Genomic DNA, 453,342 nt, shown 5'->3' on the forward strand with positions numbered 1-453,342 from the left:
GCAAAGACGTGAATATCAATGCGACCGTTGATGAAAGCCTCATCGGCGGTCTTATCGTTAAGGTGGGCTCGAAGATGATCGACACGTCGATCCGCTCCAAGCTCGCATCCCTCCAGAACGCAATGAAAGAGGTCGGATAAATGGGTATCCAAGCAGCAGAGATTTCTGCAATCCTGAAGGACCAGATCAAGAATTTTGGTCAAGATGCAGAAGTGGCCGAAGTGGGCCGCGTTCTGTCCGTGGGTGACGGGATTGCCCGTGTGCACGGCCTGGACAATGTGCAAGCCGGTGAGCTGGTGGAATTCCCCGGCTCGATCATGGGCATGGCGCTGAACCTCGAAGCCGACAACGTCGGTGTCGTGATCTTCGGCTCGGACCGGGACATCAAGGAAGGCGACACCGTCAAGCGGACGCAATCCATCGTGGACGTGCCGATCGGTGACGAGCTGCTGGGCCGCGTTGTGGACGGTCTGGGCAACCCGCTGGACGGCAAGGGCCCGATCAACGCCAAGAACCGTGGCATCGCCGACGTGAAAGCCCCGGGCATCATCCCGCGTAAATCCGTGCACGAGCCGATGGCCACCGGCCTGAAATCGGTTGACGCCATGATCCCGATCGGCCGTGGCCAGCGCGAGCTGATCATTGGCGACCGTCAGACCGGCAAGACCGCTGTGGCGCTCGACACCATGCTGAACCAGAAGAGCTATAACGACGCGGCTGGCGACGACGAGAGCAAGAAGCTCTACTGCGTTTACGTGGCCGTGGGTCAGAAGCGCTCGACCGTGGCGCAGCTGGTGAAGAAACTCGAAGAGTCGGGCGCGATGGAATACTCCATCGTCGTGGCCGCGACCGCCTCGGACCCCGCGCCGATGCAGTTCCTGGCGCCGTACTCCGCCACCGCGATGGCCGAGCATTTCCGCGACAACGGCCGTCACGCCCTGATCGTGTATGATGACCTGTCGAAACAGGCCGTTGCCTACCGTCAGATGTCGCTGCTGCTGCGCCGTCCGCCCGGACGTGAAGCCTATCCGGGTGACGTTTTCTATCTGCACTCGCGCCTGCTGGAACGCTCGGCCAAGCTGAACGAGGACAACGGTGCCGGGTCGCTGACCGCGCTGCCGATCATCGAAACGCAAGGCGGCGACGTGTCGGCCTTTATTCCGACCAACGTGATCTCGATCACCGACGGTCAGATCTTCCTCGAAACCGAGCTGTTCTATCAGGGTATCCGCCCGGCCGTGAACACCGGTCTGTCGGTGTCGCGCGTGGGCTCTTCGGCCCAGACCAACGCGATGAAATCGGTTGCCGGTCCGGTGAAACTGTCGCTCGCTCAGTACCGCGAGATGGCGGCCTTTGCCCAGTTCGGTTCGGACCTCGACGCCGCCACCCAGCGCCTGCTGGCCCGCGGTGCGCGCCTGACCGAGCTGATGAAACAGCCGCAATACTCGCCGCTGACCAACGCCGAGATCGTCTGCCTGATCTACGCGGGCACCAATGGCTATCTCGACAAGATCGAGGTGAACCAGGTTGGCCGCTTCGAGGCCGGTCTGCTCAACCACCTGCGCTCCAAGCATCAGGACCTGCTCGACTATATCACCAAGGAAGATCCCAAGGTGAAAGGCGAGGCCGAGGACAAGATCAAGGCTGCGCTGGACGAGTTCGCCGCCGACTTCGCATAAGGGGGAGATAAGGCATGCCTTCTCTCAAGGACCTAAAAACCAGGATCGAGTCGGTCAAATCGACCCGCAAGATCACCAAGGCCATGCAGATGGTGGCCGCCGCAAAACTGCGGCGGGCACAGGATGCGGCCGAGATGTCGCGCCCCTACACGGAGCGGTTCAACCACGTGATGGGCAAGCTGGCCGCATCGGTGGGCGACAATGAAAGCGCACCGAAACTGCTGCGCGGCACCGGCAGCGATCAGACCCACCTTCTGGTGGTGATGACCGCCGAGCGGGGCCTGTGCGGCGGTTTCAACGGCAACATTGCCAAGCTGGCCAAGACTGAGGCGCTGAAGCTTCTCAGCGAGGGCAAGACGGTGAAGATCATCACCGTTGGCAAGAAGGGCCGTGACGCGATCAAGCGCGATGTGGGCGATCACTTCATCGAACATGTCGATATGTCGGATGTGAAGAACGTCGGCTATGGCGACGCGCAGAAGATCGCGACGAAGATCCTCGACCGCTTCGAAGCCGGCGAGTTCGACGTTGCCAAGATCTTCTACTCGAAGTTCCAGAACGTCGTGACCCAGATCCCGACCATGCAGCAGGTCATCCCTTTCGATGTGCCCGAGGCCGAGGGCGACGCGTCTGACGCGGGCTCGTTCTATGACTTCGAGCCGGATGAAAGTGCCATCCTGCAGCAGCTTCTGCCGCGCGCGGTGGCCACGGCGATCTTCAGCGGTCTGCTGGAAAACGGGGCCTCCGAGCAAGGCGCGCGGATGTCCGCCATGGACAACGCCACGCGCAACGCCGGCGAGATGATCGACAAGCTGACCATCGAGTTCAACCGCTCGCGTCAGGCTGTGATCACCAACGAGCTTATTGAAATCATTTCGGGCGCCGAGGCGCTCTAACCGAACCGGAGAAACGAGATATGGCAAACGCAAAAGGCAAAGTGACCCAGGTCATCGGCGCCGTGGTGGACGTTCAGTTCGACGATCACCTGCCCGAAATTCTGAACGCACTGAACACCGACAACAACGGCAAGAAGCTGGTTCTGGAAGTGTCGCAGCACCTTGGTGAGAACACCGTTCGCTGCATCGCGATGGACGCCACCGAAGGCCTCGTGCGCGGTCAGGAAGTTGTCGACACGGACGGCCCGATCAGCGTGCCGGTGGGTGACGCGACCCTGGGTCGTATCCTCAACGTGGTGGGTGAGCCCGTGGACGAAGGCGCGCCGATCAAAGCCAAGGAAACCCGCGCGATTCACCAGCCTGCACCGACCTTTGACGAGCAGGCCACGGAATCCGAAGTTCTGGTGACCGGCATCAAGGTGGTGGACCTTCTGGCGCCTTACGCCAAGGGTGGTAAGATCGGCCTCTTCGGCGGTGCCGGTGTGGGCAAGACCGTTCTGATCATGGAACTGATCAACAACATCGCCAAGGTGCACTCGGGCTTCTCGGTCTTCGCCGGTGTGGGCGAACGGACCCGTGAAGGCAACGACCTTTACCACGAGATGATCGAATCCGGCGTTATCAAACCCGATAACCTGGAAGAGAGCCAAGTGGCCCTGGTTTACGGCCAGATGAACGAACCTCCGGGGGCGCGTGCCCGTGTGGCGCTGACCGGCCTGACCCTGGCCGAGCAGTTCCGCGACCAGTCCGGGACCGACGTTCTGTTCTTCGTGGACAACATCTTCCGCTTCACCCAGGCCGGGTCCGAAGTGTCGGCCCTGCTGGGCCGTATTCCTTCGGCTGTGGGCTATCAGCCGACGCTGGCCACCGACATGGGTGCGATGCAGGAGCGGATCACCTCCACGAAAGCTGGCTCGATCACCTCGATCCAGGCCGTGTACGTGCCTGCGGACGACCTGACCGACCCGGCGCCTGCCACGACCTTTGCCCACCTCGACGCCACGACCGTTCTGTCGCGCGCGATCTCGGAGCTGGGGATTTACCCGGCTGTGGACCCGCTCGACTCGACCTCGCGTCTGATGGACCCGTCCATCGTGGGTGAAGAGCATTACCAGGTGGCCCGTGACGTGCAGGGGATCCTGCAGCGCTACAAGTCGCTTCAGGACATCATCGCCATCCTCGGCATGGACGAACTGAGCGAAGAGGACAAGCTGACCGTGGCGCGCGCCCGGAAGATCCAGCGTTTCCTTTCGCAGCCCTTCGACGTGGCCAAGGTGTTCACCGGTTCGGACGGTGTGCAGGTGCCGCTGGAAGACACGATCAGCTCGTTCAAGGCGGTTGTGGCCGGTGAATACGACCACCTGCCCGAAGGCGCCTTCTACATGGTCGGCGGCATCGACGAAGTGATCGCCAAAGCCGAGAAGATGGCGGCCGAAGCTGCGTAATCGTTCGGTGCGTGAAATCACGCACCCTACGGGAATTGAGCAAGGTGTAGGGTGCGTGTTTACACGCACCTCACATCGCAAAAGGAGGCCAATATGGCTGATACAGTCCAATTCGATCTGGTAAGCCCCGAGCGGCTGCTGGCCTCGGTGGAAGCCAGGGACGTGCAGATCCCGGGGGCCGAGGGCGACCTTACGGCGCTGCCCGATCACGCCCCGCTGATCACCACGCTGCGCCCCGGCGTTCTGAAAGTGACGTCCGACAAGGGCACCGAAGAATATGTCGTCACCGGCGGTTTCGCCGAGATCAACCCGACGAGCATTTCGGTGCTGGCCGAACAGGCCGTTCCGCGTGGCGACATCACCCAGGAGCAGTTCAAGGCGATGGTCGATGCGGCCACCGACGCCCTGGCCAAGGCACAGGAAACCTATGTCAACGAGCCGGGCCCGGTGGATGAGGCGGCCAAGCTTCTGTCCGATATGGTCGCCATGGGCGATGAGATCGGCCTGAGCGCCAACTGATCCGGATGAGACGACTTTTTTGAAAAAGGCCCGCCGTTTTGGTGGGCCTTTATCGTTTGAGCGCAAGGACATATAGCGCAGTCAAAGCTTTATTTCTTCGCATTTTCGCCTAAAACGCGTATTAGAGCGGCCTGGGGCCCGGAACGAATAGACCGACGATGATCAAACTGACCAACGTAACGATCGGCATTGACCAGGGCGATGACGTGCTGTTCTCGGACTATGAGGACGGCGGTGAGATGTGGACCGGCGGCGGCTCGCGCCAGAGGGTCAGGAAGGTCACCTTCAGCGAGCGCTTCAAATCTCCGCCCGCGGTGCATGTGTCGCTGTCGATGTGGGACATGGACAGTGCCACCAATGCGCGTGCCGATGTGACCGCTCAGAAGATCACCGAGAAAGGGTTCGAGATCATCTTCTACACCTGGGCCGATACCCGCGTGGCCCGGGCGCGGGTGCGCTGGATGGCGATCGGAGAGGTCAAGAGCGAGGACGACTGGGAGCTCTATTGACCGGGCAGGGATGGTGCGTGTGAACACGCACCCTACGGGCCGCGAGACGCGCCATCAAATCTTGGCAAAGATACCTTCGTAGATCGGCTCCAGCGTCTCGTTGTCGAAAAGCGAGGACACGGATGTGCCGTTCCAGATGTTCAGGATCGCCTGAGCGAACACGGGTGCGGTGGGCAGGATGCGGATATTGGGCGCGCCCTTCACGGCCTCGGTGGGCTGGATCGTGTCGGTGATCACCAGGTTCTTCATCACCGATTTGGTCACACGCTCGACCGCCGGGCCGGACATCACACCGTGGGTGATATAGGAATGCACTTCCGACGCGCCGTTTTCCATCAGCACCTCGGCGGCCTTGCAGAGCGTGCCGGCCGTGTCGACCATGTCATCCACGATAAAGCATTTCTTGCCCTTCACATCGCCGATCACGGTCATTTCGGCCACCTCGCCAGGTTTCTCACGGCGCTTGTCTACGATGGAGAGCGGGGCGTTGATCCGCTTGGCCAGTTCCCGCGCGCGGGCCACGCCGCCCACATCGGGAGAGACGACCATGATATCGGCCATGTCATCCTTGAACCGTGACATGATATCCAGCGCGAAGACCGGCGAGGCATAGAGGTTGTCCACCGGAATGTCGAAGAAGCCCTGGATCTGAGCGGCGTGCAGGTCCATCGTCAGCACCCGTTCGATGCCCGTGCCGACCAGCATGTTCGCCACCAGCTTGGCCGAGATCGGCGTGCGCGCCTTCGACCGGCGATCCTGCCGCGCATAGCCGAAATAGGGGATCACCGCCGTGACCCGCTGGGCCGAGGAGCGGCGCAGCGCATCGGCCATGATCAGAAGCTCCATCAGGTTGTCATTGGCCGGGTTCGAGGTGGGCTGAATGATGAACATATCCTCGCCGCGCACATTCTCGTAGACCTCGACGAAGATCTCGGCATCGTTGAACCGCTCGATCCGCGCGTCCACCAGCCCCACATTCACCCCGCGGTGCATCGACATGCGCTTGGCAATCGCCTTGGCCAGCGGCAGGTTGGCATTGCCGGAGATAAGCTTGGGTTCGGGGGTGGTCGGCATGGGGCAGCTCCGATGCGGTATGACAGAATCGTGACGTTGACACCGCTTAACATGGGCGTAGCGTGGGGCAAAGCTATGCCAAGGGAGGAGGCGCAAGAATGGCCCATATCGACTATTATTTTTCGACCCTGTCGCCTTTTACCTACATGGCGGGCACCCGCATGGAGGAGGTGGCCGCGAAGCACGGCGCCAGCGTGACCTACAAGCCTCTGGATATCATGGCGCTTTTTGCCCGCACAGGCGGCACGCCGCTGAAGGACAGGCACCCGGCGCGGCAGGCGTATCGCGCGCAGGAGATGCCGCGCGAGGCGAAAAAGCTGGGGCTGCCGCTGACCCTGAAGCCTGCGCATTTTCCCACGAATGCGGCACCGTCGTCTTATGCGATTATCGCCGCGCAGAGCGCGGGCGGGGGCGATCTGGGCCAGCTTGCGCATGCCTTCCTGCGGGCGCTCTGGGTCGAGGAAAAGGACATCGCGCAGGATGATGTGGTGCGCGCCTGCCTCACGGCGGCCGGGTTTGACCCCGCGCTGGCCGATAGCGGTCTGTTGAGCGGGGCCGAGACCTATGTCCAGAACCTTGAGGACGCGGTGCGGGCCAATGTCTTTGGCTCTCCCTTCTATGTGGTGGACACCGGGCAGGCCTTTTGGGGGCAGGACCGGATCGCCGATCTCGACAGGCATCTGGCGGGCGATCTCTGAGCCATGCCCAAGGGCGAAAGGGCCGGATTTCCAACCTACTGGACGACGTTCGGACAAGGGCCGCGGCGCGCGCTGATGATCCATTGCAGCCTGGCGCATTCCGGCGCCTGGGGCGGGCTTGCGCGGCATTTGTCGGGGGCGCTGACGATGACGGCCTTTGACCTGCCGGGTCATGGGCGCAGTGCCGGTTGGGACGGGCGCGGCGAGGTGCAGGGCGTGGCCGCCGGGATTGCCGCGAGTTTCTGCGAGGAACCGGTGGATGTGATCGGCCACAGTTTCGGGGCGACGGTGGCGCTCAGGCTGGCGGTGGAGCGGCCCGAGCTGGTGCGGTCTCTGGTGCTGATCGAACCGGTGTGGTTCCGGATGGCCGAATGTGACGCGGCGGAGGTCTTTGCCGATCATGTGTCGCGTATGGCGCCCTATGCGGCGGCCCTGGAGGCCGGTGACAGGCTGGAGGCCGCCCGGATCTTTACCGGTCTGTGGGGGGACGGGACGCCCTGGGAGGCGATCCCCCCGGCGCAGGCAGAGGCCCTTGCCGCACAGGTGCCCCTGGTCGAGGCGGGGGCCGAGGCGCTTTATGGCGATCCCGGTGCGATGCTGGAGCGGCTGGGAGAGCTGCGTTGCCCGGTCCTGCTGATCGCGGGGAGCGAGTCGCCGCCCGTGATCGAGGCCATTCACGACGGCCTGGCAGCCCGGATCGCGCAGGCCGAGCGCGCGGTGGTGGTGGGCGCGGGGCACATGGTGCCGATCACCCATGCCGGGCAGGTGAGCCGCGAGGTGCTGCGGTTCCTCCAGACCTCTTGAGGGGGATGCTCACCAGCCTTTGCAGGCTGTTTCGCGAGGCGGGCCGCAAGGGCCGATGAGCGGCCGGTTCAGCCGCGCGCGATGTCGAGGAACCGGGCGATCATCCCTTCGTCGCAGGACCAGTCACAGACAAACCGCGCGGTAAGCGGCGCATCCGCTGGTCCCTCATCAAGCGGGCCGTCATGGAGTGAATAGGCCGCCCCCGCGGCATGAAGGCGCTGATGGGTGGCCCGGGGCAGGGTGGCGAAGATCATGTTCACCTCTACCTCGTTGAGGATCCGGCAGTCCGGCAGGCCCCGCATCCCATCGGCAAGCTTCGCCCCCGCCGTATTGGCCGCCGCCGCGGTCTGAAGCCACAGCCCGTCGGCCAGATAGCCCTTCATCTGCGCCGAGAGATAGCGATGCTTTGAGAAAAGATGCGCGCCGCGCTTGCGCCGCAGCTCGAATTCCCAGGCGTGGCGAGGATCAAAGAAGATGACCGCCTCGACCCCGAGGCAGCCGTTCTTGGTGCCGCCGAAGCTGAGCGCGTCGACGCCCGCGCGCCAGGTCAGCTCGGCGGGTGTGCAGCCCAAAGCCGCCACCGCGTTGCCAAAGCGCGCGCCGTCCATATGCACCGGGCAGTCATGCGCATGGGCCACGGCGCAGAGGGCCGAGATCTCGTCGACCGAGTAAAGCTGCCCCCATTCGGTGGCTTGCGTCAGAGAAAGAGGGCCGCGTTGCGATGTGTGGACATCGCCCTTGACCCAGCCGGTGATGGCGCGTTCCAGCGCGGCGGGAGTGATCTTGTCCTCCTGCCCCACCAGGGTGAGCTTGGCCCCGCCGCAGTAGAACTCGGGCGCGTTGCACTCATCCATCTGGATATGGGCCCTGGGCGCGCAGAAGATCGTCTCCCACGGGCGGGTCAGCGTCGCCAGGGCGAGGACATTGGCCGCTGTCCCTGTCGCCACGAGATAGACCGCCGCCTCGGGGGCCTCGAAAATATCGCGGAGCTGCGCGCGGACTTCCTCCATCAGCGTGTCGGCGCCATAGGAGGGCTGATAGCCGGAATTGGCGTCCTGCAGCGCCTGCATCACTGCCGGGTGGGCGGGGCCTGTATTGTCGGAAGCGAAATACATCAGACAGGTTCCTCTATAAGGTGGTCTTCCCATTCGTCTTCGGGGATCTCGAATTCGGGCAGGGTGGCGTTCTGCATCGACACACCGGCGCGGTGGACACTGTCGGGATCGCCGGAGATCAGCGGGTGCCAGTCATAGAGCGGTTTGCCCAGATGCAGGAGCTTGTAGGCGCAGGTTTCGGGCATCCAGTAGAGGTTTTTGTCGAGGTTTTTCGGCTCGAGCACGATGCATTCCGGCACGAACTGGTGACGGATCTCGTATTGTGCGCAGCGGCATGTGGCATCGTCGAACAGGCGGCAGGCGATGCGGGTCAGAGCCACTTCGCCGGTGTCCTCGTCTTCGAGCTTGTTGAGGCAGCATTTGCCGCAGCCGTCGCAGAGCGCTTCCCATTCGGCGCGGCTCATGGCTTTGAGCGGCTTTGTCTCCCAGAAGCGGGGGGCGAGGCCGGAGGGGGCGATCGGCTTTGTGGTCATGGGCGGGCGAGGATATCGCGCGCGCGGGCGCAGTCGGCATCCATCTGGGCGATGAAGGCCTCAAGGCTGTCGAACACCTCCTCGGGGCGCAGGTACTCGACAAGCGCCACGGAGAGATCCGCACCGTAAAGGTCGCCGGAGAAATCGAACAGGAAGGTTTCGAGATTGGGCAACTCGCCCTGGAACATCGGGCGGACGCCGAGCGAGGCCGCGCCCTGATACTGGCCCTTGTGCGGGCCGTCGAGCACGTCAACCATCACGGCGTAGACCCCGAAACGGGGCGGGTGCAGCCCTTCGATGGACATATTGGCGGTCGGATAGCCGAGGTCACGCCCGCGCTGTTCGCCGCTGATCACCCGGCCTTCGATCCGGTGCCAGTGACCCAGCATGGCCGCCGCGTCGCGCGGGCGGCCGTCGGTCAGGGCCTGGCGGATCGCGGTGGAGGACACTTCACCGTTTTGCCCCTCAAGCAGATCCGCGATGGTCACGCCGAAGCCGAGCGCCGCGCCGAAGCGCTGCAGATCGGCGGCGTTGCCCGCGCGGCCCTTGCCAAAGCAGAAATCCGCACCCACGACCACATGGCGCAGCCCGAGCCCCTGGGCAATGACGCGGGTTGCGAACTCTTCCGGCGACAGCGCCGAAAGGGCGGCGTTGAAGCTGAGCTCGTAGAGCCGCTCGACCCCGAGCTTTTCAAGCCGGTGCGCACGGGCCTCGGCGCCCATCAGGCGGAACGCAGGCGCATCGGGCGCGAAAAACTCCCGCGGATGCGGCTCGAAGGTCAGAATACCCAGCGGTGCGTCGATTTTCCGGCCTTCGCGGCGGGCGATATCGATCACCGCCTGGTGGCCGAGATGCACGCCGTCAAAGTTGCCGATGGCGACAGACGCGCCCCGGTCGGCAGGTTCGACAAAGGTATAATCTCGGATCGTGCGCATGTGCGCAGGGGTAGCGGGATGCGCGGCGCTGTGCAAGCGTGATGGTGCCAGAGATTTTTCGTACGAAAAATCTTCTGACGAGAAAATTCGTACGAATTTTCTTGGGCAGGATCAGTCGAATTTCGCCGAGGGGGCCAACACGGTCGCTTCGCCGATCAGCACCTTCTTGCCATCCACCAGGCAGCGGCAATCGAGCTGCACGCGGCGCTTGCCGTGATCGATGCCGATCACCTCGACCTCGGCGCGCACCATGTCGCCGGGGCGCACAGGCGCAAGGAACTTGAGCGTCTGGCCCATATAGACCGTGCCATGGCCCGGAAGCTGCTCGCCGATGACGGCGGAAATCAACCCGGCGGTCAGCATGCCATGGGCGATCCGACCCTCAAAGATCGTGTCCTGGGCATAATCGTCATCCATATGCACCGGATTGAAGTCGGTCGAGACCTGCGCGAACATCTGGATATCCTCGTCGGTCACCACTTTCTGCAAATGGCGCACCATGCCCATCTCGATCTCTTCGATGGTGATGGTGCCGCGGGGCATATTATCCAACATTCTGTCCCTCCAATTCTACGTCGGCGCGCAATATTCAGACGATATCACGCGCCCGGTTGCAACTTTATTACTTTGCAGGCGCAGAAAAGCAAGGAAAAACTTTCCTATCGCAACCGGCCGATCGCATAGGTTGGCGACATGTTTTCCTTTTGGAGATAGGTGCTTAGCGCATCCGGGTCCGGTTGGTGCGACGTTTTGGTCTCTCCGGCGGCCAACCCGCCGGTGATGAAAAGAGAATCGATATCCTCGCCCATGGCCCCGCGCACATCCGTGCCGATGCCGTCGCCGATGGCCAGCGTGCGCGCGGGATCGAGCGTTTTGCCGAGGGCGGCCACGCGGCGGCGGGCGAGGTCATAGATCGGCGGGTGCGGCTTGCCGAAGTAAAGGCTTTGCCCGCCCATTTCGGTATAAAGCCGGGCGAGGGCCCCGGCGCACCATTCGCGGGTTTCGCCCCGGTCCACCACGATATCCGGGTTGGCGCAGAGCAGTTTCAGGCCCATCTGTTTGGCATAGAGGAAATCGGCGCGATTCTCGTCCGGGTCGGCCAGCGGATCAAACGGCCCGCAGCAGACAATGCCCTCGGCCTCGCGCAAAGGCACACGCGCGATCTCGACCGGATCGTCGATGATCGAGAGCGGCTCGAAAAAGCCCGCATCGCGCTGCCATTCGCCCATGAACCAGACCTTTTGCCCAACGGCGCCCCGGAACATGGCGGCGCGGGCGCTGTCGCCGGAGGTGGCGATCGCATCCCAGCAATCCTCTGGCACGCCGAACTGCGCAAGCTGCGCCTCGACCCCGGTGCGCGGCTTGGGCGAGTTGGTCAGCAGCACCGAGAGCCCGCCACCTGCACGATAGGCCTGAAGGGCGGCCACGGCTTCGGGATAGGCCCGCACACCGTTATGCACACAGCCCCAGAGATCGACGAGCAGCACGTCGTAGCGGCTGGAAATGTCGGCAAGGGACGAGATGATCTGGGTCATGGGGCCTCCGGTCTGTCAGGTGCGCCAGATATGGCAGCGCAGGCCATGAAAGGCCAGAGGCTCAGCCGAGCCAGTCGAAATGGGGTTCGACCGATTTGCGCCAGCTCAGGTGGCACTGACGCTCGAAACTGGCCGCGCCCTGGACGAGGTGCAACAGCCCCGAGCGCAGATCATGCGTGACCAGCCCGCGCGGCAGGTAGGCCGAACCGCCATTTTCCAGCAGATGCGCCAGCGCCCAGTCGGGGTTGGAAAAGCTGACGGCGGCGGTGTCGTCCCCCGGCCAGGCGGCGGCATGTTCGGAGCGGAAGCCGGGCCCGTAATCGACAAAGACATAATCGGGATCCCAGGGCATCGCGCCGCGCGGCAGGGTGGCCACCTCGATCAGCGCCTCGCGGGCAAAGGGCCGGTGGGCCATATCCGGGCCGGTCAGGGGCTCGGGCAGAAGTGCTGCGTCGCTCATGCCAGATTGCAGCCATCGGCGTGCATCCGCGGCCCCGCCGGTCCAGATATCGAAGGCGGTGTCGGGGTGGGTGTCGCGCAGGCTGTCGATCCAGGGCGCCCCCTGGCTGGACCAGAGCGACGGGTCGCAGACAAGGGAAAACATGGTTGTCACACCTTTGGGCAGGCTGGCCTGGGCGCGGGCGTTGGCCCAGGTGCGCGTGATCAGTTCGGCCTGATCGAGAAAGGCATAGCCCGCCTTGGTCAGTGTCGCGCCCGAGCGCGCGCGGTTCAGGAGTTTCGCCCCCAGTGCCGCCTCCAACGTGTCCAGCCGCGCGGTCACGGCGGATTGTGTGATGTGCAGTTCCTGGGCGGCCCGGTTGAGGTTGCCGGTCCGGGTCACGGCGAGGAAGGTCTGGATCGCGGCGATGTTCATGGGGTTATAATGCAAAAATTGTGATCTTATAGATAGATTAAATCCGATTTATTTATCTTGTTTATTTTGGCAAACTGCCCGGACCTTCAGGGAGGATGTCAGATGGAATTCAGCATTCAGCTTTCGGCGGATTACCCGGACAAGGCCTATGGCGGTGACCGGGTCTATCAGGACATGCTGGATCAGGCGGTGCTGGCCGACAAGCTGGGCTTTGACGCCGTCAGCGTGACCGAGCATCACCTGATCAATTGCCTGATGATGCCGGCACCTTTGACCTTTGCGACCAAAATTGCGGCGATGACCAAGCGGATCAAGATCATGACCTCGGTCGTGGTGCTGCCCTTGCACGATATGCGCGTCTATGCGGGTGAGGTGGTGGTGGCCGATATCTTCTGTGAGGGGCGGCTGATGCTGGGGGTGGGGCGCGGCGCCTTTGCCTATGAGATGGAGCGGCTGGGCGTGCCGATGGAGGAAACGCGGGAGCGGTTCGACGAGAGTCTGAATGTGTTGCAGGCGCTGCTGACGCAAGAAGAGGTCGGCTGGGACGGGGCGTATTACCAGTTCGAGCCGATCACCATCATGCCCCGCCCGGTGCGCGATATTCAGATGATGATGGCGGTGATGAATCCCGAAGGCATTTATGCCTGCACCAAGCGGGGCTTTCACATCCAGACGACGCCGCTCTCGGGCAATCATCAGCTTTTGATGGATCAGGTGGGCGGCTTTACCCGCGCCAAGGAGGAGATGGGCGAGGAGGGCGCGCATCTGACCCTGACGCTGAGCCGGGTGGCGCATCTGGCGCGGACCCCGGCGGAGCGGCAGCGCAAGCTGGAGGTGGCGCATCGCTATTACTCCCGTTTTGACAATGTCTATACCGGGCCGGGGATTGTCGATCATGGCATGATCCGGGAATTGCCGCGCGCGCAGAGCATGGAGGAGCTTGGGACAAGCCTTTTGATCTCGACACCGCAGGAAATGATCGACAAGCTGGCCCCCTATGCCGAACTGGGGATTGACCGCGTGATCCTGAGCCCCAATTTTGGCCTTGAGGCTGAGGAGACGTTAGACATGATTCAAGCATTTGCCGAAGAGGTGATGCCGCATTTCACCAACCGCGCGGCAGGGGTAGCGGCGCAATGAAGATCGCCCGCGATGCCTTTATCGCCGCGATGCGTCATGTGGCGGCCACGGTGACAGTGGTGACGACCGATGGCCCGGCGGGCAAGATGGGCGCGACGGTCAGCGCCTTTACCTCGCTGTCGGCCGATCCGCCCAGCGTGCTGGTGTGCCTGAAGGCCGATAGCCGCATTGCGATGGCGGTGCGCGACAACGGCGTGTTCTGCGTCAATGTGCTGCCGGAAACGGCCGAGGAACTGGCGCAATGCTTTGCCGGAGCGTTCGACCGCGAGCGCCCGGACCGGTTCGAGGGAATCGACTACACTCCGACGGAGGAAGGCCCGATCCTGCCGCAGGCCACGGCCTTTGCCTGTTCGCTCAACAAGTCGGTGGTCCATGGCAGCCATGCGATCTGTATCGGCGATGTCACGGGCATCTCGAACGCGGGCGAGCGCCCGCTGACCTATATGAGCGGCGCCTTTCATGTGGTGCAGCCGAAATCCAAGTTCTGAAAGGAAAGAGCATGCCGGTCATACGGGTTGAGATGTTTGCCGGGCGCAGCGCGGAGCAGAAGCGGGCGCTGGCCAAGGAGTTGACCGAGGCGTTCATCCGCACCGCTGGCGGTAAGCCCGAGAGTGTTCAGGTCGTGCTGACCGATGTGGAAAAGGAGAACTGGGCCAGCGGTGGCGTGCTGTTCTCCGACAAGGGGTAGGGGCATGGCACAGGCGCTGGACTGTGCGATGTCGGTGGAGGGCAGCGGCCCGCCGCTGATCCTGGTGCATGGGATCGGGGCGGCACGCAACACTTGGGCGAAGCTGATGCCGGTGCTGACCCCGCATTTTACCGTGGTGAGCTATGATTTGCGCGGGCATGGGGCGTCGCCGATGCCGGACGGCGAATTTGGCCTTGATGAGCTGGTGGCCGATCTGGAGCGGGTGCGCGAACGCAGCGGCTTTGACCAGGTGCATGTGGCCGGCCATTCGCTGGGCGGGATGATCGGGCCCGCCTATGCGCGACTATATCCTGAAAGGGTCTTGTCGCTCGGGGTTCTTTCAACAGCGGCGTTCCGCACCGAGGAAGACAGCACTAAGGTCCTGGGCGTGGTGCGCGCCATGGAAGAGCGCGGCATTCCCAATATCCTGCCCACCCTGACGGATCGCTGGTTCACCGATGCGTTCATTGCCGAGCATGGCGATGTGGTAGAACGGCGACTGAAGCAGGTGATTGGCACCGATGCGGGCGTTTTCCTGAACGTGTTCCGTATCTATGCCACGGTCGAGATGTCGCCCTGGCTGCATGAGGTGGCCACGCCCGCGCTGGTGCTGACCGGGGAAAACGATGGCGGCTGTCCGCCGCGCCTGAACGAGAAGATCGCCGCCGCGATGCCGAACGCGGAGCTGGTGATCCTGCCGGAGTACAAGCATTCGCTGCTTCTGGAAGCGGGCGAGATCGTGGCGGAGCATATCAAGAGGTTCATTCACGGCCTCTGAGAGGGGAAGAGTATGAGCGATACCGATCTGTGTTACATGGGCGCTGCCGAGGCGGTGGCGCTGTTCAAGGCGCGCAAGCTGTCGCCGGTCGAGCTGATGCAGGCGGTCATCGCCCGCGCCGAGGCGGTAGAGCCAAAGGTCAACTGCTTTGCCGATACCTATTACGACGAGGCGATGGAGCTGGCACGCAAGGCCGAGGCGCGCTATGCCAGACCCGGCGCGCGGCTGCGCCCGCTCGAAGGGGTGCCGGTGGCCATCAAGGATGAGAACCGGATCAAGGGGAAGTGGACCAGTTCGGGGTCGCTGACCACGCCGAAGGTGCCGGACAGCTATACCTCCTACAGTGTCGAGCGCCTGATGAAGGCAGGCGGGATCGTGCATGCGCGCTCCACCGCGCCGGAATTTGCCTGCGCGGGCATCACCCATTCAAAGCTCTGGGGGGTGTCGCGCAACCCGTGGAACACGGATTTTACCACCGGCGGCTCCTCGGGCGGGGCAGGCGGATCGCTTGCGGCGGGGACCACGACGCTGGCCAACGGGTCGGACATCTGGGGCTCGATCCGCATGCCGGCGTCCTGTTGTGGCGTGCTGGGGTTCAAACCGCCCTATGGCCGGGTGCCGGAAGATCCGCCCTTCAACCTTGACTATTACTGCCACGAGGGGCCGATGGCGCGCAGCGTGGCGGATCTGAGGCTGATGCAGAATGTCATGGCCGGGCCGCATCCGCTGGACATCACCACGGTGCGCCCGAAGCTGAGCATCCCGGCGGAACTGAAACCGATCAAGGGCTGGAAAATCGCCTTTTCGATGGACCTTGGGTATTTCGAAGTGGACCCGGAGGTGGTGCGCAATACCCGTGCGCTGCTTGACCGGCTGCGCGATCTGGGGGCCGAGGTGGAAGAGGTCGATCTGGGCTGGACCGAAGAGACGCTGACGGCGGCCTCGAACTATCTCGGGCATATCTTTGGCAACATGATCGGCGGGCTGCTGCCGCGCCACCGCGAGCAGATGACCAACTATGCCCGCAGCTTTGCCGAATTTGGCCAGCGCACCACGGCGACAGACCTGCTGACCTCGATGGAGGTCCTGAACGATATGTATGCCACGCTTGGCCCGCTTCTGGAGCGCTACAACGCGTTTATCTGCCCCACGATGCCGCTGCCTGCGGTGCGGGCCGATTATGACCCCGGCACCGACCGGTGCGAGATCAATGGCCGCGAGGTGCACCCGGTCTGGGGCTGGACCATGACCTATCCGTTCAACATGATGAGCCGTTGCCCGGTGATGAGCGTGCCCAGCGGATTTGCCGGGAACGGCGTGCCGACGGGCGTGCAGATCGTGGGGCGGACCTATGACGATGTGAGCGTCTTTCGAGTGGCCGCCGATCTGGAGCGGGTGCAGCCGCTTTATGGCGAGGAGGGTGCGCGGCCAAAGCTGTAGCCGAGCCTTGCGGGGGCTGCTAAGACAACCCGAAAAAGGCAAGGAGCAGCCCCATGCGCCAGATCATCGTCAGCGCCCCGGAGGCGGAAATGGAGCATATCATCCGCCGGGCCGAACGGCTGGGCGCGGTGGATATCCAGGTGCATCGGGAGTTGCAGGAGGCGGACCGCATTTCGGTGCATATACTGACCGATCGCCCGACGCGTCAGGAGCTGACTGACGGGCTGCAATCGGTGCTGAACGGCGTGGAGGACTGGCGCATCACCATGCTGCCGGTGGAAACCACGATCCCGCGGCCGGACGAGGACAAGCTGCGGGAAGAGCCGAAACGCGCGGGCGGGGCCACACGCGAGGAGATCTATAACATCGTCGGTCCGCAGGCGCGCGCCGACAGCACCTATCTGATCTTCGTTGTGCTCTCGACGGTGGTGGCCGCGTTGGGGATGCTGACCGATAGCGTGGCCGTGGTGGTGGGTGCGATGGTGATCGCGCCCCTGCTCGGGCCGAACCTGGCGCTTGCGGTGGGTGTGGCGCTGGGCGATGGCGGGCTGATCGGGCGGGCGATCACGACCAACATCGTCGGTGTTGGCCTGGCCCTGGCGCTGAGCTTTGGCATCGGGCTGTGGTGGCCTGTCAACCTGCAGTCCTCGGAATTGCTGGCGCGCTCCACGGTGGGGTTCGACGGGATGGCGATTGCGCTGGCCTCGGGGGCCGCGGCGGCCCTGTCGCTGGCCACGGGCGTGTCCTCGGCGCTGGTCGGCGTGATGGTGGCGGTGGCCTTGCTGCCGCCCACGGCGGCGATCGGGCTGTTCCTGGGCGCGGGGCAGAGCACGCTGGCCATGGGGGCGGCGCTGCTTCTGGCGGTGAACGTGGTCTGCATCAACCTGTCGGCGCAGGTGGTGATGGTCGCGCGCGGGATCACACCGCGCAGCTTTTTCGAACGCAAGCGGGCGCGGCGGGCCACCTGGATCAACGGGCTGATCTGGTTTGGACTGCTGGCGGCGCTGGGCGCGCTGATGTGGTATCGCACGCCTGTAGCGGTCTAGGCCGGTTTCTCGGAGAGGCCCCGGATCGGGCCGGGGGCGTGTGCCTTACGATGCCGATGCGTGACGCAGATCGGCGCCGAGGCTGGCCATCAGCGGCTCGAAGATCGGGAAGGAGGTGGCGATGGGGCTGCCGTCATCCACGCTCACCGGGTTTTGCGTGGCCATGCCAAGCACCATGAAGGACATGGCGATCCGGTGATCGAGCCGGGCCGCACAGGTGGCCCCGCCGGGCACGTTGCCGTGGCCGAGCCCGTGCACCGTCCACCAGTCCTCGCCCTCGTCCACGGTGATCCCGCAGGCGCGCAGGCCCGTGGCCATCGCGTCGATCCGGTCGCTTTCCTTCACGCGCAATTCCTTGACGCCGGGCATATGGGTGGGCCCGTCGGCGAAGGCGGCCACGGCGGAGAGCACCGGGTATTCGTCGATCATGGAGGCGGCGCGGTGGGGCGGCACTTCGATGCCCTTCAGGTCGGGCGAGAACCGCGCGCGCAGGTCCGCCACGGGCTCGCCGCCCTCAAGGCGTTCATTCTCGTAGGTCAGATCGGCCCCCATTTCACGCAGGGTGGTGAAAAGGCCGGACCGGGTGGGATTGAGCCCGATGCCGGGCACCAGCACGTCGGAGCCTTCGGTGATCAGCGCGGCACAGACCGGGAAGGCGGCAGAGGAGGGATCGCGCGGGACGGCGATGGTTTGCGGGCGCAGCTCGGGCTGGCCGGTGAGGGTGATCACGCGGCCCTCATTCGTATCCTCCGAGGTGATCTCGGCCCCGAAGCCCGCCAGCATGCGTTCGGAATGATCGCGGGTCGCTTCGCGTTCGATCACCACGGTCTGACCCGGCGCGTTCAGCCCCGCCAGCAGCACGGCGGATTTGACCTGAGCCGAGGGCACGGGCGTGGTGTAGCGCACCGGAACGGGGTCGGCCGCGCCGACGATGGTCATCGGCAGGCGCCCGCCGGAGCGGCCGAAGCTCTGCGCGCCGAAAAGCGCCAGCGGGTCGGTCACACGCGCCATGGGGCGGGAGTTGAGGCTGGCATCGCCGGTAAAGGCGGCGGTGATCGGGCTGGTGGCCATCGCCCCCATGATCAGCCGCACGCCGGTGCCGGAATTGCCGCAGTCGATGACCTGATCCGGTTCGGCAAAGCCGCCGACGCCGACGCCATGCACCACCCATGTGCCATCCTGCTCGCGGGTGATTTCGGCCCCGAAGGCGCGCATCGCCTTGGCGGTATCCAGCACGTCCTCGCCTTCGAGCAGGCCGGTAACGCGGGTTTCGCCCACGGCCATCGCGCCGAGGATCAGCGAGCGGTGCGAGATGGATTTATCACCGGGTACATCCGCGATGCCGGACAGGCCGGTTACACGGTGCGAGGTCATCGGGGTTGGCGTTGCATGGGCGGACATGAGGCGCGTTCCTTGGTCATTCGCAGGACTGATAGCGCAGGTGATGCGTCGCGTCCATCGGGTGATGCGCAGAAGCGTTTCGCGCCTGCGGCGGGGCTATTTGGCCAAGAAGAAAGGACAGTCTGGTGCCTATGTGGCGTTCACCCCTCAGTCACGCAGGCGCGGCATCCGCATTGAGGACGACAGAAGCGCGCGCCTGGCGGGGCCGGGGTGATCGCCCGGCCAGCGCCGGGGCGGGATGGATCAGGCGGCCAGGCTGTGGTGGCCGCCTGAAAGGGCAGAGGGGAAACGCGTCAGCGCGCGGTGTCACCATGTTCGAGAGCGCCCGGGGCCGGGCGCGCGGCGGCGATGACGATCACCTCGACGGTCAGTTCGGGATGCGCCAGCTTGGCCTCGCCGCAGGCACGGGCGGGGGCGTGGCCCTCGGGCACCCAGGCATCCCAGACGCTGTTCATCTCGGCAAAATCGGCCATGTCGGCAAGCCAGACGGTGGTTTGCAGGATGCGGGTCTTGTCGACGCCCGCTTCGGCCAGCAGCGCGTCCACTTTCTCCAGGCAGGTGCGGGTCTGATCGGCGACGCTGTCGCCGCGATTGCCGACCTGCCCTGCGAGGTAGATCGTGCCGTTGTGGATGACCATCTGGCTCATCCTTGTGGCGGTGTGAAAGCGGGCGATATCTTGCATCGGGGTCTTCCTTGATGTGAGGGGCGGGCGGTGTCGGCCCGGGTGGCGGTATGCTTGCCCAATGGGCGCGGGCGATGCAAGGGGCTGAGTCCGGTGACTGGGTCAATCCGGACGCTCCCGGGCCAGCTGTGGGTGCCGGACAGGACCGGCAGAAGGTTTGCGTTTTGGATCAGCTTCTTGCCCGGCTTGGGCACGGGCGCAAATCCTGACGCAACGTCACCCTGTGGGCGGCATGACCCGCGGGCCCTCTCGCGGGAGGATCCGCGACGCTGAAACGTTGGTGATTCGTAGCGATCAGGTGGAGGTTTCGTCTTCGAGATGCAGTTTCATGTCGATCAGGACCTGCTGCAGCGCCGTTGTCTCTTTCAGCAGGCGCTTGGCCTCGTTCACGGTGATCACGCCGTCCTCGATCGATTGCTGATACTCGGCCATGAGCATCGCAAAACGCTGGCTGAGGGCGATCACGTCGCTGTTGACGCCGCCTTTGTCATCGGTGTTGCGGCGGCGCTCGTCATAGCTGAGGCTGATGCCCTTCAGTTCGGCCAAAGCGCTTGTAACATGGGGGTAGCTGGCGGCCTCCTCCAGCGCGGCAACCGCATCGATGGGCATGAACCGGTCGGCATGTTCGGCGTGATCTGAATAATAACGCCCGAGCGTGGCCTTGGATTTGCCGGTCAGTTCGCAGGCCGGTTCAATCCCGACATCCTTGACCAGAGCTTCGGTGTGTTTCTTCAAGTAACTTCCGAATGACGACATGCACTCATCCCCGATATGGCGCGGCCCCGCTTGCGGGGGAAACGCCTCTGACTTTTCCCATGCCCCGCTTTATCAACAAATGTCATTTATAACGCAATCCCGGTTGTTGGGATGTAACGAGTACTGTCTCGCGTTTGGCAACGCGTTTACCAGGGTCCGGCGTCCCCAGCGGCGGACATGGGTGAGGCCACAGGTCCGGAGAACGTCCTTTCCGGCCTGATGGGTTCGGGCAGATAGGGCCGCTGTTTTCCATCCCCGGAAGCTTTGCTTCCTTCAGCGGTCCATGTCTACCGGATCTGGCCTCACCCTCAGGTGCTCGGGAGGGGGCGATTGCGGGATTGCCAAGACCCCGCGCCTTGCCGTAACCCGCTCACCATGGCGAAACTCTATTTTCACTACTCGACGATGAATGCGGGCAAATCGACCCTGCTGCTGCAAGCCGCCTATAACTATCAGGAGCGCGGCATGCAGACCTTTATCCTGACCGCGCATCTCGATGATCGCGCGGGGGCGGCGCGGGTGGCCTCGCGGATCGGGATCGCGCAGGAGGCCCAGACCTTCGCCGAAGGCGAGGATCTGTTTGCCAAACTGGCGGCGGTGCAGGAGGCGGCGGCGCCGGCCTGCATCTTCGTGGACGAGGCGCAATTTCTGAGCACCGAGCAGGTGTGGCAACTGGCGCGCGTGGTGGACGATCTGGGCGTGCCGGTGATGTGCTACGGGCTGAGGGTTGATTTCCGCGGGCAGCTTTTCCCCGGCTCGGCGGCCTTGCTGGCGCTGGCCGACGAGATGCGCGAGGTGCGCACGATCTGCCATTGCGGCAAGAAGGCGACGATGGTGGTGCGCAAGGATGCAGAAGGCCGGGTGATCACCGACGGCGCGCAGGTGCAGATCGGCGGCAATGAAAGCTATGTGAGCCTATGCCGCCGCCACTGGCGCGAAGCGGTGGGCGACGGCGGCACGGGCTGAGCCCGGCTCAGGCGGGTTGGAAGCCCAGCCGCGCGTCGCGTTTGCGCAGCAGGTGGACCAAAGGAAGGGCCAGCACCAACGCCCAGCTTTTGCCGATGACCTGCCCCCAGAAGAAGTCGAGGCTGCCGAAGGCGAGGCTGAGAAACAGCAGGCTGTCGGCGAGAATGCCCACCACGCCGCTTGCGGCCACGGCCAGCAGAAGGCTGCGTTTCTGCAGCGGGGTGTAGACGGCGAGATCCGCGAATTCCGAAAGAGCAAAGGCCACGACCGAGGCCAGCACCAGCGCGGGCGGGGCGACGAAGCCCGACAGGACCGCGCCGGCCAGAATGGCGCCCACGGCCCAGGCAAGCCCGAGCCTGCGCTGCACCAGATCGCGCAGCACCAGTGCCGCGCCGATCACCACCACGCCGCTTGGCGCGCTGATGCCCGGGGCCACGGGGATCACACAGGGGCCATTGGGCACGCAGAAGGTGCCGACATTGCCGATCATCCAGTTGGCCAGCGGAATGCAGGCGACGAACATGCCCAGATAGAGCAGGCCCTCGATACGTTGTGCGGTTTGCGTGTTCATTGGTTTATCCTCTTCCGCGATAGGTGGGGACGCCCGTTTCCGGCACCCAGACATCGGCCGGGGCGGGGCCGGTATGCCAGAAGACGTCAATCGGAATGCCGCCCCGCGGATACCAGTAGCCGCCGATGCGCAGCCATTCGGGCTCCAACAGATCGGCCAGCCTGCGCCCGATGGACACGGTGCAATCCTCGTGAAAAGCGCCGTGATTGCGGAACGAGGTCAGGTAGAGCTTGAGCGACTTGGATTCCACCAGCCAAGGCCCGGGGATGTAGTCGATCACCAGATGCGCGAAATCGGGCTGACCGGTCATCGGGCAGAGCGACGTGAACTCGGGCGCGGTAAAGCGGACGGTATAGCGGGTATCGGCCTGCGGGTTCTGCACCCGTTCAAGCTGCGCCTCGTCCGGCGAGGCGGGGATCTGGGTTGTCGATCCGAGCTGTTGCAGCCCGGCATAGATATTATCCTGGGTCACGTTGGACACCTTTCAGCAAAAGGGTCGCAACCTGTGGACTGCGCGCAAGACGGCCGGGGCCGTCTGTGTGTCAGTTGGTGATCCTTGTTTTGACCGGGTAGGCTGCGACCGGGAGTTTCGCGCCCCCCTTAACAGCAGGCCGCGGCGGGGTAAACACCCCGCGTGCTCAGGCCCTCTCGACCAGAACGGAACCGACGGAATACCCCGCCCCGAACGAACAGATCAGGCCCTTGTCGCCGGGGCTGAGATCGTCTGAATATTTCGAGAAGGCGATGATCGACCCGGCCGAGGAGGTATTGGCGTAATCCTGAAGGATGTTGGGCTGTTCGTCCGGTTCCGGCACGCGGCCCATCACCTTGCGGCCGATGAAGTCGTTCATCGTCTTGTTGGCCTGGTGCAGCCAGAGCCGTTTGAGGTGGTCGGCCTCCACCCCTTCATCGGCCATATGCGCAGAGATATGGGCGCTGACCATCGGCAGCACTTCCTTGAACACCTTGCGGCCCTCCTGCACGAAGAGCATGTCGCGCCGGTCGTCCATATGGCCCGCCCGGGTGCGGCGCAGAAAGCCGTTATTGTTGCGGATATTGTTGGAAAACTGCGTGGCGCAGCGGGTCGAGTGGATGAGGAAATGCGCGCCCTGCGCCTCTTCGGCGGGTTCGATCACCAGCGCCGTGCAGACATCGCCAAAGATGAAGTGGCAATCGCGGTCGCGCCATTCCAGATGGCCCGAGCAGATTTCGGGGCTGACCACCAGCGCGCGCCGGGCCGAGCCCGCGCGGATCATGTCGGCGGCGGCCTGGATGCCGAACGTGGCCGAGGAACAGGCGACATTCATGTCAAACGCAAAGCCGGCAGCACCCAGAAGCTGCTGAATTTCGATGGCAATGGCGGGGTAGGGGCGTTCGTGATTGGAGGCCGCACAGATCACGAGGTCGATCTCGCCTGCGTCACGCCCGGCCTGGGCCAGCGCGGCACCGCAGGCCTCCAGCGCCATTTCGGCCATGATGCCGGGCTCGTCATCGGAGCGCGGGCGCAGATGCGGGTGCATCACGGCCGGGTCCAGAACGCCGGTCTTGTCCATCACATAGCGCTGTTCGATGCCCGAGGCGTTGACGATGAATTCCGAGGAGGATTGCGGTTTGGCCTCCACCTCTCCGGCGGCGATCGCCTCGGCATGCTCGGCGTTGAAGGCTGAGGCATAGGCGTTGAACGCCGCGACCAGTTCGTCATTGGTGATGACTTGCGAGGGTGTGAAAACGCCGGTGCCGGTGATGGCTGGGATGGGCATGACTGTGCTCCGCTGAGGGTCGCATTAACTCATCCGATGCGGCGCGTGGCGTCAAGCATGACGATGCGATATTGCCGCCGGAAATATTTTCATGAGCCACTTGATTGGGGGATCAGCCCCCCCCATTTCTCCGTCATCCGGGTGCGAGGCTCCGCCCGGCGGCTGCAATGCGCGAGGGTGCGCAAAGAGCGCTTTCCTCTTCTGGACATATGCTATGCGTATTCTTGTTGCCGCGGTGCTGGCCGCTTGTGCTGCCCTGCCTGCCGTTGCCGATGAAACCGAAGGTCTGGTTCTGGCCTTTGATCGTCAGGCGCGCCTGATCGTGCTGACCGACAAATCGGTCTGGACGCTGCCCGACACCCTCACCGCGCCCGAGGATCTGGGCCGGGGCGACCGGGTGTTGTTCGAATACGAGGCCGAAGGCGAGGACGGGCTGACCGAGATCACCGCGATGACGCGCCTTTCCGTGGCACTTGGCGCAGGCGCGGACGGCGGTAGCTGATCCGGCTGAGAGCCTTCGGGCGAAACGGGTTGGACACGGGTGTTTCCGTGCTAGGTTCTGCCTCAGCATCTATCGGAGAGAGAGCGCCCATGTCCAAACCTGAGATCGCCCAGAAAGCCCCTTACCCTGTCGAGGTGACAGAGGGGAAAACCTATTTCTGGTGTGCCTGCGGCAGAAGCGCGAAACAGCCGTTTTGCGATGGCAGCCACAAAGAGACGGAGTTCTCCCCGCTGAAATATACGGCGCAGAAGGATGGCAAGCTGTTCTTCTGCGGCTGCAAGGCGACGGGCAAGGCGCCGCTCTGCGACGGAAGCCATTCGAAGCTGTAACAGGTGGCTGAGCGTCAGTTTACCAGATTGGGCGGGGTTTCTCCGGCCAGGGCGGCGCGCAGGTTTTCCACGGCCATCAGCCCCATGCGTTCGCGTACCTCCAGGGCGGCGGTGCCCAGATGCGGCAACAGCGTGACATTGTCGAGCGCGCGCAGCGCCTCGGGCACCTGCGGTTCATGCTCGTAAACGTCCAGCCCCGCCCCGGCGATGCGGCCCCCTTCCAGTGCCCTGATCAGGGCGGCCTCGTCCACCACATCGCCACGCGCGACATTGATCAGATGCGCGTGCGGGCGCATCGAGGCCAGAAAGGGCGCGTCGATCAGGTGATGGGTCCGCGCGCCGCCGGGCACACAGATCACGACGATGTCGGCCTCACCGGCCAGTTCCTCGGGGCTGTCGAACCGCCGCGCCTCGAAATCCAGCTGCTTTTCGGAGCGGTTGACATAGACCACCTGCATGCCAAAGCCGAAATGGCAGCGCCGGGCGACGGCCTGTCCGATGCGGCCCATGCCGATGATGCCCACGGTCTTGCCGGTCACATGCAGACCCATCATCTGGGTCGGGTGCCAGCCCGCCCAGTTGCCAGCGCGCACCAGCCGCTCGCCCTCGCCTGCGCGCCGGGCGCTCATCAGAATGAGCGTCATGGCGATGTCGGCGGTGGCATCCGTGACGGCCCCCGGCGTGTTGGTCACGGCCACTCCGGCCGCGCGCGCGGCCTCGGCGTCGATGTGGTTATACCCCACGCCGAAATTGGCGAGGACCTTGCAGCGGGGGTTGCTTTCCTCGGCAAAGACCTGCGCCGAGAACGCATCGCCCAGGGTCGGCAGGATGCCGTCATAAAGCGCCAGCGCACCGCGCATCTGGCCCACCTTGAGCGGTGTGGTCTCTTCGCGGATTTCCACTTCGAAATATTTTTCGGCCTCGGCCACGACGCGGTCGGGATAGGCCCGGGTCATCAGGACGCGCATCAGTGCATCCGCGCCCCGAGGGGGACGTCCTTGTCAGGGGCAAGAAGAACGATATTGCCGTTTTCATCCGAGACCCCCAGCACCAGCACTTCGGAGCGCACCGGGCCGATCTGACGCGGCGGGAAGTTGACCACAGCCATGACGAGACGGCCCGTAAGGGTTTCCGGCGAGTAGTGCACGGTGATCTGGGCCGAGCTTTTCTTTTCGCCAATCTCCGCGCCGAAATCGATCCAGAGCTTGATCGCCGGTTTGCGGGCTTCGGGGAAGGGTTCAGCGCGGGTGATGCGGCCGACGCGGATATCGACCTTGAGAAAGTCGTCGAAGCTGATTTCATCCGCCATGGCGCAGCTCCACCGAGCGGTCGGTCGCGGCCTTGACGGTGGCGCGCATCAGCGGCGGCAGGCCGGTGGCCTCGTCCATCAGCACCTCAAGCCCCGCCTGCGTGGTGCCATTGGGCGAGGTGACGTTGACGCGCAGCTGCGCCGGGGTTTCATCGGCGGCCTCGGCCAGTGCGCCGGCCCCCGCGACGGTGGCCTTGGCAAGCTGCATGGCAAGTGCGGGCGCAAGGCCCTGCGCCTCTCCTGCGGCGGCCATGCATTCGATCATGTGAAACACATAGGCCGGGCCGGAGCCCGAGAGGCCCGTGACGGCGTCCATCTGGTCTTCGCTGTCAAGGCGGACGACCTGCCCCACGGCGCTCAGCAGCGCCTCGGCGAGGTCAAGATGGGCAGAGGTCGCCTGGGCGTTGCCGATGATCGCGGTGATGCCCCGGCCCACGGCGGCAGGCGTGTTGGGCATGGCGCGGATGATGGGAGAGGTCGCACCAAATGCCGCCTCGAAGGTGGAGATTGGCGTGCCGGCGGCCACCGAGAGGAAAAGTGTCTCGCCGCCGCCCATGGCGGTGAGTGACGGCAGCGCTTCGCCCATCATCTGTGGCTTGACGGCCAAAAGAGCAATTGCAGGAGAAGCGGGCAGGTCTGCGTTGATGGCGACACCGGTGCTCTTGAGCCAGTCCGACGGGGCCGGGTCGATCACCGAGACGGCGCCGGGCGGCACGCCGCGTTCGAGCCAGCCTTGCAGCATGGCCGAGCCCATCTTGCCGCAGCCAAGTAAAACGAGGCCGCGCTCGGCCACAGTATCCAATGTCATGATCTGCCCTCTGATGTGTCGCGTTTTTGCGAAACCTACGGCGCGGCCCGAGGGAGGGCAATGGGGGAATGAGCGGGGTGGCGAGGTTTTGCCCCTGCCGGAAACAGCGTCGCCGGAGGCTTATGGTGGAGCCTCCGGCGGACGTACTTAGACCAAGAAGACGACGGGGTCAGGCGCGCCCGTAAGCCTCGGCGATGGCGACCTGCATGGCCTGTTCGGGGGTCTTGTCGCCCCAGACGACAAGCTGGAAGGCCGGGTAGAACCGCTCGGCGCTCAGAACGGCGGCGCGAATGAGCGTGTCGATCTGTTCGGGGCTGGCACCCTGGCCGCCGCTCATCAGAAGGCCGTAACGGTAGACCATCAGCTTTTGTTCGTCCCAATAGGTGAAAGCCCCGGCCCAGCATTGGTCATTCACGTCGTTGAGGATGTGGTAGAGGGCGGGCAGCTTGTCCTTTGGGGGTTCCATTTCGAAGGTGCAGACCATACGCAGGGTTTCGTCATAGCCCGACCAGGCCAGTGTGATCGAATAGGTGCGCCACTGGCCTTCGACGGCCATGGCGATCTGATCGTCGCCAATCCGGTCGAAATCCCAGTCATGGTGTTCGGCCAGATGCTCGACGATGTCGATGGGGTGAAGATCTTCCTGCATGAACTGCTCGGACAAAGCCATTGCGCCACCTCGTTTTTTGTGTAGCGCCTGGGAATGGCAGCGCCCCAAGCGCTAGGTGCCTGCTCTAGGAACGGGGGCTATTCCCGCCGCTCCTACCAGATATGGTGGCGGCAATGTGGCGACCTGTAAAGCTATTTGTTGAGGATAACCGCAATAAGTTGTGGATGGATTGCGGCCGACCACCAGGTGTGTGATGGCTGTGCGCGGTGGGTGGCGTCCCTGATCGGCAGCCGCTAGCAAAGACGCGCCCGAGTATGAGGGCGCTGCGCAGGACCGGTCGAATCAGGACGCGGCGAAGGCGCGCGCGCAGCCGGTTCAGGGCCCCCGGAAGAGGGGCCCGCGCCGGTGCCAAGGACCCCGATGATGGAAAAAAACGAGGGGCGCCTGGCGGCCTCATCAGGGGTGCCGATGCGGAAAGCGTCTTTGGGCCCGTGAGGGTGACGTTGCGTCATTTTATCATCCTGAAGTTGAATATTTCTCAGGGACTTGCCTGGAACCTGCCGCTTTTTTCGGCAGCTTCCGCGAGCTCGCGCGCGTGGCGCCGGGGAGGGGCTGAGGCGGTGTTTTCAGCGCCCTTGCGCCGCGATGCGGGCGGGTGCGCGCAGGCGGCCCCTGGAAAATTTTCGGCCGATGGAGCGCAGACTGTGATAGAAAAAGAGTAATTCTTAAAAATTTAAAATTCTGGGGAGAGTGATTATGCCACCGATTAACGGGACCAATGGCGATGACCTGATTAATGGAACGCCCGGCGACGACGATATCAGCGGGCGCGACGGAAATGACACGATTTTTGGCCTTGCCGGGAATGATGACATTGACGCAGGCCGCGGCGATGACGAGGCCAGTGGCGGCGACGGCGATGATTTCATCACCGGCTGGGATGGCAATGACACGCTCTATGGCGATGCCGGGAACGACACGCTCAGAGGCGTGAAGGAAGATGATGAGCTGCATGGCGGCGCAGGCAATGACGAGCTGGACGGGGGCAGCGGCAGCGACACGCTTTACGGCGATGAGGGCGACGATCTGCTGCTTGGGATCAGCGGCGACGATGTGCTCGATGGCGGCGCGGGCAATGACACGCTGGAAGGCGGCAGTTCAGACGATGTGCTGAACGGCGGGACCGGCAATGACAGCCTCGATGGCGGCAGCGGTTTTGACATCCTGGAAGGCGGCGAGGGGGACGACACGATTGTCGGCGGCTCGGGCGGGGACACGGCGGTGTTCAACGGCTCGATCGCGGATTTCTCGCTGAGCGCGTCGGGCACCGATATCCTTGTGCAGGATCAGAATACGGCCGATGGCGATGAGGGCACCGACACGATCCGCGATGATGTCGAGTTCCTGCAATTCAACTTCGGCGATGAATCCTACACGCTCGACCTGACATCGCAGGCCGATAATGCGCCGGTGGCGTTGGTTGGTGAGCAGACCACGGACGAAGACAGTGTTCTGGATTTCGTGCTTACGGTGGTCGAGTTCGACGGCGACGGCATCAACGCGCCGGTCGTGTCGGTGACTGGGAACAATTCGTCCGGTGCGGCGGGTTCGATCGCGGTGATCGGCTCGGCCATCCTGACCCCGGGCTATGGCGGGCTGGGACAGGCGTCGGATTTCAACATCCAGTTTGATCCGGGCAGCGGCTATCAGTACCTGGCGGCCGGTGAATCGGTGACCGAAACGGTCACGGTGGTAAGCACCGACGTCAACGGCACGTCCTTCACCCAGACATTCGACATCGTGATCACCGGGGTGAACGATGCGCCGGTCGCGAATGACGACAGCGGCGCGGGTTTCCAGACCGATGAGGATACGGCCGTCGTGACGGCGAATGTGCTGGCCAATGACACCGATATCGATGCCTCTGACGTGCTTACGGTCGCGGCGTTTGATGCGGTGAGTGCCGGAGGCGGCATCGTCACGTCCAATGGCGACGGCACGTTCACCTATGACCCGAACGGTCAGTTCGAAAGCCTGGCACAGGGCGAGAGTACGACGGACACGTTCGAATATACCGTCAGCGATGGTAATGGTGGTGAGGATACGGCGACGGTGACGATCGCGATCACCGGTGTCAACGACGCGCCGGAGGCCGCGGATGATGGCGGGCCGGGTTTTGTCACCGATGAGGACACGGCCTTTGTCACCGGCAATGTGCTGGTCAATGATACCGACCCGGATAACGGCGCGGTGCTGAGCGTGTCGGGACTGGATACCACGGGCACGCTGGGACTGGTGACCGACAATGGCGACGGCACGTTCAGCTATGACCCGAACGGTCAGTTTGAATCGCTTGGAGTGGGAGAGAGCGCGACCGATCAGTTCAGCTATACGGTGACCGATCAGTTTGGCGCGACGGACACTGCCGTTGTGACCATCACCATCAACGGCGTGAATGACGCGCCGGATGCGGTCAATGACACGGCGACAACGCTGCCCGACACGGCGGTGGATATCAATGTGCTTGGCAATGACAGCGACCCGGATGCCAATGACAGCCTGACGATCACCGGGCTGATCCAGCCCGAGCACGGGACGGTCACCGAGCTGAATGGCATCGTGACCTATACGCCGGATGCGGGCTTTACCGGTGTGGACGGGTTCTCGTACACCATTTCGGACGGCAATGGCGGGTTTGACACGGCCAATGTGTCGGTCACGGTTGGCGATCCGCCTCTGGGCAATACGCCGCCCGTGGCGCGCGAAGGGTTCATCCAGGCCACCGCCGACGAGGGCGGGGCCAATATCCTGACGATTGATTTCAACACGCTGACCGTCGATGGCAATCCGATCATCAGCGATGCGGAGCAATCCATCGCGCAGCTCGACATCACGTTTATCGGGCTAGAGAACAGCGGGCGCGGCACGGCCACCATCACCGAGACCAGCCCCGGCAGCAATGTCTTCACGATCAATCTCGATGAGTTCGGCGTGGTCGATGGCGGAACCTCGCGGTTCCTGATCAACTACACGGTGGATGACGGGCAGCCCGACAACAACACCGCCAGCAGTTTCATCATTCTGGAGGTGACCAACCCCGACGGAACACCGGGCAATAACGCACCGGTGGCGACGGGGGCCACGATCACCCAGGCCGAGGATGAGGGCAATATCGTGATCACGCTGATCGGCGCCGGGGGGCTGGCCACGGACCCCGATCCGGGGGACACGCTGAGTGTGACTTCGCTGGTCTTTACCGATGATCAGGGCAATGTGCTGGGGATCGATCCGCTGGAAGAGGGCGGCACGGATCTGGTGAACGGCGTCTTGACGATCAATCCGCTGGTCTTCGGGCTGGCCGATACCGAAACCGGCACGTTCCTGGTGCAGTACACCGTCAGCGATGGAGAGGATTCGGCCTCCGGGACGGTGACGCTGAACCTCACCGGGACCTCGGTGAATACCGCCCCGACCGCGCAGGTTGGCAACGAAGTGCGCAGCGATCCGGATGATGTCATCACTTTCGATGGTCCGCCGCGCTATGAGATCGATCTGAATAGCCTGGTCGACGATATCGACCAGGATCCGCTTACGATCTCGCTGGTTGGCATCGTGGACAGTCTGGGCAATCCGGTGACCGGCACGATCTCGGACGGGGTGGTGAGCATCGCCATCGCCGATCTGGCGCTTGCAGCGGGAGTGGTGGACGATCTGGTGATCACTTATACCGTTGACGATGGTATCGCGGCGCCGGTCACCAGCACGGTGAACCTGGAAGTGAACGGGCCGCCGCCCGATCCCACCGGGTCGGTTGTTCTGGATTTCGAGGATTTCTCGGCCGATCCCGGCTTTGCCACGCCGATTGAAAGTTTCGGCGGGCTGATCCTGGATGGCACGGCCATCGCTCTGGAGGTCGATGAGATGGTCGCGATCAACCCCGACCGGGTGGCGCCGGGGCTGATTGCCGGAGAGACCACGCTTGACGACCCGGACGAGGGCACCGCCGCCCTGATCCAAGGCACGTTGCTGGAGTTTGATGGCACCAGTGCACCGACCTATGCGTTCACGACCTATGCGCCGGGCGCCACATGGGAGATCGGCGACGGGCCAATCCTGCTCAATCCGCTACAGCTGGACTCCTTTTTCGGAACGGCCTTCGATCTGCAGAGCATGTCACTGACCGCGCTGGAGGGAGAGGACATCACGGTGACAATCGTGCCCTACCGGGTCGAGGATACCGGCGGCGGGAATTACGATTATGTCGCCGTCGGCAGTTTCGACGTGACGGTGTCGTCGGGCAGCGCGCTGGAGCTGAATTTCAATTCGGGTGTCTTCTTCGACGATGACGGGTCGGACGGCTTCATTTTCGACGATCCCAGTACGGCGGAGACCGAATTCAGCGCGTTCGACAATGTGGTGGCGGTGCAGTTCATCACCACGGGCGAGACGTCGCTGGTGGATCCGGAAGATCCCGGCTCGGGGCTGATTCCGGAAAATGACGATCCGCTGGTGATCGACGATTTCGTCTTCGACCTCTGAGCCGGGCTGCCTGATCCGGAACGGCCAGATCCCGGACAAGACAAAGGCCCGTTCACCAGACAAGGCGGACGGGCCTTTGATTTCATCGGTGAAAGGACGGGGTCAGCCCGCGGATTTTTCCAGGGCGTCGAGCCGGGCCTTGAGCGCCTCGTTTTCCTCGCGGGCCTTCTGAGCCATGGCGCGCACCGCGTCGAATTCTTCACGGGTGACGAAATCGCGGTCGGCGAGCCAGCGGTCGATCATCGACTTCATCGCCGTTTCGGCCTCGGTCTTGGCGCCTTGCGCCACGCCCATGGCGTTGGTCATCAACTGGCTGATATCGTCGAGTACTTTGTTGCGGGTTTGCATCGGCGTCTCTCCGGCAAATTCGGGTTGGTCCTTATATGGGGCGCAAAAGTGATCTTCACAAGGTTGACTTTGCCGCAGGAGCAAACACAACTGCGCCCATGCAGGCCCTGATCCCCTTTCCCGAAATATCGCCCGAGATCGTGTCGATCCCGCTTTTTGGTATGGAGTTTGCCCTGCGCTGGTATGCGCTGGCTTACATCGTGGGGATCCTCATCGGCTGGCGGATCGCGCTCTGGGCGGTACGGCGCGCGCCGCTGTGGCCTGCCGGGCAGGCGCCGATGGACGACAAGCAGGTCGAGGACCTGCTGACCTGGATCATCCTCGGGATCATCCTGGGCGGGCGGCTGGGCTTTGTCCTGTTCTACGATCCGGCGCGCTATCTGGCCGAACCGCTGGCGGTGCTGCGGATCTGGGACGGGGGCATGGCGTTTCACGGCGGTTTGCTGGGCGTGATCGTCGGCTCCTGGGTTTTTGCCGGGCAACAGGGAATAAACCGGCGCAGCATGGGCGACCTTCTGGCGCTGGCGGTGCCGCCGGGGCTGTTTCTGGGCCGTGTGGCCAATTTCATCAACGCCGAGCTGTGGGGCCGGCAAACCGATCTGCCCTGGGCGATGAAATTTCCCGTCATGTGCCATGACCCGGTACGGCAGGGCTGTGCCGCGGCGGGCGAGTGGTTCTATACCGGGCTCGAAGTGCCGCGGCACCCGTCGCAGCTGTATCAGGCGGGGCTGGAGGGGCTTTTGCTCTGTGCGGTGCTCTTCTGGCTGGTGCTGGGGCGCGGGGCGCTGAAGGCGCCGGGACGGGTGATGGGGGTGTTTCTTACCGGCTATGGGCTGGCGCGGTTCACGGTGGAGTTCGTGCGCCAGCCGGACCGGCAGTTTGCCGGACCGGACAACCCCCTGGGCTATGCGCTGCAGTTTGGGGAGGCGGGGCTGACCATGGGGCAGATCCTGTCGCTGCCGATGATCGCGATTGGTCTCTATTTCGCGCTGAGCGCAAGGCGGGTGGCATGACCCCGCTGGCCGAGCGGATGGTGCAGCAGGTCATGGCCAACGGGCCGATGACGATGGCCGATTACATGGGCCAGTGCCTGATGCATCCCGAGCTGGGCTATTATACCACGCGCGACCCGCTGGGCACGGCGGGCGATTTCACCACCAGCCCGGAGATCAGCCAGATGTTCGGCGAGCTGCTGGGCCTGGCGCTGGCGCAGGCCTGGATGGATCAGGGTCAGCCGGGGCGGATCGTGCTGGCCGAGGCCGGACCGGGGCGCGGAACCTGCATGGCCGACGCGCTGCGCGCCACCAAGAGCGTGCCGGGATTTCACGACGCGGCAGAGCTGCTCCTGATCGAAGGCTCCTCGCCGTTGCGCGCAGAACAGGCGGCGCGGCTGGCCGGGTATGACCCGGTCTGGCACGAATCCTTCGAGAGCCTGCCCGAAGGGCCGCTTTACCTGATTGCCAACGAGTTTTTCGACGCGCTGCCCGTGCGGCAGGCGGTGCGGACCGAGGGCGGCTGGCGCGAGCGCTGTGTCGGGTTGAGCGAGGGCGCGCTGAGCTTCGGGCTGGGGATCGAAACGCATATGCCCATGCTGGCGCATCGGCTGGAGGATACGAAACCCGGCGATGTGGTGGAGTTTTCGCCAGTGGCGCGGATGCTGGCCGAGACGATCGGCGCGCGGATCGAAGGCCATGGCGGGGCTGCGCTGATCATCGATTATGGCGACTGGCGTTCGCTGGGCGATACGGTGCAGGCGGTCAAAGGGCACGAGCCTGCGGGGCTGCTGGAGACACCCGGCGAAGCGGATCTGACGGCGCATGTGGATTTCGAGGCGCTGGCCATGGCCGCCCCCTGCGCGCATACCCGGCTGACGCCGCAGGGCATCTTCCTTGAGCGGCTCGGGATCACGGCGCGGGCGCAGGCGCTGGCCAAGGGGCTGAGCGGTGCGGCGCTGGAGGCGCATGTCGCGGCACATCGGCGCTTGACCCATCCGGGGGAAATGGGGACGCTGTTCAAAACCCTCGGCCTTTATCCGAAGGGCGGCACCCCGCCGCCGGGACTGGAGCCATGACGCTGGAAATCCTCACATCCGACAGGCTGGAGCCAACCCGGCACGGCTTTTTCACGCGCAAGGGCGGTGCGTCGTCGGGGGTTTTCGAAGGGCTGAATTGCGGGGCGGGGTCGTCGGACCTTTCCGAGGTGGTGACGATCAATCGCGCCCGCGTGGCGCAGGCGATGGAGGTGGCGCCGGAACGGCTTGTCACCGTGCATCAGGTGCATTCGGCCGAGGTGGTGACGGTAAGCGGGCCACAATCGGAGCGCCCGAGGGCCGATGCGATGGTCACGGCAACGCCGGGGGTGGCGCTGGCGATCCTCACGGCGGATTGCCAGCCGGTTCTGTTCAGCGATCCCGGCGCCGGGGTGGTGGGTGCCGCCCATGCCGGCTGGCGCGGGGCGCTTGACGGGGTGCTGGAGGCGACGCTGGACGCGATGGAGGCGCTTGGCGCGCGCCGCGAGGACACGCGCGCGGTGATCGGCCCCTCTATCAGCCAGGCAAACTATGAGGTCGGGCCGGACTTCATCGACCCCTTTCTGGATCAGGACCCCGAAAATGCGCGGTTCTTCATCAATGGCGCGGGGGATCGTTATCACTTTGACCTGCCGGGTTATGGGCTGCACCGGATGCGGCGCGCCGGAGTGGGCGAGGCCGAATGGACGCGCCACTGTACTTATCGGGATGCGGAACGGTTCTTTTCCTACCGCCGCGCGACCCATGCGAAAGAGGCCGATTACGGGCGGCTGATCTCGGTGATCCGGCTCTGATCGGGGCCGGAATGGGGCGATCTGCGCCACGAGATTGCCCCATTTTCTGGAAACAATCCGCCCAGATTTGCAGGATTGGTGCGTAACCAAGGTGTGAAATATTATAAAATCAGCACCTTATAAATTCGCCCTGACCCCGCCACATTTGGGCGAAAACTTTTTTCCCAAAATCTGTCTTTTACGTTTTGAGGTCAAATCTAAGCCTCAAAGCGTCGTCATATTGATCCTCAGACAAAGACAACACGCCGATTTGAACGGCGAAACCTGATCGAGGAGACAAGAAGATGAAAAAGCGTTGGATGAAATCGGTAATCGAAGCCAGCAAGCAGGATATCCCCGCTCTGCCGTTCCAGCGCCGCGTGCGGTGCCGCCGGGCCGGTTTGGCCGAGACGCAGAAGCTGCGCAAGATCGCCTGAGCGCGGGCCAGAATTTTCAGGTACCAGTACTCCAAAGTCATCAGTGCAAGTGCGAGCCGTCCGTCATGGGCGGCTCGTTCTGATTCGAGACGAAGTTTAGGCAAATGTGGCAGAACTATCCTGTCTTCACGCGACAATCTCGCGAAGAGCCGGGGGATTGGCCCTCATCCAGAGACAAAACCGGCAACAATTTGACGCGATGGGCCCGGATTGATCATGGTGTAGCATCTCAATTGTAACCGACAGTCCTGCTGTCGTTGTCGGTGGGGGCCGACGAAGTTGCGACGTGCCGAACGTAAAGGTGACGCTCCATGTCTGCCCCGCTCTCTTCCGCTCCTCTCTCGGGCGGTCTCGATCTCAGGTCCCGACCAAAACCGCTTGGTGATGAGGCTCAGCCTCAGGCCAAGCGGCCCTCCATTGTCATGCGCAAATTCGAGGTCACCTCGTTGCGCTCCGACGGGGAGGTGTGCCGCGCCGAACATATCGGCCCTGCCATCCCGACCTTCGAAGCGGCGTTTTCCGCCTTTGCCCACGGCACGCTGATCACCACCACGCGTGGCCCGGTCGCGGTCGAGGATCTGGAGCCGGGGATGAAGCTGATCACCCGCGACCACGGATCCCAGCGCCTGGTGTGGCTTGGGTCGATGAAAATCGTTCCGAAATTCGCCGAAACCACCGCGCATGACGCGCGGATGACCCGGATCATGGCGAACAGCTTTGGCTTTACCCGTCCCGAACGCGACCTGATGGTCGGCCCCGGCGCCCGCATGTTGAAGGCGGGGGCGGTTCTGTCTGATGTCGAGCCGCTGCTGATGCCGGTGAACCAGATGTCGGACGGGATGAACGTGATCGATATCGTCCCGCCCAGTGCGGTGGATGTTTATCACATCGGGCTGGAGCGTCATGCGACCGTGCTGGCCAACGGGCTGCATATGGAAAGTTTCCATCCCGGTGAGCAGTTCCAGCGCAATATGGGGCAGAACATGCTGTCGCTGTTCCTGTCCTTCTTCCCGCATATTACCGAGCCGGAAGATTTCGGGCCGCTGAGCTATGCGCGCAAGCCGCTGGTGGCGCCGAGCGGGCTGGAGGTGGCCTGAGCCGAAGCGCGCATGGCCTGAGTGATCCAAACCCCGGAGCCTGTCCGGGGCAAAGGGTCAGGCGGTGCGGTTGAGGCGGTCTTCGAGCACGTCGAAGGGCACGCCAGGGTCGTCCTTGGCCCCCCGGATGACCAGGGAGGTCTTGACGCTGACCACGTTTTCGGCGGCGGTCAGTTCTTCGGTCAGGAACGACTGGAACGTGGACAGATCGGGGGCCACGCATTTCAGGATGAAATCCACCTCGCCATTGAGCATGTGGCACTCGCGCACGAGAGGCCAGGCACGGCAGCGCGCCTCGAAGGCGGACAGATCGGCCTCGGCCTGGCTCTGCAGGCCCACCATGGCGAAAACCTGAACCTCAAAGCCCAGTTCGCGCGGATTGACATCGGCATGATAGCCCCGGATGAAGCCCGCATCCTCCAGAGTGCGCACCCGGCGCAGGCAGGGCGGAGCGGAAATGCCGACCCGCTTGGCCAGCTCGACATTGGTCATGCGCCCATCGGCCTGTAGCTCGGCCAGAATCTTGCGGTCAATCTCATCCAGACGGGATGCGGACATGCGCGGAAGCTCCCTGTGATTTTGCGGTTGTTATAACAGCACCGCAAGCACACGCAATATTATTTCGCCCAGACGCAAGATCATTTCGCATCGCTTCGCGATACGACCGGGTGGGGGCGCTGCCCCCACACCCCCGGAGTATTTCGGGAACAATGAAAACAGCCGGGATATCATCGTCAACGGGGTTTCAAGAGCGCCCGCGCGCGTCTATATCTGCGGGCGTTGCTGCCAAACCAGGATCGAATCTTCATGTCTGAGACCCGCCACACGAAATGCCTGATCATCGGATCGGGCCCTGCCGGTTACACTGCCGGTGTTTATGCCAGCCGCGCGATGCTGGAGCCGATCCTTGTGCAGGGTATCGAGCCGGGCGGGCAGTTGACCACCACGACCGAGGTGGAGAACTGGCCGGGCGACACCGAGGTTCAGGGGCCGGATCTGATGGTGCGGATGGAGGCCCATGCCAAGGCGATGGGCTGTGAGATCATCGGCGATATCATTGCCGAGCTCGATGTCGACAGTCGCCCTTTCGTGGCGAAGGGCGACAGCGGCACCGTTTATACGGCCGATGCGGTGATCCTGGCGACGGGGGCGCGGGCGAAATGGCTGGGACTGCCGTCGGAGGACGCGTTCAAGGGGTTTGGCGTGTCGGCCTGTGCGACCTGCGACGGGTTTTTCTATCGCGGTCAGGAGATCGTCGTGGTGGGCGGCGGAAATACGGCGGTGGAAGAGGCGCTGTTTCTGACCAATTTCGCCTCGAAGGTGACGCTGATCCATCGCCGCGACGAGCTGCGTGCGGAGAAGATCCTGCAGAACCGTCTGCTGAACCATCCCAAGATCGAGCCGCTGTGGTTCCATGAGCTGGATGAAGTGCTGGGCGAGGACAACCCGAAGGGCGTGACCGGCGTGCGGGTGAAGCATGCAAAGACCGGCGAGACGCAGGAGATCCCGTGCAAGGGGGTGTTCATTGCCATCGGCCATGCGCCCGCGAATGAGCTGGTCAAGGGCAAGGTCGAGATGCATCACGGCGATTACGTGAAGGTCGAGGCGGGCAGCACGCGCACGTCGATCCCGGGGCTGTTTGCCGCCGGAGACCTGACCGACCATGTCTATCGTCAGGCGGTCACCAGCGCCGGCATGGGCTGCATGGCGGCTCTGGATGCCGAGAAATACCTGGCCGAGCGCGAGGATCAGGCTCCAGCGGCGGCGGCGCATGTGGCACGCGATACGGCCGACGCGGATTAATCGCCCTTTCCGGCGATTTCCGGACGCGGATTCGATCCAGATCAAGGACCAGGGCGGCGAACTGGCCTAAACTTCCAATTGCACCAAGAGCACGAGTGCCCGGGCAGAGCCATGTCCGGGCGTTGCAGAGGAGGACGATAGCATGGGACGATCCAAGACAGATACCGGCGCAGGGTCCGCCACCGCCACGACGATGGCGGGTGGTCCGGAAGCGATGAGGGCCTGGCAGGCGGTTTTTTCGGAAAGCACGCGGTTCATTTCGGACAGGTTGCAGCAGGATCTGGAAACGCAGAAGGCAATGCTGGCCTGCAAAACCCCTGCGGAGTTGCTGCAGGTCCAGGCGGAATTCTACAAGACCGCGATGGACCAGTATGCCAAGGAGGCCGCGCACCTGTATGAGCTGATGTCGAAGGCGACGGAAAGCAGTCTGAAGCAGGCGGGAACGGCCTTTTCGCGCGGCTATGATGATGTGCCTCTCTGAGCGCGGGTGATCCGGACAGAGAGCAACGGCGGCGGGGCGGCCCGGGTGGGGCGTGACCCTGAGGCAACAGTTGTGCCTGCGGCGGGCCGCTGCGCAGTTTGACCTTTCGAAGAGGGGCGGATTGTGAGATGTGTTCACGCGTGAACACATATTGAGTCGCCTAACGTGATCGAGCAGGACACAAAGCCAAGCCTTGAGGAAGAGGATCAGCTCTTCCGGCTTCTGCGCCAGTTGGAGCTGGTGCCGGAGGCGTCGCAGCGTGCGACGGCGCAGGCGATCGGTGTGTCGCTTGGGCGGCTCAATGCGCTCTTGCGCCGCGCAGCCGAAGCCCGGCTGGTGAAGATCAGCGACCGTGACGGGCCGGACAGGCGCAAACGTTTCTCATATGTGATCACATCGCGGGGGGCGGCGGAGAAGCGGCGCCTCACCGATCGGTTTCTTACCCGGAAATTTGCCGAATACGACGCGCTGCATGCCGAGCTGACAGGCACGGTAAGCGGCTTGGACCCCTTTCAACACAGGACGAAACTCGTGCAGAACAATCTTGCCCCCATCCCCGAACTCTATGTTTCTTATGACAGTGCGCAGAAGCTGAAGGTCGAGGCCGCGGACCTCGTGAGCCATGACCTGACCCCGCGCCAGATCTGCGATCTGGAACTCCTGATGAACGGGGGCTTCAACCCGCTCAAGGGGTTTCTGAGCGAGGCGGATTACAACGGCGTGGTGGAGAACATGCGCCTGGAGGATGGCACGCTCTGGCCGATGCCGATCACGCTGGATGTGTCCGAGAGCTTTGCCGAAGGTCTGGAGCTGGGGCAGGATATCGCGCTGCGCGATCAGGAGGGTGTGATCCTGGCCACGATGACCGTGACCGACCGCTGGACCCCGGACAAGGCGCGCGAGGCCAAGAAAGTCTTTGGCGCGGATGACGATGCGCATCCGGCGGTGAACTATCTGCATAACACGGCCGGTAAGGTTTATCTGGGCGGGCCGGTCACGGGCATTCAGCAGCCGGTGCATTACGATTTCCGCGGCCGTCGCGACACGCCGAACGAGCTTCGCGCCTATTTCCGCAAGCTGGGCTGGCGCAAGGTGGTGGCGTTCCAGACCCGCAACCCGCTGCACCGCGCGCATCAGGAACTGACCTTCCGCGCCGCCCGCGAGGCCGAGGCAAACCTGCTGATTCACCCCGTCGTGGGCATGACCAAACCGGGCGATGTGGATCATTTCACCCGTGTGCGGTGCTATGAGGCGGTGCTGGACAAATATCCGGGCTCCACGACGACGATGAGCCTGCTGAACCTGGCGATGCGCATGGCGGGCCCGCGCGAGGCGGTCTGGCACGGGCTGATCCGGGCCAATCATGGCTGCACGCATTTCATCGTGGGCCGCGACCATGCCGGCCCCGGCCAGAATTCCGAGGGCGAGGATTTTTACGGGCCGTATGACGCCCAGGATCTGTACCGCGAGTATCAGTCGGAGATCGGCTGTGAAATGGTGGATTTCAAGCACATGGTCTATGTGCAGGAGCGCGCGCAATATGAGCCCGCCGATGAGATTCTGGACAAGGACAGCGTGACCATCCTCAACATTTCCGGCACCGAACTGCGCCGCCGTCTGCAGGAGGGGCTGGAAATTCCTGAGTGGTTCAGCTTCCCCGAGGTGGTCAAGGAACTGCGCCGGACCCGTCCGCCGCGCTCGAAACAGGGCTTTACCGTGTTCTTCACCGGGTTCTCCGGGTCGGGCAAATCGACCATTGCCAACGCGCTGATGGTCAAGCTGATGGAGATGGGCGGGCGCCCGGTGACGCTTCTGGATGGCGACATCGTGCGGAAAAACCTGTCGAGCGAGTTGGGCTTCTCGAAAGAGCACCGGGATCTGAACATCCGCCGGATCGGCTATGTCGCCAGCGAGATCACCAAGAATGGCGGGATCGCGATTTGTGCGCCGATCGCGCCCTATGCCACGACCCGCCGCGCCGTGCGCGAAGATATCGAGGCGTTTGGCGCCTTCATCGAGGTGCATGTCGCGACCTCCATCGAGGAATGCGAACGCCGCGACCGCAAGGGTCTGTACAAGCTGGCCCGCGAAGGGAAGATCAAGGAGTTTACCGGTATTTCAGATCCTTACGACGTGCCGGAGAGCCCCGAACTGCGGGTGGAAACCGAGGGCACCGATGTGGATAACTGCGCGCATCAGGTCATTCTGAAGCTGGAGCAGATGGGGCTGATTGCCGGGTAACTGCCCAGGGGGCGCTCATCGCGCCCTTGCGTGCGCGCCTCGCGGGAGTGACGGAGCGGGCCACCCGGCCGTCGGGCGGCCCGCTTTCTTGTGGGCCGGTGTTTTGTGAGTATTTTTGGAACAATGAAAGGCGGGTATGTCATATCGCTGAGTTCCGTGCCGCCCAGATTTGGGCGGTTGCGACCGGTACTGGAGGCGCTGCTGCGACAGAACCCTGCGCCGGAGCGGGTTCTGCTATGCGTGGCGGAGCGGTATGAGCGGTTTCCCGGGCCGGTGCGGCTGACTGAGGTGCCGGAGGGGGTCGAGCTTGTCCGGGGTGAGGATATCGGGCCGGGCATGAAGGCACTGGCGGCGGCGCGGCACCTGCCGGGCGGTCGGTTGATCTATTGCGATGACGACTGGATTGCCGGTCCGGGCTGGGCGGCGGCGCTGCTGGCTGCGGGGGATGCTCGGACGGCAGCGACCGGGCAGGGCTTCGGTGTGGAGCGGTTGGGGCGGAGCGGCGCGGCGGGGCCGGGTGTGGTGGATATCGCGCAAGGGTTTTCCGGTGTTTCGGTTCGGCCGGAGTGGCTCGGCGATGCGACACCGCCTGACAGGGCGGGGGAGCGGGCCGCCGACGATATCTGGCTGTCGGCGCATCTGGCCGCGCGGGGGATAGCGATCCGAGAAGCCCCTGAGGCGCGGGCGGCGTTGCACCCCGCCTATGAGGCGGACGGATTACAGCAGGCGCGGATCGCAGGGATGACCCGGGCCGAGGCCAACCAGGCCTGTGCAGACTGGGCGGCGCGGCGTTACGGGGTTTGGCCCAAGACGGCCTGAGCCGCGCGGGTGAAGATATCGCCATACCGCGCGGCCTTGTCCTGCATAGCACGCAGCGCGGGCAGGCGGGCGTCATAGTCGTCCCCGGACATGGAGGAGATGGCGCGGCGCAGGCCGTCCTCGTCCTGGCAGATCACCATGCCGGACGTGTCGAAGAAATCCGAGATATTCGGGCAGCCCCAGTAGATCGGCACCGTGTCGCAGAGGATCGCATCCACGAGTTTTTCAGTGAAATAGTTCCGCTCGGTCACGTTTTCGATCACCACGGAATAACGGTAAGGGGCGAGCCCGTCGGCCTTGTCGGCAAAGGGCGCATAGCCGCCGCCCATCAGGTCCACATCGAGGCCCTCGGTGGTGATCCAGTCGGCAATGGCATGGCGCAGAACATGGCCCGTCTGGCTGCGCTTGGACGAGGCGATGAGAGAGCACATCTTTGTCTTGGTTTTGTCGCGGCTCTGCCAGTCGGGCACCCAGGTGCTGCCGAAGGGGAAGAAGACACCATTGGGGATGGCGGCAAGCAAAGCCTCGTCAGTGGTCAGCACGCGGTAGAAGCGCCGCCATGTCAGGCGCAACAGCTTGAGGTGTATCCCGTGGATCGCGGCGGGCTCCATGATCACGATGGAGACTTTGGCCCGTGTGCCGAAGCCGGGCCGCACATGCAGCGTCTCACGCGGAAAGACGATCAGGTGATCGTCCGGGCCGAGATCCGACAGGGTGCCGCCACGCAGGCCCTCGGGCTGGCCGAGCGGCCAGATCAGACCGTCGAGCGGCAGTGCGCCCGGGCGGGTGCCCAGCTTCTGGCCGTTGGGCAGAATGGCGACATGTCCGATGTGTGAGGGCAAGGCGGGCTCCGGGGCAGGGAATGGGCCGGGTGATAGAGGGTTCAGGGGGGCGGCGCAATCCGTGCCTGTCGCGGCGCGTGGGCCGAATGACGCTGGACCGACATTTTCTGACGGTTGCAGGCTGTTCGCGCCCGCGCAAACACCTATGTTCGGCGCAACGCATTGAACTGGGTGAGCCTCTCACATGTCTGATACTGATCCTCTCGTCGTCTTCACGCCATCGGGCAAGCGCGGTCATTTTCCCAAGGGTACGCCGGTTCTGACCGCCGCGCGGCAGCTTGGGGTGGACCTTGATTCGGTTTGCGGCGGGCGGGGCATCTGCTCCAAATGCCAGATCACGCCGGGCTATGGCGAGTTTGCCAAGCACGGGGTCACGGTACAGCCTGATGCGCTGAGCGAATGGAACAAGGTCGAGGCGCGCTATGACGAAAAGCGCGGGCTGAAGCCGGGGCGGCGCCTGGGCTGTCAGGCGCAGGTGATGGGCGACGTGGTGATCGACGTGCCGCCCGAGAGCCAGGTCCACCGCCAGGTGGTGCGCAAGGCCGCAAGCGCGCGGGTGATCGAGATGGATCCGGCGACGCGGCTGTATTTCGTCGAGGTGGATGAGCCTGACATGCACGAGCCGACGGGCGATCTGGAGCGGCTCGCCCGCGCCCTGAAGGACCAGTGGGAGATCCCGCAAATCCGGGCCGATCTGACATTGCTGACCAAGCTGCAACCGGTGCTGCGCAAGGGTAAGTTTCAGGTGACCGTGGCGCTGAACAAGGGCCATCGGGATGATGTCGCGCGGGTGACCGAAATCTGGCCCGGCCTGCATGAGGGCGGGCTCTATGGGCTGGCGATCGACCTTGGCTCGACAACCGTGGCGGCCCACCTCACCGATCTGGAGACCGGCGAGGTCAAGGCCAGCTCGGGCATCATGAACCCGCAAATCCGCTTTGGCGAGGACCTGATGAGCCGGGTGTCCTATGCGATGATGAACCCCGGCGGCGACCGCGAGATGACCCGCGCCGTGCGCGACGCGATCAACACGCTGGCCGAGGAGATTGCCAAGGAGGCGGAGATCGACGCGAGCCTGATCGTCGAGACGGTATTCGTATGCAACCCGGTGATGCATCACCTGCTTTTGGGGATCGACCCGGTCGAGCTGGGGCAGGCGCCCTTTGCACTGGCCACGTCGGAGAGCCTGACGCTGGATGCCGCAGCACTGGAGCTGAGCGCGATCAACCCGCGGGCGCGCGTGTTCGTCCTGCCTTGCATCGCGGGCCATGTGGGCGCGGATGCCGCGGCCGTGGCGCTGTCCGAGGAGCCGGGCAAATCCGAAGACCTCGCGCTGATCGTCGATGTGGGCACGAATGCCGAGATCCTGCTGGGCGACAAATCCCGCGTGCTGGCCTGTTCCTCCCCGACGGGGCCGGCATTCGAGGGGGCGCAGATCAGCTCGGGTCAGCGGGCCGCCCCGGGCGCCATCGAAGCCATTCGCATCGACCCCGAGACGAAAGAGCCGCGTTTCCGGGTCATTGGCTGCGAAAAGTGGTCAGACGAGGATGGGTTCTGGGAAGAGACCGCAACGACCGGCATCACCGGGATTTGCGGATCGGGCATCATCGAGGCGGTGGCGGAACTGCGCATCGCCGGGCTGATGGATGAAAGCGGGCTGATCGGCTCAGCCGCGCAGACCGGGACCGAACGCTGTGTGCCCGAGGGGCGCACAAACGCCTATCTGATCCATGACGCCTCTGCCGAGGGCGGGCCGCGCATCACGGTGACGCAGGGCGATATCCGCGCCATTCAGCTGGCCAAGTCGGCGCTTTATGCCGGGGCGCGGCTGCTGATGGATGAGCGCGGGGTGGACAAGGTGGACCGCGTGGTGCTGGCCGGGGCCTTTGGGGCGCATATCTCGGCCAAGCACGCGATGGTGCTGGGCATGATCCCGGATGTGCCGCTGGAAAAGGTGACATCGGCGGGCAATGCTGCGGGTACGGGCGCGCGGATCGCGCTGTGCAATGTGGCCGCACGGGCCGAGATCGAAAAGACGGTGCGCCAGATCACCAAGGTGGAAACTGCAATCGAGCCGAAATTCCAGGAGCATTTCGTGGCCGCGAACGCGATCCCGCACAAGACCGACCCGTTCCCGGAACTCGCAAAGGTGGTGAGCCTGCCCAATCCGAGCTTCAACACCAAGGGCGAGGATGCGGATGGTGGCGGCCGTCGTCGGCGTCGGCGCGGGTAGGGGCGTGCTCGTCCGCCCTTGCGGGCGGCCTCGCGCCCTTGCGGTCAGCGACGCAACCGGTCGGCCAGGGTGATCACCACCCCGGCCACAAGCCCCCAGAAGGCCGCGCCGATCCCGAAGGCCGCAACACCCGAGGCGGTGGTGATCAGCGTCACGGCGGCGGCAAACCGGGTGTGTTCCGGCGTGAAGGCGGTTTGCACCGCGCCGAGGAAAGGCAGGATCAGCGCCAGCCCCGCGACGGTGCCGATGATCGAGGCAGGCAGGGCCAGCATCACGGATGTGAAATAGGGGCCGAGAAAGCCGAGCGCGATCCAGATGACCCCCTGGATAAGCCCCACTTTCCAGCGTTCATCCTTGTCGGGATGCACATCCGGCCCGAGGCAGATCGCGGCGGTGATGGCGGCCATTGAATGGGTATGCGCCCCGAAAAGCGCCGACAGAGCGGAGCCAAGCCCCGTCACCCCGAGAGCGCGGCCCACCGGCGGCTCATAGCCATTGGCGCGCAGCACGGCAAAGCCCGGCAGGTTCTGCGAGGCCATGGTGACCAGGTATAGCGGCAGGCCCAGACCAAGGAGCACCGGCACGCTGACCTCCGGGAGGACAAAGACGAAGGGGTTGAGCGCGATGTCGAAGGCCGGGGGCTGGGCGGGGGAGAGCGCGAACCCGAGGATCAGGCCAAGGGCCAGCGCCGCCAGTGCCGCGGTGAGCGGTTGGATCAGGCGCATGGCCAGGAACATGGCGATGATCGGCAGGGCGAAGGCCGGGTCGGTGCCCGCATATCGCGCGGCGGCCATGCAGAAGGGCAGAAGGACGCCCGCGAGCATGGCCGCGGCCACCCCGTCGGGGATCGCGCTGACCGCGCGGCGGATAGGCGGCAACAAGGCGGTCAGGACGATCAGCAGGGCGGCGAAGAGGAAGGCGCCTACCGCCTCATTCATGCCGATGCCCGAGGTGGTCGCGATCAGCGCCGCCCCCGGTGTGGACCAGGCCAGCACAACCGGTACGCGGGTCCAGCCGCTGAGCAGGATCATGCCCAACCCTTTGGCAATGGAGACTGCCGCCAGCCAGGACGCCGTTTGAGCGGGCGTTGCCCCAAGCGCCTGAGCCGCGGCAAGCACGATGGATACCGACGCGCCAAACCCTACGAGTGCCGCCACGAGCGCGGCAGAGATCATTGACATGCGCATTGGTGTTGTCCCTCGGTTTCGCGGGCACCCTAGCGTTGGGCCAGAGGCCGCGCAATCGGGTGCGGGCCGGGAAAAGCAGATGACAGCGGCCCGGATTGCACTACCTTCGGTAGAGACAGATCGCAAGGCACGGGAAGAGATAAACAGGGAGACGACAATGACCGCGTTTACGTTGAACGGAGAGCGCCGCGAGGTCGATGCCGACCCCGATATGCCGCTGCTGTGGGTGCTGCGCGACGAGCTGGGCCTGACGGGCACCAAGTTCGGCTGCGCCGTGGCCTCCTGCGGGGCCTGCACGGTGCATCTGAATGGAGAGCCGGTGCGGTCCTGCCAGACCTTCCTGGGGGATGTGGACGGCGCCGAAGTGACCACGATCGAGGCGATCGACACGCCCGCCGCCCGTGCCATCCGCGCCGCCTGGATCGAAGAGCAGGTGCCGCAATGCGGCTATTGCCAGTCGGGGCAGATCATGTCGGCCTCGGCCCTCTTGGCCGCGATGCCGAAACCGACCGATGCCGATATCGACGAGGCGATGGAGGGGAACCTGTGCCGCTGCGCCACGTATGTGCGTATTCGCCGCGCCATTCACCGCGCCGCCGAGATCATGGAGGCATAAGATGCTGCATTATCTGGACAGCCCCCTCTCCGCCCCGGCCCCCACGCGCCGGAGCTTTCTGAAACTGTCGGCAGGCGCGCTGGGCGGGCTGATGTTGGGCGTGGCGCTGCCCGCGCGCAAGGTTGAGGCGGCGGGGGACGCGCTGGCAACACCGTTCGTGCATATCACCCCCGATAACAAGGTGATCGTGCTGTCGAAACATCTGGACAAAGGGCAGGGCGCGGCGACGGGGCTGGCGACGCTGGTCGCGGAAGAACTGGATGCGGCCCCCGAGCAGGTGGAGGCGGTTTTTGCACCGTCCAACCCCGAGCTTTACAAGAATTTCGCCTTTGGAGTGCAGGGCACGGGCGGATCGACCGCCATGGCCAATTCCTTTGAACAATACCGCCGCGCCGGGGCCACAGCGCGGGCGATGCTGGTGCAGGCGGCGGCGTTGGACTGGGGGGTGCCCGCGGATGAGATCACCGTTTCGGGCGGTGTCGTTTCGGGCGGCGGGCGGTCGGCCAGTTTTGGCGAGCTGACGATGCAGGCCGCAATGCAGGACGTGCCGGTCGAGGTCGCTTTGAAAGCGCCGGAGGAGTGGGTCTATATCGGCAAGGGTTTTCCGCGTGTCGAGTTGCCTGCCAAAACGACAGGCAGTGTCGGTCTCTTCGGCATGGACGCGCAGCCGGAAAACGTGTTGGTGGCTGTCACCGCCCGACCGCCGCGCTTCGGGGCGACGCTGACCTCGGTGGATACAGGCGAGGCGCTGACTGTGCTCGGCGTGGAACAGGTGCTGCAAATCCCGCAGGGCGTGGCCGTCGTGGCGCGCAATACCTGGGCGGCGATGCAGGGGCGCGAAGCGCTGGCGCTGACCTGGGAGGATGGTTCGGGCGAAACACGCGGCACCGAAGAGCTGATGACCGAATTTCGCGCGCTGCTGGATCAGCCTGGCACGGCAGCCCCGGCGCGGGGCGATGCAGCGGCGGCGCTCGACGCGGCGGCGCATGTGGTGGAGGCGGAGTACAGCTTTCCCTATCTCGCCCATGCCCAGATGGAGCCGCTGGATATGACCGTGCTCTATGACGGGGCGCGCGCCACCTTCTGGGGGGGATCGCAGATTCAGACGATGGATCATGGCACAGCCGCGGCGGTGCTTGGGCTGGACTTCCCGAATGTCGAGATCAACACGACCTGGGCCGGGGGCTCTTTTGGCCGCCGCGCGACACCGGATGCGCATCTGATTGCCGAGGCGGCGACGTTGGCGAAGGCCTGGCTGGAGGCCGGAAACGAGGCCCGCCCGATCAAGCTGATCTATAGCCGCGGGGATGATATCAAGGGCGGCTATTATCGCCCGATGGCGCTGCACCGGGTGCGCGCCGGTGTTGGGCAAGACGGCCGGATCAGCGGCTGGGAACACCGGATCGTCAGCCAGTCGATCTTTACCGGCACGGGGTTCGAGAGCTTTGTTGTGCATGGCGGCGTGGATCATTCCACCATCGAGGGCATCGGCGATACGACCTATGACATCGCCGATATGGCGCTTGATGTGCATCACCCCGCTGTCGGTGTGCCGACGCTCTGGTGGCGGTCGGTCGGTCACACGCATACCGCTTATGTGATGGAGACGATGATGGATGAGCTGGCCCGCGCCTCGGGGCAGGACCCTGTGGCGTTCCGGTTGGCACATCTGAAGGGGGATGCGCGGCTGGCGGGCGTGCTCAGGCTGGCGGCGGAGAAGGCCGGGGAGGCAGGGCCCGAGGGCACCCATCGCGGTGTGGCGGTGCACAAGAGCTTTGGCAGCTACGTGGCCGAAGTGGCCGATGTGCGGATGCGCGAGGATGGCACGGTGAAGGTCGAACAGGTGATCTGCGCGGTCGATTGCGGCGTGGCGGTGAACCCGGACAATATCCGCGCCCAGATCGAGGGCGGACTGGGCTATGGCCTGTCGGCGATCCTGCGGGAGGAAATCACGCTGACGAATGGAGAGGTGGATCAGTTCAACTACCCCGATTACATGCCGCTGCGGATCACAGACATGCCAGAGGTCGAGGTGCATATCGTGCCCTCGGCGGATGCCCCCACCGGTGTGGGCGAGCCCGGCACGCCGCCCATCGGGCCGGCGGTCGCGAACGCGGTTTTTGCCGCGACGGGTCAGCGTGTGCGGGAATTGCCGTTCGCGCGCCACGGGCTGGCATAGAGCGGCGGGAGGGCGCGCGCGTTGCAAACCGGCGCGCGCAATCCCTCTTGACGCTTGGGGGGAAACCTCTTAGCTCACCAATGCTGAGCGCGGGTATGGTGAAAAGGTATCACGCGAGCTTCCCAAGCTTAAGTTACGGGTTCGATTCCCGTTACCCGCTCCAGATATCCTCTCGATGATGCGAAAACAGCGTGCGCGCCGTGCGGATCCGCGTTTTGCCGGGTTGTCTGACGCCATGTTCCACGCTAAGAACAAAAAAAGAACAGGCGAACGGGCTTTGACGCGGGTTGCACTGCGCGGCCACAAGCGCTTGTATGTGCGAAAAGGGGATGGGCAAGATGCTGACATCTGTAGAGGTTTGCGCCGGTGCCGGTGGGCAGGCTCTCGGGTTGGAGAAGGCCGGGTTCGCCCATACCGCATTGGTGGAAATCGACAAGCATTGCTGCAACACGCTGCGCCATAACCGGCCCGGCTGGAACGTGCTTGAAGAGGATATGCGGGTCTTCAAGGAACGCGCCGCTGATTACAAGGGCATGGACCTTCTTGCGGGCGGATTGCCGTGCCCACCGTTTTCGGTCGCTGGCAAGCAACTGGGTGAGCAGGACGAGCGCAATCTGTTCAATGACGCCATCGACATTGTGGATGCGGCGCGGCCGCGCGCCGTGATGATCGAAAATGTGCGCGGCTTTCTGGATGCGGTGTTTCACGATTATCGCGAACGTCTGAAATCGCAGCTTGAGAAGCTGGGCTACAAGACCGATTGGCGGCTTCTGAACGCGTCTGATTATGGTGTTCCGCAACTGCGGCCACGGGTGGTGATCGTGGCGGTTCAGAAGGAACGGGCTGAGTTCTTCGACTGGCCCGAGCCCAACCCGCACAACCCGCCCACAGTGGGAGAAACCCTGCGGGACCTCATGGCCGCCCGTGGCTGGCGCGGGGCCGAGGACTGGGCGGCGAAAGCCGATGAGATCGCCCCGACCATTGTTGGCGGCTCCAAGAAACATGGCGGCCCCGACCTGGGTCCGACGCGCGCGCGCGCGGCCTGGGCGACGCTGGGCGTCGAAGGACGCACCATTGCGCCCGAGCCACCCGATGCCTTTCATCAGGGTATGCCGCGCCTGACCGTACCGATGGTGGCCCGCATCCAGGGCTTTCCGGATGAATGGCACTTCACCGGGGCCAAGACCAATGCCTATCGTCAGGTCGGCAATGCCTTCCCGCCCCCGGTGGCTCAAGCGGTGGCGGGGCAGATCGCCAAGACGCTGCGCAAGCGTGTTTTGCGCACGGTCAGGGCCTGAGCTTCCAACCGCGCCGGATCTGTGACAGGTTTTGGTGAAAGTCGAACTCCCTGAGCGGTAGGCGGTTGAAGCGGAACATACCAGACAGCATCGTTGTGGCGGGGCACCGGGATTATGACGTGCTGCATGCGATCGCGGGCGACATATTGCGGCGCGCGGGGGATCAGGCGGCACTGGCGGCCAGGGTCCCGGCCATGTTGCGGTGCTGCGTCGATGACGTGATCATGACGCCCAAGACCGGACGGCGCGCCTATGAGAAGCTGGAAAAGACCGAAAAGACCTATATCGGCACGCGGGTGGAGATCGAGCTGCGCGCGATGCTGAACCTCCCCCGGGGTCGGCTGGATACGGTCATCCTGGGGCATGATGTGGATATCAAACACACGATGGGCAGCAACTGGATGATCCCGACAGAAGCCGTGGGCCATCCCTGTATCCTCGTCGCCGCGGACGAGCCGCGCGCGGTTTGCTATCTCGGGCTAGTCGTCGCGCGGCCTGACTACCTGACCCATGGTCAGAACAAGGACGCGAAGAAATCGGTTTCTGCCGAAGGGTTTGCCAATATCTACTGGCTGCTGCGGGATCACCCCTATCCGCCGAATTTCTGGCGCACCATCCCGCCGGAGGCGGTCGAGAGTATCTTTGCGGGCAGATCGGGGAATGAACGGATGATGTCCCTGTTTCGCGAGGTGCAGCGCGTGCCGATCACCCGGGATGTCGTTGAAGCCGTCGCGCAGCAGCGGGATTTCATGCGGCGCATCCGCTCGGATAATGGCAGGGGAACACGCGATCATCTGGCGCGAGAGGGTATTCTGCTGCTCTCGGGGCAGTATGACGCGCCCTTGATCGCGTCGCTGGGTCTGGCGCGCTGTACAGGCAGTGAATTCATATCCTGCCGACCGGACTCGCAGAGTGAGGCGGATCTGGCGGCGCAGCACGGGATCGCAGTAGACTTGAGCCCGAACTGATCACAGGCGGCGTGACGCGCCCAAGGGCGCACGGGCGCGCAACTCAAGGAGCCGGAAAATGTGCGGACGTTTTGCCGCCGGAGACAAGACGCAGGCGGAAATGCTTGAGATTGTGCGGGGGTTTCTCGACATGGCCGTTGCGCTGGACCCGGATGCGCCCGAGCCGCGCGGCGGTTATCACATCCGGCCAACAAACCGGATCGCCCTTGTCACGCGGGCGGGCGAGGGGGCCATGCTTACCTCGGCCAACTGGCAGATCGCGCCGCCGGGCGGGCGGCCCCTGATCAATGCGCGGATCGAGAACAGCGGCTTCTGGCGCAAGGCATGGGAGGGCGGGCGCTGCATGATCCCGGCGCTTGGGTATTTCGAGTGGAGCGAAGTAGAGGGCAAGAAACAGCCGCATTTCATCACCGTCAGGCGCAACGCCCCGGTGATCTTCTTTGCCGGGTTCCGGTCGGAGGACGGGCAGGGCTGTGTGATCCTGACGCGCCCGCCTGCCGATCAGATCGCGCATATCCATAACCGTATGCCAGTGATCCTGTCGCCGGAGGAGGTGGGCGACTGGCTGAGCGGGACGATGAGCCGGGAGGCGGCGCAGGCGGGGCTGGGCACGGGCTGGGACGGGCGGTTCGACTATCACCGCGTCGCCCCTCTGACCAACGAGGCCGATGGCGAGGCGGTGATCGAGCCGTATGAGCCGCCGCAGGCCAGTTTCGATTTCTGAGGGGTTGAGGGCGTAGCGGCGATTGGATAGGCAGCGGGTATGAGTTTCACGGTCGCCATTGACGGGCCCGCGGCGGCGGGCAAGGGCACGATCTCGCGCGAGGTCGCGGCGCATTTCGGTTTTGCGCATCTCGATACGGGGCTTTTGTATCGTGCGACGGGGCGGCGGACGCTGGACGGAACGGACCCGGTCGAGGCGGCGCGGACATTGACGCCCGAGGATCTGGAGGCGGATGATCTGCGCACACCGGACGTGGCCCAGGCGGCCAGCCGGGTGGCGGCGGTCCCCGAGGTCCGGGCGGCGCTGGTGGATTTTCAGCGCGCCTTTGCGATGCGGGCGGGCGGGGCTGTGCTCGACGGGCGCGACATCGGCACGGTGATCTGCCCGGATGCACAGGTGAAGCTCTATGTGACGGCAAGCGACGATATCCGCGCCGACCGGCGGCATAAGGAGCTGACCGGCAAGGGCATGGAGATCAGCCTTGAACAGGTGCTGGAGGATCTGCGCCAGCGCGACGCCCGCGACAGCGCCCGCGAAGCGGCCCCGTTGAAGCCCGCCGAGGATGCGGTGCTGCTGGACACGTCCGAGATGAGCATTGACGAGGCCGTAGCGTCCGCGATCGCGACGATTGACTCGGTGCGCGGTCGGGGATGACAAGGTGGTGGGATGAAATCCCGCCCTAAGCAGCACGGGACTGCTGACACAACACTGCGGTGAGGTTTGGCCTTGATTCCCTGCGGGCGCGGGACTATACGGCCCCTGTCGACACGGCGGAGACCGTCGCAGAATAAAGAGAGTGAGCAGGGTCGGGACCACCGGCCCTCTTTGTTTTGTGACCCGTCTGACCAACGAAACCGTTCTGCCCTCAAATACAAAAGGGGTAGGGCATCAACCAAGACCGGCGGAGACAACCGCGCGGCCGGAAACAACGTTAAGTTAGGATAGAAACGCCACATGGCTCAGAACGCATCTATGGAGGAATTCGAAGCCCTCCTGAACGAAAGCTTCGAAATGGACACGCCCGAAGAAGGGTCTGTTGTCAAAGGCAAAGTCATCGCAATCGAAGCGGGCCAAGCCATCATCGACGTCGGCTACAAAATGGAAGGCCGTGTCGAACTCAAAGAATTCGCAAATCCCGGTGAAGCCCCCGAAATCGCTGTTGGCGATGAGGTCGAGGTCTATCTGCGCGCGGCCGAGAATGCCCGCGGTGAGGCTGTCATCAGCCGCGAAATGGCCCGCCGCGAGGAAGCCTGGGATCGTCTGGAAAAAGCCTATGCCGACGACCAGCGCGTCGAAGGCGCCATCTTTGGCCGCGTCAAGGGCGGGTTCACCGTCGATCTGGGCGGTGCCGTGGCCTTCCTGCCCGGCTCTCAGGTCGATGTGCGCCCCGTGCGCGATGCCGGCCCGCTGATGGGTCTCAAGCAGCCCTTCCAGATCCTGAAAATGGATCGTCGCCGGGGCAACATCGTGGTGTCGCGCCGTGCGATCCTCGAAGAAAGCCGCGCCGAGCAGCGCGCCGAGGTGATCGGCAAGCTGGCCGAAGGCGACAGCGTCGATGGCGTGGTCAAGAACATCACCGAATACGGGGCCTTTGTGGACCTGGGCGGTGTCGATGGCCTGCTGCACGTGACCGACATGGCCTGGCGCCGGGTGAACCACCCGTCGGAAATCCTGTCGATTGGCGAAACCGTCAAGGTGCAGGTCATCAAGATCAACAAGGAAACCCACCGCATCAGCCTGGGCATGAAGCAGCTGCAGGACGATCCGTGGGATCTGGTGGCCGCCAAGTATCCGCTGGAAAGCACTCATACCGGCCGCGTGACCAACATCACCGATTACGGTGCGTTTGTTGAGCTGGAGCCCGGTGTCGAGGGTCTCGTTCACGTCTCGGAAATGTCCTGGACCAAGAAGAACGTGCATCCCGGCAAGATCGTTTCCACCTCGCAAGAGGTTGAAGTCATGGTGCTGGAAATCGATAGCGCCAAGCGCCGTGTCAGCCTTGGTCTCAAGCAGACCATGCGCAACCCGTGGGAAGTCTTCGCCGAAACCCATCCCGAGGGGACGGAAGTCGAAGGCGAGGTCAAGAACATCACCGAATTCGGTCTGTTCATCGGCCTCGACGGCGAAATCGACGGCATGGTGCACCTCAGCGACATCTCTTGGGACGAGCGCGGCGAAGATGCCATCCAGAACTACAAGAAGGGCGACATCGTTCAGGCGGTCGTCTCGGAAGTGGACGTGGAAAAAGAGCGCATCTCGCTGTCGATCAAGGCCCTGGGTGGCGACAAGTTCGCCGAAGCCGTTGGCGGCGTGAAACGCGGCTCGATCATCACGGTTGAGGTCACCTCGATCGAGGATGGCGGCATTGAGGTGGAATATGAAGGCATGAAATCCTTCATCCGCCGGTCTGACCTGTCGCGTGACCGTTCCGAGCAACGCCCCGAGCGCTTCTCGGTCGGTGACAAGGTCGATGTGCGCGTGACCAACGTGGACAGCAAGACCCGTCGTCTGGGCCTCTCGATCAAGGCGCGCGAAATCGCCGAAGAGAAAGAAGCCGTGGAACAGTACGGCTCGTCCGACAGCGGCGCGTCGCTGGGCGATATCCTTGGTGCCGCGCTGAAAGGCGACGGCGACAAGTAAGCCAAGGCCAGGATTTTGGTCTGAGAAAGCCCCGTGCATTTGCGCGGGGCTTTCTGTTTGCGGGGTCCGCTGTGTCCGGTATCGCTTTCGGGCGGCCGAAGTGTTGTTTGTGTGCCAACGATTTCCTCTGCCCGAATCAACTTCGGCCCCGGTTGAGCAGAGATACGCCTGTGGCCGAATTGCGCTTGGATCAGAGGCGTTTTCGGCGCAATATTCCTCACGCTACACAAGAAATTCATGAAAATCATGACGTTCAGAGTGCCGAGACTGTTTTGTTTTTTGTGTTTCTATTTATAGTCGTATGCAAAAGCGCAAGCGCTGCAAGCACGGCGCGGGGGAGAAACCACATATGATCCGATCGGAACTGATCCAGAAAGTCGCCGATGACAATCCGCACCTGTCCTACCGTGATGTAGAGCGGATCGTGAACACCATTTTCAATGAGATCACCGAGGCCATGGCCCAGGGTAACCGCGTGGAACTGCGCGGTTTCGGGGCGTTTTCGGTGAAGAAGCGCGATGCGCGCACGGGGCGCAATCCGCGGACGGGTGAATCCGTCCATGTGGAAGAAAAGCACGTCCCGTTCTTCAAGACCGGCAAGCTGCTCCGGGACCGTCTGAACGGAAAGTAGGATATGCGTTACATTCGCTATGCTTCCATCGCCATTTTTGCCGTGGCGTTGATTCTTGTGTCCTTGGCCAACCGCGAGATGGTGTCGGTCAAGGTGTGGCCGGATGAGCTGGCGGGTATGGCGGCGACGAACCCCAGCTTCGAGCTGCCGCTTTTCATCGTGATCTTCGGCGGCATTCTGGCCGGATTGATCATCGGCTTTGTCTGGGAGTGGATCCGCGAGGCGGGTGAACGGGCCGAGGCCGCGCGGCAGGCCCGCGAGATGCAGCGCCTGCGCGCCGAAATCACCCGGCTGAAGGGCGAAAAGCACGAGGGCAAGGACGAGGTTCTGGCGCTTCTGGAGCAAGCCAGCTAAACCCGGCCCATGGCACAGGATATTCGCGTCAAGATTTGCGGGCTGACCACGCCCGAACAGGTGGTGGCCGCCGCCGAGGCGGGCGCGGCCTATATCGGGCTGAATTTCTTTGCCCGTTCGCCGCGCTATGTGACGCCCGATCTGGCGCGGGATCTGGCGCTCGCGGCCCCGCCGGGGGTGGCCAAGGTGGCGCTGAGTGTGGATGCCGATGACGCGCTTCTGGATGAGATCACCGGCACGGTGCCGCTTGATATGTTGCAGTTGCACGGGTCGGAAACGGTGGAGCGGGTCGAGGAGGTCAAGGCCCGCTATGGCCTGCCGGTGATGAAGGTGGTGGGCGTTGCCGATGCCGCCGACCTTGCGCAGATTGCCGAATTTGAGGCGGTGGCCGATCAGATCCTCGTGGATGCCAAGCCGCCCAAGGGCGCGGACCGCCCCGGCGGCAATGCGCTGGCCTTTGACTGGGCGCTGATTGCCGGACGGGAGTGGGCGAAGCCCTGGATGCTGGCGGGCGGTCTGGTGCCCGGCAATGTCGCGGAGGCGATTGCGCACACCGGGGCGCGGCAGGTCGACGTGGCCTCGGGCGTGGAAAGCGCGCCGGGGGTCAAGGATCAGGGCCTGATGCGCGCCTTTGTCGAGGCGGCCCGGTGCGGGTGAAGTTTCGCGCGGCCCGCCGCGAGGATGTGGCGGCGATTGTTGCCCTGTTTTCCGATGATATTCTTGGACATGCGCGCGAAAACAATGCGGAGCTCGCGCCCTATCTCGAAGCCTTCGAGGCCATCGCGCAGGAGTCGCATAACGAGGTGATTGTCGGTGAAGACGTGCAGGGAACGATCATTGCCACCTATCAGCTCACATTCATCTCGGGTCTTTCGCTCGGGGCGTCGCGCCGGGCGCAGATCGAAGGCGTGCGCGTGGCGCGTGAGATGCGCGGCGAGGGCATTGGTGCAGCGATGCTTCGCGACGCCGAAGACCGGGCGCGTGCGGCAGGGTGCAGCCTGGTGCAGCTGACCATGAACAGCGCACGCGACGAGGCCCGCCGGTTCTACGAACGCGAAGGCTTCGTTGCGTCTCATGTGGGCTTCAAGAAACCGCTCGATTGACAGCGGGGCCTTCCGGGCCGCAGATTTGCAGGACAGCCAAAGGGAGGGCCGCTTGGATGGAAACGGAAGACCTCAATGATGTCTACGGCGCGAAGACGCCGGAGGAATCGCGCGCCGTTTATGACAAGTGGTCAGCGAGCTATGACGCGGACACGATTGCGAACGGATACCGGCTGCCGTTTCTGGCAGCGGGGATGCTGGCCAGTTTCCTTGGGCGTAGCCACGGGCCGATCCTCGATGCGGGCTGCGGCACGGGATTGGTGGGCGAGAGCCTGATGCTGATGGGCTATCACCACATCACCGGTTGCGATTTGTCGCCCGAGATGGTCGCGCGCGCCGAAAAGACCGGCGCCTATGCCGGGTTCGAGCTGGCGGATATGGGGGCGGGCCTGCCCTTTGTTGATGACCATTTCGCGGGCTTCGTCTGTGTCGGCTCTTTCGGGCCGGGCCATGCGCCGCCCTCGACGCTGACCCATCTGGCGCGGGTGTTGCGACCCGGCGGTGTGGGCGTCTTCAACCTGCTGGAGGCGACCTATGAGGAGCAGGGCTTTCCGCCAGTGATGGAGGCGCTGGAGGGAACATCCTGGGAGGTGGTCCATACCTCGCCCCCCTTCCTGCCCTTCCTTCTGTCCGAACCTGATCTGTGGTCTCGCGCCTATGTGGTGCGCGCCCTCTGAGCACGGCTCTGGCCAAGACGCGCGTTTTCGCTACACTCGAGCTATTCATTTTTGAAGGAGTGATAGATGCGTAAGGCGTTTGCATTGGCCGCGGTGGCGGCGATGAGCTTGCCCGGCGTGGCGAAGGCCGATGGGTTCAAGGCGACGGATAACTGCCTGCAGGTGCTGCAGGGCATCACCGATGTGGACCGGGTTCTGCTGGGGGCCTGGATCATGGGGTATCTCGACAACACCAACAATCAGGCCAGCCTGGTGCGGATGGACAATGCCATGACCGTGCTCAGCAACCTGGGGCAGGTCTGTGCCAAGAACCCGCAGGCGACGATCCTCGATGTGGTGCAGGCGAACCAGAAAAACACCGCCGACACGCCCGGCACGAAGGCCCATGCCGAGGCGTTCCTGCGTCAGTTTCTTGTGCCCTATGCCAACCGCGTGGCGCTGACCGGGATGCTGCGCCCGACCGAGGCCGAGATCCGCGCGGTCTATGCCGAGCCGTTGGCAGGCAAGCTGGTGGCGATGTATAACGAGATGTATCAGCCGGGTGTCTCCATCGGTCCCAAACAGGACCAGACCGAGGTCATCCTGTGGCGGGGCACGACAGGCAGCCTGCGGGACGGTGCCCCGGTGCTGAAGGACTTTCCCGGTGGCTATGGGGATGTGCGCCCCTATTTGCAGGGCAATTACCCGATTGTGCGCTTCAAGTTCGTCGAGCCGGGGAAAACGATGGGCATGGCCTTTGACGGGCTGATCTTCATCAATGACCGCTGGGTGCTGATGCCGAAACCCTGGCGTGCGCTGGGCAACTGACGCCGCTTTTCGCTGGAAAATACTGTCGGCGTCCCATATTCATCCGCAGGACCCAAAGGATAGGCGATGTGCGATGAATGATCTCTTCAACTCCTTCATGACCGGCCCCGACGAGAAGGGGCGGTTTGGCAAGTTTGGCGGGCGGTTTGTCTCCGAAACGCTGATGCCGCTCATCCTGGAACTGGAAGAGCAGTACGAACATGCCAAGACCGACCAGAGCTTCTGGGATGAGATGAATCACCTGTGGACCCATTACGTGGGCCGTCCCTCGCCGCTTTATTTTGCCGAAGGGCTGACCGAGCATCTGGGCGGGGCCAAGATTTATCTCAAGCGCGATGAGCTGAACCATACCGGCGCGCACAAGATCAACAACGTGCTGGGGCAGATCCTGCTGGCGCGGCGCATGGGCAAGACCCGGATCATCGCCGAGACCGGCGCGGGCCAGCATGGCGTGGCCACGGCGACGGTCTGTGCCAAGTTCGGCCTGAAATGCGTGGTCTATATGGGCGCGCATGACGTCGAGCGGCAAAAGCCCAATGTCTTCCGCATGCGCCTGCTGGGCGCCGAGGTGGTGCCGGTGACCTCTGGCCGGGGCACGCTCAAGGACGCGATGAACGACGCGCTGCGCGACTGGGTGACCAATGTGCGCGACACGTTTTATTGTATCGGCACCGTGGCGGGCCCGCATCCCTATCCGGCGATGGTGCGCGATTTCCAAAGCATCATCGGCAAGGAAGCCAAGGAACAGATGATGGCCGCTGAGGGCCGTCTGCCCGATACGATCATCGCCGCGATCGGTGGCGGCTCGAACGCGATGGGGCTGTTTTATCCCTTCCTTGATGACAAGGACGTGCGGATCATCGGCGTGGAGGCCGGCGGCAAGGGCGTGAACGAGAAGATGGAGCATTGCGCCTCACTGACCGGCGGACGCCCGGGCGTGCTGCATGGCAACCGGACCTATCTGTTGCAGGATGACGACGGGCAGATCCTCGAAGGCTATTCGATCTCGGCTGGCCTGGATTATCCCGGCATTGGCCCCGAACATAGCTGGCTGCACGACACCGGCCGCGCCGAATATGTGTCGATCACCGACCGCGAGGCGCTGGAGGCGTTCCAGCTCAGCTGTGAGAAAGAGGGGATCATCCCCGCGCTGGAGCCCTGTCACGCGCTCGCGCATGTGATGAAGATCGCGCCGGAACTGCCCGCCGATCACATCATCTGCATGAACATGTGTGGGCGTGGGGATAAGGACATCTTCACCGTGGCACGGCATCTGGGCTTCGGGATGGACGAGGCAGATTGACCCTCAGCCCATAAACCTGGGTTTAAATCAGGGGGTCGATGCAGATGCAGCGGCCCCTTTGTCTTGCAAGGCCGCCTGAAATTATTGTTTGTTATCAAGGGTTGCCCGTCAGTTTTGGTTTATGAGCCCGAAAATAAGCCACATGCCAATAGAGAGAGTTGCCTTCCTCCCCTCTGATCGATCCCAGCATTCGGCACGGGCTGGTGCGATATCGGTAAAGATGGAAAGGGACCTCGATGAAAAAGATATTATGGCTTTCGGGCATCGCCGCGCTGATGGGGCATGCCGCCCCCGCCGCACTGCTGACCGACATGATGCCGCAAGCGCCAGAGCGCGTGGTGCTGGCGTCGTCGCATTCGGACCATGAAAATGGCGGGCATTCTCACAGCTCGGATGATGACGGAACCCCTGATCAGGGATCGGGTGATGTCGGCGCTGATGGCAGCCCCGACGACAACAGCCCCGACGACAACAGCCCCGATGACAACAGCCCCGATGACGACGGGCCTGACGATCACGGGCATGACGACGATGACGGCCCGGACGATCACGGGGAAGATGACGGCCCGGACGATCACGGAGACGACGATGGCCCGGACGATCATGGCCATGACAACAGTGGTCCCAGCGGGAACAGCGGTTCCGGAAGCAACAGCGGATCGGGTGGCAATAGCGGATCGGGCGGCAACAGCGGCTCGGGCGGCAATAGCGGCTCCGGTGGCGACGACGGCGGTAACAGCGGTTCGGGTGGCGATGATGGCGGCTCAGGCGGCGATGATGGCGGCTCGGGTGGTAACAGCGGCTCTGGCGGCGGCGATGATGGCGGCTCCGGCGGCGACGATGGTGGCTCGGGTGGCAACAGTGGCTCCGGTGGGTCCGGCGGCTCCGGCGGGTCCGGAGGTTCGGGCGGCGATGATGGCGGCGGCGGTGACGACTGACACCGCTCACCGCAGATTGAGGCAGGAGGCAGGTCCGGAACGCTGGCGTTCCGGACTTGCCGCAGTTATTCAGGACAGATGAGACGCAGCCTTGTCATACTTGCCCTAGTGTTTGCTCTGCCATGCGGCGGGGCGCTGGCGGAGTCTTTCGAGCAGCAGGTTATCCGGCAGCTCCGCAACCAGGGGTATTCGAAGATTGAGTCGACACGGACCCTTCTTGGCCGGGTGAAGATCACGTCGCGCAAGGGCAAGATCCGCCGTGAAACCGTCCTCAATCCCCGGACGGGTGCGATTCTGCACGATCTCGCCGTGCGCGGATCGGGGCAGGCGAATGGCATCGGCATCTTTGGAACGCGCATCTGGTCGCCTTCTGGCCAACGTGGTGATGATAACGACCGCGATGATGATGACCGCGATGACCGGGACGATGATGATCGCGAAGATCGTGATGATCGCGACCGCGACGACAATAGTGGCCGTGGAAGTGGCGACGACAGTGGTGGCGACGATAGCGGCGGTGACGATAGCGGCGGCAACAGCGGTCCGGGCGGCGATGACGGCGGCGATGACGGCGGTAACAGCGGTTCGGGTGGGAACAGCGGTTCGGGCGGATCGGGTGGCTCCGGTGGATCGGGCGGCGGTGACGATTGATGCGTGGGTCTGCGGCGAGTGACAGGCCAGATGTGAATGGCGGTTCCAGGTGAACGGCCGGGTCACCGTCATAATGCTGATTGCCTTCCAGGCGATTTGCGCGGTGTTCTTCCTGTTCAACATCCTGTCGTCCTGGCTGAACCTCCCTGTGGTTCTGTCGAACTGGCAGGTCATAGAAATCATCGAGATTTGCGCGGCGCTCGGCCTGCTGGTGGGGGTCGGTGTCACGGCGCGGCTTCTGGTGCTCTCAATCCGGGCGCGGCGGGTGGCAGAGGACAACCTGCGGCTTGCCTCGGGGGCCTTCATGACCGTGCTGAACGAGCGGTTTGATGATTGGGGCCTCACCCCGGCTGAGCGCGACGTGGCCTTGTTCACGGTCAAGGGGGCGACGCTGTCCGATATCGCGGTGATGCGCAACACCTCCGAAGGCACCGTCAAGGCGCAGAGCACGGCCATCTACCGCAAGGCCGGTGTCAACAGCCGGGCGCAGTTGCTCAGCCTGTTCATTGACGACCTGATGGGAGACGCCCTGCCAGGGGTGGTCGATGCGGTGGAGCCACTCGACAAGGCCGGGTGAAATTATTACGCGATCATGGGGATGAGGGGGCGTTTCAGTGCCGTTTTGCTGCGGCCGCTTTTTCATTTATTGCGCAAGGGCGCAATAATGTTGCGCAAAGATCACGAGCATTTTGAGCAGGTAATAAACCATATAGGCCGACTCGGCGTGTTAGCGGTATCACCTGCTTCCCGATCACGCGGATCGGACCCTAGCGGAAGGCGCTCTTGTGCTTCCTCCGGTGCGGGCGGCGCTGCCAGCCCCGTATGCCAGGGCCGTGATGTGCGGGGATGCTTGTAGCTCAGGTGGAAGAGCAACAGATTCAGGGTCTGTGGGTCGAGGGTTCGAGTCCCTCCATAGCAACGCAATGTAGCTCAGTTGGATAGAGCGAACGACTGCTAATCGTTTTGGCGCAGGTTCGAATCCTGCCTTTGCACGGGTAAAGGCGCGTGAGCGTCTGGGGTTCGACTCCCCAAAGCCGCTTAACACGGCTCCAAATCCAGGGGTCCGGGGTTGCCTCAGCAGGGGCAGGCCCGCGTCCGACCCACCTTCGGGAGGAGAGGACAACGCCCTGCCGCTGCTCTGGTCCTGCGCCGGAGCGGGGGATGACGGTTTCGCCGTGTTCCGGCCCGCGAGGCCGCCTGTAAGGGCGGATGAGCGCGCCGGGGCACCGCGCCCCTCTCGCCCCTTTCCCGTGCCGGATCATGGCGCGGGGCGGCCTCGGGCCTCACTTCACTGCCTTTGGGGACAAGGGCATTCACACCTGCCAGCCATGATGGCTGCAACCCGTAAATGACACGAGAAAGGAGCTCGCCTTGCGACGACGACGATAGGACGAGACGAAAAGGAGACGAAAGATGACACATGTACTGACACGACTGATCGACCGGCTGACCGGGCATACCCGCGTCACCGTGATGGAAACCGAGCGCCTGCTGGTGCTGGAACGCGGGCGGATCGCGACGATCCTGAGCGCGGGTGAGCACCGGCTGAAGCGGAAGGACACCGTCACGGAACGCCACGATCTGAACCGTCTCCGTTTCACCACGCCCTATGAGGCGGCTCTGTTTCGGGAGCGGCCCGATCTGGCTGAGGCCCACCTGACCGAAGTTCGGGCAGGTGAGGACGAGGTCCTGATCGTCCGGCGCGACGGGCGACTGCATGGCGTTGTCCTGGCCGGGGATCGCGAGGTTCTGTGGACCGATGCGGGGCCCTGGGCGGTCGAACGGCTCACCCTGACGGACACGCTGGCAGTCGAGCGCAAGCTCGGAAAGGCGCTGGTCCGGGCCGGGCTGGGTCATGTCCTGACCATCTGGGACGTGGCAGAGGGTCATGTTGGCCTGTTGACGGTCGATGGGGTCCTGAAAGGGCGCCTTGAGCCGGGGACGCATGCCTTCTGGCATATCGGGCGCGGTGCGACCGTTCGGATGATCGATCTGCGGATGCGAACCCACGAGGTCACTGGTCAGGAAATCCTGACCAAGGACCGGGTGACCATCCGGGTCAACCTGACGGCGGTCTACCGCGTCACTGACCCCGAGCGTGCCGTGGCCGCGGTGAAAGACTACACCGAGGCGCTGCACCGGGCCCTGCAACTGGCGTTTCGCCGGACGCTGGGCGCGCTGACGCTCGACACGATCCTGGCCGAAAAAGGCGCGGTCAATGCCGATGCGGCCGAGGCCGTGCGCGCCGAAATGGCGCGGATCGGGATCGAGGTGGGCGAGATCGCCCTGCGCGATGTCATCCTGCCGGGTGAGATGCGCGAGATCCTGAACCGGGTTGTCACGGCCGAAAAAGAGGCCGAGGCCAACGTGATCCGGCGCCGGGAAGAAACGAACGCAACGCGGGCGCTTCTGAACACGGCAAAGGTGATGGCCGAGAACCCGGTGATGCTGCGGCTGAAAGAGCTGGAAGCTCTGGAGGCCATCGCGGGGAAAGTCGAACGGCTGACGGTCCATAACGGGACCGAAGGCCTGATGACCGATCTCGTGAAGCTGCGGGAATAGGAAGGCCGGTGCCCGGCCCGGGGGAAACCTCGGGCCGGGTTTTTCACGATATTTCCATAGCCGCGTCCAGTGAACGCCAGCGGGCGCCGCGTGCTTGTGCCGGTCCGCCCGATCTCGTCAGCCCGCCGAAGTCGCAGAGATAGTGCCCGCAGGATCATTCGGGACAGCGCCGGGCGCTTCGGGGACAGGGAGCAGACGACCCGTTGCGGCATGCGCAACCCCGGGAGTGTTGGAAACCGGGTTGATTGCCATGGGGATCCCGGCCGCAGCGCTGCCGTGGACCAGCAGGTTACGTCAATTCGAACGTCCGCCGTGCGCGTTCTGCACCGGCTTGCGCGGCGCTGAGGGCTGAACCCGCCTCGGGTTCTTTCTTTCAGGCTCAGGCGTTTGTGCTGCCCTTTGATTGATGAGATGCAGACGGCTGCATCTCACGCCTTCTGACACCCACTGCGCGATCCTCCCATGGTGGGTGGTGCGCATCAGGTCACAGGCTGACCATGGGTGCGCCGTCGCTGGCGGCCGCACGCGCCGCCACATCCGCAACCGCAAGATCCTGAAGCCCCACGCCGGTTCCATCGAAGAGGGTGATCTCGTCCTCCGAGTTGCGCCCGGCGTGATCGCCGTTGATGACGGCGCCGATCGGTGTGATATCCGCATCGGAGATAAGCCCCGCCGACACGGCGTGCTGAGCTTCTCCGATGCTGACGGATTGTGCCAGCTCGTCAGTGAACACCGTGGCCCGGGCCAACAGCGCCGCGTCGACCTCCTGCTTGCCTTTGGTGTCTGTACCCATGCAGGCGATATGCGTTCCCGGCTTGATCCAGTCGGCCATCAGAAGCGGCTCGAACGCCGAGGTGATGGTGATGATCACATCCGCCTGTGCGCCCACGTCCTCTGCACTGACCGCGTCAAAGGGCAGGCCGATTTCTTCGGCGACAGCGGCCAGCTTGGGCAGCATATCGGGATGCGGGTTCCAGGCGACCACGCGCTCGAAATTGCGCTGCTCGGCAGCGGCGCGCAGCTGGAACTGGGCCTGATGCCCCGCGCCGATCATCCCAAGAACCCGGGCGTCCTTGCGCGCCAGATGCGCGATCGAGACCGAGGACGACGCGGCGGTGCGAATGGCGGTCAGGTAGTTGCCTCCGACAAGCGCCTTGAGCTGTCCGGTATCGGGATCGAAGAGAAACACCGTCGATTGGTGGTTCGTCAGGCCCTTGTCCATGTTGCCGGGCCAGTAGCCGCCAGATTTCAGGCCAAGCACCAGCCCGGCGCGGTCAAATCCGGATTTGAACCCGTAAAGCGCATCCGCATGGCCGATGGCTTCGCGGATGACCGGGAAGTTGTAGGCATCATTCCGGGCCATGGCCCCGAACACGGCCTCGACCGCGTCGAATGCCTCCTTGCGGCCGACAAGCCGCTGGCAGTCTGCCTCCGAGACCACAACGATTCCGGCCTGAGGGCTTGAGTTGTCTTTCGCCATTTTGAGCATTGGTTCCTCCGGAGGGGGGCGGGGGCAGGATTGCCAGAGAGAAAGGGGGGAAAGGCAGGATGGCGGAGTGATCCGCCACCCCGTGACTTAGTAGGCCTTGCCGCGTGCGGAGACGGGCCAGAGGGTTTCGACTTTGCCGTTGCGCACACCGACATACCAGTCGTGCACATTGCAGGTCGGGTCGCAGTGGCCGGGCACGAGGCGCAGCTTGTCGTTGACTTTCAGCACGCTGTCGGGGTCGGAGATCACGCCATGCTCATCAGAGCATTTCACATAGGCGACGTCATCGCGGCCGTGGATGAAGGGCAGGCCGGAATCGACCGATTGCGCCTTGAGCCCCGCGTCGCAGATCGCCTTGTCGGCCTTCGCATGGGACATGACAGAGGTCAGGATGAACAAGGCGTTCTCCCATTCGCCGTCGTCGATGCGCTTGCCGTCCTTGTCGAGGATGCGGCCGTAATCCGCGTCCATGAAGGCGTAGGAGCCGCATTGAAGCTCGTTATAGACGCCAGAGGTGCCTTCGAAGTAATAGCTGCCGGTGCCGCCGCCGCCGACGATATCACATTCCAGACCTTCGGCCTTCAGTGTCTCCACGGCGTCTTTGACCATGGCCACCGCGATGTCGATCTTGGCTTTGCGGTCATCATAGCTGTCGAGGTGCTGCATCGCGCCCTGATAGGCCTGAATACCGGCAAACCTGAGCCCGTCCGCCGCGTCGATGGCCTTGGCGATCTCGACGACATCCGGGGTGGTCGTCACGCCGCAGCGCCCGGCGCCGCAGTCGATTTCAACGAGGCATTCGATCGTCGTGCCGTGGCGGGCCGCCGCGTCCGACAGATCGGCGACATTCGCGATATCGTCCACACAACAGATGGCGCGGGCACCAAGCTTGGGCAGGCGCGCCAGGCGGTCGATCTTGGCCGGATCACGGACCTGGTTCGACACCAGCACATCCTTGATGCCACCCCGTGCAAAGACTTCGGCCTCTGACACTTTCTGGCAGCACACGCCGCAGGCCCCGCCAAGTTCTTCCTGCAGACGCGCCACATCGACGGATTTGTGCATTTTGCCGTGCACCCGGTGGCGCACGCCATGCGCCTTGGCCCAGTCGCCCATTTTCTTGATGTTGCGCTCAAGTGCATCGAGATCAAGGACCAGACAGGGCGTCTGGATTTCGCTTTCGTTCATGCCGATGGCGGCGGGAACGTCATAGCCGACTTCGAGGTCGTTCATGTGGATCAGGGCATTCATTGACTTGTCTCCAGCTCAGGTTTCGATCCAGGGCAGCTTGTCGAGATCGACATTGCCGCCCGTGATGATGACGCCGACACGCTTTCCGGCGAAAATTTCAGGGTTCTTCAGAATAACGGCGAGCGGCACCGCGCAGCTTGGCTCGATCACCATTTTCAACCGCTTCCAGCTGAGTTTCATCGCGTCGATGATCTCTTGCTCGCTGGCTGTCAGGATGTCTGTGACGTGGTTGGAAACGAAATGCCAGGTCAGGTCTTTGAGCGGCACCTTGAGGCCATCGGCGATGGTCTCGGGGGCGTCATCGGCAATGATGTGACCGGCCTTGAGCGACCGCATCGCGTCGTCCGCCTGTTCCGGCTCGGCGGCATAGATTTTCACATGCGGCGCGATCGAGAACACGGTCAGGCAGGTGCCGGAAATCATGCCGCCACCGCCGATGGGGGCCACGAGAATATCAAGATCCTCGACCTGTTCGAGAAATTCCTTGGAGCACGTTGCCTGTCCGGCAATCACGCGCGGATCGTTATAGGGGTGTACGAAATCCCCGCCGGTTTCGGCCTGGACCCGGGCAAAGGTCTCTTCGCGGCTCGAAGTGGAAGGCTCGCATTCGGTAATCTTGCCGCCATAGGCGATCACCGCGTCCTTCTTGGCCTGCGGCGCGGTGCGCGGCATGACCACGTTGCACGGGATGCCACGCCGCCCGGCGGCATAGGACAAGCACAGCGCGTGATTGCCGGAACTATGCGTTGCCACGCCTTTCGCGGCCTGATCATCGCTCAGCCCGAAAACGGCGTTCGATGCGCCCCGCACCTTGAACGCGCCCGGCGGTTGCAGGTTCTCGCATTTGAAGAACAGGCTGGCGCCGGTCTGCTGGTCGAGGGCGTCGTTGGTCAGGATCTCCGTGCGCCGGATATGCGGCGCGATACGCTCGTGCGCCACAAGCACATCCTGCCAGGTCGGGAGTGAGATATCGGCTTTGATATTCATGCTCTTTCTCCTCAGGCCGCTGTTTTCAGAGCGGTTTTGGTGGTCTGACGATAATACTCCTGTGCCGCGCGGGTGCCTGACCCCAGCTCGACCGGATAGCCCAGGTCAGCCATGGCCATCTCGACCGTTGCAATCCCGGAGAGCGCCATCACGTCCGTGAGCGATCCCAGATGCCCGATGCGGAAGGCCTTGCCTGCCATCTCTCCGAGCCCCACGCCGAAGGACACGCCATAGTGATCGAAAATATGGTTGGTCAGCTCGTCCGAGTTGAACCCGTCCGGCACATAGATCGCGCTGACCGTGTCCGAATAAAGCTCGGGCCGATGCGCGCAAAGTTTCAGACCCCAGGCGCGGACCGCCTCGCGGACGCCTTCGGCAATCCGGGCATGGCGCGCGAACACATTGTCGAGCCCTTCCTCAAAGATCATGTCCAGGCTGGCGCGCAGGCCGTACATGATCTGCAGTGGGGGCGTATAGGGGAAGCCGCCCTTGTCATTGGCGCCCGCCATGTCATTGAAATCAAAGAACGTCCGGGGGCATTTGGCGGATTTCGCCGCCTCCATTGCCTTTTCGCTGACGCCGACGATGGCCATGCCGGTGGCCAGCATGAAACCCTTCTGACTGCCTGAGACAGCAAGATCGACCCCCCAGTCATCCATGCGAAAATCCATCGACGCGAGGGACGAGACGCAATCGACATAAAGCATCGCCGGATGACCTGCCGCGTCCATCGCCCGGCGCACGGCGGCGATGTCCGACCGCACACCGGTTGCGGTTTCGTTATGGGTGACCAGAACCGCCTTGATCTCGTGGTTGGTATCGGCGGCCAGGCGCGCGCCGTAAAGATCGGCAGGCGCCCCGTCGCCCCAGGCACATTCGATGATCTCGACATCGAGATTGTGGCGCTGGCACAGGTCGATCCAGCGGTGTGAAAACATCCCGAAACGGGCCACCAGCACCTTGTCACCCGGGGAGAGCGTGTTCGTTATGGCCGCTTCCCACCCGCCGGTGCCGGAGGCAGGGAACGTGATCACCCGGCCTGTCTTCGTTTTGAACACCTTCTTGAGATCATCGAGCAAAGGGGAAAGCAGTTCGATGAAATCGGGCGCGCGGTGATCCATCGTCTGAATGCTCATCGCATATCTCAGCCGATCAGGGATATTCGTGGGTCCGGGGATAAAGACAGGGTTTTGTCCAGTCATGGCACAGCCTCCGTTTCGCTAGAGAGGTTTTACGGCAGGGCATGTGGTTTTGCAATTTTTTCGAAAAAATATTCCAAAAATAATAAAAATATTAAAAATACATGAAAAACAATAAATTAGAATATTTCAATTAATGAATCAGAATTTATTGTCAAAAAATAAATCACAGCTAGAATGCGTCTTTGAAGCTCAATTCAGCGCAAGGGGGTCGAATCGTTTTGGATACTGCACCAGCCAAAAGGACGCGCGGACGTCCGCGGAAACATCACACTGACGCCGATACCGGAACTGTTCAGGCGCTTGACCGCGGGTTGCACCTCCTCAGCCTGCTGTCCAGAGAGCACCGGATCACGCTGAGCAATCTTGCGATGCAGGCGGGTATGCCCCCTTCGACGGCGCATCGCCTTCTGATGACGCTGCAAAGCCAGAAATTCGCGGATTTCGACGAAACCACGCAGGAATGGATGATCGGCGTGGAAGCCTTTCGTATCGGGTCTGGGTTTCTCAGGCGGATCAACCTCGTCGAGGCGAGCCGCGATGTCATGCACAACCTCATGACGCGGACAGGGGAGACGGCGAACCTCGCCATTGCCGATGACGGAGATGTCGTGTTTGTAAGCCAGGTCGAAACCTATCATCCGATCAGGGCGTTCTTCCGGCCAGGCGCAAGAAGTGCGATGCATGCCTCGGGGGCCGGTAAGGCGCTGCTCGCGCAGCTTTCTAAGGAAGAGCTGGAACGGCTTCTGCAAAAGAAGGGCCTGCCCGAATTCACGCCCAAGACGCTGACGCGGCCCGATGCTCTGATCGCTGATCTTGAGCAAAGCCGCAAGCGCGGCTGGGCATTTGACGATGAAGAAAGATATGCCGGTATGCGGTGCATCGCCGCCCCGGTTTTCAATGCCTATGGCGCGGCTGTGGCGGGTATTTCGGTGTCGGGGCCGACCGTGCGTTTCGACGAGGAACGAATCCAGCGGTTCAGCCTGGAGGTTCGCCGGGCCGCCGCCGAGCTGACGGAAAAGATCGGCGGTCAGATCTCAGATCACGCGACGGCTACGGGATAACGCGAAGACTGTCGGCGTCGGCAGATACATCTCAGGCCTTGAACGCGTCATCCACAGGCACTTGCAGCGCGGTGGCCAGCGCGTTGGTCTGGCTGGCCATGCCGATCACGGCCAGCAGCTCGCCATGTTGCGCGTCGCTCATGCCCTTGGCGCGGGCCGCGGCGGTGTGGGAATGCGCGCAATACTCGCAGGAATTGGCGACCGACACGGCAATATAGATCAGCTCTTTGGTCAGCGGGTCGAGCTCCCCCGGTCCCATCACCTGCTTGAGGCGCTCCCAGGTGGCTTTGAGCAATGCAGGGTCATGTGCAAGGGCGCGCCAGAAATTATTGATGAAATCGCCGCCACGGGTTTTGCGGATATCGTCAAAGACCGCGCGGGCCTCGGGGCTGGCCTCTTCGTCGGTCAGAAGCGGAACGGTCGCCATTGAGCGCACTCCTGTGCTGGATGGGGTTTCAGTCGGGCTGATGGGCTTTCAGCACTCTGAGCGGGACGATATCGAGCGCGCGCTCATGGGTGGCGGCCAGGTTGACCTTGGGCGCGCAGCCCTCGTCATGGGCCTGCAGGAACCGGGCGGCGCACAGGCACCACATATCACCCGGCTTAAGCCCGGCAAAGCCGAACTCGGGGCGCGGTGTCGAGAGATCGTTGCCGACATATTTGGAATAGGCCAGAAACTCTGCCGTCATCAGCGCGCAGACGGTGTGACTGCCGCGGTCCTCGGCGCAGGTATTGCAGGACCCGTCGCGGAAAAATCCGGTCATCGGATCGCTGGAACAGGGCTGGAGCGCCTCGCCCAAGACATTGATAGACGGGTCTTTTTCGGTCATGTTCGCGCCTCTCTCGGACGCATTATGACCTCAAAGACCCTCGGCAATCAATCGGAACATGGCCACATTGGCATCATTGACACCCGGCTCGCGGAACTGGCGGTCAGCGGCGGTGGTGACGATCACCACATCACGGGTCTGATCGATATAGATATACTGCCCGTAAATCCCGCGTGCCATGAACTGTCCGGGCGCTGAGCCCTGCGGGATCCACCACTGATAGCCATAGCCGATCTCATCCCCGGTGGTCTTCGCGCTGGGACGGGTGGAGGTCAGAACCCAGTCTTCGGGGACGATCTGCGCCTCGCCATAACGCCCGTTCTGCGCGATCATCAGGCCAAAGCGCGCATAATCGCGCGTGCGCAGGTTGATCCCGCCCAGCACAAAGGCCACCCCGCCGCCATCGGTGATGTAATAGGGGCTTTCTTCGAGGCCGAGCGGCTGAATGATTTTCTCGGACAGCAGCGAGGCAATGGGTCGGCCCGTTGCCCCACGGATCACCATGCCGAGGACATGGGTGTCGATCGAGACATATTGCCAGTCCTCTCCCGGGACGGCATCGCGTTCGATAAGTCCCGCCGCGAACCCGTCCATCGAGCGGCCGAGCGCCAGCACACGGCCCATACGGTTGATGTCAGAGTGAAAATCCAGGTAGTCCTCGTTGAACCGCACGCCGCTTTCCATTTGCAGCACATCGAGGATCGTGGCGCCGTCATAAGCGCTGCCCTTGAGCTCGGGAGCATATTCTGTGACCGGGTCGTCAAGCGAGCGGATCGCCCCGTCCGACAGCACCACGCCGAGAAGCGCCGAGAGATAGCTCTTGGCCATTGACCAACTGATCCGCCGATCCTCCGGCCCGGTGCCGAGATAGTAGCTTTCGTGCACGATCTGGCCGTTCTTGAGAATGATCAGAGAGGTGACCGCGCGCTGCTCGATCCAGGGGGCGACCGCATCGGGCAGGGTGGCTTCGGGCCCGTAGGGCAGGTCCGAGACCGGACCCTCCCCGCGCGGCACCTCGGTCGCAAGGAAGGCGCGATCCATATGGGAGAAATTGGCGACGATCCTGTCGGCCTCGAACAGCGAGTTCACCGCCATGAGACGCGCAAGTTCCTCGCGTTTCCAAAGCGACAGGACAACCCCGACCAGCCCGAGGACCAGAATGATGCGAAACACCCATTTGAAAACGCGGCGCATGTAATGCTCTCCTTTTCCGGGCAACAGATCACCGCAGAGAGATGCGCGCAAGAGGGGTGCGGGGGTCAGCGGAATTTGTCGACGAGCTTTTGCAGGGGGCTGCGGTTGTCCTCGGTCGCGGGCGGCTCGTCCGGTTTATCGACCGGCCTCGCGGGTTTGGGGGAGGGCGCGCGCGCATCGGGGGCACGGCGCAGGGCGACGGCGTTCATGAACTTGTCCGCGGCACCCGCCGCCAGATAGGGGGCGCCATCGCCGATCCCGCGCAACAGATCGTCAAGCCAGTCCGCATCGGCCTTGGCGAAATCGTGCAGCACATATTGCGCCACAAGTTCCTTGCGGCCGGGATGCCCGATGCCAAGGCGCACGCGTCCGTAATCCGGTCCGATATGCTGATGGATCGAGCGCAGCCCGTTATGGCCTGCATGTCCACCGCCCTGTTTCACCCGCAGCTTGCCCGGCGCAAGGTCCAGCTCGTCATGGAAGACGGTGACATCGGCGGGCGTGAGCTTGTAGAACCGCATCGCCTCGCCCACGGATTGCCCGGAAAGATTCATGAAGGTTTCAGGCTTCAGCAGAAGCACCTTCTCGGTGCCAAGCCGTCCCTCGCTGATCTGCCCCTGGAATTTGGACTTCCATGGCCCAAAGCCATGATCCGAGGCGATCCGCTCCAGCGCCATGAAGCCGATATTGTGCCGGTTCTGGGCATATTTGGGGCCAGGATTTCCCAGGCCGACAAAGAGCTGCATGGTGACGGTTCCGTTTCTAGCTGCGCATGGTCTACGCTCGGGGGACAACAGAATCAATCTTGGAAAGACCGGGCGGCATGGCGGAGTTTGAGATCAACGGTGTGCAGCTCGATGTGCCTGATACGCTCCTCAATGACCGGATTGCCGACAAGTTGAGAACCGGCGGCTACGAGGCGCATGAAGCGGCCGCGTTGCAGGGACGGGTGCGCGCGGGCAACCGGGTGCTCGAACTGGGGGCGGGGCTGGGATATGTGGCGGCGCTCGCCAGCAGGATCACCGGGCCCGAGAATGTCGTGACGGTTGAGGCGAACCCGGAGATGATTCCGGTGATCCGCGCCAATCTCGACCGCAATGGCTTTCACGCCGCCACGCTTCTGCATGGTGCGGTGACGGGGCTGGATGAGCCCGGCGGCACGATCGCCTTCGAACGCAAGCCCGTCTTCTGGTCGGGCAAGCTCGCCGGTGCGGACAGCAAACCCGAGGCGGTGGTCGAGGTGCCGATGCTGCCGCTGCATGCGCTTCTGGCAGAGCATCGTCCACATGTGGTGATCATGGATATCGAAGGGGCCGAGGCGCATCTGTTCGAACGGAAATGGCCAAGGCACGTGCGCGCGGTGATGATGGAACTGCACCCGAAGCAATATCCGGACACGACGATCAAGCAGATCGTGGATTGCATGTCGGCCTCGGGGCTGACCTACGATCCGGGTACGTCGCGCGGTCGCATCCTGGGCTTTCGGCGGGTGCGGCACGCGGGATGAGGATGGTGCGTGTGAACACGCACCCTACGGATGTAAAAAAGGCGCGCCGTGCGAGGCGCGCCTTTTCGTAAAGTATTGGGGGCAGGGGCTTACTCTTCGCCGCCCTCTGCCGCTTCGGCTTCGTCCTCGCCGACGGTCGGTACTTCCGCCTCGGCCGCGCCTTCGTCATCCGCATCTTCGGATTTCAGGGCCGACGGGGCCGCCACATTGGCGATCACGAAGTCACGGTCGATGGTCGGCTTCGCGCCCTCGGGCAGGGTGACGTCCGAGATGGTGACGGTGTCGCCCACGTTCAGGGTGCTGATATCCACCTGGATGCTTTCGGGGATATCGCCCGCGGTCACGATCAGTTCGACCTCGTTGCGCACCACGGTCAGAACACCGCCCTTGCGCAGGCCCGGGCATTCTTCTTCGCCGACGAACTCGACCGGGATAAAGAGGTTGATCTTGGTGGTCCGGCGCAGGCGCATCAGGTCGAGATGCGTCGGCAGGTCCTTGACCACGTCGCGCTGCACGTCGCGGCAGATCACGCGCACGTCGTCGTGGCCGTCAACCTTGAGGTTGAACAGCGTCGACTTGAAGCGACCGGCCTTCAGCTTTTTCAGCAGGACGTTGAACGGAATGTTGATCGGAAGCGGATCAGCGTCGCCCCCAAAAACGATCCCCGGAACCATGCCTTCGCGGCGTGCTGCACGAGCGGCGCCCTTGCCCGTCCCCGTGCGTTCCTGGGCGTGAAGATCAGGAATTTCTCCAGCCATCTTGTATTCTCCATATGATAGGGCGGGGCTCCTCCAAGGCTGTAGCCCCGCGTGAAGCCGCGCGTATAGACCGGATTGCCCCGTTTGGAAAGGCAAAAAGCTCTTTTGGCAGGGGGGTTTTATCTTGCGATCGGTCTTTCGCCTTATGCTCTTCTTCCCGGTCCGAATACTCCGGGGCGTTTGAGGGACAGAGCCCCTCATCACATACTCGAAAGAGCGTGGCGCAGCCACACAATTGGATCACAGCCAGCGGTCAGAAAAATCTTTCGGGATCAGAAGGATATCACGGTCCAGCGTGGTTACATCCGTGCGCCCGCACAGCGCCATGGAGGTGTCGAGCTCTTTCTGGAGGATCTCCAGCGCGCGCGTCACGCCCGTCTCGCCCATCGCCCCCAGCCCGTAGATGTAGGCACGCCCGACAAAGGTGCCTGTCGCGCCCATCGCCAGCGCCTTGAGAATGTCCTGACCCGTGCGGATGCCGCTATCGAGATGCACCTCGATCTTGTCGCCCACCGCATCGAGAATCGCGGGCAGGGCGCGGATCGAGGACAGGGCACCGTCAAGCTGTCGCCCGCCATGGTTGCTGACAATGATCGCATCCGCCCCGACATTCAGCGCCTCGCGGGCATCGCGGGGGTCCATGATCCCCTTGATGATCAGCGGGCCATCCCACATTTTGCGGAACTGGCGGATGCGGTCCCAGTTGAGCGCCTGGTCGAAGGCCTCGCTTGACCACGACACCAGCGAGGAGGGGTCTTTTACCCCCTTCGCATGACCGACGATATTGCCAAAGAAGCGCCGCTTCGTCCCCAGCATGCCGAGGCCCCAATGCACCTTGGTCATCATATTGGCGACCGAGCGCGGGGTCAGCCTGGGCGGCGCGCTGAGCCCGTTCTTGAGGTCCTTGTGCCGCTGGCCCATGATCTGAAGATCGACCGTGATCATTGCCGCCGAGCATTTGGCGGCCTTGGCGCGATCAAACAGCCGCTGCATGAAATCGTCGTCCTTGAGCGTGTAGACCTGCAGCCAGAAAGGCTTGGTCGTATGTTCGGCCACATCCTCGATCGAGCAGATCGACATGGTCGAAAGCGTATAGGGCACGCCGAAGGCTTCCGCCGCGCGGGCAACCTTGATCTCCCCATCGGCACATTGCATGCCGGTCATGCCGACCGGGGCCAGGGCGACGGGCATGGCCACATCCTGCCCGATCATCCGGGACGCCGTAGAGCGCCCCCGCATGTCGATGGCCACCCTCTGACGCAAGCGCAGATCGGCAAAGTCGTTGGTGTTGTCGCGAAAGGTCTGCTGCGTATAGCTGCCGGTTTCGGCATAGTCGTAGAACATGCGCGGAACGCGGCGCTCATAGAGCTGTCGCAGGTCTTCGATGCAGGTGATAACGGGCATGATAACGCTTGGTTGCAGGTCTGGTCACGGTTTCCTGCCAAAAGCTCCGAGTCTTTGCAATCGCAATCGGAGTCGATAGCCTGACGCGAAACAGAGGGGGGTGGAATGTATCTTGATGATCTGAGCGAAGGGTTCACGTTTGTCACGGATGCCCGGGCGGTGAGCGAGAGCGACATCATCGGATTTGCACGGCAATGGGATCCCCAGGCCTTTCACGTCGACAAAGAGGCGGCCGAAGCTTCACCGTTTGGGGGATTGATCGCGAGCGGGTTCCACACGATGCTGATCGCTTTCGTGCTGACGCTTGAGGCAGATATCTGGAACGAAGCCTCGATGGGCTCTCCCGGGATGGATGAGCTGAGATGGCTTGCGCCGGTGCGACCAGGCGATGTGCTTTCGGCGCGCGGAACCATCCTGTCGGTAACACCGTCCTCCTCCCGGCCGGATCGCGGACGGGCGGTGATCAAATACGAGGTGCTGAATCAAGACGACCAGGTGGTGATGAGCTATCTCATCACGCATATCTTGCGGCGCAGTGGCACAGTTTAGAGGCGCAACCTCAGACCGAATGCGCCCCATCGGCCAGTGATTTCACGAAGTCCAGAACTTCACCCACCGGCTTGCCCTCGCCCATCTGGGCTACGATGGCCGAGCCCACAACGGCACCGTCGGCGACGGAGGCAATCGCGCGGGAGCTTTCTGGTGTGCGGATGCCGAAGCCCACGATCACCGGCAGATCGGTCGCGGCTTTGATCCGGGCCACTTCGGGGCCGACATCGCCGGCCTCGGCGGCGGCGGCGCCGGTGATCCCGGTGATCGAGACGTAATATACGAAGCCCGAGGTGTTCTGCAGCACTTTGGGCAGGCGTTTGTCATCCGTGGTCGGCGTGGCCAGCCGGATGAAGTTCAGGCCCGCAGCCTGCGCCGGAATACAGAGCTCTTCATCCTCTTCGGGCGGCAGGTCCACCACGATCAGCCCGTCGATGCCGGCGGCCTTCGCGTCCGCCAGGAAGGTATCAACGCCACGATTATAAATCGGGTTGTAATACCCCATCAGCACGATGGGCGTGGTGTCATCGCCCTTGCGGAATTCGGCGGCCAGATCGAGCGTGCGTTGCAGGGTCATGCCCGCCTCAAGGGCGCGCTGGCCGGCCAATTGTATCGTGGGGCCATCGGCCATCGGATCGGTGAAGGGCAGGCCCAGCTCGATCACATCCACGCCTGCGGCGGGCAGGCCTTTGACCAGCTCCAATGAGGTGTCATAATCCGGGTCGCCGGCCATGACATAGGCGACAAAGGCCTTTTTGCCGGCGGCGGCAAGCTCTGCGAATTTGGCGTCGATACGTGTCATGCGGGCACCCTTCGTGATTTGCCTCTCCTTTGCGGCAGCAGGACGGGAAAATCAATGGTGCGGCGCAGATTTTGCGGCCAACTCATCCGATTTGGTGATGCCAGGGGTCACAATTCACGATTTGCAAAGGTTGAGAGCCTACTCAAAGTCTTGTCGCAGACACCTGAGGAGATGGCCATGACAGTTCAGCGGCTCGCAGCATTCACGCGAGAGGGCATAGGCGGCAACCCGGCGGGCGTGATGCTTTGCGCGGAGTTGCCCGGAACGGATCAGATGCAGGAGATTGCGGCCAAGATCGGGTATTCCGAAACCGCCTTCGCGATGCCTGTGGAAGGGGGGATGCGGGTGCGGTATTTTGCACCTGACGGCGAGGTGCCGTTTTGCGGGCATGCCACGATCGCTCTCGGCGCAGCGCTTGGAATGGAACGCGGCGAAGGGGATTTTCCGTTACTGCTGAATGACGCGGACATTTCGGTGACCGCCTTTCGCGAGGGCGAGGAGTGGGGCGCGCGGCTTACCTCCCCGCCGACCAGCTTTCAGGTGCTTCGTCAGGCCGTGCTGCACGAGGCGCTTGAACTGTTTCACCTTCATGAAGAGGACCTGGATCCTGATCTGCCGCCGGTTCTGGCCCAGGCGGGCGCGCGGCATCTGATTCTGCCTCTCGCGCGGCATGCTTTGCTGCAGGGGATGAGCTATGATTTCGCACAGGGCGCTACGCTGATGAGGGCGCAGGGCTGGGTCACGATCAACCTGATCTGGCGTGAGAACGTGTCACGCATCCACAGCCGCAACGCCTTTGCCGGGCACGGTGTATATGAGGATCCGGCCACGGGTGCCGCAGCGGCGGCGCTGGCGGGCTATCTGCGCGATGCGCATGGGCAGGCCGATCCGTTCGAGGTGAGCCAGGGTGTCGTGGCGGGGCACCCGTCGCGGTTGCTTGTCACGCCTCAGGCGGGCAAAGGCGCGCCGGTGCAGGTGGCCGGCACAGTGCGTCTGATCGAAAGCTGATGCTGCGGCTTGCGTTGAGTTGCCCCTGCCCATAGAAGCGGCCAAACCGCGCAGCAAAAAGGTGCATCATGGGCTTCAAGATGGGGATCGTGGGACTGCCCAATGTGGGCAAATCCACTCTGTTCAACGCTTTGACGAAAACCGCCGCCGCCCAGGCCGCGAATTTTCCGTTCTGCACGATCGAACCCAATGTCGGCGAGGTGGCCGTCCCCGATGAGCGGCTCGACAAGCTGGCGGCGATTGCGCAATCCAAACAGATCATTCCCACGCGCATGACCTTTGTCGATATCGCGGGCCTTGTGAAGGGGGCCAGCAAGGGCGAAGGGCTGGGCAACCAGTTTCTGGCCAATATCCGCGAGGTCGATGCCATCGCCCATGTGCTGCGCTGCTTCGAAGACGGGGACGTGACCCATGTGGAAGGGCGTGTCGACCCGGTGGCCGATGCCGAAGTGATCGAGACCGAGCTTATGCTGGCCGATCTCGAGAGCATCGAGAAGCGCCGTGCGGGGCTGGTGCGCAAGCTCAAGGGCAATGACAAGGAAGCGGTGCAACAGGACCGCCTTCTTGCCGCCGCGCAGGCCGAGCTGGAAGAGGGCCGTCCCGCGCGGGTGGTCGCGGTGGATGCCGAGGATGCGAAAGCCTGGAAGAACCTGCAGCTTCTGACGACCAAGCCCATTCTCTATGTCTGCAACGTCGATGAGGCGAGCGCGGCCTCAGGCAATGCGCATTCGGAAAAGGTGCGGGAGATGGCCGAAGCGCAGGGCGCGGCCTCGGTTGTGATCTCAGCGCAGATCGAGGAAGAGATCAGCCAGCTGGACGCGGACGAGGCAGAGATGTTCCTCGACGAGATGGGGCTGAAGGAAGCCGGGCTCGACCGGCTTATCCGCGCGGGCCACAAGCTTCTGAAGCTGGAAACCTATTTCACCGTCGGGCCCAAGGAGGCCCGTGCCTGGACAATCCGACAGGGCACCTCGGCGCCGCAGGCGGCGGGTGTGATTCACGGTGATTTCGAAAAGGGCTTCATCCGTGCCGAGACGATCGCCTATGATGACTTCATCGCCTGCAATGGCGAGCAGGGGGCCAAGGAAGCAGGCAAGATGCGCGCCGAAGGCAAGGGCTATATCGTCAAGGATGGCGATGTGATGCACTTCCTGTTCAATACCTGAACTGGGTCAGGATCGGCCCCGAAAGACATCGCGCCCGCGCGCGCCTTTTCTGATCCGGCTCGTCTCGGAAGGGCGCGGTGTAAACCCTGGCCTGTTCGACCTGAATGACCACCGGGACGGGACAAACCCGTCTTGTCGCGCGCAACCGTTGCCTCTATGCCGATTCTGATGAATGTTTTGATGCAACTCGACGGGACATCGCGCGGATGAGCAGACTTGGCCTCGATGCAACGGATATCCGCATTCTCAGTGCGGTTCAGAAACATGGGCAGCTCAGCAAGACAAGACTGGCAGAGCTCGTCAACCTGTCCCCGACCCCCTGCTGGGCGCGGCTGAACCGGCTCAAGGCGGCGGGGTTCATCCGGGGCTATCACGCCGATATCGCCCTGGGCCGTATCGGTGACTTCACCCGCGTTGTCGTCACCGTTTCGCTGACCCATCACCGCAAAGCTGATTTCGACCGGTTTGAAAACCGCGTGCGCAAACTGGACGAAGTCACCGAATGCATCGCGACAGGGGGCGGGATGGACTATGTGATGAAGGTGATCACCCCGACGCTCGCCAGCTTTCAGGCGCTGATGGAAGAGCTTCTGAGCGAGGAGCTGGGGATCGACCGCTACATGACGTATATCGTCACGCGCGAGGTCAAACTCACGCAGCCCAACCTGGCCGATCTGGTCGCCAAATCCGGCCGCTGACACGCCGCGACCGATCGGGCTTTGCAGCCTCCCAAAAAGAGTTCGATCAGACTGTCTTCGGCATTCTTTCAGTCCACTCTCGCGCAGAAATCCGGACTATTCACCGCTCCAGTTCAGCGACCGCGCGGCAGGACCGCCGCGCATACCAAGGGTGATACCATGACACAACCTGATGACTTCGGCTTCGGCACGCAAATCCGCAAATCTCCTTTCTTCAACGCAACCGTGCGCTGGGGCGCGCAGGGGTTTTCGGTTTACAACCACATGTATATTCCCCGCGACTTCGGTGACCCGGAGCAGAACTTCTGGAATCTCGTGAACGACGCCATCCTGTGCGACGTGGCCGTGGAACGTCAGGTGGAAATCACCGGTCCCGACGCCGCGAAGTTCACCCAGATGCTGACCCCGCGCGACCTGTCGAAAATGGCTGTGGGTCAGTGCAAGTACATCCTGATCACCAATGCCGATGGCGGCATCCTGAATGACCCGATCCTGCTGCGTCTGGCCGAGAATCATTTCTGGATTTCGCTGGCCGACAGCGACGTCCTGCTGTGGGCACAGGGCGTGGCCGTCAATTCGGGTCTCGATGTGACCATCCGCGAACCTGACGTGTCGCCGCTGCAATTGCAGGGCCCCAAATCGGGCGAGATCATGCGCGCGCTCTTTGGCGACAGCATCATGGATCTGAAATACTACTGGCTGCGTGAAGTCGAACTGGACGGTATTCCGCTGATCGTGTCGCGCACCGGCTGGTCCAGCGAGCTGGGCTATGAGCTCTACCTCCGCGACAGTGCGCATGGCGACGCCCTGTGGGAGCGGATCATGGCCGAAGGTATGCCGTTTGGTCTGAAGCCGGGGCACACCTCGTCGATCCGCCGGATTGAAGGCGGGATGCTGTCCTATCACGCGGATGCGGATATCAACACCAACCCGTTCGAGCTGGGCTTTGATCGTCTGGTCAATCTGGACATGGACGCCGAGTTCATCGGCAAGAAAGCTCTGGCGCGCATCAAGGAAGAAGGCGTGAGCCGCAAACAGGTTGGCCTGGTCATCGACACGGCACCGCTGAAAGGGCCGAACACGACCTTCTGGGCGCTCAACCACTGCGGAGTTTCCGTCGGCAAGGTGACCTCGGCCGTCTATTCGCCGCGCCTCGAAAAGAACATCGCCCTGGCGATGGTCACCGTGGACGCGGCTGAGCTGGGCACCGAGCTGGAGGTCATCACCGCATCCGGCCCCGCGCGTGCGCAGGTTGTGGAAGTTCCCTTCTACGACCCGAAAAAATCGCTGGCCGCGGCCTGAAGTTCGATCGGGAGCTTAGGGACATGTCAGACCTTTCGATCCAGCTGCACTGGCAACGCATCGAGCCGCAACTGAAACCGGGTGCATACTCGGCGGAGCATACGGTTCAGTACAATCAGTGCTATGACGTCCTGGTGGACGCCGCCCCTGACTGGGGCGGCGATCCCGCCAACACCAATCCCGAGCAGGCCCTGGCCTCGGCCTTGTCCAGCTGTCACATGATGACCTTCCTGGCCCTGGCGGCCAAGGCCGGTTGGCCGGTGGCGAGCTATCATGACTATGCTGTGGCCCACCTTGGCAAAAACGCCCGCGGTCAGATGTCGGTCACGCAGATCGATCTGCATCCCGTCGTGCGTTTCGACACCGGGTTTCAGGTAAGCGACGAAGAGATGGAGCAGATGCAGGACCGCGCGCATCGCTACTGCTTTATCGCAAATACTCTGGCTGACAGCGTCAGGATCAACATCCTGCATGCCCCGACGGTCCGTCACACCCGCGAAGGAGCTTACAATGTTGCAGCGTGACCTCGACAACATGGGCATCCTGCGCCTGACGCTCGACGATGTCGCACGGCGCAACGCCCTGTCCGAGGCGATGCTGACCGAACTGGGCGCAGCCTTTGATGAGGCCGCGAGCAACCCGGCTGTCCGGGTGGTGGTGCTTGCCGCCAACGGCCCGGCGTTCTGCGCCGGGCACGACCTGAAGGAAATGACCGCAGGCCGGTCCGCTCCGGATGGTGGGCAGTCCTATTTCACCAAGGTGATGGCCATGTGTTCGGGCGTCATGCAACGCATCGTCAATTGCCCCAAGCCGGTGATTGCCGAGGTGACGGGCATCGCCACTGCCGCGGGTTGCCAACTGGTGGCAAGCTGTGACCTGGCCGTCGCGGATGAAACCGCAAGGTTCAGCACTCCGGGGGTGCATATCGGGCTGTTCTGCTCCACGCCGATGGTGGCGCTGTCGCGCAATGTGGGCAAGAAACACGCGATGGAAATGCTTCTGACCGGGGATATGATCCCGGCCGCCCGCGCTGCTGAGTTCGGGCTGGTCAATCAGGTCGTCGCATCTGAGGCGCTGCGGGACGCAACGATGGAGTTGGCGCGCAAGATCGCATCGAAATCGAGCATGACGCTGGCCACCGGCAAACGCGCCTATCACGCCCAGGTCGAAATGGGTCTGGCTGATGCTTATGAGCATGCCTCTCAGGTGATGGTCGAGAACATGCTGGCCCGCGACGCCGAAGAAGGCATCGGCGCCTTCATCGAGAAACGCGCGCCTGTGTGGCAGGATATATAGCCCAAAACCACAGAAGCCTTACCTACCAGGCGCGCTCCGGTTCTGAACCGGGGCGCACCCCTGATTTCAGCCGGTGTTGCGGAAGCCATGGGGAATGACCGTTGGTCTGATCGGTTCGTATGCCCCGCCAGCCGCCGGATCGGCATGTGCAGCGATGCCGATACGGTAACCACATCACCCGGCGGATGCGCCGGTTACGTCCCTTTGGTCTCTCCCGAAGGAGATTTGCGACGCAAACACGCAATCGGCCCTTGCCCTCACGATCACAGATCAATAAACACGCCAGCGGAGACGTGGCCGAGTGGTCGAAGGCGCTCCCCTGCTAAGGGAGTAGGCGGGAAACCGTCTCGAGGGTTCGAATCCCTTCGTCTCCGCCACCATACCTTTTTTCTGAGTTTTGCCGAGGCGCTTAAAATACCTTTTGGTTAGGTATTTCAGGCAGATATTGTCGCGCTGACTTTGTGTTGGATTTCTTTCGATCATGCCTATATTGGTTCATGCCGTGGTATGAAATGTGGTATGAAGTATGGCGCTGTCTGGAAAGCTGACAAAGAAGCTGGTCGAGAATCTCGGGCCGGGGCGGCATGGGGATGGCGGCGGGCTGTATCTGGTGGTCGACCCGAGTGGAGCGCGGCGCTGGATCGTGCGGGTGACGGTCAAGGGACAGAAGAATGCCAAGGGCGCACCGCTCAGGACAGATTTCGGGCTAGGCGGAGCGGATACCGTCACGCTCAATCAGGCGCGCGAACGGGCGCTGGAATATCGCCGCATGGCTAGGCAAGGTCTGAACCCGCGCTACAATGCCAAGCAGGACATTCCGACGTTCGAGGAATTCGCCCAACAGGTGCATATAGAGCGCCTGCCGACATGGAAGAATGCCAAGCACGGGCAGCAATGGATCAATACTCTGCGCGACTACGCCTTTCCGAAGATCGGGCGTATGTCGCTGGATGGGATTGGGCAACCGGAAGTGCTGATGTGCCTGTCGCCTATCTGGACGGAAAAGCATGAAACCGCGCGGAGATTGGCGCAGCGGATCAAGGTGGTTCTGGAGGTGGCGAAGGCCAAAGGCTTTCGCGAGGGCGAAAACCCGGTGACCGCAATCAAGGAAGCGGGCGTTCTGCCGAAGGTGAAGTCGCGACCGAAGCACCACAAGGCAATGGACTGGCGCGATGTGCCTGCCTTCTATGACAGTCTGCACGACCGCTCTGCAATGGCCGCGAAGGCGCTGATGTTCACTTGCCTGACCGGGTCGCGCACCGGCGAGGTGTTGGGCATGCGCTGGAAAGAGGTGGATCTCGACGCGGGCGTCTGGACCTGTCCTGCGGAGCGGATGAAGACGGGCGAGGCGCACCGGGTGCCGCTGACGGATGAAATGCTCTCCATTCTCGAGCCGCTCAAAGCGATGCAATCGGAGTATGTCTTCGAAGGCCAAAAACGACACCGGCCCCTGTCAAACATGGCGATGCTAATGCTTCTGCGCCGGATGGGTGTCGAGGGCGTGACGGTGCACGGCTTCCGCTCGACCTTCCGAGACTGGGCCTCCGAGGTGGCGAACGCGCCGCGCGACGTGGCCGAAATGAGCCTGTCGCACCGAATCGGTTCGCAGGTGGAACAGGCATATGCGCGCTCCGATCTGCTGGAAAAGCGGCGGCTTCTGCTGGACAGGTGGTCGGATTTCGTGACTGGCGCGGATGGAAAGGTGATTTCTTTGCAGAAAAAGAAAGAAAGTTAATGCGGAAAGGGTCGCGATTCAGGGGCCTTTTCACAGAGTTTAGCAAATCGTAAGCACACCAACCATATTGGTTGTAATGCAGGAAGGTGTAATTCAATATACCTTTATGCAAGGCTCATCAGGTGAACTATCCGAACTGGAGGTCAGCGAAAGGCTACACGCCATCGTTGACGAAATGCTTGAGCCGTTTGGCAAGGCGAGTCTGCGTATGACTGGCTTGAATGCTCTAGCGCCCCCCCAACCCCCAATCGACATAGCGAAGCCCAACCAACACGACAACAAGGCTGAATTCCAACATGAGCAGCGCATTGTCGAGACGAGCATTAAGCTCATGAGCGAGTTGGCCGAGCTTCTGGCGCCCCAGAGCGATGCGTCAGACCAAAAGGAAATGATTGCCAGGCTGGTTCCAGTTATTGATCAGAAAATGCGTACTTCAAAGCTCTACACGACACCTAAAATGGCGCTCGATCTGATCTCGAAGAGCGCGGCAGATGTTGGCGGTTATTATTCATTTTATATATTAATATTAGATACTTGGACTGCATTCAATGCGCGCCAGGCAGAGTTGAAGCAACAGGAGGAGAAGTTTTGGAACCTTCCTCACCGAGCGCCGGACTACTACGCTCGGTCTATCGCAGTCAGGCTTGCAAAACTCTACGCCAAAGAGACCCTCCAACGTCCGACATATGGTAGTGCTGGAAGCACTGGCAATCCCTCTACCGCATATGCCCGGGCACTGAGGAAAACCTTCGACGTTCTAGGAATTCGGGCAGGAATTCGTAATCACGCGGAGTATGCGATTGATCAGATCACAGAGGATGATCTCAAGCAGCAAACCGGTCTGCTGGGGGGCTTTCTGGGGCTCGCAGGCATGGATTCAGACAGTGATGATTTTACAGAATCCACCAAAAAACTGCTGAAAAAAGGTCCAAAGAACTAAGTCCTTCCTTCGCCCATTTTGTTGCATTTTTCCAGCCGAAACGCCATGTGCTTGAAAGTCTCCGAACGACACAATCGGAGGCCGTCTCATGGCAAACCTATTTGAGCAAAATCGAAACTATGTTCTGGGCGATCCTGAACTGGAGTTGTTAGGTGATCGCACCAAGCTGGCGCAATGGCGTCACAAGGGCATGGGTCCCGCGTTCTACCGTCTTGGCCGCAAGATCATTTATCGCGGTGCGGACTTGAATGCCTGGGCCGAAGCGAACCGTGTTGATCCCGGTGCGGAGGGTCGCGCATGAAACGCTACCACGTGCGCGGGCTCTGCAAATCGCGGGTCTACACCTTCAAAATGGCCGCGCGGATCGTCGGCGTGTCCCTCACCACCTTCCGCAAATGGCCGAAACAGGGCTTGCCGGTAATCACGGACAAACGCCCCTATCTGGTGCGCGGCGCGGATCTAATCGATTTCTTGACGAAGCGCATTGAGCAGAACCGTTGCCCGATGGGAAAAAGGCAATTTCATTGCATGACCTGCCATGCGCCCAGGGATGCAGAAACCGGCTCGCTGGCTTATACCACGCAGACCACTCGGACGGGCCGTCTCAGCGCCCTATGCGGCACCTGCGGTGGCAAGATGGGGCGTTTCAGTAACCCCGAGAATGCCCACCAGATGATTGAAGCCGACAGGGCCGCGATCAACACCGCAACGCACGCCTATTGTGTCACGTCATCCCCCGTTGAAACGCGCACTTTCGTGATCCCGGTCGATGGCGCTTTTGTGCAAGGCGGAACGGCCCGGAAATCACCTTCAGACCGAAAGGAAAACCAATGCGAAAATTCGACCCAGAAAACGAACGCCTGAAACTGGTATATCAGGACCATCTGCGCCACGCCGAGGGCCTCGATCATAAGACCATCGACAAGGCGATGGCAGCGATCCGGCAATTCGAGGAAAGCACCGGCTGCGCCTCATTCAAGCGCTTTCGCAAGGATCAGGCGATGGCCTTCAAGGACTGGCTCGACACCGCCCGTAGTAAGCGCACCGGCAAGCCACTGTCGAAGGCCACAATCGCCAGCACGCTGCGGGCTGTGCGAGAGTTCTTCCGCTGGGCAGCAGGGCAGCGCGGCTACAGGGCCACAATCGGACGTGGCGACTGGGTCTATTTCAAACAGCCACTGAAGGATGCCCGTGCGGCGCGGGCCTCTTCTCCGCGCAAGGTGCCGGGTATCGAACAGGTGGCGCGCGCCTTCGACGCCATGCCCGGCGCCACAAGCCTCCAGAAGCGCGACAAGGCCCTTCTGGCCTTCCTCATGCTCACCGGCGCGCGGATCGGTGCGGTTGCCTCTCTGAGGCTCAAGCATGTGGACATGGAACAGCGCCACGTCTTTCAGGATGCGCGCGAAGTGAACACGAAAAACGCCAAGACGATGAACACCACGTTCTTTCCGATGGGCGAGGCTTATGTGGTCGCACTGGCCGATTACCTGCGGCACCTGAAAGAAGACCTGATGTTCGGCCCCGAAGATGCGGTCTTTCCCAAATCCGAGATCAGGTGCGGCCCGAACGGGTTCGAGGTCAAGGGCCTCTCGCGCGATCCATTCGCCAGTACGGGGCCATTGAACGAGATCGTCAAGGACGCCTTCGCCGCCGTGCAACTGCCGCGCTACACCCCGCACAGCTTCCGCCACATGCTTGCGCTGTATGGTGACAAGGCTTGCCAAACGCGGGAGCATTTCAAAGCCTGGTCACAAAACCTGGGGCATGAAATTGTGGCGATCACGGTATCGGCCTACATGCCGGTAACGGCAGAGGCCCAGCGGGCGATCATCCTGGGATTGGGGGAAGAGGATAAATAATTGAATGCAACCCTCGCGTAATACTTGCACAAGCGTTTAGATAGGGCGGAAAGTGTGAATTCGCTGCGGGATTAACGCGGGCCAAAACCTCACTCGAACAAGTGCTCTAAAAACCGATACTCCAGCTCATTGTGCAGGCAGCACACCAAGCAAGTCGGATCAATCTCTTGCAACCGAGCAACCAGTGATCACTCCATGACCGATGCGGAGATTATCGCAACGGCATACCAGACGCCTCCATCGCTAAAAGCCAGCGTTCCAAAGCGCCAGGGGCCTTCCAAATGCGTTCTTCGATGTTTCGAACCCGCTCAACGGTCCAGTTGGGATTTTCCGAGAGATAGTCAGACATAGCCCTTTTCGCCTCGTCTTCATTGCCGTTGCAGTGGTGTATCGCGGCCAGATGTTTGTTCGCAGCAATCGGCATAGATGGTGACGCTTTGAAGGCGTCCAGTGCCGCGTCGCAATCGCCCGCTTGCCAGAGTGCCCACGCCTTGTTCCAAGAGAGATCAAAGTGTCTGAGCGGATCAATGCGTTGGAGTTGCGCGAGCACTTCAAGGGCTTCGTCAGTTCTGCCCAAATAGATGAGTGCAACCGCTAGTCCATTGCCAACGATTGTAGAGGAAGGGTTCAACGCAATACCTTGCTTGAAGGCACGCGTGGCGTCCTCGACCTCGCCATTAAACATTAGCGCCCGCCCCAAGGCGTGGTAGGCTAGGAAGTTGTTGGGATCGAGCTCGACGCCACGGCGGGCAAACTCGAACATCTTGTCGCGTAGTTCTGCTTCGTCGCCCTCAACCCATCCATATTGCAGTCCGATCCGCAAAGAGATTGCCTGCCCCAGGAACCCCCATGCGGACTCAGGATAATCGCGCATCGATTTTTCCTGTTCTGAAATGTTAATCAACAGATTTTCGCGGGTGAAGCTGCGCATAATGCGGCTTTGCGCTGCGTTCGAGATCATCAAGGCGCTCACATCTCCGGCGGTCATGCTCGCCCCGGCCGTATCAATGACTGTTGAACCGACGGCCCGTGCAATCATACGGCTGATTTGGCTGTTTGCCTCCAGCATGGCTTCCAATGGCACGTTGATCTCGTGCGCCCAAATGTGCGCTTCTGTGTCGCTGTCGATCAATTGCGCTGTGATCGTCAGGCGCGACCCGTCGTATTGTTGGCTTCCTTCAAGAACAAAATCAGCACCGAGAGCCTCGGCAATTTCTGAGACCCCCAAGGAAGAATCCCGAAACTGGAAGCTGGAGCGACGTGAGATGACAGCCATCTGCGGGAACCCGGCCAATGCGGTAATGATGTTCTCACTGATGGCGTCGCTCAGGAAACCTTGGTGCGGTTCGTTCGAGAAGTCATCAAAAGGGAGGACAGCGACCACAGGTGCATCGGGTGTGTCGTCCTGTGGCATCGTAAAATAGGTGGTGACCATAGCGACAAGCAGAACAGCCGCCAGCATTAGCACAACCCCTCGCCGACGCCGTGGCATTTCCCCGTCAGCATCAGGTGATTGCGCCACCAGCCGGTATCCTTGTCTCGGGACAGTTTCCACGATGCGCTTGTCAGTATCACCCAAGGCGCGTCGAATGTCGGCAATGCATTGCGCAACACTGTCATCCGCAATCGCTCGCCCTGCCCACACATCTTCAATCAACGCCTTTCGTGTGACAATCTGATTGGGGTTATTTGCCAAAGACACAAGAACTTCACGGGACTGATGCCGCAATTCAACCGCTATCCCATCGGCATCTCGGAGTCGCCCGCTTGATCGGTCAAGAACCAAGGTTCCGACTCGGATTTCAGAAGATTTCAAGTCATTTCGTTTGGGAAAAACCACACCAAGGCCCTCCAATCCAACTATCGCCACGGACGCTGCCGGTTTGACGAAGGCCCCCTTGGGCAACGACTGGCATTCAAGCTGCTTAACTCTTGGAGGATACTTGATGGAACGCGACACGGGAATAGCGGATCAGAAGCCGACCAAATCTTTGCTCTATGGCAAGGCAATGACGGCTTTTGCACTTTCGATGGTGTTGATGTTTCCTGGCCTTGCTTTGGGCCAGAACTTCGAATTGAACACTCCACGTGAGGGGGCTCCGTTTCAAGAAGCTGACGGGAGCCATCGTTTCCATCTTCTGCCTGGAGAGTGTAGCGATCAGGAATACTTCTCGACGGAACTGCAAGCATATGTTTCAGACTGTGCCCGCGGTCGAAACCGGATTGAGTACTACGAGACAACCGCAGCCAGTGCAGGTGACCGCCGTCTGTATGAGTGGGAAATCTTCATCCCCGAGGACTTCAGTTATAGTGCCATGGGCGCGCGGCTTACTGCTGTTCAATTCGAAACGGGCACTGACATGCTCTATGGCTTTGAGCTGAACAACGATGCCCTCACATTTAGGTCACGCGACTGCATTCCGGCAGAGGAGTTTGGTCAATGGCACAGCATATCCGTGCGTATCCAATATGACTCTACTCCGCGCAAATCACTCAAAGATCAAACGCCGGGTGTATTTGTCGTCGAATGCAATGGGGCGGTGGTTGCCGACTCGAGCGGCAGGCCAAATCTGGCCGAAGGTGGCAAGATTCAATTCCGATATGGACTATTTGGCGCAATGGATATCTCGGACACCGACAATGTTGCCGTGTCTTATCGAAATGTCCGAGTTTCGGAATGGTAGCATTGTTAGGCAAGCACTGCTGAGGTTTTGCCATTCTTGCGACCTTGACTGCTTCTCAACGTAGATTGGCAGAGGTGAAATCATCGTCTTAGCTCAGTAGTTCAGTTCGAAGAATGGTGCGTCGATCTTGCTGAAAAGTCGGCTGTCATATTACTGCTGCACCGCGGCATTGGGGGCGGTAATGACCACTTTGGGCCGTTCCTGAGACCTTTTGATGCGGCATTTTGAACGCCAAGCGTCAAATCGTCTCATATCTGTCATGCTGGTTTCACATTTCGGGACTGTGTGGAAGCGTCCGTGAATGGACAATTTCAGCATTCTCGGCCCGTCGGTTTCAAAGCTGGCGGGCCTATTTTCTGCCGACTGCTGAGTTCTGCGACCCGGTCAAAGCCCAAAGTTGAAATGCCCTACTCCGCATGAAGGTCAAGTCCAGGGAAATCTAGCTTGCTGAAATTTCGTGTTTCGAATGTCGGCAAATGGCCGTCCTCAATAATGCTATTAGAGTCTAAAGATCAGATGCGGCACCCGCTCCGGTGGCGGCAGAGAGCCCATATTGGCCGTTTCCAAAAGTATAATAAATGTCTGTTTTGACGATCCAATATGATCTAACCATCCAACACAAGGCTCCTTGGAAAATCGGAGTGTTTCTCTCGGAAACCGAAGTGACCTCCCCGCAGTCCAAGACGCTCACGTAAGTCGCCAATTTCAAAGGGTTTGGTGATGTAATCGTCGGCTCCCGCCGCGAAGGCCCGGTCGAGGTAAGATTTTTCCGACATTGCCGTCAGCATCAAAATCAAGCTTCGTTTGTAGTCAGATCGGTTACGCAGATATTTGCAAAACTCAATCCCGTCTGTTCCTGGCATCTGAATGTCCATCAGAAAGCAATCAAATTTTTTCCCCTCCGGTCTCGCCAACAGGTCAATTGCATCTCTCACAGACGGTGCTGTTTCCGCAGTATAATCAGTGCTGAACTGAATGAATGTTTCCAAGAGTACGAGTATGCTTGGATCGTCGTCAACAACCAGTAGATGCAGTCTAATTTCCTTTCTCTCACTACTGCCAAGCCTTTCGGGACTATCTAGTCCTTCGACATAACTAGGGAAGCGGTGGACATTGACGAAATTGTGTCGCAATCTGGACAACATTTTTGAATGTTGCTAGTATGTGGATAATCAGCTTTTTGCCTTTGGATTGATATGGTTCAAAACACTAAAGTGGCTGTCGCACTCAGGGTTACGTGAAGACAACTGACGTTCTTATTTGGTTTCTTACGCGCAGATCAAAGGTTGTCATATCCCGCAACTCGGGCTTAGCCCTCATCCCGACGCACGTCCGGCGCGATTCGAAAGTAGTGCACTGGCAAGCAATGACCACAAGTCCGTCATGCTGGCTTCACATTTCTGGGCTGTATGGAAGCGTCCGTGAGTGGACGATTTCAGCAATCTCGGTCCGTCGGTTTCAAAGCTGGCGGACCTATTTCTTAATGGCTGGTAAATCCGCACTTTGTGAGTTCGCTCCTCAACATATTTTGCGACGACGGTGAACGTTTGCTATGCGGGCTGCAACCGCAGCATCGAGATGACATGGTCAACGGCTGCTATGGGCCGTGAGCGGCGGTGGACGCACGACTTATCAGGCAAAATGCTGCAAGGTGGAGAATGACCGCAACGAGCCCACTTCACCAGATGCTGCGACCGCTACTATTGTCGGGTTTTGGGCTAATGGGAATTGCCCGTCGTTTCTGAAGAGTTGAGACCTGTGGGGCTTATTCAGCCCCAAGGAGGCAAGAATCTGAGAATGCAAACATCTGAAAGTCCTTGCCCATAGAATTCAAACTTAGAGTTCGTCCCTCGCGTTATATCCAACACCTGTTATCCCAACGTCTTGCAGCCGTCGCGCAAGCTCGTTCGAAATATAGGCCGCGCCGCCGGGAACGCATTTGTCCCGCCAGGCGTGATGGTTACCGATTTTCGCGGTTGAGAAAACCAGTCTGTGTGGCTCGCCCTCTTGAGGTCTGTAAAAGCCGCGTGCGTTGATCGGGAACGATTGCTCCCGGTCCATCGTGTCGAGCCGGTTACAGATGTTGAAGAAGTAATCCGTGCGCTGAAATTCGTCGCCGACATACAGCTCCATCGGAAAGAACTGGTGCACACCGGGTTCAAGTTTTTCGACGATATCCTTGAACTTGTCGTTGACCAGGAATTGTCCGTAAAAAGCTTCGACATCCAACAAGGGTTTCAGCTTGAACCCAACACCTTTGCGGATCACTTTGGTCGGCATGCCTTCGCTTTGCATCGGTCGCCCGACCGTCCATCCTTTTTTTGTGATCAGGATGCCGTCGTCCTGCGTTGCATCGATCAGGCGAATGTTCTGATGGTCCCCTTCCAAAACCTCGATCCAGCTGTGCTGATCGTTGACATCCACGCTTTCGTCCCATTTTCCGCCGACAATATGAAAAACCATAACTTCATTTTTCCGTTTATAACCTTCGCGCGCAGCCTATTGCGCATTGGTTCTTTCAGCCATTCGAAACTTTGGAATATTACTTAACGCTCAACCCGTCGGCACATAAGCCGACATTCAGGTCGCCGCATCGAAAGTCCGCATAGTCCCGCGTAGCGGCCTATTGGTTATATTGGACAAATCGGCCGAGAACGGCCCAAAGCCGCCGTCCGTTTTGGGCATCAGGTGCTGTGGTGCGGCCCGTCAAACAAGACATTCGCTGTGAGCGCTAAATCCAATGAAAGGCGAACTTACGCAATCCGGACGCTGGTGGCGGTTTATTCCTCCTCCGCTTTGCCCAAATCGGCTGCCTGATCAAGAAAATGTGCGTTGTGGTCATTTCGTATGAAATTGGTGCCGTCGGTTGGCGCATCCTAACGGACGGGAAACGCATTTGCAGGAGACTAGAATGGACCGTGCCGTAGGTTATCCCGAACGCGGCCTTGTCGAGGTGTTGCCAGCCCGATTTCTCTGTATGCTTTATTGCATCCACGGCATCCTAACGCTCCAACATGGCTCAAACGCTATCATCATATCCGCATGGATTGCTGGTTCGGGTCTTTGCGCAATGCATTAAGCTTCGGTCATTCGAATGTGAACATCCTGCTGCGGATACGGGATGGAAATTCCAGCCTCACAAAACGCCACCTTCATGCGGTGCGTCAGGTCCCAGTAGACGGTCCAGTAATCGGCGGTTTTCGTCCAGGGGCGACATACGAAGTTCACAGAACTGGCGGCCAGCTCATGCACGCGAATGACCGGTTCAGGCTCCGCTAGAACCAGTGGATGCGCCTTAACGGTATCCTCGATGACCCGAAGTGCGTCCGGGATCGAGTCCTCGTATGAAATGCCAAAGACCAGATCAACACGGCGTGTTTCGCTCGCATTGACATTGGTGATGACGTTGCCCCAGACGTTCTTGTTGGGAATGACGATCACCTGGTTGTCCGGCGTGTTCACCGTCGTGGCGACGACACTGACAGATCGAACTGTACCCCCTACACCACCGACAAGAACGTAATCGCCTTCGTCGAACGGACGGTTGATCATGATCATCAGGCCGCTTGCCAGGTTTCCAAGAGTGTCCTGGAACGCGAATGCCAGAATGAACGACGCCCCGCCGATCATCGCGAAAAGCGGCGTGACGTTGACACCAAGCGCCGCCAGAACGAACAACAAACCCACGGCGATGACCAGCCAGAAAACTGCGCCGACAAGGAAAGCTTCCAATAGTCTGGACATGTTCGGGACACGGCCAATCCAACGTCGCGCGAGCCCACGTGCAGAGCGGGAGACAAACAAAAGAGCCACGAAAGCCAGAATGACGACCCCGAGATCCTTGGCGATGGCCAACCCGCCATCTGATCGCGTGAGCCATGAAAAGAACGCAATAGCAATGGCTTTCGGGCTTGCGAGAAGTGTTTCATAGAACAAGACGGAGTCTCTGTAGGCACGCAATTCCGCGACTAGTGCCGCGTCGCCGCCTTTACTCTCGAAGGCGTTGACGGTCATCGTGAAGTGCTCGAACAGGCCCGCGCGCTCTTCGACCATGCGCGCAATCGCCTGATAGGCGGCATCGGTCGCGGCCGACGGGTCTTCAAGCAAGGCAACCTGTCGCGCGGAGATTTCCGTCGTCTTGGACTGTACGATCCCCAACCAAGCTGTTGCTAGAGGATCGAGTTCATCCTTTGTGAGAGGGATGAGCCGGTAGGCGAAAACTTCCGTCGAGATCGCGGGGTCTACGAGTTCTGCTGGGGCTGACACGACCGACTTGTCTGGCTCGGCGTCCTGAGCGAATGCCGGGCCAGAGATGGAAAGAAGGCCTACCAGAAGAACAGCGAACAAACCCGACAGAGCCGCATCGACCTGTGATGCTGCACCGCGCAGCGCGCGGAGAAATATCGCCACAATACGCATCAGTCTCGCGACATGAGGAACTCCGCCACCGCTTGATAAGCGGGCAGCGAGGTCGGGTCGATGAATCCATTTTGTGCCCGTGGGAAGGACGCGAGACGCACCAGAACCATCTCGGCGGTGGGATCGACATAGATCGTCTGACCGTGTACGCCGCGCGCGGCATAGGCGCCGTGCTCGTTGTGGAATACCCACCACTGGCTGGTGTAGCTGCCATTCGGGATTGTCGGGAAGCCGGCAAACTTGGACGGGTCACCCCCCGCTGCGATGGCCTCAACCACCTCGGCCGGGAACAGGCGCGTGCCGTTGATCTCTCCGCCGTTCAGCATCAGCTGGCCCAGCCGACCAAGATCGCGCAGGCCGGCCGTCACGCCGCCACCTGCGAAGGGCACGCCCTTGCCGTCGACGGTCTGGTAGGCGTCCTGTTCGGCACCCATGCGCCGCCAAAGGCGTTCCGACGCCAAATCGGTCACCGCCTTGCCCGTGACCCGGCTGATCATCCAGCCCAGCATGTCCGAATTGATGGTCTTGTAATGGAACGCGTCCCCATGCTCTCCTTCGGGCTTCACTTGCTGCAGATATTCCCAGTAACCATCCGGGCCGTCATAGCCTTCGGGCTTGGGCAGCGGACTGGCAGCACGCGAATAGACCCAGATGTCGGCGTTGGGATCGGAGTAGTTCTCCGAGTATTGCACGCCAGTGGTCATATCCATGACCTCGCGAACGGTTGCGGTGGCAAAGGCACTGTCACCGATTTCCGGAATCACGTCGCGCACCAGAAGCGTGTCATCGAGCACGCCTTCGGCCACGAGGATCTCCCCAAGAAGGCCAGTGATCGACTTGGTCATCGACATGATCGCGTGTTTGCCATCCTCTTCGAGACAGCCAAAGTAGCGCTCATACACCACCTCGCCCTTGTGCATGATGAGCATGCCATCTGTGTAGTTGGCGTGGAGCGACTCTTCCCATGTCATCTCTGCGGTGCCGTCGATGGGCATGAAGGTCAGCGAGTCGATCTGCTGGCGCATGTCGGCGAAATCGGCAGGTGAGACGTAGCCGAGCGGGACAGGCGCGCCGAGGCCACGGCTGATTTCCTCGGTGGGCAGGAACTCCCGCAGGTGGCAGACCGACCAGCGCAGCCGCGGAAAGCTGAAATAGACACTGTCAGGCTGCGTGATCATCTTGTCGGGGGGCGGCGGAAAGCCTTGCATCCATCCCATCACCTTCGGGTCGGATTCCTGCGCCGAAAGCGGTTGCGATTGCGCATTGACCTCGAACGATGCGCCCAATGCCATCAAAACACCCGTGGCCAACGCGATGAGATTAGTAGTTGAAGACGACATTGATGAATCCTCCTGTCCAAGGGTCTGCGCTCCTGCCGGTTACATTGTCTATGGCTGCGCCCGGGAACGAGACCGAGACGCCCGTGGTCAGAAACGTATTGCGATTGATGATCCGGCTGTATTCCAGGAACAGGTCATCCGAGAGATGCTTGTCAGTGACACCCGAAACCACATTCCCGTTCACGTCAACACGAGTCGCCTGTCCGAACTGGACCGGGCTGTTCAGTTCATTCGCCCTGATATGCGCATAGCGCAGGGTCAGCGTATCCCGCTGGCTCGGCTGAAGCCGAATCGCCACGGTCAGGGCGTTGACATTGGAGTTGATAAAGGTCGACGCGGATTTCGAACCTGTTGCCCAGGCGCTCGGGCTGCCCTGGTAATAGAGCGGATCGAACCGCTCGAGCTTTGCCGTGTTCGGATCGTCCCCGGTGAATGTTTGATACCCGAACGTGATGTTTGGTGACCACGGCAGATTCGTGAACGTATAGCCGGCCGTGGCGCGCCCGGCCCAGGCTTCCTGATCGATCCTGTCGTTCCACTGATAGGCCAGTTCCCCCGTGAACGCCCAGTTTTCAAAGGCACCTTCAAATGGGCTGGATTTGGCGTATAGACCAATCGTGCTGGTCCCGTCTCGGGCCCCCGGTGTCACGATCGGGGCCCCAACACCGCCCGGCGCAGCCTGGGGATAGGGCGAGTTCGACTCCAGCACGTTCACATATGTCGCACCAAGGTAACCGCCTTGCGGAGCATCGAAGCGGATATCGACACCCGCAAGTTCGTTTCGCCCGTCGGTTGAGGGCAGTTCGTTGGGATCAAGATAAAATGCCGTGGTGGTGACGTTTCCACTGGAAAGCTTCCCAATCGCCGCCATCTCCCATGCCTTGCGCGGGCCGAACTTGAGTGCGCCGCGCTCGAACCCGCTGGTCGCACCGTTAGCGATCAGCATACCGGTTCCAATCGTCAACTCGCGCGGACCCAGGGAGAGATCATAGCTCAGCCCCGGTGCCAGATCGCCACGGATGGCAAGATACGCTTCCTCGAGTGTCGTGTCGCCAGTGTCACCGGTGTCGAACGCATCCGTCCCCCACGTGTAGGAAGATACCGCCGAGAGCTTCCCGTAAAACACTGCACCGCCGCTGAGTTGATACTCGAAACTGACACCGGGCTTTATATAGCCCTCCAACCATTCGGTATCGGGGTCGAACCCACTTCCAGGCGCAGTTGTCGCAGCGAGGTCCCAGAACAGGTTGTCTTCACTTACCGCATTCAAACCAAACTGGAGGTGGCCACGAACCTTAAGGCCGTTCGCATCGTGGACCAGCATCGGATCGCGCTCTTGCGACGCTGCTGCAACAGCGCTTACAGACAACACAATCACTGCACTCGCACACCTTTTCGCGCCTTGGAGCCACGCAGCCAGTGGGTTGTGGAACCTAGCTGCCGGGGCAATTCGGCGACCAGCCATTAAGTCGTGATCACACGATTTCATTTTTTTGCGCCCTCAAGATATTCGTTTTTTTCTTGAAAGTATTTCAATCAGGTTACAAAGCAACTCTAGTTGCACCCAAAATGGGCGCGGTTTTCAGGACATCGCATCCGGCAAGCCCATGAAAAACGCATTTGTAGAAAGCTTCAATGGCCGACTGCGAGATGAATGCCTCAAAGAACACATCTTCTGCAATCTTGCTGAGGCCAGGGAGATCATCGAAAACTGGAGGATCGATTATAATAAACAACAACCACACACATCTCTTGGTGGGCTGGCACCAGTTGTCTAAGCCAATCTCAATCTTGCCACCCGGCCTGCCTCGCTTGAGCTCCGCAAAGGCTCCGCTCATCAGGCCCTGACCGCAAACATATTTACGGAAAGAAACAGGAACGGATTCTACACCTGAACGGCTCGGATCAGGGGGCTGGGTCAATGGCGCACCGTTGATAGACGACATCCAAATTAGCTGTAAACCGGGAAGCTGTCTGCAAAGCTACAAGTCTGCTCAGGGCCCAACGTTACTGTTGACTGAACTGTTCGGGAGGAACATTTTTGGCAAAGCCATAACAGAAAGGTTTCCCCACAATGCGTTTTCTAATCCTGCTTTTGTCATTTCTGGCCTCGCCGCTTTTGGCACAAAGCCTGTCCTCTGATTACGAACCCATCGGCAGGATGGAGATGGTGATAGACGGCACGCCCAGAACCTTTCACATCGCCACGATCCCGGCCAAGGAACGCTCTTTCGCTGAGATCAAGGAATATGCAGGCCAGAAGATGCTGACGATCACCGGGGTCAGCGTAAATGACAAGGGCAGCTACGCCCGGCCGATGATCTCGCTTACGATCAGCCTTGCACAATATGGGCCCAAGGGGCTGATGTCAGTGGATTACATGGAAGAAGGGCGCGGCTCCAAGCAACCGACCGAGGCCAATGTCGGAACCGGCAGCTTGGATATGCAGAATTTTTCGCTGTCTGAAAATGGTGAGGTTAACCTTGATTTTACGGCCGAACTCATTCGTATGGTTGCCGATGAAAACTGGGAACTCTCACCCCAAGAAGGCATGGCGCCGGTGTCCATGTCCGGGCATGTCTCACTGACCATCCCGCCAGAATACCGGGTTGGGGATTGATCCTTCAGCGGGGCCTCCGCTTCTGGCGGGTTTTCGACCGACCGGTCAAACCAAACAGCCACCGCGCGGCAACACCCCAGATGTAGCGCAGCGGAATTGTAGCGCAGCGGAATTATTGTGGTGGTTAGGTGGGTGGCGGCCTAAACAAGCTCATTGGACAAGGTGCAGCGAATGGCAGCTTTTTCGTCCGCGGCACCCGGTGCCAAAGCGACAGTCGATATCTCCAACATCACGCGGAATGCAAGCACTCCCTCTTGACACTAAACTGCTCAGCCAGCGTAAAGCCACGCACGCACAACCGGCCAAGTCTGGCAGGCCAATGCGGCATCTCGCACCAATGACTGCTTCTAGTGAGTGACAAAGGGAGCGCCATCGGCACAAAGACCAGGCGTCCCTCTGAAGTTCTGTCCCATACAGGCCTTACTGTTACGGATTAGGCTGGATCATGACGTTGGCGCGGAACAGATTGGCAGGATCGACCTTCGCCTTGATGTTCTCTAGCCGCCGTTCATTTGCGCCGAACGCGCCTTTGCTCCGTTGGCGTGCCCCCTTCGGGTGGTCCGGTTTAATTGTTAGTGCATCGTGGGCCTCTGGTCCATTGGAACGATGCTTTTGGGCGCGGGTGGGCGGTAACCCAATGCGCTGTGGGGTCTGACCGTGTTGTAGTGGACGCGCCATTGCTCGATCAGGATTTGAGCCTCGCGTAAGGTATAGAAGATTTCGCCGTTGAGTAGCTCGTCGCGGAAACGGGCGTTGAAGCTTTCGCAATATCCATTCTCCCAAGGCGACCCTGGTTCGATGTAGGCCGTTTTTGCTCCGACGGCGGCGATCCAGTCTCGCACCTTCTGAGCGATAAATTCTGGTCCGTTGTCGGATCTTATCCACTCCGGCGGGCCACGCAGGATGAACAGGTCGGTCAGTGCATCCAGCACATCGGTTGAGTTGAGTTTGCGATCGACGCGGATCATCAGCGCCTCCCTGGTGTATTCGTCGATGATGTTGAGCGTTCGATAGACGCGCCCATCAGCGGTTCGATCCTGCACGAAGTCATAGGACCAAACGTGGTTCGGTCGTTCGGGCCTGAGACGCACGCATGATCCGTCGTTCAGCCAAAGCCGCCCTTTCTTCTTCTGTTTCTGTGGAACCTTCAGCCCTTCACGCCGCCATATCCGTTCAACCCGCTTATGATTCACACACCACCCAGCGTTGTTCAGCAAACCAGTGACCATGCGATACCCATAGCGCCCGTACTGGTCGGCCAGCTCAATGATGTCGTCGGTCAATCGCGCTTCATCAGCACGGCCTTGGGGGACCTTGCGCTGCGTCGATCGATGCTGCCCAAGTGCGCGGCAGGCGCGGCGTTCAGACACGCCAAGCTCCTGCCGCACATGGTCGACGCATTTCCGGCGACGCGAAGGGCTCAGAAGTTTCCCTTTGCGGCTTCCGTCAGGATGAGCTTATCCAAGGTCAAATCGGACACCGCTCGACGCAGCCTTTGGTTCTCTTTCTCCAGCTCTTTCAGACGGGCAAGCTGAGACCGCTGCATCCCGCCATAGAGCTTTCGCCATCGATAGAACGTCTGTTGCGTCACGCCGATTTGGCGCACTGCCTCGACAATCGTCGCGCCTTGCCCCTGCAGAACTTCAACCTGTCGAAGCTTCGAAACAATCTCTTCGGGCTTCTCTCGTTTTCCAGCCATCGCTGATCCTCCAATTTGCGGGATAATCTATCCCAGTTGGTGGACCACTTTCAGGGGGCTACTCCACTCGCCCTGCTTCGATTGAGTTCCGCAAAAGCTCTGCTCCGCAGGCCTTGACCGCAACCAAATCAACAGAAAGAGACAGGAACGGATCCTAAACTTGAACTGCCTGAACCAGGTGCTGGATTACCGCTTGAAAAGCTGTGCGTTGGTCTGCGCTGCGGCACTACCAACCGCGCTGCCCAGCCTCACGCAAATTTCTTCTGACAAAGACTGGGTTTCTGATTGAAATCAAGCTCTCGCTTGGGACAGTGCGCTAACCTGCTTGCAAGTTATGCGACTGGTGGCAGCGTTCTGTGGCGCAACCAGGAAAAACGCTAAGCAGAAGGGAGCGAGTTGTGCGAGAAAACACCAAGATTATTGCCCCTGATTTCGAAGTTGATGATCAACACAAGAACGGTTTACCCCGTGTCGTTCTGGTCGCGGGTGGTGCTGGCTTTATCGGATCAAATTTGTGCAGGCGACTGCTGGACGCCGGAGACCGGTTCGAGTTAGTCTGCCAGCACCCGTTGACCCCATGCACCACGCAAACGATACGCCCAGATACACATCTAAATCAAAGCAGACCAGCCTTCCTTGCCTCCGGGGTGCGTCAACGGATCTCCAATGTCACCTTACCAATTGCCTGTCCGCTCTCTAAGAAGGCATGCGCATCGGCCACCTTGTCAAGTGGGAAGGTTTGCGCATGAAGAATGCGCAGGTTACCTTCATCTACAAGGGCTAGCGCCTTTCGCACGATATCGGCCTGAGCGCGCAGGTGCGACGTGAGTCCCAGCCACATCGGTGTAAGCATCATCACGTTCAGGATCGACAGGTTCATGTTGTAGGCGGTCATATCGGCGTCGTCTGGTGCCACGCCCATAAGAGTCACCACGCGGCCAAAGGGGGCCATCGCGGCGTAGGTGGTGCGCATGGCTTCTTCGCCGACATTGTCCAGCGCCACATCCAGCCCGCCGGACCAGTCGCGTGCCGCCAAGGCGAGATCCGTTTCGTGGTAGTTAATCGCTAGGTCCGCTCCCAGATCCTGCGCCAGCGCGGCCTTTTCCGGGCCGCTGACGGTGGTGGCTACCTTGGCGCCGCGCAGGCGGGCCAGTTGGATCGCGACATGGCCCGTTCCGCCCGCCCCGGCATGAATCAGGACATGTTCTCCCGCATCCAGATGCGCCCGGTCATACAAAGCTTCCCACCCCGTGATGGCGACAAGAGGCAGGGCAGCAGCGGTCAAGTCATCCACCCCGTCCGGTACTTTCGCCAGTTGCCATGCGGGTACGATCGCAGCTTCTGCATAGGTGCCCGGCGTGCCGCCAATGCCGCCATTGCAGAAGCACACTCTGTCGCCGGGTGTCAGATTCGTTACAGAATCGCCCACAGCTTTGACTATGCCCATCCCGTCATGGCCAAGAACAAAGGGACCGGTTTCGAGATAACCGCCAAGCTGACGAAAAAACGTGTCGGCGGGGTTGAGAGCAGCCGCGCGCAATTCGACAAGCACATCCTGTGGCCCAGCGGGCCATTGCAGGTCGATATCGCGGAAATGCAGAACCTCGGGGCCACCTAGGCCTGTGACGACGGCGGCTTTGACCTTCATGCTGTTACTCCGCTGGTTGGGTTGGTGAGTCGTGGCGTTCGTTTGCAGGGTTCGGCCAGATACCCTCGATTCGAACGTCATTCTGATCTAACAGCGGGCGCATCTCGTCGAAAACGGGCTTGTAGCGGTAATAGGGCACGCTGGGCACCATGTGGTGGATCAGGTGATAATTCTGCCCTTGCAAAAGGACATTCGCCCCGGGAAACAGCGACACGCGGGTGTTGCGGTAGCGGCCGGTCTCGGTGTGGTCGTGATGCGGTGTCCAGGTGAAGAAGGTTAGCATCACGGTCTGACCGATCCACCAAGGGATGAACCACAGCAATAGAACCTCTTTCCAGTAGCCCGCCGCGAGTAGCCCCAGAAGAACCGCGGCGTAGGCGGTGAAGATGACAAAGGTATAGATGATTTCGCGCTTTGTGCAGCCGAAGCGGAGACAATCGCGGTAATGCTGTACTGGGTTGAAATAGTTGATCAATGCCTGTGGTAACTTGATGAAGATCCACACCGAGAAACTGCCGCGCGCATAGATGTCGGGGTCGACATCTTCGTTGGTATGGGTGTGATGTTCCATGTGCTGGCGGCGGTGCTGATGATACAACAGCCACAACGGTACGCAAGCAATCATCCCCGCGACCGTGTCCACCCAACGCAGGTTCTTGCTACGGGACGAGATGTTGGCATGCACTGCCTCGTGTACGACGGTGTAGATGCCGTAGACGAAGACCGTGTTGGCGATCATGCCTACCCAGAATGGGAGCGCGTCAGCTAGCGTGGCCCAGGTGGCGGTGATGGCAAAGGCGAACATGCCTACCTCGAGCAAGAGTGTGCGTCCGCCGAAATCTGGAGTGTGTTTCCGCGCGATCTCGAATTCTTGGCGGACTGTGGACATCTTCTTTTTCCTCAGAGTGACAGTCGGATGATGGCTCATACGTCGGCCTTGCACAATTCGTTTCGTCAAAGCGCCCGCGAAACAGGGGAAGATCGAGTTTGGTATCGAACATGATCCGGAGAATGCTAACGATGCGCTTGTCATCCTCGGTATCGGATGTCGCTACTCTGAGGGGCCTGAGTATCAGTACGATCGGTTAAAGCTCGAATCCTGGGCCGTTCAGGCCGCACTGCGGCGCCGCCGTGGTGGCTCGAAGTTGACCGAGAAGGAGATCGGGGAAACAAAGCGGACGACCTGGGATCCCAAGACGCTCATTTGGCCACGCGGAACGCGACCATGAGCGACGAGACTGATGACACCGCGATCGGCTACGGCAAACCACCCCGTCACTCGCGCTTTCGCAAGGGGCAAAGTGGCAACCCCCGGGGGCGGCCCAACTGAACGAAACCCGAAAGGTCGCATGAACACCGGACCAAATACGGGGTGAGCTCCACCTGATTTGAGAAACGCCAAATTAGTGGCGCTGAAAATGGGGGCTAGACAGGAGAATGACCGCAACGAGCCCAGAGCAGACCACCAAAACATCCTGCTAAGGTTTTCGCAGAACATATCCATAGTAATTGCAAGCACCGAAGAACGTGCCCTCATCTGCAGCCCTTTTCAGGTCTGCGGCCATTTGTGCGGCTTCTTCTTTAGACGATACGCCTGTTCGCACCTCAGAAACCACAAGCCCAAAGTTTAAGCTAAGGGATTTCCCCAAAATGGGCCGATCAGTTCTCAACACCGCTCGGCCTCATTCATGGAGATTATTCCTGCGAGACATAGTGACTATCTGGTTGTCTATGATCAACCCAGAAGGGCTAGGATTCGCCGCTCCCATTTTTTGTAGGCTATTGCGAAAACCGGGTAGTCGGTCACTGGCATCCTCAGTGCAGTCTCATGATCTCGTTCGGTCATGGAGATGTCACCGCGCCGCTCGGGCGTCAGCTCGCGAAGCTCCGCGCGGTGCCGAAATCCCTCCGGCATTGCCAAAAGTTTAGCTATTGCGGATACAGCCCGTTGCTTGAATGTGCGTTCACCGTGAGTTGTCGCTTGAATGAAGTCCATGATGAAGTCTCCGTTTGTTGCTTGGCTTTGATGCAACGAACATGCCGACTCCGCCTTTCCGGTGCTTGGTGCCTAGGTGGAGAAGTGTGGAGATTAAGTGGAGATTTCCTCCCCAGAGGCCACTGGTACAAAAGTACCCAACATGAGACCGGCCAACTTGTCATAGTCCTGACGAGCGGCGAACGGGTAAGCGCGATCGAGAAAGGCTGCATCGAGGTCTGGCCTTGCGATCAACGCCCTTCGCAGAGATTTCTCAGCTTCCGCTTTGCGTCCCAGCGATTTGAGAGCTGCAGCCTCCGCAGCAAGAGCCCAATGCGGTGCATTTGGCATTTGCTGTGCTTTTCGGGCCCAGCCAAGGGCGTCGTGAGTTCGGTTCGTCAGCAGGCAGGAGAAGCACAGCATCACGCAGACCGACCATCCTTGCGGATCGCGTGGGCTCAGCTCCAGCACACGTTCGAAGTGATCTATGGCTTCGGTCGGGCGGCCGCTTAAGCAAAGCGAATAGCCGCGTCCGAAATGACCGTATGCATGATTGGGGTTTCGGGCGATTGCCTCGTCATAGGCCGCGATGGAGGCGTCGAATTCCGCACGGGCAAGGTGCGAACGGCCCAATGCCACATAAGCAAAGGCATCTCTGGGGTCGAGTTGCACGGCACGTCGTGCTGCCGCCAATGCTTGGTCGAGCGCCTCATCGCCAACCACGCCCTCCTTGTGAGCGTGGCATAGCGCGTATGCCAGCCCTGCATGGGCAAGTGCATACTCCGGATCTCGGTTTATCGCCTCCTGCAATATTGCGACAGCCTTTGCGTGCAACCCGGGGCGCTGCTGCCACAACAACCAAAGCCCACGTTGTGTCGTTTCCCATGTCGAGAGGTCTGTCTCACTCAATCTGCGTACGCGGTCGCGCTCTGCAGAAAGCAGTTCTGGCTCGATGGCGGCCGCAATCCGGTCGATATATGCATCAAGGTCCTGAAGGTCCTCACTCGAGAGTTCCCAACGCTCTGACCAGATCTGAGTTTGGGTTTTCAATGCAATGAGGCTTACCTGAATACGCCAGCCTTCACCGCGCTGGCGGAGCGCACCCTCAACCAGATATTCCGCACCAAGCTCTTCGACCGCCTGAGACATTTCGGATGCCGCAAGATCCCGAAGACCAAAGGAGGTCAGACGAGAGATAACTCTCAGATCGCGAAAACGAGAGAGCGCCGAAATAACATCGTCACAAATTCCGTCCAACCGCCAAAGAGAGGTAGGATCGTTAGGAACCTGCGTAAATGGCAGCACCAGAACCAGCGGTTGATCCGGCTTCTCATCCAAAGCCACCACATTGTCGCTGTTCATCTCAAGATCCGCGACAAACTGATAACCGACACCGCGAATTGTGCGGATTACTCTTTGCGCAACTCCATCGTCGCCAACCGCACCTCGCACAGCCTTTATTCGGCTGGTAACGGCAGTATCGGAGACAATACGTCCACCCCATACCCTTTCAATCAGATCGTCCTTGCTCAGCACCCGATCTTTTGAATCGATCAGGGTAGCCAGCACGTCGAATACCTGCGGTTCCATGTCGACGATTTCACCATCGCGACACAGCCTCCGCGCATCGGTGTCGATCTCACAGTTTCCAAAACGTGCTTTCATCTCGCAGCCCGGTTGCAGCGCTTAGAAAGCATAGCGAAGATTGGATCTTGCAACACCGTCTATTTGACCGCGAGCGCAAATTGCCTGCTGCGAGTGTTTTGGCTTGGGACTTTCGGCACTGAGCTTTTTCATTCGAATTTCCGGTTTGTCCGCTAGCTAGACATTGCTGTTCAGCGCAGCAAAATGCTGTTTTGAGCCAGAAGCGTTGATGAAGCAAGCCGTGCAAAGTGCCAAAATAGCCTGTTGCGCTTGATTCATTGTAAGGGATTCAGCTCGTGAGAAGTCTCGTTAAGTTTGGCATGGCCGGACTTCGACATAAGTTCTTTTCCGTTGACTCGTGGCTGTCCTGCCAGACATCGTTAAATCAAGTTTTAATTAGAGTGTCGTGTACCTGTCGGGTTCACGAGCCTGAGCATGGATGATAAGGACTGCATCGATCTGATTGACGTGTGTTATGGCGCTATTAGCTCGCCATCAGAATGGCAGAGATTCGTCGACCTTTTGACTGAAGCCCTAAATGCAGACGCTGGTGATTTCGTCATTGAGGATTACGCAAGCGGTGTAGCAGACCCACTGGGTTCAACAGGCTTCGATCCTACTTTGCGGTTGACGTATGATGAAGATTTTCTGGGCCACAACCCTTGGCTTTCTAAATTGCAGAAACTTCCGCGTTTTCAGGCCTTCTCGAATGATCATGAACCTTCGGACTTTGAACGCTCAGCCTATTTCAATGAGTGGGTGCGGCTGGCGTGCCCCCTTCGGGTGGTCCGGTTTAATTGTTAGTGCATCGTGGGCCTCTGGTCCATTGGAACGATGCTTTTGGGCGCGGGTGGGCGGTAACCCAATGCGCTGTGGGGTCTGACCGTGTTGTAGTGGACGCGCCATTGCTCGATCAGGATTTGAGCCTCGCGTAAGTTATAGAAGATTTCGCCGTTGAGTAGCTCGTCGCGGATGGAGTAGCCCCCTGAAAGTGGTCCACCAACTGGGATAGATTATCCCGCAAATTGGAGGATCAGCGATGGCTGGAAAACGAGAGAAGCCCGAAGAGATTGTTTCGAAGCTTCGACAGGTTGAAGTTCTGCAGGGGCAAGGCGCGACGATTGTCGAGGCAGTGCGCCAAATCGGCGTGACGCAACAGACGTTCTATCGATGGCGAAAGCTCTATGGCGGGATGCAGCGGTCTCAGCTTGCCCGTCTGAAAGAGCTGGAGAAAGAGAACCAAAGGCTGCGTCGAGCGGTGTCCGATTTGACCTTGGATAAGCTCATCCTGACGGAAGCCGCAAAGGGAAACTTCTGAGCCCTTCGCGTCGCCGGAAATGCGTCGACCATGTGCGGCAGGAGCTTGGCGTGTCTGAACGCCGCGCCTGCCGCGCACTTGGGCAGCATCGATCGACGCAGCGCAAGGTCCCCCAAGGCCGTGCTGATGAAGCGCGATTGACCGACGACATCATTGAGCTGGCCGACCAGTACGGGCGCTATGGGTATCGCATGGTCACTGGTTTGCTGAACAACGCTGGGTGGTGTGTGAATCATAAGCGGGTTGAACGGATATGGCGGCGTGAAGGGCTGAAGGTTCCACAGAAACAGAAGAAGAAAGGGCGGCTTTGGCTGAACGACGGATCATGCGTGCGTCTCAGGCCCGAACGACCGAACCACGTTTGGTCCTATGACTTCGTGCAGGATCGAACCGCTGATGGGCGCGTCTATCGAACGCTCAACATCATCGACGAATACACCAGGGAGGCGCTGATGATCCGCGTCGATCGCAAACTCAACTCAACCGATGTGCTGGATGCACTGACCGACCTGTTCATCCTGCGTGGCCCGCCGGAGTGGATAAGATCCGACAACGGACCAGAATTTATCGCTCAGAAGGTGCGAGACTGGATCGCCGCCGTCGGAGCAAAAACGGCCTACATCGAACCAGGGTCGCCTTGGGAGAATGGATATTGCGAAAGCTTCAACGCCCGTTTCCGCGACGAGCTACTCAACGGCGAAATCTTCTATACCTTACGCGAGGCTCAAATCCTGATCGAGCAATGGCGCGTCCACTACAGCACGGTCAGACCCCACAGCGCATTGGGTTACCGCCCACCCGCGCCCAAAAGCATCGTTCCAATGGACCAGAGGCCCACGATGCACTAACAATTAAACCGGACCACCCGAAGGGGGCACGCCAATCAGAGCTACCGGCAACTGCGCCATTCGGCAGCGTAGCCGTCTTGGATAACGTAAATTCCGTTGTCATGACGCATCAACATGACACGATGCGAGTATTTCTCACCTTCGCCAGAGCAGATTGCGTCGTATAGAACAGCATCCATACCGCGGACATTCGTTGGATTAGTCAATTTGCAGGCGTTCTCAACGCCCTGCAGGTAATCCTTCATTATCCCAACTGCACCAACGTCGGCTCCAATATCCTCCGCCTGGCATGACCACATCGCGAAGCTTTCAGAAGGCGCGTAAAGCCCGTCAAACGGTGTAGCGGACGCCGCTGCAGTAAATACCGCGATAGCCACGATATTCGCTCCGGTTCTTACAAACTGCATCTGTCTCGCTCTCAATTTTCGGTCGCGGCGCTAATGTTTTTGATTTTGGCATGGTAGAGCCGTTTCGTCACTGCGTTTGTGAAAAAGCGCAAGAACTGCCTTTTCTGCAAATGCTACGGGAAGCATGAATGGCCGGTTTGGTAAAACTGATGCGCGGATATCGAAGTTGTGGTTAAAGTCCGCAAAGGGCCGGTACTGAATGAAGTGTTTCTCACCACATTGTGTGGTATATTTTGTGGTATTAAAATTATTACATTGAATATAAAATATATATTTCAATTAAATATAAAATTACATTGGCGGACTTCGTTTCCGCCATCATATGTCTGATGTCAGACAGATGTCAGCGTATCGATTTGGATGCGATATCAGCTCTTCATTCTGTCTCTGTGCCGCCGCAAAATGGAGGCGGTGCCCTTGGCCAGAGTATGCCGTCGGGACAAACGCTTCAAAACCAGGCTCTCGCGTTTGCGGCTAGTGGTTATCCGGCAGAGCGAAAAGCAACGTCAGTGAGGCGGTCGCAAGCAGGACCGCTATGAAAAAAAGCCATTCGACGAACATGGTTTGGGAAAGCTTTGCGGCGGCCTTCGGGTTGCCCGAGATCATGTCGGGCACAATACGCAGTTTGTTCCACGCGCCCAAGGCCAATAATACGGCGACAAGGACAAGCTTTACGATGAGATCCAGCCCATAGGCCGTCGTAAACAGATTGCCCCAGGAGCCGACAAGCAGCCATCCCAAGGCGATTCCGGCCAGCAAAAGGACCGGAATGACCACAGTCGCAATCTGCCCGAACCGATGACCAAGCTGACCCGCCCGTGCGAGCTCTCCCGGGTTTCTGGCCAGCCGGTTCAGGGGCAGAAGGATGCCGATCCAGAAGGCGATGGCGGAAAGATGTGCCATCAGCAAGAGTTTTGGCCACAGGTCCTGGCCTTCTGACAGATGCCCGATCTGCGTGAAGGACCAGAGCGCCGTCAGGGCGCCCAGCCCGGCCAAACCCCATCCAGATCCCCCCAGTAATAGGCCGGTGAGCATCAGTACCCCACCGACTAATCTCATCTGCAGCGCAGTACCGACCTGTGTTTGCCACAACAGACCCAGCATGTCGGGATCGGTCAGGCCGGACATGTCGCCGGTAAGAGCGGCACCGCTCAGGCAAAAGCTGGCAAGTGCGGCTACAACACCAAGTAGAGCGCACAGCAGCGAAGACTTTCGCATGACGGGCAGAACCGAGGAGATTTCGGCTGCAAAGACGAACCGCGTCAGAACCAGGCCGCTGCTGGTCAGAATCCCAAAATACATCAGGGTTTTCGTAACGACCGCCGCAAACGACCAGATGTCGGGCACGGGTTACTCTACCTCGAAGGTGAACGTGCCCTGCATCGCGTGACCATCCATTCCCAGACCGCGCCATTCCACTTCATAGGAGCCTGCGCCCATCGGCTGCATGGGAAAAACGAACTCCGCTTCGAAGCCTTTGTAGTCGCCAAGGTTGATGGATTGTGTTTCTCCATTGGAATGGCGTGCCTTGACGGCGGTCAGGCGGAGCTTGTCGGTAAAGTTCAGCCCGATTTCGGCAGGAGCTTCGAGCAGGACAGCGCCGTCCAGGGGCGTCGTTTCCTGTATTGCGGAATGTGCCGTGGCAGCGAGTGGATAGAGCGCTAAAGCCATGAATAAAAACAAGTATTTCATATTCTACCCCTCACGAGTTCTTTTGGTCCGAGCAAAGGCGGGCAAGATATCCACGCGTTTGAGATGCTAGGCTAAACGTCTGGTTGGGTGGGTTGTCAAGCCTGGCTTTTTTACATTGCGATCCGAAACAGCACTCACAGCAATGTGTAGGCTATCGTGCCGCATGTGGCGAGTTGGCACTTGGTGCAAGTGGGGAAATTCGCTATGAGCAGGTCATGCGTCTTGTGAAACGGCTCATCGTTCAGGCAAGTTTGATTGCTGTTCTGCTCAGTATTTCGCTGAGTGGTCTCGGCATGGCACACGCCCATGAGGCGATCCCTCTTGATGGCCTGACGATGGATGCGTCTGCGCATGCAGCAGTGGATCACACAGGGCATGATATGGACGCTGCCGATCAGGGGCAGGCGCATGACGGCCACGCAAACTGTGCGATGATCGCCTGCTGCCACACCGGTGGAACTGCATCCCCATCCGTTCCGTCAATGACCGGTGCCATCACGTGCCAAAAGACTCTGTTTCCTGATCTGCCGCTAACCAGCGCCGAAACAGAGGCCGCCAAGAAACCTCCGAAACACTCCTGATCTTCTGACAAACGCCCGTAGCGACGGATCGCTCGGGGTTTTTTTTGCACGGCCCCTTGTGTGGCCGCGCTTCAAAGACAGGACGATAACATGCGTGGAAGATACGTAGCCTTGGCCATCCTGGCCCTCGGTGCAGGCATCGCCGGCGGGGTTTGGTACGAGCGTGAACGCAGCGCAATGGCGATGACCTCGGTCGATGCGGGCCCGCAAATCCTTTACTGGGTGGCCCCGATGGACCCCAATTTCCGCAAGGATGGGCCGGGTAAATCTCCGATGGGTATGGATCTGGTGCCGGTCTACGAGGGCGACGAACCTTCCGGAGATCCCGAAGAGGTCACCCTGAATGCCGCCGAGGTGAACACCATCGGTGTCCGCACCGCTGTGGCGCGTGTGCAGGACGTCGGGCAGCGTATCGAGACGGTGGGGTTCGTGGGGTATGACGAACACGCCACCAGCCATGTTCACACCCGCGTAGAGGGCTGGATCGAGCGGCTTGAAGTTCGCGCCGAGGGCGATCCGGTTGTACAAGGCGAATTGCTTTTTGATCTCTACGCGCCGGAGATCACCATTGCCAGCTCTGAACTGATCCGTGCGGTTCGGCGCAAGGATGCGGATGAGATTAATATCGCCCGCTCCAAGCTCCAGAATTTCGGGGTGAGCGAACGTCAGATCAACGAGATGGCGGAAGCCACGGTTCCGGCCAAACGCATCAGATATTACGCTCCTCAGGATGGCGTCGTTATCGGATTAGCGGCGGCGGATGGGATGTATCTTCAGCCGAACACCCGGGCCATGTCGCTGGGCGATCTGTCGTCGGTGTGGCTGCTCGTGGATGTGTTCGAGCGCGATATCGGGCGGCTCTCGCCTGATATGAGGGCCGAAGCCCGGTTCGAGCACATTCCCAACCGCATATTCACCGGAGAGATCGACTACATCTTTCCGGAACTGGACGGTGTGACGCGAACGCTGCGGGTGCGGCTGCGGTTCGACAATAGCGACCGCACCCTGAAACCCAACATGTTTGCCAATGTCGCCCTGCTGCCGCGCGCGACCCGTGAAGCGTTGACCGTCCCGTCCGAAGCTGTGATCCGTACTGGCAGGGCCGAACGCGTGATCCTGAAAACCAACGATGGAACGTTTCGCCCGCGTCTGGTCACCACCGGTCTGCGGGATGGATTTGGTGCTGATGGGCGCACGGTGATTGAACAGGGGCTTGCCCCGGGCGATGAGGTGGTCGCTTCGGCGCAGTTTTTGATCGACAGTGAAAGTGCGCTGAATGCGGGGATGCTGCGGTTTGCTCCGACAGAGGCAGAGCCGGTGGAGGCCAAGGGTATCCTGAGTTCCTTGGATCGCGAAACCCGAAGCGCGGTGATCCGGCATGACGCGATCCCGGCGCTCGACTGGCCCGCTCTGGAAACGGAATTCGCCATTCGCTCGGATGTCTATCTCGAGGAGTTGGCAGAAGGCGACGAGGTGCGTTTCAGCGTGTTCCGAGGGGCAGATGGCCTGCTGGCGCTCTCGGCGCTCGGTCTTGACGATGGGGTGGATGCCACCGGTACGGGCATGTTTCACGCCATCACCGATGACGGGAAGCTGAGCCTCAGCCACGACCCGATTCCGGCCCTTGGCTGGCCTGCGATGCAGATGGACATGCAGGTGTCCGGGATCGACCCGGCTGATATCCCGCTCAATACGGATGTGGAGTTTGACCTCGCCAAGGGAGAAGATGGGCTCTACGTCATTGTCGGCATACGGGCCGAAGGGGCCACCGCCATGGCGCAGCCGGAGCCGACGCCCCAGGCAGACCCGGAACCGGCGATGACAGTGGATGCCGCCCCGCCCATTGTGGTGGATGGGATCATCCGCTCCGTCGATGCCCAGGCGCGGCAGGCGATGATCGCGCATGGTCCCATCGCCGAGATCGGTATGCCCGGTATGATGATGGCGTTCGGTCTGGCCGAAGAAGTCGATCCGGCCTCTCTGCCCCTCGACGAAGATCTGTCGCTCACCTTTGCGCGTCCTGACGGCATGACAATGGTCCTGACCTCCTATGAGAGAAGGGCAAGGCCGATGAAAGTCATGGGAACCGTCAACAGCATCGACGCCGAAGCCGGGACGGCGAATGTCACGCACGGGCCAATCGCCGAAATCGGCATGCCGGGCATGACAATGGATTTCCCGCTGGATGAGGCGCTGGACCCGGCCTCTCTGCCGCTGGGAGAGGAAACCGGCCTTCTGCTCCTTCAGGGACAGGACATGTCGCTCACCCTGCAGGGGCTTTCGGAGGACGGGTCATGATCGCGGCCCTGATCCGATGGTCCATTGCCAACCGGTTTGTCGTGATTGTGTTGGCGATGATGCTTGCGGCCTCGGGGCTCTGGGCCGTCCGGACAACGCCGGTGGACGCCATCCCGGATCTGTCCGATGTGCAGGTGATCGTGAAAACCCCTTATGCCGGGCAAGCCCCTCAAGTGGTCGAAGATCAGGTGACCTATCCCATTGCCACGGCCATGCTGGCGGTCCCGGGCGCCGTGGATGTGCGGGGGTTCTCTTTCTTTGGCGACAGCTACGTCTATGTGGTGTTCGAAGACGGCACCGATCTCTATTGGGCGCGGTCGCGGGTGCTGGAGTATCTTGCGCAGGTGCAATCCCGGCTTCCGGCAGGCGTGAACCCCGAACTGGGGCCGGATGCCACGGGTGTAGGCTGGATTTATCAGTATGCCCTGATCGACCGCACTGGCGGGCATGATCTCTCGCAACTCCGGGCCATTCAGGATTGGTTCCTGAAATTCGAGTTGCAGACCATCGAAGGCGTGTCCGAAGTGGCCACCATCGGTGGCATGGTCAAGCAGTATCAGATTGTCGTCGATCCCAACAAACTGCGCGCCTTCGATATCCCTCTGTCCAAGCTTTTGTCCGCGATTGAAATGGCCAACCGCGAAACCGGCGGCAGTGTCATCGAAATGGCCGAGGCCGAATATATGGTGCGCGCCACGGGGTATGTGGACGGGCTCGATGATCTGGCGGCCATCCCCCTGATGGTGAACGAACGCGGCGCGGCGCTGACGCTTGGCGATGTGGCCGAAATCCGCCTTGGCCCCGAGATGCGGCGCGGCGTGGGCGAGTTTGACGGGCAAGGCGACGCCGTCGGGGCGGTCGTCATCATGCGCTGGGGGGAGAACGCCCTGACGACAATTCAGGCGGTGGAACAGAAACTGGACGAGTTGCGCGGCTCCCTGCCCGAAGGCGTTGAGATCGTCACCACCTATGACCGTTCAGGCGTGATCGAACGCGCCATCGACAACCTGCAAAAGAAACTGACGGAGGAGTTCATCGTCGTCATATTGGTCTGCGGTGCGTTTCTGCTGCACCTGCGCTCGTCGCTGGTGATCGTGTTGTTCCTGCCCTTGGGCGTATTGGCGGCTTTCGTCGTGATGCGCCTGCAGGGTGTGAATGCGAACATCATGTCGCTGGGCGGGATCGCCATTGCCATCGGGGCGATGGTGGATGCCGCCATCGTGATGATCGAGGCGATGCATCGCAAAATCGAAGACGGCAAGATCACCCGTGAAAACCGCTGGAAAGTGGTGGGAGAAGCGGCCTCCGAAGTGGGGCCGGCCCTGTTCTTCTCGCTGGCGATCATCACGGTCAGTTTCGTGCCGGTTTTTGTGCTGGAAGCGCAGGAAGGACGGCTTTTCAAACCGCTGGCCTTTACCAAGACCTATGCCATGGCGGCCGCTGCGATCCTGTCGGTGACGCTGGTTCCCGTACTGATGGGTTATTTCATCCGGGGCCGTATCATCGCCGAGCGGCGCAATCCGCTGAACGTGGTGTGTCAATGGCTCTATCGCCCGTTCCTTGACGCGGCCGTGGCCTGGCCCTGGGCCACGACGCTTCTGGCGGGCGTGTTGGTCGCCTCCATGTGGTATCCCGCGCAGCGCCTTGGCACTGAATTCATGCCCGCGCTGAACGAGGGCGATTTCCTCTATATGCCGTCGCTCTATCCCGGTGTGTCCATCGGCAAGGCGCGTGAGGTGCTGCAACAGACCAATCGTCTGATCAGCGAAGTCCCTGAGGTGGAGAATGTACACGGCAAGCTTGGCCGAGCCGACACAGCCACCGACCCGGCCCCGCTGACCATGATTGAAACGACCATCCAGCTCAAACCGCAGGAGGAATGGCGTCCGGGTATCACAATGGACGACATTCGAAACGAGTTGGACAGACGCGTGCAGGTGCCCGGTGTCACGAACGTGTGGATCCAGCCGATCAAGAACCGCATTGATATGCTCGCCACGGGCATCAAGACGCCGGTGGGGGTCAAGATATCCGGCGCTGATCTCGATGTGATCGAAGAGATCGCCATCGCGGTTGAACGCGCCGTGGCGGATATACCCGGCACCACGTCGGCCTATGCCGAGCGGCCCGTGGGCGGGCGCTATATCGAGATCGATATCGACCGCGCGGCGGCGGCGCGCTATGCGCTTTCGATCGCCGATGTGCAGCAGGTGGTGCAGACCGCCATCGGCGGACAGACCATTGCCGAAAGCGTCGAAGGGCTGGAACGGTTCCCGATCAACCTGCGCTATCCGCGCGATTGGCGCGACAGCCCGGAACGCATGGCCAATCTGCCGATGGTGACACCCTCGGGCGCGCATATACCACTCTCGGCCGTGGCCGAAATCAAGCTGGTGGATGGTCCCGGCATGATCCGCTCCGAGAATGCGCGCCGAACCGGTTTTGTTTTCATTGATATCGCAGGGCGCGACCTGGGGGGCTATGTCGCCGAGGCCCGCGCGCATGTGGCTCAAACCGTGGAATTGCCGCCCGGCTATGCGTTGTCGTGGTCAGGCCAATACGAATACATCGAACGGGTGCAGGAAAAACTGTCCATCGTCGCCCCGGCCACGTTGATGATCATCACCTTGATGCTGTTCCTGGCGTTTAACCGCGTCACGGAGGTGGCCATCATCTTGCTTGCCCTGCCCGTGGCTCTGGCGGGCGGCGTCTGGTTGATCTGGTATCTTGGCTTTGCCATCTCTGTCGCCGTTCTCGTGGGCTTCATTGCGCTCGCCGGTGTCGCTGTGGAGACGGCAATCGTGATGCTGCTCTATCTCAACCTGGCCTGGGAAAAACGCGTTAAGGCGGCACAGGAAGACGGACGAGAGCTGGTTCGGGACGATATCGAACAAGCCGTTTTCGAAGGTGCGCTTTTGCGCCTGCGGCCCAAACTGATGACCGTGGCCACAATCTTTGCCGGGCTGATCCCGATCATGTACGGCACCGGCACCGGGTCCGAGGTGATGCAGCGCATCGCCGCCCCGATGATCGGCGGCATGGCCACCGCCACGGTTCTGACGTTGTTTGTCATCCCGGCGATTTTCGTGATCTGGAAACGGCTCAGCCTGCGCAAGACAAATCGCCAGATGACGAAAGCCCCGTCGCAGAGGGCAATTCTCACACCGGGCGAGTAGCCCATTACGGATTTAATTCTCAAAGGAGGACACTATGCGCAACTCAATCTATTCTCTGGTGGCGACCGGTCTTTTGGCCACGAGCGCATTCGCGACCGATGACCATTCCGGGCATGCTGATCACTCTGGTCATGGCGCAATGCATGAAGGCGTGCAGGTTGAGGCCGTCATCCACACCATTGACGGAACCACGGTCAATCTCTCCCATGACCCGATCCCGGAAATCGGCTGGCCCGCAATGACAATGGACCTTCAGTTGTTGGAAGGCGCAGAGGTCAGCGATGTGGCCGAAGGTCAAGGCGCCCTGATCGTCCTGGAGAAAGGCGAGGATGGCATGTATGGCATCCGCGCCCTGATGCCCAAGGAGTAGGCCCAGGCTGTAGCCCCGCAATTTGGAACAGGGTCAGCCGGGGCGCAGACCGTCGGGGATGTTTGTGTTGATAGCGGCTCCCCTCGAACGCCGTCATTCCGTCAGCTTGAAGGGATGGCGGCCTCGCTCAAGGCTTGCGGGGGGCTCACGCGTCACCATCGTGCCGCCTTGTCTGCGTTCCCTGTCACCGTATCATGCCGCCAGGCGCGGTGCGGGTCTGCGCGCCATCAGCCCGGCAAGGGCCATGCCCGACAGGATGTGCCACATTCCCCAGAAGGCGGCCACGACCGCCATGCCGCCCAGACCATCGAAAAACCCGAAGATCAGGATCAGGCCAAGCCCTGAATTCTGAATGCCGGTTTCGATGGTGATGGCCCGGCGGTCAAAGGCAGAGAGCCCCGCAAGGGTCGCCGCTGAATAGCCACCTGCAAGCGAGAGGCCGTTATGCACGAAAACCAGAGCCGCCACGGCGGTGGCATACTGCAAAAAGAGCGACCAGTTGGCGGCAAGCGCCAGCACCACGAAAGCAATGAAGATTGCCATCGAAAGATATTGCAGCGGACGACGCAGGCGTGCGGTGATGTCGGGCCGGGTCGCGTTGAGCGCCATACCGAGACAGAGCGGCAGCACCAGCATCAGCCCTACCGTTACGGCCACCGACATCGGATCGATCGCCGTGTCCCGCAGGATCTGCCGGGTGGGTGCATAGAGACTGCCCCAGAAGGCGATATTGGCCGGTGTCAGGAAGATCGCCGCGACGGTCGAAAACGCGGTGAGCGAAACCGAAAGCGCAGCATTGCCGCCGGCGCGATGGGTGATGAAGTTGGAGATATTCCCACCCGGACAAGCCGCCACGAGAATGAGGCCCAGGGCGATAGAGGGTTGCGGGCGGGTCAGCAGCACAAGGCAGAAGGTGAGGGCGGGCAAAAGCACGAACTGAGAAAAGAGCCCCACAAGTACCGGTTTGGGCGACTGGACGAGGCGCTTGAAATCGCTTGGTTTCAGTTCCAGCGCAATCGAGAACATCACCACCGCCAGCACCATGTTGAGCACCGTCAGGCTGGTTGGTGAGAAATTCAGGATGACGGCATCAATCTCCGCCGCCGTTGCACTGCTCATCGGTCCCCCTGTTCCGCCCCGGCCTCCGCCTCAGCGCCGACTTTGGCGCAGCTTCTGCCGCAAGTCCATGAAAACCCGAGGGCCGCAATGACCTGGTGCAGACCGTGGGGAGCCGTGCTAGCGTGACGCCAGAGGCAGGTAAAGGCGCTGGGCTGAGAGTGGGCAGGCAGGCAAAAGACGACCCGTTGGACGAGCTGTTGCGCGCGCGGCTGCGTATCCCTGAAGGCTCGGATATTCGGCTGAAGCTGTTGCGCTGGACGATGCAGGCGGTGGATGCGCTGAACAGGGGGCTGACCGGGCAGGCGTTCTTTGCGTTGCGCGAAACACGCGACATCCTGCTGGAGCTCGATGGGCGCACCGGGCCGGATCTGATCGAGGCGCTTCTGCGGATGAATGGCGGCACGACAATCACGGCGCATGGGTTGGAGCACATCCCGGGCAGGGGGGCTGTGGTGATCGGATCGACCCATCCGATCGGCACGTTCGACTTTATCGCCCATGCCGGCGCGTTGCTGGATCACCGGCCTGACCTGAAGGTGGTTGCCGGACGTGAGACCGAGCGTTTCCTCGGTCCGGAGCGGATCATTGCCGTGGATTTCAACCGCCAGGAAAAGGTCATGACCGCGCGGCAGACCATCGACGGGATGCAGGCACATCTGGAAACGGGCGGGGCGCTTCTGGTTTTTGGTTCGGGCAAGGTGCCGCGGATGGATCGCGGGCTTCTGGTGGAGCCGCCCTGGCGGACAGGCGTGACCCGCGTCTCGGCCGCCTGCAATGCGCCCATTGTTCCGGCCTCGGCGGATATGCGAAATTCGCGACACTATTATCGGACAAGGCGCCTGATGGGGCTGTTGAGCGGCGGCAATGACGAGTTTGGCCGCAAGGTCGCCTCTTTGCGCTATGTGTCCGAGCTGATCGCCAAACTGGGAGGCTCCTACGCGGTGCATTACGGCCCGGCGCAGCCGCCCGGCACTGCACCGGAACGGCTCAAGGAGCTGTCCGAAGGATTGGTGCCGGGGCTTTACCGACCGGGCTGAGGCGGCTCAGGGCTTGAGCTGTGCTTTCATCCGGGCCTCGGGAAAACAGGTGGCTTGCTGGCCAGTGGCCTCCTGCCAGCGCCCGATGGAACGGCGGGTCTTGTAACCGGGCAGGCCGTCCACCCCACCCACGTCATGCCCCATGCGCACCAGAGCCTGCTGCATCCGCGCCACGTCAGAGCGCAAGAGCCCGCCCACCTTGCCCCACCCGGCGGAAAAGGAGGGAGAGCCGAACTGAATCCGATCCCCCACATGGCCCACAAAAAGCGCATAGAGGTCGGACGTGTTATACTCTTTCAGCACATAGAAATTGGGCGTGACGATAAAGGCCGGTCCGTTGCGGCCCGCGGGCATCATCAGGTACCCCTCGCCGCGCAGCTCATGATCGGGAAAGGGTTTGCCGGAAACCCGGGTGATCCCCATCCTGGTCCAGTCGCGGATCTTGCGGCCCTGGTCCGGCCCTTCCAGAGAGCAAGAGACCGAGGCGGGCACCGTCACTTCAAATCCCCAGTCGCGTCCACTCACCCAGCCATGCCGGGCCAGGTAATTGCCAATGGAGGCGATCGTATCGGCCTCAGATCGCCAGATATCGGCACGGCGGTCGCCGTCGCCATCGGTGGCATATTCGAGGAATGACGACGGCATGAATTGCGGCTGCCCCAGCGCCCCGGCCCAGCTGCTTTTCATCGCGCGGCCGGGGGCGTGCCCTGACTGAGCGATTTGCAGGGCGGCGATCAACTCATCGGTGAAATAGGCCGCGCGGGTGCTCATGAACCCCTTTGTGCCGAGAACCTCGAAAACATCATGCGGGATATCGACGCGGCCATACCCGCTCTCGCGGCCCCAGATGGCGAGGATGATCCGCCCCGGCACGCCGGTTTTGCGTTCGGTATCCGCCAGCGCTTTGGCGTGGCGCTTGGCCATCTGGCGGCCCGTGCTTGTGGCCCCGTTGACCGAACCTGCGTTGAAGTACTTGCCCGGGCTTCCGAACTCGGCCTGAAGCTGCTTTCGGTTTGCCTTGGGTTGCGTTCCCGGTGGCACCAGATCGGGCAGTTTCCAGTTGAGCGTCACGCCGTTGAAGGCCGCATCGAATGTGGCGCGCTTCACCCCCTTGGCACGGGCGCGTGGCCAGATGGTCTGTTCCAGCCAGGTCTGGAACTGCCGTTCAACCGAAGCCTTGTTTTGCGCTTCGGCAGGCAGGGTGATGCACAGCATCAAACACGCGACCAGAAAGAGTAAACTACGCATATGTAATGAACCTAAGCCAAGGACGCATCCTGACATATGATCCGCTCTGGTCACAGAGGTCAACAATGCGCAGAGGCAGGCTTGATCGGCAGAGGTCGGGGGGCTATCGCAGGATCAGAGGCAAGGCAGCGGGGCGGGCATGACAAAGGTTTTCATCACTGGCAGCGCAGGGTTCATCGGCTTTCACCTGGCGCAGCTCTTGTTGCGCGAGGGGATGCAGGTCTGTGGCGTGGACGGGATGACCGACTATTATGACGTCACGCTGAAAAAGAAACGCCACCAGATGCTGTTGCAGCATGACGGTTTTGCGGCGCATGAAGTGATGCTGGAGGACGCAGAACGGCTCGATGCGATTGCCGATGCATTCCAGCCCGACATCATCGTGCATCTCGCGGCGCAGGCCGGGGTGCGGTACAGCCTGGAAAATCCGCGCGCCTATATCGAGGCCAATGTCGTGGGCACGTTCAACGTGATGGAGATTGCCCGGCGGTATGCGGTGAAGCACCTTCTGATGGCCTCCACCTCATCGGTTTACGGCGCCAATACCCAGATGCCCTATGCCGAGACCCACAAGGCCGACAGCCCGATGACCATCTACGCCGCGACAAAGAAGGCGACCGAGGCGATGGGCCATTCCTATGCCCATCTGTGGAACCTGCCGACAACCATGTTCCGGTTCTTCACCGTCTACGGTCCCTGGGGTCGGCCGGATATGGCGCTGTTCAAGTTTGTTGACGCGATGCTCGATGGGCGCGAGGTGGATATCTATAACAACGGCGAGATGTACCGCGACTTCACTTACATCGACGATCTTGTGCGCGGCATCCGCCTGTTGATGGACGCGGTCCCGGTGCGGCCTGATAGCGAAGAGGACATCGCCGAGGGGGATAGCCTGAGCCATGTTGCCCCTTACCGCGTCGTCAATATCGGCAATTCGGACACGGTGAAGCTGATTGATTTCGTCGATGCGATCGAGGCGGAGCTGGGCGTCGAGGCGCGGCGCAACTACATGCCGATGCAAAAGGGCGATGTGCCTGCGACCTGGGCGGATGCGAGCCTTTTGCAGTCGCTCACCGGCTACCGGCCACAAACCGATGTGCGGGACGGGATCGCGCAATTCGTGGCCTGGTTCCGGGACTATTATCAGAAGTGACGTCCGGCAAAGGATGTTTCAGGGTCCTGCCTGGGGGTTGCCGGGCAATGATCCGCACCGGTCAGGCCGATGTCTTCCAACAGATGCGGTGATGTCTCGGCTAGCCGGCTCAGATGGTTTTGAAAATGGCGTTCCTCTTCTGTCAGAGGTTTAGTTTTCCTGATCAGTGAGCGCAGGGCGTCCATCCAGCGGATGCCAGGGCTGTTGTCGGAAAGGGCGGGTGATAATAGCATTCTTCAACCTTTCAGCTTGTATGGCTTCTGTTGGGATATGAATAATGCTGTGCCTGCATTGCGCGCAAACCAAGTTATCTGCTATCAAGGGGTAAATAAACTGATCCTTTTGCCTTCATGCCCAAGCTACCACCTCTCAATGCATTGCGCGCCTTCGAAGCGGCGGCGCGTCACAACGGGTTCGTCGGGGCCTCGGAAGAGCTGAACGTGACACGCGGGGCAATCAGCCGCCATGTCAAACTGCTGGAGGAGCATCTGGGCACGGCGCTGTTTCGGCGGCACGCGAAAGGCGTGGAACTGACCGGAGCAGGGCGGCAGTTCCTCCCGGTGTTGACCGACGCCTTCGACACGATCACCCGCGAGGCCGCGCGCCTGAAATCGGATACGCAAAGCCTGCGCGTGCTCTGCCCGCCGGCAACCTCGATCCGGTGGCTTATTCCCAATCTCGACGATTTCCGACGCCGTCACCCTGAGATCGACCTGCGCCTGACCACGGATTTCTTCCGCTCGTCGCAATTCGAAACAGGCGAGTTCGACATCAGTTTTTCCGTCGAACACTGGCCGCGACAGCGCGAGGGGTTGACTGTTGTGCCGCTCTTTCCGGTCATGCTCACCCCAGCTTGTGCGCCGCGTTTGGCTGAAGGAGAAGTGCCCCTCAGAACGCCGCAGGATTTGACGCGGCACACGCTTTTGCACGAAACGCCTTGGCGGCACGATTGGGAGGCCTGGCTTTCGGCCTTCCCGGTGCCGGGTCTCAGCAAGGCATCTGGTGACGATTTTCCCAATCTCGACATGGCGGTGAAAGCGGCCCTGATGGGCGCGGGCGTGGTGATGAGCGATCTTGTACTGTGCCGCGAGGAGTTGCAGGCCGGTTTGCTGATACGCCCATTTCCGGATCTGGCATGCCCCTCTCCGCTGGGGGATACCTGTCTGCTGGTGCATGACACTCTGCTTGATACGCCCAAAGTGGCGGCGTTCGTGGAATGGGCGCGCGAAACAGGCAGGCGCTCGGCGATCGCCTCAGGGCTTGGAGGTGGGGCCGAGAAAGCGCGTTAGAGCCCTTCGAACTCACACAAGGTGTGCACATCCATCCCCATGGCCTCGATCCGTTTGCGCCCGCCAAGCTCGGGCAGGTCCACAACGAAGGCACAGCCGATGATCCGGCCGCCCAGCCGCTCGATCAGCTTGATCCCGGCCTCTGCGGTGCCACCGGTGGCCAGAAGGTCATCGACAAGCAGGATGTTCTCGCCCGCGCTGATCGCGTCGTCATGCAGTTCGACGACGGCCTCGCCATATTCCAGCGTGTATTCCTCGGAAATCACCGCACCGGGCAGCTTGCCTTTCTTGCGGATCGGCACAAACCCGACGCTGAGCTGGTGTGCGATGGCCCCGCCCAGGATGAAGCCGCGCGCCTCAAGGCCCACCACCTTGTCGATCCGCTCGCCCACATAGGGGTGCAGAAGCTGGTCGATCGCCAGCCGGAAACCGCGCGGGTCGGCAAAGAGCGTGGTCACATCGCGAAACAGGATACCCTCATGCGGGAAGTCGACGATGGTGCGGATATAGTCCTTCACGGTCTTGCTGCTTGGCATGCTGGCCCCCTTGCGCTGACATGACAGCTTTGGCGGATGCGCGGGCGTGGATCAAGCCTCAGGCGCTGCGACGAAGCGTAGCCGTGAGCACGCCCATGGCGACAAGCGCCGCACCACCCGCGCGGGTGAGCCAGGTGATCACGCCCGGGCGGCGGATGGTCTGGCGCAGCCGGTCGGCGGCCAGCGCATAGGCCAGCGCGTTGATCGCGGCGAGCCCCACGAATGTCGCGGTCAGGATGGCGAATTGCGGCAGGAGCGGCGCATCGAGACGCACGAATTGCGGCACGAAGGCGATGAAGAACGCAATGGATTTGGGGTTGAGCGCCGTCACGGTGGCGGCGTGGAAAAAGACATGGCGTGCATTGGCGTCGGGCGTCGCCTGTGCCTCCAGCCCAGAGGCGGCGGGGGCTCGCAGCAGTTTGATCCCGAGCCAGATAAGATACACCGCCCCGATCCATTTCAGCGCGGTAAAGAGCATGGCCGAGGTCAGCACCAGCGCGCCCAGACCCGCAAGCGAGGCGCTCATGGCGATAAGGTCTCCCAGCGCCACGCCGGTGGCCGAGGCCACGGCGACGCGTTTGCCCTGGCTCAGGGCGTAACTCAGCACAAGCAGGACCGTCGGGCCAGGGATGAGCAGCAAGGCGGTGGAGGCGGCGACGAAGGCAAGCCAGAGGTCGAAGGGCATGGGCGGTCTTTCAATCTGTTGCGTGGAGTTTGTGATCCACCACTTGTTATCCGTGCCCAAGCACGCGCCCGGCCACGGCGTCAAGTTTGGCGACAAGACCGGCGTCACGGGCGTCCGGGGCGGTGAGAATGGCAAAGTCCAGCGCGCGGTCGCAACCATGCGGGCAGGGCGCGCGATCGGGACCAAGCAGCGCAGGCAGGCGGGAGACCAGCGCACGCGCCTTGTCAGCATTGCCGGTGAGGGTTTCGATGATCGCGGTGATGTCTACCTCGCCATGCTGCGGGTGCCAGCTGTCATAATCGGTGATCATGGCAACGGAGGCATAACAGAGCTCGGCCTCGCGGGCGAGCTTGGCCTCGGGCATGTTGGTCATGCCGATCACGTCACAGCCCCAGACCTCTCGATACATCTTCGATTCGGCCAGGGTCGAAAACTGCGGGCCCTCCATGGCCAGGTAGGTGCCGCCGCGATGCACTGTCACGCCCGCTGAACGCGCCGCGGTTTCGCAGGCATCGCCAAGGCGCGGACAGGTCGGATGCGCGAGGCTCACATGACCGACGCAACCGGTTCCGAAAAAGCTCTTCTCACGGGCGAATGTTCGGTCAATGAACTGATCCACAACGACAAAATCACCCGGCGCCATCTCCTCGCGAAACGATCCGCAGGCCGAGACGCTGATCACATCCGTGACGCCCAATCGCTTGAGCGCGTCGATATTGGCGCGATACGGCACCGTGGTGGGAGAATGCACATGCCCGCGCCCGTGCCGGGGCAGGAACGCCATGGGCATACCCTCCAGCTTGCCGGTCAGGATTTGATCCGACGGCGCGCCCCAGGGGCTGTCGACGCTGATCCATTCTGCACCGCTCAACCCGTCGATCTGATACACACCAGACCCGCCGATCACCCCGATCATGGTTTGGCTCATATTCGCCTCCGCCGTTCCATTCGCCTCACGTTACGGGGCAGGGACGGAAATGGGAATGCCCCAGCGGCATCTCGCCACGGTGATTGCCTTCGCTGCGTTGCGGCGTTACACGGGCGCTTCACAGGCGCGAGCGGAACACTTCACCAAAGAGAGACTAAGATGAAAACGGCATTGATGGGCCGGTTTGCCAAGCGGATTGGCATGTCGGATCTGGGATTGTCCCACGAGGGCGACATGGGACCGGCCCGGTTCCGGATTGAGATTTTGGCGGGATTGACAGTTGCGCTGGCCCTTGTCCCCGAGGCAGTGGCCTTCGCTTTCGTGGCCGGGGTGAACCCTCTAGTCGGGCTGTACGCGGCTTTCATCGTGGGGCTGGTGACCGCTGTAATTGGCGGGCGGCCGGGGATGATCTCGGGAGCCACGGGGGCGCTGGCGGTGGTGATGGTCAGTCTCGTGGCGCAACATGGGGTCGAGTATCTCTTTGCCACCGTGGTGCTGATGGGGATCTTCCAACTGCTGGCCGGGGTCATGCATTGGGGCAAATTCATCCGGCTCGTGCCGCATCCGGTGATGCTGGGCTTTGTCAACGGGCTGGCGATCGTGATTTTCATGGCGCAGCTCGGGCAGTTCAAAGTGCCGGGAAGCATGGTGAACACCGGGCATGGGATGAGCGGGGGCGAATGGCTGCCCATGTCGGAGCTGACGCTGATGCTAGGTTTGGTCGGACTGACCATGGCTGTCATCTGGATGATGCCGCGCCTCACCAAAGCCATACCGGCGCCGCTGGCCGGGATTGCCGTGGTCGCCGGTCTGGTGATCGCGCTTGGCCTTGATGTGCCGCGTGTGGGCGACCTGGCATCGATCAAGGGTGGATTGCCTGCGTTTCATATCCCCACAGTGCCGCTGACCCTAGAGACGCTCCAGATCATCCTTCCCTATGCGGTGATCCTCGCGGCTATCGGTCTGATCGAAAGCCTTCTGACGCTCAACCTTGTTGGTGATATCACCGGCAAGCGTGGCGGGGCGAGCCAGGAATGCATCGCCCAGGGCTCGGCCAACGTGATCACCGGGTTTTTCGGTGGGATGGGCGGCTGTGCGATGATCGGCCAATCGATGATCAACGTGAAATCCGGCGCGCGCACTCGGATTGCAGGGATCGCAGCGGCGTTGTTTCTGCTGTCGTTCATCCTGTTCGCGGCCCCTCTGATCGAACAGATACCGCTCGCGTCGCTGGTCGGGGTGATGTTCATGGTGGTGATCGGGACGTTTGCGTGGAATTCGCTGACCATTCTGCGCAAGGTGCCTCTGACCGATGCGCTGGTGATCGTTCTCGTCACGGTGGTCACGGTGCAGTATGACCTTGCGATTGCGGTGGTCGTGGGGGTGATTGTCTCGGCGCTCGCATATGCCTGGAACAACGCGAAACGCATTCACGCGATCGAGCGGCCATCGGTGACCGAAGCGGGGGCCAAGGTCTATGAAATTCAGGGGCCGCTGTTTTTCGGCTCTGCCGAGGGGTTTGCCGAGCTGTTTCATGTGGATGATGACCCCGACACGGTGATCGTGGATTTTGCTGAAAGCCGTGTCGTGGATCAGTCCGCCTTGCAGGCCATCGAGCGGATGGCTGGCAAGTACGAGGACGCAGGCAAGCGGCTGATGCTGCGGCACCTCAGCCGGGATTGTCACCGCCTTCTGTCAAAAGCGGGGCACCTGATGGTCGATAGTGACGACGACCCGGATTACGAGATCGCGGTGGATTACGACGTGAAGACGGGGATCCTTGGCGCAGGTCACTGAGCCGGGCTGCCCCGCCCTCTGCGGTGCTGCGCCTGAGTGAGCCTCAAACGCAATACCGTCATGCGGTGAGGGGTCAGGGCGCGAAGCGGCTCAGAGCGTCAACGTCGCCTTGTGCAATCGACGGAAGGGCCTGCTCGATCCGCTCGACAGGCCAATTCCACCAGGCAAGTTCAAGCAGTCTGGCAACGTCTTCTTCAGGGAACCGCATCCGTACAACGCGGCCCGGGTTGCCGATCACCACGGCGTAATCGGGCACCGTTCCGCGCACCACCGCTCCGGCTCCGATGATCGCACCCGAGCCGATCCGGGCCCCCGGCATCACCTGCGCGCCGTAACCCAGCCAGACATCGTGGCCCACGATCGTATCGCGCGTGTCGGGCTGGTAGCCAAGCATCGTGTCAGGGTCGAAGACCGGAAAGGGATAGGTCGAAACCCCGGTCATGTCGTGATTGGCGGCGGCGGAAATGAAACGTACCCCGTGGGCGATCTGACAGAACTTGCCGATCACCAGCAGTTCCTGTGCGAAATCGAAGAGGTAGGGCGCCAGACGCGCGATCCAGCCATCGGGCGAGGGGGGATCGAAATCGGATGCATATGTAAAGGCGCCCACCTGGACACGCGGATGGGTGTTGACGTTGTTCAGAAATACCGTTCCGGCATGTTCGGAGCCATCGGGCAGTGTAATGGGGTGGATGCGCGCGGCATCGGGAAGTTGTGCGGGCATGGTGCCTCCTTTGACGTGACGGTTGTACCGGGGTGGTCAAAGGGGTTAGTTCATGTCGCTCTCCATCACTGACCCTGCCTGCCTAGCACAGGCGGCGCCAATTCGAAAGGGGGCTAGCCCTCCCCGGGCCGTTTCATGCTGAACGACTCGCGAATGACCGAATAGTCCATGTAGCCAAGGCGCGTGAGCGGGCGGACGCGCAGCACGTCGAATTTGCCGCCGACGATATACTCATCGCGCATATGCACGCCTGTCACCTCGCCAAAGACCACCACATTGGCCGCGCCCGGCAGCGTGACGATCTGGGTCAGTTTGCATTCCAGTGCCGCCGGCGCCTCGGCCACGCGCGCGCAATCGATCGTCTCGCACGGCGCTTTTTCGAGCTCGGCATCGGCGAATTCATCCAGCCCGGCCTCCCACGGTCCAGACGTGCGGTTCATCGCATCTTTCAGGGCCTCCGACACGATGTTGACGCAGAACACTCCCGTCTCGCGGATCTGGGCCACACTGTCCTTGGTGCCGTCGCGGTCCGGCTTGGAGCCGGTCGAGGCAAACATGACCTGCGGCGGGACATAAGCGACCGCATTGAAGAACGAATAGGGCGCAAGGTTGTCATGGCCATTTGCACCGCGGGTCGAGATCCAGCCGATCGGGCGCGGGGTCACGATGGCGTTGAACGGGTTATGCGGCAGGCCGTGGCCGTCTTCGGGTCTGTAGAACATCGCGGCACCTTCCAAATAGGTTTGTACTAGCCCTAGCGCCATGCTACCCGCATGGCCAGCCGAAAACCTGCGGGAGCGCACCCCAAGTGTTTGAACTGACGCCCGAAACGCCTGAGGACTGGTGGGAGGTCGAAGCCCTCTATGACCTGTGCTTTGCGCCCGGGCGCGAGGCGTTGTCTTCGTACCGGTTGCGCGATGACGTTCCGCCCGTCGACGGGCTCTGCGTCGTGGCGCGGGACGAGGGCGGCATTCTGGCAGGGGCGATCCGGTTCTGGCCTGTGCGCGTGGGCGGGGCCGAGGCGCTGCTTCTGGGGCCGGTGGCCGTGCACCCCACCTATCAGGGCGAGGGGCTGGGCGGCTATCTCATCCTCGACAGCCTTGACCGGGCGCGCGATGGCGGCTGGGCGCGGGTCATGCTGGTGGGCGATGCGCCCTATTATAGCCGCTTCGGCTTCCGGCGGTTGACCGATGTCGAAATGCCCCCGCCCACCAATCCCGAGCGCGTGTTGGGCGTGGCCCTGAAGGCCGGAGCCTGGGACGGGGTGAGCGGGCTGGTCACACGCGCGGCTTGAAAAAATGGCGCTCCGTGCCGATCTTTAACGCAAAGGGCCACGGAAAGGACCGCAATGGAGCTGCTGGACGCGCCAATCACCGAGGAAACCACCGAGGCCCGCCTCGACGCGCTGGTGCGCCGCCATGCGCGCGCGGGCAATATGGGGATTCAGGTTCTCAATCTCATTGGCGGGCAGGCGGAAAACCTGCTTGACCGGTTGCCCAAGGAGATGCGCGCGCGTTTGGGCGACGGCGCCGAGCAGGCGTTGCGCCTGGCCATGGAGGCGGCACAACGCTCGCGCGGGGTGGTGGGGGAACAGCCGGGCTGGCTCAGCCGGGCGGTGACCACGGCCATGGGTGCTGCGGGCGGTTTTGGAGGGTTGCCCTCGGCCATGGCCGAGCTGCCAGTGACCACCACGATCCTTCTGCGCGCCATTCAGGACGTGGCCGCCGAACACGGCTTTGATCCAAACGAGGAAAGCGTGCAGTTCGACTGTATCCAGGTTTTTGCCGCGGCAGGGCCGTTGGGTGATGACGACGGCAGCGATCTGGCCTTTCTTGGCACGCGGGTGACCGTGACCGGGGCCGCCGTGCAGGGCCTGATTGCGCGGGTCGCACCGCGTCTTGCCACGGTGCTGGGTCAGAAGCTGGCCGCGCAGACCGTGCCGGTGCTGGGGGCCGCCGCAGGCGCTGCCACGAACTATGCCTATACCTCCTACTATCAGGAAATGGCGCATGTACATTTCGGATTGCGCCGACTGGCGGCAGAGGCCGATCAGGATCATGCCGCGCTGGTTGAGGAGTTTCGCAAACGGGTCGCCGTGCCGGTCAAACGCGCCTGAGGGGTGGTGCGTGAAATCACGCACCCTACGCCTATAATTTTCCGCGCAGGTACTCGAGGACCGCGGGGCGTACCGACATATCGCCCCGGTCGCGCGCGGCGTGAATTATGGCGCGCAGCTCACCAAGATCGGAGCGCCGCAGAATCGACTTGACCGGACCAATGGAGGCAGGGCGCATCGACAGGATGCGCATCCCGATAGCGGCAAAGCAGGCGGCTTCGACCGGGCGGCCCGCATCCTCGCCGCAGAAGCTGAGCGGTGTGCCTGTCGCCTCGCATCGCTGCACGATCCGCTCCAGAAAGCTCAGGAAGCTGACGTTGAGCGTATCATAGCGCCGCCGGACACGCTCATTCTCGCGGTCTGCAGCAAAGAAAAATTGTTTGAGGTCGTTCCCGCCGATGGACAGAAACCCGACATCCTCAAAGAACTTGTCCGGCGCATAGGCCAGAGACGGCGTCTCGAGCATCGCGCCCAGTTCAAGGTTTTCGGGAATGGGGTGGCCAAGGATGCGCTCGCGCTCAAGAGCCTTGTCCATCTCTTCGCGGGCGCGCGTGTATTCTTCCATCTGTGCCACAAAGGGGAACATGACCGACAAGGGCCGTCCTTTCGCGGCACGCAAGAGCGCCTGCAGCTGCATCCGCATCACCCCGGGCTTGTCGAGGCCCACACGGATCGCCCGCCAGCCCATTGCCGGGTTGGGCTCGTCATTGGGTTTCATATAGGGCAGTACCTTGTCCGAGCCGATATCGAGCGTGCGGAACACCACGCGCTTGCCTTGTGCCGCGTCCATGACACGCGCGTAAAGCTCGCTCAGTTCGGCACGTTTCGGCATTTGGCTGCGCACGAGGAACTGAAGCTCGGTACGAAACAGCCCCACGCCTTCGGCCCCGGACCCGGCAAGGCTGGGCAGATCGGCCATCAGCCCGGCATTCATATGCAGCGCGATGGTGTGGCCGTCCAGTGTCTCGGCCGGCTTGTCGCGGATCGAGGCGTACCGCTCCTGCGCCTGGGCCTGCATCGCCATCTTGTCGCGGAAGGCGGATTTGACCGTGTCTTCCGGGCGCAGATGCACAACCCCCTGGTCGCCATCGACCATGATGAAGTCGCCATTCAGCGCCTCCGTGGTGACGCGGCTGGCATGGATCACCAGCGGGATCGCAAGCGCCCGGGCCACGATGGCGGCATGGCTGCCGACCGAGCCTTCCTCCAGCACGATCCCTTTCAGGCTCCGGCCGTAATCGAGAAGCTCTGCAGGGCCGATATTGCGTGCGATCAGGATCGGATCTGCGGGCATTTCGGCGCCCGTTTCAGAGCCTTGTCCGGTCAGAATCCGCAAAAGCCGGTTCGACAGATCATCCAGATCGTGCAGCCGCTCGCGCAGATAGGAATCCGACACCTGGCCCATGCGGGCGCGGGCGGTGCTTTGTTCTTTCTCCACCGCAGCCTCGGCTGACAGGCCGCGCTCGATGTCTTCCTCCATGCGCCGCATCCAGCCTTTGGAATTGGCGAACATGCGATAGGCTTCGAGGACCTGAAGATGCTCCTTGTCGCCGCCGCTTGCGGAACTGAGCATCTTGTCCACCCCAACGCGCAGTTCTTCGACAGCGGCATTCAGGCGCTCCAGCTCACGGTCAGGATCATCGGCAATCGGGTTGGTGACCACAACGCGCGGCTCGTGCAGCCACACATGGCCCTGTGCCGCGCCTTCCTGGCCGGTTGCACCATGAAAGAGCACCGGCTGCTGGTGCCGTGCCTTCAGCGCCGCGCCTTCGCCGACAAAGGCACCCAGCTCGGTCATCTCGGCCAGCACCATCGCTGTCACTTCGGTGGCATAGACCTCTTCCTCGGAGTAGATGCGCGCGTCTTTCGACTGTACCACCAGAACGCCCAGCATTTCGCCCAGCCGTTGCACCGGCACGCCGAGAAAAGAGGAATAGGCCTCTTCCCCGGTCTCGGGCATGTAGCGAAAACCACGGGTGTTGGGGGCGTCATCGGTGTTGACGATACGCCCCGTGCGCGCCACCCGGCCCACCAGACCTTCGCCAAGGCGCATCCGGGTCTGGTGCACGGCTTCGGGGTTCAGGCCCTGGGTGGCGCAAAGTTCCAGCGTGTCGTCGTCGCGAAAAAGATAGATCGAGCACACATCAGTGTGCATTTCCTGGGCGATCAGCTGGGTGATCTGGTCAAGCCGCGTCTGACCGCCCGCATCTTCGGCCATCACCTCGCGCAGGCGGCCAAGCAACTTCCGGCTGTCTGTGTCGCGTGTTGCGGCCATCGCCCCTTTGTCCCTCCGGCGTGTCCGGTTCGTGCCGGAGCCGCGCCGTTTAAATCACAGGTTGCCCGGCTGTGAAACGGATATTTGGGCTGAGCAGAACATCCATCCGCAAAAATACGCTGACTTGCCCGAAAAACAGGCAGCTCCCCCGTCGCGCCGGTTCCTGCGGTTTTGTTGGATCAGCCTGCCTTTTCCAGCTCGAACGCATCATGCAGCGCCTGCACGGCCAGCTCCATGTATTTGCGGTCGATCAGGACCGAGATCTTGATCTCGGAGGTGGCGATGACCTTGATGTTGATACCTTCATCAGAGAGCACCTTGAACATCTTGGCCGCCACACCCGATTGCGAGCGCATGCCGATCCCAACGGCCGAAACCTTGGCCACGTCGGTGTCGGCGATCAGATCGTGGAAGTTGATCTCGCCCGCGTCCTTGGCGGCGTTCAGCGCCTTCTCGGCACGCAGCACCTGATCGGTGGGGCAGGAGAAGGTCATATCCGTCCGGCCTTCTTCGGCGATGTTCTGGATGATCATGTCCACATTCACACCCGCTTCCGACAGCGGTCCGAAAATGGCGGCAGCGATGCCGGGGCGGTCGGCGACCGACACCAGCGTCATCTTGGCTTCATCGCGGCTGTAGGCGATGCCGTTCACAACATTTGATTCCACGATTTCCTCCTCGGCGCAGACCAGCGTGCCCGCCTCGTCCGATTGTTCCTCGAAACTGCTCAGAACCCGCAGCTTCACATTATAGCGCATCGCCAGCTCGACCGAGCGGGTTTGCAACACCTTGGCCCCGAGCGAGGCCAGTTCCAGCATTTCCTCAAAGGCGATCTTGTCGAGCTTGCGGGCCTTGGAGGCGATCCGGGGGTCGGTGGTATAGACCCCGTCCACATCGGTGTAGATGTCGCAGCGTTCGGCGTCGAAAGCAGCGGCGAAGGCCACCGCGGTGGTGTCAGAGCCGCCCCGGCCCAATGTCGTGATGCGGCCCTCGGGGCTGACCCCCTGGAAGCCCGCCACGACAGCGACACGCATGCCCTGGGCGAACTTGGCCATGATATTGTCGGTGGGGATCGCCTCGATCCGGGCGGCGGAATGGGCCGATGTGGTCTGAACCGGCACCTGCCAGCCCTGCCAGCTGCGGGCCGGGACATCCATTTCCTGAAGGGTCAGCGCCATGAGCCCGGCGGTCACGTTCTCGCCCGAGCTGACCACGGCGTCATATTCGCGTGCGTCATAAAGCGGAGAGGTCTCGCCGACCCACCCCACAAGCTCATTGGTCTTGCCGGACATGGCCGAGACGATAACGATGACATCATAACCCTTGGCAACCTCCACGCCAACGCGCTTGGCCGCGCGGCGGATGCGGTCGATATTGGCCACCGAGGTGCCACCGAATTTCATCACGAGAATGGGCATGGGATATGTCCTGACGTCTTGATCGCGCGGGGTTTACGCGGGCCTGCGCGCCAGTGCAATAGGCATCCTGCCGCAGGGTCGCTCATCCGCCTTTACAGGCGGCCTCGCGAGGCAGACGCAGGACCGGCCCGATCTGGGGCTCAGTAGGGATGTGCGCGTCCGTCCCAGGTCTCGAAGCAGCCGGTGGTCGACATCGAGAGCGCGGCGAAGCGCGCAATCAGGCCGTCGCAGGATTCCTGCATACTGATATCCGCCGAAGCGCCCCCCATATCCGTGCGCACCCACCCCGGATGGTAAATGCCCACGGCAATACCGTCCTCCCTGAGATCCATGGACAGATTGCGCCCCAGATTGAGCGCCGCGGCTTTGGATGCACGGTAGATATAGCTGCCGCCTGGTGCGCGTTCATGGCTGGCCATCTGGCTTGAGATGATGGCGATCTTCGCCGCCCGCGCCGCGCGGAGGTTCGGCAGGAGCGCCTGCACGGTCAGAAACACCCCTGTCACATTCGCCGCAAATGTCGTTGCCCACATCTCGGCGGGATAGCCCGTCTCAAGCGTCTGACCCTTATCGAGGTAAACGCCGGCGTTGCAGACCAGCAGATCCACGGCTTTGCCGCTGAGCCTCTCGGCCAGCGCGGCCTGTTGTGCCGGGTCGGTCACATCGAGCGGCAGACAGCCCCCGGCATTGCGCGCCGTGCGGGTCACGTCATCGCCGGATGCCTCATATTGCGCGGCAAGCGCGGCCCCAATCCCGCGATTGGCTCCGGTGATCACGACATGCATGAGAGTGTCCTTCAGTTGGTCTTGCGGGCGGGGACGAAGGGCAGTGGGGCCACCGGCACGCCGTCCTCGATCAGCTTCTTTGCGTCTTCCGGTTTCGCCTCGCCGTAAATCGCGCGTTCCGGGGAAATTCCGTCATGAATATCGCGCGCCTCGCGGGCGAAATTCATGCCGACATATTCCGAGTTTTCCTCGATCTTCCGGCGCAGTTCGGCAAGCGTCTGCTCGGCCGGGTGCTCGGACCGGGTCAGCGGTGTGTCCGGCTCGCTGCGGGATTTGCTGTCAGACACACGCGGGGCCATGATCGCCTTTTCGACCTGCGCCGACCCGCAGACCGCACAGTTGACCATGCCGGCGCTTTGCAGCTTGTCAAAGGCATCGGAAGATTGGAACCAGCTATCGAAGCGGTGCCCGTCCTCGCATTTCAAGGTGAAGCTGATCATGTGTTAGCCTCGGATAAACACTGATTGAAACGTAACCGCGTCCCGATGGAAATCAAGACCCGGAAAGTGTCAAAGCCGAGTGAACATGCCGGGATCAAAACGCCGGATGATATCGGCCAGTTCAGGCTCGTTCACGCGTTCTGCCGCCTTTTTCGGGCTGAGCCATTTCCGCTTGCGCATTCCGGCTTCGGGGAACTTGTTGGCAACTGACTTTACCTTCACCGGGTAAACCATTGCGACACAGGGCAAATCCGTCTGATCGTCCACCTGCTTGTGATAAGAGAACAACCCCAGCCCGACATTGTGAGCCTTGCCGATCACGCCGGCCTCTTCCCAGGCTTCGGTCAGCGCGCTCTCGCTCGGCGTTTTGCCATCGGCAGGCCAGCCCTTGGGCACGATCCAGCGGCCGCTTCTGCGGCTCGTGATCAGCAGGATTTCAGGCTTGCCCTTGACCATGCGATAGCACAGCGCGGCAAATTGTGTCCGCAGATCGCGCTTGCCCATATCAGCGAGTGAAATCGGCTCCTGTCGGGATGTCATGATCGTCATTTTCCTGTGCCCGCTTTCTGCTCTTCTCTCTGGGCTGAGGTGCATAATATGCGCAAATACAGGGTTTTGGCTAGGGGCAAAGAAAAATTGTGTGGAAAAATGTTGGTTTCGTGGGGAATTGAGTGAATCTCGCGTCGGGAGGTGGCCCTGTGAATTGTCTTGCGCCCGATATCGGCTTGCGGAATACTTTGGCGATGCGTCACCTTTTCCGAAATATTGCAGCGGTTTGCGCCCTGTTTTTTATGTCGGTTTCCAGCTCGGGATCGGAGCGCGTGACGGTCTTTGCCGCGGCCTCTCTGAAGGGGGCGCTGGATGAGGTGGCCGAGATGGCGCCGGTCGAGATGACCCTATCCTACGGTGGCAGCGGGTTAATCGCCCGGCAGGTGGCGCAGGGGGCCCCGGCGGACCTCGTGATCCTGGCCAATACCGACTGGATGGATTGGCTTGTGTCAGAAATGCCGGACAGAGACCTGTTGCCAAAGAACTTTCTTGGCAACAGCCTTGTCCTGATCGGCGCGAGGGACGCCGACGAGGTAACGGCGCTCTCGGGCAAAGAGATACATCGGCGTCTGGCGGGTGGGCGCCTCGCCGTGGGCCTGACAACGAGCGTTCCGGCCGGGATCTATGCCCGCCAGTGGCTGGAGACCGAAGGGATTTGGACCAGCCTGCGCCCGCACCTTGCGGAGGTGGATAATGTCCGCGCCGCTCTGGCTCTTGTCGCCCGAGGCGAGGCGCCTCTGGGCGTCGTGTATGCCAGCGATGCCCTGGCGGAACCGAGGGTGCGCGTGCTTTACAACATTCCAGCGTCGGCACATGAAGAGATCACGTATCCCCTTCTTGTCCTTGATGGCAAGAACGCCTCGCAAGCGTCTGTTTTACAAGACTACCTCATGAGTGAGGCCACCCAGGCCGTCTTTGTCCGACATGGGTTTCTGCCCGTCAGGCCGCGCCCGTGACCTTGCGCGACGAAGAATGGGCGGCGCTGACGCTGTCGCTTCAGGTCTCGGTGGTCGCCGTGCTGTTCACCCTGCCGCTGGCGGTGCTGGTGGCCTATCTGCTCGCGCGGCGCGAGTTTCCGGGCAAGGGATTGCTGAGCGCGCTCGTGCATCTCCCTCTGGTGCTGCCGCCGGTGGTGACGGGCTATCTGCTGCTGCTGACCTTTGGCCGAAACGGCGCTGTCGGGCGATGGCTAGACGAGATATTCGGCCTTGTCCTGGCTTTTCGCTGGACCGGAGCCGCGCTGGCCGCGGGCATCATGGGTTTTCCGTTGATGGTCAGGGCGATACGGCTCGCAATTGAGGCGGTGGATCCACGTCTGAACGCGGCGGCGTCCACGTTGGGCGCGGGCCCGTGGGCGCGGTTCTTCCTGGTCACTCTGCCGCTTATCGCACCAGGTATCCTGGCCGGGTGCGTCCTGGGCTTTGCCAAGGCGATGGGGGAATTCGGGGCGACGATCACCTTCGTGGCCAACATCCCCGGAGAGACACAGACCTTGCCTTCGGCGATCTACGCCTTCCTGCAGGTGCCGGGCGCGGAGGACGCCGCCATGCGCATGGTGGTGCTCTCGTTGGTGGTTGCGGTTGGGGCGGTTCTGATCTCTGAATGGTTGTCCCGGCGCGTGGCCGAAAGGATAGGCCGCTCATGAGCGTCGAAGCCGATCTGCGCCATGCGTTCCGGGGGTTCGAGCTTGACGTCACACTTCGGGCCGGACCTGGTGTGACAGCGATTTTTGGCCCTTCGGGATCGGGGAAAACAACGATCATCAACATGATCTCAGGGCTGCTGCATCCCGATCAGGGGCGCGTGGTGATTGACGGCGCGTCGGTTCTTGATACCGCCGCGAGGCGGAACATTCCCCCCCATAAGCGGCGCATCGGATATGTTTTTCAGGACGGCCGCCTGTTTCCGCATCTGAGCGTCGCGGGTAATATCCGTTTCGGTGCGCGCTTTGCCCATTCAGACCCCATCGCGAGCGAGACCGAAATCGTGGATCTTCTCGGGCTCGCACCGCTGATGGAGCGCCTGCCCGGTGCCCTCTCGGGAGGAGAGCGGCAGCGCGTGGCGCTTGCGCGGGCGCTTCTGTCTGCGCCCCGACTGCTGTTGATGGATGAACCGCTTGCCGCGCTCGACGAGCCGCGCAAGGATGAGATCCTTCCCTATCTCGAAGCGCTGCGGGATCGGACGGGCCTGCCGATTCTTTATGTCAGTCATTCCGTGGCTGAAGTGGCGCGCCTTGCGGATCATCTGATCCTGCTGCAAAACGGCAAAATCGCGCTTTCAGGCAGTACACAGGATATCCTGAGCACTCCGGCCGCCCTGCCGTTTCTCGGGGTGCGGGAGGCCGGGTCGATCCTGCGTGCTCGGGTTCTGGGGCACGACCCGGACGGGCTGAGTCGCCTTCAGCTGAGCAGCGGTGAGCTGGTGCTGCCGCGGGTCGATGCGAAGGTAGGAGAAAGCCTTGTTATCAGGATCTTGGCGCAGGATGTTCTTATTGCACTTCAACATCCCGAGGGGCTTTCTTCGCGTAACATTCTGCCGGTGACCGTGGAGGGGCTGCACAGGGGCGGTGGCCCCGGCGTCGCGGTGTCTTTGCGGCTTGGGGAGGATGTCCTGCTGGCCCGTGTCACTGCGCGTGCTGCCGATGACCTTGCCTTGCGTCCAGGTCTCGATTGCTTTGCGGTGCTCAAGGCCACAACGGTGCCGCGCCGGAATATCGGCCATGATCACATCGGTGATGCACCGTTTCATGCGTGACCAAACTTGTGTAAGAAGCCACGTTTATACACTTCGGGGCATGTCAGATTTCACTATCCTGACATTGCCCTGCATTTATCCCCGATGTGGATAACCTTTGAGACCGCATCGCGATGCTGGCCTGATCCCGGCGGGGTCCGGTTTGAAATTGTTTGTTGTTCCATGATCGTCGGCCAGACCTCTGACAGCTTTGAGAAATTCGCGGCTTTCCCCATCTTTTTGCACAGGCTGAGACGGCCCTAAAGCCCCTTCACCGGCCCCGGCCACGGTTGCACCCCCGATTGACCTTCACTGGCAAGATCATTACTGATCAAAAAACTCGGATTTGGAATGCGCCACCCCTGATGACTGACCGTTTGCTTTCTCACCTGGCCTGGCTGGCTGTGACGATCTGCGTGATCCCGATCGTGGCGGCGGCGGCTTCGGCCTTTTCCGGGGATCTCGACACCTGGCGCAATATCCTCTCTTCGGTGCTCTGGCGTTACACGCTGACCACGCTGACGCTGGTGATGATCGTAGGGATATCGACCGCGATCATCGGCTCTGTCACGGCCTGGCTGGTGACGGTCTATCGTTTCCCCGGCCACCGCCTGCTTGAGGTCGCTTTGGCCTTGCCGCTGGCCTTTCCGGCCTTCGTTCTGGCCTATGCCTACACGTATCTGCTGGATCACCCGGGCCCGGTGCAGACGCTTCTGCGCGATGTGATGGACTGGGGCCCCCGTGATTACTGGTTTCCCGAGATCCGTTCGCTTGGCGGGGCGGCTGCGATGCTGACCATCGTGCTTTATCCCTATGTCTATCTGCTGGCGCGCGCCTCGTTCAAACAACAAAGCGCCAATGCCTTTCTCGTGGCGCGCACGCTTGGGCGCTCGCCGGTCAAGGCGTTCTGGCGGGTGGCGTTGCCGATGGCGCGACCGGCGATTGCGGGCGGGACCTTGTTGGCGATCATGGAAACCATTGCCGATTTCGGCACCGTCGCCTTCTTCAACGTTCAGACCTTCGCCACGGGCATCTACCAGAGCTGGTTCTCGCTGGGCGACCGGCCCGCTGCGGCACAGCTCTCGCTCTGTCTGTTGAGCTTCGCGCTTCTCCTGGCCGGGCTGGAGAGGGCGCAGAGGGGCAAAGTCAAGACAGCGGGCAAGGGGGTGCGGTTCGAGTCGGTGGAGCGCCCGCAGCTCAAAGGCGCCGCGGGCTGGGGCGCAACCCTGGTGTGCGGATTGCCGGTGCTTCTGGGTTTCGTCATCCCGGTGATCATGCTGGGGCTGATGGCGCATGGATCGGGGCAGAGTATCCTGGCCCCGCGCTATGTCGATCTCATGCGTAACTCGATCACGCTTGCAGGGGCGGCGTCGGTGCTGACTGTGATGGGTGCGATCCTGATCGGGTATCGCGCGCGCACGCGCCCGGTGCGTTCCTCGCGCTGGATGGTGGTGGGCGCAGGGTTGGGCTATGCGGTGCCGGGCGGGGTGATCGCAGTGGGGCTTATGGTGCCGATGGCCGCACTCGACAATATCATCGACGCCATCATGGAAGCGCGTTTCGGCATCAATACCGGCCTGCTGATCACCGGCTCGATCTGGCTGATGGTGCTGGCCTATATGGTGCGTTTCATGGCGGCCGCACTGAACGCCTATGACAGTGGCATGGCCACGGTGCCGGTGCATTACGATGCCATTTCGCGCTCGCTGGGCAAGTCCAACCCACAGACGCTGTGGCGAGTGCATTTGCCGGTGGCGCGCACCTCGGTGCTGACGGCGCTGCTGATTGTCTTTGTCGATGTGATGAAGGAATTGCCCGCCACGCTGATCCTGCACCCGTTCAACTTTCAGACACTGGCGGTGCAGGCGCACAGGCTGGCGGCGGATGAACGTCTGTTCGAGGCGGCGGTACCGTCGCTGACGCTTGTGGCATTCGGGTTGATCCCGGTGGCGCTGCTCCTGCGCTCTATCGGGCGCGGACGGGTTTAATCGTTATCCGTAAGGCCGGCCCCGGCCCCGGCGAGGCGGCTTTCCTCGGTCTCGGGCGCATAGGTTCGGTGCGCGAAACGGTTCAGGATATCGGCGGGGCCCTCCGGCAGGCATCCGCGATAGCCGCGGCGCAGGCGCGACCCGGCGCGTGTGTCCGCCACGGTAAGGGTTAATTGCTCCACCCTGGGGGTGTTCAGCGCCGACGGATCCGCGTTGAGCCATGTTTCGCGCCCGGTGCGCGCAACGGTGACACCGGGCCAGGCAAGGGTCAGCCCCGCCCCGGAGAGATCCGAGGCCGAGGCGACAGCCGGGATCAGCAGGACAGGGTAGGCGGTGGGCCCGAGGGTGATCGTGTCGCCCGGTGTCAGCATCGCTGCCCGGTCACACAAGGCTGCACCTGTGATAAGAGGGCAGAGTACCCCGCCGGGCGCACGCCAGTCGTCCCCGGAACATTCCGGGCAATGCGCGCGGTACTCAGAGCCGTCATTCTTTGTAAGCCAGCCTGCCAGGGCCTCCGCGCCGGGGAGGCCGGCAGCACAGAGGAAGCGCACCGATTTGCCCGCCTCCTCGGCCAAGCCCCAGCTATACCCGGCACCACGCGCTGCCTTTCGGGCGAGGCTTTCAATCTCGTTGAGCGAATGGGTCATTGGGCGGCGTCCGGCAAGGGGGGATAGGTCCAGCCTTCTGCATTCGCCTTCGCCAGTTCATACGGGAAGGGCGCGTGCTGGAACATGTTGATCCGCAGCCACCGGTCGGAGCGCGGGTCGAAATGACAGGCCCCGAAGAAGCTGAGCTTGGCGCGCAACAGATCAATGGGCAGCATCGCGGCGCTGATCGTGTTGTCGCGGATCTCGGCATAGGGGTAGCGCGCGGCAATCTGGGCGCGGCGGACAATATGGCGATGCTCGGGATGGCGCAGAAGGAACTCGGCCACCAGCCCGGCGTCGGATTGCGCCAGATCAGCATACATCTGCGTGGCGTCGCGCCCGGGGCAGAGCGGTTGCTCATATGGCGCGATCGGCTCTGAATGGCGCTCGCCCACGCGCGGCTCCAGCTTGGCCTCGGATGTGTACCAGACGCGGGCCTGTGTCGCCGGATCATCCCAGTCGATCTTGAGCGCCCAGTCGTATATATCTTCGACAATGGCTTTGAGGTCAGCGATTTGCATCGCGCCGTCGATGCGCCAGCTTTCCTGCTCATCCGCATACATGCAATCCGAGAGCCCGTTGACCAGATCGCCATAGGGCTCCAGCAGGAGCGAAACAAGTTGCTCCTGCCCCTCCAGTGACAGCGCCCCTTCGGCCCAGAGCCAGAGCCGGTTCCACGGCATGTCCGAGGTCAGGTCAGCGCTTTGCAGGTGGTCCTGCAGGGTGGCCATGTCGCGGCGCAATGCGGCCAGCTTTTCGATCTGGATCGGGTGCTCGGATGTCCATTGCTGGGCATGCAGGGCGGCGCGTGTGCAGAACTGGCGGAAGATGTCGACCTCTTCCGGCGCGGCGACGGGCAGGGACCGCACCCGCGCCAGCGCCCATTCCTTCGCCGCGATCCAATTGTTGATCAACACGGGGTGCGTCATCAGGAAGGGGGCCATGCCAAGGCCCGTGGAGTTGCCGATGCCGAAGCTGCGGCGCAGCGCCGGATCAAGCGGTACAGCGGTGTCGGGCGCGCGCAGGCGGGCCATGTGTTCCACGAGGTCCATCACGAACGCACGGGTCAGATAGACCGAAAGCATCTCGATCTGGAACGGCGCCCGGAATTCCGGGCGGTCGGCGGTCGCCTCGCGGTCCGCCGCCCCCAGTTTGCCCGAGCCATAGACCGCCGTTGTACGCATCAGATAACCGACATCTCCGACCTTGACCGCATCCGGCTGGCGACCCGCGGCAAGGGCGTCGACCACATGTTCCCAGAGCCGCACGGAGCGATTGGCCCGCGAAACGGAAAGCGATTTTTCGGTGACACGCCCGGCTTCCTGCTTGGGGATGTTTTGGCTCAGACGTGTGATGTCTTCTGCATCCGGGATGCCGTCGAACAGGGTAAACGTGGCGTCCCAGGCGGTGGCAATCACCCGATCAGAGCGTTGTTCGGGCGGCAGGTCATGGGCGAAGGCGACAAGCGAGTAGCTGCGCTCAGGCCCGTGGGCGGTATAGACGGCATGGCCCACGCCCCTGGCGTCGATGTCAAACTCGCGCGTCTCGAAGCGCCAGTTTTCGGATTTCAGCCGCCGCAGCAGCACCCGCATGAAGCTGAGCCGGGACTGGTGAAACGATCCCATGCGCGCCAGCGTCATCACAATCGCAGGGTCGCGGGGGGAAATGGGCATGTCGTGGTCGATATGGCTCATCCTGTCCTCCTTGGTCCCTGTTCTAGAGCGATGCGATCAGTTTGCCCCTTGGGCGGTGAAGTTTGTCTCGAAAAAGCGCAGCCAGTTGTCGCCCATCAGCCCGGCGACCTCCGCCTCGCTGAAGCCGATTTTGCGCAGGCCCGCTTCGATATTGCCAAAGTCTCGGTTATCCTTGAACCACTCGGGCTGTGGGGGAAAGCCGGGGGCGGCGGCCGAGCCTTCGCCATAGTCGATTTCCTTGGACCAGCGGCCCACGCGCATCCATTCGACCACGCTGTCGGGCTGATCCTGACACAGATCCGATCCGATCCCGAAATGCTCCACCCCAAAGCGTTCAGCGGCGGTGGCGATCATCTCGCAGAAGCTTTCCAGCGTGCAGTCGGATTTGCCCTTGAGGTGATGCGGATACATGGAAAACCCCATCATACCGCCGTTTTCGGTGATCGCGCGCACCACGTCGTCGCGTTTGTTGCGCAGCGCGGGTTGCCAGGAATGCAGATTGGCATGGGTGATGGCAATCGGGCGCTCGGACAGATCCGCCGCCTCAATGGTGGAGCGGTCGGCAGAATGCGACATGTCCACCACCAGCCCGACGCGGTTCATTTCTTTGATGACCTGTTTGCCCATGCGGGTGATGCCGGGGTCTTCGGCCTCGTAACAGCCCGTGGCCAGAAGCGACTGGTTGTTATAGGTCAGCTGCATGAACCGCGCGCCCAGATCGTGCAGGATTTCGACAAGGCCGATATCGTCCTCGATGGGCGACGGGTTCTGAAACCCGAAGAAGATCGCGGTGCGCCCGGTCTCTTGCGCGCGGCGCACGTCATCGGCCCAACGGCCCTTCATGATCAGGTTCGGATATTGCTCGAACCAGCGATTCCAGGCTTCCATGTTGAGAACGGTCTCACGGAAATTCTCGTGATAGGAGATCGTGACATGCACCGCATCCACGCCGCCCTCGCGCATCTGGCGAAAGATCTTTTCCGACCAGTTGGCATATTGCAGGCAGTCTATGCGCACGCTCATGCCGGATCACCGGCGGCGATATAGGCGGTTTTCACGGTGGTATAGAATTCGCGCGCATGAATGCCTTGTTCGCGCGGTCCATAAGAGCTGTCGCCGCGCCCACCGAACTGCACATGGTAATCCGTCCCGGCGGTGGGCAGGTTGACGGTGACCACGCCGGTTTTCACGTTGCGGCGGAAATGCGTGGCGCGGGCGAGAGAGCGGGTCACGATGCCCGAGGTCAGGCCGAAATTGGTGTCATTGACCACCGAAAGCGCCTCGTCATAGCTGTCCACCTTGATCACGGCGGTCAGCGGGGCAAACATCTCTTCGCGGTTTATCGCCATGTCATTGGTGGTGTTCAGGAACACGCCGGGCGACATGTAATAGCCCTCATGCGGCATATCGAGCCGCACGCCACCACAGGCCAGTTCGGCGCCTTCGGTCTGACCCAGCTCTGCATAGGCGAGGTTCTCGTTCAGCTGCTGCTCGGAGACGACAGGGCCCATCTGCACACCGTCTTCCAAAGCGTGGCCGACCTTCATGGCCTTTGCTCCGGCAACCAGTTTTTCCACAAAGGCGTCGTGAATGCCCGCATGCACCACCAGACGGGACGAGGCGGTGCATTTTTGCCCCGAGCCGCCAAAAGCTCCGCCCAGGGCCAGCGACACGGCGAGATCGAGGTCGGCGTCGTCCATCACGGCGAGGGCGTTCTTGGAACCCATCTCCATCTGCACGCGCGTCAGGTTCTGGATAGCGGCCGAAGCGATGCCCTTGCCCACGGGCACGGAGCCGGTGAAGGAAATGGCATTGACCATCGGGCTTTCCACCAGTCGCTGCCCCACATCGCGCCCTGCGCCCATCACCAGGCTGAACAGAGCTTTGGGGATGTCCTGGCGGCTGATGATCTCGGTCAGCGCCACGGCAGAGGCCGGGGTAACATTGGCAGGCTTCCAGAGCACGGCATTACCATAGGCCAGCGCGGGCGCGATTTTCCACGATGCGGTGGCGGTGGGGAAATTCCACGGGCTGATGATCGCCACGGTGCCGACGGGTTCGCGGCGCACGTCGATCTCGATATTCGGGCGCACGCTGTCAGCATTCTCGCCCAGCTGGCGCAGTACTTCGTGGGCGTAGTAGGTAAAGAACTGACCGGCGCGATAAACTTCACCCTTGCCTTCGGCCAGCGGCTTGCCTTCTTCGCGGCTCAGCAGGGTGCCCAATTCCTCGGCGCGGGCCATCATCTCGTTGCCGATGGCCATCAGCACCGCCTGCTTGCGCTCCAGCCCGTAGGCGGCCCATTCCGCCTGTGCCGTGCGGGCTGCTGACAGCGCATCGTCAAGCTGTGCGGCGCTGGCTTGGGCATACATCCCGATCAGGTCGCTCAGGTCCGAGGGGTTGCGGTTCTCGATTTCGGACGTACCTGCGACCCATTCTCCGGCGATGTAGTTGCTATGGATCTGGGTCATGAGAGTCGTCCTCCGATTGTGTTTGCGCAGTGTGCGGCATAAATTGCGATTACCGCAGCCTCAAAAGGACACAGATTGAGAATTAAGGCAATCTAAAATAAATGTAATTTATTTCAGGATGTCTTAATTATAGGTCGTGCCGCGGAGAAATCCGATTGCCGGATCGCTGTTACCAAGGCCCGCGCCGCCGGGGTGAGCATCGTGTCAGGGGGCGTGACGATATAGACTTCGCGCCGCGCGGTGCTGTCGGTGAGGGGCAGAAACTCCAGGTCGTCATACTCGGGAAGGATCGCAAGCTCGGGCAGCAGGGTGACCCCGACCCCCGCCCGCACCAGCGACAGGATTGAGGCGGTGTTGCGCACCATCAGGCGTGAGGATTCGAGGATCGGCACGAACCCCTCGTCGCGGATATGGCTGCAAAGCCCGTTGGCGATAAAGTTGACCCCGTCCAGATCATTCCAGCTCAGCCGGGTCCAGTTGCGAGCCAGCGGATGATCGACGGGGCAGACCACGCCGAACGCATCGGTGAAGGCCAGCTCCCGTTCGAAGCCGGGGATCGGCGCGAGGCTGGCAATGCCGATATCGGCACGCTCCGAGACAAGCTCGCGATGCACCGAACGGCTGTCGGTGTCGATCATCTCGATGGAAACACCCGGATGCTGTTTCAGATAGGCCTCCAGAATGGGTGGCATGACGGTCTGCGCCACGGAAGGTGTGACCGCAACTCTTACATGCCCCTGTTCCGCGCGGCTCAGCCCTTCGATGGCCTGAACGGTCCGGTCGAAATGCGCCAGTTCCCGGCTTGCCTCGGCATAGATCATCTCGCCCAGGGGGGTGAGCCGGGATTTGCGGGTGCTCTCGAAAAGCGGCGCGCCGATGTGGTCTTCAAACTGTTTGAGCATCATGGAGACAGCCGACGGCGTGCGCCCCAACGCGTCAGCGGCATCCGCAAGGCTGCCATATTCCGCAACCATGTGGAAACAACGCAACATCTCGATCTTGATCGCCAAGTTCAGCCTTTCTGAAGTCTGTTTCAGATTGTCGCGAATAAACTGACCTCTGCCCCAGAGTCAATTTCTCTTATTCGCGGGTTTGCGATGCGAAACGCAAGCCCCAAAGCCCTGTTTTCATGGGTAAGGTGTCGTAAAACGGGCATATTTAGCCTTAAAAGGGTGGCGGCTCTCAGAATCGCTGTTAACAATGTGGCAGGGTACAACAGAGACCTGCGCCTCTTTCATGAGACGTTAACAGGGAGAAATCTTATGACCGAATCTGATATGCGTCAGGACGTCCGTCCTGTCGTCAAAAAACTCGCCGAAGACACGAAGGCCGGCAAAATGGACCGCCGGGAGTTCATGGCCCTGGCCAGCACGTTCGGGGCCAGCTCGGCCGCGGCCTATGGCTTGCTCGGGATGGCGGCACCAACCCCGGCCAATGCGTCGGAGGGCAAGAAAGGCGGCGTCCTGCGCGTCGCATCCCGCGTGCTCGAGATCAGCGACCCGCGCAAGTATGCCTGGACCGAACCGGGCAACCTGGCACGCATGTTCTGCGAGCCGCTTGTACGTTGGGACATGGATTTCAGCTTCACCCCGATGCTGCTGGAAAGCTGGGAAGTGTCCGATGACGCACAGACTTACACGCTGAAGGTCCGCCAGGGCGTGACCTGGAACAACGGTGATACGTTTGACGCTGATGACGTCATCCACAACATCACGCGCTGGTGCGACAAGGCGGTTGAGGGCAACTCCATGGCTTCTCGCATGGCAACGCTGATCGATCCGGAGACCAACAAGCTGGGTGACGGTGTCGTTGAGCGGGTCGATGACTATACAATCAAGCTTAACCTGCCCAGGCCCGACATCACCCTGATTGCCGGTATGGCGGACTATCCGGCTCTGATCGTGCACCGGAGCCATGGTGACGATGGCGATCTGGCGGCCAATCCGATCGGCACCGGCCCGTTTGAGTTGGTTTCCGTCGAAATCGGGACGGGCGCCGAAGTGAAGCGTCGCGAGAACGGCTCATGGTGGGGAGGCGAGGTTTACCTTGACGGCGTCAAATTCATCGATTTTGGCACCGATGGCGCGGCGGTCGTTGCCGCGTTCGACGGCGGTGAGATCGACCTCAATGACGAAACCACGGCCGACTTCATCGATACGCTGGACGGTTTGGGCCTCGAGAAGAAAACCAAGGCCACGGCGAACACCATTGTCGCCCGGATGCGTGCAGATACGCCGCCCTATGATAGCAAAGAGCTTCGCAATGCGATCCAGCTTGCTGTTGATAACTCAGTGACGTTGCAGCTGGGTATCAATGGGGACGGGATCACGGCGGAAAACCACCATGTCGCGCCGTTCCACCCGGAATATGCCGAACTGCCTCTGATCGCGCCGGACCCGGCGAAGGCCATGGAAATGGCGACGGCGGCAGGCCATGCCGAGACCGAGATTGACCTCATCTCGATCGATGGCGACTGGCGCACGGTGACCTCGGATGCGATCGGCGCCCAGCTGCGCGAAGCCGGATTCAATATCAAGCGTACGGTGATCCCGGGCTCGTCCTTCTGGAACGACTGGACGAAGTATCCCTTCTCGACCACCAACTGGGGCCCGCGTCCCTTGGGGGTTCAGGTGCTGGTGCTGGCCTATAAGGGCGGCGAAGCATGGAACGAGTCGGCGCATAACGACCCGGAGTTCGACGCGATCCTCGAAGAAGCCGTGGGTGTGTTCGATGCCGATGAGCGGCGCAAACTGTCGGCCAAGCTGCAGGCCCGTCTGCAGGACAATGGTGCGATCATTCAGCCCTTCTGGCGTAACCAGACGCTGCACCATACGGCGGCTGTGAAGAATGTGGAGCGCCACCAGTTCCGCGAAATGCATCTGGAAAAGGTCTGGCTCGACGCCTGAGTCTTTTGCGATGTGACGATTGCGGCGGTCCTTGCGGGGACCGCCGTTTTCGTGAGAAGTCACTCTCCTCAGTACCAGGATCGGCCTGGTTCCACGAAGGTGCGTGAAATCACGCACCCTACGCCAGATCATGTCGCGAAAAGCCTGTTCCCTGCTTTGGCGATACGCCTGAGGCGCTCGCGCGGGGCTTTACTCGGCGGCGATTTTGATGACCGGCTCCATCCGCGCGAGGATATCATCGGCAAGGTGGCATTTGAGCTGATGCCCGTCCGCCAGGACGCGCACCGGCGGCACCTCTTTCTCGCACAGGCCCCCGGGCACCTCCGATTTCCAGCGGCAACGCGTCTGGAACGGGCAGCCGGGCGGCGGGTTCATGGCCGAGGGCACATCGCCTTCCAGCACGATATGCTTTTTCTCCACATGGGTGTCGGCGATGGGTACGGCGCTCAGCAAAGCCTCGGTATAGGGGTGATAGGGCGGTGAGAAGACCTGTTCGGTCGTGCCCAGTTCGACCACGTGGCCGAGATACATCACCATAACCCGATCGCTCAGATAGCGCACGATGGACAGATCGTGGGAAATGAAAAGCAGCGTGGTCTTTTCCTTGCGCTGGATTTCCATCAGCAGATCCGTCACCGCCGCCTGAACCGACACATCGAGCGCCGAGACGGGCTCGTCCGCCACCACGATGCGCGCGCCACCGGCAAAGGCGCGGGCAATGCCGACACGTTGTTTTTGCCCACCCGAAAGCTGGCGCGGCATCCGCTCGGCAAACTCGCGAGGCAGTTTCACCAGGTCCAGAAGGCGCATCATTTCGTCATGGCGGTCCTTGTCGGAATTGCCTTTGCCGAACACTTCCAGTGCGCGCATGATCTGGCGGCCCACGGTCATCGACGGGTTGAGCGTGTCGAACGGGTTCTGGAACACCATCTGGATGTCAGCGACGGTCTGGGTGTCGCGCTGTTCGATCGGGGTCTGTTCGATATTGCGGTTGTCGAGCAGGATTTGCCCGTCGGTCGCGGTTTCCAGCCCCATGAGCACCTTGGCAAAGGTGGATTTACCGCAGCCGCTTTCGCCCACGATGGCCAGGGTCTCGCTTTCGCGGGCCTCGAAGCTAAGCGTTTCGTTGGCCTTCACGACCTTCTTGTCGCCGGATGATCCAAAAAGCGCGTTGGCGGCCACCTCATAGTATTTCTTGAGGTTGTCCATCTTGAGCACGACCTTGCCCTTTTCGGTCGCCTCGGTCTGCACCGCGGCGGCGATGGGCGCGTTCCAGTCGATTTCCCCGAAGCGCACACAGCGCGAGTAATGCCGGTCATCGCCGTCGATCTGCTCCATCGGGATGGCGATATCCTGATTGCAGCGGCCCTCTTCGAAATAGTCGCAGCGCGGGCCGAAATTGCAGCCATTCGGGCGCTCATGCGGCAAGGGAAAGTTGCCGGGGATCGCCACCAAGGGCCGCGCATTCTTGTCGGCGCCGGGCAGGGGGATGGAGCGGAACAGGGCCTGCGTGTAGGGGTGCTGCATCTTGTCGAACACGTCCTTGATGCTGCCGGTTTCCACAGCCTCGCCGGAATACATCACGCAGATGCGGTCGCAGGTTTCCAGCACAAGGCCCAGATTGTGCGAGATGAAAAGCATCGAGGTGCCGTATTTCTTGCCCAGGTCTTTCACGAGGTCGACGACGGCGGCCTCCACCGTCACGTCAAGTGCGGTGGTGGGCTCGTCCAGGATCAGCAGCGATGGCTTGGACATCAGCGCCATGGCGATGACAATGCGCTGCTGCTGGCCGCCCGAAAGCTGGTGCGGATAGCTTTTGAGGATGCGCTCTGGATCGGGCAGTTTCACATCCCGCACCACGTCGAGCGCGCGTTGCCAGGCTTCTTTCTCGCCGATCCCTTCGTGGATCATGGGCACTTCGATCAGTTGCTTGCCGATTTTCATCGCCGGGTTCAGTGAGGCCATCGGCTCCTGATAGATCATGGCGATCTCGTTGCCGCGGATATCGCGCAGTTCCTCGGCGCTCATCTGGCTCAGGTCGCGGCCCTTGAACTTGATCGTGCCGCCCACGACGCGGCCGTTCACGCCAAGGTCCTGCATCACGCCAAGCGCCACGGTGGATTTGCCGCAGCCAGACTCTCCCACCAGGCCGACCGCCTCACCGGGTTGGACTTCGACGGAGAAGTCCATCACGGCGGGGATTTCGCGCAGGCGGGTAAAGAACGAGATCGAAAGCTGATCAATCTCAAGGATCGGGCCGTCATAGTCTTGCAGTTTCGACATGGGCTTAGTCCCTCAGGCTTTCTTCGCGCAGACCGTCGGCCAGGAAGTTCAGCCCCAGCACGAGGGTGAGCAGCGCGAGGGCCGGCGGAATGGCGATATGCAGGATATTGGCAGAGAGCAGGCGGCGCCCGTCGATAATCATCTTGCCCCAGTCGGCGCTTTCCGATTCGAGGCCAAGGCCAAAGAAGCCGAGCGTGCCGAGCAGGATCGTGGTGTAGCCGATCCTGAGGCAGAAATCGACCAGGAGAGGCCCGCGCGCATTGGGCAGGATTTCCCAGAGCATGATGTACCACGGCCCTTCTCCGCGCGTCTGGGCAGCGGCCACATAATCACGCGTTTTGATGTCGAGAGCGAGGCCGCGGACGATCCGGAACACCGTGGGCGAATTGACGAAGACCACCGACACGAACACCACCAGAAGGTTGGGCGGGAAGGAAATGATGCCAAGCGGGTCCATGTCCCAGGCGATGCCCAGATAGGCCCAGAGCCCGATCACAAGCGTGACGGCGAGGTAGACATTCCGCTTTGCGGGCTGCGTGTGATAGCGCGAGTTCCACAGGATCACGAGGAAGATCACCGGGAAGATGAAGAGCACCCCGGCCATATAGACAGGTATCCCTGTCAGCACGATCTCGGGCGTGACCAGCAGATAGAAGAGCAGGATCACAGGGAAGGCCAGCACCAGGTTTGCGATGAAGCTCAGCACGGTGTCGAACTTGCCGCCGTAGTAGCCCGCAGGCAGGCCCAGCGTGATGCCCACCATGAAGGCAAAGATCGTGGCGAAAGGCGCGATCAGGATGACCTTTATCGAGCCCGCAATGACCCGGCTGAACACATCCCGGCCCAGGTTGTCGCCACCCAGCAGATAATAGGCCCCGGCCTCGGGATCGGGGGTGCCGATCAGCTTGGTATAGGGCGTGCCGGGCAGTTTCTTTTTCATCGATGCGGACTGATCCAGCGGATCATGCGTGGCGATCAGGTCGAACACCCCCGCAAACACGGCGGTGTAGACCCAGAACAGCACCAGCGCGAGGCCGATCATGCCGATCGTGCTGTCGAAGAGCTTGCCATAGAGGCCCAGCTTGCGCTTGTACGTGATCGAGACCGCGAAGGTGATCACCAGCGCGATCAGCGTGGGCATGAATTGCAGGATGATCTGGGTGATGATGCCGCCCCAGGAGAGTGCGTCGTTCATGATCTCTCTCCTCTCACGTCACGCTGATGCGCGGGTTGAGGTAGACATAGCCGATATCTGATATCAGCTGTGTCACCAGCACCACGATCACCGAGATGACCGAAACCGCAAGCAAAAGCTCGATGTCATTATTGCCCGCGGCCAGCACCAGCACCCAGCCGAACCCCTTGTAGTTGAAAAGCGTCTCGACGATCACCACGCCGTTCAGAAGCCAGGGGAATTGCAGCATGATGACGGTAAAGGGCGCGATCAGCGCGTTGCGGAGCGCGTGTTTCAGCACGATGTTGCCAAAGCTCACGCCCTTGAGCCGCGCGGTGCGGATATATTGCGAGGTCATCACCTCGGCCATGCTCGCCCGCGTCATCCGCGCGATATAACCCATGCCATAGGCGGCGATGGTCAGCACCGGCAGGAAGAAATTCTCGAAGGTGATGTTGTCCATCGCCGTGGTGGCCGTGCCCTTGAACCATTTGAGCCCCACGGCGGAGCTTGCGAAAATGGCGATGAACAGAACGCCCGAGACATATTCGGGCGTGGCTGTCGTGGCGATGGAAAAGGTGGACAGCGTGCGGTCCGTCCGCGAGCCTTCGCGCATGCCTGCGAGCACGCCGATGATCAGTGCCGAGGGCACCATCAGCAGCATGACCCAGAACATCAGGATACCGGTAAGTGCCAGTTTTTCCCTGATGATTTTGCCCACATCCTCCTTGATCACGGTGGATCTGCCCCATTCGCCCTGGAGCACCCCACAGAAGCGGGGTGCCTCCTCGATGGGTTGGCCGGGAGCGGCGCATTTGGCGCGTATGTTCCCGTCGGTGCCTTCGATCACATAGCCCGGGAGAAACCCGAGCCACTGGCCATATTTGACGATCGTGGGCTGTAAGTATCCGTTGTTGTTGAGATATGTCGCAACTTCCCCATCCGACATGCGGAAGTTGCCCTGGGTCTTGGCCAGCTTCTCAAGGTTCGGATAAAGATTGGTCAGAAAGAAAACGATAAACGTCAGGCACAGCGCAGTCAGCAGCATAACCCCCACTCTGCGCAGGATGAACTTTCCCATCAACGCCCCCCTGTCGGTCGTTGTCTTGCTTGTTTTCAGGGGAGGCTAGAGGAACTCGCGCATCAGGTCCAGATGCTTATCCTCAGGTCCGGCCATGCAAAAGCGCCCAGCCGAAGCCGGGCGCTTGAGTGCGGATATTCAACAGGTCAGTCCCAGCCGGCCTCGTTGAAAATCTTCTGCGCCTTCGCGGCATTGGCGCTGAACACCGCTGTTGGCGTGGTGGTGTCGGGCTTGAACTCGCCCATCGACACCGCTTCGGGACTTGCGGGGATCCCATCCACCGCCGGATATTCGTTGTTCTGGCTGGCAAAATGCTGTTGCGCGAAATCGCCCGTCAGGAATTCCATCAGCTTCAGCGCATTCTCTGCGTTGGGCGCATTGGCCAGCATGGCGGCGGTGGTCAGGTTCACATGGGTGCCGCGATCCTCCTGGTTGGGCCAGACCCAGCCGATATTGTCGGTCTTGCCGCTCAGCCCTTCGACGTCTTTCTCCAGCGCGCGGGCAAAATAGTAGTGGTTCGAGACGGCGATGTCGCATTCGCCAGAAACGATTCCGCGCAGCTGATCCGTGTCGCCGCCCTGCGGCTCGCGCGCCAGGTTGTCGCGAATGCCGTTGGCCCATTCTGCGGCGGCCTCTTCGCCATGCGCCTCAATGATCGACGCCATCAGAGACTGGTTGTAGATATTCGACGAGGTGCGAATGCAGATTTTGCCCTTATAGGCGTCATCGGCCAGCGCTTCATAGGTTTGCGGCGGGTTATCGACGCGGTCTTTGGCATAGAAAATGATCCGCGTGCGCTGCGAGACACCGAACCACAGATTGTCCGGGTGTTCCATATGGTCCGGGATGCGGCTTTCGATGGTGTCCGACATGTAGGCCTGCAACAACCCTTCGGCCTCGGCGCGATCCATCCGGCCGACATCCACGGTCAGCAGAACATCCGCGGGGCTGTTGGCGCCTTCGGCCTTGATCCGAGCGATCAGTTCATCGGCTTTGGCCTCGATGCGGTTCACGGCGATGCCGGTCTCTTCGGTGAACTTGTCATAGAGCACATCGTCGGTGTCGTAATGGCGGCTGGAGTAGACATTGACCTCCTGCGCGAAGGCCGGTGCGGCAATGGCCACAAGGGCCGCGGCGGCGCAGGTCAGCTTGAGCGGAGCAAGGGTGCGTTTCATCGGTGAGTCCTTTTCCGAGTAAATTACTCAGGCACTAATTCAATTTCCGAGTAAAAGAGTCAAGAGAGCATTTCAAAAATATCCGCGGCCCGGTGACCTGCCTTTGGGATTTTGGTGGCGAGCGGTTCACAATCGGTTCAGGCGATGTTTCCGATGAGAAACACCAGCACAGCCCATCGCCGCAAGAAGCGGCGGAAATGTCGGATTCGCAATCTGTATGCCGTTGCAGACCGGATAAACCCGGCACAGCAAATTTCTGCCCTGGCCTCAACGAAGGAACCGCCATGAGCTACAAATCCGATATCGAGATCGCCCGCGAAGCTAAGAAACGCCCCATCCAGGAGATCGGCGACAAGCTTGGCATTCCGAGCGAGCACCTGCTGCCCTATGGCCATGACAAGGCGAAGATCAGCCAGGCGTATATCAACTCGGTCCAGTCGAACAACAATGGCAAGCTGATCCTGGTGACTGCGATCAACCCGACCCCGGCGGGCGAGGGCAAGACCACGACCACCGTGGGCCTTGGCGACGGTCTGAACCGGATCGGCAAGAAGGCGATGATCTGCATTCGCGAAGCATCGCTTGGCCCGAACTTCGGGATGAAGGGCGGCGCGGCCGGTGGCGGCTATGCACAAGTTGTGCCGATGGAGGACATGAACCTCCACTTCACCGGGGACTTCCACGCGATCACCTCGGCCCATTCGCTGCTGTCGGCCATGCTCGACAACCATATCTACTGGGGCAACGAGGCCGGGATCGACACCCGCCGCGTGACCTGGCGCCGCGTCGTCGACATGAACGACCGCTCCTTGCGTCAGATCACCTCGTCGCTGGGTGGTGTGTCCAACGGTTTTGCCCGCGAAGACGGGTTTGACATCACCGTGGCTTCCGAAGTCATGGCGATCCTATGCCTCGCCAAAGACCTCAAGGACCTCGAGACGCGCCTTGGCGACATGATCGTGGCCTATCGCCGCGACCGCTCGCCGGTCTTCTGCCGCGACATCGGGGCCGAAGGTGCCATGACGGTGCTGTTGAAAGACGCGATGCAGCCCAACCTTGTGCAGACGCTGGAAAACAACCCGGCCTTCGTGCATGGCGGCCCCTTCGCCAATATCGCGCATGGCTGCAACTCGGTGATCGCAACCACCACGGCGCTGAAAATCGCCGATTACGTGGTGACCGAAGCGGGCTTCGGGGCCGACCTGGGCGCCGAGAAGTTCATGAACATCAAGTGCCGCAAGGCGGGGCTGGCCCCGTCGGCAGTGGTGCTGGTGGCAACGGTCCGCGCGATGAAGATGAACGGCGGTGTGGCCAAGGCCGATCTGGGCCCCGAGAACGTGGACGCGGTCAAGAAGGGCTGCCCGAACCTGGGCCGTCACATCGAGAACCTGAAGGGCTTCGGCGTGCCGGTTGTCGTCGCGATCAACCATTTCGTGACCGATACCGAGGCCGAAGTCGAAGCGGTCAAGGCCTATGTCAAGGAGCATGGTGCCGAAGCTGTCGTCTCTCAGCACTGGGAGCATGGCTCGGCAGGGTCCGAGGCGCTGGCCAAGAAAGTGGTCGAGGTGGTGGATGCGGGCAATGCCAACTTCGCGCCGATCTACCCTGACGAGATGCCGCTCTTCGACAAGATCCAGACCATCGCCAAACGCATTTACCGTGCCGATGAGGTGCTGGCCGACAAGAAGATCCGCGATCAGCTCAAGCTCTGGGAAGATCAGGGTTATGGCAACCTGCCGATCTGCATGGCGAAAACGCAGTACAGCTTCTCGACCGATCCCAACCTGCGCGGCGCGCCGACCGGGCATTCGGTGCCGATCCGTGAGGTGCGTCTGAGCGCGGGTGCCGGGTTTGTCGTGGTGGTCTGCGGTGAGATCATGACCATGCCGGGCCTGCCCAGCAAACCGGCTGCGATGAGCATCCGCCTCAACGAAGACGGCCAGATCGAAGGCCTGTTCTAAGAAAAAGGTGCGTGCAAGCACGCACCCTACGGGTTTGACGTAGGGTGCGTGATCTCACGCACCAGTAACGAAGGAAATGAAATGACGGCGCAAATCATTGACGGCAAGGCCTTTGCGGCCACGGTGCGCGAGAAGGTGGCGGGCCATGTGGCGCGGCTGAAGGAAGAGCACAACATCACCCCCGGTCTCGCCGTGGTGCTGGTGGGCGAGGACCCGGCGAGCCAGGTCTATGTCCGTTCCAAGGGCAAGCAAACCGTCGAGGTGGGCATGAACTCCTACGAGCACAAGCTTGACGCCGATACCTCCGAGGCGGATCTGCTGGCGCTGATCGACCAGCTCAACAACGACAAGGATGTGCATGGCATCCTCGTTCAATTGCCGCTGCCGGGCCACCTGAACGAAGATCTGGTGATCAACTCGATCGACCCGGCCAAGGATGTGGACGGGTTTCACATCTCCAACGTGGGCCTTCTGGGCACAGGTCAGAAGAGCATGGTGCCCTGCACCCCGCTCGGGTGTCTGATGATGCTGCGCGACTATCATGGCAGCCTCAGCGGCATGGATGCCGTCGTGATCGGGCGTTCCAACATCGTGGGCAAGCCGATGGCGCAGCTTTTGCTTGGCGACAGCTGCACCGTGACCATCGCCCACAGCCGCACCAAGGATTTGCCCGACGTGGTGCGTCGCGCCGATATCGTCGTGGCCGCCGTTGGCCGCCCCGAGATGGTGCCCGGCGACTGGATCAAGGAAGGGGCCACCGTGATTGATGTGGGCATCAACCGCATCGAGCGTGATGGCAAGAACAAGCTCGTCGGCGATGTGGATTTTGCCAGCGCATCCGAGCGGGCCGGAGCGATCACCCCTGTGCCAGGCGGCGTTGGTCCGATGACCATCGCCTGCCTGCTGGCCAACACCGTGACCGCCTGCTGCCGCGCGCATGGCCTGTCGGAGCCGGAAGGGCTGACCGCCTGAACCCCGCCTCAGTGAACAAGACAGGGCGCGCCATGACGGCGCGCCCTATGTCTTTGGGGCCATGGGCATCATCGTGCCTGTCATCAGTGCGACATGCGTTTCCTGCCCGTCATCCACGGCATAGATATCCGCCTGCACCACCACCAACCGCCGACCCGGTTTGATCACCCTGCCGCGTGCCACAAGCTGTGTGCCCTTGCCGGGGGCAAGCAGGTTGATCTTCATCTCGGTTGTCAGAACCTCGTGATCGTCCGGCATCATGCTGAGAGCGGCATATCCCGCCGCACTATCGCCGATGGCAAAGGTCACCCCGGCATGGGCATACCCATGCTGCTGGAGATTGCCCTCGCGGATCGGTGCCGAGATCGTTATTTCACCGCAGTTGACCGTTTCAAGACGAGCGCCCAAACTCTCCATTAAGGATTGTGCGGCAAAGCTTCTGCGGATCTTGAGTTCAATTTGCGGGGACATATTGTGATCATTTCCCATATTGAGAAAGATTGAAGTATGGATACTGATGTTAAGTCAATCGAAACCCGGGGTGGACCTTTGCTAAGATACGGCACGTACTGCGCAAATTACAATCGGATCAGGTATGCCTGATCGTTCGGCAGGGGCTTTTCAGGATATTCTGATCAGCACCTATCGGCGTGCTTTTTCGCCGTTCACATTCTTTATACTGGGCAGTTCCTGGCTTGTCGCGGTACTGGCCGGCCCGTTTGGCACATATGAGCATCTCAGCCTGTTTTCGCGGACAATCTACTGGGGCGCCATCGCCTTCTTCGGTGTGGCGCTGGGCTTGAGTGTGCGCGCGGTGTTGTTCTGGTGGCTCGGCTCCGAGAACAGCTATCGTTTTTCGCTGATGGCGGCCTGCGCCTTGACCGTCATTCTTGCGCCCATGGTGATCGCCTGGCGTATGCTGATGGCGCAATCCGCACCTGGATTGTGGGTGTCGCCGCCGCTGATCACCTTCAATACTTTTGTCGTCGCTGCGGCGATCTTCACGTTCCGAAAGTTCCTGATGCCGCCGGACGAACCCGCCGACGAGGTACCAGAGGAAAACGTGAGCGATGAGACGAGCGAGGTGCGCCTGCTCCGGCGTCTTCCGGATGACATCAAGGCAGACATACTGAGCTTGTCCGCCAGCAATCACCATGTCGATGTCACCACCGATCGCGGTCGTGCCCTGGTACGCGTGCGGATGAGCGATGCGATTGATGAGATGGGAGGCGTTGAGGGATTTTGCGTGCATCGGTCGCACTGGGTGGCACGGGATGCAATCCGCGAAGTCAGGCGGGTCAATGCGCAGAAAATCGTTGTGGTGCTGCGCAATGGCGATGAATTGCCGGTAAGCCGCAAATACCGCTGCAACCTGGAAAAGGCCGGTCTGTTCCTGAAGTCGAAAGCCGCTTAGCGCGGCATCGGGACGGCAACGGGTTTGGGCCCGGTGAGAATGGCCAGCGCATCAGGATCCATCAACGCGCACAACGCCGCATCATGGCTTCGAAGACCGCCCGTATAGGTGCCATATGCCGGCAGGATCAGCCGCGCGCGATCCACCAGAAAGGCGGGTCTGGAAACCGATGCCCCGCGCAGAGCAAGCCGCGCCTTTGGATGGTAATGGCCGGACACTTCGGCCCGGGCTTCGGGTCTGGCGATGTGGCGAAAGCAAAGCGGGCCGATACGCTCTTCCTGCCGATGCGACCCGCCCAGGTCGATCGGGCCCGGATCGTGATTGCCCTCGATCCAGAGCCAGCGCCGACCGGCCTGCAATCGTGAAATCCAGAGTTTTTCGTCTTCGGGCAGGGTCGCGGCGGCACCGCTGTCATCAAAGCTGTCGCCAAGACATATGACATGGCGCGCGCCGGTATGGCGCAGGTCGTCCTCGAGCCGCAGCAGCGTATCGCGCGTTTCATACGGCGGAAGCGGTGCCTCTCCCATCCGCGCCCGACGCTCCGATTTCCCGAGATGCAGGTCAGAGACGCACAAAAGCCGCTGTTCGGGCCAATGCAGCGCGCCTGATCCGAGGGCGACCAGTGCTTCGCCGAAGAAAGAAAAACCATAACCGTTCATGGTCTGTTCTATGCGCGTCTCCTGCGGGTTTTGCAAGGGGGTCAGGGTGGCAGGCCCGCCTCCTGCATGAGCCGCGACGCCTCCTCTGCCAGAAGCCGCTCGTGTCCTTCGCCCTGAACCGGGGTTTTGCCCACCTCCAGCAGCAGCGGGGCGGCGAAGGGCGAGATATGGGGCAGGCGCAGAAGGTCAATCCGGCCGGATATCCGCGACAGCATCTCTTCGATCCTGCCAAAGTCGATCAGCCCTCGCATTGCCTCCTCGCGCGTGATCCGTAACAGGAGGTGATCGGGGTCGTATTTCACCAGCGTGTCGTAGATGATGTCAGAGGACATGTTCGCCTGCCTCCCAGACTTTCGCGCTTGGGGCGTATTGCGCTGGATCAGCCCGGCAATCGTGGCCGAGCTTCGAAAAGTCCGTTTCATCAAAGCGTTACCTGCCAGCCATTGGTCCAGCCCGGCGCGCAGCTTGTCAGGCTCAAAAAGCGGGCCCGCATCGGTCAGCCGGTCCAGCCCCCAGATCAGCGTGGCATAATCGGTGGCCACGAAGCCGAGCGGTGCCAGCCCCATCTCTTCCATTCTTTTGGTCAGCAGAAGGCCCAGGGTCTGCTGTGCGTTCCGCCCCGCAAACCCATAAACGCAGATATTTTCGCGCCCGTCCTGTTTGAAGCTTTCGATCAGAAGCCGCCCGGCGCGGGGCAGTTGAGACAGCTCTGCCTGCAGCTCCAGCCACTCCTGTGTATGAGAGGGCAGGGCGCTCCAGTCACCGGCTTTCAGCAGGGCGAGAATGCGCTGACTGAGCTGCGTGGACGTGGCGAACTTGGTGCCCATGAACGTGGCGATCTTGGGCTTGCGGCCGGGGTCACGGCTAACCTCCACCACCATCTCGCGCAGGCTCTCGAAGCGCACGATTTGTCCGCCGATGAGAAAGGTGTCGCCGGGGCTGAGCGTTGCGGCAAAGCCTTCCTCGACCTCGCCCAGCGGCTTGCCCCCCCGGTTGCGCTTGAGCCGCACCTTGAGCGTATCCGTGTCCTGGATCGTGCCGATATTCATGCGAATGAGCTGAGCCGCGCGCGGGTCGCGCAATTGCCAGAGCCCGTCGGGGCGCTGCTGAAGCCTCTGCCATTGATCATAGGCGCGCAGGGCATAGCCGCCGGTGGCGCAGAAGGTCAGGCAGGCATCGAATTCAGGACGTGTCAGGCCTGTATAGGCCCCGCTGGAGATGACCTCCGCAAAGAGCGTATCGGCGTCGAATGGCCCCGCGCAGGCCCGGATCAGGATATGCTGGCACAGCACATCGCGCGGTCCCGGCCCGCGCGGGTCGCCGTCAAGATCATGGGCGCGCACGGCTTCAAGCGCGGCATGGCACTCGATCACCTCGAACCGGTTGGCAGGCACCAGCAACGCCTTTGAAGGCGCATTGTAGCGGTGATTGGCCCGCCCGATCCGCTGAACCAGACGTTTGACGTTTTTCGGCGCACCAATCTGAATGACAAGGTCCACATCGCCCCAGTCGATCCCCAGATCGAGGCTTCCGGTGCAGACAATCGCGCGTAGTTCGCCACGCTGCATCGCCGCTTCGACCCGCTCGCGCTGTACCCGGTCAAGGCTGCCGTGATGAATTCCGATAGGTAACCCATCATCATTGGCAAGCCACAGATTATGAAAGAAAATTTCTGCCTGCGCACGCGTGTTGTGAAAGATCAGCGTGGTGGTATGGGCTTTGATCTGATCCATCACAGCCGGGATCGCATAGGCGGCGCCCCCACCGGCCCAGGGGGGTTTTTCTTTGGTTTCCAGCATCGAAATGTCCGGGTCCGGGCCCGGGTCGGCCTGCAGGATCTCACAGGGGTCGGGGTGACATGCAAGAAGCCCGGCGATGGCGCCCGGATCTTCCACCGTGGCCGAAAGGCCCACGCGCCTGAGCCCGGGGCACATGGCCTGAAGGCGGCTGAGCGCGAGGAAAAGCTGATCGCCGCGTTTGCTTTCGGCAAGGGCATGAATCTCATCGACCACCACGCGTTTGAGACCGGCAAACATGCGCGGTGCGTCCTCGTAGGAGGTCAGCAATGCAAGGCTTTCGGGCGTGGTCAGCAGGATATGCGGCGGGTCTGCCCGCTGGCGTTTCTTACGGCTGGCGGGTGTGTCGCCGGTGCGGTCCTCGATCCGGATCGGCAGGCCCATCTCATCGACGGGCGTGCGCAGATTGCGCTTGATATCTGCCGCAAGCGCCTTCAGCGGAGAGATATAGAGCGTGTGAAGGCCCCGGTGGTCGCCCGTCGCCAGGTCAGCCAGCGTCGGCAAGAAACCGGCCAGTGTCTTGCCGCCCCCGGTGGGTGCGATAAGCAGCAGCGCGGGATCTTCGGCGCGCTCCAGCATGGCCTGCTGATGCGAGTGGACGGACCAGCCGCGTGCGGCGAACCATTTGGATATCTGATCGGGAAGGCGTGTCATGCCGGAAATGTAGTGCGCGTGTCCCCGATTTGGCCATTGCCTATCCGCGGCGAGATCCTTGAGCGTGTGAAATTCCCCCAAATTTGACCGGAATTATGGTATGTGTTCCGAGCCAACCCGCAGAGCGGTGGCGAATTTTATTAATAACTGGGGGATAGATTATGTTTGCACGGGTAACACACTACCGGATGAAACCAGGCTCCAAGGACGCGGCCACGGAAAAGATGAACGCGTTGAAAGCAGAGATCCTCGGGATGCCGGGAATGCACAATTTCATCAATGTCATGAACGATGATGGTACCGGCTATGTCATCGCTGTGGTCGAAAGTGAAGAAAGCTCGAATGCCAATGCCGAAAAGGTGGCTGCGCTTTGGAGCAACTTCGCCGAGTTCATGCTGGCCCCGCCGGAGCCGGTTGGGTACGACGTGGTTGCAAACTGGAGCAACGGATAAGGTGTCTGGCAGGCCGGGTAACCGGCCTGCGGTCTGACAATCAGTGAACGATCTCTTCTTCCTTCACGAACATGTTGGCCCAGGCGCGTTCGATCAGTTCGGGGCTCATCTGATAGGGGAGTCCCTCGAATTCACAGATAGAGATCATCTGATCGATCAGGAAGATCGGCTGATAGTTCGCGTAGACATTGTCGATCGTCGGATATTTCGTTTTCAGCAGGTAAACGAGGGCCGCCTCATCCAGCGGCATCTGCCGCTTGCGCGCCACCATGGCAAAGATTTTTAGGAAATCTTCCTGACAGGGGCCGTCGACCTTGATCTTGAAGAAGATCCGGCGCAGGGCCGCTTTGTCGAAAATCTCGTTCGGGTGAAAGTTGGTGGAGAAGATCACCAGCGTGTCGAACGGCACTTCGAACTTCTCGCCTGATTGCAGGGCCAGAATATCCTTGTTTTCCTCCAGCGGAACGATCCAGCGGTTGACCAGCGATTGCGGCGGTTCGGCCTGGCGGCCAAGGTCGTCCACGATGAAGATACCGCCAGTGGACTTGAGTTGCAGCGGGGCCTGGTAGGTCCGCGCGGTGGGGTTGTAGACGAGATCGAGCATCTCGAGCGAAAGTTCCCCGCCGGTGATCACCGTGGGCCGCTCGCAACGCACATAGCGCGTGTCGAAGGTCCGGGTGCGACGCAGGCTGTTGGGGTCGTCCACCTCAACCTCTGCCTTGGAATGCACGATCGGGTCATAGACCGTGATCACCTGGCCGGAATATTCGATGGCGCGCGGAACATAGATCTTGTCGCCCATCGCGTCGCGAATACCATTTGAAATCGAGGATTTCCCGTTCCCCGGAGGTCCATACATCAGGATAGAGCGGCCGGCCGAGACCGCCGGCCCCAGATGGTCAAGCAGGCTGTCGGGCAGCACAAGATGCCCCATCGCATTGGTCAGCTGGTCCCGGGTGATCTGGATGTTGCGGATCGACTGGCGCTTGACCTGTTCGCGGTAGATATCGAGCGGGACCGGCATCGCCCCGAAATATTCTGACTGACTGAGCGCGTCGAGCGCACGGCTCTTGCCTGCATCGGTCAGCTGATAGCCCATCTCGCCACCCGAATTGGCGTTCAGCGTACCTGTTGCTTCGACAAGCTTTTGCACCCGGGCCATATCGACGAGCTCCTGCGTCACCGCGCGGGGCAGACAGATGGCCTGTGCGATTTCACTCACAAGATCGAGGTTCTTGCGGAATATCGTCTTGAGCAGAATATCCCGCATCATCACGATTGGAAGCTTCATCTCTTCCAGTGTGGCCGGGGGCGGTGGGGCCTGAACCCCTTGTGAGACTTGCATATTCATGTCGATCTGCCTGCCTTGTATTCTCAATATCCTGCTGCACCGCGCGCCGGGCGCAGTGCCTCAAAGGGCAATTTGCCCGGCAAAGATGTGCAAAATAAGGAAAGGCTCGGGCAGCTTGGGGGCAGGGGCTCAGGCGCCCCGAAGAAGCCCCATCAGCAGATAGGCGATCAGCGTCCCGCCCAGGGCAAACCCCATCGGGAATTTCTCGTCATTGCTCCAGCTGACCCAATCCGGCGCCATTTGGCGCAGGGCGCTTTTCTTGGCCGCGCGGTGTACGGCCAATGCGCAAAGCGTTATGGCCGCCAGCAGCATCAACACGGCGACCGCATCGCCCGGCGCCACAAAAGGGGCGGCGGCCGCAAGAAACTTGCTGTCGCCCGCGCCCATCATCCCGATGATATTGGCCAGGAAGGCCAGCACCAGAACGATCGCAAGCTGAACCAGCCGCCAGCCAAACGCCCCCGGCTCCAAAACGAAGAGCCCCAGAAGCACAAACACAGCCAAAAGGGCCATGTTTGCGACATTGGGGATCTTCATCCGGCTCAGGTCGCTCCAGATGATCCAGAGGCAAATAGGCGCCACGAAGGGCAGGAACAACGCCGCTTCGGCAAAGCTGAGGTGGAACTGCATGGGCTCAGTTCGAGACGTTGTCTTCCAGTGCCGCCAGTGACCGCGAGGCTTCCTCGAAATGCTGCGGATGGGTCTCAACCGCATCGCGGAACAGCCCCTTGGCAATCGTGGTATCCCCTTGTTTTACCGCAGAAAGTCCGAGCGTATAGAGAAGCTGCGCGCGTTCGGTCTGGGTCGAGGGGATGACGGGCAAAGAGTATTTCTTTTGCGCGCCACGGGCCAGGATGAGGTTGTTCTTGGCGGTAAAGAGCGACTGGTCGTTCTGGATCGCCTCGGTAAAGAGCCGCTCGGCCCCGGCGAAATCGCCACGGCTCAGCTTGGAATAGCCCCAGTTGTTCATCACGCCTGCCGGTCGGGTGGTCAGGCCCACGGCCGTTTCATAGAAACTGTCGGCCTTCTTCCACTCCTTGTTGCTGTCGGCGATCATCGCTTCCAGGCGGTAGCGCTTGAAGGTCTCATAGGTGGGCGGCACCTGGTCGAGCATGGCGTCGGCCCGGTCCCACTCATTGTTGCGAATGAGCGCGTCGGCGAAATCAACCTTGTCTTCTTCGACACTGTCCTTGTGATCGACCACTTTCTGCCAGGCGGCGACGGCCTCGGTCGGGCGGCTCGCCCGGACAAGAGATTTGGCCAGACCGCGCTGAAGGTCGATCCGGTCAGGTTGCTGGCTCGTCGCTTTCTTGAAATAGTTCACAGCTTCGCCCGCATCGGCGGCCACCAGCATCACATCGTTAAGATTGGTCTCATCCACGACGTTGATGTCCTGCAACGCGCGGTCCACCTCTTCGGTGTTGATCTTTTCTTCACAGCCCGAAAGAGCCATCGCCCCAAGGGCACACATGGAAAGAAGGATATAACGCATTGTGTTTGCGTCCTTTTACTGCCTCGCCTCGATTATGGTATCTTGCGTATCAGGTAGTCGCTGCTACCCCGCCGTACCACTTTGAATTCTTGTTCTTCTACCTCATCATAGACCGGATTTTCAATTTTTGCGAGCGCTAAGCGCAAATTATCGCGGATTGAGTCACTTTCGCCATTATCGAGCGCATAGGCCCGGCGAAACATCTGGCTCGCCTCAGCGATTTCGCCCTGTTCCATGAGCACAACGCCCAGATTGTTCCAGGCTTCGGGCGCCCGTTCTTCCTGTTCGATAGCCTTGCGCAACAGGTCTTCTGCCTGTCCCAGACGCCCCAGGGCCAGATAGGCGCTGCCGATCCCGGTCAGAACCTCGCCGGTCATGCCCTGATCAAGGGCCGCGCGCGAAAAACTCTTGATCGCAAGTTCGTATTCGCCCGCATACATCAGCCTGTGGCCCACGAGCATCGGGTCCACGGTCTCGCCCCGCTTGGCCACACCAGGTGCAAACGGACTCTCTTTATCAACGCGCTCGTCGCAGCCCGCAAGAGCCGCGACGAGAAGTAATACTAGCCCTGCCCGAGCCATTATGCCTCTTCCTATCAGAGGGCCATGGCAAACAGATCCATGATACCCAGAACCGATGGGCCGATCAGAATGATCAGCAATGGCGGAACTGTAAGCATCATCGTGGCCAAAGTCATCTTTGTCGGAAGCTTGTTGGCCTTTTCTTCGGCACGCATGACACGTTTGTCACGCATCTCCCCGGCATAGACCCGAAGCGCATCGGCAACGGATGTCCCGAACTGCTGGGACTGGATCAGCACGGTGGTAAAGCTGGCGATATCCTGCACGCCGCACCGCTCGGCCAGTTCGCCCAGAACGCCGGGCTTGTCGCGCCCTGCCTTGATCTGATGCGCCACGATCTCATACTCTTCCGCCAATGCCGGATAGGACGAGGCGAGTTCCTTGGAAACCCGGATAATCGACTGGTCCATGGACTGACCGGCCTCGACGCAGACGAGCATCATGTCGAGGCTGTCGGGGAACCCTTCCTCGATTTCCTGCTGCCGCTGCTGGCGACGCTTGGTGACCCAGTATTTCGGGATCATGTAGCCGACCAGGCCAGGGCCCAGAATGTACATGATCGCCTGGGTCGTGGTGGTGTTTTCGTTCCCGGCCTTGAACAGCAGGAAGTAAAGCACCCCGAGGATCAGCAGGCCGATCGCCCCGGCCATTTGCGCGAAGTGGAAGAAGCGCACCGCGTCGCGATGGCGATAGCCCGCCTGCATCAGCGTCAGCCGGATCTGGCTGAGTTGCTTGGCATCCTGCGGTTCCAGGAAGTTGGCGTATTTGTCCAGCTTCTTGTTTTTCTGCCCTGTGCGCAGCTGCTGTTGCAGGTCCGCATTGCGCATCTGGTTGTGCTGGCTTTCCTTCAGCTTCTCCAGCGGGTCCTTGCGCTGTGTCAGAAGGGCGGCCACCACGAAGGCAACGAGCACGATGCCCAGGCTGCCAACGGCGATGATCGGTCCAAAGGGGCCAAACAGATCTGTCAGAAAGTCCATATCTTCAGCTCCTTACACACGGATATTCACAAGGGCGCGCATCACGACGAGGTTGATCGTCAGGAAGAACCCCACAACAAGGCAGGCCGGGATGAACCACGGGTGTTCCATCGCCTCCGTGTAGTAGTCGGGGTCAAGCAGGTTGATGGCGATCAGCGCGATCAGCGGGAAGGCCGACAGGAACTTGCCCGACCATTTGGCCTCGGCGGTGATCGCCTTGACCCGGCGGAACAGGCGGAACCGTGCGCGGATCACCTTGGCAAGCCCCGCGAGGATTTCGGCCAGGTTACCACCTGATTGCTGTTGGATGGTCACGGCCACCGCAAGAAAGCGCAGATCCTGCATGTCGAGCCGTTGCGCCATGTCCTTCAGGCTTTCGCCCATCTCACGGCCATAGGCGGCCTCGTCGGCGATGATACCCATCTCTGTGGCGAGCGGATCGGCCACCTCATTGGCCACAATCGAGATGGCCGAGGAGAAGGGGTGACCCACGCGCAGACTGCGCACCATCAGCTCGATCGCGTCCGGAAGCTGCTCTTCCAGCAGGGCCATTCGTTTGCCCGCCTTCATGCTCACCCAGGTAAAGACACCGCCCACACCCATGGCCACCGAGACGATCACGCGCACACCAAGACCGGTCGCGGTGCCGACGCTGAGCCCGAGAAAGGCCAGGAAACTCAGGAGGACCATGATCATGATCAGTTGCCTGGGCGAAAACGCGATTGCGGCCTTTTGCGCCTTGTCCGACAGGATCGAATACAGCGGGATTTTCTTGGCCTTCATGTGCTGCTGCATTTCCTTGCGCAGCTGCTCCATGACCTGTTCGCGGTTCGAGTTCTTGTCGAGCATCTCCAGCCGACGGTTGACGCGGCTGTTGAGGCTGATCGACCGGCCAAACACCGTCAGGTAGAGGCCTTCGACGAGGACAAGCACCCCGACGAAGATCAGAATGTAGATAATCGGTTCTGCTGAGATAGTCATGGCGCTTACTCCGCCGCGATGGGTTCGAAGATCTGCGGCGGCAGGTCATACCCCCACAGACGGAACCGTTCTGAAAAGTTCGAGCGCACACCGGTCCCGGTGAAGTGCCCGATGATCTTGTTATCCGGGGTCAGCCCGACGCGCTGGAAGCGGAAGATCTCCTGCATCGAGATCACGTCGCCCTCCATCCCGGTCACTTCGGTGATCGAGGTCATGCGGCGCGAGCCGTCCTGCAAACGCGAGGCCTGGACCATCAGGTGCACAGCCGAGGCGATCTGAGAGCGCACGGCTTTCAGCGGCATCTCGATCCCGGCCATGGCGACCATGTTTTCCAGACGGGAAATGGCGTCGCGCGGGTTGTTGGCGTGGATCGTGGTCATCGAGCCGTCGTGGCCGGTGTTCATGGCCTGCAGCATGTCGATCACTTCCTCGCCGCGCGTTTCCCCCACGATGATCCGGTCAGGGCGCATCCGAAGGGCGTTTTTCAGACAGTCGCGCGGAGAAACCTCGCCCTTGCCTTCCACGTTGGGCGGGCGGCTTTCCATCCGGCCCACATGGGTCTGTTGCAGCTGAAGTTCCGCCGTATCCTCGATGGTCAGGATCCGTTCGGAATTGTCGATGAAGGACGACAGCGCGTTGAGCGTGGTCGTCTTACCCGAGCCGGTCCCGCCCGAGACGATCACGTTCAGCCGGGTGGCCACCGCGGCCTGAAGATATGCGGCCATCTCTTCGGAGAAGGCCCCGAAAGCCACAAGATCGTCGATCCCGAGCTTGTCTTTCTTGAACTTACGAATGGAGACGAGGCTACCATCTACGGCCACAGGCGGGACCATCGCATTGAAACGCGAACCGTCAGCAAGACGGGCGTCCACATAAGGGTTGGATTCGTCCACCCGGCGACCCACCGCGCTCACGATCTTGTCGATGATCCGCAGCAGGTGCCTTTCATCCTTGAAGGTGACGTCACTGAGTTCCAGTTTCCCGGCGCGTTCCACGAAAATCTGATGCGGTCCGTTGACGAGAATATCGTTCACCGTCTCGTCCTGGAGCAGGGTTTCGAGCGGTCCCAGACCCCTGACCTCATCATAGAGTTCCTGAGTCAGGGTCGTCCGGTCCTCGCGATTGAGCACGATATTGCGCTCGATCAGCACCTCTTCGGAGATTGACGCGATCTCGGCGCGCAGATCAGCCTCGGTCGCGGTTTCCAGCGCGCCGAGGTTCAGGTGATCCAGAAGCGACCGGTGCAGCTCGATCTTGATCTCGCTCAGCCGCTCCTTGCGCTTGCGTTCCTTGTCCTGCGGCACGCTTTCGGCCGGCTTGACCGGCACAGGCTTTCGCAGCGACACCGCCGGGGCCGCCTCGACTGGGGCGGTTTTCGGTCCGTCAGCTTTGGGGGACGCGGCCTTGTTCGCAGCACCGCTATCTTTCTTGTAACGTGAGAACATCTCTGATCCTCTCCTTAAGCGGCTTCAGCTTCGTCTTTGCCAAGGTCATGCAAAGAACGAGCCAGTTTCATGATTTCCTTGCGCAACGGGTTCTTCGCGGCCGATTCCGACAGGGGCAGGCCATGGTCATTGCATTGCGGGATCGGCTTGCCGCCATCGGGGAACTGCATCTCGATGCTGATATCGAGGCTTTCCGACATGCGTTTGACGCGGCTTTTGCCATTGAGATCGGTAAATTTCGGTGCGCGGTTGAGGCAGAAACGGATCTTCTCAAACGGCAGATCCTCAGCTTGCAGAGCACGCTTCAGACGCAGCGTGTTCTGGGCCGAACGCATATCCAGCTCCAGCGTCGCAAAATACACCTGGGCCTCATGCAGCACGGTTTCGGACCACTGAACCAGCGTTGAGGGCATATCGATCACCACGTAATCGAAATGCTGACGCGCCAGCGCGATCACCTTCGCCACATCCTCGGGAGAGACGAAATCAAGCGGCAGCATGTCAAGCGGCGCCGTCAGCACCTGCATCTTGTCGTTGAAGGAGGTCAGCGCCTGGCGGAAGATATCGTGGTCAAGCGCATCGGTGTCCGACCACATCTCATAGACCACGTCGCGGCGCGGCAAGTCGAGATAGGTTGCGACCGAACCGAATTGCAGATCGAAATCCAGCAGGCACACTTTCGGGTTCTCGGCTTTTTTCTCAACCGTGGCCAGTTCATAGGCAAGGTTCGTCGCCAGGGTGGTCGCCCCGGTGCCGCCCGCCAGACCATGCACGGCAAGCAGAACTCCGTCGCCAGTTGTACCACTCACGCCGTGACCCGTGGGGGCGGCCATGACCTGCATCACTGGTTCGGGCTGTTTGTTGAGGCGCTCGATCGCGGCTTGCAGCTCGTTCTCAGGAAGCGGGTAGGGGACGAATTCGTCGGCCCCCTGGCGAAGAAGCTGATGCAGCACAGCCGGGCTGACATCTTCTGCGATCAGGATGACCTTGATTTTCTTCGACTTTGCCAGGGTGATCAGATCGCCCAGCATAACGATTTCTTCTTCGTCGGAGCTGTCGATGGCGATGGCGACAAACTCAAGCCCGTCGCTGTCGGATTGATTGAAGAAAGCCATGGCTTCGCTGAAGCCGAGATCGCCCCAGGCTTCGCCAAGGGCGGTTTCCATATCTTCGATCAGAAGATCGAAGTTCTGCACATCGCGGCTGATCGTGCAGGCCGTGATCGGGCTGGCTTCTGGCTGATTCATCGCACTACTCGACATCGTTACTCGATCCCATCTGTTTTGCCTTTGACGTTCTGCTCAAAGTCTTTGTTTTCTGTGCTTTGCCCTTGTTTTCTCATCGAGAATTCATTGGGCGCACTTTTGCTTCGAAAGGACTTTCCCAAAGAATCGGGGCAACATTTGGGCCAAAAGATCGTAATTGTGCGGTATTGATAAACATTTGGCGCGGCACTCGGCGGCCTCGAAGCCCCCCGAAACGATGGGTTGAAAACAAAAGAAACCCGCCTCGTGAGGCGGGTTTAGGTGGCCCGGCTCTCGCCGGACAGGGAGATCCCTGAGCCCTATTCGGAGGACATCACAATCGTTTCGTTTTCCTTGACCGTGGCCAGATCGCTGGGCGGCTTGGCGCTCAAGATCGTCTCGCGATAGACGACCTGGGCATATTTGCCATCCATGATCACCGGATGCGACTGCACGAAACCGGTCACTTCGGTCACCGTGCGCCGATTGCGGCGCTCGCGCCCTTCCGTCACGATCAGCGGCTGGGTTTCACCGAAGGAAACCACTGCCTCCAGCCGGGAGCGGCTGATGCCCTGGCTGACGAGATAGTTCACCACGGTATTGGCCCGTTGCTGGCCGAGACGCTTGTTATAGGCGTTCGAGCCCACCTTGTCGGTGTGGCCATAGACCTTGAACCGCACTTCGGGGAACTGCTTGATCCACCGGGCTTGTTCACTCAGCGTATCACGCGCGCCGACATCAAGCTGCGAGGATCCGAAGGCGAAGTTGACCGTGGTCTGAACTTCCGAGGCGAAGCGGTTGCCGAGACTGTGCACGTAGCCCGCCTCACCGGTCATCACCAGATGGTTGTTCATATTGGCGTTGCCGAAATCGCCGCTATCCACGAGGCTGCCTGTTTCGCTGTAGGAGCGGAACACTTCACCCGGTGTGCTGGAACATGCAGCAAGGGCGACAAGGCCGACTGATGCGAGAAGATGTTTCATGTGCCTCTGCCTCCCATCAATCCATTACGTAACCATAAGAGCCGGTGAAGTCCTGTTTGGCAACTTCGCCTGCAGCACCTTTGACCTCGCGTGCGCTTTTGGCCACACGTCCATGCAGGAAGAGGTCTGCCTCAGAGGGCAGTTTCACCCGATCCGTCGGCAGGGCCAGAGCCTCGCCACGGGTGGGCGTGACCAGGTGGGCCGACACGATGATCACAAGCTCGGTCTGCGACCGCTGGTACTCCGCGGAGCGGAACAGCGCCCCGAGAATGGGCACATCGCCAAGCCAGGGCACCTGGCCGTTATTGTCGCGGAAGTCATCCTGCAGCAGCCCCGCAACCGCGAAGCTCTCGCCATCGCGCAGCACCACGGTGGTGGAGGCGTCGCGGCGCCGGAAACCGGCAATCGACAAACCGCCCTGATCGAACGAGTTGGTCGAATCGATCGAAGAAACCGCCGCGGAGAGTTCCAGGTTGATGATCTCATCATCCATAACCCGTGGCACGAAGTTCAGCTCAACACCGAAGGGTTTGTAATCGATGGTGATCGTGTCGTCTTCCTGGTTAACCGGAATGGGGTATTCGCCGCCCGCCAGAAACTTGGCTTCCTGCCCCGACAGAGCGGTCAGGTTCGGCTCGGCAAGGGTCCGGACGACGCCTTTGGCCTCCATGGCTTCCAGCAACATACCGACCTGAAGCGAGCCGACATTGAAGCCCAGCCCGATCGCGCCTTCGGTGCCTGCCTGCGTAATCACATTCCCCGAATTCAAGCCGTTTCCGGGGTCAAGCCAGGTGCCTGTTTCGCTTGTAACGCTTAGATCGCCGCTCAGCCAGTTGCCGCCAAAAGCGATCGAGGAACTCAACGATTTCGCGACCGAGCGGTTCATCTCGGCAAAACGGACCTTCAGCATCACCTGTTGCTTCCCGGTCACGGACATCAGGTTCGATACCCGCTCGGGCGCGTAGCGCTGCGCCAGATCGAGGGCGCGCTGCATCTTCGGTGTGCTGGAAACGGTCCCGGACAGAACGATGCCGTCATTGGCTGAACGCACTTCGATCCGTTCGCCCGGCAGAATCTGCCGCAGCCGCTCTTTGAATTCCGAAATATCCGGGCTCACGGCCACGTTGACATTGGTGATCAGACGCCCGTTGGCATCCAGCAATGTCAGGGTGGTGATCCCGGGCGATTTGCCGAGCACATAGATCGTACGATCAGAAAGTGTCGAGAAATCAGCAATTTGTGGGTTCGCGATGCTCAGCTCCGCGAAAGGGGTGTCGCTTTCGACGACAACTGCCCGGTTCATGGGGACGCTCAGATCGCGCCCGGTGCCTTTGCGTACAACCTGTACGTTTTCAGCCAATGCTTCGGTGGCAATTGGCCCCGCAGCAACAACCAGCCCCAAAAGGGCGGCCTTAAAAAGTCCGACGATTTTCATGTGACCTGCCTTTCCGATCACGCCTCAAGGATGGGTCTTTTTGCCCGTTATGGGGTTTACCTTGCGCCAATTTTGAAAACTTTTCAAGAATCAAAGGGCTTTCGACAAAAATCGTGGCTTTTGCAAAACAGCTTAGGCGGCGCGGCATGGAAAAAGGCGCCCGCATTGGGGCGCCCTTCAACTTCTTTCCGGGGTCAGATCAGTTGGTGCAGGGGATTTCGCTGACCACGACCTCGCCACCCCGATTGGTGCGCACGGTGCAGATGCGTTCTTCCTTCTGGATCGCAACCTCGGCCTGAGCAAGTCCCAGGAGGCGATGCTGGTCCACTTCGATGATCTCGGCCACGGTGTCATCCATAACCCCGACAAGCGAGAGCGAAAGACGACCGGTCGCCTGAGCCTGCGCCAGTGCCGCGACCTGCTGCGGCTTGACTGCCACGGTGACGGTCCGCGCGAGGGTCGCCCCCGAGACATCGCCGCTTGCCTGTTGGTCCACGGCAATGAGCCGCACGCCGGTTTCGATCAGCTTGGTTACGTTGCCAACGGAATTGGCCTCGGTGCGCAGGTCGGCGCCGCCAACCTTGCCGGTCCAGTACACATCGACACTGTCGCCCGGCCGCAGGAAGCCCGACACGCCGCTTGACACGTCAACCTTGATCGCGAACGCACGCTCGCCGCGTTGCAGCTGCGACGTCAGACCGGCCTCTTCGCCGGGCCCGGTGACCTTGACCTCCAGGATCGGCTCGAATTTCTCCATCGCGCGGAGAGCCTTGCGCGGCTCGTCTTCGCCTTCGGGAAACAGCTCCTCTTCGGTCATGAAGGGGCCTTCGGGCAGGTATCTTTGGGGGAAGCTGATCAGCTTCACGTCTTTCTTCAGGATCGGCTCGCCGTATTTCAGCGGACGCGAGGCGACATAGATGTCGGCCAACTGGATGGCGGGCGCGCGTTGCGACCGTTCTTTAGCCAGCTGTGCCTGATAACCTTGGATATAGCTCTTGGCCATATAGACGGCGAATCCGGCGAGGCCGAGGCCGAGTACCAAGACAAGTCCAAATACCAAACGCATGGCGTGTCCTTTCGGGTTTCTGCTCTTGCCACGTGCATTGAGCGCACGGGGTCACTTTTTCATCTGGCACGCGATTGTGGCGAAATCGCGGTCGCTCGGGGGAGGTTTCGCGACGCCGCACCTTACCGGCAGGCGTCGAGACATGTCAGCTCAATAGATCGCGCCGACTTTCTGCGCGGTCACGCCATCCTCGATATGGGCGGCCGCCGAGACGACGCCATCATTCACAAGCGCAGCGCTCGCACCGGCCAGGCCCACAACGGCGGCGGTCAGAAGCACCCAGTCGACGGTGATGGCCCCCACATCGGAAGCCACGAATTTACGGATAAGTTTTAGCATTGGGAACGTCCTTTCTGGTACTTATTCACTGATTATCAGTCACGCCCAGGCAGAATGTTCCCAGGTGCAAGGCGTCACCGTCTGCTCACTCATAAAAAAGGCCGCGCCCCAAGGCAGGGAGCGCGGCCAATTGTAGTTCAGGTACTCCGAGACCTTACGGAGTGGTGCTGCCGGTGCCGCCCACGCCCTGGCCAACCCAGGTGTCGCTGTCCACAGCGGTACCGATTTTGCCGGCCAGGCCAACAACGCCCGACTGGACGCTCGAGATGCCTGCAACGCCCAGGCCAACGATGGCTGCGGTCAGCACAACCCAGTCAACCGTAACGGCGCCGTCTTCTTCTTTCAGAAACTTGTTGATGAAGTTCGTCATTGTTTGGTCCCTCCAAAGGATCAGATTCTCAGGTTCACAACCGGTCCGGCGTGTGGCGGGCGCTCTCTCTCTGGCCCATTGCCGTTTCGGTATGAGCAGATATAGCCAGCGAAATCTGGCGCGATTGGGGCGCGTTTCGTGCCATTTTTGGAGCTTGTTAACTTTCGGGTGTTTGCACACTTAAGTCTTTGAAATACTTGGAAATTAAAAATCTAAAAAAACGTTCTGGCTCTGTTAACACGCGGATCGTGGCGCAAATTGATCACAAACGCGGTTTCCTTGCTGGCAACAATGCTGGTTTTGCACCCTCATTTTTGCGATACTTGGGAAAAAACCCATAAGAGGCAGAGCAAATCATATGATGCGACTCGACCGGATTCTGTGTCTCGGCCTGATTTTGGCTCTTGGCACCCCGGTTATGGCAGGCGATCCGCCCCCATTCCCGGATTTTACCTTCAAAATGGCCAAACCGCCGAAAAAGGGCGCGGCCAAGAGGATCATGGTTCAGATCGAGCCGCAGGTTCATCAGCCGAAGCCAAAACCGACCGAGACGGTCAGCCCCACCCCGTCCGCGCCCGTTCCGGCAACCTATGCGTGGTTCTGGTCCGATGTGCCGTCCGAGATCGGAGTCAACGGTGCGGACCGAATGCGCAAGGCGCTTGCCGGGCTCAACAAGGCGCCGGGCGGCGGGAGTATCCCCGGCCCACGGCTTCAGGACCTGCAGGGCATCGCCTCGGCACAAGGCAGCACGATCCTGCGTGAGACGATCGGCACGGATGTGTCGCCCGCGCTGGTGCTGGCGGTGATCGCCGTGGAATCCAGCGGGCGCGATACCGCAGAAAGCCACAAGGGGGCGCAGGGCCTGATGCAGCTTATGCCCGACACCGCCAAGCGCTTTGGGGTGGAGGACAGCCTGGAACCCGCACAGAATATCAAGGGCGGCGTGGCCTATCTCAACTGGCTGATGCGCGAGTTTGACGGCGATGCGGTTCTGGCGCTGGCCGGCTATAACGCGGGCGAGAACGCGGTGAAGAAGCATCAGGGCGTGCCGCCCTATGCCGAAACGCGCGACTATATCCCCAAGGTGCTGGCCGCTTTTGAGGTGGCGCGGGGGCTGTGCAAGACCCGGCCCGAGCTTGTCACCGATGCCTGCGCTTTGAACCTTGCGATGAACTGACGAAAAAAGCCCCGGACGCGATGCCGGGGCTTTGCTGTTTGATGCCGGTGCCGATCAGACGATCGTCGCCTCGGTCGCGGCAATGATGTCTTCGCGGCTCACGCCTGGTGCGCATTCCTGAATGTGCAGGCCCTTATGCGTCACATCCAGCACACCGAGGTTGGTGATGATCCGGTCCACAACGCCCGCGCCGGTCAGGGGCAGGGTGCATTTCTTCAGCAGCTTGCTTTCGCCATGCTTGTTGGTGTGGTCCATCACAACGACCACACGGCCCACGCCCGCCACAAGGTCCATCGCGCCGCCCATGCCCTTCACCAGCTTGCCGGGGATCATCCAGTTGGCCAGATCACCGTTTTCGGCCACTTCCATGGCGCCGAGGATGGCCATGGCGATCTTGCCGCCGCGGATCATGCCAAAAGAGGTGGCGCTGTCGAAATAGGAGGTCTCGGGCAGTTCGGTGATCGTCTGCTTGCCGGCATTGATCAGGTCCGGGTCCTCGTTGCCCGCCACCGGGAAGGGGCCCATGCCCAGCATCCCGTTTTCCGATTGCAGCGTGACGCTGACCCCTTCGGGGATGAAGTTGGGCACCAGCGTCGGGATGCCGATCCCGAGATTCACATAGGTGCCGTCTTCCAGTTCCTGTGCCGCGCGCGCGGCCATCTGATTGCGATCCCAGCCCATGATCATGCCTCCCGCACTGTGCGTTGTTCGATGCGTTTCTCGTGCTCGCCCTGCACAAGGCGGTGCACATAGACACCCGGAAGGTGGATGTTGTCGGGGTCGAGGCTGCCCACGGGCACGATCTCTTCCACTTCCATCACGCAGACCTTGCCGCACATGGCGGCGGGCGGATTGAAGTTGCGCGCGGTCTTGCGGAAGATCGCGTTGCCCGTTTCATCCGCTTTCCAGGCCTTCACGATGCTGAGGTCGGCGAAGATGCCGCGCTCAAGGATATAGGTCTGTCCGTCGAACTCCTTGTGCTCCTTGCCCTCGGCGACCTGGGTGCCGACACCGGTCTTGGTGTAGAAGCCCGGAATGCCCGCACCACCGGCGCGCATCCGCTCAGCCAGGGTGCCTTGCGGGTTGAACTCGATCTCCAGCTCGCCAGAGAGATACTGGCGCATGAATTCGGCGTTCTCGCCCACATAGGAGCTCATCATCTTCCTGACCTGCTTGGTCTGGAGCAGGATACCGATGCCGAAATCGTCCACGCCTGCGTTGTTCGAGGCGAAGGTGAGGTCTTTTACACCGCTGTCCTTAATGGCCTTGAGCAGCAGCTCGGGGATGCCGCAAAGGCCAAATCCGCCCGAGGCGATCAGCATATTGTCCTGTAACAGCCCGTCCAGTGCGGCCGCCGCACTTTCATATATCTTGCTCATGGAAGCCCTCTTTGCCGATTGGTCGTCTGCTTAGTGGCCGTTGACAGGGGGGAAGTCAACATGCCGCAAGTGCAGCATAAGCCTACGGCAAAGGCCCGCGATCAGAGGATGCGCACCTGGCAGCCCACGGGTGTAATCGCAAAGAGTTCTTCGATCATGTGGTTATAGAGCCCGATACAGCCCGCCGAGCTGCGTCGCCCGATCTTGCGGGTGTCATGCGTGCCGTGGATCAGATAGGCGGGCCAGTCGAGATACATCGCATGGGTGCCCAGCGGATTGCCCGGGCCAGGCGGCATGAAGTCGGGCAGGGACGGGTCGCGTTCGCGCATGGAAGGGGTGGGCGTCCAGCTTGGGCCGATTTTCTTGCGCACGACCTGCGTATAGCCACGCTTGGTCAATTCATCGCTCAGCGGGACGGAGGTGGGATAGATCCGGTAATCAGAGCCATCCGCATTCCAGTAATGCAGCGCGCGGGAATAGGTGTCTGCGACAATCGCGCCTTTGCCGAGACTTTCGAAATGATCCTCCCAGCGCTGGCTGCTGAAGCTCGATACGTTGCGCCGCACTTCTTTTTGTTCTTTTGCGCTGATCAGAGTGGGCGTGGCGAGGCTTATTGCCGTGCCCAGCACAAAGCTCCGCCGTGTTGTATGTGCCTTGCTCATGACATGTCCTTTCCTGTTTATTGCGCGAATAGGTCGCGTATCAAACCGCCGGATACCAATCAAATCGTCGTGAGCGGGGCGGTGTGCTTACTTCGCAGCTGCCTTCGTCTTGGGGGCGGCCTTTTTGCGGCCTTTACCCTTCTTGGCGGCTTTCTCAGCGATCAGGGCCACGGCCATGTCCATAGTCACGTCACCCGGCTCGACGCCTTTCGGAAGCGTGGCGTTGACCTTGGCCCATTTCACATAAGGACCGTACCGCCCGTCCATGACATTGACCGGCCCGCCCTCGTCGGGATGCTCTCCCAATTCCTTGAGGGGCTTGGCCGCGGCCGAGCGTCCGCGCCCCGGATTGGCGCGTTTTTCGGCCAGAAGCTCCACCGCGCGGTTCATGCCGATGTCGAACACGTCGCCCGGATCCTTGAGATTGGCATAGACCGGCTTTGCCTCATCCGGCAGCTGGTGCATGATGTACGGCCCGTACCGGCCAAAGTTCGCGCTGATCATCCCGCCCTCGGGATGGTCACCGATCTCGCGCGGCAGGCTGAGGAGCGTCAGCGCCTTTTCCAGCGTCATATCATCCGCCTGCCAGCCTTTGGGCAGTGAGGCGCGCTGTGGCTTGGGATTGTCTTCGGTCCGCTCACCCCGCTGCACATAAGGGCCGAACCGGCCCGAGCGCAGTGAAATCTCTTCTCCCTGGTTTTCGCCAAGCACCCGGTCGCCGCCCTCTGCGGCCTCCCCGCCGATGGGGCGGGTATAGCGGCATTCAGGATAATTGCCGCAGCCGACAAACCCTCCGGTGCGGGAGGTTTTCAGATGCAGCTTGCCGTTGCCACACAGCGGGCAGATGCGGGGATCGCTGCCATCCTCGCGCGGCGGATAGAGCGTTGGCGCCAGCGCCTCGTCCAGCACATCCAGAACCTCAGTGATGCGCAGCTCGGATGTTTCGGCGATAGCGGCCGAGAAATCGCGCCAGAACTGGCTGAGCACCTTTTTATAATCTGCGTCCCCCGCGCTGATCTGGTCGAGCTCTTCCTCAAGGTTGGCCGTGAACTCATAACCCACATATTTGCGGAAGAAATTCAGCAGGAAGATCGTGACGATCCGTCCCTTGTCCTCGGGGATGAGGCGGTTCTTGTCCTTGCGGACATATTCGCGGTCCTGGATCGTGGTCACGATGCTGGCATAGGTCGAGGGGCGCCCGATTCCCAGCTCTTCCATCTTCTTGACCAGCGTCGCCTCGGTATAGCGTGGCGGCGGCTGGGTGAAATGCTGTTCCGGGGTGACGCTGGCCTTCTTGGCTGTCTCACCCTCCATGATCTGCGGCAACCGGCGGTCATCGTCATCCAGCACTGCGTCGTCGCGGCCTTCCTCATAGACCTTGAGGAACCCGTCGAAGAGGACAACCTGACCCGTGGCGCGCAGGCCCACCTGACCATCCGCACTTTCGATATCGACGGTGGTGCGCTCCAGCCGGGCCGCTTCCATCTGGCAGGCCAGCGTGCGCTTCCAGATCAGGTCATAGAGCTTGCGCTGATCGGCATCCGAAATCTTCAGGCTGGCCGCGTCACGGGTCATGTCCGTCGGGCGGATGCACTCATGCGCCTCCTGGGCGTTCTTGGCCTTGTTCTTGTACATGCGCGGCGACTTGGGGACATATTCATCGCCGTACCGATCCTTGATCGCGTCACGCGCGGCATGCACGGCCTCGGGGGCCATGTCGATCCCGTCGGTCCGCATATAGGTGATATGCCCCGCCTCGTAGAGCCGTTGCGCCGCCGACATCGTCTGCCGTGCACCCATTCCGAACTTGCGCGACGCTTCCTGTTGCAATGTCGAGGTCATGAAGGGTGCCGATGGGTTGCGGCTTGCGGGTTTGGCCTCAACCCGTGCAATTTTCAGGTCGCGCGAGGTGACGGCCTGCACGGCCAGCTCGGCCTGGGTTTCGTTCTCGATATCGTATTTGTCGAGCTTCTTGCCCGCCAATACAGTCAGCCTCGCTTCATATTCCTGCCCGCGTGGCGTGCTGAGCAGCGCCTTCACGGACCAGTATTCGCGCGGGTTGAACGCCTCGATCTCCATCTCCCGCTCAACGATCAGGCGCAGGCAGACAGATTGCACCCGCCCCGCCGACTTGGCGCCGGGCAGTTTGCGCCAGAGCACCGGAGAGAGGTTGAAGCCGACAAGATAATCGAGCGCGCGCCGCGCCAGATAGGCCTCGACCAGCGGCGCATCCACTTCGCGCGGGTTCTGCATGGCCTGGGTGACGGCATCCTTGGTGATCGCGTTGAATACCACGCGGCTGACCGGCGTGTCCTTCTTGATCGCCTTGCGTTTGCGCAGGGTCTCTTCCAGGTGCCAACTGATCGCCTCGCCTTCGCGGTCGGGGTCGGTGGCGAGGATCAGCGCGTTGTCGTCCTTCAGCGCATCGGCGATGGCCTTGACGTGCTTGCGGCTGTCGTACCCCACCTCCCATTTCATCTCGAAATCATGCTCGGTGTCGACCGAGCCATCCTTGGGCGGCAGGTCGCGGACATGGCCATAGGAGGCGAGAACCGTGTAATCGGACCCCAGATATTTATTGATTGTCTTGGCCTTGGCCGGGGATTCGACGACAACGACGGGCATGAAAACTCCTTGCGACTCGGGGCGAGACTTATGGCGGCGGACCATGACGGCTGGCAGGCGACATTGTCAATGAGGCGCTCTGACCAGCTTGCCATGCGGGGTTAAATGGCGGCAGATTGACGGTAAGACAAGGGGGAGCATGATGCGCAGAGTGTTGATGATGGCCGCACTGGGGCTGGCGACGGCTGCCGGAGCCTGGGAAGAACCGGCGCGCGGCACGGCCGATCGCAAGGCATTGATGGACGCGCTGCGGCCCCATGCCGAATGGATGCTGGGCGCCCCGGTGGAGTTTGTGGTCTACGAGCTGCGGCGGGCGGGCGATGTGGCCTTTGCCAGCGTCGATGCGCAGCGGCCGGGTGGCGCGCAGATCGATATCTCGCAAACACCGGGCGGGCTGCGCGGTGAGCTGGACGAAGAGTATATGGACGGCTCGACCCTGCAGGCGCTCTATCGCAAGGTCGGCCAGACATGGGTCGCCGTACATTGGGAGATCGGGGCGACCGACGCGTGGTATTCCGATCCGGCGCTTTGCGCGGAGTACCGCAGCGTCCTGCTCGAAATCTGCCCAGACTGAGCGCCTGTCAGGAGGCGCGTTTGGCGGTGGCGAGACTGAGCAGGCCGCCCGTATCGCGCTTGATCCGGCCATCGAGCTCCAGATCCACGAGCACGGGAGAGACCGCATGCGCGGGCTGGCCCAGGTCGCGGATCAATTGATCCTCCGCCAGCGGAGAGGGCCCGAGGCGATCAAGGATCTGGTTGTGCAGCCTGGCGGTTTCCGCGAGGCTTCGGCGGTCTGGCGGCGGTGTTGGTATCGTGTTCTGGGGCTGGGGCTGGGGCTGGGGCTGGGGCCGCGGGGCGTCCTGCACCGGCAGCGCCTCGATCACATCGGCGGCGTTGCGCACCAGCCGCGCCCCGTCCCGGATCAGCATATTGCAGCCCGAGGCGCGCCCGTCCATCGGGTGCCCCGGCACGGCAAGCACTTCACGGCCCTGGTCGAGCGCATTGCGCGCGGTGATGAGGGAGCCTGATTTCGCCGCGGCCTCGACAACCACGACCGCGCCCGAGAGACCGCTGATGATCCGGTTGCGCCGGGGGAAATGCCGCGCCTGCGGGCTGAGCCCCATCGGCTGCTCGGAAAGCCGCAGGCCGTGCGCCTCGATCTCTCTGGCCAGATGGGCATTCTCCGACGGGTAAAGCACATCGACCCCGCCACCCATCACCGCGACCGTGCCGCTGTGAAGCGTGGCCAGATGCGCCGCGGTGTCCACGCCACGCGCAAGACCGGAGACGATGACAAAGCCCGCCTCGGCCAGTTCCGCGCTGAGCTGTCTGGCCATGCGCGTGCCCAGCGAAGAGGCGTAGCGCGCACCGACGAGGGCGACCATCGGGCGCCGCAGAACGGCGTTGTCGCCAATCATCCACAGAAGGGGCGGCGGGTCGGGTATGGTTCTGAGTGCGTCGGGATAATCCGCATCGGTGATCAGGAGAAGCCGGGCCCCCACGGCGTGCGCGGCTGCCATTTCTTCGGCGGCACGCGCCTCTGAGCAGGGCTGATAGCTGTCGACACCCGCCGCGCGGGCGATCGCCGGCAATTCGGCCAGCGCGGCCTGGGCGGTGTTATGCTCGGCCATCAGCCGGAAAAATGTCGAAACGCCGACCCGGCGCGAGCGCAAGAGACGAAGCCACGACAGCCGGTCATCTTCCGTGGTGGGTGGGAGTGGGGGGTGAGTGGAAGGATGTGTATCCACGGTCATCGTGACTCCGCCTGCTTGCCCTAACAGGCATACGAGCGCTTGGTTAATAGCCGGTAAACCGATCCCGGAAAAACGCCGGAAAACTGTCGGCGACTTAAAAATATATCCTCAGCTCAGCTTTTTCGTGAGATCCCTGTCACGTGCGGCCCCTGCGGGAGCGGCGTCCCGGGCCGCGACGGTGCGCGACTCTGCCTTACGCGGCAGAGCCGCCCACGGTCAGCCCGCCGATCATCACCGTCGGCTGCCCCACGCCTACTGGCACCCACTGGCCCTGCTTGCCGCAATTGCCCATGCCGGGATCGAGCGCCATGTCATTGCCGAGCGCGCGGATCTGCCGGAGCGCGGTGGCACCGTCGCCGATCAGGGTGGCCCCGGTCACCGGGGCGCCCACCTTGCCGTTCTTGACCCTGTAGGCCTCGGTGCAGGAAAAGACGAACTTGCCGTTGGTGATATCCACCTGCCCACCGCCAAATCCCACCGCATAGATCCCGTCCTTGAGCTCCGCGACGATATCGGCGGGGTCCGCCTCTCCGCCCAGCATGTATGTATTGGTCATGCGCGGCATCGGCGCGTGGGCATAGCTTTCTCGTCTCCCGTTACCGGTCGCCTCGACCCCCATCAGGCGCGCGTTCTGGCGGTCTTGCATAAAGCCCACCAGGATGCCGTCTTCGATCAGCGTGTTGCGCTGTGAAGGCGTGCCTTCGTCGTCAAAGCTGATCGAGCCACGCCGGTCGGGGATCGTGCCATCATCCAGCACCGTCACGCCGGGCGCCGCGATGCGTTCGCCCATCAGCCCGGCAAAGGCCGAGCTGCCCTTGCGGTTGAAATCGCCTTCCAGCCCATGGCCGATGGCTTCGTGCAGCAGGATACCAGGCCAGCCGGGGCCGAGCACCACATCCATCACCCCCGCGGGTGCCGGTTCTGCCCGCAGATTGACCAGCGCGACGCGCAGCGCCTCATCGGCCTTGGTCTTCCAGGAGGCCGGATCGACCAGGCCATCGAGACCGACACGCCCCCCGCCGCCTGCGTTTCCACTCTCACGGCGGCCGTCCTTTTCAACAATCACCGAGACATTCAGGCGCGCCATGGGCCGAGTATCGCTCAGCTCCGTACCGTCGGGGCGCAGGATCACCACCTCCTGATGCGAGGCCGCAATGGTGGCGCTGACCTGAACAACACGGGGATCGCGTGCGCGCAGATACGCGTCGATCTCGCGCAGGCAGTCGAGCTTGGCCGCAAAACCGAGCCCCGAAATCGGATCGGCGTCGGTGTAAAGGCGTCTGTTGGTATGTGCCGGGCCGTCGGCCAGCGTGCCGCCGCCATCGCCAACGGCGAGCCGGGCCGTCTCGACAGCGCGGGAGAGCGCGGCATCGGAAAGGTTGGTGGAATGGGCATAGCCCGTGACCTCGCCTTTCACGGCGCGCAGGCCAAAGCCCTCGGCGGCGTCATAACTCGCCGATTTTACCCGCCCGTCGTCAAGAACCAGCGCCTCGGAGGCGCGCCGTTCCAGAAAAAGTTCGCCATCATCCGCCCCCCGCGTCGCCTCCTGCAGCTCGCGCAGGGCATGGTCGCGATCCAGGGCGGTCTCGAAGGGTCGAAAGGGCGTGGCACTCATGAGGGCAATCCGCATCTGCGCGGCAAGGGCCGAAATTTGATCTGAATCAAAAAAAGTGGCCGTTTGCCGCAGGTGTCATTCTTGTCTGCGGGCTCAGAATATGATTTTAACCGGCAGTGACAAGCAAGGGATTCCTGCCAGTGTGCCGGGTGGCTTGCGACAAAAGACATAAACGCGAACCGATCAGGGTGACATATGCGACGTTTTTCCAGCCTTCTGGCCGCTCTGGCCACAGTGACCGCTCTTCCCGCCATGGCGCAGGACGGGCTTGAAATTATCGGCAAGCCGAGCGATGGCGGCCTGGGCTTCCAGCCCGCTGCGACGGAACTGGCGCGCGACATCCAGTGGCTTGACGGCATGATCCTGATCATCATCACCGCGATCACGCTTTTTGTCTGTGCGCTGCTGGCGATCTGCATCCTGCGCTTCAACCGCAAGGCCAATCCGAACTCGGCCTCCTTCACGCATAATTCGCCGCTCGAAGTGGCCTGGACGGTGATCCCGATCGTCATCCTGATCTTCATCGGCGCGTTCTCTCTTCCGGTGCTGTTCAAGCAGCAGGAGATCCCGGAAGGCGAGATCAATATCAAGGTGACGGGCTATCAGTGGTACTGGGGCTATGAATATACGGACCACGAGTTCGAGTTCGAAAGCTTCATGCTCGACCGCGCCTCGCTCGAAGAATACGGCTACACCCAGGCCGAATACCTGCTCGCCACCGACACCGCCGTTGTGGTGCCGGTTGACAAGGTGGTCGTGATGACCGTGACCGGGGCCGACGTGATCCATTCCTGGACCATTCCCGCCTTCGGCGTGAAACAGGATGCCGTACCGGGCCGCCTGGCTCAGCTGTGGTTCAAGGCTGAGAAGGAAGGCGTCTATTTCGGTCAGTGTTCTGAGCTTTGCGGCAAGGACCACGCCTATATGCCGATCACGGTCAAGGTCGTCAGCCAGGAAGCCTATGATGCGTGGCTGGACGGTGCCATCGAGGAATATGCCGGCACACCGCGCAGCGTGGATGTGGCCCTGGCCGAGTAACCTGTTCCCGGGGGCGTCTATGCGCGCCCCCGCCTTCCGACCCGTAGGGTGCGTGATTTCACGCACCATTCCCCGGAGACCTGCATGAGCGATGCAAGCCTGAATAACACCCAGACGCAGACCGGCGACGCCGGATTTGGCGATTTCTTCGCCCTGCTGAAACCGCGGGTGATGTCGCTTGTGGTCTTCACCGCGCTCGTCGGCCTTCTGGCCGCTCCTGTCGGGATTCATCCGATGGTGGGTTTTACCGCCATCCTGTTCATCGCCATAGGCGGGGGCGCGTCAGGCGCGCTCAACATGTGGTGGGAAGCCGATATCGACCGGATCATGAAGCGCACGCGCAAGCGGCCGATCCCGTCGGGCCGGATCACCGAGGACGAGGCGTTCGGCTTTGGCATGGCGCTGGCGGGGATTTCGGTCGTTATGCTGTGGCTGGCCACCAACTGGGTTGCCGCGGCCCTGCTCGCCTTCACCATCTTCTTCTACGTGGTTATCTATACCATGTGGCTCAAGCGCTGGACGCCGCAGAACATTGTGATCGGCGGTGCTGCGGGCGCGTTTCCTCCGATGATCGGCTGGGCCGCGGCCACGGGCACGGTGAGCATCGAAAGCATCCTGATGTTCGCGCTGATCTTCATGTGGACGCCGCCGCATTTCTGGGCGCTGTGCCTGTTTGTGAAATCCGACTATGATGCGGCCGGTGTGCCGATGCTGACCGCCACCCATGGCCGCCGCGCCACGCGGGTGCATATCCTTGTCTACACCCTGCTTCTGGCCCCGCTGGCCCTCGGGGCCGCCTTCACAGGCATTGGCGGGCCGGTCTACCTGACTGTCGCGGTCCTCTGCAACGCGATCTTCCTGAAAGGCGCCTACGACATCTGGCGGCGCAGCGAAGAGGTGGCGGAGGCCGACAATTACAAGGTCGAGAAGAAGGTATTCCGATTCTCGCTTTACTATCTCTTTGCGCATTTCACCGCGATCCTGGCCGAGTCGGCGCTGGCCGGCTACGGGCTCGGAGGCTGGTGAGATGAGCCTGAGCAAACAACATGAGCTGCACAAACGCCGCTTCAGCCGCAATCTGGGGTTGGGTTTAGTGCTGGCCGCATTCGTGGCGCTGGTCTTTGGCCTGACCGTCGCGAAAGTTTCGAACGAGGACTTCGCTATACCGACCCAGGGAGATCAATGACGATGGCGATGGATCCGAAACAGAAAACCGTTCTGAAACTGGTGGGCGTGGGTGTGACCATGGGCGCGCTGGCCTGGGCCTCGGTGCCGTTTTACGACTGGTTCTGCCGGGTGACCGGCTTTGGCGGCGAACCGGGCGTGGCCTCTGCCGCACCGGGCGAGATCCTCGATCAGACCATTACCGTACGCTTTGACGCCTCCAAGGAGCGCGGCATGCCCTGGGACTTCAAGCCCATGGCCCGCGAGATGGAGATCCGCATCGGAGAGACGGGCCTGGCCTTCTATGAGGCCTATAACCCCACCGACCGGCCGATCGCGGGCTCGGCCAGCTATAACGTGGCACCCTATGAGGCGGGCGGGTTCTTCACCAAGATCGACTGCTTCTGCTTCGAAGAGCAGGTGCTGCAGCCCGGGGAGCGCGTCGAGATGCCCGTGACCTTCTACGTGGATCCGGAGATCGTGAGCGACCGTGAGGGTCAGTACATCCACACGATCACCTTGGGGTATACCTTCTACGAAATCGACCTGCCCGAGGCGCAAGCCGCCCTTGTGCAGGACGCCACTGCTGATACAACAACAAACTAAGCCTTTTGAACGAGGGAACCGAACAGATGGCACATGAAAAGAACCACGATTATCACATCCTGAACCCCTCTGTCTGGCCTCTGCTGGGCGCTCTGGCGGGGTTTGTCATGCTCTTCGGGGCGGTGCTCTTCTTCCACGATCACGGGCCCTGGGTCCTGCTGATGGGCGTGGTGGGTGTGCTTTACGTCATGTTCGGCTGGTGGTCGGACGTGGTGGCCGAAAGCAGCCAGGGCGATCACACGCCGGTGGTGCGGATCGGCCTGCGCTATGGCTTCATCATGTTCATCATGTCCGAGGTGATGTTCTTCGCCGCTTGGTTCTGGAGCTTCTTCAAGCACGCCATGTATCCGATGGGCGAGATGTCCCCGATCAAGGACGGCGTCTGGCCGCCCGTTGGCATCGAAACCTTCGACCCCTGGCACCTGCCGCTGATCAACACGCTGATCCTGCTCTGCTCGGGCTGTGCCGCCACCTGGGCGCACCACGCGCTTGTTCATGACAACAACCGTCAGGACCTCAAGCGTGGCCTGATCCTTGCCATTGTGCTGGGCGCGATCTTCACCGTCATGCAGGCCTATGAATATAGCCACGCGGGCTTTGGCTTCTCCGGCAACATCTACGGCGCCAACTTCTTCATGGCGACGGGCTTCCACGGGGCGCATGTGATCATCGGGACGATCTTCCTCTTCGTCTGCCTGATGCGGGCCTATCGCGGGCATTTCACGCCTGAGAAACACGTCGGTTTCGAAGCGGCGGCCTGGTACTGGCACTTCGTTGACGTGGTCTGGCTGTTCCTCTTTGCCGCGGTCTATATCTGGGGCTCCTAAAAGCGGAACAGGAAAGGTTGGGTTCCCCCCCGCCCGACACATGATCTGAAGGGTGTGCCGCATCGGCGCACCCTTTTTTCATGCTCCCCCGGTGGCTTCTGTGCGCGCGTGCGCGCAATCACCTTGTTCACCGCTGCGGGCTTGGTATAGAAGCGCTGTTTCTGTTTCGGACCCAAGGGGTTTCATGCGCCGTCTTCTGATACCTGTGATGTTTGGCCTGCTGGGGGTGGGCGTCCTGCTGTGGCTGGGCACCTGGCAGGTGCAGCGGCTGGCGTGGAAAGAGGGCGTACTGGCCGAAATCGAGGCGCGCATCGCCGCCGCCCCCGTGGCGCTGCCCGCAAACCCTGACCCCGAACGCGACCAATACCTGTCTGTGCGCCTGTCGGGCACACTTTCGCCCGAGACATTGCGGGTGCTGGTCAGCCGCAAGCAGATCGGCGCGGGCTACCGGCTGATCTCTGCCCTGGACACCGGTGAGCGCCGTGTACTGGTGGATCGCGGCTTTGTCCGCGTGGGTGAGAATATACCCGACGCCCCGACATCAGAGTTCACCGTCACCGGCAATCTCAACTGGCCCGATGACCGAAACAGCTCCACACCGGATAATGACGTGGCCGGTAACACCTGGTTTGCCCGCGACATCGCCCAGATGGCCGAGGTGCTCGACACGCAACCGGTTCTGGTCATCGCGCGCGAAATGTCTCCCGCAGACCCCGGCGTGACGTCTTTGCCGGTAGACACGAGCGCTATTCCCAACGATCACCTGTCCTATGCGATCACCTGGTACTCGCTTGCCGCGATCTGGGCGATCATGACCCTTTACTTCCTGTGGCGCCAGCGCGCGCCCCGACCCAAGGCCCGATGACATGCAATATATCTCGACCCGTGGCGACGCCCCTGTACTGAGCTTTGAGGCGGCCATGCTCACTGGCCTCGCCCGCGATGGCGGGCTCTACCTGCCCGAGAGCATCCCGCCGATGCTGAGCGCCGATATCGCGGCGCTGCACGGACAGAGCTATGATGAGGTGGCCTTTCGCGTGATGCGCCCCTTCATTGGCGATACGTTCACCGATGACGAGTTCCGCGAGATCATTGCGCGCGCCTATGAAGGCTTCGGCCATGCCGCGCGTGCGCCCCTCGTGCAGCTTGACCAGGGGCATTTCCTGCTGGAGCTGTTCCACGGCCCGACGCTGGCCTTCAAGGATTTCGCGATGCAGCTGATCGGCCAGCTTTTCGAGGCCTCGCTCAAGCGCAATGGGCAACGGGTCTGCATCGTGGGGGCGACCTCGGGCGATACCGGCTCGGCCGCCATCGAGGCGTTCCGTGGTCTGGACGCGGTGGATGTCTTCATCCTCTACCCGCATGAGCGCGTCTCGGAAGTGCAGCGCCGCCAGATGACCACGCCGTCCGAAAGCAATGTGCATGCGCTTGCCGTCACCGGGCATTTCGACGATTGCCAGGCGCGGGTGAAGGATATGTTCAACGATTTCGAGTTCCGCGATGCCGTGGGGCTTGCCGGTGTGAACTCGATCAACTGGGCGCGGGTGCTGGCGCAGGTGGTCTATTACTTCACCTCCGCCGTGGCGCTTGGCGCGCCGCACCGCAAGGTCAGCTTCACCGTGCCCACCGGCAATTTCGGGGACATCTTCGCCGGCTATATCGCCAAGCAGATGGGCCTGCCGATTGACCGGCTCATCGTGGCAACGAACCAGAACGATATCCTGCACCGCTGCCTCACGACCTCGGATTACACACCCGATGGGGTGATCCCCTCGATCAGCCCGTCGATGGATATCCAGGTCAGCTCCAATTTCGAACGCGCGCTCTATTATGCCTATGATCAGGATGGCAGCGCCGTGGCACAGCTCATGGACGAGCTTCGGCAGGGCGGCTTCTCGGTCAGCCAGGGCGCTTTGCAGGCGCTGCGCGAAAGCTTTGACAGCGGCCGCGCATCGGAGGAGGAGACCTCGGCCACCATCGCGAGACTGTCTGAAAAGACAGGCGAGCTTCTCTGCCCGCATTCCGCTGTCGGAGTGCATGTGGCCGAAACCCACCGCGACCCGGCCGTGCCGATGATCACGCTGGCCACGGCACACCCGGCCAAATTCCCAGCGGCGGTCGAGGCGGCGAGCGGACAACATCCCCCCTTGCCGGAACGCATGTCGGACCTGTATGAGCGGGCCGAACGCGTCACCCGGGTCGAAAACGACCTTGGCGCCATCGAGGACATCATCAGAGAGCGGACCGGCCATTGACAGTAAACCTGACCACGCTGCCGAACGGCTTTCGCATCGTCACCGAACATATGCCAAGCCTGCAATCGGCGGCGATTGGCGTCTGGGTGCTTGCCGGTGCGCGCCATGAAGAAGCGGCGCAGAACGGCATCGCGCATTTCCTTGAGCATATGGCCTTCAAGGGCACGACCACGCGCAGCGCCTTGCAGATCGCCGAAGCCATCGAGGATGTGGGCGGCTACATCAACGCCTATACCAGCCGCGAGGTCACGGCCTATTACGCCCGTGTACTGGAAGAGGACGTGCCACTGGCGCTGGATGTGGTGGCCGATATCCTGCGCAATCCCGTCTTTGACGCGCGCGAGATCGAGGTCGAGCGCGGCGTGATCCTGCAGGAGATCGGTCAGGCGCTCGACACCCCCGACGACATCATCTTCGACTGGCTGCAGGAGAAAGCCTATCCCGATCACCCGCTCGGGCGCACCATCCTGGGTGCCGAAGAGCGCGTGCGCAGCTTTTCACGCGCGGATCTGGATCGTTTTGTCGCTCAGCATTACCAGCCCGGACAGATGATCCTGTCGGCGGCGGGTGCCGTCGATCACGATGCACTGGTGCGCGAGGCAGAGGCGCTTTTTGCCGATATGGCCGCGGCGCCGTATCAGCCGCCCGCGCCCGCCCGCTTTGCCGGGGGCGAGAGCCGTCATATCAAGGCGCTGGAACAAGCGCATTTCGCGCTGGCTTTCGAAAGCCCGGATTACGGCGATCCGATGATTTATGCCGCGCAGATCTACGCCTCGGCGCTGGGTGGTTCCATGTCCTCGCGCCTGTTCCAGGAAATCCGCGAGAAGCGCGGACTGTGTTACACGATCTATGCCCAGGCCGGAGCCTATGCCGATACCGGCATGACCACGATTTACGCGGGCACCGCCGCCGATCAGATGGAAGGGCTGGCGCAGATCACCATCGACGAGATGAAACGCGCCGCCTCGGACATGACACAGTCCGAAGTGGACCGCGCCCGCGCCCAGATGAAGGCAGGTTTGCTGATGGGGCTGGAAAGCCCGTCCAACCGCGCCGAACGGCTGGCGCGGATGCTCCAGATCTGGGGCCGCGTGCCGGAGCTTGACGAGGTGGTCGAGCGGATCGACGCGGTCAGCCTCGCCGATGTCACCACGCTTGCCGAGACGCTGGCGTCCCGGGCCCCTGCCGCCATGGCGCTGTACGGCCCGGTGGAGGGGGCGCCGACGCTGGAGGCTTTGCAGGACAGGCGTGCCGCCTGATGTTCCTGCCGCGCCGCAAGATACGGATCGAGACCGAACGTCTGACCCTGCGGCAGCCGCATCTGAACGATTTCCGCGACTGGAGCAGCCTGCGCGACATGAGCGCGGAATTCCTCATCCCGTGGGAGCCCCTCTGGGCCTCCGATCACCTGTCGCGCAAGGGCTTTACCAACCGCGTCTACTGGGCGCAGCGGTCGATTGCCAACGGCTCGGCGCTGCCGCTCTTTCTGATCCGGCGCGAGGACAAGGTGCTGGTGGGGGCGATCACGCTCGACAATATCCGGCGCGGCCCGGCCCAGGCGGGCACGTTGGGTTACTGGACCGGACAGCCCTATGTGCGGCAGGGCTACATGCGCGAGGCGATCGACGCGATGGTGCACTACGCCTATAACCGGCTGGACCTGAGCCGGATCGAGGCCGCCTGTCTGCCGGAGAACGAGGCGTCGCGGCGGTTGCTGGAGGGGTGCGGCTTCAAATATGAGGGCGTCGCGCAAAGCTATCTGCAAATCAACGGACGCTGGCGCACGCATGTGCTTTACGCCGCGCTCAGAAATGACCGGCGCGGGCGGACAGAGGTGGGCTAGGGCGTCTCGCGATAACCTTGAGCCGCTCTCTCAAGACAAAACGCATTTGGCGTGCGTCCCTTTGCCAACCTCTGTCACCAAGCCCTGATGGGCCCATCCCGCAACGCGGCTGCGCATCCGGACAGGGCGAGGAGCCGCCCGCTCAGCGACCGAGGGCGCAGAACCATTCGCGGGTCGCTTCATCGGCAGGCAGCAGGGTCTCGATCCGCAGGTCATCCAGGGTTGCATCCATGCTCATCCCCACAGTGGCAATCAGGGAAAACAGGTTCAATTCGGCCCCGTTGATCAGGAATTCGATGGACAGAACCGGCGCGGGATGCTCGCTCGGACGCTCCGCGATCGCCTCCGCAACGCCGGGAAGGTCCTTCAGCTCGGTCAAGAGCGTCTGTCCCTGCTCATCATGGGGCCTGCGCGCGACTTCCAGATCAAGCAGGCGGAACAACGCGCGTGTCACCTCGGGCCAGTTGCGGATGTTGTCCCGCAGCGCGCCGGGTGCAAACACCTCTCGGAGCAGATTGGGCTGCCCCGTGCCACCCGCAATCGCAAAGAAGCGCTGTGCCGTTTCGTTGGCCCGTTGCAGGTTCCAGATACGATCGACCGATACTGCCGGGAACGGCTCATGACCTTTCAGGACATGCTCGATCGACGCCTCTACCGCATGTCTGACGTCGGCGCTCCAGGCCGCGTCGGCGGATTGCGGGGCGAAGCCTGCCGACATCAGCATCATGTCCTGTTCCGCAGCAGGCATGTCGAGCGCCTCGCAGATTTGCCGGATCGCATAGCGGCTCGGCATCGAGCGGCCGGTTTCGAGAAAACTCAGATGGCGTTGCGACATGCCGGCATCCAGCGCGAGGTCAAGCTGGCTGAGACGCCGCCTGTTCCGCCAGGATTTAAGCAACGGGCCGAACGCGTCTTGGGGTCGGTTCATCACGAGTGTCATGCTCCTTTTTCACACCACGCGGCGTTCTGCGCAATGACGTCACAGGTAATTGAGCCGCATCCACAACAGCGGCTTTGATGGCGGCGAAAGCCAACTTGCCAGAGGTGCCCCATGTCACAGTCCACCGCCGCCGCCCGAACCTTTCTCAAGATGAACGGCCTGTTTTCCACGCTCACGGCTCTGCCCCTTCTTTTGGCCGCGGGAATGGTCGCGCCGCTTCTCTTTGCCGATCCCGCCGAATGGGCCGCGATGGGCCTGCGCGGCCTTGGGCTTGGACTGATCGGATTTGCCGGGCTGCTCTTCGCATTGTCGAAATACAAGTATGTCTCACGGGTCATCGTCAACGACATCGTTGTCCTTGACGCGCTTTGGGTCATCGGCAGCATCGTGCTTGTTGTCTTTTTCGGCCGCATCCTGACCACGGATGGCGTCACGGTCGTGGTGGCTGTGGCGGTGGTGGTCGCGGTCTTCGCAACCTCTCAGGCCATCGCCGCGGCCAGAATCGAAACGCCCGTCCCGGTGGCCGATGTGACCTTTCGTGACGGAACGCTCCGGGCCAGTGTCACCCGCACCGTGCGGGCGCCAGCCGAAGCTGTCTGGGAGGTGATGATCGACCATCCGGCCTATGCCGATGTGGCCGACAACCTCTCCAGGGTCGATGTCCTTTCGGGCGACGGGCTGGGAATGATGCGCCGCTGCTACGGTCCCAATGGCGAAAACTGGGAGGAAACATGCGACCTCTTCGAACCCGGGCGCGCCTATGGGTTTCGGGTACATACCGAGGCCGAGAACTACCCGTACCCGTTCGCAGAGCTTTTAGGCCGCTGGTCGGTCGAACCCCACCCCGCAGGGGCCGAATTCAGCATCGAGATCACGGCGGTCTTGAAGGGAAACTCCCTGTCCAGATGGCTGTTCGCGGCGTTCGCCCGGCCTCAGTTCAAGACCATCCTCATCGATCTCGCGGATGGGTGGGCCGCGCGCATGGAGCGCGGCGCGGCGGCCACCTGTGACACGACGGCGGCGTCAGCGGTTGCGGAGCACTGCTGACAATCGGCTGCCCTGCGCTAGATTAGCGTCAAGGGAGGTGCCGAACCATGATCCGTTATGCCGTAATGTGTCTTGCCTGTCTCGTTGCTCTGCCGGTTTTTGCGCAGGATCGCCGCCCCAGTCATTGCATCGCGATTGCCGATGCGGCCCCCGGGCTCAGTTACATTCACAAGGCGGCCTGGACCGATCCGGTCGAGCCGCACACGGTGCGTCTGCGCTACGTGGCACATGCGAGCTTTCTGGTGCAAACCGACGCGGGCCTGAACATCGTCACCGATTTCACCGGCTTTCTGGGCAGCGCGCCGATGATCCCCGATGTGGTCACCATGAACCGCGCCCATTCCACCCATTACACCGAATTTCCCGATCCCGCGATTGCGCACGTCCTGCGGGGCTGGGGCGAGAACGGAGGAGCCGCGGATCATCACCTGGAACTGGGCGAGGTGCTGATCCGCAACGTGCCCACGGATATCCGCGACGGCTTTGGTGGGGCGGTGGAAGACGGCAACTCGATCTTCATATTCGAGGCTGCGGGCCTGTGTATCGGGCATCTGGGGCATCTGCATCATGTGCCCACCGATGAACAATTTGCCGCCATCGGGCGGCTCGATGTGGTCATGGCCCCGGTGGATGGCGGGCTGACCCTGCCGCTGCCCGACATGATCGGCGTGCTGAACCGTCTGAAATCGCGCGTCGTGATCCCGATGCACTGGTTCGCCGATGGTTCGCTCGGGCGCTTTCTGGCGGGGATGGAGGGGGCCTTCGACGTGGTCGTCACCGAGGAAAGCGAGCTGACGGTGTCCTTGCGGACCCTCCCGCGCGAGCCCACGGTGATCGTGCTGCGCCCGGCCTGGCTGCGTGCTGAAGAGTGATCAGTGATCGCGCAGCAGCATGCCGTACCCGTCGATCCTGTCACCGATCCCGGCAAGACGCAGCGTGTCCCAGGCCATCGCCTGATTAGAGGTCACCACCGGTTTGCCGACGCGCTGCTCCAGCGCATCGATCACGTCGATACTGCGCAGCGCTCCGCAGCTGATGAACAGCGCATCGGCATCCGGCGTGTCCACCCCGGCGGCATAGTCGGCAATGAACTCGGGACGGACACGGATCATGTCACTGTCCTTCTCGATATTCAGCCCCTGGATATTGGTGATCTCGAACCCGGCGGCGGTCATGTAGTCGGCCTCGTTCTGGTTGATCTCGTCCAGATAGGGGGTGGCCACGGCGATTTTCGTTGCCCCCAGCACCCTGAGCGCCCGCATCACCCCGGTGATCAGCGTCGTCGCCTTCGCCTTGGGCGCGCCCCTGTTGAGCTCGGTGCAGACCCGTTCCTCACCGATGACCAGGCTGCCCGAGGTACAGGCGTAACAGACCACATCGAGGCTGCCATCAGGCAGCAGCGTGGCTGCCGCCGGGGCCAGATGATCGGCCTGAGCCAGCAGGGTCGCGTTGGTGATACTGTCCGGGATCGGCGCGCGGGTGAAATGCAGCCCGACGCCGGGCGGATAAAGCGTGTTCATATCCGATTCGATGGTCTGCTCCGTCGCAAGAAGGACGAACCCCACCTTGGCGCGATGATGTCGCCCGTTGTCGAAGGCCTGTGACAGGTCAACCGGGTCGCTCTGCATCATTGTCGTTCTCCTCGCCGGGGCATGCGTTCGGACTGTGATCGGCAGAGGCCATCGCCGTCAATAGGCTTTACCATACCTGCGGGCATGATAGGACAAAGGCATGACCCTGAACCCCGCCGACCCGCCCTTTCTGACCGCCCTGCGCGCCGATTTGCCCGAGGCGGCCTTCCGCGCGCCCGAGCCGCGCTATCTGGAAGAGCCGCGCGGGCGCTGGGCCGGGCAGGCGGCCGCCGTGCTGGCCCCGGGCTCGGTCGAGGAGGTCAGCACGATCCTGCGCCACGCCCATGCGGCGCGGGTGCCGGTTGTGCCCTATGGCGGCGGCACCGGGCTGGTCGGCGGGCAGATCAGCGCCGAAGGCCCGACACCGCTCCTTCTGAGCCTGGAACGGATGCGCGCCATCCGCAGCGTCCATCCCGAGGAAAACGTGATGATCGCAGACGCGGGCGTGATCCTGTCGGACCTGCATGAGGCGGCCGAGGCCGCAGGGCGGCTCTTTCCGCTCAGCATCGCCGCCAAGGGCTCGGCCCGGCTGGGCGGGCTTCTGGCCACCAATGCAGGCGGGGTGAATGTGCTGCGCTATGGCAATGCGCGCGATCTTTGCCTGGGGCTAGAGGCGGTGCTGCCCGACGGGCAGATCTGGCACGGGCTCAGACGCCTGCGCAAGGACAACGCAGGCTATGACCTGCGCAATCTGCTGATCGGCTCCGAAGGCACTTTGGGCGTGATCACCGCCGCCAGCCTCAAGCTTCATCCGCAACCCGCGGGCGAAGGCACCGCCCTGATGGTGGTGCCGGACCCGCGCGCAGCGCTCTCTCTGCTGGCCCTCGCCCGGATGCATCTGGGCGAAGGCATCAGCGCCTTCGAGCTTCTGCACCGCGCCGGGCTGGAGTTCCTGGCCGAGACGATGCCGGAGACGCGCCAGCCGTTCGACACCATGCCGGACTGGTTTGTGCTGATTGACATCGGTCTCGCGCGCGGGCTGGACCCCGCTACCGCGCTTGAAACACTGTTTGCCGAGGCGCTGGAAGCCGGGCTGGTCAGCGACGGCATGATTGCCCAGTCCGAGGCGCAGCGGGCCGCGTTCTGGACCGTTCGTGAAACCATCCCCGAGGCCAACCGCCGCATCGGCTCGGTCAGCTCGCATGACGTGTCGTTGCCCCTCGGCGCGATCCCGGATTTCATCGTCAAAGGGGCGGAGGTGCTCGCGGGCATCGGCGATTTCCGGATCAACTGCTTTGGCCATCTGGGGGATGGCAACCTGCATTACAACGTGTTTCCCGTGGCAGGCCGTTCTCGTGCGGACCATCTGGACGATCGGGACCGGATCAAGCGGGCGGTGCATGACCTTGTGCACGAGATGGGCGGCTCGGTGGCCGCCGAACATGGGGTGGGTCGGCTCAAGGTTGAGGATCTGGAGCGCTATGGCGATCCGGCGCATCTGGCGGCGATGCGGGCAATCAAGGCCGCACTTGATCCGGCGGGCATCATGAACCCCGGCGCGGTGCTGCGCGGGCCCTGACCCCATGGACAAGTGATCTGCCCGAAGGCAGTGTGGCCCCAACCGAACCACCAGAGGCCACGCCCATGACTGACACCACCACCCGCGCCGCCGATCACCTCGTCGACCTGCTCGAGGCGCATGGCACAACCCATGTCTTCGGCGTGCCGGGCGAAAGCTATCTGCCGGTGCTCGATGCCTTTCACGGCCGCAACCGCATCCGCTTCATGACCTGTCGGCAAGAGGGCGGGGCGGCGATGGCAGCAGACGCCCATGCGCGGATCACCGGGCGGCCGGGGGTGTGCATGGTCACGCGCGGCCCCGGCGCCACCAATGCCAGTGCCGGGGTGCATGTGGCCTATCAGGACAGCACGCCGCTCATTCTTTTCATCGGTCAGGTGGCGCGCGACATGGTCGAGCGCGAGGCGTTTCAGGAAATCGACTATCGCCGCATGTTCGGACAGATGGCCAAATGGGTGGCCGAGATCGACGATGCATCGCGGCTTCAGGAGTTCATCAGCCGGGCCTACCGCGTGGCCATGTCGGGGCGTCCGGGGCCTGTTGTCCTGGCTCTGCCCGAGGACATGCTTTATGACCGGATCACCCCTCCGCCCGCGCCGCGCCGCGCCGAGGCCCCGCGCTATCTGCCCGCGCCCGAGGGTCTGGAGGGGTTGCGCGCGCGTCTGGCCGGGGCCGAGCGTCCTCTGGTGATGATCGGTGGCGGCGGTTGGACCGAGACAGGCCGGAAGGCTCTGGCGAGGTTTGCCGAAACTCAGGGCCTGCCGGTCACGGTCTCCATGCGCTCGCAGGCTCTGATCGACAACGACCACCCCAACTACGTCGGCCATTTCGCCGTGGCGCGCACGCCCTATCTGGCGGACGCACTTGCGGAGTCGGACCTGATCCTTGCCATCGGTCCGCGCCTGGGCGAGATGACGACCAATGGGTACATGAACCCCGCGCCGCCTGTGCCCGCGCAAAAGCTTGTGCATGTTTTCCCCGCGCCTGAGGAGCCGGGCCGCGTTTACGAACCCGACCTCGCGCTCGCCGCCGATATGCAGAGCTTTTGTGAGGCCGTCGCGGGCTGGGACCCCATCGCGCCTGACCGCTTCGCCCCGCGCCTGGCCGCGCTCAAATCGAAGTTGATCAGCTTCGCTGACCCCGCGACACTGCCCGCTCCGGACCCCCTGGCTAAGATGGTGGCGCATCTCAATGACGTGCTGCTCGAGGATGCGATCGTCACCAACGGGGCAGGGAATTATGCGGGCTGGGTGCACCGCTTCTATCGCTACCGCCGACATGGCTCGTGCCTTGCGCCCACCTCCGGCTCGATGGGCTATGGGCTGCCTGCCGCCGTGGGGGCCGCTGTGGCCGCTCCTGAACGCGAAGTGATCTGCTTTGCCGGCGATGGCTGTTTCATGATGACCTGTCAGGAAATGGCGACCGCTGTGCAGCATGGTCTGCGCCTGACCGTGATCGTGGTGAACAACAACCGATACGGCACCATACGCGCCCATCAGGAGCGCGAATTTCCGGGGCATATTTCGGGCACCGCGCTGACCAACCCGGATTTCGCCGCCTTTGCGCGCAGCTTCGGGGCGGCGGCGGTGCGGGTGGATACATTCGATCAGTTCAGGGACGCTCTGGCCGAGGCGCGCGCCCGGGGAGGCGTGAACCTGATAGAAGTGGCGCAGGACGAAGGCGTGCTGGCCCCCGGCGTGCCGCTACCCCAGCGGGGGTAGAAGCGCCTCCATCGCGGCAATCGTGTCGGCCATGTACTCGGCCGAGAAGGCGGATTCGTTTTCCAGCACGCTGAGATAGGCCACCACCCGGCCCGAGACGGTATCGGCCATCAGGAACTGTCCGCCATAGCCCGAATGCCCGATCCAGCGGCCATCGGTCATCATCTGATCGGCATAGCGGATATGGTCGCGCGGGGCGGGCAGGTGGCGATGGGTACGGCTCAGGGCCGAACGGGTGCGTGCGGTGTCGCCCACGCGGGCCTCCGTCCCTTGCGCGACCCGCACCAGCAGAAGGCCAAAGCGGGCAAGGTCCGTCGCCGTCAGGCAGCCGCCGCCGGAAAATGCGGGCAATCCCTTGCGGCTCAGGCTCATGTGAAAACAACCCTCCACCCCGGCGGCCTCGGCGATCTCTTCCAGCATGCCGGGCAGCGCTCCGGGACAGAGCCGGTCACAGATCACCGTCAGAAGGTCCGTATTGGCCGAGGAATAGCGGATAGTGTCCCCGGGATTGCGCAGATCATCGCCCGTGATCCCGCAGAGAAAGGACAGCATCGTCGGCTCCTCGCGGCCCGGCTCGGGCAGGCGAAACCCAAGCGCTTCTTCCTCGGCATAGACCTCGGCGTAAGGGTCGTCGTAATCCTCCGAGAAGTGATTGATCACATTCATATCCAGCACGTCCTGAACCTGCGCACCGCGAAAGCCGCTGCCGATCTCGGGCACGTACCGCTCAACCATGTGAGCCGGGTCGAGCCGCCCTTCGGCGATCAGACGGCTGGCAATGAGATGCATGGTCAGCTTGCTGATCGACTGGATCGAATGCGGCTGATCGGCTGGGAAATCCGCCGCATGACGGGCCAGCAGCAGCCTGCCGCCCTCCGCCACCACCAGCGCCGAAAATTCGGCCCGCCCGGTCAACATCGCCACCTCGTTCCGCGCGGCCAGTGCAGCGTCTTCTGCCTCCTCCAGCACCACCTGTTCCGCCGCCCGGAGGCTCAGCGCCCGGCGAAACATCCGGTGCGCATTGTGAAACCCGTGCCGGCGTGTCGCCGGCTGGTTCCAGCGGGGTTTGTTGCCGCTGCTCACGTGAAGGTCGGCATTGCGGCGGGTCTCGGGCATTTTCACTCCGGGGTTATCTGGCACAGCGCGTCGATGGCGAGCACGCGATCTTCATACACGAAAAGCGGATTGATCTCGATCTCGGCCAGATCAGGCCGCGTCATTGCGAACTCCGCCAGCGATTGCAGCGCCGCGATGAGGCCGGTGCGGTCCGCCGCCGGTTTGCCCCGGAACCCGGAAAGCAGTCTGGACACTTTCAGCCGGTCCAGAGCCCGTCCGATCTCGGCATCGCTGGCGGGCAAAAGCAGCGTGGCCGTGTCGCCGAGAAGCTCCACCAGAATACCGCCACTGCCCAGGGTCAGGCTCAGCCCGAACTGCGCATCGCGGCGGATGGCGACCACCAGCTCGGCCAGCGGGGCAGGGGCCATGGGCTCAATCAGGAACATGTCGCTGACCGCCTCGGCGTCATATGCCCCCACATCCCGCGCCATGCGGTCTGCCGCGTCGCGCACCTCCTGCAACGAGCCGAGCCCCAGCGCCACCGCTCTGGCCTCTGTCTTGTGGGCAAGGCGGTTGCTCATCATCTTGAGCACGCAGGGATAGCCCACCGCGTCCGCCGCAGCGTTCAGACCGTCACGCGCCACGCACCGGCCTTCGGGCACCGCAAACCCGGCCGCGGCCAGACGCTGTTTGCCCTCCGCCTCGGTCAGCATTGTCGGAGCGTTTGCAGCCCCATGTTCCACACACAGGGCCTTGGGCGGCTGTGCCAGAAGCTCCTTGCGACGCCCGGCCCACCACGCCGCGTCGCGCATCGCGTTCAGCGCCTCGTGAATGCCCTGCATCGGCGCCACCCCGCGCGAGATAAAGAGCTCTCTCGTTTCACGGTCCATATTCTCGGGGATCGTGGCGCAGATTGCGGCGGGCAACCCGGCTTCGGCGGCGGCCTCGGCAAAGGCGCCGGCGTCGTTGCGATAGAAGATCTGGCTCTCGTCCAGCCCTTCGGCGGGGTAATCCTGCACAAGGATCGTGGCATCGCCGGGGATCATCTCCATCGCCTTGGCAAAAACCGGCTTCGTTTTTTCCGGCTGGCCCCAGATCGGGGTGGTGTAATCCAGGGGGTTCGACAGTGTGGCGATGGGCGGCAGGAGCGCGGTCAGCGCGTCATGCGCCTCCGGTCCCGGCTTGGGAAAGTCGAGCGCGATGGTCTCGGCATGATCGGCCAGCATCGTCGCCCCCCCGCCCGAGCAGGTGAACCCCACCAGCCGGTTGCCGGCAGGTGCGCCCGCCACGCAAAGAAACTTGAGCGTTTCGAGAAACTGCGAGGGGCTGGTGACGCTGATGATCCCCAGCCGCTCAAAGAGGCTCTGATAGAGCGTGGCAGACCCGGCGAGCGATCCGGTATGGCTGAGTGTCAGACTTTCGCCAATGGCCGAATTTCCGGTCTTGAGCGCCACGATCGGAGTGCCTTGCTCCAGCGCCTTGAGCGCCGCGCGCTCGAAGGCGGCCACATCCGACAGCCCCTCGATATGCACGCCAATGGCGCGCACCTCCTTGCGGTCGCACAGAAGGTCGATGAATTCGGCCAGCCCCAGATCGGCCTGATTGCCGGCGCTGATCATATAGGCCATCGGCAGGGACCGCCGCGCCATGGTGATGTCGGACGAAAACATACCCGACTGCGTCAGGATCGCCGCGCCGTAACCCGGACAGCCGCCGCCATGCGCAAAGGGCCAGAGCGCCGAGCGGTCCACATAGTTGATCAGGCCATAGCAATTGGGACCAATGAGCACCATATCCCCCAGCTCGGCCTTGAGCTGCGCCTCCAGCGCCGCCCCTTCCGCATGGGCCTCGCCAAAGCCCGCCGCATAGCAGACGATCCCGCCCGCGCCCCGTTCGCGCAGTTCGGCCACGGCCGCGGGCACCTCCGCCGCGCGGATGGCCAGAAAGACGGCATCGGGCGGCTCTGGCAGGCTGGCCAGGTCGGGCAGGCATGGCACCCCGGCGATGTGCTCCCGCCTTGGGTTCACCGCCCACATCTGCCCGGCAAAGCCCGCGCGCCGGGCCTCGCCGATGGCAATGCCCGCATCCGTGCCCCCGACAAAGGCAATATGCCTCGGGGTCAGCAGACGCTGGAAATTCGCGCGCTTGGCGGGGGTCATGTTCAGGCCCCGAGCGGCCGCAGCATCGACCGGGTGATGATATGGCGCTGAATCTCGCTCGTGCCGTCCCAGATGCGCTCCAGCCGACTATCGCGCCAGAGCCTCTGAATGGGCAGCTCCTCCATCAGCCCCATGCCGCCGTGAATCTGCACCGCGTCATCGGCCAACTGGCACAGCATTTCCGAGCAGAAGACCTTGACCATCGCCGCATCCTGATCGGCCATCTGTCCGCGCTCGTGCCGGGCCACCGCATCGCTCACCATCAGGTCCGCGGCGCGCAGGTTCATCGCGCCATTGGCCAGCCGAAATCCGGTGGCCTGAAACTGGCCAATCGGTTTGCCGAACTGCTTGCGGTTCGCGGCCCATTCGGTCGCCATCTCCAGAATGCGCTCGGCCTTGCCACAGCAGGACGCGCCCACCCAGATACGCCCCATACCCAGCCACTGGTTGGCCACTTCGAAGCCGCGCCCCTCTTCGCCCAGGATCTTCCCCGGCCCCAGCCGCACATTGTCAAAGCTGAGCTGATAGGTCTTGTACCCACGGTAGCTGACCGATTTCGTCCCTTCGCGGCAGTCAAAGCCCGGCAGACCCACATCCACCAGAAACGCCGTCACCCGCTTGCGCTTGCCGCGGGGCGTCTCATCCTCGCCGGTGGCGGCAAAGACGATGGCAAAGTCGGGCATACACGGCCCCGATATGAAATGCTTGGAGCCGTTCAGGATCCAGTCATCGCCGTCGCGCACCGCGTTAGAGCGCATGCCCATGGCGTCCGACCCGGCCTCGGGTTCGGTCAGCGCAAAAAGCTCCCGCTTTTCCCCGCGCACGCAGGGCAGCAGATATTCGTCGCGCTGATCGCCCTCGCAGGCCAGCAAAATCTCCGTCGGCCGCGCCGCCCAGCTATGCAGCGCATGGCTGGTCTTGCCATATTCGCGCTCGATCAGGCGCTGCGCGCTCAGGCTCAGGCCGCCGCCGCCCACCTCTTCGGGCAGGTTGCAGGCATAAAGCCCCACCTCCTTGGCGCGCGCCTCGATCTGGCGGCCAAGCTCTTCGGGCACCTCGCCAGTGCGGTCCACCATCTCCTCATGCGGATAGAAGTTCTCCTCCATGAAGCTTTTGACCGTGCTCAGCAGCAGCTCTTCCTCATGGTCCATCATGATTGTCATGGCGTGTCTCCTTTACGCATCGGCCCCGCGCAGGCCCAGCTTGTTTCGGGCCTCCTGCGGGGTGAGGGCGCGCCCGCCCATGCGCTCGATGATCTCCACGACACGGCGCACCAGATCACCATTGGTGGCAAGCTTGCCCTTGTCGAGCCAGATGTTGTCCTCCAGCCCGACGCGCACATTGCCCCCTAGCGCCACGGCGGCGGCGGCCATCGGCATCTGATAGCGCGAAATTCCGAAGCTTGCCCAACTGGCCCCCGGCGGCAGCTGCGCCTTCATCGCGGCCATCGTCTCGACGGTCTGATCCGCGCCCCACGGGATGCCGAGGCAGAGCTGGAACATGGGCGGCGCGTCGATCAGCCCTTCCTCGACCATGGCCTTGGCAAAGCGGATATGCCCGAGGTCGAACACCTCCAGTTCAGGCTTCACCCCCCATTCCTGCGTGAGCTGCGCCATGCGCCGCAGGGTGGGCGGGGTCGAGATGTAAATCTCATCCCCATTGCCAAAATTGAGCGTGCCGCAATCGAGCGAGCAGATTTCCGGCAGACATTCCTTCACATGGGCAAGCCGCTCTTCGGGGCCGATCATGTCGGTGCCGGGGCCGGGCAGGGCCGGATCTTCCTTGCTGGGCACCCAGTCGCCGCCCATGCCCGCGGTGAGGTTGATCACCACATCCGTGTCCGACGCGCGCACCAGATCGACGGCTTCCTTGAACAGCGCCGGATCGCGTGACCCTTGCCCCGTCTCGGGGTCGCGCACATGCAGATGTGCAATCGCCGCTCCGGCCTCGGCGGCTTCAATCGCCGCGTCAGCCACCTCTTGCGGTGTAACCGGCACATGCGGGCTTTTGTCGGTGGTGGCCCCCGCACCGGTCACGGCGCAGGTCACGATAACCTCGAAGTTCATCGGCATCTCTCCCTGTTTTCCCGCAGATTGTCTTGCAGGATTGCAAATACATATCGATTATTCGCCACATGCAGGCTAGCCTTGGCGAATAATCGAAGTTTCACTCATGAAGGCCCCGCCGCCGATGACTGCATCAAATTCCGCCCCGCAACGGCCCAGCCGAATCGTCTGCGTGCTGCTGCCGCGGTTCAACATGATGAGCCTGATCAGCGTGCTGGAACCCGCCCGGGTGGCAAATTATCTGGTCAGCGAACCTCTCTATGAAATGGTCTACTGCTCGCCCGACGGGACACAGGTCACCGCCAGTAATGGCATGCCGATTGCCTGCGGACCGCTGCCCGAGAAGCTCAGCCAGGACGATCTGGTGCTGGTCGTGGCAAGCTGGGGTGCGGAGCATTATGCCAACCCGGCCCTGCTCAACTGGCTCAGGCGGCAGGAGCGGCTTGGCATGCGGCTCTGTGCTGTCGAAATGGCACCTTATGTCTTTGCCCGTGCGGGGCTTCTGGCAGGGCGGGCGGCCACGACCCACTGGGCCTATCTGCCTGGGTTTCAAGAGAAATATCCCGATATCCTGGGCGCAGAGCAACTCTTTACCATCGATGGGCGCATCATGACCTGCGCGGGATCCACCGGCGCGCTCGACTTCATGCTGCACATCGTGCGCGAGCGTCAGGGCGAGGCTCTGGCCCAAGAGATTTCCAACATCGTGCTGCTGGCGCAGATCCGCGAGGCAGGCGCGCCACAACGCCAGAGCATCGGGCGCGGGCAGGATGGGGTGCCCGGCCCGGTGAATGCCGCCGTCGCCCTGATGACCACCCATATCGCCGAGCCTCTGCCGGTGCCCGAGATTGCCCGGACCATCGGCCTGTCGCAACGCCAGCTTGAGCGGCAGTTCAAGCAGGCGATGGGGTGTTCGGTGGTGCAGTTCGGGCTGATCCTGCGGCTGCAACATGCCCGTGTTCTGCTGATCTCGACCGAGCTCAGCGTGCGCGAGATTGCCACTGCCTCGGGCTTCAACTCCCTGTCACATTTTGCCTATGCGTTCCGCAATTGCTTTGGCCGACGGCCGAGCGATTACCGCCAGGCCTGGCCAGACCATGCCGATGCACCAACCTGGCCCGGCACCCTGTCCACCTATCTCGACAGCCGCGCGCGGGCATCGGTGCCGACGGGCACGCCACGGGCCTGATCGGGCCTCATTGCCGGAGGCGGGTCACGCCCGGGATGAGTGTCCTGTCAGGCGTCGCCGCGCACAGCTTTCAGCACCGCCACGATCTTTGCATCGCGCTCGGCGGCCATCTCGGTGAAGTGCCGCGTGCCCGCCATCGCGTTGCACCCCTCCACCATCCGGTCGCGCAGCTCCTGGGTCAGCTCCGGCGCCTCCAGCCGGGTCCAGGGCCATTTCAGCGCGGGACCGAACTGATCCAGGTTGGTGGCCATGCCGCCTTCGCCACAGGCCACGTGAAAGGCCATGCACTGCCCTTGCACGACCATACGCGGGGCAGGGCCGTTTTTCAGCGCGATATCAATGTCTTCTGGGGTGGCTTCGCCATTGGCCACCATATGCAGCGCCTCGCGCCAGAGTGCCTCTTGCAAGCGTGTGGCCACGAAACCCGGCACTTCCTTTTTCATCTTCAGCGGCGCCTTGCCCGCCTGCTCATAGAAGGCCACGGCCCAATCCACCGCCGCAGGGTCGGTGCGTTCCCCGCCGATGATCTCCACCAAGGGCAGAAGGTAAGGCGGGTTGAACGGGTGCCCGATGACACAGCGCGCGGGCGAGGGGCAGCGCGCGGCAATCTCGGTCATGGTCATGCCCGATGTGGAGGAGGCGATCACCACATGCTCAGGCACGATCTGCCCCAGACGTTCATAAAGCGCCTGCTTGATCTCAGGTCGCTCCGGCGCACTTTCCTGAATGAAATCAGCACCTTTCACGGCTTCGTCCAGATCATCCGTCACCGTCAGACGATCCAGCGACGCGCCCTTGGCCAGTCCCAGGGCGGTGAGGCTGACCCAGGCCGTCTCGACAATCGCCATCAGCGCCTCGCGCTCGGCCATGTCATGCACATAGGCCGTCACGTCATAGCCACGGGCCAGAAAATGCGCGGTCCAGCCACCGCCGATCGGCCCCGCGCCGATGGAACAGACGCGGGAAACTGAGGAAGGATCAGGATACATCATTCACCTTTGAAATTCGGTTCACGTTTTTCCACAAACGCGGCCACGCCCTCGGCGGCATCGTCGGATTTCAGCATCTTGCGGTAGGTTGGCATCGGGTCGGTGCGCATCTTGTGGAACGCCTGTTCCAGCGGCACGCATTCAATCTCGCGCTGCACTTCCTTGACCGATTGCATCGCCAGCGGCGCCGACCAGGCGATTGAGGCGGCCCATTCGCGGGCGGCATCAATCAGTTGCTCTTTCGGGACCACCTTGTTGACGAGGCCATAATGCGCGGCCTCCTCGGCGCTCATCCTACGGCCCAGCAGGAACATCTCCATCGCGATATTGTGCGGAATGCGCCGGGGCAGCCGTTGCAGCGCGCCCGCATCCGGCACGATCCCCAGCGGCATCTCGGGTAGGCCGAACTCCACATGATCGGCGGCAATCAGCAGATCGCAGGCCATCGCCATCTCGAACCCGCCGCCAATGGCCAGCCCGTTGATCGCGGCAATCACCGGCTTGTTGAGCGCCCAGTTTTCCGTCAGCCCGGTAAAGCCGCCAAAGCCGTAATCGTCGCTCTCCCACCAGTTATCGAGGCTCATCTCGCCCGCATTCAGCGCCTTGAGATCCCAGCCTGCGCTAAAGATCTTGTCACCGCCCCCGGTCAGGATCGCGCAGCGCAGGTTCTTGTCCTCGTGCAGCTCCTGAAACGCCGCCGCCAGCGCCTGGGAGGTAGGCACGTCAATCGCGTTGACCTTGCCGCGCTCCAGCGTCACCTCAAGCACATGGCCGTCACGGACCACTTTCACTCCGTCGCTCATCGGAAATCCTTTCTCAGCGCATCACAAAGGGGTTGGCCATCGGCGCGTCCGAGGTGTTCATCCACACCGTCTTGGGCCGTGTGTAGTCATACATCGCCTGGAATCCGCTTTCGCGCCCGTACCCTGACCCCTTGATGCCGCCAAATTCGGCAACGGGCGAGACAACGCGATAGGTGTTGACCCAGACGATACCCGCCCGCACCGCGTCCGCCATGCGCAAGGACCGCGCGCTGTTTTGGGTGAAGATCCCTGCGGCGAGGCCGTGCTCGGTGTCGTTGGCCAGCTCAATGACCTCGTCCTCGGTCCGAAACGTCTGCACCGCCAACACCGGGCCGAAAAGCTCGGTGTCCACGATCCGCAAATCCTGCCGCGGGCATTTCAGGATCGTCGGCTCAAAGAACAGCCCCGGCATCCCTTCGGGCCGCTTGCCGCCGGTCAGCAGCTCGGCGCCCTCGCTCAGCGCATGGGCAATCTCTTCCTCGATCCGGTCGCGTTGTCCCACCGTACAGAGCGGACCCATTTGCGTGTCGTCCAGCAGCGGGTCGCCAATCGCGATCTCACGCGCCTGTGCCACCATGCGGGTCAGGAACTCCTCGGCAATATCCTCATGCAGGTAAAGCCGCGAGCCCGCGACGCAGCTTTGCCCGGTCGCGCCGAAGATCCCCGCGATGGAGGCGTTCACGGCACTTTCGATATTGGCGTCGTCGAACACGATAAAGGGCGATTTGCCGCCCAGCTCCAGGCTCACTTCGGCAAAGTTGTTCTTGGAGTTTTCCAGCACGTGCCGCGCCGCACCCGGCCCGCCGGTAAAGCTGATCCGCGCCACCTTCTTATGGCCGGTCAGCGCGCGGCCACATGGCTCGCCATGACCGGTGACTATATTGACCACCCCTGGCGGGAATCCCGCCTCTTCGATCAAACGGCCAAACTCCAGCATCGCCGCAGAGGCATGTTCCGACGCTTTCAGAACCACCGTATTCCCCGCCGCCAGCGCCGGGCCGATCTTGACCGCGACAAGGAAAAGCTGGCTGTTCCAGGGCACCACGGCGGCAACCACGCCCAGCGGCTCGCGTTTGGTGAACACAAACAGGTCCGGTTTGTCGATGGGCAGCGTCTCGCCGCTGATCTTGTCGGCACAGCCTGCGTAGAACTGGAAGAACTCGGCGATATACTTGGCCTGCCAGCGGGTTTCCTTCAGCATCTTGCCGGTGTCGATCGTCTCGGTCCGGCCCAGGTCTTCGGATCTATCCGCCAGCAGCTCGGCCAGACGGCGCAGATGCGCGCCGCGCTGGGTTGGCGTCATCTTGGACCACGGCCCCTTCAGAAACGCCTCGTGAGCGGCCTCCACCGCGCGGTTCACATCCGCCTCGGTCGCCTCGGGGATCCGCGCCCAGACCTTGCCGGTCGCCGGGTTCTCGCTGTCGAAGGTGGCCCCGTCCGAGGCGTCACACCACGCCCCGTCGATCAGCATCTGATAGGTTTGCACATCGGCCATGGCTGGCACCTCCCTTTTCGTTTTGGTCATTCTTGTCCGATCTTGGCACGCCATATGCGAATATTCGACAGGTCGTGGCGAAAATTATCAAATATCGGCCCCATGTGGCCTTCTACGGTCTTCCCGACAGCTAGGAGGACAGGATGGCGGACAGAACGGCGTTTGACCGGCACGGGCAACCCGGCGGGCCGGTGGTGGTGCTGATCCATGGGCTCGGGCTCAACCGCCATGTCTGGCAATGGACCCTTCCCGCGCTGGCGGATCGTTATGATATCCTGACCTATGACCTTTATGGCCACGGCGACAGCGGCGTCCCCCCCGAGACACCTTCGCTTGCCCTCTTTGCCCGGCAGCTCGCCGCATTGCTGGATCTTCTCGGCCATGAGCGCGCGGCGATTGTCGGCTTTTCCCTGGGCGGCATGATCGCCCGGCGCTTCGCGATGGATTACCCCGCGCGCGCCGTGGCACTGGGCATCCTCAACTCACCGCACAGGCGCACGCCCCAGGCGCAGGCGGCGATTGTCAAACGTGTGGAGCTTGCCGCAGGGGAGGGGCCATCGGCCACGGTAGAGGCGGCGCTGGAACGCTGGTTCACCGATGCGTATCGCGCGGCCAACCCCGAGATGATGGCGCTGGTGCGTGGCTGGGTGATGGCCAATGACCCTGCGATCTATCCCACCATCTACAAGGTGCTTGCCGACGGGGTCGAGGAGATCGCCGATGCGGGCCTTGCACTGCCCGCCCTCGCGATCACGGGGGATGAGGATTACGGCAACGGCCCCGAGATGACACAGGCCATCGCCGAGGAGATCGACGGCGGCGAGGCGCTGATCCTGCCCGGGTTGCGGCACATGGCGCTGGCCGAAGACCCGGCCTCGGTGAATGTCCCGCTCAGGGCGTTTCTGGACCGGGTGTTTCAAACCGCGCAAGGTGCGTGAGATCACGCACCCTACGGCGCTTGGTCAGGCGACCCGCTTGCCCTGCCGGACCAGATCATCCGTGGTGCGCCGGATCCCTTCGCCCAGAATATCGAACATCTGGTTGATCTGCGCCTCCTCGATCACCAGCGGCGGCGAGAACACGCACATATTGATCAGCGGCCGGAGCAAGAGCCCCATCTTGGCGCAATGCGCGTCGATCATCCCGCCCACCTCGTGATCCATCGACAACTGGTCGCCCTCGGCCTTCACATGGCATTCGACGCACCCCATCAGCCCTTCACCGCGCGCGTCGCCCACCAGCGGCAGCTCGGCAAGCGCATGCAGGCGCTCCAGGAAAAGCGGCGTCACCTTATGCACATGCTCAAGGATGTGATCGCGCTCGAACACTTCGATATTGGCCAGGGCGGCGGCCGCACTCACCGGATGACCCGAATAGGTGAACCCGTTTGAGAACGTCGCCCCCTTGGAGGCGTCTCCGGAGATATCCTCGATCAGGCGGTCGGAAATGATGCAGGCCCCCATCGGCACATAGCCCGAGGTCAGCCCCTTCGCGCAGGTGATGATGTCCGGCACAATGTCAAACACCGCTTCCGAGGCAAACCAGTGCCCCAGGCGCCCAAAGCCCGTCACCACTTCGTCCGAGATATAGAGCACGTCGTATTTGCGGCACACCTCAAGGCAACGCTTGTGATAGCCCTTGGGCGGCACGATCACCCCGCCTGAGGCCAGGATCGGCTCGGCGATGAAGGCGGCGACCTTCTCGGGGCCGATCTCAAGGATGGCGTTTTCCAGATCGGCGACCTTTTCGTCGAGGAACTCCGCCACTGTCTGCGCCTTGCCGCGCACATAGGGGTTCACGTTGGGCAGGAAATAGACCAGCCCCTCGGCCTGATCGAGCCAGCCCTTGTCGCGCTCCTTGCCGCTGACCGACGAGGACAGGTAGGTCGAGCCGTGATAGGCTTTCTGCCGCGAGATGATGACCTTCTTCTCGCGCTTGCCCATCAGGTTGTTGCGGAACTGGACAAACCGCAGGGCACTGTCCACCGCGGTTGATCCACCCGTTGTGAAAAACACCGTGTTCAGGTCGCCGGGCGTGCGCTTGGCGATCTCATGGGCCAGCTGCGCCGAGGCGGAGTTGGAGTTGGAGAAGGGCGACACATAGGCCATCTCCAGCGCCTGTTTGGCCATCGCCTGCGGAATATCCGTATTGCCATAGCCAACCTGCACGCACCACATGCCCGCAGGCCCGTCGATGAATTTCTCGCCCGCCTCGTTGGTCACATAGATGCCCTCTCCGCCTTCCACGAAGGTGCGCTCATAGGCGGCGGGGTCCTCCATACCTTCCCACGGGTGCAGGTGATGCTCGATATCCCAGTTGCGGACATCGTCGAAATTGGAGTTGGTCAGGGACATGTTGGCCTCCACGGGCTTGACTTTTTGTAACATTCATCACAAAATGAATGAGCGTTCAGTGAAAGTCAAGGCCCTCGAATGACTGCGTCCCCAACCCCGTCTTCCGCCCGTGCCGCCGGCAAGGCCCAGAGCCGTCTGAAACTGATCGAAGCCGCCGCCACGGCGATCTATCGCAACGGTCTGCGCGGCGCGACGATTGGCGAAATACAAGCGATTTCCGGCCTGTCGCGCGGCATGATCAACCTGCATTTCAACAGCAAGGAAAACCTGCTGCTCGCGGTGGCCGAGCATCTGGCCAGCCAGTACGAGGCGCATATGGCCGCAGCCCTTGAGGGGGCAGGGGAGGCGCCTCAGGCGCAGCTCAAGGCGCTGTTTCGGGCCGATCTTGACCCGCTCGTGCTCAATGCCCGCGATGTGGCGATCTGGTTTTCCTTCCGGGCCGAGGGCCATGCCACCCCCGCCTTTCAGGCACAGATCAACACCCGGGGCGGCGGCTTTGCGCAGATCCTGGGCGGCGTCTGCGCGGCCCTGACACCCGGGGAGGACGGCAATCCCCGGTTTGCCACCCTCGCGCTGATGTCACTGGCCGAAGGCCTCTGGACCGACTTTCACGTCAATCCCGACCGCTTCGACCGCGACGAGGCGCTGGCCATGTGTTTTTACGTGGCCGAACGGCTCTTTCCCGGTCGCTTCAGCGCCTGAGCTGCGATGGCCCGGTCATGCCCGCCGGGTCTGCGCCAGCGCCTCCAGCAATGCCACGATCATCGCATCGCGCTCCTCTGCCTGCGCTTCGAGAGATGCACCATTCGTGGCCGCCTCCAGCCCCGTCTCCAGCAGCTTTGCGGTCTCCGCATCCAGATAGGGTTGGCCCAGATCATCCCACCAGCCGTTAAACGTCTCCTCGAAATGCGCACAGAACGCGGCCAGCCCGCCAGCGCCCGCGCCAAGCCCGAAAAGCTGCGTCGGCCCCATTGCGGCCCATCTCAGGCCCGGTCCCGCGTGCATTGCCTTGTCCACATCCCCGACGCTGGCCACGCCGGTCCTGACCAGATGGATCGCCTCGCGCCACACGGCCGCCTGCAACCGGTTGGCCACATGGCCGGGTACTTCTTTCTTCACCCGGATCGTGACCTTGCCCACATCTGCATAAAACGCCTCCGCCGCCTCGACGACGCCCGGCGCGGTGCGTGCGTTGCCCATGACCTCCACCAGCGGAATCAGATGCGGCGGGTTGAACGGATGGCCCAGCACGAACCGCGCCGGATCGGCCCAGCCGCCCTGCATCTGGCCCAGCGTCAGCCCCGAGGCCGAACTGGCCACAACCGCCCCCTCGGCCAGCGCGGGCTCGGTCTCGGCAAAGGTGGCGTGTTTGATCTCCAGGCGCTCCGGCACGTTCTCCTGCACGAAATCGGCACCTGCCACGGCCTCGGCGGCCGATCGGTGAAAGCTCACGGCATCGGGTGTGCCCCGCCCGGTCAGCCCCAGCCGCTCCAGCGTGGGCCAGGCCTGCGCCACATAACGAAGCACCGCCTCCTCGGCCCCGTCAGCCGGGTCAAACACCGCCACACTGCGCCCCGACGCCAGGAACAGCGCGGTCCAGCTCGCCCCGATGACGCCCGCGCCCAGAACGGCGGTATGTTGAACCCCGGCCATCAGAACAGCCCCGGATTGAGTGGTGAGGCGGCGGTCATCCCGCCATCCACCGTGAACATCTGCCCATTGGCAAACCCGGCCTCGTCCGAGGCCAGCCACACCGCCATAGCGGCAATATCGGCAGGCTCGCCAAAGCGGCCCACCGGGTGGCGGGCAATGGCATCGGTCCGCGCCGCTTCCGGGTCGCCCGCCAGGTCAAACCCGGCCTCCAGCATCCCGGTATTGATCCAGCCCGGACAGATCGCATTGCAGCGAATGCCTGGCCCGTGATCCACAGCAATCGAGCGCGTCAGCCCATGCACAAACGCCTTGGAGGCATTGTAAAGCGCCATGCCCGGATCGGCCTGGTGCCCCGATATCGACCCGATATTGATGATAGACGCCCCCTTGGGCATGTAGGGGATGAATGCCCGGCACATGTGAAACACCCCCTTGCAATTGGTGCCGATCACGGCGTCCCAATCAGCGTCGGTGCTGTCGGTGACAGGTTTTTCCACCTGCACCCCGGCATTGTTCACCAGGATATCCGTGCCACGCGCCGTCTCGGCCACCTGCGCAACCGCCTCCGCATCCGTGACGTCCAGCTCATGCCAGAGTATAGTCTCCCTCAGCCCCTCTGGCCGCGCCCCGCGCCCGCAGGTTGTCACGATAGCCCCCTCCCGGGCAAAGGCTTCAACGATCCCGCGCCCGATCCCCTGCCGCCCGCCGGTCACGAAGGCACGCTTTTCTATCAACCGCATGAGCTGTCCCTCTCTCTGGCCTTTGCCTTTGCCTTCATCTTTCCCGAAAATACGCCAGCCCTCGCTTAGAGCCGCATCTGCTGCACCTGCGCGCTCAGCCCCCCGTCGAGCACCCAAAGCTGCCCGCTGGCATATCGCGCCTCGTCGCTGGCCAGCCAGGTCACAAGATTGGCGATATCGTCAGGCGTGCCATAGGTCCGCAGGGGATGCACATCGCGCACCGCCTGCTGCAACTGGTCAATCGTCTGCCCGCCCCCGCCCGAGCCTTCCCCTTTGAAGAAGCTCTGCAACATCGGCGTATCGATATAACCCGGACAGATCGCATTGACCCGAATGCCCTCGGGGCCGTGATCGCAGGCCATCGCCCGGGTCAGCGCATGCACCGCCCCCTTGGTGGCGCAGTAGACGGCAAGGCCCGGATCGGCGATGAACCCGTCATAGGACCCGAAATTGATGATCGACGCCGACGGGCCGACCGCCGCCGCCTTCCGCATCAGGGGTAGGGCATGTTTCGAGGTCAGGAACGTACCGGTGACATTGACCGCAAAGGACCGGTTCCATTCCTCCAGCGTGGTGTCCTCGATGGTCTTCTCGATCTCTATTCCGGCCGCATTCACCAGCACGTCGAGCCGCCCCTGATCCGCCTCCACCTGCGCCATCGCCGCCTTCACCTCGCCCTCGTCGGCCACATCGAGCCGCACAAAGCGCGCCGCGCCGTCAGGTGCGGCAAGCGATCCGCCTTCGTTCAGATCGGCGGCATAGACCGCGGCCCCCTCGCGCTCGAACCGCGCACAGATCGCCCGCCCGATCCCGCCGCGCCCCCCGGTGACCAGCGCCACCTTGCCCTTCAGCCTCATGCCTCGTCCTCCTGCGTCAGTGGCGGGAACCTGTAGCGCGCCGCGGCCACGGTCCAGTCCATATGGTTGCGCACATATTGCTGGCTGGCATCGCTCGGCGGGTTGTAATCCCAGGCCTCGCCCGCCCCCGCCTCCATCGCCGCATGCAGCGCCCGGCGTGATTTCTGCGTGGCCATCACGTCGGCGCGCAGGCGGCGACTGTCCCAGCGCTCCGCGACCTCCGCCGCAAAAGCGCCCGCGCGCGCGGCATAGGCCGGATCGCCCGCCATATTGCGCCGCTCGCCCGGGTCGGTGCCCAGATCATACAGCTGCGGCGGATCGCCGTCGCAATGGATGTATTTCAGATCTCCCCGCCGGATCATCAGCACCGGGGCCGGGGTCATCTCGGCGCAATATTCGCCGATGGCCTCGTCCACCGGATCCGCCTCGCCGCGCGCCAGAGGCATCAGTGACCGCCCGTCGATGGGCTCTCCCAGCATGGTCGCGTCACCGCCTGCGATCTCCAGGAATGTCGGCAGCAGATCCACCAGTGAACAGGCATTGCCCGCCACACCCCGTGCCACGCCGGGGCCCGCCATCACCAGGGGCACGCGCGCCGAGTGTTCGAAGAAGTTCATCTTGTACCACAGCCCGCGCTCGCCCAGCATATCCCCATGATCGGCGGTGACGATCACGACGGTGTTCTCCAGCTCACCCATCTGATCAAGAGCGTGCACCAAGGCCGCGATCTTGCTGTCGAAATAGCTGACATTGGCCAAATACGCACGACGGGCGCGGCGGGTCTCTTCCTCGGTCAATGGCACATAGGAGGCTTCGATCCCGTCCATCAGGCGGCGCGAAAACGGGTCCTGATCCTCGGGCGCAATGACATGTTCGGGCAGGTCGATCTCGTCATCCGAGTAAAGATCCCACCATTCCGGCTTGGCCACATAAGGGTCATGCGGATGAATGAAACTCGCCACCAGCGCAAAGGGCCGCTCATCGCCTGCCGCCCGGTCGCGCCCCCGGTCGATCAGCCAGCGCCGCGCGGCAAAACCGACCTCGTCATCGTAATCGGTCTGAAAGGTGGCGACAGCCACGCCGCTTTCCTTGACCGTCTGCATGTTGTGATACCATTTGTCGATCCGTTCGTCATGGGCTTCCCAATCCGGGGTCCAGGCGAAATCGGCCGGGTAGATATCGGTGGTGACCCGGTCCTGAAATCCGTGTTTCTGATCCGGCCCGACGAAATGCATTTTCCCTGACAACCCAGTGCGATAGCCCAGAGAGGTAAGGTAATGCGCGAAGGTCGGCACCGAGGCGCGAAACTCCGACGCATTGTCATAGGCCGCGATCCGGCTGATCAGCTGGCCCGACATGAAGGCAAAGCGCGACGGTGCGCAAAGCGGCGAATTGCAATAGGCGGCATCAAATCGCATGCCGCGTGCGGCCAATGCGTCGAGATGCGGGGTTTTGGCCACCGCATGACCATAGGCCCCGGTGAACTGCGGGGCGAGCTGATCGGCCATAATGACCACGATATTCGGACGGTTCATCTTGGCGCGCTCATTTTTTTCGTACGAAAAAAATCACCCAAGAAAATTCGTACGAATTTTCTCATGCCCCGGCTCCGTCGGCATAGGCATCCAGAACCAGACCGTGGAAATGATGCACCGCATGTTCCGACTTTCCTGAACCGGTCGGGTCGTTCACAATACGTCCCTGGCTGAAAGCAGGCGTGTTCATCCCGCGCTGCACGCTTTCCACCAGGCTGATATCCTCCACCTGCAGCACCTCGTCGAGATAGCGGATCGCATCCAGCTCCATCGGATCAGGTTCGGGTGTTTCGAGGAAAAAGTCATAGGTTTCCAGTGTCCGGTCCGGCCCCACCGGGATGATATTGAGCACGATCATCGACGAGCGCCCCGGATAGCGCATCAGGCAGGTCGTGGGCCACAGCCACCAGACCGCATGGGTGCGCACCGTCGCATTCGACACATCATAGGCCGAGTTCGCCCCCTTGCCCGCATCCGCCATATGGCTCGAGTAAATCCCGTAGGTCGTCACCTTGTAGGTGTCCATGTCCACCAGATCGCAGAAATCCTTATGCGCGGTCGGGCAGTGGTAACACTCCAGGAAGTTATCCACGACATTCTTCCAGTTCGAGCGGATGTCATAGGTCAGCCGGTGCCCAAAGGTCAGCTGGTCGATATCCGGGGCCCAGTGGCGGATCTCGGTTTCCAGATCGCCCGATTGTTCGCGCAGCGGCGCGGCCTCCGGGTCGAGGTTGACATAGACAAACCCGGCAAACTCCTCGACCCGCACCTGGTCGAGGCAGATCTCGCCGGTATTGAACTCCTCCAGATGTTCCGTTTCCGGGGCGCGGACAAGCTGCCCGTCCAGCTTGTAAACCCAGGCATGATAGGGGCACATGATCCGGGTTGTTTCACCCTCGCCGCGCAGAAGCTCATGGGCGCGGTGCTTGCAGACATTGTAGAAGGCACGCAGCACGCCGTCGCGGTCACGCACCACCGCAATCGGGCGACCGGCGATGTCGATGGTCACATAAGAGCCGGGCGCGCGCAGCTTTTCCACATGGCACACCCATTGCCAGCTTTTCGCCAGGATCAGCTGTTGATCGGCGGCGAACCACTGCGCTTGCGTATAGGCATCCGCATGCAGCGATTGCGACTTGCCGCTGTCGGGCGAATAGCCGCGCCGAATGGCGGCAAACTCGGACGGGGTGGGCAATTGGGTCATCCATCCTCTCCCTACTGGATCACGCCCGGCATATGCCGGATACGATATGATCCGGCGGGATCGTCCTTGGCTCTATGCAAAATTCGCCATGATTTTGCCTATACTCGCCATCACCCGCGTCCGGCGCCGCGATACATCGGCCAGGCGCGGAACTCGAAGGGCACCCGTCCCTCGACCCGGTCGCGGCTGGGGGGCAGCCCGAATCGCGCCTTGTAGGCGCGCGCGAAATGGTCCTGCCGGGCAAAGCCCGCGGCCTGCGCCACCTCGGCCATGCTCATCTCGGTTTGCGTCACCAGTCCGCGCGCCCGGTCGAGGCGGATATCGCGGTAATATTGCGCCGGGCTGGCCTGCACATGCGCGCGGAACAGCCGGTCCAGATGCCGCTGCGACACCTGCGCTTTCCGGCAGAGCTCCGGCAGGGTGAGCGGGCTTTCCAGGTGGCGCTCCATGATCGCGATCACCCGACGCAGCACCTCGGGCGCCCGCGCGCCGATCGGTTCGGCCTGTGGGTCGGCCTGTCGCATGCCCGGGCTTCGGATATGCGCGTGACACAGGTATTTCGCCGCATCATTGGCCAGCCCGTCGCCCTGCATCCGTCCCAGCAGGATCAGCCCGAAATCCACCGCCGCCGAGCCGCCGCAACAAGTGGCGCGCTGGCGGTCGAACACCATCAGATCCTCGTGCAGTTCCACATCGGGATAGGTCTCGGCAAAGGCGTCGATATGTTCGTAGTGACAGGTGGCCCGGTGCCCGTCCAGCACCCCCGCCTGCGCCAGAAGAAAGGCGCCCGTGTCGATCCCGCAGAGCATCGCGCCGCTGCGCGCCGCCCGCCGCACCACGCCCAGCAGCGCCTTGCTGGCATAGGCCTCCGGCGTCCAGCTTGACGAAAGAACGAGCATATCGCTCCGCCCGGAATCCACCATGCCGAGCGGCTGCGTCATAACGGCGGTTCCGTTGCTGGCCGGGCAGGCCCCGCCCGCTTCGGAAAAAAGCGCCCACCGGAACAGCGACCGGCCCGCCAGATAATTCGCCGCCCGGAACGGGTCCAGAAACCCCATCGTGGCGGCGATGTTGAAATGCGGGGTCACGATCAGGGTCAGACGGGTTTCGGGCATGGCCTTCCTATCCAAGCAAATCCCGCGAGTGTGTGTTGGCCTGAAAACCCCATATCATGTCGCTTTCAGATCATCTGGCGCATTCGGCGGCTTGACAGGGGGGGACATTCTGGCCTCATCCGCAAAAGAGCCGAAGGACGCGCCCCATGATCCAAGACAATCCCGCCCTGATCGACGCCATCCGCAGCCGTTTCGCGCATGTCGATGCCTGCCCGTTCCAGGGCCCGCGCATCTTCTTTGAAAATGCCGGTGGCGCGCTGACGCTCAAGCAGGTGGTGGACACCTCAGCCATCTATGCTGCCATTCCTGACAATCAGGGGCGCGACAACCCCGCGGCGCATGCGCTGGTGGATACGATCAACCGGGCCAAGGCGGATATGGCGGTGCTCATGAACGCCTCCTCGGGTCAGTTCTTCTGCGGCGAAAGCGGGACGGAGCTGCTGTTTCGCCTGATCCGCACGGCCTGTGTGAACGCGCCGAAAGGGGCCAAGGTCATCGGGTCCTCCATCGAACACCCGGCCTCCCGCTCGGCCGCGCGGCGCTGGGCTGACATCGCGGGGCTGGATTATGTGAACGTCCCGCATGACAATGCAACCGGCATGGTGACGGCAGAGGATTACGCCGCGCTCATGACACCTGATGTGGCCGTGGCCACGATCCTGCATGCCTCGCCCGTGACCGGCATGGGCATGGATGTGGCCGCCATTTCCAAGGCGATCCGCGCGGTCGCACCCGAGGCTTATATCATCGTCGACGGCATCCAGCACGCCGCGCATGGCCAGATGGATATCGACAGCTACAACGTGGATGGCTACGCGATCTCGCCCTACAAGGTGTTTTCCCGCCACGGCTATGGCCTGGCTTGGATTTCCGACCGGCTGACGGCGCTGCCGCATGACATGCTGATCGACGCGCCCGCCACGGGGTGGGAGTTCGGCACGCGTGATACGGGCGCCTATGCCACCATGTCGGACGTGGTCGACTATTTCGACTGGCTGGGGGGGGAAGTCTCGGACGAAACCGACCGCAGGGCGCGCATCGTCGCGGCGGGCCGCGCCATTCACGCCTATGAGACCTATCTGACCAGCGCCATGATCAACGGCACCGGCAACCTGCCCGGTCTGCGGGACATGGAGCATGTGACCGTGCTGGCGGGCGAGGACAACCCCGCGCGCGAGGGGCTGGTGTCAATCGTGGTCCACGGCATGGCCTCGCCCGATGTGGTGACGGCGCTGAACAACCAGGGGATCCGCACCCATACGCGCAAGGCCGACCATTACAGCGGCAACGTGCTCACCCCGCTCGGCCTCAGCGACTGCATCCGCATTTCCATGTGCCATTACAACACCATCGGCGAAGTGGCACAGGCGCTGGCGGCGATCAAGGCGCTGGGCGACAGCTAACGCACCGGCCCCATCGGCGTGATCCGCACCCCCTTGCGCAGGCGCTCATAGGGGATCGTCTCCAACCGACAGGGAAAGAGGCCCGGCGCGGCGACATTGACGATGCCTGAGGCGATGGGTTCGAAATCCGCCCGGTAATGCACGGTGCTTTTCACCGCGACCAGCCGGGCGCTGGACGGGTCCAGCCCGAGATGGGTAAAGCATGCCAGATCGAGGCACTGACAGCGCAGCGTCGTGACCACGACCCGCAGATCGCAGCGCGGGTCATCCACCCGCAGTACCGCGCAGGGGCCGATCTCGGCCACGCAGCCGGCATACATCTCGCCGGTGAAGGCAAAGCGCCCGTCGCTCAGCGCCTCGACGACAAAGCGCCCCTCATACGGGTCCGTTCCCGCCCTGCCGCCAAGCGCCCCGTCCAGCACCGCGCCCACACCCCCGGCATGCGCCCGTGCGGCCATCTCCGCATCGCACAGCATGCCCAGTATCGCGCCTTGTGCCCCGCCCTCGACCAGGGCGCATAACAGCCCGGTCGTGTCCGAACTGGCCCCTGCGCCCGCATTGTCCTGCACATCGGCCAGGATCACCGGGGCCTCCGCGCCCGCGCTCCGCCGCATCGCCTCGGCCACGGCCTCGTCCGGGTCCAGCAGGCCACCGTCAAATTCCGCCTCCGCCTCAAGGCAGGCCGCGTAAAGCGCATCCGCCGTCGCATCCGCCTGAGCCTGGCTCGGCCCATAGGCCAGAACGCTCGGCCCCATCTCGGCAATGTCGGCGGCAGTGAACCCGGCGGCAATCTCGGCCCAGGCGTGCGGCGCTGGCCCGACCGCGATCGCCCGCGCGTAAAGCCCTTGCATGGGCGGTGACCAGGTATGTTGCGCCACCAGCGGCAACAGATAGGGCAGGGGGCGGTGCGCCGCGAAAACCTGCCCGCCCTGCACCAGATGCCGCAGCACCGGAAAGGCCCGCGCACCGGTCGCGGCCATATCGAGATGCGGATAGGTGCGGAACATGGTCATCGCCGAGGCATGGCGCACCATCCCCGCCGTCACATTGGCATGCAAGTCAAGACTGATCACAACCGGCATATCCGGGCCGACCACCTCGCGGATCCGGCGCAAAAGCTCGCCCTCTCCATCGGCGTGGCTTTGCGTCACCATCGCCCCGTGCAGATCGAGATAGACGCCATCGAGGCCGCGCTCCCGGCGCAACGCGTCAAGGATCATGCCGGTGATCGTCTCATAGGCCTCATCCGTCACATGGGCCGACGGCTCCGCCGCGCACCAGACCACGGGCACGATCTCGGCCTGGCCCTCCGCCGCGGCAAGAAACCCCGCCAGCGGCAGATTTGCCCCTCTGAGCCCGTCATGCACCTGCGCCCCGCGCAGCATGCCCGGCCAACTGTCGGCCATCTCGAACTCGGGCAGGCCGGCGCGGGTGGCGCCAAAGGTGTTGGTCTCGTGCTGAAACCCGGCAACAAGAATGCGCATGCCCGTTCTTCTCCCATGCAGGGCGGCCCCGGTCGGGCCTTGGCCAAGCTATCCCGAAAACAGGCCGCCCGGGCAAGGCCAAAGCCCCCGCCCGGCGCCGCAATCGGCGCGTCGGCGGCCCGCTCACATATCTACTAATGAATTAGTTTGACAGAGTTCCGGCAACATGCCTAACCTTGGGCCAGTCGGCACCAGACCGGCTCTTGGTAGATAAATGGGAGGAGTGAAGATGCGCAAGTATCTGCTCTCCGCAGCCGCGGCCATTGCCGTCGTTGCGGGGTCAGGGCCTGCTTTTGCCGATGCGGCAGCAGCCCAAAAATGGATTGATCAGGAGTTTCAGCCATCCACGCTCAGCAAGGATGAGCAGATGGCGGAAATGGAATGGTTCATCCAAGCCGCCGAGCCGTTCAAGGGCATGGAGATCAACGTTCTGTCCGAGGGGATTCCGACCCACGGCTACGAGTCGGAAGTGCTGACCAAGGCGTTCGAGGAAATCACCGGCATCAAGGTCAACCACCAGATCCTCGGCGAGGGCGAAGTGGTCCAGGCGGTGCAGACCCAGATGCAGACCCAGCGCAATCTCTATGATGGCTATGTCAACGACAGTGACCTGATCGGCACCCATTCGCGCCTGCAGCTCGCCTATAACCTGACCGAGCAGATGGCAGGCGATTGGGCCGCGACCACATCGCCCACGCTGGATCTTGGCGACTTCATGGGCATCCAGTTCACCACCGGGCCCGATGGCAACCTCTATCAGCTGCCCGATCAGCAGTTCGCCAACCTCTACTGGTTCCGCAAGGACTGGTTCGACAACCCCGACCTGAAGGCGCGGTTCAAAGAGAAATACGGCTATGAGCTGGGCGTGCCGGTCAACTGGTCTGCCTATGAGGATATCGCCGAGTTCTTCACCAACGACGTGCAGGAAATCGACGGCACGCGCATTTACGGCCACATGGACTATGGCAAACGCGCGCCCGACCTTGGCTGGCGCATGACCGATGCCTGGCTGTCGATGGCCGGGGCCGGCGACGTGGGCGAGCCCAACGGCGTGCCCGTGGACGAATGGGGCATCCGCATGGAAGCAGGCACCTGCAACCCGACCGGGGCCTCGGTGTCTCGTGGCGGGGCGGCCAATGGTCCGGCGGCGGTCTATGCGATCCGCAAATGGGACGAATGGCTGCGCAACTACGCCCCTCCGGGTGCGGCAAGCTATGACTTCTATCAGTCGCTCCCGGCGCTCAGCCAGGGCAACGTCGCGCAACAGATCTTCTGGTACACCGCCTTCACCGCCGACATGGTGAAGCCGCAATCCGAAGGCAACAACACCGTGGATGCCGATGGCATGCCGCTCTGGCGCATGGCGCCCAGCCCGCACGGCCCCTACTGGACCGAAGGCCAGAAGGTGGGCTATCAGGACGTGGGCTCCTGGACCTTCCTGAAATCCACGCCCTCGGATCGCGCCCAGGCCGCCTGGCTCTATGCACAGTTCGTCACCTCCAAGACCGTGGACGTGAAGAAATCCCATGTGGGTCTCACCTTCATCCGCGACAGCACGGTCAACCACGAAAGCTTCACCGAACGCGCGCCCAAGCTGGGCGGTCTGGTGGAGTTCTACCGCTCGCCCGACCGTGTGCGCTGGTCGCCCACCGGCATCAACGTGCCGGACTATCCCAAGCTCGCGCAAATCTGGTGGCAGCAAATCGGTGATGTGAACTCCGGGGCCTTCACCCCGCAAGAGGCAATGGACCGCCTCGCCGAGGAGATGGACATCACCATGGCCCGGATGCAGGCCGCTGACGAAGGCGCCAATGTCTATGGCGGCTGCGGCCCGCGCCTGAACGAAGAGCGTGACCCGGACTACTGGCTGAGCCAGCCCGGTGCGCCCAAGGCCAAGCTCGACAACGAGAAGCCCCAGGGCGAGACCGTCAACTACGACGAACTGGTGGCGCGCTGGGCGCAATAAGCCCACGCTCAACCACCAAGCAAGACCTGAACCTCACCCTGCATATGTAGGGTGGGGTTTCACCCCACCTGCCGTTCGGTAAAGATACGACCCATGACAATCGAGCTCATCCAGGCCACCAAGACGATCCGTGGGATCACCCATATCAAACCCACGTCGCTGACGTTGGAGACAGGCCATTTCAATGTGCTCCTGGGTCAGACCGGCTCGGGCAAGACCTCGCTGATCAAGCTGATGGCCGGACTCGATCCGCTGGCCTCGGGCCAGATCCTCATGGATGGCGAGGACGTGTCGCGCCTGTCGACGCAAAAGCGCAACATTTCCCTCGTGCACCAGTTCTTCGTGAACTACCCGCACATGACCGTGTTCGACAATATCGCCTCGCCGCTCAAGGTGGCGGGCATGCCCAAATCCGAAATTCAGGGCCGCGTCGAGGAGGCCGCCGACATCCTGCAATTGCGCCCCATGCTGAACCGCCGCCCGCAGGAGCTTTCGGGCGGTCAGCAGCAACGCTGCGCTCTCGCCCGCGCCATTGCCAAGGAAAGCCGCGCGGTGTTTCTGGACGAACCTCTGGCCAATCTCGACTACAAGCTGCGCGAAGAGCTGCGCGAGCAATTGCCCGAGCTTTTTGCAGGCCGCGGGGCCGTCGTGGTCTATGCCACTTCCGAGCCCGAGGAGGCGCTTTTGCTGGGCGGCAAGACCGCGCTCATGGAAGACGGCCATGTGACGCAATTCGGCCCCACCGCCGAGATCTACCGCCAGCCCGCCAACCTGACGGCGGCACGCGTGTTTTCCGACCCGCCGATCAATGCCGCCGAAATCGTCAAGACAGGCACGACCGCCCGGCTCAAATCCGGCGTCAGCTGGGACATGCGCGGCGCGCCCGCCAACCTGCCCGACGGGGTCTATACCGTCGCCATCCGCCCGCACCACGTAACGCCATACGCCACGACCGAGGCGGATGTGTCGATGCAGGGCACCGTGCTCGTGACCGAGCTGTCGGGCTCCGAATCCAGCGCGCATTTCCAGATGGGCGATGTGGCCTGGGTGTCGCTGGCCCATGGCGTGCATCCCTATGAGGTGGGCGAAGATCACCAATTCTACATGGATGTCGACAAGGCCTTCTACTTCGGACCCGATGGGAGCCTGGTTCAATAATGGCAAAGATCACCCTCTCCGAACTGCGCCACTCCTACCTGCCCAATCCCAAGGGGGCCGAGGATTACGCGCTCAAGATGATCGACCTCGACTGGGAAGATGGCGGCGCCTATGCGCTGCTTGGCCCCTCGGGCTGTGGCAAGTCCACGCTGCTCAACATCATCTCGGGGCTTCTGCACCCGTCCGAGGGCCGGATCCTCTTTGATGGGCGCGACGTGACCGACCTGCCTCCCGATCAGCGCAACATCGCGCAGGTGTTCCAGTTCCCGGTGATCTACGACACCATGACCGTACGCGACAATCTCGCCTTTCCGCTGCGCAATCGCGGCGTGGACGAGGGGCGGGTGGCGCAGCGCGTGGCCGAGATCGCCGCCATGCTTGAGGTCGAGGAGATGCTCGACACCCGTGCAGCACATCTGTCGCCTGACAACAAACAGAAGATTTCCATGGGCCGCGGCCTCGTGCGCGATGACGTCAATGTGGTGATGTTCGATGAGCCGCTGACCGTGATCGACCCACACCTGAAATGGAAACTGCGCTCCAAGCTGAAAGAGCTGCACCAGCGCGTGCGCGCCACAATGATCTATGTGACCCATGACCAGACCGAGGCGCTGACCTTCGCTGATCAGGTGGTGGTGATGCAGGAAGGCGAGATCGTCCAGATCGGCACACCGGTCGAGCTGTTCGAGCGCCCGCAACACACCTTCGTGGGCCATTTCATCGGCTCGCCCGGCATGAACGTGCTGCCCGCCGTGGAGCAGGGCGGCGCGGTCCTGTTCGAAGGCCACAAGCTCGCGCTCGAAGGCAAACTGAGCGGGCAGGGCGGTGATCTGCGCGTGGGCATCCGGCCGGAATATGTCAGCCTTGCCGACACCGGTCTGCCCGCCACGGTGCGCAAGGTGTCGGATGTGGGCCGTCACGCGGTGGTCGAGGCGATGGTGGGCGACACACCCGTCAAGGCCATCACCTCCGGCGCTCTGCCGCCGCAGGGGGAAGCTGTGCATCTTGCCTTCCGACCCGATCAGACCCGTGCCTATCGTGACGGGTGGATTGCCACGGAGGTGGACACATGAAAACCGAATATCAAAAGGCCTGGTTCTTCGTTCTGCCGGTGCTCTTGCTGGTGGCGTTCAACGCGCTCGTGCCGATCATGACCGTGGTCAACTACTCGGTGCAGGAAACCTTCGGCAACAACGTCTTCTTCTGGCAGGGGCTCGACTGGTTCGAACAGATTTTGCGCTCCGACCGGTTTCAGGCCGCTTTGGGCCGTCAGTTCCTCTTCACCTTCCTGATCCTCGCCATTGAGGTGCCGCTTGGTATCATCATCGCCCTTTCCATGCCGCGCAAAGGGTTCTGGGTGCCGGTCTGCCTCGTTCTCATGGCGCTGCCCATGCTGATCCCGTGGAACGTGGTGGGCGCGATGTGGAACATCTTCGCCCTGCCCAAGATCGGCCTGCTGGGCTATTTCATGAACGATGTGCTGGGCATCAACTATGACATGACACAGGACCCGCTCGCGGCCTGGATCACCATCATCGTCATGGATGTCTGGCACTGGACCTCGCTTGTCGTGCTCTTGGCCTATGCGGGGCTCGTGTCCATTCCCGACGCCTATTATCAGGCCGCCAAGATCGACGGGGCCAGCCCCTGGAAGGTGTTCCGCTATATCCAGCTGCCCAAGATGAAGACGGTGCTGACCATCGCCATCCTTCTGCGCTTCATGGACAGTTTCAACATCTATACCGAACCTTTCGTGCTGACCGGCGGCGGGCCCGGCAACTCCACGACCCTGCTTTCCATCGACCTTGTGAAGATCGCCCTTGGTCAGTTCGACCTCGGTCCGGCGGCGGCGATGAGCCTGATTTATTTTGCCATCACGCTGCTGGTCAGCTGGCTCTTCTACACCCTGATGACAAAGGATGACCCGCAATGAGAAAACGCGCCCTCATCCCCATCCTCTATATCCTCTTCCTGATGCTGCCGATCTACTGGCTCGTCGCGATGAGCTTCAAGACGACCAACGATATCCTCGCCGGCTTCAGCCTCTTCCCCGAAGAGATCACCTTCGACAATTACCGGACCATCTTCACCGATCCGACCTGGTACTGGGGCTATATCAACTCGATCATCTATGTCTCGCTCAACACGGTCATTTCGATCTGCGTGGCACTGCCTGCGGCCTATGCCTTCTCGCGTTACAGGTTTCTGGGCGACAAGCAGCTGTTCTTCTGGCTGCTGACCAACCGTATGGCCCCGGCGGCGGTCTTCGCGCTGCCCTTCTTTCAGCTTTATTCCTCCGTTGGCCTCTTTGACACGCATCTTGCCGTGGCGCTGGCCCATTGCCTCTTCAACATCCCGCTCGCGGTCTGGATCCTCGAAGGCTTCATGCGTGGCGTGCCGAAAGAGCTGGATGAGACCGCCTATGTCGACGGCTATTCCTTCCCGCGCTTTTTCGTGACGATCTTCCTGCCATCGATCAAGGCGGGCGTGGGTGTGGCGGCGTTCTTCTGCTTCATGTTCTCCTGGGTGGAGCTTCTCTTGGCCAAGACCCTGACCGCCGTGGCCGCCAAACCCATCGCCGCGACCATGACCAAGACGGCGTCCTCTGCGGGCTACGAGCTGGGCCTGCTGGCCGCCGCCGGAACACTGACCATCATCCCCGGCGCCATCGTGATCTATTTCGTGCGCAACTATATCGCCAAGGGCTTTGCCCTGGGGAGGGTGTGATGCGTCTGCTGCTTGCCGCCCTTCTGCTTCTGCCCACCGCCGCACTGGCCAACTGGAACAGCGTCAGCGCCCCGAAAGAGGAAAGCTTCAGCTGGACAGCCCCGCTCTGGCCCAGCTTCTGGATGGCCTGGACGCCGGTCACCTTCGCGCTTTTCTGCGGTATCTTCGGCGCGATGGCGCTGATCGCCACACTGGAAATCACCCGCTACCGCGACGGGGTGGAGCGGCGCGGCGTCTTTGGCCTCACCACCACCCTGGGCGACCGGCTGTTCATCACGCTTCTGGGCACCGCTTACATTTTCCTAGCCTGGCTCGGCCTCTTCGGTCAGCCGGTCTGGGCCCCGCTGGGGATATCCATCGCCTGGGGCCTCTTCGTGTTCTGGAAAGTGTGAGGCACATGGCGCATCAAACACGGCCGCGGGGGTTGGCAGACAGAGCCCGATAGTGTTTGCTGGACCCCGGAGCAGGAGAACAAGCCCAGAAAAGGCGAAAGTGAATGAAACAGAAGAAGAAGCCGGACCTGCTGACCGAGGTCGAGCTGGAATTCATGACCAAGCTCTGGGCCCTGGGCGAAGGCACGGTGCGCGATGTTCTGGCCGAACTGCCCGAGGGGCGCGATCTGGCCTATACCTCTGCCGCGACCATCCTGCGTATTCTTGAGCAAAAGGGCTTTGTCACCTCCCGCAAGGAAGGCAAGCGGCATGTTTTCGTGCCGACACTGGCCAAGGACACCTATCAGATCCGGTCATTGAAAGACCTCTCGGCCAAGCTATTTGATGATGCGCCGGCCGCCCTTGTCGCGCGGCTGGTCAGCGATGAAAGCCTCAGCGAAGAGGCATTGGGGCAAATCCGGGCGCTCGTTGACGAAAGGTTGAACGATGATACCGGGTGACGCGCTGTTTGATGCTTTCATCAATGCCAATATCCTGATCATTCTGGCCTATGCGCTCTGGTGCGGGGCGCGCTTCCTGCTCGACCGCCTCGGTATGCGCGACGCATATGACACCCATCTGCGCCTGCTCAACGCCGTGTTTCTGGCCATTGTGGCCGCGCCCTTCGTGCTGCTTGCGGCGCAATGGGGGCAGGCGGCGCTTGGCGGGCGGGCCAATCTGACGCTGTCGGATATGGTCGTGGCCTATTACCTCAACGGCGGGTTCGAGATGAGCGCGGCCGAGCTGGAACGGCTCGTGCTGCTGCGCGACCGGATGAGCGCGGATGTGATGCAGGCCGCCAGCCCCTGGGCCATCGCGGCGATCGCGGTGTTTGTGCTGGGCTTCGCGCTGGGTCTTGCACGGCTTGTCATGTCCGTTTGCTGCCTGCGCAGCATCGTGCACGAAAGCTATCCCTGGCGCCGCTTCGGCCGGGTACGCCTGCGCCTGTCCGACCGCACGCTGGTGCCGTTCTCGACCCGCGGATTGCGCAATTTCTACGTTGTGCTGCCCGCCCATATGCTGGGGCAGGGCGACGAGGCCAAAGTCGCACTGGCCCATGAGTTTCAGCACATCCGACAGGGCGATATCACCTGGGAAATCGTGCTCGAGCTGCTGAAACCGCTCTTCTTTCTCAACCCGGCCTATCATGCCTGGAAACGGCAGGTCGAGCAGCTGCGCGAGCTGAGCTGCGACGCCCGCGTGCTCGCGCGCGGACGGATCGGCATCCGCGCCTATTGCGAAACGCTGATGAGCGTCTGTCAGCAGACCCTGCGGCGCGACCGGGTCTTTGCCGTGGCCATGCCCAAGGTGACGCTGGTGACCGCCGAACGCTCGGGCGGGCAGGGCGGCCTGGAACACCGGATCAAAACCCTGCTCAGCGCCTCTCAGAACCGCACGCCAAAAGGGGCCTTTGTCCTTGTCGGCCTGCCGCTCGTGGCCCTGATCCTAGGGGCTGCCATGGCCATCCAGAGCCCCGGCGACTGGAGCCAGGACCGGCTGATGCTCTCCACGGTCGTCAATCTGGAACGGCTCGACAAGATCAACAGCCTGACCACCTTCGGCGTGCCCCCCGGCGAATAGGCTCAGACAAGCAGGCTCTGCGCCCGTCCGAGATAGGTCTCGATCTGCGCCAGGTCGATAAATTCGTCCGCCGTATGCGCCTGGGCAATATCCCCCGGCCCCCAGACCACTGCGTCAAACCCGGCCTCCTGAAACATGCCCGCTTCGGTGCCGTAAGGCACGACGGCGAAATCCCCATGCCCCGACACGGCGGCGATCTCTTCGCGAAACGCCCCTTGGCGCAGCCCGCCAAGGCCCGGAAACCATTCCCTCAGCGTCACGGTGATATCCGCCTCCGGTGCAATCTGCCGCGCAGGCACCAGCAGGCTCTCGGCATAGGCCTCCAGCCGCCCCTGCACCTCCTCCAGCGTCTGACCCGGCATCAGCCGTACATCCCAGGTGAACCGGCAGGTCTCGGCGACGATGTTGAAGGCGTTCCCGCCTTCGATCACACCCACCGTATGGGTGGCGAAGTTGGGGTCGAACGCGCCGGCGACTGCCTCCGCCGCATTGCGCGTGGTCTCCTCCTCCAGCCAGGTGATCAGCCGCGCGGCCAGTGCCGTGGCGCTCACCGCGCGATGCGCAAGGCTCGCATGCATGGGCCGCCCGGTACAGACCACATCCAGCGTCGCCGACGCCTTGTGCCGGTCCACCGGTGCGCACAGCGTCGGCTCGCCCACCACCACACCGCGCAAGGGGGGAAGATGCGCTTTGGCGTGGTCGATCAGTGCCGGAGCCGACAGCAGATGCGTCTCCTCATCCCCCGACAGAAACAGATGCACCGGGCGGCTCAGATCGCGCCCGGCCGCCGCGATCATCAGCGCGATGGCACAGGCATCGAACCCTTTCATATCGCAGGTGCCGCGCCCGATCAGCCGCTCCCCCTCCCGGCGCAGCGCAAAGGGATCGCCGCTCCAGGCCTGCCCCTCAACGGGCACCACATCGGAATGCCCCGACAGGCCAATGCCGCCGGGCACATCCGGACCCACGGACGCAATCACACCGTCCAGCCCGCCGGGCCGCGCGGGCACATGCGCAACCCGCGCCCCCGCCGCCTCCAGCACCCCGGCCACATAGGCGTTCACCTCGGCGTTCTGCGCCCCGCTTACGGTGGCAAAGCCGATCAGGCGCTCCAGATGGCGCAGGGTGTCACTCAGCAGCTCCATTCAGGCCAAGGCTGCATCCGCCGTGCGCTCCTGGTCAATCAGTATTTCCAGTTGCCGCCGGAACCGCAGCTGCCCGCCATCGATCGGCAGGTCGATATGCGGCGTGCGCTTCTGCGTCATCCCCTTCTGCACCTCGTTCAGAACCTCGCGATCCTCCTCGAAGGCATGTTTTACATCCTCGCTCATCATCTCTGACAGGGCCTCATCCCCGGGCCGGATATTGCGCAGCTGGAACCAGTAATACCTCGTGCGGTCCCGCGTCTCGGGCGTCATGAAATTGTAGCTGTCCATGATGAATGTGTTCTCATGCAGCGGCCCATCTTCGCCGCCGGTGCCTGCAGGCGTGAACACCGCCTTGATCAGCGCATGGCACGGGTAACGCACCTCGTAATGCTGCAGCCGGTCGCACTTGCCCTCGAACTCCACGATCTTGGCATAAAACGGCGCCGGGTCCACATCCATCATCCAGCGCCAGACGGTGATACCGTCCTCCGATCTGGTGATCCTCAGCGGTGTGTCTTCCGTCGCCGCCTGCCCGAAAGAGCTTTGATGCACCCAGGCCACATGCGTGGGATCAAGCAGATTGTCGGTCACGTAGAGATAGTTGCAGTCGATCTCCAGCGCCTTGCCGCGATTGATGCCCCAGGCCGGGTTGTCGTAGTTTTCAATCTCGAAAATCTCACTCGGATCGGCCAGCGCCGGATTGCCCATCCAGATCCACACCAGCCCATAGCGTTCCTCGACAGGATAGGCATGCACCTTGGCGTTGGACGGAATGCCGCCCTTGCCGGGCGCGCGCACGCATTGGCCACTGCCGTTGAACGTGAGCCCGTGATATCCGCATTCCACCGCGTCGCCCTTGCGGCGGCCCTTGGTCAGCGGCAGCTTGCGATGCGGGCAGGCATTCTCCAGCGCGATGATGCGGCCTGCACTGTCGCGGAACATGCAAATGCTCTCTTCCAGCAGGATCACTTCCTGCAATTCCTCGGTGATCTCATCGCCCCAGGCCGCCACATACCAGGCATTTCTCAGAAACATCGCTTCCCTCCTGTCGCTGATCCCGCTTGCCAGAATCGGCAAACTGTGATCACACTTTTAGCGAACTCTAGGACTCAAGTTTACACAAGGCAAGACATCCGATGCTCGACAAACCCGATGACGAGATCTCCCGCCTGACCGCGGAACTGGCCGCCCGCGCAGGCAAACCGGCCGAGGAAGGCTATGCCATGCCGGCCGAGTATTACACCTCGCCCGCCTTTCTCGCGCATGAGGCCGACAATGTGCTGCGCCGCGACTGGATGTGCGTGGGCCATGTCGGTGAGCTGCGCAACAAGGGCGACTATTTCACCACCGACCTTCTGGGCGAGGAACTGCTCGTCGTGCGCGACCCCGAGGGGCAGGTGCGGGTGCTGTCGAATGTCTGCCGCCACCGCGCCAACCGCGTGGCCGAAGGCGCAGGCAATGCGCGCCGCTTTGTCTGCCAGTATCACGCCTGGACCTATGACACGACCGGCGCGCTCAAATCCGCGCCGATGATGAAGCAGCAGAAGCATTTCGATCAGAGCAAATGCGGCCTGCCCGAATTTGCCTCTGAAATCTGGAAGGGCTGGATCTTCGTCAATCTCGACGGCACCGCCACGCCGCTGGCCCTGCGTCTGGAGGGGCTGGCCGAGGTGATCCGGAACTATCACCAGGAAGACCGCTATCTGGTGTTCATGGAAGAGGACGCATGGGACTGCAACTGGAAGGCGCTGTTCGAGAACTTCATGGAAGGCTATCACCTGACCGCCACGCATCCCACGACGCTGCACCCGATCACGCCCACCAAGCTCTGCCGCAAGATGCGCACGGGCGAAGGCTGGACCGGCTATCACGCCTTCTATGATCCGGACTATCCGCCGCGTGGGCCGTTTCACCCGGACCTGACCGAGGACGAGAAGATGAACTCGCCCATGTACGGCATCTTTCCCAACCTGATGGTGGGCATGGGCACCGATTTCACCCTGTTCATGATCATCCGCCCGGACGGGCCGGGGCGCGTGCGCATCCGCTGGGGCGTGACCGGCCAGAAGGACGAACCGACCTCGGGTGCAACCCGCGGCTATGTCGATCTCTGCCGCGCCTTCAACGCCGAGGACAAGGAGAAGCTGGAGATATTGCAAAAGGCGCTCCAGACCCGCGGCTATCAGGGCGGGCCGCTGGCACCGGATGCGTTCGAAGGCACGATCTGGGACTTCATCCAGTATATGGGCCGCAGGCTCAGCGTGCAGGATCAGGCCTGAGATGTAATTAATTAGACGTCACGGGCGCAAAGGTGACGAAAATTCGACAATCAGAACGGACAGTGAGCGCCTTAATCAAAACCATAATAACCAACAGGGAAATCCGAAAATGACAAAAACACACGACCAGCTCGTGCTCGACCGCATCATTGCGGCGGGCCGACAGCGCGCCATAACCCGGCGCAGCTTCATGGGGCACGCCACCGCGGCGGGCCTGACCGCCACCGCCGCGACCGGCCTCTGGACCAACCAGGTTTCGGCCATGACGCCCAGCCAGGGCGGCACCTTCCGCGTGGCGATCCACGATGCCAACACATCCGATACGCAGGATCCGGGGCAGTATCTTTCGGTCTTCATGATCCAGCTCGCCCACTGCTCGCGCAGCTACATGACGATGATCAACCCCGACGGAACCGCCGGCCCCGACATGGCCGACAGTTGGGAAGCCTCGCCCGATGCGCGGGTCTGGACATTCCAGCTAAACAAGAACGCCACGTTCCACGATGGCCGCAAGTTCACCTCTCGTGACGCCATTGCCTCGCTCAAGCATCACATGGGTGAAGACAGTACCTCGGCGGCGAAATCGCTCTTGGGCAATGTCGTCGATGTGCGCGCCGATGGCGATCATACGGTGATCGTCGAACTGGATCAGGGCCTGGCCGATCTGCCCTACATCCTGACCGATTATCACATCGCCATTTGCCCGGCGGATGCCGATGGCAATCTCGACTGGAAAGGCGGCATCGGTGCCGGCCCCTACAAGCTGGAGAGCTTCAACCCAGGCGTCAGCGCCTCGTTCACCAAGCATGACGGCTGGCATGGGGAAGGGGCCTATTTCGACGCGGTCGAGATGATTGCCATCAACGACCCGAACGCCCGCCAGACGGCCCTTGTGTCCGGTGACGTGGATGCCGTCAGCTCGGTCGACCTGAAAACGCTCGAGCTTCTGCGCCGCCGTCCCGGGCTGGAAATCCTCAACCTGCCGTCGGGATCGACCGTGACCATGCCGATGCATGTCACCGCCGCCCCGTTCGACGACAACAACGTGCGCATGGCGCTCAAGCTTGCCATGAACCGTGAGGAGCTGATCGAGAAGATCGTCTTCGGCACGGCGACACTGGGCAATGACTTCCACATCTCGCCCAACATGCCTTACTACCCCGAAGGCATCGAACAGCGCGCCTATGACCCCGACAAGGCCAAATGGCACCTCAAGGAAGCCGGCATGGAAGGGCTGACGCTTGATGTGTCTGCATCGGATTCGATCATGCCGGGCGCTGTCGATTTCGTCACCCTGTACGCCGAACAGGCCAAGGCGGCAGGCATCACCCTGAAACCCGTGCGCGAACCGGGCGACGGATACTGGGCCGATGTCTGGCTGAAAAAGCCGTTCATCTTCTCCAAATGGGGGGCGCGTCCAACGCCGGACATGATCTATACCCTGGCCTATCAAAGTGGCGCGCCGTGGTCCGAAGCCTTCTGGAGCAACGAGGAATTCGACAAGATCCTGCTTCAGGCCAAGGCCGAACTGGACGATGCCAAACGCGCCGAGATGTATCGCGACATGTCCATGCTTCTGCGGGATCAAGGCGGCTCGATCGTGCCGATGTTCACGAACTACGTCTATGCCCATGCCGATACGGTCGGGCATTCCGACACGGTCAGCTCGACCTGGGAACTGGACGGCGCGCGCGCCTATCAGCGCTGGTGGTTCAAGAGCTAAGGAACCCATGCTACAAGCGACAGGCGCGGGGTTTCCCGCGCCTGTTTGCGTTTTACGAGGAGGCCATGACCGACGCCACCCCTCTCAAGGACCCGTCGCTGTCGGACCGGGTCTATGCCGATCTCAAGCGGCGGCTGATGCTGGGGGCGGTGCGGCCCGGACAGAAGCTGTCGATGCGCAAGCTGGCGGCAGAGTTCGGCACCAGCCCCATGCCCGTGCGCGAGGCGCTCAAGCGGCTCGCCTCCGAACAGGCGCTCGAAAGCGAGGCCGCCAAGGCGTTCCATGTCCCCGACCTCAGCCCCAAGCGCGCCGCGGACCTCTTCGAGCTGCGCGCCCTGCTGGAAGGGGCGGCGGCCCGCGCGGCACTGCCCCGCCTGACGCCTGCGCGGCTGGCCAAGCTGACCCTCATCAACGACCGCCTCTCGGCGCATCTCACCACCCAGGACGCGCCTGCCTACATGGCCGATAACCACCTGTTTCATTTCACGATTTATCGCCGTGCCGATAACCCGGACATGGTTTTCATGATCGAGCAGCTCTGGATGCAGACCGGCCCCTCCCTGCGCCTCGGGCTGGAACGCAGCACCGACACCGCCCCGCAATGGAACAGCGAACACACGCCCCTGCTCGCCGCGCTGCGCGCCGGTGACGCCGATGCCGCCGCGCGCGCGATGCAGGAAGACATCGCCTGGGGCGCGCATTTCTACCGCCGCGCGGCGGGTCTTACTGGCCCTTGATCTTGATGCTGAACGACCGCTGCGCGCCCTTGGGCGGGGGCGGGAAGGGGGCCGCCTTCTGGATGACGTTCAGCGCCGCCTGATCCAGCGCGCCCGACCCCGAACTGCGTGCCAGCGACAGCCCCGCAAGCCCGCCATTCGAGGCGATCTTGAACGACACCACCGCCGTGCCCTTGCTGCCCACGCGCGGTTTGCGCACGCGGCTGATTTTCTGCATCACCTTGCCGGGGTAATTGCTCACCGCCGCATTGCCGCTCTGCTTGGCGGTGGTTTTGCCCGCGCTGGCGGTCCTGGTCTCGGCCTGCGTGCTGCCCTGTGCCGCTCCGGCCTTCGCCGTCTCGCTGGCATTGCCCTTGGGCGCGGCCTGCTGCTTGACTGGCTTGCTCTTGCTCTTGCTCTTGCTCTCCGCTTTGGCCGGGGCAGGGGCAGGCTTATGCGCCTCCTCAAAGCTCTTGCTGCGCTGCTTCGGGCGCAGGGACCGGGCAACAGATGTCGCGGGTGCATCCAGTGGCGCCACCTCTTCCACCGGCAGGCTCGGACTCAGCCTTGGGACGACCGGCTGCGCCTCCAAAGGCGTCGCGCGCAGAGGCTCGGCCTTCGACGCGCGCGTGCGCGCCATCGGCTCTGGCTGCACCATCGCCGCGACCGCCCTCTCCGGGCGAAGCGCCTCTGTCGGCTGCACGGGCGTCGCGGCCTCGGGCACCTGTAGAGCCTCGGCCATCTCGGCAGGGGCGGTCGGTGTCAACGCCTCGGCCACATCGTCGGGCGCCAGAACCCCCGCGGCCATATCGGCAAAACTTGTCCCGATGCTCACCTCCGGCGCGCCCGTCGCCCCGTCTATGCTGACCGGTGCATCGCCCGACAGGCCCCAGATCACCGCGCCATGCAGCGCCACCGCCCCCGAGGCGGCCAGCAGTTTGGCAATGGGCGACGAGGCGATCATGGCAGCGCCCGTTCGGTCACGATCAGCACGCGCTCGGCCCCGCCCGCGCGCAGCTCTCTGGCCACCGCCACCAGCACCCCGGCGGGCAGCGCCCGGTCCGGGATCACCCGCACCGTGCCGGGCGCGTCGCTCTCCAGCGCCGCCAGGTAATCCGCCGCACTCGCCAGCGCCGCGCCGCCATGGCTCATCCGCCCATCGGCATGCAGCACCAGCCCGTCCACCGGCGCCCGCCCGTCCAGCTCAGCCGTGTCCACAAGCCGCAAATCCCGGTCCAGGGGCTGCGTCAGCGTCCCCGCCACCATGAAGAACACCAGCATCAGAAAGACGATGTTGATCAGCGCAATGGTCGGCTCGCGGCGGGAGGCAGGGCGCGCGCGTCTCATGTCGCCTCCAGCACGGTCACGCTGACGCCGTCAATGCCCCGCAGGGCCACCAGCAGATCCGTCAGCCTCTGCGCCGTCACCCCGCCCTTCAGGCTGATCAGAACGCGCGGCGCCTCCAGCCCCCCCAGGGCGGCCGGCAACGCCTCCAGCGTCTGCACCTCGCCGTTCAGGGTCAGGGTATCATCCGCCAGTTGCACGAAAAGCGGTGCGGTTTCCGAAGGGGCCGCCCCTCCGCCGCGCGCCGCCGCCAGTTCCACCTCGGCAAAACGCGAAAAGGTCGAGGACAGCATGAAAAACAGCAGCAACAGGAAAATGACGTCGATCAGGGACGTCATCGATTGCCGCCGCCGTGTCCGCCTCCTACGCATGGGCCGGGCTCGCGGTCTCGGTCAGGGCAACACCGCCCGCCCCCTGCGGGGTCAGCAATGTGGCGATGGCGCGCTCGGCGGTGACCCGCTCGGCATCCATCCGCGCCTCGAACCAGCTCAGCACCATCGACGTGGGCATTGCCACCGCCAGCCCCACCGCCGTGGTCAGCAGCGCCACCCAGATCCCGCCCGCCAGGGCCGACGGATCCACCTGCGCGCCTGCGGCCTGCATCGCCTGAAACGCCTCAATCATGCCCAGCACCGTGCCGAACAGGCCCAGCAGCGGGGCCAGTTGCGCCACCGTATCGAGAAAGCGAAATCCCCCCTCCAGCCGGGCAAAACGGGTCTCGGCCTCGGCTTGAAGCCTTGCCGCATCGGGCCGGCCTGCCGAAAGCCCCATATCGACCACCGGCGCGAGATAGGAGGTCGAGCGCTCCAGCGCCGCCCGCGCGCCGCTCCGGTCGCCCCGGTCAAAGGCGGCCACCGCCTCCTGCAGCGCCCGGTGCCGTCCCACCCCGGCCGAGGAAAATTGCCACAGCTTGTAGAGCACCACCGTCAGCGTGATCACCGATACCGCGATCAGCAGCAGCACCACCGGCCCGCCCAGATCGGCCACCTGCCGCAGGCTCTGCATCAGCCCGCTCATCCCAGCACCTCGATCGCCACCCGGCTGTCCAGTTTCAGCCCGTTCACACAGGCGCCCGGCTCCAGCCCCTCACCCTCGCAGGCATGCGCGCCATTGATCAGAATGCGCCCCAGCCCCTCGCAGGTCATGCCCGGCACCGAAAACTGCCGCACCCGCGGCCGCCCCGGCGGCAGGGCGCCGAAGTCGAACAGCGTCAGCCGGTTCACGCCGCCCTCGCTGTCAAACAGCACCGTCTCATAGACAAGGCTGTCGATCTCGCTCTCATAGCCGTTGATGATCTGAAAGGTCAGCGTACAGGCCTCGCCCTGGCTCTGCGCCGTGTTCAGCTCCAGAAGGACCGTGTCGCTCAGCTCCTCCTGCGCCTGCGCCAGTGCGGCCAGGCCGGTCAGGGCGGCAAGAACAAGCGGGGCAAGGGCAGCACGATGGGTCATGGGCGCTCCGAAAAGGCGGGCAGGGGCAGGTATGAGCGATGGCATCTGCATGGCGATCAAGGCGTGAAAAGTAAATCACGAATGACACGGCGCGACAATTCTCCGCGCGCACAGCCGCGACAGGTCGGACCTCTTGAGCGGCGAAACCGCGGCACGGATCGGGGAAATGGCGATCCCGGAAGGACTCGAACCCTCAGCCTGCTGATTAGAAGTCAGCTGCTCTATCCAGTTGAGCTACGGGACCGCTTCGGTCAGCTTTACCCGCGTGTCCGGACAGGATCAATGGGGGGCAGGATCAATCGGACACAGAGCCCTGGCCGAACGGATCGACCGGATAGCGCACCGCCTCCAGATACAGCCCCTGCGGCGGGCAAACCGGCCCGCAGGCCGCGCGGTCCCTGGCCTCCAGCGCGTGTTTGACATCCTCGGGCGCCCAGGCCCCGGCGCCCACACGCTCCAGCGTGCCGACGAAGCTGCGCACCTGATTGTGCAGGAACGACCGCGCCCGCACCCGGAACTGCACCTCCGGCCCGGACCGGCCCTCGATACGGGCAATCTCCAGCGCATCCAGCGTCTTGACCGGGCTCGCCGCCTGGCAGATCGACGACCGGAAGGTGGTGAAATCATGGTTGCCGATCAGATAGGCCGCGCCCGCCCGCATCGCATCCACATCAAGCGCGTGCTGCACCTGCCAGACCAGCCCCTTGTCATGGGTCGCCGGCGCGCGCCGCATCAGCAGGCGGAATAGATATTGCCGCTCTTCGGCCGAAAACCGCGCGTGCCAGTCATCCTCCATGCGCGCGCAGGCCACAATCGCCACCGGATCGGGCTTCAGATGATGGTTGAGCGCCTCGGACAGCCGGAACGGATCCCAGTCCTTGGCCATGTCACACTGCGCCACCTGTCCCAGCGCATGCACGCCCGCATCGGTGCGGCCCGCAGCGGCAATCGTGTGCTCTCTCGGCTCCAGCCTGGCCAGCGCGGCCTCGATCGCGCCCTGTACCGACGGCTGATCCGCCTGGCGCTGCCACCCGGCAAAGGGCGCGCCGTGATATTCGACTTTGAGGGCATAGCGGGGCATATCGGGGGCATAGCGCGCAGCGGGCAGGGGAACAATCCCCCAAAGCTCCCCTCTGGCAACCGGGGCCTTGGGTGGCTATCTTTGGATATGAGTATTTTGGGAACAATGAAAGCAACAGGGCGCGCCCCGCTTTTCATTGTTCTTCAAATACTCAAAACACATCAGGCGGCCCCAAAGCCCAAGGCAAGCAGTAAAGGCGCGCGAACTTGGTCATATCCTCCATAGCCGACGGGATCACGCGCGGGTTCGAAACCCTGGGCGATACCGTCTCCGAGACGTTCTTCGAGCCGGTCATCCGGCTGGGCGTCACGGGGCTCGCGCGCTCGGGCAAGACGGTGTTCATCACCTCGCTGGTGGCCAATCTGATGGACCGCGCGCGCATGCCCGGGCTTCTGGCGGCCTCCGAGGGGCGCATCGCCGCGGCGTTCCTGCAGCCGCAGCCCGACGACACCGTGCCGCGTTTCGATTTCGAGGCGCATCTGGCCGATCTCACCTCGCCCACGCCCCATTGGCCAGACAGCACGCGCGCCGTCTCCGAACTGCGCCTGTCGCTGCGCGTGCGGCCTTCGGGGCTCTTGGCCGGGTTGCAGGGGCCGCGCACGGTGCATCTCGACATCGTGGATTATCCCGGCGAGTGGCTGCTGGATCTCGCCCTGCTGGACAAAAGTTATGACGAGTGGTCCGCCGAGGTGCTGAGCCGGATCGCACCGCGCACGGAGGCCGCCGAGTATCTGTCTCAGGCGCAGGCCACCGATCCGCAGGCACGGCTGGACGAGCCGCAGGCCCAGGCGCTGGCCCGCGCCTTTACCGCCTATCTCGAGGCGGCCCGTGCCGCCGGGTTCTATGACTGCACTCCGGGCCGGTTTCTTCTGCCCGGTGATCTCGCAGGCTCGCCCGTGCTCACCTTCGCGCCGCTGCCGCGCCCGGCGGACACCCCGCGCCGCTCGCTCTGGCGCGAGATGGAGCGCCGCTATGAGGCGTATAAGGCGCAGGTGGTCAAACCCTTCTTTCGCGATCACTTCGCCCGGATCGACCGGCAGGTGGTGCTGGTCGATGCCCTCGGGGCCATTCACAAGGGTCCGGCGGCGGTCGAGGACATGCGCCGGGCGATGGCCGATATCCTTGGCGCGTTCCGGCCGGGGCGAAACGCGTTTCTCACCCGGCTGTTGATGGGGCGGCGGGTCGAAAAGATCCTCTTTGCCGCCACCAAGGCGGACCATCTGCACCACGCCCAGCACGACAAGCTGGCCAATATCATGGCGGCCCTGACCCGCGAGGCGCGCGACCGCGCCGATTTCGCCGGGGCCGAGACGCAGGCCATGGCGCTCGCCGCCCTGCGTGCCACGGTCGAGGACAGGGTGACACATGACGGCACGCCCCTCGATGTGGTGCGCGGCACCCTGCTGGAGACGGGCAAGCGCGCGGCCTTTCATCCGGGCGAGCTGCCCGAGGACCCCGCGCATCTGCTCAGCCCGGCGCGCGACGGCGCCGAACGCTGGCTCGATGCCGACTACCAGGTGATGCGCTTTGCGCCTGCGCCGCTGACGCTGAAACCGGGCGAGGGCCCGCCGCATATCCGGCTTGATCGCGCCGCGCAATTCCTGATCGGAGACCGGCTGTGAGTGTTCAATCTGTCACGGGCGACGCGACCCTCCGGCACATGCCCGGCTGCCTCGCGGCACTCTGGGCGTTCTCGCGGCGCACACCCTGGCTGCCGCGCGCGCGGGCCTGGTGGGAGGACACGCTGCTGATGGCGCGGCTCGTGCGCCGCGGCTGGGTGCGTTTCGTGCGCGACGCGCATGGCACTGCCGGGTTTCTGGCACGGGACGGCGCGCGCATTCATGCGCTCTATGTCCACCCGAGGGCGCGCGGGCAGGGGCTGGGCCGGGCGCTGCTGGAGGATGCCAAGGCCGGGGCCGACCGGCTGGAGCTCTGGGTCGTGCACGCCAATGCCTCTGCGCGCCGGTTCTACGCTGCGCAGGGCTTTGAGGAAGTGCTGTGCAGCCAGGGGCTTGGCAATGACGAGAACCTGCCGGACGTTCTGATGGTCTGGCACAGACCGCAAGGACAGATGCCATGAGCAAAGGCCCGATCCTGATCGACCTTGAGGATGCCCCCGCCGCGCCGGGCCCGTCCGAGGCGCCGCCGGTCCCCGACCCGGTGGAGCCGCCCGCGCTTGAGGGCCGCGCGATGCAGACCATCGCCACGCTCGCCGCGCGTCGCCCGTCGCGGCTGGCCCGGCTTTTCTGGGGGCTTCTCCTGGCCATTCTGGGGGCGGTCATCTCGGTGGCGGCCTGGGATTTCGTCACGGGTCTCATGAGCCGCGCGCCGGTGCTGGGCTATGCGGTCACGGCGCTGATCGCGGTGTTTCTGCTGGTCTTCCTGATCATCGCTCTGCGCGAGCTGGCCGCGTTTTCCCGCCTGGCGCGCATCGACACGCTGCACCGCTCGGCCGAGGCCGCGCTGGCCGGGAATGACCTGACCGCCGCGCGTGGCGTGACGCAAAGCCTGACCCGGCTCTATGCGCGGCGCGAGGATACCCGCTGGGGCCGGGAGCGGCTGGCGGAATACGGCCCTGAACAATTCGATGCCGCCGGTTTGCTGGGCCTGGCTGAAGCGGAACTGCTCACGCCCCTCGATGAGGCCGCCACCCGCGAGATCGAGGCCGCCGCGCGGCAGGTGGCCACGGTCACGGCGATCGTGCCGCTGGCCATGGCCGATGTGGTGGCCGCGCTCACGGCCAATCTCAGGATGATCCGGCGCATCGCCGAGATCTATGGCGGCCGGTCCGGCACCTTGGGAAGCTGGCGGCTGGCCCGCGCGGTGATGACCCATCTGGTGGCCACCGGGGCGGTGGCGGTGGGCGATGACCTGATCGGTTCGGTCGCGGGCGGCTCGGTTCTGTCCAAGCTGTCGCGGCGTTTCGGCGAAGGGATCGTCAACGGCGCGCTCACCGCCCGCGTGGGCGTGGCGGCAATGGAGGTTTGCCGCCCCTTGCCCTTCTCGCGGGTCAAACGGCCTTCGGTCACAGGTCTGGTGAAACGCGCCCTGACCGGGCTTTTCGGTCAGGGCTGAGGTGGCGCAATCCAAAGGCGTGGCTGCGCCACACATTATGTTTTGATTGGGGCTGACCCCAAACCCTGGCGTAGTTCAGCCAGAAAGACGCCTGGCCCGGGTCTGGGCCATGGTCTGGGTCAGGGGATCAGCACCTTGTCGATCACATGGATCACGCCGTTCGAGGCCATGATATCGGCGCTGATCACATTGGCGTCGTTCACCCGCACGGCCGCGCCATATTTGCCGCCCGTGCCATCCACGCGCACCGTGGCGCCATTGACCGTCGCCACATCCACCACCTGGCCCAGCACATCGCCGGCCACGTAAGAGCCGGGCAGGACGTGATAGGTCAGGATGCTGCGCAGCTGATCCACGTTCTCGGGCATCAGCAGTGTCTCCACCGTGCCCGCGGGCAGCGCGTCGAAGGCCGCGTTCGTCGGAGCAAACACCGTGAACGGCCCGTCGCCTTTCAGCGTGTCCACCAGACCCGCCGCCTGCACAGCAGCCACCAGGGTCGAGAAGTCGGGATTGCCCGCGGCGATATCGACAATGTCGTTGCCCTTGGGCGCAGAGGCGCAGGCCCCGAGCGTCAGCAAAAGCCCCGAGGCGGTGGCGCTGGTGATCAATGTGCGGCGTTTCATGATGAACTATCCTTGTCTTGATTGAATGAAAGCGAAGTCACTCGCAACCGGTACACTCGTTCCGTCCAGAACTACGGGAGGCGGGCGGATCCGGATCAATAATGTCTCTTCTGGGGGCTGAAACCGGCGGGGTTTCGCCATTTGCGGGCCGCGGCGTCGGCGGATCAGCGCAGTTTCGGCACGCCGCCCGGCAAGGTGGACCGGTCCACCACGCCCGCGCGCAGGGATCTGCCGATGCGATGCGCCGTGGCCGACCAGGCGGCGGCCTGTTCGGGGGTCAACTCCGCGCGCAACACCGAATCGAACAGATCGAGCCAGGTCGAGAACATGCCCGGCTGCACATTGCCCGCCTCCACATGCACCCGCATCGGATTGCCGTCATAGCTGCGCTCATGCAGCAATGCATTGGCCCAGAAATCGACGATCTTCGCCTCGTGCCGGGGCCAGTCCTCCACATGCACGGCAAAGACCGGGCCAAGGCCGGGATGCGCGCGGATGGCCTCGTAAAAGGCTGCCACGACGCGGGCAATCTCGGCGCGGCTGATGTCGAACTTCGGAGGCAGGGCGGTGCTCATGGGCTCATCTCATGCCCGCGTTGGACAAGGCGTTCAAGGCCGCTACTCGTCATAGAGCCGGTTTTCCTCGTTGTTGCGCAGATGCGCGGCGAGAGCGTCATAGTCTTCGCTCAGCCCGCCATGCGCGATCAGCGCCTCGGCATAGGTGGGCAGGCCGTCGACCGGCAGCTGCTTGTCCGGGTGCCACAGCCGCGACCGGATCACCGCCTTGCCGCAATGGAAAAACGCCTCTTCCACCCGCACCAGCACCGCATAATCGGGCACCCGGCCCTTGATCGCCAGGTCCTCGCGCACCGCCGCGTCGCGGATGATCTGGGCCGATCCGTTGACGCGGACCACCTCGGTGCGGTTCGGCACCAGAAAGACAAGGCCGATCCGCCCGGTCTCCATGATGTTCCGGAACCCGTCATAACGGTGGTTGCCCGGCCGGTCGGGGATGGCCAGCGTCTTGGGGTCCAGCACTTTGACAAACCCCGCCGGGTCGCCCTTGGGCGCGACATCCATCCGCCCCGCCCGGTCCATTGTGGCCATGGTCAGAAAGGTCGAATGCGCGATCCAGGCGGCGCAATGCGCGTCGATATGGTCAATGATTTTCAGGCGCTGGCTGTCATAGGGCTGACGCATGTCGGCATAGACCTGGTCGATGGAGCTGAGCACGTCGGTGGGTTGGTACATGGCAGGCCTCGGCAGTTGATCGGGGAAGGTTAGCACGGCTGCGCTGTGCCGCAACCGCGCAAGCCGCGGGGGGTCAGGGCGCGTCAAGCCCGGCGCGCAGCGGCGCCAGCAGGTCCCCGCAGACAAGCCGTGACAAAAGCGCCGGAGCGGGCGGGATACGCGACAGCGGGGCAAGAAGCCGGTCGCGCAACGCAGGCAATACCCGGCTCTCGGACTGGTAAAGCGGGGTGAAGACCGCGCTCATCAGCTGATAGGCCCACAGATGCCGCTTCCGGCTGCGATGATACCGGCTCAGCGCCGCTGCCAGGTCCGCCTCGTTCCGCAGCGCCTCGGCCAGCGCCCAGCCATCCAGCAGCGCCATGTTGGCCCCTTGCCCCAGTTGCGGGCTGGCGCGGTGCGCGGCGTCACCGATGTGAACAAGGCCCCTCTGCACCGGATCGCGCAGGCTGCCGTGGCTGTAGAACGCGGGCGTCATCTCGGAATGCGCACGCACGCCCTCGATATAAGGCGCGGCCTCGGGCCAGAGCCTTGTCGCCGCCTCCCGCCACGCCTCGATGGGTGCGGTGCGCCAATCGGTCAGCTCCTCCGGCGTGAGCGACCAGAACACCGCGGCCTTGCGCGCCCCGCCACCCGGCAGACAGCCGATCGGCAGCACCCCGACCATGCGCCGTGCCGCCTCGTAGCGCTGCGAAAGCTGGTGATCGGGCAGGGGGCCGGCCTCGGGCCAGTCCACCACGCCCCAGATCGCACCGAAGCGCAGGGCGCGAGGCTTCAGCGGTGAGAGGGCAGAGCCCGCTCCGCTTGCGTCTATGACCAGATCGAAGCGGGGGCTCTCGCGCCCATCCGCAAAGAGCAGCCTGCGTTGCGGCGCGGCGCTGACGCCCGTCACCTCATGCGCGGGCACAACCTCGGCCCCGGCCTGCCGGGCCGCCTCATGCACCGCATAAAACAGCGCGGCACGGTGCAGGGCGAGGCCATGGCGCCCGGGGCCGGGGCCGTATTTGACATCGAGGATGGGCAGCCGGATGCCCTGCGCATGGCCCAGCATATGCGTCACCCTTTGGCCCAGCCCGTCGGCACGCTCCAGCGCCCCGATCCGCGCCAGCACCGCCTGACCCACGGGCTGAATGACAAGGCCGGACCCCACCGGACGGGGGCTGTCGAACTGGTCATAGACCACCACCTCGTGCCCCGCCCGGGCCAGCGCCGCCGCCACGGCCAGCCCGCCAATGCCCGCCCCCGCAATGCCGATGGAAAGCCTGCTCATGCGTGTTCAAGGCCCCTTGCTTTTGCCGCACCCTAGAGCGCGGGCGACGGACGGGGCAAGGCCCGTTGAGCGGCACTGCCCGGGCCTGCGACGATGCGCTCCACCGCCACCCTCTCCGCGCCGTGCAGGGCCACAAGGTCCACCCCTTCCCTGGCGCCGAAGCGGCGAGGCGGTACGGGCCTTGCGCCGCGTGCCGTCAATCCGCCTCACCGGCCCGTGTCACTTTGCTCCGATCCCTGCGCGTCGCCCCTCTGGACGCCGCCCCCTGTCCTGCCTATAACGCCCCCCATGATGATCCGCACACGCATCATTATTCGAATTATATGCCCGGCGCTCTGACCCAATCGAGCCGCCGGGATGAAGGCGCTTGGAATGCCACGCCGCCCCCTCACCAGATTGCAGAAGACCTATCCGAAGGACGCCACCCATGTGCGCCGAGACGACCGAAACACACGATTACCGCGACACCCTGAACCTGCCCGAGACCGATTTTCCGATGCGTGCGGGCCTGCCCAAACGCGAGCCGGAATGGCTGTCGCGCTGGAACGACATGCGCATCTATACCCGCCTGCGTGCCAAGGCCGAGGCGGCGGAGCGCCCGCCCTTCACCCTGCATGACGGCCCGCCCTACGCCAACGGTCATCTGCATATCGGCCACGCGCTCAACAAGATCCTCAAGGATATGGTGGTCCGCTCGCAGCAGATGATGGGCCGCGATGCGCGCTATATCCCCGGCTGGGATTGCCACGGTCTGCCCATCGAATGGAAGATCGAAGAGCAATATCGCGCCAAGGGCCGCAACAAGGACGACGTGCCGATCATCGACTTCCGCCAGGAATGCCGCAAATTCGCCGAGGGCTGGATCGACATCCAGCGCGACGAGTTCAAACGCCTCGGCATCACCGGCAAATGGTCCAAGCCCTATCTGACGATGGATTTCCGCGCCGAGCGGATCATCGCGGAGGAGTTCCAGAAATTCCTGATGACCGGCACTTTGTACCAGGGCTCCAAGCCGGTCATGTGGTCGCCGATCGAGAAAACCGCCCTGGCCGAGGCCGAGGTGGAATATCACGACAAGGAAAGCTTTACCATCTGGGTGAAGTTCCGCGTCGCCACGCCCGGCGATCTGGAAGGCGCGAATGTGGTCATCTGGACCACCACACCTTGGACCATCCCGTCGAACAAGGCGGTCGTCTATGGCGACAGCTTCGATTACGGCCTGTACGAAGTCACCGGCACGCCGGATGAATGCTGGGCCAATGTGGGCGACCGTTTCATCCTGGCTGACAAACTGGCCGGCGATGTGATGGCCCGCGCCCGGCTGGAAGACGGCCAGTGGACCCGCCTGCGCGGTGTCAGTGCCGAAGAACTATCGGGCCTTTCGCTGGCCCACCCCCTCGCCGGGGCCGAAGGCGCGAACGGCGAATGGGATGACCTGCGTGATTTCCGCGCCGCCGATTTCGTGACCGATGAGGAAGGCACCGGTTTCGTCCATTGCGCCCCGTCCCACGGGATGGAGGAATATGAACTTTACCGTGATCTGGGCATGCTGGAACAGGTCATCACCTATAACGTGATGGACGATGGCAGTTTCCGCGCCGATCTGCCCTTCTTTGGTGGCAAATACATCCTCAGCCGCAAGGGCGGCGAAGGCGACGCCAACAAGGCGGTCATCGACAAACTGGTCGAGGTGGGCGGCCTGCTGGCACGCGGCAAGATCAAACACTCCTATCCGCATAGCTGGCGCTCCAAGGCGCCGGTGATCTATCGCAACACGCCGCAATGGTTCGCCGCCGTGGACCGGCCAGTGGGCGACGGGCAGGACACCTATGGCACCACGATCCGCGAACGCGCACTGCGGTCCATCGACGAGCTGGTGACATGGACACCGCAGGCCGGGCGCAACCGGCTCTATTCGATGATCGAGGCGCGGCCCGACTGGGTGCTGTCGCGGCAACGCGCCTGGGGCGTGCCGCTGACCTGTTTCACCAGACGCGGCGCTTTGCCGACGGACCCGGATTACCTCCTGCGCGATGAAAAGGTCAACGCGCGTATCCTTGAGGCGTTCGAGGCCGAAGGGGCTGACGCATGGTACAAAGACGGCGCGAAAGAGCGGTTCCTCGGGAATGACTACAACCCGGATGAGTGGGAACAGGTGTTCGATATCCTCGATGTCTGGTTCGATTCTGGCTCGACCCATGCCTTTGTGCTGCGCGACCGCGAGGATGGCTCCGATGACGGGCTGGCCGATCTTTACCTTGAAGGCACCGACCAGCATCGCGGCTGGTTCCACTCCTCCATGCTGCAGGCCTGCGGCACCATCGGCCACGCGCCTTACCGCGGCGTGCTGACCCACGGGTTCACGCTCGACGAGAAGGGCAACAAGATGTCCAAATCGCTGGGCAACACCGTGGCGCCCGAGGAAGTGGTCAAGCAATATGGCGCGGATATCCTGCGGCTCTGGGTGGCGCAGTCGGATTACACGGTCGACCTGCGGATCGGGCCGGAAATCCTGAAAGGCGTGGCCGATGGCTATCGCCGCCTGCGCAACACGATGCGCTTCATGCTGGGCGCGCTCGCGCATGTCTCGGAGGCCGACCGCGTGGCGCCCGCCGACATGCCCGAGCTGGAGCAGTGGGTGCTGCACCGGCTGGCCGAGCTGGATCACAAGGTGCGCACGGGCTATGCCGCCTATGATTTTCAGGGCGTGTTCCAGGCGCTGTTCAACTTCTGCACCGTGGAGCTTTCGGCCTTCTACTTCGATATCCGCAAGGATGCGCTCTATTGCGATGGCGACACCGCGCGCCGCCGGGCCGCGCGCACCGTGCTCGATATCCTGTTCCACCGGCTGACCACCTGGCTTGCCCCGGTGCTGGTCTTCACCATGGAAGAGGTCTGGCTCTCGCGCTACCCGGGCGACGACGCCTCGGTGCATCTGGAGGATTTCCCCGACACGCCCGCCGAGTGGCTGAACGAGCCGCTGGCGGCGAAATGGGCGCAGGTGCGCCGCGCGCGCCGGGCGGTGACGGCGGCCCTCGAGGTGCAGCGGACCGACAAGGTGATCGGTGCCTCGCTGGAGGCGGCTCCGGTGGTGCATGTGCGCGAGAAAGAGGTGCTGGAGCTGCTGAAATCGGTGGATTTCGCTGATATCTGCATCACCTCGGACATCTCGCTGACCGGCGATCCGGCCCCGGCCGAGGCGTTCCGCCTGCCCGAGGTGGACGGTGTGACCGTGGTGTTCGAGCGCGCCCCGGGCGAGAAATGCCAGCGCTGCTGGAAGATCCTGCCCGATGTGGGGCGGCATGCGCATGCGGGCGTCTGCGGGCGGTGTTCCGAGGCGCTGGGCTGAGCGGGCCGCTGTTAAAATGAGGGACTGCGTCCCGCTCTTTTCGTTTTTTGAATGGGGGCTCTGCCCCCAAACCCCCGGAGTATTTGCGGAACAATGAAAGCAGGGGCAAAGGGTTTGGACGATCTGGTTTTGACGCCAATGGGCCTGCGTTTTGCCGGGCGGCGCTTTCCCTGCACGGTGGGGCAGGGCGGTATCGTGGCGGACAAGCGCGAGGGCGATGGCGGCACGCCGAAAGGGGTGCACCGGATCGTCGGCATGATGTACCGGCCGGACCGGATGGCGCGGCCCAGCCCCTGGGCCGAGCCGATCCGGCCCGGTGATCTGTGGTCGGATGCCTCTGGGGAGCCTGACTATAACCTATTAGTGTCAAGGCCTTATGCGCATTCGCATGAGGTGATGCGGCGCGGCGATCCGCTTTATGATCTGGTGCTGATCACCGACTGGAACTGGCCCGAGGCCGAGCCGGGGCGCGGCTCCTGCATTTTTCTGCATCAGTGGCGCAGGCCGGGCTATCCCACGGCGGGTTGCGTGGCGTTCCGGCCCGATCACCTGCGCTGGATCGCGGCGCGGGTGGCCCCCGGCGCGCGGCTGATCGTGCGGGCTCAGCCGTAGTCGCGCGCGCCGAAAATGGCCGAGCCGACGCGCACATGGGTGGCCCCAAGTGCCACGGCGCGCTCGAAATCGCCGCTCATCCCCATCGAAAGACCGGTCAGGCCGTTGCGCGCGGCGATCTTGGCCAGAAGCGCGAAATGCAGGGACGGCTCTTCGTCCACCGGCGGGATGCACATCAGCCCCTTGACCGGCAGATCCAGCGCGCGGCATTCGGCCACGAAATCATCCGCCTCGCGCGGCAGCACACCGGCCTTTTGCGGCTCTTCGCCGGTATTCACCTGTAAAAACAACTCGGGGCAATGCCCTTCCTCCTGCGCCAGCCGCGCGATTGTATGCGCCAGTTTGGGCCGGTCGACCGAGTGGATCGCCTGAAACAGCCCGAAGGCCTGCCGCGCCTTGTTGGTCTGCAAGGGGCCGATCAGGTGCAGGTCGATCCCGTCAAACCGCTCGCGGAACTCCGGCCATTTGCCGGCCGCTTCCTGCACCCGGTTCTCGCCAAAACAGCGGTGGCCCTCTTCCAGCACCGCCTCGACCCGCGCGTTGGGCTGGACCTTGGAGACCGCGATCAGGCGCACGCTGCCGGTTTCGCGGCCTGCGTCGGCTTCGGCTTTGTGCAAACGGGCGGTGATCTCTGCGAGGCTCAAATGCGGGCTCCCATCGGCTGATATCTCGCCTCCTGCTTGCCATAGCGGCCAAGGCGGGGGCAATCCCCCAAAACGGCCCGGATGCGCCACTTGCCGATAACAAATGCCGCTTGGCGCCCAAACGGCTTGCCCCGACCGTCCAGCTTGGATAGTAGGGAAGGGCAACAATTTGAGACGCTGACATGATCTTTTCCCGCCTGAGAAACACCTTGCTTGTGCTCGCCGGTCTGGTGGTACTTGGCGCCTGCGGTCAGAATCAGAATATCGCGCTTGATCCGAACACCGGTCAGGTGGCCAGCGGACGCGAAAGCTCGGGCGCGGCCCGGGTGCAGAGCGGCGGCTCGCTGTTTGACATCTTCAAGGGCGGATCGGGCGAAGTGAAGGTCAACCGCTTCCTGTGGACGGCCTCGCTGGAGGTACTCAACTTCCTGCCCATCGAATCGGCCGATCCCTTCACCGGCGTGATCAGCACCGGGTATGGCCGCCCGCCCGGCGGGGGCCGCGCCTATCGCGCCACCGTGCTGATTTCCGATCCGGCGCTGGATGCGCGTTCGCTCAATGTGGCGCTGCAAACCAGCGGCGGCGTGCCCGTCGCCGCAGGCACCCAGCGCGCTGTCGAAGATGCGATCCTGAACCGGGCCCGCCAATTGCGCATTCAGGCTGGCCGGTACTGATCCGGCGCGTCAGCCTTTAACGCCGCACCCGCCCGTCCCGGGTCCGACCGGGACGTCAGCCCTGATTGGTCGGCATCCGCATCAGCGCCTCCACCCACTCCAGCTGTCGCGGCAGGCAGATATCGTTAAGCTCGTATTGCTCGACCATCAGCGCCCGTGCCGCGCGGCCCAGCCGCGCGCGCTGTTCCGGGTCGTCGAGCAGCTCGCAAACCGTCTCCACCAGAGCACCGGTATCGAAGAAATCGACCAGCCGCCCGGTTTCCCCATCGCTCAGCACCTCGCGCACCGGGGCCGTGTCCGAGGCCACGATCGCCGCCTCACAGGCCATCGCCTCCATCAGCGACCAGCTCAGCACGAAGGGGTAGGTCAGGTAGACATGCACGCGGGAGACCTGCAACAGCCTGAGGAACTGGTCATAAGGGATGCGCCCCAGGTAATGCACCCGCGCCCAATCGGCATCTGAAATCTGGCCGCGCACCTCGTCGATGAAGATCTGCTTCCAGGTCGTGCCCTTCGCGGGGCGCGCGCCATAGCTCACATCGTCGCCGCCCACGATCAGCACCTTCGCCTCGGGCCGCCGCTTGAGCAGCTCGGGCAGCGCCCGCATGAAACGGTGATAGCCGCGATAGGGCTCCAGATTGCGGTTGATGAAAGTGATCACCTCATCCTCTCGGGTCACATCCACCTGTCCCTCGATGCTCAGCCGCACCTCCGGATCGGGGCGCGCCGTGCGGGTGTCGATCCCGTCATGGCTCACGGTGATCTTGTCGCGGAAGGGCTGCGGAAAGGTGTCGGCCTGAAACCGCGTCGGGCTGATGCCGGCATCCGCCAGGGGGAAGTGGATGTGGTTGTTCAGGTTCTTCAGCCTTATGCGCAGCGGGGCGGTGTCGCTTGGCATCTCGAATTCCGGGTCGAAATGCAGATGCGGGTAGTCCGACAAATGATAAAGCTCGCAATAAAGGCCCATCCGTGCCTCCGGCCAGACATCGCGCAGGAACATCGACTCGCCCCAGCCCGGATGCGCCAGGATCAGATCGGGGGTGAAACCGTCATCCCGCATCTTGCAGGCCGCGCGATAACACGCTTCGCCGCGCGTCACCTTGGTGTCGAGGTCCACGATCCAGGGGTGCACATTCTGACCCGTGCGATTGGGCAGCGCATAGGGCACCAGCCGCACCCCTTTCCAATTGCCCGGCTCCTTCACCCTGAGTGTCAGCGCCACGCAGTCATGCCCACGGGCGGCCAGGAGCGGGGCCAGATGCTTGTACTGACCCGGGAAATTCTGGTGGATGAACAGGATTTTCATGGTCTGCGGTGCTCGATTTATCGTTTTGCCCGGTTATAGGCCGCTCTGCACGCTCTGCAAAGGCCCGCTTTGCTCTGGACCATAGCGCGTGTGCAGCCTATCACGCGTCAGGCAAAGACGAAGACAAGAGTAAGGGACACGGGGATCATGCAGCGCTACACCGCCGCCGAGATCGAAGCGAAATGGCAAGAGGCCTGGGACAAGGCCGGCGTGTTCAAGGCCGAGCGCACGGGCGACAAGCCCAAATATTACGTGCTCGAGATGTTCCCCTATCCCTCGGGGCGTATCCATATGGGCCATGTGCGCAACTACACGATGGGCGACGTGATCGCGCGCCACAAGCTCGCCACCGGGCACAATGTGCTGCACCCGATGGGCTGGGACGCCTTCGGCATGCCCGCCGAAAACGCCGCAATGGCCAGCGGCGGCCATCCGAAAACCTGGACCTATGACAACATCGCCGACATGCGCGCGCAGATGACGCCGCTCGGTCTGTCGATCGACTGGTCCCGCGAGTTCGCCACCTGCGACCCGGAATATTACGGCCAGCAGCAGGCGCTGTTCCTCGATTTCCTCGATAAGGGCCTCGTCTACCGCAAGAACGCCGTGGTCAACTGGGACCCCGTGGATATGACCGTGCTGGCCAATGAACAGGTGATCGACGGCAAGGGCTGGCGCTCGGGCGCGGATGTGGAAAAGCGCGAGCTGACACAGTGGTTCTTCAAGATCTCCGATTTCTCCGAGGAACTGCTCGAAGCCCTCGACACCCTCGACAACTGGCCCGCCAAGGTGCGGCTCATGCAGGAAAACTGGATCGGCAAATCGCGCGGGATCGAAATCCCCTTCCAGCGCACCGATGGTGGGGAGGCGATCGTCTGCTACTCGACCCGCCCCGACACGATGCGCGGCGCCAGCTTCATCGCCATCTCGCCCGAGCATCCCGTCAGCCGGGCGCTGGCTGAGGACAACGCCGAACTGGCCGCCTTCATCGCCGAGACCCGCAAGATGGACACGACCGAAGCGGCGATGGAAAAGGCCGAGAAGAAAGGGATCGATACCGGCATCACCGTGCAGCATCCGGTTTACCCCGACAAAACGCTGCCCGTCTGGGTCGGCAACTTCGTCCTGATGGATTACGGCACGGGTGCTGTCTTCGGCTGTCCGGCCCATGACCAGCGCGACCTCGACTTCGCCCGCAAATACGGGCTTGAGGTACGCAACGCCTTCTACATGCCGGGTCAAGAGGTCGAGGTCGAAAACGAGGCGCTTGTCCCCGCCAAATCCGAGCCCGTGGTCTTCATCGACCATTTCACCGGCATCAAGGACGTTACCAGCCAGGACGCCATCGACACCACGATCGACTGGTTCGAGGCGCAGGGCCTCGGCACGGGTCAGGTGAAGTACCGCCTGCGCGACTGGGGCCTCTCCCGTCAGCGCTACTGGGGCTGCCCGATCCCTGTCGTGCATTGCGAGACCTGCGGCGTGGTGCCCGAGAAGAAAGAGAACCTGCCGGTCCAACTCCCCGATGACGTGACCTTCGATGTGCCCGGCAACCCGCTCGACCGGCATCCTACCTGGCGCGACTGTGCCTGCCCCTCCTGCGGTGCGCCCGCCCAGCGCGAGACGGATACGATGGACACCTTCGTCGACAGCTCCTGGTATTTCGCCCGCTTCACCGCCCCGCGTGCCAAAACCCCCACCGATCTGGCCGAGGCCGGGTATTGGATGAACGTGGACCAGTATATCGGCGGGATCGAGCACGCCATCCTGCACCTGCTCTATTCCCGCTTCTTCGCCCGCGCGATGCATATCTGCGGCCACCTGCCGGAGAGCGCGAAAGAGCCGTTTGACGCGCTCTTCACCCAGGGCATGGTCACCCATGAGATCTACCAGACCCGCGATGCCAATGGTCGCCCGGTCTACCACCTCCCCGAAGAGGTGACCGACGGCAAGCTGGCCGATGGCACGGAGGTCGAGATCATCCCCTCCGCCAAGATGTCCAAGTCCAAGAAAAACGTGGTCGACCCGGTCAGCATCATCTCGGCTTACGGCGCCGATACCGCCCGCTGGTTCGTCCTCTCCGACAGCCCGCCCGAACGGGACGTGGAATGGACCGCCGCCGGGGCCGAAGCCGCCTACAAACACCTCTCCCGTGTGCACCGCCTCTGTTCCGAGATCGCGGCCAGCAGCGAGGCGGCCTTGCCCGAGGCCGACGAGCCGCTTCTGCGCGAGATGCACAAATGTATACATGATGTCACCGGCGGTGTCGAAAGCTTCGGCTTCAACGCCGCCATCGCCAAGCTTTACGCCTTCACCAACACGCTGGCCAAATCCAAGGCCGGGGCAGGGGCCAAACGTGAGGCCGCCAAAACCCTCGCGCAACTCATGTCCCCGATGACGCCGCATCTCTCCGAGGAACTCTGGCAGATGCTCGGTGGCGAGGGGCTGATCATCCACGCGCCCTGGCCCGTCGCGGATGAGGCCATGCTCAAGGATGACGCCATCACCCTGCCCATCCAGATCAACGGCAAACGCCGGGCCGAAATCAGCGTACCGGCGGACATGGCCAAGGAGGAGGTTGAAAAACTGGCCCTCAGCCATAATGCTGTGCTCAAGGCGCTGGACGGGGCCCAGCCCAAGAAGGTCATCGTCGTCCCCGGTCGGATCGTGAATGTCGTCGTTTAACCGCCGCCGCTTTCTCCTGCTCTCCGCCCTCGGCCTTGCCGGGTGCGGGTTCACGCCCGCCTACGCGCCCGGTGGGGCCGGAAACCGCCTGCAGGACAGTATCGAGGTCGATGCCCCCTCCGACCGTCCCGGCTATCTGCTCACCCGCCACCTCGAAGACCGGCTGGGCCGCGCAGGGGCCGCGCGCTATGGCCTCAGCTACGCCATTGAGCTCTCCGAGGCGCCGATTGCCATTTCGGCCAATAACGTGACCACCCGCTACAACGTGCTGGGCGAGATCACCTATGCCCTGCGCGACCTGACCTCCGGCGCCGTGCTGGCCTCCGGCAAGGTCGACAGTTTCACCTCCTATTCCACCTCGGGCACCACCGTGGCGACCCAGGCCGCCAAACGCGATGCCGAGGCGCGGCTGATGGTGGTTCTGGGCGATCAGATCGTCACCCGCCTTCTGGCCGCCTCGCCCGACCTGCCCGCATGAAGCTCAGCCCCCGTGACGCCCCGGGCTATTTCGCCCGTCCCGAGCCTGACCGCACCGGGCTTCTGATCTACGGGGCCGACGCGATGCGCGTGGCGCTCAGGCGGCAGGAGGTGATCGCGGCCCTGATCGGCCCCCAGGGCGAGGAGGAAATGCGCCTCACCCGGATCTCCGCCGCCGATCTGCGCAAGGACAAGGCGTTGCTCATGGACGCGGTCAAGGCCGTCGGGTTCTTCCCCGGCCCGCGCGTGGCCTTCGTCGAGGATGCCAACGATACGCTCGCCCCCGTCATCACCGACGCGCTGACCGACTGGCAGCCGGGCGATGCGCAGGTCATCGTCACCGCAGGCACGCTCAAGGCCACGTCGAAGCTGCGCAAACTCTTCGAGGGGCATCCCAATGCCTATGCGGCGGCCATCTATGACGACCCGCCCAGCCGGGCCGAGATCGAGGCCGAACTGAACCGCGCGGGGCTCGCCCGGATCAGCCCCGAGGCCATGACCGACCTGACCGGTCTGTCGCGCGTGCTCGACCCCGGTGATTTCCGGCAGACGATTGAAAAGATTGCGCTTTACAAACTCAGCGACCCCGCGCCGCTGACCTCCGAGGATGTCATCGCCTGCGCCCCCGGCTCGACCGAGGCGGATATGGACGACGTGCTGAATGTGGTGGCCGAGGCCCGCTCTGGCGAAATCGGCCCGCTCATGCGGCGGCTCAAGGCGCAGGGGGTCCAGCCCGTGGGCCTCTGCATCAACGCCACCCGCCATTTCCGCACGCTTTACGCGGCGGCCTCCGATCCGGGCGGGGCGGCGGCGGGGATCGCGCGCGTGCGCCCGCCGGTCTTCGGCCCGCGCCGCGACCGGATGCTGCGCCAGGCCCAGAAATGGGGCGCGCCCAAGCTGGAACAGGCGCTGGGCCTGCTGACCGAAACCGATCTCAAACTGCGCTCCGCCGGGCAATCCGCCCCCGACATGGCCCTCGTGGAACGCGCGCTCATCCGCTTGTCGCGCCTCGCCGCGCGCTGAGCCGTAGGGTGCGTGATCTCACGCACCATTCTCCCGTCTCTCCAGCGGTATCCGCCGGACACTCATCGCCAACACCGCCCAGAGCGCCAGACCGCCCAGCAGGAACCCCAGCAGGATCACCTGCATCTCGCCATAGGCCATTTTGCCCACCGCGTTGCTGCTGCCCGCCGCCCAGAACAGCGCCGCCGCAAAGACGATCCGCCCGACAAAGCTTTTCAGCGACAGGAAAGTCGCGCGCAGATCGTCGCTCAGCTCCGGCTGGATGCGCGCCTGAATGAACGGGGTGGAGAGCGAGCTTGGCACCATCCGCAGGAACAAGAGCGCGATCACCCAGGGCGCATTGCTGGCCGCCAGCGCCCCGATCAGCCCCAGCTGCATCGCCAGCGCCAGCAAAAGCATCGCCGCCAGCCCGATCCGCGCCCTCAGGCCGCCCGCCACCAGCGAGGCCAGCACCGACAGCACCATCATCGTCGCACTCACCACGCCGCTGATCACCGGCGCCTCTCCCGCCAGTCCCTGCCGCTCCAGCGCCTCCAGGATGAAGGGCTGGCCAAAGACGAAAGGCACATGCCCCAGCACATAAAGCCCCACGCTCAGGCCGAACAGCCAGAGCAGCAGCGGCCGCGCAAACCACCCGCGCAAGACCCGCAACTGCGCGCCAAGCGGTTGATATTCCTGCCGGTCCTTTGCGGGCTCGCGCAGCCTGAGCGTCAGCGCCAGCATCCATGCCCCGGCCAGCGCGGTCGCCCAGAACGGCGCGGTCCCGGACCAGCGCGCCATCGCCCCGCCCGCCGCCGCCGACAGGGCAAGTGCTATGAACATGACCCGCCAAATCACCAGTTCCTGCCGCTCCACCTCCGCCGAGCGCCCTTCGGCCCTGAGGCTCTCATATAGGATGGATGACCCGGTGCCCGACCAGAACGCCGTCGCCGCCCCCATCAGCACCTGTGCCGCCGCGAAAACAAGAAAGCCGCCCCCAAGCGCCAGCAACACCGCGCCCGCCGTCGCCGCCGCGGCGCTCGCGATCAGCGTCAGCCGCCGGCCCAGCCGGTCCGACATATAGCCCGACGGCACCTCCAGCACGGTCGCGGCCAGATCATAGACCACATAAAGCAGGATCGCCTCGGCCGCCGATAGCTGCGCCTGGAAATACAGAAACCATACCGCCTGCCAGAACAGCAGCGACTGCGCGAAACTGATCCAGGGCAACAGGGCGATATTGCGGGCCGTACCGGTCGTCTGCATCGGCGGTCAGCTTTCGGGCGGCGCAAACAGCGCCATCATCTCGGCCTCGGTCATCTTGTGCGTGTCTCCCGCAAAGGCATAGCCCTCGGGCTTGCGGTCGATGAAAATCTCCTCGGTCAGTGTGATGCCCGTGGTATCGTCCAGGCTGCCCAGCCCGAAATGATGCTGATCGTGATGCGGGCCCGGTGCGGTGACGCGGTAGAACAGGCTGCTCCCGCAGCGGGCACAGAACCCGCGCTCGGCCCAGGCGGAGGAGGCATAGCGGGCAAGTGTGTCGTCCGACTGGAACGTCACCTTCCCGCCCGGCACCTGCACCCCAAGATAGACCCCGCCCGAAAACTTGCGGCACATGCCGCAATGACAGGCCCCGGTCTGTCCGGGCACATCCCCGAGGGTGAATCGCACAGCCCCGCACAGGCATGATCCGGTCTTGTCCATCTGGCTCTCCTCCGCTTTCCAAACCATAGCGCGACCCTAGCCAGACGTCATGACAGTTTCCGACAGTATCATGCCCCTTGCCATTTGCCGGTGTGCGCGCGACGCTGCCGCCAAACCGTCACCCAAGGAGACCCCCATGTACGAGATAATCGGCACCCGCGCCAGCCGCGCCATCCGGGTGCTCTGGCTGGCCGAAGAGCTGGCGCTGGACTACACCCATATCCCCGCCAAGCCCCGCAGCGACGAGGCCCGCGCCGCCAACCCCTCGGGCAAGATCCCGGCCCTGCGCGAGGGCGACGCGGTGATCACCGACTCGACCGCGATCATGACCTACCTCGCCGACAAACACGGCGCGCTCACCGCCCCTGCGGGCACCATCGCCCGCGCCCGGCAGGACGCCATGACCCAGACCATCCTCGACGATCTCGACGGCGTGCTCTGGACCGCCGCCCGGCACAGCTTCATCCTGCCCGAGGAACACCGCGTGCCCGAGGTCAAGGACAGCCTCAAATGGGAATACGCCCGCAACATCGCCCGTATCGAAGACGGGCTGTCCGGCCCGTTCGTGATGGGCGAGGCGATGAGCGTGCCTGACATCCTGCTCACCCATTGCCTGCGCTGGGCCGGGATGGCTCAGTTCCCCGCCCCGGGCGAGAAGCTGACGGCCTATCAGGAGCGGATGCAGGCGCGCCCGGCCTTTCAGAAGGTCATCGACATGCCGTGACGGCCGCGCCGCGCCGCGGCGGGTGGCCCGGGGCGCAGCCGGCCCGATCAGGCGGATTTTCGCCCAGAATGTCGATTGTACAATTCAGGGGGTCATTTTGTACAATTTGTACAAAATTTCGCGCTCACCCGTGGGTTCTGGCCCAATCCGCCGCGGCGCGCCCGGCCCAGAGCCCGGTGGCAAGACAGGCGGTGATCAGATAGCCGCCCGTCGGCGCCTCCCAGTCCAGCATTTCGCCCGCGGCAAAACTGCCGGGCCGGGTGCGCAGCATCAGGCCCCCGTCAAGCGCGTCAAACCGCAGGCCCCCGGCGGTTGAGATTGCCTGATCCATCGGGGCAGGGCCGGAATGTTTGACCTGCAAGCCCTTGATAACAGGTGATAAATCTTCGGGCAGGGGGCGGGTAAACTCCATCAGCAAGGCCTGCTTTTCGGGCGGCAGTTTCAACGCCTTGCGCAGGTGGTTGCTCAGGCTCTGCTTGCCACGCGGCCGCGCCAGCCGCTCGCGGATCTGCGTTGCGCTAAGATCGGGCAGCAGATCGAGGATCAGCGGCGCACCGTCGCGCACCGCGCGAGACACTTCATACAGCCCGCCGCCCTCCAGCCCCTGCGCCGAAATCACCACCTCGCCCCGCGATTGTAAATCGCCCGCGCGCAGGGTTATGCCTTTGACAGGCTGTCCCAGATGCCGGGCCATATGCTCCGACCAATGGATGCGAATCCCCATATTTGCGGGTTGAAACGGTGCGGTCTGACCGGGCAGATGCTTGGCCCAGACCCCGTCCGACCCCAACCGCGCCCAGCTCGCTCCGCCACAGGCCAGCACCGTGACACGGGGGGTAAGTCGCTGATTTCCCTCAGGTGTTTCGAAGAGAACCGCGCCACCATCCCACCCCGTCCAGCGCCACCGTCGCCTGAGGTCGATGCCGAGCCGCTCCAGATGCGCGAGCCAGGCGCGCAGGAGCGGAGAGGCTTTCATCGCCGTGGGAAAAACCCGCCCAGTGCTGCCGGTGAAGAGCGGCTGCCCCAGCCCTTCGGCCCAGGCCATCACCTCTTGCGGACCAAAGGCTTCGAGCATCGGGCGGAGCGCGGGCACATCTCCATAAGCCTTTATAAACGCTGCTGAATCCTGTGATTTTGTCAGGTTCAGCCCCGATTTTCCGGCCATCAGGAACTTGCGCGCCGGTGACGGTTTCGCCTCAGCCACCAGCACGCTCAGCCCAGCCTCCGCCAGGGCCTCCGCCGCCATCAGACCGGCGGGCCCCGCACCGATGACAAGCGCATCCGTCACGAGGCGGGCGGCTCCTGCCCGTTCAGCCCCACATGATGCACCACGCGCTGCGGGTAGGGGATCTCGATATTGTTGGCTTTCAAGGCGTTCCAGATCGCGAACAGCACCTGCGGCGTATACCGGTTTTTGCCGTCATCGATTCCGTTGACCCAGAATTCCACCGCGAAATCCACGCCGCTGTCACCAAAGCCGCGCAGCTCGCAATCGGGCGGATCAGGCTCTTGCAGGATGAAGGGAAGGGCGCTCACCGCCTCTTCGATCATGTCGGGAATGATATTGATATCAGTATCATAGCTGACCGAAAACGGCGCCTCATAGCGGTTCGCTGTGCCCTGGTCAGAATAGTTGATGACCCGCCCGGTGATGAAATCCTCGTTCGGGACCACGATCCAGCGGCCATCGAATGTCTCAAGGATCATCGCCCGCGCGGTGGTCTTCACGATGGTGCCGGCCTCGCCATCAAGCTCGACGTAGTCGCCCACCGTGGCCTGCCCTTCAAGCAGGAGGATCACGCCCGAGATGAAGTTGGACGCGATCTTTTGCAGGCCGAACCCAAGCCCCACGCCAATCGCGCCACCCAGCACGGCAAGGCTTGTCAGGCTGATTCCCATGATATTCATCAGGATCAGGAACGCCGCGCCGAAAATGGCGATTTCCGCTGCCTTTGCAGCCAGTTGCCGCGTGGCGGGGGGCATCTCGTCCTGTGACTGGATATAGCTGTGGGACTGGTCGTTGGACCAGCGGCCCAGCCAGAAGATCACGCTGCCAAGGGCAACGCCCTGGATCAGCCAGAGCAGGTTGAACGACATGTTGCCCAAGGGCACAATTGTTGTCTCCAGCGCTTCGGCCACCACGTCGAGCAGACCCACGGCATAGAGGGCCGCAACTGGCAACAATATGTATTTGCCCAACAATTTGAGGAACGGATCCTTCAGGATCTGCGTCACGAGGCTGCGCGCGGCGAGGAACAGAAAGACCCGTTTGCCAAAGGCGATCACTGCGCCGGAATCGAACAGAGACCGCACCACCGTCTCGCCAATGGCGGTGAAACCATAGGCCAGCAACGGCAGAAGCAACGGCACGAAGACCAGCACGAACCGCCGCGCCGAGGCAAAGATCGACCGGCTCTCCGCCGCCGGTGTCAGCACCCGCCGCAGCACCGGCTTCAGCGTTCGCGCCAGCAGCCAGGCCAGCAGATACGCCGCCACCAGAAGCGCGAGCTGTGACCATGCCGCCGGGCTCATCGCCCAATCCCTGGCAATCTCCCAGCCCTGCATCGCGTAATCCATGGCCCGCGTTACGATCTCTGGCTGCCCTTCCATCACACACCCCTTGCCGTTTGTGATACACGCCCCATCGTCATGCCCGTCGAACCAGAAAGGTGCAAGCGCTAGTGTCGGATCATCCCCTCTGCCCCCTGTGTGGCCGCGCCATTCCGCCCGAGGCGCGGCAGAGCCAGCATCACCTCACGCCCCGGCTCAAGGGCGGCAAGGGCGGGCCAACCGTCCTGTTGCACCAGATCTGCCATAACGAGATTCACGCCACCCTGACCGAGGCCGAACTGGCGCGCGACTTCAACACGGTCGAGGCCCTGCGCGCGCATCCCCGGCTGCAGAAATTCATCGCCTGGGTGGCCAAGCGCCCGCCTGGCTTTCACTCCAAGACACCGGGCCGGCGGCGCAAGCGCTGAGCCGGTGCTTGACCCGCGCCGATTTCTTCCCATCCTTATCCGAAACGTCCCAGCGAAAGCCTGCCCATGCTCACACGCCGCCAGCTTCTGACCCGGGCCGCAGCCCTGCCGCTTGTCGCCGGGGCAGGGGGCGCTCTGGCTTCGGCGCAAGCGCGCAGTCTGACGGCCGCCGCGACGGCGTTGCAGATCGCCCCGCCCGACTATCCGCGCACGCCGGTCTGGGCCTATAACGGTCAGGTTCCGGGCGAGCAGCTGCGCTATCGGCAGGGCGAGGTTCTGGATGTCCGTTTTGTCAACGGCCTGGACGAAGGCTCCACGATCCACTGGCACGGGCTGCGCCTGCCCAATGCGATGGATGGTGTTCCCTACATGACCCAGGCGCCGGTGATGCCGGGCGAAAGCTTCGACTACCGCTTCGCGCTCCGGGATGCGGGCACGTTCTGGTACCACCCGCATGCCAACTCGGTCGAGCAGATCTCGCGCGGGCTCGCCGGTGTGCTGGTGGTGGATGAGGCCACGCCGCCCGATGTAGACCGCGACGAGGTGCTGGTGCTGGATGACTGGCGGATGACCGAGACGGCCGAGATCCACCCGTCCTTCGGGCACCGGCACGATATGTCCCATGCCGGGCGGCTGGGCAATTACGTGACGGTGAACGCGCGCGACGATCTGAGCTATCAGGTCCGCACCGGAGAGCGCTTGCGCCTGCGATTGGTGAATACCGCGACGGCCCGGATATTCCGGCTTGCCCTGCAGGGGATGCAGGGTTGGGTCGTGGCGCTGGATGGCATGCCCCTGCCTGCGCCTCAGCCAGCCAGTGAACTGGTCATCGCCCCCGCGCAGCGCGCCGATCTGATCGTGGACATCACCGCCGCCGACGAGGCGCTGATTGCTTCGGTGGAACGTCAGGGCACCTTTGCGCTGGTCAGCTTCGCCGTGTCCGGGGCCCCGCTCGCCCCCCGGCCCACGCCCGGGCCGCTGCCCCCTAATGATCTGCCATCGCTCGATCTGTCGGCGGCGCGCTCCTACCCTCTGGTGATGGAGGGCGGCGCGATGCGTGGCCTGCCGGAAGGCGCCATCTGGGACGGCAGGAAACTGGGCTTTCGCGAGCTCGCCGAGCAAGGTCAGTTCTGGGCCTTCAACGGCATTGCCGGGTCAACCGAAACACCCTTTCTCAGCGCCGCCCTGGGCGAGACGGTGCGCATACCCATCACCAACCGCACCGCCTGGTTTCACGCCATGCATCTGCATGGCATGCATTTCCGCGAGGTCCTGGCGGATGGCAGCTTCGGTCCCTGGCGCGACACGCTTCTCATTGCCCCTGACGAGAGCCGCGAGATCGCCTTTGTCGCCGACAACCCCGGCGACTGGATGTTTCACTGTCACATGCCGTCGCACCAGATGTCAGGCATGATGAACTGGGTGCAGGTCACCTGATCGCCCGCCACTTGTGTTTGGCGAAACTACTCCCGCGTGGCGCGCAAGACACTCTTACCCGATCAGCCGTTTGATCGCCTCGGCATGTTCCCGCGTCGCACCCAGCGTGTCGGCTGCCAGCGCGCGGGCCTCGTCCAGCAGGGCGTCGGGCGCGACATGCCGCTCCACCAGCCCCCAGGCCAGCGCCTCTTCCGGGCTGACCTTGTGACCGCCCATCAGGATCATCTTGGCGCGAGACGCCCCGACAAGGGCGGCGAGCCGGCCCGGATCGGAGGGTTGCGGCAGAAACCCGAGCTTCATCACCGGATAGAACGCCTTGGCGGTGGGCACCGAAATCCGCAGATCACAGGCCAGCACCATGCCCATCGCCCCGCCCGCCACCGTGCCGTTCAGGGCTGCAATGCTGAGGCCGGGCAGCGCGGCAATAGCACCTGATAGTCGTTCCCAGACCGGGTTGGTCGGCAGGTCGGTTTTGGCGGCCTCCAGGTCCATGCCCGCGGAAAACACCTTGCCCGCGCCGGTCAGGATCAGCGCCCGCGCCGCCTGTGCGGCCTCGGCGATATCGGCCAGTTCCGACAACATCTCATAGGTCAGAGAATTGGCCTTGTCGGGGCGGTCGATCGTGGCGATCCAGAGCCCGTCATTCTTGTCCAGCGTAATCATGTCAGCCCCACCTTTGTCCGAATCTCCGGGTCGCGCAGCGAAATTTCCTGGCCGAGATAGTCATCGGCCCCCGCCCCGCACATCCATAGGAGTGCCTGCGCGGGCCAGTCCGCCGGGATATGATCGGACCAGTCAAGCTGGGCGACCGGGTTCACGCCCGAGGCCTTGATCTGGTGCTGCATCTCCGTGGCCACCGTGCCGGGCGACAGCCCCATGGCGCGGATGCCGTGCGCGGCCCCTTCCTTGTGGGCGCACATGGTCAGCATCGCCGCCCCGGCCTTGGAGGTGCAGTAATGGCTCCAGCCCTCCAGCGCATTATGCGCGGCCCCCGAGGACACGGTCAGGATCGTCCCGCCGCCAGCCGCCTGCATCACCGGCATCGCCGCGCGCATCCCGTAATAGACACCCTTGAGATTGATATCGATGACCTTGCCCCAATCCTCCGGGTCCGACGCGGCAAGGTGGCTGATCGGCTCGATCACACCGGCATTGTTGATCAGGATATCCAGCCCCCCGAAGGTGCTCCGGCAGGCCTCGACCGCGCCCGCCACTTCCCAGTAGCGGCTCACATCGCAGGGAATGGCAATGGCCTGCGCCCCGATTTCGCCCGCCAGTTCGGCAATCTCCGCCTCCGAGCGCGCGACCAGCGCCACGCTGGCCCCCGCATTTGCAAAGACCCGTGCCGCGGCGGCTCCGATTCCCCGGCTCGCCCCGGTGATCAATGCGCATTTTCCGTGCAAATCCATTGCCCACTCCTGTAATTTTCTTCTGTCGTACATAGGTAGATAGCCGTGGTCCAGCAACAACAGCCCTTGACCCTCAGGGCGCTAAGTCGGAAGCTGCGTGCCAGTGATTTGTTAGATAGAAAGGCTTGATAATGCCCTTGATGCATAAAACGGCCGCCAGCGTGGCGGCGCTCAGTATTTTCATGAGTGGAACGGCCGCATTCGCCGAGGTTTCCGCGCAGGCGGTCTGGGACGACTGGAAAGGCTACATGACCGGCTTCGGCTACACGATCGACGGAAGCGAGGCGGCCTCCGGCGGCACGCTGACGGTCTCGGATGTGACCATGTCGATGCAGATCCCCGAAGAGGATGCGTCGGTTTCGATGACCCTGCCACAGCTCAGCTTTGTCGAAAACGGCGACGGCACCGTGTCGATTGAGCTGCCGCCGGTGATGCCGATGAATATCAGGGTCGACACGCCCGGCGACGACGATGCCGATATTGCCCTCGAATATGTCACCGACGCGTTCTCGATGGTTGTGTCCGGAGAGACGAATGATCTGCTCTATACCTATTCGGCCAATGCGGTCAGCCTGGCGCTGAAAACGCTGGTCGTGGAAGGTCAGACGATTGATGTCGGGGCCGCCGAGATGAGCGTGGCAAATCTGGCCGGCACCACGTCGATGAAGGTCGGCAACCTGCGCGTGAGCGAGCAGAGCATGACCACCGGCCCGGTAAGCCTCGTGGTGGATTTCAAGGATCCGTCGGGCAGCGGCTACCTGAAAATGAACAGCAAATACGACACGATGAGTTTCGACGGCGGCGGCAGCTTCCCGATGAACATGAACCCCGATGACATGGCCGCGATGCTCAAGGCGGGCTTTGGTTTCAACGGCGGCTTCAGCTACACCGGCGGCGCCACCGATTTCGAATTCGAAGACCGTGGCGAGAGGGTGGAGGCGACCACAAGCTCTGACAGCGGCGCCTTGCAGATGGCGATGGACGAAAGTCAGCTTGCCTATGCCGGTACGGCCAGCAACATGAAAATGATGATGGCGGGGGGCGAGATTCCCTTCCCCGTGGAACTGGCCATGCAGGACACGGCCTTCAGCATGAAAATGCCGCTCTCCAAGAGTGACAGCGCGCAGGAATTCGCCCTTGGCCTCACCCTGGGCGATTTCACCATGTCGGACATGATCTGGGGCATCTTCGATCCCGCAGGGCAGCTTCCGCGCGATCCGGCGACCGTGGCGCTTGATCTGACGGGCATGGGCAAGCTCAATTTCGACGTGATGGACCCGGCCCAGATGGAAGCGGTCGAGCGTGGCCAGATGATGCCCGGCGAGCTGAACGCGCTGACCCTTAAGGGCCTGACCGTGCGCCTTGTCGGTGCAGAGCTGACCGGCAATGGCGATTTCACCTTCGACAACTCGAATCTTGAGACATTCGACGGCATGCCCGCGCCGGATGGGGCGGTGAACCTCAAGCTGACGGGCGGCAATGCCCTGATCGACAAGCTTGTGGCCATGGGGCTGCTGCCGGAAGAGCAGGCGATGGGCGCGCGCATGATGATGGGCCTCTTTGCGGTGCCGGGTGAGGGCGAAGACAGCCTGACCTCCAAGATCGAGGTGAAGCCGGACGGGAAGATCCTGGCCAACGGGCAGCGCATTCAGTAGCGCCTCCCGCCCCGTATGACATGAAGGCCCGCCGCATCGTCCGACTGGCGGGCCTTTCCCTTTTCCCCGGGCCCTACGCCTTCGATACATTTCCATAAGGATTACTGATTTGCGTTCCCTTTTGCCTTTTACCGCCGCTTCCTCCCTTGCCCTCTTCGCCGCCGCGCCGACGCTGGCCGATGTCACCGCCGAGCAGGTCTGGACCAATATGCGCGCCCCAATCCTGGCCATGGGCGGTCAGATGGAGGCAAGCGCCACGCGCAAGGACAACCGGCTTGAGATCGGCGAGACGGTGATCCGCTTGGCCCTGCCGATGGGCGCGGGCGACGTGAGCATCACGACCTCTGGCATGAGCCTTGCCGAGAATGGCGATGGCACGGTTGCCTTGCTCCATCCCGCGCAGATGTACGCGCGTTTCCGGGTGGACGGGCCCCAAGGGCTGCTGGCTGCGGCGGCGATGACGATGGACGGGGCCAGCTACAGCGCCACCGCCTCGGGGGAGGCGGGCGATGTGACCTATGCCTATTCCCTTGGGAATGGCTCGTTCCGGCTGGGTGAGGTGAATGTGCCCGAGGCCCCGGATATGCAGATCGACATGAGCGGTAGCATGAGCGGAATGCAAGGCACCTATCGCATCCAGGAGGGCGAGTTGCTGACCGTCACCGGCGAGGGTGGCATGGGCGAGATGTCGTTTGACGTGGAGATGGTCGATGACCTTGGTATCTCCAGCACCGGCAGGCAAGTCCTGTCAGGCGGGCAGTCCGGTTTCGCCATGACGATCCCGGCAGGCAAGATTGACCTCATGAACCTTGCGCAAGGGTTGCGCGACGGGCTTGCGGTAAAAGTTACCACAGAAGGCGCTCGGCTGGACAGCACCACGACGAGCACGCTTGATGGTGAGTTGCTGGCAGTCCAGAATTACGGCTACCTGACCGACAGCATCAGCTATGTCCTCGACGCCTCGGGCCTGAACGCCACGGGGCGCAATTCCGATATCTGGATGGAATTCCAGGTCGCAGAGGCGCTGCCGATCCCGATCAAGGCCACAGCCGGGGCGATGGAAGGCGCGCTGGTGATGCCGCTCAATGCAACTGAAGGCACGGGACCGTTCACACTGAACACCATGATCGAGAACCTGGCCATTGACGAGGCGCTCTGGGCCATGATCGACCCCGGCGCACAATTGCCGCGCGATCCGGCGAGCCTCACGCTGAACCTTTCAGGGCAGATCGAGCTTCTGATGGACCTGCTGGATCTCAACCGCTGGATGCAGATGGGCCCCGATGCGCAAAGCCCGGTGCTGCTGCACGGTCTGACACTCGATGCGCTCAGGCTTGATCTGGCCGGGCTCGCGGTGGATGGCGAGGGGTCGTTTACCTTCGACAATTCCGACTATGACACCTTTGACGGGATCCCCGCCCCGGAGGGCACGCTTTCACTGAACGCCTCCGGGGTGAACGGGTTGATTGACAACCTGATCGCGATGGGGCTGATAAGCGCCGGAGAGGCCTCGGGTTATCGGCTGATGATCGGCAGTGTCGCCGTGGCAGGCGACGGCGAGGATACGCTGCGCTCGGTCATCGAAGTGAAGCCCAACGGTCAGATCTCGGCCAACGGGCAGCGGCTGCGGTAAGTGCCGGTCCCGGGCTGAAACCCATTGTATCCCGGCGCGCGCCGCTCTACCTCTTTGCGCGGTAAAGGAGGCTGACCCATGAGCGCATCGCTGGAGACCGTGACCCACGCATTGATCGACCGTGCGCTCAAGGCGGGGGCCGAGGCGGCGGATGTGCTGGCGGTGCAGGGCCATGCCATGACCATCGACATGCGCGGCGGGACGCTGGAACAGGCAGAGCGGGCCGAGGGCGTGGATATCGGCCTGCGCGTGCTTATCGGGCAGAAACAAGCCATCGTGTCGGCGGCCGATCTGCGCGAGGCAACGCTGGATCAGCTCTCCGAACGCGCGGTGGCCATGGCGCGCGAAGCGCCGGATGATCCCTATGTGGGCCTCGCCCGGCCGGACGAGTTGGCGCAAGGCTGGGACATGGCCGCGCTGGAGCTGTCCGACCCGGCCCCCGAACCCAGCCCGCAGGAGTTACAGGACGAGGCGGCGCGCGCCGAGGCGGCAGCGCTTGCGGTCAAGGGGATCACGCAGGTTCAATCCGCAAGTGCCGCCTATCACTGGCGCGAGATTTACCAGGCCGCAAGCAATGGCTTTTCCGCCGGGTTCACCCGCACCGACAGGGGGATCTCATGTGTGGCCATCGCGGGCACAGGGACCGGCATGGAGCGCGACTATGACAGCGACAGCCGGATTTTTCAGTCCGATCTGCGCAGCGCCGAGGAGATCGGGATCCGCGCCGGGGAGCGCACGGTCGCCCAGCTGGGCGCGCGCAAGCCCCCGACGGGGGCCTTTCCGGTGCTCTTTGACGAGCGCGTGGCGGGGACGCTGATCGGGCATCTTCTGGTGGCGGCCAATGGCGCTTCGGTTGCGCGCGGGGCCTCCTGGCTGCGCGACAGTCTGGGTGAGGCGGTGCTGCCCGCAGGGTTGAGCCTGCACGAAGACCCGTTGCGCCCGCGCGTTTCGGCGTCACGCCCCTTCGATGCGGAAGGCTTGCCGACAAAGCCGCGCGATATCGTCAAGGACGGTGTGCTGACCGGCTGGACGCTGGACCTGGCCTCGGCCCGGAAGCTGGGCATGACCTCGACGGCCAACGCCAAGCGCGGCCCCGGCAGCCCGCCAAGCCCGAGTTCGTGGAGCGTGGCTCTGACCCAGGGTGATCAAAGCCGGGACGACCTGCTGAAGGAAATGGGCACGGGCCTTCTGGTCACCGGCATGATCGGCTCGACGATCAATCCCAATACAGGCGATTATTCACGCGGGGCAAGCGGCTTCTGGGTGGAAAACGGCGAGGTGCAATACCCGGTCAACGAATGCACCATCGCCGGCAGCCTGCCGAATATGCTGCGCCACATCACGCCTGCCAATGATGCGCGCGCCTGGGTCAGTCGCGTCGTGCCCTCGCTTCTGGTCGAAGGTCTGACCCTTGCCGGCGCGTGATCTGCCGCTTCTGATCGAGGCGGCGCGGGCGGCGGGAGAGGTAGCGATGCGCTATGCCGGTGAAAGTGCCGTGCGCTGGGACAAACCGGAAGGTGCCGGGCCGGTCACCGAGGCCGATATCGCCGTGAACGATCTGCTGGAGCAGGAGCTGCGCGGAGCTCGGGGCGATTATGGCTGGCTTTCGGAGGAAAGTGCGGACGATGGTGCGCGGCTCAGCCGTGAGCGTGTCTTTATCATCGACCCGATCGACGGCACCCGCAGTTTCATCGAAGGCTCGAACACCTGGGCGCATTCCATCGCAGTGGCCGAGAAGGGCAAGGTGACAGCCGCCGTGATCTACATGCCGAAACGCGGCAAGCTCTATGCGGCGGCGGCGGGCGAGGGGGCCACGCTGAACAATGCGCCGATCCGGGTGGGCGTGGAGACGCGCCTCGCGCGGGCCACCGTTCTCGCGGCACGACCGGCGACCGAGCAAAAGCACTGGAAAGGCGGGCATGTGCCCGCGTTTCAGCGTGCCTACCGGCCCTCTCTTGCCTACCGGCTGGGGCTTGTCGCCGAAGGCCGGTTCGATGCGATGATGACGCTCAGACGCAGCTGGGAGTGGGACATCGCCGCCGGTGATCTGATCCTGCGCGAAGCGGGTGCGGTGACGTCGGACCAGGCGGGGCAGGGGCTGATCTTCAACAACCCCGATCCGCGGCTCAATGGCGTGCTGGCCGCCAACCCCGCGCTGCACCGTCAGATCGCGCATGCCCTGAGTTGAGCGCCAATCGAAAATGACACATTTTCGAGACTGTTTTCTGTGCCAGAAAACAGGGGGTGGCAGATGATGCGCTCAATTCGCTTGCCGTACCGGGGGAACCGGGTCTAATGCGCCGGAACACTGGGGCAGGGCCACATGGTACGATCCGACAACTTGACTGGCGCGCTGCTGATGATGGCGTCGATGGCGTGTTTCGTGCTCAACGACACGTTCATGAAGCTCATGGCCGGGCAGATCCCGCTCAACCAGCTGCTGTTTCTGCGGGGGCTGCTGACCTCGCTGGCGGTGGCGGTGATGGCATGGCGGATGCGCGGCCTGATCGTGCGCCCGCCGCGCAGGGACCGGCGGCTCATCGTCTGGCGCACGCTGTCGGAAGTGGGGGCTGCGTATTTCTTTCTTACCGCGCTGTTCAACATGCCGCTGGCCAATATCACCGCGATCCTTGCGGCCTTGCCGCTGACCGTCACCCTGGGGGCGGCGATCGCCTATCGCGAGCCGATCGGCTGGCGGCGGATGCTGGCCATCATTGTTGGGTTCGGCGGGGTAATGCTGATCGTGCGGCCGGGCACCGATGGCTTCACTTTCTACTCGCTCTATGGTCTGGCCGCAGTCGCCTGCGTGACGATGCGCGACCTCACCACGCGGGGGCTGTCGAAAGAGACGCCGTCGATTTTCGTGACACTCATCAATTCGGTGGCGGTCATGGTGGTGTTCGGCCTGGCCAGCCTGCTGGAACCGTGGGCCGAGATGGACCTGCGCGCCGCCGCCCTGACCACGGGGGCCGCCGTGCTGATCATCGGCGGCTATCTCTTTTCGATCATGGTGATGCGCGTGGGCGAGATCAGCTTTGTCGCCCCGTTCCGCTATTCCGGCCTGATCTTCGCGCTGGGCCTTGGCTGGCTGGCGTTTGGCGACTGGCCCGATCCGCTGACGCTTCTGGGGGCGGGGATCGTCATGGGCAGCGGTCTGTTCACGCTGTATCGCGAGGCAAAGCTGGGTCGGAAAACACGCGCTTCACGTGCGCTTCGTCGACATTGAACTTGTCGCGGAAATAGGCCCGCTGCGCATCTGTGATGGGGGTCAGCACGCCGGTCTTGTAGGCGGCGGCGGAATCGTTGTCGTCATGCTTGGCACGCAGATACATGTGCGGATGCGGGTTGATCATCGTCGGCATGTGGGTGTGCAGCTTGTGATGGGCATAGTTCATCACCGTCTTGCGGTCGCCCGGGCGGAACAGCACGGCGAGGCCACAGGCCCAGAAGGGCGACTGGATTTCCTCGGCCTTGATGCCGTCCGGGGACAGGCTCACCGAGTAGCCGGTGTTATATTCGAACGCCATGTTCTTCCAGCGTTTGCGCATCGGCTCGGTATGGCGGGCAAACCAGCGGGTTGAGCGCACGAAATTGATATTCACCGCGTCATCATCGTCGAGGCGGAACTGGATGTTTTCCTCGGTGTCCTCGCCCAGTTCTTCCTTGATGGCGATCTGCATGGCGAGGCGGTGCTTCATCGGCTCCATCGCGACGATCTTGATCTGGGGAATACCGGCACAGAGATCGCGGAGCCGGTCGCCATACACCTTTGGCAGGCTCTCCCCAATCAGGATGATGAAGGTAAAACGAGGGTCCTTCTGGGCCTTGATCGAGGGCAGGGTGAGCGCCTCGAAATGGGCAAATCGTAGCGCCATGCGGTCCGGGGCATAAAGATAAGCCTCGCGGTCTTCCACGCTGTCATGCATGCGTTTGAACCCGCCGAGGGCAGGGTAGGAAAAGCGACAGATGCCGATAACGCGCATGAAGGGCCTGATGTCCGGACTGCTCTTGCCGCCATGGTTGCAAATGCCGCCGCGCCCGGCAAGCCGCAAATAGCCGCGGCAGGGAACACGCGGGATTGCAAGGCGCGGCCCGGACGGTTTCTCATCCCGGCCGCTGTATATGGCGGGGCAGGCGCGGCACAGCCTAAACCCGTGTTGCAGCTTTGTGGCAAAATCCCTTAGAGATGGCACCGCACCCTGTCCGCAGGCGCGCCGGTGATCAGGCAAAAGGATAATAGCATGAGCACGACATCCCTCTCCCTCGACGACATTCAGGCGCTGGCGCAGAGCGCGCTGGTGGCCAATGGCTGTGATGCGGACAATGCCGGGGCGGTGGCCGATATCGTGACCCGCGCCGAACGGGATGGATCGCATTCGCACGGGCTCTTCCGCATCCCGGGCTATGTCAAGGCGCTGCGCAGCGGCAAGGTGAACGGCAACGCCCGGCCCCGGCTGAGCCACCGCAGCCCGGCGATTCTGCATGTGGACGGGGATGGCGGATTTGCGCCCCTCGCCCAGGCGACAGGGCTGAGCGCGCTGGCCGATGCGGCGCATCAGATCGGGGTGGCGGCATTGTCGCTGACCAACATTCACCATTTCGCGGCCCTCTGGCCCGAGACCGAGTTCCTGGCCGAGCGCGATCTGGCCGGGATTGCCTGCACCGCCTACATGCCGTCGGTCGCGCCGGCCGGGTCGACCGAGAAGCTGTTTGGCACGAACCCGATCTCCTTTGCCTGGCCCCGCCCGGGAAAGGCGCCGGTCTGCTACGATATGGCGACGGCGGCGATGGCGATGGGCGATGTGATGATCGCGGCCCGCGACGGCAAAAGCGTGCCGCCCGGCACCGGGCTGGATGCCGAGGGCAACCCGACCACCGATCCGGCGCTGATCGCCAAGGGTGTGCTGCTGCCCTTCGGAGGCTACAAAGGGTCGGCAATTTCGCTGATGGTCGAGTTGCTGGCGGCGGGGCTGACCGGTGAGGCGTTCAGCTATGAGGCCGCGATACGTGACAATCACGATGGCGGTCCGCCCCGTGGCGGCGAGATGGTGATCGCGCTGTCGCCCGCCCTGCTGGCAGGGCCGGGATGGGAGGATCATGTCGAGGGCTTCATGGACCGGCTGACCGCGCTCGAGGGCGTCCGCGTGCCCGGCGCACGGCGCCATGCCAACCGCAAAGACACCGGCCCGCGCGCCATCAATGCCGAGCTGGTCGAAACGATCCGCGCATTGATCTAGGCCTTTTCGGGGCCGATCAGCGGGCCCTTGGAGTTTGGAAATTGCATGTCCGGATATTTCCCGCAGAAGCGCAATCCGACAGGGTATGTGTCCGCCAAAGCGCCCCGGTTTGTCACTGTTTCGCTGAGACGCACGCGCCGTGTCAGGGTGCTGTTGACAACGCATCCGACTCCCCGTATACGCCCCCCAATCTCGGCTCGGGGGTCGCCCCGCAGGTCGATATCAAAACTGTAGTGGTCAAGATCCGGGCCGTTTGAGTGCCCCGATCCTCTGGGAACCCGCCGCGTCGTTCACCTCGGAATGGGAACGCATGCGGTGTTTGCGCTTTGCGGACGCGTGAGGTGCTCGAAGATTAACCGCACGGCCTGGTCGTGCAAGACACATGTGTTGAGAGACGGGGAAAGAGACCCAATGCCAACGATCCAACAGCTGATCCGCAAACCGCGCCAGCCGAAAACCCGCACCACCAAATCCCTGCACCTGCAGGGCTGCCCGCAAAAGCGCGGCGTGTGCACGCGCGTCTATACCACGACGCCGAAGAAACCGAACTCGGCCATGCGGAAGGTTGCCAAGGTGCGCCTGACCAATGGTTTCGAAGTCATCAGCTACATCCCCGGTGAAAGCCACAACCTGCAGGAGCACTCGGTGGTCCTGATCCGTGGCGGCCGTGTGAAAGACCTTCCCGGTGTGCGTTACCACATCCTGCGCGGCGTTCTGGATACGCAAGGCGTCAAGGACCGGAAACAACGCCGTTCGAAATACGGCGCCAAGCGTCCGAAGTAAGAGGAATACTGAGATGTCTCGTCGTCACGCCGCAGAAAAACGCGAAGTGCTGCCCGACGCCAAATATGGCGACCGGGTGCTGACCAAATTCATGAACAACCTGATGATCGACGGCAAGAAGTCGGTTGCAGAGAAAATCGTCTACAACGCGCTCGACCGCGTTGAGGACAAGGTGAAGCGCGCGCCGGTGGAAATCTTCCACGAAGCGCTCGACAACATCAAACCCTCGGTCGAGGTTCGCTCGCGCCGTGTTGGTGGTGCCACCTACCAGGTGCCCGTCGAAGTGCGCCCCGAGCGCCGCGAAGCGCTTGCGATCCGCTGGCTGATCACCGCCTCGCGCGGCCGCAACGAAAACACCATGGAAGAGCGCCTTGCCGGTGAGCTTCTGGATGCGGTCAACTCGCGCGGCTCGGCCGTGAAGAAACGCGAAGACACCCACAAGATGGCCGAGGCGAACAAAGCCTTCAGCCATTACCGCTGGTAATAAAACCCTAGAGGCACATTCAAATGGCACGCGACTATCCGCTCCAACGCTACCGCAACTTCGGCATCATGGCCCATATCGACGCAGGCAAGACCACCTGCTCGGAACGGATCCTGTATTACACCGGCAAATCCCACAACATCGGTGAGGTGCACGATGGTGCGGCCACGATGGACTGGATGGAGCAGGAGCAGGAGCGCGGGATCACTATCACGTCCGCCGCGACGACGACCTTCTGGCAGCGTCAGGAAGAACCGACCAACGAAGGCACGTCCGACACCAAGTACCGGATGAACATCATCGACACGCCCGGCCACGTTGACTTCACCATCGAAGTCGAGCGCAGCCTCGCCGTGCTCGACGGTGCCGTGTGTGTGCTCGACGCCAACGCCGGTGTGGAGCCGCAGACCGAAACGGTGTGGCGTCAGGCCGACCGCTATAAGGTTCCGCGTATCGTGTTCGTCAACAAGATGGACAAGATCGGCGCCGACTTCTTCAACTGTGTGCACATGATCGAAGACCGCACCGGCGCGCGCGCCGTTCCCGTGGCCATTCCGATCGGTGCCGAGAACGAGCTGGAAGGCCTCGTTGACCTCGTGACCATGGAAGAGTGGGTCTGGAAGGGTGAAGACCTGGGCGCGTCCTGGGTCAAGCAGCCCATCCGCGACGAGCTCAAGGATGTCTGCGAAGAGTGGCGCGGCAAGATGATCGAAGCGGCCGTCGAAGAAGACGACGACGCGATGATGGAATACCTGGAAGGCAACGAGCCTGACGTGGACACCCTGCGCAAACTGCTGCGCAAGGGCACGCTGGCCCTGCATTTCGTGCCGGTTCTTGGTGGCTCTGCCTTCAAGAACAAAGGCGTGCAGCCGCTTCTGAACGCCGTGATCGACTACCTGCCCAGCCCGCTGGACGTGGTTGATTACATGGGCTTCAAGCCCGGCGACGAGGACGAGGTGCGTAACATCGCCCGCCGCGCGGATGACGACATGGCCTTCTCGGCGCTGGCGTTCAAAATCATGAACGACCCGTTCGTCGGCTCGCTGACCTTCACGCGCATCTACTCGGGCGTGCTCAACAAGGGTGACACCCTGCTGAACTCGACCAAGGGCAAGAAAGAGCGCGTTGGCCGCATGATGATGATGCACTCCAACAACCGCGAGGAAATCACCGAAGCGTTTGCAGGCGACATCATCGCGCTTGCGGGTCTGAAAGACACCACAACGGGTGACACGCTCTGCGCCGTCAACGACCCGGTGGTTCTGGAAACCATGACGTTCCCCGATCCCGTGATCGAGATCGCCGTGGAGCCCAAGACCAAGAACGACCAGGAAAAGATGAGCCAGGGTCTGGCCCGTCTGGCGGCAGAAGATCCGTCCTTCCGCGTGGAGACCGACCTTGAAAGCGGTCAGACCATCATGAAGGGCATGGGCGAACTGCACCTGGACATCCTTGTGGATCGTCTGAAGCGCGAGTTCAAGGTCGAAGCCAATATCGGCGCGCCGCAGGTGGCCTATCGCGAGACGATCAGCCACGAGGTCGAGCACACCTACACCCACAAGAAACAGTCGGGTGGTTCGGGTCAGTTCGCCGAGGTGAAGATGATCATCACGCCGACCGAAGCCGGCGAAGGCTATTCGTTCGAGAGCCGCATCGTTGGTGGTGCCGTTCCGAAGGAATACGTGCCCGGCGTCGAGAAAGGCATCGAAAGCGTCATGGACAGCGGCCCGCTGGCGGGCTTCCCCGTGATCGACTTCAAAGTCGCGCTGATCGACGGTAAATTCCACGATGTGGACTCCTCGGTCATGGCCTTTGAAATCGCTGCCCGGATGTGCATGCGCGAAGGTCTGAAAAAGGCCGGTGCGAAACTGCTGGAACCGATCATGAAAGTCGAAGTGATCACGCCGGAAGACTACACCGGCAACATCATCGGCGATCTGACCAGCCGTCGCGGCCAGGTGTCGGGGCAGGAGCCGCGTGGCAACGCCATCGCGATCAATGCCAACGTTCCTCTGGCCAATATGTTTGGCTACATCAACACGCTGCGGTCGATGTCGTCGGGCCGGGCCCAGTTCACCATGCAGTTCTCGCATTACGATGCGGTGCCCAGCAACATCTCGGAAGAGATCCAAGCGAAATACGCCTAACTGCGGTGGGCCTGACAGGGGCCCACCCTACCACCCCCGTAGGGTGCGTGATGTCACGCACCGCACGACTTAAAAAGAAGGAGCCAATACCATGGCAAAGGAAAAGTTTGACCGTTCCAAACCGCACGTCAACATCGGCACCATCGGCCACGTTGACCACGGCAAAACCACGCTGACCGCAGCAATCACCAAATACTTCGGTGACTTCAAAGCCTACGACCAGATCGACGGCGCCCCCGAAGAGAAAGCCCGCGGCATCACCATCTCGACCGCACACGTCGAATACGAAACCGAGACGCGTCACTACGCGCACGTCGACTGCCCCGGCCACGCTGACTATGTGAAAAACATGATCACCGGTGCCGCGCAGATGGACGGTGCCATCCTGGTGGTGAACGCAGCCGACGGCCCGATGCCCCAGACCCGCGAGCACATCCTGCTCGGCCGTCAGGTGGGTATCCCCTACATGGTCGTCTACATGAACAAGGTTGACCAGGTCGACGACGACGAGCTGCTGGAACTGGTGGAAATGGAAATCCGCGAGCTGCTGAGCTCCTACGACTTCCCCGGCGACGACATCCCCGTCATCCCCGGCTCGGCCCTGGCCGCAATGGAAGGCCGTGACCCGGAAATCGGCGAAAACTCGATCCGCGCTCTGATGGCCGCTGTTGACGAGTACATCCCGACCCCGGCCCGTGCCGTGGACCAGCCCTTCCTGATGCCGGTCGAAGACGTGTTCTCGATCTCGGGTCGTGGTACGGTTGTGACCGGCCGTGTTGAGCGTGGCGTGATCAACGTTGGCGACGAGATCGAAATCGTCGGTATCCGCGACACCCAGAAAACCACCTGCACCGGTGTGGAAATGTTCCGCAAACTGCTCGATCGCGGTGAAGCCGGCGACAACATCGGCGCCCTGCTGCGCGGCATCGACCGTGACGGCGTTGAGCGTGGTCAGGTTCTCTGCAAGCCGGGTTCCGTGACCCCGCACACCAAGTTCGAAGCCGAAGCCTACATCCTCACCAAAGAGGAAGGTGGCCGTCACACGCCGTTCTTCGCCAACTACCGTCCGCAGTTCTACTTCCGTACGACGGACGTGACCGGCACCGTTGAGCTGCCCGAAGGCACCGAGATGGTTATGCCCGGCGACAACCTGAAGTTCGGTGTCGAGCTGATCGCCCCGATCGCCATGGAAGACGGTCTGCGCTTCGCCATCCGTGAAGGCGGCCGCACCGTCGGCGCCGGCGTTGTCTCGAAAATCATCGAGTAATCAACGTCTGACAAAACACCTCCATGGGCGCGCTGTACCGGCGCGCCCTACGGGTTCGACGAGGGGGGCCGGATGGTCCGGCCGTCCTCCTATCAACTCTCAAGCCTTGAAAGGCTAGACATATGCAAAGCCAAAACATCCGCATTCGGCTGAAGGCGTTTGACTACCGTGTTCTGGACGCCAGCACGCAGGAGATCGTCAACACCGCCAAGCGCACCGGCGCTGACGTGCGTGGCCCGATCCCGCTGCCGAACAAAATCGAGAAATTCACCGTTCTGCGTGGCCCCCACGTGAACAAGAAATCCCGTGATCAGTTCGAAATCCGCACGCATAAGCGCCTGCTGGATATCGTTGACCCCACCCCGCAGACCGTGGACGCGCTGATGAAGCTCGACCTGGCCGCCGGTGTGGACGTTCAGATCTCGGTCTGAGGAGGGCAGTTGAAATGTTGCGCTCTGGTGTAATCGCAAAGAAAGTCGGCATGACCCGGCTTTTCATGGAGGACGGCAAGCAGATCCCTGTGACCGTGCTTCAACTGGACAGACTTCAGGTGGTCGGCAACCGCACCCCTGAGCAGCACGGCTACTCGGCGGTGCAGCTTGGTGCCGGGTCGATCAAGGCCAAGCGGGTGAACAAGGCCCAGCGTGGCGCCTTTGCCGCCGTGAAGGTCGAACCGAAACGCAAAGTGGCCGAGTTCCGCGTGGCCCCCGAGGCGATGATTGATGTGGGTGAGGAAATCACCGCCAACCATTACTTCGAAGGTCAGTTCGTGGACGTGTCGGGCACCTCGATCGGTAAGGGCTTTGCCGGTGCCATGAAACGCCACAACTTCGGCGGCCTGCGCGCCTCGCACGGTGTCTCGATCAGCCACCGCTCGCACGGCTCGACCGGTCAGTGTCAGGATCCGGGCAAGGTCTTCAAAGGCAAGAAGATGGCCGGCCATATGGGTGCCGCGAAGGTGACGACGCAGAACCTGCAGGTGGTCAAGACCGATGCCGACCGTGGCCTGATCATGGTCAAAGGCGCCGTTCCCGGCTCCAAGGGCGGATGGGTGACGATCAAGGACGCGGTCAAGAAACCGTTCCCTGAAAACGCCATTGTGCCCGCCGCGTTGAAATCGGCCGCCGAGGAAGCCGCGAAAGCCGCTGAAGAAGCTGCTGCCGCTGCAGCCGCCGAGGCCGAAGCCGCAGCCGCCGCCGCAGCCGAAGCCGAACAGGCCGCTATCGAGGCCGCCGAGGCCGAAGAGGCCAAGGTCGACAAAGTTGCTGAAGCTCAAGCCGCTGAAGCCGAGAAGAAGGAAGGCGAAGAATGAAACTCGACGTGATCAAACTGGACGGCGGCAAGGCCGGCTCGGTCGATCTGGGCGAAGACATCTTCGGCCTGGAACCGCGCGCGGACATTCTGCACCGCGTCGTCCGCTGGCAGCGCAACAAGGCGCAGCAGGGCACCCACAAGGTCAAAACGCGGTCCGAGACCTCGTATTCCACCAAGAAGATCTATCGCCAGAAGGGCACCGGCGGCGCACGCCACGGTGACCGCAACGCGCCGATCTTCCGCAAGGGTGGTATCTACAAGGGCCCGACCCCGCGCAGCCATGCGCATGACCTGCCCAAGAAGGTGCGTCAGCTGGGTCTGAAACACGCCCTGTCGGCCAAGCTGAAAGCGGGCGAGCTCGTGATCATCGAAGCCGCCGATGCCGCAGGCAAGACCAAGGAGCTGGCCAAGCAGATCAAGGATCTGGGCTGGAAACGCGCACTGGTCATCGACGGGGCTTCGGTCAACGAAGGCTTCGCCAAGGCCGCGGCCAATATCGAGAACCTCGATGTTCTGCCGAGCATGGGCGCAAACGTATATGACATCCTCAAGCGTGACACCCTGGTGCTCACCAAGGCGGGTGTCGAAGCACTGGAGGCTCGTCTGAAATGAGCGCGAAACCAGAACATTACGACGTGATCCGCAAGCCGGTGATCACCGAGAAAGCCACCATGGCCTCCGAGGCCAACGCGGTGGTGTTCGAAGTGGCCATCGATGCGGCCAAACCGCAGATCAAAGAAGCGGTCGAGGCGCTGTTCGGTGTCAAGGTGAAGGCCGTGAACACGACCATCACCAAAGGCAAAAACAAACGCTTCCGTGGCCGTCCGGGCACCCGCAAGGATGTCAAGAAAGCCTATGTGACGCTGGAAGAAGGCAACACGATTGACGTGAGCACCGGTCTTTGATCGGTGTGGCGGGGTGAGCCTCGCCCTACGGTAGACATTGAGAATCCCCGGCTGCGAAAGTGGCCGGGTTTTTCGTTTTGCGTTGCAATTAGAGTGTCATGCTGCGACCAGTCGTAGCCATGACCGAAGAAGAAGTAAAAGCCCTCAATGACATTAACGCCTATGGTTGTCATGTTTTAAAGATACTTGGTGACGACCAAGTGCCGAATTTCGCTTACTCCATTGGGATCGAAGCGACTTCTCAGCAACCGGATCTTATTGTCGTTGGTTTGGACCTCGACGCAGCGCATTGGATCATCAACGAATACAATGAACGCATACGCCAAGGGGAGGAGTTCGTACAAAATAAAACGTACAATGAATTCCTAGAGGGATATCCGGTCGTCTTTAGCCCGATGTTGAAACAGTACTATCGCGACTATCTCGGATGGGGTCTGTGGCTTTACCAAGGTGAAGACTTCAGAATGCTGCAGTTCATCTATCCCACTGCATCGAAGCAATGGCCTTGGGAAGACGGAGCTCCCGAAGAATTCAAATGGCATATGCGGCTGCTGTGCGAAACGCCTCGATTACCTAACCAGCAATAGTATTGTAAGACGTAAAGTGTTTTCGCTCCCATTTGCGGGGTTTGAAAACCAAACAGGCCGGTTAACAGCGCCAAAGGCGCCCGGCCATCGCCAGCCCCCCTCTTTGGGCTGGCGATATGATGGGGCTGGGCGCGCCGCTCGTCTCAAGTGCGGATGTGGCGGGGATAAAGGGCTTTAGAATAACGGTCAGGATCGCCATCCCGGGGGCTGGCGATGGCCGGGCGGCGTTGAGCGGGGTGAAAGCGCTGTTTTTCTTGGGCGAGGCGCTTGACGTACACCCGGCCTTCCCCTACTAGACCCCATCGGCAAGGCCCCGGATTCGTCCGGGGCTGTGCTTTTGGTTTGTGAGGTGCGTGTAAACACACACCCTACATATCGCACCGCCGTAGGGTGTGTGTTTACACGCACCATTCTAACCGGGCACCTACGGGGGCCTATACAACAGGTCACCTCTCGAGGGGGCTATCACATAGGCGGGGCAACCCGTCGTTTGCTAGACGGAAGACAGAAAGCATGGCACTCAAGTCGTACAAACCAACGACGCCGGGCCAGCGTGGGCTGGTGCTGATTGACCGTTCGGAGCTGTATAAAGGACGTCCTGTCAAATCTCTCACCGAGGGTTTGACCAAGTCGGGCGGCCGCAACAACACCGGACGTATTACCTCGCGGCGGCGGGGTGGGGGGGCAAAACGCCTCTACCGGATCGTTGACTTCAAACGCAACAAATTCGATGTGGCCGCGACCGTTGAACGGATCGAATACGACCCGAACCGGACCGCGTTCATCGCTCTCGTGAAATACGAGGATGGCGAGCAGGCCTATGTGCTGGCACCCCAGCGCCTCGCCGTGGGCGATCAGATCATCGCCTCCGCGAAGGCCGACATCAAGCCCGGCAACGCGATGCCCTTCTCGGGCATGCCGATCGGGACAATCGTGCACAATATCGAGCTGAAGCCCGGCAAGGGTGGTCAGATCGCGCGCGCCGCTGGCACTTACGCCCAGTTCGTCGGCCGCGACGGGGGATACGCTCAGATCCGCCTCAGCTCGGGCGAGCTGCGCATGGTGCGCCAGGAATGCATGGCGACCGTCGGCGCTGTCAGCAACCCCGACAACTCGAACCAGAACTTCGGCAAGGCCGGCCGCATGCGTCACAAGGGCATCCGCCCGAGCGTACGCGGCGTGGTCATGAACCCGATCGACCACCCCCATGGTGGTGGTGAGGGCCGGACCTCGGGTGGTCGCCACCCGGTCACGCCCTGGGGCAAGCCGACAAAGGGTGCGCGCACCCGCAACAAGAACAAAGCGTCGCAAAAGCTGATCATCCGCTCGCGTCACGCCAAGAAGAAGGGGCGTTAATCAATGTCTCGTTCCGTATGGAAAGGCCCTTTCGTGGATGCCTACGTGCTGAAAAAAGCCGAAGCATCGCGCGAGTCAGGGCGCAATGAAGTCATCAAGATCTGGTCGCGCCGCTCGACGATCCTGCCCCAGTTCGTGGGCCTGACGTTTGGCGTCTACAACGGCAAGAAACACATCCCCGTCAATGTCACGGAAGACATGATCGGTCAGAAGTTCGGCGAATACTCCCCGACGCGGACCTATTATGGCCATGCCGCCGACAAGAAAGCCAAGAGGAAGTAAGCCATGGGTAAGGATAAAAATCCCCGCCGCGTGGCGGACAACGAAGCGATGGCGAAGCTGCGCATGCTGCGCACCAGCCCGCAGAAACTGAACCTGGTTGCGGCGATGATCCGGGGCAAGAAGGTGGACAAGGCTCTCAATGACCTGACCTTCTCGAACAAGCGGATTGCCGAGGATGTGAAGAAATGCCTTCAGTCCGCGATTGCCAATGCCGAAAACAACCACAACCTGGATGTGGACGAGCTGATTGTGGCCGAGGCCTATGTTGGCAAGAACCTCGTGATGAAGCGCGGGCGTCCGCGCGCGCGTGGCCGGTTTGGCCGCATCATGAAGCCGTTTTCAGAGCTCACCATCAAGGTGCGTGAAGTTGAGGAGCAAGCCTAATGGGTAACAAAGTCAATCCGATTGGCATGCGTCTTCAGGTGAACCGCACCTGGGACAGCCGCTGGTATGCCGACACCAAAGATTATGGTGATCTGCTGCTGGAAGACATCGCGATGCGCGATTTCATCAAGAAAGAGTGCAAACAGGCCGGTGTGAGCCGCGTGATCATCGAACGTCCGCACAAGAAGTGCCGCGTGACGGTGCACACCGCGCGCCCGGGCGTGATCATCGGCAAGAAAGGCGCCGATATCGAAACCCTGCGCAAGAAGCTTTCGGCCATGACCGACAGCGAACTGCACCTGAACATCGTGGAAGTGCGCAAGCCGGAACTGGACGCGGCTCTGGTGGGTGAAAGCATCGCTCAGCAGCTGGAACGCCGGGTCAGCTTCCGCCGTGCCATGAAACGCGCCGTGCAGAACGCCATGCGCATGGGGGCCCTGGGCATCCGTGTGAATGTCGCCGGCCGTCTGGGCGGGGCCGAGATTGCCCGCACCGAATGGTACCGCGAAGGCCGGGTGCCGCTGCACACGCTGCGCGCCGATATCGACTACGCCAATGTTGAAGCTGAAACCCCTTACGGGATCATCGGCATCAAGGTGTGGATCTTCAAGGGTGAGATCATGGAGCACGATCCGTCGGCTCGTGATCGCAAAGCCCAGGAACTGCAGGATGGTCCCGCGCCCCGTGGCGCTGGCGGCCGTCGCTGAGGAGGGTAGATAAATGCTGCAACCAAAGCGCACAAAATTCCGCAAGCAGTTCAAGGGCCGCATCAAGGGTGAAGCCAAGGGCGGGTCTGACCTGAACTTTGGCTCCTACGGCCTGAAGGCCACGCAGCCCGAGCGCGTCACCGCACGCCAGATCGAAGCCGCCCGCCGGGCCATGACGCGTCACATGAAACGTCAGGGCCGGGTCTGGATCCGGATCTTCCCGGATACGCCGGTGACCTCCAAGCCCACCGAAGTGCGGATGGGTAAAGGTAAGGGTTCGGTCGATTACTGGGCCTGCAAGGTCAAGCCCGGTCGCGTGATGTTCGAGATCGACGGTGTCAGCGAAGACATCGCCCGCGAGGCCCTGCGCCTGGCGGCGATGAAACTGCCGATCAAGACCCGCGTCGTCGAGCGTGAGGATTGGTGATTTTCGCTTAAGCGAAAATCACCGCGGTTGAAAATAGAGACCCCCCGTCAGACCTGGCGGGGGTTTTCGTTTTGTCACCCGCCCAATATCGCCCGTACCTGCCGGGAATAGGTCGCATAGCTCATCGTGGCCTTGTTGCCCGCCACCCCGTCATAGTAGCTGCGCCCCGAGGCCACTGGCAGACCGGCCCAGATCCTGGCGAGGTTGAGCATGAAGGCGTCCAGTGTGATCTCTCCCGTTTTCACCTTCATCAGCCCGGCATCGCCCAGAAGCAGATCGGCCAGACGGTCCTGTGTGGCCGGGCTGAACCGGGTTTTGGGGGAGAGGCCAAGCCGCTTGGCGGAATGGCGCAGGGTGGCGGGGATGAACTGATACCGCCCGATGGCGTGGGGCTGACCCGGCGTGGCGTCGATCCAGGCATAAATCTCTTGCAAGGTCATGTGTGTGGGGGCTTTGGGCGGCTTGATCCGCGCGCCGTGCTGTACCGCGTCATACCCCGCGCGCCCGGCTTCGGCGCTTGCGATCAGATCGCGCAGGCGCGCGGCTGTCCTGCCGCCACGCTGAAGCGGCGTGTCAAGACGGCCGGGCAGGGCGGCAAACAGCCCGCCTTCGGCCTCACCTACGAAAAGACTGGCGGAGGTCACTGCCGTTTTGGCCCCGCCCTGCATGGAAAAGAGTGGCTGCCGTGCCGAAAGCAGGCTGCCTGTGGCCGGATCCGCCGCGGCGATACCGGTCAGGCTAGAGCATATGAAAACTGCAAAGGCGGCTCTGAACACAAAAGGCCCCATTCTGGTGCGTCCTGCCGGTTATGTCGCACAGAGCTGAAGAAATCCTTGCCTTTGCCCCGGTGCAGGGTAAGACGCGGGGTATGCCCGATATCAAATCCCTCTTCGTGACCCGCCTCTACCGTGCCGCCTTGTCCGAACACGGCCCCGCCATCGACGCCGATGAGCTGGAAGCGTCCTGCTATTCCATCGCCGAGGATGATGAGGCCGGTCAGGAGTGGTGCGAGGAAAACGGCTATCCCGGCTATACCTCTTATGCCTCGCTCACCGATCTGCCCTGGCGGTTTCCGATCTTTGCCGATCTGGTGAAATCGCTCGATGCCCATGTCGCCGCCTTTTCGGAGGATCTGGAGTTTGACCTGGATGGCAAGGCGCTGGTGCTGGAAGACCTCTGGATCAACATCCTGCCAGAAGGCGGAACCCATTCCAGCCATATCCACCCGCATTCGGTCATTTCCGGCACCACTTATGTGGCCATGCCCGATGGCGCCTCGTCGCTCAAACTGGAAGACCCGCGCTCGTCCCGGATGATGGCCGCGCCTTCGCGCCGCAAAGACGCGCGCGAAGAGATGCGCCCCTTCATCTATGCCGCGCCCAAGGTGGGCGATGTGCTCTTGTGGGAAAGCTGGCTGCGGCATGAGGTGCCGATGAATATGTCAGAGGACGACCGGATCAGTGTGAGCTTCAATTACAAGTGGGAATGAATGGCTGCCGCCACGCCTAAGTTTCTCTTCAAACCCCCTTGCCCTCTATCCTCACCTCCCTTATAGAGCGGCATCGCACCTCCCCGGGGTTCCCCGGGGATTCGTGTTTTATGCAACGCATCCACCGGGTTTCTGCGTGACCCTGAGCCAAAAGTCAGGGGCGAGCCGGTGTTATGAGAAGGAAAAAGGCCGATGAACGCTGCCGAGCTGCGTGACAAAACGCCCGACCAGCTGCGCGAAGAGCTGGTGAACCTCAAGAAAGAGCAGTTCAACCTGCGCTTTCAGGCCGCCACTGGCGCGCTTGAGAACCCCGCACGTATGAAAACCGTCCGCCGCGATGTCGCGCGCGTGATGACCGTGCTGAACGAAAAAGCTGCTGCCGCAGCAAGCGAATAAGGAGAGCGACCCATGCCCAAGCGTATCCTGCAAGGCGTCGTGACCTCCGACGCAAACGAACAAACCGTCACCGTGTCGGTCGAGCGCCGCTTCACGCATCCGGTTCTGAAGAAGACCATCCGTAAGTCCAAGAAGTACCGGGCTCACGATGAGAAGAACGCCTACAAGGTGGGAGACACGGTCCGCATCATCGAATGCGCCCCGCGCTCCAAGACGAAACGCTGGGAGGTTCTGGAGGCGTAAGCCAAAGGAACCTTTTGGTTTGAACGAAACCATGGGGACAAGGCCAGAGAGAGCCCCCCAAAGGTCAGGAGAAACCCTATGATCCAGATGCAGACCAATCTGGATGTTGCTGACAACTCCGGCGCACGCCGGGTGCAGTGCATCAAGGTCCTGGGTGGGTCCAAGCGGAAATACGCGAGTGTCGGTGACATCATCGTCGTGTCCGTGAAGGAAGCCATCCCGCGCGGCCGCGTGAAAAAAGGCGACGTTCGTAAAGCCGTCGTCGTACGCACCGCCAAGGAAATCCGCCGTGAAGACGGCACCGCCATCCGCTTTGACCGCAACGCCGCCGTGATCCTGAACAACGCAGGTGAGCCGGTTGGCACCCGTATCTTCGGGCCGGTCGTGCGCGAACTGCGGGCCAAGAACTTCATGAAAATCATCTCGCTCGCCCCGGAGGTGCTGTAAGATGGCTGCCAAACTGAAAAAAGGCGACAAGGTCGTCGTTCTGGCCGGCAAGGACAAGGGCAAGGAAGGCACCATTGCCTCTGTTGACCCCAAGGCCGGCAAGGCCGTCGTTGATGGCATCAACATGGCCATCCGCCACACCCGCCAGAGCCAGACCTCGCAAGGCGGCCGCCTGCCCAAGGCGATGCCGATCGACCTGAGCAACCTGGCCTTCGTTGACAAAAACGGCAAACCCACCCGCGTCGGCTTCAAGATCGAAGACGGCAAGAAGGTGCGTATCGCCAAAACCACGGGGGACGTGATCGATGCTTGATAGTGCAGCTTACACCCCGCGTCTGAAAACCCAGTACCGCGACAGCATCCGTGCGGCTCTGAAAGAAGAGTTCGGCTACAAGAACGACATGCAGATCCCGCGTCTGGAAAAGATCGTCCTGAACATCGGCTGTGGCGCTGAAGCTGTGAAAGACAGCAAGAAAGCCAAATCCGCCCAGGAAGACCTGACCACCATCGCAGGTCAGCACGCTGTTGTGACCACCGCGAAGAACTCCATCGCCGGCTTCCGCGTTCGCGAAGGCATGCCGATGGGCGCCAAGGTCACCCTGCGCGGCGACCGCATGTATGATTTCCTCGATCGCCTGATCACCATCGCCATGCCCCGTATCCGCGACTTCCGCGGTGTGCCGGGTAAGAGCTTTGACGGACGTGGCAACTACGCCATGGGCATCAAGGAACATATCGTGTTCCCCGAGATCAACTTCGACAAGGTCGACGAAGTGTGGGGCATGGACATCGTTATCGCAACCACGGCGCAGACCGACGCTGAAGCCAAGGCGCTGTTGAAGCATTTCAACATGCCCTTCAACAGCTGAGCCGGGGAGGACACACGACATGGCAAAAAAAGCAATGATCGAACGCGAGAAGAAGCGTCAGAAGCTGGTGGAGAAATACGCCGCCAAGCGCGCCGCGCTCAAAGAGATCATCAATGATGAATCCAAGCCGATGGAAGAGCGTTTCCGCGCCTCCCTGAAGCTGGCGCAACTGCCCCGCAACAGCTCGGCCACACGGTTGCACAACCGCTGCCAGCTGACGGGCCGTCCGCATGCTTACTATCGCAAGCTGAAAATCAGCCGGATCGCCCTGCGTGATCTGGGCTCCGCCGGCCAGTTGCCCGGCGTTGTGAAATCGAGCTGGTAAGGAGGGTATGTGATGAACGATCCTATCGGCGATATGCTCACCCGTATCCGCAACAGCCAGATGCGCGGCAAGTCCACCGTGACCTGCCCGGCATCGAAGCTGCGCGGCTGGGTTCTGGATGTGCTGGCCGACGAAGGCTACATCCGCGGCTATGAGAAAGTGACGGGCGACGATGGTCACCCGGCGCTGGAAATCAGCCTGAAATATTTCGACGGCGCTCCCGTCATTCGCGAGATGAAGCGGGTCTCCAAGCCCGGTCGTCGCGTGTATATGGGCGTCAATGACATCCCCGTTGTCCGTCAGGGCCTGGGCGTGTCGATTGTCTCCACGCCCAAGGGTGTGATGTCGGACGCAAGTGCCCGCGCTGCCAATGTTGGTGGCGAGGTCATCTGCACCGTATTCTAAGGAGGGCAGCGTAATGTCTCGTATCGGCAAACAACCGGTCGCCCTTCCCAGCGGCGTGACGGCGACCCTGAACGGTCAGACCATCGAGGTCAAAGGCCCGAAGGACACCCAAAGCTTCACCGCCACGGATGACGTGACCATCGCCATCGAAGAGGGCCAGATCACGGTCAGCCCCCGTGGCAAGTCCAAGCGCGCGCGCCAGCAATGGGGCATGACCCGTACGGTCATCGCCAACCTGGTGCACGGGGCCTCGGACACGTTCAAGAAAGAGCTGGAGATCCGCGGCGTGGGCTACCGGGCTCAGATGCAGGGCAATGTCCTGAAGCTGAACCTCGGCCTGTCGCATGATGTGGATTTCGAAGTACCTGCTGGAGTGACTGTCACTGCGCCCAAGCCCACCGAACTGGTGGTCGAAGGCCATGACAAGCAGCTCGTCGGTCAGGTCGCGGCCAATATCCGCGACTGGCGGCGCCCCGAGCCCTACAAGGGCAAGGGCATCCGCTACAAGGACGAGTATATCTTCCAGAAGGAAGGCAAGAAGAAGTAAGGACGCAAAGAGATGGCAAACAGCAAACGACAACTGTTCATCAAACGCCGCCTGCGCGTTCGGAACAAACTTCGCAAGGTCAATGCAGGGCGTCCGCGCCTCAGCGTGCACCGGTCGTCCAAGAATATCAGCGTGCAGCTGATCGACGATCTGAACGGTGTGACCCTGGCGTCGGCATCGACTATGGAAAAGGCCCTGTCGACCGGCAAGAACGACATCGCCGCCGCCACCAAAGTGGGCGAGGCGATTGCCGAGCGCGCCAAGAAGGCGGGCGTCACCGAGGCCTATTTCGACCGGGGCGGGTTCCTGTTCCACGGTCGTATCAAGGCCCTGGCCGACGCCGCGCGTGAAGGCGGGCTGAAAATATAGGTGCGTGAGATCACGCACCCTACGGTCAGCTGTAGGGTGTGTGCTTGCACGCACCATGCGTTGAAGGCGGTTCGCCGCCTCGATGATCCGGGCGCAAATATCGCACTGGGATTGAGACAATCAGGGCCTTGGGCCCGCAAGACAAAGGACGCCAACAATGGCAAGAGATGACAACCGGGGCCGGGGTCGCGACCGCGAAGAAGCTCCAGAATTCGCCGACCGCCTGGTCGCGATCAACCGCGTTTCCAAAACCGTCAAGGGTGGTAAGCGCTTCGGCTTCGCCGCGCTCGTCGTTGTGGGCGACCAGAAAGGCCGTGTCGGCTTCGGCAAGGGCAAGGCCAAAGAGGTGCCAGAGGCGATCCGCAAGGCCACCGAGCAAGCCAAGCGCCAGATGATCCGCGTGCCGCTGCGCGAAGGCCGCACCCTGCACCACGATATCGAGGGGCGTCATGGCGCCGGTAAGGTGGTCATGCGCACTGCCCCCACGGGGACCGGTATCATCGCCGGTGGTCCGATGCGGGCCGTCTTCGAGATGCTGGGCGTGCAGGACGTTGTTGCCAAATCCATCGGCTCGCAGAACCCCTATAACATGATCCGCGCCACCATCGACGGGCTGCAAAAAGAAGCCAGCCCCCGCATGGTCGCCCAACGCCGTGGCAAGAAAGTCGCCGACATCCTGAAAAAGGATGACGCACCGGCTGCTGCCGACGCGGAAGCCTGAGGAGAGAGACAATGGCCAAGACCATCGTGATCAAACAGATCGGCTCCCCGATCCGCCGCCCCGCCAAACAGCGCCAGACGCTGATCGGCCTGGGCCTGAACAAAATGCACAAGGTGCGCGAGCTGGAAGACACCCCCGCCGTGCGCGGCATGATCAACAAGATCCCGCATATGGTGGAGATCATCGAAGAAAAAGGGTGAGATCGCGGTGCGTGAAATCACGCACCCTACACCTGAATTAGGCACCCCGGTCAGGACTGGCCGGGGTGTTTTCGTTCCAATTGCCTGATGCTACCCTATGCTTATGCGCAGATTTGCCATCATACGTGTGCCCACAAACGGACCGCCTGCCTTGATCAACATGGATAGTGTCTTCGAGAGCGAAGCCGAGGCACGCGCGAAGTTGGCTGGTCTGGAAGAAACGCAATTGAAAACGCACCATACATATCTCGATATCGTGGCGTTCGAAGGAAATTTGCAGGACGCGATGAGCAGGTTGGGTATTGTGTTTTAGGTCGCCGCTTTGCCATCTCCAAAGTCTGGACGAAGCACCAACAGCGCGGAATCAAGGCGAAGCCGCCGCGCCATCGCCGGGCCGCCCCCCGGCACGGCGTTATGTTGACGCTGGGCGCTCCGCTCGATCTGCACGCGCGCCGACAGGGATAAAACGCTGCAGATCAACCGTTGGATCGCCGCACCGCGGCCCAACGATCGCGCGGCTCACCCAGATCGGCGCAGGCTTGGCCTCATCCCGATCAAATCACACCCCAGCGTCACCCGCAAAGCCTCGGCCAGTTCCTCCACCGTCTCGGTGTTCACATACATCCCCCCCGTCGCATCCGACAGGCACTTGGCCACGCTATCCGCGCCGGTGAACACACCCGCCTCGGGGCTGTTCCAGGCAAAGGGGTCAAAGGCCACGCGGAAGCCGATCACATGCACGGTCAGCCGCGTCTCCTCCGCCAGCCGCCGCCCGAGCGCACAGGGCCGCCCACCGCAGGTCTCGTTTCCATCCGTCACCAGCACGATGATCCCGCGCGAGCCGAGCACATCGGCGGCGGCCTCGACCGAGGCGGCCAGTGGTGTCATCCCGCCGGGGATCAGCCCACCGATCTCTTCCGCCACCGGCCCGGCGGCATCGCGCACCGGCGCAAAGCGCAGGGAAATGCCGGTGCAGCCCTCATCCCCGCCGGGGCCATAGACCAGCAAGCCCACCCGCCGGATCGGGGCGATCTGCGGCATCGCCAGGGCCATGGCCGCGCGGGCGTCGTCGATGCGCGTGGGCGCGGTGAGGTCAAAGCCCTTCTCGTCCATCGAGGCGGAGCCATCCATCACCAGCATCGCATCGCGCGCGCAGCCATCCTGCGCAAGGGCAGGGGCAAGACCCACCGAGAGGGCAAGGACAGAGGCGCATAGAGACCGCAACATACCCCATGACACACCGAGACAGCGTTGAAATCAATCTGTAGGGTGGGGCGCACCCCATCTTGCACGGAACGGAGCCATCACATGTTCGTCAAAACCCTCGCCGATATTCTCGATACCGACGCTCATGTTACCGGTGACGCCTTTGAAAGCCGTCGGATCCTGCTGGCGTCGGACGGGCTGGGCTATTCCTTCCACGACACGGTGATCAAGGCGGGCACAACGCAGCATCTGCATTACAAGAACCATATCGAGGCGAATTACTGCATAGACGGGCAGGGGGAGGTGGAATGCGTGGCCACGGGACAGGTCTGGCCGCTTGGCCCTGGGTCGATGTATGTGCTCGACCAGCATGACGCGCATATCGTGCGGGCTGAGACAGATATGCGGTTGATCTGTATTTTCACACCGGCGCTGACCGGGCAGGAGACGCATGATCCTGATGGAAGTTACGCCGCGCCGGAGTGAATGGCGGGCAAGCGGGGCGAAGCTGCCATTCAACCGGCGCGCCACAGGCGGCCCATGGCCAGCCCCCGGGATGGCGATCCTGACGGACGTTCCGGGGCACTTTATCCCCGCCACATCCGCGCGCAGAACGAGCGAAGCACCCAGCTTACCCTATCGCCAGCCCAGGTAGGGGGGCTGGCGATGGGCCGGGCGCTTCGCGCTGTTAACCGGCCTGTTGTGTATCGCTCGAAGGTCCGCAAAGGGCTCAAAGCTGCCGCCCGCCAAAGCAGCAGCTCCCCCCTTGATCCCCCGCACCATCCCGTCTATACGCCCCCGGTGGCGCTTTGCGTCATGGAATCAAAACCAAGAAACGCCGCGGTTGGCCCCATCACGCTTCGGGGGTCACATCCGGCTCAGGAGAAGCGATATGAAACTGCATGAACTGCGCGACAATGACGGCGCAACCAAGAAACGCACCCGCGTAGGCCGTGGTCCGGGCTCGGGCAAGGGCAAGACCGGTGGCCGGGGTATCAAAGGTCAGAAATCCCGCTCGGGCGTGGCGATCAAAGGGTATGAAGGCGGGCAGATGCCGCTCTACCAACGCCTGCCGAAGCGCGGCTTCACCAAGCCGAACGCCAAGAAATTTGCCGTGGTCAACCTCGGCCTGATCCAGAAATTCGTGGACGCCAAGAAGCTCGACGCCAAAGGCACGATCACCGAGGACGTGCTGGTGGAAAGCGGCCTGGTGCGCCGCAAGCTCGACGGTGTGCGCGTGCTTGCCAAGGGCGACGTGACCGCGAAACTGAACATCGAAGTGACCGGCGCGTCCAAATCGGCCATCGAGGCGGTCGAGAAGGCGGGCGGCTCACTCAAGGTCACAACCGCGCAGGCGGCTGAATAAGAGGTTGTGAGCGGGCCGCGCGCCCCTTACATAGCTCTTAGTTTTCCAAAACACGCCGCCCGGCCGGAAAACGGCTCTGGGCGGCGTTGTCATAAAGAGAGAGCCGAATGGTATCCGCAGCTGAACAAATGGCCGCCAACACGAGCTGGTCGGCCCTGGGCAAGGCCACTGATCTCCGCAACCGTATCTTTTTCACGCTGGGTCTGCTCTGCGTCTATCGCCTGGGCACCTATATTCCCGTGCCGGGCATCGACGGGGCCGAGCTGCGGCAATTCATGGAGCAGGCGGCCACCGGCATCGGCGGCATCCTGTCGATGTTCACCGGCGGCGCGCTGGGGCGGATGGGGATCTTTGCCCTTGGCATCATGCCCTACATTTCGGCCTCTATTATCGTTCAGCTTCTGACGGCCATGGTGCCCGCGCTTGAGCAGCTCAAGAAAGAGGGCGAGCAGGGGCGCAAGAAGATCAACCAATATACCCGCTATGGCACGGTGTTTCTGGCCACGCTGCAAAGCTATGGCCTCGCCATGTCGCTGCAATCGGGCGATATCGTGACCAATCCGGGCGCGTTCTTTGTGGCGTCCTGCATGATCACCCTGGTGGGTGGCACGATGTTCCTGATGTGGCTGGGTGAGCAGATCACCGCGCGCGGTGTGGGCAACGGCATCTCGCTGATCATCTTCGTCGGTATCATCGCCGAAGTTCCGGCCGCTCTGGCGCAATTCTTCGCCTCTGGCCGCTCGGGCGCCATCAGCCCGGCGGTGATCATCGGCGTGATCCTCATGGTCATCGTGACCATCGGCTTTGTGGTGTTCATGGAGCGCTCGCTTCGCAAGATCCATATCCAGTATCCCCGCCGCCAGGTCGGGATGAAGGTCTATGACGGGGGCTCCTCGCACCTGCCGGTCAAGGTCAACCCCGCAGGCGTGATCCCGGCGATCTTCGCCAGCTCGCTTTTGCTTCTGCCGATCACCATCGGGACGTTCTCGGGCAATTCGACCAACCCGGTCCTGTCGACCATTCTGGCCTATTTCGGCCCGGGCCAGCCCGCCTATCTGGCCTTCTTCACCCTGATGATCGTGTTCTTCACCTATTTCTACACGTTCAACGTGGCCTTCAAACCCGATGACGTGGCGGACAACCTGAAGAACCAGAACGGCTTCGTTCCCGGTGTGCGCCCGGGCAAGAAGACGGCGGAGTATCTGGAATACGTGGTCAACCGCGTGCTCGTGCTGGGCTCGGCCTATCTGGCCCTCGTGTGTCTTCTGCCCGAGATCCTGCGCGCGCAGCTCAACATTCCGTTCTATTTCGGCGGCACCTCGGTTCTGATTGTGGTCTCGGTGACGATGGACACGATCCAGCAGGTGCAAAGCCATCTTCTGGCGCATCAATATGAAGGGCTGATTGAAAAGTCGCAGCTCAGCGGCAAGGGCAAGAAACGCGCCCGCAGAAAAGGGACTGGACGAAAATGAACATTATCCTTCTCGGACCGCCGGGCGCCGGCAAAGGCACGCAGGCACATATCCTCGTCGAAGGGCGCGGGATGATCCAGCTTTCGACCGGTGACATGCTGCGCGAAGCCAAGGACAGCGGAACCGAGATGGGCAAGATCGTGGCCGACGTGATGGCGCGCGGCGATCTGGTGACGGATGAGATCGTGATCGGCCTGATCCGCGAGAAGCTTCAGGGCGACAAGCAGGGCGGCTTCATCTTCGACGGCTTCCCCCGCACCCTGGCCCAGGCCGATGCGCTGGCCGATCTGCTGGCCGAGAATGGCGAGACGCTGGATGCCGTGGTGGAAATGCAGGTGGATGACGATGCCCTGGTGCAGCGGATCACCGCGCGATCGACCTGTGGCGGCTGCGGCGCGGTCTATAACGACATCACCAAGCCCTGGCCCGCCGATGGCAAATGCGCCAATTGCGGCTCGACCGAGGTCAAGCGCCGGGCGGATGACAATGAGGAAAGCCTCAAGAACCGCCTGATGGAGTATTACAAGAAAACCTCGCCGCTGATCGGGTATTACTACGCCAAGGGTCAGCTGCGCTCGGTCAACGGTCTGGGCGAGATCGACGAGGTGTCCGCGTCAATCGCAGGCGCGCTGGACGGGTAATCCCGGCTGGCCCTGTCCAAGGCCATGCCTGGGCAGGCGGGCGGATGTCAGTGGCTCGCAATCCGTTTGATCTGGGCGATGATCGCGTCCGCGTCGCCTTCGGGGCCATGGGGGCTTTCGCTGATCCCGCCTGGGGCGAGGCCGGAAAGGCGGGCCACCTGATATCCCATAGACCAGTCTGCGAAGAGCGGTTTGTCCACCGCTTCGAATTTGAGGCATTCAACATCCGTGTGACGCTGATCCCGGCAAATTCGTGCGAATAGAAGCCTCAGCCTGTCCTCGGAGCCTTCCAGCACCTGATAGAAGAGCCGCTGATCGCGCAGCAGATACCCGGAAATGCCTGCCAGCTTGTTGGCGGCAATGGCGTGGTTCAGAATATCCATATCGCTGCTATGCCATTTGCTATGGTTGGAGACGCTGCGATACAAGAGTTGAAAGTCCATGAAATTGCCGTCCATTGCCGCTGTTGAAGAAGTAGTGCCTTGGCAGGTATTGAGGTCTTGTTGCAGCAGCGTACGGTCGCCTTGATGGTGCGGCGCCAGAGAGCCGGGCAACAGGGCGCAAAGACCTTTGGCGTTTGGGGTTGACGCCCCTGTCAAACCTGACTAGACCGCACCATCTCTAAGAGAAAATGATTCCTTGACGGGTCGCGCCCGCCACCGAATCGATCACCTGAAGTCAGCTGCGGCCCGAGCATCATGCCTCGGGCTTACGTTGTGAAAAAAGGGTCTGGAGCTACGGACCCGCAACGAAAAAGGAAAGTGACACGTGGCACGTATCGCCGGCGTAAACATCCCGACCCACAAACGGGTCCCGATCGCCCTCACCTATATCACCGGTATCGGCCATGCTTCGGCCAAAGCCATCTGCGAAGCCGTGAACATCGACGCTGCCCGTCGTGTGAACGAGCTCTCCGACGCCGAAGTTCTTGCCGTGCGCGAGCATATCGACGCCAATTACAACGTCGAAGGCGACCTGCGCCGTGAAGTGCAGATGAACATCAAGCGCCTGATGGACCTCGGCTGCTACCGTGGCCTGCGCCATCGCCGCAATCTGCCCGTGCGCGGCCAGCGCACCCACACCAATGCGCGCACGCGCAAAGGTCCGGCGAAACCCATCGCCGGCAAGAAGAAGTAAGGGAGGGCAGAGCACATGGCACGTGATACCCGTCGCGCAAAGCGCAAGGTCTCCAAGAACATCGCCACCGGTGTGGCGCATGTGAACAGCTCGTTCAACAACACCAAGATCCTGATCTCGGACGTGCAGGGCAACGCGATTGCCTGGTCCTCGGCCGGGACCATGGGCTTCAAGGGCTCGCGCAAATCGACCCCTTACGCGGCCCAGATGGCTGCGGAGGATGCGGGCAAGAAAGCTCAGGAGCATGGCATGAAGACGCTCGAAGTCGAAGTGCAAGGCCCCGGCTCTGGCCGTGAAAGCGCGCTGCGCGCCCTGGCGGCGATTGGTTTCAACATCACCTCGATCCGTGATGTGACCCCGATTGCCCACAATGGCTGCCGCCCGCCGAAACGCCGCCGCGTTTAAGCATTCGTATTCCGGGTGGGGCCGCGTGAGACGTCACGGCCCCATTCCGCATTTTTGAAACCTCGGGCGTCGTCCACCTTTGGACATGGGGGGGCGACAGGTATGGAGGGAAGAGCATGATCCATAAGAACTGGGCCGAATTGATCAAACCGACACAGCTCGACGTGAAGCCGGGCAATGACCCGCTGCGTCAGGCCACCATCGTGGCCGAACCGCTGGAGCGCGGCTTTGGCCTGACCATGGGCAACGCCCTGCGCCGCGTGCTGCTGAGCTCGCTGCAAGGCGCCGCCATCACCTCCGTGCAGATCGACAACGTCCTGCATGAGTTCTCCTCGGTTGCCGGTGTGCGTGAAGACGTGACCGACATCGTGCTGAACCTCAAGGGCGTCGCCCTGCGCATGGAAGTCGAAGGGCCCAAGCGCCTGTCGATCAATGCCAAGGGGCCGGGCGTCGTGACCGCGGGCGATATCTCCGACAGCGCGGGCATCGAAGTGCTGAACAAAGAGCACGTGATCTGCCACCTCGACGATGGCGCCGATCTCTTCATGGAACTCACCGTGAATACCGGCAAAGGCTATGTCTCGGCAGACAAGAACAAGCCCGAGGATGCGCCCATTGGCCTGATCCCCGTCGATGCGATCTATAGCCCCGTGATCAAGGTCAGCTATGACGTACAGCCCACCCGTGAGGGCCAGGTGCTGGACTATGACAAGCTGACCATGAAAGTGGAAACCGATGGCTCGATCACCCCGGACGATGCCGTGGCCTATGCCGCGCGTATCCTGCAGGATCAGCTCAGCATCTTCGTCAACTTCGAAGAGCCTGAGAGCGCCGGCCGTCAGGACGAGGACGATGGTCTGGAGTTCAACCCGCTTCTGCTGAAGAAAGTGGACGAGCTGGAGCTTTCCGTGCGCTCGGCTAACTGCCTGAAGAACGACAATATCGTCTATATCGGCGACCTGATCCAGAAAACCGAAGCCGAGATGCTGCGCACCCCGAACTTCGGCCGCAAGTCCCTGAACGAGATCAAGGAAGTGCTGTCTGGCATGGGTCTGCACCTGGGTATGGATGTCGAAGACTGGCCTCCCGACAATATCGAGGACCTGGCCAAGAAATTCGAAGACCAGTTTTAGGTGCGTGTGAACACGCACCCTACCGCCAGGATGTAGGGTGCGTGATTTCACGCACCACCGGGCAATCCCGCCCCAAGGAGAGCGGCTGACACGCATCAGACCGCCGGACAAAGCAAAACCAAGAAGGAACCAGAAAAATGCGTCACGCACGAGGATACCGCCGCCTGAACCGCACTCATGAGCACCGCAAGGCGCTCTTTGCCAACATGGCCGGCTCGCTCATCGAACATGAGCAAATCAAGACCACCCTGCCCAAAGCCAAGGAACTGCGCCGCGTGGTGGAAAAGCTGATCACCCTGGGCAAGCGCGGCGATCTGCACGCGCGCCGTCAGGCCGCATCGCAGCTCAAGCAGGACATGCATGTGGCCAAGCTCTTTGACGTGCTTGGACCGCGCTATGCCGAACGTCAGGGCGGGTATGTCCGCGTGCTGAAGGCCGGCTTCCGCTATGGCGACATGGCTCCGATGGCGATCATCGAATTCGTCGATCGTGACGTCGATGCCAAGGGTGCCGCCGACAAGGCCCGCGTGGCCGCCGAAGAGGCAGCCGGCGACGACGAATAAATTGAATTCCCGAATGGGAATTGGGGCCCCTGCCGGATCGGCGGGGGCTTTTCTTTTGGGTCATTTGCAGCCTAACTGCAGCTATGCGCCTTGACGAACTTCCCCCCGCATTCACCGGCCCCGCGGCCTGGATCGGCCGCGATCTGGCGGCCCGGCCCGAGACATGGCACGTCGCCCTTTCCGATGCACAGATCGCTGATCTTGAACAGGCGGCTGAGGCCTATCTCGCCCTTGGCCGCGACATCGGTGAGATCACGGCAGAGGCGTTTCCGCTGGGCCCGTTTGCCAGCCATGTGACCCGGTTGCGTGACAAGCTGATCAAGGGTATCGGCGTTGAGGTGCTGAGCGGCCTGCCCGTGCAGCGGTATAGCCAGGAGATGGCCGCCACCATCTTCTGCGGGATCGGCGCGCATCTGGGGCGGGCGCGCTCGCAGAATGCCGCCGGGCACATCCTGGGCCATGTGCGCGATACAGGGGCGGACCCCAACGACACCAACACCCGCATCTATCAGACCTCCGCGCGCCAGACCTTTCACACCGACAGCGCCGACGTGGTGGGCCTGATGTGCCTGCGCGATGCCAAGGAGGGCGGCGATAGCCTTCTGGTCAGCGCCGAGACACTCTTTAACCGCATGCGCGCCACGCGCCCGGACCTTCTGGCGCTGCTCTTTGACCCCATCGCCACCGACCGGCGCGGCGAGGTTCCCGAAGGGATGAAGCCTTTCATGGAAATCCCGGTGCTGAGCTGGCACGCGGGTCATCTGACCGTTTTTTACCAGCGGCAGTATATCGACAGCGCGCAGCGGTTTCCCGACGCCATGCGCCTGACCGAGCAGCATATCGAGGCGCTCGATATGTTCGACGCCCTTGCCAATGATCCGGAGTTGCACATCCAGATGCGCCTCAAGCCGGGCGATATGCAGTTTGTCTATAATCACGCGCAACTGCACGACCGGACCGGCTTTGTCGACTGGCCCGATAGGGACAAGCGGCGGCACCTGATGCGGCTGTGGCTGTCTGTTCCGGGGGACAGGCCGCTGCCGGAATGCTTCCGGCAACGCTATGGCTCGATCGAGATTGGCAATCGCGGCGGGATCGTCACTGCCGGCACAAGGCTGCACGCCCCGCTGGACTGAGAGCTGCCTCGCCGCCCGCGCGGCTTGCAATCCGGCGGCGCGCGGCTCATATCCTGATCAGCGCCACCGCCGGAGTGACCATGTTTCGCGCCACGCTCGCTTGCCTCATACTGCTGACAAGCCCGCTCTGGGCTGAAACCCGCGTGCCTGCAAGCCAGGCCGAGATTTCCCTGGGTTTCGTGCCGGTGGTCAAATCAGCCGCGCCCGCTGTGGTCAATATCTACGCCAAGCGCATCGTCAATGTGCGCGCCAGCCCTTTCTCGAACGACCCGTTTTTTCAAAACCTGTTCCGCGATTTCGGCGCGCCCCGGCAGCGGGTGCAGAACTCGCTTGGCTCCGGCGTGATCCTCAGCGGTGAGGGGATCGTGGTGAGCAACTATCATGTGGTGGGCGAGGCCACGGATATCCGCGTTGTGCTCAATGACCGGCGCGAGTTTTCAGGCCGCGTGCTGCTGTCGGATGAGGAAAGCGATCTGGCGATCCTGCAACTGGATGAGGCGCAAGACTTGCCGGCATTGCCCTTGCGTGACAGCGACACGGTGGAGGTGGGCGAGCTGGTGCTGGCCATCGGCAACCCGTTTGGCGTGGGCCAGACGGTCAGCAGCGGGATCGTCTCGGGCCTGGCGCGGTCCGGCACGGCGATGGGCAACACACGCGGGTATTTCATCCAGACCGACGCGCCCATTAACCCCGGCAATTCGGGGGGCGCGCTGGTGGATGTGAATGGCGCTCTGATCGGGATCAATACCTCGATCCTGTCGCGCTCGGGCGGCTCCAACGGGATCGGCTTTGCCATTCCTTCCGCGCTCGTGGCCGAGTTCGTGGCGCAGGCGCAGGCGGGCAAGACGCGGTTTGAACGCCCCTGGGCAGGCGTCACCGGCCAGCCGGTCGATGCGGATCTGGCCGAGGTGCTGCAACTTGACCGCCCCGGCGGGATCGTCCTGTCGGAGTTTCACGAGGCGAGCCCCTTGAAGGCGGCGGGGCTGATCCCCGGCGATGTGATCACCGATGTGGATGGCGTGGCCGTGAATACACCAGCCGAGATGGTCTATCGCATGACCGTCGCGGGGCTAGGACAGGAAGCGGTCGTCACCCGCGTGCGCGAAGGCCGCGCCGAGCAGGTGACGCTCAGTCTCATCGCGCCGCCCGATGATCCGCCGCGCGGCACGCTCACCACATCGCGGCGCACGGTGTTTCCGGGCATCACCCTGGAACAGGTGAACCCGGCGGTGATCGCCGAGATGGGCCTGCCGCTGAACTCGCAAGGCGTGGTGGTGGCCGATCCGGGCCAGACCGGGGCGCGGGCGGGGATGCAGCGCGGCGATATCCTTCTTGGGATCAACGGCAAGCGTGTTGACAGCCCTGAAGAGGCCGAGGCGATGCTGCGTGAGGTGCGCGGACGGCTGGCACTCGATATCGGGCGGGGCAACCGGCGTGTCACCCTTCGGTTCCGGCTCTGAGCGGTGGCGGATCTCTTCGATACTGGCCCGACGGAGGCCCCGGACAGCGCCCCGCGCCCGCTGGCGGACCGGCTCCGCCCCAAGACCCTTTCGGAGGTGATCGGCCAGGAACAGGTGCTTGGGCCCGACGCGCCGCTTGGTGTGATGCTCGGCTCCGGCTCGCTTGGTTCGCTGATCTTCTGGGGTCCGCCCGGCGTGGGCAAGACCACGATCGCCCGGCTTCTGGCGGATGAAACCGACCTGCATTTTGTCCAGATCAGCGCGATCTTCACCGGTGTGCCGGAATTGCGCAAGGTGTTCGAGGCGGCCAAGCATCGCCGGGCGAACGGGCAGGGGACGCTGCTTTTCGTCGATGAGATCCACCGCTTCAACAAGGCACAGCAGGACGGCTTCCTGCCGCATATGGAGGATGGTACGATCCTTCTGGTGGGGGCGACAACGGAAAACCCCAGCTTCGAGCTGAACGCCGCCCTTCTGAGCCGCGCGCAGGTCCTGGTGCTGGAGCGGCTTGATCTGGCCGATCTGGAACGGCTGGCGCAGCGGGCCGAGAAGGAGCTGGGCAAGGGGCTGCCGCTGGACGGCCCCGCGCGCGAGGCGCTGCTGGAGATGGCCGATGGCGACGGGCGGGCGCTTCTCAATCTGATCGAACAGGTGGCGGCCTGGACCGTCGAAGGCAAGCTCGACACCGAGGCGCTGACCAAACGGCTGATGAAGCGCGCGGCCAAGTATGACAAATCGGGTGACGAGCATTACAACCTCATTTCCGCCCTGCACAAATCCGTGCGCGGCTCGGACCCGGATGCGGCGCTCTATTGGCTGGCCCGGATGCTGGAAGGCGGCGAAGACCCGCGCTATCTGGCCCGGCGGATCACCCGGATGGCGGTTGAGGATATCGGCCTTGCCGACCCGCAGGCGCAGGCCGTCTGTCTGCAAAGCTGGGAAACCTATGAGCGGCTGGGCAGCCCCGAGGGCGAACTGGCGCTGGCGCAGGCGGTGACTTATCTGGCGCTCGCGCCCAAATCCAACGCGGCTTATGTGGCGTACAAGGCGGCGATGAAGGCGGCCAAGGCCTCGGGGAGCGAGCCGCCGCCCAAACATATCCTCAACGCCCCAACCAGCCTGATGAAAGAGCAGGGATTTGGCGACGGATATGCCTATGACCACGATGCCGAAGACGGGTTTTCCGGGCAGAACTATTTCCCCGAGACGATGAAGCGCCCGGTCCTTTATCAGCCGGTCGAGCGCGGCTTTGAGCGTGAGCTGAAAAAACGACTGGATTACTTCTCAAAGCTGCGAAGCCGTCGGGGATAACAAGAAGTTTACAACTATCGGGGTGACGTCGTTTTTAGACTATTCTATGTTGTTTTCTGGCTAAGCTGAGCTGTGGAACAGGCCCATACTGGCTCCAATCGGCTCAATCTTCAGGGTTGTTTAAGAAATTCTGAAGTTTTGAACGATTTGGTGGAGTTTGATAAAGTTTCATGCTTTGCTGAACATGTCGCAAATGAACACTCGCCAGGAAGACGATCCGCTTGAACACTTTTTCCAAACCGACCGTCACCAACATCTGCGATGCATCCAATAAAACTCAGGGAGACAATGAAATGATCAAGGATCAGATGATGATTGATCGTCTGGCAGCGGCGGCCCGCGAAGGCCGTATTTCGCGCCGGTCGTTCATGAACTACTCACTTGCCGCAGGCATGACCGCCTCGGCTGCAACCGGCCTTTGGGGAACCGCAGCCAAGGCAGAGCCCAAGCGCGGCGGTAAATTCCGCCTGGGCGCACATGACGGCAACACCTCGGACACGCATGATCCGGGCACCTATGTGACCTTCTCGATGATCCAGCTTGCGCATACCTTCCGCGCCTATCTGACATTGATCGAACCTGATGGGTCGCTGGGGCCGGATGTGGCGACCGAATGGGCCGCATCACCGGATGCAAAAGAGTGGACGTTCAAGATCAATCCCAATGCGACCTTCCATAGCGGTGCGAAAGTGACCGCGAACGATGTGATCGCTTCGATGAATCACCACCGCGGCGAAAACTCCACCTCTGCGGCGGCCGCGCTGCTGGCGGATGTTCAGGACCTGGTCGACAATGGTGACAACTCGGTCACCTTCAAGCTGGGGTCCGGCAATGCGGACCTGCCGTGGCTTATGACTGACTATCACCTTCCGATTATCCCGGCCAACGACGATGGCACGGCCAATTGGCAGACCGGTGACGGTTGTGGCCCCTACAAGCTGGAAGAAGCCGAGTTTGGCGTTGGCTACAAGCTAAGCCGTCACGAGGATTGGCATCTCGAAGGCGCCTATTTCGACGAGGTCGAAATTATCGTGCTGAATGACCCCAACGCTCGCCAGACCGCGCTGGTCACCGGCGATGTGGACGGGATCACCCAGCTGGAGTTGAAAACCCTGGCGCTGCTGCAACGCGATCCGAATATCGAGATCGACAACGTGCCTTCAGCGGCGGCCATCACCATGCCCATGCTCACCGATGTGGCGCCGTTCGACAATGTCGATGTGCGCAACGCGCTCAAGCACGCCATCAACCGCGAGGAACTGATCGAGAAGATTGCGTTTGGCGCGGCCACCATCGGCAACGATTTCCATCATTCGCCGGCCATGCCTTACTGGCCCGAAGGGATCGAACAGACGCCGTATGATCCCGACAAGGCCAAGTCGCTGCTGAAAAACGCAGGGATGGAAGGCCTGACTGTCGACCTCAGCGTGGCGGATTCGGTTTACTCGGGTGCTGTGGACATGTGCGTGCTCTATTCAGAACAGGCCAAGGCTGCGGGCATCACCATCAACGTCACGCGCGAGCCAAATGACGGCTACTATTCCGACGTGTGGCTGAAAAAGCCGTGGTGTGCGGTGCAGTGGGGCGCGCGTCCTACCCCGGATGTGATGTATTCGCTGGCCTATAAGGACGATGCGGCCTGGAACGAAAGCCGTTGGCAAAACGCGCGGTTCAACGAACTGCTGCGCGCGGCCAAGGCAGAGCTGGACGATGCCAAGCGGGCAGATATGTACCGCGAAATGGCAATTCTGGCGAAGGATGATGGCGGCACCGTTATCCCGTTCTTCCCGAACTTCGTCTATGCGCACCGCAAGAACGTCAAGCATGGCGAGAACCTCGCGGCGAGCTGGCAGATGGATGGCGCACGCGCCTGTAGCCGCTGGTGGTTCGACGGCTGAGCCAAAACAGAATTCCCTGGCGCATCCCGCGCCAGGGTTTTCGCATGCAGGGCAATGGACCAGGCCTGAATCGCGACTACACTGTCTCCTCGCATAGCGGGAAACTGCTTCAGCGAGAGACACTTCGACGCCGGAAACGGCATGTACCAGGTCCAATAGGGAGACTAAAAAAATATGGTCAAAGATCAGATGTTGATCAATCGCCTGGCGGCGGCTGCCAAAGAGGGCAGCATTTCCCGCCGGTCGTTCATGAACTATTCGCTTGCGGCAGGCATGACCGCCTCTGCCGCAACCGGTCTTTGGGGAACATCCGCAAAGGCAGCGCCTCAGCGCGGCGGCAAATTCCGCGTGGCCCAGCATGACGGGAACACCTCGGACAGCCACGATCCGGGGTCGTACCTGTCCTATGCGATGATTTCGCTGGCCCATACGCACCGCTCGTTCCTAACCATGATCAACACCGATCAGACGCTTGGGCCGGATGTCGCAACCGAATGGTCAGCGACACCTGACGCGATGGAATGGACCTTTGTCCTGAACCCGAAGGCTACGTTCCACTCGGGCAAGAAGGTGACGGCGGCTGACGTGCTGGCGTCGATGAACCATCACCGCGGCGAGGACTCAGGCTCGGCTGCCAAGGCGCTTCTCGCGTCGGTAAGGGAGATTGTCGACAATGGCGACCACTCGGTCACCTTCAAGCTCGATGCGCCCAACGCTGACCTGCCCTGGATCATGCCGGATTATCACCTGCCGATCTGTCCTGCCAACGAAGACGGCACGCTGAACTGGCAATCGGCCGATGGCTGTGGCCCCTACAAGCTTGTCGAGCACGAGTTTGGTGTCGGCTCCCGCCTGGTGCGCCATGACGATTGGCACGGCGAAGGCGCCTATTTCGACGAGATCGAGTATATCGTCATCAACGACCCGAACGCGCGTCAGACCGCGCTGGTGACGGGCGATGTGGATGCGGTCACGCTTCTTGAGAACAAGACGCTGAGCCTGCTGCAACGCGACCCCAACATCGAGGTGGACAATGTGCCCTCGGCCCAGTGCATCACCATGCCGATGCATTGTGACACCGCACCGTTCGACAATGTCGATGTCCGCATGGCGCTGAAACTGGCGATGGATCGCGAGGAACTGGTCGAGAAGATCACCTTTGGCGCGGCCACGATCGGCAACGACTTCCACCATTCGCCCGCCATGCCCTACTGGCCCGATGACATCCCGCAGCGCGAGTATGACCCCGAAAAGGCCAAGGCTCTGCTGAAAAAGGCAGGCGCCGAGGGCCTGACGGTGAACCTCAGCACCGCGGAATCGATCACCACCGGTGCCGTGGACCTCTGCGTGCTTTATGCGGAACAGGCCAAGGCGGCGGGCATCAACATCAACGTGGTGCGCGAGCCGAACGATGGCTACTGGTCGGATGTCTGGCTGACCAAGCCCTGGTGCGTTGTGTCCTGGGGCGCGCGTCCCACGCCGGATGTGATGTATACATTGGGTTACAAGGACGACGCCGCCTGGAACGAAAGCCGCTGGCAGAATGCGCGCTTCAACGAGCTGCTCCTGATGGCCAAGGCTGAACTGGACGATATGAAACGCGCCGAGATGTATCGCGAAATGGGCATGATCGCCCGCGACGACGGTGGTTCGGTGATCCCGTATTTCCCGAACTTCGTCTATGGACGCCGCGCCAACGTCAAGCATACCGGCCAACTGGCCGCGAGCTGGGCGCTCGACGGGGCCCGAGGCGCACATCGCTGGTGGTTCGAAAGCTGAGCCAGTCACCAGGAAACCCGGCGCCTATCGCGCCGGGTTTTTTCATGAAGGTGAATCAAGTTGCACCATCATAAACAGCGCGGAATAGAACGCCGGATTTCCGAGTAAATGACGCCAGTTGGACAGGAATGCCGCGAGTGCGCATTGACCCTCAAGCCATTTTCCGAAAAGCTGGCCACAATAATAAATCTAAAACAGGGAGGGACACATGGGAGATATCCTGAAGCTCGTTGGTCAACGGCTTGGTCTCGGGTTGATCATTTTGCTGGTCATCTCGATTATCATCTTCTTCATGGTCGAACTATTGCCCGGCGACATCGCACAAGCGGTGCTGGGACAGGGGGCCACCGAAGAGAACCTTGCCGCTTTGCGCAAGGAAATGGGGCTCGATAAGCCCGCGATCGTGCGATACATCGAATGGCTCGGTGGGGCCATCTTCTTTGATTTCGGCAATTCGGTCGTCACCGGCGAACGGGTTTCGGTCGTCATTGGCGAGCGGTTCATGAACACGCTCTTCCTCGCGGCCTACGCAGCCGTTATCGCCGTGCCCGTGGCCATCATCCTCGGCATTCTGGTCGCGCTGCTGCGCAACTCGATCTTCGACCGGGTCGCCAACGTGCTGACGCTGACCTCAATTTCCTCGCCTGAGTTCTTCCTCGGTTATATCCTCATCCTCTACTTCGCGGTGAAATGGGGCATGTTCCCGGCCATCGCCAGCCTGAGCGACGGGATGAGCCTGGGGCAGTTGCTCGAACGCACCTTCCTGCCGGCGCTGACGCTGGTGCTTGTGGTGGTCGCGCATATGATGCGGATGACCCGAGCGGCGATCATCAACCTGCTGGCCTCGCCTTATATCGAAATGGCGCGGCTCAAGGGGGTTCCGCCCCTGAAGGTGATCGTCAAGCACGCCCTGCCCAATGCCTGGGCTCCGATCATCAACGTGGTGGCGCTCAACCTTGCCTACCTGATCACCGGTGTGGTCCTCGTCGAGGTGGTGTTCGTCTATCCCGGCATCGGCCAGGCTCTTGTGGACGCGGTGTCCAAGCGCGACTTCCCGGTTGTGCAGGCCTGCTGTCTGATCTTCGCGGCCACCTTCATCCTGCTCAATCTCGCAGCGGATGTGGGCGCCATTCTCACCAACCCGCGCCTGCGGCACCCGAAATAAGGAGGCAGAGCTATGAGTACTTTTGTCATAATCTACTATTCACTGCTTCTGGCCGGTTCGACCGCAGCGGCGTATTTCAACAAGAAGTCGGTGTTCACGCTGCTCTTCTCGCTTACGATGGTGTCCTTCGTTCTGGGTATCATCGGCGGGCCGGGCGCGCTTTACGGGGTGGCCATCTGTGCGGGGCTTCTGGCCCTCGCGGCGATGGTCTCCTACTGCTTCCGCGAGTTCCTGATCATGATGGTCAGCAACGAAATGGCCAAGGAACTGCGTACCGCACCCCTGACCGCCGCCTTCGGGATGTTCGTGATCTTCACCTACGCGATCACCGGCATCTTCGCGCCCTGGATCGCGCCCTATGGCGAGGCCGAGGTGATCTCGTCCGCCTTTGCGCCGGCGGATGAGAACATGCTGCTTGGCGCCGACCAGCTCGGCCGCGACATGTTCAGCCGGATCGTCTATGGCACGCGCAACTCGGTGGGTCTGGCACTGACCGCCACGGTCGCGGCCTTCATCCTTGGGGCGGGTGCCGGGCTTCTGGCGGCCACCAAAGGCGGCTGGTTCGATCAGTTCATGGGCCGTCTGGCGGATGTGATCATGTCGATCCCGTCGCTGATCTTCGCCCTGCTGATGCTGTCGATCTTCGGCCCCTCGATGCCGGTCATCATCTGTGCTGTGGCGATCATCTATGCGCCGCGCGTCTTCCGCCTGACCCGGGCGGTCGCGGGTAACGTGGTGGTCATGGACTATATCGAAGCGGCCAAGCTGCGCGGGGAAGGGACGGGTTATCTGATCCGTCGCGAAATCCTGCCCAACTCCATGGCCCCTCTCGTGGCCGAGTTCGGCCTTGAGTTCTGCTTCGTGTTCCTGCTCGTTGCTGGCCTCAGCTTCCTCGGCCTTGGCATCCAGCCGCCCACGGCGGACTGGGGCTCTATGGTGCGGGAGAACGCCACGCTGATCTCGTTCGGGGACATCACACCGCTAATCCCGGCGGCAGCCATCGCGTTGCTGACGGTGGCGGTCAACTTCGTCGTTGACTGGATGCTGTTCCGGTCCTCCGGTCTGAAGGAGAAATAATCATGAGCCAAGACAAAAGCGTATTGCTCGAAATCCGGGACCTGAAGATCCAGGGCTATTCGGATGAAACCTGGATCGACATCATCAAGGGTGTCGATCTGACCTTGCATCGCGGCGAAGTGATGGGCCTGATCGGGGAATCCGGGGCGGGTAAATCCACCATCGGGGCCGCGGCCATGGGCTATGCCCGCGATGGCACGCGGATCTGCGAAGGCTCGAAGATCGAGTTCGACGGGATGGAACTGACCACAGCCACCGAAAGCGAGAAGCGCGCCCTGCGCGGCTCGCGCATCGCCTATGTGGCGCAATCGGCGGCGGCGTCTTTCAACCCGGCGCACAAGATCATCGACCAGCACACCGAAGCACCCCTGCAATACCGTCTGCAAAAGCGGATGGAAGCGCAGGAAGACGCGATGGACCTCTACGAGCGTCTGCGCCTGCCCAATCCGAAGGAGATCGGCTTCCGCTATCCTCACCAGGTGTCGGGTGGTCAGCTTCAGCGGGCGATGACGGCCATGGCCATGTCCTGTCGGCCGGACCTGATCATCTTCGATGAGCCGACGACGGCGCTGGACGTGACGACGCAGATCGAGGTTCTGGCCGCGATCCGCGACATCGTCGACCAGTTCAACACCGCCGCGCTTTACATCACCCATGACCTTGCCGTCGTGGCGCAGATGGCCGACACGATCAAGGTGTTGCTGAAAGGTGAAGAGGTCGAGGAAGCCTCGACCGAGGAGATGCTCGACAACCCGAAAGAGGACTACACCAAGTCGCTCTGGGCGGTGCGCAGCTTCGAAAGCCCGCAGCGCTATCGCAAGGAAGGGGCGACACCTCTGATCTCGGTCAAGAATGTCGACGCGGCCTATACGGGTGGTCCCAAGATCCTCGACGACGTCAGCTTTGACATCCACGAGGGCATGACCGTTGCCGTGGTGGGCGAATCCGGTTCGGGCAAGTCCACCACCGCGCGGGTGATCACCGGGCTTCTGCCGCCCTCCAAGGGCGAAGTGCTGTTCAAGGGAACACCCTTCCCGCCGGATTACCGGAACCGGACCAAGGATCAGCTCCGCCAGTGCCAGATGATCTATCAGATGGCCGATACGGCGCTGAACCCGAAGGTGCGCATCTCCGAGATCATCGGCCGCCCGGCGCAGTTCTATTCGGGCCTCACCGGGGCCGCGCTCAAGAGCCGTGTGGATGAACTTCTGGACCTGATCGAGCTTGATCCCTCGAAGTTCTATAACCGCTATCCGCCCGAGCTTTCAGGTGGGCAGAAACAGCGGATCGGGATCGCGCGGGCACTGGCGGCAGAGCCGACTTTCATCGTCTGTGACGAGGTGACATCGGCGCTTGACCAACTGGTTGCCGAGGGCATCCTGCGCCTTCTCGACCGGCTCCAGAACGAGCTCAACCTGGCCTATATGTTCATCACCCACGACCTTGCCACCGTGCGCTCGATCGCCGACGAGGTGATCGTGATGCAGCAGGGCCGGGTGGTCGAACAGGGGCCGAAGGACGAAATGTTCACACCCCCGCACCATCCCTATACCGATCTGTTGCTCAGCTCGGTGCCGGAGATGGATCCGAACTGGCTGACCACGCTGCTCGAAGAGCGTGGGATCGACAATGTGGGCGACGCGGCTGCGGCCAAGATCGACCCGAACGATCCCAAAGTGCAAACCACCGGCGGCTGATCCGTCCGGACAGTCAAAAAGAAAGGCGGCCTGCAATGGGCCGCCTTTTTTTATTGAAATATGCGGGCAGAGCTCAGGTGATCACCATAGCCGACCCGACCATGATCCCCACGATAATCGCGTAAAAGATCACCACAGCAGGCCAGCTGGCGCTGTGCATCCGTGCCTCGCGGAGCCATTCGTCTCTGTTCATGCTCTGCCTCCTCTCCCCGTTCGGGCGGGGTGTAAAAAGCGAAAACGCCGGGAGGCCCGTTGATCAGGGCCTGCGGCGTGTTTCAATCATGTCGGGTTGGCGTTCTGCCAGGGGTCAGGCGGCCATGCCGCCGGGACGCTTACCTTGCCTGCTTACGCAACGATGGCCATGGCCGAAAGCACAAGCGTGCCAACGAGAGCCGCATACACAAGCGCAACAGCCTGCCACGTCGCGGAATGCATACGCAGTTCACGGTTCAGTTCGTCGCGGGTCATGTTGGCCTCCATCTTTGAAGGTTGCGTTAATACGGTAGATCTTTCGAGCCCCGTCACCCGCACATAATCGAAAATTGTGGCGAAGCAATGAAAATCAGCATGCAAAGCGTGCAACCCTGCTGACGCGTCATTGCATAGCTCTTGGCGCTACAAATCCCTTGAACTTCAAGGGCTTGTCTTGAGTTTACGTTGACCCCTGCAACGGCATCACCTGCAAATCGCCCTCTTGCCGCGCCTTGATCGCCATCGCCGCCGCATGGCTGCCCGCCGCGGTGGTGTAATAGGGGATCTTGTCATAAAGCGCGACCGAGCGGATTTCGCGGCTGTCTTCCACCGCTGCGGCCCCTTCGGTCGTGTTCATCAGCAGGTGAATCTCGCCGTCCTTGAGCATATCCACCACGTTGGGCCGCCCTTCATAGACCTTCTTGACCACCTCGCAGGCGATCCCGTGCCCTTCCAGGAACGATGCGGTGCCGCCGGTAGCGACGATGGAAAACCCAAGATCCACAAGGGTTTGCGCGGTTTCCACCAGAAGCGGCGTCTTGTCGGCATCCTTGATCGAGAAGAACACCTTGCCTTCGCTGGGCAAATCAACCCCCGCGCCCATCTGCGCCTTGAGGAACGCCCGCGAGAAAGAGATATCCCAGCCCATCACCTCACCGGTGGAGCGCATCTCGGGGCCAAGGATCGTGTCCACACCGGGGAAACGCGCAAAGGGCATGACCGCTTCCTTGACGCTGAACCACGGCATCGCCGGATCGGCCAGCGTCATCTGATCGGCCATGGGCAGGGTGCCGGGCTTGGCATCGGACGGGTAGGGGCCGCGATGCGGGAAAGCGTCGAGGCTCTCGCCCGCCATCAGCCGCGCGGCGATCGAAGCAATGGCGCTGTCGGTGGCCTTGGCCACAAAGGGCACGGTGCGGCTGGCGCGCGGGTTCACCTCGATCAGGTAAATCTCATCATCCTTCACGGCGAATTGCACGTTCATCAGCCCGCGCACGTTCAGCGCCAGCGCCAGCGCCTCGGTCTGGCGCTCGATCTCGCCGATGATCTCTTTCGACAGCGTGTAGGGCGGCAGCGAACAGGCGCTGTCGCCCGAATGCACGCCGGCCTCTTCGATATGTTGCAGAATACCCGCCACATGGACGCGGCTGCCATCGCAGAGCGCATCCACGTCGCATTCGATGGCACCGGCCAGATAGCCATCCAGCAGAACAGGGCTGTCGCCCGAGACCACCACCGCCTCGGCGATGTAGCGTTCCAGCTGCGCCATGTCGCGCACGATTTCCATCGCGCGCCCGCCCAGAACATAGGACGGGCGGATCACCAGCGGGAAGCCGATTTTCTCGGCAATCGCAAGGGCTTCGGCGTCAGAGCTGGCAATACCGTTATTCGGCTGCTTGAGGCCCAGATCGTTGACCAGCGCCTGGAACCGCTCGCGGTCTTCGGCGAGGTCAATCGCGTCCGGCGTGGTGCCGAGGATCGGAATGCCCGCCTCTTCCAGCGCATTGGCGAGCTTCAGCGGGGTCTGGCCGCCAAACTGGACGATCACCCCGTGCAGCGTGCCGTTTTCCTGCTCGACTGTCAGGATTTCCAGCACATGCTCAAAGGTCAGCGGCTCGAAATAGAGCCGGTCGGACGTGTCATAATCCGTGCTCACCGTCTCCGGGTTGCAGTTGATCATGATCGTCTCATAGCCCGCTTCGGTCAGGGCAAAACAGGCATGACAGCAGCAGTAATCAAACTCGATCCCCTGGCCGATCCGGTTGGGGCCCCCGCCCAGAATGACCACCTTCTTACGGTCAGAAGGCCGTGCCTCGCATTCCACTTCGCCCATCATCGGCTCTTCATAGGTGGAATACATATAGGGCGTCTGGGCTTCGAATTCGGCCGCACAGGTGTCGATCCGCTTGAACACGGCCTTCACCCCATGCGCCAGCCGTGCCGCGCGCACGTGCGCCTCGCTCTGCCCGGTCAGCTTGGCCAGGCGGGCATCGGTAAAGCCCAGCATTTTCAACGCTCTGAGGCCCGCCTCGTCAGCAGGCAGGCCTTCGGCCTGGACCTTTGCCTCGGCGTCTACGATCTCCCGGATGCGCGCCAGGAACCAGGGGTCAAAGCTGGTCACGCCAAAGATCTCATCGTCGCTCAGCCCCTCGCGCATCGCCTGCGCAATGGTGCGCAGCCGGTCCGGGGTCTGCTGGCTGATCGCCTTGATCACGGCGGATTTTTCCGGCGCGCCCTCGATTTCGACCTCGTCGAACCCGGTCAGGCCGGTTTCCATGCTGGCCAGCGCCTTTTGCAGGCTCTCATGGATCGTCCGGCCAATCGCCATCGCCTCGCCTACGGATTTCATCGCCGTGGTCAGATAGGGCGCAGAGCCTGCGAATTTCTCAAAAGCAAAGCGCGGGATCTTGGTGACCACATAGTCAATCGTCGGCTCAAAGCTTGCCGGCGTCACCTTGGTGATGTCGTTGTCCAGCTCATCCAGCGTATACCCCACGGCAAGCTTGGCCGCGATCTTGGCAATCGGGAAGCCTGTCGCCTTGGAGGCAAGCGCCGAAGACCGGCTGACCCGCGGGTTCATTTCGATCACCACCATCCGGCCGTCTTCGGGGTTGATCGCCCATTGCACGTTCGATCCGCCGGTCTCCACCCCGATCTCGCGCAGCACGGCGATAGAGCCGTTGCGCATGATCTGATATTCCTTGTCGGTCAGCGTCAGGGCCGGGGCCACGGTGATGCTGTCACCGGTATGCACGCCCATCGGGTCCACGTTCTCGATGGAACAGACGATGATTGCATTGTCCGCCTTGTCGCGGACGACCTCCATCTCGTATTCCTTCCAGCCCAGCAGGCTTTCGTCGATCAGGATCTGGTTGACCGGGCTGGCATCCAGCCCCGACTTGCAGAAATGCTCGTAATCGTCGCGGTTATAGGCCACGCCGCCGCCGGTGCCGCCCAGGGTAAAGGCGGGCCGGATGATCGCGGGCAGGCCGATATGCTCAAGGGCCGCCATGCATTCTTCCATCGTGTTGGCGATGGTGGCCTTGGGGTTTTCGATACCCAGCCGGTCCATCGCCTCACGGAACAGCTTGCGGTCCTCGGCCATCTCGATGGCCTCGCGATTGGCGCCGATCAGCTCGACGCCGAATTTTTCCAGCACGCCCATATCGGCCACGGCAAGTGCTGTGTTCAGCCCCGTCTGCCCGCCCATCGTGGGCAAAAGTGCGTCAGGGCGTTCCTTTTCGATGATCTTGGCCACGATCTCGGGCGTGATCGGCTCGATATAGGTGGCGTCGGCCAGCTCGGGGTCGGTCATGATCGTCGCGGGGTTCGAGTTGACCAGGATGACGCGATAGCCTTCCTCGCGCAGCGCCTTGCAGGCTTGCGCTCCCGAGTAGTCAAACTCGCAGGCTTGCCCGATAATAATAGGCCCGGCACCGATGATCATGATGGAGTTCAGATCGGTTCTTTTCGGCATGGGGCCCCCCGGGTCAGCGCAAATTGTTGGCGTTATATCCATGTCGGGCCGGGGTGCAAGGGACTTCGCAAATCTGGGGCATTTTGGCGCTTTTCGGGTGTCTTTACGTGGCCGGAGGGCTATCTAGACCCGAACGCTGACGAGGGACGTACCAGTGCAGATTCGCTTTGATCATGGGCCGGATGGCACCGCTTGCCTGTTTCGGCAGGCGTCTCGGCTGATCACGGCTTGGCGGGCGGAAGAGGTGCCCGATGCCCTGGCGGCACTCGATGAGGCGCGGGCCGAGGGCAAATGGCTTGCCGGTTATGCCAGCTATGAGCTTGGCTATGCGCTGGAGCCAAAGCTCTCGTCTCTCTTGCCGGAGGGGCGGGCGCTCCCTCTTGTGCAGTTTGGTGTCTATGACTGGCCCGTGATCGCGCCACAGCTCGTGCCCGGTGAAACCGCCTTGTCCGGGTTTGAACCACATTGGGACGATGCCCGCTATACCGACGCCTTTGGCCGGGTGCATGAGTATATCTGCGCCGGTGATTTCTATCAGGCGAACCTGACCTTTCCGATTTCGCTGCACGCGACGGGCGCGCCCGAAGCGCTCTATGCGGCGCTCGCGGCGGTGCAGCCCGTCCGTTTCGGCGCGCTGGTCGAGCAGGAGGGGTTGCCCGCGCTGCTGTCGAGATCCCCGGAGCTGTTCTTTCGCACCGACACCCAGGGCCAAATTCAGACCCGCCCGATGAAAGGGACGCAACCGCGCTCGGAGGATCCGGCCGAGGATGCCCGCCGCCGCTTCTTCCTTCAGACGGACGAGAAGAACCGCGCCGAAAACCTGATGATCGTGGACCTTCTGCGCAACGATCTCAGCCGCATCTGCCGGGCGGGGACCGTGGCGGTGCCCGAGCTTTTCTCGGTCGAAAGCTATGCCACGGTGCACCAGATGACGTCGCTCATCACCGGGTTGATGATCGGCGGTACGGGGCTTTCGGATATCTTTGCTGCTCTCTTTCCCTGCGGGTCCATCACCGGCGCACCCAAGGTGCGCGCGATGGAGGTGCTGGCCGATCTCGAAGGCGCCCCGCGCGACATTTATTGCGGCACGATCGGCTGGGTGGCCCCCGATGGACGCTCCGAGTTCAACGTCGCCATCCGCACGCTGATGGTGGGCGAGGGCGGGCAGGCACGGCTGAATGTGGGCGGTGGCGTGGTTTATGACAGCACCGCGGCAAGCGAATACGAAGAGGCGCTCTGGAAGGCACGGTTTGTCTCGCAGCTGATCGGCTGACCGCGCCGCTCTTCGGGCCTGACAGCCCGCCTCGCGAGGCCGCCCAGCAGGGCGGATGAGCTATTCCGCCGCGTGCCGCACCTCCTGACGCGCAGGATAGAGATAGTCGCGTGTCAGCGGCACGGCGTCCTGTTTGGGCGTCAGCTGCATCTGAAACACGACCTGATTGGCATGGCGGAAGGTCAGCTCACAGGCCACCAGGTAATAGCGCCACATCCGGCAGAACCGCTCATCATAAAGCGCGCGGGCGGCGTCGATGTTTTCCATGAACCGCTCGTACCAGTGCCGTAGCGTCTCCGCATAATGCAGCCGCCAGACCTCTACATCGGCCGCCACCAGCCCTGAGCGTTCATAGGCTGCCGCCGTTTCCGACAGGGCAGGGGCATAGCCGCCGGGAAAGATATACTTCCTGATCCAGGGGCTTGTCGTGCCCGGCGGGATCGAGCGCCCGATCGTATGGATCAGCGCGATCCCCTCCGGTGTCAGCCTCTCCTTCACCGTGCGGAAATATTCATCGTAATGCGGCACGCCCACATGTTCGAACATACCGACCGATACGACCCGGTCGAACTGCCCCTTCACCTTGCGGTAATCCTTCAGCTCAAAGCGCACCTTGCCGCTCAGACCCGCTGCCGCGGCCCGCTCCTCGGCCAGCTTGTGCTGTTCGGTCGAGAGCGTCACGCCCAGCACCTCCGCGCCATAGTCCTGCGCCAGCGTCAGCGCCATGCCGCCCCAGCCACAGCCGATATCGAGCACCCGCATCCCCGGCTCGATCAGCAGCTTGCCCGCGATATGGTGCTTCTTGGCCGCCTGCGCCTCTTCCAGGCTCATCCCCGGATGGGCGAAATAGGCGCAGGAATATTGCCGGTCCGCGTCGAGAAAGAGGTCATAAAGCGCCCCTGACAAATCGTAGTGATGCGCCACATTGCTGCGCGAGCGGTTGTCGGGATTGAACTGCTGCAACCGCCGCATCGCATGGCGCATCACCTCCAGCGGGCGGCGGAACCATGGCTGGCCCTGCGCCTCTCTGTTGCGGATGGCCAAGCCGATGAACCCATGCAGATCGTCGTTTTCGATCGTGAGTTGCCCATCCATATACGCCTCGCCCACCGCCAGATCGGGCGACAGCACGATGCGCCGGGGCAGGCTTGCATCATGCAATGCAATCGCCGCCCCCGGCCCAACCCCATTCCCGTAATGCCGGGTCGTTCCATCCGGGTAGGTCACGCTCAGCGCGCCCTCCCGCATCAGATGTGACAGCAACTTGTCCAAGGCCCTGGTCCACATGGCCACCCCCCCTTTTCTGATCCGCGCCCACCCGTGCGCTGTCATAAAGCGATGTGAAACCTGCCGACATTATCCCGGTTTGTCCGGGTATCTGCTCGAACCGCCCGGATTTTTGCGCAAAATCCCACGTCTGTAAACGGTTTTGCCGGAATGAGCGGGCGCTTGCCCATCGCCGCCCCTTGACTTTGCCGCCCCGCATTGGTGTATCGGCGCGAACCAAGACCAGCGCCCGGCAGCCGGGCCAAAGGGGAAATCATGCACGCCTATCGTAGCCATACCTGCGCCGACCTGACCAAATCCAACGTGGGCGAAACCGTGCGCCTTGCGGGCTGGGTGCACCGCATCCGCGACCATGGCGGCGTCCTGTTCATCGACCTGCGTGACCATTACGGCGTCACACAGGTGCTCTGCGACCCCGACAGCCCGGTCTTTTCCGAGGTCGAGAAGCTGCGCTCGGAATACTGCATCCGCATCGACGGCAACGTGAAGGCCCGCGACGAAAGCCTGATCAACCCCAAGATCCCCACCGGCGAGATTGAAGTCTTCATCCGCGATCTCGAAGTGCTGGGCGGCGTGGATGGCGAGCTGCCGCTGATCGTCTTCGGCGATCAGGAATACCCCGAGGAAACCCGCCTGCGCTATCGCTATCTCGACCTGCGCCGCGAGGCGATGCAGGCCAACATGACCCTGCGCTCGGATGTGGTGGCTTCGATGCGCCGCCGGATGTGGGATATCGGGTTCCGCGAATACCAGACGCCGATCATCACCGCGTCCAGCCCCGAAGGCGCGCGCGACTTCCTGGTGCCCTCGCGCCTGCATCCGGGCAAGTTCTATGCGTTGCCCCAGGCCCCTCAGCAATTCAAACAGCTGATCATGGTCTCGGGCTTCGACAAATATTTCCAGATCGCGCCCTGCTTCCGCGACGAAGACCCGCGCGCTGACCGCTCTCCCACCGATTTCTACCAGCTCGACATGGAGATGAGCTTTGTCGAGCAGCAGGACGTGTTCGACACGATCCAGCCGGTGATCTCAGGTATTTTCGAAGAGTTCGGCGGCGGCCGGAAGGTTGATGCCGACTGGCCTCAGATCTCCTTCCGCGATGCGGCCCTCTGGTACGGCACCGACAAGCCTGACCTGCGCAACCCGATCAAGATGCAGGACGTATCGACGCATTTCCGCGGCTCGGGCTTTGCCATCTTCGCCAAGCTTCTGGAGCATGAGGGCAACGAGGTCCGCGCGATTCCGGCCCCCACGGGCGGCAGCCGCAAATTCTGTGACCGGATGAATGCCTTCGCCCAGAAAGAGGGCCTGCCGGGGATGGGCTATATCTTCTGGCGCGATCAGGGCGAGGGGATGGAAGCCGCCGGCCCCCTGGCCAAAAACATCGGCCCCGAACGCACCGAAGCGATCCGCCAGCAGCTTGGCCTTGACGTGGGCGATGCGGCCTTCTTCCTCGGCGGCAAGCCGCAGGCCTTTGAAAAAGTGGCCGGCAAGGCCCGCGACGTGATCGGTGAAGAGCTGGGCCTGACCGAAAAGGACCGTTTCGCCTTTGCCTGGATCGTCGATTTCCCGATGTACGAGGCGGATGAGGAAACTGGCCGCGTGGATTTCTCGCACAACCCGTTCTCGATGCCGCAAGGCGGGCTGGAGGCGCTCTCGGGCAATCCGCTCGATGTGCTCGGCTACCAGTATGACCTGAGCTGCAACGGTTATGAGCTGGTCTCCGGCGCGATCCGGAACCACAAGCTCGACATCATGATCAAGGCGTTTGAGCTTGCGGGCTATGACGAGGCCGAGGTGCGCAAGCGCTTTGGCGGCATGGTCAACGCCTTCCAGTATGGCGCGCCGCCCCACGGGGGCTGTGCGGCGGGCATCGACCGGATCGTGATGCTTCTGGCCGACACCGCCAATATCCGCGAGGTCATCATGTTCCCGATGAACCAGCGCGCCGAAGACCTGATGATGAACGCGCCCTCCGATCCCACCTCGGACCAGCTGATGGAGCTGGGCCTGCGCGTCATCCCGCAGGAGTAACGGCTTTTCATCCCGGCCCGCGGTGCCTATCGTGCCTTGCAGGAGTTGGGGAGCTTACGGGATGACACAAGTCAGCAGGCCGGTTGGCCCGAGCGTTGGCGACTGGCGCGTGCCGCCGCTGCCCGCCGGAGAGCCGATGGAGGGGCGTTACTCCCGGCTTGAACGGCTCGACGCGGACAAACACGCGGCGCTGCTGTTCAAGGCGTTCGATGGGCATGACTGGGTCTGGGATTACATGCCGTCCGGCCCGTTTGCCTCTTCGGCGCAGTTTCACCGCTGGATGCGCGAGGCGACAGCGGCGAACCATATTCTGTTTCACGCCATCTATGACCGCGAGGCGCGGGCCTTTGGCGGCTTTGCCTCCTATCTGCGGATGAAGCCTGCATCGGGCTCCATCGAGGTGGGCTATATCGCCATGGCCCCGCAGCTTCAGCGCACCCGCGCCGCGACCGAGGCGATGTTCCTGATGATGGGCTGGGCTTTCGAGGCGGGCTATCGCCGGTATGAGTGGAAATGCGACGCGCTCAACGCGCCGTCGCGCCGCGCGGCGCAACGGTTTGGCTTCAGTTACGAAGGGGTGTTCCGGCAGGCTACGGTGGTCAAGGGGCGCAACCGCGACACGGCCTGGTTCTCCGTCATCGACAAGGAGTGGCCCGCTCTGAAAGAGGCGTATGAGGTCTGGCTCAACCCGGCCAATTTCGACGAAAGGGGCCAGCAGCGCGAGCGGCTGAGCGACCTGACGGCGCTGGTGCGCGCGGCCCCCGACCCGAGCCTGCCGCGCGAGCGGCTATAACGCCAGGCTTTCCTGCATCCGTTCATGCACCATCGCCGCCACACGCGCCAATTTGGCCTGCGAGGTCGCCCCTTCGGCCCGTGCCGTTGTCAGCTCCTGCGCCGCGAGCTCCAAGGCGCGATCATCCGCCAGACGCGCCACAGAGCCCAGGAACTGCGCCACGTAATCCAGCATCGCCCCAGACTGCGGCTCATCGAGGAGTCCGGCGATATGGGACATGTCATCGCGATAGGCCAGAGGATCGGGCGACACCGTCTCGGTGTTGATCGCACAGGGCCCCTGAACCGCCTGGTCTCGTGGCAGGGCGGCCAGGATCACCTGCTGAAATTCCCCGACCGTATCCACCGGTTTGGCCAGAAATCCGTCTGCCCTGGCGGCAATCGCACGGGTGCGCATGTGATCCTCTCCGCTGATGCCCAATATGGCCCCGACGCGCGGGCTGGACCGGTTCAGCTCATCGATCAGATCCAGTCCCGATCCGTCGGGCAGCCCCAGATCCACGATCACAACCGATGGCCGGTAGACCTGCAAATGCCGCCGCGCCGAGCGCAGGCAATCCGCCCTGCGGATCCGCGCACCGCTGCGCAGGCACATCAGCCGCATCGCTTCAGAAGCATAACGGCTGTCTTCGACCACAAGCACGGTCTTGCCCAGCAAGGGTCGCTTGGCCGAGGGCGACAGGCGGGGGGTGAGAGGGTCAAGGTCATCCATGACAGGCTCCTTCAACGCGGCAGATGCCCGAGCATGACCCCGACATGCCTAACAGCACGTTAATCCGCCTCGAATATCCCCGAACGGTCGGTTAAGTTTTGCACATGCGGCCCCCTGTCGCTTGTCTTGGGCGGGGGCGCGCCCCATAACGTACCCAAACAGATCTGACCAAAGGAGCTGCCATGATTGGCCGTCTGAACCATGTCGCCATCGCCGTGCCTGACCTTGAGGCCGCGGCGGACCAGTATCGCACCGCGCTGGGCGCCAATGTGGGCGCACCGCAGGATGAGCCGGATCACGGCGTCACGGTGATTTTTATCGAGCTGCCCAATACCAAGATCGAACTGCTCTATCCCCTTGGAGAGGACAGCCCGATCAACGGTTTTCTGGAAAAGAACCCGTCGGGCGGCATTCACCATGTCTGCTATGAGGTCGAGGACATCATCGCCGCGCGCGATCACCTGAAAGAAACCGGCGCCCGGGTGCTGGGCTCGGGCGAGCCCAAGATAGGTGCGCATGGCAAGCCGGTCCTGTTCCTGCATCCCAAGGATTTCAACGGCTGCCTCGTGGAACTGGAGCAGGTCTGATGGGACCGGTCTCTGGCCTTGTGCTTTATCTTGTCGTCTGGTTCATGACGTTCTTCTGCGTGCTGCCGATACGTATCACCACCCAGGGTGAGGCAGGCACCACCGTGGACGGCACCCATCACGGCAGCCCCGAACGGCACCATCTGAAGAAAAAGGCGTGGATTACCACGGGCATCGCCTTCGTCATCTGGGCGATCCTGGCCTATATCATCCTCACAGGGACGATCACCGTGCGCGATATCGACATGTTCGGCACAATGAGCGGGGCACGGAATTAGAATGTAGGGTGCGTGCTTGCACGCACCATGGCGCCCCGCAAGGAGGGGTGCGTGAGATCACGCACCCTACACCTTACCCCAATTCTTGCAGACGGGTGAGGGCCGCGCGCAGCTTCTCGGCCTCTTCTTCCCGCAAGCTGAGGTTTTCGCGGGCCTCCTCGACCACCTCTTCGGGGGCGCTCTCGACGAATTTCGGGTTGCCCAAACGCCCCTTCAGCCCGCCGATTTCCTTCTCCAGCTTGCCAAGCGCCTTCTCCAGCCGCGCCTTTTCTTCCGCGACATCAATCACATCCGCCACGGGCAGGCCAAAGCTCGCCCCCTCGGCCGGCACGGTGATACAGCCCTTGGGGAAGCTTGCCGCTTCCGAGATATCCTCGACCCGTGCCAGCCGCTTGATCATCACCTGGTTGTTCTCCCAGGCCGCGCGCGCCGCCGCGTCCCACTCGGTGACCACCAGCGGCACGTAAAGCCCAACCGGCACATGCACCTGCGCGCGCGCCGACCGGATGCCGTCGATGAGATCAATGACCCAATTCATCTCGCGGTCCGCCGCCTCGTCCACCAGTTCCGCGCCATAGTCGGGCCAGTCACCATGCACCAGCATCTTGTCGCGGGTGCCCAGCGTGCCCCAAAGCTCCTCGGTGACAAACGGCATGATCGGGTGCAGCAGGGTGAGACATTGGTCGATCACCCAGGACATGGTGTCTTGTGTCTCGGACTTGGTGACCTCGTCGCCATCCAGCAGAAGCGGCTTGGAAAACTCGACATACCAGTCACAGACCTTGCCCCAGACAAAGGCATAAAGCGCGTTGGCCGCATCGTTGAAGCGATATTGCTCAAGGGCTGCATCCACCGCCTCGCGCACCTTGGCGGTCTCGCCGATGATCCACTTGTTCACGGTCGCTCTGGGCGCGGGAAGATTTTTCGCCGAAAAATCTCGGCCCACCGCGCCGTTCATCTCGGCAAATCGTGCGGCGTTCCAGAGCTTCGTGCCAAAATTCCGATAGCCTGCAATGCGCTGCGTCGAAAGCTTCAGATCCCGGCCCATCGCCGCCATCGCCGTCAGGGTAAAGCGCACCGCATCCGCGCCGTATTCGTCGATCAGTTCCAGCGGGTCCAGAACATTGCCCAAGGATTTCGACATCTTCTTGCCCTTCTCGTCGCGGACGAGGGCGTGGACATAGACATCCGAAAACGGCTTTTCGCCCACAACGGCGTATTGCATCATCATCATCCGGGCCACCCAGAAAAAGATGATGTCAAATCCGGTGATCAGAACGGAGGTTGGGAAGTAGCGCTTCAGTTCTTCGGTCTCCTCCGGCCAGCCCAGCGTGCCGATGGGCCAGAGACCCGAGGAGAACCAGGTGTCAAGGACGTCGGGGTCGCGCCACACGGGATAGATCAGATGTGTCGGGTCCTGGCTTGCGGTGTAGTCCGCCAGTGAGGCCGCCAGCTTGTGCAGCGCATCCTCACGGCTTTCAGCCCCAACCACGCGCATCGCCTGCAAAGGCACAGGCAAGGTGGCCAGATCATCGTGATAGGCCTTCGCAATCGTTTCGAAATCCGGCCCGCATTCCATCAGATGGGTCACATGGCCCTCGTTCAGACCGCGCAGCATCTCGACAAGGTCGATCACCCCGTCGCCTTCGTCATCGCGGAAGTCATCCGAATTCAGGTCGAACCCATACCAAACCGGGATCTGATGCCCCCACCAGAGCTGGCGTGAAATGCACCACGGCTCGATATTCTCCAGCCAGTGGAAATAGACCTTCCGGTCCGCCTCCGGCATGATCCGCACGTCACCCTGCTTGACCGCATCTATCGCGGGGGCAACGATCTTGGCGGTGTCGACGAACCACTGATCCGTCAGCATCGGCTCGATGACCACTTTCGAGCGGTCGCCAAAGGGCTGCATGATCGGTTTCGATTCCACGTAAGGCACCAGGGCGGGGGCCTCTTCGGGCTCTTGCGTGCCCGCCTCGGCAGGCACCATCACCGCCAGCCCTTCTTCGGTGATCTGCTCAACCACCCGCTTACGTGCCTCGAACCGGTCCAGCCCGCGCAGATCGTCCGGCACAAGGTTGATCGTATCCGCCTCGGCCTCGCTCAGCTCCCGTTCGCCGTTGGCCACGGCCATCGCCACCTCGGCCATCTGGGCATAGGGCGCGCCATCGGCACGCATCGCGCCTTTCGTGTCCATCAGCCGGTACATCGGAATGCCGCCGCGCTTGGCGACCTCATAGTCGTTGAAGTCATGCGCGCCGGTGATCTTCACCGCGCCCGAGCCGAAATCCGGGTCAGGATACTCATCGGTGATGATCGGGATCAACCGGCGATGCTCTTTCGGGCCCACCGGAATTTCACAGAGTTTCCCGACGATTGGCGCGTAACGCTCATCTGATGGATGAACCGCAACGGCCCCGTCGCCCAGCATCGTTTCAGGCCGTGTCGTGGCGATGGAGATGTAATCGCGCTCTTCGCGCAGGGTGACATTCCCGTCCTCGTCCTTTTCGACATATTCATACGTGGCCCCACCGGCGAGCGGATATTTGAAGTGCCACATATGCCCCGCCACCTCGATATTCTCGACCTCCAGGTCGGAAATCGCGGTTTCGAAATGCGGGTCCCAGTTGACCAGGCGTTTTCCCCGGTAAATCAGGCCCTTCTGGTGCATATCTACGAAAACCTTGATGACGGCATCGTGGAAATTGCCCTCTTCGCCTTCGGGGGCCGAAGGGGCGCCCGACATGGTGAAGGCTTCGCGCGACCAGTCACAAGACGCACCTAGACGCTTGAGTTGTCCTATGATTGTGCCCCGCGATTTGATCTTTTGCTGCCAAACGCGTTTTTCAAATGCCTCACGGCCCATCTCGGTGCGGCTCGGCTCACCATTGGCGGCCATGTCGCGCTCGGTCACCATCTGGGTGGCGATCCCCGCATGATCCGTGCCCGGCTGCCAGAGCGTGTCATCCCCGCGCATCCGGTGCCAGCGGATCAGGATATCCTGCAACGTGTTGTTGAACGCATGGCCCATATGCAGGCTGCCCGTCACGTTGGGCGGCGGGATCATGATGGAAAACGCCGATGCCCCGGGCCGGGCATTGGCGCCTGCCTTGAAACATCCTGCCGCTTCCCACGCCTCGTAAAGCCGTTTCTCGGCCGTGGCGGCATCAAAGGTCTTTTCCATCGCCATGATCGTGCATCCTTACGCGTCTTTATCCGTCGCCGCCCCGTCTACCCAATCTCCGGGCCAAGGGGAAGCGCGAAGGCTTGCCTCGCGCGCCCAATCACCGCAGTCTGGACATCATGACCGAGATACCCGTGCCCCCGCCCTCGCTTTTCCGCCTGTTCAACCGGATGGGCGGGTGGATCGTGCTGCTGATCGGCGTGTTCCTCCTGGTGCTGACCCTGATCAGCCAGCTGGCCTTCAACATGGCCGCCCGGTTCGAGGAAGAGGGCCGCGCGGCCACCGCCACGGTGCGCGAACGCTACACCACCACCGGCCGCGATTCCGACGGCAACACCACCACAAGTTATTGGCTGACCTTCGATTTCATGACCCAGCGCAAGGAAGAGATCTCTCTGACCGAGACCGTGGGCTCGTCGCTCTATAACAGGGTGCAGGTCGGGGACAGCTTCGATTTGCTCTACCTCGCCAGTGAGCCCAGAAAGGTCGAAACCACCCCCGGAAGCAACCGCACGGCCACACGGGTCACCCGGATCATCGCGCTTGTGCTTGGCCTGATTTGGCTTCTTGGCTTGTGGAAAGTGGGCAACTGGGCCGTCGGCGCCGTCCGCGCGCGGCGATATGGCACGCGGGTTTCGGCAAAGGTGCTTGAGATCGAACGCTCGGCGGTGCGCGTCAACAACCAACCGCGATATCGCCTTGTCTGGAGAGAGACCGGCGGCCGCCGCGGCAAGAGCCTGCTGCGCAAAAAGGGGGATCTGTCAGGTCTCGCGCCCGGCGACGAGATCGAGGTCTTCCAGGGCATCAAATACAGCTGGTGGATCGGCGATGTCGGTGAGGCGCCGGACAGACAGTAAAGACTTGTCGCGAAGCTGAAATCCGCGCGACCCGAATCGGGTCCGGGGCCACGCGGCAGGTGTGGACATCCCGGGACGGGCCCGGGACACCTGGCTCAGCTGCGCTGTGCCGCCACCTCGGCATCCACCAGCGGCTCGCGCTCGCCGGCCCGGATCACGCTTGGGTCATAAGGCTCGCGGGCGAACACCTCCTCGACCATCGGCGCAAAGAACTCCAGCGGCAGATCGTCATAGTCGGGGTCAAAGCTCGCCTGATCCCAGCGTTCGCAAAACTCGGCGCAGTCCTCGAAATACTTGTGCCCCGCATGCCGCTCCCGCTTGTTCTGGTCGAACCCGTCCAGATGATGCCCATAATACAACATCTGGAAATCGCCATGGGTTGCCACGCACCAGGTGCATTGCTCGCGTACGAAGGGTTTGAGGATCGTGGCGGCGTATTCGTCGTGGTTATAGGGTGCATAGATATCGCCGATATCGTGCAGCAGCGCTGAGACGACCCAGTCGATATCCGCGCCATCCCGCCAGGCCCGCGTGGCCGACTGCACCGAATGGCCCAGCCGGGTGATCTGATAGCCGCTGAGGCTCTCATCCAACTCCACCAGTGCCTTCAGAAGCCGCCTTGCGGTGTGTTTGGTGTGATCGATCTCATGCGCCGTGAGGAACTCGTAATCCTCCTTGGTGCCGTCTTTCATCTGGGTGAAGCTGACCTTGTCCATCACGCGTAAAGCCCTTCCTTGTCTTGTGCGGACCCCTTCATCAGGGCCTGCGCCTGTGCTTTTCTGATCTCATCGTACAGGGCGAGACTTCGCGCCGTAAAGGGGGCATCTGGCGGCGTGAAGTTGATGAAATGACCCGTCCGGTCCGCCCCGCGCGCGAGGATCGCATAATCCTTGTCCGCCACCTGCTGCGCGACCTGCGGCGACAGATAGCGCACCACGCAGGCAATGCGCCTGTCATCCGTGATGTTGGCGTCCGAGCCGTGAATCGTCAGCCCGTGATGCAGAGACATCTGGCCGGGATGGATCTCGATCGCCTCCCTATCTTCCTCGGCCACGTCAACCCGTATCTCCTGACCCCGGCTCAACAGGTTGTTGGCGTCATGAGTGTCCACATGCGGCAGGATCGGGTTCTTGTGGCTGCCGCGCACGAAATTCATGCAACCCGAATCCGGCGTGGCCGGGCTGAGCGCGATCCAGGCGGTCACCAGGTGATCCACCGCGCCGAAGCCCCAATAGGTCAGATCCTGATGCATCGACACCATCTGCTTGGTCCTCGGTTCCTTGATGAAGAACTCAACCGACCAGATCAGGATATCCGGCCCGATAATGCCCTCCACCACATCGAGCACGCGGGGATCGGCGGCAATGCGATGCGCCATCGGCATCACGCAATGGGCATTGATGCGTTTGTAGGTGTTCAGCGGCAGCGGCAACCCATTGTCGAGCCATCTGCGCTCCATCTCCTCCAGCTCTGCGCGCAGGCCCTGTGCTTCCTCGGCCGGAATGACGGGAATTGGGAAGAGATAGCCATCCTCCCAATAGGTCTCGATCTGGTCTTGTGACAGGCGACCATCGGTCAGTTCTACAGGTGTTCGCATCGCAATTCCAACGCAAAGAAAGGTGATTTTGCGGAAAGTTACCGTTTCTTGCGGCTGCGCCAAAGCGATTCCGCTGGACGCTGAGACTAAGCTCAACTTATTCTGAACGCATGTCCCAACCCGTTCCCTCGCTCAATTGGCTGCGTGTGTTCGAGGCGGCCGCGCGGTATCAGAGCTTTGCCCGCGCCGCCGGTGAGCTCAACATGTCCGCCGCCGCCGTCAGCCAGCAGATCCGCGCGCTGGAGGCCCGGCTGGGCACGCCGCTCTTTGATCGTCACGCCCATGCGGTCAGCCTCACCGAGATGGGGCAGGCTTACCTGCCTGCGGTTCAACACGCCCTGGTCTCGTTGCAGGAGGCCACCGAGGGGCTGTTTGGTTCCGCGCAGCAGCAGTCAGTCTTTATCGAGGCGGTGCCGCTCTTTGCCGATGGGGTGCTGGCGCAGGTCATTGCCAGCTTTCGGGTGTTGCACCCCGAGGTCGAGGTGACGCTGACCACCGATCTCGGCGGCGGCCAGGCGACGCGCCGCTATCACGATCTGCGCGTCATTTTCGGCACACCCACCGGCACAGACGGCCTCTCTGAGTGGCTTCTGGGCGAACGGCTCTATCCGGTCGCGACACCGGCACTCGCCGCCGAGGTGTCAGACCCGGCGGACTTGCTGAAACACCCGCTGATCGACGTGGCGCAGCATCGGACAGGATGGGCCTATGTCTTTGAAAAAATGGGGTTTGTCAGCCGCGCTGCGCGCTATATCCGCACCGATTCCACCGTCATGGCCGCCGCCCTTGCGCGGGAAGGAGCCGGGATCGCGCTGGCCCGCGCACCGGCCTCCGACGCGGTGATGCGCGGGGCCGGGCTGGTGCCCTGTCTGGACGGCTTCATGCTGACCGGGGCCTATGGTTATCACCTGACCTATGCCGATCATCCGGCCCTGCGCCGCCCGGCACAGCTTTTCCGGGCGCATCTGCACGCGGCCTGCCGCACGCTTGAAGCAGGGCCTTAATCGCCCCGGCGCAGCTTGGTCGCCAGATGGATCAGGCTTTCGGAACTGCGCACGCCCTTGGCCTCTCCGATCCGGTCAAGCGTGTCGTCCAGCGCTTCGGTGCTGGCCGCTTCAAGCGTCACGATCAGATCCCAACGCCCCGATGTGGTATGCACCCGCCGGACCTGGGGCAGGCTTTTCAGCCGGGCCAGAACGGTGGGGCCGCTGCGGGGCTCGATGCTGACCAGCACCGTCGCGCGCAAGGGCAGGCGCAACGCCTCGTTCAGCCGCACCGCATAGCCCTGGATCGCGCCCGTACGTTCCAGCCGGTCAAGCCGCGCCTGCACCGTTGTCCGCGCCAGCCCCAGCCGCCTGGCCAGCGTGGTGACAGGCAGGCGGGCATTGTCCTGAAGCAGGTCGATCAGCGCGCGATCCGTTTCGTCAATCTGCATCTTTTGTCGTCACTATGCTGAATATAAGAGTCACTATGCACATAATGACATGAGGAATCGACGGGAATCTCGCCCAAACTTGAGAAAACGCAATTCGAAAAGCTGAGCGAGGTAGAGCAATGCGCGCATCCCAGGACTGGCAGAGCCCGGTGGACCATCTGAGCCGGGAGCGGCCCGACACGGTACAGCTCTATTTCAGTCCTTCGGTCCTTCAGGCCACGGCGGCGCGGTTCCGGGCTGGGTTTCCCGGGCTTGTCACCTACGCGGTCAAGGCCAATCCAAGCGCCGAGGTGCTGGCCAATCTGAGCGCGGCCGGGATCACGGCCTTCGACGTGGCCAGCCCCGAGGAAATGCGTGCAGTGCGCGCGGTCAACCGGCGCGCGGTCCTGCATTACAACAACCCGGTGCGCTCTGCCGCCGAGGTGGAGGTGGCCATCGCCTCTGGCGTTGCGTCTTATTCCGTGGACGATGCGGGCGAGCTGGCGAAGCTCAGCGCCGTCCCCAAAGGCACTGAAATATCCGTGCGCCTGGCCTTGCCGGTGAAGGGGGCGGCCTATGATTTCGGCTCCAAATTCGGCACCACGCCCGCGCGCGCGGCGGCCCTTCTGCGCGAGGTAAAGGCGATGGGGCTGACCGCATCGCTCACCTTTCATCCCGGCACACAATGCGCCGACCCGGCGGCCTGGGCCGCCTATATCCGGGCGGCGGTCGAGGTCTCAGAAGCGGCAGGCGTGCCGCTGGCGCGGCTGAATGTCGGTGGCGGTTTCGCCGCGCATCGGTGGCAGGCAGCACCCGATCTGGAAGCGATCTTCGCCCGCATCCACAAAGAGGTGCGCAGCGCCTTCGGGACCGAACGCCCCGCGCTTGTCTGCGAGCCGGGCCGCGCCATGGTGGCCGAAGCCTTCACACTGGCGACCCGTGTGAAGGCACTGCGCGCCGATGGCAGCATCTTCTTGAATGACGGCATCTATGGAGGTCTTGCCGAGGCGCGGGATATGCCCGTCGTGGACCGCGTCACGGCCCTGTCTCCGGCCGGAGAGCCGCGCCTTGCCCCCGCCCGGGCGCGCGTGATCTTTGGCCCCACCTGTGACAGCATCGACCGCCTGCCTGATCCTCTCGCACTGCCTGCCGACCTGGCCGAGGGCGATTATGTGCTCTTCCGCGGCATGGGGGCCTATGCCCAGGCGCTCAACACCGGGTTCAACGGCTACGGGCTCTGCACCCCGGTCACCGTCACCGCGGCATAACCCGCTCGCGTGCCGTTCACGGCAAATTTCATGGACTGTAAACCCCTTGCCCCCCAGATTGGGGGCATGACGGGTTCAACCATATCGCGCGCGCATGCCCTGGCGTAGCTGGGGCAGGGCGCTCTATGGCCTGCTGCGCCCCGGTCGGCGGCAGGACCGGCAGAGCTTTGCCGGCGCGCGCGGGGTGCAGACCCATGTGATCATCCTCGACGGGACGATGTCCTCGCTTGAGGACGGCTGCGAGAGCAATGCCGGGCTCACCTACAAGCTGCTCTGCGACCGCAAACAGCCCAATGTCTCGCTCTATTACGAGGCGGGTCTGCAATGGCAGGACTGGCGTGCAACGGGGGATGTGCTCTTTGGCCGGGGCATCAACCGTCAGATCCAGCGCGCCTATGGCTATCTGGCCAGCCGCTACCACCCCGGCGACCGGATATTCCTGATGGGCTATTCCCGCGGCGCCTTTGCCGTGCGCTCGCTGGCCGGGGTGATTGACCGTATCGGGCTTCTCAGGGCGGAACATGCCACTGAACGGAACGTGACCACCGCCTACCGGCACTACCGGTCAAACGGCGGCGGCGCCGCCGCGCAGGATTTTGCTCGCGCCTATTGCCATGCGACGGTCGAGATCGAGATGGTCGGCGTCTGGGACACGGTCAAGGCGCTTGGCCTGCGCCTGCCGATCCTCTGGCGCTGGAGCGAACCGGCCCATGCCTTTCACAATCATCAGCTCGGTGCCTCCGTGAAACACGGCTATCATGCGCTCGCCCTGGATGAGACCCGCGCCGTCTTCACGCCGGTGATGTGGCTCAGCGACGGCGATCTGCCCGGGCATGTGGAGCAGGTCTGGTTTCGCGGCAGCCACGGCGATGTGGGCGGCCAGCTCAACGGGTTCGATGCGGCGCGCCCGCTGTCGAATCTGTCGCTCGTCTGGATGCTGGAACGGGCGGTCGTCGCCGGGCTGGAACTGCCCCCAGGCTGGCAGGCGCGTTTTCCTCAGGATCCCTCGGCGCCATCGACCGGCACCTGGCGCGGCTGGGGCAAGCTCTTTCTCGCGCGCAACCCGCGGCGCGTGGGCGAGGACCCGTCAGAACGGCTGCACAGTTCGGTCGCGGTCCGGGCAGGCAACAAGTTGAATGGCTCGCCTGACAGTCTGGGGTCGGTCCCGTAGCGGCGCGGCACTCTCCGCTCATCCTGTCATGATGATACAGGTGGTGGACCCGCTGGCATAGAGTTGGCCGTCCTCCACCCCGCGCACCTCACCCACGGCCACCCCGGTGGACCGCCCCGCATGCAACACCGTGCCGATCGCCCGTACCGGCAGGCTTGCGGGCAAAGCCCTTGTGATATTCACCTTGAATTCCAGCGTGGTGTAAAAGGACCCCTTCGGTACCTCCGTCATCACGGCGCAGGCCATGCAACTGTCCAGGATGGCCCCGTACCAGCCGCCATGAACGCCGCGCATCATGTTCATCGCCCCAAACCCGGCCGCCCCTTCGAACACCACGCGCCCGGGCCCGGCCTCTACGGGCCAGAAACCCAGGGTCTGGCCTATCGGCGGACCGGGCAGGCGCCCGGCCACCACATCCTGCATGAAATCCAACCCGCTCCGGGACAATACGTCCCCCGGCCCGGGCAGCTCTTCAACGGATCCGGCGATGGTCTTGGTCATCCTGTCACCTCGGTCTGTCCAGCGCCACCAGCCCCAGAACCCGGGCCGTGGCAAGCGACAGGATGCCGCTGTCCAGCCCCAGCGGCTTCTGATAGCGGCGGATCGCAGTGCGGGTCGGTGCGTCCATCACCCCCGAAACCGGCCCGCGATACAGCCCGCGCGCCTGAAGCGCCCTCTGCAATGAAGCAATCAGCTCGGGCGTCATTTCGTCGGGGCAGGGCACCTGAAACACCGTGTCTTTGCGTTCCTGCACGATCTCCTGCCTGGTTTCGGTCCTGTAGACCGCAGGCCGGATCACCCAGCCGCTCGCATCGCGCAGTTCCGGCTCGACGATGATCTGCTCGGTCACCGTCTCCAGAACCGCTGGTGTCGAATCCCGCGCCCAGCAGTTCCCCTCCGTTGCTCCGGACGGGGCAGGGGCGGCCTGCCCGCCGGACGACGCGGCCGCGTAGCGGTCGACGGCGCTTCTGTCCTGGCAGCCCGCAACAGCCAGCAGCGCCAGAAGCGGGGCCAGCCTCCGCCAAGATCGAAATTTGGGCCGCATGCTCACGCGCCTCACACCAGCGTTCTGCGCGCAGCTTATCCGCTTTTCCCGCGGCAAGAAAACGGGCGATACGCGGGTTTTCACCGGCGCTGGGGCGAAATTGCCACGGATGCGGCTGGGATTTTCGCTCAAATGTCGCAAATGGGGCTGGCATGACCTAGATGGCTTGTCTAGGAGACTATGAGTTTCGGCACAGTGAAGGGGAATCCGCAGAAATGGCGAAAATCACCTATATCGAACATGGCGGCACCGAGCATGTGGTCGAGGTGGCCAATGGCCTCACCGTGATGGAAGGCGCGCGCGACAACAATATTCCCGGCATCGAGGCCGATTGCGGCGGGGCCTGCGCCTGCTCGACCTGCCACGTCTACGTGCATCCCGACTGGGTCGAGAAACTGCCCGCCAAGGACGATATGGAAGAGGATATGCTCGATTTCGCCTACGAGCCCGATCCGGTCCGCTCGCGCCTGACCTGCCAGGTCAAGGTGACCGACGCGCTTGACGGGCTGATCGTGCAGATGCCCGAAAAGCAGATCTGATTTGACCTCGGGGGCGCCGCGCCGGCCGTCGCGCCTTTGCCGCGCTATCGCCCGCGGCGCAGTCTCCGCGGCGGCTCTTTGGCTGGCGTTGCTGGCGCCGGGGGCGGCTGTGGCGCAGCAGATCACCGGCGCGCGGTTTATCTCGCCCACCACCCATTACCCGCATGGCGTGCTGGGCGACAGCACCGAATATTCCGGCATGGCGGTGGAGCTCTCCTCGGGTCCGCCCGCGCGCGTTGACTTCGCGCCCGGCACCCGCGTGTTTGAGGATATCGCGCCCCGGCTCTGGGACGTGACGGGCGATGGCCTGCCCGAGATCGTGGTGGTTGAAACCGACCCGCCCCAGGGCGCGCAACTCTCGGTCTATGGCCTGCGGCAGGGCCGGATCACCAAACTCGCCGCGACGCCCCATATCGGCCGGACCAATCGCTGGCTCGCCCCCATCGCCGCCGCCGATCTCGATGGCGACGGGCATATCGAGATCGCCTACATCGACCGTCCGCACCTGGCCAAGACCCTGCGCATCTGGCGCTACCGCGACGGCGTGCTCTCTGAGGTGGCCAGCGCAACAGGGCTGACCAATCACAAGATCGGCTGGGATTTTATCGCCGGGGGCCTGCGCGATTGTGATGGCACCCCCGAGCTCATCACCGCCAACGCAAATTGGTCCCGGATCATTGCCACCCGCTTTGATGGCACCACCACCAACAGCCGCCAGCTCAGCGCCTATACCGGCCCCGACAGCCTCACCGCCGCCACCGCCTGCGACTGAACGCGCGCCTTTCATTGTTCCACAAATACTCCGGGGAGCGCGAGGGGCAGCGCCCCTCGCATCGGTCGGATGGCCGTCAGGCCATTCGAAACCGGATCAGAGCGCCCGCCAGCCGATATCGCTGCGATAAAACCCGCCGGGCCAGTCTATCGCGGCGATCATTTCATAGGCCCGGTCGCGCGCCTCCTGCAAGGACGCCCCGCGTGCTGTCACGTTCAGCACCCGGCCACCGCTGGCGGTGATCTGCCCATCCACCAGCTTAGTGCCCGCATGAAACACCATGTGAAAGCTGTCTTCCGGGCAATCATCCAAGCCCTTGATCACACTGCCTTTCTCATAAGACCCCGGATAGCCCTGCGCGGCCATCACCACGGTGATGGCATGGTCCTCGGCCCAGTTGACCCGGCATTCCGCCAGCCGCCCCTCGGCGGCGGCCTGCATCAGGTCGAGTGCCTGCGCCCCCAGCCGCATCATCAGCACCTGGCATTCCGGATCGCCAAAGCGCACGTTGTATTCCACCAGCCGGGGCTGACCATCCTTGATCATGAGCCCGACATAAAGCACGCCCTGATAGGGCATCCCCCGCCGCGCCATTTCGGTCAGCGTCGGCGTCACGATCTCATCGAGCGCCTTTCGGGTGATCTCCTCGTTCATCACCGGCGCAGGGGAATAGGCCCCCATGCCGCCGGTGTTGGGGCCGGTGTCGCCCTCGCCCACGCGCTTGTGATCCTGCGCCGTGCCAAAGGGCAGGGCGGTCTGGCTGTCACACAGCACGAAGAACGATGCCTCCTCGCCCTCCATGAACTCCTCGATCACCACCTCAGCCCCGGCGCCGCCAAAGGCGCCTCCGAACATGTCGTCAAGGGCGTCCAGCGCCTCGGCCTCGGTCATCGCCACGATCACGCCTTTTCCGGCAGCCAGCCCGTCGGCCTTGATCACGATCGGCGCGCCCTGCGCCTCGACATAGGCGCGGGCCGCCTGCAGATCGGTGAAATGCCCATAGCCTGCCGTCGGCGCGCCCGCCGCGTCGCAAATCTCCTTGGTAAAGCTTTTCGAGGCCTCCAGCCGCGCCGCGCCTTCGCTCGGGCCAAAAACCAGCAGCCCCGCATCGCGCAGCCGGTCCGCCACACCCACCGCCAGGGGGGCCTCCGGGCCGACAATCACGAAATCCACCGCGTTGGCCTCGCAGAATTCCGCAACCGCCCCGCCATTCTCGATATCCAGGGCCGCGCATTCTGCGATCTGGGCAATTCCGGCATTGCCCGGCGCCACGATCAGTTTGTCGCATTTGGGGTTCTGCATCACCGCCCAGGCCAGCGCATGTTCGCGCCCACCGCTGCCGAGAATCAGGATATTCATTGGGGCTCGCCTCCCGCTCATGGACCTTGGGCATTGCATAGGACGCCCCCGGCACAGGCGCAACCCACCCGACCGATTGCCGGGCATCTGAGGTCAATCCCCCATTTTGAGCAGAGGCGGCCATCCCTCCCTTGCAATGCGGCCGATCTCGCGACACACTCGGGAAAACGACTTAGCAACAAGGAGATGTTACAATGATTACGCGTCGTGCTGTTACTCTCGGCCTCGCGGCCATGGCAGTCCCGGGCGTCGCCCAGGCACAACAGGTTCGCCGCCGCGCGATGGAAGAAATTTTCGAAGCGCTGAGCTATGAGCGCCGGACGCGCATCCAACAGGTCCTGTCCGCCGCTGGCATCTACAAGCTCGGCATTGACGGCCTGTATGGCCCCGGCACCGAGGCCGGGCTGATCAAGGGCGCGCGCTATCTCAACCGGCGGTCCAACAATGCCGCAGGCATCGACCTGAGCACCCGTGACGGCATCATCGACTATTATCGCGGTATCCTGACCGGACGCTACGCAGCCTATTACTGACACTGGCCGGGACATGGGGCGATCTCTTGACCTATCTCTTGCATTCATTGCCCCATGTCTGACCTGATCGACGACCCGGCCCCCGGCGAAAACGCGCCCGAATTCTCCATTTCCGAGCTCTCGGGCGTGATCAAGCGGATGATCGAGGGAGAGTTCTCCCATGTCCGCGTCAAGGGGGAGGTCGGGCGCGTCTCGCGCCCGCGATCTGGGCATCTCTATCTCGATCTCAAGGATGACCGCGCGGTTCTGGCCGGCGTGATCTGGAAAGGCGTGGCCTCGCGCCTTTCGGTACAGCCCGAGGAAGGGATGGAGGTGGTCGCGACCGGGCGGCTCACCACCTTCCCGGGCCAGTCGCGCTATCAGATCGTCATCGAAGATATCAAACCGGCCGGTATGGGCGCCCTTATGGCGATGCTGGAGGCCCGCAAAAAGGCGCTGGCCGCCGAGGGCCTTTTTGCCCCGGAACGCAAGAAGTCCATCCCCTATCTGCCTGAAGTCATTGGGGTTGTGACCTCACCATCCGGGGCCGTGATCCGCGATATCCTGCACCGTCTGCGCGACCGCTTTCCGCGCAAGGTGCTGATCTGGCCCGTGGCCGTGCAGGGCGAGAAATGCGCCCCCGAAGTGGCCCGCGCCATTGCCGGGTTCAACGCTTTGACACCAGGCGGCGCGCTGCCCCGGCCGGATCTGCTGATCGTGGCGCGCGGCGGCGGCTCGGTCGAGGATCTCTGGGGTTTCAACGAAGAGGCGGTCGTGCGTGCCGCCGCTGCCTCCGACATCCCGCTGATCTCGGCGGTGGGGCACGAGACGGACACCACGCTGATCGACTTTGCCGCCGACAAACGCGCGCCGACGCCCACCGCCGCCGCTGAACTGGCGGTGCCGGTGCGGCTCGATCTTCTGGGCTGGCTCGACGGGCAGGAGGCCCGGCTGACCCAGGCGCTCACCTCCGGCATCGCCACCCGCGGCCAGCGCCTGCGCGATCTCTCCCGCGCGCTGCCCCGCGTGGAGACGCTGACCGAAGGCCCCGCTCAGCGGCTCGATGCGGTGGCCACCCGTCTGCCCGCTGCTCTGATCCGGTCGGTGCAAACCCGCAAGGTGGCCCTGTCCGAAGCGTCCGGCGCGCTGCGCCCCAGCCTGTTGCGTCGGGGGCTGAACAGTGACCGGCAAAAGCTAGCCAGCCTTTCTGCCCGGCTCAACCTGCGCCCGCTGCAAAGCGAGATGGCCGGCCAGCGGCAAGAACTCGACAGGCATTCGCGGCGTCTGGCCGAGCTTGGCAGCCGCCAGATCAAGGCGCTCAAGGATCAGGTCGCAGGTCTTGATCGTGTTTTGCAAACAGTGGGTTACGAGGCGACGTTGAGGCGCGGATTTGCCGTGGTTCGCGCGGGCGACACGGTGATCTCCAGCCAAAAAGCAGCCGCCGGTGAGGCGCATCTTGAAATTCAGTTTGCTGATGGGCGCCTGGCGGTCAGCCCGGCCGAGAAAGCGGCAAAGCCTGCAAAGCCAAAGCCCAGAGCAGCCCCGCCGGAACAGGGCGACCTGTTCTAGACCCCCACATCCGGCCCCAGGCAGGACAGCGGCTCATGGCTGCGCTCAACTTCGTACAATTCCAGCTCCCCCGGGTCGTCCTGAAACTTCGCGATCAACCCGCCACCGGGCGACTCACGGAAGCTCCAGCATTGCACGTCCTGCAGCTGTTCATACTCGAAACAGATCATCCCGCTATGCTCGTACCAATACCCCTCCTGGCACCGGCCATCGAGAAAAGTCCATATAACCCGGCGATTTGAGAGGTATTCTTCAGCCCCATAGGCCTGCCCGTTCGTGCCGTAATAGAAGGTTTTGCCACGGGTGAAAGCGTCAAATTCCTCCGCCGACATCGTCTCGGCGATGGCGGGCACGGCAAGCCAGAGGCACAAACAGGCGATCAGGTGTTTCATGAACACAAGTTTCGCAAATCCCATGTCGCAGCGCCAGTCACCATTCCGCCGCAGGCGAGGCCCCGCGCGCCGCCCATCTGGCACAATGCGGGTCCATGACGCGGCGCCACAGCGGCGGGAAAAGCGCCAGCGCCGCCATCGCAGGTAGTGAGTATGGCAGATAGGGCATATCCTCGGGCCGCAATTGCAGCGCCGGATAGGGCCGGGCCGGTGTGACGTGATGGTCCGAATGCCGCGGCGCGTTCAGTGTCATCGCCGCCGAGGCCCAATGCGGCGCGTTCCACGAATGCTGCGGGCCCACGGGTTCCAGCCTTCCATCCGCCTGCGTCGCGCGGCGAAGCCCGTAATGCTGCACGTAATCCGACAGCAGGATCTGAACCTGCGTGTAAAATCCGATGAACAGCAGCGCCACAAGCGCGGGCAGACCGCCCAGCCACGCCGCGCCGACCAGTATCGCCACCGCCCCGCCGCAATAAAGCAGATACGGGTGACGCAGAGCCCCGCCGCGCCCCGCGCGCAGCCGATTCTCCGCCGCCAGCCCCGCGCGGAAACTGCCTCTCCAGGCCCTTCGGGCAAAGCGGTAGAACCCCTCGCCCCAGCGCGCCGAGTTCGGGTCCGCGTTCGAGCCGACATGCACATGATGCACCCTGAGATGCGCGCTGGCATGGTGCCCGAACAGAACCGACGTATAGATCAGCCGCCCCAAAAGCCGCATATCCCGCGCAGGCCGATGGATCAGCTCATGCGCCACCGGGTGCGAAATCTGCCCGAAGATCAGCGCGCAAGTGATCGCCACCAAAAGCTTTTCCGGCAGGCTCAGGCCCGATGCGCCGGTCATTGCCCACAAGCTTGTCGCGAAGGCCAGGAAGTGCAGCCCCCCCAGCACCCGCAACAACCCGTCCGAGCCGGGAAACTCCGCCTCCGGGTCTGCGTTGCTTGCGGCGACAGGGCTCAGCCGGTCCATCAGGTAGACCAGCAGCGTGACATAGCCAAAGGCCAGCCCGCTCCAGGCTCCGCCCCACAGCGCCGCCGCGATCAACAGGGCGAAAGGCAGCAGGGTGGCGGTGGCAAACAGGGGCATGAGGCGGCGGTCTCGCTAGGGGCTCAGGCGCAGAATTAGAGGAATTTCCGGCCGTCGCCAACGCTTCCGGGAGGGCGGATGTCGTTTTTGACCTCGCGCGCGCGCCCGCATGGCGATACATCTTTGCGAAACCTCAATCAGGGAAGTGACCATGGCACTGGATGAGCGCAAGGGCGTATGGAAATCGGGCAAGGGCAAGGGGCGGCGCACCCCCAAGGGCCGTCAGCTGGAAGATCAGGCCTGGGCCGAGGTTCGGGCGCTTCTGGGCGAGCAGCCTCGCAACCGTGATCTGCTGATCGAATTCCTGCATCTCATCCAGGATGAATATGGCCACCTCTCCGCCGCGCATCTGCGCGCCCTGGCCGAAGAAATGCGCCTGAGCATGGCCGAAATCTATGAGGTCGCCACCTTCTACGCTCATTTCGACGTGGTGAAAGAGGGCGAGACACCGCCGCCCGCGCTGACCATCCGGGTCTGCGACAGCCTCGCCTGCGAACTGGCCGGCGCGCAACAGCTCAAGGCCGCGCTGGAGGACGGGCTGGACCCTTCGGAGGTACGCGTTCTGCGCGCGCCCTGCATGGGCCGCTGCGACACCGCCCCGGTGCTGGAACTGGGTCACAACCACATTGATCACGCCACGCCGGAAAAGGTGCAGGCTGCGATCGCCGCAGGCGACACACACGCACATATCCCGGAATATCAAGGCTTTGACGCCTATTCTTCATCTGGTGGCTATGCCAAGCTGCAAGAACTCCGCGAAAGCGGTGTTTTCGAGCAGGTGCAGGAAACGCTTCTCGAATCCGGTCTGCGTGGCCTGGGCGGCGCGGGCTTCCCCTCGGGCCGCAAATGGGGCTTCGTGCGGGCTGCCGAAGGGCCGCGCTATCTGGCCGTGAACGGCGACGAGGGCGAGCCCGGAACCTTCAAGGATCGCTTTTACCTTGAGCGCGAACCTCATGTTTTCCTTGAAGGAATGCTGATTGCCGCCTGGGCGGTTGAAGCTGAAAAATGCTTTATCTACATGCGCGACGAATATCCCGCTGTGCTGCATATCCTCGCCGATGAGATCGCGGCGCTGGAAGCGGCAGGGATCGTCGAGCCGGGCTATATCGACCTGCGGCGCGGGGCCGGTGCCTATATCTGCGGCGAAGAAAGCGCAATGATCGAATCGATCGAAGGCAAGCGCGGTCTGCCCCGCCACCGCCCGCCTTTCGTGGCCAATGTCGGCATTTTCGGCCGTCCCACGCTGGTGAACAACGTCGAAACGCTCTACTGGGTCACCCGCATTCTGCGCGAAGGCGGCGAGATCCTGTCCGGCGTCGAAAAGAACGGCCGCAAGGGTCTGCGCTCTTTCTCCGTCTCGGGCCGGGTGAAAAATCCGGGCGTGCATCTCTTGCCTGCCGGGTCGTCCATGCAGGACATCATCGACGCCTGCGGCGGGATGCTGGATGGCCACAGCTTCAAAGCCTATCAGCCGGGCGGACCTTCCGCCGGTCTGCTCCCGGCCTCCATGGCCGACATCCCGATGGATTTCGACGTGCTGCAACAGCACGGCACCTTCATCGGCTCAGCCGCCATCGTCGTTCTGTCGGATCACGACAGCGCCCGCGATGCCGCGCTCAACATGCTGCGGTTCTTTGAGGATGAAAGCTGTGGCCAGTGCACGCCATGCCGGGTGGGATGCGAAAAGGCGGTCAAGCTTATGCAGGCCGACAAATGGGACCAGCCGCTTCTGGAAGAGCTCTGCATCGCGATGGCCGATGCCTCGATCTGCGGTCTAGGCCAGGCGGCCCCCAACCCGATCCGCCTGACGATGAAGCATTTCCCGGATGAGGTTTGACGCCTAAGCGCTTACCTCGCCTTGAAAATCCGCTGCCAAAGCCGTCCGCCATAGCGCGGCATGAGCACCATATACGCGATCACCAGCGCGAAAAGCACGATCGCAGGCGCGCCGTTCAGTTCAAAACCGCCTTCGGTCGTGTCGCCGGTGACCAGCGCGATCAGATAGCCGAAGACGAAGAAGCTGCTGAACAGGTCGAGGATAAAGGCGGGGATCACGCGCCAGAGCGAGGGTTTGGGCGGTTCGGTCATGTCAAAATCCTGTACCGGTCAATGCCGCCAATCTATGCCGCACCTGCCGCCGCGTTAAGCTTTTTCCACGGCGCGCAGCGCTCTATCATGCGTCAGTCTTCGGGAGGACGCCACTTTGACCCTCATCCTTCTCGCCGCCCTGGCGGCGCTGATCTATCTGCTGGCTTTCTGCCACCGCCCGGCCAGTTGGCCGAAAACGGGGGTCAAGACCGTCTCCGTCGCCGCTTTGGCTCTGGTGGCGCTCATCGGCGGCGCGCCCTGGCTGCTTTGGCTGGCGCTGGCCCTTTGTGCGGTGGGCGATTACCTGCTTTCACGCGACAGTGAGGCGACATTCCTGGTCGGCGTCGGGGCGTTTGCCGCCGGGCACCTTGCCTATATCGCGCTGTTTCTCACCACCCTGGGCGCTGACGTCAGCCATATGAGCTCCGGCGTCTATCTTGTCGCAATCGCAGCGCTTTTTCTCTATGGGGCAGGTATGATGACCCTGCTTTACCGAAAAGCAGGCGCGTTGCGGTTCGCGGTCATGGGCTATGTCCCGATCATCCTTGGCATGGGCCTCGCGGCAATGGCGGTGCCGATACTTGGCCCGCTCGCCTGGGTGCTGCCCGCGGCCTGTCTCTTCATGCTCTCCGACAGCGTGCTGGCCGCCGAGCTTTTCCTTTTGCCCGACGGGCACCGGCTCAGACGCGTGACGCCCTTCGTGGTCTGGAGCACCTACTGGCTGGCGCAGCTTGGCTTCACCCTCGCCTATACGCCGCTCTAGCCTCGGTTTTCGCCCGAAGGCCGGTTCGCGGCGGGGCGATCATATCGTTGCCACTTTTCATCGCCGCCGGGGAGGGTTAACTGAAAGTAATCAGGAAAGGCCCGCGATGTCGTTTTTCAAGAAACTCAAGAACAAGCTGTTCAAATCCTCGTCGAAGATCGAGGAGGGGCTTGATGCGATTGTCGAGGATGGCGGCGAGGAAGAGATCGTCGAGGCAGGTGTGCAGCCTGATCCCGCGCCGGAACCGGAACCCGCGCCCGAGCCAGCGCCAGAGCCGGAACCCGCCCCTGCGCCAGAGCCAGCGCCAGAGCCGGAACCCGCCCCTGCGCCGGAGCCGGAACCTGAGCCCCATCCTGCACCGGAACCCGTGCCTGCACCCGAACCGGAACCCGTGCCTGCGCCCGAACCGGAACCCGTGCCTGCGCCCGAACCGGAGCCTGAACCCGAACCCGAACCGATCCCGTTCCCTCCGAAACCGCAGCCCGAGCCGGAGCCGGCCCCCGAGCCGGTCGAACTGCCCGACCCGCAGCCCGCGCCGCCCGAAATCCCGGTCTCGCCCAGCGAAATGCCCATACCCGCCCCGGTGGAAATGCCCGACGCCACGCCGCTGGAGCGCCCGGTCCTGCCGCCGGAGCCGACCACGGTCCCCACGCCCGTGGAGATCCCCGCGACCGAGGACAGGGCCGAAAAGCCCGGTTTCCTCGGGCGGCTCTTCAAACGGGGCGAGGCCCGCACCGTCACCCGCCGCGTGCTGGATGACGACATGGTCGAACAGCTCGAAGAGCTGCTGATCACCGCCGATATGGGTGTCGATACCGCCCTGCGCGTCACCGCCAACATGGCCGAGGGCCGCATGGGCAAGAAGCTCTCCACCCAGGAGATCAAAGAGCTGATGGCGTCCGAGATCGCCCGCATCATGGAGCCCGTTGCCCGCCCGATGCCGCTCTATCCGAAAAAGCCGCAGGTGGTGCTTGTCGTGGGTGTAAACGGCTCAGGCAAGACCACGACCATCGGCAAGCTCGCCAGCCAGTTCAAGGCGGCGGGCAAGCAGGTGGTGATCGCCGCAGGCGACACGTTCCGCGCCGCCGCCGTGGAACAGCTTCAGGTCTGGGGCGACCGCGCGGGCGTGCCCGTGCTCACCGCACCCGAAGGCTCGGACCCGGCCAGCCTTGCCTTTGACGCGATGGATCAGGCCGAACGCGATGGCGCGGACCTTTTGATGATCGACACGGCCGGGCGTCTGCAAAACCGTCAGGACCTGATGGAAGAACTGGCCAAGATCGTCCGCGTGATCCGCAAGAAGGACGAAAGCGCACCGCACAACACGCTTCTGGTGCTCGATGCCACTACCGGGCAGAACGCGCTCAGCCAGGTCGAGACGTTTCAAAAGCTTGCTGACGTGTCGGGCCTCGTGATGACCAAGCTCGACGGCACCGCCAAGGGCGGCGTGCTGGTGGCGCTGGCCGACAAGTTCGGTCTGCCCATCCATGCCATCGGCGTGGGCGAGCAGATCGACGATCTGGCCCCCTTCGACCCCGAGGAATTCGCCGCCGCCCTGACCGGGCTCGAGACGTGATCCGCGCCACTCTGCTGACCTGCCTGCTGGCGCTGCCCGCGCAGGTGCAGGCGCAGGCGATGACCCAAGAGCTCTGCCGCCTGGGCTGGGAGGCGCTCAACACCCTGATCGACGAAGACAAAGACATGATCGCCGCCGTGCCGGATGTCACGCCCGACGGTCTGTGCCGGATCGACACGTCCAACGCGCCGCTTCAGCAGAACGATTTCGAAAGCGTCGAATGGCAGGCCACGGGTGTCGCAGAGGCGGTGGCCGAACAGGGCATGCCGCTCAGCCTCACGGCCAGCTTCACCGGGATCGACCCGGTCTATGGGCTGAAACTGCCCCTGGATGAAGCATATGACGGCCCGCTGGGCACCATGCAGCTCGCCTTTTCGCGCGATGCCGTGACGCGCGATGCGGCTCTGCAGGACTGGACCACCGATTTCGGGCCGCTGGGCAGGATCAGTTTTCGCGCTCGGGGCGGCGGGATCGACCTTGGTTCGCTCAAGGCGATGCAGTTCACCTCAGGCGGGTTGCGGATTTATGAGCTTGCGATGGACCTGAGCACCACCGCGCCGCTCAGCAAGGCGCTTCTCGCCGATCTGCCGCAGGACACGGCCCTTGCGCTTGTCGATGGCCTGTCCGAAGGCGCGCTCAACCCCGAAAGCCGCGATGCGCTGCGCCTCTTCCTTCGGGCCGGGCCAGAGGCCGTGGGCCGCCTGACGCTCTCGGCGCACTCCGAGGCGGGCGTGGGGTTTCTGCAGATGGTGGGTGCCCTGCGGCCGATGGAAGAGGCGGGCCCGACCGCACCAGCCCTGAGCGAAGGGCTCGGTATCCTGCTGGACGGCGTCTCGCTTCGCGCCACCTGGACGCCTGAGACCTGATCAGAGGCTGACATCGCGCCCCCGCTGTCGCTTTTGGCCGCTTCACCTTGGCTACGGCCTGCGCTAGCCTGTTTCACGGGCCTCGCCCTGCTTGTCCGCAGGCCCCTTTGCAAAAGGTCTTGTCATGTCAAAACCGCGCTCCTCCGGCACGACGCTGACCACGGTCGCGGTGGCGGGGTTTGTCATCGTGACCGCCCTGCTTCTGATGCCGGGCTATTTTGAGAGATGGTCGGCCAAGCCCCCGGAAGACGCCGTGTTCTACGCCTCGCAGGCGGTCGAGCGCCGCACACGCGTCTTTCACGCCGATGGCACTTTCGGGCGTATCCCGGCAGGGGTCGGGTTCGGGCGGGTGCTGTCCTTCGAGTGCGGCACGTCACGCGAAGCCCGGCGGGAATTTGGCTGGCGCGGCGCGCGCGAGGTCCTCTTTGACTGCCCGATCCAATTCGAGGACATGGGCGGTCAAACTTACGCCTGGGTGTTCCGCCTGATCCCCGATACGGACCCGGCCGCCGACCCGTCGCCCGAAGGCTACCGGCCGATGCATATCGACGCCGAAGAAGCCCGCGATATCCTAACGGCGCGGGGCCTGATGCCGTGATGCTGTTCCGCATCCTGTCGGGAGAGGCTCCGGCGTGAGCGACTGGCTGATCTCCTTCGAAGGGACCGAGGCAGGCACCCATCTGGCGCTTGCGCTGGCGATTCTCGCGGCCGTCCTGCATGCGGTCTTTGGGGCGCTGCAAAAGGGGCGGCATGATCCCTGGCTGACGCGCGGGGCCATCGACGTCTGGCTCGTGGTGCTGGCCGCACCCTGCGCGCTTTTTCTGGTGCCCTTCCCCGAGCCGCATATGTGGCCCATCTTCGCCACCGCCGTGGGCATCCACGTCATCTATAAATGCCTTCAGGCCCAGGCCTATACCAAGGGGGCCTATACGGTCGTCTACCCGGTGGTGCGCGGCACAGGGCCGCTCTTTGCCGTGATCGGGGCCTATCTGATCTTCGACGAAAGCTTCACCGGGCTGCAATGGCTGGGCGTGGCGGTACTGCTGAGCGGGATTTTCGGCCTGGCCGCCTATAACCTCGTCTTTCTCACCTTCCAGCGTGACACGTTGCCCGCCGCGCTGGCGCTGGCGGTGGCCACCGGGCTTCTGGTCGCGCTTTACACGACCTTCGACGCCTATGGCATCCGCGCCACGGCCGATCCGTTCACCTTTCTGGCGTGGTTCTTCATGTTCGAAGGCATGACCATGCCCTGGATCGCTCTTGCACGCTGGCGGCGGATGGCCGACCCGCCGGCACCCGGTCCGCTGTTCCGGCGGGGGTTTTTCGGGGCCGTGGTGGCGCTGATGTCCTTCGGCTCGATCATGCTCGCCACCCGGCTCGACAAGGTGGGAGAGGCGGCGGTTCTGCGTGAAACCTCCGTCGTCTTCGCCGCCATCATCGGCGTCGTCTTCCTGCGCGAAACCGTCGGGCCACGCCGCATCGCTCTGATGATCCTGATTGCACTCGGGGCCGTGATCGTTGAAATGGGGGGCTGAGGGGCCAAATATGAATGATCTGTAAACTTTGTACAAAACACCCCCTCGGATTGTACAAAACGTACAAAATTTGAAGAAGGCTGCCCCATGTCTGAAAAGAACCTCCCCGGCTGGTTGAAACCCGCGCTTGAGCTGGGTCCGATCCTGGGCTTTTTCGTGGCCTATCTAATACTCAAGGACCGGATCTTTACCATCGGCGGAACGGAGTATGAGGGGTTCATCATCGTCACCGCGCTGTTCGTGCCGGTGCTTCTGGCGGCGATGGGCGTGTTGTGGTGGCTCACCGGGCATCTGTCGAAAATGCAGATTGTCACGGTGGTGATGGTGGTGGTCTTTGGCGGGCTGACGGTGTGGTTCAACGATGGCAGCTTCTTCAAGATGAAGCCGACGATTATCTACCTGATTTTCGGGGGTGTTCTGGGCTTCGGCCTTTTGCGCGGCACCTCCTATCTGCAGGCGCTGATGGACAGCATGCTGCCGCTGACAGATGAGGGCTGGATGATCCTGACGCGCCGTTTAACCATGTTTTTCATAGGCTTGGCGGTGCTCAACGAACTCATCTGGCGCACCCAGACCGAAACGATGTGGGTCTATTTCAAGACCTTCGGCCTCACTGCGGCGATCTTCGTTTTCTTCATGACCCAGGGGCGGCTTTTCGAAGCGCACAGCACCGAAGACAAGGACGCCACCGACACATCCGACTGAACGCCGGTTTCGCGGAATTCCCTTAACAGCGCCCGGCTTTGGCCGCATTTGCCGCTTATGCAGGGCGCAGCAGTAAAAGGGTGTGACGATGAAAAAGCCGACTTCCCGCGTTCTGGACATGTGCATGTCCATTCCGCCGATCAAACCGCAGAACCTGCTGCCGGTCCTGATCATGCTGGGGCTCTGGATTCTCCTGCGCAGCCAGGGCGCAGGCGAGGATGCCGCCTTTGTCGTCTCCGTCGTCTCGGCCCAGGCCTATCTCGTCTGGCGCAACCTGCCGCTTGCCAAGGCCAATCTCGACACCGTCGGCAGCCCGCCCCGGACCTTGCTCTACGGGATCGTCGGGGTCACCTTCGCGATTGCGCTCCTGCAGCTTGGGCTTGGTAGTCCCTTGTTTACACAACGGGTTTTGACCGTACTCTGCGTGTTCTTCCTGGTGGTGATGGTGCTGGGCATCCTGCGCGAACGCGATGTGATGCAACGGATCGAAACCGCCATGCCCAAGGAGGGCGGGTATTCGGCCCCGGTCAGCCTGCTGCGCATCAACGCGGTAATGGCGGCACTTATCATCGCCATGAACGAATGGCTGATCTTCTTCGAAAGCCCGCCGGTGTGGATCACCGTGATGCCGCTTTTCATGCTGGTGCTGCATGGGGTCTACTGGTTCATGGTCCTTGCCGCGCTCCCCGAAAACGGGAACGAACCGGCCTGAGCGCCAAAATTCCCCCAGAGCGGTGTTGACCTGCATCCTTGCGGGGGGTAATCACTGAACCACAGTGGCGATTTGTTACCGGATTGCGGGCCACTTTAAAGATGCTGCTAAAAGGTCAGGATGAAAGAGCCCTTTCGCTTGACCGCGACGGGGCTTTTTCATTGGGGGCGCGGCCCCCGGGAGGACGGATATGTCACAGGATTGGAACACACGCACGCGGCTGGTGCATGAAGGCACGCGCCGCAGCCAGTATAACGAGGTGTGCGAGGCGATCTTTCTCACTCAGGGCTTTGTTTATGAGAGCGCCGAGGCCGCCGAGGCACGGTTCATCGAAAGCGGACCGGACGAGTTCATTTATGCACGCTATGGTAACCCGACCGTGGCCATGTTCGAACGGCGGATCGCCGCCCTGGAAGGGGCCGAAGATGCCTTTGCCACCGCCTCGGGCATGGCGGCGGTGAACGGCGCTCTGCTCTCCATGCTCAAGGCGGGCGATCACGTGGTCGCGGCGCGCGCGCTGTTCGGATCATGCCTCTACATTCTTGAGGAGATTCTGCCGCGCTACGGGGTCGAAGTCACCTTTGTCGACGGCACCGACCTGGATCAATGGGCGGCGGCGCTGCGCCCGGACACAACACTTGTTTTTTTCGAAACCATCGCCAACCCGACGCTGGAAGTCATTGATGTCAATGCCGTTTCGGCGCTTGCGCGCGGGGTCGGGGCGAAGGTGGTGGTGGATAATGTCTTTGCCACGCCGGTGTTTTCCCGTGCCGTCGAGCAGGGCGTCGATGTGGTGATCTATTCGGCCACCAAGCATATCGACGGGCAGGGGCGTGCGCTGGGCGGTGTGATCCTGGGCAGCCGGGACTATATCCGCAAAACCGTTGAGCCCTTCATGAAGCACACCGGCGGCTCGATGTCGCCTTTCACGGCCTGGGTGATGCTCAAGGGGTTGGAGACGATCGATTTGCGCGTGCGGGCGCAGGCCGCCTCCGCGCTGGCCATCGCCGAGGCGTTGCAGGATGAGGCGGCGCTGGCCCGCGTGGTCTATCCCGGTCACGAGAGCCATCCGCAGCACGCGCTGGTCAAGCGGCAGATGGGGCAGGGCGGCACGGTGGTGGCGCTGGAACTGGCAGGCGGGAAAGAGGCGGCGTTCCGTTTTCTCAACGCGTTGGAAATCATACTGATTTCCAACAATCTGGGCGATGCCAAGTCGATCATCACGCATCCCGCAACCACGACCCATCAGCGCCTGACCGATGCGCAGCGCGATGTTTTGGGGATCTCCCCGGGTCTGCTTCGGCTGAGCGTTGGGATCGAGGACACGTCCGATCTGATCAAGGATCTGAAACAGGCGCTGGCGGCGGTTTAAGGAGGCGTCATTTTCCGCACGGAAAATGAACCAGAAAATGCGCATTTTCTGGTCCGGAATTTGCGCAAATTCCGGGGTCTCACATCTCCCAGGGGAAACTGTCCAGCCGCTCACAGCCCTCGTCTGTGATCAGAACCTGCGTTTCCAGCTTGATGCTCTCGCTGCCCTCTTCGGCGATCAGGCTTTCGACGCAGAGCACCATCCCTGCCTCGATCTGCCCGCCATGGGAGTGCTCGAAATCCGGGTGCAGCAGGACCACTGGCCATTCATCCGCCATGCCGACCCCGTGCAGGGCCAGTGAATAGCGATAGTCCACATGCTGCGGCGGGATGCGCCAGCTTTTGGCGTTGAACTCGGCAAAGCTGAGCCCGGGGCGCAGCAGGGCCATGTTATGTTCGATCTGGGCGCGCGCGGTCTCATAGAGCCGCGTTTGCGTTTCGGTCATTGGCGCACCGCCACAGGTCCAGCTGCGCGACAGATCGGCGCAATAGCCATAGGGGCCGATCATGTCGGTATCAAACGAGATCATCTCGCCCAGCTGGCAGACGCGGTCCGAACATTCGCGATACCACGGGTTCGTGTTCGGCCCGCAGGTCAGCAGTTTGGTTTCCAGCCACTCACCGCCCGAGCGGGCGTTTTCGAAATGCAGATGCGCCCAGAGCTCGCGCTCGGTCACGCCGGGCTGGGAATGCTGGTAGATGCGCGCCATCCCGGCCTCGCACACGCGGATGGTCCAGCGCATCAGGGCAATCTCATCCTCGGATTTGATCGCCCGGGCCAGCTCGGCCACCTTGCCGCCATCGACCACCTGCACCCCGCGCTCGGCCAGTGCAAACGCCCCCGCAGGCTCCATCCGGTCCACGGCAAGGCGCATATTGCCGCCGCCATGGGTGCGCAGCTCGGCGGCGATCTCGTCGGCCCAGCGGGCAAGATCCTCTTCGGCCTTCTCGCCGCGGTTCATGAACATCCAGCCGATGGAGCTGCGCCGCTCGTCAATCCCCGGCAATCCGTCATTCAGATGCTCGCACCCCTTGAACTCGAACATGATGCCGGGGCCGCCGCTCAGGATCAGCGCGTAACGTAACGGGTTGTGCGCGGTCCAGATGCTCATGTTCACGCTGTCAAACGCGTAGCGGATATTGACCGGGTCATAGAGCAGGAGCCCCGCCACGTCTTGTCGCGCCATTTCCTCGCGCAGGCGGCGCAGGCGATATGCGCGGGCACGATCCAGCACGTCGGGGGGGAGCGGGGATTTCAGCGGTTTGTCCGCCCCTTCGGCGTTCAGATAGGTGAGCTTGCGGTCGTCCTGAAAGACCGTTGTCATGAGGCGCGCCCGTAAAACCCGATGCGCTCGGCCTCCGAAAACTGCACGCCGGGCCGATCATAGTATGAAAAGACGGCGATCACGCGGTCCCTTTTTCCCTGTACCTTGGTGACGCGATGCGGCGTGTTTTTGCCTTTGAAGACATTGAGCGTGCCGGGGCTGAGTGTCAGTATCCGCGCCTCCGGGTCCTCTCCGCGCAAAAGCCGTGCGACGCCGTCATAGTTCGGATCCTCCTCACTGCGCAGATCGGTGCGGTATTCGAAGGCACCGCCCGCCTCGGGCGCCTGCAAGAGCAGCGTCGTGGTAAACTCCGAGCGGTCGAAATGCCAGTTCAGAGTCTGCCCCTCGTGATAGGACATGACGTTGATCCGTGCCAAGGGGTCGGACATGGTGTGCAGGGCAGACCGGCCCATGGTGGCCGCGAGAAAACGGGTGAACTCGGGCCACTCATAGAGACGTGTGAGGGCCGACGCGCCGATCTGATCGGCGCAAAGCGTCTGGTTCGACGTGTGGGTGCGCCTCAGCGCCGGGTGGTCGTCCGGCAGCCCGTCGATATGATCGAGGAAATAGATATTGTGTTCGCGTTCATGGCGAAAGCTTTCGGTCGCGAATTTGGACGAAAGCCGCGCCACCTCTTGCGCAGCCACATCCGCGCGCATCAGCCCGTGCAGGTTGAACATGCCCTCCCGGGCCAGATCGGCCTGGCATTGGTTGACCAGATCGCTCCAGCCCACACTGTCCGGCCGGTCCAGCGGATAACGCTCCAGATCAAGAATGTCGCGCATGATGTGTCTCACTCAATGCCGTGGTGTCGCGACCGAGATTGTCAGGTTTTTCTTGTCGCGCCAGAGGAAAAACGCTTATGCAGCGAAAGAAAAACTTGGGGAACGACCAATTTGCGCCTGCCACCTCTGAATGCTTTGCGTGCATTTGAATGCGCTGCGCGCACCGGGTCATTTACCCTTGCGGCCAAAGAGCTTGGGGTGAGCTCGGCAGCGGTCAGCCAGCATGTGCGCAATCTGGAGGCCTATCTCGACCGAAAGTTGTTTTTGCGCAATAACAACCAATTGCAGCTGACCGATGCGGGCCGTGATCTCTACATGAACGCCGCCGCGTCATTGCGGGATATCTCTCAGTTTACCGAGCGCTTGCTCGCTCCGCGCGGGCCAGCGGCACTGGTGATCTCGTGTGACGCGTCACTGGCTGACCGCTGGTTGCCGCCGCTGCTTGCCAAATATCATGCCGCTCCCGTTGAGCTGAGGATCGAAGACCGTCCGGAAGAGATGGAAAGCCAGAATATTGATATTCGCCTTGGCTATGGGGTGGATGGCTATGCGGGGTACTGGACGAAAGAGCTGTTTCACGATCGTCTTGTGCCGTTGGCGGCTCCCGCGCTCGCCACGCGCTGGCAAAGCGGAGAGGCTGGCCTGCGTCTGATCCAGATGGATTGGGGCCCCAGCTTTTCGCAGGTTCCGGGCTGGTCCGACTGGATGGGCGGGGCTGTCGACAATCACGCGATCCTGCGCGCCTCGACCGGGGCACAGGTTTTGCGGCTCGCGGAAGCCGGGGCCGGGGTGGCCCTTGGACAACTCACTTTGGCAAGGGAGGCGCTGTCAGAGGGGCGCCTTCTCCGTCTTTCGGAGAACAGCCTGCCGCTGCCTGCACCGTATTTTGCGATTGTCGCCCATGCACGGCTGCGTGCCTCGCGTATTCAGGCCTTCCTTGCGATGTTAACTGAGCAAGACTGATCCGTCCGGTCGCTTTTCGCGTATATCTTAGCGTGATTGGCAATTATGGCCCTGTGTTCCTATCTATGATAGGTGCTGGCCCAACATGGTGGATTGGTCAATGAATATACATACGCCCGATATTGCGCAGCTCCCGGATCGGGAGGACGCCGAAGAGGCGCTCAACGTGCTGCGCCAATGGGCCAAATCCGCAACACCCGAAGAGGTGGCCGATCTTGACCCGTCGGTCACGCGGCTGATCCCCGGATTTGAAGTGTCCAACTATCCGGCTCTGGCGCGCGCCTACCCGGAGGATTTCAAGGTGGATGACACCTACAAAGCCTCCATGCCCGACCTGCAGAATGGTCCCAGCTCGCTGATCCGTGGCGCCAAGCAGGATTTGCAGCATGTCGGTATTTCCAATTTCCGCCTGCCGATCAGCTATCACACCCGTGACAATGGCGATCTGACGCTGGAGACCTCGGTGACCGGTACGGTCAGCCTGGAGGCCGGCAAGAAGGGTATCAACATGTCGCGCATCATGCGCAGCTTCTACAAACATGCCGAGAAGACCTTCAGCTTCGAGGTGATTGAGGCCGCACTTGACGATTACATCACCGATCTCGACAGCTTTGACGCTCGTATCCAGATGCGGCTGTCCTACCCGGCCAAGGTGAAATCCCTGCGTTCGGGGCTGGAAGGGTATCAGTATTACGATATTGCCCTTGAGCTTGTCGAAAAGGACGGGGTGCGCCGCAAGTTCATGCATCTCGACTATGTCTATTCGTCGACCTGCCCGTGTTCTCTGGAACTCAGCGAACATGCCCGCCAGTCGCGCGGGCAGCTTGCCACGCCGCATTCGCAGCGCTCGGTTGCGCGGATTTCGGTCGAAGTGCTGTGCGGCGATTGCCTGTGGTTCGAAGACCTGATCGACATGGCGCGCGACGCCGTGCCGACCGAAACCCAGGTGATGGTCAAACGCGAGGACGAGCAGGCCTTTGCCGAACTGAACGCCGCCAATCCGATCTTTGTCGAAGACGCCGCGCGGCTTTTCTGCGAGCAGCTTTTGCGGGACGAGCGGATCGGCGATTTCCGCGTGGTGGCCAGCCATCAGGAGAGCCTGCACAGCCATGACGCGGTCAGCATCCTGACCCATGGGGATCTGTTCACGGCGGATAGCCTCGACCCCAAGCTTTTCAGCACGTTGTTTCACGTCGGGTGATGACATCCTGAGCGGCAAACCCCGGCGCATTTCGGGAAACATCGGACGGGCAGATTTTGCCGAAATTTCAGGGAAGGCTCAGATAGTGCGGGCTTTCGCGCCTGACAGCGCCTGAAACAAAACTCGAAATGCCTCAAAAAGCGGCATGTCCCTGCCGATTTGCCGCATCAGACCCATGCTCTTGTCAAAACCGGTTTTCTGCACCTGCAAAATGGTGTATGCAGTTGCGGAAACGCCAGTTAAGGGGCCTTTCGGGGCCGAAACGAGGATATGTTCATGGATTTAGTTTCCGCTCAACTCAAACTCTCTGCGGTCGGATTTCGGGCGGCAGGGCTGGTTATCGAAAACAACCTGCGGGCGGCGCAATATTTTGGTCAGGCCGCGTGGGAAGCGAACCCGTTTTTCATCGCGCATCGCGTGAAAGAGACGGCTGCCAAGCCCTCCAAGCCTGCCGCCGCAAAGGCCAAGGCCGCGACCAAGGCCAAGGCGAAAAGGGTTGCAGTGGCGCCTGCAGCTAAACCTGCTCAGGCAAAGGTTGCAAAACCTGCTCAGGCGGCCAAGCCCAAACCGGCAGCGAAGAAGGCTGCGCCCGCGGCGAAGAAAGCAAAGCCCGCCGCCGCCAAACCGGCACCGGCGAAACCTGCGGCCAAAGCCGCGGTTGCTGCGCCTGCGAAGGCGGCAAGCCCGGCGAAATCCGTCAAGACGGCGAAGAAAGCGGCCCCTGCCAAGTCGGCTGTGAAAAAAGCGGCTGCGAAGGCCGCGACCCAGCCTGTTGTTGCCAAGGCGGCCGCCGCCAAACCCGCCGTAAAGCCTGCTGCCGCCCCTGCGCCCGAGAAGTCGACTGCGGCGGCCGAGGCCAAGACACCGCGCAAGCCGCGCCAGCCGTCGCTGCCCCCGGCCATGCCGGAGGCCGTCAGCGCCGAGGTGAAGAGCAACTGAGCACACCTATGTCCCGGGTGGCCGACACCCGGGATCGTGCTTGACTTAACCGTGGCGCAGGGACAAGGCTGCGCCGCATGATCGACCTTCGGCCAGTGGGATATGTGGTGGGATTGATGGTGATGGCGCTGGGCCTCGCCATGATCCTGCCCCTGCTTGTGGATATTGCCGAAGGGCTCGGGCACTGGCCCGTTTTCGCCGAAAGCGCCATTCTCACGATCCTGATCGGCGGTCTTGTGGCGCTGACATGCAAGAACGGCGTGCGCGAGGGCCTGACGATCCAGCAAACCTTTCTGCTGACCACGGGTGTGTGGGTGATCCTACCGGTCTTTGGCGCGTTGCCGTTCGTGCTGGGCGAAACCGATCTGCGCTTTGTCGATGCGTTTTTCGAGGCCATGTCGGGGCTGACAACCACCGGCTCCACTGTGCTGAGCGGGCTTGAAGGCTTACCCAAGGGGATCCTCCTGTGGCGCGGGGTGCTGCAATGGCTGGGCGGGGTCGGGATCATCGTTGTCGCGATGGTGTTCCTGCCCGAACTCAGGGTGGGCGGCATGCAGATTTTCCGTACAGAGGGCTTTGATACCTTTGGAAAAATCCTGCCGCGCGCAACCGAGATTTCAAGCCGGATCTCGGTGATCTATCTGGCACTGACGCTGAGCTGTGTCGCCTGCTACATGATGTCGGGCATGAACGCGTTCGACGCCACCGTGCACGCCATGACCACCGTCGCTACCGGCGGGTTTGCCAATTATGACGCCTCTTTCGGGGCGTTCGGGGCGGCGACGGAATATGTGGCAGTGGCCTTCATGATGCTGGCCGCCTTGCCCTTCGTGCGCTTTGTGCAGATGACGGCGGGCACGGCAAAGCCATTGCTGACCGATCCACAGGTGCGCGGGTTTTTCATTACGGCGACGGTTCTGGTCGTGGTGCTGACGCTCTGGCAGCTGGGGATTCAGGAGGGGTTCAGCGAGCAGAGCTTCCGCAAGGTGCTGTTCAACACTGTCTCGATCCTCACCGGCACCGGCTATGCCAGCGCCGATTACATGCAGTGGGGCAGTTTCCCCGTGGCCTTCTTTTTCTTTGTCGGCCTGATCGGCGGCTGTGCCGGATCGACCGCCTGTTCGATCAAGATCTTCCGCTACCAGTTGCTGTTTGCATCGGTGAAGGTGCAGATGCGCCGGATTTTCACGCCGCACGGCGTCTTTGTACCGCGCTATCAGGGGAGGCGGGTGTCGGATGACGTACTCAACTCGGTGATGTCCTTCTTCGTCTTCTTCACCGTGACGCTGGGTGTGATCTCGGTGGCGCTCGGGCTGACGGGTCTGGATTTCGTCACCTCGATTTCCGGCGCGTCGGCGGCCCTCGCCAATATCGGGCCAGGCCTTGGCGAGATCATCGGTCCGGCAGGCAATTTCGCAACGCTCAATGACACGGCCAAATGGGTCCTGTCGGGGGCGATGCTCATCGGGCGGCTGGAGCTTCTGGCCGTCTACGCAATCTTTACTGTCAGTTTCTGGAGGGCATAATGGCCAGACGACCCCTTGGAGCCGAGATCAGCCATATGCTGAAATCGCGCGGCGTGGACGTGATTTTCGGGATCCCCGGTGTTCATAATCAGGAGATGTATCGCGGCATCGAAGAGGCCGGGATCACCCATGTTCTGGCCCGGCATGAGCAGGGCGCGGGGTTCATGGCCGATGGCTATGCGCGGGCGAGCGGAAAGCCCGGAGTGGCCTATGTGATTACCGGGCCGGGCCTGTGCAACATCATGACGCCGATGGGGCAGGCCTACTCGGATTCCGTGCCGGTCCTGGTGATCTCGTCCTGCCTTGATGAAACGGCGGCACGGCGCGGGCAGTTGCACCAGATGCTCGATCAGGAAGGGGCGGCGCGCACGGTCTGTGACTGGTCCTATGAGGCGCGCACCGCCGGGGCGGCCTATCAGCTTATCGACCGGGCGCTGGCCGAGTTCGCCGGAACGCGCCCCCGGACCAAGCATATCCAGGTGCCGATCCGGGCGCTGGAGGCAGAGGCCGAGCCTGCCCCTGCGGCGCCGGCCCCCGAGATGGCCCGCGCGGCACCGGAGGCGGCTGTGGCGCTGGTGGCTGACGCTCTGCGTGCAGCAGAGAAACCCCTGATCATCCTGGGTGGCGGGGCTGTGGCCGGGGCAGACGCCTGGGCAGAGCTTGCCCGGCGGATCGGAGCGGCGAGCTTCACCACCTATGCCGGCACCGGTATCATCCCCAAAAGCGACCGTCTGGCCTATGGCAGCTACCTGGCACGGCCCGACAGCCCGTCTGTGATCGGCGAGGCCGATCTGGTGCTGGCTGTGGGCACGGAATTGTCGGAGAATGACCTCTGGCGGGTGCTTCTGGGTCATCAGGGGCGGCTTATCCGGGTGGATATCGATCCGGAGCAGCTCAATTCGATGCCGGGCACCGACGATGGGGTGCTCTGCGACGCGGCGGCGCTGGCCGAAGGGGTGCTGGCAGAGGACCTGACGGCGGTCAATTCGTGGTCGGCGAAAGATGTGGCGGCCACACGCGCCCGCTGGGAGGCCGAGACCGACGCGGAACGCCCCGGGATCGTGCCGCTGGCGCGGGCCTTGGAGGCGGTGCTCCCCGACGATACGATGATCTATTCGGACATGACGCAGTTTGCCTATGTGTCCAAGGAGGTGTGGACCATGCCGCGCCCCGGACATTGGCATCATCCCTGTGGGTTTGGCACACTTGGATATGCAATGCCCGCGGCGATCGGGGGCTGCATGGCGCGCAAGGGCCTGCCAACAATGGCCATCGCGGGCGATTACGGCTTCCAGTACACGCTGCAGGAGCTGGGCGCCGCCGTGGAACTGGGCCTGCCCCTGCCGATCATCCTGTGGGACAACGGCAAGCTGAAAGAGATCGAGGACAGTATGGTGCGTGCTCAGATTGCGCCCAATGCGGTGATTGCCCATAACCCCGACTTCTGCGCGCTTGCGCGGGCCTATGGCGCCCATGCCGAAGCGCCGGGGAGCATCGAAGAACTGCAATCGGCGGTTCTGGGCGCGTTCAAGGCGGACAAGCCGACGCTGATCTACGTGACACCGGAAACCGCCTGACAGCGGTAGGGTGCGTGCTTGCACGCACCTTCCTGTCAGATCAGTCCCAGCAGCTCACCAGCACGGTCATCTTGACCACTTCGCGGGTCAGTGCCTCGGCCGCCATTTGCGCGCTGTCGGTGGCGTCCGCCGTTGTGACGCCCGCCTGTTCCAGCACCGCGCGGACCGCATCGGCATCGGCGGCAAAGCTTACGCCTTCGGGCAATTGACGGCCATTCTGGGTATTGGGCAGGAGCATGCCCAGCACCGCACCGCCGGCATCCACAACCGGACCACCCGCGTCGCCTTCCAATGTGGAAAGGGCGAGACGTTTCATTTCGGTCTCGCCGTTCAGCCCCTTCACATCCGCGAGGCGGCCAAAGGTCAGCGTGGGCGCGCCCAGAACGCCGCCATAGGAATAGCCGGCAACGGCCACATCGGATTGCAGGCGCGGCGGGGCGCTCTGAAAGGTGGCGACAGCCATCGGGGCAAGCCGCTCCGACGGGCGCAGCACCGCGATGCCAAGCGCCGGGTCGCTGGCGGCAAGTTCGGCGTCATAGACATCTTCGATGGTGATCTTGCGGCACCCCTGCACGGCTTCGGCGGTGGTCACGACAACGCCCGACCGGTCCACGAAAAAGCCCGAGCGTGACATCCTGGGTTTGCGGATCTCAAGCCCGGCCACAAGATCGATGCTTTGTTCGGTCTCTGCGCCCGCGGCAGGGTCGAGCACACCGTCGAGCCGTTGAAAGCTTTCCTGCATTTCGCCCAAAATCCGGGTGCGACGTTCCTCGTCGCCTGCGGGCCAGACCAGCGTGAACCCCTTGATCTCGCCATTCTTGAGCCAGGCCTGGGTGTGGGAAATACTGAACGCCCCTTCGCCGATCAGGGTGAAGGCATCGGATTTGAGCGTGCGCGGACCGCTGTCGGGGACGATCTCAAGTGTCTGCATGATATCGTAGAGGCCGCCGAGGGTGTTGCTGTCGCCCTCCTGGCTGATCAGCAGCACCTTGGCGTCGATATCGCCGGTGGCCGAATAATGCACGAAAGGCGGGCTGAGCTTTTCGAAGGCCACCACGCCGAGCGGCAGTTTCATTTCGATCCCGGCATTGCTGTCCTGAACCAGTTTCAGGCCCATCCCGTCAAGCACCGCATTATACTGGCGCAGAAGCTCGGCGCGTTGCAGCGTTGTCAGGATGCCGGTGGCTTCGAACCCGTTAGCGGTCTGCCAGGCGGACATGGAATTCCGCGTGCCCCGGCCAAAGGCGGCGTCGATGGCGCCCTCGTAGAACCCGGCCCACTTGAGCGCGACCTGCAGATCGGCGCGCTCTTCCCGGCTAAGGTCCCGCTCACTGGCGCGGGCCTCGCGCGGGGTTTCATCCGCGGGCTCCGGCTCTGCGATCACGGTCTCGACGACAGATTCGGAAGGCTCGTTTTCGGTTTCGTTGGTCGCGGTTTCTTCGACGCCGATACTCAGCGCGGGCGCCGTGAGCAGGTTGGTCCCCACGGGCCAGAACTGCTGCTGATAGTCGGAGCTCACGGCGATATAGCTGTCACGCGGGATCAGCCGCTCGGCCCGGTAAGCGGCAAGGATCTGTTGCGCCCGTTCCGGCGTGTAGGGGCCAAGCGCGATGGCATACCAGCCGGCGCCGATGGAGAAGCCGTTGACGTCCTGGAGGTTGGTCGCGTACTGGCGAATGCTCTGCTCGGCGCGCGCAAGGCTTGGCTGCGCTTCGATCTGAACCCAGGAATTCTGCTGCGCCTGGGCAGCGGAGGTGGCCAGGATAATGGCGAAAAGAAAACCAAGAATGCGATACATCGTAAAATCTGCCTGCTCATACACAGCCCCCGTGGCGGGGCGTCACTGCTTTTTATCAAATCTGTGACGAGGTGCATCCGAAAATTGCAGGTTTTGACTGGAATCTTGGGCCAGTCCGGGGCTGCCGCGCCGGATCAGCCCCGGTTCAGGAGGCACTTGGCACGGCCGCAGTCAGCGATATTCGGCGGCGGCGATGAACTCGCCAAAGGCTTCACACCAGATCAGCACGGTGGTGTAGCGGTCCAGGTCCACATCGGGGGGCAGATCGACAATGAACCCATGGAACGTCTCGACCTTGCCAACCATCCGTGAGGCCGACATCAGCGGGGTGAACGCATCCTCGTCGTCCACGAACTCGGGCACGAGGTACAGCCGGTAATCGGGACCGGGGGCCAGACGCCCGGTATGGACGATCTGGGTTGCGGTCAGGCTCACCGTGCCCTCGCCCCAATGCAGCGCGTCATTGCCGGGCAGGCCGGTTGCGAACTCGGCGGTGAACACTGCGGCCTTGGCCGACTGGTCCAGCATCGCCTGATCCGGCGAAGGTGGGGCCGTCAGGATCGGCAATGTATACACACCAATGGCAAAGCCCGCGACAAGGGCAATCAGATGCGTGACCACGCGCAGGGCAAGACGTTTCAACTCGGGCTCTCCTGACAGACTGAGCGGCGGCATTCCGCGCCCACGCAAAAGCTTAGGCGGACAAGGGCGCGCGTCAACCGGGTAGGGCGTTGACCCCGCCAGAGTCGCGCCGTAGGTAGGGGCGAAATCCGCCCCGATCCCATGGACGAGGACCACATGGCACAGAGCAAAAGCAAACCGCGCAGCTTTCAGGAGATCATCCTGCGTTTGCAAGCCTATTGGGCAGAGCGCGGCTGTGCCATCCTGCAGCCCTATGACATGGAGGTGGGGGCAGGGACGTTTCACCCCGCCACAACGCTGCGCAGCCTGGGCAGCACCCCCTGGGCCGCGGCCTATGTGCAGCCCTCGCGGCGGCCGACCGACGGGCGCTATGGCGAGAACCCGAACCGGTTGCAGCATTACTATCAGTATCAGGTGCTGATCAAACCCAGCCCGCCCGATCTGCAATCGCTCTATCTGGGCAGTCTTGAGGCGATTGGCATCGACATGGCCCTGCATGACATCCGCTTTGTCGAGGATGACTGGGAAAGCCCCACCCTGGGCGCCTGGGGGCTGGGCTGGGAGGTCTGGTGCGACGGGATGGAAGTGAGCCAGTTCACCTATTTCCAGCAGGTCGGCGGGCATGATTGCCGCCCCGTCTCGGGCGAGCTGACCTATGGGCTGGAGCGGCTGGCGATGTATGTGCTGGGCATTGATCATGTGATGGAGATGCCCTTCAACGACCCGGGCGCGCCCATCCCGCTCAGCTATGGTGATGTGTTTCGCCAGACGGAAGAGGAATACAGCCGCTTCAACTTCGATGTGGCCGATACCGAGGTGCTGCTGCGTCACTTTGAAGAGGCCGAGGCCGAGTGCCACGCAATCCTGAGTGCCGAGGCCGATGACCCCAAGACCGGCAAGCGGATCATTATGGCGCATCCGGCCTATGACCAGTGCATCAAGGCCAGCCATATCTTCAACCTGCTGGATGCGCGCGGGGTGATCTCGGTCACCGAGCGGCAGGCCTATATCGGGCGGGTGCGGGCGCTGGCCAAGGCCTGCGCCGATGCGTTTGTGCAGACCGAAGCCGGAGGCTGTGCCGCGTAATGGGCAAATTTCTGGGGGCTGTGATCTTGGTATCCGCATTGCTGGCCGGTGTGGCCATGTATTACCTGCAGGTCTACCATTTCTATGAAGAGGTGGAGGCCGACGGCGAAACCGATGTGATGCTTGTAAGCCTGAGTTCGGGCGCGCCCGAGCCGGTGCTCTATGACGGCTTCCGCGCGATTGACGCCAGCAGCTCTCCGATCCGCTATCGCGCCTGTTTCACCACGACGATGAGCCTTGCGATGCTGACGGAAACCTATGAGATTTACGAGGCTGCCGAGCCGCTGGTCGCGCCGGGCTGGTTCGACTGTTTCGACGCCGAGGCGATTGGCGCTGATCTCGAAGCCGGCCGGGCGCTGGCCTTTCTGGGGCAGCGGGACATTCAATATGGCATCGACCGGATCGTGGCCATTACCGAAGACGGGCGCGGCTTTGCCTGGCAGCAGATCAACCGCTGCGGCGAAGTGGTGTTTGACGGGAATGCCGCGCCGGACGATTGCCCTGAGCCGCCGCAAGGAGACTGAGCCATGCCTGACCTTCTGATTGAACTCTTCTCCGAAGAAATTCCGGCGCGGATGCAGGCGCGGGCGGCGCAGGATCTGCGCGAGCGCGTTACCAACGGGCTGGTCGAGGCGGGGCTGACCTATGCGGGTGCCGCGGCGTTTTCGACGCCACGGCGGCTGGCGCTGGCGCTGGAGGGGCTGCTTGCGGAAAGCCCCACGGTGAAAGAAGAGCGCAAGGGCCCGCGCGTGGATGCGCCAGAGAAGGCGATCGAAGGCTTTCTGCGCGGCGCGGGTGTGTCGCGTGACGATCTGGAGATCCGCGACGAGAAGAAGGGCCAGGTCTATTTCGCGATGATCACAAGGCCCGGACGCCCGGCGGCGGAGATCATCGCCGAGGTCCTTTCGGACGTGGTGCGCAACTTCCCCTGGCCCAAGTCGATGCGCTGGGGCAGCGGGTCTTTGCGCTGGGTGCGGCCGCTGCAATCCATCCTGTGCATCCTCACTGACGAGGCGGGCGAGGCGACGGTGGTGCCGCTGGATATCGACGGGATCACGGCGGGAGACACCACCGAGGGTCACAGGTTCATGGCGCCGGAGCGGTTCCGCGTCACGTCATTTGAGGACTATGCCGCCAGGCTGAAACGCGCCTACGCCATCCTCGATGCCGAAGAGCGCGCCGCGCATATCTGGCAGGAGGCGACCAATCAGGCCTTTGCCTGCGGCCTGGACGTGGTCGAGGACAAGGGCCTGCTGACCGAGGTGGCGGGCCTTGTGGAATGGCCCGTGGTGCTGATGGGTGAGATTGGCGAGGAGTATCTGAGCCTGCCGCCCGAGGTGCTGCAGACCTCCATGAAGGAACATCAGAAGTTCTTTTCGGTGCGCAACCCGGACAGCGGGCGGATCGAGCGGTTTGTGACCGTCGCCAATATCGAGACCGCCGATCAGGGCGCGACCATTTTGGCCGGCAATCAGAAGGTGCTGTCGGCGCGGCTCAGCGATGCCAAGTTTTTCTGGGAGAACGATTTGCGCGTGGCGCGGGACGGTATGGGCGCGTGGCTGGAGCAGCTTGAAAATGTGACCTTTGAGCGGCGTCTGGGGTCACAAGCCGAGCGGATCGCAAGGATCGCGGCACTGGCGCGGGAACTGGCCCCGGTGGTGGCGGCGGATGCCGATCTTGCGGAACAGGCGGCACGGGTGTGCAAGGCGGACCTAAGCTCGGAGATGGTCTATGAATTCCCCGAATTGCAGGGGTTGATGGGGCGCTATTATGCGGCTGAGGCGGGGCTGCCCGATGATGTGGCGGCGGCAGCGCAAGAGCATTACTCGCCGCTGGGCCCCTCTGATGAGGTGCCGACGCGTCTCGTTTCTGTTGTGGTGGCGCTGGCCGACAAGCTGGACCTGCTGACCGGGTTCTGGGCGATTGAGGAAAAGCCGACGGGATCGAAAGACCCGTTTGCCTTGCGCCGGGCGGCGCTGGGGGTGATCCGGATCATCCTTGAAAACGGCTACAGGATAAAACTGGACCGGTTTGTCGACAGCCAGCTTGTGAAACACAAGATCGCCCTGCATCGCACAAAGGCCAGCAGCGGTGAGATCGACACGCTCGAAGAGATCCTGCAGGAAATGGCCGAGCACGGGGTTTTCGGGGCCGCATGGCACGCCGTCATGGACCGGCGCAAAAACGGGGAGACCCCGCCCGACATGTCCGATGGCAGCGTCCTGCGGACAGTGGGGGACGCGGTGCCGGACCTGTCGACCGACCTTCTGGCGTTTTTCCATGATCGTCTGAAGGTCTATCTGCGCGATCAGGGCTTGCGGCATGATGTGATTGACGCCTGCCTGTCTCTGGGCGACGGCGATGACCTGGGCCTGATCGTGGCACGGGCGCGCGCACTGTCCGACGCGCTGAGGACCGACGATGGCGAGAACCTCGTGCAGGGCTTCAAGCGGGCCAACAACATCCTGACCCAGGCCGAGGAAAAGGACGGGGTGGAGTATTCCTTTGGCGCGGACGTGAAATTCGCCGAGACCGCGGAAGAAAAAGCGCTGTTTGCCGCCCTCGATGCCGCCGAGGCGCAGATCGCCACCGCGATGCAGGCCGATGACTTTGCCGCCGCCATGGGGGCGATGGCCGCCCTGCGCACACCGATTGATGCGTTTTTCGAGGCGGTGCAGGTGAATACGGATAACGAGGTGCTGCGGCGCAACCGGCTCAACCTCTTGTCGCGCATCCGGCAGATTTGCCTGCAGGCGGCGGACCTTACCCAGATCGAGGGCTGAGGCACTGATCAGCTAAGGCCCCGCGCGCCGCGCGGGACGGGTATTTTCAGAGGCAAAACGCCGCCTTGCTTTGTCTGGCGCGCGGCGTATGCTGCGCCCACGAGATAAAGGTGCCGCAGTGCAGAATAACGACCCTGATATTACCCTGATCACCCCTGATGCGCCGATGTCGCCGGGGACCCATGGCGGCCGGGCGAAATGCCTGCAGCGGCTGGTGCGGCTCGATCTGCCGGTGCCGGTGACGGTGGCGCTGTCGTTTGATGCGGTGCATCGGCTGGCGGCGGGGGAGCCTCTGGATATGCAGCGGATACTCGCACCCTTCGGCGAGGCGCCGCTTTTGTGTGTGCGCCCGTCGTCGGAAGACCCCGATTGGGGCGGGCCGGGCGCGATCCTGAACATCGGGATGAATGACAGCCTCTATGTGGAATTGTCGGACAGGATTGGCAAACGCGCGGCGGCCTCGCTCTATCTGCGCTTTGTACAGGCCTATTCGATCCATGTGGCGCGGCTCGACCCGGATATGTTCGACGAGGTGTCGGACGATCCGGTGACGGGTTTGCCCGAGGCGCTCAGCGCCTATGAAGAAGAAACCGACGAAAGCTTCCCGCAGGAACCCGCTGTGCAGCTTCTCGAAGTGCTGCGCTCCATGGCGCGCACCTGGGAGGGCACCTCGGCGCGGCTCTTGCGGCAAGCCAAGGGCGCGCCTGCGGATGCCGGGCTGGGTCTTGTGGTGCAGCAACTGGCGCTTGGTCTCGGCGAGACGACGGGTGAAAGCGGTTCGGGTGTGATGCAGCTTGTCAACGGGCAGACCGGCGAGCGCAAGATCACCGGGCGCTATCTGAGCCAGAGCCAGGGGCGCGACGCGCTGGGGCAGGGGGCCGGGGCGCTTTTTCTTGCCAGGGATGCGCGCGGGCCGTCGCTGGAAGAACAGGCGCCGGATGCCTATGCTCAGTTGATCGCGCATACGGCGCTCATGCGTGAGAAGCTGCGCGAGGAGATGACAGCGGAATTTACGGTCGAGAACGGCAAGGTCTGGCTGCTTGACGGGGTGCGTGTGGCGCGCAATGCCCGCGCGGCTGTGGCGATTGCCGTGGCATTGGCCGAGGACAGGATCATTCCGCGGGAAGAGGCGCTGATGCGGATCGAGCCGCGCGCGCTTAATGAGCTTCTGCACCGGCAGGTGGACCCGGAGGCCAAGCGCGACCGGCTGACACGTGGCGTGGCGGCCAGCCCGGGTGCGGCGAGCGGCAAGATTGTGTTCTCCGCCGCCGATGCTCAGGCCAGCGCCGCGCAGGGGGAGGCGTGCATTCTTGTCCGGCGCGAGACCAGCCCCGAGGATATCCGCGGCATGCATGCCGCGGCGGGGGTTCTGACCGAACGCGGCGGGATGACCAGCCACGCCGCGGTGATCGGGCGGGGCATGGGCCTGCCTTGCGTGGTGGGGGCATCCGATCTGACGTTCCAGCTCAGGCGCAAGCGGATCGTGGCCCCGGATGGGCGGGTGTTCAAGGCGGGCGACGTGATCACCATCGACGGCACCAGCGGCGATGTGCTGGCAGGTGAGCCGACGCTGGTGGAGCCTGCGCGCGACGATGCGCTCAAGACGCTGATGACCTGGGCTGATGAGGTGCGCGATATTTCGGTGCGCGCCAATGCCGATACGCCCGCCGATGCCGAAATGGCGCGCGGGTTCAAGGCGCAGGGGATCGGGCTTTGCCGGACCGAGCATATGTTTTTCGAAGCCGACCGGCTGACCGTCATGCGCGAGATGATCTTTGCCGACACGCCTGCCGAGAGGGCCGAGGCGCTGGAGCTTCTGCTGCCCATGCAGCGCGCGGATTTTGCTGATCTCTTCCGCATCATGCAGGGCCAGCCGGTGTGTATTCGCCTGCTTGACCCGCCGCTGCACGAGTTCCTGCCGACCGAGCGGTCGGGGCATGTGCAGCTTGCCGAGGCGCTCGATCTGCCGGTGTCTGACGTGACCCGCCGGGTCGAGGCGCTCAGCGAGTATAACCCGATGCTCGGCATGCGCGGGGTGCGGCTGGGCATTGTGGTGCCCGAGATCTATGAGATGCAGGCGCGGGCGATTTTCGAGGCCACGATCGAGGCCAGCCAGCACGGGGCGCCAGTGGTGCCGGAGGTCATGATCCCTCTGGTGAGCGCGATGCGCGAAGTGGAACTGGTCAAGGCCAAGGTGGATGCCGCCGCCGCCGCCGTGCGGGCCGAGACGGGCCAGGCGTTCGACTACCGGCTGGGCGTGATGGTCGAGACCCCGCGCGCGGCGCTCAGGGCAGGCGATATCGCGCCTCTGGTGTCGTTCCTCAGTTTCGGGACCAACGACCTCACGCAGATGACTTATGGGCTGTCGCGCGATGACGCGGGCAAATTCATGTCGGAATATGTGCAGCAGGGCGTCTTTCCCGAAGATCCGTTTCACTCGCTTGACACGGACGGTGTGGGCGAACTGCTCAATCTGGGGATCGAGCGCGCGCGGGCGGCGAACCCGGATGTGGTTATGTCGATCTGCGGTGAACATGGCGGTAACCCCGAATCAATCGCCTTCTGCCGGGATGCCGGTTTTGACTATGTAAGCTGCTCTCCCTTCCGGGTTCCGGTGGCGCGACTTGCTGCCGCACAATTGGCCGTGCGCGACAAGATCGGGTAGGCGCAGGCCGGACATCCCCAACATACTGCGGTGTATGGTTGTTTTACAATGCTGCGCTGCGGCGTAAACCTGCCGTCGGAAAGCCCCTGGGCTGGACGGAAGGCCTTGTTTGCTCTACGTCCCGCCCAAGTTTTATGCAGTTTTGGGGAAGTGGGGACACGATTATGTTGCGGATTGCAATGATTTTGAGCCTGGCTCTGGCCGGTTCGGTCATGGCCGATACGCCGGTGAAAAAATTGGTGGACCAGGAACAAAGCGCGCTGAAGGCGCTGCCTGACGGTAAGCGTGAGGCGCTTTTCAGTCGACCGGAAACCAATGTCACCTACACGCGTGAATGGCTGGCGCAGAATGCGGTCGCCAAGGGCGATGAGCAGTGGCGCTGTCTGGCGGAGGCTCTCTATTTCGAAGCGCGCGGCGAAAGCGTGAAAGGGCAGTTCGCCGTGGCCGAAGTGATCCTGAACCGGGTTGATAACCCGCGCTATCCGGATACGGTCTGTGGGGTGATCCACCAGGGCACGGGGCGCAAGTATCAGTGCCAGTTCACCTATACCTGTGACGGGCACAAGGAAGTGATTGCCGAACCCAAGGCGTTCAAACAGGTGGGACGCGTCGCGCATCTTATGTTGAACGGCGCAGAGCGTTCGCTGACCAAGGGGGCAACGCATTACCACACCCGCGCCGTGCGTCCGAAATGGTCCAAGACCTACCCGCGCACCGCGACGATCGGTGTGCACCATTTCTATCGCCAGACCACGCGCGTCTCGTCCAACTGACGCGCGGGTCTTGGGGGCCGCGCATCGTCCGAGATGGAATAGCGCGCAATGAAGGAGCGTTTCGCCGTGTTTCGCGAAGCGGGTCAAAGCTGCAGGTCAGGGTTGTCGGCGGCGTCAAAGACGCTAAACACTTTTGCATGCCTTACACCTGGTACAACAGCTCGACGGATACGCAGACCAAGCGGTTGGAGCTCTGGCCTTACCGCTCATTGCCGCGCAAGGGCTTTGCCGCGGCCATCCTGGGCGCTTTTGCACTGGGTACGATCCCGCTTTACGGACTTTTGGGCACGGTTCTGATCTGGGGGCTGCTGCCGTTTCTGCTCTTGGCGGTGGCCGGGCTCTGGTGGGCGCTGGAACACAGCTACAAGACCGCCAGATTGCATGAGGAACTGACCATTGATCCCGAGCGGTTGCATTTGCGGCGGGTCAATCCCAGAGGCGATGTGCAGGAATGGGACTGCAACAGCTATTGGGCGCGGGTCAGCATCCATCCCAAGGGCGGGCCGGTGGATCATTACATCACGTTGGGCGGAGCGGGCCGAGAGGTCGAGATCGGGGCGTTCCTGTCCGAACCGGAGCGCAAGGTTCTGTACAGTGAGCTTCAGGACGCGCTGCGGGCGGCCAAATCGGCGTGAAGCGGTCACTGCCGGGGGCAGCTGAACGCGGGTTTCACCTACAGGCGCGCGCACGTTAACGCGATTTGGCAAATGGCAGGATTGAGCCCTTTGGGGACATGTGATGTGGGCGCATTGCGCGGAATCAAGGGCGAAGCCCGCCGCGCATCGCCGACGCGCCCCCACGCGGCGGCGATTGGGTTCAGCTTGGCACATCATTCGGAATGCGTTCGGATGTGACGGGGATAAAGTGCCCTGAATTTCGGTTGGATCGCCCCCGCGCGCGTCGGCCATACGCGGCTCAGTGCCCGGAACACCAAACGGCGGCTTCCTCCCGCGAAGCGGACAGAGAGCCGACACGGAGCGGAGGGTGACCCCCCTTCGCGCGCGCTGCGCTTATCCCTGGCAGAGCTTGTCCTTGACCAGCGGGCCGACCGCGCCGAAATCCATTTGTCCGGTGTAGCGTTCTTTGAGCGCGCCCATGATCTTGCCCATGTCCCGGATCGAGTCTGCACCGGTCTCTTCGATTGCCTTGTCGATGGCTTCGACCACCTCGTCGTCGCTGAGCTGGCGCGGCAGGAACTCTTCTATAATCGCGATTTCGGCCTCTTCGCGCTCGGCGAGGTCGATCCGCCCGCCTTCTTCATAAGCGCGCACGCTTTCGCGGCGTTGCTTGGTCATCTTGCCGAGGATTTGCAGGATTTCCGCATCGCCCACACCCTCTTCGGCGCCGTCGCCCCGGCTGGCTATGTCCTGATCCTTGATCGCGGCGTTGATCAGGCGCAAGGTGGCCAGTCGCTGCGATTCCTTGTCTTTCATGGCTTGTTTCACGGCCGAATTGACCTGATCACGCAAACTCATCCGTTCCATCCCGGGTGGTTGATCATAAGTTACGGACCCTACCCAAAGACCGAACCCGAGGCAAGCGGTGCCGTGGCGGTTCAGGAGGATCGGGCCGGTCCCGTTGCGTCACGATCTTGGGCCTTGACCCCCCGGGGCGGCCTCCGTAGGTTCGCGCCAATTTGCACCCCGGAGAATCGTGATCATGGCACATGCGCCCATGCCCCACCCGACCGCTTGCCTGGCACTCGCGGACGGGACGTTGTTTTATGGCAAAGGCTTTGGCGCAGTGGGGGTGACCACGGCGGAGCTGTGTTTCAACACCGCCATGACCGGCTATCAGGAGATCATGACCGATCCGAGCTATGCCGGGCAGATCGTGACCTTCACCTTCCCGCATATCGGCAATGTCGGCGTCAATCCCGACGATGACGAGACCGCTGACCCGGTGGCCGAGGGGATGGTGGTCAAATGGGATCCCACTCAGCCGTCGAACTGGCGCGCCACCGAAGGGCTGGCCGACTGGCTGGAGCGGCGCGGGCGCATTGCCATCGGCGGGGTGGATACGCGGCGGCTGACCCGTGCCATTCGCCAACAGGGGGCGCCGCATGTGGCGCTCGCCCATGACCCCGAGGGCAAGTTCGACGTCGAGGCGCTTGTGGCCAAGGCGCGGGCTTTTGTCGGGCTTGAGGGGCTGGACCTCGCCAAGACGGTGACCTGCGCGCAAAGCTATCGCTGGGACGAGATGCGTTGGGCCTGGCCCGAGGGATATACCCGCCAGACCGCGCCCAAGCACAAGGTCGTGGCGGTGGATTACGGGGCCAAGCGGAACATCCTGCGCTGCCTCGCATCGGCGGGTTGCGATGTGACGGTGTTGCCCGCCACGGCGACGGCCGAGGAGGTGCTGGCGCATCAGCCCGACGGTGTCTTTTTGTCCAACGGGCCCGGCGATCCGGCGGCCACCGGTGAATACGCCGTGCCGATGATCCAGGGCGTCTTGACGGCGAACCTGCCGGTCTTCGGGATTTGCCTGGGCCACCAGATGCTTGGGCTGGCGCTGGGCGCGCAGACCATCAAGATGAACCACGGCCATCATGGCGCGAACCACCCGGTGAAGGATCTCGATACCGGCAAGGTCGAGATCACGTCGATGAACCACGGTTTCGCGGTCGACAGTCAGACCCTGCCGGAGGGGGTGATCGAAACGCATGTGTCGCTGTTTGACGGCTCGAACTGCGGTATCCGGATGAAGGACCGCCCGGTGTTTTCGGTGCAGCACCACCCCGAGGCAAGCCCCGGCCCACAAGACAGTTTCTATCTGTTCGAGCGGTTTGCGGCATCGATGGCGGGATAGCGGAGCTAGGCAATCGCTCTGTTAACCAAATATTTACGGCAAATTAACCTTTAACTGAAATCCTGGCCTGCGGAAGATTTGCTAGGGGACAGGTCATGGGTGTGTCAGAACTGCGCCAACTGGGGCGGCAGGCGCTGGATCGTACTGGCGATGCGGGCGCGATTGGCGACGAGCTTGTGCGCATCGGCGCGCTGTCAAAATCGGATGCACTTCTGGCGCAACTGGTCAAGCGTCATTGCGATGCCTCCCTTGATCGCATCCTGACCGCCGAGGGACTCGCCGGTCAGGAGGATCTGCTCAGAGCCCATGCCAACCGCCTGAGCACGACCTTCATAAGTGCGGAAGAGCTTGGCAACCGGGATCTGGTTGAGACGGTGATCGACCCGCGCGCCATGCTCAAGCAAGGCTTCGTGCCGATCAGAGATGCGCGCGGTCGGCCGGTTGTGGCGACTGCGCATCCTGAACAGTTTCGCGAAGCGGCCGCCGGGCTCCCCGTGGATGTCGCCGGGGCGCCGCTGGTGATCGCCGAACGCACGCAGGTTCAGGCGCGCGTGGCAGAGGGGTTTCGCCCGGAACTGACCCGGTTTGCCGAAACGCGCGTTCAGTCGCTCGAAAGCTGCCGCAACTGGGGCGGGCGCTTGCGGCTGCGCCTTGTGGCGACGCTGCTCTCCTTGCTGGCCTTCGCGGCGCTGACCCTGATCTTTCCCGGGGCGGTGTTTGCAGTATTTGCCCTCTGGGCGGCCTTTACTTTGCTGGTGACAGCAGTGATGAAAGCCTCGGCCTTTATCGCCGCGATCACGATGGACCCTGATCCGCCGCCGTCGCCGCAGATCACCGGCAAGGCCCCGCTGCCCAAAGTGTCGATCCTGGTGCCACTGTTTCGCGAGACGGAGGTACTGCATGCGCTGGTGGCCCGCCTCATGCAACTGACCTATCCCAAATGCCTTCTCGATGTGATCCTGATCCTGGAGGAAGAGGATGAACTGACCCAGGCCACGTTGGCCGAGATCGACTTGCCGCCGTGGATTCGCGCGATCACGGCGCCGGATGGTCAACCACGCACCAAACCGCGCGCGATGAACTATGCGCTGGATTTTTGCGAGGGGGATATCGTGGGCATCTACGATGCCGAGGATGCACCCGACCCGGACCAGATCACCGTCATTGCCCGACGATTTCAGCAATTGCCCGAAGAGGTGGCCTGCCTGCAGGGGGTGCTGGACTACTACAACCCACGCCAGAACTGGCTGGCGCGCTGCTTCACGATTGAATACGCGAGTTGGTTCCGCCTGATGCTGCCGGGCATGGCGCGGCTTGGCTTTGCGATCCCGCTGGGCGGCACGACACTGTTTTTCCGCCGAAAGCCCCTGGAAGAGCTGGGCGGGTGGGATGCTCATAACGTGACCGAAGACGCGGATCTCGGCTTTCGGCTGGCGCGCCATGGCTACCGCACGGAAATGGTCCATACCGTGACCGAGGAAGAGGCCAACTGCCGCTTCTGGCCCTGGGTCAAGCAACGCTCTCGCTGGCTCAAGGGGTACATGACGACCTATCTGGTGCATATGAGGCGGCCGCTACTGCTCTATCGGCAATTGGGCGGGTGGAAATTCCTGGGCTTTCAGGCGCATTTCGTGACCGCGCTCTCGCAGTTCATCCTGGCCCCTGTCCTGTGGTCCTTCTGGCTGGTGCTGTTCGGCCTTCCGCACCCGCTCGACCCGCTGATCTCTCGCCCGGTGATGGTGGCGATCGGAAGCCTGTTTCTGCTCATCGAGGTGATGAATGTGATCATCCACATGACAGCCGTTTCGGGGGTGAAACACCGGCACCTGCTGTTCTGGGCGCCGACCATGCACTTCTATTCGCCACTGGGGGCGATTGCGGCGTATAAGGCGCTCTATGAGCTCGTTTTTAAGCCGTTTTTCTGGGACAAAACCACACATGGCTTGTCGCCTGGCGCGGTTGCCGCGCCGCGGCAGGCGGGCTCAGACGGTGCTGCCGACCTCACCTGAATCGAGTTTCAGCCGGGTTACGAACGCCTTGGAGATATGCGCGCGCAATGCTTCGCCCGCCGCATTGCTGTCGCGATTTTCGATCGCGGTGACGATGGCGTCATGCTCGGCAAGCGCCGCCTCATCGCGCCCCACCGCGGCAAGCGAGGTGGTGGCCAGAAGCGCCATGGACCGATGCACCAGATCGAGCTGCTGAACCAGGAAGCGGTTATGCGAGGCGAGATGGATCTGCTTGTGAAAGCGCCGGTTGGCGCGGGACATCGCCTTGGGATCGCCCAGAAGCTTCTTGTCGTCCTCGACCATGTCTCGCAGCACGCGTACTTCCTCATCTGTGGCGTGGCGCGCGGCAAGGTTCGCGGCCAGCCCTTCCAGCTCGGCGCGCACGACATAAAGCTCGGCAAGCTGGTTGTGATCAAGCGAGGAGACGATCAGGCTGCGCCCGTCGCGTGTCAGCAGGCTTTGCGTCTCCAGCCGTTGAAGGGCCTCGCGGATCGGCGTTCGCGAGACACCCAGCCGTTCGGCAAGGTCGCTTTCCACCAGCCGGTCGCCCGGTTTGTAAACCCCGCTGTCAATCGCATCGAGGATAAGCGTATAGGCGTCTGTCTGTTGCGGTTTCATGGGTGTGGTCCGTGATGTCTCTTTGTCTTTGACCCTAGCCCTCAGAAACGCGCGCGTATACCCCTTGGGCGTTGCACCTTTGTCGCGGGATACGTAGGGTTCGGGCCATGCCAAAACACCAGTTTGCCCATGTCGAGACCTGGGTCTTCGACCTTGACAATACGCTCTACCCGCCACAGGCGCGCCTCTTCGATCAGATCGAGGTGAAGATGACGCAGTATGTGATGGACGCGCTTGGTGTGCACCGCGCTGAAGCGGACCGCCTGCGCCAGCATTATTGGCGGGAGCATGGCACAACCCTTGCCGGGCTGATGCGGGAGCATGGTGTGGACCCCGGGCCCTATCTGACCGATGTGCATGAGATCGATCTGGACCATCTTGAGCCGGAGCCCGCACTTGCGGCGCGCATCAAGTCCTTGCCGGGGCGCAAGATCGTTTACACCAATGGCACCGCCCCCTATGCCGAACGTGTGCTGGCCAAACGCGGCCTCAGCGGGGTCATGGATGCGGTTTATGGTGTGGAACATGCCGCGTTTCGTCCCAAGCCCGAGGTCGAAGCGTTCGAAACCGTCTTTGCCCACGATGGGGTGGACCCGCGCCGCGCTGCGATGTTCGAGGATGAGCCGCGCAACCTGGCCGCGCCGCATGCGATGGGGATGCGCACTGTGCATGTGGCGCCGGAACGGCATGTGGCACCACATATTCACTATCATACGGACGACCTTTCAGGCTTTTTGGCCAGGCTGCTCTGATATTGCTGCACCTGCGGCATAATGCGCATGGGCGGGGGACAGGCCGCGCCTAACTCAGGGTTGTAACCCGATAGAGAGGAGCGCAAGATGCCGTTTGACAAGACCGAGTATACCGAGGAACTGGCCCAACTCGAGGTCGGCTCAGACACGAGCGAGAGCCGCGCGCAAACGGCGCTTTATCTTGTCGCGGCGGTGCTCGTGACGCTTTGGGCGACCAGCGTGGCACTTTATGGATTGCCCGGTCTGGTGCTTCCGGCGCTGGTGATGGTGCCGTTGATGATGGTGATTTTGGTGCGGCTGACCCGGGGGTAGACGCCGCGAAAGGCGAGGACATGACGCAAAGCCAGGTGGATATCCTGATCTCTGGCGGGGGCGTGGCCGGGCTGACCGCTGCCGCGTTGTTCGGCAAGGCGGGCTTTTCGGTGATATGCGTCGATCCAGCACCGCCGGTCACCGAGCGCGACAGCAAAGGCGCTGACCTCAGAAGCACCGCCTTTTTGCAGCCCGCCCGGGCGCTTCTGGAGCAGGCGGGGCTTTGGCAAAGGCTGGCGCCTTATGCGGCGGATTTGCAGATCATGCGGATTGTGGATGCAGGTGGCGCGCAGCCCGAGCCGCGCATCACCAAGGAGTTCGACGCCGCTGACATCTCGGACGCGCCCTTTGGCTGGAACCTGCCCAACTGGCTTTTGCGGCGCGAGATGGTGGCGCATCTGGACCAGTTGCCGAATGTGGAGTTCTGCCCCGGGGTCGGCACCACATCTCTGTTCACCCGCGAAGCCGAAGCCCGCATCGGCCTGAGCGATGGGCGGCGGGTGCGGTGCCGTCTGGTGATTGCGGCGGACGGGCGCAATTCTTTTATCCGCGAACAGGCGGGGGTGCCGGTCAAGACCACGCGTTACGGGCAGAAGGCACTGGCCTTTGCCGTGACGCATCCGATCCCGCATGAGGATGTCTCGACCGAAATCCATCGCACGGGCGGGCCGTTCACCCTTGTGCCGCTGCCCGATTACGAGGGGCGGCCGTCCTCGGCTGTGGTCTGGATGGAGGACGGACCCGAGGCGGTGCGCCTGCGGGACTTGCCGAAAGCGGCGTTCGAGGACGCGATGAACACGCGCTCCTGCCTTCTCTTCGGGCCGCTGACGCTGGCTTCGCAGCGCACGCTCTGGCCGATCATCAGCCAACTGGCCGAGAGGATGTATGCCGAGCGGGTGGCGCTGGTGGCCGAGGCGGCCCATGTGGTGCCCCCCATTGGTGCGCAGGGGCTGAACATGTCGCTTGCGGATATGCGTGAGCTGCTCGACCTGGCGGTGGCGTCGCCCCGCGATCTGGGGAGCCGCGATATGCTGGAGGCCTATCACAAGCGCCGCCATCTGGAGGTCAGCGCTCGGGTCAGGGGCATAGATATTCTCAACCGCGCAAGCCAGGTCCACGCCCAACCCCTGCGCGACATGCGGGCGTTGGGGCTTAACGCGATATATAGCCTCGCGCCGGTGCGCAAGACGCTGATGCAGATGGGGCTTGGCGTGCGCTGAGCCGCTCATCGGTCCCTTGCGTGCCCGCCTCGCGAGGCCGCCTGTCAGGGCGGATGAGCCGCCAGTCAGAGGACCTCGTCAATCACCGCTTTCAGCCGCGCCAATGTGCCGGGAACATCATAGAGCTTGTCGAGGCCAAAGAGCCCCAGGCGGAAGGTCATGAACCCGTCAGGCTCGTTGCAGGCAAGTGGGACACCGGCGGCGATCTGCATGCCTAATGCGCTGAATTTCTTGCCATTCTGGATATCCGGGTCGCTTGTATAGCTCACCACCACACCAGGGGCGCCAAAGCCATCAGCCGCCACAGACACCACGCCTTTCCCGGCCAGCATCGCACGGACACCGTCGCCCAGTTCCCATTGGGCCGCACGCAGCCGCTCAAAACCATAGTCGCGCGTTTCGATCATCGTGTCCCGGAAGGCGCGCAGCGCGTCGGTCGGCATGGTGGCGTGATAGGCATGACCGCCGTTTTCATAGGCCTGCATGATCGCATACCATTTCTTGAGGTCGATGGCGAAACTGTCTGAGCTGGTGGTCTCGAGCCGCTCCAGCGCGCGGGACGACATCATCACAAGCCCCGCCGACGGCGAAGCCGACCAACCCTTTTGCGGAGCTGAAATCAGCACATCGACGCCGGTGGCCTTCATATCCACCCAGGCACAGCCCGATGCGATGCAATCGAGCACCATCAGCGCGCCGACCTCATGCGCCGCCTCGGCCAGCGCGGTCACGTAGTCATCGGGCAGGATAAGACCGGCCGAGGTTTCCACATGCGGAGCAAAGACCACATCGGGCTTTGCCTCACGAATTTTGGCGGTCACTTCTTCGATCGGGGCAGGGGCGAAAGGAGCCTGGACGCCGTTGCCGGTTTGCCGCGCCATGCAAACAGTGGTTTCCGCGGTAAAATCACCTGCCTCGAAAATCTGGCTCCAGCGATAGGAGAACCAGCCATTGCGCACGATCAGTGCATGAGCGTCATGGCCGAACTGCCGCGCCACCGCTTCCATCGCGTAAGACCCGCCGCCGGGGACAAGCGCCACGGCGTCGGCATTGTATACATCTTTCAGCATGTCCGAGATGTCGCGCATCACCTGCTGAAAGCTGGCGCTCATATGGTTGAGAGACCGGTCGGTGAAGACGACCGAAAACTCCTGAAGGCCGTCGGGATCGATATGGTCGAGAAGGGCGGGCATGGGCGTGTCTCCTGATTCTGCGAAGTAAGTGCTAACGCGCTTTCAAGGCCATGGCAAAGTCCCGATCTGACAAGACCGGTCCGTGCCATAGTTTCGCCACAATTTTGACTAAAAGTTTAATCGAAGGCGGCACGTCATCCGTCAAACCGGGCGCAAGATCCGGCAACCGAGGCAGAAAAAAGAGCAGAAATGGCCGATACAACGCTGTTGTTAAACGGTTTTAGTGTTATTGGTGATCCGCAGACAAACTCGAATGCCAGCAATGGCGGCGAGTTCATGATCCATGATGGTACCGCCGTTTTCGAGGATGATGACATCATCGTCTTCGAGGTGGAGGGGGCCACCGAGGATGGCGTTTTGACCGACGAGTCCGTCATCGTGCGGATTATCGTCTATGATAATGCCTCGGATTATTACAATGACATTCCGAAATACACCTACGACGCCCCGCCAGATGGCGGCGGCGAGATTGACGACGGGCGCAACAATATGGGCGACCGTTATCTGGAGTTCGATGCGTCCTCTTTGACCTCCAGCGACCCGGACGCGCCGGTTCTGGGTGAATTGGCACTGGTGGCTGGTATCGATATTCTGGGCGCCTTGGAAAGCCAAAGCGGGCCCTACGAAATCCCGACAAACGAAGATATCGACCTCAATGGCGATGGGATCATCAGTCCCGATGAGGTTGGCGATGGGGCCTTCGAAAGCGATCTCAACATTCTCACCGTGATCTGCTTCATGCGCGGCACTCTGATCGAGACACCAAGCGGGCCACAGGCGATCGAGACGCTCAAGGAAGGCGATATGGTGAGCACGCTTGACGAGGGGCCGCAACCGATCCGCTGGATCGGGACGATGACAGTCCCCGGTCGCGTGGCAGAGAATGCGCCGGTGCGGGTGAAACGCGGCGCGCTGGGCAATGTCCGCGACCTGTGGTTGTCGCAGAACCATCGGGTCCTGCTGCGCGGAGCAACGGCGGAACTGCTCTTTGGGGAGCCCGAAGTCCTCGTGGCGGCAAAGCACCTGTGCAACGATGACACGATCCGCATCATGCCCTGCGATACGGTGGAGTACTGGCACTTCCTCTTTGACAGTCATCAGATTGTTTTTGCGGAATGCTGCCCGGCTGAGAGCCTGTTTCCGGGGCAAGCTTCGCTGGATACGGTCACGCCCGTGGAGCGCGACGAGATCATCGCGGCCTTTCCCGAGCTGGAGCAGGGCGATTGCGGCTATGACATGTCACGCTATACGCTGAAGAAATACGAAGCCGAGGCGCTCAAACGGTCCGCCTAACCGATTGGTCCGGGGCACCGTTCCTCGCTCAGAAGCACGTTTGCCTCCACGTCGCCCACCCCTGGAAGCATCATGATGCGCCGCCGCAGCACGCGCTCGAAATCCGCAATGTCACGCGCCACGACCCGCAGACGGTAATCGTAAAGCCCCAGAATATGCTCGACGGTCTGCACTTCGGGGATGGCGCAGACGGCGCGCTCGAAATCCTCCAAGCTGACCCGGCCCTTGGTGGCGAGCTTGACGCCCAGAAAAACCGTGACGCCAAAACCCAGCCGCTCGCGGTCCAGATCCAGACGGCGGCCTGTGATCACCCCGGCCTCTTCCAGTCGCCGCACCCGTCGCCACGTGGCCGGCTGGCTGAGCCCCAGCTTGCGCCCGAGTGCGCTGGCGGATTGGGTGGCGTCGGCGCTGAGCGCGTGCAGGATCTTGCGGTCAATGGTGTCCAGCTCGATCATAGCGGCAGTGCCTCGTCGGATTTGATGCGGGCCACATGCATCAGCGCTTCGATATCGGCGATATGGGGCAGGGTGAGAATGGCGCTGCGGTAGATCTGCTGATATTGCGCCATGTCGCGGGCAATGACGGAGAGGCGCACATCGACGCGCCCCAGAAAGCTCTGGATTTCAACCACCTCGGGCACGTCCCGGGCCGCAGCGGTAAACTCGTCGAAGGCGCGCGGGTTGGTCTTGTCGAGCGTGATGCGCAAGGAAACCTCGACCTCATACCCAAGCGCGCGCCAGTTGATCACTGCGCGGGTGGCCCGGATCACGCCCGCCTCGCGCAGCCGCTCCAGCCGCCGCGCACAAGTGGCATGGGTCACGCGCGCCCTTTCGGCAAGCTCGCCAGGGGTCAGGGTTGGATCGTCCTGATAATAGCGCAGAAGGCGGCGGTCTGTGTCATCAAGCATGATTTTTTCGCAAAACTAACAATTTGAGAATGAATACTGAAAAAGAAATAGGATTAAAAGGAAAAGTAATGGCTACATTCCTGGGTTTCACCAATATGGTCCGCGCCACACACCCCATTGGAGGAGAGACTCATGCGCGTCTATTACGATCGCGATTGCGATATCAACCTGATCAAGGACATGAACGTGGCCATTCTGGGCTATGGCAGCCAGGGCCACGCCCATGCGCTGAACCTGCGCGACAGCGGCGCCAAGAACGTCGTCGTTGCCCTGCGCGAAGGTTCGGCCAGCGCCAAGAAGGCCGAAGGCGAAGGGCTGAAGGTCATGGGTATCGCAGAGGCGGCGGCCTGGTGCGACCTGATCATGTTCACCATGCCCGATGAACTCCAGGCCGAGACCTACAAGAAATACGTCCACGACAACCTGAAAGACGGTGCCGCAATTGCCTTTGCTCACGGTCTGAACGTGCATTTTGGCCTGATCGAGCCGAAGCCCGGCGTTGACGTGATCATGATGGCCCCGAAAGGCCCCGGCCACACCGTGCGTGGTGAATATGTCAAGGGCGGCGGTGTGCCCTGCCTTGTGGCGGTGGACAATGACGCGTCGGGCCGCGCGCTGGAGATCGGGCTCAGCTATTGCTCGGCCATCGGCGGCGGGCGTTCGGGCATCATCGAGACAAATTTCCGCGAAGAGTGCGAAACCGACCTCTTTGGCGAGCAGGCCGTGCTCTGCGGTGGTCTGGTCGAGCTGATCCGCATGGGCTTCGAAACGCTGGTCGAGGCCGGGTATGCGCCCGAGATGGCCTATTTCGAGTGTCTGCACGAGGTGAAGCTGATCGTCGATCTGATCTATGAAGGCGGTATCGCCAACATGAACTACTCGATCTCCAACACGGCGGAATATGGCGAGTATGTCTCGGGTCCGCGGGTTCTGCCTTATGAGCAGACCAAGAAAGAGATGAAGGCGATTCTGACCGACATCCAGACCGGTAAGTTCGTGCGTGACTTCATGCAGGAAAACGCCGTGGGCCAGCCCTTCTTCAAAGGGACGCGCCGGATGAATGACGCCCACCAGATCGAGGAAGTCGGCGCCAAACTGCGGGCGATGATGCCCTGGATTTCGGCTGGCAAACTGGTGGATCAGGAGAAGAACTGATCACGAAGGTGGGTTGAAAACCCACCCGACATCTTTATCCATGGAGAGGGGCATCCGGGCATGGATGTCCCTTTTCCTTTGAAAGGTCTGTCATGCATCAGGTCACGGCAAAGCACTGGATATTGCTGGCGGGGCTGGCGATGGTCTGGGGCGCGTCCTTCATGTTCATGTCGGTGGCGCTGCGCGGGGTGGGGCCGCTGGTGATGGCGGCCTCCCGGATCAGCTTGGGCGCTTTGGCGCTTCTGATTGTGCTGGCGCTGATGGGGCGGCGGCTGCCGTCCTGGCGCGGGGAGAATGGGCCGACCATCTGGGCCTTTGCGCTGGCGATGGCGCTCTTTTCCAATGCGATCCCGTTCTTTCTGCTGGGCTGGGGGCAGCAGGTGGTGGCCTCGGGCTTTGCAGGCGTCTGCATGGCGGTCGTGCCGCTGCTGATCCTGCCGCTGGCGCATGTGTTTGTGCCGGGCGAGAGGATGAGCCTGCGGCGGCTCACTGGTTTTGTGATGGGGACGCTGGGGGTGATTGTGTTGATCGGGCCTGCGGCTTTCGCCTCGACCGGCGCGGATCTGGAACTCCTGGCCAAGCTTGCCTGTGTGGCGGCGGCGGCCTGCTATTCGGTGGGCTCGATCTGCACGCGGCTCTGTCCGGAGGTGGACCGGATCGCGCTGTCCGCGGCGGTGCTGTCGCTCGCGAGCATTGTTCTGGTGCCGGTGGCACTGGCGGTGGAGGGCTGGCCGGAAAGTATTGACCATACGACCCTTTTGGCGCTGCTCTATCTTGGTGTTTTGCCCACGGGCGTGGCACAGGTGGTGCTGGTGATTGTCAACCGTGAGGCGGGGCCGGTGTTTTTCAGCCTGGTGAATTATCAGGTGCCGCTCTGGTCGGTGTTCTTCGGTTCGGTCTTCCTGCTGGAGCCGCTGCCGCCCAGTCTGCTCCTGGGGCTGGCCTTGATCCTGAGCGGGGTGGCGCTGAGCCAGTTGGGACGGCTCCGAAAGTTGTTCTCCGGGCGCTGAAGAAAATTCGTACGAATTTTCTTATGGTCCCGTGGCGGCCCGCCAGAGCGCCAGGGCCTGTGCCGTCTCGGTCACGTCATGCACGCGCAACATCTGCACCCCTTGCGCCACGCCCGCAAGCGCCACGGCGACAGAGCCATGCACCCGCGCTCCGGCCTCTTCCACACCGCTCAGCGTCCCGATGAAGCGTTTGCGCGAGGCCCCAAGCAGGATGGGGCAGCCGATACCGTGAAAGAGCGAAAGACTGCGCAGGAGCGTCAGGTTATGCTCAAGGGTTTTTCCGAAGCCGATGCCGGGGTCGATGATCATCTGGCTGCGCGGGATGCCGAGTGCTTCAAGTGCGCTTACCCGCCCTTCAAGATAGTCATAGATGTCGAGCGCCACATTGTCGTAGCGCGGATCGTTCTGCATGATTTCCGGTGTGCCCTGGGCATGCATGATGCAGACGGGCAGGCGCGATTTGGCGGCAAACGGGGCCAGCGCGGGGTCGAAGGTGAAACCGGCCACATCGTTGATCAGGGTCGCCCCCGCTTCATGCGCGTCGCGGGCGACCGCGGCTTTGCGCGTGTCGATGGAAATGGGCAGGTCGGTCTCGGCACGCAGGGCGCGGATCACCGGCGCCGTGCGGCGGATTTCTTCGGCGATGGCCACTTCTGCCGCGCCTGGCCGGGTGGACTCGCCTCCGATATCGACGATCTGCGCGCCGGCCTTCTGCATGGCGCGCGCGCGGGCGAGGGCGATCCCGGGGTCGAAATGCTCCCCACCGTCGGAAAAGCTGTCAGGGGTGACATTGAGAATACCTATGAGAGAAGGGGCATCGAACGCGATCCCGCAAATGGCAGGCCGCGGGGCGGTGAGGCGGAGCAGCGCCTCCTCCGGCACCTCTTCCGCGGGGATCAGCCGCGCGGGGGCGTCACGGTGCAGCTCTTCGACCCGGTCGAACCAGCACCATCCCCCGGCAAGGGTATGGGCCCCTGCGGGGCGGGCGGCATCGGTATTTGGAATCGGGCGGTAATAGGTCATTCGCGGCTTGCCTCCGGGGATCGGCGATGAGCCTTGCCGTTCAGGGGGGTGACAAGGGGCAGGCGGCCCCGGATCAGGCCCGGGGCGGGGGCGTGCGTTGTCAAACTCATAGGCCCGATTGCGCGATGTCCTGAATCAGCACGGGCACGGGCGAGGCCTTGGGCGGGGCTTCTCCGATCAATAGCAGGTCGGAGGCCTCGATATGCCCGGCGAACCAGGCGGCGAGGGCCACCGGATCGTCCGGGCCGACCGTTGGCCCATCCACCGCGTCGAGCACGATCTTGGACGGGGCCCAGACGCTGATCTGGCCATTTTTCATCGACCAGTCCAGTTCGGTGCGGGTTTCGACCACCACGCAGCGATCGTCACGCCCGGCGAGCACCCAGGCGTTTTGTTCCAGCGCCAGAAGATCCACCCGGCGCTGAGTCATCCTGTGGCCGGTTTTCGGACCTTCCACATCTGGCAGGCCGACACAGAGGATCACAGGCTCGGCACGCGCTTCCAATTGGTCGAGCCAGCGGTTGAGGTTGGGCGAGCGGATGGCGGCATTGGTGAGATACACGATATGCGGATGGGGCGTGATATCCGCATGGGGCGAGACCGGCTTGGTCTTGAGATCGTCGACAGAGCGGACAATCTCCACGCCAAGCGCGCCCGGCCCGCGATCCAGCTTTTCGATGCGGATAAAGGTGCGCATGGCCTGCGGTTCCAGAAGGATGCGCTCGGCAATGCGCTCGGCCAGGGTTTCAAGCAGATTCAGCCGTTCAGCGGCCAGTTCAGCGGCAATCGCCTCGGTCACACGATCATAGGACAGGATACGGTCCACATCGTCGTCGATCGCATCAGTCAGCGGGCGGACCTCGACCACGACATTGAAGCAAATACGCTGGGTTGTGCCGCGCTCAGCCTGAAAGGCGCCGATCTCCACCTCGACGATATGATCGCGCAGTGAGATGCGGTCGAGTGGGCCGTCGGGCGCCGTGGCGTCGGCGCGGGCCGAGGGATGCTCGAAAGCGAGGCGGATTTCGTGGGGCATGGTGCGCCCTCCGGTCAGGTCCTGGTCGCGCCGGACTTATCATGAGGGCTTGGGCGGGTGAAAGGGGGAATACGACCCGCAAGACGCGCCTTGCGGCACACTGCCGGTGTGGCCGTAAAAAAATGGGGTCAGGCAAGGCCCGATCGCACGAGGGACATGATGGTGCGATGGAGGACCCTACCTGACCCTTAGGCCGGAGGCTTTGCTGCCGTCACTTTCTATCGTGCTGGGGAACCTCCGGTTTGCTGTCTGTCAGCGCTTCTTTCAGCCCGTCGAGATCGGAACTGTGAAACAGTTTGGCTGACATGAGGGCGGTATAGACCTGAAACATGTATGCCCCCTTCAGCTGCTATAGGGCGGTTGGACGCCCTGGCGTTGCAGCATGGTGCGGGTGACATGGATGGCGTCCTTCAGGCCCAGTCGCTCTTGTTTTAGGGTGCGGATGCGTTGCGTATCGGGCCAGGGGCGCATCTGTTCCTCTTCGACCTGTGCCGTGAGGTCGCGGCGGCGACGGCTCAGGGTCTTGATCCGGGCGATCAGGCGGTCGGGGGAAATGGTCCTGGCTTGCATCGGCATCTCCTTGCTTCGCGTTTCCATGATCGAAATATGGCAGGGGGGTGGTCTAAAATAAATCCTATTGAGCCTGAAAGTTTCATCGGAAAAAGCTATATAACTCTAAGAGAGCAGAGGAGAGGCCGATGGCTGATGAACTGACCCTGAAGCAGCTGCGTTACTTTATGGCGCTGGCCGAAACCCATCACTACCGACGTGCGGCGGAACGGGCCGGGGTAAGCCAGCCGTCATTGTCACAGCAGATTGTCGCGCTCGAAGGGGCGCTGGGGCTGGAATTGGTGGAGCGGGGGCGTCGTGGCGCGGTGCTCACACCTGCGGGGCGCGAGGTGCGGCTGCGCGCCCAGGCGATCCTGGATGACGTTGCGGCGCTCGAAGCGATGTCCGGCGAAATGCGCAAGGGCGAGGGCGGGACCATCCGACTGGGCTCCACCCCAACGCTCGGGCCTTATCTTCTGCCCTATGTGGTGCGGCGGCTGAAGCTGTCCTATCCCGGTCTCAAACTGGTGATCCGGGACGCGGCCCCGCGGCAGTTACAGGAAGAACTGGTCGAAGGGCGGCATGATCTGATCCTGACGCAACTGCCGGTGCAATCGGGCGATGTGGAGGTGGAGCGGCTCTTTCGCGAGCCACTGAAACTGGCCGTGGCGGCGGATCATCCGCTGGCAGACCGCGAGCACATTCGCGAGGCGGACCTGAAAGGGCAGGACATCCTGTCGCTGTCGGATGCCTATCTGCTGCACAGCCAGACCGTGCAGCTTTGCGCGGAGCTGGGCGCGCATTTGCGGCAGGACTACGAGGGCACCAGCCTCGACGCCTTGCGGCAGATGACGGCGCTCAATATGGGCGTCAGCTTTCTTCCTGCGCTCTATGTCCGCTCGGAAGTGGCGCGTGGAAAGGGGGACGTGGTGATTCATGCCTTTCGCAAGGATGGGTTTACCCGCTCGATCGGGCTTGCCTGGCGCAAACGCTCGGCGCATGGGGCGTTGATCGTGCGGATCGGGGCTATGATCCGCGAGGTGGTGCGGGCACAATTCGCACAGCTTGTCGTGGAGGAGGGTCAGGGATGAAGAGCTATAAACCGGGCGACGATGTGGGCGCGCTGGAGGACTGGCCGTTCGAGGCGCCGGAAAGCGCCTATCGGATCATCGAGGGCGCGCCGCGCGCGTCAGGCAGGCTTGAGACCGGTGGGGCGGGGCAGGTCACCCGGATGGGGATCTGGCGCTGTACGGCCGGGGTGTTCGAATGCACCGAACAGGGGGATGAACTGATGACGGTGCTGGAGGGACATTGCCGCATCACCGATCACGCCAGCGGCACGGTGCTCGATTTGCGCCCGGGGGACAGCGCACGGCTGACCGATGGCGCGCGGGTCACCTGGGAGGTGCTGGAAGAGGTGACCAAGGTCTTCTTCGGCTACAAACCCGGCGGCTATTGACCGCCGATCGCAGATTCTCGAACCTTGATGCAGGTCAAGGCGCGTAAGTGCCAAAAGACTACTCTCGACAGTCGCAAGAGGAGGACGAGCGTCATGGACATCACCGCCAAGAAACAGTCACTGGAGGCCCGCCGCGCGGAACTGACGGCGCATCTGAGCGATGTGGAACATAGCCTGGACGAAGCGCCCCCGAAAGACTGGGAAGACAGGGCGTCTGAACGGCAAGGCGATGAGGTGCTCGAATCTCTGGGGCATGTGGAAATGGCGGAATTGCGCCGGATCGATGCCGCTCTGGAACGGATCGAGGCAGGCACCTATGGCGAGTGTCAGAAATGTGGTGAGGATATCTCGGAGGAGAGGCTCGATCTTCTTCCGGACACGCCGTTTTGCAAGAATTGCGCGGTTTGATACGCTGACGCCATTCAGCTTCTGCCATCGGGCCATTGCAGGATGGCGCAGGCGAAGCCGCGCGATTCCCTGAACGCTTCATCAAAGAGCGACATCGGGGTTGGCCAATGCGGGGCAAGGGTGGCTTCGATGGCGCCGGGCTCATGATGCAGCTGGGCGTCGTGTTTTCTGGCCAGGTGCGTCATCCGTTCGTTCTCACGCAGGCAGATCATGTAGAGGGTTCTGACCCCCCGGTTTTGGGCTACCGCAAGAATATGATCGAACAGCGCTTCACCGATGCCCCGGTTCTGCCAGTTGCTTTCGACTGAGAACGCAGCTTCGGCCGTTGCGGGCCAGCCATTGAACAGGCCGCGCAGTTCGGCGACGGCGCGCAGCCTGCCGCCGACAAACGCCCCATAGACCAAGCTGTCCAGTCGCAGGATATTCTGGGCGTACCGGGCAACCGCAGCGTCGTTCAGGTGTCCTGCGAACCGGGCTTGCCGCGTATCCGGGTCGAGACGCAGAAAATGTGCCTGGATCGCTTCGAGATCCGGCCCCCAGAGGCGTCGGATGATCGGATCCAGGTCTTCGCAATGGCGCGTCATGACTGGTCCTTTTGTCTGTTCGCATGACGATCAGACAGGTGCGCGTGTTGTGTTTCAATACATTTCCGCGGCGCGGCATCGGGGTGGCGCATTTATGCTGCGTCGCAGCGCAAACAGTGCGTGGCCGATTAATCCTTGGGCAGGTTTGTGGGCAAAGCTGCAGTGCCATAAAAAAAGCCCCGGATCGCTCCGGGGCTTTCTGGTGTCTGAACAGGCCGCTTAGTGGGCGTGTTGCTTGTCCCAGTCTTCCTGCTTCGGAAGCTGCTCGAACGTATGTTCGGGCGGCGGGCTGGGCAGGGTCCATTCCAGCGTGTCGGCATATTCGTTCCACGGGTTGTTTTCCGTGACCTTCGCACCGCGATAGAGCGTGTAAAGGATCACCCCGAAGAAGAACACGAAGCTGGCGAAGGAGATGAACGCACCCACCGACGACCACCAGTTCCAGGGCGCGAAGGCCTCGGGATAGTCGATATAGCGGCGCGGCATACCCTGACGGCCCAGGAAGTGCTGCGGGAAGAAGGTGAGGTTGGCACCGATGAACATGGCCCAGAAGTGCAGCTTGCCAGCCCATTCCGGATACATCCGGCCCGACATCTTGGGCAGGTAGAAATAGATCCCTGCAAAGATGGCGAAGACGGCGCCAAGGCTCATCACGTAGTGGAAGTGAGCAACGACATAGTAGGTGTCATGATAGGCACGGTCGATGCCTGCCTGGCTGAGCACGATACCGGTCACACCGCCCACCGTGAACAGGAACAGGAAGCCGAACGCCCAGAGCATCGGCGTCTTGAACTCGATCGAGCCGCCCCACATCGTGGCGATCCAGCTGAACACTTTCACGCCCGTCGGCACCGCGATGACCATGGTGGCGAGCATGAAATAGCTCTGCTGCGTCAGGCTCATCCCCACGGTGTACATGTGGTGCGCCCAGACGACAAAGCCCAGGGCCCCGATTGCGATCAGTGCCCAGACCATCGGCAGGTAGCCGAAGACCGGCTTGCGCGCGAAGGTGGCGATCACGTGGCTGATGATCCCGAAGCCGGGTAGGATGATGATATACACCTCCGGGTGGCCGAAGAACCACAGGATATGCTGGTACAGCACCGGGTCGCCGCCGCCTGCGGGATCAAAGAAGGTCGTCCCGAAGTTGCGGTCGGTCAGCAGCATGGTGATGGCCCCCGCAAGAACCGGCAGGCTGAGCAGGATCAGCCAGGCGGTGACGAAGATCGACCACGAGAACAGCGGCACTTTGAACAGCGTCATGCCGGGCGCGCGCATGTTCAGGAAGGTGGTGATCATGTTGATCGCCCCAAGGATCGAGGAGGCACCCGAGACGTGTACCGCAAAGATCGCAAGGTCCATCGACATACCAGCCTCGGTCGTCGAGAGCGGCGGGTAAAGCACCCAGCCCACGCCCGAGCCAAGCTGACCATTGCCGCCCGGAGCCAGGAGCGAGGCCACCCCCAGCGATGTCCCGGTCACATAGAGCCAGAAGCTGAGGTTGTTCATCCGCGGGAAGGCCATATCGGGCGCGCCGATCTGCAACGGCATGAAATAGTTGCCAAAACCGCCGAAGAGCGCCGGAATAACAACGAAGAACATCATCAGCACGCCATGATAAGTGATCATGACATTCCAAAGATGCCCGTTCGGGGTACATTCGCCTGCGGCGGCCGCGGTGAACCGCGCGCCTTCCAGACACATGTATTGAACGCCGGGCTCCATAAGCTCCATGCGCATGTAAACGGTGAACAGAACCGAAATCAGACCGACAACCGCCGACACCACAAGATACAGGATACCGATATCCTTGTGGTTGGTGGACATGAACCAGCGGGTGAAGAACCCGCGTTCGTCATGATGGTCGTGGCCGTGAATGGCTGCGTCTGCCATTATCTTGCCTCCTGCTGGTATTTTTCGAGCCAACACCCCACCATAGGGGCCGCCCAGAATCCATTCCGGTTTTAGAATGCTTGTCCAAGAGGGGCAATGTCAGAGTTTGATCTGCGTCAAATAAATTTGTCGCACCCAAGAAAAGGGCCCCGGCAGTGTCTGCCGAGGCCCGAACTTTGAAAATATTATTATTTTTCAGCGCGTTGTCACTCGGCTGCGGGCGCGACAGACGCCAGGTAGGCCGCGACGTCCTCGCCACCCTTCTTAAGTTTGAAGGTCATTTTCGACTTTGCGGCATAGCCTTTGTCACCCAGCCAGGCTTTCGGGTCGGCCACGTAGACAGCGAGTTCTTCCTCGGTCCAGGTGAACTCCGCCGCCATCGCCTCTTGCAGGCCGTCGCCATATTTGAAACCGTCCTGCGAGCCGGCGACACGGCCGATCACACCATAGAGGTTGGGGCCGGTCTTGCCGCCCTTAACGATCTCTTCGCCATCATCGGAGACGATCATGTGGCAGGCCTTGCACTTCTTGAACGCCTTTTCGCCTTCCTCGGCGTCACCTGCGGCAAAAGCGGGCACAGCGAGGGCCAGAAGGGCGGCGGATGTTGTCAGCAGAGTTTTCATTGGAACCTCTTTCCTTGCATGAAAAGCATTTCGATTGCCCTTAGAATACTAGAGCGTTTGCGAAGAACAACAGGGGAAATCCGCAGTTTAATTGTCGCAGTTGGCCAAATGTGACCCGGCGTGCTTGTCAAAAATCAAGTCGAAGCTGCGGCGCAGGGCCACATCAAGGTCATCCATGGTGACAGGCAGGCCAAGATCGACCAGCGAGGTCACGCCATGCTCGGCGATTCCACATGGCACGATTCCGCCGAAATGGCTCAGATCAGGCTCCACATTGATGGAGATGCCGTGAAAGCTCACCCATTTGCGCAGGCGAATCCCGATTGCCGCGATCTTGTCTTCGGGTTTCTGTCCGGCCGCGGTGAGCGGCTTGTCATCGCGCACAACCCAGACCCCGACGCGGCCGGGCCTGATCTCGCCGCGGATATTGAAGCTGTCGAGCGTGGCGATCACCCATTGTTCAAGCTGACGTACGAAACACCGCACATCACGACCGCGCGCGCCGACATCGAGCATCACATAGATCACCCGCTGACCGGGGCCGTGATAGGTATATTGCCCGCCGCGTTTGCTCTCATAGACGGGAAAACGGTCCGGGTCGGTCAGATCCGCAGGTTTGGCAGAGGTTCCGGCGGTGTAGAGCGGCGGGTGTTCCAGCAGCCAGATACACTCCTCGGCCTCGCCCGCAGCGATGGCATTGGCGCGCGCCTCCATGAAGGAAACCGCCTCTTCATAGCCGGTCAGGCCGGGGGTGGAAATCCAGTCTACCATGGGCATGGGTGATAGCCCTGATGAGGCATAATGAAAAGCGGGCAATGAGGGGCAAATTGCCTCTTCACAAGCCTGGGTGGGTCGTCTATACGCGCTTCCGTTACCAGATCACGTGCGGTCGTGGCGGAATTGGTAGACGCGCAGCGTTGAGGTCGCTGTTCCTTAACCGGAGTGGAAGTTCGAGTCTTCTCGACCGCACCATTATCTTCCTTATGAACTTCAGGCGCCTGATCCCCTGCGGGATAGGCCGTGTTTTATTTGCCGGTTTGCCGAGAGTGTGCCAAGCTTCGCGGGTCCTGTGGGCTTTTCAGCGAAGGTGCCGTATGCAACCGGAAGACATCATCAACCTTGACGCCTATCCTATCGCCGATCGGAATGCGCCGGAACGCAAGGCGCTGATCCAGCGCCTGCGGGCGGAACTCGCGGACAAGCAATATGTCTCGTTGCCCGACTTCATTCGCCCAGAAGCGCGCGCGCAGGCTGTCGCTGACGCGATGGAGGCGTTGCCGCGCGCCCATCCGAACTGTGCCGATCGCAGTTGCTATCTGCACCGCCAGGGTGACGCATCGCTGCCGCCCGATCACCCGCGCAATATCATGCTCAAGTCCAGCACCCGGATGCTGGCCTATGACCGGTTCTCTGATGAAAGCCCGGTCAAGACGCTTTATCACTGGGCCCCCGTGCGCGAGATGGTGACCGAGGTCGTGGGCGCGCAGGCACTCTATGACAGCGCGGACCCGTGCCAGCCGGTCAACCTGCTCTGTTATGAGCCGGGGGATCAGTCGGCCTGGCATTTCGATTCCGACAACGCCTTCACGATGACCCTGATGCTTCAGGCGGCCGATCGGGGCGGCGAGTTTGAAATGGTGCCCAATACCCGCAGCGACGATGATCAGAATTATGATTATGTGGCGCAGGTCGTCACGGGCGCGCGCCCGCAAGACACGGTGGCGGTCGCGCGTGAGGTGGGGTCGCTCTGTATCTTCCGGGGGTGCAATTCGGTCCACCGTGTTTCGCCCGTCGAGGGCGAGACGACGCGCATCATGGCGGTCTTTGTCTATGAAGATGCCCCTGGTGTGGTGGGGGATCCAAAGGTGAACGAGACGATTTACGGGCGCGTGTGATCAGCGCGATCAAGCCAGCGGAGGATCAGATCGGCGACCTCCTCGGGGCGTTCTTCATGAAGCAGGTGCCCAGTGCCGTGCATCACATGGCAATCGGCATGGGGCAGGCGCTGTGCGGCATTCTCCGAGACCGAGGGGGCGACCGCGCGGTCCCGGTCGCCCGCGATCAGAAGCGTGCGTGTCTTGATCTGCGGCAGGCGGTCGATCAATCCGTCGATTTCCCATTGCGCCATCATCTGTAGAGCGCCGTCCACATGGGCCCGGTCGGCAATGAGCCGTGCGTAATAGCCCAGACCGTCTTCGCTGAGCGTTGAGCCGGTTCCTTCGATCAGGCGCCGAGCGCGCGCAGCGCTGTTGCGCCCGGCGGTGAACATCAGCGAGGTCAGCGGATTGAGCGCCAAGAGCTTCGCCAGAAGAGGAAAGAGCCAGCCGGCAATGCCTTCGAAGCGGCTGAGCGCCGCGTTGATTCCGATCACCTCCGGGGCCGCCCGGCCTGAGGGGTCGTGACGGGCTGACAGCTCCAGGGCAATGGCCGCCCCTGCGGAATGTCCGATAATCCCCGAGGGGTGCCACCCCTGATCACGGCAAAGCGCCTCGATATCGGCGGTCATTGCCTGAAGCCCGCAGCGGTTGCGCGCCGTGCTCTGGCTGAAGCCCTGGCCGGGCAGGTCAAGCGCCACCAGATGAAAGCGCCCGGCCAGCAGCGGGATCAGATCGCGCCAGCTATGGGTTGAGGCCCCCGCACCATGCAGCAGAAGAAGCGTGGGACCGGTGCCGGTTTCCTGAACATGCCAGCGATGTGTCCCCAGCGTGACCCGCCGCGACAGATCGTGATGCGGCCAGGTGGGAAGATCGCGGGCCCAATCCACGGCCTCACCCGCTCAGGCTCGTGTCCACCGCCGCGCTGATCTTGCGGGCGTCGGCACGGGGCAATGCGAGATAGCGTGCATTCAGGGCCGCGGCGAGTTCGGCAGCTTGCGGCGCGGGGCGGTTGGCGATGTCGATCAGCACGGCGTCGAGCCCTTCGGCCCCAAGGTTGCGGGCCATCTGGATCGCATCCTCCTGGGCTGTCGCCCGCCCGGGCTGACCATCCAGCGCCACGTTGGCGCGCCCGTCGGTCAGCAGGGCAAGCATGGGGGTGAGCCCGCGCCGCCGCGCCTGAAGCATCAGGTTTGCCGCGCTGAGCAGGCCCGAGGCGAGCGGTGTGCCGCCACCGCCGGGCAGGGCCGACAGGCGGCGCTTGCCCTGGACGAGCGAGCGTGTCGGCGGCAGAAGGACCTCGGCGCCGGTGCCGCGAAAGGCGATGAGCGCCACCTGATCGCGCTTGGCATAGGCCTGCGCCAGCAAAAGCTCGACCGCCCCCTTGGCTTCGGCAAGACGGGCCATGGCCGAGGATCCCGACGCATCGACGGCAAAGACGAGTAAGCGGTCGGAGGCAAGCTCGAACCGGCGAATATGAATGTCGGAGGGGTGCAGGATAATGCGGCGGCCTGTCGGGTCGGAGAGGCGGCGCATCTTTTGCCATGGGGCTGCGGCGCGCAGGGTGGCCACGGGATCGATCCGGTTGCGGCCATCGGGCTTTCCCGGCCGGGCGGGCAGGGGGCGGCCACGCCGGTTGCCGATCCGCCGTGCCCCCGCCCCGGCGCCGCTGGCACCGCGGTGCCGCACTGTGCGCGCTATCCCGTCCAGCAGACCGGCGGGAAGCAGAGCCGCGATGGCGCTGACAAGTATCTCATCCGGCAAGGCCTCCAAGAGGTTTGCATCCGGGTCGGTCTCGCCTTGGTCAGGCGCGGGCGGCTCGGGAGATGCCTGCTCCTCGGGCTCCTGTGGCAGCATCGTGGCCCGGCTTGGATAAACCAGTTCGGCTGCTTCGCGCAGATGGTCATCCTGCACCTGCGGGTCCCGGTCGAGCGCGGCCAGAACGCGCGCAGTTCTGAGCGCGAGGATCGGCGCGCGCAGGCTGTCGATGCCGAAACGGGCGGCGACGCTGACGAGAGTGGCCATGTCGGTCTCGCCCACGGAGATACCCGGCAGCGCGGCCCGCGCGTGATCCAGATCTGCCGGGGCGGGCAGAAGAAGCCGCGCCTCGGCGGCAGTGATGCCGTCCAGATCGGCCGCGAAGGCGAGCCGATCGGTCAGCGCCCCGGGCGGGGTGTCATCCGGCTCAACACCTTCGTCCAGCAGAAAGAGCTGATGCCCGAGCCCCCTGTCGAGCAGTTGAGCGAGCCGCGCCGCCAAGGAGGGCGTCAGGCGCTCGGCCATGGGCATCACAAGTGCTGCGGGGACGGCACTGAGCCCTGCATCCATCACCGGGCGCCCTTCGGCAAGCGTGGCGGCGATGTTGAGCCCGCCGAAAAGTTGGGTGTCGGAGATACCGGGAGGGACCCGGTGCTGCGGGCCCGGCAGGCGGGCAAGCGCGGCCTCGAACGCGGCGCGCGCGGGGCCGACACGGGCACGCAGGACCATACCGCCGAGCCCGGCGGGATCCACCGCCAAAGCAGCGAGCATACGGGCGGCACGCGCCATGGAAGGCGCGGGGCCTGTCATCCCAGAACGTCCGCCACCGTGCGTTCCACCCGCGTGGCAGACCCGGCCTCGTCAAGCGGGTCGCGGCGCAGGCGGTGGCTGAGTGCCATGGGCGCGATGCGGCGCAGGTGATCGCGGCTGACCTGTCGCGCCCCGTCATAGGCGGCAAGCGCCCGGGCAGCGCGCATCAGGGTCAGTTCTCCGCGCAGCCCATCGGCCCCAAGTGCCAGGCTGAGCGCTGCGCAGTCGCGCAGGATGTCATCGCTCACCGAGGTGGCATGGAGCGCGTCGCGGGCCGTCAGGATGGCTTTGCGCACCTTCGCATCCTTGCGCTTCCAACGGGTGATGAAGGCTGTGCGGTCGGTCTCATAAGCGTCGCGCCGGCGGATCACCTCAATCCGCTCGTCGATATTGTCCGGCGAACGCACTTCAACCGAAAGCCCGAACCGGTCAAGCAGTTGCGGGCGCAGTTCGCCTTCTTCTGGGTTGCCTGATCCCACCAGCACAAAGCGTGCCGGGTGGCGGATCGACAGCCCGTCGCGCTCCACCGCATTCACCCCGGATTGGGCCACATCGAGCAAGAGATCGACAATGTGATCCTCCAACAGATTGACCTCGTCGATATAGAGATAGCCGCGGTTCGCCTGCGCCAGGAGACCCGGTTCAAAAGCCTTTTCGCCTCGGGTCAGGGCGCGTTCGATGTCGAGCGCCCCGGTGACGCGGTCCTCGGTCACGCCCAGAGGCAGATCGACCACCGGTGTGGGCCTCTTGACGAGTTTTTCCGTGGTCACACCCGCCCAGTCCGGGCTTTCGCCGAGGCTGGGCGCATTCACCGGGCAGCCTTTGACGGCGGTGATCGGGGGCAGCAAGGCCGCCAGCGCTCGCACGGCGGTGGATTTGCCTGTGCCGCGGTCTCCGAAGACCAGCACGCCGCCAAGACCCGGGTCAATCGCGGTCAGGATCAGCGCGCGCTTCATCTCGTCCTGGCCGACGATGGCGGAGAATGGGAAGGCGTCGTTCATCGGGTTTGCTCCGTATCGGCCAGCGGGCTGTTTCCCTGCCATGTGCCACAATCCCCCAGCACGCGGAAGCGGGCATAGAGCTCTTCGCTGAACCAGTTGCCATCCCGCACGGCACGAATGGCACGGGCATGCGGGCCGTCGGCGCGCGCGAACCGGGCCATGCTGGCGGTGTCCGGCCAGATCGAGAAGGTGATCTGCTGAACAAGAGGCACCTCGCCGATACCGATCTTGAACAGGACATTGCCATCCGTGCCGATAACGCTGCTGATATCCGGGACCCGCCGCCAGAACCGAAGCGCCGTGAGAGGGCGGACCGTGGCGCGGGTCAGTGCGGCGATGGGGCCTCGCGGAGCCGCGTCTTCGGTGGGGGTGAAGGGATGCTGTCCCGACCATTGGCCGCGCGCCGAAATCGGTTCGAGAAATACCGTCCAGGCTTCGCTGGCGCGGTTGTGATAGGACCGAAAGACGGGGGCCGAGGCGGTCTGAGTGCGCGCCGTGGCCTCATCCGGCCAGGTTGCGAGGATCGAGTAGACGCCGGTATTGGGCACGGGGGTAAACCCTTCTCCCGTACCCGAACCGCAGAGTTTCCAGAAGCCCAGCCCCTCAACCCGACGCATCCGGGGACGGGCAAGGCCCATCATGGCAAAGGCCCAAAGGCGGCTCACGCCCTTGGGAAACTGGAAAACGCTCAGGGATACGGTTTGAATGGCTCGGCTCCTCTGGCTGGCGCGTCCGCAGGATGGCACGGTTTCAATTGACAGAAAAGCGCCGCAGGGAAGGATTGTCAACTAAACTAGACAGATGTAGTCTTGCGTTATGTTGACACGCCCCGAATCCTTCAGCGAAGACCGGCTTGGCGGTGCTGCGCGCCCGCATGCGGTGGTGATCGGGGCGGGGCTCGGCGGCCTGTCCTCGGCGATGCGGCTGGGGGCGAAGGGCTACCGGGTGAGCGTTCTGGATCGGCTCGACGGCCCCGGCGGCCGCGGATCCTGCATCTGGCAGGAGGGGCACCGGTTTGACCTCGGACCCACGATCGTGACAGTGCCGCATGTGTTCCGTCAGCTCTGGGCTGCCTGCGGTCGGGAGTTTGACGCCGATGTGACCCTGATGCCGCTCGACCCCTATTACGAGATCCGCTGGACCGATGGCAGCCGGTTCAAGGTGTTCGCCGATGAGGCGCAGATGCGCGAAGAAGTGGCGCGACTCTCCCCCGGTGACGTGGCAGGTTATGAGCGGTTCCTGCGCGACAGCGAAGCACGCTATCACTTCGGCTTCGAGGGGCTTGGCCGCCGCCCGATGAACAAACTCTGGGACCTTGTGAGGGAATTGCCCGGCTTTGCGATGCTGCGCGCGGATCGGTCGGTCTATGGTCACGCGGCCAGGCGGGTGCGGGACGAGCGGCTGCGCATGGCGCTTTCGTTGCACCCTCTTTTCATTGGCGGCGATCCGACCCGTGTGACTTCGGTCTATATTCTCGTCAGCCACCTGGAAAAGGAATTCGGCGTGCATTACGCGCAGGGCGGGGTCGCGGCGATCGCGCAGGCCATGCAAAATGTGATCGAAGATCAGGGCGGGCTGGTGCGTCAGAACGCCGAGGTGGACGAGATCCTTGTAAAAGACGGCTCTACCCGCGGGGTGCGCCTCAGCTCGGGCGAAGTGATCACCTCCGATATCGTGGTGTCCAATGCCGATGTGGGCCATACCTATGATCACCTCTTGCGCAACCACCGCCGACGCCGCTGGACTGCGGCCAGGCTCAAGCGCTCGAAATGGTCGATGAGCCTGTTCCTTTGGTATTTCGGCACGAAGGGCACGCGCGGCAAATGGAAGGATGTGGGCCATCATACCATCCTGAACGGGCCGCGCTATCGGGGTCTTCTGCGCGATATCTTCAAAAACGGCACGTTGGCCGAGGACATGAGCCTCTACATTCATCGCCCCACGGTGACGGACCCGAGCGCGGCCCCCGAAGGCGATGACACGTTCTATGCGCTGAGCCCGGTGCCGCATCTGGGGCATGACGCGCCTGTTGACTGGGATACCATGGCCGAGACCTATCGTCAGAAGATGCAGGACGTGCTGGAGGATCAGCTTCTGCCGGGGCTCGGTGCACATGTGAGCAGTTCACTGGTCTTCACGCCGCACACATTCCGTGACCGCTATCTCAGCCCTTACGGTGCCGGATTTTCGCTGGAGCCCCGCATTTTTCAGAGCGCGTGGTTCCGGCCGCACAACGTGAGTGAGGAGGCGCGCGGGCTTTACGTGGTGGGTGCGGGCACGCATCCCGGTGCGGGGCTGCCCAGTGTGGTGACCAGCGCCGAGGTGCTTGACCAGCTTGTGCCAGCCGCAGATGAGGTGACCGCGCGATGATTGATCCAAAGGATATGGCACATTGTGTCGAGGCGATCCGCCACGGGTCTCGTTCGTTTCACGCCGCTTCAAAACTCTTGCCGCGCAGCCTGCGCGACCCGGCGCTGGCGCTTTATGCGTTCTGTCGGCTGGCTGATGACGCGGTGGATTTGCAGGCGGCCAAGGCCGAGGCGGTTCTGACACTGCATGAGCGGCTCGATCTGGCGTATCGGGGTGCGCCGCGCAATGCGCCTGCCGATCGGGCTTTTGCCGCCATTATCGAGGATTTCGAAATGCCCCGCGCCTTGCCCCAGGCCCTGTTGGAAGGGCTTGCCTGGGACGCGATGGAGCGGCGCTATGAGACGCTGTCGGATCTGCGCGACTACTCGGCACGGGTGGCTTCGGCGGTGGGGGCGATGATGTGCGTTCTGATGCGCGTGCGCGATCGCGATGCGCTGGCGCGGGCCTGTGATCTGGGCGTGGCGATGCAGTTGACGAATATCGCCCGGGATGTCGGAGAGGACGCACGCGAAGGGCGGCTGTATCTGCCGACCCAATGGATGGACGAAGCGGGGCTGCCCCCGGAAAGATTTCTCGCCGATCCGCGCCATAGCGCCGTTACGCGCCGCCTGATCCGTCGTCTGTTACAGGAGGCCGAGGCGCTTTACATCCGGTCCGAGGCCGGAATCGGTGCCCTGCCGGTGGCCTGTCGGCCGGGGATTTTCGCGGCGCGCTTCATCTATGCCGGGATCGGCGGGCAGGTGCGGCGGTTGGGCTATAATGCAATCGACCACCGCGCGCGCACGCAGGACAGTCAGAAGCTCGGCTGGCTTCTGCATGCCACGTTTCGGGCGGCGGGCACGGTGGTGATGCCGCGCTCTTCTGTCATCCATGCGCGTTGCCTGCCCGAGACGGCCTTTCTGGTCGAGGCTGCCGCTGATCGGAGCGCGCCTGACACCGGCTGGAGCGATGCGCTCTATGGCACGCTTGCAGGTCTCAAGTCGCGCGATCAGGTGCAACGGGCGGCGTTGATGGCCGGCGCGCGCGGTGCTAAGACATCAGCATGATCTGGCTTTATTTCTGCATATTCCTCGCCGCCTGTTTCGCCGCAGGGGCAACTGGCGCCATGTTTCCGCCCGGAGACTGGTATGACGAGTTGGACAAGCCCACATGGACCCCGCCCAACTATGCCTTCCCGATCGCCTGGACGACGCTTTACCTGTGCATGGCCTATGCCGGGGCGCGCGCGGCAATCAGCCCTGACAACGGGTTGGCCATGGCGCTCTGGGCGCTTCAGATCGCGCTCAACACACTTTGGACGCCGGTGTTTTTCGGGCTGCGCAAGATCAAGGCTGGTATGGCTGTTCTGGCCTGCCTCTGGGTGGCGGTCGCCGCGGCGATGGTGGCGCTTTGGCAGGTGGATTGGATCGCTGGGCTGTTGTTCGTGCCGTATCTGGCCTGGGTTTCCACCGCGGCGGCGCTGAATTTCTCAGTGATGCGGCTCAACCCTGGCCGGGCCTGATCTCGGGCCCGAAGGTCCAGCCAGAGCGGCGCGGCACCCGGCAGGCCAGCACGGGCTTCAGCAGAGGCGAGCGGAAGCGGCGCAAATCTAGGGCCTCGTGCACGCCGGTCGTTTCTTCGCCATTGATCACCGTCCGCACCGCCGCGCGGCTGTAGAATGGCGCATCGAGCATGGATTGCACTTGTCGCGGCGTTGTGCCCGCATCGGCCCGGGTTTCGCGTTTCACGGCCCAGTTGCTGCGGCGAAACCGTGTTTTCGGTGGCAGGGCGATTTCTTCGGCGCGGCCATCGGCATCAAAATGAACTCCGAGCGACAGCGCGCTCCCGTCAAGGCGCGTGGCATCGTAAAAACAAGTGCTGCCACCTGCGAGAGGAAAGCGGCCCCAGGTCCAATAGGAAAAATCCTGCTCCAGCGCCCGGGTGCCGAAATTGGCGTCGAAATACCCATGTCCATCCCATTGCCAGCCCGGCGATTCCAGATCGACACGGATCGCCGAAGTGGGGGCGAAAGGCCGCCAGATATGCGTGCCGTCCGGGGTCAGGGTCGCCTCTACCCCGGTGAGTGCGCTGGGCGTGACGGTGACCGTGCCGCGCACGCGGCCGGGCAGGGGTGGGGCGGCAAGCTCGTTGATCTCTATGATCAGCCGTCCCCCCTGCCAGCGCATGGATGAGGGGCCGACGGTCAGCGTCTCGCGGCTTTGTCTGAGCGCCGCCTGTCCGCGATCGGTCATGGTGAAGCGTCCGCCTGGCCCGTAGGTGGCGACGTTGATGCAGACATGGTTCTGCGGGCGTCGGCGGCCAGACCAGGCATACCAGGGTGAGAAGACCGACCCGATGAAGCCGATGATGCTGATCGCGCGTCCGCCGCTGTCGCTTATCCCGTCGACATACCACCAGGCATAGCCGTTGGAGGGGACCTCGATGTTGAAATTGGGCTCTGCATGATCGCTGCGGCCGCATGCTGGCCGGAGAGCGCCGCCATTGGCACACCCGCCCCCGGATGCGTGCCGCCCCCCGCCAGAAAGAGCCCCCCCAGCGCCGTGCGCGCCTGTGGCCTGTTCAGCGCTGCTGTCATGCCGTGCGGGCTCTGCCCGTAGAGTGACCCGGCCGATGCCGGATGCAGACCGGCAAAGCCCCTCGGCGTCGTGAGCGCGGTTGGATCCGGTGTCGGACTGAACCGAAGCCCGAAGCGCGCGAGGGTCTGAAAACTGCGTGTCGGACATGAGGGGGCCTCCTCTTCACGCCCGTCCGCAGGCAGCGGAGGAGCGTTTGCAATGGTTTCGAACCGTTCGAGCGCGGGCCGCGGTGCCGCGCCGTTTCGGTCCATCGCACAGACATAAACTGTTGGATCGTCGATATATTTTCCCTGCATGAGCGCGCGAAACTCGGGTTCGGGATCGGTCCGGAAAAACACATTGTGATAGGACAGTTCCGGCCCCGTGACCTCGGCGGCAAAGGCCCAGACCTCAGCCGACAGGCTACGGGCACTGCGCAGGGTTTGCCGCCCGATATGGTCGGAGGCGCGGCCCATCAGGCCTCTGGCCAGAGCACGCGGGTCGCCATTGAACACGATCGCATCGGCGCTGACCGGCGTGCCGTCACCAAGGGTGATCCCGGTCACGACACCATCTGACGTGGTGATCCGCTTGACCGGCATATCATAATGATACCGGGCCCCATGTGCCCTGCCGAGGTCTTCGAGCGCCCGGGCGAGCCGGTGCATCCCGCCCTTGACGGCCCACACGCCCGCGCTTTCGGCCCTCCAGATCAGGGCCAGAAGGGCGGGCGCATGATAGGGTGATCCACCGACATAAGTGGCATAGCGGCCGAAAAGCTGAACCAGGCGCGGGTCGCTGAAGCTGCGGGCAAGAAGGCCGTGCAGCGACGTGAACGGGGCCAGTTTGGGCAGAAGCCAGGGCCGGCCTGCCACATGCGCCGCGAGCGACCGGAAGGAGGGGGCGGGCGCGCGCATCATCGGCGCATCGAAGGCGTCAAAAAGCTGCCGCGCGCGCCGGTCGAATCGTCGAAACTCGCGGGCCGCCCGTGCTCCGGCAAAAGCGGTGATCGCGGCGGCGTTGGCCTCGGCCGTGTCATGCAGATCGAGTTGGCTGCCATCGGGCCAGAAATGGCGCGCAATCACGGGCTGGCGCAGAAGCGTCACATGCTCCTCCAGCCGGGCACCGCATTCGGCAAAGATCTGGTCGAACACCGACCGCATGGTCAGCACGGTCGGCCCGGCATCCACTGGTCCGGCGGCGGATTGCACACAGCGCATCTTGCCGCCCGGAGCACTTGCCTGGTCGAAAACAAGCACATCAAACCCCGCATGAGCAAGTCGCGCTGCCGCCGTCAACCCGGCAACGCCAGCGCCGATGACAATCACGCGCCTGTCTCGCAGAGGGTGTGAGATGTTCATGCGTGATTGTTGACTCCTGAGCGCGAAGTGTCCAGTATGATTTACACATCAGCTGTCTAATTATACAGACAAAGCCGCATGGGAGCAGATCATGCCACTCTCCAACCGGATTGAAACTGCGATGGGCGCCGCCCTTGCCTCGACGCTGGCGGATACAGCCCCGGCGCGGCTTACCTCGGCGTTGACCTATGCCACGCAACCAGGAGGGGCGCGGATCAGGCCGACGATCCTTTTGTCGGTGGCGCTGGCCTGTGGCGATGACAGGCCGGAGCTTTCGGATGCGGCCGCTGCGGCGCTTGAGCTGATGCATTGCGCGAGCCTTGTGCATGACGATCTGCCTTGTTTTGACGACGCCGATCTGCGGCGGGGCAAACCATCGGTTCACAAGGCGTATTCCGAGCCGCTCGCCGTCCTGACCGGCGACAGTCTGATCATTCTGGCGATCGAAACCGTGGCCCGCACGGCGGCGCTGGACCCGGCGCGCGCCTCCGACATGCTGCTGACGCTGACCCGCTGCACCGGTGCCCCCTATGGGATCTGCGCGGGGCAGGGATGGGAGAGCGAGCCGCAGATCGACCTCAGCGCCTATCACAAGGCCAAGACTGCCGCGCTTTTCGTTGCGGCGACGCAGATGGGAGCCATCTCGGCCGGGCATGACCCGGAGCCCTGGTATGACCTCGGGGCGCTGATCGGCGAGGCATTCCAGGTGGCGGATGACCTGCGCGACGCCTTGCTGGACGAAACCACACTGGGCAAGCCGGTGGAGCAGGATCACCTGCATGGACGGCCCAACGCGGTGGCGCTGCTTGGGGTCAAGGGGGCCTATGAGCGGCTGTCTGACATCCTGGCAGGCGCGATTGCCTCGATCCCGTCCTGCCCCGGCGAAGCGGCGCTGGCCGAGGTGGTGCGCCTCAAGGCGAAGTCGATCATGCCGAAAATGCCTGCCGGGCATCGGGCCTGAGCCGATGTCCGCAGCGCATCAGAGTCATCGTTTGACGGATGCGCCCCTGCAATGGCTCTCGCGCCTGATCGCGCGAAGTTCGGTGCAGGCGCGGGTGGCGCGGTGGCCTCTGGGTGGCCGTCTCGCACGTCGGGACGGTGACGAGATTTTTGATATTCTCCAGGGGTTTGTCAAATCCCAAACCTTGCTCGCGCTGATTGAGCTGGACATTCTTGAGCGGCTGCTTGATGCGCCTGCGACTGCAGAGCAGCTTGGTCTCGTGGCAGATATCCCGGTGAACCGCATGGCGCGGCTTCTGGCGGCGGGGGCCGCGATCGGCCTGCTCAAGCGGCAGCGCGGTGAGCGATACCGCCTGGCACGGCGCGGTGCGGCGATCCTGGGGGTGCCGGGCCTGATGCAGATGATCCGGCACAATGCCGTGCTCTATCGCGACATGGCGGACCCGGTGCGCCTTTTGCGGGGCGGGCAAACGACGGAGCTGTCGCAATTCTGGCCCTATGTCTTTGGCGCGGGCGGAGAGGTCGATGCGGAAACCGCCGCGCGCTATTCGAAGCTGATGGCCGACTCGCAACAGCTTGTGGCGCAGGACACCCTGAGGATGGTCGATCTGCGCGGCGTCGGCACGCTGCTCGATGTGGGCGGCGGAAGCGGCGCGTTTCTGCGCGCAGCCTTGCGGCATTGCCCCGACGCACACGCGATTCTCTTCGATCTGCCCGAAGTCATGCCAAGTGCCGAAAAGGCCTTTGATGTGGCGGGCCTGTCGGATCGGGTCACGCTGATCCCCGGCAGTTTCCGCAGCGAGGCACTGCCTCTGGGGGCGGATGTCATCACGCTTGTCCGGGTTCTCTATGATCATGAGGATGATACGGTCAAGCATCTGATATCGAAGGTTTATGAGGCCTTGCCCCGAGGCGGGAGGCTGATCATCTCAGAGCCGATGTCCGGAGGAGAGCGGCCGGAGCCCGCGGGGGATGTCTATTTCAACTTCTACACGATGGCTATGGGCACCGGGCAAGTCCGCTCGGCGAATGAGATAGGACAACTTTGTGCCGATGCCGGTTTTGTCGAGATTCGCATGCCGCGCGCCCCGCGCCCCTTCGTGACCAGCGTCGTGACCTGCGCCAAGCCTGTTTGAGCAGGCGGCCCTGCCGCGAAAGTGTAAAGATAACTTGACACTTTAGAATGTTTATATAGGCTGACATTAAGCCTGTGAGGCATCCGTCCAATAATGGCCGGACGGAAACAAGGGGGAACCGATATGGAGGCGCGTGCCGTCTTTTTAAACGGTCCAAGGGATCTGCATCTCGACACGTTATCGCTGACTGACCCCGGCGCGGACGACCTGGTTGTGGATATTGCCTACTCCGGTGTGTCCACTGGCACTGAAAAACTTTTCTGGTCTGGTGAGATGCCACCGTTCCCGGGCATGGGCTATCCCCTGGTGCCGGGCTACGAGGCGGCGGGCGAGGTTGTTTCGGCCCCGCGCGGCTCGGGCTTCAAAACCGGTGATCATGTCTTTGTACCCGGCGCAAATTGCTTCGACGGGGCGTTCGGCCTGTTTGGCGGGGCGGCGTCACGTCTGGTTACGCCCGCAAGGCGGGTTACGCGGATCGATGCGGATCTTGGCGAGCAGAGCGCGCTTCTCGCGCTGGCGGCCACGGCGCGGCACGCCATCGCCGGGCTGGACAAGGCCATGCCTGAGCTGATCGTGGGTCATGGGGTTCTGGGCCGGCTTCTGGCACGGCTGACGATCGCTGCGGGGGCGCCCGCACCGGTGGTCTGGGAAGTCGAGCCCGGACGGCATTCCGGCGCAGAAGGGTATCAGGTGCTGCATCCGGATGAGGACAGCCGCCGGGATTACGGCGCGATCTACGATGCCTCCGGTAGTGCTGCTGTGCTGAATGAATTGATCGGACGGATCGCGAAGGGCGGCGAGATCGTCTTGGCGGGGTTTTATGCCGAACCCCTCAGCTTCGCCTTTCCGCCCGCCTTCATGAAAGAAGCGCGCCTGCGTGTGGCCGCGGAATGGGATCCGGCGGACCTGGTTGCGGTGCGCGATCTCGTTGAAAGCGGCGCGCTCTCACTTGGTGGCCTGATCACGCATCACGCCCACACCGATGATGTGCAGGGCGCTTATGAGACAGCTTTTGAAGACCCGACTTGCCTGAAAATGATAGTCAACTGGAAGGACGCAGCGTGAAGGACGATGTACCGAACCTGAAGGATTTCGACCAGCGCCTGCGCGATGAAGCGGGCGAAGACCTGGCCGATCTGATCACCGACGAGCCGACCAAGAAAACCCAGATCATCGCGATTTACGGCAAGGGGGGCATCGGGAAGTCGTTCACGCTCGCGAACCTGAGCCATATGATGGCGGAACAGGGCAAGCGCGTGCTGCTGATCGGCTGTGATCCGAAATCTGACACCACGAGCCTGCTGTTTGGCGGCAAGGCCTGCCCGACGATCATCGAGACCTCGACCCAAAAGGGCCTGTCCGGAGAGCCGGTCAAGATCGGCGATGTCTGTTTCAAGCGCGGCGGCGTGTTCGCCATGGAGCTGGGCGGGCCTGAAGTGGGCCGCGGCTGCGGCGGGCGCGGGATCATCCACGGTTTCGAACTCCTGGAGAAGTTGGGATTTCATGATTGGGATTTCGACTATGTGCTGCTCGATTTCCTGGGCGATGTCGTCTGTGGCGGCTTTGGTCTGCCGATTGCGCGGGACATGGCGCAGAAGGTGATCCTTGTCGGCTCGAACGATCTGCAATCGCTTTATGTCGCCAACAACGTGTGCTCGGCGGTGGAGTATTTCCGCAAGCTGGGCGGCAATGTCGGTGTCGCGGGTCTTGTCATCAACAAGGATGATGGCTCTGGCGAAGCGCAGGCCTTTGCCAAGGCAGTGGATATCCCCGTCCTTGCGTCGATCCCGCAGGATGACGACCTGCGCAAGAAATCCGCCAATTACCAGATTGTCGGCACGGCTGAGAGCCAGTGGGGCGCCCTGTTCGCCGAACTGGGTCTCAACGTGGCCGATGCCCCGCCGGTTCGCCCGAAGCCTCTCACCCAAGATGGTTTGCTTGAATTGTTCGATGGCTCGGAAACCGGCGCGGGTATCGAATTGGAACCCGCCACGGACGAGGACATGCGGGGCAAGAATGCGGAACCCAAACAATCGCTTGAAGTGATCTATGACGATGCCTGAAGGACCGCGCATGACCGATGAGGTCACATATGACGACGCCGCCGAGGCCGAGGTGATCCGGGGCAAACCGCGCCCGGATGACGCGCCTCAGGGAGAGGTGTCGGGCCTGGGCTGTCATTCAGGATCGGAGATGGAAAAAGCTGCGCGCATGGCCGGGCAGTCGGATCTTCTGGATCAGTATGCGCGCGATTATCCGCAAGGGCCCCATGACAAGCCGCAAAGCATGTGCCCGGCCTTTGGCAGCCTGCGCGTGGGCCTGCGGATGAAGCGGGTGGCGACGGTCCTGAGCGGCTCGGCCTGCTGCGTTTACGGGCTGACTTTCGTGAGCCATTTCTATGGTGCGCGGCGCTCGGTCGGCTATGTGCCGTTCAATTCCGAGACGCTGGTGACGGGCAAGCTGTTTGAGGATATCCGTGACGCGGTGCATGAGTTGGCGGACCCGGATCGGTTTGATGCGGTGGTGGTGACCAACCTCTGTGTGCCCACGGCCAGCGGTGTGCCGCTCCGGCTTTTGCCAAGTGAAATCAACGGGGTGCGGATCGTGGGCATTGATGTGCCTGGCTTTGGCATTCCCACCCATGCCGAGGCCAAGGATGTTCTGGCCGGTGCCATGCTGGCCTATGCCCGCAAGGAGATCGAGGCGGGCCCCGTGGCCGCGCCCGAGGGTGGCAAATCCGATCGTCCGACCGTCTCGCTGCTGGGAGAGATGTTCCCGGCCGATCCGGTGATGATCGGCGCGATGCTGGCCCCGATGGGTCTGGCCGCTGGGCCGGTGGTGCCCTGCCGTGAGTGGCGCGAGCTTTACGCCGCACTCGATTGCGGGGCGGTGGCGGCGATCCATCCGTTCTACACCTCGGCCATTCGTGAGTTTGAACGTGCAGGTCGGCCCATCGTGGGCAGCGCGCCGGTGGGCCATGACGGCACGGCGGCCTGGCTTGCCGGGATTGGCGAAGCCTTCGGACTGGCGCCCGACAGGGTGGCCGCGGCACAAAACGCGTTCCTGCCCGCGATCAAAGGCGCTTTGGCGCAGGCTCCGGTGAAGGGGACAATCACGCTCAGCGGCTATGAAGGCAGCGAGCTTCTGGTGGCGCGGTTGCTGATCGAAAGCGGCGCGGATGTGCCTTATGTCGGCACCGCCTGTCCGCGCACGCCCTGGTCACAGGCCGATGCGGAATGGCTGCGCTCCAAAGGCGTCACGGTCAATTTCCGCGCCTCGCTGGAAGAGGATTGCGCGGCCATGGAAGGGGTCAAGCCGGACCTCGCCATCGGCACGACGCCGGTTGTGCAGAAGGCCAAGGAGCTGGGTATCCCGGCGCTTTACTTCACCAACCTGATTTCGGCGCGCCCTCTGATGGGGCCCGCGGGGGCGGGAAGCCTGGCCGAGGTGGTGAACGCCGCCATCGCCAACAAGGCGCGCATGGATCACATGAAAGCGTTTTTCGAAGGCGTGGGCGAGGGCGACACGGCGGGTGTCTGGGAAGGAGAGCCGAACCTGCGGCCCGATTTCCGCGCGCTCAACCTCAAGAAAATCGAAAAGAAGAAACGCGCCGAAAAAGCGCAGGAGATGATCTGATGCTGATCCAGGATCATGACAGGGCAGGGGGCTATTGGGGCGCGGTCTATGCGTTCTGCGCGGCCAAGGGCCTTCAGGTCGTGATTGACGGCCCGGTCGGGTGCGAGAACCTGCCAGTCACCTCTGTACTGCACTATACCGATGCGCTTCCGCCGCATGAGTTGCCCATCGTGGTGACGGGCCTGGGCGAGGAGGAGCTGGGCCGCGAAGGCACCGAAGGCGCGATGAAACGCGCCTGGGGCACGCTTGATCCGGCACTGCCCGCGGTGGTCGTGACCGGCTCCATTGCCGAGATGATCGGCGGCGGGGTCACGCCGCAGGGCACCAACATTCAGCGATTTTTGCCGCGCACCATCGACGAGGATCAGTGGGAAGCCGCCGACCGGGCGATGACCTGGCTTTTCACCGAGTTCGGGATGACCAAGGGCCGCATGCCGCGCGAGAAAAAGCGCGAGGAGGGGGCGAAGCCGCGCGTCAATATCCTTGGCCCGATGTATGGCACATTCAACATGCCGTCGGACCTGGCCGAAATCCGGCGTCTGGTCGAAGGGATCGGGGCCGAGGTCAACATGGTCATGCCGCTGGGCGCGCATATCGCCGAAATGCGCGATCTGGTGAATGCGGATGTGAATATCTGCATGTACCGCGAATTTGGCCGGGGCCTCGCCGAGGTGCTCGAGAAACCCTATCTGCAAGCGCCGATCGGGGTCGATTCGACCACGCGTTTCCTGCGCAAGCTGGGTGAGCTTCTTGGGCTCGATCCCGAACCATTCATCGCCCGCGAAAAGCATTCAACGCTCAAGCCCGTCTGGGACTTGTGGCGCAGCGTGACGCAGGATTTCTTTGCCACGGCGAATTTCGGCATCGTGTCGAGCGAGACCTACGCGCGCGGCATCCGCAATTTCCTTGAGGCCGATATGGGGCTGCCCTGCGCCTTTGCCGTGGCGCGCTGTGCCGGGACCAAGACCAACAACGAAGAGGTCCGCGCGCTTATCGGGCAACACCGGCCGCTGATCCTGATGGGCTCGATCAACGAGAAGATCTATCTCGCCGAGTTGCAGGGCGGACACGGGCCGAAACCGGCCTTTATTCCCGCAGGCTTCCCCGGGGCAGCGATCCGCCGGGCCACGGGCACGCCGTTCATGGGCTATGCCGGTGCGACGTATCTGGTGCAGGAAATCTGCAACGGGCTTTTTGATGCCCTCTTTCACATTCTGCCGCTCGCGTCCGAGATGGATGCCGCCGCTGCCACGCCCACGCCGCTGCGCCGCGATTTCCCCTGGGATGCCGACGCGCAGGCCGAACTGGACCGTATCGTGGCAAGCCACCCGGTCCTGACCCGCATTTCCGCCGCCAAGTCGCTGCGCGATGCCGCCGAAGACGCGGCTTTGCGCCAGGGGGCCGAACGTGTCGTCCTGGAAACAATCAGAGCGCTGTCGCCACAAGGCCGCGCCAAAACAAATTCAACAGAGGAGTAATTCGAATGACCGACATGACCTCGGGCCCGCTTCACAAGCCGGCAGGACGCCGCCGCGGCACCGAATTCTGGGTCTATTTCACCCTCATTTTCTTTGTGGCGTTGCCCTCGGCAAGCTTTCGCTGGGGACGGGACGTGATCCGCAAACGCACATTGAACCTGCGCGGGCCGATGGCGCGCGCCTGGGCCGAAGCCGACAGGCTGACGCCGATCATCTTCTCGGTCTGAGCCGTCCCGGCGAGGTATCCGAGCACGACCTGCCTGCCCGCAAGGGCGGACAGATACCTGAAGGGCCATGCAGGCCTTGACGGACCCGGCCGCGGGGGACGCGGCGTCAGCGTAACGTTCCGGAGGAAAGTTTATGGCTGATAACACCGACCTGTCCTTCACAGGTCTTACCGACGAGCAAGCTCAGGAGCTGCATTCGGTCTATATGGGCGGCCTTTGGCTGTTCGTGGCGATTGCAGTGGTTGCCCATCTGGCAACCTATATCTGGGCGCCTTGGTTCTAAGGAAGGGTTGAGAGATGTCAAAATTCTACAAGATTTGGCTGATTTTCGACCCTCGCCGCGTGTTCGTGGCGCAAGGCGTTTTTCTGTTCCTTTTGGCCGTCATGATCCACCTGGTGGTTCTGTCGAACGGCGTCAACTGGTTCGAAAACGCTGCAGCGTCGCGGGCGGCAGCGTCCGAATAAGCCAGGGATGCAAGTCCACTCCAAGACCGTTGCGGGCGGCGTTTCTGTCGCCCGCAACAAACCAAACATAGCGAGACGATGGCTTGAGGTCTGCACCGGACCGGTGGCCAGATGCGGAGAAAAAAGATGGCTTTGCTGAGCTTTGAACGAAAGTATCGGGTCCGCGGCGGAACATTGATCGGCGGTGATTTGTTCGATTTCTGGGTTGGTCCGTTCTACGTAGGCTTCTTCGGTGTCACGACGGCGTTTTTCGCGCTCTTGGGCACCATTCTGATTTTCTGGGGGGCGGCGCATCAAGGCACCTGGAACCCCTGGCTGATCAACATCGCGCCACCCGATCTGAGCTACGGGCTGGGGGTCGCCCCGCTGATGGAAGGCGGGTTATGGCAGATCATCACAATCTGCGCGACGGGGGCCTTCATAAGCTGGGCCCTGCGCGAGGTGGAAATCTGCCGCAAGCTGGGGATAGGCTATCACGTACCCTTCGCCTTCAGCTTTGCCATTCTGGCCTATGTCACGCTGGTCATCTTCAGGCCGCTGCTGATGGGGGCCTGGGGGCATGGATTTCCTTACGGGATCTTCAGTCACCTCGATTGGGTGAGCAACACCGGCTACGCCTATCTGCATTTCCACTACAACCCGGCGCATATGCTGGCGGTGACGCTCTTTTTCACCACCTGCCTCGCGCTGGCGCTGCATGGCGGGCTGATCCTGAGTGCCGCCAATCCTGAAAAGGACGAGGAGATGAAGACGCCGGATCACGAAGACACGTTCTTCCGCGATTTGATCGGCTACTCGGTTGGCACGCTGGGCATTCACCGGCTCGGGTTCCTGCTGGCCATCAACGCGGTCTTCTTCTCGGCCGTCTGCATCATCATCAGCGGCCCGGTCTGGACGAAAGGCTGGCCCGAATGGTGGAACTGGTGGCTTGAGCTGCCGATCTGGCCCGGCCAGGGAGGGATGTGATCATGATCGAATATCAGAACATCTTTACGCAGGTTCAGGTCCAGGGTCCGCCCGAGATGGGCATGGACAACGAAAACAACATGGCCGAGGAACGCACGACAAAGCCCTTCTTCAGCACGCTGGTGGGCTGGGTCGGCAATGCGCAGATAGGACCGCTTTACCTGGGCTGGACCGGACTGGTGAGTGCCGCGACCTTCATCCTGTGCATGAACATCATCGGGATCAACATGCTGGCCCAGGTCAACTGGTCGATCCCCGAGTTCCTGCGCCAGGGCTTCTGGCTCGCTCTTGAGCCGCCGAGCCCGGAATACGGCCTGAGGATGCCCCCGTTGCAGGATGGCGGATGGTACATCATCGCCTCGTTCCTGCTCTTGGTCAGTGTCTGCACCTGGTGGCTCAGAACCTACCTTCTGGCGGCGCAGCACAAGATGGGTAAACATGTGGCCTGGGCCTTTGCCAGCGCCATCTGGCTGTTCCTGGTGCTGGGCCTTTTCCGCCCGATCCTGATGGGCTCGTGGTCAGAGGCGGTGCCTTATGGTATCTTCCCGCATCTGGACTGGACCACGGCGTTCAGCATCCGCTACGGCAACCTCTACTACAACCCGTTCCACTGTCTCTCGATTGTCTTCCTCTACGGTTCGGTGCTGCTCTTTGCGATGCACGGGGCCACCATCCTCGCGGTGACCCGCTTCGGCGGGGACCGGGAACTGGAACAGATCTTGGACCGTGGTACGGCGACCGAGCGGGCCGCACTTTTCTGGCGCTGGACCATGGGCTTCAACGCCACGATGGAAGGCATCCACCGCTGGGCCTGGTGGTTCGCGGTGCTCACGCCGATCACCGGCGGGATTGGCATTCTTCTGACCGGGACAGTTGTCGACAACTGGTTCATCTGGGCGCAGGAGCACCATTTCGCACCGGCCTATGACGGCTCTTATGGCTACGAGTCCTACGGCTCTTACGAAGCCTTCATCGGGCGGGAGGAGTGAACGATGCTACCCAATTGGTTCAACAAATGGAACGCCGAGAACCCGACGGATATCTATCGTCCGATCTTTATCTTCGGGGCGATCGGCGGGGCGGTGATCGTGGTGGTTGCGTTGCTCATGTTCGGGCAGCCCTACGCCACGGACAGCCTTCAAACTGGGCCGCGCGGCACGGGCATGTCGGTGCCCGAGTTCGAGGCTGATCTGGCGGTGCCGGACCCCGGGATCGAGGCGTTTCTCGCCTCGACCTCCAGCCCGGTCGTTCCGCAAGGTGGCGAAGAAATGGCCGGGTCGGCGCGCGAGAACGTGCCGCCGGGGCTTGAAGGGCTGACGGTCGAGAATTACGACCGCCTGCTTGCGGCGATGCGCAGCTGGACGGGGATCCCCGATCTTTTCGACGATCCGGACAATTACCAGACCGCCGTCGGCCATGTGATGATCACCATGACCCAGAACCTCAATGAAAACTGGGACGGGCATGTGAATGCCAACAAGCAGGTTGGCGTGACCTGCTACACCTGCCACCGGGGTCAGCCCGTGCCAAGCGATGTCTGGTTCGACGCGACACCCACGGTCAAGGCGGCGCAGGGCTGGTCAGCCAATCAGAACCGCGCCACGGCGACCAGCAGCTTCACCTCGCTGCCGTCGGATGCGTTGCAGCATTTCCTTGTGGATGGAGAAACCATCGGCGTGCACGACCTGGAATCGCGGGTGGCCGGTATCCCCGGGCAGGATGATTTCCCGGGTATCCAGCACGCCGAACGGACCTATGCGCTGATGAACTACGTGGCCAATTCTCTGGGGGTGAACTGTGTCTTCTGTCACAATTCGCGCGCCTTCTATGATCCGGGCCAGGTGACGCCGCAATGGGCGACCGAGATGCTGGGGATCGGCATGGTGCAGGAACTCAACAACGAGTATCTGATCCCGGTCGGGGCGCTCTTGCCCGAAGACCGGCTTGGCCCGGTGCATCAGGATGCGCCCAAAGCCGCCTGCAAGACTTGCCACAAAGGCTATCAACAGCCGCTCCAGGGCACGAATGTGATCGGTGACTGGCCCGAACTGGCCACGACCGAGGCTCCGGACTACAGCAACTGACCAGCGGGAGGGCGATCCGAGCATATTGGATCGCCCTCCCGACCATCGCGCCGTCCCTGTTGCGGACCGATCGTGGGCGACGCCTCAATCCACCGACAGGAGGACCCCGCGATGAAAGATTCCCACTCCAAGACACCGTTGCTGGATCAGGTCGCCACCCCGGACGCGCTGCGCCGGATGTCGGATGCGGACCTGACCGCCCTTGCGGGCGAGCTTCGCGCAGAGGTGATCGACACGGTCTCGCAAACCGGCGGGCACCTCGGGTCGAGCCTGGGCGTGGTCGAGCTGACCGTGGCCCTGCATGCTGTCTTTAACACGCCCGTGGACAAGCTTGTCTGGGATGTTGCCCATCAAAGCTATCCCCACAAGATACTCACCGGCCGGCGGGACCGCATGCATACATTGCGGCAAAAAGGCGGGCTCAGCGGGTTCACCAAACGCTCGGAAAGCCCCTATGATCCTTTCGGTGCGGCTCATAGCTCGACCTCGATCTCCGCGGCCCTCGGCTTTACCGTGGGGCGCGATATGGGCCAGCCGACCGGCGATGCGATCGCGGTGATCGGCGATGGCTCGATCAGTGCCGGTATGGCCTATGAAGCGCTCAACAATGCCGGTGCGGAAGGGCGGCGGCTCTTCGTTATTCTCAACGACAATGAGATGAGCATCGCGCCGCCCGTCGGCGCCATGTCGCGCTATCTGTCCGGGCTCTATGCCGGTGAGCCTCCGGCCCGCCTGGACGAGCTTGCTTCGGACATAAATCAGAACCTGCCCGCCACGCTGCGCGAAGGTGTCGCCTGTGTTCGCGAACTGGCCGGCGGGTTGACCGCGTCAGGCAAGATTTTTGAAGAACTCGGTTTTGACTATGTGGGGCCGATTGACGGTCATGACATGGATCAGCTTCTGATGGTTCTGCGTGCGGCACGGGTCCGGGCCACGGGGCCGGTGCTGATCCATTGCTGCACGGTAAAGGGCAAGGGCTATGTGCCCGCCGAGGCCAGCGACGACAAGTATCACGGCGTCTCCAAGTTTGACGTGCAAACCGGAGCGATGGCCAAGAAGGCGGCGAGCGCCCCGTCTTATACCTCGGTCTATGGCAAGGCGCTCAGAGGCATGGCGGCGCAGGATCCGAAGATCGTCGCGGTGACGGCGGCGATGCCGTCGGGCACCGGTGTGAATATCATGGCCGAGGCCTTTCCCGACCGCGTGTTCGACGTGGGTATTGCCGAGCAGCATGCCGTGACCTTCAGCGCCGGAATGGCGGCGGCGGGGCTGAAGCCATTTTGCACGATCTATTCCACCTTCCTGCAACGCGGCTACGATCAGGTGGTGCATGATGTGGCGCTTCAGGGCCTGCCGGTGCGATTCGCGATTGATCGCGCGGGGCTGGTGGGCGCCGATGGTGCAACCCATGCGGGCAGCTATGACATCGGGTATCTCAGCAGCCTGCCGGGCTTTACCGTGATGGCCGCCGCCGATGAGGCGGAGCTGGTGCATATGGTGGCAACGGCTGCGGCACATGATGAGGGACCGATTGCGTTCCGTTATCCGCGTGGCGCAGGCGAGGGGGTCGAGCTACCCCAGCAGGGCGAGGTGCTGGAAATCGGCAAGGGCCGGGTTGTCGAGCAGGGCGAGGATGTGGCGATCCTGTCCTTCGGTGCGCATCTTGGTGTCTGCCGCAAGGCGGCGGCACTGCTCAGGGCGCAAGGGATCAGCACGACGCTGGCCGATGCGCGATTTGCCAAGCCGCTCGACACCGTCCTTTTGGCCGAGCTGGCACGCGACCACCGGGCGCTGATCACCGTGGAGCAGGGGGCCGAGGGCGGCTTTGGCTCCATTGTGCTGCACGAGCTGGCCCGCCAGGGTGCCTTTGACGCAGGGCTCGCGGTTCGCAACATTTGCCTGCCGGACCGCATCATCGAGCAGGCCAGCCCCGAGGAAATGTATGCCGATGCCGGGATGACGGCGGAGGATATCGTCGCCACCGTGCGGATCGCTCTGGGCTTATCGGAGGACGCGCCGTCGCTCGACGCGGCCGAATAAGCGCCGCTGGTTTCAGGCACGCACCTTACAAAAAAGCCGCGCCAGGTTGCCCCGGCGCGGCTTTTGCGTTGCTCTTCAGTTGATCACGCGACCGCGTGGGCGATGGCGCATTGCTTCCACAGCACATCCAAAGCCTCGACCACGCGATCGATATCGGCATCGGTGTGCAGCGGCCCCGGAGTGAAGCGCAGCCGCTCAGTGCCTTTCGGCACAGTCGGATAGTTGATGGGTTGTACATAGATCCCATAATCGCGCATCAGGATGTCGGCCAGCATCCGGCACTTGACCGGGTCCTTGATCGGCACCGGGATAATGTGGCTGGGGTTTTCCATATGGGGAATGCCCCGCGCATCGAGCATGGCGCGCATACGCGCCACCTGACGCCGCTGCTGGGCGCGCTCGATCTGGCTGACCTTGAGATGCGCGATCGACGCCTGCGCCGCCGCCGCCACGGCCGGGGGCAGAGCGGTGGTGAAGATGAAGCCGGACGCAAAGGACCGGATGAAATCGCAGAGCGCCGGAGAACCCGCGATATAGCCGCCCATGCACCCGAAGGCCTTGCCCAGCGTGCCCTCGATCAGGGTGATCCGGTCGGCCAGCCCCTCGCGTTCGCTCAAACCACCGCCGCGCGGCCCGTAGAGCCCCACCGCGTGCACCTCGTCGAGATAGGTCATTGCGCCGTGCTTTTCGGCGACCTCGACAATTTCGGCCATAGGACAGATGTCGCCATCCATCGAATAGACGCTTTCGAACGCCACGATCTTGGGCGCATTTGCCGGGAGGGCGGCGAGCTTGCGGTCCAGGTCCTCGGGGTCGTTATGCTTCCAGATAACTTTCTGGGCGCGCGAGTGCCGGATGCCTTCGATCATCGAAGCATGGTTGAGCGCGTCCGACAGGATCACGGCATCGGGCAGGCGGCTGCCCAGGGTGGAAAGTGCTGCCCAGTTCGACACATAACCGGAGGTGAACAGGAGCGCGTCTTCCTTGCCGTGCAGATCGGCCAGTTCGCGTTCGAGCGCGACATGGTGGTGATTGGTGCCCGAGATGTTGCGTGTGCCCCCCGCGCCGGTGCCACAGCTGTCGATGGCATCCTTCATGGCCTGGCGCACGACCGGGTGCTGGCCCATGCCAAGATAGTCGTTCGAACACCATACGGTGACCTCGTCGGGCGCGTCGTCATCATGGCTTTTGGCGCGTGGAAATTGCCCGCAACGGCGCTCCAGTTCGGCAAATATGCGGTAATTGCCCTCTTCCTTCAGCGCCCCCAGTTGCGCGTTGAACATTGCATCAAAGTCCATGATGTCCCTCCGGTCGTGGTGTCTTGTCGTGTTTGGTGGGCGCCGGAAGCATCCAGCGCCAGAGTTTGGCATCGGGCAATGGCAGCACCATCAGCCAATGTTCGAGTAAGGCCAGCGCGGTGAGCGCGGTCAGCAGGGCAAAGCCTGCTGTTTCGGCTGGTGTCTGGGCCGAATAGAGCCGCTCCAGCCAGCAGGCCACGGCAAAGCTGAGCGCCGTGACCGATATGGGAAACACCCAGTTCAGCCGCGAGATGCGGAAATGACTGGGCAGGTGGCGCAGTGCATCGGGGATGAACTCCGCGTTGATACGCGGCACACCGTAAAACAGGTTCAGTTTGGCCGAGATGCGGGCGAAATAGAGGATGGTAAAGGTCCAGAGGCCAAAGCCATTGGCGGCTCCCTGTCCAACCGCCCAGAGCAGCAGCAGAGCCGCCAGCAACAGCATTTCGTGATAGGCGATGGTGCCGAAGGCGCGGATGAACCTCTCCCATTCCGGGGCGCCTTCGGGGCAGTCGTACAGGTTGGGGCCGGTGATGGCCCCGGTGAGAAAGGCCAGTTCGATCCAGCCCCAGATCGCAAGAGCCGACAGAAACGCAACATAGGCGGCTTGCAGGGATGGGTCGTTCAGCGTGGTCCAGCCCCCCCAGACGCCAAGCACCAAAAGAGGCAACCCGGCCCAGGTACATGCCACGCGCCCGGCCCGACCGCGCCGGTCGGCATGGCGCACCGCCCACAGGATAGCCCCGGTGGAAAACCACCAGGCAAAGAGCGCAAAGAGCGCTGCTATCCAGGGCGACGCCATCAGTACGCCGGTTCCAGCCTGGTCGAGGCGGGCACCACGTGCTTTTTCGCCGGGATCAGGTAAAGCCCGGCAAAGGCGAGGGCTGCGCGGGTGCTGGCAGAGGCGCGCCGGAGCATGGCAAGAGGGCCGCTTTGCTCCTTCGCCGCGGCCAGATCGGCATTGGCCTTTTGCAGCTTCACCAGACCGGACTGCCAGCGCGGATGCTCGATATCGAGCGTGATCGGGAAGATCTGCTTCGACAGCGTCGAGGTCTTGGTAAAGACCTCATGCGCATACCAGTCGGGGTCCACCCCCAGAGCCTCATGAAACGCCGGGCGCTGGTGATCGCGCACATACATCGTGGCATAGACCGCCGTGAGGAAGAACTTGATCCACAGCACATTGCGCCCCGAGGTCAGTTTCGGGTCGGTCTTCATCAGCAGCGCGAAGGCCTCGCCATGGCTGAACTCGTCATTGCACCATTCTTCGAACCATTTGAAGATCGGGTGAAAGCGGTGCTCCGGATTGGCCTGAAGGTGGCGGAAGATGGTGATATAGCGGGCATAGCCGATCTTCTCGCTCAGATAGGTGGCGTAATAGATGAACTTGGGCCGGAAATAGGTGTATTTCTTCTTCTGGGTCAGAAACCCCAGATTGACCCGAAGCCCGGCCTCGCGCAGGGCGTCATTGATGAAGCCCGCATGGCGCGCCTCGTCCCGCGCCATGAGCTGAAACAGCTGCGTGATGTCATCGTTATTGCCGCGCCGCTTCATCTCCTTGTAGAGCACACAGCCCGAAAACTCGGCGGTGCAGGAGCTGATCAGGAAGTCGATGAATTCCTTCTTCAGTTGCGGCTCCATCCCGTCCCAGTCGATCTGGTCCCAGTCATCGTTTTTCTTGAAATGCCCCTTGTTGGGGTCCGAGACCATTTGCGCGATCAGCTTGTCCCAGTCCTCGCGCACTGAAGACACGTCGATGGCGTCCAGCTCATCGAAATCCGTGGTATAGAAGCGCGGGGTAAGGAGCGTGTTGGCCATGGCCGTTTCGGTGGCCATCTCGTCGGTATATTGCGCGTCCTGCGCCTCGGCGATGGCAAGGCCCTCTTCGACAGTGGTCGCATCGGCGGTGTGTTTTCCGGAATAGGCGTTCATAGCCGCACCTCCTCGGAAAAGGAGAACTCGCAGAGCTCCATCACCTCGAAATCACCGGTCAGGCGCGTCCAGATCTGTTCAAGTTTCGACGCGCGCACGATGGTCGCGTCGCGGTCTTCGCGCACGATCTCTCCGAACGGGGCCATGATCTCGGGCCCGTGAACCTTCACCTCATCGCCGGGGTACACAACGGCGCCGTTGTTGAACCTCACATGCGCATGCAGGCTTTCAAACTTGTGACTGATTTCCACAGTGCACGGCGCATGTTCTACTTCTTTGGTCAGCCATCCCATTATTGGCCTCCTCTCTCTCAGTTTGCCAGAAGCCTTGCGAAGGCCATGGCGTTATCGGCGCCGAATCCCATTAAATCGGCGCTCCAGCCTGTGCTGGGGTCTTGAATTGAAATGCGTCCCGTATCCTTCCACAGAAGGACGACCGGCCCGTCCTGTGCCACGCGGTTTTTCATCCGCTCGCGTTCGATCACCCGGCCCACGCCGGAGATGAAGCCGCCCTGCTCGGGCGCGAGATCGGCGATCAGAGTGCCATCTTCGGCGCGCACGGTGGCGGCACCGCTCTGGCTTACGTTCAGCAGAACGGTGCGCGATGCCACAACCTCGCCCTCGGGCGGGGTGGCAAGCGGCTGGTAGCCGGTGAACGTGGCCAGAGACACGATGATCAGACAGACCATCACCAGACCGAACATCGCCCGCACCAGGGCACGCGGGATCAGCTCCTTGTCGTAGGGGGCTTTTTGGGTGGCGGTCTGGGTCATCTCAGTGTCTTTCCTTGACAGGTCCTATTCGGCGGCCACGGCGGCCGGTGCGGGGGCGTTGCGCACCAATTGGGGCGTGCTCACCCTTGCCTCCGCCGCGGTGGCGAGGATTTGGGCCACGTCTGTGGCATCGGGGATGCAGCGCAGGGCCGGTTGGGTGCGGCGCATTTTCCACGGGCGCACATGCGGCCAGCACACCAGATAAGAGAGCCGGACCGGCCCGATCAGGTCGAGCGCGATGGTGCCAGTGCCATCGCGGCGCAGGTCCAGATCGGCGCGGCCGAGCTGCGTGAACGGCAGGTTGAGCGTGACGGTCAGCGCTGCCCCGATGCGCATGGCGACGCGGCGGTTGGTGATGGTGTAGACGGTTGCGCGGGCTTGCACATACCCGACAATCATCAGAAGTGCGCAGACGATACCGCCAAGGATCAGGAAAGGCGTGGACCCCGCCAGGGCGGCACCCGCCCCGACCTGATCCACGGTACTGCCAAAGCGCCAGACCGCCAGGATCACAAAGTAACCCGCGACCCAGTAAAGGCTGAGCGAGGCCCGGGTCAGCGCCCACCAGTTCGGGCGGCCCTGCCAGAGAATGCGTTCGCCCTCGGGCGGTGCTTCGGGCAGCCCTTTCACGGGCTCGATGGCGAAATCATCGTGATGCATGGCGGCCTCTTTCCTGTCAGCCCAGTTGCGGCTCTTGGCGGGCTTCACTGGCGTAGAGGGTGCCACCCGCGTAGTAGCCACAGATCTTGTCTTCTTCGAGCAGCGTCACCTGATGGGCGGACACATGCTGGGGAACGCCCGAGAAATGCTTACCGAAGATCGACCGCACCTTGACCCGGTCCGAGCCGATACGTGCCATGGTCAGCGGTACCAGGCGTTTGCCTTCGCCGTACTCGCCATCAAGCTCCAGCTCCAGATAGCGGACCATTTGTTCGGGCTCGTCGATCCACATATCGGTGATCTTGCCGACCACCGCGCCGTCGCCGGCCTGCACCGGCAGCCCGCGCGGGTCGCGCCCGGCGGCCACGCTGAACTGTTCCTTGTTGCCCATGGGCACGATCTTGGGGTGACCATGACCGTCAAGCTCGGGCACATCGCGGCGCGGGGCCCAGGACGCAGGGCCAACCCCGTCCACCATAGGATCGCCCGTAGGTGCGAAGGGAAAGCCATTGCCCGCCGCGGTCTTCTCCAGCGGCAGGTTGGGGCGCTCGGGCGTCTGACCCGAGGGCACGGTTTTTTCGCCACGTCCGTGGGGCAGTTTGAAGGTCTTGTCTTCGGGCACCGGGAAGAGGCCCTGATTGGCGCTTTCCCTGCCGTCGTCATCCTCAAGCGGATAACCTTCCCGCATATTCTCGCGCTGAATGTAGAAGATCAGCAGGGCAAAGAAGATCCAGAACAGCCAGATCGAGAGGCTGGCGAGATCGAAATTTCCAAAGAAGGGGTCGGTCATGGTGATGTCCTTTCCGGGGAGCTCCTCATGTCGGGAAATCGGCCAGGCCAAGAGGGGCCGGTTTGCCGGTTGAGTGGGTGGAGGGCCGCGCGCTGCGCACCAGCGGCCCGAGCAGGGCCAAGGTCACGAAGATCAGCCCGATTTCGATGTGGTAGACGAAGGAATAGCCGGTCGCCGGGGTGTTCAGCGCGTCACCCCAGGCCCCTGACAGGGCCAGCGTGCCGACCCAGTCGCGAAGACCGCCGCCGAGTGCGATGGCCATCCCTGCCGCAGTGGCCTGCGCCGCGCCCCAGGCCCCAAGAGCGAGCCCGTGCCCTGCCGCGCCTTCGGCTTTCATGTTCATGGCTGCGATCAGGGTCGAGACAGCAAAAAGCCCGCTGCCGAAACCGATCAGCACGGCCCCAATATAGAAAAGCGTGGGCGATGACATCGGTGCAGAGAAGATCACCGCCGAGAAGGCATAAATGCCGACAACAAGTCCGGCCCCGGCAATACGAAAGGCATCGCGCCCCTGCGCCAGCATGCGCCCGGCAAGGGCAAACCCTGCGAGCGCCCCGGTCGCCCAAAGGGCAGTGAGCAGGGTGGTGGCCGAAACCGACAGGCCCAGGATCTCTCCGCCGTAGGGCTCCAGCAATACGTCTTGCATGTTCAGGGCCATGGTGCCGAAGAACACCACTGCCAAGAGCCGCCCGGCCTCGCCCCCACGCATCAGATCGGCCCATGCATCGCGGAAGCGCGGGCGCGGTGCGGTGCGCTCTTCGCGGCTCATCGGGCGGACCTTCTCCTGCCGCCAGAGCGCGATCAGGTTCAGCACGATCCCGGCCAACGCGGCCCCCTGGACGACGCGCACCAGCGTGAGGCTGGAAAAATCGCGCAGAAGCCAGCCGATGATCACAGCGGAAAATCCCATGCCCAACAGGAACATGACATAAAGCAGCGCCACGACGCGCGGGCGGGTTTCGTCGTCGGCGCGATCACTGGCCAGCGCCAGCCCCGCCGTCTGGGTCATGTGCAGGCCAAGGCCCGTCATCAGGAAGGCCAGCGCCGCGAGGACTTCGCCCGCCCAGGCAGGCCCGACGGTTTGTTCCCCTGACAGCACGAGGAGCGCGAAGGGCATCACCGCAAGCCCGCCCATCTGCCACAGTGAGCCGAACCAGAGATAAGGGATACGTTTCCAGCCGATCGCGCTGCGGTAGGTGTCCGAGCGGAAGCCCAGTAGCGTGCGGAATGGCGCGATGAGCACCGGCAGGGCGATCATGATCGCCACGATGGTGGCCGGTACCGACAGCTCGACGATCATGACGCGGTTGAGCGTGCCCAGGAGCATGACCGTCGCCATGCCGACCGAGACCTGAAACAGCGAGAGCCGCAGAAGCTGTGCCATCGGCAGGCCGTCGCTGGCTGCATCCGCGAAGGGCAGATACTGCGCCGGAATACGCAAAAGGCCGGAGGGTGGGCGCCGGATCATGCCGCCACCTCCATCGCCTGGCTGATGTAAAAGCCCGAGCTGACCCGCGAAAACGGCGCGAGGCGGGCCTTGCTGCCGTGGCTGCGGAGCGCATTTGCGATCCGCGCGGGCGCATGCGGCACCATCGTGGGCGAGCGATCCGAGCGGGGAAAGACCTGCCCCATCCGCCACATCGCCATCAGCAGCGGTGTGCGAGGGGCAACGGTGAACAAGACCTGCCCGGAGGTGCGCCCGGCCAGTTCATGCAGGGCCGCGGCAAGATCGGCCTCGCGGTAATAGATCAGGCTATCCATGGCGACGACGAAATCGAAGGAACCAAGGCGCTGATCCAGCATGTCCCCGGCCTCGAATCGCACCTTGCGATGCAGCCCCTCCGGGACGCGTTTCTGTGCAATCTCGATCAGGGAGGGGGAAATGTCGACGGCGACCACATCGGCGCCACGCGCGGCCAGTTCGGCCGTCATCTGCCCCGCGCCACACCCCGCATCCAGCACCCGCGCACCGCCCAGATCCTCAGGCAGGCGCGACAACAGCAAGGCGCGCATCTCATCACGTCCCCGCCGTACCGTCTCGCGGATGCGCGATACCGGCGCATCGCTGGTCAACCGCTCCCAGGTGCGGGTGGCGGTCTTGTCGAAATAGGTTTCGACGCGCGCGAGGGTGCGGTCATATGACATCAGTCAAACCCCAGCAGTTCAAAGATATCGCGGTCTTCCATCGGGGCGGGGGCCAGCGGCTCGGTGCCGTTCCAGAGCGTTTCGGCGAGGCGGATATATTCGGCGCGGGCAACAATGATGTCGTCCTCGTCATCCATCTCGAAAAGGGTCTTTTTCTTCAGCCGCGAGCGGCGGATCGCGTCGATGTCGGGCATATGGGCAATCCGGTTGAAGCCCACCGTGTCGCAATAGCGATCCACCTCATTGGTGTCCTTCGAGCGGTTGGCGACACAGCCCGCCAGCCGCACCTTGTAATTGGCCGATTTGGCCTGCACGGCGGCGATGATCCGGTTCATCGCATAGATGCTGTCGAAATCATTGGCCGTGACGATCAGCGCGCGGTCGGCATGTTGCAGAGGGGCGGCGAACCCGCCACAAACCACATCGCCCAGCACGTCGAAGATCACCACATCGGTGTCTTCCAGCATGTGATGCTGTTTGAGAAGCTTCACCGTCTGACCGACCACGTATCCACCGCAGCCCGTACCGGCCGGCGGGCCGCCTGCCTCAACGCATTTCACGCCGCCCCAGCCTTCGGCGACGAAATCCTCGGGGCGCAGCTCTTCGGGGTGAAAATCCACCTCTTTCAAGATGTCGATGACCGTGGGCTGCAACCGGCCCGTCAGGGTAAAGGTGCTGTCATGCTTGGGGTCACACCCGATTTGCAAGACGCGTTTGCCCATGGCCGAGAAGGCGGCAGAAAGGTTCGAGCTTGTGGTGGATTTGCCAATCCCGCCCTTGCCGTAGACGGAAAAGACCTTGGCGCCGTCGATCTTGGCGCTCGGGTCCTGATGGACCTGAACGGAGCCTTCGCCGTCCTGGCCTCTGAGATGCGGGATGTCGTCGCGTGGGCTCATGTCATACAGTCTTTCTGAGGGTCGGCCGTGTCATTCTGCGGCGACCCCCTCAAGGTGATCTTCCATCTCGTCGGCGGCATTGCGCAGCGCGTCGAGCGTGGCAGCATCGGGCTGCCAGTAGTTGCGGTCATGCGCTTCAAGCAGGCGGTTGGCCATGCGTGAGGACGCGGCGGGATTGAGGGCGCTCAGGCGGCGGCGCATCTCTTCATCCAGAACGAAGGTTTCGGAGATCCGCTGATAGATCCACGGCTCGACCTGGCCTGTCGTGGCCGACCAGCCGACCGTGTTGGTGATGTGACTTTCGATCTGGCGAACGCCTTCGGCGCCATGCTGCAAAAGTGCTTCGTGGAATTTCGGATTGAGCGAGCGCGAGCGGGTTTCCAGCGCCACCTGATCGGCCAGCGTGCGCACCTTGCCACTGCCGCGCGTGGTATCGGAGATATAGATCGCCGCCTCTTGCCCGCCGCGCGCCCGGCGCACCGCGCGTGAGATACCGCCCAGCGTATCGAAATAATGATCGACGGAGGTGACGCCCAATTCCACCGACTCGAGGTTCTGATAAGCGATATCGACGTCGCCCAGCACCTTTTGCAGCACTTCGGCGCTTTGCCGGGCCTTGCCGTTGGTGCCATAGGCAAAGCTCTTGCGCGCCTCATAGGCGTCCGCCAGTTCGTCCTCGTCCCCAAAGGCAGAGCTGTCGACCATCATGTTGACGTTCGATCCATAGGCCCCTTCGGCGTTGGAGAAGACGCGCAAGGCGGCGGTTTCCAGATCGCAGCCGATGGCATCTGCATAGGCAAGCGCATGTTTGCGTACGAAATTCTGCTCCAACGGCTCGTCAGCACTTGCGGCCTTCAATGCGGCCTCAGCCAGCAGCTTGGTCTGCAAGGGCAGCAGATCGCGGAAAATGCCCGAGAGTGTCATCACCACGTCGATACGCGGGCGGCCAAGCTCGGCTAGCGGGATGAGATCGGCGCCGCAGAGACGGCCAAAGCTGTCGAAACGCGGCTTGGCCCCGATCAGGGCCAGCGCCTGCGCAATCGGGGCGCCGTCGGATTTGATATTGTCCGACCCCCAGAGCACCAGGGCCACGGTATGCGGCAGGGTGGCATGGGTGTCGAGCAGAAGCTGCGCCTGTTTCGCGCCGTCGCGACAGGCATATTCGGTGGGCATGCGGAACGGGTCGAACGCGTGGATATTGCGCCCGGTGGGCAGGATCGCCGGAGAGCGCACCAGATCGCCGCCCGGCACTGGCGGGGTAAACCGGCCGTCCAGCGCGTTGAGCAGGGCAGGGATTTCACTGTCGGTCGCAAGAAGCTTGTCGATCCGGGCGCGCGTCGCGGCATCGCTTTCGGGCAGCAGGTCAAGATAATCGGCGCGGGCTTGGGCCGACATCGGCGCGCCCAGCACGTGCAGCCCTTCAGGGATCAACGCGTCTTCGGTTTCCAGAAGCTTCACCCAAAGCGTTTCGGCCTCCACCCCGCCCATATCGACCGCTGCGGCCTGTTCGGCAATCAGTGTCTCGATCTCTGCCCGCTCGGGCGCATCCGGTGCGGTGCCGCGCCAGCGGTTCAGACTGTCCTTCAGCTCGGCCAGCCCCTTATAGAGCCCGGCAGAGGCCAGCGGCGGCGTCAGATGCGTGATGGTAATCGCCCCGGCGCGGCGCTTGGCCAGCGTCGCCTCTGACGGGTTGTTCGAGGCGTAAAGATATACGTTGGGCATGTCGCCGATCAAGCGGTCGGGCCAGTCATCGGCGCCGGGGCCTGCCTGTTTGCCCGGCATGAACTCCAGCGCGCCATGCATCCCGAAATGCAGCAGCGCATCGGCTTTGAAGCTGTGCTTGAGCCAGAGGTAGAACTGCGCGAACGCATGGGTGGGGGCAAAGCCGCGCTCGAACAGCAGGCGCATCGGATCGCCCTCATAGCCGAAGGCGGGCTGCACGCCCACAAACACATTGCCGAATTCGGCGCCAAGGATGAACACGCCGCGCCCGTCCGATTGCACCTTGCCGGGGGCCGGGCCCCATTGCGCCTCGATTTCTTCCAGCCAGGGCGTAGCTGCCACAATCCTGTCCGCGCTCACATGCGCGGCGATATTCGCTTCCTGACCGTATTGCTGCGCTGTGCCGTCAAGAATGGCGCTGCGCAATTCTTCGACCGTGGCGGGCGGAGTCATATCATAGCCGCGCGCCGCCATGGCATGCAGCGTGTTATGGAGCGAACGGAACACATCGAGATAGGCCGCGGTGCCGACCGCGCCCGCATTGGGCGGAAAGCCAAAGAGCACGATCCCCACCTTGCGGTCGGCGGCGCGGGACCGGCGCAGCAGGGCGAGTTTTTCAACGCGTGCGGTCAGACGATCGATCCGTTCATGGCAGGGTGCCATCGCCTTTACCGTGGAGGTGGCCGGACAGGCATGTGCGCAACCTGTGCAGCCTCCGGCCCCGTGCCGCCCGGCAAAGACGGTGGGATTGGTCGCCCCGTCCAGTTCGGGCAGCGCGATAAGCATCGTTGTTTCGATCGGGCCTAGCCCTTGCGGCGAGGCGGCCCATTGATCCAGTGTCTGGAACTCCAGCGGATGTGCCGCGATGTAGGGAATGTCAAGCGTTTTCAGTGCTTTGATGGCCGATTCATTGTCATTGTAGGCTGGGCCGCCGACCAGTGAGAACCCGGTGAGCGACACCAGCGCGTCGATCCGGGGCGTTCCGTTTTCCAGAAAGAAGCTGTCAATCGCGGGCCGACCGTCCAGCCCAGCGGCAAAAGCCGGGATCACGCGCATGCCGCGCGCCTCAAGGCTGCGGATCACCGCATCGTAATGCGCCGTGTCGCCCGAGAGCACATAGCTGCGCATCATCAGTAGGCCAACCGTGGCCTTCGGATTGGCTGGAGCGGGCAGGGCGGCAAGATCGGTGGTCATCCGTCCCGGCCGATCCGTTTGCAGGTCGGGGTGATACAGCCCGGTTTCAGGGTAGTCGAGCGGCGCCGCCGCCTTTACCCCGCGCCATGCCTCAACCCGCGCATAGCGCGAGATCAGGAACCGCACCATGGCGTCGATGTTGTCGTCTGACGCTCCCAGCCAGTATTGCATCGCCAGGAACCAGGCGCGCAGATCCTGCGCCTTGCCGGGGATGAGCCGCAGGATGCGGGGCAGGCGACGCAGCAGCTTCATCTTGCGCGCGCCCTTCTCGACCGAGGGTTTGCCCGCACCGCGCAGCTTCTTCAAAAGCTTGCTGGTGCCGGATTCCGGGGCCGACATGTCCAGTGTCCCCATCCGGGTCAGCCGCACGATGGAAGCATCTGCGATGATCCCCACCATGGCATCGCAGGTGTCGCGCCGCGCGTTCAGGTCGGGCAGGATCGCGTTGATATGCTCTTCGAGAAAGAGCAGCGTGATCAGGATGATGTCGCCTTCGGCAATCGCCCGGCGCGCGGCGTCCAGCGTATCGGGGCACTCACCCCATTCGGCGGCCGCGTGCACGCTGAGGTTCAGGCCGGGAAAGTCTGCGGCGAGTTGATCGGCCACACGTGCGCATGGCCCTGCCGCGTGCGAATCCAGCGTCAGGATCACGATGTTGTAGGCGCGGGCGGCGCGAGGGGGGATCACATCATCGCGCATAATGGGCCTTTGCCTCGTAAAGCGTTTCGATGCTGATCACTTTCTCGCCGCGATCGGCCGCGAAAAGCTCGGTATTGCGCCGGGCCTTGCCGCGTACGAAGAAGGGGATCTTCTTGAGTTCCTTCTCGGCATCCGCCAGCCAGATGACTTCTGCGCTTTCCTGCCTTGGCTCGGGCTCGTCCGGCGGCGGCGGGGCAGCATGGCCGCCATGATGGCTGGGTCCGGCCGCATCGTGAAACTCGAAATCGTCGCGGAACATGTGCAACAGGTGCTCTTCCAGCCCCATCACCAGCGGATGCACCCAGGTGTCAAAGATGACATTGGCACCCTCGATGCCCATTTGCGGGGCATAGCGCGCCGGGAAATCCTGCACATGCACCGGCGCGGAAATCACCGCGCAGGGAATGCCGAGCCGCTTGGCGATATGGCGCTCCATCTGGGTGCCGAGGATCAGCTCCACCGCCAGATCCTCGATGGCGCGCTCCACCTCCAGATAATCATCCGTGATCAGCGCCTCGACGCCGTATTCCTTTGCCAGAGCCCGGATGGGGCGGGCCATCTCGCGGTTGTAGCAGCCAAGGCCGACCACCTCGAACCCCATCTCATCGCGAGCGATGCGGGCCGCCGCGGCCACATGGGTGCCATCACCGAAAAGAAAGACACGCTTGCCGGTCAGATAGGTCGAGTCAACGCTGGCCGCATACCAGGGCAGGCGCAGACGGGAGGTATCGAGCCGGGGCTTCACCCCTGCCAGACCCGCCACCTCATTCACGAAGTCGCGCGTGGCACCAACACCGAGCGGCACCGTCTTGGTAAAGGGTTGGCCCAGCTCGCGCTCCATCCAGCGGCAGGAGCTCTCACCGGTTTCGGGATACATCAGCACGTTGAAATGCGCCGCCCCGAGCCGGGTGATATCCTCCGGAGACGCCCCATAAGGGGCGGCGACGTTGACCGAGATGCCCATGTCCTCAAGCAGGGCGGTCACTTCGGTGATGTCGTCACGGTGCCGGAACCCCAGCGCCGTCGGGCCGATCAGGTTGCAGCTCAAATGCGCTGTGCGCTCCATTGGGCGGGCGAGGTGGCGGATGATCTGAAACAGCGTCTCATCCGCGCCGAAATTTTCCTTACGCTGATAGCTGGGCAGCTCCAACGGGATCACGGGCACGGGCAGGCCCATCGTTTCGGCCATCCCGCCCGGGTCATCCTGAATAAGCTCCGCCGTGCAGGAGGCCCCGACAATCATCGCCTGCGGCTGGAACCGGTCATAGGCGGCCTGACAGGCGGTCTTGAAGAGGTTGGCCGTATCCGCGCCCAGATCGCGCGCCTGAAAGGTGGTGTAGGTCACCGGCGGGCGATGGTCCCGGCGCTCGATCATGGTGAACAGGAGATCGGCATAGGTGTCGCCCTGCGGTGCGTGCAGCACGTAGTGCAACCCCTTCATCGCCGTGGCCACGCGCAACGCGCCGACATGCGGCGGGCCTTCATATGTCCAGACGGCAAGCTTCATTCCGCCGCCTCCAGTTGCAGAAGGTTGCGGCGCCGCAGCGGGCGCGAGAAGAGCCCGGCCAGATCGCCGGCCTGTTCGTAGAAATGCACTGGCGTGAACACCAGTTCGATCGCCCATTTGGTGGCCAGCCCCTCTGCCTCCAGCGGGTTGGCAAGGCCCAGGCCGCAGACCGTCAGGTCGGGCCGCGCCGCACGGCACCGGTCAAGTTGCAGCTCGACATCCTGACCCTCGGCCAGGGTTGGCCCTTCTGCGAGCAGGTCGAGCTCTTCGCCCACAAGCCCCTTGTGAATAAAGGGCGCGCCGACTTCCAGCGCCTGCATGCCGCATTCGCGGGTGAGAAACCGCGCCAGCGGAATTTCAAGCTGGCTGTCGGGGAAAAAGAAGACGGATTTGCCGCGCAGCGCGTCGGCGGCCTTGGCCACTGCGCGTCTGGCGCGGGCGCGGGGCGCGCCGGTGACGGCGTCGAAATGCGCCTGGTCGACGCCGAACTCCCGCGCAACGGCTTGAAGCCACGCGGTGGTGCCCTCTTCGCCGAACGGGAACGGCGCGGAAAGGTGACGCGCCCCGCGCCGTTCCAGGGCGGCATGGGTGCCCCCTAGAAACGGCTGGGTTAAGGCGAAAACGGTATTGGGGCCAACGGCCAGACCGCTTTCAAGGTGACGGGCGGGCAGGACCGAAACCGGTCCGATACCCAGAGCTTTGAGCAGATCGAGCGCCTGATCCTCGACGACATCAGGCAGAGCGCCGACAAGCAGCAGTTGGCGCGCATCGGTTTCGGGCAGGGCAGGGACCATCGCCGCGAGGCAGGCATCCTCACCTTCGGTGAAGGTGGTTTCGATGCCCGAACCGGAATAATTGAGCACGCGCACCTTGGGGGCAAATTTTGCTGACAGGCGCTCGGCGGCACGGGCCAGGTCAAGCTTGATCACTTCGGACGGGCAGGAGCCAACAAGAAAGAGCTGGCGGATGTCGGCACGGCGCGTAAGCAGGTCGACGACCACGCGCTCCAGCTCGTCCTGGGCATCCTTCAGCCCGGCCAGATCGCCCTCTTCCAGGATTGCGGTGCCAAAGCGCGGCTCGGCGAAAATCATCACGCCCGCCGCCGATTGCAGCAGATGAGCGCAGGTCCGCGACCCGACCACCAGAAAAAATGCATCCTGCATCTTGCGATGCAGCCAGATAATGCCTGTCAGCCCGCAAAACACTTCGTGCTGGCCGCGTTGCTTGAGAATCGGAGTATCACGGCAGCCCCGTGCCTGTGCGGGCGGATGGGGCCTGTCCGGGGGGCGCGCGTGGTGGGTCATGCGGCTCCTCCCGCCTGAAGTCGGGCCGCCCTGAGTTTGAGCAGGAATTGCCCGGCATTGATGACGTAGGTGACATAGGCCGCCATCGCGAGAACCATGAGTCCCGCAGGCGACAGTGCATCGGTGAAGAGGGCCCACACATAGGCGGTGTGCAGGGCGATGACGAGCATGGAGAACACATCTTCCCAGAAGAAGGCCGGAGCAAAAAGAAATTGATTAAAAACAACCTTTTCCCAGATCGCACCGGTGATCATGATCAGGTAGAGAAACCCGGTTTTCACGAGGATCGAGAGGGTCGCCGCTTCATAGCCCAGCCCGGTGGTCAGATAGCGCAGGATGAGCGCCAGAGAGATCAGGAAAACCAGAAACTGCGCCGGGGCGAGAATGCCCTGAACGAGTGTCCAGACGGTGCCGTCCCGGCGCTGTCTTTGAGCGTCGGTGTAAAGCGTCGTGCTCTTTGATTTATGTGGCGCGTGCGGCGTCATCAGTCCCCTCGCCAGCGGTCGTGTTCCCATTTCATGCTAGTGGCTGACGCGCAAAACTGTCAATTAAAATTTACACATTGGGATTTTTGGAAATGTCAATTTTGATAGGCAGCCGGAGATTCGCGCCCTAAAAGCTGAATCTGCCGGAAATATTTGTGATCAAAGTCATTTTCCAAAAGATTCTCCGGAGTGATATCAGGTGGTTGCAGTCACATTTGATATGTCCGTGTCAAGAAAAATTGACAATGGGATCAATTGGTCGCACACTTGACGGAAAGCCAGACAGATCTATTTGAACCGCAATATGCGGTTGTTCTGAGCTTCCATGGGGAGACATGGGTGCATGACTGACGTTGAGAAGAATTCCACCCAAGACCCTTCAAGCCCGAAGCGAAGCGGGGCTGGGCAGACAGACGCAAAGCGCCCGGCCATAAGATTTCTTGTGGAGTCGGCGTTGAGGACAGTTGCCAAAACACGAGCCGAACGACAGCCGCGCAGCAAGGCCGAATGGGTCGCGCGCCTGGGCGAGGCGCTGATGTCCGAATCCGAAGTCGAACATCAGACCGTTGTTGCGTCGCTTATCGCGAGCGGGGCTTCTTCGAACGACATTTACCAATATTACATTCCCGAAGCCTCTCGTTTTCTGGGAGAGAAGTGGGTTCGGGACGAAGCCAGCTTTGTCGATGTCACCGTGGGCTCGGCACGCCTGCAGGCCCTTTTCCGGGACCGGACCGAAGGGGACGCGTATGCGCATCTGTTGGATCGGAGCATACCGCTCGGGCAATCGGTGCTGATGGTGATCCCGGAATTCGAGCAGCACTCCCTTGGGGCCTTTGTGGCGGCCGACGGGTTACGGCGGCACGGGGTCTGGGTTCGCATGGCAATTGGGCTAAACAATGAAGAGTTGTGCAGACTGGTGTTTTCAAACCGATTTTCGATGCTTGGGGTTACTTTAGCGACTTGGAAATCTGTTGAACATAGTGCAGAACTGATAGGGTATCTGCGGTCACATGCGGAAAATCTGCCGCCTATCGTTGCGGGGGGGCGTGTGGTCGAAGACAGGAATTTGGTCGCGCAACGGTCAGGGGTGGATTTTGCGGTCAAATCTGTTCACGAGGCTGTCGAGCGCTGCGGCTTGGCAACCGTCGCCGAAAATCTGTCTCACATAGATGAGACGATTTGATTGGGGTCGTGTTTGTAGCGGGGAAAGAACGTGTCGAGCTTAGAGCCGAGAACGGATGCGCTGCGCGCCGGGGAATTGCCGGAAACTTCGAGCGTGGAACATCTTGTCGAACAGGCGTCCGATATTGCGATCATGATTGGGGCCGATGGAACTGTGGAGGGGATATCGGTAAATTCCGAGTGCCCGTCACTTGGCTGTCTTGATCATTGGATTGGCCGGGACTTTGACAGTTTTCTGACTGTCGAGAGCCGTGCGAAGTTCGCTGAACGTCGCCGTGCCCTTGAGGCCAAGCCGGACTCTGCGCCGCGCTCGGTGCAACTCAATCATGTGGACAATGCGGTCTGGGAGTTTCCCATTCGTTATACGTTGCACCGTGTGACCGGGCGCGACTCGTACCTGCTTTTCGGTCGCGACATGCAACCGATTGCCGATGTGCAGCAGCGACTGGTCGCAGAACAGACCTCGCGCGAGCGGGATCAGCAGAAAATTCGCCGTAATGAAACGTTCTTCAGGGTGGTGTTGGAAGCCTCCGAGACGCCGCTGATGCTTGTCGAGCCCGAAACCGGAAAAATCACCGATCTGAACAGTTCCGCGGCCCTTCTTTTCGGAACAAAGACCGATACGCTTGCGGGAACGTCTCTGGCGCAGGCGCTGGAGGGGCGGCGCAAGAGTGAGCTGATCGATAACCTTCAGGCCGCCGCCAGTGCCGAGGACGTCAAGGCCATCGAGGTGACAGCGCGCCGCAGCGGTCGCGATCTTGTCGTCTTCCCGCGTTACTTCCGCGCTGCGGGAGAGCTTGTCCTGCTCTGTCGTCTGACGCCCGTGGATGAGGCGGATGGGGCCGGGCCGGAGGCAGCCCAATCCCTGGCGACACTCTTCAATCTGGCAAGCGATGCGATCGTGCTGACTGATTCCAAGGGCATGATCCGCGATGCGAATGAAGCTTTCCTGATCCTGACGGATGCCGCGCAGTTGCGTGATGTGGTCAACAAACCCTTGTCGGATTTCCTGGCGCGCGGTGCGGTTGACATGAAGCTTGTGCTTGAAAATACAAAGAAGAAGGGCAGGGTGCGCAGCTATGCGACGCAAGTGCTCAGCTCTGTCGGAACGCGCGCGAATGTGGATCTTGCCTCGACAAGGCTGTCGCGGCGCGGTGGGGATCTGGGCTTTGGCATGATCATCCGAGAGGTGGTGCCGAGCGACCTGATTGACGGTGATGCCAGTGCGACCCTGATGAGCGAAGAGGCGATGAAAAGCGTGATGGACCTCGTCGGGACCGCCTCGCTCAAGTCGCTCGTTTCGGCCACCTCGGACGTGATCGAAAAGATGTGCATCGAGACGGCCATTCAGATGACCAACAATAACCGCGTCGCCGCTGCCGAGATGCTGGGTCTGTCGCGGCAGAGCCTCTATGTCAAACTCCGCAAGCATGGCCTTCTAGGCAATGACGCGGACGACGAGTAACCCGCGGCGTTCTGCCCTTGTTGCGAAATAAAGCTTTCACGACTCGGAGTTGTATAGTTTAATTGACACTATGAGTGTCATGACGAATTTACATTCCTCCCGGCGGGTTCCGCACCCGCGCGCGGTTCTGTCGCTAATCAAGCCTGTCACATGGTTCCCGCCGATCTGGGCGTATTTATGCGGCGTCATTTCGGTCGGCGTCCCGGTCTGGGAGTCTCCGGGGATGCTTGTCATCGGGATGATCCTAGCAGGACCGGTGGTATGCGGGATGAGCCAGGCAGCGAATGACTGGTGTGACAGATATGTGGATGCCATCAACGAGCCAAACCGACCCATACCATCGGGGGCGATCCCGGGCCGGTGGGGGCTGTGGATCGCCATTGCGATGAGCGTACTCGCCCTTGGCCTGGGCTCTGTGCTTGGGCCCTGGGGGTTCGGGGCGACGGTCTTTGGTGTTGTGGCGGCCTGGATCTATTCTGCGGAACCCTTTCGCCTCAAGCGATCCGGCCTTTGGGGGCCGGGGCTAGTCGGCCTCTGCTACGAAGGGTTGCCCTGGTTCACCGGGGCGGCGGTGATGGCGGCGGGTGCGCCGTCCTGGCCGGTAATCACCATCGCGGCCCTTTATGCAATCGGCGCGCATGGCATCATGACGCTCAATGATTTCAAGGCACTGGAAGGTGACCGGCAAACCGGCATTGCCTCTCTGCCTGTCACCCTTGGCCCGGAACGTGCCGCGCGGGTGGCGTGTTGGGTCATGGCGGTGCCTCAGGTCGTGGTGATTGCGGCGCTGATCCTCTGGGACCGCCCGCTGCATGCCATGGCAATCGCGGTGCTGCTGGCCGCGCAGTTCTGGGCGATGCGGGTGCTACTGACCGATCCGAAGGGCCGGGCGCCCTGGTACAACGCGACCGGCGTGATGTTCTACGTGACCGGCATGATGGTCGCCGCCTTTGCGCTGCGACATCTGGGAGGCTGACATGAGTTTAGGCTGGATTTCGATCATACGGCTGGGGCTGGTACAGATGGCGCTGGGGGCTATCGTGGTGCTGACCACGTCAACGCTGAACCGGTTGATGGTGGTCGAGCTGGCCTTGCCGGCGGTCCTGCCCGGGCTGCTTGTTGCGTTGCATTACGGCATTCAGATCACCCGGCCGAACTGGGGCTATCGCTCGGATACGGGCGGGCACCGGACCCGTTGGATCATCGGGGGCATGGCTGTGCTGGCACTTGGCGCGCTTGGGGCGTCCGTGGGGGTCTTGCTATTCGAGACGAGTTTCTGGGCCGCGCTTTGTGTGTCGATTCTGGCCTATGCGCTGATCGGATTGGGGGTAGGGGCGTCGGGCACGTCGCTTCTGGCTCTGCTGGCCACGTCCACCGCACCGCATCGGCGCGCGGCGGCCGCGACGATCACCTGGCTGATGATGATCTTTGGCATCGCCATGACAGCAGGCGTCTCTGGCGCATTCCTCGACCCGTATACGCCGATGCGCCTGATGGAGGTTGTGGGCGTGGTGACAGGCACCGCGGTGCTGGTCACGGCGCTGGCGGTCTGGGGCATCGAACGTCGCTGCGCCGCAAGCGAAACCCGCACAGAATCCACCCCCTTCCTCGAAGGGCTGCGCGAGGTCTGGGCCGAGCCTTCGGCGCGGAACTTCACGATTTTCGTTTTCCTGTCGATGACCGCCTATTTCATGCAGGAACTCATCCTGGAGCCCTATGCGGGCCTGGTGTTCGGCTTCACGCCCGGCCAGTCAACGAGCCTCAGCGGGGCGCAGAATGGCGGGGTCTTCCTGGGGATGCTGACCGTTGGTATTGCCGCCACCGGGTTGCGGTTCGGCAGCCTGCGCGCCTGGGTGATCGCCGGGTGTCTCGGCTCGGCCGCGAGCCTTGCGCTGATCAGCCTGCTCGGCGGGACCGCCGTTCCGGCAACTCTGACGCCCGCAGTGGTTTTACTGGGATTTTTCAATGGCATGTTTGCTGTTGCCGCCATTGGTTCAATGATGGCGCTCGCGTCGCGGGGCCGCGCTGAACGGGAAGGCACGCGGATGGGCCTCTGGGGCGCCGCGCAGGCGCTTGCGGCGGGCTTTGGCGGCCTGATCGGGGCGGCGGCCGTTGATGTGATGCGCGCCTTTGCAACGCAGGATGCGACCGCCTTTGGGGCGGTGTTTCTGGCCGAGGCCGCGCTTTTCGTGGTGGCCGCCGGGCTGGCGTTGCGGGTGATCGAACATAACAGGGGCGGCATACCCGCCGTCATACCGGGAGAATGAGGATGTATGATGTTGTCGTTGTAGGAGGGGGGCCATCGGGGGCCACGGCGGCGGAGCATCTGGCCCGCTCCGGGCACAAGGTGGCGATGATCGACCGGGCCGGACGGATCAAGCCGTGCGGTGGGGCCATACCGCCCCGACTGATCGCCGATTTCGACATTCCCGACAGCCAGCTTTGCGCACGGGTTACCACCGCAAGGATGATTTCACCCACCGGACGGCAGGTGGATATCCCCATAGAAAACGGCTTTGTCGGGATGGTGGACCGCGAGCATTTCGATGAATTCCTGCGCACGCGCGCGGCCGCTGCGGGGGTGGAGCGCTTCACCGGCACCTTCACCTCGGTAGAGCGCAGCGATGACCGGACAGAGGTGCTTTATCGTGACAAGGCCAGCGGCGAGACGGAACGCCTTCGCACAAGGCTGATCATCGGTGCCGATGGTGCGCGGTCAAACGTGGCCCGCGCGGAGGTGCCGGGCGGCGACCGAATTCCTTATGTCATCGCCTATCACGAAATCATCGAAGCACCCGAGCCGACAGCGGCCTATGACCCCGAGCGCTGCGATGTGATCTATGACGGGCGTATCTCGCCCGATTTCTACGGCTGGGTGTTCCCGCATGGGCGCTCGGCCAGCGTCGGGATGGGCTCGATGATCCGCGACGTGGACCTCAAACAGGCCACCGCCGATCTGCGCGCGCAAAGCGGGCTGAGTGAGTGCAAGACAATCCGCCGGGAAGGCGCGCCGATCCCGCTCAAACCGCTGGACCGCTGGGACAATGGCCGCGATGTGGTGCTGGCGGGCGACGCGGCGGGCGTGGTGGCACCAAGCTCGGGCGAGGGAATTTATTATGCCATGGTCGGCGGAGAAGTGGCAGCGGCAGCGGCGTCGGCCTGTCTTGCCTCTGGGCGCGCGCGCGACCTGCGCCTTGCGCGGCAACTTTTCATGCGCGAGCACAAGACCGTGTTCCGGGTCCTGCAGAGCATGCAGAATGCGTATTACCGCTCGGATGAGCGGCGCGAGCGATTTGTCTCGCTGTGCCATGACATTGATGTGCAGCGCCTCACTTTCGAGGCCTACATGAACAAGAAGCTCGTCAAGGCACGCCCGATGGCGCATTTGCGGATCGGGCTGAAAAACCTTGCGCATCTGACGCGCCTCGTTCGGGCGGAATACGTATGACCGCGCTGATCCCGGCCTGGATCGGCGGCGACCTTGTCGCCGTTGAAAAGCTTGACGTGCACGAGCGCGGGTTGAAGCACAAGGCGGTGTCCGTCTTCGTGCTCAGCGGGACAAAGGTTCTCATCCAGCAGCGTGCGATGGGCAAGTATCACACGCCCGGGCTCTGGGCGAATACCTGCTGCACGCATCCGCATTGGGGTGAGCGGGCAGAAGATTGCGCCGTGCGGCGCCTGCAAGAGGAACTTGGGCTGACCGTGCCTCGGCTGAGTTACCGTGATCAGGTGGAGTATCGCGCCAATGTCGGAGGCGGGTTGACCGAGCATGAGCTGGTCGATGTGTTCGTCAGCCATGTGGCAGACCCCGTCACGGTGTCACCCAATCCCGATGAGGTGATGGACACGGCCTGGGTCGAGATGGAAGAGCTGCGGCGGCACATACTGGATGCCCCGGCGCGTTACACGCCCTGGCTCAAGATCTACATGTTAGAGCATGCCGATCAGATATTTGCAGGCAGTTCGGAGTTGCTCGGCGTCTATTGATCTGTACGCCCGGCATCACTTTCCGGCTCGACATCCCGAGTTAGTCCGGCCTTAATGCGCCGATGAGCAGCGAGGCAGGATCACGGCCCGGATGGGGGGTCTTCTGGATGGTCGTGACCGGCCTGCAATTCATTGGCGTGACCGCGCTGGTGAAGATGCTGGGCACGCGCATTCCCGCACCAGAAGCCGCGTTTTTGCGCTATGTGCTGGGGCTTGTCTTTCTGCTGCCCTTTCTCAAAAGCCTCATTCGTATTCGCATGGAGCGGGACACGTTCCTGTTGTTCTGCGCGCGGGGCGCGGCGCACACGATCGGCGTGGCGTTGTGGTTTTTCGGAATGGCGCGGATCCCCATCGCGGATGTGACCGCGCTGAACTATATGGCACCGGTTTATGTCACGCTCGGTGCGGCGGTGTTTCTGGGGGAAAAGCTCGCCTTGCGACGTGTCTTGGCGGTTCTGGCGGCGCTTCTGGGCGCGCTGATCATCCTGCGCCCGGGCTTTCGAGAGATCGGCCCGGGGCATATCGCAATGGTGTTCACGGCGCTTGTCTTCGGCGCGTCCTACCTGCTGACCAAGCTGCTGACCGACCGCACCAGCCCCGGTGTCGTTGTCACCATGCTCTCTCTGACCGTGACAGTTGGCCTTGCACCGCTTGCGGCGATGAACTGGGTCACACCGACGCTTTATGAACTGGGTATTCTGTTCTGCGTGGCGACCCTGGCCACGGGCGGGCATTACACGATGACACTCGCCTTCCGGGCGGCGCCGCTGGCCGTGACGCAGCCGGTGGCCTTTCTTCAGCTCGTCTGGGCAGTGCTGCTGGGCGCCGTGTTCTTTGCCGAGCCGATTGATCCTTGGGTGATCTTTGGCGGGATGCTGATTGTCGGGGCGGTCAGCTTTATCTCCTGGCGCGAGGCAAAGCTCAAACGCCGGGCGATCACGCCTGCTGTGCCTGAACCAAAGGTCTGACCGCGTCAGAACCAAACGCCAATGGGCCGCGTTTTTCACCCTGTATTCACGCTTGGGTTGAGACTGCATTGACCAAAATCACGCCAGGGGTGATGGTTCGCCCATGCCTGAGATTTGGCATAAGCGCCCGGAAATATGGTCCGCAAGCGCATCAGATAGATTACCAAATTGATTTTGTGGAGAAAATTTATGATGGATTGCATTCGACAAGGGCTGATGAACAATGCCCTCATTATTTTCATGGTGGCGGCGATCATGGCCGTGATTGCCGCAGCGGCGGCGATTGGCGGTGGGCTAAGCATCGTGATCGGGCCAGTTTCGCTTGGGGTTGTCGGCTCACCTCTCTTTGCTGCGTTGCTGGTCTTCGGGGCGGTGATTGCCCTCGCCGTTGCGGCCGTGGTGCTGAACTGCCTGATCGGGGCACAGCCGCCGAGCATTGACGAGGTGCCGCCCGAAGAGGATGGCATTCAGCCCGAAGACCTGGTGGAGCCGGGCACCAGCTCGGGCGCCCTCACGGGTGTTGCAGACAGCGCTGAACCGGACAATTCATCGGGGGGCGCATCGAAGCCAAAGCCGAAATATCCCAAAGGTCCCAAGCGTGGCACACCGGCCAACCCGGTAGGCGGGGGCGGGTTCAAGAAAACCGCGTGAGACCCAAGAAAAAAGGGGCCGGAAAACCCGGCCCCTTCATTGTCAATCCGTGATGAAGGAGGCTTACGCGATCCACCAACGCTCGGCCCAACGCGAACCATCGAGATCCCAGTTGGTGGCCATGACTTCGGGCGTACCCACCTTCTCATTGACGGCAAACACGAAGTCATTGAACATCGGGATGACCGAGCCGCCGTCATTGGCGCAGAGGTCCTGCATTTCCCAATACATCTCGCGACGCTTTTCTTGGTCGAGTTCGGCGCGGGCCTTGACGAGCAGTTCGTCAAAGCGCTCGTTGCTCCAGTAGCTTTCGTTCCAGGAGGCACCGGACTTGTAGGCGGTCGAGAACATCTGATCTTCCACCGGGCGGCCGCCCCAATAGGAGAAGACCATGCCCTTTTTCATCCACACGTCCGACCAGTAGCCATCATTCGGCTCACGGACCACGTTGATCTCGATGCCCGCGGCTTTGGCCGAGTTCTGGTAGAGCACGGCCGCATCCAGCGCACCGCCGAAAGCTGCGTCGGAGGAGCTGACGTCAATCGACAGGCCGTCCAGTCCGGATTGCTGCAGATACCATTTTGCCTTGTCAGGGTCGTAGGTTTTCTGCTCCAGCTCGGTGTTGAAATAGCGTTGACCCTTGCCGATCGGGTGGTCGTTGCCTGCCGAGCCATAGCCGAACAGGATTTTCTCAACCATTTCCTCGCGGTTGATCCCGTATTTGAGCGCCTGGCGCACGTTGTTGTCGTTGAACGGGCCAATCTTGGTGTCCATCGGGATGGTGTAGTGCGCGTTGCCCGAGACCGAGATGATCTTGACGCCCGGCTTGCGGCCCAGAAGGCCGACCGTCTTGAGGTCGAGCCGGTCGATCACATCCACATCGCCCGAGACAAGTGCCGTGGTGCGCGCGTTAAGGTCGATAAGCGAAAGCATCTCGATGGTGTCGAACCACGCCACGTCATCGCGCCAGTGGTTCGGGTTCCGCTCAAAGCTGGCCTGAACGCCAAAATCGACGCTCTTGAGGATGTAGGGGCCACAGCCATCACCCGATTTCCAATCGATACTGTCGCCTTCGGCCTTGCAGATCGGAATGTGATAATCGGTCAGGATGAACGGGAAGTCGGCATTGCCGCCATCGAGCTTGAACACGATGGTGTCGTCACCGTCTGCAGAGATATCCACGATCGGGGCCACGATCGGACCCGCCGCCGAGGTCGAGCCTTCGCCACGGTGGAAGTTGACCGAGGCGATCACATCCTCGACAGTCACTTCCTTGCCGGAATGGAAGGTCACACCTTTGCGCAGTTTCACGCGCCATTCGGTGGCATCGGCGGAGGCTTCCCAGCTTTCGGCCACGTTCGGGACCATGGAGCCATCGGGGCCGACTTCCACAAGATAGCCGTGAATGGCGAAGGCCATGTCGATGGTAAAGCCGTTTTCCCAGGTGCCGGGGTTCATGGTGTCGGTTGTCTGGCCGTGGGCCTTGCCGACGCGAATATGCCCGCCGCGCTTCGGCATGGCCATCGCACTGCCCATGGGCAGGGCCGCTGCTGCGGTCGCCGCAACGGTCGTTTTCAGAAATCCACGGCGGTCAAGCATCCCGCCTTTGATAAGTGCCATGTGTTCGGTTCTCCCTATTTATGACAGTTGGTTATTATGTGTCCCCGGCTCGTTGTGGCCGGGGCTTCTCGCATAGTTGTGCCCTGAAAAGCTTTTCAGGTCCAGTGACATGGGTGTGACACCGCAGGGTCAGGCCATCGACCACCGTTCCATCCAGCGCTCGCCGTCCAGATCCCAGTTCGAGGCCATCTGATCCGGCAGCACGATTTTGTCTGACACGGCAAAGACGAAATTGGCGAACATCGGGATGACCACGCCGCCCTGATTGGACACCAGATCCTGCATTTCCCAATACATCTCGCGGCGTTTGTTTTCGTCGAGCTCGGCGCGCGCGGCGACCATCAGCTCCTCGAAACGGTCATTGCACCAGAAGCTGTCATTCCAGTCCGCTCCACAGGAATAGGCGGTCGAGAACATCTGGTCTTCCACCGGGCGGCCTGACCAATATACGGCCGAGAAGGGTTTCTTCATCCAGACATCAGACCAGTACCCGTCATTGGGTTCGCGGATCACTTTGAGGTCGATCCCCGCAGCCTTGGCCGAGTTCTGATAGAGCGTCCCGGCATCCACCGCACCGCCAAAGGCCGCGTCGGCGGCCGACAAGGTCACCGAAAGCTCGCTCAGCCCGGCCTGTTCAAGGTGCCACTTGGCCTTGTCCGGGTCATACGTCTTTTGGGCCAGCTCGGAGTTGAAATAGCGCTGACCCTGGCCAATCGGATGGTCATTGCCGACCGAGCCGTAGCCGAAGAGAATTTTTTCAACCAGTTCTTCACGGTTGATGGCGTATTTCAGCGCCTGGCGTACATGGTTGTCGGTGAACGGGTCCTGATTGGTGGACATCGCGAAGGTGTAGTGCTGATTGCCTGCGATCGTCCGGATCGAGACGCCGGGATTGCGGCCCAGAAGGCCGGCGGTCTTGAGGTCCACGCGGTCCACGATATCCACATCGCCCGACACCAGCGCGGTTGTGCGGGCGTTCTGATCCACCAGCGCCAGCATTTCGATCGAGTCGAAGAAAGCAACAGTGTCGCGCCAATGGTTCGGGTTGCGCTCGAACGCCGCCGATACGCCCGGACTGAAGTTCTTGAGCACGTAGCTGCCGCATCCATCGCCGGATTGCCAGTCAATCGTGTCATCTTTGGCGGGGCAGATATTCAGGTGATAGTCGCCGAGGATGAAAGGGAAGTCCGCATTGCCGCCGGAGAGTTTGAACACCACGGTGTCGTTGCCATCTGCGGACACCTCGGTGATCGGTGCGACAATCGGGCCCGCTGCCGAAGTGCTGTCCGGTCCGCGGTGGAAGTTGATCGAGGCAATGACATCCTCAACGGTCAGATCCTTACCCGAATGGAAGGTCACGCCCTGGCGGATTTTGAACCGCCATTCGGTCGCATCGGCGGAGGCTTCCCAGCTTTCCGCGAGTTCGGGGACGAGCGTGCCGTCTGCGCCGACTTCGGTGAGCCGTCCATGCACGCCGCTGCTGAGACCTGCGGTGAAGCCATTCTCGTAAGTCGCCGGGTTCAGCGTGTCGGTCGTTTGCCCATGCGCGCGGCCGATACGCAGATGCCCGCCCTTTTTCGGAGCGGCAAGCGCGCGCCCCGCGGGAAGCGTAGCCGCGAGGGCGGTTGCGGCGGTGGATTTGAGGAATCCACGACGTGTCTGATCTGTTGATCGAGGTGTCATGTCTTTTTCTCCCTGATATCGCGCATCGCGGGTCATGCCCTTCGATGCGTTTGACATGATGTATGGCACTTTGGTTGGCTCAGGCCATCGCGAAGAGTGGAATGGTGGCCACCCTGAACAAGCTTATCCCCCAAACTCTCTCGCGCAAGCTCAAAATAGACCCCTGTCTATTGTTGATTGACGAGTCAATTAAACAGCAATATCCCTGTCTGGCAAGACGTTTTAGGATGCGGGTAGGGCGATGCCAAAGCTGGGGATGGAGCCGATCCGGCGCTCGGCTTTGGTCGAGGCCACAATTCACGAGATCGGTCAGCGCGGGACGCTGGATGTGACGGTCAGCCAGATCGCCAAGCGCGCAGGCATGTCAAGCGCGCTGGCGCATCACTATTTCGGCTCGAAAGAGCAGATTTTCGCGGCGGCCATGCGTCACATTCTGACAATCTATGCCGCCGAGGTGCGCGGGGCGCTGATCATGGCAAAGACACCGCGAGATCGCATAGAGGCGATCATCCGCGCCAGCTTTGCGCCCAGCCAGTTTCGCGAGGCGAGCGTGGCTGCCTGGCTCAATTTCTATGTGCAGGCGCAAAAGTCGGACGAGGCGCGGCGGCTTCTCAACATTTACCAAAGGCGTCTTCGCTCAAATCTTCTGCATGATTTCCGGCAACTGGCTGGCGCGGATGCGCGCATGTTGACGCGCGGCTTGGCGGCGATGATCGACGGACTCTATATCCGCCAGGCCCTGCGCCGTGACCCGATCGCACCCGAGGCGGCGATCGACATCCTGATGCACTATCTCGACACATCCCTAGCGAAGGCGATACATGAATGACGCAGCCTAACATTCTGATTTTCATGGTGGATCAACTTAATGGAACATTGTTCCCGGACGGTCCCGCCGATTGGCTGCACGCCCCCAACCTCAAGGCGCTGGCAGCGCGTTCGACCCGGTTTGCCAATGCCTATACCGCCTCTCCGCTCTGCGCGCCGGGGCGGGCAAGCTTCATGTCGGGGCTGCTGCCGTCGCGCAGCCGGGTCTATGACAACGCTGCCGAGTTCGCCGCCGACATACCGACCTATGCCCACCACCTGCGCCGTGCGGGCTATCAGACCTGCCTCAGCGGCAAGATGCACTTTGTCGGACCCGATCAGCTGCACGGGTTCGAAGAGCGTCTGACCACCGATATCTACCCAGCGGATTTCGGCTGGACACCGGATTATCGCAAGCCGGGTGAGCGGATCGACTGGTGGTATCACAATATGGGCTCGGTCACAGGGGCAGGCGTAGCCGAGATCACCAACCAGATGGAGTATGATGACGAGGTTGCCTACAACGCCACGCGCAAGGTCTATGACCTGGCGCGCGGGCATGACGGCCGCCCCTGGTGCCTCACGGTGAGCTTCACACACCCGCACGATCCCTATGTGGCGCGCAAGAAATATTGGGATTTATATAACGATTGCCAACATTTGCTGCCTGAAGTTCCCGCAATGGATTATGACGATCACGACGCACATTCAAAGCGCATTTTCGACGCGAATGACTGGCGCAATTTCGACATCACCGAAGACGATATCCGCCGCTCCCGACAGGCCTATTTCGCCAATATCTCCTATCTCGACGACAAGATCGGCGAGGTGATGGAGGCACTTGAGGCGACGCGCCAGGAGGCGATCATCCTCTTTGTGTCGGATCATGGCGATATGCTGGGCGAGCGGGGATTGTGGTTCAAGATGTGCTTCTTCGAAGGCTCGGCGCGGGTTCCGCTGATGATCGCGGCGCCGGGCATGGAGCCGACCCGCGTCGATGCACCGGTGAGCACGATCGACGTCTGCCCGACGCTGTGTGAACTTGCGGGGGTAAGCATGGCCGAGGTGATGCCCTGGTGCGAGGGGCAAAGCCTTGTGCCGCAGGGCAAGGGCGCCAAACGCATGACGCCCGTGGCGATGGAATATGCCGCCGAGGCATCTTACTCGCCGCTTATCTGCCTGCGGCAAGGGCATTGGAAATATACCAATTGCGCCCTCGACGATGAGCAGCTTTTCGATCTCGACGCCGACCCGCATGAGCTGAGCAATCTGGCAGGCGAGCCACGCGTTGCGAAAGTGCTGGAATATTTCCGACGCGAGGCTGCAGGGCGCTGGGACCTTGAGGAATTCGATGCGCAGGTGCGCGAAAGCCAGGCGCGGCGCTGGGTGGTGTACGAGGCATTGCGTCAGGGCGGCTACTACCCCTGGGATTATCAGCCCCTTATGAAAGCCTCTGAACGTTATATGCGCAATCATATGGACCTCAACGTAGTTGAAGAAAATCAACGCTTTCCGAGGGGCGAGTGATGTTGACAGTCTACGGTCGCGCGACCTCGTCAAACGTACAGCTTGTGATGTGGGCGGTGGCCGAGCTTGGCCTGTCCTGCGAGCGTCTGGACTATGGGCATCTGCATGGCGGGCTTGATAGCCCCGAGTTCGGTGCGCTCAATCCTCACCGCAAGATCCCGGTCTTGCGAGATGGTGACCTTGTTGTTTGGGAAAGTGCCGCAATCCTGCGCTATCTGGCGGCGCGTTACGGGGACGGTGGTGATTTCTGGCCGTCCGATCCCGCCCGCCGCGCGCGCGTGGATATGTGGGCCGAATGGGGCAAGAACGAGCTCTGCAATGGCTTCACAGTGCCGATCTTCTGGTCCCGCGTCCGAACCGCCGCCGCCGAGAGGGACGAAGAGGCGCTGTCGCGGGCTGTCGCGCAGTTCGATGCCTATATGGGCCATCTGGCCGGGCAACTGAGTGATGCGCCTTTCATATGCGGTGAGCAACTGACAGCGGCGGATATCGTTGTTGGTCACCTTCTTTTTCGCTGGTTCACCATCGATGTTCCGCGCGCGGCAAACCCGGTCGTTGAGGCCTATTACGCGCGCCTTGCCGAACGACCGGCATACCGCGCGCATGTGATGGTGCCCTTTGATGTTCTGCGTGCGGAGGGGGCATGATGGAAGCTGATTATGTGATTGTCGGAGCGGGAAGTGCCGGCTGCGCCATGGCCTATCGGCTGAGCGAGGCGGGCCAGTCGGTTCTGGTGGTCGAGCATGGCGGAACGGATGCCGGCCCCTTCATCCAGATGCCGGGCGCGCTGAGCTTTCCGATGAACATGAAACGGTATGACTGGGGCTACCGGTCCGAGCCGGAGCCGCATCTGGGCAACCGTCGCCTGGCCTGCCCGCGCGGCAAGGTGATCGGTGGATCGTCCTCGATCAATGGTATGGTCTATGTGCGCGGCCATGCGCATGATTTTGACCATTGGCGGGATCAGGGCGCGCGGGGCTGGGGCTATGCCGATGTGCTGCCCTACTACAAGCGCCAGGAAAACTGGACCGATGGCGGCCACGGCGGCGACGCAAGCTGGCGCGGGACAGATGGGCCATTGCATGTGACCCGTGGCGAGATGGCCAACCCGCTTACCCGCGCTTTCATCGAGGCTGGGCGGCAGGCGGGCTATCCGGTCACGCAGGATTACAATGGCGCGCAGCAGGAGGGCTTTGGACCCTTCGAGCAGACCACCTATAAGGGTCAGCGCTGGTCGGCGGCCAATGCCTATCTGAAGCCTGCGCTCAGGCGCGAGAATTGCGATCTTGTGCGCGGCTATGTGCGGCGTATCGTGATCGAAGAAGGCCGTGCCGTCGGGATCGAGGCTGTCTGCAAAGGCAGACGAGAGGTCATCCGCGCCCGGCGGGAGGTGATCATCGCCGCCTCGGCCATCAACTCGCCCAAACTCCTGATGCTGTCCGGCATCGGCCCGGCCGCGCATCTGTCCGAGCACGGTATTGACGTGGTCGCGGACCGCACTGGCGTTGGGGCCAATCTGCAAGACCATCTGGAGCTCTATATCCAGATGGCCGCGTCGCAGCCCGTCAGCCTTTTCAAGTACTGGAACCTTTTGGGTAAAGCCTATGTCGGTGCGCGCTGGATGCTGACCAAGACCGGACCGGGAGCATCGAACCAGTTTGAAAGCTGCGGCTTCATTCGCTCCGAGGCGGGTATTCCGTATCCGGATATTCAGTTCCATTTCCTCCCCATTGCCGTACGCTATGACGGGCAGGCCTCGGCCGAAGGGCACGGGTTTCAGGCGCATGTCGGACCGATGCGCAGCCCGTCGCGCGGGGCCGTGACCCTGCGCAGCGCCGACCCGGGCGACGACCCGGTCATTCGCTTCAACTACATGAGCGAGGAGCGCGACTGGGTCGAATTCCGCAAATGCATTCGCCTCACTCGTGAAATCTTTGGCCAGGAGGCGTTCAAACCCTTCGCACGGCACGAGATTCAGCCCGGAAGCGCCGTGCAGAGCGACGAGGAGCTTGACGGCTTCATCCGCGAGCACGCCGAAAGCGCCTATCACCCCTGCGGCACCTGCCGGATGGGGGCCGCGGATGACAAACATGCCGTGGTGGACCCGGAATGCCGGGTGATTGGTGTGGACGGGCTGCGCGTGGCCGACAGCTCGATCTTTCCTCGCATCACCAATGGCAACCTCAACGCGCCCTCGATCATGGTGGGAGAGAAGGCCAGCGATCACATCCTGGGTCGCACGCCTCTGCCGCCCGACAATGCGCAGCCATGGATTCATCCGGATTGGCAGACAAAGCAGCGTTGATGCAGTGCCGGTTTGACAGGGATCAAAGTGACCCGTCCACGGCTGCGATAAACTGGCAGAAACAGACCAATGGGAGGACCTGCCGATGTCGCATACGCCGCATGAACTGCTCGAAGATTTTCCGGAACATGCCGACCGCATCACCGAGCTCAAAACCACTGATGCGCATTTTGCGCGACTGTCAGAGGAGTATCACGCGTTGAACCGCGCCGTGCACCGGGCCGAAACCAATGTGGAGCCGGTTGACGCTCTGGCCGAGCAGGAGATGCGCAAGAAGCGGGCCGCGCTGAAGGATGAGCTTTATCGGATTCTGACGGCTGCACCGGCCTGACCCTGCGCGGGTCAATCCGCCTCAACGAAGCGCCACAGCGCGCTGAGATCGCCCATTTCCCAGACATTGTTGTGACCCGCGCCGCGGATCGCCTGGAATGTCTTTGGGGATGAACGGGCCGCGTCGTGAATGGCGCGACCCTGTTCAATCGGGATCAACGCGTCCTCCGTTCCGTGAAGGATCAGGAGCGGTGCGGTGAGTGCCCGGGCATGGGCCTGGCTGTTCCAGACGTTTTTCATCTGCGGAATCAGTGGCTCAAACTGAGGGGCAGTGTGCCGGACAACATCGGCGAGGGTGCGAAAGGGCGCCTCCAGAACCACGGCCCGGGGTCGGGGCGTGTCAGGCGCATCGAGCATTTTGAGCGTTACAGCGGCGCCAAGACTTTCCCCATAAATGACGATATCAGTGGCACCAATCCCGGAGATCAGACTGTCGACGTTGCGCCATATGGCCCGCGTGTCACGGGTGATTGCGCGTTCAGATGGCTTGCCGGTACTCCCGGATGAGCCGCGATAGGCCGGGGCGATCAGGCCATACCCACGGTCCAGAAAGGCCGCAAAGCGATGCGCCCGGTTGGCAAGATTGCCGGCATTGCCGTGGAAATAGAGGATCACCGGTTTTCCCGGCTCAGGCGGGGAAACCCAAAGCACCAGCGTCTGCCCGAGACTGTCAAACAGCACCTCCCTCACGCTGTCGAGGCCGATGGTCTCGGGATATGTCCGGCTCTTGTCGAACGGATACACCATCGCGCGTTCAAAACGCCCGAGGCCCAGAAAGCCAGCCCCTCCAAGGGCGGCAACGAGCGCAAGGAAGGTGATCAGGCGACGTGCCACGGGTCAGCCAACGCGATAGGGCAGCACACCGCGCTCATCCGGTGTGATCGACAGGTGCCGCTCCAGCGGAGGAACGGCGCGCTGGTGACATTCCGTCCGCTCGCAGATCCGGCAGGAGATGCCGATGGGCTCAAACGCGCGGGCGTTGGAGATATCCAGATCATCGGCATAGACCAACGCATCGGCATGTTTGACTTCACAGCCAAGAGCAATGGCGAAGCGGCGCACAGGCGCGCCGAAACTGCCGCCCGTTTTGGACACGTCCCGCGCCAGGCTGATATAACGCACCCCGTCCGGTGTCTCGCCAAGCTGGCGCAGGAAGCGGCCCGGCGTTTCAAAGGCGCGGTGCACGTTCCATAGCGGACAGGCCCCGCCGAAACGCGCGAATTGCAGACGGGTGGCCGAATGGCGTTTGGTGATCGTCCCCGCCTGATCGACGCGCACAAAGAAGAAGGGGATCCCCTTGGCGCCCGGGCGTTGCAAGGTCGAAAGCCGGTGGCAGACCTGCTCGATCGAGGCCCCGAAGCGCTTGGACAGCAGCTCCAGATCGTGGCGCAACTCCTGCGCGGCCTCCAGGAAGCGCGTATAGGGCATCATCGCGGCCCCGGCGAAATAGTTGGCCAGGCCGATCTTGGCGATGGAGCGCGCCGCGTCGGACTGGAACTTGGCAAGGTCGAGCGTGGCCTCCAACAGGGCATCCTGGGTGAGCAGGGCCAGTTGCAGCAGCATCTGAAAGCGCCGGGTTTCCGGCTCTGCCCGGGAGGACAGGTAAAGGATGCGCGACTCGCGGTCAAACTTGCGCAAGGGACCTTCCTCGGAATTGGCGATGGTGATGCCAAGCTCGCTCAGCCGGGCCTCTGCCGCGTCTGGACGGCCTGAACGCGCGAAATGCTCGGCGGCGCGGTCCACGGCATCAATGTAGTTGTCGCAATAGTGGAAGAAGTCGCGCACCTCGTCCCAGGGAGAGGGCCGCGCACGCGCGTCCTCGCGCCCCAGCGCCTCATCGAGCGAAGCCAGCCGCTCATGGGTCAGCCGATACGCGCTGTGCAGCGCCAGGAAGGCACGCGCCAGCGCCGGCGCGTTGGATGCGGTAAGGCGCAGATCGGCCAGGGGCGGCATATCATCGACAAAAACCGGATCGGCCAGTGCCTCGCGCATGTCCGAGACCATGCGTTCGGCATCGCCTGTGCTGAGCTCGGTCACGTCAAAGCCGAACTCCTGCGCCAAGGCCAGCACGACCGTGGTGCTGACCGGGCGGTTGTTGTTTTCCATCTGGTTGAGATAGGGCAGGGAGACGCCGAGCTTGGCGGCAAACTCTTTCTGCGTCAGCGCCAGGCGTTGTCGCGTCTCGCGCAGTTTGGCCCCGGCATAGAGTTTCTGTGTCGCCATGGTTGGTCCTGTCGGATTTGCAGTTTAGCCTTTTATGCAGGCTATGTTTGCAAAGCGCGGATGTCCATATGGCTCAGACCCCTGCGAGCCGCCGTTCGCGCCGTATGGTCAGCCAGATCGCGCCAACCGCCAGAAGCCCGGTGCTCAGCATGATCCACAAAAGGGGGAAGGCCCCCGAGCTTTCGGTAAGCATTGCTCCGGCCGCGGCGGAAAGAGCAGCGCCACCGCCGATCATGAGCGCCCCGGCAAGCCCCGAGGCTGTGCCCGCAAGATGCGGGCGGACCGACAGCGCCCCGGCGGTGGCATTCGGGATCGTCATGCCATTGCCAAGCCCCATGAACGTCATCAGCCCAAAGAAGCTGAGCGCGTTGCCAAGGCCGAGATAGAACAAGGACAGGTTGATGGAAATGCCGATAGCATTGAGCAGCGTACCCCAACACACCATCCGGTTGAGCCCGATCCGGGTGGAAAACCGCCCCGAGATGAAATTGCCAACGAAGTACCCGATGGCGGGCGCGCCGAAATAGAGACCAAGCTCGGCAGGTGAGAGGCCAAAGACCACATCGCCCACAAACGGCGCCCCCCCGAGATAGGCAAAGAACGACCCCGAGGACAGCGCAGAGGCCAGGGAATAGCCCCAGAAGCGCGGAGAGGTGAGCAATTCGGGGTATTCCCGGGCCTGCTCGCGGAAGGTGCGCGATCTGTTTGGCGCCGTTTCGCCCAGATCCGCCCAGGTGAGCCAGAACACCCCGGCCCCGAGGATCAGCAGGGCGACGAAACTGGCCTGCCACCCAAAGGCCTGATCGAGCCAGCCGCCGAAGGCCGGGCCGATCATCGGAACGACGGCCATGCCCATGGTGACATATCCGATCATGGATGCGGCCTGTGCATCGGGAACCATATCCCGCACGATGGCGCGGCTTAGCACCATGGCGACCACGATCGTGGCCTGCAGCATGCGGAAAATCAGGAAAACCCACACATTGCCAGCCAAAGCACAGCCCAGCGTCGCCAAAAGGAACGTCGCCATTCCGGCGAGGATCACCGGGCGCCTGCCAAGTTTATCGGAGACCGGCCCGATGATCAGCTGCAAGACGGCATTGACCCCGAGATAGAGCGCGACCGAAAGCTGGAGCAGGCGGTAATCCGTCTCAAAATACAGTGTCATACCCGGCAGGCTGGGCAGGAAGATATTCATGGCCAGCGCCGACAACCCCGCGAGCAGGATCAGCGTGAGGATATGCGGGGGGCTGCGTCGATCCAGAAAGCGGACCAATGGCGGAGTAGACATGAAATACCGGTAGGAGGCTGCGACCCGGAAGTCCATTCATCCGTGAAATAATTAGCAAATTTTCAATTATTCAGCCATCTGTTTCCAATAGTTTGCAAATTTGCCGGATTCTGCTTTGGCCTGAGGCATTCGGACAGTATGGTGCCGCAAATTTGCGCTGACATCATCTACAGGGGACATCATGGAAGATATTCTTCAGGTTCTGGAAGACCGCCGCGCCGAAGCGCGCTTGGGAGGGGGCGAACGCCGGGTTGCGTCGCAGCATGAGAAGGGCAAGCTGACAGCGCGCGAGCGGGTTGAGCTTTTGCTGGACGAAGGCAGCTTTGAAGAGTTTGACATGTTCAAAACCCATCGCTGCACCGATTTCGGGATGGAGAAGTCAAGACCTTATGGCGACGGCGTGATCACCGGCTGGGGAACGATCAATGGCCGTATGGTCTATGTGTTCAGTCAGGACTTTACCGTGCTGGGCGGTTCCGTCAGCGAGACCCACGCCGCAAAAATCTGCAAGATCATGGACATGGCCGTTCAGAACGGCGCGCCGGTGATTGGCATCAACGATTCCGGTGGCGCGCGCATTCAGGAGGGCGTGGACAGCCTTGCAGGCTATGGCGAAGTCTTCCAGCGCAATATCGAGGCCTCCGGCGTTGTCCCGCAGATCAGCGTGATCATGGGCCCCTGCGCGGGTGGTGCGGTTTATTCACCTGCGATGACCGACTTCATTTTCATGGTCAAGGACAGCTCTTACATGTTCGTGACCGGCCCTGACGTGGTCAAAACCGTGACCAATGAACAGGTGACCGCCGAAGAACTGGGCGGGGCGAGCACCCACACCAGGAAATCAAGCGTGGCCGATGCGGCATTTGAAAACGACGTGGAGGCACTGGCCGAGGTTCGCCGCCTGGTCGATTTCCTGCCGTCCTCGAACCGTGAAAAACCGCCTGTGCGCCCGTTCTTCGACGAGCCGGGCCGTGTCGAAGACAGCCTTGATACGCTGATCCCCGACAACCCGAACACCCCCTATGACATGAAAGAGCTGATCGTCAAACTGGCCGACGAGGGCGATTTCTATGAGCTTCAGGAAGAGTTCGCCAAGAACATGATCACCGGGTTCATCCGCCTCGAAGGGCAGACGGTGGGTGTGGTTGCCAACCAGCCGATGGTCTTGGCCGGTGTTCTGGATATCGACAGCGCGCGCAAGGCCGCGCGCTTTGTAAGGTTCTGCGATTGCTTCGAGATTCCGATCCTGACGCTGATCGACGTGCCGGGCTTCCTGCCGGGAACCAGCCAGGAATATGGCGGTGTGATCAAACATGGGGCCAAGCTGCTCTTTGCCTATGGCGAGGCGACCGTGCCGAAGGTGACGGTGATCACCCGCAAAGCCTATGGCGGGGCCTATGTGGTGATGAGCTCCAAGCACCTTCGCGGCGATTTCAACTATGCGTGGCCGACGGCCGAGATCGCTGTGATGGGGGCCAAGGGCGCGACCGAAATCATCCATCGTGCCGATCTCGGCGATGCCGAAAAGATCGCGGCGCACACGAAGGATTACGAGGATCGTTTCGCCAACCCGTTTGTGGCGGCGGAGCGGGGCTTCATCGATGAGGTCATCATGCCGCACAGCACGCGGCTACGGGTGAGCCGAGCTTTCGCCTCGTTGCGCAACAAGCAACAGAAGATGCCGTGGAAGAAGCACGACAACATTCCTCTTTGAGCCGGTTGGCACAGGTTTTCAGGACCTGTGCCGCCAACTGACCGAGATGAGAAAGGGCTGAGTACGCGAGCCATGGCACGCAACCACTGGCATATACTGCATGACGACGGCGCGCTGACAGTTGCGCGCCGGGTGCCGGTGCGGTTTGACCTGGCGGTGTCTACCCGGCTGCCGATGGGGCGCAAGCTGCGCCTTGCGCAGCAGGTTCGCCAGGATCTGTGGCGGCTGTTGCGCGGGTTGCGTGGCTTTGCGCCCGTGGTGCGTGTTGAGGAACAAAGCGGCGGCCTGCTGTTGACGGCAGGCGGGCAGGTGGACGGAGATTGGCCCGCCGAAACCGAAAGCCAGATCGCTGCGCTGCTGGCCTGTCCGGCGCGTCGCGCGCGCTGGCTGAGGTGGGCGGCATGATGCGCTATGTCTATCTTGCTGTTGGCCCGCTGGTGGTGATCGCCGTCGGGGCCTGGCTGGTTCTGAGCCTGCCCGAGGAGGAGGTCAAGGACAGCGCGCGCTCCGGCAGTGCCGGTGTGAGCCTGCCATCGGGGCTTGAGGCGGAACTGCAAGAGATGCTGTGGGACCGGCCGGGTCAGGGCCTGGTCTACCGGTTCCGCTTTGTTGCGCCTGCGTTTGAGCAGACCGACGATGTCGAGCGGACCATGACCGACCTGGAGCATCTTTGCACCCATTTTGCCCTGCCCAAGCTTGCCAATACCGGTCCGTTGCCCAATCAGATCATTATTTCGCTGGCCGACAAACCCTCGGAATTCGGCCAGTACGACGAGAATGTCGTCCAGGTTTTCGAAGCGTTCCGGGTCGAAAACGACACCTGTATCTGGGAGGTGTTCTGATGCAACCACAATATGTTGCGGCGCACTCTTCATGTTCGGCCCTGGTTGAGGCTTTGGCGTCACAAGTGCGCGCTATGGCTTTGAATTCATGTTGTTCTTTCGCCCGATCAGCTATGCTGTCCCTTGGCTGCACGGCAGCCGTCGAACCCGCGCAAAGCGGGGACCAGCGGGGTCAGCCCCCGCACCCGGTTGCGCAAGAAAACAGGAGCAGTACATGTCGAACACTCTCAGGACCCTGGCAGCGCTTGGGCTGGTCGCCTTCGTGGCGGCTTGCGGCGGACAGAGCCAGGAAGAGGACTTTGTCGTGGTGGCGCCCGAGCCCATCTCGGTCGAACCGGAATACACGGGCAAATACAAATAAGCCTTTGACAGGTGGCAAGGCGCGGGTGATGTCGCCCGGGCCTTGCCTTGTGCGCCCTCTGATCAGGGGGGGCGTAAGATGCTGAAACATCGTGGTTTCCCGGGGCGTCTGCCCGGAACGGATTATCAATTCACCATACGGCGGGCCAATCCGAAAGGCGTCACGCCGATCAAGGCACGCGAACGGTTCCGCGACCGGCGTCCGGCTGACCGACGCGCCGATACCGCGTTTGTGCGCGCCCTCTGGGAGGCGTTTGGCAATCAGCCTTTCGAGCGCGGCAATCTCGATGCAGGACGGTTGAGCTGGCTCTTCGGGCGAGAGGTTCTGCCTGCTGAAGAGCCGTTTGATCCGGAAAGCTACGAAGCCCTGATGGTGCTCGATGTGGCCGCCGCGCGCGCGTCCTTTCCCCAGGCCTTCGACGACGCGGGAGATGAATGGTGAGGTGGCAGGATCCATTTAAGCCATGCGGCCCGGCCCGGAATGGCATTTTCTTGCCGATCGACGGCGCGTTTGTGCGGATTGCAGCCGATCCCATAAAAGGGACACGGACGCGGATGGACAGCGCGCAAAAACCATGCAGCATGGGGGCTGTAGTACCAGCCCTTCCCCTAGGGGCTCTGTTTGCAAGTCTATTCCGTTACCCTTCCCCTATTGGGCGGCCAGCATTCATCCCAAGCTGGCCGTCCATTTTTTGCTTTGAAAACAATGCCTATTGCCGTCAGCGAGCCTTTGCCGAGATTGGTGTTTTGCCGCAAGGCGGCTTGGATCGCCCTCGGGTAACCCCTATCTCTGCACCTGCGCTCCTGGGGAACTCAACAAGAGGCGATAGACCATGCAGATCAACGTCAAAGCTTTCATACTGGTCCTCGGTTTGGCCCCGCTTGCGGGCTGCGGCGACACGGCGCTTGAACAGGCCGTGCTTGGCGCAGGTGCCGGTGCGGGCACAGCGGCTATTCTCGACGGCAACATCCTCACCGGAGCCGCTGTCGGGGCTGCGGGCAACGTGCTTTACTGCCAGACCGGCAAGAAACGGCGCTGCTGAGACCAAGACCCCCCTTGGTGAAGCAATCACGCCACAAGGGGGAATGGCCCGCGAAACTTCCCGTTGGCAAAGCGCTTTCAATACAGTAGTTTATGCGCAATGGGGGGCGTCCAAGAAACGAGGCGCCGAATATGGGCTATATCAAAGCAGTGTTTCTACTGTCCATGTTGGGGGCGTGTGCCGCGCCCGAAGTGTCGAGCCGCATGGCTTTCGACCCGTACATGATGACACCGATCACGAACTGATCGGGTGGCCCGGCGCGTATAGCGTCGGACTGGCCGGTCCCAGCAATTTGACGAAACGCACGACCTGCAGATCGCGGGCCGTGCGTTTTGTCGTTTTCAGACGTCAAACAAGGGGACAGATATGTTCAAGAAGATCCTGATCGCCAACCGTGGTGAAATCGCCTGTCGGGTCATCAAGACCGCGCGCAAGATGGGGATTGCGACCGTGGCCATTTACTCTGACGCGGACCGCAATGCGCTGCATGTGAAAATGGCGGATGAGGCGGTGCATATCGGCCCGCCGCCCGCCTCCGAATCCTACATCGTCATTGACAAGGTGATGGAGGCCATCCGCCAGACGGGGGCCGAGGCCGTGCATCCCGGCTATGGTTTCTTGTCGGAGAACCCGAAATTCGCCCAGGCGCTTGAAAAAGAGGGCGTCGCCTTTATCGGCCCGCCCGTGGGTGCAATCGAGAGCATGGGCGACAAGATTACCTCGAAGAAGATTGCGCAGGAGGCCAAGGTCAGCACCGTGCCGGGTGTTATGGGGCTGATCGAAGATGCCGATGAGGCGGTGAAAATCTCTAACGAGATCGGCTATCCGGTGATGATCAAGGCCAGCGCCGGGGGCGGTGGCAAGGGCATGCGGATTGCCTGGAATGATGCCGAGGCGCGCGAAGGTTTCCAAAGCTCCAAGAACGAGGCGGCAAGCTCGTTCGGGGATGACCGGATCTTCATCGAGAAGTTCGTGACGCAACCGCGCCATATCGAGATCCAGGTGCTGTGCGACAGCCACGGCAACGGCGTGTATCTGGGCGAGCGCGAATGCTCGATTCAGCGGCGGAACCAGAAAGTGATCGAAGAAGCCCCGAGCCCGTTCCTGGATGAGGCCACCCGCAAGGCGATGGGTGAACAGGCCGTCGCCCTGGCCCATGCCGTGAACTATGCCAGCGCCGGCACGGTGGAGTTCATCGTCGATGGTGAGAAGAATTTCTACTTCCTCGAGATGAACACGCGCCTGCAGGTGGAACACCCCGTGACCGAGCTGATCACCGGCGTGGACCTGGTAGAGCAGATGATCCGGGTCGCCGCAGGAGAAAAGCTGCAGCTTACCCAGGACGATATCAAGCTCGGCGGTTGGGCGGTCGAAAGCCGTCTTTATGCTGAAGACCCTTATCGTGGGTTCCTGCCGTCCATCGGCCGGCTGACCCGCTATCGCCCGCCGGTCGAGGTGGCCGCCGGCCCGCTTCTCGACAATGACAAGTGGCAGGACGACGCGATCACCGGCGAAACAGCGGTACGCAACGATACCGGCGTCTATGAGGGCGGCGAGATCAGCATGTATTACGACCCGATGATCGCCAAGCTCTGCACCTGGGCCCCGGATCGGGCAGGCGCGATCGAAGCGATGCGCAACGCGCTCGACGGGTTCGAGATCGAGGGGATCGGCCACAACCTGCCGTTCCTGAGCGCTGTGATGGACCATCCCAAGTTCGTTTCGGGGGACATGACCACGGCCTTCATCGCCGAGGAGTACCCGGATGGGTTCGAAGGCGTGACCCTGAGCGAAGAGGCGCTGCGCCCGATCGCGGCTTCGGCGGCGGCGATGCACCGGGTGGCTGAAATCCGGCGCACGCGGATCTCGGGGCGGATGGACAACCATGAACGCCACGTGGGCGAGGATTGGGTTGTTTCGCTGCAGGGTCAGAGCTACGCAGTGACGATTGCCGCGGACAAGGCGGGCTCGACGGTCAGCTTTGAGGATGGCACCGCGTTGCGGGTCACCTCGGACTGGACGCCGGGCGATCAGCTCGCGCAGCTCATGATTGATGGCACGCCATTGGTGCTCAAGGTCGGCAAGATCTCGGGTGGTTTCCGTATCCGAAGCCGGGGCGCCGAGCTGAAAGTACATGTGCGCACGCCGCGCCAGGCCGAGCTGGCCGCGTTAATGCCCGAGAAACTGCCGCCTGATACATCGAAAATGCTGCTGTGTCCGATGCCCGGTCTGATCGTGAAGGTCGATGTGGCCGTGGGCGACGAGGTGCAGGAAGGCCAGGCATTGTGCACGGTCGAAGCAATGAAGATGGAGAACATCCTGCGCGCCGAGAAGAAGGGCGTTGTCTCGAAGATCAATGCCGGTCCTGGCGACAGCCTGGCGGTGGACGATGTGATCATGGAGTTCGAGTAAGATGCGGCTGTGGCTCGTGGCGCTGATCTACACGCTGGCTTTCCTGGCTGGCCTGGCGACGCTGTGGGCCGTTACCGTGCTGGCCGTGCTGGACCTCTTCGAGCAGCGAAGTGACAGTCTCTTCGTATTGCTCATGATCCCGCTGATGGCCGCGCTCGCGGTATTTGCGGTGGTCTATGGTTTGGCGTCCGGGCGGGCGTTGAAGTGGCAATACTGGCTCTTCGCGCCGCTGGTCATGGCTCTGCTCGCATGGTCCGTGCCAAAGCTGATCCTGTTGGGCTATGCCACGGTTTTCCAAGGCTTTGTGGGGGCGGTCATGCTGGTCTTTTTCGGCGGCTTTCTGGCCTGCCTGAAACGGGATGGCATCGCGGTGAGCTCTGAGGCGGGGATGTAGAAAGGACCAGATGACCCTAACACCTGCTGCCATACATTCACCCTTTCGCGGGATGAGCGTTGCCATGCTGATGGCCTGCCTCGGCCTTTCTGGCTGTACGCGCATGGACGAAGCGGCGATGCGGGCCTATGCCGCGCAGTGGTTCCAGCTTGACGAGACGATGGGCTTTGCCGCGACGGGCGGCTGTACATCGGCCGCGTTCCGTCTGGTTGATACGCAGGTGGGCTCGTCCATGCCCGTGGTTCGCTCGGTCGGTCAGGCCCTGAACCTGATGCAGCAGGCCCGGCCCGTCGCGCTTGACCGGCGCGATCAGGCGCCCGACGCGGGTATGATCGATCTGGTAAACCTGGACCGCGAGTTGGGTTACCGCATGCGCCGGGCCGCGCTCGAAGGGCGTGGGTGCATGGACGCGGTCACCTCCAGCGCCTTCGGCTATGCGCTGGTCAATCCGCGGGCGCTTCTGGCTTTCGAACCGGGCGAGGCGGCGCTGATGGTGCTTGACCCGGACACCCGGGTGCTGGTCGTTTCGATGGGGGAGGGGTGATGCGCGCGCAGGCTCAGTTGATGCCGCGACGGTCGCGAATTTCCTGCTGGCGCATGGGCATCTTGTCAATGACGCGGGATATCTCGCGTACGTCCCACGGTACGGGCTTGCGCAGCTTGATCATGCCGTCCTTGCCGATCAGGACCAGCATGAAGCCACGCGGATGGAGCGCCTCTCGCAACGCCGAGTTGGCGGACGGATCCGTGTCGGTCAACACAACCACATCGCGTTCCGCAAGCTCGTCGAGCTCTGCTTCGATGAACTTCATCTGCTGGATGAAACGTGGATCCTGCGGGCTGTCAGCAAGCACGACGATGGGGCGATTTATCCAAACAAATTCGCTCAAATCCTTCGCATCAGAGCGCAAAACCCCTTGCTCAGCCGGCGATTGGCCAATGTCTGAGGCGTCCTGTGCAGCCGCGGAGAGCGGCGCAAGTGCCAGAAAAATAAGGACGAATACTCGGCGCATGGGGTCTCCTGTCTGCAAGGATATAGGATGTAGCGGTGCGGATGCGAAGGGGAATGAGCCCAACCCCGAAAAAAATTTGGAGTTTAATCGGATTGTGAGAGTTGGAGATCTAGGATGAGCCCCGGATCAACCCTCTTATCGCGGCACGCGACCCTGCAAGAAAAGGCTGGCAAACCGATGGACATCATTCTGCATCTTGGGGCTCATCGCACAGCGTCAACCTGTTTCCAGTATTACCTGCGGGAAAAGGCCCGGCAGTTGAGCACGCAAGGCATTGGCGTGTGGGGCCCGTGGCGCACGCGTGACGGGGTGCTGACCGGTGTTCTGCCCGTGCCCGGGGCGATCAGATCCCCCAAGGATCAGCACCTGCGCGCGCGCGGTCGGATATCACTGGCGCTGCACCGGTTGCGCGAGAAAGGCGTCAAACAGCTTATCGTGTCGGATGAGAATATGATCGGCGCCCCCCGCCGGAACCTGCGGACCAGCAAGATCTACGATGGGATCGGGGAGCGCATGGCACAATTCTCGGATGCGTTCAGTGGCGGGATCACCCAGGTCGTCCTGTCGATCCGGAGCCAGGAAACCTATTGGTCATCCGTGTATGCCTTCGCGGTCGGGCGCGGTCACAGGCTTCCCTCACGGGATGACCTGGACCGGCTTGTGACCACCAATCGCCATTGGCGAGAGGCGATCCGCGATCTGAGCTGCGCCTTGCCGGGGGTGAAGATCATCATCCTGCCCTACGAAGAATATGGCGGACGGCCTGAGCAAAAACTGTCGATCATGACAGGGCTCTCCAAGCCGCCAATGAAATTTGCCCGGGAGTGGATCAACCGCTCGCCCAGCCTGGCGCAGCTGCGTCAGATCCTGAAGGACAGGGGCGAAGACCCGGCAGCTTTGCCGGAGGGAGAGGGGCGCTGGCATCCGTTTGACCACGCCCAAAGCATGGCATTGAGGGAGGCGTATGCCGACGATCTGTTCTGGCTGCGCGCCGGGGCGGAGGGCATGGCCACCCTGATTGAAGGAACCGGGACGCATCAGACGGGGCAAACCCGCGATGTGTCTCAAATGACAAGAGGACAAACTAATGGCATCGAAAACCGACGTATGGCGTGAGATCGCGGAAAAGGAGCTTCGCGGCAAGCCGCTCGACGATCTGACCTGGAAAACCCTGGAGGATATCGAGGTCAAGCCGCTTTACACAGAAGATGATCTCGCAGGGCTGAACCATCTGGGTTCGATCCCCGGCGAGGCGCCGTTCACGCGTGGGGTGAAGGCCACGATGTATGCCGGGCGCCCCTGGACGATCCGGCAATATGCGGGCTTTTCGACGGCGGAGGAATCCAACGCCTTCTATCGCCGCAACCTCGCCGCCGGTCAGCAGGGGGTGTCAGTGGCCTTCGACCTGGCCACCCACCGCGGATATGACAGTGACCATCCGCGTGTCGAGGGCGATGTGGGCAAGGCCGGTGTCGCCATCGACTCGGTCGAGGACATGAAAATCCTTTTCGACGGGATCCCGCTGGATCAGGTCAGCGTCAGCATGACGATGAACGGTGCGGTGATCCCGATCCTGGCGAATTTCATCGTGGCGGGCGAAGAGCAGGGCCATGACAAGTCCGTGCTCGCAGGCACCATTCAGAATGACATCCTCAAGGAATTCATGGTGCGCAACACTTATGTCTATCCGCCCGAGCCGAGCATGCGGATCATCGCGGATATCATCGAATACACATCGAACGAGATGCCGAAATTCAATTCCATCTCGATTTCCGGGTACCATATGCAGGAGGCCGGCGCGAACCTGGTGCAGGAACTGGCCTTTACCCTGGCGGATGGCAAGGAATACGTCAAAACCGCCATGGCGCGCGGCATGGATGTGGACAAGTTTGCCGGGCGCCTGAGCTTCTTCTTTGCGATCGGCATGAACTTCTTCATGGAGGCGGCCAAGCTGCGCGCGGCACGGCTTCTTTGGCATCGCATCATGGATGATCTGGGCGCCAAGAACCCCCGCTCCAAGATGCTGCGCACTCATTGCCAGACCTCCGGGGTCAGCCTGCAGGAACAGGATCCGTATAACAACGTGATCCGCACGGCCTATGAGGCGATGAGCGCAGTGCTGGGTGGGACGCAATCGCTGCACACCAACGCACTGGACGAGGCGATTGCCCTGCCCACGGACTTTTCCGCCCGGATCGCGCGGAACACACAACTGATCCTGCAGGAAGAAACCGGTGTGACCAATGTCGTCGATCCGCTGGCAGGCAGCTACTACGTGGAGGCGCTGACCAATGAGCTGGCCGAGGCCGCCTGGAAACTGATCGAGGAAGTCGACGAGATGGGCGGCATGACCAAGGCCGTGGCCTCCGGCATGCCCAAGCTCAGGATCGAGGAAAGTGCCGCGCGGCGTCAGGCGATGATCGACCGGGGCGAAGAGGTGATCGTCGGGGTCAACAAGTACCGCAAGGACAAGGAAGACCCGATCGACATTCTGGAGATCGACAATAACGAAGTGCGCGAGCAGCAGGTCGCCAAGCTGAAACGTATTCGCGCAGAGCGCGATGAGGCCGCCTGTGACGCGGCCCTCGCTGAATTGGAAAAACGTGCAGCGGAGGGCGGCAACCTCTTGGAAGCGGCGGTCGAGGCCGCGCGCGCCCGTGCATCGGTGGGAGAGATCAGCATGAGCATGGAAAAAGTATTCGGACGGCATCGCGCCGAGGTGAAAACGCTGGCCGGTGTGTATGGCGCCGCCTATGAGGGCGACGAGGGCTTTGCCGCGATTCAGAGATCGGTCGAAGAGTTTGCCGAAGAAGAAGGCCGCCGCCCGCGCATGCTGGTCGTCAAGATGGGCCAGGACGGGCATGACAGGGGGGCCAAGGTGATTGCCACGGCCTTTGCCGATATCGGCTTTGACGTGGATGTGGGCCCCTTGTTCCAGACCCCTGAAGAGGCTGCACAGGACGCGGTTGACAATGATGTGCATGTCATCGGGGTGAGCTCTCAGGCGGCAGGTCACAAGACATTGGCGCCCAAGCTTATCCAGGCTCTGAAAGATAAGGATGCGGGCGATATTCTGGTGATCTGCGGGGGGGTTATTCCACAGCAGGATTACGACTTTCTCAAGAAAGCCGGAGTAAAGGCGATCTTTGGCCCGGGCACCAACATTCCCGAGGCGGCTCAGGACATCCTGCGCCTGATCCGCGAGGCGCGCGGGTAAACCGATCAGGCCCCGGGGTGATCTCGGGGCCAATTTCCTGATGCGGGATTTTGGTGGCGTGGGGGAGACTTGAACTCCCGACCTCTCGATTATGAGTCGAGCGCTCTGACCAGCTGAGCTACCACGCCTTCGGCGCGTGGGTTAAGCCAGCCACGCCCGCCCGTCAAGGCAGAAATGCCGATATGGCAAAACCAAAGTGCTGTACGCGCCATTGCATTTCCAATGAGAAGGCCGGACACTCTGCGTTGAGGTATCAATCGCACCGGGAGGCAAGGGCCAAACATGCACAAACGCGCCAAGATCGGCCTTGGCATGGCAGCGGGAATGGGCTGGGCCGTGGTTCTGCTTTGGGCGGCGGCGCAATTCGTGAGGCTGCCGGTTTTCACGTTGATGCCAACGATCATGACAGCCTTTTTTGCGCCTGGTGTGGTCATGTTGCTGATGATCGGGCGGCTGGCGCAGCGGCGGTTTTTCGACGATGCGATCATTGATGGCGACATGCTGACGGGGGCCGCTCAGATTGATCAGCGCGTGTTGCAAAACACCCTGGAGCAGCTTGCGCTTGCATTGGCCATCTGGCCTGCAGCGGCGGTGATTCTGACGTCGGAGGGGCCGGGTGTTATCCTGTGTCTCGGGCTTGGATTCGCCGTGGCCCGGCTGGCCTTCTGGGGCGGGTACCACCTGTCGCCTCCCCTGCGTGCCTTTGGCTTCGCAGCAACCTTTTATCCGACATTGCTGGTGGCGATCTGGGCGGGCTGGCGCCTTGCAACAGGCAGCCTGCTGGGAGGGTGACAGGATGGCCAAGCCGATTGTTCTCGATCATCTG

General features: G+C 62.5%; 449 protein-coding genes, 7 tRNA genes, 2 pseudogenes and 1 riboswitch (2 of these 459 cut by a window edge). Of the genes and pseudogenes, 266 read left to right on the forward strand and 192 right to left on the reverse strand.

All coding sequences use genetic code 11. The annotated features are described in order from the left end of the window. The 6 genes from EI983_RS03480 to EI983_RS03505 form a co-directional block, all read left to right on the forward strand. A protein-coding gene (locus tag EI983_RS03480; protein WP_157706021.1) for a F0F1 ATP synthase subunit delta crosses the window boundary here: on the forward strand, window positions 1–140 show its end. The gene continues 421 nt to the left of window position 1, outside the view; 140 of the gene's 561 nt are visible here — the last part of the coding sequence; its start codon lies off the left edge, out of view; it ends in the stop codon at window positions 138–140. After that, window positions 141–1,679, forward strand: coding sequence for a F0F1 ATP synthase subunit alpha (gene atpA, locus EI983_RS03485; RefSeq protein WP_157706022.1), 1,539 nt, complete (start codon window positions 141–143; stop codon window positions 1,677–1,679). 14 nt (window positions 1,680–1,693) lie between these two features. Beyond that, window positions 1,694–2,575: a F0F1 ATP synthase subunit gamma gene (locus EI983_RS03490; RefSeq protein WP_157706023.1), complete on the forward strand. Its 882-nt coding sequence runs from the start codon at window positions 1,694–1,696 to the stop codon at window positions 2,573–2,575. A 20-nt stretch (window positions 2,576–2,595) separates the two neighbouring features. After that, window positions 2,596–4,020: a F0F1 ATP synthase subunit beta gene (gene atpD / locus EI983_RS03495; protein ID WP_157706024.1), complete on the forward strand. Its 1,425-nt coding sequence runs from the start codon at window positions 2,596–2,598 to the stop codon at window positions 4,018–4,020. A 93-nt stretch (window positions 4,021–4,113) separates the two neighbouring features. Further along, window positions 4,114–4,539, forward strand: coding sequence for a F0F1 ATP synthase subunit epsilon (locus EI983_RS03500; protein ID WP_157706025.1), 426 nt, complete (start codon window positions 4,114–4,116; stop codon window positions 4,537–4,539). A 158-nt stretch (window positions 4,540–4,697) separates the two neighbouring features. Then, the gene (locus tag EI983_RS03505) at window positions 4,698–5,048 is read left to right on the forward strand and encodes an H-type lectin domain-containing protein (RefSeq protein WP_157706026.1); all 351 of its coding nucleotides are present in this window, start codon (window positions 4,698–4,700) and stop codon (window positions 5,046–5,048) included. A 54-nt stretch (window positions 5,049–5,102) separates the two neighbouring features. Here the strand turns inward: EI983_RS03505 and EI983_RS03510 are convergent, their stop codons facing one another. Then, window positions 5,103–6,122, reverse strand: coding sequence for a ribose-phosphate pyrophosphokinase (locus tag EI983_RS03510; protein WP_157706027.1), 1,020 nt, complete (start codon window positions 6,120–6,122; stop codon window positions 5,103–5,105). Between the two features lie 98 nt (window positions 6,123–6,220). On the opposite strand from EI983_RS03510, the gene EI983_RS03515 reads away from it, so the two are divergent. After that, entirely contained in the window at window positions 6,221–6,820 is a 600-nt protein-coding gene (locus tag EI983_RS03515) for a 2-hydroxychromene-2-carboxylate isomerase (RefSeq protein ID WP_157706028.1), read from the forward strand. Between the two features lie 75 nt (window positions 6,821–6,895). Further along, a complete protein-coding gene (locus EI983_RS03520) occupies window positions 6,896–7,624 on the forward strand; it encodes an alpha/beta fold hydrolase (protein WP_246162257.1) in 729 nt (242 codons plus the stop codon). Between the two features lie 68 nt (window positions 7,625–7,692). On the opposite strand, the gene EI983_RS03525 is transcribed toward EI983_RS03520, so the two are convergent. The 6 genes from EI983_RS03525 to EI983_RS03550 all read right to left on the reverse strand — a co-directional run bounded on the left by EI983_RS03525 (window position 7,693) and on the right by EI983_RS03550 (window position 12,571). Further along, window positions 7,693–8,739, reverse strand: coding sequence for a threonine aldolase family protein (locus EI983_RS03525; protein WP_157706030.1), 1,047 nt, complete (start codon window positions 8,737–8,739; stop codon window positions 7,693–7,695). Further along, window positions 8,739–9,212, reverse strand: a complete 474-nt coding sequence (locus EI983_RS03530; protein ID WP_157706031.1) for a YcgN family cysteine cluster protein — start codon at window positions 9,210–9,212, stop codon at window positions 8,739–8,741. The genes EI983_RS03525 and EI983_RS03530 overlap by 1 nt, the downstream gene beginning before the upstream one ends. Then, a complete protein-coding gene (locus tag EI983_RS03535; protein WP_157706032.1) occupies window positions 9,209–10,147 on the reverse strand; it encodes a bifunctional riboflavin kinase/FAD synthetase in 939 nt (312 codons plus the stop codon). Before EI983_RS03535 ends, EI983_RS03530 begins: the two co-directional genes overlap by 4 nt. Before the next feature lie 111 nt (window positions 10,148–10,258). Further along, window positions 10,259–10,702 (reverse strand): MaoC family dehydratase, encoded by a 444-nt coding sequence (locus EI983_RS03540; protein ID WP_157706033.1) that lies wholly within the window; start codon window positions 10,700–10,702, stop codon window positions 10,259–10,261. A gap of 104 nt (window positions 10,703–10,806) precedes the next feature. Continuing rightward, window positions 10,807–11,682: a TIGR01459 family HAD-type hydrolase gene (locus EI983_RS03545; RefSeq protein ID WP_157706034.1), complete on the reverse strand. Its 876-nt coding sequence runs from the start codon at window positions 11,680–11,682 to the stop codon at window positions 10,807–10,809. Between the two features lie 61 nt (window positions 11,683–11,743). Further along, window positions 11,744–12,571: a LysR family transcriptional regulator gene (locus EI983_RS03550; RefSeq protein ID WP_198389369.1), complete on the reverse strand. Its 828-nt coding sequence runs from the start codon at window positions 12,569–12,571 to the stop codon at window positions 11,744–11,746. 87 nt (window positions 12,572–12,658) lie between these two features. Between EI983_RS03550 and EI983_RS03555 the strand changes: the two genes are divergently transcribed. The 6 genes from EI983_RS03555 to EI983_RS03580 are packed head-to-tail and all read left to right on the forward strand — an operon-like array spanning window position 12,659 to window position 17,648. Then, window positions 12,659–13,696, forward strand: a complete 1,038-nt coding sequence (locus tag EI983_RS03555) for an LLM class flavin-dependent oxidoreductase (protein ID WP_157706036.1) — start codon at window positions 12,659–12,661, stop codon at window positions 13,694–13,696. Next, a complete protein-coding gene (locus EI983_RS19195; RefSeq protein WP_198389370.1) occupies window positions 13,693–14,184 on the forward strand; it encodes a flavin reductase family protein in 492 nt (163 codons plus the stop codon). The genes EI983_RS03555 and EI983_RS19195 overlap by 4 nt, the downstream gene beginning before the upstream one ends. Before the next feature lie 11 nt (window positions 14,185–14,195). Next, entirely contained in the window at window positions 14,196–14,384 is a 189-nt protein-coding gene (locus EI983_RS19200) for a 4-oxalocrotonate tautomerase (RefSeq protein WP_198389371.1), read from the forward strand. 4 nt (window positions 14,385–14,388) lie between these two features. Then, window positions 14,389–15,162, forward strand: a complete 774-nt coding sequence (locus EI983_RS03570) for an alpha/beta fold hydrolase (protein WP_157706039.1) — start codon at window positions 14,389–14,391, stop codon at window positions 15,160–15,162. Between the two features lie 12 nt (window positions 15,163–15,174). Further along, window positions 15,175–16,602, forward strand: a complete 1,428-nt coding sequence (locus EI983_RS03575) for an amidase (RefSeq protein WP_157706040.1) — start codon at window positions 15,175–15,177, stop codon at window positions 16,600–16,602. Window positions 16,603–16,655: 53 nt separating this feature from the next. Further along, on the forward strand, window positions 16,656–17,648 hold the full coding sequence (locus EI983_RS03580; RefSeq protein ID WP_157706041.1) for a TIGR00341 family protein: 993 nt from the start codon (window positions 16,656–16,658) through the stop codon (window positions 17,646–17,648). Window positions 17,649–17,693: 45 nt separating this feature from the next. On the opposite strand, the gene aroA is transcribed toward EI983_RS03580, so the two are convergent. The 3 genes from aroA to EI983_RS03595 all read right to left on the reverse strand — a co-directional run bounded on the left by aroA (window position 17,694) and on the right by EI983_RS03595 (window position 20,488). Next, entirely contained in the window at window positions 17,694–19,049 is a 1,356-nt protein-coding gene (aroA, locus tag EI983_RS03585; protein WP_157706042.1) for a 3-phosphoshikimate 1-carboxyvinyltransferase, read from the reverse strand. A gap of 293 nt (window positions 19,050–19,342) precedes the next feature. Continuing rightward, window positions 19,343–19,732: a RidA family protein gene (locus EI983_RS03590; RefSeq protein WP_157706043.1), complete on the reverse strand. Its 390-nt coding sequence runs from the start codon at window positions 19,730–19,732 to the stop codon at window positions 19,343–19,345. A 294-nt stretch (window positions 19,733–20,026) separates the two neighbouring features. Beyond that, a complete protein-coding gene (locus EI983_RS03595; protein ID WP_157706044.1) occupies window positions 20,027–20,488 on the reverse strand; it encodes a hypothetical protein in 462 nt (153 codons plus the stop codon). A 375-nt stretch (window positions 20,489–20,863) separates the two neighbouring features. Between EI983_RS03595 and EI983_RS03600 the strand changes: the two genes are divergently transcribed. After that, window positions 20,864–21,454, forward strand: a complete 591-nt coding sequence (locus EI983_RS03600; protein WP_157706045.1) for a thymidine kinase — start codon at window positions 20,864–20,866, stop codon at window positions 21,452–21,454. Window positions 21,455–21,461: 7 nt separating this feature from the next. Here EI983_RS03600 and EI983_RS03605 read toward each other — a convergent pair whose 3' ends face one another. From EI983_RS03605 to EI983_RS03615, 3 genes are all read right to left on the reverse strand, one after another. Further along, window positions 21,462–22,025 carry a VUT family protein gene (locus EI983_RS03605; protein ID WP_157706046.1) on the reverse strand — a complete coding sequence of 188 codons (564 nt, stop codon included), beginning with the start codon at window positions 22,023–22,025 and terminating at the stop codon, window positions 21,462–21,464. 4 nt (window positions 22,026–22,029) lie between these two features. Beyond that, the gene (gene queF / locus EI983_RS03610) at window positions 22,030–22,497 is read right to left on the reverse strand and encodes a preQ(1) synthase (RefSeq protein WP_157706047.1); all 468 of its coding nucleotides are present in this window, start codon (window positions 22,495–22,497) and stop codon (window positions 22,030–22,032) included. Between the two features lie 166 nt (window positions 22,498–22,663). Beyond that, on the reverse strand, window positions 22,664–23,785 hold the full coding sequence (locus tag EI983_RS03615) for a beta-ketoacyl-ACP synthase III (protein ID WP_157706048.1): 1,122 nt from the start codon (window positions 23,783–23,785) through the stop codon (window positions 22,664–22,666). Window positions 23,786–23,999: 214 nt separating this feature from the next. On the opposite strand from EI983_RS03615, the gene EI983_RS03620 reads away from it, so the two are divergent. After that, a complete protein-coding gene (locus EI983_RS03620; protein ID WP_157706049.1) occupies window positions 24,000–24,287 on the forward strand; it encodes a hypothetical protein in 288 nt (95 codons plus the stop codon). An 89-nt stretch (window positions 24,288–24,376) separates the two neighbouring features. Continuing rightward, entirely contained in the window at window positions 24,377–24,616 is a 240-nt protein-coding gene (locus EI983_RS03625; RefSeq protein ID WP_157706050.1) for a CDGSH iron-sulfur domain-containing protein, read from the forward strand. Window positions 24,617–24,630: 14 nt separating this feature from the next. Here the strand turns inward: EI983_RS03625 and EI983_RS03630 are convergent, their stop codons facing one another. The 4 genes from EI983_RS03630 to EI983_RS03645 form a co-directional block, all read right to left on the reverse strand. After that, the gene (locus EI983_RS03630) at window positions 24,631–25,587 is read right to left on the reverse strand and encodes a 2-hydroxyacid dehydrogenase (RefSeq protein WP_157708968.1); all 957 of its coding nucleotides are present in this window, start codon (window positions 25,585–25,587) and stop codon (window positions 24,631–24,633) included. Further along, window positions 25,584–25,925 (reverse strand): tRNA-binding protein, encoded by a 342-nt coding sequence (locus EI983_RS03635; protein WP_157706051.1) that lies wholly within the window; start codon window positions 25,923–25,925, stop codon window positions 25,584–25,586. Before EI983_RS03635 ends, EI983_RS03630 begins: the two co-directional genes overlap by 4 nt. Next, complete coding sequence (gene proC, locus EI983_RS03640) at window positions 25,915–26,733, reverse strand: pyrroline-5-carboxylate reductase (protein ID WP_157706052.1); 819 nt, start codon at window positions 26,731–26,733, stop codon at window positions 25,915–25,917. The genes EI983_RS03635 and proC overlap by 11 nt, the downstream gene beginning before the upstream one ends. Before the next feature lie 169 nt (window positions 26,734–26,902). After that, a complete protein-coding gene (locus EI983_RS03645; protein ID WP_157706053.1) occupies window positions 26,903–27,403 on the reverse strand; it encodes a type III secretion system chaperone family protein in 501 nt (166 codons plus the stop codon). 696 nt (window positions 27,404–28,099) lie between these two features. On the opposite strand from EI983_RS03645, the gene EI983_RS03650 reads away from it, so the two are divergent. Further along, the gene (locus EI983_RS03650; protein WP_157706054.1) at window positions 28,100–31,882 is read left to right on the forward strand and encodes an Ig-like domain-containing protein; all 3,783 of its coding nucleotides are present in this window, start codon (window positions 28,100–28,102) and stop codon (window positions 31,880–31,882) included. A 102-nt stretch (window positions 31,883–31,984) separates the two neighbouring features. On the opposite strand, the gene EI983_RS03655 is transcribed toward EI983_RS03650, so the two are convergent. After that, window positions 31,985–32,230 (reverse strand): accessory factor UbiK family protein, encoded by a 246-nt coding sequence (locus EI983_RS03655; protein ID WP_157706055.1) that lies wholly within the window; start codon window positions 32,228–32,230, stop codon window positions 31,985–31,987. Window positions 32,231–32,328: 98 nt separating this feature from the next. Here EI983_RS03655 and lgt point away from each other — a divergent pair, with 98 nt between their 5' ends. The 5 genes from lgt to EI983_RS03675 all read left to right on the forward strand — a co-directional run bounded on the left by lgt (window position 32,329) and on the right by EI983_RS03675 (window position 36,566). Then, window positions 32,329–33,243 carry a prolipoprotein diacylglyceryl transferase gene (gene lgt / locus EI983_RS03660; protein ID WP_157706056.1) on the forward strand — a complete coding sequence of 305 codons (915 nt, stop codon included), beginning with the start codon at window positions 32,329–32,331 and terminating at the stop codon, window positions 33,241–33,243. Further along, window positions 33,240–34,301 carry a class I SAM-dependent methyltransferase gene (locus EI983_RS03665; RefSeq protein ID WP_157706057.1) on the forward strand — a complete coding sequence of 354 codons (1,062 nt, stop codon included), beginning with the start codon at window positions 33,240–33,242 and terminating at the stop codon, window positions 34,299–34,301. The genes lgt and EI983_RS03665 overlap by 4 nt, the downstream gene beginning before the upstream one ends. After that, complete coding sequence (gene pgeF, locus EI983_RS03670; protein ID WP_157706058.1) at window positions 34,298–35,053, forward strand: peptidoglycan editing factor PgeF; 756 nt, start codon at window positions 34,298–34,300, stop codon at window positions 35,051–35,053. Before EI983_RS03665 ends, pgeF begins: the two co-directional genes overlap by 4 nt. A gap of 284 nt (window positions 35,054–35,337) precedes the next feature. Beyond that, window positions 35,338–35,469: a hypothetical protein gene (locus EI983_RS19410; RefSeq protein WP_281356453.1), complete on the forward strand. Its 132-nt coding sequence runs from the start codon at window positions 35,338–35,340 to the stop codon at window positions 35,467–35,469. A gap of 311 nt (window positions 35,470–35,780) precedes the next feature. After that, window positions 35,781–36,566: a Hint domain-containing protein gene (locus EI983_RS03675; RefSeq protein ID WP_157706059.1), complete on the forward strand. Its 786-nt coding sequence runs from the start codon at window positions 35,781–35,783 to the stop codon at window positions 36,564–36,566. Between the two features lie 57 nt (window positions 36,567–36,623). On the opposite strand, the gene EI983_RS03680 is transcribed toward EI983_RS03675, so the two are convergent. Continuing rightward, window positions 36,624–37,124 carry an Lrp/AsnC family transcriptional regulator gene (locus tag EI983_RS03680; protein ID WP_157706060.1) on the reverse strand — a complete coding sequence of 167 codons (501 nt, stop codon included), beginning with the start codon at window positions 37,122–37,124 and terminating at the stop codon, window positions 36,624–36,626. Window positions 37,125–37,373: 249 nt separating this feature from the next. On the opposite strand from EI983_RS03680, the gene trxB reads away from it, so the two are divergent. The 4 genes from trxB (at window position 37,374) to EI983_RS03700 (ending at window position 41,910) form a co-directional block, all read left to right on the forward strand. Then, window positions 37,374–38,369: a thioredoxin-disulfide reductase gene (trxB, locus tag EI983_RS03685; RefSeq protein WP_157706061.1), complete on the forward strand. Its 996-nt coding sequence runs from the start codon at window positions 37,374–37,376 to the stop codon at window positions 38,367–38,369. Window positions 38,370–38,511: 142 nt separating this feature from the next. Next, entirely contained in the window at window positions 38,512–38,850 is a 339-nt protein-coding gene (locus EI983_RS03690; protein WP_157706062.1) for a phasin family protein, read from the forward strand. A gap of 165 nt (window positions 38,851–39,015) precedes the next feature. Next, window positions 39,016–41,091 carry a bifunctional sulfate adenylyltransferase/adenylylsulfate kinase gene (locus tag EI983_RS03695; protein ID WP_157706063.1) on the forward strand — a complete coding sequence of 692 codons (2,076 nt, stop codon included), beginning with the start codon at window positions 39,016–39,018 and terminating at the stop codon, window positions 41,089–41,091. A gap of 177 nt (window positions 41,092–41,268) precedes the next feature. Further along, a complete protein-coding gene (locus tag EI983_RS03700) occupies window positions 41,269–41,910 on the forward strand; it encodes a hypothetical protein (RefSeq protein WP_198389372.1) in 642 nt (213 codons plus the stop codon). Here EI983_RS03700 and EI983_RS03705 read toward each other — a convergent pair. Continuing rightward, entirely contained in the window at window positions 41,883–42,752 is an 870-nt protein-coding gene (locus tag EI983_RS03705) for a glycosyltransferase family 10 domain-containing protein (RefSeq protein WP_246162259.1), read from the reverse strand. The two genes, EI983_RS03700 and EI983_RS03705, sit on opposite strands and share 28 nt — an antisense overlap. Before the next feature lie 184 nt (window positions 42,753–42,936). On the opposite strand from EI983_RS03705, the gene EI983_RS03710 reads away from it, so the two are divergent. Next, window positions 42,937–44,985: an ASKHA domain-containing protein gene (locus tag EI983_RS03710; protein WP_157706065.1), complete on the forward strand. Its 2,049-nt coding sequence runs from the start codon at window positions 42,937–42,939 to the stop codon at window positions 44,983–44,985. A 44-nt stretch (window positions 44,986–45,029) separates the two neighbouring features. Here the strand turns inward: EI983_RS03710 and EI983_RS03715 are convergent, their stop codons facing one another. Continuing rightward, entirely contained in the window at window positions 45,030–46,172 is a 1,143-nt protein-coding gene (locus tag EI983_RS03715) for a benzoate/H(+) symporter BenE family transporter (RefSeq protein ID WP_157706066.1), read from the reverse strand. A gap of 157 nt (window positions 46,173–46,329) precedes the next feature. Here EI983_RS03715 and EI983_RS03720 point away from each other — a divergent pair, with 157 nt between their 5' ends. The 16 genes from EI983_RS03720 (at window position 46,330) to EI983_RS03795 (ending at window position 60,410) form a co-directional block, all read left to right on the forward strand. Next, window positions 46,330–46,788, forward strand: coding sequence for a (2Fe-2S)-binding protein (locus EI983_RS03720; RefSeq protein WP_157706067.1), 459 nt, complete (start codon window positions 46,330–46,332; stop codon window positions 46,786–46,788). A gap of 1 nt (window position 46,789) precedes the next feature. Next, a complete protein-coding gene (locus EI983_RS03725; protein WP_157706068.1) occupies window positions 46,790–48,967 on the forward strand; it encodes a xanthine dehydrogenase family protein molybdopterin-binding subunit in 2,178 nt (725 codons plus the stop codon). 89 nt (window positions 48,968–49,056) lie between these two features. Continuing rightward, window positions 49,057–49,130, forward strand: a tRNA-Gly gene (locus tag EI983_RS03730). 175 nt (window positions 49,131–49,305) lie between these two features. Continuing rightward, a complete protein-coding gene (locus EI983_RS03735) occupies window positions 49,306–50,265 on the forward strand; it encodes a DNA cytosine methyltransferase (RefSeq protein WP_157706069.1) in 960 nt (319 codons plus the stop codon). A gap of 65 nt (window positions 50,266–50,330) precedes the next feature. Beyond that, a complete protein-coding gene (locus EI983_RS03740) occupies window positions 50,331–51,233 on the forward strand; it encodes a NaeI family type II restriction endonuclease (protein WP_157706070.1) in 903 nt (300 codons plus the stop codon). Window positions 51,234–51,291: 58 nt separating this feature from the next. Continuing rightward, on the forward strand, window positions 51,292–51,957 hold the full coding sequence (locus EI983_RS03745) for an SOS response-associated peptidase (RefSeq protein ID WP_157706071.1): 666 nt from the start codon (window positions 51,292–51,294) through the stop codon (window positions 51,955–51,957). Window positions 51,958–51,996: 39 nt separating this feature from the next. Next, the gene (gene cmk / locus EI983_RS03750) at window positions 51,997–52,611 is read left to right on the forward strand and encodes a (d)CMP kinase (protein ID WP_157706072.1); all 615 of its coding nucleotides are present in this window, start codon (window positions 51,997–51,999) and stop codon (window positions 52,609–52,611) included. 300 nt (window positions 52,612–52,911) lie between these two features. Further along, window positions 52,912–54,597: a 30S ribosomal protein S1 gene (gene rpsA, locus EI983_RS03755; RefSeq protein WP_157706073.1), complete on the forward strand. Its 1,686-nt coding sequence runs from the start codon at window positions 52,912–52,914 to the stop codon at window positions 54,595–54,597. A 349-nt stretch (window positions 54,598–54,946) separates the two neighbouring features. Next, complete coding sequence (ihfB, locus tag EI983_RS03760; RefSeq protein ID WP_157706074.1) at window positions 54,947–55,228, forward strand: integration host factor subunit beta; 282 nt, start codon at window positions 54,947–54,949, stop codon at window positions 55,226–55,228. Between the two features lie 3 nt (window positions 55,229–55,231). Continuing rightward, the gene (locus tag EI983_RS03765) at window positions 55,232–55,582 is read left to right on the forward strand and encodes a lipopolysaccharide assembly protein LapA domain-containing protein (protein ID WP_157706075.1); all 351 of its coding nucleotides are present in this window, start codon (window positions 55,232–55,234) and stop codon (window positions 55,580–55,582) included. 9 nt (window positions 55,583–55,591) lie between these two features. Continuing rightward, the gene (locus EI983_RS03770; protein WP_157706076.1) at window positions 55,592–56,239 is read left to right on the forward strand and encodes a phosphoribosylanthranilate isomerase; all 648 of its coding nucleotides are present in this window, start codon (window positions 55,592–55,594) and stop codon (window positions 56,237–56,239) included. Continuing rightward, window positions 56,230–56,685, forward strand: coding sequence for a GNAT family N-acetyltransferase (locus EI983_RS03775; protein ID WP_157706077.1), 456 nt, complete (start codon window positions 56,230–56,232; stop codon window positions 56,683–56,685). The genes EI983_RS03770 and EI983_RS03775 overlap by 10 nt, the downstream gene beginning before the upstream one ends. Before the next feature lie 56 nt (window positions 56,686–56,741). Further along, window positions 56,742–57,362: a class I SAM-dependent DNA methyltransferase gene (locus EI983_RS03780; RefSeq protein ID WP_157706078.1), complete on the forward strand. Its 621-nt coding sequence runs from the start codon at window positions 56,742–56,744 to the stop codon at window positions 57,360–57,362. A 66-nt stretch (window positions 57,363–57,428) separates the two neighbouring features. Next, window positions 57,429–58,169, forward strand: a complete 741-nt coding sequence (locus EI983_RS03785) for a hypothetical protein (protein ID WP_157706079.1) — start codon at window positions 57,429–57,431, stop codon at window positions 58,167–58,169. A 73-nt stretch (window positions 58,170–58,242) separates the two neighbouring features. Continuing rightward, a complete protein-coding gene (gene trpB, locus EI983_RS03790; RefSeq protein ID WP_157706080.1) occupies window positions 58,243–59,472 on the forward strand; it encodes a tryptophan synthase subunit beta in 1,230 nt (409 codons plus the stop codon). Between the two features lie 236 nt (window positions 59,473–59,708). After that, window positions 59,709–60,410 (forward strand): hypothetical protein, encoded by a 702-nt coding sequence (locus EI983_RS03795; RefSeq protein WP_157706081.1) that lies wholly within the window; start codon window positions 59,709–59,711, stop codon window positions 60,408–60,410. Window positions 60,411–60,515: 105 nt separating this feature from the next. Here the strand turns inward: EI983_RS03795 and EI983_RS03800 are convergent, their stop codons facing one another. Continuing rightward, window positions 60,516–61,184, reverse strand: coding sequence for a hypothetical protein (locus EI983_RS03800; RefSeq protein ID WP_157706082.1), 669 nt, complete (start codon window positions 61,182–61,184; stop codon window positions 60,516–60,518). On the opposite strand from EI983_RS03800, the gene EI983_RS03805 reads away from it, so the two are divergent. From EI983_RS03805 to EI983_RS03820, 4 genes are all read left to right on the forward strand, one after another. Beyond that, window positions 61,165–61,638 carry a helix-turn-helix transcriptional regulator gene (locus EI983_RS03805; RefSeq protein WP_246162261.1) on the forward strand — a complete coding sequence of 158 codons (474 nt, stop codon included), beginning with the start codon at window positions 61,165–61,167 and terminating at the stop codon, window positions 61,636–61,638. The two genes, EI983_RS03800 and EI983_RS03805, sit on opposite strands and share 20 nt — an antisense overlap. Before the next feature lie 270 nt (window positions 61,639–61,908). Next, window positions 61,909–61,980, forward strand: a tRNA-Leu gene (locus EI983_RS03810). After that, window positions 61,981–62,054, forward strand: a tRNA-Ser gene (locus EI983_RS03815). It begins immediately after the preceding tRNA gene. 420 nt (window positions 62,055–62,474) lie between these two features. Further along, complete coding sequence (locus EI983_RS03820) at window positions 62,475–63,623, forward strand: slipin family protein (protein WP_157706084.1); 1,149 nt, start codon at window positions 62,475–62,477, stop codon at window positions 63,621–63,623. A 484-nt stretch (window positions 63,624–64,107) separates the two neighbouring features. Here EI983_RS03820 and bhcD read toward each other — a convergent pair whose 3' ends face one another. The 4 genes from bhcD to bhcA form a co-directional block, all read right to left on the reverse strand. Further along, entirely contained in the window at window positions 64,108–65,103 is a 996-nt protein-coding gene (bhcD, locus tag EI983_RS03825; RefSeq protein WP_157706085.1) for an iminosuccinate reductase BhcD, read from the reverse strand. Between the two features lie 96 nt (window positions 65,104–65,199). Further along, complete coding sequence (gene bhcC, locus EI983_RS03830; protein ID WP_157706086.1) at window positions 65,200–66,363, reverse strand: 3-hydroxy-D-aspartate aldolase BhcC; 1,164 nt, start codon at window positions 66,361–66,363, stop codon at window positions 65,200–65,202. A gap of 15 nt (window positions 66,364–66,378) precedes the next feature. Further along, window positions 66,379–67,350, reverse strand: coding sequence for a beta-hydroxyaspartate dehydratase BhcB (gene bhcB, locus EI983_RS03835; RefSeq protein WP_157706087.1), 972 nt, complete (start codon window positions 67,348–67,350; stop codon window positions 66,379–66,381). Window positions 67,351–67,361: 11 nt separating this feature from the next. Further along, window positions 67,362–68,552, reverse strand: a complete 1,191-nt coding sequence (gene bhcA / locus EI983_RS03840; protein WP_157706088.1) for an L-aspartate--glyoxylate aminotransferase BhcA — start codon at window positions 68,550–68,552, stop codon at window positions 67,362–67,364. A 218-nt stretch (window positions 68,553–68,770) separates the two neighbouring features. On the opposite strand from bhcA, the gene bhcR reads away from it, so the two are divergent. Then, on the forward strand, window positions 68,771–69,613 hold the full coding sequence (gene bhcR / locus EI983_RS03845; RefSeq protein ID WP_157706089.1) for an HTH-type transcriptional regulator BhcR: 843 nt from the start codon (window positions 68,771–68,773) through the stop codon (window positions 69,611–69,613). A gap of 31 nt (window positions 69,614–69,644) precedes the next feature. Here bhcR and EI983_RS03850 read toward each other — a convergent pair whose 3' ends face one another. The 4 genes from EI983_RS03850 to pth all read right to left on the reverse strand — a co-directional run bounded on the left by EI983_RS03850 (window position 69,645) and on the right by pth (window position 72,383). Next, on the reverse strand, window positions 69,645–70,040 hold the full coding sequence (locus EI983_RS03850) for a carboxymuconolactone decarboxylase family protein (RefSeq protein WP_157706090.1): 396 nt from the start codon (window positions 70,038–70,040) through the stop codon (window positions 69,645–69,647). 28 nt (window positions 70,041–70,068) lie between these two features. Further along, complete coding sequence (locus tag EI983_RS03855; protein WP_157706091.1) at window positions 70,069–70,443, reverse strand: DUF2237 family protein; 375 nt, start codon at window positions 70,441–70,443, stop codon at window positions 70,069–70,071. A 30-nt stretch (window positions 70,444–70,473) separates the two neighbouring features. Next, the gene (locus EI983_RS03860; RefSeq protein WP_157706092.1) at window positions 70,474–71,637 is read right to left on the reverse strand and encodes a serine hydrolase domain-containing protein; all 1,164 of its coding nucleotides are present in this window, start codon (window positions 71,635–71,637) and stop codon (window positions 70,474–70,476) included. Window positions 71,638–71,702: 65 nt separating this feature from the next. Then, window positions 71,703–72,383: an aminoacyl-tRNA hydrolase gene (gene pth, locus EI983_RS03865; protein ID WP_157706093.1), complete on the reverse strand. Its 681-nt coding sequence runs from the start codon at window positions 72,381–72,383 to the stop codon at window positions 71,703–71,705. Window positions 72,384–72,460: 77 nt separating this feature from the next. On the opposite strand from pth, the gene EI983_RS03870 reads away from it, so the two are divergent. Further along, window positions 72,461–73,144 carry an FkbM family methyltransferase gene (locus EI983_RS03870; protein WP_157706094.1) on the forward strand — a complete coding sequence of 228 codons (684 nt, stop codon included), beginning with the start codon at window positions 72,461–72,463 and terminating at the stop codon, window positions 73,142–73,144. A gap of 89 nt (window positions 73,145–73,233) precedes the next feature. On the opposite strand, the gene EI983_RS03875 is transcribed toward EI983_RS03870, so the two are convergent. Both EI983_RS03875 and EI983_RS03880 read right to left on the reverse strand, forming a co-directional pair. Next, window positions 73,234–73,902: a 50S ribosomal protein L25/general stress protein Ctc gene (locus tag EI983_RS03875; protein ID WP_157706095.1), complete on the reverse strand. Its 669-nt coding sequence runs from the start codon at window positions 73,900–73,902 to the stop codon at window positions 73,234–73,236. A gap of 240 nt (window positions 73,903–74,142) precedes the next feature. Beyond that, a complete protein-coding gene (locus EI983_RS03880; protein ID WP_157706096.1) occupies window positions 74,143–75,306 on the reverse strand; it encodes an alpha-hydroxy acid oxidase in 1,164 nt (387 codons plus the stop codon). A gap of 105 nt (window positions 75,307–75,411) precedes the next feature. On the opposite strand from EI983_RS03880, the gene EI983_RS03885 reads away from it, so the two are divergent. Continuing rightward, window positions 75,412–75,855, forward strand: a complete 444-nt coding sequence (locus tag EI983_RS03885) for a MaoC family dehydratase (protein ID WP_157706097.1) — start codon at window positions 75,412–75,414, stop codon at window positions 75,853–75,855. Between the two features lie 10 nt (window positions 75,856–75,865). Here EI983_RS03885 and trpA read toward each other — a convergent pair whose 3' ends face one another. Further along, window positions 75,866–76,657 (reverse strand): tryptophan synthase subunit alpha, encoded by a 792-nt coding sequence (trpA, locus tag EI983_RS03890; protein ID WP_157706098.1) that lies wholly within the window; start codon window positions 76,655–76,657, stop codon window positions 75,866–75,868. A 177-nt stretch (window positions 76,658–76,834) separates the two neighbouring features. Between trpA and EI983_RS03895 the strand changes: the two genes are divergently transcribed. The 12 genes from EI983_RS03895 to EI983_RS03950 all read left to right on the forward strand — a co-directional run bounded on the left by EI983_RS03895 (window position 76,835) and on the right by EI983_RS03950 (window position 86,661). After that, window positions 76,835–77,665 carry a PhzF family phenazine biosynthesis protein gene (locus EI983_RS03895; protein WP_246162265.1) on the forward strand — a complete coding sequence of 277 codons (831 nt, stop codon included), beginning with the start codon at window positions 76,835–76,837 and terminating at the stop codon, window positions 77,663–77,665. 68 nt (window positions 77,666–77,733) lie between these two features. Then, window positions 77,734–78,831: a redox-regulated ATPase YchF gene (gene ychF / locus EI983_RS03900; protein WP_157706099.1), complete on the forward strand. Its 1,098-nt coding sequence runs from the start codon at window positions 77,734–77,736 to the stop codon at window positions 78,829–78,831. Window positions 78,832–79,037: 206 nt separating this feature from the next. Next, window positions 79,038–79,529: an Lrp/AsnC family transcriptional regulator gene (locus EI983_RS03905; protein ID WP_157706100.1), complete on the forward strand. Its 492-nt coding sequence runs from the start codon at window positions 79,038–79,040 to the stop codon at window positions 79,527–79,529. 159 nt (window positions 79,530–79,688) lie between these two features. Beyond that, window positions 79,689–80,831, forward strand: a complete 1,143-nt coding sequence (locus tag EI983_RS03910; RefSeq protein WP_157706101.1) for a glycine cleavage T C-terminal barrel domain-containing protein — start codon at window positions 79,689–79,691, stop codon at window positions 80,829–80,831. Between the two features lie 23 nt (window positions 80,832–80,854). Further along, entirely contained in the window at window positions 80,855–81,355 is a 501-nt protein-coding gene (locus tag EI983_RS03915) for an OsmC family protein (protein ID WP_157706102.1), read from the forward strand. Continuing rightward, window positions 81,342–82,127, forward strand: a complete 786-nt coding sequence (locus EI983_RS03920; RefSeq protein ID WP_157706103.1) for an enoyl-CoA hydratase — start codon at window positions 81,342–81,344, stop codon at window positions 82,125–82,127. The genes EI983_RS03915 and EI983_RS03920 overlap by 14 nt, the downstream gene beginning before the upstream one ends. Window positions 82,128–82,414: 287 nt before the next feature. Next, a tRNA-Ser gene (locus tag EI983_RS03925) sits at window positions 82,415–82,504 on the forward strand. A 149-nt stretch (window positions 82,505–82,653) separates the two neighbouring features. Beyond that, entirely contained in the window at window positions 82,654–83,862 is a 1,209-nt protein-coding gene (locus tag EI983_RS03930) for a tyrosine-type recombinase/integrase (protein WP_157706104.1), read from the forward strand. A gap of 76 nt (window positions 83,863–83,938) precedes the next feature. Next, window positions 83,939–84,802: a hypothetical protein gene (locus EI983_RS03935; RefSeq protein WP_157706105.1), complete on the forward strand. Its 864-nt coding sequence runs from the start codon at window positions 83,939–83,941 to the stop codon at window positions 84,800–84,802. An 88-nt stretch (window positions 84,803–84,890) separates the two neighbouring features. Beyond that, a complete protein-coding gene (locus tag EI983_RS03940; protein ID WP_157706106.1) occupies window positions 84,891–85,103 on the forward strand; it encodes a MerR family transcriptional regulator in 213 nt (70 codons plus the stop codon). Then, on the forward strand, window positions 85,100–85,666 hold the full coding sequence (locus EI983_RS03945) for a MerR family transcriptional regulator (RefSeq protein WP_157706107.1): 567 nt from the start codon (window positions 85,100–85,102) through the stop codon (window positions 85,664–85,666). The genes EI983_RS03940 and EI983_RS03945 overlap by 4 nt, the downstream gene beginning before the upstream one ends. Then, on the forward strand, window positions 85,633–86,661 hold the full coding sequence (locus tag EI983_RS03950; protein ID WP_157706108.1) for a tyrosine-type recombinase/integrase: 1,029 nt from the start codon (window positions 85,633–85,635) through the stop codon (window positions 86,659–86,661). Before EI983_RS03945 ends, EI983_RS03950 begins: the two co-directional genes overlap by 34 nt. Before the next feature lie 211 nt (window positions 86,662–86,872). On the opposite strand, the gene EI983_RS03955 is transcribed toward EI983_RS03950, so the two are convergent. Continuing rightward, entirely contained in the window at window positions 86,873–88,477 is a 1,605-nt protein-coding gene (locus EI983_RS03955; protein ID WP_246162268.1) for a winged helix-turn-helix domain-containing tetratricopeptide repeat protein, read from the reverse strand. A 130-nt stretch (window positions 88,478–88,607) separates the two neighbouring features. On the opposite strand from EI983_RS03955, the gene EI983_RS03960 reads away from it, so the two are divergent. Beyond that, window positions 88,608–89,345 carry a polysaccharide lyase family protein gene (locus EI983_RS03960; protein WP_157706109.1) on the forward strand — a complete coding sequence of 246 codons (738 nt, stop codon included), beginning with the start codon at window positions 88,608–88,610 and terminating at the stop codon, window positions 89,343–89,345. A 605-nt stretch (window positions 89,346–89,950) separates the two neighbouring features. Here the strand turns inward: EI983_RS03960 and EI983_RS03965 are convergent. The 5 genes from EI983_RS03965 to EI983_RS03985 all read right to left on the reverse strand — a co-directional run bounded on the left by EI983_RS03965 (window position 89,951) and on the right by EI983_RS03985 (window position 96,428). Beyond that, window positions 89,951–90,334 (reverse strand): response regulator, encoded by a 384-nt coding sequence (locus tag EI983_RS03965; RefSeq protein WP_157706110.1) that lies wholly within the window; start codon window positions 90,332–90,334, stop codon window positions 89,951–89,953. Window positions 90,335–91,181: 847 nt separating this feature from the next. Next, the gene (locus tag EI983_RS03970; protein ID WP_157706111.1) at window positions 91,182–91,808 is read right to left on the reverse strand and encodes an imm11 family protein; all 627 of its coding nucleotides are present in this window, start codon (window positions 91,806–91,808) and stop codon (window positions 91,182–91,184) included. A 612-nt stretch (window positions 91,809–92,420) separates the two neighbouring features. Beyond that, on the reverse strand, window positions 92,421–93,755 hold the full coding sequence (locus tag EI983_RS03975; protein WP_246162270.1) for a mechanosensitive ion channel family protein: 1,335 nt from the start codon (window positions 93,753–93,755) through the stop codon (window positions 92,421–92,423). 8 nt (window positions 93,756–93,763) lie between these two features. Next, window positions 93,764–95,104, reverse strand: coding sequence for a serine hydrolase domain-containing protein (locus EI983_RS03980; RefSeq protein ID WP_157706112.1), 1,341 nt, complete (start codon window positions 95,102–95,104; stop codon window positions 93,764–93,766). After that, complete coding sequence (locus EI983_RS03985; protein WP_157706113.1) at window positions 95,085–96,428, reverse strand: alginate export family protein; 1,344 nt, start codon at window positions 96,426–96,428, stop codon at window positions 95,085–95,087. Before EI983_RS03985 ends, EI983_RS03980 begins: the two co-directional genes overlap by 20 nt. Window positions 96,429–96,693: 265 nt before the next feature. Here EI983_RS03985 and EI983_RS03990 point away from each other — a divergent pair. Both EI983_RS03990 and EI983_RS03995 read left to right on the forward strand, forming a co-directional pair. After that, window positions 96,694–96,882 (forward strand): annotated as a pseudogene (locus EI983_RS03990) (integrase core domain-containing protein); the annotation flags it as partial. 296 nt (window positions 96,883–97,178) lie between these two features. Then, complete coding sequence (locus EI983_RS03995; protein ID WP_157706114.1) at window positions 97,179–97,724, forward strand: hypothetical protein; 546 nt, start codon at window positions 97,179–97,181, stop codon at window positions 97,722–97,724. Window positions 97,725–98,150: 426 nt separating this feature from the next. On the opposite strand, the gene EI983_RS19515 is transcribed toward EI983_RS03995, so the two are convergent. Together EI983_RS19515 and EI983_RS04005 are read right to left on the reverse strand one after the other, a co-directional pair. Further along, window positions 98,151–98,402, reverse strand: coding sequence for a BBE domain-containing protein (locus tag EI983_RS19515; protein WP_157706115.1), 252 nt, complete (start codon window positions 98,400–98,402; stop codon window positions 98,151–98,153). Further along, a protein-coding gene (locus EI983_RS04005; RefSeq protein WP_157705192.1) for an IS3 family transposase occupies window positions 98,297–99,423 on the reverse strand; the annotation gives its coding sequence in 2 pieces (ribosomal slippage) (window positions 98,297–99,159 and window positions 99,159–99,423; 1,128 coding nt in all). The genes EI983_RS19515 and EI983_RS04005 overlap by 106 nt, the downstream gene beginning before the upstream one ends. A 398-nt stretch (window positions 99,424–99,821) precedes the next feature. Here EI983_RS04005 and EI983_RS19520 point away from each other — a divergent pair. Beyond that, window positions 99,822–100,172: an NAD-dependent epimerase/dehydratase family protein gene (locus tag EI983_RS19520; RefSeq protein WP_198389374.1), complete on the forward strand. Its 351-nt coding sequence runs from the start codon at window positions 99,822–99,824 to the stop codon at window positions 100,170–100,172. Here the strand turns inward: EI983_RS19520 and EI983_RS04015 are convergent. The 4 genes from EI983_RS04015 to EI983_RS04030 form a co-directional block, all read right to left on the reverse strand. Continuing rightward, window positions 100,076–101,071: a zinc-binding dehydrogenase gene (locus EI983_RS04015; RefSeq protein ID WP_157706116.1), complete on the reverse strand. Its 996-nt coding sequence runs from the start codon at window positions 101,069–101,071 to the stop codon at window positions 100,076–100,078. The genes EI983_RS19520 and EI983_RS04015 overlap by 97 nt on opposite strands. A gap of 4 nt (window positions 101,072–101,075) precedes the next feature. Then, window positions 101,076–101,960 carry a fatty acid desaturase gene (locus EI983_RS04020; protein WP_157706117.1) on the reverse strand — a complete coding sequence of 295 codons (885 nt, stop codon included), beginning with the start codon at window positions 101,958–101,960 and terminating at the stop codon, window positions 101,076–101,078. Between the two features lie 846 nt (window positions 101,961–102,806). After that, complete coding sequence (locus EI983_RS04025) at window positions 102,807–103,067, reverse strand: hypothetical protein (RefSeq protein ID WP_157706118.1); 261 nt, start codon at window positions 103,065–103,067, stop codon at window positions 102,807–102,809. Between the two features lie 93 nt (window positions 103,068–103,160). Continuing rightward, entirely contained in the window at window positions 103,161–104,711 is a 1,551-nt protein-coding gene (locus EI983_RS04030; protein ID WP_157706119.1) for a winged helix-turn-helix domain-containing tetratricopeptide repeat protein, read from the reverse strand. A 414-nt stretch (window positions 104,712–105,125) separates the two neighbouring features. On the opposite strand from EI983_RS04030, the gene EI983_RS04035 reads away from it, so the two are divergent. Further along, window positions 105,126–105,494: a hypothetical protein gene (locus EI983_RS04035; protein ID WP_157706120.1), complete on the forward strand. Its 369-nt coding sequence runs from the start codon at window positions 105,126–105,128 to the stop codon at window positions 105,492–105,494. On the opposite strand, the pseudogene EI983_RS04040 reads toward EI983_RS04035, so the two are convergent. Beyond that, window positions 105,491–105,667: pseudogene (locus EI983_RS04040) on the reverse strand (integrase core domain-containing protein); the annotation flags it as partial. The gene EI983_RS04035 and the pseudogene EI983_RS04040 sit on opposite strands and share 4 nt — an antisense overlap. Window positions 105,668–105,729: 62 nt before the next feature. On the opposite strand from EI983_RS04040, the gene EI983_RS04045 reads away from it, so the two are divergent. Continuing rightward, window positions 105,730–106,856 (forward strand): IS3 family transposase gene (locus EI983_RS04045; RefSeq protein ID WP_157705713.1). Its coding sequence is split into 2 segments (ribosomal slippage): window positions 105,730–105,994 and window positions 105,994–106,856, totalling 1,128 coding nucleotides; the frame shifts between segments, so codons are not numbered across the junction. A gap of 41 nt (window positions 106,857–106,897) precedes the next feature. On the opposite strand, the gene EI983_RS04050 is transcribed toward EI983_RS04045, so the two are convergent. The 3 genes from EI983_RS04050 to EI983_RS04060 all read right to left on the reverse strand — a co-directional run bounded on the left by EI983_RS04050 (window position 106,898) and on the right by EI983_RS04060 (window position 108,955). Then, window positions 106,898–107,263, reverse strand: coding sequence for a hypothetical protein (locus tag EI983_RS04050; RefSeq protein WP_157706121.1), 366 nt, complete (start codon window positions 107,261–107,263; stop codon window positions 106,898–106,900). Window positions 107,264–107,737: 474 nt separating this feature from the next. Beyond that, window positions 107,738–108,610 carry a copper resistance D family protein gene (locus EI983_RS04055; protein WP_157706122.1) on the reverse strand — a complete coding sequence of 291 codons (873 nt, stop codon included), beginning with the start codon at window positions 108,608–108,610 and terminating at the stop codon, window positions 107,738–107,740. A 3-nt stretch (window positions 108,611–108,613) separates the two neighbouring features. Beyond that, window positions 108,614–108,955 (reverse strand): copper resistance CopC family protein, encoded by a 342-nt coding sequence (locus EI983_RS04060; RefSeq protein ID WP_157706123.1) that lies wholly within the window; start codon window positions 108,953–108,955, stop codon window positions 108,614–108,616. 215 nt (window positions 108,956–109,170) lie between these two features. Between EI983_RS04060 and EI983_RS04065 the strand changes: the two genes are divergently transcribed. The 4 genes from EI983_RS04065 (at window position 109,171) to EI983_RS04080 (ending at window position 115,380) form a co-directional block, all read left to right on the forward strand. Continuing rightward, window positions 109,171–109,536 (forward strand): hypothetical protein, encoded by a 366-nt coding sequence (locus EI983_RS04065; RefSeq protein ID WP_198389375.1) that lies wholly within the window; start codon window positions 109,171–109,173, stop codon window positions 109,534–109,536. 90 nt (window positions 109,537–109,626) lie between these two features. Beyond that, complete coding sequence (locus tag EI983_RS04070; RefSeq protein WP_157706125.1) at window positions 109,627–111,834, forward strand: efflux RND transporter periplasmic adaptor subunit; 2,208 nt, start codon at window positions 109,627–109,629, stop codon at window positions 111,832–111,834. Then, entirely contained in the window at window positions 111,831–115,010 is a 3,180-nt protein-coding gene (locus EI983_RS04075) for an efflux RND transporter permease subunit (RefSeq protein ID WP_157706126.1), read from the forward strand. The genes EI983_RS04070 and EI983_RS04075 overlap by 4 nt, the downstream gene beginning before the upstream one ends. Window positions 115,011–115,044: 34 nt before the next feature. Further along, complete coding sequence (locus EI983_RS04080; protein WP_157706127.1) at window positions 115,045–115,380, forward strand: copper-binding protein; 336 nt, start codon at window positions 115,045–115,047, stop codon at window positions 115,378–115,380. A gap of 192 nt (window positions 115,381–115,572) precedes the next feature. On the opposite strand, the gene EI983_RS04085 is transcribed toward EI983_RS04080, so the two are convergent. Next, window positions 115,573–116,499 (reverse strand): bile acid:sodium symporter family protein, encoded by a 927-nt coding sequence (locus EI983_RS04085; RefSeq protein ID WP_157706128.1) that lies wholly within the window; start codon window positions 116,497–116,499, stop codon window positions 115,573–115,575. A 185-nt stretch (window positions 116,500–116,684) separates the two neighbouring features. Between EI983_RS04085 and EI983_RS04090 the strand changes: the two genes are divergently transcribed. Beyond that, window positions 116,685–117,536, forward strand: a complete 852-nt coding sequence (locus EI983_RS04090; protein ID WP_157706129.1) for a 1-acyl-sn-glycerol-3-phosphate acyltransferase — start codon at window positions 116,685–116,687, stop codon at window positions 117,534–117,536. Window positions 117,537–117,542: 6 nt separating this feature from the next. Here the strand turns inward: EI983_RS04090 and EI983_RS04095 are convergent, their stop codons facing one another. Beyond that, a complete protein-coding gene (locus tag EI983_RS04095) occupies window positions 117,543–118,784 on the reverse strand; it encodes a lytic murein transglycosylase (RefSeq protein WP_157706130.1) in 1,242 nt (413 codons plus the stop codon). 139 nt (window positions 118,785–118,923) lie between these two features. Here EI983_RS04095 and EI983_RS04100 point away from each other — a divergent pair, with 139 nt between their 5' ends. Further along, window positions 118,924–119,937, forward strand: coding sequence for an NAD-dependent epimerase/dehydratase family protein (locus EI983_RS04100; protein ID WP_157706131.1), 1,014 nt, complete (start codon window positions 118,924–118,926; stop codon window positions 119,935–119,937). Here the strand turns inward: EI983_RS04100 and EI983_RS04105 are convergent. Beyond that, window positions 119,928–120,170: a hypothetical protein gene (locus tag EI983_RS04105; protein ID WP_157706132.1), complete on the reverse strand. Its 243-nt coding sequence runs from the start codon at window positions 120,168–120,170 to the stop codon at window positions 119,928–119,930. The two genes, EI983_RS04100 and EI983_RS04105, sit on opposite strands and share 10 nt — an antisense overlap. Before the next feature lie 117 nt (window positions 120,171–120,287). Between EI983_RS04105 and EI983_RS04110 the strand changes: the two genes are divergently transcribed. Beyond that, on the forward strand, window positions 120,288–121,226 hold the full coding sequence (locus EI983_RS04110) for a LysR substrate-binding domain-containing protein (protein ID WP_157706133.1): 939 nt from the start codon (window positions 120,288–120,290) through the stop codon (window positions 121,224–121,226). Here the strand turns inward: EI983_RS04110 and EI983_RS04115 are convergent. From EI983_RS04115 to EI983_RS04125, 3 genes are read right to left on the reverse strand one after another with little or no spacing between them, the layout of a single operon-like run. Continuing rightward, window positions 121,223–121,762 carry an adenine phosphoribosyltransferase gene (locus EI983_RS04115; protein WP_157706134.1) on the reverse strand — a complete coding sequence of 180 codons (540 nt, stop codon included), beginning with the start codon at window positions 121,760–121,762 and terminating at the stop codon, window positions 121,223–121,225. The genes EI983_RS04110 and EI983_RS04115 overlap by 4 nt on opposite strands. 58 nt (window positions 121,763–121,820) lie before the next feature. Further along, window positions 121,821–122,447, reverse strand: a complete 627-nt coding sequence (locus EI983_RS04120) for a LysE family translocator (RefSeq protein WP_157706135.1) — start codon at window positions 122,445–122,447, stop codon at window positions 121,821–121,823. Between the two features lie 46 nt (window positions 122,448–122,493). After that, the gene (locus EI983_RS04125; protein ID WP_157706136.1) at window positions 122,494–123,375 is read right to left on the reverse strand and encodes an S-methyl-5'-thioadenosine phosphorylase; all 882 of its coding nucleotides are present in this window, start codon (window positions 123,373–123,375) and stop codon (window positions 122,494–122,496) included. Window positions 123,376–123,576: 201 nt separating this feature from the next. Here EI983_RS04125 and EI983_RS04130 point away from each other — a divergent pair, with 201 nt between their 5' ends. Continuing rightward, window positions 123,577–125,172: a SulP family inorganic anion transporter gene (locus EI983_RS04130; protein WP_246162380.1), complete on the forward strand. Its 1,596-nt coding sequence runs from the start codon at window positions 123,577–123,579 to the stop codon at window positions 125,170–125,172. Between the two features lie 73 nt (window positions 125,173–125,245). Here EI983_RS04130 and EI983_RS04135 read toward each other — a convergent pair whose 3' ends face one another. Both EI983_RS04135 and EI983_RS04140 read right to left on the reverse strand, forming a co-directional pair. Then, window positions 125,246–125,896 (reverse strand): CatB-related O-acetyltransferase, encoded by a 651-nt coding sequence (locus tag EI983_RS04135; protein WP_157706138.1) that lies wholly within the window; start codon window positions 125,894–125,896, stop codon window positions 125,246–125,248. A gap of 113 nt (window positions 125,897–126,009) precedes the next feature. Further along, window positions 126,010–126,618, reverse strand: a complete 609-nt coding sequence (locus tag EI983_RS04140) for a flavin reductase family protein (protein ID WP_157706139.1) — start codon at window positions 126,616–126,618, stop codon at window positions 126,010–126,012. Between the two features lie 86 nt (window positions 126,619–126,704). Here EI983_RS04140 and EI983_RS04145 point away from each other — a divergent pair, with 86 nt between their 5' ends. Together EI983_RS04145 and EI983_RS04150 are read left to right on the forward strand one after the other, a co-directional pair. Next, a complete protein-coding gene (locus tag EI983_RS04145; protein ID WP_157706140.1) occupies window positions 126,705–127,190 on the forward strand; it encodes a GNAT family N-acetyltransferase in 486 nt (161 codons plus the stop codon). A gap of 54 nt (window positions 127,191–127,244) precedes the next feature. Then, window positions 127,245–128,012, forward strand: coding sequence for an EcsC family protein (locus tag EI983_RS04150; protein ID WP_157706141.1), 768 nt, complete (start codon window positions 127,245–127,247; stop codon window positions 128,010–128,012). Window positions 128,013–128,043: 31 nt separating this feature from the next. On the opposite strand, the gene ptsP is transcribed toward EI983_RS04150, so the two are convergent. The 5 genes from ptsP to EI983_RS04175 all read right to left on the reverse strand — a co-directional run bounded on the left by ptsP (window position 128,044) and on the right by EI983_RS04175 (window position 133,470). Next, on the reverse strand, window positions 128,044–130,287 hold the full coding sequence (gene ptsP, locus EI983_RS04155) for a phosphoenolpyruvate--protein phosphotransferase (protein ID WP_157706142.1): 2,244 nt from the start codon (window positions 130,285–130,287) through the stop codon (window positions 128,044–128,046). Between the two features lie 179 nt (window positions 130,288–130,466). Further along, on the reverse strand, window positions 130,467–131,705 hold the full coding sequence (locus EI983_RS04160) for an aspartate kinase (RefSeq protein WP_157706143.1): 1,239 nt from the start codon (window positions 131,703–131,705) through the stop codon (window positions 130,467–130,469). 140 nt (window positions 131,706–131,845) lie between these two features. Continuing rightward, on the reverse strand, window positions 131,846–132,490 hold the full coding sequence (locus tag EI983_RS04165; protein WP_157706144.1) for an SDR family NAD(P)-dependent oxidoreductase: 645 nt from the start codon (window positions 132,488–132,490) through the stop codon (window positions 131,846–131,848). 11 nt (window positions 132,491–132,501) lie between these two features. After that, window positions 132,502–132,930, reverse strand: coding sequence for a DUF1178 family protein (locus tag EI983_RS04170; RefSeq protein WP_157706145.1), 429 nt, complete (start codon window positions 132,928–132,930; stop codon window positions 132,502–132,504). Window positions 132,931–132,999: 69 nt separating this feature from the next. Continuing rightward, window positions 133,000–133,470, reverse strand: coding sequence for an NUDIX hydrolase (locus EI983_RS04175; protein WP_246162273.1), 471 nt, complete (start codon window positions 133,468–133,470; stop codon window positions 133,000–133,002). Window positions 133,471–133,751: 281 nt separating this feature from the next. On the opposite strand from EI983_RS04175, the gene modA reads away from it, so the two are divergent. The 4 genes from modA (at window position 133,752) to EI983_RS04195 (ending at window position 138,200) form a co-directional block, all read left to right on the forward strand. After that, window positions 133,752–134,435, forward strand: a complete 684-nt coding sequence (gene modA / locus EI983_RS04180) for a molybdate ABC transporter substrate-binding protein (RefSeq protein ID WP_198389376.1) — start codon at window positions 133,752–133,754, stop codon at window positions 134,433–134,435. After that, on the forward strand, window positions 134,432–135,124 hold the full coding sequence (gene modB / locus EI983_RS04185) for a molybdate ABC transporter permease subunit (RefSeq protein ID WP_157706148.1): 693 nt from the start codon (window positions 134,432–134,434) through the stop codon (window positions 135,122–135,124). Before modA ends, modB begins: the two co-directional genes overlap by 4 nt. Then, complete coding sequence (gene modC / locus EI983_RS04190) at window positions 135,121–136,233, forward strand: molybdenum ABC transporter ATP-binding protein (RefSeq protein WP_157706149.1); 1,113 nt, start codon at window positions 135,121–135,123, stop codon at window positions 136,231–136,233. Before modB ends, modC begins: the two co-directional genes overlap by 4 nt. A 344-nt stretch (window positions 136,234–136,577) precedes the next feature. Beyond that, complete coding sequence (locus EI983_RS04195; RefSeq protein WP_157706150.1) at window positions 136,578–138,200, forward strand: ABC transporter permease; 1,623 nt, start codon at window positions 136,578–136,580, stop codon at window positions 138,198–138,200. On the opposite strand, the gene EI983_RS04200 is transcribed toward EI983_RS04195, so the two are convergent. The 5 genes from EI983_RS04200 to EI983_RS04220 form a co-directional block, all read right to left on the reverse strand. After that, window positions 138,197–138,847: a DUF3726 domain-containing protein gene (locus tag EI983_RS04200; RefSeq protein WP_157706151.1), complete on the reverse strand. Its 651-nt coding sequence runs from the start codon at window positions 138,845–138,847 to the stop codon at window positions 138,197–138,199. The two genes, EI983_RS04195 and EI983_RS04200, sit on opposite strands and share 4 nt — an antisense overlap. Further along, window positions 138,844–140,541, reverse strand: a complete 1,698-nt coding sequence (locus EI983_RS04205; protein WP_246162275.1) for a hypothetical protein — start codon at window positions 140,539–140,541, stop codon at window positions 138,844–138,846. The genes EI983_RS04200 and EI983_RS04205 overlap by 4 nt, the downstream gene beginning before the upstream one ends. A gap of 36 nt (window positions 140,542–140,577) precedes the next feature. Further along, complete coding sequence (locus EI983_RS04210) at window positions 140,578–141,564, reverse strand: membrane dipeptidase (RefSeq protein WP_157706152.1); 987 nt, start codon at window positions 141,562–141,564, stop codon at window positions 140,578–140,580. Next, window positions 141,561–143,012, reverse strand: coding sequence for an aldehyde dehydrogenase family protein (locus tag EI983_RS04215; protein WP_157706153.1), 1,452 nt, complete (start codon window positions 143,010–143,012; stop codon window positions 141,561–141,563). Before EI983_RS04215 ends, EI983_RS04210 begins: the two co-directional genes overlap by 4 nt. A gap of 113 nt (window positions 143,013–143,125) precedes the next feature. Continuing rightward, window positions 143,126–144,022: a LysR family transcriptional regulator gene (locus EI983_RS04220; RefSeq protein WP_157706154.1), complete on the reverse strand. Its 897-nt coding sequence runs from the start codon at window positions 144,020–144,022 to the stop codon at window positions 143,126–143,128. A 252-nt stretch (window positions 144,023–144,274) separates the two neighbouring features. Here EI983_RS04220 and EI983_RS04225 point away from each other — a divergent pair, with 252 nt between their 5' ends. Continuing rightward, window positions 144,275–145,918, forward strand: coding sequence for an ABC transporter substrate-binding protein (locus EI983_RS04225; RefSeq protein WP_157706155.1), 1,644 nt, complete (start codon window positions 144,275–144,277; stop codon window positions 145,916–145,918). 189 nt (window positions 145,919–146,107) lie between these two features. Here the strand turns inward: EI983_RS04225 and EI983_RS04230 are convergent, their stop codons facing one another. The 4 genes from EI983_RS04230 to EI983_RS04245 all read right to left on the reverse strand — a co-directional run bounded on the left by EI983_RS04230 (window position 146,108) and on the right by EI983_RS04245 (window position 151,631). Next, the gene (locus tag EI983_RS04230; RefSeq protein WP_157706156.1) at window positions 146,108–148,201 is read right to left on the reverse strand and encodes a dipeptide ABC transporter ATP-binding protein; all 2,094 of its coding nucleotides are present in this window, start codon (window positions 148,199–148,201) and stop codon (window positions 146,108–146,110) included. A gap of 4 nt (window positions 148,202–148,205) precedes the next feature. Beyond that, the gene (locus EI983_RS04235) at window positions 148,206–149,396 is read right to left on the reverse strand and encodes an ABC transporter permease (protein WP_157706157.1); all 1,191 of its coding nucleotides are present in this window, start codon (window positions 149,394–149,396) and stop codon (window positions 148,206–148,208) included. 13 nt (window positions 149,397–149,409) lie between these two features. Further along, a complete protein-coding gene (locus EI983_RS04240; protein WP_157706158.1) occupies window positions 149,410–150,456 on the reverse strand; it encodes an ABC transporter permease in 1,047 nt (348 codons plus the stop codon). 146 nt (window positions 150,457–150,602) lie between these two features. After that, on the reverse strand, window positions 150,603–151,631 hold the full coding sequence (locus tag EI983_RS04245; RefSeq protein WP_157706159.1) for an extracellular solute-binding protein: 1,029 nt from the start codon (window positions 151,629–151,631) through the stop codon (window positions 150,603–150,605). A 284-nt stretch (window positions 151,632–151,915) separates the two neighbouring features. On the opposite strand from EI983_RS04245, the gene EI983_RS04250 reads away from it, so the two are divergent. Further along, window positions 151,916–153,592, forward strand: a complete 1,677-nt coding sequence (locus tag EI983_RS04250; protein ID WP_157706160.1) for a formate--tetrahydrofolate ligase — start codon at window positions 151,916–151,918, stop codon at window positions 153,590–153,592. 81 nt (window positions 153,593–153,673) lie between these two features. Then, on the forward strand, window positions 153,674–154,564 hold the full coding sequence (gene folD, locus EI983_RS04255; RefSeq protein ID WP_157706161.1) for a bifunctional methylenetetrahydrofolate dehydrogenase/methenyltetrahydrofolate cyclohydrolase FolD: 891 nt from the start codon (window positions 153,674–153,676) through the stop codon (window positions 154,562–154,564). Between the two features lie 45 nt (window positions 154,565–154,609). On the opposite strand, the gene EI983_RS04260 is transcribed toward folD, so the two are convergent. Further along, window positions 154,610–155,035 (reverse strand): PaaI family thioesterase, encoded by a 426-nt coding sequence (locus tag EI983_RS04260; protein WP_157706162.1) that lies wholly within the window; start codon window positions 155,033–155,035, stop codon window positions 154,610–154,612. A gap of 124 nt (window positions 155,036–155,159) precedes the next feature. Here EI983_RS04260 and EI983_RS04265 point away from each other — a divergent pair, with 124 nt between their 5' ends. Next, window positions 155,160–155,978 carry a LytTR family DNA-binding domain-containing protein gene (locus EI983_RS04265; RefSeq protein WP_157706163.1) on the forward strand — a complete coding sequence of 273 codons (819 nt, stop codon included), beginning with the start codon at window positions 155,160–155,162 and terminating at the stop codon, window positions 155,976–155,978. On the opposite strand, the gene pdeM is transcribed toward EI983_RS04265, so the two are convergent. Beyond that, complete coding sequence (gene pdeM, locus EI983_RS04270) at window positions 155,975–156,637, reverse strand: ligase-associated DNA damage response endonuclease PdeM (RefSeq protein ID WP_157706164.1); 663 nt, start codon at window positions 156,635–156,637, stop codon at window positions 155,975–155,977. The genes EI983_RS04265 and pdeM overlap by 4 nt on opposite strands. Before the next feature lie 41 nt (window positions 156,638–156,678). After that, window positions 156,679–159,087: a ligase-associated DNA damage response DEXH box helicase gene (locus EI983_RS04275; RefSeq protein ID WP_157706165.1), complete on the reverse strand. Its 2,409-nt coding sequence runs from the start codon at window positions 159,085–159,087 to the stop codon at window positions 156,679–156,681. A 161-nt stretch (window positions 159,088–159,248) separates the two neighbouring features. On the opposite strand from EI983_RS04275, the gene EI983_RS04280 reads away from it, so the two are divergent. Next, window positions 159,249–159,539: a hypothetical protein gene (locus EI983_RS04280; RefSeq protein WP_157706166.1), complete on the forward strand. Its 291-nt coding sequence runs from the start codon at window positions 159,249–159,251 to the stop codon at window positions 159,537–159,539. A 40-nt stretch (window positions 159,540–159,579) separates the two neighbouring features. Here EI983_RS04280 and EI983_RS04285 read toward each other — a convergent pair whose 3' ends face one another. From EI983_RS04285 to EI983_RS04345, 13 genes are all read right to left on the reverse strand, one after another. Further along, the gene (locus EI983_RS04285; RefSeq protein WP_157706167.1) at window positions 159,580–160,890 is read right to left on the reverse strand and encodes an ATPase; all 1,311 of its coding nucleotides are present in this window, start codon (window positions 160,888–160,890) and stop codon (window positions 159,580–159,582) included. A gap of 129 nt (window positions 160,891–161,019) precedes the next feature. Further along, on the reverse strand, window positions 161,020–161,520 hold the full coding sequence (locus EI983_RS04290; RefSeq protein WP_157706168.1) for a prepilin peptidase: 501 nt from the start codon (window positions 161,518–161,520) through the stop codon (window positions 161,020–161,022). A gap of 4 nt (window positions 161,521–161,524) precedes the next feature. After that, entirely contained in the window at window positions 161,525–162,382 is an 858-nt protein-coding gene (locus EI983_RS04295; protein ID WP_157706169.1) for a tetratricopeptide repeat protein, read from the reverse strand. A gap of 32 nt (window positions 162,383–162,414) precedes the next feature. Beyond that, window positions 162,415–162,963, reverse strand: coding sequence for a tetratricopeptide repeat protein (locus EI983_RS04300; protein WP_157706170.1), 549 nt, complete (start codon window positions 162,961–162,963; stop codon window positions 162,415–162,417). A gap of 14 nt (window positions 162,964–162,977) precedes the next feature. Next, window positions 162,978–163,940 carry a type II secretion system F family protein gene (locus EI983_RS04305; protein WP_157706171.1) on the reverse strand — a complete coding sequence of 321 codons (963 nt, stop codon included), beginning with the start codon at window positions 163,938–163,940 and terminating at the stop codon, window positions 162,978–162,980. A gap of 12 nt (window positions 163,941–163,952) precedes the next feature. Beyond that, entirely contained in the window at window positions 163,953–164,921 is a 969-nt protein-coding gene (locus tag EI983_RS04310) for a type II secretion system F family protein (protein ID WP_157706172.1), read from the reverse strand. A gap of 5 nt (window positions 164,922–164,926) precedes the next feature. Further along, a complete protein-coding gene (locus tag EI983_RS04315; protein ID WP_157706173.1) occupies window positions 164,927–166,366 on the reverse strand; it encodes a TadA family conjugal transfer-associated ATPase in 1,440 nt (479 codons plus the stop codon). A 14-nt stretch (window positions 166,367–166,380) separates the two neighbouring features. Then, window positions 166,381–167,613, reverse strand: coding sequence for a CpaE/TadZ family protein (locus EI983_RS04320; protein WP_343038628.1), 1,233 nt, complete (start codon window positions 167,611–167,613; stop codon window positions 166,381–166,383). 317 nt (window positions 167,614–167,930) lie between these two features. Further along, on the reverse strand, window positions 167,931–168,593 hold the full coding sequence (locus EI983_RS04325) for an OmpA family protein (RefSeq protein WP_157706175.1): 663 nt from the start codon (window positions 168,591–168,593) through the stop codon (window positions 167,931–167,933). A gap of 16 nt (window positions 168,594–168,609) precedes the next feature. Beyond that, entirely contained in the window at window positions 168,610–170,028 is a 1,419-nt protein-coding gene (locus EI983_RS04330) for a type II and III secretion system protein family protein (RefSeq protein WP_157706176.1), read from the reverse strand. Between the two features lie 199 nt (window positions 170,029–170,227). Beyond that, entirely contained in the window at window positions 170,228–171,094 is an 867-nt protein-coding gene (gene cpaB / locus EI983_RS04335) for a Flp pilus assembly protein CpaB (RefSeq protein ID WP_157706177.1), read from the reverse strand. Window positions 171,095–171,244: 150 nt separating this feature from the next. Beyond that, window positions 171,245–171,433, reverse strand: coding sequence for a hypothetical protein (locus EI983_RS04340; RefSeq protein ID WP_157706178.1), 189 nt, complete (start codon window positions 171,431–171,433; stop codon window positions 171,245–171,247). A gap of 154 nt (window positions 171,434–171,587) precedes the next feature. Beyond that, the gene (locus tag EI983_RS04345; protein WP_157706179.1) at window positions 171,588–171,803 is read right to left on the reverse strand and encodes a Flp family type IVb pilin; all 216 of its coding nucleotides are present in this window, start codon (window positions 171,801–171,803) and stop codon (window positions 171,588–171,590) included. 460 nt (window positions 171,804–172,263) lie between these two features. On the opposite strand from EI983_RS04345, the gene EI983_RS04350 reads away from it, so the two are divergent. Beyond that, a complete protein-coding gene (locus EI983_RS04350) occupies window positions 172,264–172,980 on the forward strand; it encodes a lytic transglycosylase domain-containing protein (protein ID WP_343038629.1) in 717 nt (238 codons plus the stop codon). 54 nt (window positions 172,981–173,034) lie between these two features. On the opposite strand, the gene EI983_RS04355 is transcribed toward EI983_RS04350, so the two are convergent. From EI983_RS04355 to topA, 4 genes are all read right to left on the reverse strand, one after another. Continuing rightward, window positions 173,035–173,661 (reverse strand): 3-oxoacid CoA-transferase subunit B, encoded by a 627-nt coding sequence (locus EI983_RS04355; RefSeq protein WP_157706180.1) that lies wholly within the window; start codon window positions 173,659–173,661, stop codon window positions 173,035–173,037. A 2-nt stretch (window positions 173,662–173,663) separates the two neighbouring features. After that, window positions 173,664–174,359, reverse strand: a complete 696-nt coding sequence (locus EI983_RS04360) for a CoA transferase subunit A (RefSeq protein WP_157706181.1) — start codon at window positions 174,357–174,359, stop codon at window positions 173,664–173,666. Window positions 174,360–174,460: 101 nt separating this feature from the next. Continuing rightward, complete coding sequence (locus EI983_RS04365) at window positions 174,461–175,021, reverse strand: L,D-transpeptidase (protein WP_157706182.1); 561 nt, start codon at window positions 175,019–175,021, stop codon at window positions 174,461–174,463. 87 nt (window positions 175,022–175,108) lie between these two features. Continuing rightward, window positions 175,109–177,646 (reverse strand): type I DNA topoisomerase, encoded by a 2,538-nt coding sequence (gene topA / locus EI983_RS04370; protein ID WP_157706183.1) that lies wholly within the window; start codon window positions 177,644–177,646, stop codon window positions 175,109–175,111. Window positions 177,647–177,788: 142 nt separating this feature from the next. Here topA and EI983_RS04375 point away from each other — a divergent pair, with 142 nt between their 5' ends. Further along, entirely contained in the window at window positions 177,789–178,220 is a 432-nt protein-coding gene (locus EI983_RS04375) for a hypothetical protein (RefSeq protein ID WP_246162277.1), read from the forward strand. Between the two features lie 7 nt (window positions 178,221–178,227). Here the strand turns inward: EI983_RS04375 and dprA are convergent, their stop codons facing one another. Continuing rightward, on the reverse strand, window positions 178,228–179,400 hold the full coding sequence (dprA, locus tag EI983_RS04380; protein WP_157706185.1) for a DNA-processing protein DprA: 1,173 nt from the start codon (window positions 179,398–179,400) through the stop codon (window positions 178,228–178,230). A 193-nt stretch (window positions 179,401–179,593) separates the two neighbouring features. Next, entirely contained in the window at window positions 179,594–181,015 is a 1,422-nt protein-coding gene (tldD, locus tag EI983_RS04385; RefSeq protein ID WP_157706186.1) for a metalloprotease TldD, read from the reverse strand. Between the two features lie 195 nt (window positions 181,016–181,210). Here tldD and coxB point away from each other — a divergent pair, with 195 nt between their 5' ends. The 9 genes from coxB to EI983_RS04425 all read left to right on the forward strand — a co-directional run bounded on the left by coxB (window position 181,211) and on the right by EI983_RS04425 (window position 188,748). Next, on the forward strand, window positions 181,211–182,053 hold the full coding sequence (coxB, locus tag EI983_RS04390; protein WP_157706187.1) for a cytochrome c oxidase subunit II: 843 nt from the start codon (window positions 181,211–181,213) through the stop codon (window positions 182,051–182,053). Between the two features lie 84 nt (window positions 182,054–182,137). Then, window positions 182,138–183,079, forward strand: a complete 942-nt coding sequence (gene cyoE, locus EI983_RS04395; RefSeq protein ID WP_157706188.1) for a heme o synthase — start codon at window positions 182,138–182,140, stop codon at window positions 183,077–183,079. Window position 183,080: 1 nt separating this feature from the next. Continuing rightward, window positions 183,081–183,239: a hypothetical protein gene (locus EI983_RS19205; protein WP_198389377.1), complete on the forward strand. Its 159-nt coding sequence runs from the start codon at window positions 183,081–183,083 to the stop codon at window positions 183,237–183,239. Between the two features lie 2 nt (window positions 183,240–183,241). Then, entirely contained in the window at window positions 183,242–183,823 is a 582-nt protein-coding gene (locus tag EI983_RS04400; RefSeq protein WP_157708976.1) for a cytochrome c oxidase assembly protein, read from the forward strand. A 26-nt stretch (window positions 183,824–183,849) separates the two neighbouring features. Next, window positions 183,850–184,650, forward strand: coding sequence for a cytochrome c oxidase subunit 3 (locus tag EI983_RS04405; RefSeq protein ID WP_157706189.1), 801 nt, complete (start codon window positions 183,850–183,852; stop codon window positions 184,648–184,650). 184 nt (window positions 184,651–184,834) lie between these two features. Further along, on the forward strand, window positions 184,835–185,515 hold the full coding sequence (locus tag EI983_RS04410) for an SURF1 family protein (protein ID WP_157706190.1): 681 nt from the start codon (window positions 184,835–184,837) through the stop codon (window positions 185,513–185,515). A 1-nt stretch (window position 185,516) separates the two neighbouring features. Beyond that, on the forward strand, window positions 185,517–186,905 hold the full coding sequence (gene thrC, locus EI983_RS04415) for a threonine synthase (protein WP_157706191.1): 1,389 nt from the start codon (window positions 185,517–185,519) through the stop codon (window positions 186,903–186,905). Next, a complete protein-coding gene (locus tag EI983_RS04420; protein ID WP_157706192.1) occupies window positions 186,902–188,164 on the forward strand; it encodes a M16 family metallopeptidase in 1,263 nt (420 codons plus the stop codon). The genes thrC and EI983_RS04420 overlap by 4 nt, the downstream gene beginning before the upstream one ends. Beyond that, the gene (locus EI983_RS04425) at window positions 188,164–188,748 is read left to right on the forward strand and encodes a GNAT family N-acetyltransferase (protein WP_157706193.1); all 585 of its coding nucleotides are present in this window, start codon (window positions 188,164–188,166) and stop codon (window positions 188,746–188,748) included. The genes EI983_RS04420 and EI983_RS04425 overlap by 1 nt, the downstream gene beginning before the upstream one ends. 142 nt (window positions 188,749–188,890) lie before the next feature. Here EI983_RS04425 and EI983_RS04430 read toward each other — a convergent pair whose 3' ends face one another. Further along, entirely contained in the window at window positions 188,891–189,676 is a 786-nt protein-coding gene (locus EI983_RS04430) for a helix-turn-helix domain-containing protein (RefSeq protein ID WP_157706194.1), read from the reverse strand. Between the two features lie 123 nt (window positions 189,677–189,799). Between EI983_RS04430 and EI983_RS04435 the strand changes: the two genes are divergently transcribed. Further along, window positions 189,800–190,735, forward strand: coding sequence for an SRPBCC family protein (locus EI983_RS04435; protein ID WP_157706195.1), 936 nt, complete (start codon window positions 189,800–189,802; stop codon window positions 190,733–190,735). Between the two features lie 47 nt (window positions 190,736–190,782). Further along, complete coding sequence (locus tag EI983_RS04440; protein ID WP_157706196.1) at window positions 190,783–191,607, forward strand: MBL fold metallo-hydrolase; 825 nt, start codon at window positions 190,783–190,785, stop codon at window positions 191,605–191,607. Here EI983_RS04440 and EI983_RS04445 read toward each other — a convergent pair whose 3' ends face one another. Beyond that, window positions 191,608–192,366, reverse strand: coding sequence for a maleate cis-trans isomerase family protein (locus tag EI983_RS04445; protein WP_246162279.1), 759 nt, complete (start codon window positions 192,364–192,366; stop codon window positions 191,608–191,610). Between the two features lie 100 nt (window positions 192,367–192,466). On the opposite strand from EI983_RS04445, the gene EI983_RS04450 reads away from it, so the two are divergent. Both EI983_RS04450 and EI983_RS04455 read left to right on the forward strand, forming a co-directional pair. Beyond that, the gene (locus EI983_RS04450; protein WP_157706197.1) at window positions 192,467–193,885 is read left to right on the forward strand and encodes an FAD-binding oxidoreductase; all 1,419 of its coding nucleotides are present in this window, start codon (window positions 192,467–192,469) and stop codon (window positions 193,883–193,885) included. Window positions 193,886–193,950: 65 nt separating this feature from the next. Next, window positions 193,951–195,606 carry a thiamine pyrophosphate-dependent enzyme gene (locus tag EI983_RS04455; protein WP_157706198.1) on the forward strand — a complete coding sequence of 552 codons (1,656 nt, stop codon included), beginning with the start codon at window positions 193,951–193,953 and terminating at the stop codon, window positions 195,604–195,606. Here the strand turns inward: EI983_RS04455 and EI983_RS04460 are convergent. The 4 genes from EI983_RS04460 to EI983_RS04475 are packed head-to-tail and all read right to left on the reverse strand — an operon-like array spanning window position 195,589 to window position 200,887. Continuing rightward, window positions 195,589–196,722 carry a serine hydrolase gene (locus EI983_RS04460; RefSeq protein WP_157706199.1) on the reverse strand — a complete coding sequence of 378 codons (1,134 nt, stop codon included), beginning with the start codon at window positions 196,720–196,722 and terminating at the stop codon, window positions 195,589–195,591. The two genes, EI983_RS04455 and EI983_RS04460, sit on opposite strands and share 18 nt — an antisense overlap. Window positions 196,723–196,724: 2 nt before the next feature. Continuing rightward, on the reverse strand, window positions 196,725–198,821 hold the full coding sequence (locus EI983_RS04465) for an acetate--CoA ligase family protein (protein ID WP_157706200.1): 2,097 nt from the start codon (window positions 198,819–198,821) through the stop codon (window positions 196,725–196,727). Window positions 198,822–198,823: 2 nt separating this feature from the next. Beyond that, the gene (locus tag EI983_RS04470) at window positions 198,824–199,984 is read right to left on the reverse strand and encodes an acyl-CoA dehydrogenase family protein (RefSeq protein ID WP_157706201.1); all 1,161 of its coding nucleotides are present in this window, start codon (window positions 199,982–199,984) and stop codon (window positions 198,824–198,826) included. A 12-nt stretch (window positions 199,985–199,996) separates the two neighbouring features. Next, on the reverse strand, window positions 199,997–200,887 hold the full coding sequence (locus tag EI983_RS04475) for a beta-keto acid cleavage family enzyme (RefSeq protein WP_157706202.1): 891 nt from the start codon (window positions 200,885–200,887) through the stop codon (window positions 199,997–199,999). Between the two features lie 124 nt (window positions 200,888–201,011). Between EI983_RS04475 and EI983_RS04480 the strand changes: the two genes are divergently transcribed. Beyond that, window positions 201,012–202,076, forward strand: a complete 1,065-nt coding sequence (locus tag EI983_RS04480; protein WP_157706203.1) for a GlxA family transcriptional regulator — start codon at window positions 201,012–201,014, stop codon at window positions 202,074–202,076. Between the two features lie 47 nt (window positions 202,077–202,123). Here EI983_RS04480 and EI983_RS04485 read toward each other — a convergent pair whose 3' ends face one another. The 3 genes from EI983_RS04485 to EI983_RS04495 are packed head-to-tail and all read right to left on the reverse strand — an operon-like array spanning window position 202,124 to window position 205,363. Continuing rightward, window positions 202,124–203,068, reverse strand: coding sequence for a 3-hydroxyacyl-CoA dehydrogenase NAD-binding domain-containing protein (locus tag EI983_RS04485; protein ID WP_157706204.1), 945 nt, complete (start codon window positions 203,066–203,068; stop codon window positions 202,124–202,126). Next, window positions 203,065–203,868 carry a carnitinyl-CoA dehydratase gene (locus EI983_RS04490; protein WP_157706205.1) on the reverse strand — a complete coding sequence of 268 codons (804 nt, stop codon included), beginning with the start codon at window positions 203,866–203,868 and terminating at the stop codon, window positions 203,065–203,067. The genes EI983_RS04485 and EI983_RS04490 overlap by 4 nt, the downstream gene beginning before the upstream one ends. Before the next feature lie 13 nt (window positions 203,869–203,881). Next, complete coding sequence (locus EI983_RS04495) at window positions 203,882–205,363, reverse strand: aldehyde dehydrogenase (RefSeq protein ID WP_157706206.1); 1,482 nt, start codon at window positions 205,361–205,363, stop codon at window positions 203,882–203,884. Window positions 205,364–205,506: 143 nt separating this feature from the next. Between EI983_RS04495 and EI983_RS04500 the strand changes: the two genes are divergently transcribed. Continuing rightward, on the forward strand, window positions 205,507–206,301 hold the full coding sequence (locus tag EI983_RS04500; protein ID WP_157706207.1) for an alpha/beta fold hydrolase: 795 nt from the start codon (window positions 205,507–205,509) through the stop codon (window positions 206,299–206,301). Window positions 206,302–206,325: 24 nt separating this feature from the next. Here EI983_RS04500 and EI983_RS04505 read toward each other — a convergent pair whose 3' ends face one another. Beyond that, window positions 206,326–207,717: an aminotransferase gene (locus EI983_RS04505; protein ID WP_157706208.1), complete on the reverse strand. Its 1,392-nt coding sequence runs from the start codon at window positions 207,715–207,717 to the stop codon at window positions 206,326–206,328. A gap of 78 nt (window positions 207,718–207,795) precedes the next feature. Here EI983_RS04505 and EI983_RS04510 point away from each other — a divergent pair, with 78 nt between their 5' ends. Then, the gene (locus EI983_RS04510) at window positions 207,796–208,419 is read left to right on the forward strand and encodes a TetR/AcrR family transcriptional regulator (protein WP_157706209.1); all 624 of its coding nucleotides are present in this window, start codon (window positions 207,796–207,798) and stop codon (window positions 208,417–208,419) included. Between the two features lie 15 nt (window positions 208,420–208,434). Here EI983_RS04510 and EI983_RS04515 read toward each other — a convergent pair whose 3' ends face one another. The 6 genes from EI983_RS04515 to EI983_RS04540 all read right to left on the reverse strand — a co-directional run bounded on the left by EI983_RS04515 (window position 208,435) and on the right by EI983_RS04540 (window position 214,821). Further along, entirely contained in the window at window positions 208,435–209,370 is a 936-nt protein-coding gene (locus EI983_RS04515; protein WP_157706210.1) for a 3-hydroxyacyl-CoA dehydrogenase NAD-binding domain-containing protein, read from the reverse strand. After that, on the reverse strand, window positions 209,370–210,110 hold the full coding sequence (locus tag EI983_RS04520) for an SDR family NAD(P)-dependent oxidoreductase (protein ID WP_157706211.1): 741 nt from the start codon (window positions 210,108–210,110) through the stop codon (window positions 209,370–209,372). The genes EI983_RS04515 and EI983_RS04520 overlap by 1 nt, the downstream gene beginning before the upstream one ends. A 65-nt stretch (window positions 210,111–210,175) precedes the next feature. Next, window positions 210,176–210,967, reverse strand: coding sequence for an SDR family NAD(P)-dependent oxidoreductase (locus EI983_RS04525; RefSeq protein ID WP_157706212.1), 792 nt, complete (start codon window positions 210,965–210,967; stop codon window positions 210,176–210,178). Continuing rightward, window positions 210,964–212,502 (reverse strand): choline-sulfatase, encoded by a 1,539-nt coding sequence (gene betC, locus EI983_RS04530; RefSeq protein ID WP_157706213.1) that lies wholly within the window; start codon window positions 212,500–212,502, stop codon window positions 210,964–210,966. The genes EI983_RS04525 and betC (EI983_RS04530) overlap by 4 nt, the downstream gene beginning before the upstream one ends. Window positions 212,503–212,563: 61 nt before the next feature. Continuing rightward, the gene (locus EI983_RS04535; protein ID WP_157706214.1) at window positions 212,564–213,706 is read right to left on the reverse strand and encodes an aromatic ring-hydroxylating oxygenase subunit alpha; all 1,143 of its coding nucleotides are present in this window, start codon (window positions 213,704–213,706) and stop codon (window positions 212,564–212,566) included. Between the two features lie 110 nt (window positions 213,707–213,816). Next, window positions 213,817–214,821 carry a GlxA family transcriptional regulator gene (locus tag EI983_RS04540; RefSeq protein WP_157706215.1) on the reverse strand — a complete coding sequence of 335 codons (1,005 nt, stop codon included), beginning with the start codon at window positions 214,819–214,821 and terminating at the stop codon, window positions 213,817–213,819. Between the two features lie 146 nt (window positions 214,822–214,967). Between EI983_RS04540 and EI983_RS04545 the strand changes: the two genes are divergently transcribed. After that, window positions 214,968–216,224, forward strand: coding sequence for an aminotransferase class V-fold PLP-dependent enzyme (locus EI983_RS04545; RefSeq protein WP_157706216.1), 1,257 nt, complete (start codon window positions 214,968–214,970; stop codon window positions 216,222–216,224). Here the strand turns inward: EI983_RS04545 and EI983_RS04550 are convergent. Further along, window positions 216,221–217,708 (reverse strand): M81 family metallopeptidase, encoded by a 1,488-nt coding sequence (locus tag EI983_RS04550; RefSeq protein ID WP_157706217.1) that lies wholly within the window; start codon window positions 217,706–217,708, stop codon window positions 216,221–216,223. The genes EI983_RS04545 and EI983_RS04550 overlap by 4 nt on opposite strands. A gap of 229 nt (window positions 217,709–217,937) precedes the next feature. Between EI983_RS04550 and EI983_RS04555 the strand changes: the two genes are divergently transcribed. The 8 genes from EI983_RS04555 (at window position 217,938) to EI983_RS04590 (ending at window position 225,571) form a co-directional block, all read left to right on the forward strand. Then, window positions 217,938–219,674 carry an ABC transporter substrate-binding protein gene (locus EI983_RS04555; RefSeq protein ID WP_157706218.1) on the forward strand — a complete coding sequence of 579 codons (1,737 nt, stop codon included), beginning with the start codon at window positions 217,938–217,940 and terminating at the stop codon, window positions 219,672–219,674. 93 nt (window positions 219,675–219,767) lie between these two features. Continuing rightward, window positions 219,768–220,832 (forward strand): ABC transporter ATP-binding protein, encoded by a 1,065-nt coding sequence (locus EI983_RS04560; protein ID WP_157706219.1) that lies wholly within the window; start codon window positions 219,768–219,770, stop codon window positions 220,830–220,832. Further along, entirely contained in the window at window positions 220,832–221,905 is a 1,074-nt protein-coding gene (locus EI983_RS04565; protein ID WP_157706220.1) for an ABC transporter ATP-binding protein, read from the forward strand. The genes EI983_RS04560 and EI983_RS04565 overlap by 1 nt, the downstream gene beginning before the upstream one ends. Beyond that, a complete protein-coding gene (locus tag EI983_RS04570; protein ID WP_157706221.1) occupies window positions 221,902–222,765 on the forward strand; it encodes a carbohydrate ABC transporter permease in 864 nt (287 codons plus the stop codon). The genes EI983_RS04565 and EI983_RS04570 overlap by 4 nt, the downstream gene beginning before the upstream one ends. Next, window positions 222,762–223,559 (forward strand): carbohydrate ABC transporter permease, encoded by a 798-nt coding sequence (locus EI983_RS04575; RefSeq protein ID WP_157706222.1) that lies wholly within the window; start codon window positions 222,762–222,764, stop codon window positions 223,557–223,559. Before EI983_RS04570 ends, EI983_RS04575 begins: the two co-directional genes overlap by 4 nt. Then, window positions 223,559–223,951, forward strand: coding sequence for a DUF2160 domain-containing protein (locus tag EI983_RS04580; RefSeq protein ID WP_157706223.1), 393 nt, complete (start codon window positions 223,559–223,561; stop codon window positions 223,949–223,951). The genes EI983_RS04575 and EI983_RS04580 overlap by 1 nt, the downstream gene beginning before the upstream one ends. Window positions 223,952–224,055: 104 nt before the next feature. Next, window positions 224,056–224,451 carry a BlaI/MecI/CopY family transcriptional regulator gene (locus EI983_RS04585; protein ID WP_157706224.1) on the forward strand — a complete coding sequence of 132 codons (396 nt, stop codon included), beginning with the start codon at window positions 224,056–224,058 and terminating at the stop codon, window positions 224,449–224,451. Then, on the forward strand, window positions 224,438–225,571 hold the full coding sequence (locus EI983_RS04590) for a M56 family metallopeptidase (protein WP_157706225.1): 1,134 nt from the start codon (window positions 224,438–224,440) through the stop codon (window positions 225,569–225,571). The genes EI983_RS04585 and EI983_RS04590 overlap by 14 nt, the downstream gene beginning before the upstream one ends. 2 nt (window positions 225,572–225,573) lie before the next feature. Here EI983_RS04590 and EI983_RS04595 read toward each other — a convergent pair whose 3' ends face one another. Both EI983_RS04595 and EI983_RS04600 read right to left on the reverse strand, forming a co-directional pair. Then, entirely contained in the window at window positions 225,574–226,716 is a 1,143-nt protein-coding gene (locus EI983_RS04595) for a M20/M25/M40 family metallo-hydrolase (protein ID WP_157706226.1), read from the reverse strand. Further along, window positions 226,717–227,754: an aromatic ring-hydroxylating dioxygenase subunit alpha gene (locus tag EI983_RS04600; protein WP_157706227.1), complete on the reverse strand. Its 1,038-nt coding sequence runs from the start codon at window positions 227,752–227,754 to the stop codon at window positions 226,717–226,719. 101 nt (window positions 227,755–227,855) lie between these two features. On the opposite strand from EI983_RS04600, the gene EI983_RS04605 reads away from it, so the two are divergent. From EI983_RS04605 to EI983_RS04615, 3 genes are all read left to right on the forward strand, one after another. After that, on the forward strand, window positions 227,856–228,998 hold the full coding sequence (locus tag EI983_RS04605) for an aromatic ring-hydroxylating oxygenase subunit alpha (RefSeq protein ID WP_157706228.1): 1,143 nt from the start codon (window positions 227,856–227,858) through the stop codon (window positions 228,996–228,998). A 109-nt stretch (window positions 228,999–229,107) separates the two neighbouring features. Then, window positions 229,108–230,721, forward strand: a complete 1,614-nt coding sequence (locus tag EI983_RS04610) for an ABC transporter substrate-binding protein (protein WP_157706229.1) — start codon at window positions 229,108–229,110, stop codon at window positions 230,719–230,721. Window positions 230,722–230,786: 65 nt separating this feature from the next. Next, window positions 230,787–231,458 (forward strand): GntR family transcriptional regulator, encoded by a 672-nt coding sequence (locus EI983_RS04615; protein WP_157706230.1) that lies wholly within the window; start codon window positions 230,787–230,789, stop codon window positions 231,456–231,458. Here EI983_RS04615 and EI983_RS04620 read toward each other — a convergent pair. From EI983_RS04620 to truA, 7 genes are all read right to left on the reverse strand, one after another. Further along, window positions 231,445–232,401 carry a TonB family protein gene (locus EI983_RS04620; RefSeq protein ID WP_157706231.1) on the reverse strand — a complete coding sequence of 319 codons (957 nt, stop codon included), beginning with the start codon at window positions 232,399–232,401 and terminating at the stop codon, window positions 231,445–231,447. The two genes, EI983_RS04615 and EI983_RS04620, sit on opposite strands and share 14 nt — an antisense overlap. Beyond that, window positions 232,398–232,784 carry an ExbD/TolR family protein gene (locus tag EI983_RS04625; protein ID WP_157706232.1) on the reverse strand — a complete coding sequence of 129 codons (387 nt, stop codon included), beginning with the start codon at window positions 232,782–232,784 and terminating at the stop codon, window positions 232,398–232,400. Before EI983_RS04625 ends, EI983_RS04620 begins: the two co-directional genes overlap by 4 nt. Continuing rightward, a complete protein-coding gene (locus EI983_RS04630) occupies window positions 232,781–233,119 on the reverse strand; it encodes a biopolymer transporter ExbD (protein ID WP_246162281.1) in 339 nt (112 codons plus the stop codon). Before EI983_RS04630 ends, EI983_RS04625 begins: the two co-directional genes overlap by 4 nt. Before the next feature lie 25 nt (window positions 233,120–233,144). Then, complete coding sequence (locus EI983_RS04635) at window positions 233,145–233,798, reverse strand: MotA/TolQ/ExbB proton channel family protein (protein ID WP_157706234.1); 654 nt, start codon at window positions 233,796–233,798, stop codon at window positions 233,145–233,147. Then, window positions 233,795–234,229 (reverse strand): hypothetical protein, encoded by a 435-nt coding sequence (locus EI983_RS04640; protein ID WP_157706235.1) that lies wholly within the window; start codon window positions 234,227–234,229, stop codon window positions 233,795–233,797. The genes EI983_RS04635 and EI983_RS04640 overlap by 4 nt, the downstream gene beginning before the upstream one ends. Before the next feature lie 167 nt (window positions 234,230–234,396). Continuing rightward, window positions 234,397–234,473: transfer RNA gene (locus EI983_RS04645), tRNA-Arg, on the reverse strand. 51 nt (window positions 234,474–234,524) lie between these two features. Then, window positions 234,525–235,310, reverse strand: coding sequence for a tRNA pseudouridine(38-40) synthase TruA (truA, locus tag EI983_RS04650; protein ID WP_157706236.1), 786 nt, complete (start codon window positions 235,308–235,310; stop codon window positions 234,525–234,527). 206 nt (window positions 235,311–235,516) lie between these two features. Between truA and EI983_RS04655 the strand changes: the two genes are divergently transcribed. From EI983_RS04655 to EI983_RS04665, 3 genes are read left to right on the forward strand one after another with little or no spacing between them, the layout of a single operon-like run. After that, window positions 235,517–236,932, forward strand: coding sequence for a YcjX family GTP-binding protein (locus tag EI983_RS04655; protein ID WP_157706237.1), 1,416 nt, complete (start codon window positions 235,517–235,519; stop codon window positions 236,930–236,932). Continuing rightward, entirely contained in the window at window positions 236,929–237,390 is a 462-nt protein-coding gene (locus EI983_RS04660) for a GNAT family N-acetyltransferase (RefSeq protein WP_246162282.1), read from the forward strand. Before EI983_RS04655 ends, EI983_RS04660 begins: the two co-directional genes overlap by 4 nt. Next, window positions 237,387–238,385 carry a YcjF family protein gene (locus EI983_RS04665; protein ID WP_157706238.1) on the forward strand — a complete coding sequence of 333 codons (999 nt, stop codon included), beginning with the start codon at window positions 237,387–237,389 and terminating at the stop codon, window positions 238,383–238,385. Before EI983_RS04660 ends, EI983_RS04665 begins: the two co-directional genes overlap by 4 nt. A 119-nt stretch (window positions 238,386–238,504) precedes the next feature. Here the strand turns inward: EI983_RS04665 and EI983_RS04670 are convergent, their stop codons facing one another. The 4 genes from EI983_RS04670 to EI983_RS04685 form a co-directional block, all read right to left on the reverse strand. Then, the gene (locus EI983_RS04670) at window positions 238,505–239,008 is read right to left on the reverse strand and encodes a fasciclin domain-containing protein (protein ID WP_157706239.1); all 504 of its coding nucleotides are present in this window, start codon (window positions 239,006–239,008) and stop codon (window positions 238,505–238,507) included. A gap of 164 nt (window positions 239,009–239,172) precedes the next feature. After that, complete coding sequence (locus EI983_RS04675; RefSeq protein WP_157706240.1) at window positions 239,173–239,583, reverse strand: group III truncated hemoglobin; 411 nt, start codon at window positions 239,581–239,583, stop codon at window positions 239,173–239,175. A gap of 42 nt (window positions 239,584–239,625) precedes the next feature. Further along, a complete protein-coding gene (locus EI983_RS04680; RefSeq protein WP_157706241.1) occupies window positions 239,626–240,258 on the reverse strand; it encodes an MSMEG_1061 family FMN-dependent PPOX-type flavoprotein in 633 nt (210 codons plus the stop codon). Between the two features lie 73 nt (window positions 240,259–240,331). Then, window positions 240,332–241,525, reverse strand: coding sequence for an FAD-dependent oxidoreductase (locus tag EI983_RS04685; protein WP_157706242.1), 1,194 nt, complete (start codon window positions 241,523–241,525; stop codon window positions 240,332–240,334). A gap of 427 nt (window positions 241,526–241,952) precedes the next feature. On the opposite strand from EI983_RS04685, the gene ileS reads away from it, so the two are divergent. After that, window positions 241,953–244,874 (forward strand): isoleucine--tRNA ligase, encoded by a 2,922-nt coding sequence (gene ileS, locus EI983_RS04690; protein WP_157706243.1) that lies wholly within the window; start codon window positions 241,953–241,955, stop codon window positions 244,872–244,874. 138 nt (window positions 244,875–245,012) lie between these two features. Further along, window positions 245,013–245,486: a L,D-transpeptidase family protein gene (locus EI983_RS04695; RefSeq protein WP_246162384.1), complete on the forward strand. Its 474-nt coding sequence runs from the start codon at window positions 245,013–245,015 to the stop codon at window positions 245,484–245,486. Here the strand turns inward: EI983_RS04695 and EI983_RS04700 are convergent. After that, a complete protein-coding gene (locus EI983_RS04700) occupies window positions 245,477–246,130 on the reverse strand; it encodes a YggS family pyridoxal phosphate-dependent enzyme (protein WP_157706245.1) in 654 nt (217 codons plus the stop codon). The two genes, EI983_RS04695 and EI983_RS04700, sit on opposite strands and share 10 nt — an antisense overlap. A gap of 182 nt (window positions 246,131–246,312) precedes the next feature. On the opposite strand from EI983_RS04700, the gene EI983_RS04705 reads away from it, so the two are divergent. After that, the gene (locus EI983_RS04705; protein WP_157706246.1) at window positions 246,313–246,804 is read left to right on the forward strand and encodes a DUF3576 domain-containing protein; all 492 of its coding nucleotides are present in this window, start codon (window positions 246,313–246,315) and stop codon (window positions 246,802–246,804) included. Window positions 246,805–246,859: 55 nt separating this feature from the next. Here EI983_RS04705 and EI983_RS04710 read toward each other — a convergent pair whose 3' ends face one another. After that, the gene (locus EI983_RS04710; RefSeq protein WP_157706247.1) at window positions 246,860–248,110 is read right to left on the reverse strand and encodes a glycosyltransferase; all 1,251 of its coding nucleotides are present in this window, start codon (window positions 248,108–248,110) and stop codon (window positions 246,860–246,862) included. Between the two features lie 147 nt (window positions 248,111–248,257). Between EI983_RS04710 and leuS the strand changes: the two genes are divergently transcribed. Genes leuS through holA form a run of 3 tightly spaced genes read left to right on the forward strand, consistent with a single transcriptional unit; the run spans window position 248,258 to window position 252,295 of the window. Further along, the gene (gene leuS / locus EI983_RS04715) at window positions 248,258–250,795 is read left to right on the forward strand and encodes a leucine--tRNA ligase (RefSeq protein ID WP_157706248.1); all 2,538 of its coding nucleotides are present in this window, start codon (window positions 248,258–248,260) and stop codon (window positions 250,793–250,795) included. After that, the gene (gene lptE, locus EI983_RS04720) at window positions 250,782–251,273 is read left to right on the forward strand and encodes an LPS assembly lipoprotein LptE (protein WP_157706249.1); all 492 of its coding nucleotides are present in this window, start codon (window positions 250,782–250,784) and stop codon (window positions 251,271–251,273) included. The genes leuS and lptE overlap by 14 nt, the downstream gene beginning before the upstream one ends. Continuing rightward, on the forward strand, window positions 251,270–252,295 hold the full coding sequence (gene holA / locus EI983_RS04725) for a DNA polymerase III subunit delta (RefSeq protein ID WP_157706250.1): 1,026 nt from the start codon (window positions 251,270–251,272) through the stop codon (window positions 252,293–252,295). Before lptE ends, holA begins: the two co-directional genes overlap by 4 nt. Window positions 252,296–252,313: 18 nt before the next feature. On the opposite strand, the gene EI983_RS04730 is transcribed toward holA, so the two are convergent. Next, window positions 252,314–253,540: an MFS transporter gene (locus tag EI983_RS04730; protein ID WP_157706251.1), complete on the reverse strand. Its 1,227-nt coding sequence runs from the start codon at window positions 253,538–253,540 to the stop codon at window positions 252,314–252,316. A 6-nt stretch (window positions 253,541–253,546) separates the two neighbouring features. Beyond that, entirely contained in the window at window positions 253,547–254,005 is a 459-nt protein-coding gene (locus EI983_RS04735; protein WP_246162284.1) for a GFA family protein, read from the reverse strand. Between the two features lie 109 nt (window positions 254,006–254,114). Here EI983_RS04735 and EI983_RS04740 point away from each other — a divergent pair, with 109 nt between their 5' ends. Further along, a complete protein-coding gene (locus tag EI983_RS04740) occupies window positions 254,115–254,702 on the forward strand; it encodes a glutathione S-transferase family protein (protein WP_157706252.1) in 588 nt (195 codons plus the stop codon). Window positions 254,703–254,826: 124 nt separating this feature from the next. Here EI983_RS04740 and EI983_RS04745 read toward each other — a convergent pair whose 3' ends face one another. Both EI983_RS04745 and EI983_RS04750 read right to left on the reverse strand, forming a co-directional pair. Continuing rightward, window positions 254,827–255,990, reverse strand: a complete 1,164-nt coding sequence (locus tag EI983_RS04745) for a TIGR03862 family flavoprotein (RefSeq protein WP_157706253.1) — start codon at window positions 255,988–255,990, stop codon at window positions 254,827–254,829. Next, complete coding sequence (locus EI983_RS04750) at window positions 255,987–257,312, reverse strand: mechanosensitive ion channel family protein (RefSeq protein ID WP_157706254.1); 1,326 nt, start codon at window positions 257,310–257,312, stop codon at window positions 255,987–255,989. The genes EI983_RS04745 and EI983_RS04750 overlap by 4 nt, the downstream gene beginning before the upstream one ends. 71 nt (window positions 257,313–257,383) lie before the next feature. Here EI983_RS04750 and EI983_RS04755 point away from each other — a divergent pair, with 71 nt between their 5' ends. Then, a complete protein-coding gene (locus tag EI983_RS04755) occupies window positions 257,384–257,680 on the forward strand; it encodes an HNH endonuclease (RefSeq protein WP_157706255.1) in 297 nt (98 codons plus the stop codon). 66 nt (window positions 257,681–257,746) lie between these two features. After that, the gene (locus EI983_RS04760; RefSeq protein WP_157706256.1) at window positions 257,747–259,117 is read left to right on the forward strand and encodes a multicopper oxidase family protein; all 1,371 of its coding nucleotides are present in this window, start codon (window positions 257,747–257,749) and stop codon (window positions 259,115–259,117) included. Between the two features lie 54 nt (window positions 259,118–259,171). Here the strand turns inward: EI983_RS04760 and EI983_RS04765 are convergent, their stop codons facing one another. Continuing rightward, window positions 259,172–259,780 carry an enoyl-CoA hydratase/isomerase family protein gene (locus EI983_RS04765; protein ID WP_157706257.1) on the reverse strand — a complete coding sequence of 203 codons (609 nt, stop codon included), beginning with the start codon at window positions 259,778–259,780 and terminating at the stop codon, window positions 259,172–259,174. Further along, a complete protein-coding gene (locus tag EI983_RS04770) occupies window positions 259,777–260,526 on the reverse strand; it encodes an SDR family oxidoreductase (protein WP_157706258.1) in 750 nt (249 codons plus the stop codon). Before EI983_RS04770 ends, EI983_RS04765 begins: the two co-directional genes overlap by 4 nt. A 140-nt stretch (window positions 260,527–260,666) precedes the next feature. Here EI983_RS04770 and EI983_RS04775 point away from each other — a divergent pair, with 140 nt between their 5' ends. The 5 genes from EI983_RS04775 to EI983_RS04795 all read left to right on the forward strand — a co-directional run bounded on the left by EI983_RS04775 (window position 260,667) and on the right by EI983_RS04795 (window position 267,040). After that, window positions 260,667–262,181 (forward strand): DUF2125 domain-containing protein, encoded by a 1,515-nt coding sequence (locus EI983_RS04775; RefSeq protein WP_157706259.1) that lies wholly within the window; start codon window positions 260,667–260,669, stop codon window positions 262,179–262,181. 109 nt (window positions 262,182–262,290) lie between these two features. Continuing rightward, window positions 262,291–263,814: a DUF2125 domain-containing protein gene (locus EI983_RS04780; RefSeq protein WP_157706260.1), complete on the forward strand. Its 1,524-nt coding sequence runs from the start codon at window positions 262,291–262,293 to the stop codon at window positions 263,812–263,814. Between the two features lie 78 nt (window positions 263,815–263,892). Next, window positions 263,893–265,239 (forward strand): TldD/PmbA family protein, encoded by a 1,347-nt coding sequence (locus tag EI983_RS04785; protein ID WP_157706261.1) that lies wholly within the window; start codon window positions 263,893–263,895, stop codon window positions 265,237–265,239. Continuing rightward, window positions 265,226–266,002, forward strand: a complete 777-nt coding sequence (locus EI983_RS04790; protein ID WP_157706262.1) for a 3'(2'),5'-bisphosphate nucleotidase CysQ — start codon at window positions 265,226–265,228, stop codon at window positions 266,000–266,002. The genes EI983_RS04785 and EI983_RS04790 overlap by 14 nt, the downstream gene beginning before the upstream one ends. A gap of 135 nt (window positions 266,003–266,137) precedes the next feature. Next, window positions 266,138–267,040, forward strand: coding sequence for a DMT family transporter (locus tag EI983_RS04795; protein ID WP_157706263.1), 903 nt, complete (start codon window positions 266,138–266,140; stop codon window positions 267,038–267,040). Here the strand turns inward: EI983_RS04795 and EI983_RS04800 are convergent. Beyond that, window positions 266,973–267,797 (reverse strand): glycosyltransferase, encoded by an 825-nt coding sequence (locus EI983_RS04800; protein WP_157706264.1) that lies wholly within the window; start codon window positions 267,795–267,797, stop codon window positions 266,973–266,975. The genes EI983_RS04795 and EI983_RS04800 overlap by 68 nt on opposite strands. Before the next feature lie 258 nt (window positions 267,798–268,055). On the opposite strand from EI983_RS04800, the gene EI983_RS04805 reads away from it, so the two are divergent. The 15 genes from EI983_RS04805 to rplP all read left to right on the forward strand — a co-directional run bounded on the left by EI983_RS04805 (window position 268,056) and on the right by rplP (window position 279,694). Next, window positions 268,056–269,051, forward strand: a complete 996-nt coding sequence (locus tag EI983_RS04805; protein WP_157706265.1) for an Ldh family oxidoreductase — start codon at window positions 268,056–268,058, stop codon at window positions 269,049–269,051. 411 nt (window positions 269,052–269,462) lie between these two features. Continuing rightward, the gene (rpsL, locus tag EI983_RS04810; RefSeq protein WP_157706266.1) at window positions 269,463–269,834 is read left to right on the forward strand and encodes a 30S ribosomal protein S12; all 372 of its coding nucleotides are present in this window, start codon (window positions 269,463–269,465) and stop codon (window positions 269,832–269,834) included. A 13-nt stretch (window positions 269,835–269,847) separates the two neighbouring features. Continuing rightward, on the forward strand, window positions 269,848–270,318 hold the full coding sequence (gene rpsG / locus EI983_RS04815; protein ID WP_157706267.1) for a 30S ribosomal protein S7: 471 nt from the start codon (window positions 269,848–269,850) through the stop codon (window positions 270,316–270,318). A gap of 23 nt (window positions 270,319–270,341) precedes the next feature. Then, entirely contained in the window at window positions 270,342–272,465 is a 2,124-nt protein-coding gene (gene fusA, locus EI983_RS04820) for an elongation factor G (RefSeq protein WP_157706268.1), read from the forward strand. Window positions 272,466–272,556: 91 nt separating this feature from the next. Continuing rightward, entirely contained in the window at window positions 272,557–273,732 is a 1,176-nt protein-coding gene (tuf, locus tag EI983_RS04825; RefSeq protein WP_157706269.1) for an elongation factor Tu, read from the forward strand. Window positions 273,733–273,854: 122 nt separating this feature from the next. Then, entirely contained in the window at window positions 273,855–274,163 is a 309-nt protein-coding gene (gene rpsJ, locus EI983_RS04830; RefSeq protein WP_057795293.1) for a 30S ribosomal protein S10, read from the forward strand. A 14-nt stretch (window positions 274,164–274,177) separates the two neighbouring features. Continuing rightward, window positions 274,178–275,044, forward strand: coding sequence for a 50S ribosomal protein L3 (gene rplC / locus EI983_RS04835; protein WP_157706270.1), 867 nt, complete (start codon window positions 274,178–274,180; stop codon window positions 275,042–275,044). Next, entirely contained in the window at window positions 275,041–275,658 is a 618-nt protein-coding gene (rplD, locus tag EI983_RS04840) for a 50S ribosomal protein L4 (protein ID WP_157706271.1), read from the forward strand. Before rplC ends, rplD begins: the two co-directional genes overlap by 4 nt. Beyond that, window positions 275,655–275,951, forward strand: a complete 297-nt coding sequence (locus tag EI983_RS04845; protein WP_157706272.1) for a 50S ribosomal protein L23 — start codon at window positions 275,655–275,657, stop codon at window positions 275,949–275,951. The genes rplD and EI983_RS04845 overlap by 4 nt, the downstream gene beginning before the upstream one ends. 119 nt (window positions 275,952–276,070) lie before the next feature. Continuing rightward, window positions 276,071–276,538, forward strand: coding sequence for a DUF4262 domain-containing protein (locus tag EI983_RS04850; protein WP_157706273.1), 468 nt, complete (start codon window positions 276,071–276,073; stop codon window positions 276,536–276,538). Window positions 276,539–277,051: 513 nt separating this feature from the next. Further along, on the forward strand, window positions 277,052–277,894 hold the full coding sequence (gene rplB, locus EI983_RS04855; RefSeq protein WP_157706274.1) for a 50S ribosomal protein L2: 843 nt from the start codon (window positions 277,052–277,054) through the stop codon (window positions 277,892–277,894). Window positions 277,895–277,897: 3 nt separating this feature from the next. After that, window positions 277,898–278,176 (forward strand): 30S ribosomal protein S19, encoded by a 279-nt coding sequence (gene rpsS, locus EI983_RS04860; RefSeq protein WP_111363269.1) that lies wholly within the window; start codon window positions 277,898–277,900, stop codon window positions 278,174–278,176. Between the two features lie 3 nt (window positions 278,177–278,179). Continuing rightward, the gene (gene rplV, locus EI983_RS04865) at window positions 278,180–278,560 is read left to right on the forward strand and encodes a 50S ribosomal protein L22 (RefSeq protein ID WP_157706275.1); all 381 of its coding nucleotides are present in this window, start codon (window positions 278,180–278,182) and stop codon (window positions 278,558–278,560) included. Further along, the gene (gene rpsC, locus EI983_RS04870) at window positions 278,560–279,267 is read left to right on the forward strand and encodes a 30S ribosomal protein S3 (protein ID WP_157706276.1); all 708 of its coding nucleotides are present in this window, start codon (window positions 278,560–278,562) and stop codon (window positions 279,265–279,267) included. Before rplV ends, rpsC begins: the two co-directional genes overlap by 1 nt. Before the next feature lie 13 nt (window positions 279,268–279,280). Continuing rightward, on the forward strand, window positions 279,281–279,694 hold the full coding sequence (gene rplP / locus EI983_RS04875; protein ID WP_157706277.1) for a 50S ribosomal protein L16: 414 nt from the start codon (window positions 279,281–279,283) through the stop codon (window positions 279,692–279,694). Between the two features lie 74 nt (window positions 279,695–279,768). Here rplP and EI983_RS04880 read toward each other — a convergent pair whose 3' ends face one another. Beyond that, window positions 279,769–280,482: a lysozyme family protein gene (locus EI983_RS04880; RefSeq protein WP_157706278.1), complete on the reverse strand. Its 714-nt coding sequence runs from the start codon at window positions 280,480–280,482 to the stop codon at window positions 279,769–279,771. An 80-nt stretch (window positions 280,483–280,562) separates the two neighbouring features. Here EI983_RS04880 and EI983_RS04885 point away from each other — a divergent pair, with 80 nt between their 5' ends. From EI983_RS04885 to rpmD, 12 genes are all read left to right on the forward strand, one after another. Then, window positions 280,563–281,183 (forward strand): 2OG-Fe(II) oxygenase family protein, encoded by a 621-nt coding sequence (locus EI983_RS04885; protein WP_157708980.1) that lies wholly within the window; start codon window positions 280,563–280,565, stop codon window positions 281,181–281,183. 192 nt (window positions 281,184–281,375) lie between these two features. Continuing rightward, a complete protein-coding gene (gene rpmC / locus EI983_RS04890; protein ID WP_157706279.1) occupies window positions 281,376–281,579 on the forward strand; it encodes a 50S ribosomal protein L29 in 204 nt (67 codons plus the stop codon). Window positions 281,580–281,591: 12 nt separating this feature from the next. Further along, complete coding sequence (gene rpsQ, locus EI983_RS04895) at window positions 281,592–281,822, forward strand: 30S ribosomal protein S17 (RefSeq protein ID WP_157706280.1); 231 nt, start codon at window positions 281,592–281,594, stop codon at window positions 281,820–281,822. A gap of 78 nt (window positions 281,823–281,900) precedes the next feature. Then, window positions 281,901–282,269 (forward strand): 50S ribosomal protein L14, encoded by a 369-nt coding sequence (gene rplN, locus EI983_RS04900; protein WP_103762146.1) that lies wholly within the window; start codon window positions 281,901–281,903, stop codon window positions 282,267–282,269. Window position 282,270: 1 nt separating this feature from the next. Beyond that, entirely contained in the window at window positions 282,271–282,582 is a 312-nt protein-coding gene (rplX, locus tag EI983_RS04905; protein ID WP_157706281.1) for a 50S ribosomal protein L24, read from the forward strand. Beyond that, on the forward strand, window positions 282,575–283,138 hold the full coding sequence (gene rplE / locus EI983_RS04910; RefSeq protein WP_157706282.1) for a 50S ribosomal protein L5: 564 nt from the start codon (window positions 282,575–282,577) through the stop codon (window positions 283,136–283,138). Before rplX ends, rplE begins: the two co-directional genes overlap by 8 nt. 19 nt (window positions 283,139–283,157) lie before the next feature. Continuing rightward, window positions 283,158–283,463: a 30S ribosomal protein S14 gene (rpsN, locus tag EI983_RS04915; RefSeq protein WP_157706283.1), complete on the forward strand. Its 306-nt coding sequence runs from the start codon at window positions 283,158–283,160 to the stop codon at window positions 283,461–283,463. A 12-nt stretch (window positions 283,464–283,475) separates the two neighbouring features. After that, on the forward strand, window positions 283,476–283,868 hold the full coding sequence (gene rpsH, locus EI983_RS04920) for a 30S ribosomal protein S8 (protein WP_157706284.1): 393 nt from the start codon (window positions 283,476–283,478) through the stop codon (window positions 283,866–283,868). Between the two features lie 13 nt (window positions 283,869–283,881). Beyond that, complete coding sequence (rplF, locus tag EI983_RS04925) at window positions 283,882–284,415, forward strand: 50S ribosomal protein L6 (protein WP_157706285.1); 534 nt, start codon at window positions 283,882–283,884, stop codon at window positions 284,413–284,415. A 12-nt stretch (window positions 284,416–284,427) separates the two neighbouring features. Further along, window positions 284,428–284,784, forward strand: a complete 357-nt coding sequence (gene rplR, locus EI983_RS04930; RefSeq protein ID WP_157706286.1) for a 50S ribosomal protein L18 — start codon at window positions 284,428–284,430, stop codon at window positions 284,782–284,784. Between the two features lie 157 nt (window positions 284,785–284,941). Next, window positions 284,942–285,505 (forward strand): 30S ribosomal protein S5, encoded by a 564-nt coding sequence (gene rpsE, locus EI983_RS04935; RefSeq protein WP_157706287.1) that lies wholly within the window; start codon window positions 284,942–284,944, stop codon window positions 285,503–285,505. Between the two features lie 11 nt (window positions 285,506–285,516). Next, on the forward strand, window positions 285,517–285,705 hold the full coding sequence (gene rpmD, locus EI983_RS04940) for a 50S ribosomal protein L30 (RefSeq protein ID WP_157706288.1): 189 nt from the start codon (window positions 285,517–285,519) through the stop codon (window positions 285,703–285,705). Window positions 285,706–286,224: 519 nt separating this feature from the next. On the opposite strand, the gene EI983_RS04950 is transcribed toward rpmD, so the two are convergent. Beyond that, complete coding sequence (locus EI983_RS04950; RefSeq protein WP_246162286.1) at window positions 286,225–286,932, reverse strand: vWA domain-containing protein; 708 nt, start codon at window positions 286,930–286,932, stop codon at window positions 286,225–286,227. 81 nt (window positions 286,933–287,013) lie between these two features. Between EI983_RS04950 and EI983_RS04955 the strand changes: the two genes are divergently transcribed. The 4 genes from EI983_RS04955 (at window position 287,014) to EI983_RS04970 (ending at window position 290,390) form a co-directional block, all read left to right on the forward strand. Continuing rightward, a complete protein-coding gene (locus tag EI983_RS04955; RefSeq protein WP_157706290.1) occupies window positions 287,014–287,397 on the forward strand; it encodes an ectoine synthase in 384 nt (127 codons plus the stop codon). A 406-nt stretch (window positions 287,398–287,803) separates the two neighbouring features. Next, window positions 287,804–288,277, forward strand: coding sequence for a 50S ribosomal protein L15 (gene rplO / locus EI983_RS04960; protein ID WP_157706291.1), 474 nt, complete (start codon window positions 287,804–287,806; stop codon window positions 288,275–288,277). A 107-nt stretch (window positions 288,278–288,384) separates the two neighbouring features. Continuing rightward, on the forward strand, window positions 288,385–289,749 hold the full coding sequence (gene secY / locus EI983_RS04965) for a preprotein translocase subunit SecY (protein WP_157706292.1): 1,365 nt from the start codon (window positions 288,385–288,387) through the stop codon (window positions 289,747–289,749). Further along, on the forward strand, window positions 289,746–290,390 hold the full coding sequence (locus EI983_RS04970) for an adenylate kinase (RefSeq protein ID WP_157706293.1): 645 nt from the start codon (window positions 289,746–289,748) through the stop codon (window positions 290,388–290,390). Before secY ends, EI983_RS04970 begins: the two co-directional genes overlap by 4 nt. Window positions 290,391–290,437: 47 nt before the next feature. On the opposite strand, the gene EI983_RS04975 is transcribed toward EI983_RS04970, so the two are convergent. Then, a complete protein-coding gene (locus tag EI983_RS04975) occupies window positions 290,438–290,833 on the reverse strand; it encodes a BLUF domain-containing protein (RefSeq protein ID WP_157706294.1) in 396 nt (131 codons plus the stop codon). Between the two features lie 325 nt (window positions 290,834–291,158). On the opposite strand from EI983_RS04975, the gene rpsM reads away from it, so the two are divergent. From rpsM to EI983_RS05035, 12 genes are all read left to right on the forward strand, one after another. Then, window positions 291,159–291,527, forward strand: coding sequence for a 30S ribosomal protein S13 (rpsM, locus tag EI983_RS04980; protein WP_157706295.1), 369 nt, complete (start codon window positions 291,159–291,161; stop codon window positions 291,525–291,527). Between the two features lie 15 nt (window positions 291,528–291,542). Beyond that, the gene (gene rpsK, locus EI983_RS04985) at window positions 291,543–291,932 is read left to right on the forward strand and encodes a 30S ribosomal protein S11 (protein WP_157706296.1); all 390 of its coding nucleotides are present in this window, start codon (window positions 291,543–291,545) and stop codon (window positions 291,930–291,932) included. Window positions 291,933–292,048: 116 nt separating this feature from the next. Then, a complete protein-coding gene (locus tag EI983_RS04990) occupies window positions 292,049–293,065 on the forward strand; it encodes a DNA-directed RNA polymerase subunit alpha (RefSeq protein WP_157706297.1) in 1,017 nt (338 codons plus the stop codon). Between the two features lie 137 nt (window positions 293,066–293,202). Then, window positions 293,203–293,628 (forward strand): 50S ribosomal protein L17, encoded by a 426-nt coding sequence (gene rplQ, locus EI983_RS04995; RefSeq protein WP_157706298.1) that lies wholly within the window; start codon window positions 293,203–293,205, stop codon window positions 293,626–293,628. A gap of 83 nt (window positions 293,629–293,711) precedes the next feature. Beyond that, a complete protein-coding gene (locus EI983_RS05000; RefSeq protein ID WP_157706299.1) occupies window positions 293,712–294,764 on the forward strand; it encodes a TauD/TfdA family dioxygenase in 1,053 nt (350 codons plus the stop codon). Window positions 294,765–294,844: 80 nt separating this feature from the next. After that, window positions 294,845–296,224, forward strand: coding sequence for a trypsin-like peptidase domain-containing protein (locus EI983_RS05005; RefSeq protein ID WP_157706300.1), 1,380 nt, complete (start codon window positions 294,845–294,847; stop codon window positions 296,222–296,224). A 3-nt stretch (window positions 296,225–296,227) separates the two neighbouring features. Further along, window positions 296,228–297,535, forward strand: coding sequence for a replication-associated recombination protein A (locus EI983_RS05010; protein ID WP_157706301.1), 1,308 nt, complete (start codon window positions 296,228–296,230; stop codon window positions 297,533–297,535). Between the two features lie 293 nt (window positions 297,536–297,828). Further along, a complete protein-coding gene (locus EI983_RS05015; protein ID WP_157706302.1) occupies window positions 297,829–299,433 on the forward strand; it encodes an ABC transporter substrate-binding protein in 1,605 nt (534 codons plus the stop codon). A 189-nt stretch (window positions 299,434–299,622) separates the two neighbouring features. Next, entirely contained in the window at window positions 299,623–301,212 is a 1,590-nt protein-coding gene (locus EI983_RS05020; protein ID WP_246162289.1) for an ABC transporter substrate-binding protein, read from the forward strand. 208 nt (window positions 301,213–301,420) lie between these two features. Next, on the forward strand, window positions 301,421–302,377 hold the full coding sequence (locus EI983_RS05025) for an ABC transporter permease (RefSeq protein WP_157706304.1): 957 nt from the start codon (window positions 301,421–301,423) through the stop codon (window positions 302,375–302,377). 12 nt (window positions 302,378–302,389) lie between these two features. After that, complete coding sequence (locus tag EI983_RS05030; protein WP_157706305.1) at window positions 302,390–303,454, forward strand: ABC transporter permease; 1,065 nt, start codon at window positions 302,390–302,392, stop codon at window positions 303,452–303,454. 2 nt (window positions 303,455–303,456) lie between these two features. Beyond that, complete coding sequence (locus tag EI983_RS05035; protein WP_157706306.1) at window positions 303,457–305,151, forward strand: ABC transporter ATP-binding protein; 1,695 nt, start codon at window positions 303,457–303,459, stop codon at window positions 305,149–305,151. Window positions 305,152–305,496: 345 nt separating this feature from the next. Here EI983_RS05035 and EI983_RS19415 read toward each other — a convergent pair whose 3' ends face one another. Further along, window positions 305,497–305,619, reverse strand: a complete 123-nt coding sequence (locus EI983_RS19415) for a hypothetical protein (RefSeq protein ID WP_281356454.1) — start codon at window positions 305,617–305,619, stop codon at window positions 305,497–305,499. 184 nt (window positions 305,620–305,803) lie between these two features. Beyond that, the gene (gene carB / locus EI983_RS05040) at window positions 305,804–309,100 is read right to left on the reverse strand and encodes a carbamoyl-phosphate synthase large subunit (protein WP_157706307.1); all 3,297 of its coding nucleotides are present in this window, start codon (window positions 309,098–309,100) and stop codon (window positions 305,804–305,806) included. 154 nt (window positions 309,101–309,254) lie between these two features. Here carB and EI983_RS05045 point away from each other — a divergent pair, with 154 nt between their 5' ends. Continuing rightward, window positions 309,255–310,373, forward strand: a complete 1,119-nt coding sequence (locus EI983_RS05045) for an aminodeoxychorismate synthase component I (RefSeq protein ID WP_157706308.1) — start codon at window positions 309,255–309,257, stop codon at window positions 310,371–310,373. 60 nt (window positions 310,374–310,433) lie between these two features. Here the strand turns inward: EI983_RS05045 and EI983_RS05050 are convergent, their stop codons facing one another. Beyond that, a complete protein-coding gene (locus tag EI983_RS05050; RefSeq protein WP_157706309.1) occupies window positions 310,434–311,660 on the reverse strand; it encodes an SAM-dependent methyltransferase in 1,227 nt (408 codons plus the stop codon). Between the two features lie 255 nt (window positions 311,661–311,915). On the opposite strand from EI983_RS05050, the gene aspS reads away from it, so the two are divergent. Both aspS and EI983_RS05060 read left to right on the forward strand, forming a co-directional pair. Continuing rightward, window positions 311,916–313,694, forward strand: a complete 1,779-nt coding sequence (gene aspS, locus EI983_RS05055) for an aspartate--tRNA ligase (RefSeq protein WP_157706310.1) — start codon at window positions 311,916–311,918, stop codon at window positions 313,692–313,694. A gap of 61 nt (window positions 313,695–313,755) precedes the next feature. After that, window positions 313,756–314,487 (forward strand): GNAT family N-acetyltransferase, encoded by a 732-nt coding sequence (locus tag EI983_RS05060; RefSeq protein ID WP_157706311.1) that lies wholly within the window; start codon window positions 313,756–313,758, stop codon window positions 314,485–314,487. Here EI983_RS05060 and EI983_RS05065 read toward each other — a convergent pair. Next, entirely contained in the window at window positions 314,482–315,198 is a 717-nt protein-coding gene (locus EI983_RS05065) for a response regulator (RefSeq protein ID WP_157706312.1), read from the reverse strand. The genes EI983_RS05060 and EI983_RS05065 overlap by 6 nt on opposite strands. Window positions 315,199–315,380: 182 nt before the next feature. Between EI983_RS05065 and mce the strand changes: the two genes are divergently transcribed. Together mce and EI983_RS05075 are read left to right on the forward strand one after the other, a co-directional pair. Continuing rightward, window positions 315,381–315,785 carry a methylmalonyl-CoA epimerase gene (gene mce, locus EI983_RS05070; protein WP_157706313.1) on the forward strand — a complete coding sequence of 135 codons (405 nt, stop codon included), beginning with the start codon at window positions 315,381–315,383 and terminating at the stop codon, window positions 315,783–315,785. Then, window positions 315,785–316,063, forward strand: a complete 279-nt coding sequence (locus EI983_RS05075; protein WP_157706314.1) for a DUF1467 family protein — start codon at window positions 315,785–315,787, stop codon at window positions 316,061–316,063. The genes mce and EI983_RS05075 overlap by 1 nt, the downstream gene beginning before the upstream one ends. A gap of 73 nt (window positions 316,064–316,136) precedes the next feature. On the opposite strand, the gene EI983_RS05080 is transcribed toward EI983_RS05075, so the two are convergent. Beyond that, window positions 316,137–319,256 (reverse strand): valine--tRNA ligase, encoded by a 3,120-nt coding sequence (locus EI983_RS05080; RefSeq protein ID WP_157706315.1) that lies wholly within the window; start codon window positions 319,254–319,256, stop codon window positions 316,137–316,139. 113 nt (window positions 319,257–319,369) lie between these two features. Here EI983_RS05080 and EI983_RS05085 point away from each other — a divergent pair, with 113 nt between their 5' ends. Continuing rightward, window positions 319,370–320,107, forward strand: coding sequence for a DUF3592 domain-containing protein (locus EI983_RS05085; RefSeq protein ID WP_157706316.1), 738 nt, complete (start codon window positions 319,370–319,372; stop codon window positions 320,105–320,107). Between the two features lie 95 nt (window positions 320,108–320,202). Here the strand turns inward: EI983_RS05085 and EI983_RS05090 are convergent, their stop codons facing one another. Further along, window positions 320,203–320,823 (reverse strand): HD domain-containing protein, encoded by a 621-nt coding sequence (locus tag EI983_RS05090; protein ID WP_157708982.1) that lies wholly within the window; start codon window positions 320,821–320,823, stop codon window positions 320,203–320,205. Continuing rightward, on the reverse strand, window positions 320,823–321,704 hold the full coding sequence (locus EI983_RS05095) for a phytanoyl-CoA dioxygenase family protein (RefSeq protein WP_157706317.1): 882 nt from the start codon (window positions 321,702–321,704) through the stop codon (window positions 320,823–320,825). Before EI983_RS05095 ends, EI983_RS05090 begins: the two co-directional genes overlap by 1 nt. A 110-nt stretch (window positions 321,705–321,814) precedes the next feature. Here EI983_RS05095 and EI983_RS05100 point away from each other — a divergent pair, with 110 nt between their 5' ends. After that, window positions 321,815–322,708, forward strand: a complete 894-nt coding sequence (locus EI983_RS05100; protein ID WP_157706318.1) for a LysR family transcriptional regulator — start codon at window positions 321,815–321,817, stop codon at window positions 322,706–322,708. On the opposite strand, the gene EI983_RS05105 is transcribed toward EI983_RS05100, so the two are convergent. Further along, window positions 322,705–323,139: an Lrp/AsnC family transcriptional regulator gene (locus EI983_RS05105; protein ID WP_157706319.1), complete on the reverse strand. Its 435-nt coding sequence runs from the start codon at window positions 323,137–323,139 to the stop codon at window positions 322,705–322,707. The genes EI983_RS05100 and EI983_RS05105 overlap by 4 nt on opposite strands. Window positions 323,140–323,258: 119 nt before the next feature. On the opposite strand from EI983_RS05105, the gene EI983_RS05110 reads away from it, so the two are divergent. Together EI983_RS05110 and EI983_RS05115 are read left to right on the forward strand one after the other, a co-directional pair. After that, window positions 323,259–324,386, forward strand: a complete 1,128-nt coding sequence (locus tag EI983_RS05110) for a type III PLP-dependent enzyme (RefSeq protein ID WP_157706320.1) — start codon at window positions 323,259–323,261, stop codon at window positions 324,384–324,386. A 94-nt stretch (window positions 324,387–324,480) separates the two neighbouring features. After that, entirely contained in the window at window positions 324,481–325,557 is a 1,077-nt protein-coding gene (locus tag EI983_RS05115; protein ID WP_157706321.1) for a DUF2235 domain-containing protein, read from the forward strand. Window positions 325,558–325,575: 18 nt separating this feature from the next. Here the strand turns inward: EI983_RS05115 and EI983_RS05120 are convergent, their stop codons facing one another. Together EI983_RS05120 and EI983_RS05125 are read right to left on the reverse strand one after the other, a co-directional pair. Further along, window positions 325,576–326,058, reverse strand: coding sequence for a PaaI family thioesterase (locus EI983_RS05120; protein WP_157706322.1), 483 nt, complete (start codon window positions 326,056–326,058; stop codon window positions 325,576–325,578). A 4-nt stretch (window positions 326,059–326,062) separates the two neighbouring features. Next, window positions 326,063–326,602, reverse strand: a complete 540-nt coding sequence (locus EI983_RS05125) for a peptidoglycan-binding domain-containing protein (RefSeq protein ID WP_157706323.1) — start codon at window positions 326,600–326,602, stop codon at window positions 326,063–326,065. Between the two features lie 215 nt (window positions 326,603–326,817). Between EI983_RS05125 and EI983_RS05130 the strand changes: the two genes are divergently transcribed. Further along, entirely contained in the window at window positions 326,818–327,141 is a 324-nt protein-coding gene (locus EI983_RS05130) for a 2Fe-2S iron-sulfur cluster-binding protein (RefSeq protein ID WP_157706324.1), read from the forward strand. 109 nt (window positions 327,142–327,250) lie between these two features. Further along, window positions 327,251–327,913 (forward strand): FG-GAP repeat domain-containing protein, encoded by a 663-nt coding sequence (locus EI983_RS05135; protein ID WP_246162291.1) that lies wholly within the window; start codon window positions 327,251–327,253, stop codon window positions 327,911–327,913. Between the two features lie 96 nt (window positions 327,914–328,009). Here the strand turns inward: EI983_RS05135 and purD are convergent, their stop codons facing one another. Next, window positions 328,010–329,272 carry a phosphoribosylamine--glycine ligase gene (gene purD, locus EI983_RS05140; protein ID WP_157706325.1) on the reverse strand — a complete coding sequence of 421 codons (1,263 nt, stop codon included), beginning with the start codon at window positions 329,270–329,272 and terminating at the stop codon, window positions 328,010–328,012. A gap of 194 nt (window positions 329,273–329,466) precedes the next feature. On the opposite strand from purD, the gene EI983_RS05145 reads away from it, so the two are divergent. Next, window positions 329,467–329,805, forward strand: a complete 339-nt coding sequence (locus EI983_RS05145) for a peptidoglycan-binding domain-containing protein (RefSeq protein ID WP_157706326.1) — start codon at window positions 329,467–329,469, stop codon at window positions 329,803–329,805. 54 nt (window positions 329,806–329,859) lie between these two features. Further along, window positions 329,860–331,353: an exodeoxyribonuclease VII large subunit gene (gene xseA / locus EI983_RS05150; protein WP_157706327.1), complete on the forward strand. Its 1,494-nt coding sequence runs from the start codon at window positions 329,860–329,862 to the stop codon at window positions 331,351–331,353. Here xseA and EI983_RS05155 read toward each other — a convergent pair. Next, on the reverse strand, window positions 331,350–331,769 hold the full coding sequence (locus EI983_RS05155) for a hypothetical protein (RefSeq protein ID WP_246162293.1): 420 nt from the start codon (window positions 331,767–331,769) through the stop codon (window positions 331,350–331,352). The two genes, xseA and EI983_RS05155, sit on opposite strands and share 4 nt — an antisense overlap. 13 nt (window positions 331,770–331,782) lie before the next feature. Next, entirely contained in the window at window positions 331,783–332,826 is a 1,044-nt protein-coding gene (locus tag EI983_RS05160) for an alkane 1-monooxygenase (RefSeq protein WP_157706329.1), read from the reverse strand. Window positions 332,827–332,977: 151 nt separating this feature from the next. Here EI983_RS05160 and EI983_RS05165 point away from each other — a divergent pair, with 151 nt between their 5' ends. Further along, window positions 332,978–334,663, forward strand: coding sequence for an NAD(P)H-dependent oxidoreductase subunit E (locus EI983_RS05165; protein ID WP_157706330.1), 1,686 nt, complete (start codon window positions 332,978–332,980; stop codon window positions 334,661–334,663). Between the two features lie 11 nt (window positions 334,664–334,674). Here EI983_RS05165 and EI983_RS05170 read toward each other — a convergent pair whose 3' ends face one another. Next, on the reverse strand, window positions 334,675–334,914 hold the full coding sequence (locus EI983_RS05170) for a hypothetical protein (RefSeq protein WP_157706331.1): 240 nt from the start codon (window positions 334,912–334,914) through the stop codon (window positions 334,675–334,677). A 115-nt stretch (window positions 334,915–335,029) separates the two neighbouring features. Between EI983_RS05170 and EI983_RS05175 the strand changes: the two genes are divergently transcribed. The 8 genes from EI983_RS05175 (at window position 335,030) to metZ (ending at window position 342,443) form a co-directional block, all read left to right on the forward strand. Then, a complete protein-coding gene (locus tag EI983_RS05175) occupies window positions 335,030–335,677 on the forward strand; it encodes a lysoplasmalogenase (RefSeq protein ID WP_157706332.1) in 648 nt (215 codons plus the stop codon). Window positions 335,678–335,783: 106 nt separating this feature from the next. Next, window positions 335,784–337,253 carry a signal recognition particle-docking protein FtsY gene (ftsY, locus tag EI983_RS05180; protein WP_157706333.1) on the forward strand — a complete coding sequence of 490 codons (1,470 nt, stop codon included), beginning with the start codon at window positions 335,784–335,786 and terminating at the stop codon, window positions 337,251–337,253. Beyond that, a complete protein-coding gene (locus EI983_RS05185; protein WP_157706334.1) occupies window positions 337,250–338,119 on the forward strand; it encodes a hypothetical protein in 870 nt (289 codons plus the stop codon). Before ftsY ends, EI983_RS05185 begins: the two co-directional genes overlap by 4 nt. Before the next feature lie 124 nt (window positions 338,120–338,243). Then, a complete protein-coding gene (locus EI983_RS05190; RefSeq protein ID WP_157706335.1) occupies window positions 338,244–338,717 on the forward strand; it encodes a hypothetical protein in 474 nt (157 codons plus the stop codon). 34 nt (window positions 338,718–338,751) lie between these two features. Next, on the forward strand, window positions 338,752–339,654 hold the full coding sequence (locus EI983_RS05195; protein ID WP_157706336.1) for an EamA family transporter: 903 nt from the start codon (window positions 338,752–338,754) through the stop codon (window positions 339,652–339,654). A gap of 87 nt (window positions 339,655–339,741) precedes the next feature. After that, window positions 339,742–340,359 carry an inner membrane-spanning protein YciB gene (locus EI983_RS05200; RefSeq protein WP_157706337.1) on the forward strand — a complete coding sequence of 206 codons (618 nt, stop codon included), beginning with the start codon at window positions 339,742–339,744 and terminating at the stop codon, window positions 340,357–340,359. Window positions 340,360–340,447: 88 nt separating this feature from the next. Continuing rightward, window positions 340,448–341,071 (forward strand): hypothetical protein, encoded by a 624-nt coding sequence (locus EI983_RS05205; protein WP_157706338.1) that lies wholly within the window; start codon window positions 340,448–340,450, stop codon window positions 341,069–341,071. A 54-nt stretch (window positions 341,072–341,125) separates the two neighbouring features. Next, window positions 341,126–341,202: riboswitch (SAM riboswitch) on the forward strand. Between the two features lie 59 nt (window positions 341,203–341,261). Further along, the gene (metZ, locus tag EI983_RS05210; protein ID WP_157706339.1) at window positions 341,262–342,443 is read left to right on the forward strand and encodes an O-succinylhomoserine sulfhydrylase; all 1,182 of its coding nucleotides are present in this window, start codon (window positions 341,262–341,264) and stop codon (window positions 342,441–342,443) included. A 79-nt stretch (window positions 342,444–342,522) separates the two neighbouring features. On the opposite strand, the gene EI983_RS05215 is transcribed toward metZ, so the two are convergent. Both EI983_RS05215 and EI983_RS05220 read right to left on the reverse strand, forming a co-directional pair. Continuing rightward, window positions 342,523–343,767, reverse strand: a complete 1,245-nt coding sequence (locus tag EI983_RS05215; protein WP_157706340.1) for a M24 family metallopeptidase — start codon at window positions 343,765–343,767, stop codon at window positions 342,523–342,525. Continuing rightward, window positions 343,764–344,552, reverse strand: a complete 789-nt coding sequence (locus tag EI983_RS05220) for a HalD/BesD family halogenase (RefSeq protein ID WP_157706341.1) — start codon at window positions 344,550–344,552, stop codon at window positions 343,764–343,766. The genes EI983_RS05215 and EI983_RS05220 overlap by 4 nt, the downstream gene beginning before the upstream one ends. Window positions 344,553–344,567: 15 nt before the next feature. On the opposite strand from EI983_RS05220, the gene EI983_RS05225 reads away from it, so the two are divergent. The 5 genes from EI983_RS05225 (at window position 344,568) to EI983_RS05245 (ending at window position 350,758) form a co-directional block, all read left to right on the forward strand. Beyond that, window positions 344,568–345,515 carry a LysR family transcriptional regulator gene (locus tag EI983_RS05225; RefSeq protein ID WP_246162386.1) on the forward strand — a complete coding sequence of 316 codons (948 nt, stop codon included), beginning with the start codon at window positions 344,568–344,570 and terminating at the stop codon, window positions 345,513–345,515. 100 nt (window positions 345,516–345,615) lie between these two features. Continuing rightward, window positions 345,616–346,716, forward strand: a complete 1,101-nt coding sequence (gene folE2 / locus EI983_RS05230) for a GTP cyclohydrolase FolE2 (RefSeq protein WP_157706343.1) — start codon at window positions 345,616–345,618, stop codon at window positions 346,714–346,716. Window positions 346,717–346,992: 276 nt separating this feature from the next. Further along, window positions 346,993–347,655 carry a hypothetical protein gene (locus tag EI983_RS05235; protein ID WP_198389379.1) on the forward strand — a complete coding sequence of 221 codons (663 nt, stop codon included), beginning with the start codon at window positions 346,993–346,995 and terminating at the stop codon, window positions 347,653–347,655. 77 nt (window positions 347,656–347,732) lie between these two features. Next, window positions 347,733–349,181 (forward strand): TrkH family potassium uptake protein, encoded by a 1,449-nt coding sequence (locus EI983_RS05240; RefSeq protein WP_157706345.1) that lies wholly within the window; start codon window positions 347,733–347,735, stop codon window positions 349,179–349,181. Beyond that, complete coding sequence (locus EI983_RS05245; RefSeq protein ID WP_246162295.1) at window positions 349,181–350,758, forward strand: 5-guanidino-2-oxopentanoate decarboxylase; 1,578 nt, start codon at window positions 349,181–349,183, stop codon at window positions 350,756–350,758. Before EI983_RS05240 ends, EI983_RS05245 begins: the two co-directional genes overlap by 1 nt. A gap of 40 nt (window positions 350,759–350,798) precedes the next feature. On the opposite strand, the gene EI983_RS05250 is transcribed toward EI983_RS05245, so the two are convergent. Both EI983_RS05250 and EI983_RS05255 read right to left on the reverse strand, forming a co-directional pair. Next, complete coding sequence (locus EI983_RS05250; RefSeq protein WP_157708985.1) at window positions 350,799–352,556, reverse strand: serine protease; 1,758 nt, start codon at window positions 352,554–352,556, stop codon at window positions 350,799–350,801. A 171-nt stretch (window positions 352,557–352,727) separates the two neighbouring features. Continuing rightward, window positions 352,728–353,198: a DM13 domain-containing protein gene (locus EI983_RS05255; protein WP_246162297.1), complete on the reverse strand. Its 471-nt coding sequence runs from the start codon at window positions 353,196–353,198 to the stop codon at window positions 352,728–352,730. Window positions 353,199–353,354: 156 nt separating this feature from the next. Between EI983_RS05255 and EI983_RS05260 the strand changes: the two genes are divergently transcribed. The 6 genes from EI983_RS05260 (at window position 353,355) to EI983_RS05285 (ending at window position 361,140) form a co-directional block, all read left to right on the forward strand. Next, complete coding sequence (locus tag EI983_RS05260) at window positions 353,355–354,284, forward strand: glycine--tRNA ligase subunit alpha (protein WP_157706347.1); 930 nt, start codon at window positions 353,355–353,357, stop codon at window positions 354,282–354,284. Further along, on the forward strand, window positions 354,284–354,808 hold the full coding sequence (locus EI983_RS05265; protein ID WP_157706348.1) for a DUF6446 family protein: 525 nt from the start codon (window positions 354,284–354,286) through the stop codon (window positions 354,806–354,808). The genes EI983_RS05260 and EI983_RS05265 overlap by 1 nt, the downstream gene beginning before the upstream one ends. 3 nt (window positions 354,809–354,811) lie before the next feature. Then, window positions 354,812–357,067: a glycine--tRNA ligase subunit beta gene (glyS, locus tag EI983_RS05270; protein ID WP_157706349.1), complete on the forward strand. Its 2,256-nt coding sequence runs from the start codon at window positions 354,812–354,814 to the stop codon at window positions 357,065–357,067. Window positions 357,068–357,155: 88 nt separating this feature from the next. Further along, on the forward strand, window positions 357,156–359,732 hold the full coding sequence (gene ppdK, locus EI983_RS05275; protein WP_198389380.1) for a pyruvate, phosphate dikinase: 2,577 nt from the start codon (window positions 357,156–357,158) through the stop codon (window positions 359,730–359,732). 164 nt (window positions 359,733–359,896) lie between these two features. Continuing rightward, a complete protein-coding gene (locus tag EI983_RS05280) occupies window positions 359,897–360,505 on the forward strand; it encodes a cell wall hydrolase (protein ID WP_246162299.1) in 609 nt (202 codons plus the stop codon). Window positions 360,506–360,642: 137 nt separating this feature from the next. Continuing rightward, entirely contained in the window at window positions 360,643–361,140 is a 498-nt protein-coding gene (locus tag EI983_RS05285) for a DUF2244 domain-containing protein (RefSeq protein ID WP_157706351.1), read from the forward strand. A 375-nt stretch (window positions 361,141–361,515) separates the two neighbouring features. Here EI983_RS05285 and EI983_RS05290 read toward each other — a convergent pair whose 3' ends face one another. Further along, window positions 361,516–361,980, reverse strand: a complete 465-nt coding sequence (locus EI983_RS05290) for a GatB/YqeY domain-containing protein (RefSeq protein WP_157706352.1) — start codon at window positions 361,978–361,980, stop codon at window positions 361,516–361,518. A gap of 184 nt (window positions 361,981–362,164) precedes the next feature. Between EI983_RS05290 and carA the strand changes: the two genes are divergently transcribed. Beyond that, the gene (gene carA, locus EI983_RS05295; protein WP_157706353.1) at window positions 362,165–363,313 is read left to right on the forward strand and encodes a glutamine-hydrolyzing carbamoyl-phosphate synthase small subunit; all 1,149 of its coding nucleotides are present in this window, start codon (window positions 362,165–362,167) and stop codon (window positions 363,311–363,313) included. 95 nt (window positions 363,314–363,408) lie between these two features. Further along, on the forward strand, window positions 363,409–365,322 hold the full coding sequence (locus tag EI983_RS05300; RefSeq protein WP_157706354.1) for a glycosyltransferase: 1,914 nt from the start codon (window positions 363,409–363,411) through the stop codon (window positions 365,320–365,322). On the opposite strand, the gene EI983_RS05305 is transcribed toward EI983_RS05300, so the two are convergent. Continuing rightward, window positions 365,296–365,940 carry a GntR family transcriptional regulator gene (locus EI983_RS05305; protein ID WP_157706355.1) on the reverse strand — a complete coding sequence of 215 codons (645 nt, stop codon included), beginning with the start codon at window positions 365,938–365,940 and terminating at the stop codon, window positions 365,296–365,298. The two genes, EI983_RS05300 and EI983_RS05305, sit on opposite strands and share 27 nt — an antisense overlap. Before the next feature lie 107 nt (window positions 365,941–366,047). Here EI983_RS05305 and EI983_RS05310 point away from each other — a divergent pair, with 107 nt between their 5' ends. The 3 genes from EI983_RS05310 to EI983_RS05320 all read left to right on the forward strand — a co-directional run bounded on the left by EI983_RS05310 (window position 366,048) and on the right by EI983_RS05320 (window position 368,224). Further along, on the forward strand, window positions 366,048–366,692 hold the full coding sequence (locus EI983_RS05310) for a pyrimidine 5'-nucleotidase (RefSeq protein ID WP_157706356.1): 645 nt from the start codon (window positions 366,048–366,050) through the stop codon (window positions 366,690–366,692). Between the two features lie 87 nt (window positions 366,693–366,779). Next, on the forward strand, window positions 366,780–367,004 hold the full coding sequence (locus EI983_RS05315; protein ID WP_157706357.1) for a hypothetical protein: 225 nt from the start codon (window positions 366,780–366,782) through the stop codon (window positions 367,002–367,004). 20 nt (window positions 367,005–367,024) lie between these two features. Next, window positions 367,025–368,224 carry a UbiH/UbiF family hydroxylase gene (locus tag EI983_RS05320; protein WP_157706358.1) on the forward strand — a complete coding sequence of 400 codons (1,200 nt, stop codon included), beginning with the start codon at window positions 367,025–367,027 and terminating at the stop codon, window positions 368,222–368,224. A gap of 65 nt (window positions 368,225–368,289) precedes the next feature. Here the strand turns inward: EI983_RS05320 and EI983_RS05325 are convergent, their stop codons facing one another. Further along, the gene (locus tag EI983_RS05325; protein ID WP_157706359.1) at window positions 368,290–369,417 is read right to left on the reverse strand and encodes an aminotransferase class V-fold PLP-dependent enzyme; all 1,128 of its coding nucleotides are present in this window, start codon (window positions 369,415–369,417) and stop codon (window positions 368,290–368,292) included. Between the two features lie 189 nt (window positions 369,418–369,606). On the opposite strand from EI983_RS05325, the gene EI983_RS05330 reads away from it, so the two are divergent. Further along, complete coding sequence (locus EI983_RS05330; protein WP_198389381.1) at window positions 369,607–370,710, forward strand: Hint domain-containing protein; 1,104 nt, start codon at window positions 369,607–369,609, stop codon at window positions 370,708–370,710. Here the strand turns inward: EI983_RS05330 and EI983_RS05335 are convergent. Together EI983_RS05335 and EI983_RS05340 are read right to left on the reverse strand one after the other, a co-directional pair. Then, window positions 370,707–371,165, reverse strand: a complete 459-nt coding sequence (locus tag EI983_RS05335) for an Lrp/AsnC family transcriptional regulator (RefSeq protein ID WP_157706361.1) — start codon at window positions 371,163–371,165, stop codon at window positions 370,707–370,709. The two genes, EI983_RS05330 and EI983_RS05335, sit on opposite strands and share 4 nt — an antisense overlap. Then, entirely contained in the window at window positions 371,162–371,617 is a 456-nt protein-coding gene (locus tag EI983_RS05340; protein ID WP_157706362.1) for an Lrp/AsnC family transcriptional regulator, read from the reverse strand. The genes EI983_RS05335 and EI983_RS05340 overlap by 4 nt, the downstream gene beginning before the upstream one ends. Before the next feature lie 132 nt (window positions 371,618–371,749). Here EI983_RS05340 and ilvC point away from each other — a divergent pair, with 132 nt between their 5' ends. Both ilvC and EI983_RS05350 read left to right on the forward strand, forming a co-directional pair. After that, the gene (gene ilvC, locus EI983_RS05345; RefSeq protein WP_157706363.1) at window positions 371,750–372,772 is read left to right on the forward strand and encodes a ketol-acid reductoisomerase; all 1,023 of its coding nucleotides are present in this window, start codon (window positions 371,750–371,752) and stop codon (window positions 372,770–372,772) included. Window positions 372,773–372,864: 92 nt separating this feature from the next. Next, window positions 372,865–373,782, forward strand: coding sequence for a DMT family transporter (locus EI983_RS05350; protein ID WP_157706364.1), 918 nt, complete (start codon window positions 372,865–372,867; stop codon window positions 373,780–373,782). A 21-nt stretch (window positions 373,783–373,803) separates the two neighbouring features. On the opposite strand, the gene folP is transcribed toward EI983_RS05350, so the two are convergent. The 3 genes from folP to EI983_RS05365 form a co-directional block, all read right to left on the reverse strand. Further along, window positions 373,804–374,805, reverse strand: a complete 1,002-nt coding sequence (folP, locus tag EI983_RS05355; RefSeq protein ID WP_157706365.1) for a dihydropteroate synthase — start codon at window positions 374,803–374,805, stop codon at window positions 373,804–373,806. A 106-nt stretch (window positions 374,806–374,911) separates the two neighbouring features. Next, a complete protein-coding gene (locus EI983_RS05360; RefSeq protein WP_157706366.1) occupies window positions 374,912–375,841 on the reverse strand; it encodes a dihydroneopterin aldolase in 930 nt (309 codons plus the stop codon). 342 nt (window positions 375,842–376,183) lie between these two features. Then, window positions 376,184–376,411 (reverse strand): HP1242/YdcH family protein, encoded by a 228-nt coding sequence (locus EI983_RS05365; protein WP_157706367.1) that lies wholly within the window; start codon window positions 376,409–376,411, stop codon window positions 376,184–376,186. A gap of 128 nt (window positions 376,412–376,539) precedes the next feature. Between EI983_RS05365 and EI983_RS05370 the strand changes: the two genes are divergently transcribed. From EI983_RS05370 to EI983_RS05380, 3 genes are all read left to right on the forward strand, one after another. Next, window positions 376,540–377,481: a hydrogen peroxide-inducible genes activator gene (locus EI983_RS05370; protein WP_157706368.1), complete on the forward strand. Its 942-nt coding sequence runs from the start codon at window positions 376,540–376,542 to the stop codon at window positions 377,479–377,481. Continuing rightward, complete coding sequence (locus tag EI983_RS05375) at window positions 377,478–377,849, forward strand: cupin domain-containing protein (protein WP_157706369.1); 372 nt, start codon at window positions 377,478–377,480, stop codon at window positions 377,847–377,849. Before EI983_RS05370 ends, EI983_RS05375 begins: the two co-directional genes overlap by 4 nt. Window positions 377,850–377,942: 93 nt before the next feature. Then, window positions 377,943–378,257: a TraR/DksA family transcriptional regulator gene (locus tag EI983_RS05380; protein ID WP_157706370.1), complete on the forward strand. Its 315-nt coding sequence runs from the start codon at window positions 377,943–377,945 to the stop codon at window positions 378,255–378,257. 14 nt (window positions 378,258–378,271) lie between these two features. Here the strand turns inward: EI983_RS05380 and EI983_RS05385 are convergent, their stop codons facing one another. From EI983_RS05385 to lipB, 4 genes are all read right to left on the reverse strand, one after another. Beyond that, complete coding sequence (locus tag EI983_RS05385) at window positions 378,272–378,841, reverse strand: GNAT family N-acetyltransferase (protein ID WP_157706371.1); 570 nt, start codon at window positions 378,839–378,841, stop codon at window positions 378,272–378,274. Window positions 378,842–379,060: 219 nt separating this feature from the next. Next, the gene (gene ctaD / locus EI983_RS05390; protein WP_157706372.1) at window positions 379,061–380,734 is read right to left on the reverse strand and encodes a cytochrome c oxidase subunit I; all 1,674 of its coding nucleotides are present in this window, start codon (window positions 380,732–380,734) and stop codon (window positions 379,061–379,063) included. A gap of 206 nt (window positions 380,735–380,940) precedes the next feature. After that, window positions 380,941–381,357 (reverse strand): c-type cytochrome, encoded by a 417-nt coding sequence (locus EI983_RS05395; protein WP_157706373.1) that lies wholly within the window; start codon window positions 381,355–381,357, stop codon window positions 380,941–380,943. An 87-nt stretch (window positions 381,358–381,444) separates the two neighbouring features. Further along, window positions 381,445–382,128: a lipoyl(octanoyl) transferase LipB gene (lipB, locus tag EI983_RS05400; RefSeq protein ID WP_157708987.1), complete on the reverse strand. Its 684-nt coding sequence runs from the start codon at window positions 382,126–382,128 to the stop codon at window positions 381,445–381,447. Window positions 382,129–382,242: 114 nt separating this feature from the next. Here lipB and EI983_RS05405 point away from each other — a divergent pair. Further along, a tRNA-Leu gene (locus EI983_RS05405) sits at window positions 382,243–382,329 on the forward strand. Window positions 382,330–382,451: 122 nt separating this feature from the next. Further along, window positions 382,452–383,252 carry a HalD/BesD family halogenase gene (locus EI983_RS05410; protein ID WP_157706374.1) on the forward strand — a complete coding sequence of 267 codons (801 nt, stop codon included), beginning with the start codon at window positions 382,452–382,454 and terminating at the stop codon, window positions 383,250–383,252. Here EI983_RS05410 and bchO read toward each other — a convergent pair. Genes bchO through crtA form a run of 4 tightly spaced genes read right to left on the reverse strand, consistent with a single transcriptional unit; the run spans window position 383,237 to window position 387,465 of the window. Next, window positions 383,237–384,121, reverse strand: coding sequence for an alpha/beta fold hydrolase BchO (gene bchO, locus EI983_RS05415; RefSeq protein ID WP_157706375.1), 885 nt, complete (start codon window positions 384,119–384,121; stop codon window positions 383,237–383,239). The two genes, EI983_RS05410 and bchO, sit on opposite strands and share 16 nt — an antisense overlap. A 4-nt stretch (window positions 384,122–384,125) precedes the next feature. Continuing rightward, entirely contained in the window at window positions 384,126–385,799 is a 1,674-nt protein-coding gene (locus EI983_RS05420) for a magnesium chelatase subunit D (protein ID WP_157706376.1), read from the reverse strand. Beyond that, window positions 385,796–386,800: a magnesium chelatase ATPase subunit I gene (gene bchI / locus EI983_RS05425; protein WP_157706377.1), complete on the reverse strand. Its 1,005-nt coding sequence runs from the start codon at window positions 386,798–386,800 to the stop codon at window positions 385,796–385,798. Before bchI ends, EI983_RS05420 begins: the two co-directional genes overlap by 4 nt. Further along, window positions 386,797–387,465 carry a spheroidene monooxygenase gene (gene crtA, locus EI983_RS05430; RefSeq protein ID WP_246162301.1) on the reverse strand — a complete coding sequence of 223 codons (669 nt, stop codon included), beginning with the start codon at window positions 387,463–387,465 and terminating at the stop codon, window positions 386,797–386,799. Before crtA ends, bchI begins: the two co-directional genes overlap by 4 nt. A 151-nt stretch (window positions 387,466–387,616) precedes the next feature. On the opposite strand from crtA, the gene EI983_RS05435 reads away from it, so the two are divergent. From EI983_RS05435 to tspO, 3 genes are read left to right on the forward strand one after another with little or no spacing between them, the layout of a single operon-like run. Continuing rightward, complete coding sequence (locus tag EI983_RS05435) at window positions 387,617–389,170, forward strand: phytoene desaturase (protein WP_157706378.1); 1,554 nt, start codon at window positions 387,617–387,619, stop codon at window positions 389,168–389,170. Further along, on the forward strand, window positions 389,167–390,216 hold the full coding sequence (gene crtB / locus EI983_RS05440) for a 15-cis-phytoene synthase (RefSeq protein WP_157706379.1): 1,050 nt from the start codon (window positions 389,167–389,169) through the stop codon (window positions 390,214–390,216). Before EI983_RS05435 ends, crtB begins: the two co-directional genes overlap by 4 nt. Beyond that, complete coding sequence (gene tspO / locus EI983_RS05445) at window positions 390,213–390,671, forward strand: tryptophan-rich sensory protein TspO (RefSeq protein ID WP_157706380.1); 459 nt, start codon at window positions 390,213–390,215, stop codon at window positions 390,669–390,671. Before crtB ends, tspO begins: the two co-directional genes overlap by 4 nt. On the opposite strand, the gene crtC is transcribed toward tspO, so the two are convergent. Together crtC and crtD are read right to left on the reverse strand one after the other, a co-directional pair. Next, window positions 390,652–391,548: a carotenoid 1,2-hydratase gene (gene crtC, locus EI983_RS05450; RefSeq protein ID WP_281356462.1), complete on the reverse strand. Its 897-nt coding sequence runs from the start codon at window positions 391,546–391,548 to the stop codon at window positions 390,652–390,654. The genes tspO and crtC overlap by 20 nt on opposite strands. Then, window positions 391,545–393,086: a 1-hydroxycarotenoid 3,4-desaturase CrtD gene (crtD, locus tag EI983_RS05455; RefSeq protein WP_157706381.1), complete on the reverse strand. Its 1,542-nt coding sequence runs from the start codon at window positions 393,084–393,086 to the stop codon at window positions 391,545–391,547. The genes crtC and crtD overlap by 4 nt, the downstream gene beginning before the upstream one ends. Window positions 393,087–393,177: 91 nt before the next feature. On the opposite strand from crtD, the gene EI983_RS05460 reads away from it, so the two are divergent. From EI983_RS05460 to dxs, 13 genes are all read left to right on the forward strand, one after another. After that, window positions 393,178–394,047, forward strand: a complete 870-nt coding sequence (locus tag EI983_RS05460; protein ID WP_157706382.1) for a polyprenyl synthetase family protein — start codon at window positions 393,178–393,180, stop codon at window positions 394,045–394,047. Window positions 394,048–394,078: 31 nt separating this feature from the next. Further along, the gene (locus EI983_RS05465; protein ID WP_246162302.1) at window positions 394,079–395,182 is read left to right on the forward strand and encodes an acetylserotonin O-methyltransferase; all 1,104 of its coding nucleotides are present in this window, start codon (window positions 394,079–394,081) and stop codon (window positions 395,180–395,182) included. 123 nt (window positions 395,183–395,305) lie between these two features. After that, window positions 395,306–396,247 (forward strand): chlorophyll synthesis pathway protein BchC, encoded by a 942-nt coding sequence (bchC, locus tag EI983_RS05470; RefSeq protein ID WP_157706384.1) that lies wholly within the window; start codon window positions 395,306–395,308, stop codon window positions 396,245–396,247. Continuing rightward, entirely contained in the window at window positions 396,244–397,245 is a 1,002-nt protein-coding gene (locus EI983_RS05475) for a chlorophyllide a reductase iron protein subunit X (protein WP_157706385.1), read from the forward strand. The genes bchC and EI983_RS05475 overlap by 4 nt, the downstream gene beginning before the upstream one ends. 10 nt (window positions 397,246–397,255) lie before the next feature. Next, window positions 397,256–398,818: a chlorophyllide a reductase subunit Y gene (gene bchY, locus EI983_RS05480; RefSeq protein WP_157706386.1), complete on the forward strand. Its 1,563-nt coding sequence runs from the start codon at window positions 397,256–397,258 to the stop codon at window positions 398,816–398,818. Further along, the gene (bchZ, locus tag EI983_RS05485) at window positions 398,818–400,296 is read left to right on the forward strand and encodes a chlorophyllide a reductase subunit Z (RefSeq protein WP_157706387.1); all 1,479 of its coding nucleotides are present in this window, start codon (window positions 398,818–398,820) and stop codon (window positions 400,294–400,296) included. The genes bchY and bchZ overlap by 1 nt, the downstream gene beginning before the upstream one ends. 5 nt (window positions 400,297–400,301) lie before the next feature. After that, window positions 400,302–400,523 carry a cytochrome PufQ gene (gene pufQ, locus EI983_RS05490; RefSeq protein WP_157706388.1) on the forward strand — a complete coding sequence of 74 codons (222 nt, stop codon included), beginning with the start codon at window positions 400,302–400,304 and terminating at the stop codon, window positions 400,521–400,523. 133 nt (window positions 400,524–400,656) lie between these two features. Then, a complete protein-coding gene (gene pufB / locus EI983_RS05495; RefSeq protein ID WP_157706389.1) occupies window positions 400,657–400,806 on the forward strand; it encodes a light-harvesting antenna LH1, beta subunit in 150 nt (49 codons plus the stop codon). A gap of 14 nt (window positions 400,807–400,820) precedes the next feature. After that, window positions 400,821–400,988: a light-harvesting antenna LH1, alpha subunit gene (pufA, locus tag EI983_RS05500; protein WP_152493186.1), complete on the forward strand. Its 168-nt coding sequence runs from the start codon at window positions 400,821–400,823 to the stop codon at window positions 400,986–400,988. A gap of 126 nt (window positions 400,989–401,114) precedes the next feature. Continuing rightward, window positions 401,115–401,954, forward strand: a complete 840-nt coding sequence (pufL, locus tag EI983_RS05505) for a photosynthetic reaction center subunit L (protein ID WP_157706390.1) — start codon at window positions 401,115–401,117, stop codon at window positions 401,952–401,954. 2 nt (window positions 401,955–401,956) lie between these two features. Next, a complete protein-coding gene (gene pufM / locus EI983_RS05510) occupies window positions 401,957–402,943 on the forward strand; it encodes a photosynthetic reaction center subunit M (protein ID WP_198389382.1) in 987 nt (328 codons plus the stop codon). Between the two features lie 3 nt (window positions 402,944–402,946). After that, on the forward strand, window positions 402,947–404,038 hold the full coding sequence (gene pufC / locus EI983_RS05515; RefSeq protein ID WP_157706392.1) for a photosynthetic reaction center cytochrome PufC: 1,092 nt from the start codon (window positions 402,947–402,949) through the stop codon (window positions 404,036–404,038). 111 nt (window positions 404,039–404,149) lie between these two features. After that, the gene (dxs, locus tag EI983_RS05520) at window positions 404,150–406,078 is read left to right on the forward strand and encodes a 1-deoxy-D-xylulose-5-phosphate synthase (RefSeq protein WP_157706393.1); all 1,929 of its coding nucleotides are present in this window, start codon (window positions 404,150–404,152) and stop codon (window positions 406,076–406,078) included. 83 nt (window positions 406,079–406,161) lie between these two features. On the opposite strand, the gene hemA is transcribed toward dxs, so the two are convergent. The 14 genes from hemA to bchF are packed head-to-tail and all read right to left on the reverse strand — an operon-like array spanning window position 406,162 to window position 421,482. Next, on the reverse strand, window positions 406,162–407,376 hold the full coding sequence (gene hemA, locus EI983_RS05525; protein ID WP_157706394.1) for a 5-aminolevulinate synthase: 1,215 nt from the start codon (window positions 407,374–407,376) through the stop codon (window positions 406,162–406,164). Beyond that, window positions 407,366–408,178, reverse strand: coding sequence for a putative photosynthetic complex assembly protein PuhE (gene puhE, locus EI983_RS05530; RefSeq protein ID WP_157706395.1), 813 nt, complete (start codon window positions 408,176–408,178; stop codon window positions 407,366–407,368). The genes hemA and puhE overlap by 11 nt, the downstream gene beginning before the upstream one ends. Then, entirely contained in the window at window positions 408,178–409,308 is a 1,131-nt protein-coding gene (acsF, locus tag EI983_RS05535; protein WP_157706396.1) for a magnesium-protoporphyrin IX monomethyl ester (oxidative) cyclase, read from the reverse strand. Before acsF ends, puhE begins: the two co-directional genes overlap by 1 nt. Then, entirely contained in the window at window positions 409,305–409,601 is a 297-nt protein-coding gene (locus EI983_RS05540) for a hypothetical protein (RefSeq protein WP_157706397.1), read from the reverse strand. Before EI983_RS05540 ends, acsF begins: the two co-directional genes overlap by 4 nt. 17 nt (window positions 409,602–409,618) lie before the next feature. Beyond that, a complete protein-coding gene (puhC, locus tag EI983_RS05545; RefSeq protein WP_157706398.1) occupies window positions 409,619–410,080 on the reverse strand; it encodes a photosynthetic complex assembly protein PuhC in 462 nt (153 codons plus the stop codon). Window positions 410,081–410,104: 24 nt separating this feature from the next. Then, window positions 410,105–410,740, reverse strand: a complete 636-nt coding sequence (gene puhB / locus EI983_RS05550) for a photosynthetic complex putative assembly protein PuhB (RefSeq protein ID WP_157706399.1) — start codon at window positions 410,738–410,740, stop codon at window positions 410,105–410,107. Between the two features lie 16 nt (window positions 410,741–410,756). Next, the gene (puhA, locus tag EI983_RS05555) at window positions 410,757–411,530 is read right to left on the reverse strand and encodes a photosynthetic reaction center subunit H (RefSeq protein WP_157706400.1); all 774 of its coding nucleotides are present in this window, start codon (window positions 411,528–411,530) and stop codon (window positions 410,757–410,759) included. A gap of 25 nt (window positions 411,531–411,555) precedes the next feature. Beyond that, a complete protein-coding gene (locus EI983_RS05560; RefSeq protein ID WP_157706401.1) occupies window positions 411,556–412,998 on the reverse strand; it encodes a PucC family protein in 1,443 nt (480 codons plus the stop codon). Then, a complete protein-coding gene (bchM, locus tag EI983_RS05565; RefSeq protein ID WP_157706402.1) occupies window positions 412,995–413,675 on the reverse strand; it encodes a magnesium protoporphyrin IX methyltransferase in 681 nt (226 codons plus the stop codon). The genes EI983_RS05560 and bchM overlap by 4 nt, the downstream gene beginning before the upstream one ends. Continuing rightward, entirely contained in the window at window positions 413,675–414,571 is an 897-nt protein-coding gene (gene bchL, locus EI983_RS05570; protein WP_157706403.1) for a ferredoxin:protochlorophyllide reductase (ATP-dependent) iron-sulfur ATP-binding protein, read from the reverse strand. Before bchL ends, bchM begins: the two co-directional genes overlap by 1 nt. 30 nt (window positions 414,572–414,601) lie before the next feature. Continuing rightward, window positions 414,602–418,186: a magnesium chelatase subunit H gene (locus EI983_RS05575; protein WP_157706404.1), complete on the reverse strand. Its 3,585-nt coding sequence runs from the start codon at window positions 418,184–418,186 to the stop codon at window positions 414,602–414,604. Further along, on the reverse strand, window positions 418,176–419,693 hold the full coding sequence (gene bchB / locus EI983_RS05580; protein ID WP_157706405.1) for a ferredoxin:protochlorophyllide reductase (ATP-dependent) subunit B: 1,518 nt from the start codon (window positions 419,691–419,693) through the stop codon (window positions 418,176–418,178). The genes EI983_RS05575 and bchB overlap by 11 nt, the downstream gene beginning before the upstream one ends. Beyond that, on the reverse strand, window positions 419,690–420,997 hold the full coding sequence (locus EI983_RS05585) for a ferredoxin:protochlorophyllide reductase (ATP-dependent) subunit N (RefSeq protein WP_157706406.1): 1,308 nt from the start codon (window positions 420,995–420,997) through the stop codon (window positions 419,690–419,692). Before EI983_RS05585 ends, bchB begins: the two co-directional genes overlap by 4 nt. After that, window positions 420,994–421,482 carry a 2-vinyl bacteriochlorophyllide hydratase gene (gene bchF, locus EI983_RS05590; protein ID WP_157706407.1) on the reverse strand — a complete coding sequence of 163 codons (489 nt, stop codon included), beginning with the start codon at window positions 421,480–421,482 and terminating at the stop codon, window positions 420,994–420,996. Before bchF ends, EI983_RS05585 begins: the two co-directional genes overlap by 4 nt. A gap of 343 nt (window positions 421,483–421,825) precedes the next feature. Here bchF and EI983_RS05595 point away from each other — a divergent pair, with 343 nt between their 5' ends. The 8 genes from EI983_RS05595 to EI983_RS05630 all read left to right on the forward strand — a co-directional run bounded on the left by EI983_RS05595 (window position 421,826) and on the right by EI983_RS05630 (window position 429,735). Further along, window positions 421,826–422,665, forward strand: a complete 840-nt coding sequence (locus tag EI983_RS05595) for a cobalamin B12-binding domain-containing protein (protein ID WP_246162304.1) — start codon at window positions 421,826–421,828, stop codon at window positions 422,663–422,665. Window positions 422,666–422,758: 93 nt separating this feature from the next. Next, window positions 422,759–424,129 (forward strand): transcriptional regulator PpsR, encoded by a 1,371-nt coding sequence (ppsR, locus tag EI983_RS05600; RefSeq protein WP_246162307.1) that lies wholly within the window; start codon window positions 422,759–422,761, stop codon window positions 424,127–424,129. A gap of 70 nt (window positions 424,130–424,199) precedes the next feature. After that, window positions 424,200–425,105 carry a chlorophyll synthase ChlG gene (chlG, locus tag EI983_RS05605; RefSeq protein ID WP_157706408.1) on the forward strand — a complete coding sequence of 302 codons (906 nt, stop codon included), beginning with the start codon at window positions 424,200–424,202 and terminating at the stop codon, window positions 425,103–425,105. A 1-nt stretch (window position 425,106) separates the two neighbouring features. Continuing rightward, window positions 425,107–426,396, forward strand: a complete 1,290-nt coding sequence (locus tag EI983_RS05610) for a BCD family MFS transporter (protein WP_157706409.1) — start codon at window positions 425,107–425,109, stop codon at window positions 426,394–426,396. 2 nt (window positions 426,397–426,398) lie between these two features. Beyond that, the gene (locus tag EI983_RS05615; protein WP_157706410.1) at window positions 426,399–427,577 is read left to right on the forward strand and encodes a geranylgeranyl diphosphate reductase; all 1,179 of its coding nucleotides are present in this window, start codon (window positions 426,399–426,401) and stop codon (window positions 427,575–427,577) included. Then, on the forward strand, window positions 427,574–428,116 hold the full coding sequence (gene idi, locus EI983_RS05620; protein WP_157706411.1) for an isopentenyl-diphosphate Delta-isomerase: 543 nt from the start codon (window positions 427,574–427,576) through the stop codon (window positions 428,114–428,116). The genes EI983_RS05615 and idi overlap by 4 nt, the downstream gene beginning before the upstream one ends. Before the next feature lie 62 nt (window positions 428,117–428,178). Beyond that, on the forward strand, window positions 428,179–429,084 hold the full coding sequence (locus EI983_RS05625) for a DMT family transporter (protein ID WP_246162308.1): 906 nt from the start codon (window positions 428,179–428,181) through the stop codon (window positions 429,082–429,084). A gap of 216 nt (window positions 429,085–429,300) precedes the next feature. After that, window positions 429,301–429,735, forward strand: a complete 435-nt coding sequence (locus EI983_RS05630; RefSeq protein ID WP_157706412.1) for a hypothetical protein — start codon at window positions 429,301–429,303, stop codon at window positions 429,733–429,735. A 63-nt stretch (window positions 429,736–429,798) separates the two neighbouring features. On the opposite strand, the gene EI983_RS05635 is transcribed toward EI983_RS05630, so the two are convergent. Beyond that, the gene (locus EI983_RS05635; RefSeq protein ID WP_157706413.1) at window positions 429,799–431,355 is read right to left on the reverse strand and encodes an ABC transporter substrate-binding protein; all 1,557 of its coding nucleotides are present in this window, start codon (window positions 431,353–431,355) and stop codon (window positions 429,799–429,801) included. 129 nt (window positions 431,356–431,484) lie between these two features. Continuing rightward, window positions 431,485–433,038 carry an ABC transporter substrate-binding protein gene (locus EI983_RS05640; RefSeq protein ID WP_157706414.1) on the reverse strand — a complete coding sequence of 518 codons (1,554 nt, stop codon included), beginning with the start codon at window positions 433,036–433,038 and terminating at the stop codon, window positions 431,485–431,487. A gap of 241 nt (window positions 433,039–433,279) precedes the next feature. Here EI983_RS05640 and betI point away from each other — a divergent pair, with 241 nt between their 5' ends. From betI to EI983_RS05665, 5 genes are all read left to right on the forward strand, one after another. Then, window positions 433,280–433,867 carry a transcriptional regulator BetI gene (gene betI / locus EI983_RS05645; protein WP_157706415.1) on the forward strand — a complete coding sequence of 196 codons (588 nt, stop codon included), beginning with the start codon at window positions 433,280–433,282 and terminating at the stop codon, window positions 433,865–433,867. Next, the gene (betC, locus tag EI983_RS05650) at window positions 433,864–435,372 is read left to right on the forward strand and encodes a choline-sulfatase (RefSeq protein ID WP_157706416.1); all 1,509 of its coding nucleotides are present in this window, start codon (window positions 433,864–433,866) and stop codon (window positions 435,370–435,372) included. Before betI ends, betC (EI983_RS05650) begins: the two co-directional genes overlap by 4 nt. Then, window positions 435,372–436,019, forward strand: a complete 648-nt coding sequence (locus EI983_RS05655; protein WP_157706417.1) for a glutathione S-transferase family protein — start codon at window positions 435,372–435,374, stop codon at window positions 436,017–436,019. The genes betC (EI983_RS05650) and EI983_RS05655 overlap by 1 nt, the downstream gene beginning before the upstream one ends. After that, on the forward strand, window positions 436,019–437,677 hold the full coding sequence (gene betA / locus EI983_RS05660) for a choline dehydrogenase (protein WP_157708993.1): 1,659 nt from the start codon (window positions 436,019–436,021) through the stop codon (window positions 437,675–437,677). The genes EI983_RS05655 and betA overlap by 1 nt, the downstream gene beginning before the upstream one ends. Window positions 437,678–437,762: 85 nt before the next feature. Beyond that, window positions 437,763–438,008, forward strand: a complete 246-nt coding sequence (locus EI983_RS05665) for an HP1242/YdcH family protein (RefSeq protein WP_157706418.1) — start codon at window positions 437,763–437,765, stop codon at window positions 438,006–438,008. 11 nt (window positions 438,009–438,019) lie between these two features. Here the strand turns inward: EI983_RS05665 and EI983_RS05670 are convergent, their stop codons facing one another. The 3 genes from EI983_RS05670 to EI983_RS05680 all read right to left on the reverse strand — a co-directional run bounded on the left by EI983_RS05670 (window position 438,020) and on the right by EI983_RS05680 (window position 441,521). After that, window positions 438,020–438,841: an alpha/beta hydrolase gene (locus tag EI983_RS05670; protein ID WP_157706419.1), complete on the reverse strand. Its 822-nt coding sequence runs from the start codon at window positions 438,839–438,841 to the stop codon at window positions 438,020–438,022. Between the two features lie 3 nt (window positions 438,842–438,844). After that, window positions 438,845–440,230, reverse strand: coding sequence for a helix-turn-helix domain-containing protein (locus EI983_RS05675; protein ID WP_157706420.1), 1,386 nt, complete (start codon window positions 440,228–440,230; stop codon window positions 438,845–438,847). 73 nt (window positions 440,231–440,303) lie between these two features. Next, entirely contained in the window at window positions 440,304–441,521 is a 1,218-nt protein-coding gene (locus EI983_RS05680) for a multidrug effflux MFS transporter (RefSeq protein WP_157706421.1), read from the reverse strand. Between the two features lie 181 nt (window positions 441,522–441,702). Between EI983_RS05680 and EI983_RS05685 the strand changes: the two genes are divergently transcribed. The 9 genes from EI983_RS05685 to EI983_RS05720 all read left to right on the forward strand — a co-directional run bounded on the left by EI983_RS05685 (window position 441,703) and on the right by EI983_RS05720 (window position 448,830). Then, the gene (locus EI983_RS05685) at window positions 441,703–443,235 is read left to right on the forward strand and encodes an acyl-CoA carboxylase subunit beta (RefSeq protein ID WP_157706422.1); all 1,533 of its coding nucleotides are present in this window, start codon (window positions 441,703–441,705) and stop codon (window positions 443,233–443,235) included. Between the two features lie 72 nt (window positions 443,236–443,307). Continuing rightward, a complete protein-coding gene (locus tag EI983_RS05690; RefSeq protein WP_157706423.1) occupies window positions 443,308–443,640 on the forward strand; it encodes a hypothetical protein in 333 nt (110 codons plus the stop codon). Next, complete coding sequence (locus EI983_RS05695; protein WP_246162309.1) at window positions 443,637–444,077, forward strand: DUF6497 family protein; 441 nt, start codon at window positions 443,637–443,639, stop codon at window positions 444,075–444,077. The genes EI983_RS05690 and EI983_RS05695 overlap by 4 nt, the downstream gene beginning before the upstream one ends. A 214-nt stretch (window positions 444,078–444,291) precedes the next feature. Next, window positions 444,292–444,438, forward strand: a complete 147-nt coding sequence (locus tag EI983_RS19210) for a hypothetical protein (RefSeq protein ID WP_198389383.1) — start codon at window positions 444,292–444,294, stop codon at window positions 444,436–444,438. A 78-nt stretch (window positions 444,439–444,516) separates the two neighbouring features. Beyond that, entirely contained in the window at window positions 444,517–444,879 is a 363-nt protein-coding gene (locus EI983_RS05700; RefSeq protein WP_157706424.1) for a hypothetical protein, read from the forward strand. A gap of 391 nt (window positions 444,880–445,270) precedes the next feature. Beyond that, window positions 445,271–445,480 carry a hypothetical protein gene (locus tag EI983_RS05705; protein WP_157706425.1) on the forward strand — a complete coding sequence of 70 codons (210 nt, stop codon included), beginning with the start codon at window positions 445,271–445,273 and terminating at the stop codon, window positions 445,478–445,480. A gap of 366 nt (window positions 445,481–445,846) precedes the next feature. Next, a complete protein-coding gene (locus EI983_RS05710; RefSeq protein WP_157706426.1) occupies window positions 445,847–447,892 on the forward strand; it encodes an acetyl-CoA carboxylase biotin carboxylase subunit in 2,046 nt (681 codons plus the stop codon). 1 nt (window position 447,893) lies between these two features. Next, window positions 447,894–448,286, forward strand: a complete 393-nt coding sequence (locus EI983_RS05715; RefSeq protein ID WP_157706427.1) for a hypothetical protein — start codon at window positions 447,894–447,896, stop codon at window positions 448,284–448,286. 10 nt (window positions 448,287–448,296) lie between these two features. Next, window positions 448,297–448,830: a hypothetical protein gene (locus EI983_RS05720; RefSeq protein WP_198389384.1), complete on the forward strand. Its 534-nt coding sequence runs from the start codon at window positions 448,297–448,299 to the stop codon at window positions 448,828–448,830. A 13-nt stretch (window positions 448,831–448,843) separates the two neighbouring features. Here the strand turns inward: EI983_RS05720 and EI983_RS05725 are convergent, their stop codons facing one another. Further along, window positions 448,844–449,299, reverse strand: coding sequence for a DUF4174 domain-containing protein (locus tag EI983_RS05725; protein ID WP_157706429.1), 456 nt, complete (start codon window positions 449,297–449,299; stop codon window positions 448,844–448,846). Between the two features lie 177 nt (window positions 449,300–449,476). On the opposite strand from EI983_RS05725, the gene EI983_RS05730 reads away from it, so the two are divergent. Together EI983_RS05730 and scpA are read left to right on the forward strand one after the other, a co-directional pair. After that, window positions 449,477–450,415 carry a hypothetical protein gene (locus tag EI983_RS05730; RefSeq protein WP_157706430.1) on the forward strand — a complete coding sequence of 313 codons (939 nt, stop codon included), beginning with the start codon at window positions 449,477–449,479 and terminating at the stop codon, window positions 450,413–450,415. Continuing rightward, entirely contained in the window at window positions 450,387–452,516 is a 2,130-nt protein-coding gene (gene scpA / locus EI983_RS05735; RefSeq protein ID WP_157706431.1) for a methylmalonyl-CoA mutase, read from the forward strand. The genes EI983_RS05730 and scpA overlap by 29 nt, the downstream gene beginning before the upstream one ends. Window positions 452,517–452,567: 51 nt before the next feature. Here the strand turns inward: scpA and EI983_RS05740 are convergent. Further along, window positions 452,568–452,644, reverse strand: a tRNA-Met gene (locus EI983_RS05740). Window positions 452,645–452,798: 154 nt separating this feature from the next. Between EI983_RS05740 and EI983_RS05745 the strand changes: the two genes are divergently transcribed. Next, complete coding sequence (locus tag EI983_RS05745) at window positions 452,799–453,308, forward strand: MAPEG family protein (protein WP_157706432.1); 510 nt, start codon at window positions 452,799–452,801, stop codon at window positions 453,306–453,308. Between the two features lie 4 nt (window positions 453,309–453,312). Continuing rightward, a protein-coding gene (locus EI983_RS05750; RefSeq protein ID WP_157706433.1) for a VOC family protein crosses the window boundary here: on the forward strand, window positions 453,313–453,342 show its 5' portion. Its footprint extends 591 nt past the window's final position; the window shows 30 of its 621 coding nt (coding positions 1–30); the start codon lies at window positions 453,313–453,315; its stop codon lies off the right edge, out of view.

Origin of the sequence: Roseovarius faecimaris, assembly GCF_009762325.1 — a bacterium.
Lineage (GTDB): Bacteria > Pseudomonadota > Alphaproteobacteria > Rhodobacterales > Rhodobacteraceae > Roseovarius > Roseovarius faecimaris.

Coding starts and splice junctions, on each gene's coding strand:
- atpA (WP_157706022.1), top strand. CDS start 141: ATGGGTATCCAAGCAGCAGAGATTTCTGCAATCCTGAAGGACCAGATC.
- EI983_RS03490 (WP_157706023.1), top strand. CDS start 1,694: ATGCCTTCTCTCAAGGACCTAAAAACCAGGATCGAGTCGGTCAAATCG.
- atpD (WP_157706024.1), top strand. CDS start 2,596: ATGGCAAACGCAAAAGGCAAAGTGACCCAGGTCATCGGCGCCGTGGTG.
- EI983_RS03500 (WP_157706025.1), top strand. CDS start 4,114: ATGGCTGATACAGTCCAATTCGATCTGGTAAGCCCCGAGCGGCTGCTG.
- EI983_RS03505 (WP_157706026.1), top strand. CDS start 4,698: ATGATCAAACTGACCAACGTAACGATCGGCATTGACCAGGGCGATGAC.
- EI983_RS03510 (WP_157706027.1), bottom strand. CDS start 6,122: ATGCCGACCACCCCCGAACCCAAGCTTATCTCCGGCAATGCCAACCTG.
- EI983_RS03515 (WP_157706028.1), top strand. CDS start 6,221: ATGGCCCATATCGACTATTATTTTTCGACCCTGTCGCCTTTTACCTAC.
- EI983_RS03520 (WP_246162257.1), top strand. CDS start 6,896: ATGATCCATTGCAGCCTGGCGCATTCCGGCGCCTGGGGCGGGCTTGCG.
- EI983_RS03525 (WP_157706030.1), bottom strand. CDS start 8,739: ATGTATTTCGCTTCCGACAATACAGGCCCCGCCCACCCGGCAGTGATG.
- EI983_RS03530 (WP_157706031.1), bottom strand. CDS start 9,212: ATGACCACAAAGCCGATCGCCCCCTCCGGCCTCGCCCCCCGCTTCTGG.
- EI983_RS03535 (WP_157706032.1), bottom strand. CDS start 10,147: ATGCGCACGATCCGAGATTATACCTTTGTCGAACCTGCCGACCGGGGC.
- EI983_RS03540 (WP_157706033.1), bottom strand. CDS start 10,702: ATGTTGGATAATATGCCCCGCGGCACCATCACCATCGAAGAGATCGAG.
- EI983_RS03545 (WP_157706034.1), bottom strand. CDS start 11,682: ATGACCCAGATCATCTCGTCCCTTGCCGACATTTCCAGCCGCTACGAC.
- EI983_RS03555 (WP_157706036.1), top strand. CDS start 12,659: ATGGAATTCAGCATTCAGCTTTCGGCGGATTACCCGGACAAGGCCTAT.
- EI983_RS19195 (WP_198389370.1), top strand. CDS start 13,693: ATGAAGATCGCCCGCGATGCCTTTATCGCCGCGATGCGTCATGTGGCG.
- EI983_RS19200 (WP_198389371.1), top strand. CDS start 14,196: ATGCCGGTCATACGGGTTGAGATGTTTGCCGGGCGCAGCGCGGAGCAG.
- EI983_RS03570 (WP_157706039.1), top strand. CDS start 14,389: ATGGCACAGGCGCTGGACTGTGCGATGTCGGTGGAGGGCAGCGGCCCG.
- EI983_RS03575 (WP_157706040.1), top strand. CDS start 15,175: ATGAGCGATACCGATCTGTGTTACATGGGCGCTGCCGAGGCGGTGGCG.
- EI983_RS03580 (WP_157706041.1), top strand. CDS start 16,656: ATGCGCCAGATCATCGTCAGCGCCCCGGAGGCGGAAATGGAGCATATC.
- aroA (WP_157706042.1), bottom strand. CDS start 19,049: ATGTCCGCCCATGCAACGCCAACCCCGATGACCTCGCACCGTGTAACC.
- EI983_RS03590 (WP_157706043.1), bottom strand. CDS start 19,732: ATGCAAGATATCGCCCGCTTTCACACCGCCACAAGGATGAGCCAGATG.
- EI983_RS03595 (WP_157706044.1), bottom strand. CDS start 20,488: ATGTCGTCATTCGGAAGTTACTTGAAGAAACACACCGAAGCTCTGGTC.
- EI983_RS03600 (WP_157706045.1), top strand. CDS start 20,864: ATGGCGAAACTCTATTTTCACTACTCGACGATGAATGCGGGCAAATCG.
- EI983_RS03605 (WP_157706046.1), bottom strand. CDS start 22,025: ATGAACACGCAAACCGCACAACGTATCGAGGGCCTGCTCTATCTGGGC.
- EI983_RS03615 (WP_157706048.1), bottom strand. CDS start 23,785: ATGCCCATCCCAGCCATCACCGGCACCGGCGTTTTCACACCCTCGCAA.
- EI983_RS03620 (WP_157706049.1), top strand. CDS start 24,000: ATGCGTATTCTTGTTGCCGCGGTGCTGGCCGCTTGTGCTGCCCTGCCT.
- EI983_RS03625 (WP_157706050.1), top strand. CDS start 24,377: ATGTCCAAACCTGAGATCGCCCAGAAAGCCCCTTACCCTGTCGAGGTG.
- EI983_RS03635 (WP_157706051.1), bottom strand. CDS start 25,925: ATGGCGGATGAAATCAGCTTCGACGACTTTCTCAAGGTCGATATCCGC.
- proC (WP_157706052.1), bottom strand. CDS start 26,733: ATGACATTGGATACTGTGGCCGAGCGCGGCCTCGTTTTACTTGGCTGC.
- EI983_RS03645 (WP_157706053.1), bottom strand. CDS start 27,403: ATGGCTTTGTCCGAGCAGTTCATGCAGGAAGATCTTCACCCCATCGAC.
- EI983_RS03650 (WP_157706054.1), top strand. CDS start 28,100: ATGCCACCGATTAACGGGACCAATGGCGATGACCTGATTAATGGAACG.
- EI983_RS03655 (WP_157706055.1), bottom strand. CDS start 32,230: ATGCAAACCCGCAACAAAGTACTCGACGATATCAGCCAGTTGATGACC.
- lgt (WP_157706056.1), top strand. CDS start 32,329: ATGCAGGCCCTGATCCCCTTTCCCGAAATATCGCCCGAGATCGTGTCG.
- EI983_RS03665 (WP_157706057.1), top strand. CDS start 33,240: ATGACCCCGCTGGCCGAGCGGATGGTGCAGCAGGTCATGGCCAACGGG.
- pgeF (WP_157706058.1), top strand. CDS start 34,298: ATGACGCTGGAAATCCTCACATCCGACAGGCTGGAGCCAACCCGGCAC.
- EI983_RS19410 (WP_281356453.1), top strand. CDS start 35,338: ATGAAAAAGCGTTGGATGAAATCGGTAATCGAAGCCAGCAAGCAGGAT.
- EI983_RS03675 (WP_157706059.1), top strand. CDS start 35,781: ATGTCTGCCCCGCTCTCTTCCGCTCCTCTCTCGGGCGGTCTCGATCTC.
- EI983_RS03680 (WP_157706060.1), bottom strand. CDS start 37,124: ATGTCCGCATCCCGTCTGGATGAGATTGACCGCAAGATTCTGGCCGAG.
- trxB (WP_157706061.1), top strand. CDS start 37,374: ATGTCTGAGACCCGCCACACGAAATGCCTGATCATCGGATCGGGCCCT.
- EI983_RS03690 (WP_157706062.1), top strand. CDS start 38,512: ATGGGACGATCCAAGACAGATACCGGCGCAGGGTCCGCCACCGCCACG.
- EI983_RS03710 (WP_157706065.1), top strand. CDS start 42,937: ATGTCTGATACTGATCCTCTCGTCGTCTTCACGCCATCGGGCAAGCGC.
- EI983_RS03715 (WP_157706066.1), bottom strand. CDS start 46,172: ATGCGCATGTCAATGATCTCTGCCGCGCTCGTGGCGGCACTCGTAGGG.
- EI983_RS03720 (WP_157706067.1), top strand. CDS start 46,330: ATGACCGCGTTTACGTTGAACGGAGAGCGCCGCGAGGTCGATGCCGAC.
- EI983_RS03725 (WP_157706068.1), top strand. CDS start 46,790: ATGCTGCATTATCTGGACAGCCCCCTCTCCGCCCCGGCCCCCACGCGC.
- EI983_RS03735 (WP_157706069.1), top strand. CDS start 49,306: ATGCTGACATCTGTAGAGGTTTGCGCCGGTGCCGGTGGGCAGGCTCTC.
- EI983_RS03745 (WP_157706071.1), top strand. CDS start 51,292: ATGTGCGGACGTTTTGCCGCCGGAGACAAGACGCAGGCGGAAATGCTT.
- cmk (WP_157706072.1), top strand. CDS start 51,997: ATGAGTTTCACGGTCGCCATTGACGGGCCCGCGGCGGCGGGCAAGGGC.
- rpsA (WP_157706073.1), top strand. CDS start 52,912: ATGGCTCAGAACGCATCTATGGAGGAATTCGAAGCCCTCCTGAACGAA.
- ihfB (WP_157706074.1), top strand. CDS start 54,947: ATGATCCGATCGGAACTGATCCAGAAAGTCGCCGATGACAATCCGCAC.
- EI983_RS03765 (WP_157706075.1), top strand. CDS start 55,232: ATGCGTTACATTCGCTATGCTTCCATCGCCATTTTTGCCGTGGCGTTG.
- EI983_RS03770 (WP_157706076.1), top strand. CDS start 55,592: ATGGCACAGGATATTCGCGTCAAGATTTGCGGGCTGACCACGCCCGAA.
- EI983_RS03780 (WP_157706078.1), top strand. CDS start 56,742: ATGGAAACGGAAGACCTCAATGATGTCTACGGCGCGAAGACGCCGGAG.
- EI983_RS03785 (WP_157706079.1), top strand. CDS start 57,429: ATGCGTAAGGCGTTTGCATTGGCCGCGGTGGCGGCGATGAGCTTGCCC.
- trpB (WP_157706080.1), top strand. CDS start 58,243: ATGAATGATCTCTTCAACTCCTTCATGACCGGCCCCGACGAGAAGGGG.
- EI983_RS03795 (WP_157706081.1), top strand. CDS start 59,709: ATGAAAAAGATATTATGGCTTTCGGGCATCGCCGCGCTGATGGGGCAT.
- EI983_RS03800 (WP_157706082.1), bottom strand. CDS start 61,184: ATGTTGAACAGGAAGAACACCGCGCAAATCGCCTGGAAGGCAATCAGC.
- EI983_RS03820 (WP_157706084.1), top strand. CDS start 62,475: ATGACACATGTACTGACACGACTGATCGACCGGCTGACCGGGCATACC.
- bhcD (WP_157706085.1), bottom strand. CDS start 65,103: ATGGCGAAAGACAACTCAAGCCCTCAGGCCGGAATCGTTGTGGTCTCG.
- bhcC (WP_157706086.1), bottom strand. CDS start 66,363: ATGAATGCCCTGATCCACATGAACGACCTCGAAGTCGGCTATGACGTT.
- bhcB (WP_157706087.1), bottom strand. CDS start 67,350: ATGAATATCAAAGCCGATATCTCACTCCCGACCTGGCAGGATGTGCTT.
- bhcA (WP_157706088.1), bottom strand. CDS start 68,552: ATGACTGGACAAAACCCTGTCTTTATCCCCGGACCCACGAATATCCCT.
- EI983_RS03850 (WP_157706090.1), bottom strand. CDS start 70,040: ATGGCGACCGTTCCGCTTCTGACCGACGAAGAGGCCAGCCCCGAGGCC.
- EI983_RS03855 (WP_157706091.1), bottom strand. CDS start 70,443: ATGACCGAAAAAGACCCGTCTATCAATGTCTTGGGCGAGGCGCTCCAG.
- EI983_RS03860 (WP_157706092.1), bottom strand. CDS start 71,637: ATGCGCCGCGTTTTCAAATGGGTGTTTCGCATCATTCTGGTCCTCGGG.
- pth (WP_157706093.1), bottom strand. CDS start 72,383: ATGCAGCTCTTTGTCGGCCTGGGAAATCCTGGCCCCAAATATGCCCAG.
- EI983_RS03870 (WP_157706094.1), top strand. CDS start 72,461: ATGGCGGAGTTTGAGATCAACGGTGTGCAGCTCGATGTGCCTGATACG.
- EI983_RS03875 (WP_157706095.1), bottom strand. CDS start 73,902: ATGGCTGGAGAAATTCCTGATCTTCACGCCCAGGAACGCACGGGGACG.
- EI983_RS03880 (WP_157706096.1), bottom strand. CDS start 75,306: ATGCCCGTTATCACCTGCATCGAAGACCTGCGACAGCTCTATGAGCGC.
- EI983_RS03885 (WP_157706097.1), top strand. CDS start 75,412: ATGTATCTTGATGATCTGAGCGAAGGGTTCACGTTTGTCACGGATGCC.
- trpA (WP_157706098.1), bottom strand. CDS start 76,657: ATGACACGTATCGACGCCAAATTCGCAGAGCTTGCCGCCGCCGGCAAA.
- EI983_RS03895 (WP_246162265.1), top strand. CDS start 76,835: ATGACAGTTCAGCGGCTCGCAGCATTCACGCGAGAGGGCATAGGCGGC.
- ychF (WP_157706099.1), top strand. CDS start 77,734: ATGGGCTTCAAGATGGGGATCGTGGGACTGCCCAATGTGGGCAAATCC.
- EI983_RS03905 (WP_157706100.1), top strand. CDS start 79,038: ATGAGCAGACTTGGCCTCGATGCAACGGATATCCGCATTCTCAGTGCG.
- EI983_RS03910 (WP_157706101.1), top strand. CDS start 79,689: ATGACACAACCTGATGACTTCGGCTTCGGCACGCAAATCCGCAAATCT.
- EI983_RS03915 (WP_157706102.1), top strand. CDS start 80,855: ATGTCAGACCTTTCGATCCAGCTGCACTGGCAACGCATCGAGCCGCAA.
- EI983_RS03920 (WP_157706103.1), top strand. CDS start 81,342: ATGTTGCAGCGTGACCTCGACAACATGGGCATCCTGCGCCTGACGCTC.
- EI983_RS03930 (WP_157706104.1), top strand. CDS start 82,654: ATGGCGCTGTCTGGAAAGCTGACAAAGAAGCTGGTCGAGAATCTCGGG.
- EI983_RS03935 (WP_157706105.1), top strand. CDS start 83,939: ATGCAGGAAGGTGTAATTCAATATACCTTTATGCAAGGCTCATCAGGT.
- EI983_RS03940 (WP_157706106.1), top strand. CDS start 84,891: ATGGCAAACCTATTTGAGCAAAATCGAAACTATGTTCTGGGCGATCCT.
- EI983_RS03945 (WP_157706107.1), top strand. CDS start 85,100: ATGAAACGCTACCACGTGCGCGGGCTCTGCAAATCGCGGGTCTACACC.
- EI983_RS03950 (WP_157706108.1), top strand. CDS start 85,633: ATGCGAAAATTCGACCCAGAAAACGAACGCCTGAAACTGGTATATCAG.
- EI983_RS03960 (WP_157706109.1), top strand. CDS start 88,608: ATGGAACGCGACACGGGAATAGCGGATCAGAAGCCGACCAAATCTTTG.
- EI983_RS03970 (WP_157706111.1), bottom strand. CDS start 91,808: ATGGTTTTTCATATTGTCGGCGGAAAATGGGACGAAAGCGTGGATGTC.
- EI983_RS03980 (WP_157706112.1), bottom strand. CDS start 95,104: ATGTCGTCTTCAACTACTAATCTCATCGCGTTGGCCACGGGTGTTTTG.
- EI983_RS03985 (WP_157706113.1), bottom strand. CDS start 96,428: ATGCTGGTCCACGATGCGAACGGCCTTAAGGTTCGTGGCCACCTCCAG.
- EI983_RS03995 (WP_157706114.1), top strand. CDS start 97,179: ATGCGTTTTCTAATCCTGCTTTTGTCATTTCTGGCCTCGCCGCTTTTG.
- EI983_RS19515 (WP_157706115.1), bottom strand. CDS start 98,402: ATGGCGCGTCCACTACAACACGGTCAGACCCCACAGCGCATTGGGTTA.
- EI983_RS04015 (WP_157706116.1), bottom strand. CDS start 101,071: ATGAAGGTCAAAGCCGCCGTCGTCACAGGCCTAGGTGGCCCCGAGGTT.
- EI983_RS04020 (WP_157706117.1), bottom strand. CDS start 101,960: ATGTCCACAGTCCGCCAAGAATTCGAGATCGCGCGGAAACACACTCCA.
- EI983_RS04025 (WP_157706118.1), bottom strand. CDS start 103,067: ATGGACTTCATTCAAGCGACAACTCACGGTGAACGCACATTCAAGCAA.
- EI983_RS04030 (WP_157706119.1), bottom strand. CDS start 104,711: ATGAAAGCACGTTTTGGAAACTGTGAGATCGACACCGATGCGCGGAGG.
- EI983_RS04035 (WP_157706120.1), top strand. CDS start 105,126: ATGGATGATAAGGACTGCATCGATCTGATTGACGTGTGTTATGGCGCT.
- EI983_RS04050 (WP_157706121.1), bottom strand. CDS start 107,263: ATGCAGTTTGTAAGAACCGGAGCGAATATCGTGGCTATCGCGGTATTT.
- EI983_RS04060 (WP_157706123.1), bottom strand. CDS start 108,955: ATGAAATACTTGTTTTTATTCATGGCTTTAGCGCTCTATCCACTCGCT.
- EI983_RS04065 (WP_198389375.1), top strand. CDS start 109,171: ATGCGTCTTGTGAAACGGCTCATCGTTCAGGCAAGTTTGATTGCTGTT.
- EI983_RS04070 (WP_157706125.1), top strand. CDS start 109,627: ATGCGTGGAAGATACGTAGCCTTGGCCATCCTGGCCCTCGGTGCAGGC.
- EI983_RS04075 (WP_157706126.1), top strand. CDS start 111,831: ATGATCGCGGCCCTGATCCGATGGTCCATTGCCAACCGGTTTGTCGTG.
- EI983_RS04080 (WP_157706127.1), top strand. CDS start 115,045: ATGCGCAACTCAATCTATTCTCTGGTGGCGACCGGTCTTTTGGCCACG.
- EI983_RS04085 (WP_157706128.1), bottom strand. CDS start 116,499: ATGAGCAGTGCAACGGCGGCGGAGATTGATGCCGTCATCCTGAATTTC.
- EI983_RS04095 (WP_157706130.1), bottom strand. CDS start 118,784: ATGCGTAGTTTACTCTTTCTGGTCGCGTGTTTGATGCTGTGCATCACC.
- EI983_RS04100 (WP_157706131.1), top strand. CDS start 118,924: ATGACAAAGGTTTTCATCACTGGCAGCGCAGGGTTCATCGGCTTTCAC.
- EI983_RS04105 (WP_157706132.1), bottom strand. CDS start 120,170: ATGCTATTATCACCCGCCCTTTCCGACAACAGCCCTGGCATCCGCTGG.
- EI983_RS04110 (WP_157706133.1), top strand. CDS start 120,288: ATGCCCAAGCTACCACCTCTCAATGCATTGCGCGCCTTCGAAGCGGCG.
- EI983_RS04115 (WP_157706134.1), bottom strand. CDS start 121,762: ATGCCAAGCAGCAAGACCGTGAAGGACTATATCCGCACCATCGTCGAC.
- EI983_RS04120 (WP_157706135.1), bottom strand. CDS start 122,447: ATGCCCTTCGACCTCTGGCTTGCCTTCGTCGCCGCCTCCACCGCCTTG.
- EI983_RS04125 (WP_157706136.1), bottom strand. CDS start 123,375: ATGAGCCAAACCATGATCGGGGTGATCGGCGGGTCTGGTGTGTATCAG.
- EI983_RS04130 (WP_246162380.1), top strand. CDS start 123,577: ATGTCGGATCTGGGATTGTCCCACGAGGGCGACATGGGACCGGCCCGG.
- EI983_RS04135 (WP_157706138.1), bottom strand. CDS start 125,896: ATGCCCGCACAACTTCCCGATGCCGCGCGCATCCACCCCATTACACTG.
- EI983_RS04140 (WP_157706139.1), bottom strand. CDS start 126,618: ATGTTCTACAGACCCGAAGACGGCCACGGCCTGCCGCATAACCCGTTC.
- EI983_RS04150 (WP_157706141.1), top strand. CDS start 127,245: ATGGAGCTGCTGGACGCGCCAATCACCGAGGAAACCACCGAGGCCCGC.
- ptsP (WP_157706142.1), bottom strand. CDS start 130,287: ATGGCCGCAACACGCGACACAGACAGCCGGAAGTTGCTTGGCCGCCTG.
- EI983_RS04160 (WP_157706143.1), bottom strand. CDS start 131,705: ATGCCCATTCTCGTGATGAAATTCGGTGGCACCTCGGTGGCCAATATC.
- EI983_RS04165 (WP_157706144.1), bottom strand. CDS start 132,490: ATGCATGTCGTGATCACCGGAGCCAATCGCGGGATTGGGGCCGCGCTT.
- EI983_RS04170 (WP_157706145.1), bottom strand. CDS start 132,930: ATGATCAGCTTCACCTTGAAATGCGAGGACGGGCACCGCTTCGATAGC.
- EI983_RS04175 (WP_246162273.1), bottom strand. CDS start 133,470: ATGACATCCCGACAGGAGCCGATTTCACTCGCTGATATGGGCAAGCGC.
- modC (WP_157706149.1), top strand. CDS start 135,121: ATGAGCGTCGAAGCCGATCTGCGCCATGCGTTCCGGGGGTTCGAGCTT.
- EI983_RS04195 (WP_157706150.1), top strand. CDS start 136,578: ATGACTGACCGTTTGCTTTCTCACCTGGCCTGGCTGGCTGTGACGATC.
- EI983_RS04200 (WP_157706151.1), bottom strand. CDS start 138,847: ATGACCCATTCGCTCAACGAGATTGAAAGCCTCGCCCGAAAGGCAGCG.
- EI983_RS04205 (WP_246162275.1), bottom strand. CDS start 140,541: ATGAGCCATATCGACCACGACATGCCCATTTCCCCCCGCGACCCTGCG.
- EI983_RS04210 (WP_157706152.1), bottom strand. CDS start 141,564: ATGAGCGTGCGCATAGACTGCCTGCAATATGCCAACTGGTCGGAAAAG.
- EI983_RS04215 (WP_157706153.1), bottom strand. CDS start 143,012: ATGACCCAGATCCATAGCAACTACATCGCCGGAGAATGGGTCGCAGGT.
- EI983_RS04225 (WP_157706155.1), top strand. CDS start 144,275: ATGACCGAATCTGATATGCGTCAGGACGTCCGTCCTGTCGTCAAAAAA.
- EI983_RS04230 (WP_157706156.1), bottom strand. CDS start 148,201: ATGTCGAAACTGCAAGACTATGACGGCCCGATCCTTGAGATTGATCAG.
- EI983_RS04235 (WP_157706157.1), bottom strand. CDS start 149,396: ATGAACGACGCACTCTCCTGGGGCGGCATCATCACCCAGATCATCCTG.
- EI983_RS04240 (WP_157706158.1), bottom strand. CDS start 150,456: ATGGGAAAGTTCATCCTGCGCAGAGTGGGGGTTATGCTGCTGACTGCG.
- EI983_RS04245 (WP_157706159.1), bottom strand. CDS start 151,631: ATGAAACGCACCCTTGCTCCGCTCAAGCTGACCTGCGCCGCCGCGGCC.
- EI983_RS04250 (WP_157706160.1), top strand. CDS start 151,916: ATGAGCTACAAATCCGATATCGAGATCGCCCGCGAAGCTAAGAAACGC.
- folD (WP_157706161.1), top strand. CDS start 153,674: ATGACGGCGCAAATCATTGACGGCAAGGCCTTTGCGGCCACGGTGCGC.
- EI983_RS04260 (WP_157706162.1), bottom strand. CDS start 155,035: ATGTCCCCGCAAATTGAACTCAAGATCCGCAGAAGCTTTGCCGCACAA.
- EI983_RS04265 (WP_157706163.1), top strand. CDS start 155,160: ATGCCTGATCGTTCGGCAGGGGCTTTTCAGGATATTCTGATCAGCACC.
- pdeM (WP_157706164.1), bottom strand. CDS start 156,637: ATGAACGGTTATGGTTTTTCTTTCTTCGGCGAAGCACTGGTCGCCCTC.
- EI983_RS04275 (WP_157706165.1), bottom strand. CDS start 159,087: ATGACACGCCTTCCCGATCAGATATCCAAATGGTTCGCCGCACGCGGC.
- EI983_RS04280 (WP_157706166.1), top strand. CDS start 159,249: ATGTTTGCACGGGTAACACACTACCGGATGAAACCAGGCTCCAAGGAC.
- EI983_RS04285 (WP_157706167.1), bottom strand. CDS start 160,890: ATGAATATGCAAGTCTCACAAGGGGTTCAGGCCCCACCGCCCCCGGCC.
- EI983_RS04290 (WP_157706168.1), bottom strand. CDS start 161,520: ATGCAGTTCCACCTCAGCTTTGCCGAAGCGGCGTTGTTCCTGCCCTTC.
- EI983_RS04295 (WP_157706169.1), bottom strand. CDS start 162,382: ATGCGTTATATCCTTCTTTCCATGTGTGCCCTTGGGGCGATGGCTCTT.
- EI983_RS04300 (WP_157706170.1), bottom strand. CDS start 162,963: ATGGCTCGGGCAGGGCTAGTATTACTTCTCGTCGCGGCTCTTGCGGGC.
- EI983_RS04305 (WP_157706171.1), bottom strand. CDS start 163,940: ATGGACTTTCTGACAGATCTGTTTGGCCCCTTTGGACCGATCATCGCC.
- EI983_RS04310 (WP_157706172.1), bottom strand. CDS start 164,921: ATGACTATCTCAGCAGAACCGATTATCTACATTCTGATCTTCGTCGGG.
- EI983_RS04315 (WP_157706173.1), bottom strand. CDS start 166,366: ATGTTCTCACGTTACAAGAAAGATAGCGGTGCTGCGAACAAGGCCGCG.
- EI983_RS04320 (WP_343038628.1), bottom strand. CDS start 167,613: ATGAATCAGCCAGAAGCCAGCCCGATCACGGCCTGCACGATCAGCCGC.
- EI983_RS04325 (WP_157706175.1), bottom strand. CDS start 168,593: ATGAAACATCTTCTCGCATCAGTCGGCCTTGTCGCCCTTGCTGCATGT.
- EI983_RS04330 (WP_157706176.1), bottom strand. CDS start 170,028: ATGAAAATCGTCGGACTTTTTAAGGCCGCCCTTTTGGGGCTGGTTGTT.
- cpaB (WP_157706177.1), bottom strand. CDS start 171,094: ATGCGTTTGGTATTTGGACTTGTCTTGGTACTCGGCCTCGGCCTCGCC.
- EI983_RS04340 (WP_157706178.1), bottom strand. CDS start 171,433: ATGCTAAAACTTATCCGTAAATTCGTGGCTTCCGATGTGGGGGCCATC.
- EI983_RS04345 (WP_157706179.1), bottom strand. CDS start 171,803: ATGACGAACTTCATCAACAAGTTTCTGAAAGAAGAAGACGGCGCCGTT.
- EI983_RS04350 (WP_343038629.1), top strand. CDS start 172,264: ATGGCCAAACCGCCGAAAAAGGGCGCGGCCAAGAGGATCATGGTTCAG.
- EI983_RS04355 (WP_157706180.1), bottom strand. CDS start 173,661: ATGGGCTGGGATCGCAATCAGATGGCCGCGCGCGCGGCACAGGAACTG.
- EI983_RS04360 (WP_157706181.1), bottom strand. CDS start 174,359: ATGAGCAAGATATATGAAAGTGCGGCGGCCGCACTGGACGGGCTGTTA.
- EI983_RS04365 (WP_157706182.1), bottom strand. CDS start 175,021: ATGAGCAAGGCACATACAACACGGCGGAGCTTTGTGCTGGGCACGGCA.
- topA (WP_157706183.1), bottom strand. CDS start 177,646: ATGCCCGTCGTTGTCGTCGAATCCCCGGCCAAGGCCAAGACAATCAAT.
- EI983_RS04375 (WP_246162277.1), top strand. CDS start 177,789: ATGCGCAGAGTGTTGATGATGGCCGCACTGGGGCTGGCGACGGCTGCC.
- dprA (WP_157706185.1), bottom strand. CDS start 179,400: ATGACCGTGGATACACATCCTTCCACTCACCCCCCACTCCCACCCACC.
- tldD (WP_157706186.1), bottom strand. CDS start 181,015: ATGAGTGCCACGCCCTTTCGACCCTTCGAGACCGCCCTGGATCGCGAC.
- coxB (WP_157706187.1), top strand. CDS start 181,211: ATGCGACGTTTTTCCAGCCTTCTGGCCGCTCTGGCCACAGTGACCGCT.
- cyoE (WP_157706188.1), top strand. CDS start 182,138: ATGAGCGATGCAAGCCTGAATAACACCCAGACGCAGACCGGCGACGCC.
- EI983_RS19205 (WP_198389377.1), top strand. CDS start 183,081: ATGAGCCTGAGCAAACAACATGAGCTGCACAAACGCCGCTTCAGCCGC.
- EI983_RS04400 (WP_157708976.1), top strand. CDS start 183,242: ATGGCGATGGATCCGAAACAGAAAACCGTTCTGAAACTGGTGGGCGTG.
- EI983_RS04405 (WP_157706189.1), top strand. CDS start 183,850: ATGGCACATGAAAAGAACCACGATTATCACATCCTGAACCCCTCTGTC.
- EI983_RS04410 (WP_157706190.1), top strand. CDS start 184,835: ATGCGCCGTCTTCTGATACCTGTGATGTTTGGCCTGCTGGGGGTGGGC.
- thrC (WP_157706191.1), top strand. CDS start 185,517: ATGCAATATATCTCGACCCGTGGCGACGCCCCTGTACTGAGCTTTGAG.
- EI983_RS04425 (WP_157706193.1), top strand. CDS start 188,164: ATGTTCCTGCCGCGCCGCAAGATACGGATCGAGACCGAACGTCTGACC.
- EI983_RS04430 (WP_157706194.1), bottom strand. CDS start 189,676: ATGAACCGACCCCAAGACGCGTTCGGCCCGTTGCTTAAATCCTGGCGG.
- EI983_RS04435 (WP_157706195.1), top strand. CDS start 189,800: ATGTCACAGTCCACCGCCGCCGCCCGAACCTTTCTCAAGATGAACGGC.
- EI983_RS04440 (WP_157706196.1), top strand. CDS start 190,783: ATGATCCGTTATGCCGTAATGTGTCTTGCCTGTCTCGTTGCTCTGCCG.
- EI983_RS04445 (WP_246162279.1), bottom strand. CDS start 192,366: ATGATGCAGAGCGACCCGGTTGACCTGTCACAGGCCTTCGACAACGGG.
- EI983_RS04450 (WP_157706197.1), top strand. CDS start 192,467: ATGACCCTGAACCCCGCCGACCCGCCCTTTCTGACCGCCCTGCGCGCC.
- EI983_RS04455 (WP_157706198.1), top strand. CDS start 193,951: ATGACTGACACCACCACCCGCGCCGCCGATCACCTCGTCGACCTGCTC.
- EI983_RS04460 (WP_157706199.1), bottom strand. CDS start 196,722: ATGCCCGAGACCCGCCGCAATGCCGACCTTCACGTGAGCAGCGGCAAC.
- EI983_RS04465 (WP_157706200.1), bottom strand. CDS start 198,821: ATGACCCCCGCCAAGCGCGCGAATTTCCAGCGTCTGCTGACCCCGAGG.
- EI983_RS04470 (WP_157706201.1), bottom strand. CDS start 199,984: ATGACAATCATGATGGACCATGAGGAAGAGCTGCTGCTGAGCACGGTC.
- EI983_RS04475 (WP_157706202.1), bottom strand. CDS start 200,887: ATGAACTTCGAGGTTATCGTGACCTGCGCCGTGACCGGTGCGGGGGCC.
- EI983_RS04480 (WP_157706203.1), top strand. CDS start 201,012: ATGACTGCATCAAATTCCGCCCCGCAACGGCCCAGCCGAATCGTCTGC.
- EI983_RS04485 (WP_157706204.1), bottom strand. CDS start 203,068: ATGATGTATCCTGATCCTTCCTCAGTTTCCCGCGTCTGTTCCATCGGC.
- EI983_RS04490 (WP_157706205.1), bottom strand. CDS start 203,868: ATGAGCGACGGAGTGAAAGTGGTCCGTGACGGCCATGTGCTTGAGGTG.
- EI983_RS04495 (WP_157706206.1), bottom strand. CDS start 205,363: ATGGCCGATGTGCAAACCTATCAGATGCTGATCGACGGGGCGTGGTGT.
- EI983_RS04500 (WP_157706207.1), top strand. CDS start 205,507: ATGGCGGACAGAACGGCGTTTGACCGGCACGGGCAACCCGGCGGGCCG.
- EI983_RS04505 (WP_157706208.1), bottom strand. CDS start 207,717: ATGTCCCTGACCAACTCCAATTTCGACGATGTCCGCAACTGGGATATC.
- EI983_RS04510 (WP_157706209.1), top strand. CDS start 207,796: ATGACTGCGTCCCCAACCCCGTCTTCCGCCCGTGCCGCCGGCAAGGCC.
- EI983_RS04515 (WP_157706210.1), bottom strand. CDS start 209,370: ATGGCCGGGGTTCAACATACCGCCGTTCTGGGCGCGGGCGTCATCGGG.
- EI983_RS04520 (WP_157706211.1), bottom strand. CDS start 210,110: ATGCGGTTGATAGAAAAGCGTGCCTTCGTGACCGGCGGGCGGCAGGGG.
- EI983_RS04525 (WP_157706212.1), bottom strand. CDS start 210,967: ATGAGGCTGAAGGGCAAGGTGGCGCTGGTCACCGGGGGGCGCGGCGGG.
- betC (WP_157706213.1), bottom strand. CDS start 212,502: ATGAACCGTCCGAATATCGTGGTCATTATGGCCGATCAGCTCGCCCCG.
- EI983_RS04535 (WP_157706214.1), bottom strand. CDS start 213,706: ATGACCCAATTGCCCACCCCGTCCGAGTTTGCCGCCATTCGGCGCGGC.
- EI983_RS04540 (WP_157706215.1), bottom strand. CDS start 214,821: ATGCCCGAAACCCGTCTGACCCTGATCGTGACCCCGCATTTCAACATC.
- EI983_RS04545 (WP_157706216.1), top strand. CDS start 214,968: ATGATCCAAGACAATCCCGCCCTGATCGACGCCATCCGCAGCCGTTTC.
- EI983_RS04550 (WP_157706217.1), bottom strand. CDS start 217,708: ATGCGCATTCTTGTTGCCGGGTTTCAGCACGAGACCAACACCTTTGGC.
- EI983_RS04555 (WP_157706218.1), top strand. CDS start 217,938: ATGCGCAAGTATCTGCTCTCCGCAGCCGCGGCCATTGCCGTCGTTGCG.
- EI983_RS04560 (WP_157706219.1), top strand. CDS start 219,768: ATGACAATCGAGCTCATCCAGGCCACCAAGACGATCCGTGGGATCACC.
- EI983_RS04565 (WP_157706220.1), top strand. CDS start 220,832: ATGGCAAAGATCACCCTCTCCGAACTGCGCCACTCCTACCTGCCCAAT.
- EI983_RS04570 (WP_157706221.1), top strand. CDS start 221,902: ATGAAAACCGAATATCAAAAGGCCTGGTTCTTCGTTCTGCCGGTGCTC.
- EI983_RS04575 (WP_157706222.1), top strand. CDS start 222,762: ATGAGAAAACGCGCCCTCATCCCCATCCTCTATATCCTCTTCCTGATG.
- EI983_RS04580 (WP_157706223.1), top strand. CDS start 223,559: ATGCGTCTGCTGCTTGCCGCCCTTCTGCTTCTGCCCACCGCCGCACTG.
- EI983_RS04585 (WP_157706224.1), top strand. CDS start 224,056: ATGAAACAGAAGAAGAAGCCGGACCTGCTGACCGAGGTCGAGCTGGAA.
- EI983_RS04590 (WP_157706225.1), top strand. CDS start 224,438: ATGATACCGGGTGACGCGCTGTTTGATGCTTTCATCAATGCCAATATC.
- EI983_RS04595 (WP_157706226.1), bottom strand. CDS start 226,716: ATGGAGCTGCTGAGTGACACCCTGCGCCATCTGGAGCGCCTGATCGGC.
- EI983_RS04600 (WP_157706227.1), bottom strand. CDS start 227,754: ATGTTTCTGAGAAATGCCTGGTATGTGGCGGCCTGGGGCGATGAGATC.
- EI983_RS04605 (WP_157706228.1), top strand. CDS start 227,856: ATGCTCGACAAACCCGATGACGAGATCTCCCGCCTGACCGCGGAACTG.
- EI983_RS04610 (WP_157706229.1), top strand. CDS start 229,108: ATGACAAAAACACACGACCAGCTCGTGCTCGACCGCATCATTGCGGCG.
- EI983_RS04615 (WP_157706230.1), top strand. CDS start 230,787: ATGACCGACGCCACCCCTCTCAAGGACCCGTCGCTGTCGGACCGGGTC.
- EI983_RS04620 (WP_157706231.1), bottom strand. CDS start 232,401: ATGATCGCCTCGTCGCCCATTGCCAAACTGCTGGCCGCCTCGGGGGCG.
- EI983_RS04625 (WP_157706232.1), bottom strand. CDS start 232,784: ATGAGACGCGCGCGCCCTGCCTCCCGCCGCGAGCCGACCATTGCGCTG.
- EI983_RS04630 (WP_246162281.1), bottom strand. CDS start 233,119: ATGACGTCCCTGATCGACGTCATTTTCCTGTTGCTGCTGTTTTTCATG.
- EI983_RS04635 (WP_157706234.1), bottom strand. CDS start 233,798: ATGAGCGGGCTGATGCAGAGCCTGCGGCAGGTGGCCGATCTGGGCGGG.
- EI983_RS04640 (WP_157706235.1), bottom strand. CDS start 234,229: ATGACCCATCGTGCTGCCCTTGCCCCGCTTGTTCTTGCCGCCCTGACC.
- truA (WP_157706236.1), bottom strand. CDS start 235,310: ATGCCCCGCTATGCCCTCAAAGTCGAATATCACGGCGCGCCCTTTGCC.
- EI983_RS04665 (WP_157706238.1), top strand. CDS start 237,387: ATGAGCAAAGGCCCGATCCTGATCGACCTTGAGGATGCCCCCGCCGCG.
- EI983_RS04670 (WP_157706239.1), bottom strand. CDS start 239,008: ATGAAACGCCGCACATTGATCACCAGCGCCACCGCCTCGGGGCTTTTG.
- EI983_RS04675 (WP_157706240.1), bottom strand. CDS start 239,583: ATGAGCACCGCCCTGCCTCCGAAGTTCGACATCAGCCGCGCCGAGATT.
- EI983_RS04680 (WP_157706241.1), bottom strand. CDS start 240,258: ATGTACCAACCCACCGACGTGCTCAGCTCCATCGACCAGGTCTATGCC.
- EI983_RS04685 (WP_157706242.1), bottom strand. CDS start 241,525: ATGAGCAGGCTTTCCATCGGCATTGCGGGGGCGGGCATTGGCGGGCTG.
- ileS (WP_157706243.1), top strand. CDS start 241,953: ATGTGCGCCGAGACGACCGAAACACACGATTACCGCGACACCCTGAAC.
- EI983_RS04695 (WP_246162384.1), top strand. CDS start 245,013: ATGGGCCTGCGTTTTGCCGGGCGGCGCTTTCCCTGCACGGTGGGGCAG.
- EI983_RS04705 (WP_157706246.1), top strand. CDS start 246,313: ATGATCTTTTCCCGCCTGAGAAACACCTTGCTTGTGCTCGCCGGTCTG.
- EI983_RS04710 (WP_157706247.1), bottom strand. CDS start 248,110: ATGAAAATCCTGTTCATCCACCAGAATTTCCCGGGTCAGTACAAGCAT.
- leuS (WP_157706248.1), top strand. CDS start 248,258: ATGCAGCGCTACACCGCCGCCGAGATCGAAGCGAAATGGCAAGAGGCC.
- lptE (WP_157706249.1), top strand. CDS start 250,782: ATGTCGTCGTTTAACCGCCGCCGCTTTCTCCTGCTCTCCGCCCTCGGC.
- holA (WP_157706250.1), top strand. CDS start 251,270: ATGAAGCTCAGCCCCCGTGACGCCCCGGGCTATTTCGCCCGTCCCGAG.
- EI983_RS04730 (WP_157706251.1), bottom strand. CDS start 253,540: ATGCAGACGACCGGTACGGCCCGCAATATCGCCCTGTTGCCCTGGATC.
- EI983_RS04735 (WP_246162284.1), bottom strand. CDS start 254,005: ATGGTTTGGAAAGCGGAGGAGAGCCAGATGGACAAGACCGGATCATGC.
- EI983_RS04740 (WP_157706252.1), top strand. CDS start 254,115: ATGTACGAGATAATCGGCACCCGCGCCAGCCGCGCCATCCGGGTGCTC.
- EI983_RS04750 (WP_157706254.1), bottom strand. CDS start 257,312: ATGGAAGGGCAGCCAGAGATCGTAACGCGGGCCATGGATTACGCGATG.
- EI983_RS04760 (WP_157706256.1), top strand. CDS start 257,747: ATGCTCACACGCCGCCAGCTTCTGACCCGGGCCGCAGCCCTGCCGCTT.
- EI983_RS04765 (WP_157706257.1), bottom strand. CDS start 259,780: ATGATTACGCTGGACAAGAATGACGGGCTCTGGATCGCCACGATCGAC.
- EI983_RS04770 (WP_157706258.1), bottom strand. CDS start 260,526: ATGGATTTGCACGGAAAATGCGCATTGATCACCGGGGCGAGCCGGGGA.
- EI983_RS04775 (WP_157706259.1), top strand. CDS start 260,667: ATGCATAAAACGGCCGCCAGCGTGGCGGCGCTCAGTATTTTCATGAGT.
- EI983_RS04785 (WP_157706261.1), top strand. CDS start 263,893: ATGAGCGCATCGCTGGAGACCGTGACCCACGCATTGATCGACCGTGCG.
- EI983_RS04795 (WP_157706263.1), top strand. CDS start 266,138: ATGGTACGATCCGACAACTTGACTGGCGCGCTGCTGATGATGGCGTCG.
- EI983_RS04800 (WP_157706264.1), bottom strand. CDS start 267,797: ATGCGCGTTATCGGCATCTGTCGCTTTTCCTACCCTGCCCTCGGCGGG.
- EI983_RS04805 (WP_157706265.1), top strand. CDS start 268,056: ATGAGCACGACATCCCTCTCCCTCGACGACATTCAGGCGCTGGCGCAG.
- rpsL (WP_157706266.1), top strand. CDS start 269,463: ATGCCAACGATCCAACAGCTGATCCGCAAACCGCGCCAGCCGAAAACC.
- rpsG (WP_157706267.1), top strand. CDS start 269,848: ATGTCTCGTCGTCACGCCGCAGAAAAACGCGAAGTGCTGCCCGACGCC.
- fusA (WP_157706268.1), top strand. CDS start 270,342: ATGGCACGCGACTATCCGCTCCAACGCTACCGCAACTTCGGCATCATG.
- tuf (WP_157706269.1), top strand. CDS start 272,557: ATGGCAAAGGAAAAGTTTGACCGTTCCAAACCGCACGTCAACATCGGC.
- rpsJ (WP_057795293.1), top strand. CDS start 273,855: ATGCAAAGCCAAAACATCCGCATTCGGCTGAAGGCGTTTGACTACCGT.
- rplC (WP_157706270.1), top strand. CDS start 274,178: ATGTTGCGCTCTGGTGTAATCGCAAAGAAAGTCGGCATGACCCGGCTT.
- rplD (WP_157706271.1), top strand. CDS start 275,041: ATGAAACTCGACGTGATCAAACTGGACGGCGGCAAGGCCGGCTCGGTC.
- EI983_RS04845 (WP_157706272.1), top strand. CDS start 275,655: ATGAGCGCGAAACCAGAACATTACGACGTGATCCGCAAGCCGGTGATC.
- EI983_RS04850 (WP_157706273.1), top strand. CDS start 276,071: ATGACCGAAGAAGAAGTAAAAGCCCTCAATGACATTAACGCCTATGGT.
- rplB (WP_157706274.1), top strand. CDS start 277,052: ATGGCACTCAAGTCGTACAAACCAACGACGCCGGGCCAGCGTGGGCTG.
- rpsS (WP_111363269.1), top strand. CDS start 277,898: ATGTCTCGTTCCGTATGGAAAGGCCCTTTCGTGGATGCCTACGTGCTG.
- rplV (WP_157706275.1), top strand. CDS start 278,180: ATGGGTAAGGATAAAAATCCCCGCCGCGTGGCGGACAACGAAGCGATG.
- rpsC (WP_157706276.1), top strand. CDS start 278,560: ATGGGTAACAAAGTCAATCCGATTGGCATGCGTCTTCAGGTGAACCGC.
- rplP (WP_157706277.1), top strand. CDS start 279,281: ATGCTGCAACCAAAGCGCACAAAATTCCGCAAGCAGTTCAAGGGCCGC.
- EI983_RS04880 (WP_157706278.1), bottom strand. CDS start 280,482: ATGGGGCCTTTTGTGTTCAGAGCCGCCTTTGCAGTTTTCATATGCTCT.
- EI983_RS04885 (WP_157708980.1), top strand. CDS start 280,563: ATGCCCGATATCAAATCCCTCTTCGTGACCCGCCTCTACCGTGCCGCC.
- rpmC (WP_157706279.1), top strand. CDS start 281,376: ATGAACGCTGCCGAGCTGCGTGACAAAACGCCCGACCAGCTGCGCGAA.
- rpsQ (WP_157706280.1), top strand. CDS start 281,592: ATGCCCAAGCGTATCCTGCAAGGCGTCGTGACCTCCGACGCAAACGAA.
- rplN (WP_103762146.1), top strand. CDS start 281,901: ATGATCCAGATGCAGACCAATCTGGATGTTGCTGACAACTCCGGCGCA.
- rplX (WP_157706281.1), top strand. CDS start 282,271: ATGGCTGCCAAACTGAAAAAAGGCGACAAGGTCGTCGTTCTGGCCGGC.
- rplE (WP_157706282.1), top strand. CDS start 282,575: ATGCTTGATAGTGCAGCTTACACCCCGCGTCTGAAAACCCAGTACCGC.
- rpsN (WP_157706283.1), top strand. CDS start 283,158: ATGGCAAAAAAAGCAATGATCGAACGCGAGAAGAAGCGTCAGAAGCTG.
- rpsH (WP_157706284.1), top strand. CDS start 283,476: ATGAACGATCCTATCGGCGATATGCTCACCCGTATCCGCAACAGCCAG.
- rplF (WP_157706285.1), top strand. CDS start 283,882: ATGTCTCGTATCGGCAAACAACCGGTCGCCCTTCCCAGCGGCGTGACG.
- rplR (WP_157706286.1), top strand. CDS start 284,428: ATGGCAAACAGCAAACGACAACTGTTCATCAAACGCCGCCTGCGCGTT.
- rpsE (WP_157706287.1), top strand. CDS start 284,942: ATGGCAAGAGATGACAACCGGGGCCGGGGTCGCGACCGCGAAGAAGCT.
- rpmD (WP_157706288.1), top strand. CDS start 285,517: ATGGCCAAGACCATCGTGATCAAACAGATCGGCTCCCCGATCCGCCGC.
- EI983_RS04950 (WP_246162286.1), bottom strand. CDS start 286,932: ATGTTGCGGTCTCTATGCGCCTCTGTCCTTGCCCTCTCGGTGGGTCTT.
- EI983_RS04955 (WP_157706290.1), top strand. CDS start 287,014: ATGTTCGTCAAAACCCTCGCCGATATTCTCGATACCGACGCTCATGTT.
- rplO (WP_157706291.1), top strand. CDS start 287,804: ATGAAACTGCATGAACTGCGCGACAATGACGGCGCAACCAAGAAACGC.
- secY (WP_157706292.1), top strand. CDS start 288,385: ATGGTATCCGCAGCTGAACAAATGGCCGCCAACACGAGCTGGTCGGCC.
- EI983_RS04970 (WP_157706293.1), top strand. CDS start 289,746: ATGAACATTATCCTTCTCGGACCGCCGGGCGCCGGCAAAGGCACGCAG.
- EI983_RS04975 (WP_157706294.1), bottom strand. CDS start 290,833: ATGGACTTTCAACTCTTGTATCGCAGCGTCTCCAACCATAGCAAATGG.
- rpsK (WP_157706296.1), top strand. CDS start 291,543: ATGGCACGTGATACCCGTCGCGCAAAGCGCAAGGTCTCCAAGAACATC.
- EI983_RS04990 (WP_157706297.1), top strand. CDS start 292,049: ATGATCCATAAGAACTGGGCCGAATTGATCAAACCGACACAGCTCGAC.
- rplQ (WP_157706298.1), top strand. CDS start 293,203: ATGCGTCACGCACGAGGATACCGCCGCCTGAACCGCACTCATGAGCAC.
- EI983_RS05000 (WP_157706299.1), top strand. CDS start 293,712: ATGCGCCTTGACGAACTTCCCCCCGCATTCACCGGCCCCGCGGCCTGG.
- EI983_RS05005 (WP_157706300.1), top strand. CDS start 294,845: ATGTTTCGCGCCACGCTCGCTTGCCTCATACTGCTGACAAGCCCGCTC.
- EI983_RS05015 (WP_157706302.1), top strand. CDS start 297,829: ATGATCAAGGATCAGATGATGATTGATCGTCTGGCAGCGGCGGCCCGC.
- EI983_RS05020 (WP_246162289.1), top strand. CDS start 299,623: ATGTTGATCAATCGCCTGGCGGCGGCTGCCAAAGAGGGCAGCATTTCC.
- EI983_RS05025 (WP_157706304.1), top strand. CDS start 301,421: ATGGGAGATATCCTGAAGCTCGTTGGTCAACGGCTTGGTCTCGGGTTG.
- EI983_RS05030 (WP_157706305.1), top strand. CDS start 302,390: ATGAGTACTTTTGTCATAATCTACTATTCACTGCTTCTGGCCGGTTCG.
- EI983_RS05035 (WP_157706306.1), top strand. CDS start 303,457: ATGAGCCAAGACAAAAGCGTATTGCTCGAAATCCGGGACCTGAAGATC.
- EI983_RS19415 (WP_281356454.1), bottom strand. CDS start 305,619: ATGACCCGCGACGAACTGAACCGTGAACTGCGTATGCATTCCGCGACG.
- carB (WP_157706307.1), bottom strand. CDS start 309,100: ATGCCGAAAAGAACCGATCTGAACTCCATCATGATCATCGGTGCCGGG.
- EI983_RS05050 (WP_157706309.1), bottom strand. CDS start 311,660: ATGTGGACCAGGGCCTTGGACAAGTTGCTGTCACATCTGATGCGGGAG.
- aspS (WP_157706310.1), top strand. CDS start 311,916: ATGCACGCCTATCGTAGCCATACCTGCGCCGACCTGACCAAATCCAAC.
- EI983_RS05060 (WP_157706311.1), top strand. CDS start 313,756: ATGACACAAGTCAGCAGGCCGGTTGGCCCGAGCGTTGGCGACTGGCGC.
- EI983_RS05065 (WP_157706312.1), bottom strand. CDS start 315,198: ATGGATGACCTTGACCCTCTCACCCCCCGCCTGTCGCCCTCGGCCAAG.
- mce (WP_157706313.1), top strand. CDS start 315,381: ATGATTGGCCGTCTGAACCATGTCGCCATCGCCGTGCCTGACCTTGAG.
- EI983_RS05075 (WP_157706314.1), top strand. CDS start 315,785: ATGGGACCGGTCTCTGGCCTTGTGCTTTATCTTGTCGTCTGGTTCATG.
- EI983_RS05080 (WP_157706315.1), bottom strand. CDS start 319,256: ATGGCGATGGAAAAGACCTTTGATGCCGCCACGGCCGAGAAACGGCTT.
- EI983_RS05085 (WP_157706316.1), top strand. CDS start 319,370: ATGACCGAGATACCCGTGCCCCCGCCCTCGCTTTTCCGCCTGTTCAAC.
- EI983_RS05090 (WP_157708982.1), bottom strand. CDS start 320,823: ATGGACAAGGTCAGCTTCACCCAGATGAAAGACGGCACCAAGGAGGAT.
- EI983_RS05095 (WP_157706317.1), bottom strand. CDS start 321,704: ATGCGAACACCTGTAGAACTGACCGATGGTCGCCTGTCACAAGACCAG.
- EI983_RS05100 (WP_157706318.1), top strand. CDS start 321,815: ATGTCCCAACCCGTTCCCTCGCTCAATTGGCTGCGTGTGTTCGAGGCG.
- EI983_RS05105 (WP_157706319.1), bottom strand. CDS start 323,139: ATGCAGATTGACGAAACGGATCGCGCGCTGATCGACCTGCTTCAGGAC.
- EI983_RS05110 (WP_157706320.1), top strand. CDS start 323,259: ATGCGCGCATCCCAGGACTGGCAGAGCCCGGTGGACCATCTGAGCCGG.
- EI983_RS05115 (WP_157706321.1), top strand. CDS start 324,481: ATGCCCTGGCGTAGCTGGGGCAGGGCGCTCTATGGCCTGCTGCGCCCC.
- EI983_RS05120 (WP_157706322.1), bottom strand. CDS start 326,058: ATGACCAAGACCATCGCCGGATCCGTTGAAGAGCTGCCCGGGCCGGGG.
- EI983_RS05125 (WP_157706323.1), bottom strand. CDS start 326,602: ATGCGGCCCAAATTTCGATCTTGGCGGAGGCTGGCCCCGCTTCTGGCG.
- EI983_RS05130 (WP_157706324.1), top strand. CDS start 326,818: ATGGCGAAAATCACCTATATCGAACATGGCGGCACCGAGCATGTGGTC.
- purD (WP_157706325.1), bottom strand. CDS start 329,272: ATGAATATCCTGATTCTCGGCAGCGGTGGGCGCGAACATGCGCTGGCC.
- EI983_RS05145 (WP_157706326.1), top strand. CDS start 329,467: ATGATTACGCGTCGTGCTGTTACTCTCGGCCTCGCGGCCATGGCAGTC.
- xseA (WP_157706327.1), top strand. CDS start 329,860: ATGTCTGACCTGATCGACGACCCGGCCCCCGGCGAAAACGCGCCCGAA.
- EI983_RS05155 (WP_246162293.1), bottom strand. CDS start 331,769: ATGGGATTTGCGAAACTTGTGTTCATGAAACACCTGATCGCCTGTTTG.
- EI983_RS05160 (WP_157706329.1), bottom strand. CDS start 332,826: ATGCCCCTGTTTGCCACCGCCACCCTGCTGCCTTTCGCCCTGTTGATC.
- EI983_RS05165 (WP_157706330.1), top strand. CDS start 332,978: ATGGCACTGGATGAGCGCAAGGGCGTATGGAAATCGGGCAAGGGCAAG.
- EI983_RS05170 (WP_157706331.1), bottom strand. CDS start 334,914: ATGACCGAACCGCCCAAACCCTCGCTCTGGCGCGTGATCCCCGCCTTT.
- ftsY (WP_157706333.1), top strand. CDS start 335,784: ATGTCGTTTTTCAAGAAACTCAAGAACAAGCTGTTCAAATCCTCGTCG.
- EI983_RS05190 (WP_157706335.1), top strand. CDS start 338,244: ATGTCAAAACCGCGCTCCTCCGGCACGACGCTGACCACGGTCGCGGTG.
- EI983_RS05200 (WP_157706337.1), top strand. CDS start 339,742: ATGTCTGAAAAGAACCTCCCCGGCTGGTTGAAACCCGCGCTTGAGCTG.
- EI983_RS05205 (WP_157706338.1), top strand. CDS start 340,448: ATGAAAAAGCCGACTTCCCGCGTTCTGGACATGTGCATGTCCATTCCG.
- metZ (WP_157706339.1), top strand. CDS start 341,262: ATGTCACAGGATTGGAACACACGCACGCGGCTGGTGCATGAAGGCACG.
- EI983_RS05215 (WP_157706340.1), bottom strand. CDS start 343,767: ATGACAACGGTCTTTCAGGACGACCGCAAGCTCACCTATCTGAACGCC.
- EI983_RS05220 (WP_157706341.1), bottom strand. CDS start 344,552: ATGCGCGACATTCTTGATCTGGAGCGTTATCCGCTGGACCGGCCGGAC.
- EI983_RS05225 (WP_246162386.1), top strand. CDS start 344,568: ATGCCGTGGTGTCGCGACCGAGATTGTCAGGTTTTTCTTGTCGCGCCA.
- folE2 (WP_157706343.1), top strand. CDS start 345,616: ATGAATATACATACGCCCGATATTGCGCAGCTCCCGGATCGGGAGGAC.
- EI983_RS05235 (WP_198389379.1), top strand. CDS start 346,993: ATGGATTTAGTTTCCGCTCAACTCAAACTCTCTGCGGTCGGATTTCGG.
- EI983_RS05240 (WP_157706345.1), top strand. CDS start 347,733: ATGATCGACCTTCGGCCAGTGGGATATGTGGTGGGATTGATGGTGATG.
- EI983_RS05245 (WP_246162295.1), top strand. CDS start 349,181: ATGGCCAGACGACCCCTTGGAGCCGAGATCAGCCATATGCTGAAATCG.
- EI983_RS05250 (WP_157708985.1), bottom strand. CDS start 352,556: ATGTATCGCATTCTTGGTTTTCTTTTCGCCATTATCCTGGCCACCTCC.
- EI983_RS05260 (WP_157706347.1), top strand. CDS start 353,355: ATGGCACAGAGCAAAAGCAAACCGCGCAGCTTTCAGGAGATCATCCTG.
- EI983_RS05265 (WP_157706348.1), top strand. CDS start 354,284: ATGGGCAAATTTCTGGGGGCTGTGATCTTGGTATCCGCATTGCTGGCC.
- glyS (WP_157706349.1), top strand. CDS start 354,812: ATGCCTGACCTTCTGATTGAACTCTTCTCCGAAGAAATTCCGGCGCGG.
- ppdK (WP_198389380.1), top strand. CDS start 357,156: ATGCTGCGCCCACGAGATAAAGGTGCCGCAGTGCAGAATAACGACCCT.
- EI983_RS05280 (WP_246162299.1), top strand. CDS start 359,897: ATGTTGCGGATTGCAATGATTTTGAGCCTGGCTCTGGCCGGTTCGGTC.
- EI983_RS05285 (WP_157706351.1), top strand. CDS start 360,643: ATGCCTTACACCTGGTACAACAGCTCGACGGATACGCAGACCAAGCGG.
- EI983_RS05290 (WP_157706352.1), bottom strand. CDS start 361,980: ATGAGTTTGCGTGATCAGGTCAATTCGGCCGTGAAACAAGCCATGAAA.
- carA (WP_157706353.1), top strand. CDS start 362,165: ATGGCACATGCGCCCATGCCCCACCCGACCGCTTGCCTGGCACTCGCG.
- EI983_RS05300 (WP_157706354.1), top strand. CDS start 363,409: ATGGGTGTGTCAGAACTGCGCCAACTGGGGCGGCAGGCGCTGGATCGT.
- EI983_RS05305 (WP_157706355.1), bottom strand. CDS start 365,940: ATGAAACCGCAACAGACAGACGCCTATACGCTTATCCTCGATGCGATT.
- EI983_RS05310 (WP_157706356.1), top strand. CDS start 366,048: ATGCCAAAACACCAGTTTGCCCATGTCGAGACCTGGGTCTTCGACCTT.
- EI983_RS05315 (WP_157706357.1), top strand. CDS start 366,780: ATGCCGTTTGACAAGACCGAGTATACCGAGGAACTGGCCCAACTCGAG.
- EI983_RS05320 (WP_157706358.1), top strand. CDS start 367,025: ATGACGCAAAGCCAGGTGGATATCCTGATCTCTGGCGGGGGCGTGGCC.
- EI983_RS05325 (WP_157706359.1), bottom strand. CDS start 369,417: ATGCCCGCCCTTCTCGACCATATCGATCCCGACGGCCTTCAGGAGTTT.
- EI983_RS05330 (WP_198389381.1), top strand. CDS start 369,607: ATGGCCGATACAACGCTGTTGTTAAACGGTTTTAGTGTTATTGGTGAT.
- EI983_RS05335 (WP_157706361.1), bottom strand. CDS start 371,165: ATGATCGAGCTGGACACCATTGACCGCAAGATCCTGCACGCGCTCAGC.
- EI983_RS05340 (WP_157706362.1), bottom strand. CDS start 371,617: ATGCTTGATGACACAGACCGCCGCCTTCTGCGCTATTATCAGGACGAT.
- ilvC (WP_157706363.1), top strand. CDS start 371,750: ATGCGCGTCTATTACGATCGCGATTGCGATATCAACCTGATCAAGGAC.
- EI983_RS05350 (WP_157706364.1), top strand. CDS start 372,865: ATGCATCAGGTCACGGCAAAGCACTGGATATTGCTGGCGGGGCTGGCG.
- folP (WP_157706365.1), bottom strand. CDS start 374,805: ATGACCTATTACCGCCCGATTCCAAATACCGATGCCGCCCGCCCCGCA.
- EI983_RS05360 (WP_157706366.1), bottom strand. CDS start 375,841: ATGCCCCACGAAATCCGCCTCGCTTTCGAGCATCCCTCGGCCCGCGCC.
- EI983_RS05365 (WP_157706367.1), bottom strand. CDS start 376,411: ATGCAAGCCAGGACCATTTCCCCCGACCGCCTGATCGCCCGGATCAAG.
- EI983_RS05370 (WP_157706368.1), top strand. CDS start 376,540: ATGGCTGATGAACTGACCCTGAAGCAGCTGCGTTACTTTATGGCGCTG.
- EI983_RS05375 (WP_157706369.1), top strand. CDS start 377,478: ATGAAGAGCTATAAACCGGGCGACGATGTGGGCGCGCTGGAGGACTGG.
- EI983_RS05380 (WP_157706370.1), top strand. CDS start 377,943: ATGGACATCACCGCCAAGAAACAGTCACTGGAGGCCCGCCGCGCGGAA.
- EI983_RS05385 (WP_157706371.1), bottom strand. CDS start 378,841: ATGACGCGCCATTGCGAAGACCTGGATCCGATCATCCGACGCCTCTGG.
- ctaD (WP_157706372.1), bottom strand. CDS start 380,734: ATGGCAGACGCAGCCATTCACGGCCACGACCATCATGACGAACGCGGG.
- EI983_RS05395 (WP_157706373.1), bottom strand. CDS start 381,357: ATGAAAACTCTGCTGACAACATCCGCCGCCCTTCTGGCCCTCGCTGTG.
- lipB (WP_157708987.1), bottom strand. CDS start 382,128: ATGGTAGACTGGATTTCCACCCCCGGCCTGACCGGCTATGAAGAGGCG.
- EI983_RS05410 (WP_157706374.1), top strand. CDS start 382,452: ATGCAACCGGAAGACATCATCAACCTTGACGCCTATCCTATCGCCGAT.
- EI983_RS05420 (WP_157706376.1), bottom strand. CDS start 385,799: ATGACAGGCCCCGCGCCTTCCATGGCGCGTGCCGCCCGTATGCTCGCT.
- bchI (WP_157706377.1), bottom strand. CDS start 386,800: ATGAACGACGCCTTCCCATTCTCCGCCATCGTCGGCCAGGACGAGATG.
- EI983_RS05435 (WP_157706378.1), top strand. CDS start 387,617: ATGTTGACACGCCCCGAATCCTTCAGCGAAGACCGGCTTGGCGGTGCT.
- crtB (WP_157706379.1), top strand. CDS start 389,167: ATGATTGATCCAAAGGATATGGCACATTGTGTCGAGGCGATCCGCCAC.
- tspO (WP_157706380.1), top strand. CDS start 390,213: ATGATCTGGCTTTATTTCTGCATATTCCTCGCCGCCTGTTTCGCCGCA.
- crtD (WP_157706381.1), bottom strand. CDS start 393,086: ATGAACATCTCACACCCTCTGCGAGACAGGCGCGTGATTGTCATCGGC.
- EI983_RS05460 (WP_157706382.1), top strand. CDS start 393,178: ATGCCACTCTCCAACCGGATTGAAACTGCGATGGGCGCCGCCCTTGCC.
- bchC (WP_157706384.1), top strand. CDS start 395,306: ATGGAGGCGCGTGCCGTCTTTTTAAACGGTCCAAGGGATCTGCATCTC.
- bchY (WP_157706386.1), top strand. CDS start 397,256: ATGACCGATGAGGTCACATATGACGACGCCGCCGAGGCCGAGGTGATC.
- bchZ (WP_157706387.1), top strand. CDS start 398,818: ATGCTGATCCAGGATCATGACAGGGCAGGGGGCTATTGGGGCGCGGTC.
- pufQ (WP_157706388.1), top strand. CDS start 400,302: ATGACCGACATGACCTCGGGCCCGCTTCACAAGCCGGCAGGACGCCGC.
- pufB (WP_157706389.1), top strand. CDS start 400,657: ATGGCTGATAACACCGACCTGTCCTTCACAGGTCTTACCGACGAGCAA.
- pufA (WP_152493186.1), top strand. CDS start 400,821: ATGTCAAAATTCTACAAGATTTGGCTGATTTTCGACCCTCGCCGCGTG.
- pufL (WP_157706390.1), top strand. CDS start 401,115: ATGGCTTTGCTGAGCTTTGAACGAAAGTATCGGGTCCGCGGCGGAACA.
- pufM (WP_198389382.1), top strand. CDS start 401,957: ATGATCGAATATCAGAACATCTTTACGCAGGTTCAGGTCCAGGGTCCG.
- pufC (WP_157706392.1), top strand. CDS start 402,947: ATGCTACCCAATTGGTTCAACAAATGGAACGCCGAGAACCCGACGGAT.
- dxs (WP_157706393.1), top strand. CDS start 404,150: ATGAAAGATTCCCACTCCAAGACACCGTTGCTGGATCAGGTCGCCACC.
- hemA (WP_157706394.1), bottom strand. CDS start 407,376: ATGGACTTTGATGCAATGTTCAACGCGCAACTGGGGGCGCTGAAGGAA.
- puhE (WP_157706395.1), bottom strand. CDS start 408,178: ATGGCGTCGCCCTGGATAGCAGCGCTCTTTGCGCTCTTTGCCTGGTGG.
- acsF (WP_157706396.1), bottom strand. CDS start 409,308: ATGAACGCCTATTCCGGAAAACACACCGCCGATGCGACCACTGTCGAA.
- EI983_RS05540 (WP_157706397.1), bottom strand. CDS start 409,601: ATGGGATGGCTGACCAAAGAAGTAGAACATGCGCCGTGCACTGTGGAA.
- puhC (WP_157706398.1), bottom strand. CDS start 410,080: ATGACCCAGACCGCCACCCAAAAAGCCCCCTACGACAAGGAGCTGATC.
- puhB (WP_157706399.1), bottom strand. CDS start 410,740: ATGCATCACGATGATTTCGCCATCGAGCCCGTGAAAGGGCTGCCCGAA.
- puhA (WP_157706400.1), bottom strand. CDS start 411,530: ATGACCGACCCCTTCTTTGGAAATTTCGATCTCGCCAGCCTCTCGATC.
- EI983_RS05560 (WP_157706401.1), bottom strand. CDS start 412,998: ATGATCCGGCGCCCACCCTCCGGCCTTTTGCGTATTCCGGCGCAGTAT.
- bchM (WP_157706402.1), bottom strand. CDS start 413,675: ATGTCATATGACCGCACCCTCGCGCGCGTCGAAACCTATTTCGACAAG.
- bchL (WP_157706403.1), bottom strand. CDS start 414,571: ATGAGCCCACGCGACGACATCCCGCATCTCAGAGGCCAGGACGGCGAA.
- EI983_RS05575 (WP_157706404.1), bottom strand. CDS start 418,186: ATGCGCGATGATGTGATCCCCCCTCGCGCCGCCCGCGCCTACAACATC.
- bchB (WP_157706405.1), bottom strand. CDS start 419,693: ATGAAGCTTGCCGTCTGGACATATGAAGGCCCGCCGCATGTCGGCGCG.
- EI983_RS05585 (WP_157706406.1), bottom strand. CDS start 420,997: ATGACCCACCACGCGCGCCCCCCGGACAGGCCCCATCCGCCCGCACAG.
- bchF (WP_157706407.1), bottom strand. CDS start 421,482: ATGACGCCGCACGCGCCACATAAATCAAAGAGCACGACGCTTTACACC.
- EI983_RS05595 (WP_246162304.1), top strand. CDS start 421,826: ATGACTGACGTTGAGAAGAATTCCACCCAAGACCCTTCAAGCCCGAAG.
- chlG (WP_157706408.1), top strand. CDS start 424,200: ATGAGTGTCATGACGAATTTACATTCCTCCCGGCGGGTTCCGCACCCG.
- EI983_RS05610 (WP_157706409.1), top strand. CDS start 425,107: ATGAGTTTAGGCTGGATTTCGATCATACGGCTGGGGCTGGTACAGATG.
- EI983_RS05615 (WP_157706410.1), top strand. CDS start 426,399: ATGTATGATGTTGTCGTTGTAGGAGGGGGGCCATCGGGGGCCACGGCG.
- idi (WP_157706411.1), top strand. CDS start 427,574: ATGACCGCGCTGATCCCGGCCTGGATCGGCGGCGACCTTGTCGCCGTT.
- EI983_RS05625 (WP_246162308.1), top strand. CDS start 428,179: ATGAGCAGCGAGGCAGGATCACGGCCCGGATGGGGGGTCTTCTGGATG.
- EI983_RS05630 (WP_157706412.1), top strand. CDS start 429,301: ATGAACAATGCCCTCATTATTTTCATGGTGGCGGCGATCATGGCCGTG.
- EI983_RS05635 (WP_157706413.1), bottom strand. CDS start 431,355: ATGGCACTTATCAAAGGCGGGATGCTTGACCGCCGTGGATTTCTGAAA.
- EI983_RS05640 (WP_157706414.1), bottom strand. CDS start 433,038: ATGACACCTCGATCAACAGATCAGACACGTCGTGGATTCCTCAAATCC.
- betI (WP_157706415.1), top strand. CDS start 433,280: ATGCCAAAGCTGGGGATGGAGCCGATCCGGCGCTCGGCTTTGGTCGAG.
- betC (WP_157706416.1), top strand. CDS start 433,864: ATGACGCAGCCTAACATTCTGATTTTCATGGTGGATCAACTTAATGGA.
- EI983_RS05655 (WP_157706417.1), top strand. CDS start 435,372: ATGTTGACAGTCTACGGTCGCGCGACCTCGTCAAACGTACAGCTTGTG.
- betA (WP_157708993.1), top strand. CDS start 436,019: ATGGAAGCTGATTATGTGATTGTCGGAGCGGGAAGTGCCGGCTGCGCC.
- EI983_RS05665 (WP_157706418.1), top strand. CDS start 437,763: ATGTCGCATACGCCGCATGAACTGCTCGAAGATTTTCCGGAACATGCC.
- EI983_RS05675 (WP_157706420.1), bottom strand. CDS start 440,230: ATGGCGACACAGAAACTCTATGCCGGGGCCAAACTGCGCGAGACGCGA.
- EI983_RS05680 (WP_157706421.1), bottom strand. CDS start 441,521: ATGTCTACTCCGCCATTGGTCCGCTTTCTGGATCGACGCAGCCCCCCG.
- EI983_RS05685 (WP_157706422.1), top strand. CDS start 441,703: ATGGAAGATATTCTTCAGGTTCTGGAAGACCGCCGCGCCGAAGCGCGC.
- EI983_RS05690 (WP_157706423.1), top strand. CDS start 443,308: ATGGCACGCAACCACTGGCATATACTGCATGACGACGGCGCGCTGACA.
- EI983_RS05695 (WP_246162309.1), top strand. CDS start 443,637: ATGATGCGCTATGTCTATCTTGCTGTTGGCCCGCTGGTGGTGATCGCC.
- EI983_RS19210 (WP_198389383.1), top strand. CDS start 444,292: ATGTCGAACACTCTCAGGACCCTGGCAGCGCTTGGGCTGGTCGCCTTC.
- EI983_RS05700 (WP_157706424.1), top strand. CDS start 444,517: ATGCTGAAACATCGTGGTTTCCCGGGGCGTCTGCCCGGAACGGATTAT.
- EI983_RS05705 (WP_157706425.1), top strand. CDS start 445,271: ATGCAGATCAACGTCAAAGCTTTCATACTGGTCCTCGGTTTGGCCCCG.
- EI983_RS05710 (WP_157706426.1), top strand. CDS start 445,847: ATGTTCAAGAAGATCCTGATCGCCAACCGTGGTGAAATCGCCTGTCGG.
- EI983_RS05715 (WP_157706427.1), top strand. CDS start 447,894: ATGCGGCTGTGGCTCGTGGCGCTGATCTACACGCTGGCTTTCCTGGCT.
- EI983_RS05720 (WP_198389384.1), top strand. CDS start 448,297: ATGACCCTAACACCTGCTGCCATACATTCACCCTTTCGCGGGATGAGC.
- EI983_RS05725 (WP_157706429.1), bottom strand. CDS start 449,299: ATGCGCCGAGTATTCGTCCTTATTTTTCTGGCACTTGCGCCGCTCTCC.
- EI983_RS05730 (WP_157706430.1), top strand. CDS start 449,477: ATGGACATCATTCTGCATCTTGGGGCTCATCGCACAGCGTCAACCTGT.
- scpA (WP_157706431.1), top strand. CDS start 450,387: ATGGCATCGAAAACCGACGTATGGCGTGAGATCGCGGAAAAGGAGCTT.
- EI983_RS05745 (WP_157706432.1), top strand. CDS start 452,799: ATGCACAAACGCGCCAAGATCGGCCTTGGCATGGCAGCGGGAATGGGC.